The 370,983-nt window shown below is 70.6% G+C and carries 329 protein-coding genes, 1 tRNA gene and 4 pseudogenes (1 of these 334 only partly in view); 123 read left to right on the forward strand and 211 right to left on the reverse strand.

Going from position 1 to position 370,983, the window contains the following annotated elements:
- The 3 genes in view from INP57_RS08750 to INP57_RS08760 are tightly spaced (at most 41 nt apart) and all read right to left on the reverse strand, a layout consistent with a single transcriptional unit that may run on beyond the window.
- Positions 1 to 271: the 5' portion of a VOC family protein gene (locus INP57_RS08750; RefSeq protein WP_200069597.1), read on the reverse strand. Its footprint begins 122 nt before the window's first position; the window shows 271 of its 393 coding nt (coding positions 1-271); the start codon lies at positions 269 to 271; its stop codon lies off the left edge, out of view.
- Between the two features lie 41 nt (positions 272 to 312).
- Positions 313 to 1,038 carry a FadR/GntR family transcriptional regulator gene (locus INP57_RS08755; RefSeq protein WP_200069598.1) on the reverse strand — a complete coding sequence of 242 codons (726 nt, stop codon included), beginning with the start codon at positions 1,036 to 1,038 and terminating at the stop codon, positions 313 to 315.
- A gap of 29 nt (positions 1,039 to 1,067) precedes the next feature.
- Positions 1,068 to 2,366, reverse strand: coding sequence for an enolase C-terminal domain-like protein (locus INP57_RS08760; RefSeq protein ID WP_200069599.1), 1,299 nt, complete (start codon positions 2,364 to 2,366; stop codon positions 1,068 to 1,070).
- 327 nt (positions 2,367 to 2,693) lie between these two features.
- On the opposite strand from INP57_RS08760, the gene INP57_RS08765 reads away from it, so the two are divergent.
- Together INP57_RS08765 and INP57_RS08770 are read left to right on the forward strand one after the other, a co-directional pair.
- Positions 2,694 to 4,001 carry an MFS transporter gene (locus tag INP57_RS08765; protein WP_200069600.1) on the forward strand — a complete coding sequence of 436 codons (1,308 nt, stop codon included), beginning with the start codon at positions 2,694 to 2,696 and terminating at the stop codon, positions 3,999 to 4,001.
- A gap of 11 nt (positions 4,002 to 4,012) precedes the next feature.
- Complete coding sequence (locus INP57_RS08770; protein WP_200069601.1) at positions 4,013 to 4,906, forward strand: fumarylacetoacetate hydrolase family protein; 894 nt, start codon at positions 4,013 to 4,015, stop codon at positions 4,904 to 4,906.
- A gap of 5 nt (positions 4,907 to 4,911) precedes the next feature.
- Here INP57_RS08770 and INP57_RS08775 read toward each other — a convergent pair whose 3' ends face one another.
- A complete protein-coding gene (locus tag INP57_RS08775; protein ID WP_200069602.1) occupies positions 4,912 to 6,426 on the reverse strand; it encodes an IS1634 family transposase in 1,515 nt (504 codons plus the stop codon).
- Positions 6,427 to 6,570: 144 nt separating this feature from the next.
- On the opposite strand from INP57_RS08775, the gene INP57_RS08780 reads away from it, so the two are divergent.
- The gene (locus tag INP57_RS08780) at positions 6,571 to 9,162 is read left to right on the forward strand and encodes a bifunctional FO biosynthesis protein CofGH (protein ID WP_200069603.1); all 2,592 of its coding nucleotides are present in this window, start codon (positions 6,571 to 6,573) and stop codon (positions 9,160 to 9,162) included.
- A 92-nt stretch (positions 9,163 to 9,254) separates the two neighbouring features.
- On the opposite strand, the gene scpC is transcribed toward INP57_RS08780, so the two are convergent.
- Entirely contained in the window at positions 9,255 to 10,769 is a 1,515-nt protein-coding gene (scpC, locus tag INP57_RS08785) for a succinyl-CoA:acetate CoA-transferase ScpC (RefSeq protein WP_200069604.1), read from the reverse strand.
- 580 nt (positions 10,770 to 11,349) lie between these two features.
- Here scpC and INP57_RS08790 point away from each other — a divergent pair.
- A pseudogene (locus INP57_RS08790) lies at positions 11,350 to 12,162 on the forward strand (glycine/sarcosine N-methyltransferase); the annotation flags it as partial.
- 189 nt (positions 12,163 to 12,351) lie between these two features.
- On the opposite strand, the gene INP57_RS08795 reads toward INP57_RS08790, so the two are convergent.
- Complete coding sequence (locus INP57_RS08795; protein WP_200069606.1) at positions 12,352 to 13,164, reverse strand: IclR family transcriptional regulator domain-containing protein; 813 nt, start codon at positions 13,162 to 13,164, stop codon at positions 12,352 to 12,354.
- A 311-nt stretch (positions 13,165 to 13,475) separates the two neighbouring features.
- Between INP57_RS08795 and INP57_RS08800 the strand changes: the two genes are divergently transcribed.
- The gene (locus INP57_RS08800; RefSeq protein WP_200069607.1) at positions 13,476 to 15,296 is read left to right on the forward strand and encodes a pectate lyase-like domain-containing protein; all 1,821 of its coding nucleotides are present in this window, start codon (positions 13,476 to 13,478) and stop codon (positions 15,294 to 15,296) included.
- A gap of 60 nt (positions 15,297 to 15,356) precedes the next feature.
- Here the strand turns inward: INP57_RS08800 and INP57_RS08805 are convergent, their stop codons facing one another.
- Positions 15,357 to 16,193: an SAM-dependent methyltransferase gene (locus INP57_RS08805; protein ID WP_200069608.1), complete on the reverse strand. Its 837-nt coding sequence runs from the start codon at positions 16,191 to 16,193 to the stop codon at positions 15,357 to 15,359.
- 161 nt (positions 16,194 to 16,354) lie between these two features.
- On the reverse strand, positions 16,355 to 16,792 hold the full coding sequence (locus INP57_RS29420; RefSeq protein ID WP_200069609.1) for a MarR family winged helix-turn-helix transcriptional regulator: 438 nt from the start codon (positions 16,790 to 16,792) through the stop codon (positions 16,355 to 16,357).
- A gap of 157 nt (positions 16,793 to 16,949) precedes the next feature.
- Here INP57_RS29420 and INP57_RS08815 point away from each other — a divergent pair, with 157 nt between their 5' ends.
- Positions 16,950 to 17,111, forward strand: coding sequence for a hypothetical protein (locus tag INP57_RS08815; protein WP_200069948.1), 162 nt, complete (start codon positions 16,950 to 16,952; stop codon positions 17,109 to 17,111).
- A gap of 74 nt (positions 17,112 to 17,185) precedes the next feature.
- Here INP57_RS08815 and smpB read toward each other — a convergent pair whose 3' ends face one another.
- Positions 17,186 to 17,698, reverse strand: coding sequence for an SsrA-binding protein SmpB (smpB, locus tag INP57_RS08820; RefSeq protein ID WP_200069610.1), 513 nt, complete (start codon positions 17,696 to 17,698; stop codon positions 17,186 to 17,188).
- 169 nt (positions 17,699 to 17,867) lie between these two features.
- On the opposite strand from smpB, the gene INP57_RS08825 reads away from it, so the two are divergent.
- From INP57_RS08825 to ykgO, 3 genes are all read left to right on the forward strand, one after another.
- Positions 17,868 to 19,052, forward strand: a complete 1,185-nt coding sequence (locus INP57_RS08825) for a low temperature requirement protein A (protein ID WP_233627187.1) — start codon at positions 17,868 to 17,870, stop codon at positions 19,050 to 19,052.
- 106 nt (positions 19,053 to 19,158) lie between these two features.
- Positions 19,159 to 20,016 (forward strand): hypothetical protein, encoded by an 858-nt coding sequence (locus tag INP57_RS08830; protein ID WP_200069611.1) that lies wholly within the window; start codon positions 19,159 to 19,161, stop codon positions 20,014 to 20,016.
- A 54-nt stretch (positions 20,017 to 20,070) separates the two neighbouring features.
- Positions 20,071 to 20,193 carry a type B 50S ribosomal protein L36 gene (gene ykgO, locus INP57_RS08835; protein ID WP_200069612.1) on the forward strand — a complete coding sequence of 41 codons (123 nt, stop codon included), beginning with the start codon at positions 20,071 to 20,073 and terminating at the stop codon, positions 20,191 to 20,193.
- Positions 20,194 to 20,392: 199 nt separating this feature from the next.
- Here the strand turns inward: ykgO and INP57_RS08840 are convergent, their stop codons facing one another.
- Both INP57_RS08840 and INP57_RS08845 read right to left on the reverse strand, forming a co-directional pair.
- A complete protein-coding gene (locus INP57_RS08840; protein WP_200069613.1) occupies positions 20,393 to 22,018 on the reverse strand; it encodes an amidohydrolase in 1,626 nt (541 codons plus the stop codon).
- A 442-nt stretch (positions 22,019 to 22,460) separates the two neighbouring features.
- Positions 22,461 to 23,045 (reverse strand): FxsA family protein, encoded by a 585-nt coding sequence (locus INP57_RS08845; RefSeq protein ID WP_307849971.1) that lies wholly within the window; start codon positions 23,043 to 23,045, stop codon positions 22,461 to 22,463.
- Between the two features lie 281 nt (positions 23,046 to 23,326).
- On the opposite strand from INP57_RS08845, the gene INP57_RS08850 reads away from it, so the two are divergent.
- Positions 23,327 to 24,448, forward strand: coding sequence for an SGNH/GDSL hydrolase family protein (locus INP57_RS08850; protein WP_200069615.1), 1,122 nt, complete (start codon positions 23,327 to 23,329; stop codon positions 24,446 to 24,448).
- A 19-nt stretch (positions 24,449 to 24,467) separates the two neighbouring features.
- Here the strand turns inward: INP57_RS08850 and INP57_RS08855 are convergent, their stop codons facing one another.
- Positions 24,468 to 25,118, reverse strand: coding sequence for a TetR/AcrR family transcriptional regulator (locus INP57_RS08855; protein WP_200069616.1), 651 nt, complete (start codon positions 25,116 to 25,118; stop codon positions 24,468 to 24,470).
- Positions 25,119 to 25,484: 366 nt separating this feature from the next.
- Here INP57_RS08855 and INP57_RS08860 point away from each other — a divergent pair, with 366 nt between their 5' ends.
- The 4 genes from INP57_RS08860 to INP57_RS08875 all read left to right on the forward strand — a co-directional run bounded on the left by INP57_RS08860 (position 25,485) and on the right by INP57_RS08875 (position 31,041).
- On the forward strand, positions 25,485 to 26,708 hold the full coding sequence (locus INP57_RS08860; RefSeq protein ID WP_200069617.1) for an oxygenase MpaB family protein: 1,224 nt from the start codon (positions 25,485 to 25,487) through the stop codon (positions 26,706 to 26,708).
- A gap of 169 nt (positions 26,709 to 26,877) precedes the next feature.
- Positions 26,878 to 28,098, forward strand: a complete 1,221-nt coding sequence (locus INP57_RS08865; RefSeq protein ID WP_200069618.1) for an oxygenase MpaB family protein — start codon at positions 26,878 to 26,880, stop codon at positions 28,096 to 28,098.
- Between the two features lie 153 nt (positions 28,099 to 28,251).
- Positions 28,252 to 30,555 (forward strand): molybdopterin cofactor-binding domain-containing protein, encoded by a 2,304-nt coding sequence (locus tag INP57_RS08870; protein WP_200069619.1) that lies wholly within the window; start codon positions 28,252 to 28,254, stop codon positions 30,553 to 30,555.
- Positions 30,556 to 30,564: 9 nt separating this feature from the next.
- Positions 30,565 to 31,041, forward strand: coding sequence for a (2Fe-2S)-binding protein (locus INP57_RS08875; RefSeq protein WP_200069620.1), 477 nt, complete (start codon positions 30,565 to 30,567; stop codon positions 31,039 to 31,041).
- Positions 31,042 to 31,126: 85 nt separating this feature from the next.
- Here INP57_RS08875 and hrpB read toward each other — a convergent pair whose 3' ends face one another.
- Positions 31,127 to 33,559, reverse strand: a complete 2,433-nt coding sequence (hrpB, locus tag INP57_RS08880) for an ATP-dependent helicase HrpB (RefSeq protein WP_200069621.1) — start codon at positions 33,557 to 33,559, stop codon at positions 31,127 to 31,129.
- A gap of 39 nt (positions 33,560 to 33,598) precedes the next feature.
- Positions 33,599 to 34,519, reverse strand: a complete 921-nt coding sequence (locus tag INP57_RS08885) for an NsdA family TPR-like regulatory protein (protein WP_200069622.1) — start codon at positions 34,517 to 34,519, stop codon at positions 33,599 to 33,601.
- Positions 34,520 to 34,631: 112 nt separating this feature from the next.
- Between INP57_RS08885 and INP57_RS08890 the strand changes: the two genes are divergently transcribed.
- Positions 34,632 to 35,330 carry a dienelactone hydrolase family protein gene (locus INP57_RS08890; RefSeq protein ID WP_200069623.1) on the forward strand — a complete coding sequence of 233 codons (699 nt, stop codon included), beginning with the start codon at positions 34,632 to 34,634 and terminating at the stop codon, positions 35,328 to 35,330.
- A gap of 75 nt (positions 35,331 to 35,405) precedes the next feature.
- On the opposite strand, the gene INP57_RS08895 is transcribed toward INP57_RS08890, so the two are convergent.
- Both INP57_RS08895 and INP57_RS08900 read right to left on the reverse strand, forming a co-directional pair.
- A complete protein-coding gene (locus INP57_RS08895) occupies positions 35,406 to 35,723 on the reverse strand; it encodes a hypothetical protein (RefSeq protein WP_200069624.1) in 318 nt (105 codons plus the stop codon).
- Complete coding sequence (locus INP57_RS08900; RefSeq protein WP_200069625.1) at positions 35,720 to 36,154, reverse strand: hypothetical protein; 435 nt, start codon at positions 36,152 to 36,154, stop codon at positions 35,720 to 35,722. Before INP57_RS08900 ends, INP57_RS08895 begins: the two co-directional genes overlap by 4 nt.
- Before the next feature lie 160 nt (positions 36,155 to 36,314).
- Between INP57_RS08900 and INP57_RS08905 the strand changes: the two genes are divergently transcribed.
- Positions 36,315 to 36,953 carry a TetR/AcrR family transcriptional regulator C-terminal domain-containing protein gene (locus INP57_RS08905; RefSeq protein WP_200069626.1) on the forward strand — a complete coding sequence of 213 codons (639 nt, stop codon included), beginning with the start codon at positions 36,315 to 36,317 and terminating at the stop codon, positions 36,951 to 36,953.
- Between the two features lie 107 nt (positions 36,954 to 37,060).
- Complete coding sequence (locus INP57_RS08910) at positions 37,061 to 37,279, forward strand: hypothetical protein (protein ID WP_200069627.1); 219 nt, start codon at positions 37,061 to 37,063, stop codon at positions 37,277 to 37,279.
- A gap of 87 nt (positions 37,280 to 37,366) precedes the next feature.
- Here INP57_RS08910 and gnd read toward each other — a convergent pair whose 3' ends face one another.
- On the reverse strand, positions 37,367 to 38,803 hold the full coding sequence (gene gnd, locus INP57_RS08915) for an NADP-dependent phosphogluconate dehydrogenase (RefSeq protein ID WP_200069628.1): 1,437 nt from the start codon (positions 38,801 to 38,803) through the stop codon (positions 37,367 to 37,369).
- A 150-nt stretch (positions 38,804 to 38,953) separates the two neighbouring features.
- Positions 38,954 to 40,141 (reverse strand): dipeptidase, encoded by a 1,188-nt coding sequence (locus INP57_RS08920; RefSeq protein WP_200069629.1) that lies wholly within the window; start codon positions 40,139 to 40,141, stop codon positions 38,954 to 38,956.
- Positions 40,142 to 40,893: 752 nt separating this feature from the next.
- Between INP57_RS08920 and INP57_RS08925 the strand changes: the two genes are divergently transcribed.
- The 4 genes from INP57_RS08925 (at position 40,894) to INP57_RS08940 (ending at position 43,912) form a co-directional block, all read left to right on the forward strand.
- A complete protein-coding gene (locus INP57_RS08925; RefSeq protein ID WP_200069630.1) occupies positions 40,894 to 41,754 on the forward strand; it encodes an isocitrate lyase/PEP mutase family protein in 861 nt (286 codons plus the stop codon).
- A gap of 125 nt (positions 41,755 to 41,879) precedes the next feature.
- On the forward strand, positions 41,880 to 42,881 hold the full coding sequence (locus INP57_RS08930; protein ID WP_200069631.1) for a bile acid:sodium symporter family protein: 1,002 nt from the start codon (positions 41,880 to 41,882) through the stop codon (positions 42,879 to 42,881).
- A gap of 53 nt (positions 42,882 to 42,934) precedes the next feature.
- Positions 42,935 to 43,165 carry a hypothetical protein gene (locus INP57_RS08935; protein WP_200069632.1) on the forward strand — a complete coding sequence of 77 codons (231 nt, stop codon included), beginning with the start codon at positions 42,935 to 42,937 and terminating at the stop codon, positions 43,163 to 43,165.
- 240 nt (positions 43,166 to 43,405) lie between these two features.
- The gene (locus INP57_RS08940; protein ID WP_200069633.1) at positions 43,406 to 43,912 is read left to right on the forward strand and encodes a mycothiol transferase; all 507 of its coding nucleotides are present in this window, start codon (positions 43,406 to 43,408) and stop codon (positions 43,910 to 43,912) included.
- 132 nt (positions 43,913 to 44,044) lie between these two features.
- Here the strand turns inward: INP57_RS08940 and INP57_RS08945 are convergent, their stop codons facing one another.
- The 5 genes from INP57_RS08945 to INP57_RS08965 all read right to left on the reverse strand — a co-directional run bounded on the left by INP57_RS08945 (position 44,045) and on the right by INP57_RS08965 (position 48,499).
- On the reverse strand, positions 44,045 to 44,854 hold the full coding sequence (locus INP57_RS08945; protein WP_200069634.1) for an SAM-dependent methyltransferase: 810 nt from the start codon (positions 44,852 to 44,854) through the stop codon (positions 44,045 to 44,047).
- Positions 44,855 to 44,928: 74 nt separating this feature from the next.
- Positions 44,929 to 45,381, reverse strand: coding sequence for an acyl-CoA thioesterase (locus tag INP57_RS08950; protein WP_200069635.1), 453 nt, complete (start codon positions 45,379 to 45,381; stop codon positions 44,929 to 44,931).
- Between the two features lie 183 nt (positions 45,382 to 45,564).
- Entirely contained in the window at positions 45,565 to 46,134 is a 570-nt protein-coding gene (locus tag INP57_RS30285) for a TetR/AcrR family transcriptional regulator (protein WP_200069636.1), read from the reverse strand.
- A 169-nt stretch (positions 46,135 to 46,303) separates the two neighbouring features.
- Positions 46,304 to 47,020 carry a Clp protease N-terminal domain-containing protein gene (locus tag INP57_RS08960; protein ID WP_200069637.1) on the reverse strand — a complete coding sequence of 239 codons (717 nt, stop codon included), beginning with the start codon at positions 47,018 to 47,020 and terminating at the stop codon, positions 46,304 to 46,306.
- A gap of 138 nt (positions 47,021 to 47,158) precedes the next feature.
- Positions 47,159 to 48,499, reverse strand: coding sequence for a cytochrome P450 (locus INP57_RS08965; RefSeq protein ID WP_200069638.1), 1,341 nt, complete (start codon positions 48,497 to 48,499; stop codon positions 47,159 to 47,161).
- A 268-nt stretch (positions 48,500 to 48,767) separates the two neighbouring features.
- On the opposite strand from INP57_RS08965, the gene INP57_RS08970 reads away from it, so the two are divergent.
- The gene (locus tag INP57_RS08970; RefSeq protein ID WP_200069639.1) at positions 48,768 to 49,238 is read left to right on the forward strand and encodes an STAS domain-containing protein; all 471 of its coding nucleotides are present in this window, start codon (positions 48,768 to 48,770) and stop codon (positions 49,236 to 49,238) included.
- Between the two features lie 94 nt (positions 49,239 to 49,332).
- Here the strand turns inward: INP57_RS08970 and INP57_RS08975 are convergent, their stop codons facing one another.
- Positions 49,333 to 49,698 (reverse strand): cupin domain-containing protein, encoded by a 366-nt coding sequence (locus INP57_RS08975; RefSeq protein ID WP_200069640.1) that lies wholly within the window; start codon positions 49,696 to 49,698, stop codon positions 49,333 to 49,335.
- 361 nt (positions 49,699 to 50,059) lie between these two features.
- Positions 50,060 to 51,058 (reverse strand): aldo/keto reductase, encoded by a 999-nt coding sequence (locus INP57_RS08980; RefSeq protein ID WP_200069641.1) that lies wholly within the window; start codon positions 51,056 to 51,058, stop codon positions 50,060 to 50,062.
- Between the two features lie 260 nt (positions 51,059 to 51,318).
- Between INP57_RS08980 and INP57_RS08985 the strand changes: the two genes are divergently transcribed.
- Positions 51,319 to 51,948: a UbiX family flavin prenyltransferase gene (locus tag INP57_RS08985; protein WP_200069642.1), complete on the forward strand. Its 630-nt coding sequence runs from the start codon at positions 51,319 to 51,321 to the stop codon at positions 51,946 to 51,948.
- A gap of 16 nt (positions 51,949 to 51,964) precedes the next feature.
- On the opposite strand, the gene INP57_RS30290 is transcribed toward INP57_RS08985, so the two are convergent.
- On the reverse strand, positions 51,965 to 52,870 hold the full coding sequence (locus INP57_RS30290) for a bifunctional methylenetetrahydrofolate dehydrogenase/methenyltetrahydrofolate cyclohydrolase (RefSeq protein ID WP_200069643.1): 906 nt from the start codon (positions 52,868 to 52,870) through the stop codon (positions 51,965 to 51,967).
- 249 nt (positions 52,871 to 53,119) lie between these two features.
- On the opposite strand from INP57_RS30290, the gene INP57_RS08995 reads away from it, so the two are divergent.
- From INP57_RS08995 to INP57_RS09010, 4 genes are all read left to right on the forward strand, one after another.
- Positions 53,120 to 53,467, forward strand: coding sequence for a hypothetical protein (locus INP57_RS08995; protein ID WP_200069644.1), 348 nt, complete (start codon positions 53,120 to 53,122; stop codon positions 53,465 to 53,467).
- Between the two features lie 75 nt (positions 53,468 to 53,542).
- Complete coding sequence (locus INP57_RS09000) at positions 53,543 to 54,598, forward strand: LLM class flavin-dependent oxidoreductase (RefSeq protein WP_200069645.1); 1,056 nt, start codon at positions 53,543 to 53,545, stop codon at positions 54,596 to 54,598.
- A gap of 218 nt (positions 54,599 to 54,816) precedes the next feature.
- Positions 54,817 to 59,529, forward strand: a complete 4,713-nt coding sequence (locus INP57_RS09005) for a DUF6531 domain-containing protein (RefSeq protein WP_200069646.1) — start codon at positions 54,817 to 54,819, stop codon at positions 59,527 to 59,529.
- A 64-nt stretch (positions 59,530 to 59,593) separates the two neighbouring features.
- Entirely contained in the window at positions 59,594 to 60,613 is a 1,020-nt protein-coding gene (locus INP57_RS09010) for a hypothetical protein (protein ID WP_200069647.1), read from the forward strand.
- A 108-nt stretch (positions 60,614 to 60,721) separates the two neighbouring features.
- Here INP57_RS09010 and INP57_RS09015 read toward each other — a convergent pair whose 3' ends face one another.
- Positions 60,722 to 61,426: a dienelactone hydrolase family protein gene (locus INP57_RS09015; protein WP_200069648.1), complete on the reverse strand. Its 705-nt coding sequence runs from the start codon at positions 61,424 to 61,426 to the stop codon at positions 60,722 to 60,724.
- Between the two features lie 304 nt (positions 61,427 to 61,730).
- Between INP57_RS09015 and INP57_RS09020 the strand changes: the two genes are divergently transcribed.
- Together INP57_RS09020 and INP57_RS09025 are read left to right on the forward strand one after the other, a co-directional pair.
- Complete coding sequence (locus INP57_RS09020; protein ID WP_200069649.1) at positions 61,731 to 62,411, forward strand: TetR/AcrR family transcriptional regulator; 681 nt, start codon at positions 61,731 to 61,733, stop codon at positions 62,409 to 62,411.
- Between the two features lie 22 nt (positions 62,412 to 62,433).
- Positions 62,434 to 63,297 (forward strand): alpha/beta fold hydrolase, encoded by an 864-nt coding sequence (locus INP57_RS09025; RefSeq protein ID WP_200069650.1) that lies wholly within the window; start codon positions 62,434 to 62,436, stop codon positions 63,295 to 63,297.
- Between the two features lie 64 nt (positions 63,298 to 63,361).
- On the opposite strand, the gene INP57_RS09030 is transcribed toward INP57_RS09025, so the two are convergent.
- Positions 63,362 to 65,293, reverse strand: coding sequence for a YhgE/Pip domain-containing protein (locus tag INP57_RS09030; protein ID WP_200069651.1), 1,932 nt, complete (start codon positions 65,291 to 65,293; stop codon positions 63,362 to 63,364).
- 32 nt (positions 65,294 to 65,325) lie between these two features.
- Positions 65,326 to 68,028, reverse strand: a complete 2,703-nt coding sequence (locus INP57_RS09035) for an MMPL family transporter (RefSeq protein ID WP_200069652.1) — start codon at positions 68,026 to 68,028, stop codon at positions 65,326 to 65,328.
- Between the two features lie 200 nt (positions 68,029 to 68,228).
- Here INP57_RS09035 and INP57_RS09040 point away from each other — a divergent pair, with 200 nt between their 5' ends.
- A complete protein-coding gene (locus INP57_RS09040) occupies positions 68,229 to 68,915 on the forward strand; it encodes a TetR/AcrR family transcriptional regulator (RefSeq protein ID WP_200069653.1) in 687 nt (228 codons plus the stop codon).
- A gap of 242 nt (positions 68,916 to 69,157) precedes the next feature.
- Positions 69,158 to 69,589, forward strand: coding sequence for an OsmC family protein (locus INP57_RS09045; protein ID WP_200069654.1), 432 nt, complete (start codon positions 69,158 to 69,160; stop codon positions 69,587 to 69,589).
- A gap of 78 nt (positions 69,590 to 69,667) precedes the next feature.
- Here INP57_RS09045 and INP57_RS09050 read toward each other — a convergent pair whose 3' ends face one another.
- From INP57_RS09050 to INP57_RS09070, 5 genes are all read right to left on the reverse strand, one after another.
- The gene (locus tag INP57_RS09050) at positions 69,668 to 71,107 is read right to left on the reverse strand and encodes a condensation domain-containing protein (protein ID WP_233627261.1); all 1,440 of its coding nucleotides are present in this window, start codon (positions 71,105 to 71,107) and stop codon (positions 69,668 to 69,670) included.
- A gap of 20 nt (positions 71,108 to 71,127) precedes the next feature.
- The gene (locus tag INP57_RS09055) at positions 71,128 to 72,603 is read right to left on the reverse strand and encodes a condensation domain-containing protein (protein ID WP_200069656.1); all 1,476 of its coding nucleotides are present in this window, start codon (positions 72,601 to 72,603) and stop codon (positions 71,128 to 71,130) included.
- Positions 72,604 to 73,040: 437 nt separating this feature from the next.
- A complete protein-coding gene (locus INP57_RS09060; protein ID WP_307849973.1) occupies positions 73,041 to 73,505 on the reverse strand; it encodes an Lrp/AsnC family transcriptional regulator in 465 nt (154 codons plus the stop codon).
- Positions 73,502 to 74,650, reverse strand: a complete 1,149-nt coding sequence (locus INP57_RS09065) for a M24 family metallopeptidase (protein WP_200069657.1) — start codon at positions 74,648 to 74,650, stop codon at positions 73,502 to 73,504. Before INP57_RS09065 ends, INP57_RS09060 begins: the two co-directional genes overlap by 4 nt.
- Before the next feature lie 389 nt (positions 74,651 to 75,039).
- The gene (locus tag INP57_RS09070; protein WP_200069658.1) at positions 75,040 to 75,354 is read right to left on the reverse strand and encodes a hypothetical protein; all 315 of its coding nucleotides are present in this window, start codon (positions 75,352 to 75,354) and stop codon (positions 75,040 to 75,042) included.
- 322 nt (positions 75,355 to 75,676) lie between these two features.
- Between INP57_RS09070 and INP57_RS09075 the strand changes: the two genes are divergently transcribed.
- From INP57_RS09075 to INP57_RS09095, 5 genes are all read left to right on the forward strand, one after another.
- Complete coding sequence (locus INP57_RS09075) at positions 75,677 to 76,591, forward strand: helix-turn-helix domain-containing protein (protein ID WP_307849974.1); 915 nt, start codon at positions 75,677 to 75,679, stop codon at positions 76,589 to 76,591.
- Complete coding sequence (locus INP57_RS09080; RefSeq protein WP_200069659.1) at positions 76,584 to 76,760, forward strand: DUF397 domain-containing protein; 177 nt, start codon at positions 76,584 to 76,586, stop codon at positions 76,758 to 76,760. The genes INP57_RS09075 and INP57_RS09080 overlap by 8 nt, the downstream gene beginning before the upstream one ends.
- A gap of 92 nt (positions 76,761 to 76,852) precedes the next feature.
- A complete protein-coding gene (locus INP57_RS09085) occupies positions 76,853 to 77,029 on the forward strand; it encodes a DUF397 domain-containing protein (RefSeq protein WP_200069660.1) in 177 nt (58 codons plus the stop codon).
- Positions 77,030 to 77,094: 65 nt separating this feature from the next.
- Entirely contained in the window at positions 77,095 to 78,006 is a 912-nt protein-coding gene (locus INP57_RS09090) for a 5'-3' exonuclease (protein WP_200069905.1), read from the forward strand.
- Between the two features lie 196 nt (positions 78,007 to 78,202).
- On the forward strand, positions 78,203 to 78,850 hold the full coding sequence (locus INP57_RS09095; RefSeq protein WP_200069661.1) for a hypothetical protein: 648 nt from the start codon (positions 78,203 to 78,205) through the stop codon (positions 78,848 to 78,850).
- Positions 78,851 to 78,874: 24 nt separating this feature from the next.
- Here the strand turns inward: INP57_RS09095 and INP57_RS09100 are convergent, their stop codons facing one another.
- From INP57_RS09100 to INP57_RS09125, 6 genes are all read right to left on the reverse strand, one after another.
- The gene (locus INP57_RS09100) at positions 78,875 to 80,092 is read right to left on the reverse strand and encodes a GNAT family N-acetyltransferase (RefSeq protein ID WP_200069662.1); all 1,218 of its coding nucleotides are present in this window, start codon (positions 80,090 to 80,092) and stop codon (positions 78,875 to 78,877) included.
- A gap of 49 nt (positions 80,093 to 80,141) precedes the next feature.
- A complete protein-coding gene (locus INP57_RS09105) occupies positions 80,142 to 80,567 on the reverse strand; it encodes a DUF4333 domain-containing protein (protein ID WP_200069663.1) in 426 nt (141 codons plus the stop codon).
- Between the two features lie 96 nt (positions 80,568 to 80,663).
- Positions 80,664 to 83,585 (reverse strand): DEAD/DEAH box helicase, encoded by a 2,922-nt coding sequence (locus INP57_RS09110; protein WP_307849975.1) that lies wholly within the window; start codon positions 83,583 to 83,585, stop codon positions 80,664 to 80,666.
- A 160-nt stretch (positions 83,586 to 83,745) separates the two neighbouring features.
- Positions 83,746 to 84,657 (reverse strand): diacylglycerol/lipid kinase family protein, encoded by a 912-nt coding sequence (locus INP57_RS09115; RefSeq protein ID WP_200069664.1) that lies wholly within the window; start codon positions 84,655 to 84,657, stop codon positions 83,746 to 83,748.
- A gap of 51 nt (positions 84,658 to 84,708) precedes the next feature.
- A complete protein-coding gene (locus tag INP57_RS09120) occupies positions 84,709 to 86,085 on the reverse strand; it encodes an XRE family transcriptional regulator (protein WP_200069665.1) in 1,377 nt (458 codons plus the stop codon).
- A 404-nt stretch (positions 86,086 to 86,489) separates the two neighbouring features.
- Positions 86,490 to 87,776, reverse strand: a complete 1,287-nt coding sequence (locus tag INP57_RS09125; protein ID WP_200069666.1) for a COG1470 family protein — start codon at positions 87,774 to 87,776, stop codon at positions 86,490 to 86,492.
- Positions 87,777 to 87,906: 130 nt separating this feature from the next.
- Between INP57_RS09125 and INP57_RS09130 the strand changes: the two genes are divergently transcribed.
- Positions 87,907 to 88,533, forward strand: coding sequence for a helix-turn-helix transcriptional regulator (locus INP57_RS09130; protein WP_200069667.1), 627 nt, complete (start codon positions 87,907 to 87,909; stop codon positions 88,531 to 88,533).
- 356 nt (positions 88,534 to 88,889) lie between these two features.
- Here the strand turns inward: INP57_RS09130 and INP57_RS09135 are convergent, their stop codons facing one another.
- The 3 genes from INP57_RS09135 to INP57_RS09145 are packed head-to-tail and all read right to left on the reverse strand — an operon-like array spanning position 88,890 to position 90,783.
- Positions 88,890 to 89,294, reverse strand: coding sequence for an arsenate reductase ArsC (locus tag INP57_RS09135; protein WP_307849976.1), 405 nt, complete (start codon positions 89,292 to 89,294; stop codon positions 88,890 to 88,892).
- A 17-nt stretch (positions 89,295 to 89,311) separates the two neighbouring features.
- Positions 89,312 to 90,415 carry an ACR3 family arsenite efflux transporter gene (gene arsB, locus INP57_RS09140; protein ID WP_200069669.1) on the reverse strand — a complete coding sequence of 368 codons (1,104 nt, stop codon included), beginning with the start codon at positions 90,413 to 90,415 and terminating at the stop codon, positions 89,312 to 89,314.
- A complete protein-coding gene (locus INP57_RS09145) occupies positions 90,412 to 90,783 on the reverse strand; it encodes an ArsR/SmtB family transcription factor (RefSeq protein WP_200069670.1) in 372 nt (123 codons plus the stop codon). Before INP57_RS09145 ends, arsB begins: the two co-directional genes overlap by 4 nt.
- A gap of 82 nt (positions 90,784 to 90,865) precedes the next feature.
- On the opposite strand from INP57_RS09145, the gene INP57_RS09150 reads away from it, so the two are divergent.
- From INP57_RS09150 to INP57_RS09165, 4 genes are all read left to right on the forward strand, one after another.
- Positions 90,866 to 91,312: an ArsI/CadI family heavy metal resistance metalloenzyme gene (locus INP57_RS09150; RefSeq protein WP_200069671.1), complete on the forward strand. Its 447-nt coding sequence runs from the start codon at positions 90,866 to 90,868 to the stop codon at positions 91,310 to 91,312.
- Positions 91,313 to 91,601: 289 nt separating this feature from the next.
- Positions 91,602 to 94,637, forward strand: a complete 3,036-nt coding sequence (locus INP57_RS09155; protein ID WP_307849977.1) for a hypothetical protein — start codon at positions 91,602 to 91,604, stop codon at positions 94,635 to 94,637.
- A 28-nt stretch (positions 94,638 to 94,665) separates the two neighbouring features.
- A complete protein-coding gene (locus INP57_RS09160) occupies positions 94,666 to 95,379 on the forward strand; it encodes a Pvc16 family protein (RefSeq protein WP_200069672.1) in 714 nt (237 codons plus the stop codon).
- Positions 95,376 to 97,397: an ATP-binding protein gene (locus tag INP57_RS09165; protein WP_200069673.1), complete on the forward strand. Its 2,022-nt coding sequence runs from the start codon at positions 95,376 to 95,378 to the stop codon at positions 97,395 to 97,397. Before INP57_RS09160 ends, INP57_RS09165 begins: the two co-directional genes overlap by 4 nt.
- Positions 97,398 to 97,506: 109 nt before the next feature.
- Here the strand turns inward: INP57_RS09165 and INP57_RS09170 are convergent, their stop codons facing one another.
- Complete coding sequence (locus INP57_RS09170; protein ID WP_200069674.1) at positions 97,507 to 99,276, reverse strand: eCIS core domain-containing protein; 1,770 nt, start codon at positions 99,274 to 99,276, stop codon at positions 97,507 to 97,509.
- 236 nt (positions 99,277 to 99,512) lie between these two features.
- Between INP57_RS09170 and INP57_RS09175 the strand changes: the two genes are divergently transcribed.
- The 13 genes from INP57_RS09175 (at position 99,513) to INP57_RS09235 (ending at position 112,346) form a co-directional block, all read left to right on the forward strand.
- Positions 99,513 to 101,042, forward strand: coding sequence for a phage tail sheath family protein (locus INP57_RS09175; protein WP_200069675.1), 1,530 nt, complete (start codon positions 99,513 to 99,515; stop codon positions 101,040 to 101,042).
- A gap of 29 nt (positions 101,043 to 101,071) precedes the next feature.
- A complete protein-coding gene (locus tag INP57_RS09180; protein ID WP_200069676.1) occupies positions 101,072 to 101,512 on the forward strand; it encodes a phage tail protein in 441 nt (146 codons plus the stop codon).
- On the forward strand, positions 101,509 to 102,003 hold the full coding sequence (locus INP57_RS09185) for a hypothetical protein (protein ID WP_200069677.1): 495 nt from the start codon (positions 101,509 to 101,511) through the stop codon (positions 102,001 to 102,003). The genes INP57_RS09180 and INP57_RS09185 overlap by 4 nt, the downstream gene beginning before the upstream one ends.
- On the forward strand, positions 102,000 to 102,158 hold the full coding sequence (locus INP57_RS09190; protein WP_200069678.1) for a DUF6760 family protein: 159 nt from the start codon (positions 102,000 to 102,002) through the stop codon (positions 102,156 to 102,158). Before INP57_RS09185 ends, INP57_RS09190 begins: the two co-directional genes overlap by 4 nt.
- 2,623 nt (positions 102,159 to 104,781) lie before the next feature.
- Positions 104,782 to 105,051: a hypothetical protein gene (locus INP57_RS09195; RefSeq protein ID WP_200069679.1), complete on the forward strand. Its 270-nt coding sequence runs from the start codon at positions 104,782 to 104,784 to the stop codon at positions 105,049 to 105,051.
- 15 nt (positions 105,052 to 105,066) lie between these two features.
- On the forward strand, positions 105,067 to 105,492 hold the full coding sequence (locus INP57_RS09200; protein ID WP_200069680.1) for a phage tail protein: 426 nt from the start codon (positions 105,067 to 105,069) through the stop codon (positions 105,490 to 105,492).
- Positions 105,493 to 105,506: 14 nt separating this feature from the next.
- The gene (locus INP57_RS09205; protein ID WP_200069681.1) at positions 105,507 to 106,223 is read left to right on the forward strand and encodes a CIS tube protein; all 717 of its coding nucleotides are present in this window, start codon (positions 105,507 to 105,509) and stop codon (positions 106,221 to 106,223) included.
- Positions 106,220 to 108,025: a VgrG-related protein gene (locus INP57_RS09210; RefSeq protein WP_200069682.1), complete on the forward strand. Its 1,806-nt coding sequence runs from the start codon at positions 106,220 to 106,222 to the stop codon at positions 108,023 to 108,025. Before INP57_RS09205 ends, INP57_RS09210 begins: the two co-directional genes overlap by 4 nt.
- Before the next feature lie 31 nt (positions 108,026 to 108,056).
- Positions 108,057 to 108,347, forward strand: coding sequence for a PAAR domain-containing protein (locus INP57_RS09215; RefSeq protein ID WP_200069683.1), 291 nt, complete (start codon positions 108,057 to 108,059; stop codon positions 108,345 to 108,347).
- On the forward strand, positions 108,344 to 108,757 hold the full coding sequence (locus tag INP57_RS09220) for a GPW/gp25 family protein (protein ID WP_200069684.1): 414 nt from the start codon (positions 108,344 to 108,346) through the stop codon (positions 108,755 to 108,757). Before INP57_RS09215 ends, INP57_RS09220 begins: the two co-directional genes overlap by 4 nt.
- Positions 108,757 to 110,721, forward strand: a complete 1,965-nt coding sequence (locus INP57_RS09225) for a putative baseplate assembly protein (protein ID WP_200069685.1) — start codon at positions 108,757 to 108,759, stop codon at positions 110,719 to 110,721. Before INP57_RS09220 ends, INP57_RS09225 begins: the two co-directional genes overlap by 1 nt.
- Positions 110,718 to 111,272 carry a phage tail protein gene (locus INP57_RS09230; RefSeq protein ID WP_200069686.1) on the forward strand — a complete coding sequence of 185 codons (555 nt, stop codon included), beginning with the start codon at positions 110,718 to 110,720 and terminating at the stop codon, positions 111,270 to 111,272. The genes INP57_RS09225 and INP57_RS09230 overlap by 4 nt, the downstream gene beginning before the upstream one ends.
- Positions 111,273 to 111,728: 456 nt before the next feature.
- A complete protein-coding gene (locus tag INP57_RS09235; RefSeq protein WP_200069687.1) occupies positions 111,729 to 112,346 on the forward strand; it encodes a discoidin domain-containing protein in 618 nt (205 codons plus the stop codon).
- 60 nt (positions 112,347 to 112,406) lie between these two features.
- Here INP57_RS09235 and INP57_RS09240 read toward each other — a convergent pair whose 3' ends face one another.
- From INP57_RS09240 to INP57_RS09265, 6 genes are all read right to left on the reverse strand, one after another.
- On the reverse strand, positions 112,407 to 114,089 hold the full coding sequence (locus INP57_RS09240) for an FAD-dependent oxidoreductase (protein ID WP_200069688.1): 1,683 nt from the start codon (positions 114,087 to 114,089) through the stop codon (positions 112,407 to 112,409).
- Between the two features lie 263 nt (positions 114,090 to 114,352).
- Positions 114,353 to 115,324, reverse strand: coding sequence for a twin-arginine translocase subunit TatC (gene tatC, locus INP57_RS09245; protein WP_307849978.1), 972 nt, complete (start codon positions 115,322 to 115,324; stop codon positions 114,353 to 114,355).
- Positions 115,325 to 115,342: 18 nt separating this feature from the next.
- Entirely contained in the window at positions 115,343 to 115,612 is a 270-nt protein-coding gene (gene tatA / locus INP57_RS09250) for a Sec-independent protein translocase subunit TatA (RefSeq protein WP_200069689.1), read from the reverse strand.
- Positions 115,613 to 115,683: 71 nt separating this feature from the next.
- Entirely contained in the window at positions 115,684 to 115,890 is a 207-nt protein-coding gene (locus tag INP57_RS09255) for a bacteriophage holin (RefSeq protein ID WP_200069690.1), read from the reverse strand.
- 18 nt (positions 115,891 to 115,908) lie between these two features.
- On the reverse strand, positions 115,909 to 116,883 hold the full coding sequence (locus INP57_RS09260; protein ID WP_200069691.1) for a helix-turn-helix transcriptional regulator: 975 nt from the start codon (positions 116,881 to 116,883) through the stop codon (positions 115,909 to 115,911).
- Positions 116,880 to 117,872 carry a helix-turn-helix transcriptional regulator gene (locus INP57_RS09265; protein ID WP_200069692.1) on the reverse strand — a complete coding sequence of 331 codons (993 nt, stop codon included), beginning with the start codon at positions 117,870 to 117,872 and terminating at the stop codon, positions 116,880 to 116,882. The genes INP57_RS09260 and INP57_RS09265 overlap by 4 nt, the downstream gene beginning before the upstream one ends.
- Before the next feature lie 229 nt (positions 117,873 to 118,101).
- On the opposite strand from INP57_RS09265, the gene INP57_RS09270 reads away from it, so the two are divergent.
- On the forward strand, positions 118,102 to 118,806 hold the full coding sequence (locus tag INP57_RS09270; protein ID WP_200069693.1) for an SDR family oxidoreductase: 705 nt from the start codon (positions 118,102 to 118,104) through the stop codon (positions 118,804 to 118,806).
- 213 nt (positions 118,807 to 119,019) lie between these two features.
- On the opposite strand, the gene pafA is transcribed toward INP57_RS09270, so the two are convergent.
- A complete protein-coding gene (gene pafA / locus INP57_RS09275) occupies positions 119,020 to 120,378 on the reverse strand; it encodes a Pup--protein ligase (RefSeq protein ID WP_200069694.1) in 1,359 nt (452 codons plus the stop codon).
- A 67-nt stretch (positions 120,379 to 120,445) separates the two neighbouring features.
- Here pafA and INP57_RS09280 point away from each other — a divergent pair, with 67 nt between their 5' ends.
- Entirely contained in the window at positions 120,446 to 121,924 is a 1,479-nt protein-coding gene (locus INP57_RS09280) for a bifunctional phosphatase PAP2/diacylglycerol kinase family protein (RefSeq protein WP_200069695.1), read from the forward strand.
- Between the two features lie 3 nt (positions 121,925 to 121,927).
- Here the strand turns inward: INP57_RS09280 and INP57_RS09285 are convergent, their stop codons facing one another.
- The 5 genes from INP57_RS09285 to dop form a co-directional block, all read right to left on the reverse strand.
- Entirely contained in the window at positions 121,928 to 122,320 is a 393-nt protein-coding gene (locus INP57_RS09285; protein WP_200069696.1) for a VOC family protein, read from the reverse strand.
- Positions 122,321 to 122,396: 76 nt separating this feature from the next.
- On the reverse strand, positions 122,397 to 123,161 hold the full coding sequence (gene prcA, locus INP57_RS09290) for a proteasome subunit alpha (RefSeq protein ID WP_200069697.1): 765 nt from the start codon (positions 123,159 to 123,161) through the stop codon (positions 122,397 to 122,399).
- A gap of 71 nt (positions 123,162 to 123,232) precedes the next feature.
- A complete protein-coding gene (prcB, locus tag INP57_RS09295; RefSeq protein WP_200069698.1) occupies positions 123,233 to 124,084 on the reverse strand; it encodes a proteasome subunit beta in 852 nt (283 codons plus the stop codon).
- Between the two features lie 171 nt (positions 124,085 to 124,255).
- A complete protein-coding gene (locus tag INP57_RS09300) occupies positions 124,256 to 124,447 on the reverse strand; it encodes a ubiquitin-like protein Pup (protein WP_200069699.1) in 192 nt (63 codons plus the stop codon).
- Between the two features lie 250 nt (positions 124,448 to 124,697).
- Positions 124,698 to 126,194, reverse strand: a complete 1,497-nt coding sequence (dop, locus tag INP57_RS09305) for a depupylase/deamidase Dop (RefSeq protein ID WP_200069700.1) — start codon at positions 126,192 to 126,194, stop codon at positions 124,698 to 124,700.
- A gap of 145 nt (positions 126,195 to 126,339) precedes the next feature.
- Between dop and INP57_RS09310 the strand changes: the two genes are divergently transcribed.
- On the forward strand, positions 126,340 to 126,861 hold the full coding sequence (locus INP57_RS09310) for an NUDIX hydrolase (RefSeq protein ID WP_307849980.1): 522 nt from the start codon (positions 126,340 to 126,342) through the stop codon (positions 126,859 to 126,861).
- Positions 126,862 to 127,005: 144 nt separating this feature from the next.
- On the opposite strand, the gene INP57_RS09315 is transcribed toward INP57_RS09310, so the two are convergent.
- Positions 127,006 to 127,944 carry an aldo/keto reductase gene (locus INP57_RS09315; protein WP_200069701.1) on the reverse strand — a complete coding sequence of 313 codons (939 nt, stop codon included), beginning with the start codon at positions 127,942 to 127,944 and terminating at the stop codon, positions 127,006 to 127,008.
- A gap of 196 nt (positions 127,945 to 128,140) precedes the next feature.
- A complete protein-coding gene (arc, locus tag INP57_RS09320; RefSeq protein WP_200069702.1) occupies positions 128,141 to 129,940 on the reverse strand; it encodes a proteasome ATPase in 1,800 nt (599 codons plus the stop codon).
- Positions 129,941 to 130,504: 564 nt separating this feature from the next.
- Here arc and INP57_RS09325 point away from each other — a divergent pair.
- Complete coding sequence (locus tag INP57_RS09325; RefSeq protein ID WP_200069703.1) at positions 130,505 to 131,197, forward strand: Rv0361 family membrane protein; 693 nt, start codon at positions 130,505 to 130,507, stop codon at positions 131,195 to 131,197.
- Positions 131,198 to 131,221: 24 nt separating this feature from the next.
- Here INP57_RS09325 and INP57_RS09330 read toward each other — a convergent pair whose 3' ends face one another.
- The gene (locus INP57_RS09330) at positions 131,222 to 132,052 is read right to left on the reverse strand and encodes a tRNA (adenine-N1)-methyltransferase (protein ID WP_200069704.1); all 831 of its coding nucleotides are present in this window, start codon (positions 132,050 to 132,052) and stop codon (positions 131,222 to 131,224) included.
- Positions 132,053 to 132,171: 119 nt separating this feature from the next.
- Complete coding sequence (locus INP57_RS09335; RefSeq protein WP_200069705.1) at positions 132,172 to 133,314, reverse strand: site-2 protease family protein; 1,143 nt, start codon at positions 133,312 to 133,314, stop codon at positions 132,172 to 132,174.
- Positions 133,315 to 133,590: 276 nt separating this feature from the next.
- On the opposite strand from INP57_RS09335, the pseudogene INP57_RS09340 reads away from it, so the two are divergent.
- Positions 133,591 to 134,427, forward strand: a pseudogene (locus tag INP57_RS09340) (RecB family exonuclease); the annotation flags it as partial.
- A 191-nt stretch (positions 134,428 to 134,618) separates the two neighbouring features.
- On the opposite strand, the gene INP57_RS09345 reads toward INP57_RS09340, so the two are convergent.
- From INP57_RS09345 to INP57_RS09355, 3 genes are all read right to left on the reverse strand, one after another.
- Positions 134,619 to 135,467, reverse strand: coding sequence for a VOC family protein (locus INP57_RS09345; RefSeq protein ID WP_200069707.1), 849 nt, complete (start codon positions 135,465 to 135,467; stop codon positions 134,619 to 134,621).
- Positions 135,468 to 135,604: 137 nt separating this feature from the next.
- A complete protein-coding gene (locus INP57_RS09350) occupies positions 135,605 to 135,868 on the reverse strand; it encodes a phosphoribosyl-ATP diphosphatase (RefSeq protein WP_200069708.1) in 264 nt (87 codons plus the stop codon).
- Positions 135,869 to 135,947: 79 nt separating this feature from the next.
- Positions 135,948 to 136,622, reverse strand: coding sequence for an HAD family hydrolase (locus INP57_RS09355; RefSeq protein WP_200069709.1), 675 nt, complete (start codon positions 136,620 to 136,622; stop codon positions 135,948 to 135,950).
- A gap of 310 nt (positions 136,623 to 136,932) precedes the next feature.
- Between INP57_RS09355 and INP57_RS09360 the strand changes: the two genes are divergently transcribed.
- On the forward strand, positions 136,933 to 137,772 hold the full coding sequence (locus INP57_RS09360) for a PAC2 family protein (protein WP_200069910.1): 840 nt from the start codon (positions 136,933 to 136,935) through the stop codon (positions 137,770 to 137,772).
- A 47-nt stretch (positions 137,773 to 137,819) separates the two neighbouring features.
- Here INP57_RS09360 and INP57_RS09365 read toward each other — a convergent pair whose 3' ends face one another.
- From INP57_RS09365 to mshC, 6 genes are all read right to left on the reverse strand, one after another.
- A complete protein-coding gene (locus tag INP57_RS09365; RefSeq protein WP_200069710.1) occupies positions 137,820 to 139,049 on the reverse strand; it encodes a styrene monooxygenase/indole monooxygenase family protein in 1,230 nt (409 codons plus the stop codon).
- A 23-nt stretch (positions 139,050 to 139,072) separates the two neighbouring features.
- Positions 139,073 to 139,669 (reverse strand): GTP-binding protein, encoded by a 597-nt coding sequence (locus INP57_RS09370; RefSeq protein ID WP_200069711.1) that lies wholly within the window; start codon positions 139,667 to 139,669, stop codon positions 139,073 to 139,075.
- Positions 139,644 to 139,970: a DUF742 domain-containing protein gene (locus INP57_RS29445; RefSeq protein WP_295140706.1), complete on the reverse strand. Its 327-nt coding sequence runs from the start codon at positions 139,968 to 139,970 to the stop codon at positions 139,644 to 139,646. The genes INP57_RS09370 and INP57_RS29445 overlap by 26 nt, the downstream gene beginning before the upstream one ends.
- Before the next feature lie 229 nt (positions 139,971 to 140,199).
- The gene (locus INP57_RS09380) at positions 140,200 to 140,637 is read right to left on the reverse strand and encodes a roadblock/LC7 domain-containing protein (RefSeq protein WP_200069713.1); all 438 of its coding nucleotides are present in this window, start codon (positions 140,635 to 140,637) and stop codon (positions 140,200 to 140,202) included.
- A complete protein-coding gene (locus tag INP57_RS09385) occupies positions 140,634 to 142,022 on the reverse strand; it encodes an ATP-binding protein (RefSeq protein WP_200069714.1) in 1,389 nt (462 codons plus the stop codon). The genes INP57_RS09380 and INP57_RS09385 overlap by 4 nt, the downstream gene beginning before the upstream one ends.
- Positions 142,023 to 142,573: 551 nt before the next feature.
- The gene (gene mshC / locus INP57_RS09390) at positions 142,574 to 143,812 is read right to left on the reverse strand and encodes a cysteine--1-D-myo-inosityl 2-amino-2-deoxy-alpha-D-glucopyranoside ligase (protein ID WP_200069715.1); all 1,239 of its coding nucleotides are present in this window, start codon (positions 143,810 to 143,812) and stop codon (positions 142,574 to 142,576) included.
- Positions 143,813 to 144,248: 436 nt separating this feature from the next.
- Here mshC and INP57_RS09395 point away from each other — a divergent pair, with 436 nt between their 5' ends.
- The 4 genes from INP57_RS09395 to INP57_RS09410 all read left to right on the forward strand — a co-directional run bounded on the left by INP57_RS09395 (position 144,249) and on the right by INP57_RS09410 (position 149,353).
- Entirely contained in the window at positions 144,249 to 145,421 is a 1,173-nt protein-coding gene (locus INP57_RS09395; RefSeq protein ID WP_200069716.1) for a quaternary amine ABC transporter ATP-binding protein, read from the forward strand.
- A complete protein-coding gene (locus INP57_RS09400; RefSeq protein ID WP_200069717.1) occupies positions 145,414 to 146,283 on the forward strand; it encodes an ABC transporter permease in 870 nt (289 codons plus the stop codon). Before INP57_RS09395 ends, INP57_RS09400 begins: the two co-directional genes overlap by 8 nt.
- Positions 146,284 to 146,300: 17 nt before the next feature.
- Entirely contained in the window at positions 146,301 to 147,203 is a 903-nt protein-coding gene (locus INP57_RS09405) for a glycine betaine ABC transporter substrate-binding protein (protein ID WP_200069718.1), read from the forward strand.
- A gap of 266 nt (positions 147,204 to 147,469) precedes the next feature.
- Positions 147,470 to 149,353 carry a DUF2637 domain-containing protein gene (locus tag INP57_RS09410; protein WP_307849982.1) on the forward strand — a complete coding sequence of 628 codons (1,884 nt, stop codon included), beginning with the start codon at positions 147,470 to 147,472 and terminating at the stop codon, positions 149,351 to 149,353.
- A gap of 259 nt (positions 149,354 to 149,612) precedes the next feature.
- Here INP57_RS09410 and INP57_RS09415 read toward each other — a convergent pair whose 3' ends face one another.
- Positions 149,613 to 151,571 (reverse strand): vWA domain-containing protein, encoded by a 1,959-nt coding sequence (locus tag INP57_RS09415; protein ID WP_200069719.1) that lies wholly within the window; start codon positions 151,569 to 151,571, stop codon positions 149,613 to 149,615.
- The gene (locus INP57_RS09420) at positions 151,571 to 152,974 is read right to left on the reverse strand and encodes an ATP-binding protein (RefSeq protein ID WP_200069720.1); all 1,404 of its coding nucleotides are present in this window, start codon (positions 152,972 to 152,974) and stop codon (positions 151,571 to 151,573) included. Before INP57_RS09420 ends, INP57_RS09415 begins: the two co-directional genes overlap by 1 nt.
- 203 nt (positions 152,975 to 153,177) lie before the next feature.
- Between INP57_RS09420 and INP57_RS09425 the strand changes: the two genes are divergently transcribed.
- On the forward strand, positions 153,178 to 154,407 hold the full coding sequence (locus INP57_RS09425) for a serine hydrolase domain-containing protein (RefSeq protein ID WP_200069721.1): 1,230 nt from the start codon (positions 153,178 to 153,180) through the stop codon (positions 154,405 to 154,407).
- A gap of 7 nt (positions 154,408 to 154,414) precedes the next feature.
- Here INP57_RS09425 and INP57_RS09430 read toward each other — a convergent pair whose 3' ends face one another.
- The 3 genes from INP57_RS09430 to INP57_RS09440 all read right to left on the reverse strand — a co-directional run bounded on the left by INP57_RS09430 (position 154,415) and on the right by INP57_RS09440 (position 156,766).
- A complete protein-coding gene (locus tag INP57_RS09430) occupies positions 154,415 to 155,260 on the reverse strand; it encodes an SDR family oxidoreductase (protein WP_307849983.1) in 846 nt (281 codons plus the stop codon).
- 138 nt (positions 155,261 to 155,398) lie between these two features.
- Positions 155,399 to 156,193 (reverse strand): SCO1664 family protein, encoded by a 795-nt coding sequence (locus INP57_RS09435; RefSeq protein WP_200069722.1) that lies wholly within the window; start codon positions 156,191 to 156,193, stop codon positions 155,399 to 155,401.
- Positions 156,194 to 156,199: 6 nt separating this feature from the next.
- On the reverse strand, positions 156,200 to 156,766 hold the full coding sequence (locus INP57_RS09440) for a DUF3090 domain-containing protein (protein ID WP_200069723.1): 567 nt from the start codon (positions 156,764 to 156,766) through the stop codon (positions 156,200 to 156,202).
- Between the two features lie 256 nt (positions 156,767 to 157,022).
- Between INP57_RS09440 and INP57_RS09445 the strand changes: the two genes are divergently transcribed.
- Together INP57_RS09445 and INP57_RS09450 are read left to right on the forward strand one after the other, a co-directional pair.
- Positions 157,023 to 157,955 (forward strand): S66 peptidase family protein, encoded by a 933-nt coding sequence (locus tag INP57_RS09445; RefSeq protein WP_233627191.1) that lies wholly within the window; start codon positions 157,023 to 157,025, stop codon positions 157,953 to 157,955.
- A gap of 44 nt (positions 157,956 to 157,999) precedes the next feature.
- Complete coding sequence (locus INP57_RS09450; protein WP_200069725.1) at positions 158,000 to 158,623, forward strand: nucleoside/nucleotide kinase family protein; 624 nt, start codon at positions 158,000 to 158,002, stop codon at positions 158,621 to 158,623.
- A 1-nt stretch (position 158,624) separates the two neighbouring features.
- Here the strand turns inward: INP57_RS09450 and INP57_RS09455 are convergent, their stop codons facing one another.
- The 7 genes from INP57_RS09455 to INP57_RS09485 all read right to left on the reverse strand — a co-directional run bounded on the left by INP57_RS09455 (position 158,625) and on the right by INP57_RS09485 (position 166,186).
- Positions 158,625 to 158,951: a putative quinol monooxygenase gene (locus INP57_RS09455; protein ID WP_200069726.1), complete on the reverse strand. Its 327-nt coding sequence runs from the start codon at positions 158,949 to 158,951 to the stop codon at positions 158,625 to 158,627.
- A 91-nt stretch (positions 158,952 to 159,042) separates the two neighbouring features.
- Positions 159,043 to 160,638 carry a dipeptide ABC transporter ATP-binding protein gene (locus INP57_RS09460; RefSeq protein ID WP_200069727.1) on the reverse strand — a complete coding sequence of 532 codons (1,596 nt, stop codon included), beginning with the start codon at positions 160,636 to 160,638 and terminating at the stop codon, positions 159,043 to 159,045.
- Complete coding sequence (locus INP57_RS09465; RefSeq protein ID WP_200069913.1) at positions 160,635 to 161,507, reverse strand: ABC transporter permease; 873 nt, start codon at positions 161,505 to 161,507, stop codon at positions 160,635 to 160,637. Before INP57_RS09465 ends, INP57_RS09460 begins: the two co-directional genes overlap by 4 nt.
- A gap of 74 nt (positions 161,508 to 161,581) precedes the next feature.
- Positions 161,582 to 162,640 carry an ABC transporter permease gene (locus INP57_RS09470; RefSeq protein WP_200069728.1) on the reverse strand — a complete coding sequence of 353 codons (1,059 nt, stop codon included), beginning with the start codon at positions 162,638 to 162,640 and terminating at the stop codon, positions 161,582 to 161,584.
- 4 nt (positions 162,641 to 162,644) lie between these two features.
- Positions 162,645 to 164,435 carry an ABC transporter substrate-binding protein gene (locus INP57_RS09475; protein WP_200069729.1) on the reverse strand — a complete coding sequence of 597 codons (1,791 nt, stop codon included), beginning with the start codon at positions 164,433 to 164,435 and terminating at the stop codon, positions 162,645 to 162,647.
- Positions 164,436 to 164,580: 145 nt separating this feature from the next.
- A complete protein-coding gene (locus INP57_RS09480; RefSeq protein ID WP_200069730.1) occupies positions 164,581 to 165,294 on the reverse strand; it encodes an Imm1 family immunity protein in 714 nt (237 codons plus the stop codon).
- Positions 165,295 to 165,562: 268 nt separating this feature from the next.
- Entirely contained in the window at positions 165,563 to 166,186 is a 624-nt protein-coding gene (locus INP57_RS09485) for a TetR/AcrR family transcriptional regulator (protein ID WP_200069731.1), read from the reverse strand.
- A gap of 214 nt (positions 166,187 to 166,400) precedes the next feature.
- Here INP57_RS09485 and INP57_RS09490 point away from each other — a divergent pair, with 214 nt between their 5' ends.
- Positions 166,401 to 167,150, forward strand: coding sequence for a sugar isomerase domain-containing protein (locus tag INP57_RS09490; RefSeq protein ID WP_200069732.1), 750 nt, complete (start codon positions 166,401 to 166,403; stop codon positions 167,148 to 167,150).
- Between the two features lie 69 nt (positions 167,151 to 167,219).
- Here the strand turns inward: INP57_RS09490 and INP57_RS09495 are convergent, their stop codons facing one another.
- The 4 genes from INP57_RS09495 to INP57_RS09510 form a co-directional block, all read right to left on the reverse strand.
- A complete protein-coding gene (locus INP57_RS09495) occupies positions 167,220 to 168,014 on the reverse strand; it encodes an enoyl-CoA hydratase/isomerase family protein (protein WP_233627192.1) in 795 nt (264 codons plus the stop codon).
- Between the two features lie 108 nt (positions 168,015 to 168,122).
- A complete protein-coding gene (locus tag INP57_RS09500) occupies positions 168,123 to 168,332 on the reverse strand; it encodes a helix-turn-helix domain-containing protein (RefSeq protein ID WP_200069734.1) in 210 nt (69 codons plus the stop codon).
- A 329-nt stretch (positions 168,333 to 168,661) separates the two neighbouring features.
- Positions 168,662 to 170,290 (reverse strand): ABC-F family ATP-binding cassette domain-containing protein, encoded by a 1,629-nt coding sequence (locus tag INP57_RS09505; RefSeq protein WP_200069735.1) that lies wholly within the window; start codon positions 170,288 to 170,290, stop codon positions 168,662 to 168,664.
- A gap of 269 nt (positions 170,291 to 170,559) precedes the next feature.
- The gene (locus INP57_RS09510; protein ID WP_200069914.1) at positions 170,560 to 171,237 is read right to left on the reverse strand and encodes an acVLRF1 family peptidyl-tRNA hydrolase; all 678 of its coding nucleotides are present in this window, start codon (positions 171,235 to 171,237) and stop codon (positions 170,560 to 170,562) included.
- 150 nt (positions 171,238 to 171,387) lie between these two features.
- Here INP57_RS09510 and INP57_RS09515 point away from each other — a divergent pair, with 150 nt between their 5' ends.
- Complete coding sequence (locus INP57_RS09515) at positions 171,388 to 172,728, forward strand: MFS transporter (protein ID WP_200069736.1); 1,341 nt, start codon at positions 171,388 to 171,390, stop codon at positions 172,726 to 172,728.
- Between the two features lie 115 nt (positions 172,729 to 172,843).
- Here INP57_RS09515 and INP57_RS09520 read toward each other — a convergent pair whose 3' ends face one another.
- On the reverse strand, positions 172,844 to 174,415 hold the full coding sequence (locus INP57_RS09520) for a deoxyguanosinetriphosphate triphosphohydrolase family protein (RefSeq protein ID WP_200069737.1): 1,572 nt from the start codon (positions 174,413 to 174,415) through the stop codon (positions 172,844 to 172,846).
- A gap of 122 nt (positions 174,416 to 174,537) precedes the next feature.
- Between INP57_RS09520 and INP57_RS09525 the strand changes: the two genes are divergently transcribed.
- Positions 174,538 to 175,749: a lycopene cyclase family protein gene (locus INP57_RS09525; RefSeq protein ID WP_200069738.1), complete on the forward strand. Its 1,212-nt coding sequence runs from the start codon at positions 174,538 to 174,540 to the stop codon at positions 175,747 to 175,749.
- 259 nt (positions 175,750 to 176,008) lie between these two features.
- Positions 176,009 to 178,201, forward strand: coding sequence for a GGDEF domain-containing protein (locus INP57_RS09530; RefSeq protein WP_200069739.1), 2,193 nt, complete (start codon positions 176,009 to 176,011; stop codon positions 178,199 to 178,201).
- A 79-nt stretch (positions 178,202 to 178,280) separates the two neighbouring features.
- On the opposite strand, the gene INP57_RS09535 is transcribed toward INP57_RS09530, so the two are convergent.
- The 7 genes from INP57_RS09535 to INP57_RS09565 are packed head-to-tail and all read right to left on the reverse strand — an operon-like array spanning position 178,281 to position 184,819.
- Entirely contained in the window at positions 178,281 to 178,727 is a 447-nt protein-coding gene (locus tag INP57_RS09535) for a metal-sulfur cluster assembly factor (protein ID WP_200069740.1), read from the reverse strand.
- Entirely contained in the window at positions 178,724 to 179,185 is a 462-nt protein-coding gene (gene sufU, locus INP57_RS09540; protein ID WP_200069741.1) for a Fe-S cluster assembly sulfur transfer protein SufU, read from the reverse strand. The genes INP57_RS09535 and sufU overlap by 4 nt, the downstream gene beginning before the upstream one ends.
- 15 nt (positions 179,186 to 179,200) lie before the next feature.
- On the reverse strand, positions 179,201 to 180,496 hold the full coding sequence (locus tag INP57_RS09545) for a cysteine desulfurase (RefSeq protein ID WP_200069742.1): 1,296 nt from the start codon (positions 180,494 to 180,496) through the stop codon (positions 179,201 to 179,203).
- The gene (gene sufC / locus INP57_RS09550) at positions 180,493 to 181,260 is read right to left on the reverse strand and encodes a Fe-S cluster assembly ATPase SufC (protein ID WP_200069743.1); all 768 of its coding nucleotides are present in this window, start codon (positions 181,258 to 181,260) and stop codon (positions 180,493 to 180,495) included. Before sufC ends, INP57_RS09545 begins: the two co-directional genes overlap by 4 nt.
- Before the next feature lie 48 nt (positions 181,261 to 181,308).
- Complete coding sequence (gene sufD / locus INP57_RS09555; RefSeq protein WP_200069744.1) at positions 181,309 to 182,499, reverse strand: Fe-S cluster assembly protein SufD; 1,191 nt, start codon at positions 182,497 to 182,499, stop codon at positions 181,309 to 181,311.
- Positions 182,499 to 183,959, reverse strand: a complete 1,461-nt coding sequence (sufB, locus tag INP57_RS09560; protein ID WP_200069745.1) for a Fe-S cluster assembly protein SufB — start codon at positions 183,957 to 183,959, stop codon at positions 182,499 to 182,501. Before sufB ends, sufD begins: the two co-directional genes overlap by 1 nt.
- Complete coding sequence (locus INP57_RS09565; RefSeq protein ID WP_200069746.1) at positions 183,956 to 184,819, reverse strand: helix-turn-helix transcriptional regulator; 864 nt, start codon at positions 184,817 to 184,819, stop codon at positions 183,956 to 183,958. The genes sufB and INP57_RS09565 overlap by 4 nt, the downstream gene beginning before the upstream one ends.
- A 261-nt stretch (positions 184,820 to 185,080) precedes the next feature.
- Between INP57_RS09565 and mptB the strand changes: the two genes are divergently transcribed.
- The 5 genes from mptB to INP57_RS09590 all read left to right on the forward strand — a co-directional run bounded on the left by mptB (position 185,081) and on the right by INP57_RS09590 (position 190,857).
- Entirely contained in the window at positions 185,081 to 186,934 is a 1,854-nt protein-coding gene (gene mptB / locus INP57_RS09570; protein ID WP_307849984.1) for a polyprenol phosphomannose-dependent alpha 1,6 mannosyltransferase MptB, read from the forward strand.
- 167 nt (positions 186,935 to 187,101) lie between these two features.
- Positions 187,102 to 188,013: an ABC transporter ATP-binding protein gene (locus INP57_RS09575; protein WP_200069915.1), complete on the forward strand. Its 912-nt coding sequence runs from the start codon at positions 187,102 to 187,104 to the stop codon at positions 188,011 to 188,013.
- Positions 188,010 to 188,846, forward strand: coding sequence for an ABC transporter permease (locus INP57_RS09580; RefSeq protein WP_307849985.1), 837 nt, complete (start codon positions 188,010 to 188,012; stop codon positions 188,844 to 188,846). The genes INP57_RS09575 and INP57_RS09580 overlap by 4 nt, the downstream gene beginning before the upstream one ends.
- 35 nt (positions 188,847 to 188,881) lie before the next feature.
- A complete protein-coding gene (locus INP57_RS09585; RefSeq protein WP_200069747.1) occupies positions 188,882 to 189,769 on the forward strand; it encodes an SCO6745 family protein in 888 nt (295 codons plus the stop codon).
- A gap of 134 nt (positions 189,770 to 189,903) precedes the next feature.
- Complete coding sequence (locus INP57_RS09590; protein WP_200069917.1) at positions 189,904 to 190,857, forward strand: COX15/CtaA family protein; 954 nt, start codon at positions 189,904 to 189,906, stop codon at positions 190,855 to 190,857.
- 77 nt (positions 190,858 to 190,934) lie between these two features.
- Here the strand turns inward: INP57_RS09590 and INP57_RS09595 are convergent, their stop codons facing one another.
- From INP57_RS09595 to INP57_RS09605, 3 genes are all read right to left on the reverse strand, one after another.
- Positions 190,935 to 191,429, reverse strand: coding sequence for a GbsR/MarR family transcriptional regulator (locus tag INP57_RS09595; RefSeq protein ID WP_200069748.1), 495 nt, complete (start codon positions 191,427 to 191,429; stop codon positions 190,935 to 190,937).
- 114 nt (positions 191,430 to 191,543) lie between these two features.
- Entirely contained in the window at positions 191,544 to 192,425 is an 882-nt protein-coding gene (locus tag INP57_RS09600; RefSeq protein WP_307849986.1) for an ATP-grasp domain-containing protein, read from the reverse strand.
- Positions 192,425 to 192,739 (reverse strand): hypothetical protein, encoded by a 315-nt coding sequence (locus INP57_RS09605; RefSeq protein WP_200069749.1) that lies wholly within the window; start codon positions 192,737 to 192,739, stop codon positions 192,425 to 192,427. Before INP57_RS09605 ends, INP57_RS09600 begins: the two co-directional genes overlap by 1 nt.
- 142 nt (positions 192,740 to 192,881) lie before the next feature.
- Here INP57_RS09605 and INP57_RS09610 point away from each other — a divergent pair, with 142 nt between their 5' ends.
- A complete protein-coding gene (locus INP57_RS09610; RefSeq protein WP_200069750.1) occupies positions 192,882 to 193,850 on the forward strand; it encodes a quinone oxidoreductase family protein in 969 nt (322 codons plus the stop codon).
- Between the two features lie 22 nt (positions 193,851 to 193,872).
- On the opposite strand, the gene INP57_RS09615 is transcribed toward INP57_RS09610, so the two are convergent.
- Positions 193,873 to 194,874, reverse strand: coding sequence for a DUF2157 domain-containing protein (locus INP57_RS09615; RefSeq protein WP_233627193.1), 1,002 nt, complete (start codon positions 194,872 to 194,874; stop codon positions 193,873 to 193,875).
- Between the two features lie 74 nt (positions 194,875 to 194,948).
- Positions 194,949 to 195,881 carry a heme o synthase gene (locus INP57_RS09620; RefSeq protein WP_200069751.1) on the reverse strand — a complete coding sequence of 311 codons (933 nt, stop codon included), beginning with the start codon at positions 195,879 to 195,881 and terminating at the stop codon, positions 194,949 to 194,951.
- A gap of 820 nt (positions 195,882 to 196,701) precedes the next feature.
- Here INP57_RS09620 and tkt point away from each other — a divergent pair.
- From tkt to INP57_RS09655, 7 genes are all read left to right on the forward strand, one after another.
- Complete coding sequence (gene tkt / locus INP57_RS09625) at positions 196,702 to 198,774, forward strand: transketolase (protein ID WP_233627194.1); 2,073 nt, start codon at positions 196,702 to 196,704, stop codon at positions 198,772 to 198,774.
- Positions 198,775 to 198,788: 14 nt separating this feature from the next.
- The gene (gene tal / locus INP57_RS09630) at positions 198,789 to 199,892 is read left to right on the forward strand and encodes a transaldolase (protein ID WP_200069753.1); all 1,104 of its coding nucleotides are present in this window, start codon (positions 198,789 to 198,791) and stop codon (positions 199,890 to 199,892) included.
- Positions 199,893 to 200,025: 133 nt separating this feature from the next.
- Positions 200,026 to 201,660, forward strand: a complete 1,635-nt coding sequence (locus INP57_RS09635) for a phosphoglucose isomerase-related protein (protein ID WP_200069754.1) — start codon at positions 200,026 to 200,028, stop codon at positions 201,658 to 201,660.
- Entirely contained in the window at positions 201,657 to 203,192 is a 1,536-nt protein-coding gene (gene zwf, locus INP57_RS09640; protein ID WP_200069755.1) for a glucose-6-phosphate dehydrogenase, read from the forward strand. The genes INP57_RS09635 and zwf overlap by 4 nt, the downstream gene beginning before the upstream one ends.
- Entirely contained in the window at positions 203,189 to 204,181 is a 993-nt protein-coding gene (opcA, locus tag INP57_RS09645) for a glucose-6-phosphate dehydrogenase assembly protein OpcA (protein WP_200069756.1), read from the forward strand. Before zwf ends, opcA begins: the two co-directional genes overlap by 4 nt.
- On the forward strand, positions 204,178 to 204,942 hold the full coding sequence (gene pgl, locus INP57_RS09650) for a 6-phosphogluconolactonase (protein WP_200069757.1): 765 nt from the start codon (positions 204,178 to 204,180) through the stop codon (positions 204,940 to 204,942). The genes opcA and pgl overlap by 4 nt, the downstream gene beginning before the upstream one ends.
- 127 nt (positions 204,943 to 205,069) lie before the next feature.
- Complete coding sequence (locus INP57_RS09655) at positions 205,070 to 205,759, forward strand: pyridoxamine 5'-phosphate oxidase family protein (protein ID WP_200069758.1); 690 nt, start codon at positions 205,070 to 205,072, stop codon at positions 205,757 to 205,759.
- A gap of 106 nt (positions 205,760 to 205,865) precedes the next feature.
- Here the strand turns inward: INP57_RS09655 and rraA are convergent, their stop codons facing one another.
- From rraA to gap, 8 genes are all read right to left on the reverse strand, one after another.
- Positions 205,866 to 206,339 (reverse strand): ribonuclease E activity regulator RraA, encoded by a 474-nt coding sequence (gene rraA / locus INP57_RS09660; protein ID WP_200069759.1) that lies wholly within the window; start codon positions 206,337 to 206,339, stop codon positions 205,866 to 205,868.
- A gap of 159 nt (positions 206,340 to 206,498) precedes the next feature.
- Positions 206,499 to 207,251 (reverse strand): hydrogenase nickel incorporation protein HypB, encoded by a 753-nt coding sequence (gene hypB / locus INP57_RS09665; RefSeq protein WP_200069920.1) that lies wholly within the window; start codon positions 207,249 to 207,251, stop codon positions 206,499 to 206,501.
- Positions 207,252 to 207,390: 139 nt separating this feature from the next.
- Positions 207,391 to 207,759, reverse strand: a complete 369-nt coding sequence (locus INP57_RS09670) for a hypothetical protein (protein WP_200069760.1) — start codon at positions 207,757 to 207,759, stop codon at positions 207,391 to 207,393.
- A gap of 154 nt (positions 207,760 to 207,913) precedes the next feature.
- Positions 207,914 to 208,255, reverse strand: a complete 342-nt coding sequence (locus INP57_RS09675; RefSeq protein WP_200069761.1) for an RNA polymerase-binding protein RbpA — start codon at positions 208,253 to 208,255, stop codon at positions 207,914 to 207,916.
- An 81-nt stretch (positions 208,256 to 208,336) separates the two neighbouring features.
- A complete protein-coding gene (gene secG / locus INP57_RS09680; RefSeq protein WP_200069762.1) occupies positions 208,337 to 208,573 on the reverse strand; it encodes a preprotein translocase subunit SecG in 237 nt (78 codons plus the stop codon).
- A gap of 143 nt (positions 208,574 to 208,716) precedes the next feature.
- Positions 208,717 to 209,502 carry a triose-phosphate isomerase gene (gene tpiA / locus INP57_RS09685; protein WP_200069763.1) on the reverse strand — a complete coding sequence of 262 codons (786 nt, stop codon included), beginning with the start codon at positions 209,500 to 209,502 and terminating at the stop codon, positions 208,717 to 208,719.
- Positions 209,502 to 210,704 carry a phosphoglycerate kinase gene (locus tag INP57_RS09690; RefSeq protein WP_200069764.1) on the reverse strand — a complete coding sequence of 401 codons (1,203 nt, stop codon included), beginning with the start codon at positions 210,702 to 210,704 and terminating at the stop codon, positions 209,502 to 209,504. The genes tpiA and INP57_RS09690 overlap by 1 nt, the downstream gene beginning before the upstream one ends.
- Positions 210,705 to 210,885: 181 nt before the next feature.
- Positions 210,886 to 211,896: a type I glyceraldehyde-3-phosphate dehydrogenase gene (gene gap / locus INP57_RS09695; RefSeq protein WP_200069765.1), complete on the reverse strand. Its 1,011-nt coding sequence runs from the start codon at positions 211,894 to 211,896 to the stop codon at positions 210,886 to 210,888.
- A gap of 291 nt (positions 211,897 to 212,187) precedes the next feature.
- Here gap and INP57_RS09700 point away from each other — a divergent pair, with 291 nt between their 5' ends.
- On the forward strand, positions 212,188 to 213,123 hold the full coding sequence (locus INP57_RS09700; RefSeq protein ID WP_200069766.1) for a glycoside hydrolase family 16 protein: 936 nt from the start codon (positions 212,188 to 212,190) through the stop codon (positions 213,121 to 213,123).
- Between the two features lie 251 nt (positions 213,124 to 213,374).
- Here the strand turns inward: INP57_RS09700 and whiA are convergent, their stop codons facing one another.
- From whiA to uvrC, 4 genes are all read right to left on the reverse strand, one after another.
- Positions 213,375 to 214,361, reverse strand: a complete 987-nt coding sequence (gene whiA, locus INP57_RS09705) for a DNA-binding protein WhiA (RefSeq protein WP_200069767.1) — start codon at positions 214,359 to 214,361, stop codon at positions 213,375 to 213,377.
- The gene (locus INP57_RS09710; RefSeq protein ID WP_200069921.1) at positions 214,352 to 215,314 is read right to left on the reverse strand and encodes a gluconeogenesis factor YvcK family protein; all 963 of its coding nucleotides are present in this window, start codon (positions 215,312 to 215,314) and stop codon (positions 214,352 to 214,354) included. The genes whiA and INP57_RS09710 overlap by 10 nt, the downstream gene beginning before the upstream one ends.
- A gap of 197 nt (positions 215,315 to 215,511) precedes the next feature.
- Positions 215,512 to 216,390, reverse strand: coding sequence for an RNase adapter RapZ (gene rapZ, locus INP57_RS09715; RefSeq protein ID WP_200069768.1), 879 nt, complete (start codon positions 216,388 to 216,390; stop codon positions 215,512 to 215,514).
- On the reverse strand, positions 216,387 to 218,480 hold the full coding sequence (gene uvrC, locus INP57_RS09720) for an excinuclease ABC subunit UvrC (RefSeq protein ID WP_200069769.1): 2,094 nt from the start codon (positions 218,478 to 218,480) through the stop codon (positions 216,387 to 216,389). Before uvrC ends, rapZ begins: the two co-directional genes overlap by 4 nt.
- Before the next feature lie 133 nt (positions 218,481 to 218,613).
- On the opposite strand from uvrC, the gene INP57_RS09725 reads away from it, so the two are divergent.
- Entirely contained in the window at positions 218,614 to 219,051 is a 438-nt protein-coding gene (locus INP57_RS09725) for a DUF7144 family membrane protein (protein ID WP_233627195.1), read from the forward strand.
- A 48-nt stretch (positions 219,052 to 219,099) separates the two neighbouring features.
- On the opposite strand, the gene INP57_RS09730 is transcribed toward INP57_RS09725, so the two are convergent.
- Both INP57_RS09730 and INP57_RS09735 read right to left on the reverse strand, forming a co-directional pair.
- The gene (locus tag INP57_RS09730; protein WP_200069923.1) at positions 219,100 to 220,179 is read right to left on the reverse strand and encodes a glycoside hydrolase family 172 protein; all 1,080 of its coding nucleotides are present in this window, start codon (positions 220,177 to 220,179) and stop codon (positions 219,100 to 219,102) included.
- Positions 220,180 to 220,404: 225 nt separating this feature from the next.
- Positions 220,405 to 221,427 carry a beta/alpha barrel domain-containing protein gene (locus INP57_RS09735; RefSeq protein WP_200069770.1) on the reverse strand — a complete coding sequence of 341 codons (1,023 nt, stop codon included), beginning with the start codon at positions 221,425 to 221,427 and terminating at the stop codon, positions 220,405 to 220,407.
- A 268-nt stretch (positions 221,428 to 221,695) separates the two neighbouring features.
- On the opposite strand from INP57_RS09735, the gene INP57_RS09740 reads away from it, so the two are divergent.
- Positions 221,696 to 221,959, forward strand: coding sequence for a GlsB/YeaQ/YmgE family stress response membrane protein (locus INP57_RS09740; RefSeq protein WP_200069771.1), 264 nt, complete (start codon positions 221,696 to 221,698; stop codon positions 221,957 to 221,959).
- A 99-nt stretch (positions 221,960 to 222,058) separates the two neighbouring features.
- On the opposite strand, the gene INP57_RS30295 is transcribed toward INP57_RS09740, so the two are convergent.
- From INP57_RS30295 to INP57_RS09785, 9 genes are all read right to left on the reverse strand, one after another.
- Positions 222,059 to 222,574, reverse strand: coding sequence for a PH domain-containing protein (locus INP57_RS30295; protein ID WP_374220934.1), 516 nt, complete (start codon positions 222,572 to 222,574; stop codon positions 222,059 to 222,061).
- 115 nt (positions 222,575 to 222,689) lie between these two features.
- Positions 222,690 to 223,190: a 6,7-dimethyl-8-ribityllumazine synthase gene (gene ribH / locus INP57_RS09750; protein WP_200069773.1), complete on the reverse strand. Its 501-nt coding sequence runs from the start codon at positions 223,188 to 223,190 to the stop codon at positions 222,690 to 222,692.
- Positions 223,187 to 224,464 carry a bifunctional 3,4-dihydroxy-2-butanone-4-phosphate synthase/GTP cyclohydrolase II gene (locus INP57_RS09755; protein ID WP_200069774.1) on the reverse strand — a complete coding sequence of 426 codons (1,278 nt, stop codon included), beginning with the start codon at positions 224,462 to 224,464 and terminating at the stop codon, positions 223,187 to 223,189. The genes ribH and INP57_RS09755 overlap by 4 nt, the downstream gene beginning before the upstream one ends.
- Before the next feature lie 171 nt (positions 224,465 to 224,635).
- Positions 224,636 to 225,250 (reverse strand): riboflavin synthase, encoded by a 615-nt coding sequence (locus INP57_RS09760; protein ID WP_200069775.1) that lies wholly within the window; start codon positions 225,248 to 225,250, stop codon positions 224,636 to 224,638.
- A gap of 13 nt (positions 225,251 to 225,263) precedes the next feature.
- On the reverse strand, positions 225,264 to 226,259 hold the full coding sequence (gene ribD, locus INP57_RS09765) for a bifunctional diaminohydroxyphosphoribosylaminopyrimidine deaminase/5-amino-6-(5-phosphoribosylamino)uracil reductase RibD (RefSeq protein WP_200069924.1): 996 nt from the start codon (positions 226,257 to 226,259) through the stop codon (positions 225,264 to 225,266).
- A gap of 23 nt (positions 226,260 to 226,282) precedes the next feature.
- Positions 226,283 to 226,948 (reverse strand): ribulose-phosphate 3-epimerase, encoded by a 666-nt coding sequence (rpe, locus tag INP57_RS09770; RefSeq protein ID WP_200069925.1) that lies wholly within the window; start codon positions 226,946 to 226,948, stop codon positions 226,283 to 226,285.
- Between the two features lie 74 nt (positions 226,949 to 227,022).
- Positions 227,023 to 228,372, reverse strand: coding sequence for an amino acid permease (locus INP57_RS09775; protein WP_200069926.1), 1,350 nt, complete (start codon positions 228,370 to 228,372; stop codon positions 227,023 to 227,025).
- 170 nt (positions 228,373 to 228,542) lie between these two features.
- On the reverse strand, positions 228,543 to 228,956 hold the full coding sequence (locus INP57_RS09780; protein ID WP_200069776.1) for an OsmC family protein: 414 nt from the start codon (positions 228,954 to 228,956) through the stop codon (positions 228,543 to 228,545).
- A 222-nt stretch (positions 228,957 to 229,178) separates the two neighbouring features.
- Positions 229,179 to 229,769: a sigma-70 family RNA polymerase sigma factor gene (locus INP57_RS09785; RefSeq protein ID WP_200069777.1), complete on the reverse strand. Its 591-nt coding sequence runs from the start codon at positions 229,767 to 229,769 to the stop codon at positions 229,179 to 229,181.
- A 64-nt stretch (positions 229,770 to 229,833) separates the two neighbouring features.
- Here INP57_RS09785 and INP57_RS09790 point away from each other — a divergent pair, with 64 nt between their 5' ends.
- Positions 229,834 to 230,544, forward strand: coding sequence for a zf-HC2 domain-containing protein (locus tag INP57_RS09790; protein ID WP_200069778.1), 711 nt, complete (start codon positions 229,834 to 229,836; stop codon positions 230,542 to 230,544).
- A gap of 92 nt (positions 230,545 to 230,636) precedes the next feature.
- Here INP57_RS09790 and INP57_RS09795 read toward each other — a convergent pair whose 3' ends face one another.
- The 4 genes from INP57_RS09795 to def are packed head-to-tail and all read right to left on the reverse strand — an operon-like array spanning position 230,637 to position 234,006.
- Positions 230,637 to 231,104, reverse strand: a complete 468-nt coding sequence (locus tag INP57_RS09795; protein WP_307849988.1) for a nucleoside deaminase — start codon at positions 231,102 to 231,104, stop codon at positions 230,637 to 230,639.
- 9 nt (positions 231,105 to 231,113) lie between these two features.
- Positions 231,114 to 232,538, reverse strand: a complete 1,425-nt coding sequence (locus INP57_RS09800; protein ID WP_200069779.1) for an RsmB/NOP family class I SAM-dependent RNA methyltransferase — start codon at positions 232,536 to 232,538, stop codon at positions 231,114 to 231,116.
- Positions 232,535 to 233,461: a methionyl-tRNA formyltransferase gene (fmt, locus tag INP57_RS09805; RefSeq protein ID WP_200069780.1), complete on the reverse strand. Its 927-nt coding sequence runs from the start codon at positions 233,459 to 233,461 to the stop codon at positions 232,535 to 232,537. The genes INP57_RS09800 and fmt overlap by 4 nt, the downstream gene beginning before the upstream one ends.
- Positions 233,461 to 234,006, reverse strand: coding sequence for a peptide deformylase (def, locus tag INP57_RS09810; protein ID WP_200069781.1), 546 nt, complete (start codon positions 234,004 to 234,006; stop codon positions 233,461 to 233,463). Before def ends, fmt begins: the two co-directional genes overlap by 1 nt.
- A gap of 270 nt (positions 234,007 to 234,276) precedes the next feature.
- Between def and INP57_RS09815 the strand changes: the two genes are divergently transcribed.
- Together INP57_RS09815 and INP57_RS09820 are read left to right on the forward strand one after the other, a co-directional pair.
- Positions 234,277 to 235,311 (forward strand): helix-turn-helix transcriptional regulator, encoded by a 1,035-nt coding sequence (locus INP57_RS09815; RefSeq protein WP_200069782.1) that lies wholly within the window; start codon positions 234,277 to 234,279, stop codon positions 235,309 to 235,311.
- A 275-nt stretch (positions 235,312 to 235,586) separates the two neighbouring features.
- Positions 235,587 to 236,474 (forward strand): alpha/beta fold hydrolase, encoded by an 888-nt coding sequence (locus tag INP57_RS09820; protein WP_200069783.1) that lies wholly within the window; start codon positions 235,587 to 235,589, stop codon positions 236,472 to 236,474.
- Positions 236,475 to 236,537: 63 nt separating this feature from the next.
- On the opposite strand, the gene ggt is transcribed toward INP57_RS09820, so the two are convergent.
- Positions 236,538 to 238,331, reverse strand: a complete 1,794-nt coding sequence (ggt, locus tag INP57_RS09825) for a gamma-glutamyltransferase (protein WP_200069784.1) — start codon at positions 238,329 to 238,331, stop codon at positions 236,538 to 236,540.
- Between the two features lie 323 nt (positions 238,332 to 238,654).
- Positions 238,655 to 240,268, reverse strand: a complete 1,614-nt coding sequence (locus tag INP57_RS09830) for a putative glycoside hydrolase (protein ID WP_307849989.1) — start codon at positions 240,266 to 240,268, stop codon at positions 238,655 to 238,657.
- Between the two features lie 158 nt (positions 240,269 to 240,426).
- Here INP57_RS09830 and INP57_RS09835 point away from each other — a divergent pair, with 158 nt between their 5' ends.
- Positions 240,427 to 241,458, forward strand: a complete 1,032-nt coding sequence (locus INP57_RS09835; protein WP_200069785.1) for a polysaccharide deacetylase family protein — start codon at positions 240,427 to 240,429, stop codon at positions 241,456 to 241,458.
- Positions 241,459 to 241,741: 283 nt separating this feature from the next.
- On the opposite strand, the gene INP57_RS09840 is transcribed toward INP57_RS09835, so the two are convergent.
- A complete protein-coding gene (locus INP57_RS09840) occupies positions 241,742 to 243,754 on the reverse strand; it encodes a primosomal protein N' (RefSeq protein WP_200069786.1) in 2,013 nt (670 codons plus the stop codon).
- 103 nt (positions 243,755 to 243,857) lie between these two features.
- Here INP57_RS09840 and INP57_RS09845 point away from each other — a divergent pair, with 103 nt between their 5' ends.
- Entirely contained in the window at positions 243,858 to 244,319 is a 462-nt protein-coding gene (locus INP57_RS09845) for a tRNA (cytidine(34)-2'-O)-methyltransferase (protein ID WP_200069787.1), read from the forward strand.
- Between the two features lie 235 nt (positions 244,320 to 244,554).
- Here the strand turns inward: INP57_RS09845 and hisG are convergent, their stop codons facing one another.
- From hisG to INP57_RS09900, 11 genes and pseudogenes are all read right to left on the reverse strand, one after another.
- Positions 244,555 to 245,418 (reverse strand): ATP phosphoribosyltransferase, encoded by an 864-nt coding sequence (gene hisG, locus INP57_RS09850; protein ID WP_200069788.1) that lies wholly within the window; start codon positions 245,416 to 245,418, stop codon positions 244,555 to 244,557.
- Between the two features lie 438 nt (positions 245,419 to 245,856).
- Complete coding sequence (gene coaBC / locus INP57_RS09855) at positions 245,857 to 247,110, reverse strand: bifunctional phosphopantothenoylcysteine decarboxylase/phosphopantothenate--cysteine ligase CoaBC (RefSeq protein WP_295146089.1); 1,254 nt, start codon at positions 247,108 to 247,110, stop codon at positions 245,857 to 245,859.
- Positions 247,111 to 247,127: 17 nt separating this feature from the next.
- Complete coding sequence (gene rpoZ, locus INP57_RS09860; RefSeq protein WP_200069789.1) at positions 247,128 to 247,421, reverse strand: DNA-directed RNA polymerase subunit omega; 294 nt, start codon at positions 247,419 to 247,421, stop codon at positions 247,128 to 247,130.
- Positions 247,422 to 247,709: 288 nt separating this feature from the next.
- Positions 247,710 to 248,306, reverse strand: a pseudogene (gmk, locus tag INP57_RS09865) (guanylate kinase); the annotation flags it as partial.
- Positions 248,303 to 248,620, reverse strand: coding sequence for an integration host factor, actinobacterial type (gene mihF, locus INP57_RS09870; protein ID WP_184484996.1), 318 nt, complete (start codon positions 248,618 to 248,620; stop codon positions 248,303 to 248,305). The gene mihF and the pseudogene gmk, both read right to left, overlap by 4 nt.
- Positions 248,621 to 249,115: 495 nt before the next feature.
- Positions 249,116 to 249,316: a hypothetical protein gene (locus tag INP57_RS09875; protein WP_200069791.1), complete on the reverse strand. Its 201-nt coding sequence runs from the start codon at positions 249,314 to 249,316 to the stop codon at positions 249,116 to 249,118.
- Positions 249,317 to 249,444: 128 nt separating this feature from the next.
- On the reverse strand, positions 249,445 to 250,242 hold the full coding sequence (locus INP57_RS09880) for a hypothetical protein (RefSeq protein WP_200069792.1): 798 nt from the start codon (positions 250,240 to 250,242) through the stop codon (positions 249,445 to 249,447).
- 119 nt (positions 250,243 to 250,361) lie between these two features.
- Positions 250,362 to 251,414: a serine/threonine-protein kinase gene (locus tag INP57_RS09885; protein WP_200069793.1), complete on the reverse strand. Its 1,053-nt coding sequence runs from the start codon at positions 251,412 to 251,414 to the stop codon at positions 250,362 to 250,364.
- A gap of 49 nt (positions 251,415 to 251,463) precedes the next feature.
- Entirely contained in the window at positions 251,464 to 252,897 is a 1,434-nt protein-coding gene (locus INP57_RS09890; RefSeq protein ID WP_374220931.1) for an amino acid permease, read from the reverse strand.
- Between the two features lie 478 nt (positions 252,898 to 253,375).
- On the reverse strand, positions 253,376 to 253,633 hold the full coding sequence (locus tag INP57_RS09895) for a DUF397 domain-containing protein (RefSeq protein WP_200069794.1): 258 nt from the start codon (positions 253,631 to 253,633) through the stop codon (positions 253,376 to 253,378).
- Positions 253,620 to 254,510 carry a helix-turn-helix domain-containing protein gene (locus tag INP57_RS09900; RefSeq protein WP_200069795.1) on the reverse strand — a complete coding sequence of 297 codons (891 nt, stop codon included), beginning with the start codon at positions 254,508 to 254,510 and terminating at the stop codon, positions 253,620 to 253,622. The genes INP57_RS09895 and INP57_RS09900 overlap by 14 nt, the downstream gene beginning before the upstream one ends.
- Positions 254,511 to 254,659: 149 nt before the next feature.
- Between INP57_RS09900 and INP57_RS09905 the strand changes: the two genes are divergently transcribed.
- Positions 254,660 to 254,866 carry a hypothetical protein gene (locus INP57_RS09905; RefSeq protein ID WP_200069796.1) on the forward strand — a complete coding sequence of 69 codons (207 nt, stop codon included), beginning with the start codon at positions 254,660 to 254,662 and terminating at the stop codon, positions 254,864 to 254,866.
- Positions 254,867 to 254,945: 79 nt separating this feature from the next.
- Here INP57_RS09905 and pyrF read toward each other — a convergent pair whose 3' ends face one another.
- From pyrF to pyrR, 7 genes are read right to left on the reverse strand one after another with little or no spacing between them, the layout of a single operon-like run.
- The gene (gene pyrF / locus INP57_RS09910; RefSeq protein ID WP_200069797.1) at positions 254,946 to 255,791 is read right to left on the reverse strand and encodes an orotidine-5'-phosphate decarboxylase; all 846 of its coding nucleotides are present in this window, start codon (positions 255,789 to 255,791) and stop codon (positions 254,946 to 254,948) included.
- A complete protein-coding gene (gene carB, locus INP57_RS09915) occupies positions 255,788 to 259,111 on the reverse strand; it encodes a carbamoyl-phosphate synthase large subunit (RefSeq protein WP_200069798.1) in 3,324 nt (1,107 codons plus the stop codon). The genes pyrF and carB overlap by 4 nt, the downstream gene beginning before the upstream one ends.
- Positions 259,111 to 260,232 (reverse strand): glutamine-hydrolyzing carbamoyl-phosphate synthase small subunit, encoded by a 1,122-nt coding sequence (gene carA, locus INP57_RS09920; RefSeq protein ID WP_200069799.1) that lies wholly within the window; start codon positions 260,230 to 260,232, stop codon positions 259,111 to 259,113. Before carA ends, carB begins: the two co-directional genes overlap by 1 nt.
- Complete coding sequence (locus tag INP57_RS09925) at positions 260,229 to 260,759, reverse strand: PH-like domain-containing protein (RefSeq protein WP_200069800.1); 531 nt, start codon at positions 260,757 to 260,759, stop codon at positions 260,229 to 260,231. Before INP57_RS09925 ends, carA begins: the two co-directional genes overlap by 4 nt.
- Complete coding sequence (locus INP57_RS09930; protein ID WP_200069801.1) at positions 260,759 to 262,057, reverse strand: dihydroorotase; 1,299 nt, start codon at positions 262,055 to 262,057, stop codon at positions 260,759 to 260,761. The genes INP57_RS09925 and INP57_RS09930 overlap by 1 nt, the downstream gene beginning before the upstream one ends.
- Positions 262,054 to 262,986, reverse strand: a complete 933-nt coding sequence (locus INP57_RS09935; protein ID WP_200069802.1) for an aspartate carbamoyltransferase catalytic subunit — start codon at positions 262,984 to 262,986, stop codon at positions 262,054 to 262,056. The genes INP57_RS09930 and INP57_RS09935 overlap by 4 nt, the downstream gene beginning before the upstream one ends.
- Positions 262,986 to 263,579, reverse strand: coding sequence for a bifunctional pyr operon transcriptional regulator/uracil phosphoribosyltransferase PyrR (pyrR, locus tag INP57_RS09940; RefSeq protein WP_200069803.1), 594 nt, complete (start codon positions 263,577 to 263,579; stop codon positions 262,986 to 262,988). The genes INP57_RS09935 and pyrR overlap by 1 nt, the downstream gene beginning before the upstream one ends.
- 318 nt (positions 263,580 to 263,897) lie before the next feature.
- Here pyrR and bldD point away from each other — a divergent pair, with 318 nt between their 5' ends.
- Positions 263,898 to 264,386, forward strand: a complete 489-nt coding sequence (gene bldD / locus INP57_RS09945) for a transcriptional regulator BldD (protein ID WP_009943043.1) — start codon at positions 263,898 to 263,900, stop codon at positions 264,384 to 264,386.
- 195 nt (positions 264,387 to 264,581) lie between these two features.
- On the opposite strand, the gene nusB is transcribed toward bldD, so the two are convergent.
- The 11 genes from nusB to INP57_RS10000 form a co-directional block, all read right to left on the reverse strand.
- Positions 264,582 to 265,061 (reverse strand): transcription antitermination factor NusB, encoded by a 480-nt coding sequence (nusB, locus tag INP57_RS09950; RefSeq protein WP_200069804.1) that lies wholly within the window; start codon positions 265,059 to 265,061, stop codon positions 264,582 to 264,584.
- A 36-nt stretch (positions 265,062 to 265,097) separates the two neighbouring features.
- Entirely contained in the window at positions 265,098 to 265,661 is a 564-nt protein-coding gene (gene efp / locus INP57_RS09955) for an elongation factor P (RefSeq protein WP_200069805.1), read from the reverse strand.
- Positions 265,662 to 265,748: 87 nt separating this feature from the next.
- Entirely contained in the window at positions 265,749 to 266,858 is a 1,110-nt protein-coding gene (locus tag INP57_RS09960) for an aminopeptidase P family protein (RefSeq protein ID WP_200069806.1), read from the reverse strand.
- Positions 266,859 to 267,611: 753 nt separating this feature from the next.
- Complete coding sequence (locus INP57_RS09965) at positions 267,612 to 268,595, reverse strand: glycoside hydrolase family protein (protein WP_307849991.1); 984 nt, start codon at positions 268,593 to 268,595, stop codon at positions 267,612 to 267,614.
- A gap of 269 nt (positions 268,596 to 268,864) precedes the next feature.
- The gene (gene aroQ / locus INP57_RS09970; protein ID WP_200069807.1) at positions 268,865 to 269,305 is read right to left on the reverse strand and encodes a type II 3-dehydroquinate dehydratase; all 441 of its coding nucleotides are present in this window, start codon (positions 269,303 to 269,305) and stop codon (positions 268,865 to 268,867) included.
- Positions 269,302 to 270,414: a 3-dehydroquinate synthase gene (aroB, locus tag INP57_RS09975; RefSeq protein ID WP_200069808.1), complete on the reverse strand. Its 1,113-nt coding sequence runs from the start codon at positions 270,412 to 270,414 to the stop codon at positions 269,302 to 269,304. Before aroB ends, aroQ begins: the two co-directional genes overlap by 4 nt.
- A 67-nt stretch (positions 270,415 to 270,481) precedes the next feature.
- The gene (locus INP57_RS09980; protein WP_200069809.1) at positions 270,482 to 271,045 is read right to left on the reverse strand and encodes a shikimate kinase; all 564 of its coding nucleotides are present in this window, start codon (positions 271,043 to 271,045) and stop codon (positions 270,482 to 270,484) included.
- Complete coding sequence (aroC, locus tag INP57_RS09985) at positions 271,045 to 272,250, reverse strand: chorismate synthase (RefSeq protein WP_200069810.1); 1,206 nt, start codon at positions 272,248 to 272,250, stop codon at positions 271,045 to 271,047. The genes INP57_RS09980 and aroC overlap by 1 nt, the downstream gene beginning before the upstream one ends.
- Positions 272,251 to 272,303: 53 nt before the next feature.
- Positions 272,304 to 272,954, reverse strand: a complete 651-nt coding sequence (locus INP57_RS09990) for a prepilin peptidase (protein ID WP_233627197.1) — start codon at positions 272,952 to 272,954, stop codon at positions 272,304 to 272,306.
- Between the two features lie 182 nt (positions 272,955 to 273,136).
- Positions 273,137 to 273,598: a PTS sugar transporter subunit IIA gene (locus INP57_RS09995; RefSeq protein WP_200069811.1), complete on the reverse strand. Its 462-nt coding sequence runs from the start codon at positions 273,596 to 273,598 to the stop codon at positions 273,137 to 273,139.
- The gene (locus INP57_RS10000; protein ID WP_200069812.1) at positions 273,595 to 273,831 is read right to left on the reverse strand and encodes a PTS sugar transporter subunit IIB; all 237 of its coding nucleotides are present in this window, start codon (positions 273,829 to 273,831) and stop codon (positions 273,595 to 273,597) included. Before INP57_RS10000 ends, INP57_RS09995 begins: the two co-directional genes overlap by 4 nt.
- Positions 273,832 to 274,100: 269 nt before the next feature.
- Here INP57_RS10000 and INP57_RS10005 point away from each other — a divergent pair, with 269 nt between their 5' ends.
- The 3 genes from INP57_RS10005 to INP57_RS10015 are packed head-to-tail and all read left to right on the forward strand — an operon-like array spanning position 274,101 to position 276,610.
- Positions 274,101 to 274,988, forward strand: a complete 888-nt coding sequence (locus INP57_RS10005) for a GntR family transcriptional regulator (protein ID WP_200069813.1) — start codon at positions 274,101 to 274,103, stop codon at positions 274,986 to 274,988.
- Positions 274,985 to 276,286 carry a PTS transporter subunit EIIC gene (locus INP57_RS10010; RefSeq protein WP_200069814.1) on the forward strand — a complete coding sequence of 434 codons (1,302 nt, stop codon included), beginning with the start codon at positions 274,985 to 274,987 and terminating at the stop codon, positions 276,284 to 276,286. Before INP57_RS10005 ends, INP57_RS10010 begins: the two co-directional genes overlap by 4 nt.
- A gap of 54 nt (positions 276,287 to 276,340) precedes the next feature.
- Positions 276,341 to 276,610, forward strand: a complete 270-nt coding sequence (locus INP57_RS10015; RefSeq protein WP_200069815.1) for an HPr family phosphocarrier protein — start codon at positions 276,341 to 276,343, stop codon at positions 276,608 to 276,610.
- Positions 276,611 to 276,685: 75 nt separating this feature from the next.
- Here INP57_RS10015 and INP57_RS10020 read toward each other — a convergent pair whose 3' ends face one another.
- From INP57_RS10020 to aspS, 14 genes are all read right to left on the reverse strand, one after another.
- On the reverse strand, positions 276,686 to 277,534 hold the full coding sequence (locus INP57_RS10020; protein ID WP_200069816.1) for a shikimate dehydrogenase: 849 nt from the start codon (positions 277,532 to 277,534) through the stop codon (positions 276,686 to 276,688).
- Positions 277,521 to 278,735 (reverse strand): endolytic transglycosylase MltG, encoded by a 1,215-nt coding sequence (gene mltG, locus INP57_RS10025; RefSeq protein WP_200069817.1) that lies wholly within the window; start codon positions 278,733 to 278,735, stop codon positions 277,521 to 277,523. Before mltG ends, INP57_RS10020 begins: the two co-directional genes overlap by 14 nt.
- Positions 278,736 to 278,746: 11 nt before the next feature.
- On the reverse strand, positions 278,747 to 279,205 hold the full coding sequence (ruvX, locus tag INP57_RS10030; protein WP_200069818.1) for a Holliday junction resolvase RuvX: 459 nt from the start codon (positions 279,203 to 279,205) through the stop codon (positions 278,747 to 278,749).
- Positions 279,202 to 281,877 carry an alanine--tRNA ligase gene (alaS, locus tag INP57_RS10035; RefSeq protein WP_200069819.1) on the reverse strand — a complete coding sequence of 892 codons (2,676 nt, stop codon included), beginning with the start codon at positions 281,875 to 281,877 and terminating at the stop codon, positions 279,202 to 279,204. Before alaS ends, ruvX begins: the two co-directional genes overlap by 4 nt.
- Positions 281,878 to 281,993: 116 nt before the next feature.
- Positions 281,994 to 282,332, reverse strand: coding sequence for a hypothetical protein (locus INP57_RS29455; RefSeq protein ID WP_307849992.1), 339 nt, complete (start codon positions 282,330 to 282,332; stop codon positions 281,994 to 281,996).
- Positions 282,329 to 282,730, reverse strand: a complete 402-nt coding sequence (locus INP57_RS10045) for a DUF948 domain-containing protein (RefSeq protein ID WP_200069820.1) — start codon at positions 282,728 to 282,730, stop codon at positions 282,329 to 282,331. Before INP57_RS10045 ends, INP57_RS29455 begins: the two co-directional genes overlap by 4 nt.
- A gap of 131 nt (positions 282,731 to 282,861) precedes the next feature.
- Positions 282,862 to 283,827, reverse strand: a complete 966-nt coding sequence (locus tag INP57_RS10050; protein ID WP_200069821.1) for a 2-hydroxyacid dehydrogenase — start codon at positions 283,825 to 283,827, stop codon at positions 282,862 to 282,864.
- Positions 283,828 to 283,911: 84 nt separating this feature from the next.
- Entirely contained in the window at positions 283,912 to 285,270 is a 1,359-nt protein-coding gene (locus INP57_RS10055) for a replication-associated recombination protein A (RefSeq protein WP_200069822.1), read from the reverse strand.
- 75 nt (positions 285,271 to 285,345) lie between these two features.
- Entirely contained in the window at positions 285,346 to 286,860 is a 1,515-nt protein-coding gene (locus INP57_RS10060) for a SulP family inorganic anion transporter (RefSeq protein ID WP_200069823.1), read from the reverse strand.
- Positions 286,861 to 287,089: 229 nt separating this feature from the next.
- Complete coding sequence (locus INP57_RS10065) at positions 287,090 to 287,704, reverse strand: carbonic anhydrase (RefSeq protein ID WP_200069824.1); 615 nt, start codon at positions 287,702 to 287,704, stop codon at positions 287,090 to 287,092.
- Positions 287,705 to 287,772: 68 nt separating this feature from the next.
- Positions 287,773 to 288,135: a hypothetical protein gene (locus INP57_RS10070; protein ID WP_200069825.1), complete on the reverse strand. Its 363-nt coding sequence runs from the start codon at positions 288,133 to 288,135 to the stop codon at positions 287,773 to 287,775.
- A 365-nt stretch (positions 288,136 to 288,500) separates the two neighbouring features.
- Positions 288,501 to 289,271, reverse strand: a complete 771-nt coding sequence (locus tag INP57_RS10075; RefSeq protein WP_307849993.1) for a GNAT family N-acetyltransferase — start codon at positions 289,269 to 289,271, stop codon at positions 288,501 to 288,503.
- Between the two features lie 26 nt (positions 289,272 to 289,297).
- On the reverse strand, positions 289,298 to 290,515 hold the full coding sequence (locus tag INP57_RS10080; protein WP_200069826.1) for a phosphotransferase family protein: 1,218 nt from the start codon (positions 290,513 to 290,515) through the stop codon (positions 289,298 to 289,300).
- Between the two features lie 482 nt (positions 290,516 to 290,997).
- Positions 290,998 to 292,812: an aspartate--tRNA ligase gene (gene aspS / locus INP57_RS10085; RefSeq protein WP_200069827.1), complete on the reverse strand. Its 1,815-nt coding sequence runs from the start codon at positions 292,810 to 292,812 to the stop codon at positions 290,998 to 291,000.
- Positions 292,813 to 293,333: 521 nt separating this feature from the next.
- Between aspS and INP57_RS10090 the strand changes: the two genes are divergently transcribed.
- Positions 293,334 to 294,353 carry a hypothetical protein gene (locus INP57_RS10090; protein ID WP_200069828.1) on the forward strand — a complete coding sequence of 340 codons (1,020 nt, stop codon included), beginning with the start codon at positions 293,334 to 293,336 and terminating at the stop codon, positions 294,351 to 294,353.
- Between the two features lie 282 nt (positions 294,354 to 294,635).
- On the opposite strand, the gene INP57_RS10095 is transcribed toward INP57_RS10090, so the two are convergent.
- Positions 294,636 to 295,703, reverse strand: coding sequence for an Rv2578c family radical SAM protein (locus INP57_RS10095; RefSeq protein ID WP_200069829.1), 1,068 nt, complete (start codon positions 295,701 to 295,703; stop codon positions 294,636 to 294,638).
- A 578-nt stretch (positions 295,704 to 296,281) separates the two neighbouring features.
- On the opposite strand from INP57_RS10095, the gene INP57_RS10100 reads away from it, so the two are divergent.
- Positions 296,282 to 297,574, forward strand: a complete 1,293-nt coding sequence (locus INP57_RS10100) for a YibE/F family protein (protein WP_307849994.1) — start codon at positions 296,282 to 296,284, stop codon at positions 297,572 to 297,574.
- A 102-nt stretch (positions 297,575 to 297,676) separates the two neighbouring features.
- Here the strand turns inward: INP57_RS10100 and INP57_RS10105 are convergent, their stop codons facing one another.
- The 3 genes from INP57_RS10105 to INP57_RS10115 are packed head-to-tail and all read right to left on the reverse strand — an operon-like array spanning position 297,677 to position 300,301.
- Positions 297,677 to 298,321 carry a hypothetical protein gene (locus INP57_RS10105; RefSeq protein WP_200069831.1) on the reverse strand — a complete coding sequence of 215 codons (645 nt, stop codon included), beginning with the start codon at positions 298,319 to 298,321 and terminating at the stop codon, positions 297,677 to 297,679.
- Complete coding sequence (gene hisS, locus INP57_RS10110) at positions 298,318 to 299,586, reverse strand: histidine--tRNA ligase (protein ID WP_200069832.1); 1,269 nt, start codon at positions 299,584 to 299,586, stop codon at positions 298,318 to 298,320. Before hisS ends, INP57_RS10105 begins: the two co-directional genes overlap by 4 nt.
- Before the next feature lie 28 nt (positions 299,587 to 299,614).
- The gene (locus tag INP57_RS10115; RefSeq protein ID WP_200069833.1) at positions 299,615 to 300,301 is read right to left on the reverse strand and encodes an MBL fold metallo-hydrolase; all 687 of its coding nucleotides are present in this window, start codon (positions 300,299 to 300,301) and stop codon (positions 299,615 to 299,617) included.
- 258 nt (positions 300,302 to 300,559) lie between these two features.
- Between INP57_RS10115 and INP57_RS10120 the strand changes: the two genes are divergently transcribed.
- Positions 300,560 to 301,333, forward strand: a complete 774-nt coding sequence (locus tag INP57_RS10120) for a peptidylprolyl isomerase (protein ID WP_200069834.1) — start codon at positions 300,560 to 300,562, stop codon at positions 301,331 to 301,333.
- Between the two features lie 79 nt (positions 301,334 to 301,412).
- Here INP57_RS10120 and INP57_RS10125 read toward each other — a convergent pair whose 3' ends face one another.
- The 12 genes and pseudogenes from INP57_RS10125 to pdxS form a co-directional block, all read right to left on the reverse strand.
- Entirely contained in the window at positions 301,413 to 303,722 is a 2,310-nt protein-coding gene (locus tag INP57_RS10125; RefSeq protein WP_200069835.1) for a RelA/SpoT family protein, read from the reverse strand.
- 188 nt (positions 303,723 to 303,910) lie between these two features.
- Positions 303,911 to 304,453 carry an adenine phosphoribosyltransferase gene (locus INP57_RS10130; RefSeq protein WP_200069836.1) on the reverse strand — a complete coding sequence of 181 codons (543 nt, stop codon included), beginning with the start codon at positions 304,451 to 304,453 and terminating at the stop codon, positions 303,911 to 303,913.
- Positions 304,450 to 305,685 (reverse strand): protein translocase subunit SecF, encoded by a 1,236-nt coding sequence (gene secF, locus INP57_RS10135; protein WP_200069837.1) that lies wholly within the window; start codon positions 305,683 to 305,685, stop codon positions 304,450 to 304,452. Before secF ends, INP57_RS10130 begins: the two co-directional genes overlap by 4 nt.
- Positions 305,682 to 307,268, reverse strand: coding sequence for a protein translocase subunit SecD (secD, locus tag INP57_RS10140; protein ID WP_200069838.1), 1,587 nt, complete (start codon positions 307,266 to 307,268; stop codon positions 305,682 to 305,684). The genes secF and secD overlap by 4 nt, the downstream gene beginning before the upstream one ends.
- Before the next feature lie 380 nt (positions 307,269 to 307,648).
- Positions 307,649 to 308,131, reverse strand: a complete 483-nt coding sequence (gene yajC, locus INP57_RS10145) for a preprotein translocase subunit YajC (RefSeq protein WP_200069839.1) — start codon at positions 308,129 to 308,131, stop codon at positions 307,649 to 307,651.
- 351 nt (positions 308,132 to 308,482) lie between these two features.
- Positions 308,483 to 309,559, reverse strand: coding sequence for a Holliday junction branch migration DNA helicase RuvB (ruvB, locus tag INP57_RS10150; RefSeq protein ID WP_200069840.1), 1,077 nt, complete (start codon positions 309,557 to 309,559; stop codon positions 308,483 to 308,485).
- Positions 309,560 to 309,605: 46 nt separating this feature from the next.
- Positions 309,606 to 310,205: a Holliday junction branch migration protein RuvA gene (gene ruvA / locus INP57_RS10155; RefSeq protein WP_200069841.1), complete on the reverse strand. Its 600-nt coding sequence runs from the start codon at positions 310,203 to 310,205 to the stop codon at positions 309,606 to 309,608.
- Positions 310,206 to 310,612: 407 nt separating this feature from the next.
- Positions 310,613 to 311,170 (reverse strand): annotated as a pseudogene (gene ruvC / locus INP57_RS10160) (crossover junction endodeoxyribonuclease RuvC); the annotation flags it as partial.
- A gap of 194 nt (positions 311,171 to 311,364) precedes the next feature.
- A complete protein-coding gene (locus INP57_RS10165; RefSeq protein WP_200069933.1) occupies positions 311,365 to 311,871 on the reverse strand; it encodes a DUF4262 domain-containing protein in 507 nt (168 codons plus the stop codon).
- Positions 311,872 to 312,026: 155 nt separating this feature from the next.
- Positions 312,027 to 312,776, reverse strand: coding sequence for a YebC/PmpR family DNA-binding transcriptional regulator (locus INP57_RS10170; protein WP_200069842.1), 750 nt, complete (start codon positions 312,774 to 312,776; stop codon positions 312,027 to 312,029).
- Positions 312,777 to 312,820: 44 nt separating this feature from the next.
- Entirely contained in the window at positions 312,821 to 313,480 is a 660-nt protein-coding gene (gene pdxT, locus INP57_RS10175) for a pyridoxal 5'-phosphate synthase glutaminase subunit PdxT (RefSeq protein WP_200069843.1), read from the reverse strand.
- Between the two features lie 41 nt (positions 313,481 to 313,521).
- On the reverse strand, positions 313,522 to 314,427 hold the full coding sequence (gene pdxS / locus INP57_RS10180; RefSeq protein WP_200069844.1) for a pyridoxal 5'-phosphate synthase lyase subunit PdxS: 906 nt from the start codon (positions 314,425 to 314,427) through the stop codon (positions 313,522 to 313,524).
- Between the two features lie 236 nt (positions 314,428 to 314,663).
- Between pdxS and INP57_RS10185 the strand changes: the two genes are divergently transcribed.
- Positions 314,664 to 316,736 (forward strand): elongation factor G-like protein EF-G2, encoded by a 2,073-nt coding sequence (locus tag INP57_RS10185; protein WP_200069845.1) that lies wholly within the window; start codon positions 314,664 to 314,666, stop codon positions 316,734 to 316,736.
- Between the two features lie 37 nt (positions 316,737 to 316,773).
- Here the strand turns inward: INP57_RS10185 and INP57_RS10190 are convergent, their stop codons facing one another.
- Together INP57_RS10190 and pgsA are read right to left on the reverse strand one after the other, a co-directional pair.
- On the reverse strand, positions 316,774 to 317,208 hold the full coding sequence (locus tag INP57_RS10190; RefSeq protein ID WP_200069846.1) for a hypothetical protein: 435 nt from the start codon (positions 317,206 to 317,208) through the stop codon (positions 316,774 to 316,776).
- 158 nt (positions 317,209 to 317,366) lie between these two features.
- Entirely contained in the window at positions 317,367 to 317,960 is a 594-nt protein-coding gene (pgsA, locus tag INP57_RS10195) for a phosphatidylinositol phosphate synthase (RefSeq protein WP_200069934.1), read from the reverse strand.
- Positions 317,961 to 318,160: 200 nt separating this feature from the next.
- Between pgsA and INP57_RS10200 the strand changes: the two genes are divergently transcribed.
- Together INP57_RS10200 and INP57_RS10205 are read left to right on the forward strand one after the other, a co-directional pair.
- Complete coding sequence (locus INP57_RS10200; protein WP_200069847.1) at positions 318,161 to 318,703, forward strand: YceI family protein; 543 nt, start codon at positions 318,161 to 318,163, stop codon at positions 318,701 to 318,703.
- Between the two features lie 128 nt (positions 318,704 to 318,831).
- Positions 318,832 to 319,557: an SDR family NAD(P)-dependent oxidoreductase gene (locus tag INP57_RS10205; RefSeq protein ID WP_200069848.1), complete on the forward strand. Its 726-nt coding sequence runs from the start codon at positions 318,832 to 318,834 to the stop codon at positions 319,555 to 319,557.
- A 55-nt stretch (positions 319,558 to 319,612) separates the two neighbouring features.
- Here the strand turns inward: INP57_RS10205 and INP57_RS10210 are convergent, their stop codons facing one another.
- The 4 genes from INP57_RS10210 to INP57_RS10225 all read right to left on the reverse strand — a co-directional run bounded on the left by INP57_RS10210 (position 319,613) and on the right by INP57_RS10225 (position 325,406).
- On the reverse strand, positions 319,613 to 320,257 hold the full coding sequence (locus INP57_RS10210) for an HIT family protein (RefSeq protein WP_200069935.1): 645 nt from the start codon (positions 320,255 to 320,257) through the stop codon (positions 319,613 to 319,615).
- 11 nt (positions 320,258 to 320,268) lie between these two features.
- Positions 320,269 to 322,293: a threonine--tRNA ligase gene (thrS, locus tag INP57_RS10215; RefSeq protein WP_200069936.1), complete on the reverse strand. Its 2,025-nt coding sequence runs from the start codon at positions 322,291 to 322,293 to the stop codon at positions 320,269 to 320,271.
- 171 nt (positions 322,294 to 322,464) lie between these two features.
- Positions 322,465 to 324,576, reverse strand: a complete 2,112-nt coding sequence (locus INP57_RS10220; RefSeq protein WP_200069849.1) for a putative bifunctional diguanylate cyclase/phosphodiesterase — start codon at positions 324,574 to 324,576, stop codon at positions 322,465 to 322,467.
- Complete coding sequence (locus tag INP57_RS10225) at positions 324,573 to 325,406, reverse strand: SAM-dependent methyltransferase (protein ID WP_200069850.1); 834 nt, start codon at positions 325,404 to 325,406, stop codon at positions 324,573 to 324,575. Before INP57_RS10225 ends, INP57_RS10220 begins: the two co-directional genes overlap by 4 nt.
- A gap of 379 nt (positions 325,407 to 325,785) precedes the next feature.
- Between INP57_RS10225 and INP57_RS10230 the strand changes: the two genes are divergently transcribed.
- Positions 325,786 to 327,138 (forward strand): FAD-dependent oxidoreductase, encoded by a 1,353-nt coding sequence (locus INP57_RS10230; protein WP_200069851.1) that lies wholly within the window; start codon positions 325,786 to 325,788, stop codon positions 327,136 to 327,138.
- A gap of 57 nt (positions 327,139 to 327,195) precedes the next feature.
- Here the strand turns inward: INP57_RS10230 and INP57_RS10235 are convergent, their stop codons facing one another.
- A complete protein-coding gene (locus INP57_RS10235) occupies positions 327,196 to 329,847 on the reverse strand; it encodes an AAA family ATPase (RefSeq protein WP_200069852.1) in 2,652 nt (883 codons plus the stop codon).
- Positions 329,848 to 329,989: 142 nt separating this feature from the next.
- Positions 329,990 to 330,820, reverse strand: coding sequence for a putative RNA methyltransferase (locus INP57_RS10240; RefSeq protein ID WP_200069853.1), 831 nt, complete (start codon positions 330,818 to 330,820; stop codon positions 329,990 to 329,992).
- Positions 330,821 to 331,073: 253 nt separating this feature from the next.
- Between INP57_RS10240 and INP57_RS10245 the strand changes: the two genes are divergently transcribed.
- Positions 331,074 to 332,492 (forward strand): lipase maturation factor family protein, encoded by a 1,419-nt coding sequence (locus INP57_RS10245; protein ID WP_200069854.1) that lies wholly within the window; start codon positions 331,074 to 331,076, stop codon positions 332,490 to 332,492.
- A 1-nt stretch (position 332,493) separates the two neighbouring features.
- Here the strand turns inward: INP57_RS10245 and INP57_RS10250 are convergent, their stop codons facing one another.
- Complete coding sequence (locus tag INP57_RS10250; RefSeq protein WP_200069855.1) at positions 332,494 to 333,723, reverse strand: SAM-dependent methyltransferase; 1,230 nt, start codon at positions 333,721 to 333,723, stop codon at positions 332,494 to 332,496.
- A 24-nt stretch (positions 333,724 to 333,747) separates the two neighbouring features.
- Positions 333,748 to 335,133, reverse strand: a complete 1,386-nt coding sequence (locus tag INP57_RS10255) for an FAD-binding oxidoreductase (RefSeq protein WP_200069856.1) — start codon at positions 335,131 to 335,133, stop codon at positions 333,748 to 333,750.
- Between the two features lie 267 nt (positions 335,134 to 335,400).
- Here INP57_RS10255 and INP57_RS10260 point away from each other — a divergent pair, with 267 nt between their 5' ends.
- Positions 335,401 to 336,012: a GNAT family N-acetyltransferase gene (locus INP57_RS10260; protein ID WP_233627200.1), complete on the forward strand. Its 612-nt coding sequence runs from the start codon at positions 335,401 to 335,403 to the stop codon at positions 336,010 to 336,012.
- 101 nt (positions 336,013 to 336,113) lie between these two features.
- Here INP57_RS10260 and INP57_RS10265 read toward each other — a convergent pair whose 3' ends face one another.
- The 3 genes from INP57_RS10265 to INP57_RS10275 form a co-directional block, all read right to left on the reverse strand.
- Complete coding sequence (locus tag INP57_RS10265; RefSeq protein ID WP_200069857.1) at positions 336,114 to 337,592, reverse strand: peroxidase family protein; 1,479 nt, start codon at positions 337,590 to 337,592, stop codon at positions 336,114 to 336,116.
- Between the two features lie 323 nt (positions 337,593 to 337,915).
- Complete coding sequence (locus INP57_RS10270; RefSeq protein WP_233627201.1) at positions 337,916 to 338,923, reverse strand: adenylate/guanylate cyclase domain-containing protein; 1,008 nt, start codon at positions 338,921 to 338,923, stop codon at positions 337,916 to 337,918.
- Positions 338,904 to 339,356, reverse strand: coding sequence for a universal stress protein (locus tag INP57_RS10275; protein WP_200069858.1), 453 nt, complete (start codon positions 339,354 to 339,356; stop codon positions 338,904 to 338,906). The genes INP57_RS10270 and INP57_RS10275 overlap by 20 nt, the downstream gene beginning before the upstream one ends.
- 315 nt (positions 339,357 to 339,671) lie before the next feature.
- Between INP57_RS10275 and INP57_RS10280 the strand changes: the two genes are divergently transcribed.
- Positions 339,672 to 341,126 carry an amino acid permease gene (locus INP57_RS10280; RefSeq protein ID WP_200069859.1) on the forward strand — a complete coding sequence of 485 codons (1,455 nt, stop codon included), beginning with the start codon at positions 339,672 to 339,674 and terminating at the stop codon, positions 341,124 to 341,126.
- 489 nt (positions 341,127 to 341,615) lie between these two features.
- Positions 341,616 to 342,542, forward strand: a complete 927-nt coding sequence (gene coaA / locus INP57_RS10285) for a type I pantothenate kinase (RefSeq protein WP_200069860.1) — start codon at positions 341,616 to 341,618, stop codon at positions 342,540 to 342,542.
- A gap of 314 nt (positions 342,543 to 342,856) precedes the next feature.
- On the opposite strand, the gene INP57_RS10290 is transcribed toward coaA, so the two are convergent.
- Positions 342,857 to 344,491, reverse strand: coding sequence for a PucR family transcriptional regulator (locus INP57_RS10290; RefSeq protein WP_200069861.1), 1,635 nt, complete (start codon positions 344,489 to 344,491; stop codon positions 342,857 to 342,859).
- 146 nt (positions 344,492 to 344,637) lie between these two features.
- On the opposite strand from INP57_RS10290, the gene pruA reads away from it, so the two are divergent.
- Entirely contained in the window at positions 344,638 to 346,266 is a 1,629-nt protein-coding gene (pruA, locus tag INP57_RS10295) for an L-glutamate gamma-semialdehyde dehydrogenase (RefSeq protein WP_200069862.1), read from the forward strand.
- Between the two features lie 31 nt (positions 346,267 to 346,297).
- Positions 346,298 to 347,227 carry a proline dehydrogenase family protein gene (locus tag INP57_RS10300; RefSeq protein ID WP_200069863.1) on the forward strand — a complete coding sequence of 310 codons (930 nt, stop codon included), beginning with the start codon at positions 346,298 to 346,300 and terminating at the stop codon, positions 347,225 to 347,227.
- Between the two features lie 15 nt (positions 347,228 to 347,242).
- On the opposite strand, the gene INP57_RS10305 is transcribed toward INP57_RS10300, so the two are convergent.
- Together INP57_RS10305 and INP57_RS10310 are read right to left on the reverse strand one after the other, a co-directional pair.
- Positions 347,243 to 348,391, reverse strand: coding sequence for a serine hydrolase domain-containing protein (locus INP57_RS10305; RefSeq protein ID WP_200069864.1), 1,149 nt, complete (start codon positions 348,389 to 348,391; stop codon positions 347,243 to 347,245).
- A gap of 181 nt (positions 348,392 to 348,572) precedes the next feature.
- On the reverse strand, positions 348,573 to 349,880 hold the full coding sequence (locus INP57_RS10310) for a hemolysin family protein (protein WP_233627202.1): 1,308 nt from the start codon (positions 349,878 to 349,880) through the stop codon (positions 348,573 to 348,575).
- A 1,230-nt stretch (positions 349,881 to 351,110) separates the two neighbouring features.
- Between INP57_RS10310 and INP57_RS10315 the strand changes: the two genes are divergently transcribed.
- Positions 351,111 to 351,473 (forward strand): hypothetical protein, encoded by a 363-nt coding sequence (locus INP57_RS10315; protein ID WP_200069865.1) that lies wholly within the window; start codon positions 351,111 to 351,113, stop codon positions 351,471 to 351,473.
- A gap of 443 nt (positions 351,474 to 351,916) precedes the next feature.
- Here INP57_RS10315 and INP57_RS10320 read toward each other — a convergent pair whose 3' ends face one another.
- A complete protein-coding gene (locus INP57_RS10320) occupies positions 351,917 to 352,600 on the reverse strand; it encodes a glycosyltransferase (RefSeq protein WP_200069866.1) in 684 nt (227 codons plus the stop codon).
- Positions 352,601 to 352,915: 315 nt separating this feature from the next.
- Here INP57_RS10320 and INP57_RS10325 point away from each other — a divergent pair, with 315 nt between their 5' ends.
- The 3 genes from INP57_RS10325 to INP57_RS10335 are packed head-to-tail and all read left to right on the forward strand — an operon-like array spanning position 352,916 to position 356,215.
- On the forward strand, positions 352,916 to 354,037 hold the full coding sequence (locus INP57_RS10325) for a glycosyltransferase (RefSeq protein ID WP_233627203.1): 1,122 nt from the start codon (positions 352,916 to 352,918) through the stop codon (positions 354,035 to 354,037).
- Between the two features lie 28 nt (positions 354,038 to 354,065).
- Entirely contained in the window at positions 354,066 to 354,980 is a 915-nt protein-coding gene (locus INP57_RS10330) for an alpha/beta fold hydrolase (protein ID WP_200069868.1), read from the forward strand.
- Positions 354,977 to 356,215, forward strand: coding sequence for a cytochrome P450 (locus tag INP57_RS10335; RefSeq protein WP_200069869.1), 1,239 nt, complete (start codon positions 354,977 to 354,979; stop codon positions 356,213 to 356,215). The genes INP57_RS10330 and INP57_RS10335 overlap by 4 nt, the downstream gene beginning before the upstream one ends.
- Positions 356,216 to 356,535: 320 nt before the next feature.
- Here INP57_RS10335 and INP57_RS10340 read toward each other — a convergent pair.
- Positions 356,536 to 356,617: transfer RNA gene (locus tag INP57_RS10340), tRNA-Leu, on the reverse strand.
- Positions 356,618 to 356,932: 315 nt separating this feature from the next.
- Here INP57_RS10340 and INP57_RS10345 point away from each other — a divergent pair.
- Both INP57_RS10345 and INP57_RS10350 read left to right on the forward strand, forming a co-directional pair.
- The gene (locus tag INP57_RS10345) at positions 356,933 to 357,304 is read left to right on the forward strand and encodes a terminase gpP N-terminus-related DNA-binding protein (protein WP_233627325.1); all 372 of its coding nucleotides are present in this window, start codon (positions 356,933 to 356,935) and stop codon (positions 357,302 to 357,304) included.
- Positions 357,301 to 358,101, forward strand: coding sequence for a DUF2637 domain-containing protein (locus tag INP57_RS10350; RefSeq protein WP_200069870.1), 801 nt, complete (start codon positions 357,301 to 357,303; stop codon positions 358,099 to 358,101). The genes INP57_RS10345 and INP57_RS10350 overlap by 4 nt, the downstream gene beginning before the upstream one ends.
- Before the next feature lie 60 nt (positions 358,102 to 358,161).
- Here the strand turns inward: INP57_RS10350 and trxB are convergent, their stop codons facing one another.
- The 3 genes from trxB to INP57_RS10365 all read right to left on the reverse strand — a co-directional run bounded on the left by trxB (position 358,162) and on the right by INP57_RS10365 (position 360,306).
- Positions 358,162 to 359,166 (reverse strand): thioredoxin-disulfide reductase, encoded by a 1,005-nt coding sequence (gene trxB, locus INP57_RS10355; RefSeq protein ID WP_200069871.1) that lies wholly within the window; start codon positions 359,164 to 359,166, stop codon positions 358,162 to 358,164.
- Entirely contained in the window at positions 359,163 to 359,837 is a 675-nt protein-coding gene (locus tag INP57_RS29465; RefSeq protein ID WP_233627204.1) for an arsenate reductase ArsC, read from the reverse strand. The genes trxB and INP57_RS29465 overlap by 4 nt, the downstream gene beginning before the upstream one ends.
- A gap of 100 nt (positions 359,838 to 359,937) precedes the next feature.
- Positions 359,938 to 360,306, reverse strand: a complete 369-nt coding sequence (locus INP57_RS10365) for an ArsR/SmtB family transcription factor (RefSeq protein ID WP_233627205.1) — start codon at positions 360,304 to 360,306, stop codon at positions 359,938 to 359,940.
- 201 nt (positions 360,307 to 360,507) lie between these two features.
- Here INP57_RS10365 and arsD point away from each other — a divergent pair, with 201 nt between their 5' ends.
- From arsD to INP57_RS10390, 5 genes are all read left to right on the forward strand, one after another.
- On the forward strand, positions 360,508 to 360,885 hold the full coding sequence (gene arsD / locus INP57_RS10370; RefSeq protein ID WP_200069872.1) for an arsenite efflux transporter metallochaperone ArsD: 378 nt from the start codon (positions 360,508 to 360,510) through the stop codon (positions 360,883 to 360,885).
- A 2-nt stretch (positions 360,886 to 360,887) separates the two neighbouring features.
- Positions 360,888 to 362,687: an arsenical pump-driving ATPase gene (gene arsA / locus INP57_RS10375; protein ID WP_307849998.1), complete on the forward strand. Its 1,800-nt coding sequence runs from the start codon at positions 360,888 to 360,890 to the stop codon at positions 362,685 to 362,687.
- A 69-nt stretch (positions 362,688 to 362,756) separates the two neighbouring features.
- On the forward strand, positions 362,757 to 364,223 hold the full coding sequence (locus INP57_RS10380; protein WP_200069873.1) for an arsenic transporter: 1,467 nt from the start codon (positions 362,757 to 362,759) through the stop codon (positions 364,221 to 364,223).
- Between the two features lie 54 nt (positions 364,224 to 364,277).
- Positions 364,278 to 364,529 (forward strand): DUF2180 family protein, encoded by a 252-nt coding sequence (locus INP57_RS10385; RefSeq protein ID WP_200069874.1) that lies wholly within the window; start codon positions 364,278 to 364,280, stop codon positions 364,527 to 364,529.
- A 46-nt stretch (positions 364,530 to 364,575) separates the two neighbouring features.
- Positions 364,576 to 365,634 carry an ArsO family NAD(P)H-dependent flavin-containing monooxygenase gene (locus INP57_RS10390; RefSeq protein WP_200069875.1) on the forward strand — a complete coding sequence of 353 codons (1,059 nt, stop codon included), beginning with the start codon at positions 364,576 to 364,578 and terminating at the stop codon, positions 365,632 to 365,634.
- 8 nt (positions 365,635 to 365,642) lie between these two features.
- Here INP57_RS10390 and INP57_RS10395 read toward each other — a convergent pair whose 3' ends face one another.
- Genes INP57_RS10395 through INP57_RS10405 form a run of 3 tightly spaced genes read right to left on the reverse strand, consistent with a single transcriptional unit; the run spans position 365,643 to position 369,251 of the window.
- A complete protein-coding gene (locus INP57_RS10395; protein ID WP_200069876.1) occupies positions 365,643 to 366,692 on the reverse strand; it encodes a flavin-containing monooxygenase in 1,050 nt (349 codons plus the stop codon).
- The gene (locus INP57_RS10400; protein WP_200069877.1) at positions 366,689 to 367,903 is read right to left on the reverse strand and encodes an MFS transporter; all 1,215 of its coding nucleotides are present in this window, start codon (positions 367,901 to 367,903) and stop codon (positions 366,689 to 366,691) included. The genes INP57_RS10395 and INP57_RS10400 overlap by 4 nt, the downstream gene beginning before the upstream one ends.
- A gap of 13 nt (positions 367,904 to 367,916) precedes the next feature.
- Complete coding sequence (locus INP57_RS10405) at positions 367,917 to 369,251, reverse strand: NAD(P)-binding domain-containing protein (RefSeq protein WP_200069878.1); 1,335 nt, start codon at positions 369,249 to 369,251, stop codon at positions 367,917 to 367,919.
- 61 nt (positions 369,252 to 369,312) lie between these two features.
- On the opposite strand from INP57_RS10405, the gene INP57_RS10410 reads away from it, so the two are divergent.
- The gene (locus INP57_RS10410) at positions 369,313 to 370,191 is read left to right on the forward strand and encodes a helix-turn-helix domain-containing GNAT family N-acetyltransferase (RefSeq protein ID WP_374220933.1); all 879 of its coding nucleotides are present in this window, start codon (positions 369,313 to 369,315) and stop codon (positions 370,189 to 370,191) included.
- Positions 370,192 to 370,346: 155 nt separating this feature from the next.
- Positions 370,347 to 370,799 carry a helix-turn-helix domain containing protein gene (locus tag INP57_RS10415; protein WP_307849999.1) on the forward strand — a complete coding sequence of 151 codons (453 nt, stop codon included), beginning with the start codon at positions 370,347 to 370,349 and terminating at the stop codon, positions 370,797 to 370,799.
- The last annotated feature ends 184 nt before the right edge of the window (positions 370,800 to 370,983 follow it).

Below are 370,983 nucleotides of genomic sequence, written 5' to 3' on the forward strand. Positions count from 1 at the left end.
GCTCGTACTCGGCGTCGACGTCGTCGACGGCGAACGAGGTCCACGGGATGCCGTCGGCGACGAGCGCCTCCTTGAACGGCCCGGCCGCGGGGTGGCCGCTGGGTTCGAGCACCAGCTCGGTGCCGTCCGGGTCCTGCGGGGACACCACGGTCAGCCACCGCGGCCCGCCCACCGGGATGTCGTGCTTCTGCTGGAAACCAAGCACCTCGGTGTAGAACCGCCGGCCCTTCTCCTGGTCGTCGACGAGCACGCTCGCGAGGTTGATCCGCATGTCGATCCCTCTTCTCGTCCGTTGCCGGGGCACCGCAGACCTCAACGCACATCCTCGTCGTCCGCCACTCCGTGCAACCGGCCCAGCACCCAGCTTTCGACATCGGCGACGTGGCGGGTCGCGGCGACGAACGCCGCCATGCTGTCCCGATCCTGCAGTGCGCGGTAGATGTCGTTGTGCTGCTGGTGAGTCCGGGTGAGCACGTCGTCTTTGACCAGCGCTCGCCAGATCCGCGCGCGGGCGGTGCGCTGCGCGACGGTTCCGGCCAGCGATTGCAGAGTCCGGTTGCCCGCGGCGGCGACGATGCCCGAGTGGAACGCCAAGTCCTCGGCGACCAGCTCCTGCGGGTCGCGCAGCGTGCGCATCCGTTCGATCCGATCGCCCAGTTCCGCCAGCTGCGCCTCGTCGATGCGGGTGGCGGCCAGCGAGGTGGCGCCCGGCTCCACCACCCGGCGGCACTCGAACAGCTCCCGCAGGCCGGTGTCGTGCGAAAGCTGCAGGAACCGGCCGATCGCGTCGACCACCCGGTCCGGGCGCAGATCGGTGACGAAGGTGCCCGCGCCGTGCCGGACCTCCAGCACCCCTGCCATCGTCAGCGCGCGCACCGCCTCGCGCAGCGACAGCCGGGAAAGCTCCAGGTCGCTCGCCAGCGCAGTCTCCGGCGGTAGCTTCTGGCCTGGTGCGAACTCGCCGGACTCGATGCGGCGCTTGATCCGGTCGATCGCCTCGTCGACGACGCTGCTGCCGACGGTTTCCGGGCTGGACATGCCGGCCATCTTCGCGCCCCGCCCGGGAGTCAGGCCCACTCGGGGCCGTCGGGATAGCTGAACCGCCGCAGCGAGTCCCGGTGGATCTGCGAGCTGTATCCGGGACGTTCCGGCGGCAGGTAGTGGTCGTCGCGCAGCCGCACCGGATCCACGAAGTGCTCGTGCAGGTGGTCGACGTACTCCACCACCCGGTCTTCCAGATTCCCGCTCACCGCAACGTAATCGAAGATCGACAGGTGCTGCACCAGCTCGCACAAGCCCACTCCCCCGGCGTGCGGGCAGATCGGCACGCCGCGCGCGGCCGCGAGCAGGATGACCGCGACGGCCTCGTTCACCCCAGCCAGGCGGCAAGCGTCGATCTGGCAGATGCCGAGCGCTTCGGCCTGCAAGAACTGCTTGAACATCACCGCGTTGTGCCCGTGCTCGCCGGTGGCGACGTGCGTGGGGGCGATGGCGCGCTGGATCGCGGCGTGCCCGAGCACGTCGTCCGGGCTGGTCGGTTCCTCGAACCAATGGATGTCGAACTCGGCGAGCCCGCGGTGCCAGTCGATCGCCTCCTGCACCCCGAGGGTCTGGTTCGCGTCGATCATCAACCGCCGGTCCGGGCCGAGCACTTCCCGCGCGATGCGGCAGCGCCGCTGGTCGTCGGCCAGGTTCGCGCCGACCTTGAGCTTCACCGAATCCCACCCGGCGGCGACGGCCTGTTGGCACAGCCTGCGCAGCTTCTCGTCGTCGTAGCCGAGCCAGCCCGCGCTGGTGGTGTAAGCCGGGTAGCCGTCGCGGCGGATCTCGGATTCCCTTGCGGCGCGGCCGGATTCGGCGCGCTGCAGCATCTCCAGCGCGGCCTGCGGGCTGAGTTCGTCGCGCAGGTAGCGCCAGTCCACCAGGTCCACGATCTGCTGCGGCGACATGTCGGCCAGCAGCTTCCACACCGGTTTGCCCGCCAGCTTCGCGGCCAGGTCCCACCCGGCGTTGACGACCGCCGCGGTGGCCAGGTGCAGCACGCCCTTGTCCGGGCCGAGCCAGCGCAGCTGGCTGTCCGCGGCCAGGTGCCTGGCGAATCCGCCCAGGTCGTCGGTGATGTCGGAAAGCGCCATGCCGCGGACGCGCTCGGCCACCTGCCGCGCGGCGGTGACGACCAGGTCGGTGCCGCGGCCGATGGTGAAGGTGAACCCGTGCGCCTCCGGCACGTGCGGGTCGTCGGTGTGCAGCACGACGTAGGCGGCCGAGTAGTCCGGCGCCGGGTTCATCGCGTCGGACCCGTCGAGCTCCCGCGAGGTGGGGAACCGCAGATCGACGGTCTCGACATCGACGATGCGCGCGGTCATCGGCTCGCTCCCTGCATCCGGTTGCCGGTACGCGAGCCAACTCATCAGATCTCTTGACCGGAATCAAGACCGCGAACCCTTGAAAACGCGATCCGGATCACCATACTGTCTGCGCGCTCCATCAACGCTTGAACCCTTCACGCCCAGCGCAGCACTAGCCGTGGAACCGGAGTGAACGGCTTGTTCGTCCCAATAGATTGGACGAACGGTCCGTTCGCTCGCAGGAGCCCGGGAGCGGCGGCGCGCGAGGTGCCACTGCCCAGCCACTCACCCGGACCGAAGTCATCTGAGCATTCGCACTCGTCTGCAACGACGCAGGAGGTCGTAGTGCGCACGTCGTCCGCCGAGGCCGTTCGCCGCAAGGTCTCCCGGCGCCTGCTGCCCACGCTGTTCGTGATGTTCGTACTGTCCTTTTTGGACCGCACGAACGTTTCGCTGGTCAAGGAGCACCTGGAGGTCGATCTGGGCATCGGCGCCGCCGCCTACGGGTTCGGCGCCGGGGTGTTCTTCATCGGCTACGCGGTGCTCGGCGTGCCGTCGAACCTGGTGCTGCACCGCTTCGGCGCGCGCCGCTGGCTGGCGCTGATCATGCTGGTGTGGGGTGTGCTGTCGTGCGCGATGGCGCTGGTGACCGGGCCGGTGAGCTTCTACGTGCTGCGGCTGCTGCTCGGCGCGGCCGAGGCCGGGTTCTTCCCCGGCGTGATCCTCTACATCACCTACTGGTTCCCGGCGCGGGAACGCGGCCGGGCGACGGGACTTTTCCAGTCGGCGGTCGCGATCGCCAGCATCATCGGCAATCCGCTCGGTGGTTACCTGCTGGGCCTGCACGGCGCGGGCGGGATCGCCGGGTGGCAGTGGATGTTCCTGCTGGAGGGCGTGCCGACCGCGTTGCTGGCGCTGGCGGTGCCGTGGCTGCTGACCGACCGGCCCGCCGACGCGAAATGGCTCAGCGAAGCCGAACGCGAGCAGCTCACCGCACGCATCGCGGCCGACGAACCACCGGAATCGGCCGCGCCGCCGAAGCGGGCCGGTGAGGTCGTGCGGGACACGCGCGTGCTGCGGCTGATGTTCATCTACTTCGCGATCCAGATCGGGCTCTACGGCGTGACGTTCTGGCTGCCCGCGCTGGTGCGCCGCATCGGCGGGCTCGGCGATCTGGGCACCGGGTTCGTCTCCGCGCTGCCGTGGCTGTTCGCGCTGGCGGGTGTGCTGGTCCTGCCGTGGTGGTCGGACCGGACCGGGAATCGGCGCGGGCCGCTGGGACTCGCGTTGGCGATGACCGTGGTCGGGCTGGTCGGCGCGGTGCTGTTGCCGCCGGTGGCCGCGGTGGGCGCGCTGTGCGTGGCCGCTTTCGGTTTTCTGGGCTCGCAGCCGGTGTTCTGGACGGTTCCGCCGACGATCCTCACTGGAGCGCAAGGCGCGGGCACGATCGCGCTGATCTCCGGGCTGGGCAACGTGGGCGGATTCGTCGGGCCGTACGTCATGGGGGTCACCGAGAGCACCACCGGTTCCGGAACGGCCGGGTTGTACGTGATCGCGGCCGTCGTCGCGGCCGGAATCGTCACCACGTTCTCGTTGCGGTGGCTGACCGAACGCACCACCGGACCGTCCACATCAGACCTCGAAGTCGCCTGACAGGAGGACCGATGCACATCGTGCGCTACGCCGACCGCCACAACGAAATCCACATCGGACTGATGGAAGGCGAATCAGTGCGCCGGCTCCCCGGCGTGCGGCGAATCGCCGACCTGCTGCGGCTGTCCACCGCCGAACTCCGCGCGATGGAGCCGGCGGCCGAACCGGCGGGTGCGGTGCGGCTGCTGCCGCCGGTCGACGGGCACACCGAGATCTGGGCCGCCGGAGTCACCTACGAGCGCTCCAAGCAGGCGCGGATGGAGGAAAGCAGCGAGCAGTCCGTCTACGACCGGGTCTACCTCGCCGAACGACCGGAACTGTTCTTCAAGGCACAGCCCTGGCGAGTGGTCACCGACGGCGAGGCGATCGGAGTGCGCGCCGACTCACCGCTGAACGTGCCCGAACCGGAGCTGGCGGTGTTCGCCAACTCCGCCGGGGAGATCGTCGGCTACGGCGTGTGCAACGACGTCAGCTCGCGCTCCATCGAGGGCGAGAACCCGCTTTACCTGCCGCAGGCCAAGGTTTACGCGGGCAGCTGCGCGCTGGCACCCGGCATCCGGCCCGCGTGGGAGGTCGACCCGGCCGGCCTGGAGATCAGCCTGGAGGTGTTCCGCGCCGACGAATCCTGCTTCGAGGGAAAGGTGCACACCTCCGCGCTGCACCGCGGCTGCGAAGTGCTGGTCGAGCACCTGTTCCGCGGGCAGCCGTTCCCGCACGGCGCGGTGCTGGCCACCGGAACCGGCATCGTGCCCGAGATGGACTTCAACCTGCGCCGCGGAGACGTCGTGCGGATCGGCATCAGCGAGGTCGGCAGCCTCACCAACCAGGTCACCGACGTGCGGACCGAACTGGACTGGCTCGCGGGCACGCTCGACGCACCGCACGCACGGCAATCCGTGGTGTGACGGGCTCACCGCGGCGCGAACTCGGCCAGCCCGAACACCTCGAACAGCCGCCGCTGCGGCTCGGTCAGCTCGGTCAGCAACCGCCTGGTGCGCGGGCGCCCGCCGGTGGACGGGTAGCGCAGCACCACCTCGCGGATGCCGCCGAGCTGCTCGAACAGCTCCCGCACGGACAGGTCGAGACCGGCCCGCTCGGCCTCGTGGCGCATCACGTGCAGCACCGTCACGGCCAGCACCGAGATCATCCGCTGCACCTCGGCGGGTTCGGCGGGTCCTTCGGCGAGCCGGGCGAAGGTGGATTCCAGGTGGTAGCGGGCGCGGTAGGCGGTGACCAGCTCGGCAACCGGCCAGCCGTCCCGATCGGTGACCAGCAGCTGCTTGCCGAAGAACTCCTCGGCGACCCGCGCGCGGGCGGCTTCGTCGACGTGCCAGCGCAGCCGCATCGGATTCGCCTCCAGCGAGGTGACCAGCACCCGTTCCACCCAGCGCACGCGGGTGATCCGGGCGACCTCGGCCAGCGCCTGGTCGCGCGAGTGCCGGTAGGTTCCCGCGGCCAGCGCCTCGGCCAGGCCGTCGAGGCGCCGCGCCGCCTGGTTCAACGCCTGCGCGAAACCGCGCGCCTGCGCGGCGTGCAGGGTTTCGGAGTGGGTGAGCACCACCCGCCTGCTCACCCCGTCCACCACCGCGCGGGTGTCCAGCGCCGTCAAGCCCGGCAGCCGCCGCTCGTCCACGGCGGTGCGCGCCCCCGCGGTGTAGGCCAGCAGCTCGGGGTGGTCGGTCAGCAGCAGGCCCCCGACGAAACCCACGTCCGGGCTCGGCCCCGCGTGCGCGCCCGCGTCGAACACGGCGGTCACCTCGGCGCTGCCGCCGGCACGGTGGCGTTCGGCGAGCCGCCCGGCGACCGCGGCGTAGCGCTCGTCCCCGCCGCGCCGGTGGTCCTGGCTGCTCAGCGGGATCGCGCCGTCCCGGCTCACCAGCAGCGCCGAACCGGACAACCCGTCGGCCGAAGCATCGATCGTCGCCTGCGGCACGTCCACGACCAGTGCCGATCCGCCGCCGATCCGCTCGCGCACCGCGGCCGAGACCGCCTGCTCGATCCGCTGCCTGCGTTCCGGGTCGAGCCGCCGCAGCGCCCGCCGCGAACGCCCCTGCTCCCAAGCCTGCTCGGGCGCGCGGATCAGGTGGGTGAGCTCGCCCGAGTCCGTCCCCACCACGCGCTCCAGCACGGCCAGCGCCAGGTGCGTTCCCACCGAGACCGCTGAACGCTGCCTGCCGATCACTCCGTCGACGATCCCGGCGAGGTCCAGGGACCGGATCGTGCGCCACACCGCCGCCACATCACCGAACGGCAACTGCCGGGTGCGCTCCGGTTCCGCCGCCGAACCGCCGAGCGACCCCGCGACGTCCTCGGCGGTACCGAGGTAGCGCTGCCCGACGATGCGCGGGCGGCCGTTCACCCGCCCGGACTCCGCGTAGTAGTAGTAAGTCCGCCCGCCGCGCCGCTTGCCGATGATCGACCCCACGCTTTGGGTAATACACCCGCGCAGTGCTTCCCGCAACCACTCGCAGCTTCCTGACCAGGATCAACACGCTGCATGACCGGATGGTCACCGGACTCGCCGCGCACGCGCTGGCGGCCTGCGAGCGAGTCGGCCTAGCGTGCCGGTATGTCTTCCGATGACGCCCCCACCTCCTCGGCGATGCGCCGCGCGCTGGCCCGCGCCCGCGACGGCAAGACGCTGGACCGGGACGAAGTGGCCGTGCTGCTGCAAGCCCGCGACGCCGATCTGGACAAGCTCACCGAACACGCCGCCAGGACCCGCGACGCCGGGTTGCGCGCGGTAGGCCGGGAAGGCGTGATCACCTACAGCCGCAAGGTGTTCATCCCGCTGACCAGGCTGTGCCGGGACCGCTGCGGCTACTGCACGTTCGTTACCGTGCCCGGCAAGGTCGAATCGCCGTACCTGTCGCCGGACGAAGTCCTCGAGATCGCCCGCGAAGGCGCGGCGATGGGATGCAAGGAAGCCCTGTTCACCCTCGGCGACCGGCCGGAGGACCGCTGGAGCGCGGCGCGCGACTGGCTCGACGCGCACGGCTACGACGACACGCTCTCCTACGTGCGGGCCATGTCGATCCGGGTGCTGGAGGAGACCGGGCTGCTGCCGCACCTCAACCCCGGGGTGATGGGCTGGCAGGACCTGCAGCGGCTCAAGCCGGTCTCGCCGTCGATGGGCATGATGCTGGAGACCACCGCCAGCCGGTTGTACACCGAGAAGGGCGGGCCGCACTACGGCTCCCCGGACAAGGACCCGGAGGTGCGGCTGCGGGTGCTCGACGACGCCGGGCGCAGCGCGGTGCCGTTCACCACCGGCATCCTGATCGGCATCGGCGAGGACCACGGCGAACGCGCCGACGCGATCTTCGCGATCCGCAAGGCCGCCCGCGCCTACGGCGGCATCCAGGAAGTCATCGTGCAGAACTTCCGCGCCAAGCCGAACACCAAGATGCAAGCGACGCCGGACGCGGACCTGCAGGAACTCGCCGCGACGATCGCCGCGACCCGGCTGGTGCTCGGCCCGAAGATGCGCATCCAGGCCCCGCCGAACCTGATCGGCGACGAGTACGCGCGGATGATCCGCGCGGGCATCGACGACTGGGGCGGGGTTTCGCCGCTGACCCCGGACCACGTCAATCCGGAACGCGACTGGCCGCAGATCGACGAGCTGGACCGGCTGACCGCGGATTCCGGTTTCCGGCTGCGCGAACGGCTCGCGATCTACCCGGAGTACGTGCGCGCGGGCGAACCATGGCTGGACCCGCGAGTGCGCTCGCACGTCGACGCGCTCGCCGAACCGGAGACCGGGCTGGCGCGCGAAGGCGCCGTGCCGGAAGGGATTCCGTGGCAGGAACCGGACGGCGGCTGGGAGCAGCTGGCGGGCACCGGCCGCACCGACCTGCACGTCGAAGTGGACACCGTCGGGCGCACCGGGGATCGGCGCAGCGACTTCGACTCGGTCTACGGCGACTGGTCCGAACTGGCCGAGCGGGTGCCGACGACACCGTCGCGGATCGACTCCGACTTGCGGGAAGCGTTGCAGCGCGCGGAAAAGGACCCGGCCGGACTGTCCGATGAGGACGCTCTCGCGCTGCTGCACGCGGACGGCGCGGAGCTGGACGCGCTGACCTCGCTGGCCGACGGGCTGCGCAGGGACGCCGTCGGGGACGACGTGACCTTCGTGGTCACCCGCAACATCAACTTCACCAATGTCTGCTACACCGGCTGCCGGTTCTGCGCGTTCGCGCAGCGGCGCACCGATGCCGACGCCTACACGCTGTCGCTTTCGCAGGTCGGCGAGCGCGTCGACCAGGCGTGGGAAGCGGGCGCGACCGAGGTGTGCATGCAGGGCGGCATCCACCCGGACATGCCCGGCACCGCGTACTTCGACATCGCGGGCGAGGTCAAGCGCAGGCAGCCGGGCATGCACCTGCACTCCTACAGCCCGATGGAGGTCGTCAACGGCGCCTCCCGCACCGATCTGTCCATCCGGGACTGGCTCGATCGCGCCCGGGAGTCCGGTGTGGACTCGATCCCAGGAACCGCGGCGGAGATCCTGGACGACGACGTCCGGTGGGTGCTGACCAAGGGCAAACTGCCCGCGTCGAGCTGGATCGAGGTGATCAGCACCGCGCACGAGCTCGGCATCCCGACCACGTCGACGATGATGTACGGGCACGTGGACACCCCCGAGCACTGGGTGGGGCACATCAAGCTGATCGCCGACCTGCAGCGGAAATCCCTGGAGAACAACGGGAAACCCGGCTTCACCGAGTTCGTGCTGCTGCCGTTCATCCACCAGAACTCGCCGATCTACCTGGCCGGGCTGGCGCGCGCGGGCACCACGCCGCGGGAGAACCGGGCGGTGCACGCGATGGCGCGGATCCTGCTGCACGGCCTGATCGACAACATCCAGTGCTCGTGGGTGAAGCTCGGCGTCGACGGCTGCCGGGACGTGCTCGCAGGCGGTGTGAACGACCTCGGCGGCACGCTGATGGAGGAGACGATCAGCCGGATGGCCGGGGCCGACAACGGCTCCTACAAGACCATCAGCGACCTGGAGACCATGGTCGCCCCGACCGGCAGGCCGCTGCGGCAGCGCACCAGCCTCTACGGCACCCCGGACGCCGACCGCGTCGAAGCGGCCCGCGCCAGCGACGGCGTCACCCCGGCCGTACGCCGCTCACTGCCGGTGGTCGGCTGAGCGCTGCACCTCGGCGCGAACGGACCGTCCGACCGCTCTTGCGGATCGGCGGTCCGTTCGCTCCGGCCGGAACCCCGGCCCCACCCGGCGGTTCAGCCCTGCCGCATCGTGCCGGTTCGGACGAAGCGGTGGTGCCAGGACAGGGATTCGTCGAGCAGGTGCGGCGTGTGCAGGCCGAACGAGTCGCGCTGTGCCCGTGCGAAGTAGTCGTGCAGCGCCGGGCGGAAGTCCGGGTGCGCGCAGTTGTCGATGACCACCCGCGCCCGCTCGGCGGGCGCGAGCCCGCGCAAGTCCGCGATCCCCTGCTCGGTCGCGATCACGTCCACGTCGTGCTCGGTGTGGTCGACGTGCGAGACCATCGGCACGATCGTCGAGATCGCCCCGCCCTTCGCGCTGGACGGCGTCACGAAGATCGACAGGTAGGCGTTGCGGGCGAAGTCGCCGGACCCGCCGATGCCGTTCTGCACCGAGCTGCCCATCAGGTGCGTGGAATTGACGTTGCCGTAGATGTCGGCCTCCACGATCCCGTTCATCGCCAGGCAGCCCAGCCGCCGCACCACCTCCGGATGGTTGCTGATCTCCTGCGGCCGCAGCACGATCTTGTCCCGGTAGTCGGCGATGCCGTCGTGGAACCGGTCGTCGGCAGCGGGGCTCAGCGACAGCGCGGTCGCCGATGCGGCGCGCAGCACGCCCGCGTCCAGCAGGTCCAGCATCCCGTCCTGGATGACCTCGGTGTAGGCGGTCAGGTCGCGGAACGGGCCGGTGCGCAACCCGTCCAGCACGGCGTTGGCGACGTTGCCGACGCCGGACTGCAGCGGCAGCAGTTCGCGCGGCAGCCGACCGGAGCGGACCTCCTCGCCCAGGAAGTCCAGCACGTGCCCGGCGATGCCGCGGGAGGTCGCGTCCGGCGGGCGGAACGCGGTGCCGCGGTCCGGTTCCTCGGTGCGCACCACCGCGACGATCTTGTCCTCGGGGCATTCCAGGTGCGGCGCACCGATCCGGTCCGACGGCCGGGTCAGCGGAATCGGCTTGCGCTGCGGCGGCAGGGCGGTGCCGTAGTAGATGTCGTGCATCCCTTCCATGCCATCGCCGTGCCGCTCGTTGAGTTCGACGATGACCTGGTCGGCCTGCTCGATCCAGGTCTTGTTGTTGCCCACCGAGGACGACGGGACCAGGTGCCCGTCCTCGGTGATCGCGGTGGCTTCGACGATCGCCACGTCGAGCCGCCCGAAGAAGCCCTGCCACACCCGCGGTGCCACGTGCGAGAGGTGCATGTCGGTGTAGCGCAGCGCGGCCGAGTTGATCCGGTCCCGGGTGACCGGGTCGGATTGGTACGGCAGCCGCAGGTCGATCCCGTCGGCTTCGGCGAGCACGCCGTCCACTTCGGGCGCGGTGGAGGCGCCGGTCCACAGCCCGATGCGCATCGGTTCGCCCGTCCGGTTGGCCTCGGCGATGCGCTGCGCCAGCGCGGCCGGGACCCGCTTCGGGTGGCCGGATCCGGTGAAACCGCTCATGCCGACGTTCGCGCCGGATTTGACCAGGTTCGCCGCCTCGACGGCACTGGTGAGCTTGCGCGCGATCCTCGGGTTGCGGATGCGTCCGGTCATGAATTCTCTCCGTTCAGCAGCATTGCCGTCGGCACCCTCCGGTGCGCGAACGGAAGAGTAGGAGCGGCTGTGATCCCGTAAACAGTGACGCGGGGCACAACGCGGTCGAACGCGGGGCCCGCGCAGTTTTCGGAAAGCGGCGATCGCAGCCCGCTGAGCTGCGCGGAAAACTCGTCGGGGAACGCTCCGGAAAACCTGCTCCCGGATCGGCGCGACGCGCCGGTGACCGCGCGGCGCATTCGCCCTCCGACACCTGCGATCGGAGCGCGAACGGCTCCCCGATCCGCCGGACGACCGCAGTCCGAGCCGTCCGGATCTGGCGAAAACACTGGTCAGACGACCGCGGCTGCGCCGGTCCCTGGCGCGCCGACGGCGCGGGCCGCCCACGACGCCCTTGCCCCGGGAAACGGATCACCTAGTGTCGAAAACGGCTCCGAGAACGAGAACCGCCGGATTCCGCGATCGGGCACGACGGAGCCACGAATCCACCGCGATCGCGATCGGCGACAAGGTGAGGAAAAGGAGCATGACGGCAAACGCGAGCGCCGCGGCGCACCGGCCCGACGAGCAGGTCGATTCCATTTCGCTGGACGAGCAGGTATTCGGCGACAACCCGCTGCAAGTCCGCGAATCCGACCACTACGCGCAGGAATACGTCGGCGGCATCGTGGACAAGTGGGACGAGCTGATCGACTGGGACAAGCGCGCCGAGAGCGAAGGCCGCTTCTTCGTCGACCAGCTCAAGGCGCGCGGCGTGGAATCCGTGCTCGACGTGGCGACCGGCACCGGGTTCCACTCGGTGCGGCTGCTGGAAGCGGGCTTCGAGACGGTCAGCGCGGACGGCAGCCCGCAGATGCTGGCCCAGGCGTTCCGCAACGGCCGCAGGCACGGCGGGCACGTGCTGCGCGTGGTCAATGCCGACTGGCGGTGGCTCAACCGGGACGTGCACGGCGAGTACGACGCGATCATCTGCCTGGGCAACTCGTTCACGCACCTGTTCTCCGAGCACGACCGGCGCAAGGCGCTGGCGGAGTTCTACGCGATGCTCTCCCACGACGGCGTGCTGATCATCGACCAGCGCAACTACGACGCGGTGCTGGACGGCACGTCCGGGGCCAACCAGACCTACTACTACTGCGGCGATCAGGTCTCGGCGAAACCGGACCACGTCGACGAGGGGCTGGCCCGCTACAAGTACACGTTCCCGGACGACACCGAGTACTTCCTGAACATGTACCCGCTGCGGAAGAACTACGTGCGCGGGCTGCTGCGCGACGTCGGTTTCCAGCGCATCGACACCTACGGCGATTTCCAGCAGACCGCCGCGGACGAGACGCCGGACTACTACATCCACGTCGCGGAGAAGACCTACCGCACCGCTGAGGAACTGGCCGAACTGGACGCGGACGCGCCGCGCTCCACGAGCTGAACCGGCACACCCCGCCACCGCCGGCCGGTCCCGCGCGGACCGGCCGGCGGACTCGCGGTCGTTCAAGTACAACTTTTTGATCTTTTGCTCGTCAGCGGCGGAGCCGCTGAGCAGTGGCCGTGCAAGCAACCGGCACCGCCGCGCAAATCATTCTCAAGGACTCTTCACTCGCAGATCCGCCTCGATGCGGGCGGCGGTGGTCAGCAACGGGGGCACGACCTCGCGACGCACCACGTCCGCGGACGCGCCGTGCTCGTCGAGCGAGACGTTCACCGCCGCGATCGCCCGGCCCGCCGGATCGCGCAGCGGCACCGCCACGCCGCGCAGCCCTTCCTCCAGCTCGCCGTCCGAGATCACGAAACCTTCCTTGCGCACCTTGGCCAGGTCGGCGTGCATCCCGTGCCGGGAGGTGACCGTGCGCGGCGTGACCGGGCGCAGCGACATCGCGCTGAGCCGCGCCTCCAGCCGCTCCGGCGCCAGGTCCGCCAGCAGCACCTTGCCCATCGAGGTCGCGTGCACCGGGAACCGGCTGCCGACCGGAATCGCCACCGACAGCAGCTTGGGGCTCGGCACCTGCGCCACGTAGCGGACGTCGTCGCCGTCGAGCACGCCGACCGCGGTCATCGCCTTGAGCTCCGCGGTCAGCCGCCGCAGGTGCGGCTCGGCGATCTGCGGCAGCGAACGCGTCGACAGGTAGGCGTGGCCGAACTCCAGGATCCGCGGCGCCAGCGCGTAGTGCCTGCCGTCGTGCTGCACGTATCCCAGGTCGATCAGCGTGAGCAGCAGCCGCCGCGCGCCGGCGCGGTCGAGTCCGCTGGCCTGCGCCACCTCGGTCAGCGTCAACTCCGGCTGCCGCTCGGTGAAGGTCCGCAGCACGCGGAACGCGCGCTCGACCGAGCGCACGAAGTGCGGGCCGGGTTCGTCGTGCCGGCCGGGATTTTCGTGGGAGCCGGGTTCTTCGCTCATCGCACCTGTGTCGTGGGACGGGCGCGCCTGCGGGTGCGCACCTGGTTCCGGTCCAGCTTAACAACCGATTGCACAGGCAAGGAGATCCGCGCCGCCGATTCTGGGATGAGTGGGAAAAAATCGCCGGGAATCCGGTGACGCGCGCACATCCTGCGTTCACATTCCCAGATGCGCGTCCGCGGCCTTGACACCCCGAAATGATCTCTTAAATTCCTTCGGAGCGCTCTCCTTAATCCTTTCCGGAGGCCTCGCACCGCAAGGACACCGATCACCGGCGCTCGACGCGCCGCAGCAGCGGACAGGCGAAACGCATGAAGACATCATCACGCCCGGGACGGGCCGCGCTGGCGCTGGTAGCCGGCTCCGCCCTCGTCGCCGGGCTCGTCAGCACCACCACGGCGGGTGCCGAGCCGGCACCCGCTCCCCCGGCACCGGCTCAGGCGGTGCGCGACACCGACCCGCAGAATCCGGACCTCGGACCGAACACCTACGTCGTCAAGCCGGACACCCCGCAGGGCGAGATGCAGTCCAAATTGGACGAAATCGCCAAGCGGCAGCACACCAACCAGTTCGGCGACGAGCGCGACGCGATCCTGTTCCAGCCCGGCGAGTACGACGCCGACGTGAACCTCGGCTTCAACACCCAGGTCGCCGGGCTCGGCATGTCCCCGGACGACGTGCAGCTCAACGGGCACGTGCGGGTCGAGGCCGACTGGTTGCAGCAGGGCGACGACCCGAACTACAAGGGCAACGCGACGCAGAACTTCTGGCGCTCGGCGGAGAACCTCGCGGTGACGCCGCCGTCCGGTGAGATCGAGCGGTGGGCCGTTTCGCAGGCCGCGCCCTACCGCCGGATGCACCAGAAGGGCCAGATGCAGCTGTGGGACGGCGGCGACGGCTGGGCCAGCGGCGGATTCATCGCCGACTCCAAAATCGACGGACTCGTCGAATCCGGCTCGCAGCAGCAGTTCCTCACCCGCAACAGCGAGCTGGCCGGTGGCTGGACCGGGTCGGTGTGGAACATGATGTTCACCGGCACGGCGGGCGCCCCGGCGCAGCACTTCCCCGACCCGTCGAACACGAACATCCCGGAAACCCCGAAGATGCGGGAAAAGCCGTTCCTGAACATCGACGACACGGGCAACTACAACGTGTTCGTCCCCGGCATCCGGGAGAACTCGTCGGGACCGAGCTGGGCGAACGGCGCGCCGGAGGGTGAGAACCTCTCGCTGGCGGACTTCTTCGTGGCCAAGCCGACGGACAACGCGGCCACCATCAACGCCGCGCTGGCCGAGGGCAAGCACCTGCTGTTCACCCCGGGCGTCTACCACCTGGACGACACGATCAACGTGACGAACCCGAACACGGTGGTGCTCGGCATCGGCATGACCACGCTCGTCCCGGACACCGGCAAGACCGCGGTGTCGGTGGCCGATGTGGACGGTGTGAAGCTCGCCGGGCTGCTCATCGACGCCGGTGAGCAGAACTCGCCTTCGCTGATGGACGTCGGCCAGGAAGGGGCGAACGCGAACCACGCGCAGAACCCGACCTCGCTGTCGGACGTGTTCTTCCGCGTCGGCGGCCCGCGGGCGGGCAAGGCGAGCACTTCGCTGCAGATCAACAGCAACGACGTCCTGCTGGACCACAGCTGGGTCTGGCGCGCCGACCACGGCGACGGGGTCGGCTGGGACGTCAACACCGCCGACACCGGTGTGATCGTCAACGGCGACAACGTCACCGCGCACGGGCTGTTCGTGGAGCACTACCAGAAGAACAACGTGGTGTGGAACGGAAACGGCGGCCGCACCTACTTCTTCCAGAACGAGATGCCCTACGACCCGCCGGATCAGGCGGCATGGGGCGAGAACGGCGGCTGGGCGGCCTACAAGGTCGGTGATCAGGTCACCGACCACGAAGGCTGGGGGCTCGGCAGCTACTGCTACTTCAACGTGAACCCGTCGATCACCGCGGCCCGCTCGTTCGAAGTGCCCGACAACCCCGGCGTGAAGTTCCACGACATGGTGACCGTCTCGCTGGGCGGGGTGGGAACGATCAACCGCATCATCAACGACATCGGTGAACCGGCCAACGCCGACCACCAGATCAGCTACCAGACCGAATTCCCGGGCTGATAGCCGGAGAACCGAGTGCGGGTGGCGGAGACGATCCGCCACCCGCATCTTCGCGTACCGCTAGGGTTTCTGGGCCACTGCGGCGAAGCACACCGCGTTCTCCGGGGCGCTCTCGTCCGACGGGTCGACCCCGACGAGGTCCGATCGCCATTCCGAGGTGTAGGTGACACCGGGGTCCAGCAGCTCCCAGCCGGTGAAGAAGCGGCGGAACTCCAGCTCTTCGCGGGCCACGAAACCGGGATTCTGGGTGTTCTCGTAGGACTTGATGAACTCGAGCGTCTGGGTGCGGACCGGCTCCGGCACACCGTCCACAGTGGCGTGGCTGATGGCGAGCCTGCTGCCGGAGGGCAACGCGGCCTTGTACCGCTCCAAGGCCGCTTCCGGATGCCGGCTGCCCGGCATGAAGTGCAGCAGCGCCACCGCAAGCACCCCGATGGGCCGGGTGAAGTCGAGCTGTTCGCGGGTGCCCGCGGCGGCGAGCACCTCTTCGGGCTCCAGGAAGTCACCGCGCACGACCGTGGTGCCGGGCACGTCCCGCAGCAGCTGCTCGGTCTGCGCCACGGCGACCGGCTCGTTGTCCACGTAGACGACCCGGGCGTGCGGATCGCGGTGTTGCGCCAGCTCGTGGGTGGCGCCGGCCGTCGGCAATCCCGCACCGAGGTCGAGGAACTGGTCGATCCCCGCGTCGAGCATCGTGTGCACGGCGCGGCGCAGGAAGGTGCGGTTCCAGCGGGCCACGTCGGCGATGTGCGGCAGTATCTCCTTGGCCCTGGCCACGAACTCGCGGTCCGCGGCGAAGTTGTGCGCACCGCCGAGGTACGCGTCGTAGACGCGGGCCGCGCTCGGCGTCTGCACGTCGACGCCTATTGCGCGCCAGCTGTCCTGATCATCGACCATTCACCCAAAGTAATGATCTTCGCCCGCGGCGACAAGAACGCGGCGCATCGATCGGCCCACACCTCGGGCGAGAAACCGCGCAGGACGCTGCGTCAGGCGCGATCCCGCGGTGAGACGGCGTGAGGTTGCGCTACCCGGACACCTGCGCAACCGGGCCGAACTCAGACAACTCCGCTGTCGCCGAGGCGGCGCAGCAGGCGGGTCAGCTCCGCGACGTCGTCCGGGTCCCAGCCGCCGAGCGCCGAGCGCCAGCGGTCCCGCTGGTCGGCCACCTGCGCGTCGACCTTCCGGTGCCCTTCGCCGGTGAGCACGACCAGCCGCGCCCGCGCGTCGCTCGGGTCCGGCACCCGCTCGGCGAGCCCGAGCCGCACCACCGCGTCGACCTGCCTGCTCACCGTCGACTTGTCCAGTTGCAGCGCCGCGGCCAGCGACGACATCCGCAGCGCGCCTTCCTTGCTGAGCAGCATCAGCAGCGGGTACGAGGTCGGATCCAGCTTCGGGTGCACCTGCCTGGCCAGTTCCCGCGTGGTGTGCCGTGCGCGGCGGATCAGCGCGCGCATCTCGTCTTCCAGCGCTGGAAGCAGTTCCTCCGACGACACCCTGACACCTCTTCCGTGCAAGAAACCGGCCGTACGATCGTAATCGCACCCCGTCGGGGCCGGGCGCGCGCCGGGCGGATCCCCGTGCTCGCCGGCCGCGCTCGGCCATGCATCCTGGTACTCCACAAGGAGCAACGCCGACCAGAGGAGAACGTCCGTGACTTCTCAGCACGACCCGCTGACCGACCCGTCCTACGACCCGAACCCCGGCGTGCCGGACCACGCCAAGGCCGAAGGCGCCGAGGTCGACCCGTTGATCGACCTGTCCCGCGACCCCAACCCGGGCGTGCCCGACCACGCCAAGCCGGACGAGGACTGACCGATCCGGCGACCGGCCGCGCGGAGATCGTTCGCGGCGGATGCCGGCCACGGCGCCATCCGCCGCCGGACGCTTTAGGTGGTGTAGCGCAGCGGGTCCGCAGGCCCCCGGCCGGGATGGCCCTTGAGCTGCCAGCCGATGCCGCGGGCCATCTCCCGCGCGGCGTCGCGCTCGGCGAGCGCGCGCCGCTTGTCCCAGCGCTTCTTGCCGCGGGCGAGTGCCAGCTCCACCTTCACCCAGCCGTCCCGGAAGTACATCGACAGCGGGACCAGCGAGATCCCGCTCTCCCGGACCCGGCCGGTCAGGCCGCGGATCTCCCTGGCGTGCAACAGCATCTTCCGCGTGCGGCGCGGTGCGTGGTTGGTCCAGCTGCCGCGCCCGTACTCGGCGATGTGCAGGTTGCGCAGCCACACTTCGCCGTAGTCCACGGTGCCGAACGCCTCGGCCAGCGAGGCGCGTCCCGAGCGCAGGCTCTTCACCTCGGTTCCGGCCAGCACGAGCCCGGCCTCGTAGGTGTCCAGGATCGTGTAGTCGTGCCGCGCCCTGCGGTTCGTCGTGATCACGGATCCGTTGCCGTGCTGGACCATGCCGCGAGCGTACTCCGCCGCGCGGGCCGCCTTCCGGCGCCGCGGCACCGGACAAAGTGGACTCCGAGGCGGAATTCCCGGTGACGCGCGTCGCCACGGACTGGACATCCGCCCGCGGCGCACCGAAGATCCCGCCGGACGCGAGCAACAGGTGAGGAGTCGCGCAGCGATGACCGACGGCCGGCAAAGTCGCCCCTGGTGGCGCACCATGACCGCCCGCGACCCGTGGCAGGAGCACCGGGCGGCGACTCCGCTGGAGCTGCTGTTCGACCTCTGCTTCGTGGCCGCGGTCTCGCAGGCCGCCACGATGCTGCACCACGCGCTCACCGAAGGGCACATCGGCACCGGCGTGCTCGGCTACTTCATGGTGTTCTTCGCAATCTGGTGGGCGTGGGTGAACTTCACCTGGTTCGCCTCCGCCTACGACACCGACGACGGCCCGTACCGGGTGCTGACGCTGGTGCAGATGGCCGGTGTGCTGGTGCTGGCAGCCGGGATTCCGGCGGCGCTGGACGAGTACGACTTCACCGTGATCACCTTCGGGTACGTGCTGATGCGCGTCGCGATGGTGGCGCAATGGCTGCGGGCGGCGCGGGAACATCCCGAAGGCCGCCCGGCGGCGCTGCGGTACGCGGCCGGGGTGACCGCGGTGCAGATCGCCTGGCTGCTGCGGCTGCTGCTGCCGCACCCGTGGGACTACGCCGGGTTCGCCGTGCTGGCGATCGCCGAGGTCGCGGTGCCCGCGTGGGCCGAGTCCGGCAACCGCCAGACCAGCTGGCACCCGGAGCACATCGCGGAGCGGTACGGGCTGTTCACCATCATCGTGCTCGGCGAGGCCATCCTCGGTGTCCTCAACGCGGTGAGCTCGGCGCTGACCGCGCAGGGACTCTCGACCGATCTGATGCTGACCACCGCGGGCGGGCTGGTGCTCGTGTTCGCGCTGTGGTGGATCTACTTCGTCGGCCAGAACACCCGGCTGCCGAACCTCAAAACCGCGTTGACCTGGGGTTACGGGCACTACCTGCTGTACGCGGCGGTGGCCGCGCTGGGCGCCGGGCTGGAGGTCGCGGTGGACGCCACGCAGCACCACGCGCACATGTCCGAGCAGACCGCGGCACTGGCCGTCGCGGTTCCGGTGGCCGGGTACCTGCTGGTGATCGGGCTGCTGCACGGGCTCACCCGCGCCGGGACCGCCACGGCGTGGATCGTCGGGGGCAACATCGTCGTCGTGCTGCTGCTGGCCGCGGCGGCCGGTCCGCTCGGCCTGGGCGGGACCGTGCTGGCGATGGGAGTGGTGACGGCGGCTTCGCTGGCGGTGAACCTCGCGCGCGCTCATCGGCAGGCGGTGCGTTGATCACGTTCCGGTGACATTCGGGCGACGCGAGCTCGTGCGTGCATGAGCGGAGGTGCCGGACTGCTGCACTCCCGGTGATCGAATCCGACCTCGGGAAGGATCTCCGGTGCCGCATTCCGCTTCCACCGCGCTCGATCGGCCGAACGCGTTGCGCAGGGCCGCGCTGGCGCTGCTGGTGCCACTGCTGTTGCTGCTCGGTTGCCCGGCGGGTGCGGCCACCGCGCGCGATGCGCGGGCATGCGCGTCCACTCTGGACTGTTCGGCGGCCGAGCTGGACGCGCTGCCGATGGCCGAGCGGCTGGTGTTCGTGCGCGCGGTGCAGGATCGCGTCGCGGCCGAGTACATCCCCGGTTTCCGGCACTGGCGCAACATCGAAGGCATCGTCCGGTTCTTCGCCGAGAACTCCTTCGGCGCGCCCGGCAGCTGGGTCTCGCACGTCGATGCGGGGATTCTGGAGGGGATCGAGCGCGGCACCGCGATCGCGCTCGGCGTCTCGGCCGACGGCTTCGGCAATCCGGGCTCGCCGTTGTGGGCCGAGTACCTGCGCCGGTTGCACGACGGCGAGCTCACCGACCGGTGGGTGCACGATCCGGCCTGGGGAAACGCGGAGCAGGCATCGACCGAGCACGGCGTCCGGATCGCCGAAGCGCACGGCGCCCGGCCGAGCCGGGTGGACCGCGACATCTACGAGTTCTCCGAGCTGTACCGGTGGATGCTGCGCAATCCGCAGCAGGCGCTGCTCGCGCTGAACCAGGCGTCGCTGGATACCACCGGGCTGCCGGTTCCGCCCGCGGACTTCCTGCGCTGGTTCACCGACGTGACGATCTCGGAGCCGACCTACCGGGGCGCGCACGTGGCCCGCGACATCGCGCTGCCCGACCCGGTCTCGGCGCCGTTCAGCGCGGCGCAGCTGCTGCTCGCGTACGCACCGGAGCTGCTCGGCGCGGGCACCAGCACCAATTGAAAACCGTTTTCGTTAGGCTTGGGCGGCGATGACCGCACGAGCCGAGGAGGACGGATGAAGGTCCGCTCATCGATCAAGTCGCTGAAGAACAAGGAGGGCTCGCAGGTGGTGCGCCGCCACGGCAAGCTCTTCGTGATCAACAAGCGCAACCCGCGCTGGAAGGGCCGCCAGGGCTGAGCGAGCTGAGCGAACGGACCGTTCGTCCCAATAGATCGGGCCAACGGTCCGTTCGCTCCGAACACCCGGGCGCTCGCCGACACGGGCGGGGCCCGAAGCAGTGGGAGCCGGTTGAGTTAGCGGACCGTTCGACCGGCTGGAACGGGCGAACGGTCCGCTCACTTGCGGCGAAGCGGGGCGGAAAGCGGGCCACCGGCCACTATGGACAGAGAGCGTCCACTTCGTCGGGCTCGCGCACGTAGATGGTCCGGCCGCGCAGGACGGTGCGCTGGCAGCGCGGCAGCGGCGCGCCGGGGCTCAGGTCCGGCAGCGCGGGAACACCCGCCCGCGGGTCGGTCGACCAGCGCTGCACCCGCGAATCCGGTGCCGTCACGACCAGATCGCCGGTCTCCCACACCGCGTAAGTCGCCGGTGCGCCCGGCATCAGCGCCCCCGTCACCCCGTCGTCGAGACCGGCGGCACGCCAGCCGCCGCGGGTGTGCGCGGTGAACGCGGCGCGCGGTGAGATGCCGAAACCTTCCGTGCGGTGGTGCACCGCGGCACGCACCGAAGCCCACGGGTCGACCGGGGTCACCGGTGCGTCCGAGCCGAGCGCCAGCAGGATCCCGTTCGACGCCAACGCCGAGAACGGGTTCAACCGCGTGCCGCGCTGCACCCCGAGCCGCTGCGCGTACATGTCCGACGGACCGCCCCAAGCCGCGTCGAACGCGGGCTGCACCGATGCGGCCACCCCGAACGACCCGAGCTGCGCGGCCTGCTCCGGGCCGACCATCTCCAGGTGCTCCAGGCGGTGGCGCATGCTCGCCAGCGCGGGCACTCCCAGCACTTTCGCGGCGCGGCGGAAGCCCTCGCAAGCCTCGGCCACCCCGGCGTCACCGATGACGTGGAAACCGGCCTGCAACCCGTTCCTGGTGCACTCGACGAGGTGCTCGGCCACCGCCTCGGCGTCCAGGTAGAGCACGCCGGACGTGGTCGGATCGTCGTTGTAGGGCGCTCCGAGCGCGGCCGTGCGCGAGCCCATCGCGCCGTCGATGAACAGGTCGCCGCCGAGGCCCCGCACCCCGAGCTCGCGTGCGGTGTGCAGCGCGCCGAGCTCGCCCCAGTAGCCGACGACCTCCGGCAGATCACCCCGCGCGGACAGCGCCATCAGGTCGGCGAGGTCGTCCTCACCGGAGATGTCCGGTCCGGCGCACTCGTGCACGCTGGCCACGCCGTGCGCGGCCGCGTGCCGCAGGAAAGCCAGCTGCGCCTCGCGGCGCTGGGCCACGCCGAGCGATTCCCTGGCCGCGCTGCGCGCGTGGTGGTGGGCCACCCGGGTCAGCGGACCTTCGCCGCTCCAGCCCTCGGCGCCGCGGGCCAGCGGTGCGCGATCGATCAGGGCGGTGGAAACCAGCGCGGAGTGCACGTCGATCCGCGAGAGGTACACCGGCGCCCCGCCGCAGGCGCTGTCGATCTCGGAGCGGGTCGGCGGGCGGCGCTCCGGCCACCACGTCTCGTCCCAGCCGTGCCCCCACACCAGCGCGCCGGGGTGTTCCTCGACGTGATCGCGCAGCGCGTGCAGGAACTCCGTCAGCGAAGCGCACCCGGTCAGGTCGAGGCCGTTGAGCAGCAGGCCCGAGGAAGTGGCGTGCACGTGGGCGTCGACGAACGCGGGCGTGACGAACGCACCGCCGAGATCGACTACCTCCGCCTCGGGGTGCAGCGCACGGCCGACCCGGTCGGACCCGACCCAGGCGACGGTGCCGTCGATGACGGCCATCGCGGTGGCGTCGGCGTCGGCGGGTGAGTGGATCCGCCCCCCGAGCAGCAACGTGGTCTCGGACATGTCCCTGTGTGTTCCCTGTCCTGGGGATCTCCCCCGGCTTCGCTTCCTGGCGGCGCTGAGCTGATCGAGCCTACGGCCCGAACGGCCCCCACCGGATCCCGGCCCCCTCGCGGCCGGTCCCGCAACAGCGGGTGCGGCACCCCTCCTCGTCCTCGCCGGCGACCGGACCCGCAACCGGGCCGGACGCGCTCGGCCGCGCACGGCGAAGTCCCCGCCGCGCCTGACCGGAACGAAGCTCCCACACCCCGGACCGGCCGAGCAGCGGCCGACCTGCTCGCACCCGGCGGCACCTGGACAGGTGCACCGCATCGACGAGCCGCGCCGTGCGCCACCGTGGCCGGAACCGGGCAGCACCAGCCGAGGGTTGCTGCCGACTCCGGCCACGATCGTTCCGGGAAGCTTACCCGCAGTGCTCGCGCCGCTGAGAGCCGCGGCGGGCGGTTCAGCGCGCTGCGTCCCCGCGCGGACGCTCTGCCTGGTCGGACGTGCCCAGCGAGGGGTTGTTCTGCGGCGGGATGTCGTCCTCACTGACCGAGACGACCTCGCCGTCGATCACGTCACCGTCGTTGTTCGCCCGCGAACCGCCGGGCGAACCGGTCGCGAATCCGGCGCCCCATCCCGGTGCGGCCCACCCCGGAGCCGCGCCCGTGCGCACCTGCTCGCGCACCCGCTGCGCCCGGCGCTCCGCGCTGCGCTGCATCCAGCGGCGCAGCAGCGCGCGGGTGGGCGGCAGCAGGCACAGCAGCCCGAGCACGTCGCTGACGAAACCGGGCAGCACGATCAGCGCGCCGCCGGCGACGATCAGCACCCCGTCGGACAGTTCCCGCTCAGGCGGCCTGCGCAGCTTCGCGGCCTCGTTGAAGGCGCGCAGCGTGCGGGCGCCTTCGCGGCGCATCAGCCAGCTGCCGAGCACGCCGCCGGCCAGCAGCAGCCCGATCGTGGGCAGCACACCGACCGCGTTGCCGACCAGCACCAGCACGCTGATCTCGACGAGGCCGATGGCCAGCAGCAGCAGGAGTATGGGCACTGCAAACCTCCGCAAGCGGGGAAACCCCGGCAGACAGCTACTTCTCCCTGTGTTCAACGCACCGGTGTCCGATTTTTCTCCCGATCCGCGCGGCGAACTTGCCGGAGTGTTGCGATCGCCACCCCGGCGAGCCCGCCTCCCCCGCCCGCAGCGGGACCGCAACTTTCGCATGCGGACGAACGCGCAGGTCAGCGGGGCCTCCCTGCCGGTCGCGCCGGGCTCGGCGAGTTCGGCACCGCCACGGGCGATGGCTTCATCAACACCGCATAGACTGCTCGCCGATGCGGGCGCACAAGTCGAGATTCCTCGCACTGCTGGCGGTCTGCGGCGTCCTGGCGCTCGCGATCCTGGTCAGCGATCAGAACGTGCCGAGCCTGCCGCAGCAGCCGGAGCGGTTGCCCGCCGCGGTGGTCACGCTCGGCGACAGCACGCTGTCCGGCGAAGGCGGCGGCAACTACGAGGCGGGCACCAACGGCGCCAACGACGACTGGTGCCACCGATCGCCCGCCGCGGCGGTGCACCAGCTGCAGCTGCCGCCGGGGGTGAGCCGGTTCAACCTGGCCTGCTCGGGGGCGCAGGCGAAGCTGGTCGGCCTGCAGCCCAGCCCGGAGCACGCCGAGGGCTCGCAGGCCGCCCGGCTGGCCGAGCTCGCCTCCCGCTACCGGATCACCGACGTCGTGGTGCAGGTTGGCGCGAACGACGATCCGGGTTTCACCGACGCGGTCAACCGGTGCGTGCAGGCGTGGGCGCGGCGGGTGCCGGGCGGCTGCTCGGCACAGCTGAGCAAGACCTGGCCGCAGCGGGTGGAGCAGATGCGGCCCAAGGTCGTCTCGGCGCTGCGGGACGTGCGCTCGGTGATGGAGCAGGCGGGCTACACGCCGCAGAGCTATTCGCTGGTCGTGCAGTCCTACGCTTCGCCGGTCGGCCCGGAGATCGCCCCGCAGCTGCAGAACCTGTCCGGCTGCCCGTTCCAGACCGGTGATCTGAGGTGGATCAGGGACACCGGTGTGCCGCAGCTGTCCGAGGGGCTGCGGAAAGCCGCAGGCGCGGTCGACGCGCGGTTCCTCGACCTCTCGCGCGCCGGTGTCGGGCACGAGGCGTGCACCGGTCCGTCACCGCAACAGGGGCAGCCGCAACAGGTTCCGCCGGGGCAGGCGTCGCCCGCCGGGCAGGGCGAGGAGTGGTTCACCCGGCTCACGGTGGATTGGGAGAGCCTGCAGTACGACGACCGCGCCCCGCACGCGATGCAGGAGTCGTTCCACGCCAACGCCGCCGGACACGCCCAGCTGGGCGGTTGCCTCAGCCAGTTCCTGAACGACGACGCCCGGCGCGCGGCCTGCCTGCCGGACCGGCGCGGCGATCTGCAGGCCGTTCCGGAGGACGCGCGGGTTCCCGCGCCCTGAGCCGTGCGCGCGCCGCGGGTCAGGGCGCGGACGGTTCCAGCATCGGCACCAGGAACCGGCGGGCGACGGCGCGGACCTGCTCGTCGTCGTCGATGTCGACGAGCTCGCTGGGAATGACCAGGAACGACGCCGAGACGCGGACCATCATCTCGGCGACGAGGTCCACGTCGACCGCCGCGGCGACGTGGCCGGCGGCCTGTTCGTGCCGGAGCTGGCCTGCCAGGAATCGCCGCACGGTGGCCAAGGTCCGGCCGCCGTCGTTGATCATCGAGGGCACCAGCAGGTCCGGCTCGGCCTCCATCAGGCCGCCGATCAGCGGATTGCCGCGGATGGCGCGCAGCGCGCTGGCGAATCCGAGCTCGACCCGGTCGGCGGCGGTCGCGGCCTGCGCGATGTCGGTGCGGAACCGGTCGAAGTACCAGCGGAACTCGCGGCGCACCACGTGCTCGACCAGCGCGTCCTTGGTGGTGAACCGGCGGTAGACGGTGATCCTGGAGACCCCGGCGCGGCGCGCCACGTCCTCCATCGTGGATCGGCGGATGCCCATTCGGCAGAACTGCTCGTACGCGGCGTCGAGCAGGCGCGCAGTGGTCTCGTCGGTGTCCTCGACGGGGTCGTCGGCCTCGGCGAACGCGCGTTCCAGCAGCGAGTCCGAGTCCTGCGGCGTCATGCAGCCGGACGGTACAGGTTCCACGGTGTCCTTCCTCGGCGCCCGGGAAGGACCCGGTGCCCATGGCTGGTGCCGGAAAGCCCGCGGCCGTTCCGGTCGGGTTCTCGCTACTGGCGGCCTGGCCGCACGGCGCACGCGGTTCGCGTGGCCTGGAGCCGGTGCAGTGCGAATGCTCTTTCTGGCCCCGCTGCTGTTCGCCGCATCGCAGGTACGGGTGATCTGTCGATTTCCAGTGCGGACGGAATTCGAAACGGGATCGGTCTCGGGGGCTGGTGTTCGGGATCGTCTTGTGCTTCCCTATGATACGCCGATCTGGTTCGTGTATCACCGTATCAATCAGCTGTTCCCGGGCTCAAGGATCAGGACATGAATGAATTCAGCAGACGCAAGGTGTTGGCTTCCGGCGGAGCCCTGGGCGCGTTGGGCGCGCTGGGCATGGCATCGCCCGCGATGGCGTGGACGTGGTCGCCGAGCGGTTCGATCGCGGGCACCGGGGCGGGCGCCGACCCGAGCTGGGTCTGGGACCAGGAGGCCGACCCGCTGCTCGCGTCGCTGCTCGATCGGGACGACGTGCCCGAGGTCAACCGCCTGTTGTGGGACTGGACGCGCAACGACCAGGAGCTGCCGCGCGAGCTCCCGCAGGACCTGCGGGCGTTCATGGAACGGGCGCGCCAGCTGCCGCCATGGGCGGACCAGCGGAAGCTGGAGCTCGCGGCGGAGTTCAACAAGTCCAGGGGGATCTACCTCAACCTGCTCAACGGGGTCGGCGGCGGCATGTTGAGCACCGCCATCCCGAAGGAAGCCCGCGCGGTCTACTACTCCAAGGGCGGCGCGGACATGGAGGACCGCGTCGCCAAGACGAGCATCCTGGGATTCGCCGTCGGCGACCCGAACGCCTACCGGCCCGACGGGTCCGTCGTGGTGGAAGCGGTCAAGACCCGGCTGGTGCACGCGGCCGTGCGGCACCTGCTGCAGCAGTCCCCCGGCTGGAAGCAGACCAGCCGCGGCCAGCGGATCCCGATCAGCCAGGAGGACATGCTCGTCACCTGGCACACGCTGCCGACCTTCGCGATGCGCCGGATGCTCGACTGGGGCGTGCCGATCACCCGGGCCGAGTCCGACGCGTACCTGCACGTCTGGCAGGTGACCGCCTATCTGCTCGGCATCCGCGAGGAGTACATCCCCGCCACCTGGAATGCCGCCTACGCCCAATCCGACCAGGTCCTCGGCCGGAACATGGGTCCGACGCCGGAAGGCGTCGAGCTGACCGACGTCCTGCTGGGCCAGCTCGCCGAGCAGACCAGCCCGCCGCTCGGGGTCACCCGGCCGCTGTGCAACGCCCTGGCCAGGTACCTGGTGGGCGATCAGGTCGCCGATTGGGACGCGATCCCGCGGGAGCCGGTCTGGGAACCGCTGATCAACGAGGCGTGGCCGCTGCTGGTGAAGTTCCGGGAGAACCTCGTTCCGCTGCCCGCGGTGCCCGAAGTCGCCTGGACCATCGACGAAGCCGCGCGCCAGTACATCCTCTTCTACCTCACCAAGGGCAAGGAAACGAAGATCGATATCCCCACGATCAACCGTCCCAGGTGAGCGCGTAGGTCCGTTCGAGCGCGCCGCAGCGGGCCCTTCCGGCGATTCGCCGGACCTTTTCGCCCGCACGACGCCGTGCGCACTGGTCATTCCGCTGGTTCTCGCGCGATGAGGACCTTCGATTTCCGCAAATTTCGCAATCCGTGGAACTCAAGGAGGAGTTCAGGAAATGAGCGAACTCAGCAGGCGCAAATTATTGGCTTCCGGTGGTGCCTTGGGCGCGCTCGGCGCACTGGGCATGGCCAGCCCCGCGGCGGCGTGGACGTGGTCGCCGAGCGGTTCGGTCGTGGGCACCGGCACCGGTGCCGACCCGAGGTGGGTCTGGGACGAGGTGGCCGACCCGCTGGTCGGCTCGCTGCTCGACCGCGGTGCAGTGCCCCGGGTCAACGAGCTGCTGGCGCAGTGGACCAAGAACGGCCAGGAGCTGCCGAAGGGGCTTCCCGCCGAGCTGCGCGACTTCATCGAGAACGCCCGGCAGCGCCCGGAGTGGGTCGACGACCGCAAGCTCGACCTCGCGTACCAGTTCAACGAGAAGCGCGGGCTCTACCTCGGCGTCCTGTACGGGATGGCCAGCGGCATGATGAGCACGGTCATCCCGAAGGAGGCGCGGGCGGTCTACCACTCCTACGGCGGGGCCAACATGAAGGACCGCATCACCAAGACCGCCAAGCTCGGATACGACATCGGCACCCCGAACGCCTACGCCGACGACGGCGAGATGATCGTCACCTGCGTCAAGACCCGGCTCACCCACGCCGGCGTGCGCAACCTGCTGCCGAAGTCGCCGCACTGGAGCCAGGTCGCGCCCGAGGACATCCCGATCAGCCAAGCGGACATGATGGTCACCTGGCACAGCCTGGCCACGACGGTCAACCGGAAGATGGTCGAGTGGCAGGTGCCGATCCCGGTCGAGGAGTCCGAGGCGTACCTGCACTCGTGGCAGATGTGCGCGCACATGCTCGGCATCGACGACGAGTACATCCCGGCTTCCTGGGACGAGGCGAACTCGCAGGCCGATCAGGTGCTCACGCCGGTGCTGGCGCCGACGGCCGAAGGTGTCAACCTGGCCGACATCCTGATGGACTTCGGCAAGGAGATCGACGGCACCATCCTGAGCAGGCCGGTCATCGGCGCGCTGACCCGGTTCATGCTCGGCGATCAGGTCGCCGAGTGGCTGATGATCCCGCCGGAGCCGGTCTGGGACCCGTTGCTGAAAACGTTCTGGGGCCCGTTCATCGCCGTCCGCGAAGGCCTGCTCGACGTCTTCCCCGGCACCGACCAGGTCTACTGGGCGTTCGACGAGATCATCCGGCAGGCGGTGCTGCTGTTCCTGTCCAAAGGGGACTACCCGATCAGCATCTCGATCCCCACCGGAAACCGGCCTTCCTGAGTCCACAACGGACGACTCGCGCGATCGCAGGTCGCAGCGGGAGGAGAGCGGAACCGACAGCGGCGAGATCGATGCCGATGGACCGCAACCCGGCATCGATCGTCGTCGCGGTGCGACGCCTGCGAGCTGCCTCGCCGGCGAAGGGAGTCCCCGATGAGCAACGATCTTCCGCCCGAGCCGGAGCCCGGCGGGCACGTCGTCGGCAGGCGGCGGTTCCTCGGATACCTGCTGGCGGCGCCGACGCTGGTCGCGGCCGCCGAACTCGGCGGCGCCGGCACCGCCGACGCGCAGCTGCCGTCACCGGCGCTCGCGGAGATCTTCGACGCGAACGACCTGATGACCGTGGCGGCGGCGCCGACCTCGCACCTGATCACGGTCGAGGTCGGCGAGGACGGCACGGTCTCGTTCGCGCTGCCGCGGGCGGAAGTCGGCCAGGGCATCACCACTTCGACGAGCATGCTGATCGCCGAAGAGCTGCGCGTGCCGGTCGAGCGGGTTCGCGTCACGCTCGCCGATGCCCGCCCTGAGCTGGTGTTCAACCAGCTCACCGGCGGTTCCAACACGACAATCGCGACCTATCGGCCGATCCGGGTCGCCGCCGCGCTGGCCCGCGAGCGGCTGCTGGCGGTCGCGGCGGCCGAATTCGGTGCCGCAGCGCAAGATCTGACGTTGCGCGACGGAATGATCACGGCCGCCTCGGGCGCCGCCGCGGACATCGGCGCCTTCGCGGAAAAGGCCGCGAGCACCCGGGACCGGCAGGTCGCGGTCGAACTCGGCCCGCGCGAGCAGCACACCGTCATCGGCACCCCGCACAACCGCGTCGACGGGCTCGCGGCTGTGACCGGGCGCAAGAAGTTCGCCATGGACCTCGACGTCCCGGGGGCCATGCCCGCGATGGTCTGCCGGCCGCCCACGATCAACGGGTCGGTCGCGGCCGCGTCCAACCTGGCCGAAGTCCGCAACATGCCCGGAGTGACCGATGTCGCGGTCATCTCCACCGGAGTCGCGGTGCGGGCGGAGACCTTCGGGCAGTGCATCGACGCCGTGCGCGCGCTCGAAGTGGCCTGGAAACCCGGTACCGCGGAAGGGAAATCCGACGACAGCGTGCTGGCGGAGCTGCGAGCCGCCGAGGCACCGCTCGGCCCACCACCGCTGGCGTCCACAGTGGAGGCGGAATTCACGTTCCAGTTCCGCAGCAACAGCGCGCTGGAACCGAACTGCGCGGTCGCCGACGTGCGCCGGGACCGGGCCGAGATCTGGTCCTGCCTGAAATCCCCGATCGTGGCCCAGCAGACCATCGCCGCCGACCTCGGCCTGCCCGTCGGCGCGGTGCGGGTGCACGTCACCGAGGGCGGCGGCTCCTTCGGGCGCAAGCTGTTCTTCGACGCCGCGCGGGAGGCCGCCGAGACCTCCCGGGCGGTGGGCAAACCGGTCAAGCTGATGTGGCACCGCGCCGACGACTCCCGGCAGGGCCGCACCCACCCGATGGCGATCTCTCGGGTGCGCCTGGCCCACTCCGGGCGCAGCGTGCTCGGGTACGAGCAGCGGCACACCAGCGTTTCGACCGACTGGAGCCACGGGTTGGGCGAGATCATCACCGCGATGGTGGGCAAGCTTCCGGTCGGAGACATCGGCTTTTCCGAAACGATGTTCCAGCTCAGCGTCTCGATGCCCTACGAGTTCGGGGCGAGCAGCCAGTTGCTGTGCGAGACCGACAAGGGCTTCAACACCGGCAGCATGCGCAACGTCTACTCACCGGACGTCACCTGCGCCCGCGAGCTCGTCGTCGACCGGCTCGCGGCGAAACTGGGCGAAGATCCTTACCGGTTCCGGCACGACTTCGTCCAGGACGACCGTTCCCGCGCGGTGCTGGCCAAGGCCGCCGAACTCGGGGACTGGGGTCGGCCGATGCCCGCGGGCACCGCGCAGGGGATCGCCTTCCACGCCGAGTACCGCGGGGTCACCGCGGCGCTGGTGGAGATCGATTGCCGTCCCGGCACCGTCGACCGGCCGATCCGCGACGGCGTGGCCGGACCGCGCGTCACCCGGGTCGTCTTCGCCGTCGACGCGGGCCTGGTGATCAATCCGCGCGGGCTCGAGGCGCAGATGATGGGCGGCATCATGGACGGCATCGCGCTGGCGCTGACTTCCAGCCTGCACCTGCGCGATGGCCACTTCCTCGAAGCCAGCTGGGACAACTACTTCTACACCCGGCAGTGGAACGTGCCGTTCGACCTGCACGTCGAGATCATGCCGGACACCACCGGAGAACCGGGCGGGGCGGGCGAACTCGGCGTGGCAGCGGCGATGTCCGCGGTCGCCTGCGCCTACGGCCGCGCCACCGGCACGCAGCCCACCCGCTTCCCGATCAACCACGACACGCTTTCGTTCACCCCCAAACCCGCGGTGCCACCCGTTCCCGAGTCGCCGACGGACGGGCTGGAGCACGCACGCTGAGGAGCGTCCTTGCCTGAACACACTTTTCGCCTCAACGGCGAGCAGGTCACCGTCACCACCGCAGATGACGTGCGGTTGCTCTGGGTACTGCGCGATCTGCTCGGCGTGCACGGGCCGAAGTACGGCTGCGGCATCAACGTCTGCAAGGCGTGCACGAGCCACGTCAACGGCAAGGCCGTGAACCCCTGCGCGATCCCCGTCGGCGAGCTCTCGCCCACCGACGAGGTCACCACCATCGAAGGACTTCCGGCCACAGTGGACGCCGAGTTGCACCCGATGCAGGAAGCCTGGCTGGAGCAGGACGTCGTGCAGTGCGGCTACTGCCAGCCCGGCCAGATCATGGCCGCCGTGGCCCTGGTGCGCCGGGTCGCCGCGGAGGGCCGTGAGATCACCGACTCGGACATCGACGGCATCCGCAACATCTGCCGCTGCGGCACCTACTTCCGGATCCGGCAGGCGATCAGAGCGGGTGCCAGCGAGATGTGAACGCATGTCTTGGAACCGAGCTCGGGGTTTTCCAAGCGGCGCAAGCCGCTTCCGGCGGCTACGCAACCCGCACCGCCGCGGGTGCTCATCGGCGATTCTTGGTGCGGCCCGTCGGGGCGGCGGTCGTGGGGTCATCCGGCCACGGGTGCTTCGGGTAGCGGCCGCGCAACTCGGCGCGGACCTGCGGGTAGCCGTTGGCCCAGAACGATTCGAGGTCGGAGGTGACCGCGGCGGGCCGCCCGGCCGGGGAAAGCAGCTGCAGCACCAGCGCAACGCGCCCGTCGGCGAGTTCCGGCACCCGGCGCCAGCCGAAGACCTCCTGCAACTTCACCGGCAGCGCAGGTGCGTCGCCGGAGTAGTCGATGCGGACCTGCGAACCGGACGGCACTTCGACGGTGTCCGGAGCCAGTTCGTCGAACCGCGCGGCCTGCGACCACGGGACGAGCCTGCGCAGCCCGGCGGCCGCGGAGATGCGTTCGAGGTCCGCGCGCTTGCCCGCACGGGACAGTTCGGGCTCCAGCCAGTGGTCCACTTCGGACAGCAGTGCCGCATCGTCGACCGCGGGCCAAGGATCGCCGATCGCGATGTGCAGGAAAGCCAGCCGGTCGCGCAACCGCTCGGCGTCCTTGGTCCAGTGCAGCAGCCCGAGACCGGCCGTGCGCAACCCGTCGAGCAGGGCCGACCGCACCTGCGCGGGGTCGGGATCGCGCAGTGGACGGCTCTGCAGCGTGATCGCACCGAGCGTTTCCTCTTGCACCGCGCGAACATCGCCGTCGGCCCACTCGACGGTCCGCCGATCCTTCAGCAGCGGTGCGCCGACCCGCCGGGCCAGTTCTTCATCGGCCGGAGCCGCCAAGCGGACCGTGCCGTGCGCGTGGCCGGGCGTGCGATCGGCGACCGCGACCGCGAGCCATTCGCAGTGCCGCAGTGCCGCGGGCGCTTCGACGGCGGTTCCGGAGGCCATCAGGTACACCGGCGAGTCCGCGGACCTGCGGCGGGCGAGCCGTTCCGGATGCGCGAGCGCGACCACCTCGGCGAGGTCCTGCCCGCCCGGCTCCCCGTGCACCAGCCGGCTGAGCCTGCGGGCTTCCCGCCGCCACCGCTCGGATCCCGGACCACCGCGCCGCAATCGCGCCAGCGCACTGTCCACATCGGTCTCCGTGGTGACCGAGTCGTCATCGAGCAGCGCGACGACCTCACCGGCGGCGCCGGCACCGACCCGTTCGCTGCCGTCGAGCAGGGCGCGCGCCAGCCTCGGGTGCAGCCCGAGCCCGGCCATCCGGTTCCCCCGCGCGGTCACCGCGCCGGATTCGTCCAGCACCCCGAGTTCGCGCAGCACTTCGCGCCCGGCCGCGAGCGCTCCTGCGGGCGGCTCGTCCCACCAGCTCAGCGCGGCACCGTCGGGCGTTCCCCAGCACGCCAGTTCCAGCGCGAGCCTGCTCAGCTCCGCGGTGCGGATCTCCGGTTCGCCGAAGGCGGGCAGCGTGCTGTGCTCGTGCTCCGGCCAGCAGCGGTAAGCGACGCCGGGCCCTTGCCGTCCGGCCCGTCCGGCGCGCTGCTCGGCACCCGCGGCCGACACCCGCACGGTGACCAATCCGGACAGTCCGCGGCGCGGGTCGGCCCGGGATTGCCGGGACAGCCCGGAATCCACCACGGCGCGCACACCCGGCACGGTCAAGCTCGACTCCGCGACCGCGGTCGCCAGCACGACACGCCGCCGCTGCCCTTCCCGCAACGCGGCGTCCTGCGCATCGCGCGCGAGCCGCCCGTGCAGCGGCATGACGTCCACATCGGACAAATTTGCCAACGCAGTTCGCACCCGGCGGATCTCCCCGGCGCCGGGCAGAAAGGCCAGCACGTCGCCGTCCTGCTCGTCCAGCGCCTTGCGCACCGCGCGCGCAACGCACGTCTCGATCCGCTCACCGCGGTTCGGCGGAACGTGCCGGTGCTCGACCGGGTAGATCCGCCCCTGCGCACGCAGCATCGGGGCGCCGCCGAGCAGTTCGGCCACCTGGTTCGCCGCGAGGGTCGCCGAGGTCGCCAGCACCCGCAGGTCCGGCCGCAGTCCCTCCCGCGCGTCCAGCAGCAACGCCAGCAGCAGGTCCGCGTCCAGCTGCCGCTCGTGGCACTCGTCCAGCACCACAACGTCCACTGCGGACAGTTCCGGGTCCGCCTGCAACCGCCGCACCAGCAGTCCGGAGGTCACGACTTCGACCACGGTGTCCGCACCCGCTTTGCGCTCCCCGCGCACCGAATACCCGACGCGGCCGCCCACTTCCTCGTCCAGCAGCGCGGCCATCCGCCCGGCCGCGGCCCTGGCCGCCAGCCGCCGCGGCTCGGCCACCACCACGCGCAGCCCGCGCTCGGCCAGCGCCAACGGGACCAGCGTGGTCTTCCCGGTGCCGGGCGGAGCCACCAGCACGGCCGTGCCGTGCTCGTCCAGCGCACCGGTGAGGTCGCCGAGCACGTCCAGCACCGGCAGCCCGGTGGACGCGGCGGCGGTGTGGAAGTCGGTCATCGCACCACATCCTGCCACCGCGCGTCCCCGGCTCGGCGCTCAGCTCAGCCGCCGCCGGATGTGCTCCAGCGCATCGGACAACGTGGACGGACACCTGCGCCCGGCACCGCGGGCGAGCGCGTGCCGCAGCCGATGCTCGGTGCGGGCCGAGTACATCCGCTCCAGCATCGGCACGATCGCGACGGCGACCCGCTCGGCCTCGGCGATGTCGCCCGCCGCCAACGCCGCATCCAGCAACGCGGCCCGGTGGATGTACAGCGCCCACCGGTAGCCGTCGTCGCGGGCCGCCTCGACCGCCGCGCCCAGCAGCGGCAACGCCTCGGCGTGCCGGCCCAGCGAGACGCGCAGGCTGCCCGCGTGCCCGACGAGTTCGCGCTCGTCGAACCACCAGGACCACGCCGGATCCCGGCTGCTCAGGCCGTCCGAGAACATCGCCCCGGCACGCTCGAAAGCTCGCAGCGCACCGGGTTCGTTGCCCGCATGGCCCAGCACGCGCGCTTGCCGCAACCGGAACAACGCCCGCACCCGCCTCGGCACGCGCGGGTCCTCGGCGAAGTGGCGGGAGATCCGCAGCGCTTCGCCGTAATGACCGGAACCGGTGCAGACCAGTGCCTCGTTGGACAGCACGAACCACGTCATCGCGGTGTCCCCGGCCGCCCGCGCGAGCAGCAGCGCCTCGGCGTTGATCCGCCGCGCCTGCGTCAGCCGCAGACCGTCGAAGAGCATCCAACCGGCCAGTTCGCCCATTTCCGCGGTCACGGCTTGCAGATCCCGACGCACCGCGCGCACATACCGCCCGGTGCGCAGAACCTGTTGTGCGGCGCGGAAACTTTGCAACACCGACGGCGCGACCGCACCCGAGCCCAACTGCGCGTCCAACCGCGCGAACCGGCCGATCGCGGCGTGCAGCGCCTCGACGGAATCGGCATCCGCCGACGCTGCCGCACCAGGTTCCCGCACGGGTCCGATGATGACCGGCGCGCACCGGCGCGTCCACGCTCCGCAGGGCGTTCGTACCCGGGGTTCGCCCGCCCGGGTGCCGAGTCGCGCGGCCAAGTGATGGAATGCGGGCATGGCTGACAATCCGCTGCAGAACGTGACCTTTCCCAGCAACGGCAACACCGCGCACGGCTACCTGACGTTGCCGGAGTCCGGTAGCGGTCCCGGTGTCGTGGTGATCCAGGAGTGGTGGGGGCTGACCGACCACATCGCCGACGTGTGCAACCGGCTCGCCAACGAGGGCTTCGTCGCCCTCGCGCCGGACCTCTACGGCGGCAGCACCACGCACGACGCCGACGAGGCCGGCCGGCTGATGCAGGAGCTGCCGGTGGATCGCGCGGCCCGCGACCTCGGCGGCGCGGTGGACTACCTGCTCGGGCACGAGGCCGTCACCAGCAAGCAGGTCGGCGCCGTCGGCTTCTGCATGGGCGGTGGGTTCGTGCTGGTGCTCGCCGCGCAGCAGGGCGACAAGGTCGGCGCCGCGGTGCCGTTCTACGGCGTGCTCGGCGAGGAATACCCGGGCTTCGAGAACCTCACCGCTCCCCTGCTGGGCCACTTCGGCGAGCAGGACTCGATGGCGCCGCCGGAGTCCGTCGAGCAGCTGGCGGACCGGATCGAGCGCGAAGCGGGCGAACGCCCGGACTTCCGCATCTACCCGGCCGGGCACGCCTTCTTCAACGACTCGAACGCGCTCGGCACCTACGACGCGACGCAGGCGGCCAAGGCGTGGGGCTCCACGCTGGAATTCCTCCGGGCGAAGCTGGAGCGCTGAGCCCTCGGCGGCGTTCGCCCTCGGCGGCGTCGCTGTGGACGGATCGCTCACCAGCGGCGATCCGTCCACAGCGCGTCAGCTTTCGAAGATCTCGGCCAGGAAGTCGCTCGTCGCGGGCTCGTACGGCAGGAGTTGTCCAGCCTCGTCGACCCCGCAGCGGCCGAGGTGCGCCTGCCTGCTCGTCTCGGTGTCGGGCACCACGTCCAGCGCGACGGTGTCGCCGAGGACCGCATCCGGAGACTCGAGGCCGGCTTCCCCGCCGGTTCTGACGATCTTGGAATCCGCCGCTACGTCGGGGTCCTCGAGCGCACTGCGGGCCATCTCGTCGTGGAAGTAAGCCGCGCGAAGCCAGGCGTACTGACGCGCCGCGTCGAGCTGTCGTTGCGTGATCACAGGCAATTCCAGACGAAGAGGAGTTCCGCGTTGTCGACCGCTTCCCTGCACAGCGGCTGCAACTCGGCGAGCCAGTCCCGCACGGATTCTGGCGAGGCGCCCGCGAGCTCCGGCAGCCCAGCCCAGTCCTGCGCGAGCGGCGTGAGCTGGTCGGCGCCGACCGCGGGCAGCAGCGTGACGATCCGGCTGCTCACCGGCGTGACGACCGGCGCGGCGTAGAGATCGGGTTCCTGATCGGGGGTCTGGGCGGCGTGCCCGATGGCTTCGCCGAGGTCGGTTTCGGACAGCAGCACGTCGAGCGCCGCGAGCGCGACCGGATCCAGGCCACGGGCCCGCAGCGTCCTGAACCCGTATCGCTGCGGGTCCGGGAACCCGGCTTGCCGATATGCGGGAATCGCGTCCGGATCCGCCGCGAAAACGTCTGTGATCATCACAATCCAGCTGGTTCGTGCCTGGTCGCGCCGAACCGTACCGGGCGCGCTCACGACTTCACCCGCGCCCTGCCGGGCCAGGAGCGCCGGGCGGGAACCCCGTAGGCTGAGCCGATGAGCCCCTTCAGGTTGAGCCGATGAGCCCCCTTAGGTTGATCTGATGAGCGCAGACGCCACGCCGCGGCCCGAGCGGCCGCGCCTGGAACCGGCCGCGGTGGTCACCGAAGCCGTCCGGCTGCTCGACGAGCAGGGGTTCGACGCGGTGTCCATGCGCGCGGTCGCCGACCGGCTCGGGGTGCGGATGAACACCGTGCTCTGGCACATCAAGAGCAAGGCGCGGCTGCGCGAGCTGATGGCCGACGCGCTGATCGGCGAGGTCTCGCTGACCGACCTGCCGCAGGACTGGGAACCGCGGGTCCGCGAGCTGTTCCACCGCTACCGGCGCGCCCTGCTGGCCCACCGGGACGGTGCCGCCGTGGTCACCGGTACCTACGCGCCGGACCCGCACACGCTGCGGTTCGCCGACGAGCTCAGCGGCACGCTGCTGGGCGCCGGGCTCGGGCGGCGGGAGACCTCGTGGGCGGTGTGGACGCTGGTGTACTACACGCTCGGGCTGGTGCAGGAGGAGCAGGCGCTGCCGGGCGCGCGCCGGAGCGGGCTGCACGAGGCGGTCACCGAACGCGACCTGCCGGGCCTGCACCGGATCTTGGACGAGCTGGACGTGCTGGACTTCGACGAGCGGTTCGACTTCGGCCTCACACTGCTGCTGACCTCGCTGCGGCAGCGCGCGGAGGTTTGAGCCGCCCCGGCCGTCGGCAAGCCTGCGGACGGAGTCCCGGACCGACCGGCAGGCCACCCGGCCGTCGGCAGGCCCGCGGATGAAGTCCCGGATTGGTCGGAAACACGATGTCCGCACGGCATGAACAGCCCGAACCACAGGAGCGAGCCGACCCGCCGATCGGCCACGGCAACGAGGACGAGGGCTACGACGAAGGCTCGGGCGACCGGATCACCCCGGACACGCCCATCGGCGACGAAGACGACCGGTGGCGCCCGGAGCCCGGCGAGCAGCCGCACCCCCGCCACCTGCCCGCCGACATCCCCCCGGACGCCCCGGAGGAATGATCGGGGGTCGTGGTACTAACACGTCTTCGCCTCGCTGTTCGCCAGGAGCGGTGCGGCGGTTCGCGACACCGCCGCACCGCGGTCGTCTCAGGCGGTTTCTTCGGTGCGGTCGGCGTCCCAGCGGGTGTGGTAGGTGCCGTCGGCGTCGACGCGGCGGTAGGTGTGCGCGCCGAAGTAGTCGCGCTGCGCCTGCGTCAGCGCAGCGGGCAGCCGTGCGGCGCGCAGCGAGTCGTAGTACGCCAGCGCGGCGGAGAAACCGGGTGTCGGGATGCCGAGGTCGGCCGCGGTCCGCACCACGCGCCGCCAAGCGTCCTGGGCGTCGGCCAGCTCGCGGGAGAACTCCGCGTCCGCCAGCAGCGTCGGCAGCGCCGGGTCCGCGCTGTAGGCGTTGCGGATCCGGTCCAGGAACGCCGCGCGGATGATGCAGCCGCCGCGCCAGATCGTGGCCATCGCACCGAGGTCGATGTCCCAGCCGTACTCCCGGCTGCCCACCGAGATCATGTTCCAGCCCTGCGCGTAGGAGACGACCTTGGAGGCGTACAGCGCCTGCTCCACGTCCGCGGCCAGCCGCTCGGCGTCCTCAGTGGACAGCGCGGAGGCCGTTGGCCCGGCCAGTCCTTGCGCCGCCTCGCGCAGGTCCGCGTGCCCGGACAGGCTGCGCGCGAACACCGCCTCGGCGATCCCGGAGACCGGCACGCCCAGCTCCAGCGCGGTCTGCACGGTCCAGCGGCCGGTGCCCTTCTGCTCGGCCTGGTCCAGGATCACGTCGACGAACGGCTCGCCGGTGGCGCCGTCGGTGTGCGTGAGCACCTCGGCGGTGATCTCCACCAGGTAGGACGCCAGGCGGCCCTGGTTCCAGTCGCGGAACACCTCGGCGATCTGCGCCGGTTCCAGCCCGCCCGCGCGGCGCAGCAGGTCGTAGGACTCGCCGATCAGCTGCATGTCGGCGTACTCGATGCCGTTGTGCACCATCTTCACGAAGTGCCCGGCACCACCCGGCCCGACGTGCGTGCAACAGGGCGTGCCGTCCACGTGCGCGCTGATGCGCTCCAGCATCGGCCCGAGCGATTCGTACGCCTCCGCGGAGCCGCCGGGCATGATCGACGGACCGTGCAGCGCGCCTTCCTCGCCGCCGGAGATGCCGGTGCCGACGTAGTGCAGCCCGCGGGCGCGCAGCGCCTCGTCGCGGCGGCGGGTGTCCTCGAAGTGCGCGTTGCCGCCGTCGATGAGCACGTCGCCTTCTTCCAGCAGCGGCGCGAGCTCGTCGATCACGGCGTCGGTGGGGTCGCCCGCCTTGACCATGATGACCACCCGGCGCGGGCGTTCCAGCGCGGCGACGAGCTCCGCGGCGGACTCGGCGGGGGCGAACTCGCCCTCCTCGCCGAACCGGTCCATGAACTCGCGGGTGCGGCTGGGCGTGCGGTTGTGCACCGCCACGGTGTAGCCGTTGCGCGCGAAGTTGCGGGCCAGGTTACGGCCCATCACCGCCAGGCCGGTGACGCCCACTTGCGCCAGCTTCGACATGAAAACCTCTTTCGGCGTCCGGTTGACTCACCCTGCCCAACCAGGCCGTCCGCGGCGGTGTTCCCGAGTTGGGGCATCCAGGCGGGCGGGGTGCTCAAGTCCACAGGACCGCAAGTCCACAGTGCCGCGGCCGCGGCGGCAAACGCGGGATCAGCCGTCCAGCGACTCGATCGTGGCGACCGAAGGCGGCTGCGCACGCAGCTCGGCAGCGGTCCGCTCCGCCGCGTCGAGCACGCGGATCACGTTGCGGTGCGCCAACTTCGCCAGGTCGTCGTCCGACCACCCGCGGTCCAGGAGTTCGGCGAACAGCCGCGGGTAACCCGCCACGTCCGGCATGTCGTCCGGGGTGGTCTGCACCCCGTCGTAATCGCCGCCGATGCCGAGGTGGTCGATCCCCGCGACCTCCCGCATGTGGTCGAGGTGGTCGGCCACGGTGGCGGCGGTGACTTCCGGGCGCGGGTGCGCTGCCTCGTAGTCGGCGCGGAACCGCCGCTCGGCATCCGGGTCACCGGCGGGCCCGCGTGCTGCGAGTTCGGCCTCGTAGCGCTGGAACCACTCCCTGGTCGGCTGCGAGATGAACGACGGCACGAACGTCGCCATCGCGACCCCGCCGTTGGCGGGCAGCTCGGCCAGCACATCGTCCGGGATGTTGCGCGGGTGGTCGCAGACCGCGCGGGACGACGAGTGCGAGAACAGCACCGGCGCGCGGGTCGTGCGCAGCGCGTGGCGCATCGTGTCGGCCGAGACGTGCGAGAGGTCGACCAGCATCCCGAGCCGGTTCATCTCCCGCACCACCTCTTCGCCGAAGCGGGTCAGCCCGTGCGCGGCCGGTTCGTCGGTGGCCGAGTCCGCCCAGGGCACGTTGTCGTTGTGGGTCAGCGTCAGGTAGCGCACGCCCAGCGCGTGCAAGGACCGCAGCGTCGCCAGCGAAGAGGCGATGCAGTGGCCGCCTTCGGCACCCATGAGCGAGGCGATGCGGCCGCGGGCCATCGCGGCGCGCACTTCTTCCGCGGTGCCTGCCAGCTCCAGCTGCTCCGGATGGCGCGCGGCAAGGCGCAGCACGCAGTCGATCTGCTCCAGGGTGGCCGCGACCGCCCGGTCGCCTTGCAGGGCGGTTTGCACGTAGACGGACCAGAACTGGCCGCCGACGCCGCCCGCGCGCAGCCGCGCCAGGTCGGTGTGCAGGTGCTGCGACTGGTCTTGATCGATGTCCAGCCGAGCGAGGTCGTAGGCGTCGTGTTCGCGCAGCGCCCACGGCAGGTCGTTGTGCCCGTCGAGTACCGGGTGCCGATCGAGCAGCGCACGGGCGCGCGCTGCTGATCCTCGCTCGTCGGGCATCGCTACCTCACGCTTCCTTCGCCACGATCACGACGTCGTGCTGTCTACCCCGCGGGCCGCCGGGGTTCAACAGGTCGTGCGCAGTGCGGCCGCCGCAGCTCGCCGTCCCGTGCGGCTTTTCGGGCGACTCGAACCCCCTCTATGCATTGCGGCAACGGCATGTGATCACGCTCAGCGATCAGCCGGGCGGACCAAGATCACCGCAAAGTTGATCTTTTCCAGCGCAACGACTGTCGCCCACCACGGCGCACCGTCGCCGTACGAGTTCGGCGCGCAGCGGCCGAGCCGCTGGTCGGAATTGCGCCACCCGCCGAACGTGAAAGTTTTTCCTCGGAATCAAGAATGGATATTCGTTCCTGGCGAATTCAAAAAGTTGCACCGTCGGCCGGATTAATCACGCAGTGTGCTTCGCCATCGAGTACCGAGCTGCACCCGACTGTGGGTTTGTAGGCGTCCGGTTTGTGGCATAAAGTCGTGGTCGAGCCAGGACGGAAACTCGCCTGCCGGCACCCCGCCTTCCGAAACCCGCCTTCCGGGACCAGCCTTCCGACACCCCGCAAGGTGAACCTCGCACGGCACCGGCGCCGCGTTCGCCGGTTCCATTCGACCGCCGGGTTCCGGACCTCGTTCCGAGACCGCGGCCGCGAAGACCGGAAGGCGCGCACCGCGTTTCCGGCCGGGCTCGGCCAAATCCGCGCACCGGTCGCGAAATCTTGCCGCGCGCACCGGAAAACTCCCGAGGAGGAACACACGTGCATTACGGAACCGCACTCCGCGACGAGGTCGCCGGTTCGGAGATAACACCCCTGATCGGCGTTTACGACATGTTCTCGGCGTCCATCTCGGCCCAGCACTATTCCGGGATGTTCATTTCCGGGTTCGGCTTCGCCGCCTCGCACTACGGCCTGCCGGACATCGGTTTCATCGCCTGGCCGGACATCGTGGCGTTCGTGCAGCGGCTGCGGCTGGCGTTCCCCCGCCAGCACCTGCTGGTCGACATCGACGACGGCTACGTCGACCCGGAGGTCGCCTGCCACGTGGTCGAGCAGCTGGAGATGATCGGCGCCTCCGGCGTCATCCTGGAGGACCAGAAGCGGCCGCGGCGCTGCGGGCACGTGGACGGCAAGCAGGTGCTGCCGCTGGAGGACTACCTGGAGAAGCTGGAGCTGGTGCTGGCCACCCGCAAGGACCTGGTGGTCGTGGCGCGCACCGACGCCACCGAGGAGCCGGAGATCCTGCGCCGGGCCGCGGCGCTGGCCGAAACCGACGCGGACGTGCTGCTGGTGGACGGGGTGCGCAGCGTCGACTGGATCCGCAAGGTCCGCAAGGTGATCGGCGACAAGCCGCTGCTGTTCAACCAGATCGCCGGCGGCAAATCGCCGCGCATCTCGCTGCCGGAATTGCAGGAACTCGGCGTGAACGTCGCCATCTACAGCACGCCGTGCCTGTTCGCGGCGCAGACCGCGATCCAGGACGCGCTGCACGAACTGCGCGCCAACGACGGCAGGCTGCCGGAGATCTCCGAACGCAGCGTGGGCGTGGCGGACTCGCTGGCGCTGCTGGAGAGCAACATCAGCCGGCACCACGTCAAACCGGTGGAAATGCCGGTCTGATCCCGCGCCGGAGCGGAAAGCGAACCATCGAGCGGGTCCGCTGCCCGGTGGAAATCGAACCGTTCCGCCGCTCGTGCAAACATCCGCATTCGGCGGAAAACGACGTCGTGGAGTTGCCGGAAATGATGTCCCGAATGGCGGCCCGGCTGAAGCCGGACCCCTATGTGCTGGCGCTGCTGCTCACCGCCGCAGTGGCCGCGATCCTGCCCGCCCGCGGCGGATATGCGATCGGGCTGGACCACGCGGTGACGGTGGCGATCGGCCTGCTGTTCTTCCTGTACGGCGCACGGCTGCCCGGCGGGGCCGCCTGGGAGGGAATCCGGCACTGGCGGCTGCACGGCGTCATTCTGCTGAGCACGTTCGTGCTGTTCCCGCTGCTGGGCCTGGCCTGCGCGGTGCTGGTGCCCGCCGTGCTGCCGCAACCGCTCTACCTCGGGTTGCTGTTCCTGTGCGTGCTGCCCTCGACGGTGCAGTCGTCGATCACGTTCACCTCGATCGCGGGCGGCAACGTTGCCGCGGCGATCTGCGCGGCCAGCTTCTCGAACCTGCTGGGCGTGCTGGTGACCCCGTTGCTGGCCGGCTGGCTGGTCTCGCGCACCACCGGCGGGTTCCCGCTGGACGCGCTGCCGGAGATCGTGTTGCTGCTGCTGGTGCCGTTCCTGCTCGGGCAGGCGTTGCGCCGGTGGGTCGGCGAGTGGGTGCGGCGGCACGGCAAGGTGCTCGGCCGGATGGACCGGTGCGTGATCCTGGGCGTGGTCTACACGGCGTTCAGCGAAGGCACCGTCGGCGGCATCTGGCACCAGCTCACGCCGGTGCGGCTGCTACTGCTCCTGGTGGTCAGCGCGGTGCTGCTGGCGATCGTGCTCGCCGTGACCGGCCTGCTGGGCCGCTGGTTCGGGTTCAGCAGGCCGGACCTTATCGCGCTGGTGTTCTGCGGCTCGAAGAAGAGCCTGGCCAGCGGCCTGCCGATGGCCTCGGTGCTGTTCGCCGGACCCGGCGCGGGGCTGCTGGTGCTGCCGCTGATGCTCTACCACCAGCTGCAGCTGATCGCCTGCGCCTGGCTGGCCCGCAGATTCGCCGCAACGACGCCCGAAGCGGAGCCTGACGTGGCACCGGCAAGTCGTTGAAGAACCCTCGAATCCCTTGCCCCATCGGAAAAATCTCCTGGAAAGGAACTCCCGTGCGCCTCTTGCGCCAACTCGCCGCCTGCGCGGCACTCGCCGGAACCCTGCTGATCGCGCCGATCGGAGTGGCCCACGCCGGGCCGAGCAGCGACGGGCACAGCCACGCGGCGGGCCCGAGCGCGTTGAACCTCAGCAACAACGGCGACAGCCTGCTGGAGATCGACCGGACGCTGAACTTCAACTTCGGCGGCCCCGGCGCCACCGCAGGCAGCGACCACGATAATTGAGGGTCTCGGGGCGGTTTGCGTAGCGGTGCCGGTAGCGGAACCTCAGCGGCTCCGCCGCTGACAAGACGAGGACGAAACCGTGACCGTCGTCGTGACATGCCTCGGAAACGGGTCGCAGAGTGGTGCCGGGCAATGCGGTGCCGGTCCTGCGCACGGGCTCGTGGGCTGCCTGCCGCACCGGCTCGGTCGTACGGTTACCGGATGCGCATGGGCGCATCGAACCGACCGGAAAGGACCGACATGACCAGCGCTGACGTGCTCATCGACGGCTACGACCGGATCCGCGATGCGGTGCTGGAGGCCGTCGAGGGCCTCACCGAGCAGGATCTGGCGTTCCGCGTCGACGCGCAGGCGAACTCGATCGCCTGGCTGGTGTGGCACCTGACCCGAGTGCAGGACGATCACCTCGCGGGCGTGAGCGGGACCGATCAGGTGTGGCTGGCGCGCGGTTTCCGGGACCGCTTCGGATTGCCCTTCGACGAGGCCGACATCGGCTACGGGCACAGCTCCGACCAGGTCGCGGCCGTGCGCGCGCCCGCGAACCTGCTGACCGAGTACCACGACGCGGTGCACCGGCAGACCACCGACTCGGTGCGCAAGCTGACCGACGAGGACCTCGACGAGGTGATCGACCGCGGCTGGACCCCGCCGGTGACCCGCGGCGTCCGGCTGGTCAGCGTGCTGGCGGACGGTCTGCAGCACGCCGGGCAAGCGGCGTTCGTACGCGGCATCGTCGAACGCCGCTGACGCCGGTCGGCATCGCCGCGGCGGTGCCGACCGGCCACCGCCGCGGCAGCCGCCGGTCTCGTTTCACCGCGGCGTCGGCTCGTTCACGTCAGCCGCTTTCGCCACCTGTGCAACCCGAGCTCGACGGCACGCCTAGATCTCGGCGACTCCGGCCAGGTAGGCCACCTGTGCCGGCTCGGCTTCCTGATCACCGTCCGGGTGCCATTGCGACGGCGTCACCAAACCCGGCGGGACCAGGTCGAACCCTTCCAGCAGCGCGGAGATCTGCGCGGGCGAACGCCAGAAGCTCGGCGGGTTCGCGTTGCGGTAGAGCTCGGCGACCCGGCCGGCGACCTCCGGCGGCACCGACTCCGGGGTGACGTGCGACAGCGCGAGGAAGCTGCCGGGCACCAGCGGTTCGGTGTAGCGGCGGACGACCTCGCGGGCCACGTCGTCGTCTTCGACGAAGTTCAGCACCGAGACCATCAGCACCGCGATCGGGCGGTCGAAGTCCAGCAGCTGCGTCACCCCGTCCGCGGTCAGCACCCGGTCGATGTCGCGCAGGTCCGCCTCGGTCACCGTGGTCCGCTCGACGTTGCGCAGCAGATGCCTGCCGTGCGCGACCGCGACGGGTTCGTTGTCCACGTAGGCGACCCTGGCGCGCGGGTCGAGCCAGCGCGCGACCTCGTGCACGTTGCCGACGGTCGGCACTCCGGAGCCGAGGTCGAGGAACTGCTCGACGCCCTGTTGCACGCAGAACCGCACCGCTCTGGCCAGGAACGACCGGTTCGCGCGGATGGAGGTGACCGCGTCCGGCATCGCCGCGATCACCTGCCGGGCCGCATCCCGGTCCGATTCGAAATTCGTCGACCCGCCCAGGTAGTAGTCGTACATGCGGGCCGAGTTGGGCCGTCGCACGTCGATCTCGGACAGATCTTCGGGCTGCACCTCGAGCCACGTCATCGGCTCAACCTCCTCGCACCGCCGCACCACGAAGTTAGCGGGTGAACACGCTCGGCGACCACCACCGGGGCGGTTCAGTTCGCGGCGAAGCGCGCCAAGTCCTGCAGTGCGGCCACGATCGTCTCCGGCACGCTCGTGGGCTTGCGGGTCTCGCGGTCGACGTAGACGTGCACGAACCGGCCGACCGAGGCCGGTTCGGCGGCACCGTCGCCGAAGACCGCCAGCCGGTAGGTGACGCTGGAGCTGCCCAGTCGTTCCAGCCCGAGACCGACCTCGATCCCGGCGGGAAAGCTCAATTCGGACAGGTAGCGGCACCCGGTTTCCACGACCAGCCCGATCGCGGGCAGCTCGCGGATGTCCGAGCCGGTGGCGCGCATCAGCCAGCCGTTGACCGCGGTGTCGAACCACGAGTAGTGCACGACGTTGTTGATGTGCCCGTAGACGTCGTTGTCCTCCCACCGCGTCGTGATCGGCCACAGCACGGTGAAGTCCGCACGTTCCGGGAACGGCTCGGCAAAGCTCGACATGCCGATAGATCCTATGTCTCCGGTGCTCCGCACCCGCGCGCACGGCGCACTCCCGCGAGCTGGGTGCGCCCGGGTTGTCGTTGTCCTGTCAGCGGCGGCGCCGCTGAGCGGGTGACCATCTACGACAACGGACCACCGGCGGGGTGCCGCTACCCGGACACCTCCGCAAAACGAGGTCCGATCTCATCGGGGTGGTTCGGCGACGCGTTGGGCGGCTGTCACCGCGGCCCGCCGGATGGTGTCCGGGTCGCGCCCGCCGACCTTGCCCACCGCCAGCGCGGACAGCGCCATCGAGCGGGCGATGCCCAGCAGCACCACGAGCAGGTCGGCGGCGTGCCACGACGGGTCGATGTGCCCGGTCGCTTGGCCGCTGCGGATCTCGTCGATCTTCGGGCGCAGCCCGCTGAACCGGATGTCGTCGCGGGTGAGGTCCACCGGTTGGTCCAGGTCCAGCCACGCCTGCAGCCGGGCGCTCTGCGGGTCGTGCAAGTAGTGGTCGAACAACCGGCCCACGTAGCCGGGGACGTCGTCGCCGCGCAGCGCGGTGCGTTCGGAGGTTTCGGCGACCCATCGGCTGGCGACCTCCGCGAACAGCTCCTCCTTGCTGGGGAAGTAGGCGTAGAGCCGGTCCTTGCTGGCGCGGGCGCCGGCGGCGATGCGGTTGATCCGCGCGCCCGCGACGCCGTGGCGGGCGAATTCCTCCTTGGCCGCGGCGAGGATCCGCTCGCGGGTGGCTTGGCCTGCTGCGCGCACCGGATCAGCCTACCTTGCCGAACCGGCTGGTTCGGGGATGCTGACGCCGGACCAACTGGCTCGGTGAGCGGCTCGGCGCCGGTGGCGCGCCGAGCTGTCGCGGCGCTGGGCAGCGCGGGAGCTTCGGCCGTGGCCGGGCTCGGCGCCCGGGAGACCACGGACCTGGTGATCACTTCTGCTGCAGGGCCGCGGCGATCGACTCCTGCGCCTGCGCCTTGCCCACTCCGAGCCCGGACAGCACGCCGGAACCGTCCTCCAGATCCAGCAGTGCGAGCAGGATGTGCTCGGTGCCGACGAAGTCGTGCCCCATCCGCAGCGATTGCCGGAAGGTGAGCTCCAAGGCCTTCTTCGCGCCGGAGTCGAACGGGATCAGCGGCGGCACGTCCTCGACCGGGTCCGGCAGCACGGCAGCAGCGGCGCTGCGCACGTCCTCGGCGGTGACCTGCTGCGCGGTCAGGGCCGTGACCGCCACGCCCTCGGGCTCGCTCAGCAGCGCCAGCACCAGGTGCGCGGTCCGGATCTCGGGATTACCGGCCGCGCGGGCCTCTTCCTGCGAGGCGACGACGACGTTGCGCGCCCGCGGGGTGAAGCGGCTGAAGCCCTGCGCCGGGTCGAGGTCGGAGACGCCGCCGGGATCCTTCGGCAGGAAGCGCTTCTGCGCGGCCTGCTTGGTCACGCCCATGCTTCCGCCGATGTCCGTCCAGGAGGCGCCGGAGCTGCGGGCCTGATCGACGAAGTGCCCGATCAGGTGGTCGCTGATCTCGCCGAGGTGCTCGGCGGCCAGCACCGCGTCGGAGAGCTGGTCGAGGACGTCGGAGCGGTTCTTCTTGATCGCGTCGATCAGGTCGTCGAGCCGGATCGACTGCGTTGCGGATTCGTTCGGCATGCGTCAACCATAAGTTGACGACGTTGGTTCGTCAACGCTGAGTTGACGACCGCCCTGCGGTGCCGCGCGGAGCGCGAACCGTGCCCGCCGACCACATCGCACCCAACCGTCCACAATGCTCGGACGGCGAATTCGCGGTCACCGCGCCGAAACGGCGAAGCGCACCGCGAACGGATTCAACGCGGCAGGCAGCGCCTCCGGACGCAGCGCGGGCGCGCTCAACCGGAAATCGTGCCGCCGCAACAACTTCCCGAGCACGGTGCTCGCCGTGAACAGCACCAGCTCCCGTCCCGGGCAAGTGCCCGGCCCGCCGCTAAACGGGAACAGCGACCAGTCCTGCTCGGCGCGGCCGTCCAGCCACGCCTGCGGATCGAACCGGTCGGCCTGCGGCAGCACCTCGTCATCGCGGTGGAAGAACGAGCTGAGGATCAGGGTGGCGGTACCGGCGGGCAGCGTGCCCGCGTCCCACTCGGTTTCGGTCGTGCTGTCCCGCAACACCACCGCCGTCGTCGGCCACAGCCGCACCGACTCCAGCACGCTCGCGCGAGTCAGCGGCAGGTCCTGCGGCCGGGCGAGATCCCGATCCGTCAGCTCGGCGCGCACCCGACCGGCCTGGTCCGGGTGCGCGGCCAGCAACGCGAGCGCGCGGTAGGTGGCCATGCCCGCCGGGTCGGAGGCGAACAGCCACTGCGGGACCTGCTCGACCGGAGCGGTCGCGGCGCTGGACGGGGCGGCGGCGACCAGCTCCGCCAAGCTGCCCGGCTCGGCCGCGTCCAGGTACTCCTGCAACCGCCGCGTGAACCGTTCGCGCAAGTCGCCGCGTTTCGGCCGCAGGTAGGCCCAGTTCGCGTCGTAGCGCAGCTCGGTGAGCAGCGCGGTCAGCTCCCGATCGTCCCGCGCGGCGTCGCCGAGCACGATCCGCCGGATCGCGCGCCGCCACGCCTGGGCGAAATCGTTCCACACCAGCGAATTCCGCGATTCCGCGGTGCGCAACAGCTCGTCCGCCTCCTCGCCCGCCTTGCCGACGAGCCGGTCGGCCATCCGGTGCACCTGGTTGCCGGTGTCGAGCACGTCCTCGTTGAACCGCCGCCGGTCGGCGCGGTTCGCCCCGTGCGAGACCAGCACGCCGCGCGGCTGGAAGTGGTTCAGCGCACCGCGCTTTTCCACGTTGGCCAGCGCGAACGGCTCGGGTGATCCTTCCAGGACGCGATGCACGTGCGCCGGTGAGAGCACCAGCGCCACCGAGCGGAACGGCACTCGCAGCCGCAGCGGACCCGGCCCGTAGCGGCGCCGGAATTCCTGCAGCAGCCGCACGGAACGCCGGTCCGTGCCGAGCCTGCCCGCCAGTTCGACCATGCGCGGGCGGCGGGCGATCACGCCTTGGGCCAGCATCGGGGCGATGGCGATCGCCGCGGCCCGCAGGGTGTCCGGGGTCGAGGCGCGGGGCAGGGACTTCGCGCCGGTGCTCGTCGCGGTCATCACGCTCCAAAGCGAGGGGTCGCTGCGCCGCGGGTTACCCGTTGAGGCCGGTGTTATTCGCGCACCGCACAACCGCGCACGGCCTGCTCGGCAAATTCCCGACCACATCAGCAACTTCCGTCGCTGTCTTCGCAAGGTTGCACCGGCAGGTACCGTGGTCACCGGTTGAGTTCACAGCCGCGCACAGACGGAGAACGCCTAGGGCGCATCTCGGCGCTGTGGCTCACAGCGGCGCCGAGCGTCCTCCGCGATCGATCAGGAGGCGGCAATGCGTGTGGCTCAGAGCCCTCCCTTCCCGGAAGAGACGCACATCGGCGACGTGGACTTCACCGTCCCGGCCGCGCGAGGCATCAGCCCGGTGCCGACTCAGGAACACGCCGAACAGGCATCGGCGCAAGGTCTCAGCATCGACGTCACGCGGCCCGACCCCGGCACGATCGTGCTGTCGGCGCGCGGCGAGATCGACAGCCACACGGTGCAACGGCTGCACGAGCTGATGTGGCACCGGCTCGCCTCGTGCAGCGAAGTCGTGGTGCTGGACCTTTCGGCGATCACGTACTGCAACACCAGCGGACTGCGACTGCTGGAGCAGTGCCGGCTGCGGGCCGAGGAGCGCGACATCTCGTTGCGCGTCGTACCCGACCGCTACGGGCTGCTGGCGCGGCTGCTGGACATCACCGGCACCCGGGAGCGTTTCGCGCTCCGGGCGAACGCGGTGACCGCGGCGCACGCGGAGTGATCCGCAGGCGCGTCGGCGCCGCCCGGCCGCCGACGCGCCTTGCTGTCCACATCGCCACGGCGCGTACCGTCCTGCTCGGACCCGCGGCGGCCGCTCAGACGGCCCAGTCGATCCCGATGTCCCCGTCGCTGACCAGCAGGAACTCGCAGCCCTCCACCGGATCGGCTTGCTCCGGCCCGTAAACGTGCCCGGCGCGGACACCGCGAACCGCATTGGCGCCGACCCAGCCCTCATCGCCGAACCGCAGCGCGCCTTTGACCATGTAGTACGTCGTGTTGAACGGGTGGCTGTGCTCCGGGGCGGCGAACCCGGGCGGGAACCAGGCGTAGAAGACGTTGGGGGCCAGGATCTTGACCTGAGCGGCGTTCTCGCCGCCGGGCAGGTGCGGGTCCTCGTAGGGAACCCAGGGCTCCTCGTCGAGGACTTTCGCCCACACGGCGGGGGCGCTTTCGATACTCATCGGACGGTTCTCCAGTTCGGTACTTCGCGAAAAGCACGAGCGTGCCGCGGACAGTGTGCACGCGTTCTGACCGGGAGATCCACCCGCCCCCTCGGCAATTTTTCGGCATATTCCAGAACGGCTATACCGATCGGATAATGCCGTCGATCGCGACCGGAAAGGCGTGCGAACTGCGAGGATGATCGGCCTGTTCGGCCCAAAGCCGCGAGCGAAACGGCGGCACGACGTCCGGGCGTTCAGCGCAAGGGCGGCGACCGACCGCAGAACCGTTGCGAATCCAGTGCAAGGTCCGGCGCGAAAACGGAACCGAACGATTTCCGGCCGAAAAGCGGGGCGCCGCCGCGACGACGCCCCGCCGGGGTCAACGGCCGATGCTGCCCCGCAGTCCACTCGCGTACCGCTCCCCCGCGGTCGATCCGGGCGGGAAGATCCCGGAGAGCTCGGCGACCAGGTCCGCGGGCGGTTCCAGCCGGGCGGCCTCGATGTTCCCGTCCAGATTGGACACCCGCCGGGTGCCCGGGATCGGCACGATGTCCTCGCCCTGCGCCAGCAGCCATGCCAGCGCCAGCGCCGCGGGCGTGGTGCCCAGCTCGTCGGCGCGCTCCCGCAACCGGTCGACCCTGGTGAGGTTCTCGCGCAGCGCCTCTTCCTCGAACCGCGGATAGCGCTGCTGGCGCGCGGAGAGGTTCTCCACGTCATCAGCGCTGCGGATCGACCCGCCGAGCACGCCGCGTCCCAGCGGCGAATACGCCACCACGCCCACGCCGAGCTCCCGCGCGGCCGGCAGCAGCTCGGCCTCCACGTCGCGGGTGAACAGCGAGTACTCCTCCTGCGTCACCGCGATCGGATGCACGGCGTGCGCCCGCCGCAACGTCTCCGCGCTGACCTCGGAGAGCCCGATGTGGCGGGCCTTGCCCTGCGCGACGATGTCGGCCAACGCGCCGACGCTGTCCTCGATCGGTGTGCTCGGGTCGACCCGGTGCAGGTAGTACACGTCGACGTGGTCGGTGCCCAGGCGCTTGAGGCTGGCGTCGATCGCCTCCCGGATCCGATCCGGGTGGCCGAGCCCTTCGGCACCTCCGCCGCCGGTCTTGGTGGCCAGCACCACCCGCTCCCGCAGACCGCCGGACAGCGCCTGGCCGAGCAGCATCTCGTTGTGCCCGCGGCCGTAGACGTCGGCGGTGTCGATGTGCGTGATGCCCGCGTCCACGAGGTGCCGGATCAGCCGCTTCGACTCGGTGTCGTCGGCCTCGCCGTAGACCCCGGACAGCCCCATCGCGCCGTAGCCCAGCGCGCTGACCGCCGGACCGCGGGAGCCGAGGCGGTGCTGCGGGATCTCGTCCCGCCGAGCCAGAGACATCAGTTGGTCACCTTCCTGTTCGCCGTCGCCCGCACCGCCCGGCGCGGGTCGCTCTCCCAGCACAACACCGCGCGGGCCGTCCGGCTTCCAAGCCCTGGTCCGGCACTTCTCGGATGCCGGGAAATCCGCCTGGAGCCCCCGTGCGGCGAGCCACGCCCGCCGGTCCCGCGAACCGCGCGTTGCGTCCACCGCATCCGGCAGCCCCGACCGGCAGCCCGCAAACTCGCCGGTGCAGCGAGGACTTCGTGCGAGGAGGGCCGATGGCGCAACGACAGCGGATGATCATGGCGGTGACCGGAGCGGGCGGCACCCGGGTGGCGCGGCGCGTGCTGTCCGCGCTGGACCGCGACGAGCGGGTCGAACACGTGGACCTCATGGTCTCGCCGTCGGGCCGCAAGCTGGTGGCGCACGAGTTCGGCGGCACCGACGGCGACGATCCGGCGCGCCTGCTGCTCGGCGGCGACTCCGCCAAGGTCCGCGCCCTGGACCCGGACGACCTCGCGGGCGCACCGACCTCGGGCAGCTACCCGTCCACCAGCATGATCGTGCTCCCGGCCGCGCTGGGCGTGGTCGGCCGGATCGCGCAGGGCCAGGCGAACACGTTGATCGAGCGGGCCGCGGACGTGTGCCTGAAGGAACGGCGCTCGCTGGTGCTGTGCGTGCGGGAAACACCGTTCAACCTGATCCACCTGCGGAACATGACGCAGGTGACCGAGGCCGGTGCCGTCGTGTACCCGATGATCCCGACCTACTACAACGCGCCGCAGAGCGTCGAGCAGCTGCAGGAGGAGTTCACCGCGCGGCTGCTGGGATTCCTCGGCCTCGACCAGACCGACTACTACGCGTGGAGCGGCGACGACACTCCCGCCCACCAGGACCGCGCTCGCTAGCGCGGCGGCTTCGCCCTCAGCCGTTCCAGTTGCGGTAGAGGCGCACGGCGTTGCGCAGCGCCATCGTCACCGTCATCGGGCCGATCCTGGGAGCGAAGACTTCGGCGGCTTCGCCGATGTCGTCGGTGAAGTTCTTCATCGTGGAGAAGTTCACGCAGGTAGCGCCCGGCTTGATCTCGCCGGGCCCGACCAGCGGGAATTCCCGCGACGGCACGCCGGTCACGACCACGTCGGCCTGCGCCAGCGCCGCGGCGCGGTCGATGTCGGTGGCGCGGACCTCGGAGGTGCCCCGGTCCTTCGGCGGCAGGTACGACAGCGCGCCGTCGATGTCGAACGAGGTGACCTCGGCGCCGTCGTTGGCCATCATCGCCGCCAGCGGCTGGCCCACGATCTCGCTGCGGTTGAACACGCAGGCCCGCAGGCCGCTGAGCGGCTCGGGCGAGCCGGGCCGGGTCACCCCGGCCTCCTCCAGCAGCTTCAGCACGGCCAGCGGGGTGCACGGCAGCACCGCCCGCTTGGTGTGGCCGGTGTCGATGTAGCGGCGGTTCTCGTAGAGGCAGCGGCTCCAGAACGAGTGCAGCCCCTCGACGTCCTTGCGCGGGTCGACGAGTTCCCGCAGCCACCGGTCCTGCGCGAGCCCTTGGATCGGGTAGTAGATGAAGATCCCGTGCACCCGCGGGTCGCTGCCCGCCTCGTGCACGGCGCGCTCGATCTGCTCGGGAGGCAGCACGCGCTCCTCGAAGTGGATTCCGACCTGTTCGCAGCCGCGCCGGGTGTATTCGGCGTAGGTCTGGGTCGGACCCTCGCCTTCGACGCGGAAACCGGCCAGGCTCAGCGGTTCCGGGAGCGCGGCGACCTCGGCGCGGATCTGCGCGCGGTAGTTCTTGGCGAGGGCGCTGGGGTCAAGGACTCGAGCGGACACGGTTGTTCTCTAGCACAGCGGCCGCGCTCCTGCGATGCCGCCCCTGCCCGTTCAGCGGCCGTGCGCGGCGCTGTGACCTCGGATTCCGGAACGGGCGCCCGCGTCCAACCGGAACGCGTCGGTACCGGTGTGTCGGACATCAAGCGAGCCGCCCGAGTGCGCGATCAACACCCGATCCAGCGATGCGGGCGCCCGCCGAAGCGGTCGATGATCTTGCGGTAGCTGAAGTCGATCAACGAGAAGGCGCCGATGCGACTCCGACTCGGACCTCCACTGTGGACGATCGCGGCGGCGGCCGCCGCGCTCCCGCTGGGCACCGGCAACGCCGCCGCGGACCCGCTGCTCGAAGTGCGCGACGTCAAGGGCGTCGACCTCGGGCACGTCGAGGAGGGCATCGCCCGCGACGTGGCGCGCGACCTCGCCCGGGACCTGGCGCGGGACCTGGCCCGGGATCTCGCGCGGGACCTGGCCCGCGATCTCGGCCGGGACCTGGCCAAGGACACCGCCCGCGACCTGGCGCGCGATGCGGCCAAGGACCTCGGCCGGGACCACGAGCTCGTCCGGCGAACCGTCGGAAAGGTCGTCGACCACGTCTGAACGCTCGGCAGGCCGCAGCGCTCACGTGTTGGGACGGTCTGGCCGAACCGCACCTGCGGCTGGTGACCTTCCGGCATGTCCGCACAACTCCGGTTCGGCGTCTGGGCGCTGGTCTACGGCAACTGGGCCTCGTTCCACCACCCCGAAGACCCCGTCGACGCCTCGTGGGAACGCAACCGGCGGCAGATCCTGCAAGCCGAGGAACTCGGCTACGACAGCACGCTGCTCGCCCAGCACGTGATCAACCCGTTCGGCGAGCAGTACGACCAGCTCGACACCTGGACCGCCGCCGCGGCACTCGCCGCGCTCACCGAGCGCATCGAGATCATCGCCGCGATCAAGCCGTACCTCTACCACCCGGTGGTGCTGGCCAAGCAGGCCTTGCAGATCGAGGAGATCAGCCGCGGGCGGTTCGGCATCAACCTGGTCAACGCATGGTTCAAACCCGAGCTGGAACGCGCGGGCATCGGATTCGCCGAGCACGACGAGCGCTACGCCTACGGCACCGAATGGCTGCGGGTGGTGCGCGGGCTGCTGGCCGGTGAGCGGGTCAGCTTCCGCGGCGAGCACTTCCACATCGACGACTACCAGCTCAAACCGGCCAGCGGGCACCGCGACCGGCCTGCCGTCTACGTCGGCGGTGAGTCGGACCCGGCGCGGGCGCTGGCCGCGGATCTCGCCGACACCTGGTTCATCAACGGCCAGCCGCAGCAGGACGTGCGCGCGCTGATCGACGACGTCGCCTCCCGCCCGCGCGAGGGCGACCCGCTGCGGTACGCGCTGTCGGCGTTCGTCATCGCCCGCGAAACCGATGCCGAAGCGCAGGAAGTGCTGGCCTACCAATGGGAATTGGCCGAACAGGGCAAGCGGGCGTGGGACGGGCTGGTCGCCAACGCGGACCCGAAGGCGGTCATGTTCCACACCTTCGCCAAGCATCCGCACATCGGCACCAACGGCGGCACCGCGGCCGGTCTGGTCGGCAGCTACGACGCGGTGGCCGAGCGGATCCTGCAGTTCCGCCGGCTCGGCATCGGCACGCTCATGCTGCAGTTCCAGCCGTTCGAGTCCGAACAGCGCCGGTTCGCGCACGAAGTCATCCCGCGCTACCGGCGGCTGGAGGGAGCCGGTTGACCGGCGCGTCCGTCCACTTCGGACTTCGCGGTCCTGGCGTCGGTCCGGCGGCGAACGAACCGTTCGCCCGGTACTCGGCCCACCGCGGCCGGATGCATCCGCAGCGACGCGGCCGCGAAGCCGCATTCCAGCGTCCATCCGGATGAACGACCTTGTGACCGCGCTGCGCTGATCACTAGCGTGATGCCCCTCTCGCAGGTGGTGGATGGGGGTCACACATGACGAGCGCGGAACCCTTTCCGAATCGGCCGATCCGGGAACTTCTGGGCCGCGTTCCCGGATATTCGTTCGCCGGGGACGGCGTGCACACCGCGGTGGGCAACCACACCCGCACCGCGCTCGACCTGCCGATGCCGAGTCCGCTGCCGAGCTGGGCGAGGACCTACAACTCGCGCGGACCCGGCTCCGGCCGGCTCGGACGCGGTTGGACGTCCACAATGGACGCAAGGCTGGATTTCGAGTCGTCCGAAGGAATCGTGCTGCACCACTCGGACGGTCGCGCGCTGACCTTCCCGCACCGTCCGGACGGCACCCACGGGCGCGCGACCGACCTGCCCGCCGAGCTGCGCGAGCAGGCCGAGTCCTGGCAACTGCACTTCTTCAGCGGCGAGGTCTGGGAGTTCGACGCCGCCGGGCGGATGCGTTCTCGCGCCGCCCGCGGGCAACGAGTGGACTGCGAATATGATTCGGCCGGGCTGCTGATCTCCGCGGTGCACTCGGCCGGATTCCGGTTGGAGTTGTCCTACGGCGCGGGCGGCCTGCTGCGCCGGATCGTCGCCGACGACGGCCGCGCGGTGCATTACGAGTACGGGACCGCGGGCGTCGCGGACGCAGCATCGCCGGACATCCCGGTGTTGAGCTCGGCCACCACCCCCGGCACCGGCGCGACGAGGTACGACAGCACTCCGGCCGGGCTGCTCGCGCGGGTCACCGACGCCGACGGCGTGGTGCTGGTGCGCAACGACTTCGCGGACGTGGCCTCGGGAGACCCCGCCGACGGCCGAGTGGTGCAGCAGGTTCTCGCGGGCGAGGTCGAAGTCCGCTTCTCCTACGACGACGCGAACCGCACGACCGCGGTGCACGGCCCGACCGGGGCCCGGACCGAGTTCGGCCACGCCCCGGACGGCCGCCCCGTGCGTGTCACCGATGCGCTCGGAGGCACGACTTCGCTGCGCCGCGACGAGGACGGCCGACTCGTCGAGGGCAGCACCGCGGGCGGCACCGCGTTCGCACAGCACTACGACGAAGCGGGCGACCTGGTCACCGAAACGTTCGGGGACGCCACCACGAGCTGGACCCACGACGAGGCACACCGGATCACGAGCGTCACCGACCCGGCAGGCCTGCGCACCCTGTTCACCTACCACGGCGACGAGCGGATCCCTGCCACGATCAGCGACCCGTCCGGCGGCATCACGCACCAGGTCGTGCAGGACGGGAAAGTCCTCCGCACGCGGCGCCCCGCCGGCGGGATCTGGTGGTACGAGCACGACGACCGCGGCAACCTCGTCACCGCCACCGCACCGGACGGCGCGAACACCCGCTACGAGCACGATGCGGCAGGCAGGCGCGTCGCCGAGACGAACGCCCTCGGTGAGCGGATCGAGTACCGGTACGACGACGCCGGACGGCTGGTCGGCACCACCGGCCGGGACGGCATCGTGCGGCAGCGGCGGTATTCCGCGGCGGGCAGGCTGCTGAGCACGAGCGATCAGGAAGGCACGCGCAGCAGTCGCGAGTACGACGCGGCGGGCCGGTTGGCCACGACCACCGGCCCGCTCGGCACGAGCACCCGCTACGGCTACGACCGGGCGGGAAACCTCGCAACGGTCACCGGACCCGCCGGTGAGCAGGTCACGCTCGCGCACGACGAGCTGAACCGGATCACCGCCGTGACCGACGCGGTGGGCGCCACCACCCGCTACGAGTACGACGCCGAGGGCAACAACACCAGCGTCAGCTCACCGGCGGGCACGATGCGCAAGGAGTTCGACCAGCGCGGCAACGCGGTCGTGGAAACCGACCCCGGCGGAGCCGTCACCACCGTCGACTACGACGCGCTGGACCGTCCCGTCGCCGTGACGGACCCGGCCGGAGCGACCTGGCGCACGCAGTACGACGACACCGCCGGGGTCGTCACCGAGACCGGCCCGGACGGCGCGGTCGCGATGCGGCGCCACGGCCCGGACGGGCGGACTTCGGTGCGCATCGATCCGCTGGGCAGGCGCACCGAATACCACTACGACGACAACGGCCGGATCACCGCGATCACCGATCCGGAGGGCGGGCGGACCCGGTTCGAGCACGACGCCGCGGGACGGACGACGGCGGTGCGCACCCCGGCCGGCCTGGTCACCCGCTTCCGGTACGAACACGGGCGGCTCGCCGCCGTGGTGGACCCGCGCGGCTGGATCACCCGGTACCGCTACGACTCGCGGGGCAGGCGCACCGAAGTGATCAACCCGAGCGGGATGCGCACCCGGTTCGGTTACGACGCCGCCGGGCGCCTGGTGAGCCGCACCGACGCACGCGGCGGCACCACCCGCCACCACTACGACGAACTCGGCAACCTCACCGAGCTCGTCGACGCGAAAGGGGTCAGCACCCGGTTCACCCACGACGCCGCGGGCAGGCGGACATCGGTGACCGACCCGCTCGGGCGCACCACCCGCCGCGAGTACGACGCGGCGGGGAACCTGGCCACGCTGATCGAACCTTCGGGGCTGCGGCAGCACTTCGAGTACGACGCACGCGGCAACCTGCTGCGCCGCCACGGCGAAGACGGCGCCGAAGTGCGCTACACCTACGACGCGGCGGGCCGCCGCAAGAGCATGTCCGACAGCACCGGAACGACCGGCTACGACTACGACACGGCCGGACGGTTGCGCACCGTCACGTTCCCGGACGAAGGCCGCCTGGTCGCCGATTACGACGCAGCGGGCCAGCGCACCACCTTGCACTATCCGGATGGTGCGGCGGCGCACTACCGCTACGACGGCAACGGCAGACTCGTCGGCCTGCGCGACTCCGACGCCGGAGAAGCCGTCTACGCCGTGGACCCGGACGGGCGGCTGGTGACCGAGCAGCTGCCCGGCGGCTGGTCGCGGCGCTACCGCTACGAAGGCGGGCTGCTGGCGGAGTTCGCCGAGAACCGGGCGAACGTACCGGCGATCCGCACCGAACTTTCGCACGACGCCGACGGGCGGATCACCGGCCAGGTCGATCACGTCGGCGCGGACGCCACCGGTGCGGAAGAGGTGCTGCGGCACGCCTTCGGCTACGACCCGGGCGGCCAGCTGGTCTCGATCAGCTCGCGCACGGCGGACGGTTCCGCGGACACCCGCATCGCCTACGACATCGCGGGGAACAGGACCGCGGTGGTCCGCGAGGGTGCGCGGACCGGTTACCTCTACGACGCGGCGGATCAGCTCGTCGCCGTCGAGCAGGAAGGCAGGCGGATCGCCTACCGCTACGATCCGGCAGGCCGGTTGCTCGAACAGCACGACGGCGACCGCCGACAGGTCATCGACTACGACGGCCTCGGCCTCCCGCGGGTATCGACGCGCACCACCGCGTGGTCGTCGGAGCGAACCGAGCTGCGCTACAACGGCGACGGCCTGCTCACCGAGCTGGAGTCGCGCATCGGCGACGACGCGGCGCCGACCTCGGTCGACTACCGCTGGAGCGTGGGAGACCGGCTGCCGCAGATCCTTGATCAACGGGTCCGGACGGATGCCCGGCAGGACGACTCCTCACCGGTCGGCGGACGGCTGGCCGGCGCCCGATTCACCTATGGCCAAGGCCGGGCTTTCGCCACCACCGCGCAGAATTCGGTCGTGTTCGCCCGGGACGCCTTCGGCTCCACCGTCCGCACCGAGCAGACCCGGCCGTGGGCGCAGGCCGAGCGCTACGGGGCGTTCGGGGCGCTCGAGGCCGAACCGGACCGCGCGCCGCTGTCCGCCCCGGAGATTCCCAGGTTCGGCTACCGCGGCGAACTGTCGCTGGCCTCCGACGTCTACCTGCGCGCCCGCTTCCTCGACGGCGCGGTGGGCCGGTTCCACGCCCCGGACCCGGTCGCGCTGATCGGGGCGAGCAGCCAGGCCAACAACCGCTACCAGTACGCGGAAAACGATCCGTTGAACCGCACCGACCCGACCGGGGCGTGGGCGGTCGCCGACGCGCGCGGCGGGCTGCTGGCGCAACTTGCCGCCACGGGCATCGGAGGATGCGGCAACTGCTCGGGCGATCCGGGCAACGGTTTGGAACGGCACTGGAAGTGCTTCCAAGACCAGGCTTGTTTCCGCGTCCGCGGCTACCGGTTGACCGAGGACGCGCTCGACGCGGATCCGGACACGCTCAAGGACCTCTACTACAGCCGCAGGCCCGAGCGCGCAGCCCAGGCTTTGACGATCAACAAGCTCAACGCGGAACGGGCCGGCGGGTGGGATTCGTTCTGGGGCGGCGTGTTGGACTACACGCCGGTCAGCGAGCGGGTCGACTGGGAAGTCGGCCCGCGCGGGACGAACCGGTTCCGCGTCGACATCACCACCGAGGAACGCGACATCTTCGAGGTCAAACGCTGGGCGGGGCCGGCCACCGCGGTGGAGGTGACCGGGCAGCTGAACGGCTACGTGCTCAGCGCGGGCTACTGGGGCGTCGATTTCGAGCCCAGCGACGAGCTGACCGAGTGGGCCTCCGGCTTCGACGTGACCACCGGGTTCTTCTCGTACTTCGAGACGCCGTGGACCAATGACACCGTTTTCGTGTGGGGCCTGGGCAATCCGGACGGGCACATCTACTTCGCCGAGAACGACCGGGCGAGCGACGACGTGCAGTCGAAGGCCTACAGCGAAGGCGGGCCGCTGACCGAGCTGCCCGAACCCGTCATCCCGATCCCGATCCGTCCTGTTCCGGTGCCGGTCGTGCCGTGACGGCTACGGTGTCCGTTGCCCGTTCGGCCGGTTGCCCGTTCGGCCATCGCACTGAGGGGACGGCATGACGATCGACATCCGGCGCGGTACCGCGCAGCTGTTGCGGGGCGACCCAACGGTCACGCTGCTCGTGCGCACGTCCACCGGCCCGGAGGTCACGCGGGCGCTGCGGGCGGCGTGCGCGGATCTGCGCGAGCTGGGAACTTCGGGCGGCGACGAGCCGGAGGGCCCGAAGTACGTCTCCGAGCCGATGCGCTCCCCCATCGGCTCGCTGATCATGGTGGACTTCGGCGAGGACCTGCCGCTGAGCGAACGGGAACGGACGCCGGACCTGCTCGCGCACCGGCTGGACGAGCACGGCGTGACCGACGCCGAGATCGGTCCCGCCCCGGCCATCGGAGACCGCTACACGGCGCTGGACGCGTTTTCCCCGATCGCGCGCGGCTGGCTGCGTGGCCGTGCGGGCCCGGATTCCCCGCGAGTGGCCGACCGGCCCGGTGCCGAGGTCGTCGACCTGGCGTTGCGCTGGTTGCCGAGCGACCAGGACGAACATCAGCTGCTGGGCGTGTTCGGCTCCGCCGAGGTCGAACTGGCGAGGCAGGACCTGGCCGCTGCGGTCGAGGCGAAATTGCGGACCGACGGCGGGATGACGCTGCTGTCGACCGACTTCAGCACCGGTGGTTTCGCGGTCGGGATGGGCGATTTCTTCCGGCACGGCGCGACGATCGGGGCGGCGGGGCCCGCCGTCGACGTGCCCGAAGCGTTGCGGGCGCAGCGCGAGCTGATCCGCGCGGGCAGCGGTGCATTGGCGTGGGGCTGCGCGGGGATCGCCGAGCGGGATCGGCTGTTCCCGTACGCGCATCCGCACCAGGCGTCCGCGAAGGTCCGGCCGACCCGGCCGTTGTGGTACCAGCTGCTGTCCGAGGAACTGCTCGCTGCGCTCGGAGGCCCGCCGGAAGGCAGCAGGATGCTGCCGGACGGCCGGGTGGAGCTCACCATCGGCGAACCCGAGCAGTGGCTGCCCGGGCATCCGGATGGCGCGGCGATGCTGCGGCGGGCGCGCGAGCTGCTCAGCCCGGGGTGATCGGTTCTTCGGAGGTCGCGCTGGCGCACCCGGCATCATCTCTGCTCGCCGCGTACAGCACCGCGACCGGAGGCTGCTGCGGCGTGCGGCGGGCCGAGTTGATCCCGCTCAGCTCAGGTGCTCGGCGAAGAAGTTCCGCACCCGCTGCCAGGCGTCCTCGGACGACTCGTGGTGGTAACCGAAGCCCAGCACCCGGGTCAGCGGCCCGAACGGGCCGACCGGCAGCTGGTTGGCGAAGCTGTGCCCGGCTTCCGGGTACTCCTTGACGTCGTGCGGCACGCCCAGCTCGGTCAGCTGCGAATCCAGCTTGTCCGCGGCACCGCGCAGCGTCGGGTCCTTGCCGCCGAAGCTGGCCACCACAGGGCAAGACCCGGCCAGCACCTCGGCGTCCGAAGGCACCTGCCCGTAGTACGGCGCCGCGGCCTGGAACCCGCGCGGCGCGGCCAGCAGCGCGAAGCCACCACCCATGCAGAACCCGGCGACGCCGACCGCGCCGGTGCAGTCGGACCGGCTCGCGAGCAGCTCGCGAGCCGCTTCGATGTCCTCGAACGCCCGGCCGCTGCCCTTGCTGAGCTGGCCGAAGACCGAGCGCACGCAGCGCGCGAAACCGCCTCGGCTGTAGAGGTCCGGCGCGATCGCGAGGTATCCGGCGGAGGCGAACCGGTCGGTGATGTTCTTGGTGTCCTGGTTCAGCCCGAAAGCGTCGTGCACGACCACCACGCCGGGCCACGGCGCTGCACCGGAGATCGACGGATACGGCACGGACAGGTGGCCTTCGAGCCTGCCGTCCGCGGTGGGGATCTGCTCAGTCATGGCACCGAACCTCGATGGTCGTCCAGCTGTGGTGTGCGTGGCGGGGCCGCGGGACCTTCCCGGCCGCTTCCGGCGCACCGGTCCGGGTACGGCCACGCGCGAGCGTCGTGCCCGGCCCGCGCCGCTGGGCATCACCGCGTGCGCCCAGGCGATGCCTTGCGGCGCAACGGCTCCGCCGAGCAGACCCTACTAGGCGTAGGGCGAAGTTTCGGGCCTGCCGCACGCCGACCTCGTATCGACGCGCCCTTGCGCCGTAGTGACCGAAACATGCATATTGGTCATTACCGTTCGGGAGGAGGACCCGTTGCCCAGACCGCTGATCCCGCACCGCGCCTCGGTCATCCTCGACCGCGCCGAGGAGCTGTTCTGCGCGAACGGCTACGACCGCACGAGCATCGCGGAGATCTCGGCGCGATCCGGCATCGCCAAGGGCGCGGTGTACCGGGAATTCCCGAGCAAGGGCGCGGTGCTGGACGCACTGCTGGTGCGCAACTCGCAGCGGATGCTCGCCGAAGTGCGCGCCGGGGTCGAAGGCAGCAGCGGACCGGTGGGGCTGGCCGCGGCATACCGGTTCGGCATCCGCGCGCTGCTCCGGGACCCGCTAGCGCGCGCATTCCTGCAAGCCGACACGGACGTGCTCGGCAGCTACATCCGCGACCGCACGGACGACCGCTACGCAGCGCGCGTCGCGTGGGTCACGCGCTACCTCGACGAGTTGCAGCGCGCCGGGGCCGTTCGCGGCGACGTCGACCCGGAGGACGTCTCGATCGCCCTCAGCGCGCTCACCGTCGGCGTGTTCTCCATCGGCCCGCTGGTGGGCGGGCTCAGCGACGATCGGCTGGAACCCGTCCTGGACGTGATCACCGACATGGTCGAAAGCGGGTTGGATCGGACCGCGGCCGCGCGCGACGACGGGGCGACCCGCCGGGCGCAGCTGCACCTGCTCGATCGCGTGCAGGAGCAACTTGGGAGTCCGGCGGAATGATCCGCGGTGAACGGGGGACCTGATGCACCGGAGCACCTTCATCGACCTTCCCGAGGGCAGCCTGCGCGTGCTCAGCGCCGGGCAGAGCGGTAGTCCGGTCCTGCTGCTCAGCGGCGCCGGGCTGGACAACGCGCTGCTGAGCTGGCGGCACCTCATTCCCGCGCTCGCGACCCAGCACCGGGTCTTCGCCCTGGACTGGCCCAAGCAGGGCGCGAGCAGGCCGTGGCGCGGACCCGCCGACCACGACGTGATGCTGCGCTGCATCGGCGCCGTGCTCGACCACTTCGGACTCGACGACGCGAGTCTGGTCGGACTGTCCCAGGGCGGGGCGCTGACGCTGGCCTACGCCATCGAGCACCCGGAGCGGGTGCGGCGGCTGGTCGCGCTGGCACCGGGCGGTGTCCTGTCGTTCCCGCCCGGTCTGCACCAGCTGCTGTGGTTGACCGCCAAGCTGGCCCCGCTCACGTCCCGCCTGTCCGGCCTGCTGTTCCGGCACCGGGCGATGGTCGCCTGGTTCGCCAGGCGGGCGCTGTTCGCCGGGCCGGTCGCCGACTTCGACGACGTGGTCACCGAGATCCACCGGGAAGTGCTGGCCAACGGCGCCGGCGCCTCGGATTGGCAGAACGCCTCGATCGGCCTGCGCGCGATGAACGTGGACCTGCGCGACCGCCTGCCCGAGATCCGCTGCCCGGCGCTGTTCATCCAGGGCGACCGCGACGTCGGGGTGAAACCGGAGCACACCGCCGCAGCAGCCCGGCGGGTCCCGGGCGCGCGCCTGGAGGTGCTGCCCGGCAACGGGCACTGGTCGGCACGCCAGTCACCGGCCCGCGTCAACTCGCTGATCGCGGAGTTCCTGACGCCGTCCGCTGCGCAGCCGCCGCGCTGAGCCGCGCGAGGCGTCCACATCGGAAGGAAACGGGCCGGCCGGTGGTCCCGGCCGGCCCGCTCGGTCATGCCATGCCGCGGCGGAAGGTGTAGGCCGGGCGGAACTGGGTGGCGCGGACCGTCCGGCCGCGCTCGACGGCCAGGTAAGTCACCACCAGTCCGGCCAGCCCCCACACGACCAGCACCGCGATCGAGCCGCCGCCGACGGTGCCGCCGCCGGTGAGCGCCCGCAGCGCGTCCTGCGCCGGACCGACCGGCAGCGCCGCGGAGATCTGCCCGAGCACGCCGGGCACCGCCGAGATGAAGCCGTTCGCCAGCACGACCAGCCCCACCAGCAATCCGACGAACCGCCCGATGTTGCCGAACGCGGCCGCGAGTCCCTGGTTGACCGCGGTGAACGCGACCGCCGTCAGCGCCAGCAACCCGGCGCAACCGAACCACTGCCCCACCGAGAGATCCCCGGCGATGCCGACGACCACGCTCACCAGCAGCCCCTGCACCACCGCGAGCGCGGCGGGCGATCGGGCCTGGTCCAGAGCCAGCCGGAACGACGAGCGGGTCGATTCCAGCGTCCGCTCCGGCTTCGGGCGCAGCACCAGGAACGTGATCACCGCGCCTGCCCACAGCGCCAGCACCGCGTACAGCGCCAGGCCGGACGAGCCGAAGCCGATGGAGGTGCCTTCCGCGGTCGTGACCGGGTTCGCCACCGCCTTCGCCAGCTTGTCGCGGTCCCCGTCCGGGTACTTCGGCAGCTTCTCGACCGCCTCGCCCAGGCCGTCGGACAGCTGCCCGGTGCCGTCGCCGAGCTGCCGTGCGCCGTCGGCGAGGCCGCGGGTGCCGCCCGCGAGCTGGTCGGCGCCGTCGGCGAGCTGACCGGCACCGCCGCTGGTCTGCGACAGCCCGCCGGCGAGCTGCCCCATTCCGCCGTTGAGCTGCTCGGCGCCTCCGGCGAGCTGGCCGAGACCGCCGGTGAGCGCGGGCAGCCCGCCGGAAAGCTGCTCCAGCCCACCGGAAACACCGGTGCTGGCCTGCTGCAGCTGTCCGCCGCCCTCGGACAGCGCCTTCGCCGTCGCGGCCTGCACCGCCAGCTTGTTGCACATCGGCACCACACCGGGCGGGCACTCCTTGGACATCTCGCCCAGTTCCTTGGCCATGCCCTGCAGCCCGGTGTTGAGCTGCTGCACGCCCTGGGATTCCTTCGCGGAGACATCGGCCAGCGTGCCGACCTGGTCGGGCAGCTGCGCGGTCTGCTGCTGGATCTGCTGCAACCCGCCGGTCAACGCGTTCATGCCCTGCGCGAGCTGACCAGCGCCGTTGTCCAGCGCGCCGAGCCCGCCCGCGAGCTGCCGCGTGCCGTCCGCCAGCTGACCTGCACCACCGGAGAGCTGATCGGTGCCGCCCGCGAGCTGGTCGGCGCCGTCGGCCAGCTGCGTCGCGCCCTTCGAGGCTTCGCCGAGCTGGTCGTTGAGGGTGTTGAACCCGACGTAGATGTTGTCCAGGTAGGTGGTGGTCAACTGCTGGCCGAGCAGGTTCGCGGCGGTGTCGGTCACCGTCTTGCTGATCGCCTCGTCGGCCAGCCGGCTGCGGTCGCCGGTGTCGACGTCGACGGTGGCGCGCTTGGCCTGCGCCGGATCGCCGGAGAACGAGGTGGCGGCCTGGGAGAAGTTCTTCGGGATCGTCACGACCGCCGAGTAGGTGCCGTCCTCCAGTCCTTCCCGCGCGGTCTCCGGAGTGGCGAACTCCCAGGTGTAATTGCTCTTGATCTCACCGCCGACCAGCTTCGCGGACAGCTGCCTGCCCAGCGGGGTGAGCTGGCCGTTGATCTCGACCGGCTCGTCGGTGTTCACCACCGCGGCCTTGACGTCCTTGAGCCGGTCCTGCGGTTTGCCCAGCGACCAGGTCAGCAGGCCCGCGATGGCCAGCGGCACCAGCAGCAGGCCGAGCAGCGGCAGCCAGCGGACCCGGAACCGGGACCGCTCCTTCAGCGACGGACTCACAGTGAATTCCTCTGCTTTCTAGCGGTCGCGGCTTACCGGGTCGCGCCGGAGAGCACGTTGGGCATGGCTTCGGCGTCGTCTCGCAGTTCGGTCATCGAGCCGATCCCGGGCAGAATGTCGCGCACGTCCGCCAGGCCGGTCGTTCCTGCCAGCACCGTGGGACGGGAACCGGTCAGCAACTCCCGGATCTCCAGGCGCGCCGCGGGGTCGGAGACCCGGTCGGTGCGGTCCAGCACCAGCACGGCGGGATCCTCGGCGAGCGCGCTGCGCACCGACTCCGCACCGCCTTCGCCGACGTCGACGTAGGCGACCCGCGAGCGCACCGACGATGCACGGGCGGGCAGCACGTAGCCGAGGACCTTCAACCTGCCGCCGTCGGCCTTCAACCGGCCGGACAGCGTCAGCAGCAACGCGCTGATCGCGGACTCGTGCGTGCCGCGCACGACGTGGATTCCCTGGCGCGGCAACAGGAAACCGACGTCCTGGTAGATCGGGTCACCGCCGGACGGGTCGGCCATCCGCAGCCCTTCGCAGGCGATCGCCTCGTCGGAGCCGGGGCTGGGCCAGTCGGCCAGCTCGATCTCCTCGCGCAGGTTCTCGCCTTCCACGTCGAACGAGGGCAGCACCCGGTCCAGCTTGCGCGGCATCCACCACGCCCGGTCGCCCAGCAGCGCCAGCACCGCGGGCACCAGCGTCATGCGCACGATGAACGCGTCGACGAACACGCCGACGGCGAGCCCGAGCGCGATCGGCTTCAGGTTCGCATCGCCCTCCGGCACGAACGCGATGAACACCGCGAACATGATCACCGCGGCGGCGGTGACGACCTTCGCCGAGGAAACGAATCCTCTGTGGACGGACCCGCGCGCGTCGCGGGTGTGCACGAATTCCTCGCGCATTCGGGTGACCAGGAAGACCTCGTAGTCCATGGCCAGCCCGAACAGCACGCCCATCAGCACGATCGGCATGAAGCTGATCACCGGTCCGGCACGGGTGACGCCGAAGAATTCGGCCAGCCAGCCGTGCTGGAACACCAGCGCGACGATGCCCAGCGAGGACCCGATGCTGAGCAAGTATCCCAGCGTCGCCTTGATCGGCACCGCGATGGAGCGGAACACCATCGTCAGCAGGATCAGCGACAGCCCGACCACGACCACGGCAAACGGCAGCAGCGCCTCACCGAGCTTGGCCGAGACGTCGATGCCGACCGCGGTGAACCCGGTGACCGAGAGGTTCACCCCGTAGGTCTCCTGGAAGTGCGGCCGCAGCGAGCGGAGCTCGTCGACGAGCTGCTTGGTCTGCTCGGAATCCGGCGCGCCTTCCGGGACCACCTGCACGATGCCGGTGTCGGCGGTCGGGTTCGGGGTGGCCATCGGCACGTCGGCCACGCCGGGCAGCCGCTCGATCTCGCCCTTGAGGTCGTTCATCAGCCCGAGCGGGTCGTTGCTGGTGACGATGTTGCCGGTGACGATCAGCGGGCCGTTGAAGCCCTTCGGGAAGTGTTCGGCGATTCGCTCGTAGGTGACCCGGGCCGGGTCTTCCTTCGGCAGCGCCCCGGAGTCGGGCAGTGCCAGCCGCAGCCCGGCCGCTGGCAACGTGGCCATCCCGAGCGCCCCGATCACGAGCACCACGGTGACGATCGGGAAGCGGGTCACCGCGCGCACCCAGCCGCTGAAGAACCGCTCGCCGAACGGGCGCTTGGCGCGCTTTTTCGGTTCCCGCGCCTTGATCCGGTTGCGCGCGAAGCCCAGCAGCGCGGGCATCAGCGTCACCGACACCAGCACCGCGATGCCGACGCCGACCGCGGCCGCGATGCCCATCGTGGTCAGGAACGGGATGCCCGCCACGCCGAGCCCGACCAGCGCGATCATCACGGTGAGCCCGGCGAAGATGACCGCCGAACCCGCGGTGGCCGTGGAGCGCGCCGCGGCTTCCTGCGGCGATACGCCCTCGGCCAGTTCTTGCTGGTGTCTGGACACGATGAACAGCGCGTAGTCAATGCCCACGGCCAGGCCGAGCATCAGCGACAGCAGCGGGGTGGTCGCGTTGATCGTCCAAATCGCCGTGGCCAGGAAGATCAGCGCGGTGGAGATCCCCACCCCTAGCAGTGCGTTGATCAGCGGCATCCCTGCCGCCAGGAACGAGCCGAGGGTGATCACGAGCACCACGATCGCGATCACCAGGCCGAGCGCTTCGACGATGCTCAGGCCCGGGATCTCGGTGGAGAACAACGGACCGCCGTGCGAGGCCTGCGCACCTTCCGGCAGCCGGTCCTGCAGGTCGGCGGCGATCTGGGCGATGCGGTCCTTGGTGGGCTGCCCGATCGATTGGGTCTGGCCTTCGAGCTGGGCCATGATGATGCCGGCTTGGCCGTCGTCGCTGATCGAACCGCCCAGGTCCTCCTGGTACGGCGAGATCACCGAGGCGACGCCGTCCATGTTCTCGAGTTCGCGGACGGTCTTGTCGATCTCGGCGTGCACGGCCGGATCGCGCACGCCTTGCGGCGCGACCGTGAGGACCTGCGCCGAGGCGCCGCTGGTCTGCGGGAAAGTCACCGACAGCCGCTCGAGGGCGTTCTGCGCCTCGGTGCCCGGGATGCTGACGTTGTTGTCCAGGCCCTGGTTCATCAGGCCCGCACCGCCTCCCGCGATGGCCAGCACCAGCAGCCAGATCAGCAGGACGGTCTTGCGGGCGGCGAATGCTCGGCGACCGACTGAGTAGAGGAACGACGACACGCCAGACTCCCTGTCACCGGACGTACCGGACGGGTCTATGCCACTAACGGACGAAGGACACGGATACGGCGCTGTATCCGATACAGCAGCGTATCCGATACCATCGACCGTCCCCACCCGGGTGCAAGTCCAAGGTCGAAACTGCTGGTATAGATCCCGGTCCTGGGTCATCCTGGTCCGGCGTCGAGGAGGAAGTCCGCGTGAACACGAGCAAGGCCGCCGGGGCGCCGGAAGGCGGCGCACGGGAGACCGCGCGCCGGGCCAAGACGCGGGAACGGCTCATCGACGCCGCCTACCGGCAGTTCTGCGAGCACGGCATCAACGGCACCTCCATCGAGGCCATCTGCGACGACGCCGGGTTCACCCGCGGCGCGTTCTACTCCAACTTCGCCAGCAAGGAGGAGCTGTTCTTCGCACTGGCCGACCGGGAGAACCGGATGCGGCTGGAGACGCTGCGCGAACGGTTCGACGACGCGGTCGCCGCGCTCGGCGGAACCGGCGGCAAGCCCGATCCGGCGCGGATCGAAGGGGTGATCGCCGACATCCTGGCGGTGCAGCCGGAGAACCGGCAGTGGTCGCTGCTCAACAGCGAATTCCGGCTGCTGGCGATGCGCGATCCGCAGGTCGCGCCGCGCTTCCTGGAGAGTTCGCAGGCGTTCCAGCACGAGCTGGCGTCGATAGTCGACGCCGCGCTCGGCTCGGTGGGGCTGCGCTTCCTGATCGATCCGCTGCACCTGACCCGGCTGCTGCTGGACCAGTTCGAGTCCGCGATGCAGGAGGCGATCCTCTCCGGTGCGCAGGACGCCGAGAAGGCCGCGCGGGACACCATCATGCAGACGCTGCCGCCGTTGATTCACAGCCTCACCGAGGTGCGTCCGGCGGATTGACCCGGATCCGGTCCGCTCGGATTCCGGTGACCGTAGATCATTCGTAGCCGGGGCCGCCCGCGGCCGGTCCGGTGCGCGATGAGATTCCGCACGGCATGATCAAGGAAGCTTTGCCAGGCTCGGGGTGTTCCCGGCAGTGCGGCCGATCCCGGCCGTTCCGGGAAGACCCCGCCGTTCCGGGAAGACCCGGCCGCCCCGGGAGGACCCGGCACCCGACGCAGTCGACGACAAGGAGAACTGCCATGGCCGATCGCAACGCCACGACCACTTGGAACGGCGACCTGGGCTCTGGGTCGGGCCTGGTGACGCTGGATTCCTCGAACGCGGGCCAGTTCCCGGTCTCGTTCGCGACGCGCGCGGAGGACCCGGCCGGGCAGACCAGCCCGGAGGAGCTGATCGCGGCCGCGCACTCCTCCTGCTTCAGCATGCAGCTTTCCGGCGTGCTCGGGGAATCCGGGCTCACCCCGGAGCGGATCGACGCCAGCGCGGAGGTCACCCTCGGCAAGTCCGGCGGCGGGTTCGCCATCACCGGCATCGCGCTGACCGTGCGCGCCAACGTTCCCGGCGCCGACGAGGACACCTTCCAGCAGGCCGCGCAGAAGGCCAAGGAGATCTGCCCGGTCTCGGCCGCGCTGACCGGCACCACGATCACCTTGGACGCAGCGCTGGGCTGAGCCCGCGCCGCACGGAAAAAGTCCCTTGTGGATCGTCCACAAGGGACTTTTCGCGTTTTCCCCGGTGATCGGGGAAAGTCAGCCCGGTGACGCCGGTTCGGGCCGCGCGTGCTCGCGGCGCAGTTCGTGATCCCCGTGCTCGACGACCCGGTGCAGCACCGAACGCACCCGCTCCGAGTAGCGGCCGACGTTCTCGGCGGCCACCTGGGTGTCCGGATGGCTGACCAGCAGGCAGGTCCACTCCCGCGCCCGGTTGACCCAGAGCATCACGTCGGTCTCTTCGCGCGGGCCGCCGAGGACCTGCGCGTCCGCACGCTGCCAATCCTCGTGGCCGCGAATCCGCCGCCCATCCATGAACGACGTCATCGGCAGCACCGTCTGTTCGATGCCGTCCAGCGAGAGCCGCGAGCCGAGGTGCTGCATCAGCTTGATCATCGGCACGTCCGCGATGCCGCGCGCCCGGGCGAACGCCTGCTCGGCCTGGAGCAGCACTTCGCCGAAGGTGCGCGAACCGGTCAGCTCGAAGTGGATCGGGACCAGGTTGATGAACCACCCGTGCGCGGCCGCCCAGCGCGGCTCGTCGCGGGTGTGCACCGGAGTCAGCGTCCGGTACGTCTCCTCCCCGGCCAGCTCGGCCGAAGCGATGGCCAGCGCCACGAACAGGCCTGCCGCGAAACCACCGCCGTGCTCCCGGCAACGGCGCCCGAACACGTTGGCCTGCCGGGGGTCGAACAACTCGTACTCGGTCAGCCGGGAGGTCGCTGCCTCGCCGTCGGCCAGCCCGAGCGACAGCGGGAATCCCGCGGGCTTTTTCCCGCCGCTGAGCCAGAAATCGCTCCACAGCTCGACGGCGGCGGTCAGCGACCGCTCCGGGATCTCGGCGGCTCGTTCCCGCGCGGCGAATTCCGCGTGGTCGCCGACCTCCGGCAGTCCGGGGTCAACTCCGGTGATCTCCTGCTCGTAGAGCCGCCGCAGCTCGTCGAACACCAGGACCATCGAATATCCGTCGGTGTGCCCGTGATCCACTGCGAAGTACACAGTGGACGATTCTGCGCGCAGCACCGCGCCGAGCACGAACGGCGGCCAGTGCAGCGCTTTCGCCGCGTCGTCGAACCGGTTCAGCAGGTGCTCGCGGATTTCGGGGCCGGTGTGCTCGCCCAGTTCGACGGGCGCGAATTCCACGTCGTCACCAGCGATCGCGTACCGACGCAGCTCGCCGTCGGCATCCGGCTCGAACCACGTCAGCATCGTGCCGTGCCTGCGCACCCATTGCCGCCAGGCCGCCGCCATCGCGTCCGGGTCGATCCTGCCCGGCAGCTCGAAAGACGTGCCCAGCCAGGAAGAATGCGCCACCCCCGCGGCATCGTTGGCCACCTCCCGGCGCAAGTGGCTCTCCTGGATGGGCGAAGCCGGTGCGGGATGTTCCGCGCGCTGCTGCACGGCCACCTCGGTGCGAGTGGTCGGCCGCCATTCTACGAGCAGGCCGGGTTCCGGCTCCTGCTGCGAGAGTTCGTTCATCCGCACGGAGCTGACTCCTTTCAGCTGGTTCGGGACACGGCGTCCGGCGCGGACTCGCGTTCCGGTGCGGACTCCGTCCACATTGGAGGGATGGTGGTGGCGAGACCGGCGACGGCCACCGCGCGCAGCAGCCGCCGGATCTGGTGCACGTAGTCGTCGAGCACCGCCGCTGCCGCCGCGGTGCCGGGAAAGCGGCACGTCACGTCGATGCCGTTGTGGTTGCGGTTGACCCAGAGGTAAACCTCGTCCGCCGAAGTGGCGGGCGCGTGCAGCGCTTGCGCGTTCCAGTCGTCCCAGTTGCACGCGCCTGGACTGGCGCGCATGTCCATGTAGGACAGCACGAAGCGCGGCACGAGCTCGGTCCCGAGCAGTTCGGAGACCTTCGGCAGCGGAACCGCCGACAACGGCTTCGCCGTGCGCAACGCGTTGCCCGCGGTGGGCAGCATTTCGAGCACGTCGGCTCCGCCGGTGATGCTCTCGGGAGTGCGCAGCTGGATCGGTGCGACACCGACGAACCAGCCGACCGACTGCGCCCACCGCTGCGCGGAACGAGTGTGCAGCAGCAGCAACGTGCGGAACGTGGTCTGCTGCGACATCAGGTTCGCGACCGTGCCGAGGGTCGCCAGCACGCCGGAATACACGCTGCCGCCGTTGCGGCGGCACGAGGTCTCCAGCGCGTCGGCGCCCTCTTCGTCCAACAGCCGTCGGCAGAATCCGCGTTGCGGCCCCGAAAAACCGGACACCACGGGGTCCACCCGCAGGTCCGCGCCCGCCAGCGGCAGCGGGAAGCTCGGCAGCTCGCCTCCGCAGGAGGCGACGAAATCCGCCCACTCGCCCACGATCTCGTCGGAGCGCTCGAATCCATCGGTGAAAACCCGCTCTTCGGCGCAGAAATCGACGTAGCTGCCGACCTCGGCCAGCTCCGCGCCGCGCCCTTCGCGCTCGGCCGCGTAGAGCTCCTGAACCTCGTGCGCCGCCAGCAGGATCGAGTACCCGTCCACGTTCCCGTGATCGAACGCCATGCACAGCGTCACCGAGTCGGCGCGCGAGATCGTTGCGAACACGTAGGACGGCCAGCCGGTGGGGTCGGTGTGCGCGTTGAACATCGCGCGCAGCTCGGCGGTGATCTCCTCATCGGCATCGAAGTCGCCGATTTCCTTGCGGGACAACGAAAGCCGTCCCGGACCCCAGGTGCGACGCCGGAGCTCGCCAGCTTGATGGGTGAGTTCGCTGCGCAGCGACTCGTGCCGGTCCAGCCAGCGCAGCACGGCAGCACGAAGTGCGGTTTCGTCCAGCTCGCCCGGAAGATCGAACCCGACGGCCAGCCAACTCGGCTGGGCGGTCTCCGCGGCGGCGTGGTTGCGGAGGTGGTCCTCCTGCAGGTGCGACGGCGGGCGGTCGTCGTCCCGCGGCCGGGCCGCTGCGGCAGGCACGACGGTCCACCGCGTCATCGCGCCCGGTCGAACCTGGTAGTCCGCGATCTCCGTGAACTTCATGCCACCCACTCGCAATTCGACGGCACCGATTCCCACCGCGTCGGCTCAATGCGTCGCCAGGCCGATGCGCGGATGGGGACCGCGATAATGCCGCAAACCGAATCCATTGCAGCCCCCGGGACACTTATGCGCCTGTGCACTGGGAAAACGACGATTAAATCCACGAAGTGAAACTTTGCACTGGCGCTCGCGCATACCACGAACGAGTGACGAAAAGTGGTGTCAATACAATTGTTCAGCGATCAAGGGAATTTTTGCCCCAGCTTGCCAATTCGATCGCAAGAACAGCCGGAAACTCGCTCAAATCGGACGAATAACACCGCAATACGCGCAGGCACGAAAAGAGCGGACCGCTCGCCCGTTCTTGCCGGGCCAACGGTCCGCTCCCTTGGTTTCCGCCCCGCCTCCAGGGCTCAGTCCACTACGGCCAGTGGCGCTCAGATCTGCGGCGGGCGGTGTTCGTACGGTGTGGACAGCACGACGGTCGTGCGGGTGGAGACCTTCGCGCACTCCCGGATCTGGCGCAGCAGATCCTCCAGCCCCAGCGGGGATTCCACCCGCACCTGCAGGATGTAGGACTCGTCGCCCGCCACCGAGTAGCAGGACTCGATCTGCGGCAGGTGCTCCAGCCGCTGCGGGTAATCGTCCGGCGCCGCGGGATCTATCGGGGTCAGCGAGATGAACGCGGTCATCGGCAGCCCGATCTGCTCACCGTCCACTTTGGCCACATAGCCCTGCAGCGCGCCGCGCTGCTCCAGCCGCCGGACCCGCTGGTGCACGGCGGACACGCTCAGGCCCACCCGTTCGGCGAGATCGGTGAAGCTGCACCGGCCGTCGTGCACGAGTTCGCGCAGGATCGCCCGGTCGGTCGCTTCCAGCTCGCCAGTGTTGCGGTCGTTCACGCGGGTAGCACCACCAGCTCGTGCGGTTGTTCGTTGACGCTGTCCACCCCGTCCTCGGTGACGATCACGATGTCCTCGATCCGGGCGCCCCAGCGGCCTTCCTGGTAGATGCCGGGCTCGATGCTGAAAGCCATGCCCGGCTCCAGTTCGAGGCGGTTCCCGGCGACCACGTACGGCTCCTCGTGCACGTCGAGGCCGATGCCGTGCCCGGTGCGGTGGATGAACTCCCGCCCGAACCCGGCGGCTGCGATCGGTTCCCGCGCGGCCGCGTCGATCGACTCCGCGGTGGCGCCGGGACGCACCGCTTGCACCGCGGCCTGCTGGGCCGCCTGCAACACCGCGTAGGTGTCGCGCACGTCCGGCTGCGACGGTTCCCCCACCGCGTAGGTGCGGGTGCAGTCCGAGTTGTAGCCCGACGGGATCGGCCCGCCGATGTCGACGACCACCACGTCGCCGCGCTCGATCACGCGGTCCGACAGCGCGTGGTGCGGGCTCGCGCCGTTCGCGGCGGAACCGACGATGACGAAGTCGGCCTCGGTGTGGCCCTCCTCGACGATGGCGGCGGCGATGTCCGCACCCACCTGCGCCTCGGTGCGCCCCGCGGTGAGGAACTCGGCCATCCGCGCGTGCACGCGGTCGATCGCCGCGCCCGCGGTGCGCAGCGCCTCCACCTCGGACGGGTCCTTGCGCATCCGCAGCTCGCGCAGCACCGGACCGGCCAGCGCCTGCTCGCCGCCGACCGCGGCTTGCAGCGGCAAGGCGTGCAGCGCGGGCATCACATCGGCGACCCCGACCCGCGAGGGCTGGCGCTCGCGCCGCAGCAGGTCCGCGACCAGCGCGTGCGGGTCCTCGCCGTCGACCCAGGTCACCACCTCGACGCCGAGGTCGTCAGCGGGCACGTCGTGGTAGCCGGGCGCTTCCAGCTTCGGCAGCACCAGCACCGGCGCGGCTTCGGAACCGGCCGCGGGCAGCACCAGCGTGCTCAGCCGCTCGAACGATTCCCCGCGGACTCCCAGCAGGTATTGCAGATCCGAACCGGGCGTGATCAGCAGGGCGTCCAGGTTCGCGTCCGCGGCGGTGGCCGCGGCGCGGTCCAGCCTGGCGGAGAGCACCGCGGGATCCTGCTTGAGCGAGACAGTGGCCATGGCCGCCAAGCCTAACCACGCCGACCCCGGACGCCAGGGCGGTGGTTCGCCTCGTTCCGCCGGGAACCGGCCGGTGACGAGGAGTCGTTCCGGTGCCCGGGCGACCGGCACCGCTTCGCGGAACCTGCTGCGGGAAGCCCCGGGTGCTTGATCTTCGTCGGGTCGGCGGCGGAGGTTCCGCCACCCGGGCGCTCCCGCGAACAAGCCCGAACCCGGGTCCGAGGAAACCGGGGCGGGAGAGGGAGAGCACCCCCGCCCCGGCCCTCTGCACCCGGCCGGCGTCGCGGTCCGGGGCCGCGTTCGTCCGGCCGGGCAAGGCCCGGCCACCGGTCGGGGTGCGGTGGCGGGCCGGCTCGAGCTGCCGGGATTGATCAGGCTGCCGAGGTCGGTCAGCCGCAAGCCGCGGGTTCGGGCGGCCACACGAGTTCGTCGTCCGGCGGTGCGATCTCGTCGTCCGCGGTCAGGCAGGACGTGCACACGGACCGCTGCTCCCCCTCCAGCAGCGGTCCGCGCTGCGGCGAACCGGTCAGCACCCGGTCCACCTGGCCGCACAGCGGGTAGCCGCACTTCGCGACGAGGACCGGGCCCCACTCATCGCGCGAGACCAGATGCCACCGGGACCCCCGCACCGGTGCCATCCACGCCCATTCGATCCCCTCAGCGGACACGCCGCCCGCGCCCGCGGCGGCATCTTGGATGTCCATGCGTCCGACTCTATGAGCGTGCACGGGCCGGGAGTGACAATCATCTGACAACGCTCGGGCGTGGCGCGGGGCGGCGCCCGCGGTGCCCTTCGGGCACCTGCACCGCGTTGGGACGGCATCAGGATGGTGGTGCCCGAATCGCGAGCCGGGAATATTCATCATTGCTCCTCCGCGCTGAATTCAGTCATGTGACGTGAGTTTTCCGCCAGGGCGGTGCTCGAACGCCGGAACCATGCCGGTATGGTTTTACCGACGTTCGCCGGAACTGTTTGCTCGATCAGCATGACTGTCAGCGCCGCGGCAACACCAATGCTGCGTTCGCGTGATCATCGGCCCGCGCATCGGTGCCGCTATCGGCGCTGCCCGGAGAAACGGAATCAACATGAACAGAACCGCAGGTACGCCCCGGGCGAGGGCGCTGTCCGCCGCATTGCGGGAAACCCGCCGCGCGAGCGGAGTCGGGTTGCGCGCACTCTCCCGTCAACTGGAACTTTCGCACACCCAATTGTCACATTGGGAGAACGGCAGCCGGGTGCCGAGCATCGAGACCGTCGCCATGATCCTCGCCGCGCTGCGGGTGCCGTCCGGCGACCGGGAACGCATCCTCGACCTCGCCCGCAACACCACCGAACCGAACTGGCTCACCGTCGGGCTCGCCGGGATCCCGCAACAACTCGCCGGAGCCATCGAGAGCGAGCGGGCGGCATCGGCGATGTCCCAGTGGTCCCCGATGATGGTTCCCGGACTGCTGCAAACACCCGATTTCACGCGCGCCATGATGTGGGATGGCACGCTGCCTCCGGAGGAGGAGGACATCCGGCTGATGGTTCGGTCCGGTCGCAGCGAAGTCCTCACTCGTAGTGATCCACTGCGGTTCGAGGCCATCGTCAGCGAGGTCGTGCTGCGGCAGAACATTGCCACTCCGCGGGTCATGGCCGAGCAGTTCGGCCACCTGATCGAGATGAGCGAACGCCCGAACATCACAATCCGTCTGGTTCCACTTGAGACCGGCTACCACCCCGGGCTGTCCGGACCGTTCGTGCTCTACGATTTCCCGGCGGCGCCACCCGTGGTCCATTTTGAACATTTCAGTTCGGGAGCATTCGTACCTACCGAACACGACGTCAACGAGCACCGGCAGGCTCTCAAGGAAATCCGAAAACTTGCCTTTGATCAGTCGGAATCGCTAAGGTTCATCGAGCAGGCTCGCAATGATTGGGAGAGTCACGATGAGTGAACCGTACTGGCAGAAGTCCAGCTACACGCACCCCAACGGCGAATGCGTCGAACTGTCCGTCCCGCGCGGCCGAGTGCGCGACTCCAAAGACCCGAACGGACCAGTGCTACAGATCGACGTACCGACACTGCTCACCGCCGTCCGGCAGGGACGCTTCGACCGCCGGTGACCGCACACCGGGCCGGTGAGCAGCACACGACCCCGCCGCTCACCGGCCCCGGGCAGCCCCAACACCGCGAACGGCGAGCAGGAGAGCCGAACATGAGCCAAATGCGCTGGCAGAAATCCAGCCGGTCCCACCCGAACAGCAACTGCGTCGAACTGTCCATTCCGCGCGGCCGAGTGCGCGACTCCAAGGACCCAGAAGGCCCGACGCTGCCCGTCGATGTCCCGACGCTGCTCACCGCCATCCGGCAGGGGCGCTTCGACGCACCGTGAGCGCTGCGGGCTCCGGGGCGGCTGTCGGGGCGGCGTGACAGGGTGAGGTCGTGACGGGATCTCTCATGCTGATCGACGCCGCCGGGCTGTGGTTCCGGTCGTACTACGCGCTGCCGGAGTCGTTGACAGCGCCGGACGGGACGCCGGTGAACTCGGTGCGCGGGTTCTGCGACATGCTCGCCAAGCTCATCACCGAGCGGCGGCCGACGCGGCTCGTCGCCTGCCTGGACAACGACTGGCGGCCGCAGTTCCGCGTGGACGCGCTGCCGACCTACAAGACGCACCGGGTCGCCGAGGAAGATCCCGACGCCGAGGACGTTCCGGACACGCTCAGCCCGCAGATCCCGGTGATCCTCGACGTGCTCGACGCGCTCGGCATCGCCACCGCCGAAGCCGAGGGCTACGAGGCCGATGACGTGATCGGAGTGCTCGCCGAGCGGGAACGCACCGACCCCGTCGAAGTCGTCACCGGCGACCGCGACCTGTTCCAGCTGGTGCGGCCGGAGCCCGCGCCGGTGCGGGTGATCTACGTCGGCGGCGGGCTGGCGAAGGCGCAGAACTACGGCCCGGCCGAACTCGCCGAGCGCTACGCGCTCGATCCTTCCCGGGCCGGGGACGCCTACGCGGAAATGGCGGTGCTGCGCGGCGATCCGTCCGACGGCCTGCCCGGTGTCGCGGGCATCGGCGAGAAGACCGCCGCCAAGCTGATCACCGAATTCGGTTCGCTCGCCGCGCTGCTTTCCGCCGCCGAAGCCGGGGACAAGCGGCTGACCCCGCGAGTGCGCGGCAAACTCGCCGATTCCGCCGAATACCTGGCCGCGGCCCCGTCCGTGGTCCGCGTGGTCCGCGACGCCCCGGTCGTCCTCGACCGCCCCGACCCGCTCCCGAAATCCGCGGCCGACCCGGACCGCCTGACCGAACTCGACCGCGCCTGGAACCTCGGCGGGCCGCTGGAACGCCTCACCGCCGCTTTCTGATCCGCCGGGGCTGCACGAGCATTCGCCGGAGCGGTCCCGGCCGGAACGGATCAGCACGAGGGATTTCCCCGCTGCTCGGCGAGCGCTGCTCGCAACGTCCCGGCGAACACCCGGATTCCGGCGATTATCGCCTCGTCTTCGCGGCCACCCGAAAAAGGAGTGGTGAGCAGTCGGCGCGCACCGAAGAGGAGATCGCATGTCCACGCCCGGGTTCGATCCGGAAACCGTCGATGAAATCGGATGCCCGGTCTGGATCAGCGAACTCGCCCACGACGATCCGAACCACCTCGTGCACGTGGTCCGCGACCTCGAACCGGCGCGCGCGCTGGAACTGCTGGGGGCCGATCGGCAGTCGATCTCCTCTTGCGAACTGCCCGCCGAACGCCCCGACGAGCACACGTCGCTGCCCGGAGCCGCCATCGCGCCGCTGAACCCGACGGCGGTGCTGCTGGCCGGGCGAGTCGGCGACTGGACCTTCGTCTACGACGACCTCGGCCACACCCTCGGCTTCTTGAGGACCGCGGACCCGGACCTGGAAACCGCGCAAGTGCTCTCCGGCGAAGGCGCAGCAGCGGCGACCGGCTACGTCACGATCACCGGACAGGCCGGTTTCGTCTACGCCGTCGGCGGCGAGCTGCTCACCAACGCGAGCGCGGTGTTCGAGTTGAGCGATCTCCCCGAGGACGCCCCGGCCGAAATCCGCGCCGCCTTCGAATCGGCGGGATCCTGCGATCCCGAGCTCGACGACTACCTCGGCATCCGCGCGGTCTGCGCGCTGGCGGGGCTGCCCTGCGGACTGGAAGCCATCCGGGAGCTCCCGCTGCTGGTCGCACCGCTGGACTGAGGTGAACCGACCGCGTGGCGCGGATCAGAACTGGGTGCCGCACCAAGGCGGGCGCGCCGTGGCGAACAGCGCGTCCGCGGGGGCCAGGGCCGCGGGGTCGTGCACCTGGATGCGGTTCGCGGCGGCGAGGGTGGAAGGGGCTACCTCGCCCAGGTAGATCGAGCCGAGAGCGTCCGCGTCGAGCGTGATCTGTGCGGGTTCGTCGCAGGGCACGGCGTCGTCGGAGGTGATCCGGTAGTTTCCGGCGTTCTCCGGCAGCACCGCGTCCCGCACCTCGATGATCACCGGTTCGGCCGCGCCGTAAGTGCGCTCGGCCAGCGCGTGCGGCACATCCACCAGCCGCACCCACAGATCGTCGTCGACCCGGGTTACCTGGCAGGCGCGCGAATCCGCCAGCCACCACGACAGCGCCTCGTCCATCGGGCGGTCCGGGGCGATCACGTCGGTCACCAGGTCCAGGCCGAGCAGGAAGCGCCACAGCGAAGCCTCCGCGGCGGTGTCGGCCGCGTGCAGGTCGACGACCTTCGCGGTGATCGAACCGTTGCCGAAGACGTGGTCGGTCTTCTCCGTCTCGTAGAGCACGAAACCGTCGTCGCCGTCCGGGCCGGAATGCACCGCGACGAACATGCCGCCGCCGTTGTCGACGGTGTCGGCCAGCCGCGTCGTCCACCAGCCCTCGCTGCGCGCCATCATCCCGTGCCGCGCATTGCCGATCCGCGCGTACGTCTCCGGCAGCAGCTTCTCCGCCGTCGCACCGTCGAGCAGGCGCACGTTGCCGTCACCGGGCGCATCGGGGCGCAGGACCGCGTCTGCACGGCGCAGCGCCACGCGCTGGCTGCGGCTGGCCATGCCGTAGCCGAAGCGCGGGTAGATCGCGGTCTCCGAAGCGTGCAGCATCGCCAGCCGCTCCCCGCGCCGCTTGGTGTCCGCCAGCTGCGCGTCCATCAAGCCGCGCAGCAAGCCCCGGCGGGTCCGGTCCGCGCGCACGCCAACACCGGTGACCGCGGCCGACGGCAGCACCGCACCGCCCGGCACCACCAGCGTGGAAGGCAACGACATCGCGGTGCCGCTGAGTTCGCCGTCGACGAACCCGCCGAACACCCGCCCCGGCTCGTAGCGGGTGGAGGAACGCTGCCAGCGCTCCTCCGACGGGCGCTGGCCGTGCTGCAACGATGCGACGAACAGATCGAGCGCCGGGCGGAATTCGGAATCGGCCAGCGGCCGGACGTTGACCTCGCTCACCCCATGCATCTTGCCCGCGAGAAAGCGATCCGTCGAACGGATTTCCGGCTCAGCGCGGATAGCCGACCTCGTACACCCCGGAGGAATCGCGGACCGTCACCGGCACCGACTTGCGCTCGCCGCCGAGATCGACCTGGCACTCGAAGCTGCTGCCCGGATCGGCGACCTGCCCCGCCGGGCAGCGCACCGATTGCACGGCGCCGAGACGGTAAGACGTGCGCAACGTCTGCTGCACGCCCTGCTGCACGCTCGTCGCGTCCAGCTCGGGACGCACCAGCAGCCCGGGCGAAACGAACCCGACGAACGCGACGGCCGCGGCCACCACCAGCAGCACCAGCGCGCCGATCAACCACGGCAACTTGCCGGAACGGCGCCGCGGTCCCGCGGGACCGGGTTCACCGCGGTAGCCGGTCGGCGGACGTTGCGCAGCTGTGCCCCGTTGCGGGGCACCGGGCGGGCCGTAGGGGCCGGTCATGAATACCTCCGGACGAAATGCTCAGGCGGGCGAGAACGGTGCGACCCCCGCAACACCGCGCCCGCGAATCCAATCACAGCGCCCGGACGCCGATGATCACACCGCCCCGGCGGCCACCACACCGCGGCGGATCGCGGTGACCGCCTTCGCCGCGGCCGAACCGACCGGGTCGGACTTGCCCGCGACCTTGGCGACCTGGTCCAGCAGGTCGATCACCTGGCGGCACCAGCGCACGAAATCACCGGCGGAAAGCTCGTGCCCGGTCGACGCGGCGGCGGTGAGCACCCGCTCCAGCGACTCGCCGCGGGCCCAGCGGAACACCGGCCACGCGAAGCCCGGGTCCGGTTCGCGGGTGCGGTCGAGCTTGTGCCTGCGCTCGTCGTCCTCCAGCTCGGCCCACAACCGCCACGTCGCGGCCAGCGCGTCGGACACGTCGCCGGATGGCACCGCGGGCGCCATCGGGCCTTCCCGCCGCGACTCGTAGACCAGCGAGGACACCACCGCTGCCAGCTCCGGCGGCCCCAGCGAATCCCAGACGCCGACCCGCAGGCACTCCGCGGCCAGCAGATCCGACTCGCTGTAGAGGCGGGAGAGCCGGCGGCCGTGCTCGGTCACCGGCTTCTCCGGGTCGTCGACCGTCACGTAGTCGCGCTCGGACAGCAGCGCGATGATCCGGTCGAACGAGCGGGCCAGCGAATGCGTCGTGGTCGCGACCTTGCGGCGCAGGTTGTCGGTCTCGGAGCGGAGTCGCTCGTGCCGCTCGGCCCAGCGGGCGTGCTTCTCCCGGTCGTCGCAGCCGTGGCACGGGTGGGCCTTCAGCGCGCGGCGCAGGCTCGCCAGCTCCGCGTCGTCGCCCGAGTCGTCGCGCCGCTTGCCGCGCCCGCTGCGCGGGGCGATTCCGGTCTCGCGCAGCCCGGAAGCCAGGTCGCGGCGGGACTTCGGGGACCGGGTGTCGACGTGCTTGGGCAGCTTCATCCGGCCCAGCGCCTCCACCGGTGAGCTGAAGTCGGCCACCGACAACCGGCCCGACCAGCGGTCCTCGGTGAGCACCAGCGGGCGCGGCTCGCCCATCGGCTCCAGCCCGGGATCGATCACCACGGCCAGCCCGGCCCGGCGGCCGGACGGCACCTGGATCACGTCGCCCTTGCGCAGCTTCTCCAACGACTTCGCCGCCTCCGCGCGCCGCGACGCGCGGTTCTGCTTGGCCAGCGCCTTCTCCCGGTCGCTGATGCGGCGGCGCAGCGCGAAGTACTCGGCGAAGTCGCCGAGGTGGCACTCCATCGACTCGGCGTAGCCCTCCAGCGCTTCGGCGTTGCGCTCCACCCGGCGGGACATGCCGACCACCGAGCGGTCCGCCTGGAACTGCGCGAACGACTGCTCCAGCAGGTCCCGCGAGGCGTCCCGGCCGACGCGCTGCACCAGGTTCACCGCCATGTTGTAGCCGGGGCGGAACGACGAGCGCAGCGGGTACGTGCGGGTGGAAGCCAGACCCGCGACCTGCTTCGGGTCCACGCCCGGCTGCCAGATCACGACCGCGTGGCCCTCCACGTCGATGCCGCGGCGGCCCGCCCGGCCGGTGAGCTGGGTGTACTCGCCGGGGGTGAGGTCGACGTGCGACTCGCCGTTGAACTTGACCAGCCGCTCCAGCACCACCGTGCGGGCAGGCATGTTGATGCCCAGCGCGAGGGTCTCGGTGGCGAACACGGCCTTGACCAGGCCGCGCACGAACAGCTCCTCGACGGTCTCCTTGAACGCGGGCAGCAGGCCGGCGTGGTGGGCGGCGACACCGCGCTCCAGCGCGTCCCGCCACTCCCAGTAACCCAGCACCTCCAGGTCGGACTCCGGCAGCGAGGCGGTGTGCTCCTCGACCACCTCGCGGATCTCGTCCACCTCGTGCTCGGTGGTCAGCCGCAGGCCCGAGCGCACGCACTGGCTCACCGCGGCGTCGCAACCGGCGCGGCTGAAGATGAACACGATCGCGGGCAGCAGCCCGGCCGCGTCCAGGTTGGTCAGCACCTCCACCCGCGACGGGGTGAAGAACTTCGGCGGTTTCGGCCCCTTGCGCCGCCCCGGCGGGCCGCCGCGACCGCGGCCCGGCGGCATGTGCGTGCGGGCGAGTTCCTGGGTGTGCCGCAGCAGCCGCGGGTTCAGCTTCAGCTCGCGGTCCTCGGTCTCACCGCCGAACAGGTCGAACATCCGCGAGCCCACCAGCATGTGCTGCCACAGCGGCACCGGGCGGTGCTCGTCGACCACGACGCGGGTGTCGCCGCGGACCTCGACCAGCCACTCGCCGAACTCCTCGGCGTTGCTGACCGTCGCCGACAGGCTCGCCAGCTGCACCTGCTGCGGCAGGTGCAGGATCACTTCCTCCCACACCGCGCCGCGGAACCGGTCGGCGAGGTAGTGCACCTCGTCCATCACCACGTAGCCGAGCTGGTCGATGCCCTGGGAACTCGCGTAGAGCATGTTCCGCAGCACCTCGGTGGTCATCACCACCACCTGCGCGTCCCCGTTGATCGAGGTGTCGCCGGTCAGCAGCCCGACCGCGCCGGTGCCGTGGCGCTCGCAGAGGTCGGCGTACTTCTGGTTGGACAGCGCCTTGATCGGGGTGGTGTAGAAGCAGCGGCGGCCCTCGGCCAGCGCCAGGTGCACGGCGAACTCCCCGACCACCGTCTTGCCCGCGCCGGTCGGCGCGCACACCAGCGCGCCGTGCCCGGACTCCAGGGCCTGGCAGGCGGTGCGCTGGAACGGGTCCAGGTCGAAGGAGAGCTCGCCGGCGAACTCCGCGAACTTCGGGTGCGCGCTGCGGTGCCGGTGCGCCGAGTACGACTCGGCAGGCGACGCGGGGGTGTCCGGGTCGCGGGGCTGCGCGCCGACCGGCTGCGGGGAGTCCGCAGGGCTGCCCGGCTGCTGCGGTTGCGCCGGTTCCGGGTTCACCATCCTCGACTCCTCCCGGGTGCCGGAGGTGTCCGGGCTGGAGATGTTCGGCTGGTTCGGGTGCGAACGGCTTGCGGCCACACTTCCAGGTTTTCACATCGCCCCGGCGGTCGTCGCACACACGCCCGCAGAGCTGTTCGGCGAGCGGCGCCGGGCGGTCACCGTTGCCGCCCTGACCGGAGCACCGGCGAGGACGACGTCGGCGCTGCTCAACCGCGAGGCGCTCGCAACACGCTCATGCTCACGCTGCTTCTCCGGTGAGGCTGGCCTCGGCCGGGGCGAGCACGCGCAATGCGCCGGGTTCGCAGCGCACGCTGACCGGCAGCCGCACCTGGGGTTCGCCATCGGCGAACGCCACCCAGCCGTTGCTGCCCGACAGCCGCACCGAACGGGCCCGCAGCGTGCGCACCGCCGGGTGCTGCACGTGCCCGCCGCTGCGCATCGTCGGCATGATCTTCAGGAAGTCCTCGCGGCCGACCTCGCCGACCACGGTGATGTCGAAGGTGCCGTCGCTCGGGTCGGCCCGCGGGCAGATCGGCACACCGCCGCCGTAGGAGGTGGTGTTGCCGATGGCCACGCAGGTCGCGGCCAGGTCGAGCACCGTGTTGTCCGCCTCGACCCGCAGCGGCATCGCCCGCAGCCGGGTCAGCTCGCGCAGGATCGCGAAGTCGTAGCGGGCGCGCCCGATGGGCAGCTTCGACCGGTTCACCCGCGCGTTGACCTGCGCGTCGAACCCGGCGCAGAGCACCGTGGCGAACCGGTTCCCGCCGACCACCCGGCCCAGGTCCAGCACCCGCCGCTGCCCGTCCTGCAGCGCACCGGCCGCCACCCGCGTCGCCGCGAGCGGATCGGCGGGCAGGCCGAGCGCCCGCGCCAGGTCGTTGCCGGTGCCGACCGGGATCACCGCCAGCGCGGTGCGGGTTCCCACGCACGCCTGCACCGCCGCGTGCATCGCACCGTCACCGCCGACCACTGCCAGCACGTCCGCCTCACCGGCCACCGCGTCACCGGCCGAGGCGGCGAAGTCCTCGGCGGTCCGGGCGATCGCGACCCGCACGGCCGACACGGCGCGGAACCGCCGCACCACCTCGGCCGCGACCCCGGCGGCGCGGCCCCGGCCGGAAGCGGGGTTGATCAACACTACGGTGCGCATGGTGCAACATCGTGTCGCACGACCCTGTTCGGTGACCAGAGCCGTCCCCGCTCAGCTGAACCGGCCGGTCCGCAGCGCCGTCGTGGGCAACCCGGCTGGTACGGAAGGGCAACGGCGCAGCGTGCCGACCGGCTGATCCACCCGGAAGTACGGCTCGGCGGCGCGCAGGCGCTCACCCGCGAACAGCCCCGTCAGCTCGCGCAGCCGGTAGCGGCCGTCGGCCTCGGCGGCCAGCAGCCCGACCTCGGCCAGTTCGTCCAAGGCGCGTTCGGCGGTGTCCACGTCCACCTCGGCGAGCACGGCCGCCTGCCCGATCGCGATCTCGCCGTTGCCCGCCAAGGACAGCCGGCGGAACACGTGCAGGGCAGGCTCGGTGCAACGGCGGCACGACGCTTCGAAGGTCTCGCGCATCTGCAGATCACCCGCGGTGAGCGCGGCGAGCCTGCGGTGCGGGGCCGCCAGCCTGCGCGCCAACTGCTCCACCCGCGCGCCCGGGCGCGCGGCCAGCTGGTTCCCGGCGATGCGCAGCGCCAGCGGCAGGTGGTCGCACAGCTCGGCCAGCTCCGCGGTCGCCTCCGGCTCGGCGCTGATCCGCCGAGCGCCTGCGATCGACGACAGCAGCCGCTCGGACTCGGCGGGCCGCAGCTGCTCCAGCGCCGTGCGCGCGACCGATTCCAGTCCGGTGAGCTGGCGGGGACCGCTGATCAGCACCACGCAGTCCGGGTTGCTGGGTAGCAGCGGCCGGACCTGCCCCTCCTCGACGACGTCGTCGAACACCAGCAGCAGCTTGCGGTCGCGCAGCAGCGAGCGGTAGCGGCTCGCGCGGGCTTCGAACCTGGTGGGCAGCTCGTCGTCCGGGACGCCGAGGGCGCTCAGCAGCACGCCGAGCGCTTGCGCGGAGTTGCGCCCGCCCAGCCCCAGATGCACGCAGCCGTCCGGGAAACGTGGTGCGAGCCGGTGCGCGGCGTGCACCAGGAAGGCGGATTTGCCCACGCCCGGCGGGCCGGACACGGTGATCACCGTCGCGGCGCGGGCTCCCCTGGCACGTCCGGCCGCGGCGAGGACTTCGCGCAGCTCCCGCTCCCGGCCGGTCAGATCGGCGATCTCCGGCGGTGGTTCCGGCCGCCCACCGGACGGGCAGCGCTGCGGTCGCGGCGGCGCGGCAGCCGCCTTCGCCCGGCCGCGGCGCAGGAATTCCGCCGACGCGGCCGATCCTTCCGGCGCCAGCACGGAACCCAGCGCCTGCAAGGTGCGCACCTGCGGGCGGACGACCCGGTCGCGCTCCATGTCGCTGATCGCGCGGGAACTCACCCCGGAACGCGCGGCCAGGTCCTCCTGGGTCAGCCCCGCCGCCTCTCGCAGCGTCTTGAGCAGGTACGGGAATCGGGTGCTCGCGGCCGTTCCGTGCCCGGTACCCGCTATCGCCATCGACCCACCACCATTCCCGGCGGCGCGCCGACGCCGCCCCGCAGACCGGCGCCGGGTGGCGAACCGCGGCGCTGCGGGACCGGCGCCCGGAAAATTTCGAGCGAAACCCGCTGACCATTATCCGGCTCGCGCGGACCCGGGCACAATACTGCGCCAAGGCGCTTTCCCGGACGATCGTTTGCACGCGAACGCCGGTAGCGATGCACCCGAACGGCAGATTCGCGACACTCGAACAGCCGGTTCTCGCAGTACCGACCGGAAGGAACCGCGTCGATTTCTGCGTGCCGAACTTCGTGGCCGAATTCAGCCGCCCCGTGATTGTCTGGCGAAAGCGCCGCGCCGGTCGGGCGGGCGGCGCCACGGGGCGAGGGGGAGGAATGCCGCACCAGTTCCCGGTGCGCGGCTCATGGCTGCGCGTTCCGGAGCACGCCTGCGACGTTGAGCAGTTCCGAGCACTGGGTGGCCTGCTGCCCGGTAGCCGGTGTGCCGGGCCGCGCGCAGGTGACCGCGGCGGTGATCCGCTCCCCGGCGGGAACCTGGATCGGCGTGACCCAGTGGTAGTCCTGGTTCCGGAAGGTTTCCAGCGCTATTCGGGTGATCAGCCGATCGCCGAAGGAGATCGTGAGCACTCCTTCATCGCCCTGGTTGTTCGCCACCACCAGATCCGTGGCGAAGAACACCTTCCCTTCCGGAACCGTCCAGGTCCCGGCCGCGTTGTCGGCGCCATCGGTCACCACGGGCAGCGTGACGGATTCTTGACCGCCGCCGGGCGTGGTGTTCAGCGCATCCCCTTCACCCGGTTGCTTGGGCGGAGTCTCCGGCTGCGGCTTCGGCGGCTCCGGCTGCGGTTCCTCCGGCTGCCCGCCGGGCGGCACGAGTTCGCCCGCCGCGGCCATTTCCCGGGCTTGTTCCTCGGCCGCTTCCTTCGCCGATCGCTGCACCTGGGGGCGTACCAGTGTGAACCACAGCAGCAGCAGGGCCAGCAGCAGCGCCAGCAGGGCCAGCAGCCACTTCGGGAAGATCGGGATCTGGTGCAGCTCGCCGTCGAACTGCTCCGGCGGCGCGAGTTCGTGCTCGCTCACCTCACCGGCATCCGGTGCGGCGGTGACCGTGAACGGCTTGCTCGGCGGTTTCCCGAACCAGTGCAACTTGCGCGCCCGCGCGCGCAGCCGCACCTCCCGCTGCTCGCCCGGTTCCAGCGCCGGTTGCTGCTCGTCGAGCCGGAACTTCAGCTCCTCGGCCGGATCCGCGGGTTCCAGCCCTACCGCGAGCGGGGTGTTGCCCTGGTTGTGCAGCACCACCCAGAAGCGTCCGCTGCGCCAGCCCCGGCGGCGCTGCGGGGCCAGCCAACCGCGCAGCATCTGGAACGGTCCGATGTGGACGGTTCCTTCGGGGACCGTGACCAGCTCCGGGCGCTCCACCGGCAGCACCCGCACGGCCAGCGGCACTTCCCCGGCCGGAACCTCCGGGGACCGCGGCGGCCGCAGCCGCAGCGTCACCGTGCCGCGCGTTCCCGGATAAAGCGAGAGCCGTGCGGGTTCGACCACGGTCCACGACGCGCACTCGCCGACCACCTCGAACTCGTACGCCTCGACGATGTCGGTGTCGTTGCGCACCGCAAGGACGGCGGTCGCCTCCCCGCCGGGGGCCACGGCGATCGTCGTGCTCTCCAGCTCCGCTGATGTGCTCACCCGAGAGAAGTTAAGCCGCCACGCACTCCGGACGGCAGGTCCGCGAGGGCAGCACCGGGGCAACACCACTGCCCGCATCGACGTTCCCGCGCTGCACCCGAGCGCGGTGCCAGACCAGATTGGAGTGCGGATGACCACGAGAGTGCCGGTCGCGGTGCACGCCGCCGACGAGTTGTTGCAGGCGGGAACCATCGCGCTGCTGCGCCCCCGGCCGGAAGTGCGGCTGCTCGGCGAGGACGAGACCGACCAGGCCGCGGTGGCGCTGGCGGTGGTGGACCGGCTCGACGAGCAGGCCGTGCGGCTGCTGCGCCAGTTGCAGCGCGGCTCGCCCGCGCGCACCGGCCTGGTGATCGGCGAGTTCGGGCACAACGCGCTGCGGCTGACCATCGAGTGCGGAGTGGGCGCGGTGCTGCGCCGCGCCGAAGCCGACCAGGACCGGCTGGTGTCGCTGGTGCTCGCGCTGATCCGCGGCGAGGGCGTGCTGCCCGGGGACATGCTGGGCCGGTTGCTCGACCACGTGGGGCAGTTGCAGCGCAACGCGGGCGAATCGGGCGGGTTGAGCCTGTCCGCGCTGACCGCGCGGGAGGTCGAGGTGCTGCGGCTGGTCTCCGAAGGCTTCGACACCGGCGAGATCGCGGTGAAGATGTCCTACTCGGAGCGCACGGTCAAGAACGTGCTGCACGAGATCACCACCCGGTTGCAGCTGCGCAACCGCGCGCACGCCGTCGGATACGTGATGCGGCACGGGCTCATCTGAGGCCTCGGGGCTTCGCCACCGCTGAACGGACGGTTCGCCCGATCTGTTGGGACCGTCGGCCCGTCCGCTCCGGCGAGCACCCGGATCAAGCGGCGTCCGCGCCGCTGCCGAGCGAGCGGACCGCTGGACCGTTCGCCATGTCGCTAGCCGCGGCATCGGCCGAAGCGATTGACATCTTCGTGCGCGCCAACGCTCGCGTGTGGGAGCAGATCGCCACCGACGACCCGGCGCCGTGGAAACGACACATGGCGGCCGTCACCCATGAGTGGTCCGCACACCGACGGGGCGCGTCGCGCCGCTGATCCGCAGGTCGTCTGCACAGTTCTCGCGCCGGAGCTCCCGCCAGCTGTCGGTGGTTAGCTGTTGACCAGTTCCGCGAAGAGATCGCGGATGCGCTGGTCGATGTTGTCGCGGATGGTGCGGACCTCTTCGATGGATTTGCCTGCCGGGTCGGTGAGGCGCCAGTCGAGGTAGCGCTTGCCGGGGAAGACGGGGCAGGCGTCGCCACAGCCCATGGTGATTACGACGTCAGCCGCCTCGACGGCTCCGGTGGTGAGCCTTTTCGGCGCCTCGTGGGCGAGGTCGATGCCGAGCTCGAGCATGACCTCATGCACGGCGGGATTGATGCTCGCGGCCGGCGCCGATCCCGCCGACCTGACGGTCACCCTGCCCTGCGCATGGTGCTGCAACAGAGCGGCGGCCATCTGGGATCGGCCCGCGTTGTGCACGCAGACGAACAGAACTTCCGGCGGGTCGGTCACGGTATCTCCGTTGGGTTTCATCGGGCGGGCGACGCTTCCTGCACTGGCTCAGGGGTGCTGAACCAGCGGCGTGCGGCTAGCGAGACGTAGACCAGGGCGACGAGCACGGGGACCTCGATGAGAGGCCCGACGACCCCGGCGAGTGCCTGGCCGCTGGTGACGCCGAACGTGGCGATCGCTACGGCGATGGCGAGTTCGAAGTTGTTGCCCGCCGCGGTGAACGACAGCGTGGCGGAACGCTCGTAGCTCAGGCCGATCAGCTTGCCCAGTGCGAAAGATCCGGCCCACATCAGGGCGAAGTACGCCAGCAGCGGCAGGGCGATGCGGGCGACATCGAGGGGACGGCTGGTGATCTGGTCGCCTTGCAGGGCGAAGAGGATCACGATGGTGAACAGCAGTCCGTAGAGCGCGGCCGGGCCGATCTTCGGCAGGAAACGGGCTTCGTACCAGTCGCGGCCCTTGGCGCGTTCGCCGAACTTGCGCGTGAGGTATCCCGCCACGAGCGGGATGCCGAGGAAGATCAGAACGGACTTCGCGATCGCCCAGGCCGAGACGTCCAGGCCGACCGTGGCCAGGCCGAGCCAGCCGGGTAGCACGCTCAGGTAGAACCAGCCGAGTCCGGCGAAGGCGATGACCTGGAACACCGAGTTCAGCGCCACCAGTACGGCGGCGGCCTCCCGATCACCGCAGGCTAGGTCGTTCCAGATGATGACCATCGCGATGCACCGGGCGAGTCCGACGATGATCAATCCGGTGCGGTACTCCGGCAGGTCCGGCAGCAACGTCCAGGCCAGCGCGAACATCAGCGCCGGGCCGAGCACCCAGTTCAGCAGCAGGGACGAGACCATGAGCCGCTTGTCGCCGGTGACCGTATCCAGCCGGTCGTAGCGGACCTTGGCCAGCACGGGATACATCATCACCAGCAGCCCGACCGCGATCGGCAGCGAGATCCCGTCCAGCTGCACCGCATCCAATGCCGAGCCAAGCCCCGGTATCCACCGTCCGGCCAGCAGCCCGAGGAGCATCGCCGCGCCGATCCACACCGGCAGGAAACGGTCCAGAGTGGACAGCTTCGCCGCAACGGCCTGTTCGCTGCGCGGGCGCTGTGCTGTGCCGGTCATCGCGAAACCACCGGGACTTCTCCGGCGGGGGCGAGCGCGTCCGAGACCAGCCGCAGCGTCTCGGGCCGCACCCGGTAGTAGACCCAGGTACCTCGCCGTTCTCCGTCGATCACTCCGGATTCGCGCAAGATCTTCAGGTGGTGCGAGATCGTCGGACCGGACAGCTCGAACGCCCCGGTCAGATCGCACACGCACGCCTCACCACCCGCGTGCGAAGCGATCAGCGACAGCAACCGCAACCGCACCGGCTCACCGATCGCCTTGAACACCCGCGCGAGCGCACCCGCTTGCTCGGCATCCAGCGGTTCCCGCAGCACCGGCGAACAGCACAGCTCCGCCTCATCACCCGGCAACTCTTGCTTCGACATGCTTCTATCTTGACGTCCATCGAACCAAGGAGCAAGCTTGTCGCAGGGCTTGATTAGATGCACGTCTAAACAGGGAGAGGTCATGTCACGGATGCAGCTCGCCTTGCGGGTCGGCGATCTCGAAGGCTCCATCGCGTTCTACTCGAAGCTGTTCGGCACCGAACCGGCCAAGCTCCGGCCCGGCTACGCCAACTTCGCCCTCACCGAGCCGCCGCTGAAACTCGTCCTGCTCGAAGGCGAAGCCGGTCAGGACACCCTCATGGATCACCTCGGTGTCGAGGTCGACAGCACTGCGCAAGTCACCGCCGCTACCGAACGACTCAGCGCCCTCGGTCTGTTCACCGACGTCGAGGCCGACACCACCTGCTGCTACGCCCGTCAGGACAAAGTGTGGGTGCACGGCCCCGGCCAAGAGCCGTGGGAGGTCTACGTCGTCACAGGCGACTCCGCCACCTTCGGTTCCGACACGACGCACACCCAAACGCAGTGCTGCGCCGAGGAGAGCAACACGGCATCAGCCAACCCGTAACCCCCCACCGAATACTCTGGGGCGCTCGCCGCCCCACGAGGGCTGTCAGGGCTGCGCCCGGTCGACGGGATGAGGACACCGAGCAGGTCAGAGCAGCCACGAACGACATAGCCACACGTCAGCGAACCCCGCTAAGAAGAACAGGCCGTCCACTCCGCTCGGCGGGAGGGCGCGCGCCGGTTGCCCGAAAGTCCCGGGCGGGTTTCCCGGTGTGCTGCCTGCCGGCTACTGCTGCGCGCGGGCCCGCGCGGGTGAGCATTCGCAGGGCAGCTACACCCGGAGGTGGTCCGTGATCGGCAGTGCGCGCCCGGCTCGCAGCAACACCGCGCTGGCCGGCGTTCTCATCGTGCTGTGCGGGCTCATCTGGCTGCCCTCGGCTTCGGCGCCGCCCGCGCAGGCGCAGCAGCCGCCGCAGGATCCGCCGCCCAGCCGCATCGCGTTCTCCGGGACCCAGCACCGCAGCATCGGGGCCACCAACGGTCTTCCGGGCTCGGGCACGCAGCCGTTGCTCTCCGAGACTCCGCAGCACTTCGACCAGGATCCCGCCGCCCGCGACGGTGTCGTGGTGTTCACCAGCCTGCGCGACGAACGCACTCCGCAGGTGTACCTGCGCGAGCGGAACGGCGACGTCCGCAAGCTCACCGAGGGGCAGGACGCGGCTCATCCGCAGCTGTCGCCGGACCTGCAGTGGGTCGCGTTCGATTCCGCCGACGGCGGTCAGCGCGACGTTTGGCTGGTGCGCGCGGACGGCACCGGCGCGCACCGGCTCGCCGACACCGGCTCGAACGAGACGTTCCCGTCGTTCTCCCCGGATGGCGCGAAAATCGCCTACTCGTCCGACTCGGGCCAGCGGTGGCAGATCTACCAGCGCCCGACCGGTGGCGGCGCGCAGCAGCAGGTGACCAACCTGGCCAACGGTGGCGCAACGCAACCCGCGTGGAACCCGGTGGACGAGGACCGGATCGCCTACACCTTCGACGGGGACGGCAACCTCGGCGACGACGCCGATCAGCGGGTGTACGTGCTCGACGGTCCCGGCCAAGTCCCGCTGCTGGGCGACGAGTGCCAGTGCTGGCAAAGCCGCCGCCCGGCATGGCTGCCCAGCGGCGAACAAGTGATCTTCGTGAGCCACCAGAACCAGCAGGGAGCGGTCACCGATCTGGACCGGGTCTACCGCGTGCCGGCGACTCCGCCGGTGACCTCCCCGCCGGAGCTGCTGCTGGACGAGGACCGGCTGGCGGACTCGCCGACGTGGCTGAACGGCCGGCTGGTCGTCTCGCGCACCACGGGCGAAACCCGCTACACCGCGCGGTTGCAGGACATCCGCAGGGACGGCAGCGACCCGCGGGACCTGAACATGTCGGTGCTGACCGAGGACCCAGAGGCGGCCACCAACGACATCCGGCTGTTCGAGCCGCGCGAAGGCTACGACCCGTGGACGCAGCGGCAGAGCTACTCCCCCGACGGCACCCAGCTCGCGGTGAGCCGCTTCGAGACCATCGACGGGCAGCGGGTCCAGCGCATCTGGCTGATGAACGCGGACGGCACCAACCAGCGCAGGCTGCCGATCGAAGACCGCGAGACGGCGGACTGGGAAACCGACGCGGTCTGGTCCCCGGACGGCAACACGCTCGCGATCGCCCGCAGATGCCCCGGCGGCAGACCCGAAACGCCCCGCTCCCGCAGCCGCATCGTGCTCGTCGACGTCGACTCCGGGCAGGTCACCGGTCGGCTGGCGACCAGCAACGCCGATGACGACGACACCCAGCCCGCCTTCTCGCCGGACGGGACCCAGTTGGCGTTCAGCCGCGGCCGGTCCGCCGACGTCCCGGACGACCAGCGCCGCAACCGGATCTGGACGGCTCCGATAGGCGCGTTGGGCGATGTGGGCCGCCAGACCGACATCAGCGGGAAGGTCTGCAACTGCGACGTGGTCGACGACAGCCCGGCGTTCTCCCCGGACGGCAAGAGCATCGCGTTCAACCGCGAGCGGGACGGGCTGCTGCAGGTGCCGCTGACCGGCGACGGCTGCACGGTGCTGCTGCCGCGCAACCAGCAGAGCTGCCTGGCCAGCGACGAGCCGGTCGCCGGGGACAGCGGGCCGTTCCAGCCGCGGGACATCAGCTGGTCGCCGGACGGCAAGCAGATGGTGCTGTCGCAGCGGGCCACCAGCAATCCCGCCGAGCCCGAGTTCTCCTCGATCCTCGACGTCGCCACCAGGCGGCTGACGCCGATCACGGATCGGCTGCCGGGGCGGCAGAAGGAGTCGACTTGGCAGGCCACGGTGGACCTGACCATCGACGCGCCGGAAACCGCCGACGACGTGCCGGTGGACGGGACGCGGCAGATCACCGCGACGGTCACCAACCGCGGACCCGCGACCTCGCCCGGCACGGTGGTCGACGTGGACGTGCCGCCGGGATTGCGGCTGGACCGGCTGCGCGCCCCTTCCGGTGAGTGCGACGCCGCTCGGTGCGACTTGGGAGTGCTCGAAGCCGGGCAGTCGATGCAGGTGATCGCGGAGCTGACCGGGGTGACACCGGGGCCGCAACAGGTCGGCTGGAGCACCTCCGGCGCCCTGCGCGACACCAACAGCTCGGACAACACCGCGAACACCGCCGTGCTGGTGAATCCGCTGGCTCCACCGCCACCACCGCCGCCTCCTCCGCCGCCGCCACCGGTGGCCGGACCCGGTGTCGCAGTCCGCGCCGACCCGAATCCGTCCTATGTGGGCGGTCGTACCGACGTGACGTTCACGGTGCGCAACACCGGCGAGGGCGTGGCCACCGGCCTCCGGCTCGACCTCGCGCTGCCACCGGGTGTGCCGGTGAGCGCGGCGCCACCCGGCTGCACCGCAACCCGATGCCTGCTGCCGGACCTGCCGCCGGGCGGAGTGCTGACCGAAGTCGTCGTGCTGGCGCCGAACGCGGCGCTCGAAGCGCCGATCTCGGCGACCTTGCGCACCACCGGCAGCGACAACACCGACGCGGACAACTTCGCCACCACCCCGTACCGCGTGCTGCAGCCGCGGATCGTCGCGGTGCCGGAGGTGGGTGAGCCCGGATTCGTGACCTCGGTGCGCGGTTTCGACTTCCCACCGGGAACACCGGTGCGGCTGCGCTGGGACCCGGGCATCACCGCAGCGGCGGTGCCCGCCATTCCGGCCGCGGACGGGCGGTTCATCGCGCAGCTGCTGGTGCTGCCGAAGGACGAACTGGGCCCCCGCACGATCACTGCCTCCGGGCCGGGATTCGGGCCGGTCACGGCACGGTTCCTGGTGGTGAAGCCGTCCGTCGCACCGCCACTGATGCTCGGCCCCCGCTGACCGGGGCCACCACCGCGAAAGGACCTGCGTGATCCACGAAACCGACGAGGGAGTACGGCTGTTGCTGGCCGAGGAGGGCGTTCCGGGCGCGGGCGTGGAGCTCGCGTTCGACCCGCCCACCACGGACTGGGCGGCCAAGCGCAACTCCCCGACGGTCAGCGTGTTCCTCTACGACATCCGCGAGGACGCCGCGCTGCGCAGCACCGGCGCGGTCGAGCAGCGCGACGAGGACGGCGTGGTCGTCGGCTGGCTCGGCGCCCCGCACTGGTTCCAGCTCAGCTACCTGGTGACCGCGTGGACGAACCGCCCGCAGGACGAGCACCGGTTGCTCTCGGCGGTGCTGCGCGGGCTGATCAAGCACGAGTCGTTCGCCGAGCGGTGGCTCACCGGAACGCTGGCCGAACTGGGGCTGACGGTGCGGATGCAGGCGGGCGGGGACATGCCGGAGGGCCGGTCGGTGACCGACGTGTGGTCGGCGCTGGGCGGCGCGCTCAAGCCGTCGATCAACCTGCGGATCACCGCGCCGCTGGCGGGCGAACGGCTGCCCGCCGGGCCGCCGGTCACCGAGGGCATGCTGCTGCGGTCGGAGTCCGCGGTCACCGAGCAGGCGCAGGACACACCTCGGCACCTGCGCTACGAGGGGACGAACGTGGACGAGGGGGACGGGCTCGCCGCATCCAGGCAGCGTCCGGATCCGCGGCACCCGGAGGCGCGGCGGCGGCACCGGAGTCCGCGGCGATGAGCGGCGCCGATCTGCGCCACCTCTGGGCGCGGCTGCGCGGAGTGGAAAACCGCGTCCGGGTGGCAGTGGCGAAGCGGCGAGCCACCGATCCGGCGCCGGACGATCCCTATCGCGGGTTGTACCTGACCGACGAGCTCGTCGAGCGGATCCTGGACTCGCCATCCGCAGCTTGGTCCGGTGCTCTTCCGGCCGGTGATTCCTGGGCGGATGAAGGGGAAACGGCCCCGGAACCCGACGACCGGCTGCGGCTGCCACGGCTGGCCGCAGATTTCGAGCTGACCGAACTCGACGTGGAACTGCTGCTGGTGGCGCTGGCGCCGGAAGTGGACCCGCGGTTCGAGCGGTTCTACGGCTACCTCAACGACGACGTGACGCTGCGGCGCCCCACCACCGGTTTGGCGTTGGAGCTGTGCGGGATGCCGCTGGCCGGTGACGGGCGATTCCGGCTCGCCGAGGGAGCGCCGCTGAGTTCGTTGCTGGAAGTGGCCGAGCCGGAGCGGCCGTGGGCCACGCGGACCTTGCGGGTGCCCGACCGGGTGGTGGCGCACCTGCTCGGTTCCGATGCGCCGCCCCCTGCGCTGGCCGAGCTGGTGCGGGAGGCACCGGCGCCGCGGTCGGCCACGGCTCCGGCGAAGCGGCTCGCGGGCGGCCTGGACGCCGGTATCCGGCTGGTCCACCTGCGCAGCGCGGACGGCTCGGCGGCGCAGGTAGCGGTGGAATCCTTGGCAGCAGGCGGTTTCGGCGCTCTCGTGCTGCAACCGCAGGCGCTCACCGAAGCCCCGGACCCCGCGGCCGCGCTGGCGGCTGCGATCCGCGAAGCGCGGCTGCGGCGGGCCGGTCTCATCTTCGGTCCACTTGAGACGGTCGAGGCGGCGCTGCGCCCGCTGCTGCGGCGGATCGTGGCCGCGTCGCAGGCGATTCCGGTGTTCGTGCACGGCGCTTCGAGCTGGGATCCGGGCTGGGCGCGGGAATCGCCGGTCTCGATCGCGGTCGAAGCACCCGAGCTGCGCGCGCAGGAATGGCGCGACGCCCTGGAAGACGCCGGTGAAGCACCGCGGCCCGAGCACATCGAAGCCCTGACCCCGTACCGCCTCGGCCCCGACCAGGTGCGCCGCGCGGCTTCCGTCGCCGCCCGGCTCGCCCGGCTCGACGACCGGGCGATGGACACCGCCGACCTGCGAGCCGGCGTCCGCGCGCAGAACGGCGCCGGTCTGGAGCGGCTCGCCCGCCGCATCACCCCTTCGGTCGGCTGGGACGACCTGGTGCTGCCCGAGTCGGCGCAGCGCGCGCTGACGGAGCTGTCGCTGCGCGCCCGGCACCGCGACCGGGTGCTCGGCGAATGGCGGATGCGGCCCGGTGGTGGGCGCGGCCGCGGCGTGCTGGCCCTGTTCGCGGGCGAATCCGGCACCGGCAAGACGATGTCGGCCGAGGTCGTGGCCGCAGACCTCGGCATGGACCTCTACGTCATCGATCTGTCCACAGTGGTCGACAAATACGTCGGCGAGACGGAGAAGAACCTGGAACGGATCTTCACCGAGGCGGCCGGGGTCAACGGCGTGCTCCTGTTCGACGAGGCCGACGCGATCTTCGGCAAGCGCTCCCAGGTCAAGGACGCGCACGACCGCTACGCCAACGTCGAGTCCGCGTATCTGCTGCAACGCATGGAAAGCTTCGACGGGCTCGCGGTGCTGACCACGAACCTGCGCGCGAACCTGGACGAGGCGTTCACCCGGCGCCTGGACGTCATCGCCGACTTCCCGATGCCCGAGGCCGCGCAGCGCCGCGCCCTGTGGGACCGCTGCCTGGGCACCGCACTGCCCCGCGCCGAAGACCTGGACCTGGACTTCTGCGCGGAGCGCTTCGAACTCTCCGGCGGCTCCATCCGCGCCTGCGCGGTCACCGCCGCCTACCTCGCGGCCGAAGCCGAAAGCGAGGTGGGGATGCCTGAAGTGATCGCGGCGGTGCGGCAAGAGTATGCCAAACTGGGAAGGCTCATCCTGGAATCCGAGTTCAGGTAGCGAGACGACTTCAGAAATTCTCGCAGTCACGCTGTTGCCCTAATCAGAAAACGCAAACCGCCAGTATCCATTAACCTTAAGAAGGATTGCTGCGACACGCCACCGATCGTCAGGTGGACTCTTCTCGTTGCTTTTCCTTAACGGTCAGTCGCTTGTCATCTGTAGCACGCCCGATCGTCTTCGCGATGAGCAAGGCCAGCGATAGCCACTGCTCCCGAGGCAGCGCGCCGCCGAGGTCGCGCAACTCGAATACCGACAGATGCGGTTCTGTACGGTCCGCCCCCATGGCCCCCACCCCCTCGGGCTCTTTGCCACCATCACCATGCGCGGGATACCCGGGCGGCGGCGAGAGCAGATCCTTTTCACCCACCGTGCCGGTCAACACTGATCTAATCCACTCAGCTCGCGTCGGAACCTCCACCCCAGAAATTTCTTTTTTGTATTTGTTCAACACAGGACGTTCGATGTCCTCACCGGAATGCTTACTCATTAGCGGCAAGACACCGGAATCGCAGTTTTCAACCAGCCAGGCCTTGACGTCATCGGGCAACGTTTCCCGCATGCTCACAAAATCTGTACGCGGCATCATCGAAAAGTAGTACTTGGGATCATCTTTGTCACTCCCCTGCTTCGTGAGATCGTAAATTGTCTTCAGTATTACAGTTAAGAATCCTTTCGCGGACTTCTCCCAGCCGTCCCCCTGCGGGGACTCACCCCTGGCCCGCCCCTTCAGCTCTTCGACAATTCTCTCCGCGTTCGACTTCGCTTCGGGAAACCCGGGTTGAACCCCTGAGATTCGTTGTTCGTTGTCTCGATTTTCCTTCGTCTCCTTCGGCTCCCTGGTGCGAGTCCTCTTCGCGGGCGGCTCAGTGTCGCCCTGGTGATACTTATCGAGTTCACTCACCAGGTCGGGTATGTTCCGCATCGCCATACCGAAGGACGCTTGAGGTTTCGCCTGACCGACGCTTTCGGCTTTGATAGAATACTTTCCACTAGGTTCCGTGTGCGTGCCCCTTCGGGCAACATCCTCATGGAAGTTAGTGATATTACTTACTGCGGCTTCCACCTGATCCAACGTTGTCAGCGGGTCGGTAACGAATTCCACATTTCCGTTGTCCGCAGCAACATGCGCCCCGCTTCCGAGATCGATAAGGGGATTCTTCGTGTCCGTTTTTAGCCTCTTGCCCCCTTTCTGGTCACCTCTCGGTATGTTCTCGAAAAACTGCCATGCCCTATTGGGTGTAATTTCGAACTCGTAGCCCACTTTCCGCTGGATCTGCGGTTCGTCCGCGGAAGGCGGCGACGCGGACTCGGCCGGGGCGTCGTCTGTGCGGCCTGATCCCGAATCCGCCATCACCCGCCGCGCATTGTCCTCCGCCGCGCGCTCGTAGCGATCCGACGGGTCGGAGACCTTCAGCCCGTCACCGTTGTCGGTGCCCGCGACCGGCCCCGAGCGTTGTTGCAGCACATGGGTGAGCTCGTGCGCGAGCGTGTGCTTGTCCGAAGCGCCCGAGCCCAGCACGACGTGGTTGCCGGAGGTGTAGGCGCGAGCGCCGATCTCGGCCGCGGATCGTTGCGCGGTGCCGCCGGTGTGCAGCCGCACGTCCGAGAAATCCGCGCCCATCCGCGATTCCATCTCCTCGCGCACCGGTGCATCCAACGGTTGCCCCGAGGAGCTCAGCACACCGTGCACACTGGACCGCTGCACCTCGTCCTCGCCCTGCGCGCCTTCGACCATCCGCGCCACCGCGGCGTTGCCCAGGGTCCGTTGCAGGTGCAGCAGGTGCGCGGCGGTGCCGGATTCCGGTGCGGGTGCGGCGCGTCGTGGTCGCTCGTGGCGACTTGTCGAGTCCTTGCCCGGCTCCTGCCGTTCGCGCATGGTTCCCCTCCGGATCGCACGGCTCGGCACCACACGTACCCGCTCGCGCGGGCACGACGGAATGCACGGAAGGGCAGCACCGCGGGCAACACCACCTGCGCGTCCCGAAAGGCAACGATCCGCTGCCCGCGAAGGCACCCGTGCTGCCCTCAGCCAGGGCCGCGCGGACCTGTCGGCACCCCGCCACGGCTCGCGAAGCTGCCCGCTGGGAGATCGCCGCACACCGAGGAGCGCACATGCCGTCGTACCTGTCCCCAGGCGTGTACGTCGAAGAGGTCCAGAACGGCTCGCGGCCGATCGAGGGCGTCGGGACCGCGGTCGCCGCCTTCGTCGGGTTCGCGCCGCAAGGGCCGTTCCACGAACCCACGCTGGTGACGAACTGGAACCAGTACGTCGAGAACTTCGGCGGGTTCGACGACGGGTACCTCGCGCACGCGGTGTACGGCTACTTCGCCAACGGCGGCGGCTCGGCCTACGTCGTGCGCATCGGCGGACCCGCGCAGACCTCCGCGCAGTCCGCAGCGCCCGCCGAATCCCGCCCGGACCCGGTCGAACTCGGCGACCTGCGGATCTCCGCGCTGCCGGGCGCGGGCGGCGAGGTGACCGTGGAGGTCGCCGACGCGGACGGGGACAACCCGCCGGACGACCGGTTCAAGCTGCTGGTGCGCCAGGGCGGCAAGGTCAGCGAGACCTTCGACGTCTCCACCCGGCGCAACGTCAAGAGCTACGTGGTCAACCAGGTCCGCGAACGCTCCAAGCTCATCGAGATCACCGAGCCCGCAGCGGCGCTGAGCCGCCCGGACAACCAGTCGGTCACGCTGCCCGCCACCCCGGCGCCGAGCAACGCACCGGCCAAAGTGGACGCCGGCGAGTACGTCGGGGACCTCGCCGCGCGCACCGGGTTCGGCGGCCTGGAAACGGTCGACGAGATCACGATGGTCGCGGTGCCCGACCTGATGAGCGCCCACCAGCGCGGGCTGATCGACGCCGAGGGCGTGCGCACCGTGCAGCTGGCGGCCATCTCGCACTGCGAGCAGCTCGGCGACCGGGTCGCGATCTTGGACGCCCCGCCCGGGCTGAACGCCCAGCAGGTGCGGAACTGGCGGGCCGACCAGGCCGGTTACGACTCGCACTACGCTTCGCTCTACTACCCGTGGATCAAGGTCTTCGACCCGGGCACCGGACGCAACGCACTGGTGCCGCCGAGCGGGCACGTCGCCGGAGTCTGGGCGCGCAGCGACAACGAACGCGGCGTGCACAAGGCACCGGCCAACGAGGTGATCCGCGGCGCGGTGGATCTGGAGACGCGGCTGAGCAAGGGCGAGCAGGACCAGCTCAACCCGATCGGCGTGAACTGCGTGCGCGCGTTCGCCGGGCGCGGCATCCGGATCTGGGGTGCCCGCACCCTTTCCTCCGACCCTGCCTGGCGGTACTTGAACGTGCGGCGGCTGTTCAACTACCTGGAGGAGTCGATCCTGCTCGGCACCCAGTGGGTCGTGTTCGAGCCGAACGACGACCGGTTGTGGGCCAGCATCCGCCGCAACATCAGCGCCTTCCTGCACGAGGCGTGGCGCGACGGCGCGCTTTTCGGCCGCACTCCGGACGAAGCCTTCTACGTCAAGTGCGACCGGGACAACAACCCGCAGGAATCCATCGACCTCGGCCGGGTGGTGTGCGAGATCGGAGTGGCGCCGGTGAAACCCGCGGAGTTCGTCATCTTCCGGCTCTCGCAGTTCTCCGACAGCACCAGCCTGCTCAGCGAATGACACTCCAGCAACGTGAAAGGTGATCGATCATGGCCGAAGGTGATGCGCTGTCCGTCCACCGGTTCGGTGTCGAACTCGGCAGCGTGCAGGTCGAGACGGTCAAAGAGGTCAGCGGTCTGGTACTGGAGCAAGAGGTGGTGGACATCCCGCAAACGACCCCGACCGGCAAGCCGATGGTCAAGCGCCAGCCCGGCCCGCAGCAAGGCGGCGAGGTCACCATCACCCGCGGCCTGGACAAGAGTTCCGAGTTCTCCCAATGGCTGAACAAGACGCTGATCGACGGCGACGTGGAGAACGCGCGGGAGAACCTGACCATCGAGGTGATGGATTCCAAAGGGGAATCCGTGCGCCGCATCATGCTGTTCGACGCCTGGGTCAGCAAATGGGAGGGCCCGGAACTCACCGCCGGGGAATCCAACGCCGCCACCGAGAAGGCCACCATCGTCTTCGAACGGATCGAGCTCGAGTGAGACGGAAGATCACATCGCTGTCCGACCTCGACGAGGCCGCGGGGCGCAATCGCCCCGAGGCGGCGGAGAGCCGCGCACCGCAGTCCACCGGTGGGCAGGAGCCGTCCGGCGGCCAGCAGGCACCGCACGCCGAGTTCGACTTCGAACTGCCGCGCGGCTACCTGCACACCGACGGCACCGTGCACCGGCACGGCCGGATGCGGCTGGCCACCGCGCGGGATGAGCTGCGCCCGCAGATCGACCTGCGGGTCAAGGAGAACCCGGCATACCTGAGCGTGGTGCTGCTGAGCCAGGTCATCACCCGCCTCGGCGATCTCACCAGCGTGCACGCCGGGCTGGTGGAGAACATGTACGCCACCGACATCGCGTTCCTGCAGGACTTCTACCGCCGGATCAACAGCGAGGGCCACACCAGGGCCGGGGTCACCTGCCCGTCCTGCTCGGCCAGCTTCGAGATCGACCTGGCGGGTGGTCGCCTGGGGGAATCGTGACCTGCGCGGCCGACCGGCTCTACGAAGAGGTCGCCTACGTGGCCTACCACTTCCACTGGCCGCGCGAGGAGATCTTGGAGCTGGACCACCTCGAGCGCAGGCGCTGGGTGCGCGAGATCGCGAACATCAACCAGCGACTGAACGAGGGCGGGTGAGACGGTGCCGCGCTGGAATCCCTTCCGCCGCCGCAACAGGACCGCGTCACCGGACCGCGGCCCGGACGCCTCGCACGACGCTCCCGCCCCGCAGGCCGATCCGGCCTGGGACGGCGGCTGGCGCCGGAGCACGCCGATGACCGGGGTGGTGCAGCGAGCGGGCTGCGACGTCACGCAGGCGGCGCGGTTCACCGAGTCGGTGACCTCGTACCAGCGGCACGGGGTGCTGGGCGAGCTGGGCCATCGCGTGCGCGCGGACGCGCCTTCCGGGGTGATGACCGGGCTGGCGCAGGTGGTTCCGGGTACGCCGGTGCAGCGGAGTTCGGACGAGCAGCTGCCGGTTCGGCTCGCGGGCCCGGAACTCGGTGATGCTGAACCCGGTGATGCTGCATCCGGTGATGCTGGCTCCGGTACCTCCGGCTCCGGTTCCGCGGGCTCCGGCCGTGCTGTTTCGCGGAGTGCTGTTTCGCGCCGTAAGGGCCCTGCGCGCTCGCGTACTGCGGGGTCGCGTACTGGGGGTCCGCGTACTGGGGGTCCGCGTACTGCGGGTTCCGGAAGCGCGGCCGCTGGCACCGGGAACTCCGGGACTGGGAGCTCTGGGAACACCGACAGCGGAAACATCGGCAGTGGCGCTTCCGGTGACGCGGTTTCCCCGGTGGGCGCGAGCGGTTCAGGCTCGGGCGGTCCTGCATCCCGCGGCACGGACGGTCCCGCTTCGACCGCTGAGCCGGCTTCGGGCGCTTCGCACGTTTCCCCGCCCGTGCAGCGGAAACCGGTGCCGGTGCAGCAGGTCCGGCCACCGCTGACCGTCGCCCGGCTGGCGACGCCGCTCGCGCCGCGGCCGGTGCCCGCCGTGCCCGGCTCGGCGGTCGCGAAGCCCGAATCCTCGGTTTCCGCAACGAAATCGGAAACCTCGCGCGGCACGACGACTTCTTCGGCCCCGAGCTCTTCGGCGAAGCATCCGAACACCGACGCGTCGCCCGCGGGCGCAGCGCCGGAATCTCCGGACGCGCCTTCCCGCGAAGACGCGCCGCCGTTGCAGCGCTCAGTGCGCGCCGACGCGCCGCCGCTGTCCACGATCGGCGAACCGCTGCACGACCTGCCGCCGAACGCTCAGGTCGCGCATTCCCCGCAGCCGACGGAGAACCCGCTGCCGTTGGCCGGCCGGGAAGGTTCCGCGAGCACGCCGGAATCCCCCGGTTCTTCCGTGGAAGCATCATCAGCAGCGAAACCCGCACCACGGCCCGCACCGTCCAAGCCGAGCGGTGGCCCCGGCGACAACAGCGGCGGGAAGAACCCCGTGCAACGAGACACCGGGTCCGCATCGCAGAAAAAGGGTGCCGCGCCCGCCCCGAACAGCGATGGTGGCTCGACGCCTCCCGCGCACTCGGCCGGACCTGGAACCGGCGATCCCGCAGCGGATTCCGCCGCAAAATCGGGAAATTCCGGTGACCGTCCGTCGGTCCAACGGCGTGCTTCCCGCAGTGCCGACGACCGCGATGCCGACGGTACGGTGCAACGCAGCGTCGGCGATCCCGTTCGGCCCGTGGAACCCACCGTCGGGCTGGGCAGTCCGATCGCCGCGATCCCGCAGTCCGCTCGCCCGCTGGCGGAAGGCGACCCGGCCAGCACGACCGCTTCCGCCGATCCGCTGCCGCTTTCGGGAAACATCCAGCGTGCGCAGGATTCGCACGCCGATCGCCCCGTCCTCGGCGAGCAGAACACACCACAGTGGACGGATAGTGCACCGGAGTCCTCGCACTCGGACCGAACCGAAAACCGGACGGTTTCCCCGGAAACGCACTCGGTGCAACGATCCGAGGCCGCGACGCCCAACCCGCTGGAAACTCCCGATCCTGCGCACCTCCCGGTCGCCGGACCGGCAACGGCGCAGCATTCCAGCCCGGCGTCCCCGGCCGAGCAGCGGCCGACGCTGCAACGCATGACGACATCCACCCAGCCCGAGTCCGCGAATCCGAGCTCCGGGCCGACCGATCCTGACCAGCCCGGGAAAGCGGCGACGACCGGCTCGCGCGCCCCGAGCTCACCCGTCCAACGCAGCACGTCCGGCCACGCGGACTCCGGTGCCGAAACGCCTCCGCTGGTGTTGCCGAAACCGGGCGAGAGCCATCCGGGCGCCGCCGACACCTCCCTGGGAGGCGGACCGCAGCTCGTCCGACCGAAGTGGACGGATCGATCGCCGTTCGCGGCACCGGAATCCCGGTCGCTGCTGGCGAAACGACCGTTGCACGTCGAGGGCGCGCTGCAACGGGCAGCCGAGCCGACGAACTCAGCGACGCCGGTCGTCCAACCGCGTTGGCGACGTTCCTCCGGCACGCCGTCGGGTTCCCCCGGCACAGCACAGAGTTCCCCCGGCACACCGCAGACGAACCCGTCCAGCCGGACGAGCCCGCACCCCCCTGCGGCTGCGCCGAGCCTCCCGCACGTCCCGAGCACGCCCGCTGCGTCCCCGCTCGGCGGTGATCCGCCCAGCACCGGAGGGAACGAGCCACCGGGCCCGGGCAGCGTCGTGCAGCGCTCCGAAGCGCCCGGGCCTTTCCCCCTCCCCCAGCCCGGACCGGGCACCGCAGGCCCACCACCCGGTCCGGCGAAAACCCCGGCCGTGCAACGCAAAACGCAGCAGCCCGCGCAGAATCCCGGCCCCCGAGTCCAAAGTGTCCCGCAAGGCGTTCCGATCAACGTCGTGCAACGGGACGCGGCGGAGAAGACCGGGCGGCAGGACCAGCAGGGCGAGCAAGCGGGATCGAGCACGGCCGACCCCGACCTCGAAGAGATGGCCCGCAAGCTGCTGGACCCGCTGCGCCGGCTGCTGCGCGCCGAACTGCGCCAAAGCCGCGAACGCTTCGGCCGCCCCTACGACCGCCGCCGCTGATCAGGAAGGACCCCCGTGGCCGACGACATCTTCGCCAGCAGTGTGTTCTTCCAGCTCACCATCGCGGGTAACGAGCTGGGCCGCTTCCACAGCTGCAGCGGGCTCGGCGCCCAGCTGGAGGTCGAGGAGTTCGCCGAAGGCGGCAACAACTCGTTCGCCTGGCAACTGCCCACCCGACTGACCTGGACCAACATCACGCTGACCCGGCCGGTCACCGAGGACACGATGAAGATCTCGCGCTGGCTGACCCGCACCATCCGCCGCAACACGCCGAAGGACGGCGAGATCGTCGCGCTGCGCCCGGACCTGACCCCGATCGCCCGCTGGCAGATCCAGGGCATCGTCCCGGTCAGCTGGCAGGGCCCGTCGTTCGACCCGGCCAGCTCGGAAGCCGCGGTGGAAACCCTCGAAATCGCCCACCAGGGCTTGCAACCGTCCTGACAGGAGGCACACCGATGGTCACCGCACCGGGCCGCAACCTCACCCGGGCCCAGCTGCGCATCATGGAGCCGCCCGCCAAGACCGGGGCGAAGCCGGGCGCCACGATCAAACGCGTCCGCCTGCAGTTCAACCCGAACAAGCTGGCGCTGACCAAGAGCACCGAGTGGCGGCGCAAACCCGCCCGCTCCGCCTCCGAATCGGCGATGCCGGAGTTCGTCGGCAGCGGCCCGCGCTCGCTGTCGCTGGAGGTCTTCCTGGACGCCACCAGCAAGCACGACGACTCCGTGGAGAAGAAGGTCGAAGACCTCATGGTCGCGTGCGTGCCCAGCCCGAAAAGCCTGAAGAAGAAGAAACCCGCCAGCCCGTGGGTGCGGTTCGAGTGGGGCACCGCGCGCACCACCTCGTTCAACGGGGTGCTGACGAACTTCTCGGTGGACTACTCGCTGTTCGACGTCGACGGCAAGCCGCTGCGCGCGACCTGCTCGCTGGCCATCGAGGAAGCCACCGTCGACGAACCCGGCCAGAACCCCACATCCGGCGCCGAGAACGCGCGCCGCACGCACCGGGTGGTGGCCGGTGACACGCTGCCGCAACTGGCCTGGCAGGAGTACGGCGACGCGACGGTGTGGCGGATCATCGCCGAGGCCAACGGCATCGACGACCCGATGGTGCTGCGCCCGGGCAGCGAACTGCTCGTGCCCGAAGAGACCGAACTGGACGGTGCGCGATGAGCGGCAAGGAGAGCGGGCGTTCGATCGCCGCCTACCCGATCATCCGGGCGGGCGCGAAGCTGCCCGAGAAGTGGCAGGACAACCTGGTCTCCTGCGTCGTCGACGAGAACGTCGGGCTGCCGGACGAGGCGCTGGTGACCTTCCGCGACCCGGACCACGAGCTGCTCACCGACAACCCCAAGCTCGCCATCGGCGAGCAGTTGGCCGTCTCGGTCACCGCCACCAACGAAAGCGGCGAGCAGAAGCTGTTCACCGGCGAGATCACCTCGCTGGAACTGGACCACGACGGCACCGGCACGTTCACCATCGTGCGGGCGATGAGCAAGGCGCACCGGCTGATGCGCGGCCGCAAGGTGCAGGCGTTCCAGAACATGGCCGTCGAACAGATCGTGCGGAAGGTCGTCACCGGAGCGGGTCTGCGGGCCGGTCGGGTGAAGACGCCCAAGCGGGTCACCTACCAGCAGCTGTCCCAGGCCAACGTCTCGGACTGGGAATTCCTGCAACAGCTCGCCCAGGAACACGGAGCCACCGTGCAAGTCGACGAGAACGGCAAACTCGACTTCCTCCCGCTGGACCCGGCCTCCGGGGCACCGGCGCCGCGCACCCGGGCATCGGCCAGCCCGTTCGTGCTCGAGTACGGCGACAACCTGAAGGCGCTGCGGGCCGTGCTCACCTCCACCGACCAGGTCAACAGCGTCCAGGTCCGCGGCTGGGACGTGCAGACCAAGACCGCGGTGGTGGCCAACAGGCCCGTCACCAGCAGCAGCACCACAAAGCCGGGCATGACCGCCACGGAAGCCACCAAGAAGTTCGGCAAGGGCCGCAAGCTCGTCGTCACCGACACCCCGTACAGCACCCGGGCGGAAGCCCAAGCCGCCGCGGGCGCGCTGGCCGACTCGGTGAGCGCGGGCCTCGGCGAACTCGAAGCGGTCGTCAACGGCAACACCGAGCTGCGCGCGGGCACCCCGGTGACGCTGGGCAACGCGGGCGAGAAGTTCTCCGGCCGCTACACCGCGACCGCGGTGCACCACGTGCTCGAACCCGGCACCGGATACCGCACCACCGTGCTGGTCAGCACCTCGCCGGACCGGTCGCTGGCCGGGTTGACCACCGGCGCCGGCGCACCGGATCCCGGATCGCGGATGCCCGGACTGGCGACCGGCATCGTCACCGACATCAAGGAGGCGGGCCGGGCCCAGCGCGGCTGGGTGAAGTTGAAGTTCCCCTGGCTGGACGCCAAGTACGTCACCGACTGGGTCCGCACCGTGCAGCTCGGCGGTCAGGGCGGCGGCGGGGTGTTCAGCCCGGACGTCAACGACGAGGTGCTCGTGGGGTTCGAGCAGGGCTGCCTGGACAAGCCCTACGTGCTCGGCGGGCTCTACAACGGCAAGGACTCCCCGTCCGAGCACGACCTGCCGCTGGTGGACCGCCGGACCGGCAAGGTCAACAGGCGTTCGCTGGTGTCCCGCAAGGGCAACCGGCTGGAGCTGATCGACGGCATGCAGGGGCCGCCCGGGGTGCGCATCGCCAGCGGGAACAAGCGGCTCGAAGTACGGATGGACGAACGCGGCCGCAGCGTCGAGATCGCGGTGAAGCGTCCCGGCGGTCGCGGGGCGATGAGCACCGTGTCGGTCACCGATCGCGGCATCACGCTCGACGCCGGGATGGGCGACATCAACCTGTCCGGGCGATCGGTGTCCATCGACGCGAAGACCACGGTCTCCGTCAACGGCAAGACCGGCGCCAACATCTCCGGCGGCACCAACGCTTCGCTGCGCGCCGCCATGGTCCGGATCAACTGAGCTTTTCCCAGTCGACAAGGAGTTTCGCAACATGCCACCCGCAGCCCGGGCAGGAGATCCGACAAACCACGGCGGCGTCGTCGGGCCGCCGCCCGGCCCGGCCGCCACCGTGTTCATCGGCGGCAAACCGGCGGCGGTCATGGGCAGCACTTACACGTGCGCGAACCCATACCACCCGCCGAACACCGTGGTGGCCAAACCAACGCGCGGCGGTCAGGTGCTGATCGGCGGAGCGCCCGCCGCAAAGATGCTCGACAACACCGCCTGCGGAGCACAGATCATGGCCGGCGCGCCGAACGTGCTGATCGGGGGACCGTTGTGAGCGACCGCTTCATCGGCCGCGGCTGGGGATTCCCGCTGCGAGTCGGGCCAACCGGCGGGATCGGCATGGTCGAACGCGATCAGGAGATCGCCGAGGCCATCCGGCTGGTGCTGGGCACCGCGCCGGGCGAACGACCGATGCGCCCGGAGTTCGGCTGCGGCATCCACGACTACGTGTTCGCCCCCGGCGACGGCGCCACGGCCGGGCAGATCGCCTTCGAGGTGCGCAGCGCGCTGCGCCGCTGGGAGCCCCGGATCGAGGTGACCGACGTGGTGATCGCCTTCGACACCGAGCAGGAAGGCGTGCTCTACATCGACTTGCACTACCGGGTGCGCAGCACCAACGACGAGCGCAACCTCGTGTTCCCGTTCTACACGATCCCGCCCGGCGAATCGGCGGAGGTCGTGTGATGGCGCTGCCCAGCCCCAACCTGGACGACCGGCGGTTCCAGCAGCTCGTCGACGAGGCCAAACGGCACGTGCAGCAACGCGCGCCGGAGTGGACCGACCACAACGTCTCCGATCCCGGCGTGACCCTGATCGAAACGTTCGCGCACATGGTGGACCAGCTGGTCTACCGGCTGAACCGGGTGCCGGAGAAGAACCACCTGGCGTTCCTGGAACTGCTGGGAGTCCGGCTGTTCCCGCCCGCGGCCGCGCACGCGGAGGTGACGTTCTGGCTCTCGGCGGCGCAGGACGAGACGGTGCTGCTGCCGCGGGGCACCGAGGTCACCACCGCGCACGCCGAGGAAGAGCAGGAGATCGTGTTCGCCACCGTCGGCGAGCTGCCGATCCCCCCGTGCGAGCTGCAGACGCTGATGACGCTGACCGCGGGCGGCCGGCCCGCCGACCGCACCCCCGACCTCACCGCCGAGCAGGACGTCCAGTGCTTCCAGCCGGTTCCCGTCGCGGGTGACGCGATGCTGATCGGGCTCGACCGGCCGGTTCCCCGCTGCATCGTGCTGGTGCAGCTGGACAGCCAGGTCGAAGGCATCGGGGTCGATCCGCGCCAGCCTCCGCTGGTCTGGGAGGCGTGGGACGGCGCGGGCTGGGCCGGCTGCGAAGTCCTCGAGGACACCACCGGCGGGCTCAACCGCCCCGGCGACGTGCTGCTGCAGATCGGCCCGGCGCACACCACTTCGGCCGTGTCCGGGGTGCGCGCCGGATGGCTGCGCTGCCGGGTCGTGGAACCCGAGCCGGACCAGCCGTTCTACTCCGAGACCCCGACCGTGCGGGTGGCCGAGGTGTGCACCATCGGCGGCACCACCACCGCCGAGCACGCCGAGACCATCCGGGACGTGCCGCTCGGCGAGTCCGCGGGGGTGCCCGGCCAGCGGTTCGCGCTGGAGCAGGCACCGGTGCTGACCGACGGGGAGCCGATCGTCGTGCAGGTTTCCGCCGACGAGGGCTGGCAGGACTGGACGGTCGTCGAGCACTTCGGACACTCCGGACCCGCGGACCGGCACGTCACGCTCGACGCCACCAACGGCGAGTTCGCCTTCCCGCCCGCCGTCCGGTCACCGGACGGCTCGCTGCACCGATACGGCGCGGTGCCCGCGAAAGGCGCGCACATCCGGGTGCCGAAGCTGCGCACCGGCGGCGGCCGGGACGGCAACGTCGCACGTGGCGCGATCTCGGTGCTGCGCAGCTCGGTGCCCTACATCTCCGAGGTGCAGAACCGGGAAGCCGCCGCGGGCGGCGTGGACGGCGAAACCGTCTCGGAAGCCATGGTCCGCGCCCCGCACCAGCTGCGGATCCAGGAACGCGCGGTCACCGCGGAAGATCACGAGCAGATCGCCCGCCAGGCCGCTCCCGCGGCCGCCCGCATCCGCTGCCTGCCTGCCGGTTCCGATCACGAACCCGGCGCGGCCCGCGTGCTGGTGGTGCCGGACGCGGTGGCCGACAGCGGCGACCGGCTCCGGTTCGAGCAGCTGATCCCGACCGAGCAGATGCTGGCCAAGATCGCCGCGCGGCTCAACGAGCGGCGCCTGCTCGGCGCGCGGCTCGTGGTGGAACCGCCGTACTACCAGGGCATCACCGTGGTGGCGCGGCTGACCACGGCCGAACCGGAGGTGAACCGGGTCAACACCGCGGCGCTGGAGGCGCTGTACCGGTACCTGAACCCGCTGCGCGGCGGCGTCGACGGCACCGGCTGGCCGTTCGGCAGGCACGTGCAGGCAGGCGAGATCTTCGCCGTGCTGCAGCGGGTCGAGGGCGTCGCGCTGGTCGACGAGGTGCGGTTGTTCCCCGCCGACCCGATCAGCGGGCGGCGCGGCAGCCCGGTGGAACGCGTCGAACTCGCCCGGCACGCGCTGGTGTTCTCGCACCAGCACCAGGTCGTGGTGGACAGCGCGGAAGGCAGCGGGACGGCATGACCCGGGGCGAGCTGCCCGAGCTGCCCAGCCGCTACCCGCTGGGCGAGCTGCTGCCCGGGCTGTACGCGGGCGATGACCTCGCGCAGCGGTTCACCGCCGGGCTGGACACCGTCCTCGCACCGATCTTGTCCACTTTGGACAACTTGGCGCACTACTTCGACCCGCGCACGGCGCCGGAGGACTTCCTGGAGTGGCTGGGCGGCTGGGTCGCCGCGCAGCTGGACCCGTCCTGGCCGGACCCGCTGCGGCGGGCCTTGGTGCAGCGAGCCGTGGAGCTGCACCGGTGGAACGGCACGCCGCGGGGCGTGGTCGAACGGTTGTGGCTGTGCCTCGGCGTGCGGTCGCGAGTACTGGACGGTCCGGGCGCGGTCATCTCGACCAGGCCCGGCACCGCGCTGCCCGGCGCGCCGATCAGCGAAGCCGTCGTGCAGGTGTGGCCGGGCCGGGCGGCGGTGGACCGGGCGCGCGTCACCGAACTCGTCGACGCGGTCCAGCCGGTGCACCTGAACTGCACCGTCGAATTCCTGCCCGGCCCACCGGAAGGGGTGTAGCAATTGCGACCGTGTTCGACGTGCGGCGCCGGAGTCGCCGCCACCGACGACTTCTGCGGCAACTGCGGCAGCTACTTGGGTTGGGACACGACGCCGCGCGCGCAGCCGGACCCGGAACCGCCGACCGAACGGATCCCGCGCCCGCAAGCTCCAGACGCCGCACCGGCCGATCCCGCGCCGCGCGACCCGACGTCAGGCGACCCCGCCTCGGCAGGGCCGGTGCGGCCCGATTCCGCAACCTCCCGCCCGGCGGCAGCGCAAGACGCAACTGCGCAGAACGCCGCTGCGGCCGCTCCCGAGGTCCCCGGCGCGGTGCAACCGGCCAAACCCGTCGCACCACGCCCGGAGCGCAGCGCCGCCCCGCCGACCGAAACGCCCGACGGCCCGCCCTGCGACTCCTGCGGCACCCCCAACCCGCCGGGCCGGCACTACTGCCGCCGCTGCGCAGCGCCCCTCGTGGAAAGCGAGCGAGCCGAACAACCGCCGTGGTGGCGCCGCCTGCGCCGCCCGCGGAGCAGGGCCGGGCCGGGCAGGATGGCGCGGCGGCTGCTCGCGCTCGCCGCGTTGGCGGCACTGCTGATCTGCGCGATCCTGCTGTACCCGGCGGGCCAATGGCTGGTGCAGGACGTGCTGGACAAGACCATGCCGTCAGCGCACTACAACCCGCGGACCTGCACCGCCGACGCCGAGGTGCCCGGCCATCCCGCCTCGAACGTGGTGGACGGGGTGACGAACAACTACTGGGGCTCACCAGCCCCCGGCGCGACCCTCGACTGCTCCTTCGACGAGCCGTACCGGCTGCTGGAGATCCAGGTGACCCCCGGTCCGTCCATCCGAGGGGAGATATTCGGCTCCCAGGCCAGGCCCAGCAAGGTGGAGATCACCGCCACCGACGCCCAGCACCGGACGACGACTCTCGAGGAACCGGTGGACGCGAACCCGAAGGAACCGGCCAAGATCAAAACCCGGCTCAACGACGTCGTCAACGTCCGGATCCGGGTGCTGGAGGCCGCCAACCTGACCGAGGGCAAGCACGTCGCGGTGGGCGAGATCCAATTCGTCCGCCGCAACTGAAGCGCTGGCACGTGGCCGCTGACGGGCTGCGCGGCTACGGCGGCCTGTCACCGGCCCCTGTCACGGTGTCGGCACTCCGCCCAGCTCGTTCGAGACCAGATACGCCAGCGTCACACCTCGCCCCAACGCGAACCCGCTGTTGTAACCGGTCCCGGTCGTGGTCAACGCCGCGCAGGACCCCACCGCGTGGAGACCGTCGATCACCTCGCCACCGGCGGCGAGGACGTGGCCGTCCCCGTCGATGCGCACCCCGCTCGACCCGATCCCGGTCCCGACGAGCTTCAGCCGCAACCCGTGGAACGGCGGCTCCACGAGTTCCCCGAGCACCGGGCACGGCCGCTGGTCCGGGTCGCCGGCGAAACGGTTCACGTAGGTGACCGTTCCCCGGCCGAAGTCAGGATCCACGCCCCGCGCGGCGTTCGCGTTGAACCGCGCCACGGTGTCCGCGAACCGCTCCGGGTCGATGCCCAGCTGTTCGGCCAGCCCGCGCGGCGTGGGCGCCGAACTCACCCAGCCCTCGGGGTAGGTACCGCCCGGCGGAGTGGCCGCCAGGCCGTACTTGCGCCGGTGCTGGTCGTCCCACACCAGGAAGAACGGCAAATGGCGGTCTTGCGGGTCCAGGGTCTTCGAAACGATGTCGACCCAATAGGAGTCGTTGCAGAACCGGTTCCCGCCGCTGTCCACGATCATCGAATGCGGCATCGCGTACTCCGGGCCGTAGCCGTAGCCGGTGCCGACCTGGGAACGCCATCCCGGCAGCATCGGCACGCTCGTCGCCGGGATGCGGGCGATGTCCGCGCCGACCTGCCGCGCCAGCTTGATCCCGTCGCCGCGCAAGCTCTCCGGGGCCACGCTGCCGAAGTCCTCCGGATCCAGACCGACCATCTCCCGCACGAGCTTGGGATCCCAGTCGTAGGTGCTGGTCGCCAACACCACCGGACCACGTTCCTGCACCGGTCCGTCCGGCCCGTCCGCGCGCACGCCGACGACGGCTGAACCCTCCCGCAGCAACTCGGTCACCGGGGTCGACCTGCGGATTTCGACGTTGGGCTCGACGCGCAACCTGGCCAGGAAGCTCGCCACCACGCCGGTGCCGAACGTCAGCGGGTCACCGCCGTCGTGCGTCCGCGCCCGTTCCGTCCCGTCCGCCAGCCCGAACGCCGGCACGCCCGCGTGGGTGCCCCGCTCCTGCTCGGCCTCGTCGACGTAGGCCGCACGCCTGCCTTTGGCCAGCATGTCGTCATAGGTGGTACCGACCGGGAAGTACGGGCTCACGCGCATCAGTTCGCGCCACTCACCCAGTTCGGCGCCGTCGACCAGGTCGTTGGTCAGGTACCTGCCCTCGGGCAGCGCCCCGTCCGCTTCGTTGTGGTAATCGGCCAGCCCCGGAATCACCTTCCACCGGATCGCACCGACGTCCTCCCAGTACCGGATCGCCTGCGGCGCCGTGTTGATCCAACGCAGCATCGCCTTCTCGTCCAGCGCATCGGGATCGGCTTGCGCGATGGCGCGCACGTAGCGCTCGGTGAGCTGCTTCGAGTCCTCGATCCCGTCCCGGGCGGCGACCGGGTTCGCCCCGCACCAGACCTGCCCACCGGAGTACGCAGCAGCGCCGCCCACCAGGTCCGCCGACTCGAAGACCACCACCCGCCTGCCGTGCAGGGCCGCGCCGAGCGCGGTCGCCAACCCGGAAAGCCCCGCGCCGACCACGATGATCGGCTCCTGAGCAGCTCGCCCCACCATCCCCGAACCTCCCGCGCCGTTGCAGCAGTCCGGGCGAAACTATAATCATCATTATACTGGAGTCAACACGTGCCGCGGGCACGGAGCGGCGCCACCGCGGAGACCGGGAAATGCGGAACCGCCGGCAAAACCGGAAAGATCGATGCGCCGGAAAGATCGGGAAACTGGGAACGATCCGCGATGGCCGAAGCCGAAAAAATCGCGCCGCCGCCGAATCGGAATTCAGGCGGCGGCGCGACTGCAACGAGCCGGAAATGCAGATATCAGGTGGCGTCGTCCTGGCTGCGCGCCTTGGCACTCGCCGCGGTCGCGTCCTGCTCGGAATCCAGCGACGACGGCCGGTGGTCGATGTTCGACGCCTCGTCCAGCCCCACGCCCTGCAAGCCCTGCTCGTCGAGCTTCTTGGCCTTGGCGCGGTCCTGAGCGCGGCAGATCACCAGCGCGATGACGAACAACAACACCAGGCACGCCGCCAGCACCAGCATCGAGAACGGGTCCTGGCCCGGGGTGGCGATCGCCGCCAGCACGAACAACCCGAACACGATGCCGCGCCACCAGCTCTTGAGCTTGGCGTAGCTGACCACACCGGCGCGGTTGAGCATCACCAGCACCAGCGGCATCTCGAAGCTGATGCCGAACATCAGCACCATCAGCAGCACGAAGTTGATGTACTTGCCACCGGTCAGCGCGGTGAAGAACGAATCGCCGCCGAAGCTCGTCATGAAACCGAGCCCCTCGGGGACGACGTAGTAGGCCAGCACCGCACCGGCGACGAACAGCAGGGTCGCCAGGCTCACGAACGTGCGGGCGTACTTGCGCTCCTTGGAGTACAGGCCGGGCGTGATGAACGCCCACAGCTGGTACAGCCACAGCGGACTGGTCAGCACGGCACCGACCGCGATACCGACCTTCAGCCGCAGCATGAAGACCTCGAAAGCCTCCGTCTGCAGCAGCCGGCAGCCGCCACCCGGGCTGAACCGCACGGTCTCCGGCAGCTGGCAGTACGGGCCGATGAGCAGATCACCGAGCGTGGGCAGCCCGAACAACGAGTTCGAGAACCAGATGAACCCGAGGATCCCGCCGAGCACGAGCCCGAAAGCCGCCCAGCCGAGGCGGTAGCGCAGCTCGTAGAGGTGGTCGACGAGGGTCATGGTGCCGTCGGGGTTGTGCCTGCGCCCCCACCGACGGCGGTCACCGCGCCACGGGTTCAGACGGCGCAACGGGTTTGCACTCACTGCGCGTTCCGTCCCCGATCAGTTCTTGGAATCTTTGCGCTGCGCCTCTTCCGGGGAGGACGCGTTCACCGGCGCGCTGGCCTCACCGGCGGTGAGCTGCTGCGGCTCTTCCTTGGAACCGTCCTTCTTGGCCGCTTCCTCATCCTGCTTCATGCCGCGGGCCTCGGCCTTGAACACGCGCGCGGACTGACCGAGCGACCGGGCCATCTGCGGCAGTTTGGTGGCACCGAACAGCAACACCAACACACCCACGATGAGTACGAGTTCCCACCCACCTGGAATACCCATCAGTGCACACCTTCCTTGGGGCTTCCTGCCAGCGCAATGGTACGCGGGCAGGACAAGCGATCATAGGGCCGTCAAGCGGCTCCGTTCCGGCGTTCGGATACGGCCACCCGGAGTCCCGCGGCTCGTGCTTTCAGCATTCCGGTCCGATCCGCCAGGTCGGAGACGACGCGGCGTTGCACCGCACGCGCCCGGCGCAACGCGCCGAACAACCGGATCAGGAAAGCGAGCAGGAGTACGACTCCCAGCACCAGCAGCACGAGGCTCCAGATATATGGCACACGATCACCGTAGCGCGTTCAGTCCGCCGGTAGGTGACGTGCCCGCGCCAACGCTGCTTCGCAACGTTGCCGGATTTCCTCGGACAGCTCGCGCGGCTCGACCACCCGGCCCCTGCCGCCCAGCCCGAGCACCAGCCGCACCATCCAGGACCGGTCCGAGTAGCGCATCCGCACCCGGATGCGGCCCTGCGGCGACTCGCTGAGCTCGTCGACCGGGTAGTACTCGCTGATCCAGCGCGCCTCCGGATCGAGCTCGAGCACCGCGCTGGGCTGGTCCGGCATCGGCCGGAACAACCCCTCGGACAGGTCGGTCTGCTCCGCCTCCGCGGGTGGCCGCGCCGCTTCGGCGAGCTCTTCGACAGCGTCGATCCGATCCAGCCGGAACCGGCGCACCGCACCCGCCGAGCGGCACCACGCTTCCAGGTAGCTGCGCCCGTCGACCAGCACCAGCCGCATCGGGTCCACGGTCCGCTCGCTGATCTCGTCCCGCGAAGCCGTGTAGTACCGCATCCAGAGCGCACGGCCCTGCGTCGCCGCCCGTTGCACCGCCTCCTGCACGCCAGGGGCCATCGGGCCCTCCCGGCTCGCCAGCCCCACCACGACGCCCGGTGGCTGCGCCTGCCCGACGGCGTCCTCCACCTTCGACAGCGCGCGCTGGACGACTTCGGTGTCGGCGATGCCCGGCGTGTCCGCCAGCGCCCGCAGGGCCACCAGCAGCACGGTCGCCTCCGAAGAGGTCAGCTGCAGCGGCCGCCGCATACCGGCGTCGTAGGTGACCGTGATCGTCTCCCCCTCGAAGGAGAGGTCGATCAGGTCGCCCGGCCCGTAACCGGGCAGCCCGCACATCCACAGCAGCTCCAGGTCGCGCCGCAGCTGCTGCTCGCCCACTCCGAAGTCCGCGGCCGCGTCGGCCACCGGAATCCCCGGCCTGCTCAGCAGGTACGGCACCAGCGCCAGCAGCCGCGGCAGCCGTTCCGTGGCGCTCGCACTCATCCGTCCACCTCCGCACCGCTGAAGGCGGCCACGGTCCCCAGATGCGCTTCGTGCACCGACTTGCGCAGCACGTCCGGCTCCAGCACGACCACGTCCGGCCCGTACCCGGCGATCCAGGACGCCGCCGAGTCCGGGTAGAACAGCTCGATCTCCAGCACGTCTCCGTCGACCCCGTCGAGCCGCTGCTGCCCGACGACGCTCGCGCGCCGACGCAGCCCCTGCGCGCGGCCCTGCTCCACCCACAGCCGGGCGGAGGTGGCGGGCGGCGGATCCCGGTCAACGCCTGCGACGAGCTTGAGCAGGTCCACGTCTTCCGGCCGGGAGACGGCCCCGGCTCGCCCGGAAGCCTCCGGCCGGTCGGTGATCCGGGACAGCCGGAAGCACCGCGTCGCTTCCCGGTCCTGGTCGTGCCCGACCAGGTACCAGCGTCCGCGCCAGGAGACCACGCCCCACGGCTGCACCGTGCGCGTGCGCGGCTGCGGATCGTTCGGGCGCCGGTAGTCGAACGAGACCACCCGGCCGGACTGCACCGCCGCCAGCAATGCCGGAAAAGCAGGCTCGCTGGTACGTACCCGCGGCTCGATCGCCCCGGACGCCCGCTCGTCGACCTCGACCCCGGCGGCCCGCAGCTTCAGCAGCGCTCCGCGTGCGGCGCCGGTGAGCTCCGGCGAGTCCCACAGCCGCAGCGCGAGCGCCACCGCCGCCGCCTCGTCCGGTTCCAGTCCGATGTCGGCGAGTTCGTAGTCGCGCCGGGCGATGCGGTAGCCGTCGACCGAGTCGAACGCCGAGTTCCGCCCGATCTCCAGCGGCACCCCCAGGTCCCGCAGCTCGGACTTGTCCCGCTCGAAGGTCCGGTAGAACGCCTCGTCGGTGGGTGCATCGGCGTAGCCCGGGACGATCCTCCGGATGCCCTCCGCCGTGAGGTACTGGCGGGTGGACAACAGGCACAGCACCAGGTTCACCAAGCGTTCAGCACGCGCAGTGGCCACCTTGAAACCCTAGCTCCATCGCAGTTGATCAGACCTTTCGGGCACGACCGCGAAAAGCGCCGCCGCCTCGCACCGCCTCGGCCCCCAAGCAGGCACGAACAGCCATCGCCACCTTTCCACGGCCGCCCGCCTCCACAGTGGCTGAAACGGCGAATAATTTCACTCCTCTCTGAAACTCCGGCAATGACGAAGTCGCTCGTCGGCGCCGACCGACGAATAGGGTGCGCACATGACCGCACCAGTCCTGTTGATCACCGGGGCGTCCCGCGGCATCGGCGCCGCCACCGCGCGAGCCGCCGCGCGCGCCGGTTACCGGCTGGCGCTGCTCGCCCGCTCCGCCGAGTCGCTTACGGAACTCGCGCAGGAAATCGGCATGGGCAATGCGCTCGCGCTGCCGTGCGACGTCACGGAGTGGCCCGAAGTCCAAGCGGCCGTGCAGCGCGCGGAAGAGCACTTCGGCCACCTCGACGCCGTGTTCGCCAACGCAGGCAGCAGCGTGCCCACCTCCTTCCTCGGCTCCGAGGGAGCCGATCCCGAACAGTGGCGGGAGATGACGCTGATCAACGTCCACGGCACCGCCATCACCGCCCGTGCCGCGCTGCCCGCCCTCGTCCGCAGCCGCGGACACCTGCTGCTCACCGGTTCGGTCGCCGGCCGCGGCATCCGGCCGGGCAACCTCTACTCGGCGACCAAATGGGCTGTGACCGGGATGGCGCAGAACATCCGAGCCGAGTGCGTCGGCACCGGAGTCCGCGTCACGCTGCTGCAACCGGGCCTGGTGGAGACCGGGATGAACACCCCCGAGCAAGCCGACCGGCCCAAGCTGCAGGCCGCGGACGTCGCCCAAGCCGCGCTCTACGCCCTCGACCAGCCGGAGACCGTCGACGTCAACGAGATCCTCATCCGGCCGACCGGCCAGCATCCCCTGCGCTGAACCGAACCGCGGACCAGCCCGCGGCGAGCGGAGGGCCACGTACCGGCACACGCGACCGAGCGGTGAGCTCCGGGCTGACGACCATGGCGGACTCCTCTGCTCGAACTGGCTATCGCCACTCTATGCGAACTCGCGTTCGAACATCGGCATTTCCGGTCCGCTTCACCGGATCGTGTCCGCGACCGGTGCTCAGCCGCCACCGGGCCGGACAGGCTACAACGAGCCGATCAGCCGCTCCACCCGCTCGTCGATCGCCCGGAACGGGTCCTTGCACAGCACCGTGCGCTGTGCCTGGTCGTTGAGCTTGAGGTGCACCCAGTCCACCGTGAAGTCCCGCCCGGCGGCCTGCGCAGCGGCGATGAAATCCCCGCGCAGCTTCGCCCGGGTGCTCTGCGGCGGCGTGTCCTTGGCGGCCTCGATCTCGCCGTCGTCGGTCGCGCGATCCACCAGGTCCTTGTGCTGCAACATGTCGAACAGCCCGCGCCCGCGCCGGATGTCGTGGTATGCGAGGTCGAGCTGGGCGATCCGCGGGCTGGACAGCTCGAGCCCGTGCTTGGTGCGGTAGCGCTCCAGCAGCCGGTGCTTGATCGCCCAGTCCACTTCGCGGTCGATGCCCGAGTAGTCCTGCGTCTCCACCGCGTCCAGCGCCCGGCCCCACAGGTCGACCAGCCGGTCCGTCATCGGATCCGAGCCGCGCCGGGCCACGTGCTCGACCGCCTTCGCGTGGTACTCGCGCTGGATGTCCAGCGCGGACGCCTCCCGGCCGCCCGCCAGCCGGACCGTGCGGCGCCCGGTCATGTCGTGGCTGATCTCGCGGATCGCCCGGATCGGGTTGTCCAGGGCGAAGTCCCGGAACTGCACGCCGCTCTCGATCATCTCCAGCACCAGGTGCGCGGTGCCCACCTTCAGCAGCGTGGTCACCTCGGACATGTTCGAGTCGCCGACGATCACGTGCAGCCTGCGGTAGCGCTCGGCGTCGGCGTGCGGCTCGTCGCGGGTGTTGATGATCGGCCGCGAGCGGGTGGTGGCGCTGGAGACGCCCTCCCAGATGTGCTCGGCGCGCTGGGACAGGCAGTACACCGCACCGCGCGGGGTTTGCAGCACCTTGCCCGCACCGCAGATCAGCTGGCGGGTCACCAGGAACGGCAGCAGCACGTCCGCGATCCGGGAGAACTCGCCGGAGCGGCCCACCAGGTAGTTCTCGTGGCAGCCGTAGGAGTTGCCGGCCGAGTCGGTGTTGTTCTTGAACAGGAAGATGTCGCCGCCGATGCCCTCGTCGGCGAGCCGCCGCTCGGCGTCCACCAGCAAGTCCTCGAGGATCCGCTCACCGGCCTTGTCGTGCGTGACCAGCTGGGTCAGGTCGTCGCACTCGGCGGTGGCGAACTCGGGGTGCGAGCCGACGTCGAGGTAGAGGCGCGCCCCGTTGCGCAGGAAGACGTTCGAGGAACGTCCCCACGACACGACCCGCCGGAACAGGTACCTGGCCACCTCGTCCGGGGAGAGCCGACGCTGCCCGTGGAAGGTGCAGGTGACCCCGAACTCGGTTTCGATGCCGAAGATCCGCCGCTGCATGTCTCCACAGTAGGCGCAACGGCGGCCATCGGCGGTCCGCCGTTCGGGCGTGGGTAGCGTCCGGGGCGTGCACGAGTGGTTTCGCAAGATCGTCCAGCGGGCCGACGCCGCGGACCGGCAGCTGGTCGGGCGCAGCGCGGCGCTGCCCCGCAACATCGCCGACCCCGGCCTGAAAGCCCTGAGCACGGCCGCGAACCACAGCGTGCTGTGGCTGTCCGCCGCAGCTGCGCTGAGCCTGCGCAACGGCGCCGCGCGGCGCGGTGCGCTGCGCGGCGTGGTCGCCATCGCCGCCTCCAGCGCGACCACGAACCTGCTGGGCAAGCCGTTGTTCCCGCGGCGGCGCCCTGCGGCGCGCCTGGTTCCGCGGCACCGCAGGTTCAGCGACCCGCCACGTTCCTCGTCGTTCCCGTCCGGGCACGCCGCGTCGGCTGCGGCGTTCGCCACAGCGGTGGCCATGGAGTCGCCCGCGCTGGGGCTCGCCGTTGCTCCGATCGCCGCAGCGGTCGCCTACTCCAGAGTGCACACCGGCGTCCACTGGCCGACGGACGTGCTCTGCGGCAGCGCGATCGGGACCGCGACCGCTTGGGCGACGCGGCACTGGTGGCCGCTGCGCCCGGACACCACCGCAGCGGTGCGCCGTCCGGCCGAAGCGCCCCGCCTGCACCGCGGCGAAGGCGTCCTGATCCTGATCAACCCGGAATCCGGTGACGGCTTCTTCGACGCCGAGCACTGGGTCGGGACGCACTGGCCGGCCGCCAAAGTGGTCCGCCCGGAGCCGGACGCCGACCTCGCCGCCGGACTGGAGGCCACGCTGGAGCGGGAAGGCGGCTCCGTGCGCGCGCTCGGTGTGGCAGGCGGCGACGGCACCGTCTCCGCGGTCGCCGCCGTCGCCACCCGCCGGAACCTCCCGCTGGCGGTGCTCTCGGCAGGCACGCTGAACCACTTCGCGCGGGACACCGGGGTCGGCGATCCCGGCGCGATGGCCGCGGCCGTCGAACGCGGCAGCGCCGCCCGCCTCGACCTGGGCGGGATGGCCGTGGACGACAGTCCCACCAGGTGGTTCCTCAACACCGCCAGCCTCGGCGGCTACCCGGACATGGTGCGGTTCCGGGAGAAGTGGTCGCCGCGCTGGGGAAAGTGGCCCGCGGCCGCGGCGGCCCTGGTGCGCGTGCTGCACGAATCCACGCCGCTGGAAGTCGAGCTGAACGGGGTCCGGCGCCGCGTGTGGGTGCTGTTCGTCGGCAACGGCGCCTACGAGCCCCGCGGTTTCGCGCCGACCTGGCGCCCGCGGCTGGACAACGGGCGGCTGGACGTCCGCTACGTGCGCGCGGACGCGCACCTGTCGCGGCTGCGGTTCGTGCTCGCGGCGTTGACCGGAGCACTGCACCGCAGCCGGACCTACGTCGAGCGCGAGCACCGCTTCCTGGACGTCCGGGTGCTCGGCGCACCGGTGGCGGTGGCCACCGACGGAGAGATCGGGCAGCGCGGCAGCCACTTCGCGTTCACCGCGCACCCCGACGTGCTCACCGTCTACCGGCCGTTGTGAGCCTCACCCGCGCTGCTCGGCACCGCTGCCGTACTCCCGGGTGAGGACTTCGAGGATGTGCCCGTTCGGGTCGTCGAAGTAGAAGCCGCGCCCGCCGTCGCGGGTGTTGATGGTGTCCGGCTCGGTGTGGTGCGGATCGGCCCAGTACTTCAGGCCGCGCTCGGTGACCCGGCCGAAGATCTCGTCGAACTCGTCGTCGCGGACGAGGAACGCGTAGTGCTGCGAGGTGATCGCACCGTCGGCCGCGGCGACGTCCAAGGTGACCGAGTTCTCCGGCTGGACCATGAGGAACGGGCCGAAGCGCTGCGGCTCGGCGAGCCCGAGCACTTCGGTGAAGAACCGCGCGGTCGCGTCCTGGTCGCGCGCGGCGACGATGGTGTGGTTGAGCTCGACCATGGCCGGTTTCCCTCCTCGGCGGGCTTTCAGGGCACCGACCACGATGCGAGTTCGACCGCGGTGGAAGTCAATGCGGCTACTTGCCGCTGCCCGACCCCTTGTCCTCGGAACCGTTCTTGTCGTCGTCCGAGCCCTCGGAGTCCTTACCGGACTCCTTCGGCAGCAGCGCTTCCAGCGCCGCACCGGAGATGCGGCGGAACGTCCGGTGCGGCCGCTCCCGCTCCAGCAACGCCACTTCGAGCTGCTTGCTGCCCAGCTCCCGGGAGTTCTCCCCACCGGACCCCAGCGCCTTCACCGCCACCTCGACGGCCGGGCCGAGCTCGAGCCCGTCGGAGAAGGAATCCTTCAACGTCGAAGTGATCGCGTCGGCCTGCCCGCCCATCACGACGTACTGCGGCTCGTCGACGATCGACCCGTCGTAGGTGAGGCGGTAGAGCTGGTCGGACTCGGCGGTGGCGCCGACCTCGGCCACGCAGATCTCCACCTCGAACGGCTTGATCTGCTCGGTGAAGATCGCACCGAGGTGCTGGGCGTAGGTGTTGGCCAGCGCGCGGCCGGTCACGTCCCGGCGGTCGTAGGAGTAGCCGCGCACGTCGGCGATGCGCACGCCGGCGACCCGCAGGCTCTCGAACTCGCTGTACCGGCCCACCGCGGCGAACCCGATCCGGTCGTAGATCTCGGAGACCTTGTGCAGCGTCGTGGACGGGTTCTCCGCGACGAACAGCACACCCCCGGCGAATTTGAGCACCACCACGCTGCGCCCCCGCGCGATGCCCTTGCGGGCCAGCTCGGAGCGCTCCCGCATCAACTGTTCGGGAGAGGTGTAGAACGGCATCGTCACAGCAGGCACTCCTGGATCGAATCGTTCGGCGCGCCGGCGCCGCGGGGGTACGACAACGTGCGGAGGCGACCTCAGCCGCCGGGGTTCTCCTGACGGCCCTGGACGACCTGCTCGGCGACCGCCGCGGCCCGCTCGTCGGAGAGCCGGACCGCGCCCTCGGCACCGGTGATCGTCACGACCGTCGGATAGATCTGCCGGGAGAGGTCGGGGCCGCCGGTGGCGGTGTCGTCGTCGGCGGCGTCGTAGAGCGATTCGACCGCGTTGCGCACCGCCGAGTCCACGTCCGCATCCGGATCGTGGCGCTTCTTCAGCGCCGATTTCGCGAACAGCGAACCGGAGCCGATGGCGTGGTAGCCGACCTCCGGATAGCGGCCGCCGGTGATGTCGTAGGAGATGATCCGCCCGGCCCGATCCGGGTCCTCCGCGGCGGTGTCGAAGCCGACGAGGATCGGAACCACCGCCAGTCCGGCCATCGCGCCCTGCAGGTTCCCGCGCAGCATCGCGGCGAGCTTGCTCGCCTTGCCGTCCAGCGAGAGCGGAACGCCTTCCAGCTTCTCGTAATGTTCCAGTTCGACCGCGAACAGTCGGCCCATCTCCAGCCCGATGCCCGCGGTTCCCGCGATGCCCGCGGCCGAGTAGGCGTCGGTGACGTAGAGCTTGTCCACGTCGCGCTGCGCGATGACGTTGCCCATCGTGGCGCGCCGGTCACCGGCCAGCAGCACACCGCCGCGGAAGGTCAGCGCGACGATCGTCGTGCCGTGCGGAGCCTCGGTGGTTCCCTCCGGCGCGGCCGCCGCCCGGTTGCCCGGGAGCATCTCCGGTGCGGTGGCCTGGAGGAAGTCGGTGAACGACGAGGACCCGGACGTGAGGTAGGCGGCGGGCAGTGCCGAACCCGGGGAGTTCCGGGCCGAGCTGGATTCCATCGGCGACATCGTCTCCTCGAAGTGACGGGCCGTCCCGGCGGCACGAGGCCGCTGCGGGGACCGTGCGGGGAGGCCCGGGCCCGGGCCTCCCCGCACTCTAATCATGATCGGGTCCTCGAGCGAAGACCGCCGGACCGTGTCATACCGGCCCGGCGGTGCCGCCCCGGGCGGTTACTCGCCGCCCTTCTGCACGTACGCCCGCACGAAGTCCTCGGCGTTCTCCTCCAGGACGTCGTCGATCTCGTCCAGGATGGCGTCGACGTCTTCGCCGAGCTTCTCGCGACGTTCCTGACCGGCGGCTTCCGGACCCGATTCCTCGTCGTCGTCCCCGCCGTCGGGCCGCTGGACCTTTTCCTGGGACATCTCGCCTCCCGGTGATCGTCCTTGGATGTCCGTCCCTCCGGATGCCGGTACCGCCACCGGTGCCGGTGCCCGATTCGCCCCGGTTAACCCGATCAGCCTCGGACGTGGTCGCCGGACAAGGACATCCTGACTGAACAGTACCCAGCAGAACCCCTGTTCGCCCACATCCGAAGGGGCGGCGTCGGATCTTTTCCCGGAGCGCGGAACCGATCCGGAGTCGTCGGTCCCGGGCTTTCCGGTGCCGGACCGTTCAGCCGCGGGTGAGCGAGTCGACGAGCTCCTCGGCGCTGGAGGCGGCCTCCAGCAGCTCGCCCACGTGCGAGCGGGTGCCGCGCAGCGGCTCCAGCGTCGGGATGCGCACCAGCGAGTCCCGGCCCAGGTCGAAGATGACCGAGTCCCAGGACGCCGCCGCGACCGCCGCCGGGTAGCGCTCCAGGCAGCGGCCCCGGAAGTAGGCGCGGGTGTCCTCCGGCGGCTCGGTGACCGCCGCGCGGACCTCGTCCTCGGTGACGATCCGGCGCATCGAACCGCGCGCGACCAGCCGGTTGAACAGGCCCTTGCCCAGCCGCACGTCGGAGTACTGCAGGTCGATCATGTGCAGCTTCGGGGACGCCCAGCCGAGGTTGCCGCGTTCGCGGTAGTTCTCCAGCAGGCGCAGCTTGGCGGGCCAGTCCAGCCGATCGGCGCAGTCCATCGGGTCGCCGCCGAGCAGGTCCAGCACCTCTCCCCAGGTTTCGAGCACTTCGCGGCCGACCTGGTCGGGGTTGGCCTCCAGGTGCTGCGCGGCCCGCTCGTGGTAGGCGCGCTGCAGGTCCAGGCCGGTGAACCGGCGCCCGTCGGCGAGCTCGACCACTTGGCGCAACGACGGGTCGTGGCTGATCGCGTGCACCGCCTGCACCGGATCGGCCAGCTTCAGGTCGTCGAAGCGCACCCCGGACTCGATCATGTCCAGCACCAGCGCGGTGCTGCCGACCTTCAGGTAGGTGGAGGTCTCGGCGAGGTTGGCGTCGCCGATGATGACGTGCAGCCTGCGGTACTTGTCGGCGTCGGCGTGCGGCTCGTCGCGGGTGTTGATGATGCCGCGCTTGAGCGTGGTCTCCAGCCCGACCTCGACCTCGATGTAGTCGGAGCGCTGGGACAGCTGGTAGCCGGGCTTCTCCCCCGCCTGACCGAGCCCGACCCTGCCGGAGCCGCACATCACCTGGCGCGACGCGAAGAACGGCGTCAGCCCGGCGATGACCGCGGTGAACGGGGTGCTCCGGGCCATCAGGTAGTTCTCGTGGGTGCCGTAGCTGGCGCCCTTGCCGTCCACGTTGTTCTTGTACAGCTGCATCTGCGCGGTGCCGGGCACGCTGGCCGCCTTGATCGCGGCCTCCTCCATGACCCGCTCACCGGCCTTGTCCCAGACCACCACGTCCCGCGGGTTGGTGACCTCGGGGGCGGAGTACTCGGGGTGCGCGTGGTCGACGTAGAGCCGGGCGCCGTTGGTGAGGATGACGTTGGCCGCGCCGAGGTCGTCGCTGTCCGAACCGTTGTTCTGCGACGCCTGCGCACCGAGGTCGAAACCACGGGCGTCCCGCAGGGGCGACTCCACTTCGTAATCCCACCGCGCCCGGCGGGCGCGCGGGATGTCCGCCGCGGCCGCGTAGGCGAGCACGATGTGGGTGGAGGTCAGCACCGGGTTGGCCGTCGCGTCGCCCGGCACGACGATGCCGTACTCCACCTCTGTTCCCATGATCCGCCGCATACCTGGAAGCCTACGGGTTCAACGGCGCTGAGCAGAGTTTCCGGCGATGTGCGTTCGGCCCCGTTACCGCGGTGGGTGGCACGCCGGTGTCTCGTGGGATTCACGTGCAGCTCTGGCACGGATGCGGTTCTGCGAGGATGGCGGCGTGGGAGCGCAGGACGAGCAGGTGGCGATCTACGAGCGCAGCGGCCGGGTCGCGGGTGCGGCGCCGCGCTGGCTGATGCGCCGCGACGGGCTTTGGCACGCGGCCTCGTCGGTCCTGGTGCTCTCACCCGACCGGGAATCGGTGTACGTGCACCGGCGCACCGACGACAAGGACGTGCACCCCGGGATGCACGACTGCTGCGCCGGGGGCGTCGTGGCGGCCGGCGAAGAGCCGGACAGCACCGCCCAGCGGGAGCTCGCCGAGGAACTCGGCATCCGGGACGCGCCGGTGCGGTTCCTGTTCCGGTCGGTGTTCGACCAGGGCACGGTCCGGTATCACGCGTTCCTGTACGAAGCGCGGTGGAGCGGGCCGATCGTGCACCAGCCCGAAGAGGTCGCCGACGGCTGGTGGATGCGCATCGCGGAACTGCGCGCCCGGCTCGCCGACCCGGCGTGGCCGTTCGTGCCGGACGGGCGCCAGTTCGTCGAGGAATGGCTGAGCTGGCGGCAGGACCACGACTAGCAGCGCGTCACATGGGCACGCCGTCGCGACCGGGACCGAACGGCACGCTCGGCGTGCGGAAACCCGCTGCCGCTGGACGGCGACGAGGTCCGGCCTGCCCAGCTGGTCGCGGCCGCTCGCGCCGCGCGACCCGCTGAAGGCTCCCTAGTGCCACGGCAGCGCCGAACGCTCACCCCAGTAGGTCGGCGCGTCCCGCGCCACCGAAGCGAGTTCCTGCAGCTCGTCGTCGGTGAGCTCCACCGAGCACGCCGCCAGGTTCGACCGCAGCTGCTCCGGCCCCGCCGGGCCGACGAGCACGACGTCCGCCCACGGCTGCGCCAGCACGTGCGCCAGCGCGACCGCGTCCGGCCCCACGCCGCGCCGTTCGGCGATGCGCGCGACCTGCTCCGGCGGATTCACCGCGAGCCGCCCGTTGGCCAGCGACTCCTTCACCAGCACCTGCCAGCCGCCGTCGTGCGCCGCGCGCAGCGCCCGTCCCGCCGAAGGTTCCAGCGAGTTCCACGTCGACTGCACCGCGCCGAACAGCTGCTGCCCGCCCGCTTCGAGCTCCCACGCGCGTTCGATCGTCTCGGCCTGCGCCGCACCGCTGGTGGAGATGCCCAGTCGCACGCCGGAATCGCGCAGCTTCGCCAGCTCCTGCTGCAACGCGGCGTCCTCGAACAGCGGGCTGTCCGTGGTCAGCGAATGCACCTGGTAGAGGTCGACGCGGTCGGTGAGCAGCTCGCGGGTCTGCGCCCACTGCTCCCGCAGGCGCTCCACCGAGTGCTCCTTGACCTCGTGCACCTCGGTCTCGATGCGCCACTCCGCGACGTAGGCGTAGCCCCACTTGCTGGAGACGGTGACGTCCTCGTGGCCGCGTTCACCCAGCCAAGCCGCCAGGAACTCCTCGGCGCTGCCGTAGGAACGAGCCGCGTCCACCCAGCGCACCCCGGCCGCGTAAGCCGCGTCCAGGACGACCGCGGTGTGCTCGCGCATCGCTGCGGCGGTGCGGTGCTCGGGCAGCGCGTCGGTGCGGCCGACGTTGATGTAAGCGGGGCGGCCCAGCGCGGCCAAGCCCAGACCGATCCGGCGCGTGGAGATCATGCTGCGAACCTAACCGCCCGCCGCCGGGATCGACACCCGGACCCCGCACACACCCGTGGCGGGCACCGGAGTCCGGCACCCGCCACGGGAACCACTCGGTTCCGTCCTTGCCGGAACCCGCTGTCTTTCTTTTAGTCAGCGGCGAAGCCGCTGAGCAGTAACCACCAAAGCAGCCAGAACAAGTCCGAAACAGTTCCTACAGGTATTGGCCGGTGTTGGTGGCCGTGTCGATCGCCCTGCCGGAGTCCTGGTTCTTGCCGCTGACCAGGGTCCGGATGTAGACGATGCGCTCGCCCTTCTTGCCCGAGATCCGCGCCCAGTCGTCCGGGTTGGTGGTGTTGGGCAGGTCCTCGTTCTCGGCGAACTCGTCGACGATCGCGTCCTGCAGGTGCTGGACCCGCAGGCCCGGCTGCCCGGTGTCGAGCACCGACTTGATCGCGGACTTCTTCGCCCGGTCCACGATGTTCTGGATCATCGCCCCGGAGTTGAAGTCCTTGAAGTACAGGACCTCCTTGTCCCCGTTGGCGTAGGTGACCTCCAGGAACCGGTTCTCGTCGGTCTCGGCGTACATCCGCTCGACGGTGGTCTGGATCATCGCGTCCACGCAGGTGTCCTGATCGCCGCCGAACTCGCGCAGGTCCTCCTCGTGGATCGGGAGTTCCTTGGTCAGGTACTTGGAGAAGATGTCCTTGGCCGACTCGGCGTCCGGCCGCTCGATCTTGATCTTCACGTCGAGCCTGCCCGGCCGCAGGATCGCCGGGTCGATCATGTCCTCGCGGTTGGAGGCGCCGATGACGATGACGTTCTCCAAGCCCTCGACACCGTCGATCTCGGACAGCAGCTGCGGCACGATCGTGGTCTCCACGTCGGAGGAGACGCCGCTGCCGCGGGTGCGGAAGATCGAGTCCATCTCGTCGAAGAACACGATCACCGGGGTGCCCTCGGAAGCCTTCTCCCTGGCCCGCTGGAAGATCAGCCGGATGTGCCGCTCGGTCTCGCCCACGAACTTGTTCAGCAGCTCGGGGCCCTTGATGTTCAGGAAGTACGACTTCGCCTGGCCGTCGTCGTCCCCGCGGGCCGCGGCGACCTTCTTGGCCAGGGAATTCGCCACCGCCTTGGCGATCAGCGTCTTCCCGCAGCCGGGCGGGCCGTACAGCAGCACGCCCTTCGGCGGCTGCAGCTGGTATTTCACGTAGAGCTCGGAGTGCAGGAACGGCAGCTCCACGGCGTCCCGGATCTGCTCGATCTGGTTGCCGAGGCCGCCGATGTCGAGGTAGCCGACGTCCGGCACCTCCTCCAGCGTGAGGTCCTCGACCTCCGCCTTCGGCACGGTGTCGTAGGCGTAGCCCGCCTTGCTGTCGACCAGCACCGAGTCGCCGGAGCGCAGCCCCAGGTCGAACAGCGGTTCGGTCAGCCACACCACGCGTTCCTCGTCGGTGTGGCCCTGCACCAGCGCACGCGGCAGGCCGGAGCCGTCGCCGCCGCTGGAGGGCAGCACCTCGCGGAAGGTGCACACTTCACCGATCTGCTCGAAGGCACCTTCCTCCACCACGGTCAGCGCCTCGTTGAGCCGGACCGATTGGCCCAGTTTCAGTTGTTCGACGTCCACGTTCGGCGACACCGCCACGCGCATCTTGCGACCGGAGGTGAACACGTCGACCGTGCCGTCTTCGAAGCGGGTCATGAAGGTCCCGTAGCCGCTCGGTGGCTGCGCCAGCCGGTCGACCTCCTCGCGCAGGGCCGTGAGCTGGCCGCGCGCTTCCTTCAGGGTCTCGGTGAGTTTGGCGTTCCGTTCGGTGAGCTGGCTCACCCGCTCGGATGCCTCGGCCAGCCGCTTTTCCAGCAACCGGGCCTGTTGGGGGGATTCGTTGAGCTTTCGGCGCAGCAATGCCACTTCGTCTTCGAGCAGACGGACCTGGCTTCGCAGCTCGGTCTGGTCACCGGGCTGCTGCTCGCCGCCCTCCTCAGGCTGGCTGCCGGGACGGTCGTGCTGCATGTCGGCACCCTCCTCCCGTGCTCGTACCACCACGGTACCGGCGATCACCGACGACGGCGGCGTCGTGATTGCCCGCCGGATCCGCCAGCGTGCCACAAAAATCGGCGAATACCCATGACTTCGCAGCGGCCACCGAGCACGCCCGGGCGCGGCGGGCGCGGCGGCCGACCACGGTGTGCTCACGATCATGGTCCGTTCGGTGCGGGTGCCGCTGTGCGGTCCCGGCCGGACTCGGCGCCGAACCCACGAGTTTTCCGCTCCGCCACGGCATTTCGGACGGGATGGCGGCATCCGGGTGTCCGGGAGCCGACAACCGGGTGTCGTTGGAGTGCCGACGCGCACGGGCGTGTCGGCGAATCGTCACAGCTCCCACCATTTGGAACACAGCGCTGCTGCGACCGGCCCAAACCTCGGTCCACGAGATCCTCGTGTAGGACATCTCACGCCCAGCGGGTTGATCGGCTCCGCTCTTGGGCGCCTCCCCGCTCTGGTCTACTTGCCTAGCCGCACACCGGGCGCACCGCACCGGACGCCGTTGTGCCCGGACGACCCCTGGGGGTGGACATGACCTATCCGCCGCAGCAGCCCGACCCGGGCGGGTGGGGCCGGCGAGCCGCTGAGGACGCGGACGAAGATGCGCCGGAATCGCAGCAGCAGCCCGCCTTCTACGGCAACCAGCACGCCGGGTTGCCGAAGGGGCCGATCACCGGAAACCCCGCGCAGCCGGGACAGCAGCCGTTCCCGCCGCCGCAACACGCGCAGTTCGGCGGTCCGCAACCGTCGTTCCCGCCCGCACCGGACTGGGAGAACTTCGGCGCGCAGGACCGCGAACCGTTCCCGGACATCGAGGCGGAGCCGCGCGGGCGCCGCCGGCTGCCGTGGGTGCTCGGCGGCGCCGGGGTGCTGGTCGTGGCGGCGGCGGTGGTCGGCGGGCTGCTCCTGTTCGGCGGCGACGATCCCGGCGAACCCCGGCCGGTCGCCCAGGACATGGTCGACAAGGTCAACGCGGGCGACTTCGGCGCGCTCGGCTCCTCGTTGTGCGAGTCCAACCGGGCCGAACTCGACCAGCAGCTCGGGCAGCTCTCGCAGGGCCGGTTCGAGCTGCGGCTCGGCCCCGTCACCGCGCAGGGGCGGCAGGCCCGCGCCGAACTGACCGGGACCTACGAGCTGGACGGGGCGCGGATACCGGTGGCCCAGGCGCTGCTGCTGGAGGTCGAGGACGGCCGGTGGAAGGTGTGCAGGCTCGGGGCTCGATGAGCCGGGTCGTGATCGTGCGCGGCGTCAGCCCTTGCTCGGCCTGCGTTGCGGGCGCGGTGGCGTGACACCGTCCGCCAACCGCCGGGTGACCAGCAGGAACGCGGTGTGCGCGACCATCCGGTGTTCGGGCCGCACGGCCATGCCCACGACGTGCCAGGGACGCAGCATCGTCTCCCAGGCTTGCGGCTCGGTCCAGCACTGCTGCTCGCGCAGCGCCTCGGTGACCCGGGAGAGCTGTGTCGTGGTGGCCACGTACGCCACCAGGACACCGCCGGGGACGAGCTTGTCGAACACGGTGTCCAGCACGTCCCACGGGGAGAGCATGTCCAGCACGACGCGGTCCACCTGGCCGCCGTCGTAGTCGGTGAGGTCGGCGACCCGCAACGTCCAGTTCTCCGGGACCTCGCCGAAGAACTTGCGCACGTTGCGCTCGGCGTGCTCGGCGTGGTCCGCGCGGACCTCGTAGGACGTCACGCTGCCCTCGTCGCCCACGGCACGCAGCAGCGAGCACGTGAGCGCGCCCGAACCCGCGCCCGCTTCGAGCACCCGCGCGCCGGGCCGGATGTCGCCCCACATGAGGATCTGCGCGGCGTCCTTCGGGTAGATCACCTGAGCACCGCGCGGCATGGACAGCACGTAGTCCGCCAGCAGCGGCCGCACCGCCAGGAACGAAGTGCCACCCGCGGAGGTCACCACCGAGCCTTCCGGACTGCCGATGAGGTCGTCGTGCGCCAGCACGCCGCGGTGGGTGTGGTACTCGCCGCCCTTCTCCAGGACGACGGTGTAGCGGCGGCCCTTCGGGTCGGTCAACTGGACCCGGTCGCCGGGTTCGAACTCACCGCTGACGGTGCTCACGTGCGTCGGACCTCCATGTGCGCAAGAAGGGAAAAGCCGCCGGCCGGTGAGATCCACGGCGGCGGGTACGGCGGACCATCGTCGCAGAGGGGTGCGCCGGGCTCTTGCGCGCGCCCCGCTCACTGCCTGCGTCTGCGGGCGTTGAGCGCGTTGCGCACGTCCTCGCGGCGCAGCACCCCGCAGGGCCGCCCCTCGGAATCGATCACCAGGAACTGCCAGGCGCGCACGGTGCGCACCCGCTCCAGCACGGCTTCGCCGGATTCGCTGTAGAGCAGGATGGTGTCCGGTTCGACGGGTTCGGCGGCGCGCTCGGCTGGATCCTGCGGCGAACGGGTGGCCAGCCGCTCGGCAGCGGTCTGGTCCAGCAGGCCGACCGCGATGCCGTCGGCGCGCACCAGCACGACGCCGCGCCCGGCCGCGGCGACCAGCGCGTCGCCGACCGGGCTCTCCGCGGGCAGCTGCAGCACCGGCCGCATCAGCTTGGGCAGGGACAACCTCGTCGGGCGGCTCTTGCGGTGTTCCGAGGAGTGCTCCGCGCTCGCCCCAGCCACCACGAACCAAGCCATCAACACGGACACGGCCAGCCGCAGCCATTGGTCGCCGGTGTTGCTCAGCAGGCCCACGAGCGCGTAGACGAGCAGCGCCGCGGCCACCAGACCGGCGCCCACGACACCCGCGTTGGTGCCCGTGTGCCGGTTGCCCGTCATCGCCCACAGCAGCGCGCGCAGCATCCTCCCGCCATCCAGCGGCAGCCCCGGCAGCACGTTGAACAGCGCCACGACCAGGTTCGCCACGCAGGTCTGCGCGATCAGCAGCCACACCGCCCCGTGCGGCGTCACCGCGAACCAACCGATCCCGGTTGCCGCGGCCAACAGCAGGGAGACCGCGGGACCGGCCGCGGCCACCAGACCTTCGTGCCCCGGCTTCGACGGTGCGCGGGTGATCTCGGAGATGCCGCCCAGCAGGAACAGCCGCACCCGGCTCACCGGTAGCCCGAGCCGCAGCGCCACCACGCAATGGCCCAACTCGTGCAGCAGCACCGAAGCTCCCAGCAGCACGGTGAACACGGCGGCGATCAGCGCGCTGGTCAACGTTGTCGCCTGCGGGAGGATGTGCCCGACCAGCGGGGTGTAGAGCAGCACGATCAGCACGGCGCCGAGCCACCACGACGGCGACAGCAGCACCGGCACACCGGCTACCCGGCACAGCAGCAGACCGCCGTCGCCGGATGCGGAGCGGCTGCGGGCGTTGGTGGCGGGCATGGCCGAAAGGGTAGAACGGCCGCGGTGAACCGCCGGTGATCCGGCGTGCTTGGGATCTTGTCGGGGCGCTGATCTATCGTGCGGACCATGTCGGAACCGGCCCGGACCAGCACAGCTACGCAGGACAGCACGCAGCGGGACGGTGCTCGCCCGGATGATCCGTGCGCGGGCGGTCCTCCCTCGGGCGGCCCTTCGTCGAGCGATGCTGCCGCGGATCACCGCTCGCCGGACGTCGAGAACTCCGGCACGCCGGGGGCGGCCCAGCGGACGTCCTCCGGAAGGCGGCGCCCCGCGCTCTCGCCCTCGCGAGCGGGCGATTTCAAGCAGTGCCCCCTGCTCTACCGCTTCCGCGTGGTCGACAAGCTGCCGGAGCAGCCGACGCGGGCCCAGGTCCGCGGCACGGTCGTGCACTCCACCCTGGAGCGGATGTTCGCGCTGCCGACGGCCGAACGCGACGCCGAGCACGCCCGCGACCTGCTCGAACCGGCATGGGAGGAGTTGCTGGCCGAGCAGCCCGAGCTCGGTGCGCTGTTCACCGACGACCCGGAGCTGACGAAGTGGCTCGGCTCGGCGCGCAAGCTGGTGGACTCCTACTTCGAGCTGGAGGACCCGCGCAGGCTGGAGCCGGAGGCGTGCGAGCTGCGAGTGGAGACCGAGCTGGACTCCGGGCTGCTGCTGCGCGGCTTCATCGACCGCGTCGACGTGGCTCCGACCGGCGAGATCCGGCTGGTCGACTACAAGACCGGTGCGGCCCCGCGGGAGATCGGCGAGGCCAAGGCCATGTTCCAGATGAAGTTCTACGCGCTGGTGCTGTGGCGCACTCGCGGCGAGATCCCGCGCCAACTGCTGCTGATGTACCTGGCGGACAAGCAGTCGCTGGCCTACACCCCCGACGAGGCTGAGCTGCGCAGGTTCGAGCGCACGCTGGAGGCGATCTGGCAGGCGATCCTGCGGGCCGGGCGCACCGGGGACTTCCGGCCGAGCCCCAGCAAGCTGTGCGACTACTGCGACCACAAGGCGCTGTGCCCGTCGTTCGGCGGCACCCCGCCGCCGTACCCGGGCTGGCCGGAACCGGATCCTGGGCAGGAGACCGCGCTGGACCGCGCCGACTGATCTCTCCGCGGTCGGCGAACGCGGCCGAGTGCGGCGAGCTCCCAGCAAGCGGCCCGGCAGCGGGGCGGTTCCGCTACCGGGCCGAACGTGCCCGCTCGTCTTTTCAACTGTCCTGGGATTGTTCGGCTCCGGACGCCGGTCCGGTTCCGCCGGCCGAGCAAAACGAGCTCAACGGACGAGCACTTGCGAGCTCAGTCGTCGTACGGGTCGAAGTTGGCGGCGCTGTCGAACCAGTCGGTGGCCTGCGTGCCGTCCACCACCGCGAACCGCGCGCCCGTCGGGTCCCGCAGCACCGCGACCCGCCCGATGCTGGAACCGTACGGGTCGACGCGGATGCGCCCGCCGAGGCCGACCGCCCGGTGCACCAGCTCGTCGACGCCCTCTTCCGCGTCCGCGCCCAGGTACACCAGCCAGTGCGGCCGGGTGCTGGGCGTGAGGTAGTCGCGGATCATGCTGACCCGCGCCAGCACCGACTCGTCGGCCAGGTACCACACGGAGTAGTTGGAGCGGTTCTCCGCGCCGAACTGCTCGGCGGTGTAGCCGAACATCGACTGGAAGAACGTGTCCGCGGCCTGCGCCTTGATGGTGACCAGTTCGGCCCACATCAGCGTGCCCGGCAGCCCGACGTCGAACTGCCAGGACTCCGCCGGGGTCAGCAGCCCGAACTCGGCATCGGCGGGGCCGAGCAGCACCGCCTTCGAGCCGATGCCCGGCACGTGCGTGATCGGCACGGCGAGCTCGGCGCCGTGCCGTTCGGCTTCTTCGGTACTGGCGTGCACGTCCTGCACGGCGAGGAACAGCCGCCACACCGAATGGTCCGCGGCGGACCGCCGGATGCTGGCCACCGGGAAGCCTTCCCGGGAGGCGATGATGTGCTCGCCTCGCTGCCCCTCGTCGTGCACCGTGTAATCCCAGCCGAACAGCCCGGCGTAGAACTCGCACGCCTGGTCCACATCGGTGGTCGCCAGCTCGATCCAGCACGGCATTCCTGCGAGCAGCTCCCACCGCGGAGCCGCCGATCCCGGCTGCACGACGGACATTTCGCTCACCCCCGACTCTCTTCCCCCGGCTCCATGATCGTCTGAGCCCATTATGGCGCAGTGATCGCCGCGGGCGGGCCGACACGACGCGATCGGATCAACGCGATGCGCGGAAACGGCCTACCGGGCTGAGGAACTCACAGGTACCGGTAGACGTCCTGCGGGGTCAGGCCGCGGGCGAGCATCACGACCTGCAGCCGGTACAGCAGCTGGGAGATCTCCTCGGCGAGGGCCGCATCGGACTCGTGCTCGGCCGCGAGCCACACCTCACCGGCTTCCTCGATGACCTTCTTGCCCTGCGCGTGCACCCCGGCGTCCAGCGCGGCCACGGTCGCCGAGCCGTCCGGGCGGTTGCTTGCGCGGTCCTGGAGCTCGCTGAACAGCTCGTCGAAGGTCTTCACGAGCGCTGATCCTCGCATTCGGCGGGCGGGCGGACCACAGCCACCTCACCACCGGGCAGCCCGCAGCACCCGGCAGCCCTCACGCGCCGGGCAGCAGCGCACCCAGCGTGCGCACGTCGAGCCCTTCGAGGCTTTCGCGCACCACGCGCCGCTCCCCCGGTTCCAGCGGCACCTCGCACGGCACCGCCAGCACCGTGCACCCGGCGGCGACGGCCGCGGCCACACCGGTCGGCGAGTCCTCCACCGCGACGCACCGGGCGGGGTCCACGCCGAGCAGCCGGGCCGCCCGCAGGTAGGGCTCCGGGTCCGGCTTGTTGCGCCCGCCCACCTCGTCGCCGCAGACGGTGACCTCGAAGGAGTCCCTGCCGAGGGTGTCCAGCCCGATCTCGGCCAGCGAGCGGATCGTGGAGGTCACCAGCGCGGTCGGCACGCCGAGCGCGCGCACGCCCGCCAGCGCCTCCTGCGCACCCGGCCGCCACGGCAGACCGCCGCGGAACAGTTCGGCGCTGCGGGCTTCGACCCAGTCGGCGGCCGCGGCCACCTCGGCCTCGGTGGTGCTCAGGCCGAGGGCTTCCAGCAGGATCCGCATGCTGGTGCTCATGTTGGAGCCGACCATGGTCTCCCGGGTGGCCAGGCTGAGCTCGCCGCCGCGGTAGGTCGCGTAGTCGCCCAGCGCGATGCTCCACAGCTTTTCGGAGTCGACCAGGGTGCCGTCCATGTCGAACAGGACGGCGGCGGGGGCGGTATCAGTCATCGCGGCCGGTTCCCGGCGTGCTCGCAGTTGCCACGCGTCCCAGTAGAGCAAAACCCCGCGGGACCTTGACAAGGAAGGTGGCCGATCCCTCCGGCGGCGGCGCGTGTCCGGTTGCGGGATGTCGGGCGCTGCGGTTCGCGATAGGTCGTAGGCTGACACGGTGAACGATCGCGAACCACGCTCCGCAGACCCGGTGGACCGGACCGAAGGGAGCCCCACAGCGGCCAGCGAGACCGGGACCGGCACGAACGGCGCCGGCGAGACCGAGGCCGATCGGAACGGCACCGGACCGGCCAAACCGGACGGCCCGGTGGCGATCTTGGGCTTTGAAGGATGGAACGACGCAGGCGACGCCGCCAGCTCCGCGATCGAGCACCTGGAACTGACCTGGGACGCCGACCCGCTCACCGAGATCGACCCGGATCCGTACTACGACTTCCAGGTCTCCCGGCCGACGGTGAAGCTGATCGACGGCGTCACCCGCCAGGTGACCTGGCCGACCACGCGGCTGTCGGTGTGCAGGCCGCCGGGTGCCGACCACGACGTGCTGCTGGTGCACGGCATCGAGCCGAACATGCGCTGGAACGCGTTCTGCTCCGAACTGCTCGGGCACCTCAACGAAGTAGGCGTGCGCACGGTGGTGTCGCTGGGCGCGCTGCTGGCCGACGCGCCGCACACCCGGCCGGTGCCGGTGACCGGCACCGCCTACGACGCGGATGCGGCCGCGCACTACGGGCTGGAGCGGTCCCGCTACGAAGGCCCGACCGGCATCGTCGGCATCTTCCAGGACTCCTGCGTGCAGGCGGGCATCCCGTCGATCGCGTTCTGGGCGGCGGTGCCGCACTACGTCTCGCAGCCGCCGTCGCCGAAGGCCACGCTGGCGCTGCTGCACCGCGTGGAGGAGACGCTGGACCTGGAGGTGCCGCTGGGCAACCTGCCGGACCAGGCGGAGGAGTGGGAGACCACGGTCAGCGAGATGGCCGAGGAGGACGAGGACGTCCGCAACTACGTCCGCGCGCTGGAAGAACGCGGAGACGCCGAGGTGAAGCTGACCGAGACCAGCGGTGACGCCATCGCCGCCGAGTTCGAGCGCTACCTGCGCCGCCGCGGCCCCGGCGGCAAGGGACCGCTCGGCCCGGGACCGGGCTGACTTCAGGCGAGAACGCCCTCCGCGCGGAGGGCGTTCTCGCGTTCAGCTCACGCCACGGAGGCCAGGTACCGGTCGGCCAGCTCCGGGTCGAACAGCCACTCGGCGAAGGTCGAGGGATCGTCGAAGCCGTTCACGAACCGCCCGGCCACTTCGTCGCTGTGCTGCGCCGCGCCCAGGATCCGCATCATGTGCTCCGGCAGCGGTTCCAGCATCGCGTTCGTCCACCTCGTCACGTGCGCCGCGTAATCCCAGTACCGCTCGAAGGTGGTCCGCATCCAGTCCGCGTCGAACGGTTCCGCGCCGCGTTCGACGATGCTGTGCTGGAACGACGCCGCGCACTTGGCGGCGTTGTTGGAGCCCTGCCCGGTGATCGGGTCGTTCGCCACGACCACGTCGGCCATGCCGAGCACCGCCCCGCCGGAAGGCAGCCGGCCGACCGGTTTCCGCACCACCGGCGTGTAGCCGCCGGTCAGCGTGCCGCGGGCGTCGGTGAGTTCGGCGCCCGCGAAGCGCTCGTACTCCCAGGGGAAGTACTCGCGCATCAGCCCCAGCATCCGCTGCCAGTGCTCGGCCGGCTCCGGGCGGTCCCGGAAGGAGTCCAGCGCGCCGCCGGGGACGGCCTCGAAGAACGGGATCTCGCAGGGCCCGCTGAAGGTGTAGCCGGGGATCACGAACAGCTCTCCCACCCCCGGGCACGGGTTGAACCGCACCGCGTCGCGGTCCGGGTGCTCCGGGCGCCGCCCCGCGCCGTGCACGTAGGAGACCGTGAGCATCCGCTGCGGCGAGGTGAACCTGCAGCGTTGCGGATCCCGGTCGAACAGCTCGACCAGTTCGCCCTTGCCCGCGGCGACCAGCACCAGTTCGTAGTGCTCGGTGAGCCGGTCCAGGTCGGCGGTGGTCACGCCGTGGTAGATCACCTTGCCGCCGCGGTTTTCCAGCAGCTCCAGCCAGCCCGCCATCTTCACCCGCTGGTCCACGGACTGCGCGTAGCCCGCCAGCAGCCCGACCCATTCCAGCGCGCGGGAACCGTCCGGGCCGCCGACCGAGACCCCGACTCCGGTGACCTTCGGCGTCTGCTCCTCCCAGAGGTTCAGCCCGAGGTCGCGTTCGTGCTGCAAGGCGTTGTGGAACATGCACTGGGTGGAGGTCACGCGGCCGTTGCGGATCTCTTCCGGGGTGCGCGCGGACATCACGGTCACGTCGTAGCCCTGGTCGTTGAGCCCGAGCGCCAGTTGCAGCCCGGCCTGCCCGGCACCGACGATCAGTATCTTGCGCATCGCCTACTCGTCCTCCTGCTCGATCATGCCGCGCCGGAGACCACGTTCAGCCGCATGGTGTGCGACACCAGCGCGCGCAATGCGTCCACAGTGGACACGCTGTCGCGGGCGTCGCAGGTGACCAGCGGGGTCTCCGGGCTCAGCGCCAACGCGTCGCGCACCTCGTCGAGCTCGTAGGGCAGCTGCCCGTCGAAGAGGTTCAGCGCGACGATGAACGGCACGTCCGAGTCGTGCTCGAAGTAGTTGATCGCGGCGAAGGACTCCTGCACCCGCCGGGTGTCCACCAGGATCACCGCGCCCAGCGCGCCGCGGGCCAGGTCGTCCCACAGGAACCAGAAGCGGGCCTGCCCGGGCGTGCCGAACAGGTACAGCATCAGGTCGGAATGCAGTTCGATGCGGCCGAAGTCCATCGCCACCGTGGTAGTGGTCTTCGCGCCCTCCGGATCCGGCTCGTCGATCCCCGCAGCTGCCTCGGTCATCCACGCCTCGGTGTTCAGCGGAGGGATCTCCGAGACCGAGGAGACGAACGTCGTCTTGCCGACGCCGAACCCGCCCGCGATGACGATCTTCGCCGAGAGCATCAGCTCGGCGGGGTCATGCGGAGAGCTTGTTGAGGCCATCCAGAACCCTCTCCAGGATGTCGTGGTCGTAGCGGTATGCGTGCCCGGTGGGGTGGATGAACACCGCGCCGTCCGCGGCCAGGTCGCTGACCAGCACCCGGATCACGCCGAGCGGGATGCTCAGGATCGCGGAGAGCTCGGCCAGCGAGATCGGCCTGCGCGCGGACTCGTAGACCGACCGCGACTCGGGCAGCAGCCCGGTGGCGAACTCGGCGTCGTAGTTCGGCACCGAGATCATCGTCTCCACCAGCAGCTGGTGGCGGGTGCGGGTCCGGCCGCCGGTGAGCGCGTACGGGCGCACCCGGCTGCTGCGGGACTCGGGTCTTCCGGGATCCGGGGGTCTTCCGGGATCCGGGGGCCTGCCGGGATCCGGGGATTTGCCGGAATCCGGGTGCGTGCGTCCCGGTTCCCGGAGGTGGTGCGGCTCGGAGTCCTGGGCTCCGCGATCCTGCGAGTTCTGGTGTTGCTCCCCCGCCGCGCCGGAATCGCTCCGCGCGGTTGCACTCATCTCGTTACCTCCCGCATCCGCGTCACGCCGGCCGCCGCGCGCTGACCACGCGGCGCAGGTCGGCGCGCACCTCCGGGGTCAGCGCGTGCCCGGTGTTCTCGACGAACTGGGTCATCTCGTAGGCCACCACCCGCATCTGCGCGTCGTGCGCGGTCAGCACCGCCAGCCCGGCGCCCGAGCCGATGCCCATGAACAGGAAATAGCCCTGGCTGAGCCGGATGATGATCTGCTCGCAAGTCCCCTTGTCGAACAGCGCAGCGCTGTTGTGCGCAAGGCTGAGCACGCCGCTGGAAATGGCGGCCAGCTGCTCGGCCTCGTCGCCGGAGATCGACGAGGACCCGGCCAGCGGCAAGCCGTCCGCGGAGAGGATCAGCGCGTGGGTGGCTCCGGCCACGCGGTCGACGAAGTCGTCGACGAGCCAGCCGAAATCGCGTCCTGTGGTGTCGTTTCCCGCCGTCACTGCTGATTTCCTCCGGGCGTGCGGCCGGAGCCCGGCCGGTCTTGGGCGTCCGGCTGTTCGTGGGTGTGCTGATCCCGGTCGTGCCGTTGCGCGCCGGACTGTTCGTGGCCGGGCCGCTGTTGCTGGCTGTGCCGCTGTTGCCGGCCGGGCTGCTGTTCCTTGCTGTGCTGCTGTTGATTGCTGTGCTGCTGTTGATTGCCGGGCCGCTGCTTGGCCGCCTGTTCGCCGTCGGCGAAGTCGCCGAGGTCGGCCAGCAGCTGCTCGTGACCGGCGCGCTGTTCCTGCGGGTCGTGCTCGGTGGGCTGCTGCGCGGGCCGGGCCGATTCCTTCAGGCTCTGCGGAACGCGGCGCGGCAGGCCGTTCGGCGTGGTCGGCGCGGCCGAAGCGTCGTCATCGGCGGGCCGCTGCGGATGAACGGCCTCGGCGATCACCGTGCCGGTGGCGCCGGGTATCGAACGCCCGGTCCCGTTCCCACCGGGTCTCGTCGCGCGTGCGGGCGCGGGCGCCGGTTTGGCCTCCTTGCGCGGCCGGTTCGGGCCGGCGCGATTCGCGCCCGGGGTCTCCTGCACCAGCGCAGCGGGCAGCAGCGCCGAAGCGATCGTGCCATGCGGCGCGCGCCGGGAAAGCCACACCCGGACGCCGTGCCGCGCGGAGATCCGCCGCACCACCGCCAGCCCCATGTGCTGCACCGCGTTGCGGTCCAGCACCGGCGCGCTGGCCAGCCGCTCGTTGAGCGCGGACAGCCGCGCGGCGGGCAGCCCGATGCCCGCGTCCTCCACCCGCACCAGCACGCTGCCCTGTTCGGTCAGGTGCGCGCTGACGGTGACCTGCGAGGTCGGAGGTGAGTGCGAGGTGGCGTTGTCCAGCAGTTCGGCCAGCAGCCTGCTGACGTCGTCGGCGGCGAAGCCGACGACACCGAGCGAGGCGACCGTGCCCAGCTCGACGCGGGCGTAGTGCTCCACCGCGGAAACGCCCGCGCGGATCACGTCGACCAGCGAGGCCGGTTCGGAGCTGCCGCCGCCGGCGTCGCGCCCGGCCAGCACGCGCAGGTTCTCGCCGTTGCGCCGCAGCCGGGTCGCGAGGTGGTCCAGCCGGTAGAGCCGCGCCAGCGCGTCCGGGTCGTCCTCCTCGGCCTCCATCTTCTCCAGCTGCTCCAGCAGCGAGTCGACGAGGTTGAGGTCGCGCAGCGCCACGCTGGAGCACACCCCGGCGAGGATCTCCTGCGGGCCGGTCTCGCGGGTCGCGGGCTGGCCGACGAACTGGGCCACCGTCGCGCGGGACCGTTCCAGCAGGTGCCGGGTGGAGCCTTCGATGCGTTGCCGGGCGGTGCCGTCGAGCAGCGATTTCCGGGAGCGTTCCAGCACGTCGCGGACCCGCGTCACCATTGCACCTCACGACCCGCGATGCGATCGCCAATTCGTGGTTCGTGCCGAGTCATGGACCGGGATCCAACCAGAGCGAATTCGGAAAGTCACGCGGCTACCGGCGGTTCAGTCGGTTTTCGGCGAGCGAGGAAAAGCGCAACGTACGCGCAGGGTCACCAAATCGGACGTTCGTGTCTCCGCCAAAGATCGAGAATATTCAGATTATTCCGCCATCCGAATGACGCCCGCCGCATCGCGAACACTCTCGACCTGCAATGATGCCCGTTCAGCAGGAATCAACTCGTCCAATTGCGCGTAACCGGATCGCCGCGACTACTCCACTGGCGGCATGGCATCAATCACGCCAAGTGCTCGGCCCGACGTGCGCCGCGATGCCGAAACGCGCCGGGGGATTTTCGGCCAGGTCGCACCGGTCCGACTTCCGCCGATTGCGGAGGCAACCTTCGGCGCACGAACCGCGCGGAAAAGGAAAAGGTGCCGCGGCGATCGACCGAACGATTGCCGCGACACCTTCCGCGAAAACAATTTCGCCCGCAATCGGGCGCGCGAAACTACAACCGGACCCCGAGCAACGCGTCCACCGCATCCCGCACCGCACCCGGCGCCGACTCGTCCGAACCACCGCCGGACAGCGCCGCGTCCACCCAGGCGTCCACCGCCAGCAGCGCCCGCTCGGTGTCCAGGTCGTCGGAGAGCCGGTCCCGCAGACCCGCGATCGCCTCGTCCGCGGACGGCCCGGCCGGCAGCGCAACCGCCGAGCCCCACCGCGCGAGCCGGGCGGAGCCCGCGGTCAACGCGTCCGCCGTCCACGAGCGGTCCGCGCGGTAGTGCCCGTCCAGCAGCGCCAGCCGCACCGCCATCGGGTCCACCCGGTCACCGCGCAGCCGGGACACGAACACCAGATTGCCCTTGGACTTGGACATCTTCTCGCCGTCCAGGCCGACCATTCCGGCGTGGCAGTAGTGCCGGGCGAACGGGTGCTGCCCGGTCAGCGCCTCGGCGTGCGCTGCGCTGTATTCGTGGTGCGGGAACGCCAGGTCGGAACCGCCGCCCTGGACGTCGAAGCCCATCCGCAGCCGGTTCAGCGCGATCACCGAGCACTCCAGGTGCCAGCCCGGCCTGCCCGGCCCGAGCTCGGAGTCCCAAGACGGTTCACCCGGGCGCGCGGCCCGCCACAGCAGTGCGTCCAGCGGGTGCTCCTTGCCCGGCCGTTCCGGATCGCCGCCGCGCTCGGCGAAGAAGCGGTCCATGTCCGCGGCGCTGTAGTTCGACTCGTAGCCGAAGCGGCCGGTGGCGTCGTGGCGGTAGTAGATGTCCGGGTACTCGGCGTCGTCGGCCCGGTATGCCGCGCCGGAGGACAGCAGTTTGCCGACCGCCTCGATGATCTCCGGCATGGCCTCCACGGCGCCGATGAAGTCCTGCGGCGGCAGCACCCGCAGCGCCTCCATGTCCTCGCGGAACAGCGCGGTCTCGCGCATCCCGAGGACCATCCAGTCGTCGTTGTCCCGCTCCGCGCGCTCCAGCAGCGGGTCGTCGATGTCGGTGACGTTCTGCACGTAGTGCACGTCGTGGCCGTTGTCCAGCCAGATCCGGTGCACCAGGTCGAACGCCAGGTAGGTGGCGGCGTGCCCGAGGTGCGTTGCGTCGTAAGGGGTGATGCCGCAGACGTACATCCGCGCCAGCGGGCCGGGCGCGACGGGCCGGACCTCGCCGGTGGCGGTGTCGTGCAGCCGGAGCGGACGGGGGGTGCCCTGCACCTGGGGCACGGATACCGACGACCAGGGTTGCATGTACCCGACCTTAAACGTCGCCGGTCGGCGGACGCGCCCCCGTTACACATGGTGAGAACCACTCCGGCGCGCCCGGGCGGGTGCCTCTCGCTCCGCAGCAGCACCGCCGGACCCGATTCGGACCGCTTCGCAGGCACCCGCGGGGTCGGTCCCGGCCCGCCGTTGCGCACCTTCCGCGATCGCCGCGGCGCGAGCTTCGCCGCGCTTGCCGGTCTTCGCCGCACAGCTCGCGGTCCGCGCAGGTCGCAGCCCGCTGGATCGGTTCTCGGCCACGGTCGAGGGGACTTTCGATCCGGGTTCTTTCCCGGGTTCCAGGTCGTATCCTCATTCGCACGGGGAATGTCGTTCCTCATCGCGCGACCCGGTGCCGTGCGACCCATTCCGGCTCGCCGGAGGCGGGACGGTTCGCGGGAGGCGGGATTTGACATCGGTACGGGTGGACGAGCTCTGCAAGGTCTTCGGTCCGCATCCCGCCGAAGCGCTGCGGCGGCTGCGTGACGGCGCGGACACCGCGCGGCTGCGCGCCGAGGGCGCCACCGCAGCGGTGCTGGACGCCTCGTTCACCGTGGCCACCGGCGAGATCTTCGTGGTGATGGGGCTGTCGGGCTCCGGCAAGTCCACGCTGATCCGGATGCTCAACGGCCTGCTGCGACCGACCGAAGGCCACGTGTACGCCGACGAGGAAGACGTCACCGCGCTGTCCGGCAACGCACTGCGCGACCTGCGGCGGCGCACGATGAGCATGGTGTTCCAGCACTTCGCGCTGCTGCCGCACCGCACCGTGCTGGACAACGTCGAATACGGCCCGCGCATCCAGGGCGATCCCGCCGGGCAGGCGCGGCGCGCGGCCGGGGAGGCGTTGGAGATGGTCGGACTCACCGGTTGGGAGCAGCGGTTCCCGCAGCAGCTCTCCGGCGGGATGCGGCAGCGCGTCGGCCTGGCTCGCGCGCTGGCCGCGGGCACCGACGTGCTGCTGATGGACGAGGCGTTCAGCGCGCTGGACCCGCTGATCAAACGGGACATGCAGGACCAGCTCGCGCAATTGCAGCAACGCCTCGCCAAAACGATCGTGTTCATCACGCACGACTTGAACGAGGCGATGCGGCTGGGCGACCGGATCGCGGTGATGCGGGCCGGTCGCATCGTGCAGCTCGGAACCGCATCGGAGATCCTGCGCGGTCCCGCCGACGACTACGTGGCCCGGTTCGTCCGGGACGTCGACCGCAGCCGGGTGCTCACCGCCGCGCAGGTGGCCGATCCGGAGTTGGCCGTGTCCGCCGACCGCACGCCGCAGCACGCGCTGGCGGCGCTGCAAGGCGCCGAGCGGCTGCTGATCACCGACGGCGAGCGCAAGCTGCTGGGCAGCGTGGACGCGGCCGCCGCCGGACGGGCCGCGCGGGACGGGCTCGCGGAGATCCGCGACGTCGTGTCCCCGACGGCCGAGCCGATCACCGGGGACCGGCCGCTGCGCGAAGTCCTCGGACGCGCGACCGCGGAAGCCGTGCTGCCGGTCGTGGACGGCGAAGGGCGGCTGCTCGGCGCGCTGACTCCGGCGGTGCTGCTGCGGGCGCTGGGTGATCAGCGATCTCAGGAGGCCCCGGATGCCTGAAGTGCCCCGCATCCCGCTCGGCGACTGGTTCCAAGCCGTCGTGAACTGGTTGAACGACACGATCGGGCCGGTCTTCGACTTCATCGACCTGGTGGTGCGTTCCGCGGTGGACGGCTTGACCGCGGCGCTGCTGTGGCCACCGCAGTGGCTGCTGGTGCTGGTGCTCACGGCGCTGGCCTGGTGGCTGCGCGGCTGGCGGTTCGCGCTGTTCACCATCATCGGATTCGGGCTGGTGGCCGGGATGCGCGAGTTCCAGCCCGCGATGCAAACGCTGGCACTGGTCCTGGTGGCCGCCGTGATCGCGATCGTGGTGGCGATCCCGGTGGGCATCCTCGCCGCGCGCGAGCGGGTGGTGAGCCACGTGGTGCGGCCGGTGCTGGACCTGATGCAGACGATGCCCGCGTTCGTGTACCTGATCCCGGTCATCTTCTTCTTCAACATCGGCGCGGTGCCGGGCGTGGTGGCCACGGTGATCTTCGCGCTGCCGCCCGGAGTGCGGCTGACCGAGCTGGGCATCCGGCAGGTCGACGCCGAGGTGGTCGAAGCCGGGGAGGCGTTCGGGGCGCCGCCGCGGCGGATCCTCACCGGCATCCAGTTGCCGCTGGCCATGCCGTCGATCATGGCGGGCATCAACCAGGTGATCATGCTGTCGCTGTCGATGGTGGTCATCGCGGGCATGGTCGGCGCGGAAGGACTGGGCACCGAGGTCTACACCGCGGTGACCCGGGTGCAGTTGGGGGCGGGTTTCGAAGCCGGGGTCGCGGTGGTGGTGCTGGCGGTCTACCTGGACCGGATCACCGCCGTGCTGGCCGACCGCTCCCCCGTCTCGCGCGCGGCCGAGGAGACCGCGCCGGTCGCCTAGGAAGGGCGGGAAGTGCCATGCCGAAGAAGCGTTGGACCCGTCGGCTGGTGGCATGTTTGGCGATGCTCGCCGCGTTGGTGCTGGTCGCTGCCGGGTGCGGGGGCCGGGAAGCGGGCACCGGGCAGCAGGCGAAGCGGATCAACATCGGCTACATCGCCTGGGACGAGGCGATCGCGGTCAGCAACCTCTACAAGGTGCTGCTGCAGCGGCAGGGCTACCAGGTGCAGCTGACCGAGCTGGAGGCCGGACCTACTTACGCGGGCCTGGCGCGCGGCAACATCGACCTGTTCATGGACGCCTGGCTGCCGCAGACGCACGCCGACTACTGGAACCAGTACCGCGGTCAGCTCGAGGACCTCGGGGTCTGGTACGACCAGGCGACGCTGAACATCGCGGTGCCGAAGTACCTGACCGACGTGAACTCGTTGCAGGACCTGCGCGGCCGGGGCGCCGAGTTCCACGGCACGATCACCGGCATCGATCCGGGCGCAGGGCTGAGCCGGGTGACGCGGGACCAGATGATCCCGCAGTACGGCCTCGCAGGCGAGTACACGCTGCAGACCTCGTCGACGACCGCGATGTTGGCCTCCTTGGAGCGCGCGATCAACGAGCGCCAGCCGATCGTCGTCACGCTGTGGCACCCGCACTGGGCGTACGCGAAGTACCCGATCAAGGACTTGGCGGACCCGCGCGGCGCGATGGGCGCTGCGGAGCAGATCCACGCCGCCGGGCGGGAGGGCTTCAGCGCCGACTTCCCGGACGTGACCGGGATGGTGCACAAGTTCCGGTTGAACGACCAGCAGCTCGCCTCGCTGGAGAACGAGATCAACAGTGCGCCGAAGGGCCAGGAGGAAGCCGCCGCGCAACGCTGGGCGGACGCCAATCCGCAGGTCATCGCGACGTTCGCGCCGACGCGCTGACCGCGGTTCGCGCAGGTTCGTGGAGCCCGGGACGCGGGCGCCGGAGCGAACGGGGTCGCCTCCGCCGAAGCCGTCCGTGCGGTGCTCGCCGACGTCCCGCGGTCACCGGTGCACGGGCAGCGGAGGCGCGGCGCGGCGGCAGGCGCCGCCACTACCAGCGACCGCCCGAGAGCCGAGATCGACGGGCGGTCACCTGACCAGGTGATCGCCAAGTTACTATCCGGCACTGCCGAGCGTGCCCGCCCGCACGAACCTGGAGGACCCCCGTGCACGACGCCGGAAGCAGCGCGCGCCCGATCGCCACTTCGGCCAACGACGCCTTCCCGGCGGGCCATGCGCCGTCCGCCCCCGGCGACGCGGCGGTGGACCGGGGCAGCCGGTCGCTGTCGATCGCGGCGCTGTTCTTCGTCGCGATGGCCGCCGTGATGGGCTGGGGCGCGAGCTTCGTCGGCCTGCACGAGTACGGGATGCAGTCGATGGCCGGGTTCACCAACGTCACGGCCTGGCTGGTGCCCGCGACGTTCGACGGCGCCGCGTTCGCCTGCACCCTGATGACCTACCGCTCATCCATCAACGGTCGTTCCGCGGTGCGCGGACGGATTCTGATGTGGGCGTTCACCGGGGTCAGCTCGTGGATCAACTGGATCCACCAGCCGAGCCAGGAGGCGCAGATCGTCGCGGCCGGGCTGCCGATCGCGGCGGTCGCGGTGTTCGACGTGGTGCTGCTGGAACTGCGCGCCGACTACGAGGCCAAGCACGGGATGCGCGGTTTCCGGCTGCGGCCGGGGCTGCTGGTGCTGCGCTGGATGGTGGACCGCAAGAGCACCAGCGAGGCGTTCCGCAACCAGGTCATCGACATCCCGGTCGAGGAGATCGCCGGGCTCGGCACGTTGTCCCCGCCCGAGGCGCGCCGCGCCGCTGCGCTGCAGGCCGCGGAGCCGTCCGGGGCGCGCGCGGTGGGACCGCAGTCCGGTGCCGAACCGGCGGTGCCCGCGCGCGGCGATCAGTTCGCGGGCGAATCCGGGGCGGCTGCGGGACTTTCGCCGGGTCGGCAGGAAGATCGCGGGGCGGTCGGGACTGCCGGGAACACGTTCGGCGACTCCGTCGAACCGTCCGGCTCGCAACGCACAACTCAGCCGGAGGCCGTCGGCGCGCGGACCCATGAGTCCAGTGTGGACAGCGGCCGCGATGCCGTTCCGGCTGCCGCCAGCGCCGCTTCGGTGCGCACGTCCGCGGTTTCGGCCAACTACCCGGCTCCCGGCCAGGACGAGACGGCCACCGCGAACAGCAACGCGGCCGAGTCCCCCTCGGCCGACGATTCTCCGACCGTGCGCGGCGGACGAGGCGCGTCCGCGCATTCCGAGGGCGGATCGGACGCGGGCACGAACGGTGCTCCGGCCGCGGAATCCGAGCCGGACGCGGCAACCGCGCGCGCGGCCACGATCTCCGTTGCGGTCGGCGCCGAGGAGTCCGGCTCCAAGGCTCCAGACTCCGGCGAGACAGGCTCCGGCGAGGCAGGCTCCAGCGCGACCGGTCCCGACGTGGCGGAATCCGGGACGACTGCCTCCAAGGCAGCAAGCTCCGAGGCGGCGGACCCGAACGCCAACGGCAGCGACCCCAACTCCGGCAAGGCCGCCAAGAACGCCGCGAGCAAGGCGAACCGCACCGGACCGGAACCGTCCACTGCGGACGCCGAAGCCGCCACCGTGACCATGGAGCTGCCCACGACGACCGGCGAAACGCCGACGACGGCCTCGAAGTCGGCGGACCGGCCGGGGAAGGGCTCCGCGGCGGCCAAATCCCGGGCAGGCACCGGCAAGACCACCGAGGGCGCGGCATCCACCGGCCCAGCGTCCACGAACGCGGCGACCAAGGACGGGACCGCCGCCGACCCCTCCGACGCGGAGAAGACGCTGCAACTGCCCCCGGTGCCGGACGGCCCGATGAGCGACCGGGACAAGCGCTCCGCGGCCCGCAGCGACTACCGCACGTCCCTGGCCGCCGACCAGCCCGTCAAGCCGGCCGAGCTCGGCAAGCGCTACGGCCTGTCGGAAAGCTGGGGCCGCCGCCAGATCAACGCGGTCCGCAAGTCCATCGCGCAGGAACAGGCCCAGGATCCCGCGGACCTGGTGGGCGCGAACAAGCAGTAGGCATCCGCCGCTCCCCGTCGCGGCGTCGGGGACCAGCGGATTCCGGCGTCACTCCGGCAGATCGTCGCCCACCTGCGTGGCAGCCTTGAACGCCGGACATGGCGCCCCGCGTGACGGCCGTTCGACTCGAATTCACCGGAGCGGCCCAGGCGGTTTCGCTTGCACAGCCGGAACGGCCCGGCCATGCAGCCTTCGATCGCTCCGACCTAGCCGCCGCCCACCGCTTCGGCCGAGCGCTCGCCCAGGCGATGCGCCCACCTCACCGCCGCTTGGTGCGCAGGTAGTCGCCGACCACGGCCGCACCGAGGCCGTCCGCGGTCGGTGCCACGACCCGGCCGCCGCCGCGGCGGGCGACGATGTTCACGAACCGCTCCAGGCGCGGGTCCTCGCCGAGCATGAACACGCTCAGCGTCGCGCCCAGCCGGTGCAGCGAGTCCACTTCGGACAACGTGACGCCGAGGGTGCGCGGCGTGGGCGGGTACTGGAACACCGCTTCGCCGTCGGTTTCCAGGTGAGCGGTGGGTTCGCCGTCGGTGACCACCAGGACCACCGGCTGCGCGTCGGAGTTCCGCCGCACGTGCCTGCCCGCCAGCAGCAGCGCGTGGTGCAGGTTCGTCCCCTGCTCCCAAGTGCCTTCCAGCGCCGCCAGCTCCCGATCGTCCACAGTGGACGCATAACGGCCGAAGGTGACCAGTTGCAGGGCATCCGAGCGGTAGCGGGTGGCCACCAGGTGGTTCAGCGCCAACGCGGTGCGCTTCATCGGCACCCACCGGCCGTCCTGCACCATCGACCACGAGGTGTCCACGCACAACGCCACGGCCGCGCGGGAACGCTGCTCGGTCTCGGCGACCTCCAGGTCATCCACCTGGAGCAATGGCGACCGCGGGCCCTCGGCGGCGCGGCGCAGCACCGAATTGCGCACCGTCCGGCCGGCGTCCCACGGTTCCGTGTCGCCGTAGGACCACGGCCGGGTCGTGCCGGTGAGTTCCCCTGCCGCGCCCGCCCGGTCGGTGTCGCGTTCGCCCTGGCGGCTGCGCAGCTGCGAGATCACCGACTGCAACGCGGTTTCCCCGAGCCTGCGCATCGCGCGCGGGCTCAGCTGCAGGTTGCCGTCCGGAGCACGCTGCAGCAGGCCCTGCTGCCGCAGCTGCCGCTCGATCTCGGAGAGCCGCTGCGCGTCCACCACGGCCTGCTCGCCGAGCTGGCGTTCCAGCGCCTCCAGGTCGATGTCCTGCAGGCTCGCGCCCGGGTAGGACTGGCCGAGCTGCTGGGCGAGCTGCTCCAGCTCACCCAGCTCGGCCATCGCCTCGGTGGCCTCAGCCAGCCCCATCGGCTGATCACCGCGGAACCGCCCCCGGCCGGACCAGTCCTCGCCGGGACGCAGCGACTGCAACTGCTGATCCATCCGGTTCAGCGCCTCGCCGATGCGCGGATCGCCGAACGCCTGTTGCGACAGCTGCGACAGTTCGGCGCGCTGCTGCTCGCTCATCGAGTTCAGCATCCGCTGCGCCGCCGCGGAACGGGCGGCGAGCGCGTCGATCAGCTCGTCGACGTTGCGCGGATTCTCCGGGAAGAACTCGCCGTGCTCGGCCATGAACTCGTCGAACCGCCGCGGCACGTCGGCATCGCCGCGGGCGTGCGCGGCCAGCAGCTCGGAGAGGTCGTCGAGCATCTTGCGCACCCGCTCGACGTCCTCCGGGGTGGTGTCCTGCAGCGCTTCCTTCATGCCCTTGAAGCGCTGCTCGAGGAATTCCGAACCCAGCATCCGCTGGATCTCCTCGAAGGTTTCCCGCGCGTCCTGGGATCGCCAGTCGTAGTTCGACAGCTCCTGCACCGAACCGGCCGCGTCCGGCGGCAGCGCGTCCAGCTGCAACTCGCGGAACCGGGCGTCGTCGCCTTCCTCGGCCGCCAGCGACTCCCGCTCCTGCGCCACCGCGCGGTCCAGCAGCCTGCGCACCTCCTGCAAGGTGCCGTCCAGGTTGTGCCTGCGCTGCAGCTCCGAGCGGCGCTGCCACAGCCTGCGGGTCAGTTCGTCCAGACCGGACGTTTCGCGCGTGCCGGTGCGCAGCATCTCTTCCAGCGCCGACCGCGGCGACGCGCCCTCCATCACGTCGCGCCCGATCTGGTCCAGCGCCTCGCGCAGGTCCACCGGCGGCTCCAGCGGATCGGAGCCGCCGTGCCATGCTCCGTAGCGGTAGCGGCGCGGCCTCGGAGTCATCAGCCGTACACCGACCGATCTTCGTCGAAGTCCTTGGCCAGCTTCTTGTTCAGGTACAGCGATTCCAGCGCCAGCTCGACCGCGCTGGCGATGCGCCCGGACGAGTCGTCCGCGCGCACGCCGAGCCGTTCGGCGACCTGCTGCAGCACCGGCAGCTCCGGCAGCGCGGTGAGCACGTCGCCGCCGCTGATGCGCTCGCCGGTGGCGACCTGGTGCCCACCGGTCACCGCTTCGACCAGCGAACGCAGGTCCAGCCCGGCGAACAGGCCGCGCGCGGTGTCGGCGACCGAACGGCGCAGCAGGTAGCCGAGGACCTCGTCCTCCCGGCCTTCCTCACCGGCCTCGAACTCGAGCTTGCCGCGCAGCACCGCGGGCACCGCGTCCAGGTCCACCGGCCGCGCCACCGCCGGGTCCTCCCCGGTCAGCGCGGCGCGGTGCACCGCGGCCGCGGACACCGTCTCGGCCGCGGCGATCGCGAACCGGGCCGAGACCCCGGAACGCTGATCCACCGCGGAGGACTCCCGCAGGTGCCCCACGAACCGGGCCAGCACCTCCAGCAGGTGGTCGCCGACCTCGGCCTCCAGCAGCGCCTCCTGCCGGATCAGCGAGGTCTCTCCTTCGAGCTCCAGCGGGTAGTGCGTGCGGATCTCCGCGCCGAAGCGGTCCTTGAGCGGCGTGATGATCCGGCCGCGGTTGGTGTAGTCCTCGGGGTTCGCGGTCGCGACCAGCAGCACGTCCAGCGGCAGCCGCAGGCTGTAGCCGCGGATCTGGATGTCGCGCTCCTCCATCACGTTCAGCAGCGCCACCTGGATCCGCTCGGCCAGGTCGGGCAGCTCGTTGATGGTCACGATGCCGCGGTGCGCGCGCGGCACGAGTCCGAAGTGGATGGTCTCCGGATCGCCCAGCGAGCGGCCCTCGGCGACCTTCACCGGATCCACGTCGCCGACCAGGTCGCCGACCGCGGTGTCCGGAGTGGCCAGCTTCTCCACGTAGCGCTCGCTGCGGTGCCGCCACTCGACGGGCAGCTCGTCGCCCTGTTCGGCGGCGCGGCGGATCGAAGCCGGGGTGATCGGTTCCAGCGGGTGTTCGTCCAGTTCGGACCCGGGCAGCACCGGGGTCCACTCGTCGAGCAGTTCGGTCAGCCCGCGCAGCAGCCGCGTCTTGCCCTGGCCGCGTTCGCCGAGCAGCACCACGTCGTGCCCGGCGATCAGAGCGCGCTCCAGCTGCGGCAGCACGGTGCGGTCGAAGCCGACGATGCCCGGCCACAGCCGGTCGCCGGAACGCAGCGCGCTGAGCAGGTTCCGGCGCACCTCGGCCTTCACGCTGCACGGCAGGTACCCGCCCGCACGCAGCTCTCCAGCCGTACGGGGCAGTCCGGTGGGTGGAGTCTGGAGATTCGTCACCCGTCCGACGCTACTCCCCAGAGCCTGTTGTTCAGGGGTTTGCGTAGGTGGTCGCTGAGCGGAACCTCACCGCCTCGCTGCGGGATCTCCTACTCAAGCAGCTCCGGCCGGCCGAGGCCGCCCGCGACGATCACCACTCGGCATGGCGACCGGCCCGCGCCTGCGCGTAGAAACGAACCAGCCAGGTCGCGAAGGAGGACGCCGTGAGTCAGTCGCAGTTCGAGATCGACCCCGCCGGAGCAGGCTTCGACCCGCAACGACTGCAGCGGCTCGACCGGCACTTCGCCCGCTACGTCGACGACGGCAGGCTCGCGGGCTGGCAGGTCCTGATCGCGCGCGGCGGCAAGATCGCGCACTCGAGCACCTGCGGCCTGCGGAACCTGGAGTCCGAGGACCCGGTGCGCGACGACACGCTGTTCCGGATCTACTCGATGACGAAGCCGATCACGTCGGTGGCGGCGATGATGCTCTACGAGGAAGGGGCGTTCGAGCTCACCGACCCGGTCAGCGACTTCATCCCGTCGTTCGCCGACCTGCGGGTCTACACCGGCGGCCCCGCGCGGGAAGCGCAGACCCGGCCGGCCATCGAGCCGATGCGGATCTGGCACCTGCTCACGCACACCTCCGGGCTGACCTACGGGTTCCACCGGCTGCACCCGACCGACGAGATCTACCGGCAACAGGGCTTCGAGCTGGGCACCCCCGCCGACCTGGACCTCGAGGGCGTCTGCGACGTGTACGCGGGAATGCCGCTGCTGTTCGACCCGGGCAGCTCGTGGAACTACTCGGTGTCCACCGACGTGCTCGGCCGGGTGGTGGAGGTGGCCTCCGGCATGGGCCTGGACGAGTTCTTCCGCACCCGCATCTTCGAGCCGCTGGGCATGACCGACACCGGTTTCGCGGTGCCGCCGGAGTCGCTGGACCGGCTCGCTTCGCTCTACGTCGCCGACTCGAACGGCAAGGCGGTGCGGCCGAAGCGCCCGTCGGTGCCGGAGACCCCGCCGAAGGCGCTGTCCGGCGGTGGTGGCCTGGTGTCCTCGGCGCACGACTACCACCGGTTCACCGGGATGCTGCTCGGCCGCGGGCAGCTGGACGGGGTGCGGCTGCTCGGCGACCGCACCGTGCGGTTCATGGCGCGCAACCACCTGCCCGGCGGGGCGCACCTCGACCAGCTGGCGCACGGCTCGTTCTCCGAGGTCAGCAACGCGGGCAAGGGCTTCGGCCTGGGCTTCGCGGTGGTCGAGGACCCGGTCCCCTCGCGCGTGGTCGCCAGCCCCGGCGAGCTGTCCTGGGGCGGGCTGGCCAGCACCGCGTTCTGGGTGGATCCGGCCGAGGAGCTCACCGTCGTGTTCCTGACCCAGCTGGTGCCCTCCAGCACGCACCCGATCCGCTCGCAGCTGCACCAGATGGTCTACCAGGCGCTGGTGGACTGAAACCGGTTCACCGGTCGGTGCGCGGGATCTCCCCGCGCGTGCGCCAGCGCGCGAAACCGCCCTCGGTGTTGATCACCTGGCCGGTGATCCAGCGGGCTTCGTCGGTGCTCAGCCACCCGATCAGCCGCGCGGGATCGTCCGGTTCGCCGTAGCGGCCGAACGGGAACATCGGTGCGACCACGTGCCAGTCCCGCTCGCCCAGGTACCCGGTCTGCACCGGGCCGGGATTGACCGTGTTCACCGTGATGCCGGAGTCGGCGAGCTGGTCGGACAGGGTGAGGGTGATCTCCGCGAGCGCACCTTTCGCCGCGGCGTAGGCGACCTCGCCCGGCATCGGGCCGAGCTGCTGACCGGAGGTCAGGAACACGACCCGCCCGCCGGGACGGCCGTCGTGGTGGGCAGCGAAGGCTTGCGCGAGCAGGATCGACGAGCGGGTGTTGACCGCCCAGTGCCCGTCCAGCACCTCGGCGTCCAACTCCCCCAGGGCGCCGTCCGAACCGCTGCGGGCGTGGTTGCAGACCAGCACGTCGAGGTGCCCGAACTCGGCGACCGCGCGCTGCACCAGCCGCTCCGGCTCGCCGGGTTCGACGAGATCGCCCGGCGCGTCCGCGACCCGGGCGTCGCCGACCAGGTGCCGGGAGACCCCGGCGCGGACCTCGTCGGCGTCGTCGGCGCCCCACGGCTGCTCGACGTCGTGCGGCCGGTGGTGGTGCAGGAAAACGCTCCCGCCCCAGGCCGCGAGCCTGCGCGCGATCGCGAATCCGATCCCCTGCCTGCGGCTCGCGCCGGTCACCAGCGCTGTGCGGCCGCGCAGCGGATGCGGGTCCCGGCTCAGGTCGAGATCTTGTTCCACGTGCGCATGGTGACGTTCCGAGCACGCAGCGCGCACCTGATTTTCGCGGGCTGCTCCGGGTTCAACCGTTGCTGTGGAGCGGCTCCACGCGCAGCGGCCTCAGCCGTTTCCTGGGAGAACGAGCGGGAAAACCAACGCTCAGAACGGCGGCCAGGGAATCGCGGGCCACTCACCGGAAGGCGCCGGGAAAACGCCCTCGCCGAGCAGGGCCTGCACCCGCTCGTTGATCGCCTGGACTTCCTTGGGCGTGATGTGCTCGGCCAGGTCGGCGGCCAGCTCGCCCTCCATCAGCGCCCGGAAGCGGCCCAGCGCCTCGGTCGCCTCCGCGGGCAGCGGTTTGCCGATCCAGCCCCAAAGCACCGTGCGCAGCTTGTTCTCCGCGTTCAGGCTCACGCCGTGATCGATGCCGAAAACGTCGCCGTCGGGCGCGTGCAGGATGTGCCCGCCCTTGCGGTCCGCGTTGTTGATCACGACGTCGAGCACCGCGAGCCGGCGCAGCGCGGCGTGGTCGGCGTGCGCCAGCACCACCGGATCACCGTGGTTGTCCTGCGCCTGCAGCACCGCTCGCCAGCCTTCCGGGACGTCCGCCGGTTCGGCCAGGTCGACCAGGTCCGAGTCCTCCTCGGTGTCCACCCACAGCTGCACCATCCCCGGCCCGAACGGGCCCTCGCGCAGCAGTGTCGGCGGGACCAGGTGCCAGCCCAGCGCTTCGGACACCAGGTAGGAGGCGACTTCCCGACCGGCGAGCGTGCCGTCCGGGAAGTCCCATAACGGACGTTCCCCGCGCACCGGCTTGTAGACGCACTCGGCCGCCGCGCCGTCGTGCTCGACCGAGCACAGCAGCGTGGCGTTCGAGGCTTCCACGAGCCGCCCCTCGACCTCGATGCGGCCCTGCGCCAGGACCTCGCGGGCGGCCGGATCGGCGGGATGCACGAGCCGCTAGTCCTCTTCCGACCGGCGGTAGCCGTTCTGCCGCGGGCAGATGTGGCCTTCCGGGTCCAGCGGCTCGTTGCACAGCGGGCACGGCTTGCGGCCCGCGTTGATCACCCGCTCGGCGCGGTCGGCGAACGCGCGGGCGCGCGCCGGGCTGAGGAACACGCGGACCGCGTCCGGGCCCTCCTCGGTGTCGTCGAGCACCACGGACTCGTCGATCTCCTCCTCGGTGACCGCGAGCAGCTCCACCACGACGGCTTCGGTCTCGGCGTCCCAGCCGAGCCCCATCGTGCCGACCCGGAACTCCTCCTCCACCGGCACCGCCAGCGGGTCCGAGTCGACGAGGTCGTCCGGGGCGTCGGCGGGCAGCTCCGCGTCGAACCGGCGCTGCACCTCCTCCAGCAGCGCACCGATGCGTTCGGCGAGCACGGTGACCTGCTGCTTCTCCAGCTGCACGCTGACCGTGCGGACGTCCTCGGACGCCTGCAGGTAGAAGGTGCGCTCGCCTGGTTCCCCGACGGTCCCTGCGACGAACCGGTCGGGCTGGCGGAAGACGTGGATGACACGAGCCATGGCACCTTCGACACTAAGCCACCCGCGGTCGGGCGCGCGCAGCCGTCCCCCGTATCCGGCCGGACGCCTCCTCAGCAGGGTTCACCTGCCGCGAAGCCGGGCTCGCAACGGCGCTGCGGGCGGCCGCGGAACGGCAGAGCCGCGAGTTCGCCGAACGCGAACACGCCGCCGCCGGGCGGCTCGCCCGGGCGTTGCGGACCGCTACGCTCACCTCGCCCCCGGAGTCCGGAACTTCTCCCCCTCATGGAGCGCCGCATTGAGCACCCGCGAACGACGCCGTCCCCCGCGGCTGCGCGCCGGGGACACCGTCGCCGTGGTCGCCCCCGCCGGACCGGTGCCCGCCGACCTGCTCGACGCCGGGATCGATCTGCTGCGCAGCTGGGATCTGCGGGTGGTGCCCGGCAAGCACGTCCGCGAACGGCATCCGCGGCTGAACTACCTCGCGGGAACCGACGCCGACCGGGCCGCCGACCTGCAACAGGCGTGGTGCGATCCGGACGTCGCGGGCGTCGTGTGCGCCCGCGGCGGCTACGGCAGCATGCGGTTGCTGGACCACCTGGACTGGACCGCGATGAGCAACGCGGGGCACAAGGTGTTCGCCGGCTCGAGCGACGTGACCGCGCTGCACGGCGCGTTCGGCAACAAGCTCGACTTGGCCACGGTGTTCGGCCCGATGATCGGCACCGCGGCGTTCGTGGAGGACGGCGCGGCGCGCGAGCACTTCCGGCGCACCCTGTTCGCCCCCGAGTCGGTCACGATCATCACTCGCCGCGGTGCGGAGGCGCTGGTGCCGGGGCGGGCGCGCGGCATCACCTACGGCGGCAACCTGGCACTGGCCGCGGCCGCGCTCGGCGCACCGGACACCGCCCCGCCGCCGGAGCGCGGGATCGCGCTGCTCGAAGACGTCGGCGAGGACCCGTACCGGTTGGACCGCGCGCTGACCCAGCTGCTGCGCGCGGGCTGGTTCGACCGCGCCAGCGGTGTCGCGCTCGGCTCGTGGAGCGGCTGCGGGCCGCAGGAAGACGTGCGGGACGTGCTCCGGAACCTCCTCGGCGACCTGGGCATCCCGGTGCTCGGCGAGCTCGGCTTCGGCCACTGCGCGGCGCAGCGGACCATGCCGCTGGGAGTGGCCGCGGAACTGGACACGTCCGCGCAGCGGCTCAGCGTCCTGCAACCGGCGCTGCGCTGACACCCATGGCCGGGTCGGCCGGCCGTTGCGGATAGAACGGGGACATGCGGGTCCGAGCGATCACACCGGAAAAGCTGGCCGATGAACTCGCCGAGACCATCGCCGAGGTGCGCGCGCCGCGGCCCCGGGTGGCCGTCGACGGCGCCGTCGGCACCGCGGAGTTCGCCGACGGTCTGGTCGAACCGCTGCGGGTGCGCGGCCGGGAGGTCGTGCGGGTGAGCACCTGGCGCTACGTGCGCGCGGCGTCGCTGCGGCTGGAGCACGGGCGCGACGATCCGGATTCGTTCTACGAGAGCTGGTTCGACTTGGGCGGGCTGCGCCGCGAAGCGCTCGATCCGCTCGCCAGCGGCGGCTCCGGACTGGTGCTGCCCGCGCTGTGGGACGTGACGACCGACCGTTCCCCCAGGCTCGACCGGGTCCGGCTACCGGAGCACGGCGTGCTGCTCGTGGACGGGCCGCTGCTGCTCGGCGCCGGATTGCCGTTCGAGCTGACCGTGCACCTGTGGCTGCCGGGGCGGTCGCTGCAACGCCAACTCGCCGAGTCCGAGCACTGGACGCTGCCCGCGTTCGACCGCTACAGCGCCGAAGTCGCGCCCGAACGGCTCGCCGACCACGTCGTCCGCGTGGACCGTCCGGGCCATCCCGCGGTGGTCGACGGGTTCGGCTGAATCACGCGTGATGCGTCGCCGCGACCGTGTACAGCTTCGGATCGGAGGTCGCCAGCGCCGTGGCCGAGGACATGTGCTCCTGCGCGGCCGGGTCGGCGAGCATCGCGCGGAAGGCGGCTTCGTCGCGCCATTGCGCGTAGTTGACCACGGTGTGCCCGTCCCGGCTGGCGTGGATGTTCGCCGAGACGAACCCGTCGCGGTGCCGCATCACCGCTTCGGTCGCCTCGTTCAGCAGCGACACGAGTTCCTGCTGCTTGTCCGGTTGGACGTGGAAGACGTTGATCAGCGTGGTGATCGCGGCGTCCGGGTCGATCGTGCTGGTGGCCATGACGGCTCCTCACCGGTGCGAAGTTCCTACTCGGCCAGGGTGCCCCAGCTGCCGGTCCCGTTCGCGTCGATCGCCGCGGCCACCGGTTCGCTCACTCCGCGGCCGGTTCGCCGCGGCCCGCCAGCGAAGGCACCGCGGCCAGCAGCGTCCTGGTGTAGTCGTGCTGCGGTTCGAGCAGCACCTGTTCGACCGGCCCGAGTTCGACGATCTCGCCGCGGTACATCACCGCCACCCGGTCGGCGATGTTCCAGGCCAGCCCCAGATCGTGCGTGATGACCAAAGTGGACAGACCGCGGGTTTCGCGCAGCCGCAGCAGCAGCGCGAGGATCTCGCCGCGGACGGTGGCGTCCAGCGAGGCCACCGGTTCGTCGGCCACCAGCACCTTCGGGTCCAGCACCAGCGCACCGGCGATCACCACCCGCTGCCGCTGGCCGCCGGAGAGCTCGTGCGGGAAGCGCGACAGGAAGTCCTCGGCGGGCCGCAGCTCGGCCGCCTCCAACGCGGCCACGACCTTCGCCGACTCGTCGGCGGCGGCACCGTGGATCCGCAGCCCCTCGGCCACCAGCTCGTAGACGGTGTTGCGCGGGTTGAGCGCACCGGTCGGGTCTTGCAGCACCAGCTGCACCAGCCGCCGGTACTCCCGCAGCCCGGCCGACGAACTCGGCAGCGGTGCGCCGTCGAAGCGCACCTCGCCCGCGGTCGGCGGCTGCAACCCGAGCAGCGTCCTGGCCAGCGTGGTCTTGCCGGAACCGGACTGGCCGACCAGCGCCACGATCTCCTGCTCCCCCACCTGCAGATCCACTTCGCGAACCGCGCGCACCGGCGGGCCCGAACGCGCCGGGAACGTCACCGACACCCCCGCGGCCGACAGCAGCGCACGACCCGGCTCGCCCGGCTGCACCAGCCGGAACCCGGGATCGCCCACGGTCGGGAACGCCTCCGCCAACGCGCGGCTGTGCGGGTGTTCCGGAGCGGCCATGAGCCGGTGGGACGGGCCGTGCTCGACGACCTCGCCCCGGTACATCACCGCGATCCGGGCGCAGCTCGACGACAGCACCGACAGGTCGTGGCTGATCACCAGCAGCGCGATGCCGCGCTCGGCGACCAGCCTGCCCAGCAGCTCCAGCACCTGCGCCTGCACCACCACGTCCAGCGCGGTCGTCGGCTCGTCGGCGATGATCAACCGCGGATCGCAGGCCAGCGCCATCGCGATCATCACGCGCTGCTTCTGACCGCCGGAGAGCTCGTGCGGGTAGGCGTCGGCGCGCTCGGCGGGCAGCTCCACCGCCTCCAGCAGCTCGACCACCCGCGCCCGCGGATCGCCGGAGACGGTCTCGTGCAACCGCATCGGCTCGGCGATCTGCGCGCCGATCGTCTGCACCGGGTTCAGCGCGTGCATCGCGCCCTGGAACACCACCGACGCCGTGGACCACCGCACGGCGCGCATCCGCCCGAACGACATGCCGCGCACGTCCTGCCCATCGAGCAGCCGCGCACCGCCCACCTCAGCCGAGCGCGGCAGCAGCCGCAACACCGACATGGCCAGCGTCGTCTTGCCGCACCCGGACTCCCCAGCCAGGCCGAGCGTGTCGCCCGGTTCCAGGCTCAGGTCCACGTCCCGCACGGCCGGGGATGCCGCGCCGCGGTAGGTGATCGACACTCCGCGCAGCTCCAGGATCGGGCTCATCGCTGCCCCCGCAACCTCGGGTTGAACACCGTCTCCATCGCCCTTCCGCACAGCGTGAAACTCAGCACCACCAGCACGATCCCGATCCCGGGCGGCAGCAGGTACCACCACGCGCCGCCGGTGACCGCACCGGTGTCCATCGCGGACTTGAGCATCGAGCCCCAGGAGGCGCGGCTCGGATCGCCGAGCCCGAGGAACGCCAGCGTGGACTCCATGATGATCGCGCTGGCCACCGACAACGTGGTGTTCGCGAACACCAGCGGCAGCACGGCGGGCAGCACGTGCTTGCGGATCACGTGCGCGTGCCCGCCGCCGAGCACCTGCGCCCGCTCGATGTAGGGCCGGGCTTCGACGGTCAGCGTCTGCGCGCGCACCAGCCGCGCCGTGGTCGGCCACGAGGTCACCCCGATCGCCAGCACGATCGTGCCGAGCCCGCGTTCGAGCACTGTGGACAGCGCGATGGCCAGCACCAGCGCGGGCAGCACCAGGAAGAAGTCGGTGATCCGCATCAGCACCGTCTCGGTCCACCCGCTGAAGTGCGCGGACAGCACGCCGACGATCGTGCCGATCACCACCGACAGCACCGCCGCGGCCAGGCCCACCACCAGCGACACCCGCGCGCCCCACCACGTCAGCAGCAGGACCGAGCGGCCGGATTCATCGGTGCCGAGCCAGAAATCCGCGTTCGGCGCCTGCAGCGAATCACCGGTCGCCCTGGTCACGTCCAATCCGGACTGCTGGGTCAGCACCGGGGCCAGCAACGCCAGCGCGGTGATCGCCACCAGCAGGACCAGCCCGGCCACCCCGCCGCGGTCCTGCCGGAACACCCGCCACGACTCGGCCGCGGACGCGCGCCGCCGCGCCCGCAACAGCTGCCCTGCCGTGGGTTGCCGGCCCGTGGGTTGCTGCCCCGTCGGTTGCTGCCCCGTGGGTTGCGGCGCCGTCACGAGGCACGCACCCGCGGGTCCAGGACCCGGTAGAGCAGGTCCGCCACCACGTTCATCACGATCACACTCCCCGCCAGCACGATGAATGTGCCTTGCAGCAACGGCAGATCCGGCACCTTCAGCGCCTCGTAGGTCAGCAGGCCGAGCCCGGGCCACGAGAACACCGTCTCCACGGTGATCGCCCCGCCCACGACCAGGCCCAGGTGCAGGAAGATCAGCGTCACCGTCGGCAGCATCGCGTTCGGCACCGCGTGCCTGCGCCGCACCAGGTCTTCGCGCAGGCCCTTCGCGCGCGCGGTGGTCAGGTAATCCGCGCCCATTTCCTCCAGCAGCGAGGACCGCATCACCATCAGGTATTGCGCGTAGACCACCGCGACCATCGTCGACGCGGGCAGCACCAGGTGCCGCGCCACGTCCAGCACCTGCGCGGGCAGCTCCGGCGGCGTGTCCGGCGAGTTGATCCCGCCGACCGGGAACAGCCCGGGGATCGGCCCGACCCCGACGCCGAAGACCATCAGCACGATCAGCCCGAACCAGAACGTCGGCACCGACCAAAACGTCAACGCCACCGAGGTCGAGATCTTGTCGAACTTCCCGCCCTGGCGCCACGCCGCCCGCGTGCCCATCCACAGCCCGAGCACCACCGCCAGCACCGTCGCGGTGCCGACCAGCAGCACCGTCGGCCAGAACCGCTCCGCGATGAGGTCGGCCACCGGGCGGCTGTAGGTGTAGGAGGTGCCCAGGTCACCGCGCAGCAGCGCGCCGAGGAAGTCCAGGAACTGCTTCCACAGCGGCTGATCCAGCCCGAAGCGGTGCCGCAACTGCTGGATCTGCTCGCCGGAGACCGCCGCGCCGCGGGTCATCGTGCGCACCGGATCACCGGGCATCACCCGGAACAGGAAGAACCCGAGCACCGCCACCAGGAACAGGCTCAGCAGCCCGCCACCGAGCTTGCCCGCGGCGTAGCGCAGCCAGCCGCCGGAGCCGGTCGCGGCGTCCTCGGTCGCCGGTTCCTCGGCCGGGCGTGGTTGGTGCTGCGTCACCGGATCGGCCATCGCGTCACTCCCGTTCGTCCATGGTGGCCCGCCGGTGGCGCGCCACCAGCAGGATCACCACTCCGCCGACGACCACGATCCCGAGCAGCACCAGCCCGATCCGCCCGTAGTCCGGGGGATCCGAGGCGTGCTCGGCCTTCGGCGTCGGCTGGGCGCCGTAGTAGCCCCAGTAGCCCTGCTGCCCGGTGATCACGCCCCCGTTCGCGGGCTGGGTGGTGAACCCGCTGAAGCGGTCGGAGCGGTACGCCTCCAGCGAGTTCTGGTAGTACAGCACCGATGCGCTCGCCTGGTCGTAGAACCGCCGCTGCGCCTGCTTGACCAGGTCGATGCGCTTGGCCGGGTCGAACTCGCCGAGCTGGCGGGCGTAGAGGTCGTCGTAGACCGGGTCGCACAGGAACGAGTCCGGCGTGCCACCGCCGTCCGGGCTGGGCCGGGAGCCGCAGGTCTGCAGCCGCAGCACGTAGTCCGGGTCCGGGTTCGCCGACCAGCCGGACATCGCCAGGTCGAAGTCACCCCCGGTGGTGCGGTCGTTGACCTGGTTGTCCGAGACCGGATCCAGCTGCACCGCGATGCCGATGTCGGCCAGCCACTGCTTGACGAACTCGCCCACCTGCGCATCCGCCGAGGTGCTCGCGTGCAGCATGAACTCGAAGTTCAGCGGCTCGCCCTGCGGCGTGCGGCGGATTCCGTCCGGCCCGCGCAGGTAGCCTGCGGCGTCCAGCTCCCGGTTCGCCGCGGCCGGGTCGAACCCGCGCGGCCGCGGCGGCTTCCAGTGGTAGTCGTCGAAGATCGGCGGCAGGTACCCGCCACCGACCTGGCCGTATCCGTTGAGCACCCTTTCGATCAGCTTCGGCTTGTCGATTGCCTTGTCGACAGCGCGGCGCACCCGCACGTCGGTCAGCGCCGGATGCCCGCTGCCGATCGGCTGCCCTTCGCTGTTGGTGGCACCCGGGTTGATCAGCATCTCGGAGAACCGGCGCCCCTGGCCCTTGACCTGCTGGATGTCGCGCTGCCCGGCCAGCGCTTCGAACTGCGTGGGAGTGAGCTGCTGCGCGACGTCGATCTCGCCCTTGCGCAGCGCCTGCACCGCGGCGTCGGTGTTCTTGAACTGCACGAACCGCAGCTCGCCGATCTTCGCCGGGCCGCGCCAGAAGTCCGGATTGGCCCGCAGCGCGGCGTAGCGCTCCGGCTCGTACTCGGTGAGCTGGAACGGACCCGACCCGACCACCGGCATCCGGTCGTTCGGGTAGGAGGTCAGGTCGGGGATCTTCGACCACACGTGCGCGGGCACGATCGGCGCGTCGATGGCCAGCATCGTCGTCTGCGGGGTCTTGGTGCGGATCACCAGCGTGCCGTCGTCCGGCGCGGACACCGACTGGAAGTTCTCCACGAAGTTGCCGTTCGCGGTGGCCGCCGTGGGGTCCCGCATCATCCGGTCGTAGGTGTAGGCGGCGTCGCGCGCGGTCACCGGCAGCCCGTCGGTCCAGCGCACCCCTGGGCGGATCTTGAAGGTCCAGGTCAGCTTGTCCGGGGAGGTCGACCACGACTCCGCCAGCTCCGGTTCCGGCGCGAAGTCCCGCGGGTCGTACGTGGTCAGCGTCGGGTAGATCAACCGGAACAGGTCGGTCGACGCCAGCGAGTAGCCCAGGAACGGGTTCAGCGAGTCGATCTGCTGCGCCGTTCCGACCCGCAACGTCGCCGCGCGGGCGGGCGCATCCGCCGGTTGCGCGCCTGCCGCCGCCGGAACGGCGAAACCGGCCAGCACGGCCAGCAGAACCACGATTCTTCGAGCCACGAGGACCTCCTCTTCTCCCGAAGTGAGAAAAAAGAACCATCCTCGACGGCTTCTCGTCAATAGTTCACAAGAGCTTGCGCCGAATGGCTAACCCAATGTGTACCGAACAGTTACCGAACCCGTCCGGCAATCCCGTGACCTGCGATCACGTCTCGCCCCACCGGACTTGCTGCCATTGCAGCGCCTCCGGCCGGGAACCGTCCGCGACGTACTCCAGAAGGCCCGCGCGCAGCTCCCGGAATGCCAGCACCGAATCGCGCGGGAACAGCAGCGCGCTGCCCACGTCGAAGCGCAGCTTCGGCGGCTCGGCGAACGGTTCCGGGTTGCGGGTGTGCCAGGACGTGAGCTCGCCGTCCTCGGATTCCTCGGTGTAGTTGACCACCCCGACCTCGGCTTCGCCGTCGGTCACGACCCGCACGCTCTGGTACGGCCCCGGGATGTCGTCGCTCTCGTAGGGGCGGTCCCAGACGTAGAGGTGGCTGGCGCGGCCCGCGGTGCCCGGCCGCAGCACCTTCTCCACCAGCCCGGCCTTGTCCTCGGAGGTGTGCGCGTAGTGCCGCTCGCCGTCGACCACCGCGGTCGCCACCGAGACGCCGAGCTCGGAATTCCGCGCGCCCACCGCCTCGGAACGCAGTGCGTCCAGGCATTCCCTCGCCTCGCGCAACGCCTTGATCGCCGCGCCCTGGTGCAGCACCAGGTCGCCCCAGTAAGCGTGACCGTGGACCTTGTTGAGGTCGCCGTAGACCGCGTTGGTGGACTCGATCAGCTTGTCCAGCACGTCCAGCGGAACGTCGGCGAGGCGGGCGAACACCACCGCCAGCGGATCGACCGGGCCGTCTTGCAGCGGCGGATTCGACATGCCTTCGTTGCACCCCACGCAGTCGATAGCTGTACTCGCCTGGAAACGCCGTCGGCCAATGATGCCAACCCGCCGGTTCACGACGTACGGCGCCTACCGCGCAACGGACACTACCTCGCGTGATCTTGCGGTCGCGCAGCGCGGCCCCCGAGCCGATGTGTGCGGCGGAAACGCAGCTGACGCGCGGCAGCAGGCAGGTTTTCGGTCAGCAGCGCAACGCGGCGCGGGGGCAGCACCGAGCGCGCATTTCACCCGAACCGCGCAGCGCTCAGCTCGCCTGCCCGCGCAACAACCCTTCCGCCGGCTCCGCGTCCGCGGCCATGTCCAGCAGCGACCGCCCGAGCGCGTCCGGGTCGTCGAAGCCGATCCGGCCCACCACGTCGTCCGGCAGGCTCAGCATCGTCATCGCCACGCCCAGCATCCCGGCGTCGAGCAAACCCGCGCCGCGCGCCGGGATCGGCTCGCCGACCGCTGCGTGCAGGTGCACCGCCGAATCCACCCCGGCCAGCGTGATCTCCCCCAGCGCCGAGCGGACCTGCGGATTGCGCACCCCTTCCAGGTGCAGCTCGAACAGCGCGAGGAATTGGGACCGGGCCGTGGTCACCATCCGCTGCAGCATCGCCAGGTACAGCGCGGTGACGTCGCCCTGCGCGACCCCGTCGGGCAACTGCTCGCGCAACCGGCGCATGGCCGCGGTCTGCTGGTCGGCGACCCGGCGGCCGATCGCGGCGAACAGGGCTTCCCGGGTGGCGTGGTAGTTCTTCGTGGTCCCCTCCGGGAACCCGGCCTCCCGGTCGATGGCCCGGTGCGTGAGCCCGCGCCCCCCTTCGCGCGCCAACACCTCGACTGCTGCGTCGGCGAGCACGGCGCGGCGATTGCTGCGCTGCGACATGCGACCCCTGCTGATCTGTCCCGTTGACCTTGTCGGACGCCGACCGGTTCGCGAATCGGCACGTCCGGCCCCTCGAAGCGATCATTGTAGACCCGCGTTGATCACACCCGCGCGATCAGCACGCCGAGCGGCGCGGAATCGACGTGCTTGCCGCGCACCGCCGAACAGGTATAGACCAGCGGTGTTCGCGCCATCGACCCGAGGAGCAGTGCCCATGTCCGAAGTTCTCGGCAGCCAGCCCGCGCCGCCGCACGCCGAAGCCACCCTCGAGCACCTGCGCGGAGTCGGTGCGCGCAACGCCACCGCGCTCGCCGAAGCCGCGGACGCGCTGCTGACCTGCCTGCGCGCGGACGGCCTGGTGTGCACCGCCGGGGCCGGGCACTCGCTGGCCGGAGTCATGGAGTCCTTCTACCGCGCAGGCGGACTGGCGGCCGTGCGCCCGCTCTACCGCCCCGACCTGCTCCCGCTGCACGGCGCCGTGGCTTCCACCGGCACCGAGCGCACCAGCGGCCTGGCCGCAACCATGCTCGCCGACGCGGAGTTCCGCGGCGGCCAGGACGCCTTGGTGGTCTTCTCCAACTCGGGCGTCAACCCGTACCCGGTGGAACTGGCCGTGACCGCGGCGGGCGCGGGATCCACCGTCATCGCGGTGACTTCCCCGGCCGCGAGCGCCGACGCCCCCAAGCGGGCGGGCACCACCCTGGCCGAGCAAGCGCACATCGTGCTGGACACCCGAACCCCCGGTGGAGACGCCAGCTACCCGCCCCGAGACCCGGTCACCGCGCCGCTGTCCTCGCTGGCGAACGCCTACCTGTGGAACCTGCTGCTGGTCCGGCTGCACGACTCCGCGCAGCGCGCCGGACTCGAGCTGCCGGTGTGGCGCAGCGCGAACACCGTCGGCGGCGACGACGCCAACGCCGCGAACCTGCGCCACTACGGCGCCCGCGTCCCCGGCCTCACCTGATGTGCCTCCCGACCCGGGCACGAAAGACCGGGCCCGACCCGAAGGTCGAGCCCGGTCCGGGCGATTCGCTCAGTTCGCTTCGAGCGCGCCTGCCAGCTCCGTGATCCGCCGGATCTGCGCCGCCCGCTCCGCGGCGAGCTGCTGCTCCGGGTCCACCGCCTCGTCGGCCTGCGCCAGCAAGGCCAGCGTCTCGCGCACCGCGCCTTCCGGCGGGGTGCTGACCGCCTCGGCGAGCTGATCGACCGCGGCGTCCAGCCCTTCGACGGGCACCACCGAGTTCGCCAAGCCCATCCGCAGGGCTTCCTCGGCACCAACCTCCCGGCCGGCCGCACAGATCTCGACCGCGCGGGCGTAACCGATCGCGCGCACCAGCGGCAACGTCCCACCCAGATCCGGCACCAGGCCCAACCCGGTCTCGGCCATCCGCAACCGCGCGTCCTCGGTGAGCACCCGCAGGTCGCAGGCCAGCGCGAGCTGGAACCCGGCGCCGATGGCGTGGCCTTGCACGGCCGCGATCGTCACCCGGTCGGGTTCCCGCAGCCAGCTGAAGCCCTGCTGGAACCCGGCGATCTCGGCGTCGGCCTCTTCGGTGGGGCGCTGCCCCAGTCCGATCAGGCCGGGCGCCCCGTCCACGTCCTCGGACCCGAACAACCTGCGGTCCAGCCCGGCGGAGAACGCGCGCCCCCGCGCGCGCACCACGACGACCCGCACTCCCGGGTCGAGGGACTGGCCGATCTCGCGCAGCGCCGCCCACGTCAACGGAGTCTGCGCATTGAGCTTGTCCGGGCGGTCGAGCGTGATGGTGGCGCGCCGCCCCTGAACCGTGAGCCCCACACCGCCACGGTCCAGGAGGTCGGCGTCCATCCTCGACTGCTGCAAACGGGCCTCCATCAGTTCTGCGTCGACCGGGCGGAACCGAACGGTACCCGCCGGCCGGAAAGGAACCGCAACGAACCGATCATGCCCGCTGCCTCACTTCTTCTTCGAACGCGTCGCACCCCCGCGGCCGCGCAGTTGCACGCCCGATTCGCTGAGCACCCGGTGCACGAACCCGTAGGACCGGCCGGTCGCCTCAGCCAGGGCGCGGATGCTGGCTCCCTTCTCGTACTTCTTCTTAAGGTCACTGGCAAGCTTGTCCCGTGCGCTTCCGGTGATTCGCGCACCCTTCTTCAGGTCAGCCACAGTGTCCCCGCCTTCCCTCCGAACAGGTCGGGCCGCTCGCGACCCCTGTCGTCGCAATGATCGAACAGGACGGCCGTAAACGCCAGGCGATCATGCAAAAAGATCGCCCAACGGTCGAGATCAGCCCACGGCGATCACCGGAATGCGCTCACCTGTTCGGACTAACTCAGCCGCGACATCCGGCGGTGAGCCGCCTAGCCGCCGGAGTTCTTCGCAGGTCAGGGCGTTTCGATGCGCCGAGCCGGGCATGATTGGTCGTAACGGGTGTTCGCGCCACCGGAGCAGCGGTCGTCACGCCGCGTACGGCCCAGGGTGGGAAAAACCACTCGTCAGGCGAGTTGCACTAGCTCCATGTAGTCCTCGGACCAGTGGTCCTCAGTCCCGTCGGGCAACAGGATCACCCGTTCCGGCTCGAGCGCTTCGACCGCGCCGGGATCGTGCGTCACCAGGACCACCGCTCCGGTGAAACTGCGCAACGCGTCGAGCACCTGCTCGCGACTGGCCGGGTCCAGGTTGTTCGTCGGCTCGTCGAGCAGCAGCACGTTCGCCGCGCTGGAGACGAGCCCGGCCAGCGCCAGCCGGGTCTTCTCCCCGCCGGAGAGCGTGCCCGCGGGCTGCTGGAGCTGTTCACCGCGGAACAGGAACGCGCCGAGCAGCGTGCGCAGCTGCTGCTCCGGGGTGTCCGGGGCCGCGCTGCGGATGTTCTCCCACACGGTCGCGTCGTGGTCGAGGGTTTCGTGCTCCTGCGCGTAGTAGCCGACGCGCAGCCCGTGGCCGGGCACCATCTCGCCGGCGTCGGACTCCTCCATGTGGCCGAGCAGCCGCAGCAACGTGGTCTTGCCCGCGCCGTTGAGCCCGAGCACCACGACCCGGGAGCCGCGGTCGACGGCGAGATCGACGCCGGTGAAGATCTCCAGCGAGCCGTAGGACTTGGACAGCCCGCGGGCGGTCAGCGGCGTCTTGCCGCAGGAGGCCGGTTCCGGGAAGCGGATCTTGGCGACCTTGTCGTCGGCCTGTTCCTCTTCCAGGTCGTTGACCATCTTCTCGGCGCGGCGGGCCATGTTCTGCGCGGCGACGGCCTTGGTGGCCTTGGCCCGCATCTTGTCGGCCTGCGCCATGAGCGTGGACGCCTTCTTCTCGGCGTTGGCGCGTTCCCGGCGGCGGCGCTTCTCGTCGGCGGCGCGCGCTTCCTGATAGCGCTTCCAGTCCATGTTGTAGACGTCGGCCTCGCCGCGGACCGCGTCCAGGAACCACACCTTGTTCACCACGTCGCCGAGCAGCTCGACGTCGTGGCTGATCACGACGAGGCCGCCGTCGTGGTTGCGGAGGAACTCGCGCAGCCAGTTGATCGAATCCGCGTCGAGGTGGTTGGTCGGCTCGTCCAGCAGCAGCGTCGTCGCCGAACCGCCACCGGGGCCCGCCTCCGCGGCGGCGAACAGGATCCGGGCCAGCTCGACCCGGCGGCGCTGGCCACCGGAGAGCGTGCTCAGCGGTTGGGTCAGCACCCGGTCCGGCAGCCCCAGGTTCGAGCAGATCCGGCCCGCTTCGCTCTCGGCGCCGTACCCGCCGCGCGCGGCGAAGCGCTCCTCGAGCTTGCCGTAGCGGTCGATGGCCTTGTCCCGCTGCCGGTCGTCGGCGAGTTCGGCCATCGCGGTCTGCGCCTTCTCCATGTCGCGCAGGATCCGGTCCAGGCCGCGCGCGGAGAGCACCCGGTCCTTGGCCGCGACCGAGAGGTCGCCTTCCCGCGGGTCCTGCGGCAGGTAACCCGTTTCGCCGCTGCGCACCAGCTCACCGGCGTAGGGATCACCCTCGCCCGCGAGCACGCGCAGCGTCGTGGTCTTGCCCGCACCGTTGCGACCGACCAGGCCGATGCGGTCGCCGGGCTGGACGCGCAGGTTCGCACCGGACAGCAGGATGCGCGAACCAGCGCGCAGTTCCAGGGAAGTGGCAGAGATCAACGAAAACTCCGGAGGCTAGTGGTCGAGCGAGATCGCGAAAACGCCCATCGCCGGTACGACCGGGCCGATGGGCTGTAAGGGGCGCCGCTAGTCGGCGGACACCATCAGGCAGTACTCCCGCGGGTGGGATCGCCGTCGCACGGCGTGCCGCGGGATCGCGTGCTTGCTCACCACGTCGACCAGTGTAACGGCCGGACTACCGGGTCAGGCGTGCACTCCGGCACTGAGCGTCACCGGGCGGGCCCGGCAGGCCAGGGCCACGGGGTAGATCAGGGAGCCGGATCGTGGATCTCGACCTCCACCGAGATCGCGCGGACCGCCGCATCGTCGAGCACCGAACGGCGCGGCTCGGCGACGTCGAGCACGCCGGGTTCGGCCGCGGCGAGCAGCTCGCGCAGCCGCGGATCCGCGCGCAGCGCGTCCAACGCCTTGCCGTCCCCGCCGAGGATCACGGCGTCGAGCCGCTCGCGTTCCGGCAGCAGCACCCGTGCGGCGTCGTCGGCGGCGGACTCCAGGGAACGGCGCGCCTGGCCCTCGCGGCGGCGCGCGAATCGTTGCTGCGACTGCCCGCCCGCCTTGTTCCGGCCGTGCACCAGGTGCCGATCGGTCGAGGAAACCTCGATCACGCCGCCACGGGCGATGCCCACGCTGTGCGCGCCCAGGCGCACCAGCACCAGCCCGACCCGGCGCGTCCGCGACACGTGCTCGACCAGCGCTGACACCGCCAGGCCGGATTGCTCGCCGTGCGGTCCGGCCAGCTCGCCGAACGGGACGGTCACCGCGGCCGTGGCGCCGTCGGCGGCGGCCACTTCGACGCGGCGCGGGCCGAGAACGGTGCGCAGCGCGCCACCGTGCCCGTCGGCGAACCGCTCGAACCAGCCCGCCAGGCGGTCGGGAGCGATCCGCACCGCGCGGCCGCCTCCGGACAATTGCCTGCCTCGCATCAGCCCATCCCAGCACGACCGGCCGCACCGGATCCGCCGCCGGTGCCTGGATTTTTCGATTCGCCCCTTGTCGGCGTGGCGGCCGGTGATTAGCGTGCTGCGAACCTTACAGCGTTAGTTATTTGGACCACACATCCGAAGGGTGCGTTCGCGATGGCTGTTCCCCCGAGCAACGCTGGTTCCCCCAGCGGCACCGGCCCGGGCAACGCCCGCAGGGTGGCGTTCGCCAGCCTCATCGGCACGACGATCGAATGGTTCGACTTCTTCATCTACGGCACCGCCGCCGCGCTGGTGTTCAACGAGCTGTTCTTCCCCGAGTTCGCCCCGATGGTCGGCACCATCGCATCGTTCGCGACCTTCGCCATCGGATTCGTCGCCCGGCCGCTGGGCGGAGTGCTGTTCGCGCACTTCGGCGATCGGCGCGGGCGCAAACCCGTGCTGGTCACCTCGCTGCTGCTGATGGGCGTGGCCACGGTGCTGATCGGAGCGCTGCCCGGCTACGACTCGATCGGCGTGTGGGCGCCGCTGCTGCTGACCGCGCTGCGGTTCGCGCAGGGCCTCGGCGTCGGCGGCGAATGGGGCGGTGCGGCGCTGATGGCGGTGGAGCACGCACCGCAGAACCGGCGCGGCTTCTACGGCAGCTGGCCGCAGATCGGGGTGCCCGCGGGCCTGCTGCTGGGCAACCTCACCTTCTCGGTTCTTTCCGCGAACCTGACCGACGCGCAGTTCGTGGCGTGGGGCTGGCGCATCCCGTTCCTGTGCAGCGCGCTGCTGATCGGGCTCGGCCTGCTCATCCGGCTCAAGATCAGTGAGAGCCCGGTGTTCCAGGAGGCCGCCCGCGAGCAGGCGCAGCACACCCGCACACCCGTGCTCGACGTGCTGCGCGAGCACCCGCGGACCGTCGCGCTCGCCGCGGGTTCGTTCCTGGCCACGAACGCGACCTTCTACGTCGGCACCACCTGGGTCGTCAGCTACGCCACCACGTCGCTCGACTACGAGCGCACGTCGATCCTGAACGCGAACGCGCTGCTGAGCTTCCTGGACATTCCGCTGATGCTGGCCTTCGGGCTGCTGTCCGACCGGATCGGGCGGCGCGGCATGTCGCTGGCCGGGATGGCCGGGCTCGCGGTGTTCGCGGTGCCGTACTTCCTGCTGGTGGACAGCCGGTCGATCGTGCTGTTCCTGCTCGGCGGGATCGTGGTGCAGGCGTGCCGGACCGCGGTGTACGGGCCGCAGTCGGCGTTCTACTCGGAGCTGTTCAGCACCCGGTTCCGCTACAGCGGTGCGTCGTTGAGCTATCAGCTCGCGGCCATCCTCGGCGGCGGCCTGGCGCCGATGATCTGCACGGCGCTGTACGGCTGGACCGGCTCGTCGATGGCGATCGCCGGTTACGTCGTGGTGCTGTGCGCGATCTCGTTCGGCTCCAGCTACCTGCTGGCCGAGACCTACCGGAAGGGTCTGTCGGAGTCCGGGACCACTCGAACCGCGGTGTGAGCGAATCGGACCTTTTCCGAAGGGTTTGCGTGCCGGAACCTCAGCGGCTCCGCTGGTGACAGGAGTGCTACCCCGTGGGCGCCGCGGCTGTTCATGCGGCCACGGCGCCCGCCGCTCACAGCACGAACGTGTCGGACCACAGTTGAGTGGTCCGTCCGGACAACGCCTCCAAGAGCGCGGCGGCCTGGTCGTCGGTGAGCGAAGCGACGAAGTCGATCACCGCCCGGCCCCGCGCCCAGCGCTCCAGGTCTTGCGCGCCGATCGGCTCGCCGCCGAGCGCGGCCGGGTCCTCGGCGCGGACCGCCTGGAACTCCGCGCTCGCCCGCTCGAACAGGTCGCGCAGCCGGTGCGGCAGCCTGGCCTCCTCGCTGCGGTCGATCAGCCACGAGTCCAGCGCCTCCACCAGCTTGCTCACCAGCCGGTCCTGGCCGCGCTGGTGCAGCGCCAGGTCGGGGCGCTGCAGCACGAACCGGCGGTGCACGAACTTCAGCACCTGCACCTCGTGCCACTGCTCGGTGGCCAGCGCGACGTGCCCGGAGCGCACCGTCGGGGTCTCCTCCAGCCGCACGCCGTCGACCAGCCGCCGGGTCCACTCGCCGGAGAACGCCGCCACCGCCTGCTCGGCCTGCTGGGAACGGTCGAACGGCACTTGCAGCAGCTTCGTCACCAGGTCCGAGACGACCTTCTTCACCGCGTGCACGAAGGCGTCGTCGGAGGCGATCCACGAGTCCTTGGCGTGCAACCGGCGGCGCAGCAGCTCCAACGACCGGCCCGGCCGGTGCTCGGCGGCGGCCAGCTCGCCGTCGGTGCGCCCGGCCAGCTCCACGGCGTGCCCGAGCCACTCGGTGAGCTCGTGCGAAACCGTGGTGTGCTGCAGGATCCCGACGCGGTGGAAGTCCTCCAGGTCGTGGATGGCGTAGGCGATGTCGTCGGCGGTGTCCATCACCGAGGCTTCCACCGTCTGCTGCCAGCTCTCCAGCCTGCCGCGGAACGCCGCGCGGGACTCCCGCATGTCGTCGAGCTCGGTGATGTAGCAGGAGAACTTCGCCGAACCGGTACCGGGCGCGTCGTCCGGTTCCGAGGCACCGCGCGGCGGCACGCGCAGCTCGCGCGGGTGCGGTGACGGGCGGTGCAACCGCGTCCACGGGTACTTCAGCAGCGCGGCGCGGACCGCTGCGGTCAGGTCCAGCCCGTCCCCGGAGCGCTCCGGGTCGCCGCGCACGTCGATCGCGCTGACGATCCGGAACGACTGCGCGTTGCCCTCGAACCCGTCGCGCAGCCCGAACCGCTGCCGTGCCAGCCGGTCCAGCACCCGCTCACCGAGGTGCCCGAACGGCGGGTGCCCGAGATCGTGGCCGAGCCCGGCGGCCTCGACCACGTCCAGGTCGCAGCCGCCGAGCTTGTCCAGCACCGCGCCCGCCGTCGAGTCGGCCAGCAGCCGCTCGCCGATCGCCCGCGCCACCTGCGCCACCTTCAGGCTGTGGGTGAGCCGGTTGTGCAGCAGCAGACCGGACCCGCTGGGGCTGATCACCTGGGTGACCCCGCCCAGCCGCGAGAAGAACGCCGAGCTCGACACCCGGTCGCGGTCCGCGCGGAACGGGCTGGCCGCCAGGTCCGGCGAAGGCCGGACCGGACCGGTGCGGTCGCTGCGACGGGTGGTGCGTTCGACTGGGCTGTCGGTGTCCATGCCCCGCACGCTAGCTGTCCGGTCGCAGGCGGAGCTGCCGCGGACCGGCTCCAGCGGCGTCCGCGAACAGCTCGGCGAGCCGTCGGCGGCCGGACGGCGGGAACCGCGCCCGTCGTGATCTGATGCTCGACGTGGTGGACGTGCTCATCGTGGGGGCCGGCCCGGCGGGCCGGGCGGTCGCCGCGGCGTGCAGCGACACCGGCCTCGACGTGAGCGTGGTGGCACCGGCGCCGCGCAACGTCTGGCCGCACACCTACGGCTCCTGGCTGGACGAACTTCCCACCTCGGTGCCGCGTTCCGCGCTGGCCGCGGTCACCCCGGTGATGCGCGCGATCGGCACGACCGAGCACGAGCTCGACCGGGCATACGCCGTGCTGGACAACACGGCGCTGTGGAAGCACCTGTGGCGTTCCGACGTCGAGGAGGTCACCGGCCGGGTGGTGGCCGCCGAGCACGGTCCGACCGGTTCGACGGTGCGGCTCAAGGACGGCAGGCGGCTGGCCGCGGCGACCGTCGTCGATGCCAGCGGTGCCGCGCGGGTGCTGTCCGGCGGGCGTCCGGCGCGGACTCCCGCGCAGCAGACCGCGGTGGGGGTGGTGCTCGACGCGGCAGCGGCGGAACCGCTGTGCCCACCGGGGGCCGGAGTGTTCATGGACTGGCGCGCCGCGCCCGACACCAAGGGCGGCTGGCCGACCTTCCTGTACTGCGTCCGCCTCGGCGGCGACCAAGTGCTGCTGGAAGAGACCTCGCTGGCCCGGCGGCCCGCGCTGCCGCTGACCCTGCTGCGCAAGCGCCTGCACGGGCGGCTGGAGGCGGCGGGCATCACCGCGCCCGGCAACGCACCCGAGGAGCGGGTCCGCTTCCCCGTCGACGACCCGCTGCCCCGGCCCGGCCGCGTGGTGTCGTTCGGCGCGTCCGGCGGGCTGGTGCACCCGGCGAGCGGGTTCAGCGTCGCCAGCGCGCTGCGGCACGCCCCGTGGGTCGCCGCTGCGCTCAGCGCCGGACTGCCCGCCGGATCCGCCGCCGCTGCCAAAGCGGCCTGGTCGGTCCTGTGGCCCCCGCGCGCCGCGGCCACGCACGCATTGCGCAGGCGCGCGCTGCGCTCGCTGCTGCAGTTCCCGCCCGAGCTGGTACCGGAGTTCTTCGAAGTCTTCTTCTCCCTGGACGAGCAGCAGCAAGCGGCGTTCCTGGCCGCCGACCACGACCCGGCGGGCACGGTCGCGACGATGAGCGCGCTGTTCCGGCGGGCACCCTGGCCGATCCGGCGGCGGCTGATCGCGGGCGGCTTCGGCCCGGGCTGGGGCGACGCTCAGCACGGCTTCGGCGGAAGCTGACCCGCGCTGCGCCGATCTGCGGTACACGTTTACACCGCCCGCAGCAGGGCGACTACCTGCGGGAACCGCTCGGCAACGCGGTCCGGTGCAACCGGCGAACGGTCCTGCGCTGCTGTGTTGGTGCCCACAGCGGCGGCGCGGGATGGGTGCTGGTGGCGTGCGAGTCGCGCTAGGTTGTGCTGCGGCAACCCTGTCGCCCTCGGACGAGGAGCAGCTGAGATGTCGGTGAACAGGTCGTGAATCCGCTCGATGGAGCACCATGAGTGCAGGCAACATCGACGGCGTGCTCGCGCTGGCGAACGGAGTGCGCTTCGCGTTCCAGCCCATGATCAACGTCAAGACCGGTGGGATCGTGGCGGTGGAAGCGCTCGCCCGGCCCACCGCCGGAAGCGTGCATGATCTGTTCCGGGAGGCCGCGCGCGAGCGCAAGCTCACCGAGCTGGACGTGGCGCTGGCCTGCTCGGCACTGGGCGCGGCGGCCGAGCACGAGACGCTGCTGCCGCTGCACCTGAACCTGTTCGGCGGCACGGTCACGCACGACCTGTCCCGGCTGGACGAGCTCCGCGAGCGGCTGCGGGAAGTGGGCCGCCGGGAACACGAGATCACCTTGGAGATCGGCCCGCCGTTCGCCCGGCTCGACCCCGAACAGCTGCTGCACGGGGTGCGGTCGCTGCGCGCGGAAGGCTTCCAGATCGCGATGGACGGGGTCGGCCAGGGCGACGTCCCGCTGACCCTGATCGCCGACATGGACCCGGGCACGGTGAAGCTGGACCGGGGCGTGCTCGACGACCTGCCGGACTCGCAGCCGCGGCAGGCGGTGCTGGAGTCGGTTCGGCACCTGTGCGAGGCGACCGGTTCCGACCTGATCGCCGAAGGCGTCGAGAACGACCGGCAGCTCAGCGTGCTGCGGCGCAACGGAGTGCGGCTGGTGCAGGGCAACCTGCTCGCCCCGCCCGCACGGCGGCCCCCGACGACGATCACGGTGCCCGGGGTGGCCGCCGAGGTCACCGACCCGACCGGGCAGCCGCGCAACACCCTGGCCGCCGGCCCGCGAGTCACCGAGTTCCTGTCGCCTGCCACGCTGCTTTCGGTGGACGCCACCGCCGACACGGTCCGCGGGGTGCTGGCCGACCACTCGGAGATCAGCGGCGTGGTGCTGGTCGACGAGCACAACCGGCCGCAGTTCACCATCGACCGCAACCGCTTCCTGCTCGCGGTCACCGGCCCTTACGGGCACGCGCTGCACGCCAAGCGGCCCGCGTCCCGGCTGGCCGACGAACCCCGCGTGGTCACCACCGCGACCACCGCGATGGAAGCGTTGAGCCTGGTCACCCGCTCCGATCAGTACCGCATGTACGACGACGCGATCGTCGTCGACGAGTCGGGGCGCTGCCTCGGCGCGGTGCGCGCCGGGCACCTCATCCGCGGTATGGCGGACCTGAAGGTGGAGGAGGCCGCCGCGCTCAACCCGCTGACCCGGCTGCCCGGCAGCGACGCCATCGCCCGCGACGTGACCCGGCGGATCGCCGCCGGTGAGGTGTTCGGGGTGAGCTGGCTGGACATCGACGGGTTCAAGACGGTCAACGACACCGTCGGGTTCTCCGCTGGCGATGACCTGATCCGCGCGATCGGGCGCGGGCTCACCGACGCGTCCACCTCGATGCCTTCGGTTCGGGTGGGTCATGTCGGTGGCGACGACTTCCTGCTGGTCGCCGATCTCGACGACCTCGTGCCGCTCGCCGAGCTGCTGCTGGATCCCGAGCGGGACGCCGGTGGCGTGCCGGTGAGCCTCTCGCTGGCCACGCTGGTGTGCACGCAGAGCACGGTGACCAGCTACGACGAGGTGTCCCGGCTGCTGGCCCCGCTCAAGCGGGAGGCCAAGGCGCTGAGCGGCTCGAGCTGGGTGATGTCCCGGCCCGGGTCGCAGCACGTGGACGTGCTGCGCGGCAAGGGCGCTGCGCAGGGCCCGGGCGGGCGAAGCCCGGCGCAGCGCCCGGACGCCGAGCGCGAAGCCGTCCAGCAAACCGCCCGCAACGCGCAGGACGCCGTTGCGAACGCGGCCGGGAACGATGCGGGTCGAGCCGCTGCGCCGGACGGCACGCGCGGTGCTCCCGGCGCTGCGAACCACGCGGATCGTCCGCAGCCGTCCAGCGCACCGCCCGCCGCGAAGCCGGGGCCGCAGTCCTCCATGCCGGACGGGCCCGCTCGTCCACCGTCCGCGCCGGGCGGGAATCCGCACGTACCGCAGCCGCAACCGGGCGGGAATCCGCGGGCGCCGCAGCACGTGCCGTCGAACGCCGTGCCCGCTGCTCAGCCGCCGAACGTGCGCCCAGCGCCGCAGCCACCGGCCGACAGCGCCGGACCGCACTCCGCACCGCCGGGCTTTCCGACGCAGGATCCGGAGGCGATGCCACCGCAGCCGACCGACTCACCTCGCGTGCAGGGCCCCTGAATGAGGCACCGCCCGCACACGACGAACGGCCCCGGCAGCGAGGTGCTGCCGGGGCCGTCGCGTACGGAGTATCGGCCGCTCAGACCGTGAAGCCGAGGGCGCGGAGCTGCTCGCGCCCCTCTTCGGTGATCTTTTCCGGTCCCCACGGCGGCATCCACACCCAGTTGATGCGGAAGTCGTTGACCACACCGCCACCGGGACCGCCGGTGAGCGCGGAACGGGCCTGCTCCTCGATCACGTCGGTCAGCGGGCAGGCCGCGGAAGTCAGGGTCATGTCCAGCGTGGCGCTGTTGTCCTGCTCGACGGTCACGCCGTAGAGCAGGCCGAGGTCGACGATGTTGATGCCCAGCTCGGGGTCCACCACATCGCGCAGCGCCTCTTCGACGTCTTCCACCGCGGCGAGTTCCGCGGCAGGCGCCGGGGTCTCCGGCATGCCTTCCGCGCCGCGCTGCACGTCGGCGCCATCGGACGCACCGTGTACGGCCTCGCCCGTTTCCTTGTCCTGCACCTGGGTTTGGTCGGTCATGACGCTCCCACCTCGTCGACGACGCGCGACACGGCGTCCTTGAAAGCCATCCACCCGAGCAACGCGCACTTCACGCGCGCCGGGTACTTGGCCACCCCGGCGAACGCGATGCCGTCCTCCAGGACGTCCTCGTCGGGCTCAACCTGCCCGCGGCCCTGCATGAGCTCGCTGAACGCGGTCTCCTTGCCCATCGCCTCCTTGACCGGCTTGCCGACCACCAGGTCGGTGAGCACCGACGTGGAAGCCTGGCTGATCGAACAGCCCTGCCCGTCGTAGGAGACGTCCTCGATGATCGCGTCGGGGCCGCTGCCGGTCAACCGCACCCGCAGCGTCACCTCGTCCCCGCAGACCGGGTTGACCTGGAAGGACTCCGCGTCGAACGGGTCCCGCAGGCCAGTGCGGTGCGGGTTGCGGTAGTGGTCCAGGATGATCTCCTGGTACATCTGCTCGAGCTGCATCACACGTCCTTCAGTTCACGCGACACCGAAGAAACGCTGAGCCTCCCGCACAGCTTCCCCGAGCGCGGCGACCTCGTCCAGATCGTTGTACAGGTAGAAGCTCGCCCGCACCGTGGCCGGAATCCGGAACGACCGGTGCAGCGGCCACGCGCAGTGGTGGCCGACGCGAACCTCGACGCCCTGGCCGTCCATCACCTGGCCCGCGTCGTGCGGGTGCACCCCGTCGAGCACGAACGACACCGTGGCGCCGCGGTCCTCGGTGCTGTTGGGGCCGATGATGCGCACCCCGTCGATCCCGGACAGTTCCTCCAGCGCCGCCGCGGCGAGCTTCTTCTCGTGCGCGGCGATGCGCTCCATGCCCACCACCGACAGGTAGTCCACGGCCGCGCCGAGCCCGATGGCCTGCGAAGTCATCGGCACGCCCGCCTCGAACCGCTGCGGCGGCTCGGAGAACGTGGAGTGGTCGATGTAGACCATCTCGATCATCGACCCGCCGGTGAGGAACGGCGGCATCGAGCGCAGCAGCTCGTTGCGGCCGTAGAGCACCCCGATGCCGGACGGGCCGAGCATCTTGTGCCCGGAGAAGACCGCGAAGTCCACGTCCAGCGCGGCGAAGTCCACCGGCGAGTGCGGCACCGACTGGCAGGCGTCCAGCACCACCAGCGCGTCCACCTGGTGCGCCCGCGCGACGATCCGCTCCAGCGGGTTCACCGTGCCGAGCACGTTGGACTGGTGCGAGACCGCGACGACCTTGGCCCGCTCGGTGATCACATCGTCCACATCGGACAGATCCAGCCTGCCGTCCGCGGTGACGCCGAACCAGCGCAACGTCGCCCCGGTGCGCTGGCACAGCTGCTGCCACGGCACCAGGTTGGCGTGGTGCTCCATCTCGGTCACCACGACCTCGTCGCCGGGGCCGATGCGGAACCGCTCCGCCTCGGGCCCCGAGGTGCCCGCGTTGCTCATCGCGTAGGCGACCAGGTTGATCCCCTCGGTGGCGTTCTTGGTGAACACCACCTCGTCGATCCCGGCGCCGACCAGCCGCGCGATCTTGGCGCGGGCCTCCTCGTAGGCGTCCGTGGCCTCCTCAGCGAGCTGGTGCGCACCGCGGTGCACGGCCGCGTTGGAGGTCTCCAGGAAGGACCGCTCCGCGTCCAGCACCTGGCGCGGACGCTGCGAGGTCGCACCCGAATCCAGGTAGACCAGGCTGCGGTCGTCGCGGATGGTGCGACCGAGGATCGGGAAGTCCGACCGGATCGCCGCGACGTCCAGCGGGGCCGCACCGGCGTGGGTGAGAGGCTGAGCGGTCATGACTGCGAAGCCGCCTCCTTCGTGAACCGCACGTAGCCGTTGCGCTCCAGTTCCTCGGCCAGCTCCGGGCCGCCGGACTCGACGACCTTGCCGCCCGCGAACACGTGCACGTAGTGCGGCTGGACGTGGTTGAGGATGCGGGAGTAGTGCGTGATCAGCAGCACTCCCTTGTCACCCTTCTCGACGTAGCTGTTGACGCCCTCGGACACCACGCGCAGCGCGTCGACGTCCAGGCCGGAGTCGGTCTCGTCGAGGATCGCGAACTTCGGGTCCAGCAGGTCCAGCTGCAGGATCTCGTGCCGCTTCTTCTCGCCGCCGGAGAAGCCCTCGTTGACGCTGCGCTCGGCGAACGACGGGTCGATGTCCAGGCTGCTCATCGCCTGCTTGACCTCTTTGACCCAGTGCCGGATCTGCGGGGCCTCACCGCGGACCGAGCCGGCCGCGCTGCGCAGGAAGTTCGACATCGAAACGCCCGGCACCTCGACCGGGTACTGCATGGCGAGGAACAGGCCCGCGCGGGCGCGCTCGTCCACGCTCATCTCCAGCACGTCCTCGCCGTCGAGCAGCACCTGACCGGAGTCGATCCGGTACTTGGGGTGCCCGGCGATGGCGTAGGCCAGTGTCGACTTGCCGGAGCCGTTCGGGCCCATGATGGCGTGGATCTCGCCGGAGCGGACCGTGAGGTTCACGCCGTTGAGGATCGGCTTGGCGCCCTCGTCGGTGACGACGGAGCCGTGCAGGTCCTTGATCTCCAGGGTGGCCATTGTGCGTTGTTCTCCTGGTGTGTGAGGAAAGTCGAGTAGGGGTGGCGCTCAGGCGCCGACGACGGCCAGCTCGGCCTCGATCGCGGCCTCCAGCCGCTCGCGGACCTCCGGCACGGTGATCTTCTGCAGGATCTCGCCGAAGAAGCCGCGCACCACGAGCCTGCGGGCCTGGTCCTCCGGGATGCCGCGGGACTGCAGGTAGAACAACTGCTCGTCGTCGAACCGGCCGATGGCGCTGGCGTGCCCGGCGCCTTCGATCTCCCCGGTCTCGATCTCCAGGTTCGGCACCGAGTCGGCGCGGGCGCCCTCGGTCAGCACCAGGTTCCGGTTCAGCTCGAAGGTCTCGGTGGCTTCGGCCGCCGCGCGGATCAGCACGTCACCGATCCACACCGTGTGCGCGGAATCGCCCTGCAGCGCGCCCTTGTAGAGCACGTTGCTGCGGCAGTTCGCCTCGGCGTGGTCGACCAGCATCCGGTGCTCCAGGTGCTGGCCCTCGTCGGCGAAGTACAGCCCCAGCAGCTCGGCGTCGCCGCCCTTGTCGCCGTAGGTCACGGTGGTGTTGACCCGCACCAGGTCGCCGCCGAGGGTCACCGCCAGGTGCCGGAACACCGCGTCCCGGCCCAGGTAGGCGTGCTCGGAGCTGACCTGGGTGGCGTCGTCGGCCCAGTCGTGCACGGACACGATCGACAGCCGCGCGGAGTCGTCCACGACGAACTCGATGTTCTCGCCCAGCACACCGGAGCCGCGGTAGTCGACCACCACGACGGCGTCGGCGAACCGCTCGGCGCGGATCTGGATGTGCCCGTAGGCCGTCCGCCCGACGCCGGGGCCGTGCACGACGATGCTGACCGGGCCTTCCGGGCGCACCTCCTTGGGCACGGTGACGACCGTGGCCTGCTCGAACGAGCTCCACGCCTGCGCGGCGATCCGGTCGGCGGGCACGCCGCCGTTGCCGATGCGCTCGTCGTCGCGGCCAACGGTCTCCACGGTGACCTCGGAGCCGGCCTCGACCTCGACACCGATCTCGCCGGTGGCCTCGGCGGTGCCGTCGTGCAGGCCCTTGAGCCGCTTGACCGGCGTGAACCGCCAGTCCTCCTCGCGGCCGCCGGGAACCTCGAAGGCATCGACGTCGTAGGAGGTGAACCGCTGCCCGCGGGAGGACTGCGGGATCACAGTCCCCCCGTGGGAGTGCTCGCTCAGGCCGTGCTGGGCGTCGTCGGTACTGGTGGTGCTCGTCATCAGCCGACGGCCCCTTCCATCTGCAGCTCGATCAGGCGGTTCAGTTCCAGCGCGTATTCCATCGGCAGCTCGCGCGCGATCGGCTCGACGAAGCCGCGCACGATCATCGCCATCGCCTCGTCCTCGGTCAGCCCGCGCTGCATCAGGTAGAACAGCTGGTCGTCGCTGACCTTGGAGACGGTGGCCTCGTGGCCCATGGACACGTCGTCGACGCGCACGTCGACGTAGGGGTACGTGTCGGAGCGGCTGATGGTGTCCACCAGCAACGCGTCGCACTTGACGTTGGACGAGGAGTGGTTGGCGCGCTTGGCGACCTTCACCAGACCCCGGTAGGAAGTGCGGCCGCCGCCCCTGGCGATCGACTTGGACACGATCGACGAGGACGTGTGCGGAGCCATGTGCTCCATCTTCGCGCCCGCGTCCTGGTGCTGGCTCTCACCGGCGAAGGCCACCGAGAGCACCTCGCCCTTGGCGTGCTCGCCCATCAGGAACACCGACGGGTACTTCATGGTCACCTTGGAGCCGAGGTTGCCGTCGACCCACTCCATGGTCGCGCCCTCTTCGGCCTTGGCCCGCTTGGTGACCAGGTTGTAGACGTTGTTCGACCAGTTCTGGATCGTGGTGTAGCGGCAGCGCGCGTTCTTCTTGACCACGATCTCCACGACCGCCGAGTGCAGCGAGTCGCTGGAGTAGATCGGCGCGGTGCAGCCCTCGACGTAGTGCACGTAGGCACCCTCGTCGACCACGATCAGCGTCCGCTCGAACTGGCCCATGTTCTCGGTGTTGATCCGGAAGTAGGCCTGCAGCGGGATGTCCACGTGCACGCCCTTCGGCACGTAGATGAACGAGCCGCCGGACCACACCGCGGTGTTCAGCGCGGAGAACTTGTTGTCCCCGGCCGGGATGACCGAGCCGAAGTACTCCTTGAAGATCTCCGGGTGCTCGCGCAGGGCGGTGTCGGTGTCCAGGAACTGGACGCCCTTCTCCTCCAGGTCCTCGCGGATCTTGTGGTAGACCACCTCGGACTCGTACTGCGCGGCGACACCGGCGACCAGCCGCTGCTTCTCCGCTTCCGGGATGCCCAGCTTGTCGTAGGTGTTCTTGATGTCCTCGGGCAGGTCCTCCCAGGTCTGGGCCTGCTCCTCGGTGGAACGCACGAAGTACTTGATCTGCTCGAAGTCGATGCCGGACAGATCGGCGCCCCAGTTCGGCATCGGCTTGCGCTCGAACAGCCGCAGCGCCTTGAGCCGCGCTTCGAGCATCCACTCGGGCTCGTCCTTCTTGGCCGAGATCTCCCGGACGACGTCCTCGTTGAGCCCGCGGCGGGCGGACTCACCGGCGGCGTCGGAGTCGGCCCAGCCGTATTCGTAGTTGCCCAGGGTGGCGAGGGTCTCTTCTTGGCTGAGCTGGCCAGTGTTCGACACCGTGGTGGGTGTGCGCTGCTCGGCAGCGGCAGTCATACGGACTCCCCTCCGTCAGGAATCGGGGCGGTCTGCTCCCCCGCCGGTCGCCGACCGGCCGCGGGTGCTTGGTCGGTTGTGGCCGGTCCGGGGGCGACCTCGTCGGTCTCCGCACCGGTCCCGGTCGTTCGCGCGTTCCGCGTGAGCGGTACGTGCGTCGTGCATGCCGCATCGCCGTTGGCGATGGTGGCCAACCGCTGCACGTGGGTGCCGAGGACTTCGGCGAACGCCGCCGTCTCGGCCTCGCACAACTGCGGGAAGTCCGCAGCGACGTGCGCCACCGGGCAGTGGTGCTGGCAGAGCTGCTCACCGGAGGCGACGCTGCGCGTCGAGGCAGCGTAGCCCTCGCGAGTCAGTGCACCGGCAAGGACCTCGGCCCGCTCGGCCGGAGTCCGGGCGGCGGCCAGCGCCTCCCGGTGGTGTTCGACGAGTGCGGCGATCCGCTGTTCGGCGAACGACCGCACCGCCTGCTCACCGTCCGATTCGGCGATGAACCGCAACGCCGCCACGGCCAGGTCGTCGTAGGCGTGCCCGAACCTGGCCCTGCCGACCTCGGTCAGCAGGTACAGCTTGGCGGGCCTGCCCCGGCCGCGGCGTTGCCGTGCCGAGGACTCCCTGGTGTAAGCCTCGCCCTCGGCGACCAGTGCGTCGAGGTGCCTGCGCACCGCGACGGCGCTGATCCCGAGCGCTTCGGCCACCGCAGCCGCGGTGATCGGCCCCCGCTCCAGCAGGAGGCGGGCGACCGAGTGCCGGGTGCCGCCGTCTCCGGACTGCGCGGCCGCACCCGGGGCGGTGGCGCCCTGAGCGGACTGCCCGGAGTTCGGCGCCACAGCCTGGGAAGGCGTTCCGGCGTTTTTCACAACACTGATGTTACCTATTTCGTCCAGCCACGCCAGAGCCAGCCCCGGCAGGTGATTCGGCTCACTCCTGTTCGCGGCTGCGCTGCGTGTTCGCCACCGCAGCGAGCATCCCGCGTTCGGCTTCCCAGCCGTTGCGCTTCGGCACCGGTCCGGCACCCGGCGGAATCGGTTGAGCCGCACGCACGACGCCGCGGGGCGCACGGCCCGGTGAAAACCGAGCCTCGACAGCCGCGACCAGCGCAACCTCTAAGCTCAGGCGTCGTGGCGGCAGGCGATACCAACGGTGCCGGGGCCGCGGACCCGGCCACCGGCACCGACCAGCAGACGGCCCGGCGCCCGGAAGGCGCGCGCACCGGCGACCCGGAGAACCCGCGGGCCGACCGGCGGGCGCAGGCGCACGGCGACGGCTCGGCGCAGGGTGAGTCGGTGGACGAGCAGTTCGGCGACCCGGAACGGCACGGCGCCACCGAAGCCTCGCGGCGACAGCAGGGCTCCGGCCGCGGGGAAGACGCCGGCTCCGAGAAGGACTCCGGCCGCGAGGAAGATCCTGGCCGCGACCAGCGAGCGGGCACCGGGCACGGCGGCACCGAAGGCAGCGACGGCGATCCGGAGCCGCTTGCCGCGCCGGAACGCAGGCAGCTCGACCTGGTGCGCCGCTTCGGCACCGCAGGCTCGCTGGTGCTGGCCTTCGGCGCCGTCGGGGCGGGCGCCGCGCCGGTGAACAACCCGCTCATCGGAGTGCGCCTGCTCGGCCTGCCCGCTCGGATCCCGACGGTGGCGATGGCCTGCGCGTGGCTCGGGATGCTCATGATCGTCACCGCGTGGCTGTGGCTGGGCAAGCTGTCCTGGCCCGGCCGGGCGCGCATGATCACCCGCACCCAGCTGGACCGCACGGTCGTGATGTGGGGCCTGCCGCTGGCGATCGCGCCGCCGCTGTTCAGCACCGACATGTACACCTACCTCGGGCAGAACGCGGTGGCCGCCAGCGGCGTGAACCCTTACACGCTCGGGCCTTCCGCGGCGCTGGGCGTGGAGCACCCGCTGGTCGCCAACGTGCCGAACATCTGGCGCGACACGCCTTCGCCGTACGGCCCGCTGTTCCTCATGGTCGGCCAGCACCTCGCCCGGGTGATCGGGACCGACGTGGTGTTCGGCGTGCTGCTGTGGCGCGCGGTCATGATCGCCGGGCTGATGCTGGCGATCTGGGCGATCCCGCGGCTGGCGGTGCGCTGCGGGGTGCATCCGGTGGCCGCGCTGTGGCTCTCGGCGGCCAACCCGATCACGCTGTTCCACGTGATCAGCGGTGCGCACAACGAGGCGCTGCTGGTCGGGATCATGTTCGCCGCGATCGAACTGGGGCTGCGCTGGCGCCGCCCGCTGGGCGTGGCCGCGACCGCGGTGCTGCTGACCATCGGCGGCGCGATCAAACCGCCCGGATTCATCGCGCTCGGGTTCTTCGGCGTCTACGTCGCCCGCAGGCGCGGCGGGCGGTTCCGCGACCTGGTGATCGTCGCCGCCGGCCTGCTGGCGGTGTTCCTGGCCACCATGGCGGTGATCACGGTCGCCAGCGGCTGGGGCCTGGGCTGGATCGACACCTTCGACGTGCCGAACCGGATCAAGACGTGGCTGGCACCGATGACCGCGTTCGGCATGACCGGCGGTGGGCTCGGGATGCTGCTGGGGCTGGGCAACCACACCGACTCGATGCTGGTCATCACGAAGCTGATCGGCTACGCGGTGACCGGGGTCGTGTGCCTGCGGCTGCTGTGGCTGTCGTTCAAGGGCCGCGTCGAGCCGCTGACCGCGCTGGGCATCACGCTGGGCACGCTGGCGGTGTTCGGGCCGGTGCTGCACCCCTGGTACCTGCTGTGGATGGTGATCCCGCTGGCGTTGTCCACGAACAACACCCGGTTCCGGATCACCGCGGCGGCGATCTGCGCGGTGGTGGCGCTGCTGGTGGCGCCGACCGGTACGGCTTATGTGCTGCGTGCGTACCAGATCCCGCTCGCCGTGATCGCCTCGTTGATCGCGTTCGCCGTGCTGCTGTGGTTCATGCGCGGGAAGGTGCCGCGGCTGCTACCGACCCGGAGGGGTGCGCGCCCGGTCACGTCATAGGCTTGGAGGTCGTGAACGAAGCCGCGAGCACCCCAACCGGCCGCCCAGTGCCGAACGGCGCGGTCCAGGACGACGCGGTCCGAGACGGGGCGGTCCGAGACGGGGCGGCCCAGGACGGTCCGGGGGATCAGGAGGCGGCCGAGGGCGCGCCGCAGCACTCCCCGGCGCTGGAGGTGCGGGGGCTGACCAAGAGCTTCGGCGACACCGTGGCCGTGGCCGGGCTGGACCTGTGCATGGCGCGCGGCAGCGTGCTCGCACTGCTCGGCCCGAACGGTGCGGGCAAGACCACCACGGTCGAGATCTGCGAAGGCTTCCAGCGCCCGGACGGCGGGACCGTGCGGGTGCTGGGCATGGACCCCGCCGCCCAGGGCGAGCGGTTGCGGCCGCGGATCGGCGTGATGCCGCAGGGCGGCGGCGCCTACCCGGGCGTGCGCGCCGCGGAGATGCTCCGGCTGATCGCCTCCTGCGCCGCCGACCCGATCGATCCGGACTGGTTGCTGGACACGCTCGGGCTCGCCGCGGCGGGGCGAACCCCGTACAAGCGGCTCTCCGGCGGTCAGCAGCAGCGGTTGTCACTGGCCTGCGCCCTGGTCGGGCGCCCGGAGCTGGTGTTCCTGGACGAACCGACCGCCGGGCTGGACCCGCAGGCCCGCAGGCTCGTGTGGGACCTGGTGGCGGCGTTGCGCCGCGACGGCGTGGGGGTGCTGCTGACCACGCACCTGATGGACGAGGCCGAAGCGCTGGCCGACCGCGTCGTGATCGTCGATCACGGCCGCGCCGTCGCCGACGGCACCGCGGCGGAGCTGACCGCCGATCCGCAGGGCAGGCAGGAGCTGTGGTTCCGCTCCGAAACGGCGCTGGACCTGGACCTGCTGCTGGCGGCGCTGCCGGAGGACTACGAGGCCACCGAGGTCCGCTCCGGGCAATACGTGGTGCGCGGCTGCATCGACCCGCAGGTGGTCTCCACCGTGACCTCCTGGTGCGCCCGGCACGGAGTGCTGGCCAACGAGCTGCGGGTCAGCAAGCGGAGCCTGGAGGACGTGTTCCTCGACCTGACCGGACGGGAGTTGCGCTCGTGAGCCGAAACTCGCCTGCGGAGACGGCGTCGAACACTGCCGCGGACGCGCCGCGGCCCGGTGAGCGCTTCCCGGCGGGCACCTTCACCCCGGCGCCGGGCAGGGGCCGGGCGCTGCGGATGCTGGCCGCGCACACCCGCGTCGAGGCGCTGCTGATCGTGCGCCACGGCGAGCAGGCGCTGCTGACCCTGATCATCCCGATGGCGCTGCTGATCGGACTGAGCACGCTGCACATCGGCACCGTGCCGGAACCGCGGGTGGACTCCGTCGCACCGCGGGTGCTGGCGCTGGCGGTGATGTCGACCGCGTTCACCGGGCAGGCGATCGCGTTGGGCTTCGACCGCCGCTACGGGGTGCTCAAGCGGCTTTCGGCGACCGCGTTGCCGCGCTGGACGCTGATCTCCGGCCGGGTGCTGGCGACGCTGCTGGTGGTGGCGTTGCAGGCGGTGCTGCTCGGGATCACGGCGGTGTGCCTCGGCTGGACGCCGCACCTGCTGGGCCTGATCGGCGGGATTCCGCTGCTGGTGCTGGGCACGATCGCGTTCGGCGCCGCGGGCGTGCTGGTCGGTGGCGCGTTCCGGGCCGAGATCGTGCTGGCGCTGGCCAACGCGATCTGGTTCGTGCTGCTGCTGGCGGGCGGGCTGGCGCTGCCTGCGGGCGACCTGCCGGGACCGGTCGGGGCGATCGCGGGTCTGCTGCCGTCCGGCGCGCTGGCCGCGGCACTGGAACGGACCGTCGAGCACGCCGCGCTGCCGGGTTGGCAGCCGGTTGTGGTGTTGCTGCTTTGGGGCGCGGCCGCCGGGGCGCTGGCGGTCCGCACGACGCGTCTGACCTGATCCGCCGCTCTGTTACCGCGAAGTAGGGTGGCGGCATGACTGAGCCGCGAAACGCCTCCGCGAACGCCGAGTCGGCCCGGCGGTGCCACCGCGCACTGGAGCCGCTGCACGCCAACATCTACTTCTCCCCCGACGCCGACGCGGCGTTCACCGAGCTGGGCCTGCAATCCCGCACGGCGCGCTACTTCGCGGGCCGCGCGGCCCCGATGGGCGCGGTCGGCGCAGGCGTGGTCGCCGCGACGTTCTACAACTTCAACCCCGAGCTGGTCGCCGAGTCGATCCCGCAGGCGTGGTCGGTCGTGCAGCCCTCGGACGTGGTCGCCGCCCGCTTCGGCGCCGCGGACAGCACGCTGCGGCGACTGCTGGGCGAAGACCAGATCCGCTCGGAAGAAGTCGCCGAGGCCGCCGAACTCGCCCGCCGCGCCACCGAGGCGTGCAAGCCGGAAGCCCGCCCGCTCTACGCCGCGCACGCCGACCTGGACTGGCCGGAGCAGCCGCACGTCGCGCTCTGGCACGCGGTCAGCCTGCTGCGCGAGTACCGCGGCGACGGGCACCTGATCGCGCTGCAGTCGGCAGGGCTGTCCGGGCTGCACGCGCTGATCCTGCAGATCACCAGCGGCGAAGGGCTTTCCGAGCAGTTCGCCAAGGCCAGCCGCGGCTGGTCGGACGCGCAGTGGGGCGACGCGCAGGACGTGCTGCGCGCGCAGGGGCTGCTCGACGCGGGCAACGAGCTCACCGACGCGGGCAAGCAGCTGCGGGAGAAGGTCGAGCAGCACACCGACGAGCTGGCGGCGGCGCCGTGGGCGCACCTGGGCGCCGAGGGCACCGAACGGCTCGTCGCGCTCGGCAAGTCGTTGAGCAAGCAGGTCGCACGAGCGGGCGCCTTCCCCGGACACGCCTTCGCGGCAGGCCACCGCGACTGACTGCGGAAGGTTCGCGGCGGGTGCCGGTCGCTCCGCTGGACGCTGCGATCGGCTCCGCCGTTCTCAAGACGACGGCCGCCCGCGGCCGGGTACCTCTCGGCGGTGCGTTCCAGGGCAGCGCCTACGATCGGGCCGTGCCGACGTCGAAACTGGCCAGGGTCCTGAATCCAAGTCACCGCGTGGTGCGCGCACTGGCGCTGGCCGTGCTCGTCACCCAGGCGTTGATCTCGGTGACCGGGTCGGTGGTGCGGGTGACCGGCTCCGGCCTCGGCTGCCCCACGTGGCCGCAGTGCTTCCCCGGCAGCATGGTGCCGATCGAGCACCCGGAGGTCGCCGCGCTGCACCAGGTGATCGAGTTCGGCAACCGCACGCTGACCGGCTTGGTCGGGTTCGTGGCGCTGGCCTGCCTGCTGGCCGCCTGGCGGGTGCGGCCGCGCCGCCCGCGGCTGATCAAGCTCGCGCTGATCATGCCGGTGGGCGTGGTCGCGCAAGCGGTGATCGGCGGCATCACGGTGCTGGTGGACCTGAGCTGGTGGAGCGTGTCGATCCACTTCATGGCCTCGGCGGTGCTGATCTGGCTGGCCGCGTACCTGTTCAAGGCCGCCGGTGAGGGCGACGAGCCCGCGACTCCGGTGCTACCCGGCCGGATGCGCGGCCTGCTGGTGGCGCTGACCGTGATCACGGCCGCGATGCTGTTCGCCGGAACGATGGTGACCGCCGCGGGCCCGCACGCCGGGGACGCCGAGACTCCGCGGTTGGTGCTGCCGGTGGTGACGTTGGTGCAGGTGCACGGGCTGCTGGTGATGGCGTACGTGTGCGTGCTGGCCGTGTTCGGCGTTTGGCTGCGCAGCGCGCGGCCCACCAAGGGCGTGCTGCGCTGCTACATCGCGGCCTGCGTGCTGGTGCTGGCGCAGGGCGCGGTTGGTTCGGCGCAGTACTACTTGGGCGTGCCGGAGGCGATGGTCGTGCTGCACGTCCTCGGCGCGACGCTGGTCATCGCGATCACGGCGCTGCTGTGGAGCGAATCGCGGTACCGCGGGCGGGTCCCCGAGGCTCCGGCGCCCGAGGCCGAGCCCGTCCCGGCCTGAGCCCGCTCCGCGCGTCGGTGAACGACCGTTGCTCCGAATGGATTTGCGCGACGCAGGAGCATCGATTCGATCGGCGGTCAGTAGCGCAGTTTGCGGGGCTGTTCGCGTTCCCAGCGCTGCCACAGCTGCGGCATTTCCCCGGCGAGCCACTGGTAGAACTCGTGCACGGTGCGCAGCCGCCGCGCCCGCTCGCCCTGCCCGCTGAACATCCGCAGCCCGGCGGCGGTGAGCTCCTCCAGCCCGGTGACCCGCTGCATCCGGTGGCGCACCAGCTCCGGCCAGCGGTCCTCCTCCACGCGGTAGAGCGCCGCCTCGCGGCCCTGCCTGGTCGTCTTGGAGATCACGCCGAGCCGCAGCAGCAGCCGCACGTTGGTGCTGACCGAGCCGGTGCTGGCGTTGAGCCCGTGCGAGAGCTCCGCGGCCGTGCGCTCCGGTGGGTCGCAGATCAGCAGGAACGCCAGGATCCGCCCGGCGATCAGCGGCATCCCCTCGGTGGCCTCGAAGTGCGCGGCCATCTGCTCGATCCACTCGGACATCGCGGGGCGTTCGGTGCGCTGCGCATACTCGGTCACTTCAGCCCTCCGGCAGATCAACTTCAAGCGCCGCTGAAAACATAGACTCCGCGAACCGCGATGTCATCCCGACACGCCTCGATCATGCGGAAATGACCTGTTCGCCGCGGTCGCTCAGCCGTTAAGGGCGGCGCGCACCGCGGAGGCGCAGCGGAGCGGCGCGCCCGGATCGGCGTGGCCGAAGCCCAGCGACGGCTCGGTGACCTCCAGCTCCAGCACCAGCGGTGCCCCGTCGTCGCGCCGCACCAGATCGACCCGCGCGTACAGCAGGTCGCAGCGCCGCAGGCCGAGCAGCTCGGCCGCCGCGTCCATCACGTCCTCGGCCACGCTCCGCAGCGCGGCGTCCGGCTCGACCCGCATCCGTTCACCGGCGGAGAGCTCGCCGTCCGAGGACTCGCGCAGCATCGGCCCCTTGACGAAGGCGTGCGAGAACAAGCCGCCGAAGAACACCAGCGCGGTCTCGCCTTCGCGATCGACGACGCGCTGGTACGGCTGCACCAGCACGAGCCCGCCGCCACCGTGCAGCGACTCCAGGTGCTCGGCGGCCGAAGCCAGATCACCCGGCGCGAAGCGGGCGGCCCCGCGGGAACCGGCACCGACCGAGGGCTTGAGCACGAACTCCGCGTCCGGCCAATCCGCCAGGTCCGCGGCGGTGATCCGCTCCCCCGGTTTGAGCAGCCGGGTCGGCACCACCGGCAGCCCGCGCTCGGTGAGATCGGCGAGGTAGCTCTTGTCGGTGTTCCAGCGCGCCACCCGGGCCGGATTCGCCACCGCCGGCAGCGAATCGCACCAGCTCAGGAACTCTTCGCGGCGCTGCGTGTAGTCCCACGGGCTGCGCAGCACCACGAGGTCGGCGCGGGAGAACCCGGCCGCCGGGTCGTCCCACGCGGCCCATTCCGCGCGCACGCCCAACTCGTCCAGCGCTGCGGTCAGCGGGGCGTCGTCGGCGGCCGAAGCGGGCGGGTCCGCGCAGGTCGCCAGCAGTACGAACGGCATCAGCGGGCGCGCGGGCCGGCCATCTTGCGGCGGTGCGCCGGGCCGATCTGCAGCGCGGCGGTGGTCTCGCCGTCCCAGTCGCTGCCGGTCAGCTCGTCGACCGCGGCCACGACGGCTTCACCGGTCGCGACGTCGGCGACCAGCACGTCCCCGAGCGCGCCGTCCTCACCGACGAGGACCAGGCGAGCGCCTGCGTTGCCGAGGTGCTCCACCACGGCCCGGGCGGAACCGCCGTGCTTCCCGGCGAAGTCCTTCGCCGCGGCGACGGCCTTCGGCGGCGCGGTGATCTGCTCGGCGTCGTTGTCGGCTGCCATGCCGGAGATCCTAGACAACGCCGCCGCCGCGGAGGGCGCACCGTTACGCACACCACGATCCTCGGACGGCGGGCGGAGCGGGCCCGCGCGCCGTACGGCGGGCATGATCGGCTGCGGAACACCGTCACAGAAGGAGGCACACATGCGCGCGATCCGGGTACAGGCCACCGGCGGACCCGAGGTGCTGGAACTCGCGGAAGCCGACCGGCCGGCTCCCGGCCCGGGTGAGCTGCTGGTCGAGGTCGCCGCCTCCGGCGTCAACTTCATCGACACCTACCAGCGCAGCGGGGTCTACTCGATGCCGCTGCCGTTCACGCCGGGCTCCGAGGGCGCGGGCACGGTCGCCGAAGCCGGGCCGGACGTCGCCGGGTTCACCGCCGGGGACCGGGTCGCCTGGGCGATGACTCCGGGCAGCTACGCCGAGTACGCGGTGGTGCCCGCGGCCAAGGCGGTGCGGATCCCGGAGGGGCTGGAAGACCGCACGGCCGCTGCGGCGGCGCTGCAAGGCATGACCGCGCACTACCTGATCGCCTCCACGCATCCGGTGCGGGAAGGCGAAACCGCGCTGGTGCACGCCGCGGCGGGCGGCATGGGCCTGCTGCTCACCCAGCTGATCAAGGCCCGCGGCGGCCGCGTGATCGGCACGGTCTCCACCGACGAGAAGGAACGGCTGGCCCGGGGCGCGGGCGCGGACGAGATCATCCGCTACACCGAGGCCGACGTCGCCGAAGGGGTGCGGGAACTGACCGGCGGCCGGGGCGTGGACGTGGTCTACGACGGCGTCGGCAAGGACACCTTCGACGCGAGCCTGGCGAGCCTGCGCCCGCGCGGCACGCTTGCGCTGTTCGGCGCCGCCAGCGGCCCGGTTCCGCCGGTGGACCCGCAGCGGCTCAACAGCGCGGGCTCGGTGTTCCTGACCAGGCCGTCGCTGGCGAGCTACCTGCTGGACCGCGACGAGCTGGACTGGCGGGCCGGTGAGGTGTTCGGCGCGATCGCCGACGGGCGGCTGGACATCCGGATCGGCGGCAGCTACCAGCTGGCGGATGCCCGCAAGGCGCACGAAGACCTCGAAGGCCGCCGCACCACCGGGAAGCTGTTGCTGCTGCCCTGATCGATGCGGCTCCGGCCCGGGCTCAGTCCGGGCCGGAGCCGACCCGGTTGCGCAACCGCAGCCCGAAGCCGCCGACGGCGAGCAGCACCGCACCCACCAGCAGCACGATCAGCGGCCCGCCGAGCGCGCCGTCGGTCCAGTGGTAGACCGCCTCCGGCACGGCCAGGGTCATGCCCACGACGCCGAACACCAGCAGCACCGCCGAACGCAGCCGCAGGTACGCGGCGAAGCACGCCACCGCCAGCACGAACGTCGTGCCGTAGCTGATCGCCTGGTCGTCGCCGATCGTCCACTGCGCACCGGACAGCGCGGTGGCCGCGGCGATGCCGAGCCCGGTTTCCCGCCGGACCCGCCCGGCCCGGTCGCGGGACGGCAGGTCGAGCACTCCGCCGACGCTCAACGCGGCCCACACCAGGCCGAGCAGGATGAGCAGCACCATCTGGGGCAGCTGGCCGCCGGTCCAGCCGTCGGTGATCGACAGCGCGAGGCCGTACGCGAACGCCCCGGTGGCCAGCAGCAGCGGCAACGACGGCAGCGCGGCGGTGGCCGACGCGGCCACCGCCGTACCGGCCAGCGTCGCCACCAGCGAGACGTCCACCCCCGCCGCGTCCTCGATGCCGCTGCCCACGGTCATCGCCGCGGTCCCGGAGGCCAGCGCGAACAACACCGACACGATGCGGCTGCGCCGCGACGGCGCTTCCACCGCGAGTCCGTGCACACCGCGCGGCCCGTTCGCGATGAACAACCCGACGGCCACCAGCAAGATCGTGGCCGCGGCGAGCAGTCCCGCCCGCACGGCGCGGGAGAGTTCCTCCCACGACATGCCCAGCAGCAGCCCGGCACCACCGAGCACCAACGCCCCGCCCGCGTAGCCGAGCACTTCCCAAAGGCCGCCGGCCCGCTGCGGACCGGTTTCGGCGGCCAGTTCGGCCTGCACCGCCTCGGACTGCTGCGCGGTGAGCGTGCCGCGCTCCACGAGACGTTCCAGTGCCCGCCGCTGCTGCGCGGGCAGTTCGCCGGTCATCGCCATTCCTCCGCAGATCGAGATCCGGCGATACCGTCTCATGCGCGGCGCTCGCGCGGCCGCACTCGCGCGGATCAGATCGAAGGCCACCCGAGCACGGGCAGCCCGAGCGCGGAATCCACCGCCAACGCCACGCAGACGATCATCAGGTACGTGTTGGACATGTGGAACAGCCGCATCGGCTTGGTTCGCTCACCCCGCTTGGTCGCGGTGTGCAGCCGGTGCGCCAGCCACAGGAACCAGGCCCCGGACAGCACCGCGAACGCGGCGTAGAGCCACCCCGCCGCCGGAGCCAGCAGCAGCGTCCAGAGCACCATCAACCAGCTGTAGGCCAGGATCTGCCGCGACACGTAGGTCGGCTCGGCGACCACCGGCAGCATCGGGATTCCGGCGCGCTCGTAGTCGGCCTTGTACTTCATCGCCAGCGCCCAGGTGTGCGGCGGCGTCCAGAAGAAGACGATCCCGAACATCACCAGCGCAGGCCAGTCCACCCGCCCGGTCACACCGGCCCAGCCGATCACCACCGGCATGCAGCCCGCGGCGCCGCCCCAGACGATGTTCTGCGCCGTGCGGCGTTTGAGCACCAGCGTGTAGATCAGGACGTAGAACAGGATGGTGGCCACCGCCAGCACCGCGGCCAGCAGGTTCGCGGTGGCCCACAGGAAGCCGAACGATCCGAGCCCGAGCGCGACGCCGAACACCAGCGCGTGCCGGTTCGACACGGTGTGCCGCACCAGCGGGCGCGCCCGGGTGCGCTGCATGACCTGGTCGATGTCCGCGTCGGCGACGCAGTTGAGCGCGTTGGCGCTGCCCGCGGCCAGCGTCCCGCCGACGAGCGTGCACAGCACCAGCCACGGCGACGGGATGCCGCGCTGCGCAAGCAGCATCGCCGGGATGGTGGTGACCAGCAGCAGCTCGATCACTCGCGGTTTGAGCAGGCCGAGGTAGGCCCGAAGCAACTCCCCCGGGTGCCTGGCGTGCCGGTTCGGCGCGGCGGTGGTGGTCACGAGGCAGCACCACCTCGCGGCAGCGCCGCGCTGCCTCCCAACAGCGTCCCCGGCGGTCCCGCACCGGATCTCCGGAAGCGACCGGCCGGGCCTGCGGCGCGACCGCGCGCGGAGGGACTGCCCGAGGCGGGACGCACCGAAGGCATGGGGCTCCTAGTCAGTCGGGGTGGCCGCGGGAACGACGGCGGCCGACCGGCTGAATAGTAGGCGCGCTACACCCCACCGCCGCCGCAGGGTCCCTGGCCCACCGCACTCGCCGACTCGACGACCCGGAGTGCCGGTATCGTGGCGTTGGGTCTTCGGCCGAGGCGGTGCACCGGGACGCCCGGCTGCTGCGGCACCCGGTGTCCGGAACGACCGGGCCTCGGAATGCCGCACCCGGCGCGCGCCGTTGCACGCGACGGGTCCGCCGGAGCACCGACCGAAACAAGACATGCCGCGCGCCGCACCCGGGAATTCCGTTGGGATCCGCAGTGCGCCGCCTGCGACAGGGCCGGTAACGGCGAGATCACCGGGCGTGATCACCGCACCGCCGCGAGGCTCTGACGTGCGGGAACCGGTCAGCGGCGGGCGGTCGGCACCGGCTCGGTCGGGGCTTGCCCGTCCGCGGGCCGAACCGGTGATCCTCTCACCCGAGTGAGGGGGCCGCATCAATTCAGACGGGCCGCCGGGTGCCCACCGGGGCACGACTAGGCTGCCCGCTGGACAAGGGATAACTGCGGTCCGAACGGGTCCGGAAGCGACGCGCCGGATCCGTGCACGGACCGCTTCGAGGGAAACTGGAGCTGCGTCCGTGTCCGTCACCGACGATCTTGCCCGCTTGACCACCAAGCGACTGCCCGCAGACTGGACCGAGCTGGACCAGCGCGCCGTGGACACGATCCGGGTGCTGGCCGCCGATGCGGTCGAGAAATGCGGCAGTGGGCACCCGGGTACCGCAATGAGCCTGGCCCCCACCGCGTACGCGCTGTTCCAGCGGGTAATGCGGCACGACCCCGCCGACCCCGACTGGGTCGGCCGCGACCGGTTCGTGCTCTCGGCCGGGCATTCGAGCCTCACGCTGTACTTGCAGTTGTTCCTGTCCGGCTACGGCCTGGAGCTGGACGACATCAAGTCGCTGCGCACGTGGGATTCCAAGACTCCCGGCCACCCGGAGTACTGGCACACCCCCGGCGTCGAGACCACGACCGGTCCGCTGGGCCAGGGCCTGGCCAACGGGGTGGGCATGGCGATCGCGGCCCGCCGCGAGCGGGGCCTGCTGGACCCCGAGGCCGCCCCCGGCGAAAGCCCGTTCGACCACCAGATCTACGTGATCGCCTCCGACGGCGACATCGAGGAAGGCGTGACCTCCGAGGCCTCCTCGCTCGCCGGCACCCAGCAGCTCGGCAACCTCACGGTGATCTACGACGCCAACGAGATCTCCATCGAGGACGACACCAAGATCGCCCTGTCCGAGGACACCGCCAAGCGCTACGAAGCCTACGGCTGGCACGTGATCACCGTCGACGGCGGCGAAGACGTCTCCAGCATCCTCGACGCGCTCGACGCCGCGAAGGGCAAACCGGACCAGCCGACGCTGATCGTGCTGCGCACCGTCATCGGCTACCCCGCCCCGAACAAGATGAACTCCGGCAAGGCGCACGGCGCCGCGCTGGGCGGCGACGAGGTCGCCGGGATCAAGAAGGAGCTGGGCTTCGACCCGGAGAAGTCCTTCGAGATCTCCGACGAGGTGCTCTCGCACGCCCGCCAGGTCGTCGATCGCGCCAAGACCTCCCACGCCGAGTGGCAGAAGAGCTACGACAACTGGGCCGCGGCGAACCCGGACCGGGAGGCGCTGCTCAACCGCATGCGCACCCGCGAGCTGCCCGCGGGCTGGCAGGAGAAGCTGCCCAGCTGGGAGGCCGACGGCAAGGGCATCGCCACCCGCAAGGCATCCGGCGAGATCCTCGGCGCGCTGGCCGACGTGCTGCCGGAGCTGTGGGGCGGCTCGGCGGACCTCGCCGAGAGCAACAACACCACGATGAAGGGCGTCGACTCGTTCGGCCCCGCGCACATCTCCACCGAGATGTGGCCGGCCCAGCCCTACGGCCGCACGCTGCACTTCGGCGTCCGCGAGCACGCGATGGGCTCGATCCTCAACGGCATCGCGCTGCACGGCGGCACCCGCCCGTACGGCGGCACGTTCCTGATCTTCAGCGACTACATGCGCCCGGCCGTGCGGCTGGCGGCGCTGATGCGCGCCCCGGTCGTCTACGTGTGGACGCACGACTCGATCGGCCTCGGCGAGGACGGCCCGACGCACCAGCCGATCGAGCAGCTCTCCGCGCTGCGCGCGATCCCCGGCCTGTCGGTGGTCCGCCCGGCGGACGCGAACGAGACCGCGCACGCCTGGAAGGCCGTGCTGGAGGACACCAGCGGCCCGGCCGGGCTGGCGCTGACCCGGCAGGGCGTGCCGACCCTGGAGGGCACCGACGCCGATGGCGTGGCCAAGGGCGGATACGTGCTGGCCGAGGCGGCCAACGGCGCGCCGGAGCTGGTGCTCATCGCCACCGGTTCGGAGGTGCAGCTCGCGGTCGAGGCCAGGAAGATCCTCGAGGACGAGGGCGTTGCCACTCGTGTGGTGTCCATGCCGTGCGTGGAGTGGTTCGACCGGCAGGACCGGTCCTACCGCGAGCAGGTGCTGCCGCCGTCGGTGCGCGCCCGGGTCGCGGTCGAGGCGGGCATCGCCCAGTCCTGGTACCGGTTCGTCAAGGACGCGGGTGAGATCGTCTCGATCGAGCACTTCGGTGCTTCGGCGGACTACAAGACCCTGTTCGAGAAGTTCGGGTTCACCACCGGCGCGGTCACCGACGCCGCCCGGCGGAGCCTGGACAACGCGCGCTCCCAAGCGTGAGTGGAGGTAGTGCAGTGACCGAGAACCAGAACCTCACCGCGCTCAGCGATGCGGGCGTGGCGATCTGGCTGGACGACCTGTCCCGCCAGCGGATCACGTCCGGCAACCTGACCGAGTTGATCAACGATTACGCGGTCGTGGGCGTGACCAGCAACCCGACGATCTTCGCGAAGGCGCTGTCGAACGCCGCCGACTACAACGACCAGGTCCGCGACCTGGCCGCCCGCGGCGCCGGGGTGGACGACACGGTCCGCGAGCTGACCACCAAGGACGTGCGCGACGCCGCCGACGTGTTCCGCAACGTCTACGAGGCGGGTGCGGACGGCCGGGTCTCGCTGGAGGTCGACCCGCGGCTGGCGCACGACACCGAGCGCACCGTCGCCGAGGCGCTCGAGCTGTGGAAGGCCGTGGACCGGCCGAACCTGATGGTGAAGATCCCCGCCACCGTGGAGGGCCTGCCCGCGATCACCCGCGCGCTGGCCGAAGGGGTCAGCGTGAACGTGACGCTGATCTTCTCGGTGGAGCGCTACCGGGACGTCATGGACGCCTACCTGGCCGGTCTGGAGCAGGCCAAGGCCAACGGCCACGACCTGGCCAAGATCGCCTCGGTGGCGTCGTTCTTCGTCTCCCGGGTGGACGCCGAGATCGACAAGCGGCTCGACGGCGTCGAGGGCGGCGCGGACCTGCAGGGCAAGGCCGCGATCGCGAACGCGCGGCTGGCCTACGCCGCCTACGAGGAGGTCTTCGCCTCCGACCGGTTCAAGGCGCTGGCCGCCGCCGGCGCGAAGCCGCAGCGCCCGCTGTGGGCCTCGACCGGCGTGAAGGACCCGTCCTACTCCGACACCCGCTACGTCGACCAGCTGGTGGCGCCGAACACGGTCAACACCATGCCGGAGGCCACCCTGTTCGCCACCGCCGATCACGCGCAGGTCGCCGGTGACCAGGTCAGCGGCACCAAGGACGCCTCGCAGCGGGTGTTCGACGAGCTGACCGATGCGGGCATCGACCTCGACGACGTGTTCGCGGTGCTGGAGCGCGAGGGCGTGGAGAAGTTCGAGAAGTCCTGGGAGGAACTGCTCGACACGGTGCGCGAGCAGCTCGACCAGGCCGGGAAGTAACCGGCTCGGCCGGGGTGCGCGGGTCCGCCGGGCTCGCGCACCCCGGCCGCCGGGACCGCCGCGCTCCGGCGATGTCCCGACAACCACCGCTGCCGTCGCCGAACGTCCGATCATCGAGAGCACAAGGAAGCAGATGGCAACCGAAACTTCAGTCGAGATCGCAGACGAGGGCCTGGCGGGCGAATCCCGGCCGCTGGCCGCGGACCTCACCGCCGACGCGGTTGCGAGCAAGCTGGCGGCGGGCGACGCCACGCTGTGGGGCGCGGAAGCCGAGGACGAGGCGTCCATCCGGCTGTCCTGGACGACGCTGCACGAGAGCTCCCGCCCGCTGGTCGCCGAGATCGAGGCGCTGCACGCCGAGCTGCGGTCCGAGGGCCTGGACCGGATCGTGCTGGCGGGCATGGGCGGCTCCTCGCTGGCGCCGGAGGTGATCACCGCCGCGGCCGGGGTGCCGCTGACGGTGCTGGACACGACCGATCCGGGGCAGGTCGGCGACGCGCTGTCCGGCGACCTGGACAGCACCGTGCTGGTGGTCTCGTCGAAGTCGGGCAGCACGGTCGAGACCGACAGCCACCGCCGCATCTTCGAGGCGGCGTTCACCGCGAACGGAATCGATCCCGCAACCCGCATCGTGGTGGTCACCGACCCGGGGTCACCGATGGAGTCCGCCGCGCACGAAGCGGGCTACCGGCGGGTGTTCACCGCTGATCCGCACGTGGGCGGGCGCTACTCCGCGCTGACCGCGTTCGGGCTGGTCCCTGCCGGGCTGGCGGGCGCGGACATCGCGACGCTGCTGGACGACGCGGCCGCCGCGTTCCGGTCGGTCAGCATCGATGACGCGGACAACCCGGCGACCCGGCTCGCCGCGGCCTGGGGCGCGGCGCACGGACGCGGCGCGGAGAAGGTGGTGCTGGCCGACGGCGGCTCCGGCATCCCCGGTTTCGGCGACTGGGCCGAGCAGCTGATCGCCGAGTCGACCGGCAAGGAAGGCACCGGCCTGCTGCCGGTGGTCGTGGAGAACGCCGACGCACCCGGTTTCGCCGACGCCGGGCCGGACGCCACGACCGTCGCGATCGGCGGCCAGGTCGCCGGCGCGCAGCTGGTGACCCGCGGCCCGCTGGGCGCGCAGTTCCTGCTGTGGGAGTTCGCCACCGCGCTGGTGGGGCGGCTGCTGGGCATCAACCCGTTCGACCAGCCCGACGTGGAAGCCGCGAAGCAGGCCTCCCGCGCGCTGCTGGACGGCCCGGCGGGCGGCCCGGTGACGACTCCGTCGCTGGTCGACGGCTCGATCGAGGTGTACGCCAGCGGTGAGTGGTTCAGCGCCGGAGTCGGCACCGTCTCCGAGGCGCTGCGCGCGTTCGTGAAGTCCGCGCCGAGCAGCGGCTACCTCGCGGTGCAGGCGTACCTGGACCGGCTGGACGACGCTTCGGCGGCGGTGCTGCGGCCCGAGCTGGCCCGCCGCACCGGTTCGCAGACGACTTTCGGGTGGGGTCCGCGCTTCCTGCACTCCACCGGGCAGTACCACAAGGGCGGCCACCAGAACGGCGCGTTCCTGCAGATCACCGGCGAATCCGAGGAAGACCTGGACGTCCCGGACCGGCCGTACTCGCTGGCGGTGCTGCAGCGCGCGCAGGCACTGGGCGACGGTCAGGTCCTGGCCCAGCACAGCCGCCCGGTGCTGCGGCTGCACCTGACCGACCGGGCCGCGGGCCTGGTCGAGCTGGTCAAGGCCGTGCAGGACCTGCAAGACGAGAGGGGTGGGGCGTGAGCTCCCAAGATCTCCCGCGCAACCCGCTACGGGATCCGCGCGACAAGCGGCTGCCGCGGATCGCCGGGCCGTCCGGCCTGACGATCTTCGGCGTGACCGGGGACCTGTCCCGCAAGAAGCTGATGCCCGCGATCTACGACCTGGCCAACCGCGGGCTGCTGCCGCCGGGCTTCGCGCTGACCGGGTTCGCCCGGCGGGACTGGGAAGACCAGGACTTCATGCAGGTCGTCTACGAGGCGGTCAAGGAGCACGCGCGCACGCCGTTCCACGAGAGCGTGTGGAACCGGCTGGCCGAGGGCATCCGCTTCGTGCCGGGCTCGTTCGACGACCCGGCCGCGTTCGACCGGCTCGCCGAGACCGTCAAGCAGCTCGACAAGGAGCGCGGCACCGGCGGCAACCACGCCTTCTACCTGTCGGTGCCGCCCTCGGCGTTCCCGACGGTGTTGACCCAGCTGTCCCGTTCCGGGCTGACCGACCAGACCCCGGACCAGTGGCGCCGGATCGTGATCGAGAAGCCGTTCGGGCACGACCTGGAAAGCGCCCAGGAGCTCAACGGCATCGTCAACGACGTCTTCCCCGAGGAGTCGGTGTTCCGCATCGACCACTACCTCGGCAAGGAAACGGTGCAGAACATCATGGCGCTGCGCTTCGCGAACCAGATGTTCGAGCCGCTGTGGAACGCGCACTACGTGGACCACGTGCAGATCACGATGGCCGAGGACATCGGGCTCGGCGGGCGCGCCGGCTACTACGACGGCATCGGCGCGGCCCGCGACGTGATCCAGAACCACCTGCTGCAGCTGATGGCGCTGACTGCGATGGAGGAGCCGGTCAGCTTCTCGCCGCAGGACCTGCGCGCGGAGAAGCTGAAGGTGCTCTCGGCGACCAAGCCGGTCGGCCCGTTCGCCGAGACCACCGCGCGCGGCCAGTACACCGGCGGCTGGCAGGGCGGTTCGCTGGTGCCGGGCCTGCACGAGGAGGGCGGGTTCAGCTCGGACTCGACCACCGAGACGTTCGCGGCGATCACCCTCGAGGTGGAGAGCCGCCGCTGGGCTGGCGTGCCGTTCTACCTGCGCACCGGCAAGCGGCTGGGCCGCAGGGTCACCGAGATCGCGGTGGTGTTCAAGCGCGCCCCGCACCTGCCCTTCGACGACACCATGACCGAGGAGCTCGGGCAGAACGCGCTGGTGATCCGGGTGCAGCCGGACGAGGGCGTGACGATGCGCTTCGGTTCCAAGGTGCCGGGCACCTCGATGGAGGTGCGCGACGTGACGATGGACTTCGGCTACGGCCACGCGTTCACCGAGTCGTCCCCGGAGGCCTACGAGCGGCTGATCCTGGACGTGCTGCTCGGCGAGCCGTCGCTGTTCCCGGTCAACGCCGAGGTCGAGCAGTCCTGGAAGATCCTCGACCCGGTGCTGGACTACTGGGCGGCGCACGGGACGCCGGAGGACTACAAGGCGGGCACCTGGGGACCGCCGTCGGCGGACGAGATGCTCAACCGAACCGGACGTGCCTGGAGGCGACCGTGATCATCGACCTGCCTTCGACCACGACTTCGCAGGTCAACAAGAAGATGGTCGAGCTGCGCGAGACCGGTGGCGCGGTCGCGCTCGGCCGGGTGCTGACGCTGGTGATCGTCACCGGCGACGGCGCGGAGACCGAACCTGCGATCCAAGCCGCCAACGAGGCCAGCCGGGAGCACCCGGCGCGGGTGATCGTCGTCGCGCGCGGCGCCAAGGAGGCCGCTCCGCGGCTGGACGCCCAGATCCGCATCGGCGGCGACGCCGGTGCCTCCGAGGTCGTGGTGCTGCGGCTGTACGGGGAGCTGGCCGACGAGGGCGCCGGTTCGGTGGTGCCGCTGCTGCTGCCGGACGCACCGGTGGTGGCGTGGTGGCCGCACGACGCGCCGGAGAGTCCCGGCGCGGATCCGATCGGGCAGCTGTCGCACCGCCGGATCACCGACGCCGCGGCCGAGGACGACCCGATCGCGACGCTGCAGACGCGGCTGCGTTCCTACACCGAGGGCGACACCGACCTGGCGTGGACGCGGCTGACCTCGTGGCGGGCGATGCTGACCGCGGCGCTGGACCTGCCGCCCTACGAGGCGATCACTTCCGCGGTCGTCAGCGGCGCGCCGGATTCGCCATCGACCGATCTGCTCGCGGCTTGGCTGGGCGCCTACCTGAACGTGCCGGTGCAGCGCGAGGAGCACCCGCGCGGGCCGGGCATCGTCTCGGCCGAGCTGCGCCGCCCGTCGGGCTCGATCAAGATCCTCCGCCCGGACGGCAAGGTCGGTACGCTGACCCAGCCAGGACAGCCGGATCGCCGGATCGCGCTGCAGCGCCGCGAGGTGCGGGACTGCCTCGCCGAGGAGCTGCGCAGGCTGGACGCGGACGAGATCTACGAGGCGACCTTGGGCGGCCTGGCGGGTATCCGCCGCGGCGCGGAGCCCGGACCGGACGAGCACCCGGAGCAGCAGCACGAGCAGCCCGCGGAAGCGGTGGAAGGCAGCGCATGACCCAGCACCAGGTCGTCGTGCACGACGACGGCGATGTCCTCGCGGCCGCGGCGGCCGCCCGGCTGATCACCCGGATCGTCGATGTGCAGTCGGTGCACGGGGTCGCCTCGGTGGTGCTCACCGGCGGCCGCACGGGTATCGGGGTGCTGGAGCAGGTGCGGGTCTCGCCCGCGCGGGAGGCCGTGGACTGGGCGGCCGTCGACTTCTACTGGGGCGACGAGCGGTTCCTGCCCGACGGCGATCCGGACCGCAACGAGACCCAGGCCCGCGAGGCGCTGCTGGACCACGTCGGCGTCACGCCGGAGCGGGTGCACCCGATGGCTCCGTCGGACGGCAGGTTCGGCGCGGACGCGGACGCGGCAGCCGCGCACTACGCGGAACTGCTCGCCACCGTCGCGGAGGCGTCCGCGGACTTCCCGGCGCCGCGGTTCGACGTGCTGCTGCTCGGTGTCGGCGAGGAGGGCCACACGGCTTCGCTGTTCCCGGACACGCCTTACGTGCGCGAGTCAGAGCGGCCGGTGGTGGGCGTGCACGACTGCCCGAAACCCCCACCGACGCGGATCTCGCTGACGCTGCCCGCGATCCGCTCCGCGAACGAGGTGTGGCTGATGACCACGGGCGGGGCGAAGGCCGAGCCGGTGGCCGCCGCGCTCGGCGGCACCGATCCGGCGGCCATCCCGGCGGCCGGTGCGCAGGGCCGGGAGCGGACGCTGTGGCTGCTCGACCCGGACGCGGCCGCGCAGGTCCCGCGCGCGCACTGACAGCGCCGTGCAGCAGTGCCGCCCGCTCCCGGAGCGGGCGGCACTTTTTCGCCCGGGAAAAGTGGACTTCTGTTCTGCTCCGGAATTGGCTGTTCGGAATGGCCACTGGCGCGCGCAGGATGTCGGCATGACCGAACGAACCACCGCCGCACCTGCCGCCTCAGCACCGCTGTCCCCGACTCCCCGCAGCAGCCTGGGCCGCAAGAAGGAACGCGCGGGCACCGACCGCGCAGAGCTGCACGCGATCCTCGACGCGGCGCTGGTCTGCCACCTCGGCCTGGTCCTCGACGGCCATCCGGTCGTGCTGCCCACCGGGATCGGCCGCGACGCGGAAACCCTCTACCTGCACGGCTCCAGCGGCGCGCGCAGCCTGCTGGCCGCCGAAGCCGAGCCCGAGGCGTGCGTGACCGTCACGCTGCTGGACGAGATCATTTATGCCCGCTCGCTGCAGCACCACTCGATGAACTACCGCAGCGCGGTCATCCACGGCCGGTTGCGGGCGGTGACCGATCCGGACGAGAAGCTGCACGGCCTGCGGGTGCTGACCGAGCACCTCGCGCCGGGCTCGTGGGAGCACGCGCGGGAGCCTTCCGCCAAGGAGCTCGCCGGGGTTTCGGTGGTGGCCATGCCGCTGGACGAAGCGTCGGTGAAGTCCCGCTCCGGCCCGCCCGGCGACGACCCGGCCGACGTCGAAGCCGCGGCGGCGTGGGCGGGCAGGCTGCCGCTGCGGCAGCAGTGGGGCGAGCCGATCCCGGCCCCAGACCTCCCGGACGGCACCACCACACCCGCGCACGTCGCGCGCAGAGCGGCGCGCTGAAAACTCGCGCAACCGGGCGGCGAACCACCGGCGCCGCACAGCAGACCACCACGGGCTGTACCTGGTGCACTTGGCGGCGGATCGGATCAGAGCCGAACCGGACGGATCACGGCTCGGTCAGGACCACGACGCCGTCCTGATCGCTGACCAGGTACTCCCCCGGCACGAATCGGACGCCGCCGAGTTCCACCACCTCGTCCACCGTTCCGTCACCGTTCTTCGAGCTCTTGCGCGGGTTCGAGCCGAGCGCCTTCACCCCGAACTCCATCTCGGCCAACACCGCCGCGTCCCGCACCGCGCCGTTGATCACGACACCGCTCCAGCCGTTGGAGCGGCCCAGCTCCGCGATCAGGTCCCCGATCAGCGCGGTGTGCACCGAGCTCGCGCCGTCGATGACGAGCACCTGCCCCTCCCCCGGCTCGGAGAGCACCTTCTTCAGCAGCGCGTTGTCCTGGAAGCAGGTCACCGTGCGGATCCGGCCCGCGAACTCGGTGCGTCCGCCGTACTGCCGGAACTGCACGTCGCAACTGCGGACCTGCGGGCCTTCCCGGTCGGCGAGGTCAGCGGTGGACACGTCCATCCAAGGTCTCCTCATCTGGCTGGCGGCGCCGTGCCCGCCACGCACGGTCTGATTTCGGGCGAGAGTAGCGGGTGATCCGCGCGCCGATCCCGCGGCCGCGAGCAACGCCACAGCGGCTCGCCCCGAGCGGAAACCGGGGATTCCCGAGCAGACCTGCGATCAGTGCCGCGCCGGCTGCTCCGGCACGTCGGCGGAGTGGTTCGCGCGCAGCCAGCCGCACCAGTCGTCGAGGCCGTCACCGCACTTGGCCGACAGCGGCAGCACCCGGATGCCCGGGTGGACGTGCCGCGCGTGCGCCACGAACCGCTGCACGTCGAACTCCAGGTGCGGCAGCAGGTCCGTCTTGTTCAGCAGCACCAGGTCGGTGCCGCGGAAGACGTGCGGGTACTTCAGCGGCTTGTCCTCGCCCTCGGTGGTCGACACGATCAGCACCCGCCGGTGCTCGCCGAGGTCGAACAACGCCGGGGCGGCGAGGTTGCCGATGTTCTCGATGAACACCATCGAACGCCCGGCCGGCTGCAGCGAGCGCAGCCCCTCCTCGACCATGTCCGCGTCCAGGTGTCCGCCGCAACCGGTGTTGATCTGCACCACCCGGCAGCCCGCGGTGCGCAGCCGGTCGGCGTCGAGGTGGGTCTCCTGATCGCCTTCGATCACCGAGATGGACATCGCGGGTGCCAGTTCGCCGAGCGTGCGCTCCAGCAGCGTGGTCTTGCCGGAACCGGGCGAACTCATCAGGTGCAGCGCGAGGATCCTGCGGTGTGCCAACGCCTTGCGGGTCCGTTCGGCGCCGGAGCTGCGCTGCCGCGGCACCGGGTCGTCCGAATAGGACGGTGCGGTACCGCCGGATTCCGGGAATTCCGGCCCGGAGAGCCGGACCCCGCCGCGGTCGCCTCTTGCGCACCCACCGCACATGGTCACTGCACCTCCACGCGTGGCGTCCAGGCCGAGTCCGGTGGATCCGTCCCCAACGCGGTAAAGATCATCTCATCGTGGCAGAGAGCCGGACGGTTCTCCACACCGGAAGAGCCGCCGAGCGCCCCGGAAACGCACTTCACGCGGACAGAGCAACGCATACGGCGCCGTCATCCTCGCGCAGTGACAACGAAATCAGCCGCAGCCTCGGGCGCTTGCGCCCGACACCGCCCGCCCGCACGTCGTAGGGCTCGAAGCAGCCGGGGCACCACAGCAATCCGCCGTCCAACCGGCCACCGCCGACCGGCAGCCCGCACTGCGGGCACTCGTCGCGGAACGCCCGCACCGCACCGTCCACTTTGCACACCGCCACGTACGGTCCCGCGCGGCGCGCGGAATCGGAGTCATCGGCGATGCGGGTCGTGACGACCTCGCCCTCGGCCGGTCGCACCGCGCCGACGATCCGCAGCCACCCGGTGGGCGGGCGGACCTCGGCGGAGAACCCCATGCTGGCCTGCTTCCCGTCAGCGACGATTCGCGTTGCGGCGCGCCACCAAAGCTAAGACGGCCGGAATCCCCGGCACAACTCGATGTTCCGCGGCGCGGGCAAACGAAAGCGGGCGGGGAGGGAAACTCCCCGCCCGCCCGCGGCGAACACGTGCTCAGCGCCCGCGGCGCTCCTGCAACCTGGACAGCGCCTCGTCGAGGATGGCCATGCCGTCGGAGTCGCTGCGGCGTTCCTTCACGTACGCCAAGTGGCTCTTGTACGGCTCGTTGCGCCGGGCCTCCGGCGGGTTCTCCTCGTCCTGACCCGCGGGCAGGCCGCACCGCGGGCAATCCCACTCGTCGGGCACCTCCGCGTCCATCGAGAAGAACGGGCGCGTGTGGTGGCCGTTGGCGCACCAGTAGTCGACCCGCCTGCGCGGCGCCGACTCACCCCGCTCGGTCTCACCCATCGGGCCCGCGCCGACGCGCGTGCCGCGGATCGCGTTACCGCCAGTCATGCCCTCTCACCCACCAAGCCGCACCGAACGACCGGCCATCGCGGCCGGCCGCTGCTGGTCCCACCAGCTCGCCGGTTCCGCTCAGCTGCCGACCGAGATCATCAGGCCGGTGCCGACGATGGAGATGACCCACAGCGCGATGACGAACAACGTCATCCGATCCAGGTTCTTCTCCGCCACGCTGGAACCGGACAGGCTGGACTGCATACCGCCGCCGAAGAGCGAGGAGAGCCCGCCGCCCTTTGCCTTGTGCAGCAGCACCAGCAGCACCAGCAGCACACTCGTCACGATCAACATGATCTGCAGGAAAAGACTCATCACGCCCTCGTTCACACAGCGGTTCGCCACTGAGAGTACCGGGTGGGCTCCGGGCGGTGGACCGCCGTCCGCCTTAGCCGGTCTCGAAGTTCCATATCGCGCGGCGGGTGCGGCCGGCGGGGATCCCGCCGGCCGGCCCCCGGTCAGGGCAGCGGGCCGCCCGCGGCCATGGCGCTGAGCTTGGCGAACTCGTCGCCGTTGAGGCTCGCACCGCCGACCAGCGCGCCGTCCACGTCGCTCTGGCCGACCAGTTCACCGATGTTGCTGGACTTCACCGAGCCGCCGTAGAGCACCCGCACCTCGTCGGCGATCTCGTTGCCGTACTTGTCCGCCAACGCCTTGCGGACCGCGCCGCAGACCTCCTGCGCGTCGTCGGCGGTGGCGACCTTGCCGGTGCCGATCGCCCACACCGGCTCGTAGGCCACCACGACCTGCCGGACCTGCTCGGCCTTGAGCCCCTTCAGCGCGTTGATCAACTGCGTGGTGCAGTGCTCGACGTGCCCGCCGGACTCGCGGACCTCCAGGGCCTCGCCGATGCACAGGATCGGCGTCATGTCGTTCTTGAGCACCGCGCGCACCTTGCGGTTGACGACCTCGTCGGTCTCGGCGTGCTGCTCGCGGCGCTCGGAGTGCCCGACCACGACGTAGCTGCAGCCCAGCTTCGCCAGCATCGGGCCGGACACCTCGCCGGTGTAGGCGCCGGACTCGTGCTCGGAGACGTCCTGCGCGCCGTGCTTGAGCAGCAGCTTGTCCCCGTCGATCAGGGTCTGCACGCTGCGGATGTCGGTGAACGGCGGGATCACCGCCACCTCGACCTTGGAGAAGTACTTCTCGGGCAGCGCGAAAGCGACCTTCTGCACCAGGGCGATGGCCTCCAGGTGGTTCAGGTTCATCTTCCAGTTGCCCGCGATCAGGGGTGTCCTGGCCATCAGTCGCCGCCCTCCAGCACTGCCACGCCCGGCAGTTCCTTGCCTTCCAGGAATTCCAGCGAGGCGCCGCCCCCGGTGGAGATGTGCGAGAACCCGTCCTCGGGCAGCCCGAGGGTGCGCACCGCGGCCGCGGAGTCACCGCCGCCGACCACGCTGAACGAGTCGGAGTCCACGATCGCCTGCGCGAGACCGCGGGTGCCCGCGGCGAACGCGTCGAACTCGAACACGCCCGCCGGGCCGTTCCAGAACACCGTCCCGGCCGAGCGCAGCGCGCCGGCGAACAGCTCGACGCTGCGCGGGCCGATGTCCAGGCCCATCCAGCCGTCCGGGATCGCCCCGGAGTCCACGACCTGCACCTGCGCGTCGGCGGCGAACCGGTCGGCGGCCACCACGTCGACCGGCAGCACGAGCTTGTCGCCGTGGCGCTCCAGCAGCTCGCGGGTCGCCGCGAGCTGGTCCTCCTGCAGCAGCGAGGAGCCGACCTGGTAGCCCTTCGCGGCCAGGAAGGTGTAGGCCATGCCGCCGCCGATGAGCAGCTTGTCCACCTTCGGCAGCAGCGCCTCGATCACCCCGAACTTGTCGGAGACCTTCGAGCCGCCGAGCACCACCACGTACGGCCGCCGCGGGTCGCCGGTCAGCGTGCGCAGCACGTCGACCTCGGACAGCACGAGCCCACCCGCGTAGCCAGGCAGCAGCTTCGCCACGTCGTAGACCGACGCCTGCTTGCGGTGCACCACGCCGAAACCGTCCGAGACGAACGCTCCGTCCGGACCGATCAGGTCGACCAGCTCCTGGGCGAACGCACCGCGCTCGGCATCGTCCTTGCTGGTCTCGCGCGGGTCGAAGCGCACGTTCTCCAGCAGCCCGACCGAGCCGTCGGCGAGCCCGTCGACCACCGAGCGGGCCGAGTCGCCCACCACGTCGCCCGCCGGGGCGACGTGCGCGCCGAGCAGCTCGCCGAGGCGGCGGGCTACCGGGGCCAGCGAGAACTGCGGATCCGGCTCGCCCTTGGGGCGGCCGAGGTGGGCGGTGACGACGACGCGCGCACCCGCCCCGATCAGCTTTTCGATCGTCGGCAACGACGCGCGCACCCGGCCGTCGTCGGTGATCTTGTCGCCGTCCAGCGGGACGTTGAGGTCCGCGCGCAGCAGCACGCGCCTGCCCCGGACACCCTCGGACAGCAGATCGTCGAGGTTCTTCACCGTCTGCTCCTCATGTGGGAAGTCCCGCACGGGCCGACCGGCCCGTGCGGGACCTTCATCATCTTCCGGCCGGTGCACGGCGCTGGCCCCAGCGCGTCCCGGCCCCAGCGCGTCCCGGCGCGGTGCATCCCGGCAGCGGCGCACCCGGCTCGCGGGAGCGGTGCGCCGCGGAGCGAGCAGGTCAGGCCAGCTTGGAACCGACCAGCTTCGCCAGGTCGGCGATGCGGTTGGAGTAGCCCCACTCGTTGTCGTACCAGCCGACGATCTTGACCTGGTCGCCGATGACCTTGGTCAGCGGCGCGTCGAACACGGTCGAGGCCGGGTCGGTGACGATGTCGCTGGAGACGATCGGATCCTCGCTGTAGCGCAGCACGCCCTTGAGCTTGCCCTCGCCCGCGGCGGCGCGGAACGCCGCGTTGACGTCCTCGGCGGTGACGTCGGCGCGCACGTTGGCGGTGAGGTCGGTGACCGAGCCGGTCGGCACCGGAACGCGCATCGCGTAGCCGTCCAGCTTGCCGTTGAGCTCCGGCAGCACCAGGCCGATCGCCTTGGCCGCACCGGTGCTGGTCGGCACCACGTTGACCGCGGCCGCGCGGGCGCGCCGCAGGTCCTTGTGCGGGCCGTCCTGCAGGTTCTGGTCCGCGGTGTAGGCGTGCACGGTGGTCATCAGGCCGCGCTCGATGCCGAACGCGTCGTCGAGCACCTTGACCATCGGCGCCAGGCAGTTCGTGGTGCAGGAGGCGTTCGAGATGATCGTCTGCGTGCCGTCGTACTTGTCGTCGTTGACGCCCAGGACCACGGTCAGGTCCTCGTTCTTGGCGGGCGCCGAGATGATGACCTTCTTCGCCCCGCCCTCGTCGACGTGCTTGCGGGCGTCGGAGGCGTTGGTGAAAAAGCCGGTGGACTCGACCACGACGTCCACGCCCAGGTCGCCCCAGGGCAGCTTGCCCGGGTCCTTCTCGGCCAGGATCTTGATCGGCTTGCCGCCCACCTCGATGCCTTCGCCGGTGACCTTCACGTCCTGCTCCAGGCGCCCGAGGACGCTGTCGTACTTGAGCAGGTGGGCCATGGTCGCGACGTCGCCCAAGTCGTTGGCGGCCACGACCTCGATGTCGTGGTCACTGGCCATCGCCGCGCGCCAGAAGTTCCGCCCGATGCGACCGAAGCCGTTGATGCCTACGCGAACGGTCACGCCTATCTCCTCGTAACTGACCCTGCCGCTGGGCGGCGGGTGAGCGGTTGATGGACTCGCTCGCAACCCTATATGCCCCGGCCAGCGACGCAGGCGGGCGGGCGCGGCGTCGGCGGGGTGAACACGCGGGCGGTACGCGGGTTGTGCCTTTCGGCGGGGCCGACGTGCGACATCCGTCGGTCGACCGCCCCAGCGAGCCCTCCCAGAATGATCAGGCTGATCGATGATCGGCGATTCCGCGCACCGGTTCCGCCTCCCCGGCGCGGCCGGGCCCGACTCGGAGGAACGCACATGCGCGCACCCGCACGACCGCGCGGCCGCAACCTGGCCGCCGCGGCACTCGCCGCCGGACTGGGCCTGACCGCCCTGGCCACCGCACCCGCCGGTGCGGACGTCCCGCCGCCCGGTGACGGCTGGACGACGACCTTCAGCGACGACTTCACCGGCGCCGCGGGCTCCTCGCCGGGTCCGGACTGGAAGATCGACACCGGGCACGGCTACCCGGGCGGGCCGGAGAACTGGGGCACCGGGGAGATCCAGAACTACACCGCCGATCCCGCCAACCTCAGCCAGGACGGCGACGGCAACCTGGTGATCACGCCGCTGAAGGACGACGCGGGCAACTGGACCTCGTCGCGGATCGAGACCGAGCGCGCCGACTTCAAAGCCGCCGAGGGCGGGGTGGTGCGCATCGAGAGCCGGGTGCAGATGCCGGACGTGCCCGCGGACAAGGCGCTGGGCTACTGGCCCGCGTTCTGGGCGCTCGGCTCGCCGTACAAGACCGACCTCTACAGCTGGCCCGGCGTCGGCGAGTTCGACCTGATGGAGAACGTCAACGCCGAGAACCGCGTGTACGGCGTGCTGCACTGCGATGTTTCCCCGGGCGGCGCCTGCAACGAGACCGACGGGCGGGTCGGCAGCCGGGAATGCCCGGACTCGACCTGCCAATCGGGCTTCCACACGTATTCCTTCGAGTGGGACCGCAGCACCGACGACGAGGAACTCCGCTGGTACGTCGACGGGCAGCAGTACCACTCGGTCAAGCAATCGGAGGTCGGCGACGCCGCCTGGCAGCGGATGACCTCGCACGACGGCTACTTCGTGCTGCTCAACGTCGCCATCGGCGGGCAGTTCCCGGACAAGAACTCCGGCATCACCACGCCCACCGACGCCACCGAGCCCGGCCACCCGATGAAGGTCGACTACGTGGCCGTCTACAACAAATGACCCACCCGTTTCCGAGTGAACGGACCGCTCGCCCGATCTATTGGGACCAACGGTCCGTTCGCTCAGAACGTTCAGCCCGGATCGGATGATGCCCGGGCATGTCGCCGAAGTGCTCGGACGAGCCCCCCGCGACGCGAGTTCGCCGGAAGTGAACGGACCGTTCGCCCAATCTATTGGGACCAACGGTCCGTTCGCTCAGAGCAGTTCGGCCGGAACAGTTCGGCCGGAACCGTTCGCTCGGGAAAATCGAGTCAGACTTCGGCTTCGAGCATTTCCTGCGTGACGGCGGACTCGGTGTCCGGCAGGCCGAGTTCGCGGGCGCGCTTGTCGGCCATCGCCAGCAGCCTGCGGATCCGCCCGGCCACCGCGTCCTTGGTCATCGGCGGGTCCGCGAGCTGGCCCAGCTCCTCCAGCGATGCCTGCCGGTGCGCCAGCCGCAGCCTGCCCGCCACCAGCAGGTGATCCGGGGCGGTCGGCCCGAGCACGTCCAGCGCCCGCTGCACCCGCGCGGCCGCGGCCACCGCGGCGCGCGCCGAGCGGCGCAGGTTCGCGTCGTCGAAGTTCGCCAGCCGGTTCGCGGTGGCCCGCACCTCGCGGCGCATCCGCCGCTCCTCCCAGGACAGCACGCTGGAGTGCGCGCCGAGCTTGGTCAGCAGCGCGCCGATCGCGTCGCCGTCGCGGACCACCACCCGGTCCGCGCCGCGCACCTCGCGGGACTTGGCCTGCACCCCGAGCCGCCGCGCCGCGCCGACCAGCGCCAGCGCCGCCTCCGGGCCGGGGCAGGTGACCTCCATCGAGGACGACCGGCCCGGCTCGGTCAGCGAACCGTGCGCCAGGAAGGCACCGCGCCACGCCGATTCCGAATCGCACGCACCGCCGGAGACCACGTGCGCGGGAAGTCCCCGCACCGGCCTGCCCCGCGGGTCCAGCAATCCGGTCTGGCGCGCGAGGCTCTCGCCGTCCTTGACCACCCGCACCACGTAGCGGGTGCCCTTGCGCAGCCCGCCGGAGGTGATCATGTGCACGTCGGAGTGGTGCCCGAACAGCTCGTGGATCTCCTTGCGCAACCTGCGCGCCGTGGACCCGCTGTCCAGTTCGGCCTCCACCACCACGCGGCCGGCGACGATGTGCAATCCGCCGGCGAAGCGCAGCAGCGAGGAGACCTCGGATCTGCGGCAGCACGTCTTGCTCACCGGCAACCGGCTCAACTCGTCCTTGACCGCCGCGGTCATCGCCACCGGTCAGTCCTCCTCTCCAACGCGGCCGCCAGGCTCGCCGCGAGCGCTTCCGGGTCGTGCCTGCCCGGCTCGCCGGGCGAGGCGACCTTGTCGAGCAGAGTTTGCGCACCCAGCCCCGCCGCCGCAGCGCGAAGCCGATCAGGTGTGGGCACCGAACCGGCGTCGGCCAGCACTGCGTCCACGGTGATCCGGGGCGCGTGTTGCGAGAGTACGTCCAGGTGCTGTTCGGGTGAGAACCCCGCGGTCTCGCCAGGTTGGGGGACGAGGTTGAGCAGCACGACGCGACGCGCCGAGGTGTGCACCAACGCGTCGTGCAATTCCGGCACCAGCACGTGCGGCAGCACGCTGGTGAACCACGAACCCGGACCGAGCAGCACCACATCGGCGTCGTGCACCGCCTGCACCGCGGCCGGGCAGGCCGTCGGGGTGCGCCAGTCGCCGTTGGTGGCGGCCAGCCGGACCTTGCGGACCCGGCCGGGAGTGCTGGCGATCGCCACCTGGCCGCGGATGGTGCGCACCGCCGCCGGATCCGCGTCGAGGCCGACGACCTCGGCCTCCATGTCCAGCGGCTCGGTCGACATCGGCAGCACCCGGCCGCGCGCACCGATCAGCCGGGAGGCGTGCTCGAGCACCTGCACCGGGTCGCCGAGCACGTCCAGCAGCCCCGCCAGCAGCAGGTTGCCCACCGCGTGCCCGGCCAGCGCGCCGTTGCCGCCGAAGCGGTGCTGGAACACCTCCGACCACAGCCGCCCGCCCTCGTCCGGCGCGGCCAGCGCCGCGAGGGCTTTGCGCAGGTCACCGGGTGGCAACATGCCGAGTTCGCGGCGCAGCCTGCCGGAGGAGCCGCCGTCGTCGGCGACGGTGACCACGGCGGTCACGTCGGCGGTGAGGCGGCTCAGCGCGCCGAGCGTGGCCTGCAGGCCGTGGCCGCCGCCGAGCGCGACCGCGCGCAGCGGCCGGTCGGCGGCCGGGTCGTGCGGGGCCGGGTCGTGCGGTGCCGGGTCGTGCGGGGCCGGGTCGCGCGGGGCCGAGCCGTCCGGCGCCGAGCCGTCCGGCGCTGGGGTCTCGGGTGTTGGGCCCTCCGGCGCTGCGTTCTCCGACGCCTGCCCGTCCGGTGTTCGCTCGTCCGAGGTGCGGGGTGGCCGTCCCGTCACTCGCGCCCCAGATCCCGATGCACCGTTTTGACCATCATCCCCTCGTCGTCGGCGAGTCTGCGGGCCATCTCCTCCACCAGGGAGACGCTGCGGTGCTTGCCACCGGTGCAACCCAGCGCCAGCGTCAGGTACCGCTTGCCCTCGCGGTGGTAGCCGGCGCCGACCAGCCGCAGCAGGTCCTGGTAGCTGCGCAGGAACTCCTCGGCGCCCTCCTGGCCGAGCACGTAGTTGCGCACCTCCTCGTCGAGGCCGGTGAACTCGCGCAGTTCCGGGATCCAGAACGGGTTCGGCAGGAACCGGCAGTCCATCACCAGGTCGGCGTCCATCGGCAGGCCGTACTTGTAGCCGAAGGACAGCACGGTCACGCGGGTGCGGGTCTCGGCCTCGCTGCCGAACGCGTCCTCGATCTTGGTGCGCAGCTGGTGCACCGATATCCCGGTGGTGTCCACGACCAGGTCGGCCTCCGAACGCAACCGGGACAGCAGCGACCGCTCGGCGGCGATGCCGTCGGCCAGCCTGCCCTCGCCCTGCAGCGGATGTCCGCGGCGCACCTGCTCGAAGCGGCGGATCAGCACCTCGTCGGTGGCCTCCAGGAACAGCACCTTCGGCTTGTAGCCGCGCGCGTCCAGGTCCTTGATCACCGAGCCGAGGTCCTCGGTGAACGCGCGGCTGCGCACGTCCATCACCACCGCGACGCGGGTGATCGCGCCGCTGGAGCGCGCCCCCAGCTCCACCATCGTCGCGATCAGCTCCGGCGGCAGGTTGTCCACCACGAACCAGCCCAGGTCCTCCAGGCATTTCGCGGCCGTGCTGCGCCCGGCGCCGGAGAGGCCGCTGACCACGGCGACCTCGATGCCCGACTGCTCCTCACTCACTGACTCTCCCCTTCAGTGCCGGTGTCTCCCCCGCTTGCCCCTGCCCGGCCGGCCAGGGCCGCGTGCACGCTCTCCGCGGTGCGCCTGCCGAAGCCGGGCACCGCCATGATCTCCTGAACCCCCGCCTGCTTGAGCTTGCGCACCGAGCCGAAGTGCTTGAGCAGCGCGGTCTTGCGGGTCTGCCCCAGCCCGGGTACCGAATCCAGCTCCGAGGAGCTGAGCCGCTTCGAGCGCTTCTTGCGGTGGTAGCTGATCGCGAACCGGTGCGCCTCGTCGCGCACCCGCTGCAGCAGGTAAAGCGCTTCGCTGGTGCGCGGCAGGACGACCGGGTCCGGCTCGGCGGGCAGCCACACCTCTTCGAGCCGCTTGGCCAGGCCGATCACCGCCACGTCGGTGATGCCGAGTTCGGCCAGCGCGTCCGCTGCGGCGTTGGCCTGCGCCGCGCCGCCGTCGATGACCAGCAGGTTCGGCGGGTAGGCGAACTTGCGCGGGCGGCCGGTCTCCGGGTCGATGCCGGGTGCGGAGTCCGCGGCCTCGTCGGCCCCCGCCGCACCGTCCGGTCGCACGGCCTCGCCGTCCGGTTGCGCCGCTTCGGCGCCGGTCGAACCGCCGGTGGCGGATTCGCCGTCGTTCTCCGGCGCGGCATCGGGACCCGCCTCGGCCGAGGCTTCCTTCAGGTACCGGGCGAACCTCCGCCGGACCACCTCGTCGATCGAGCCGACGTCACCGCCCTCGGCGCCTTCGCGCACCGAGAACCGGCGGTACTCGGACTTGCGCGGCACCCCGTCCTCGAACACCACCAGCGAGGCCACCACGTCGCTGCCCTGCACGTGGCTGACGTCGACGCATTCGATCCGCAGCGGTGCGCTGTCCAGCGCCAGCGCCTCCTGCAGCTCCTGCAGCGCGGCCGAGCGGGCGGTGAGATCGCCTGCGCGGCGCAGCTTGTACTGGGCGAACGCCTCCTTGGCGTTGCGCTCGACGGTCTCCATCAGGGTGCGCTTGTCGCCGCGCTGCGGAACCCGCAGGTGCACCTTGCTGCCGCGCAGGCCGCCGAGCCACTGCGCCAGCGCCTCGGAGTCCTCGGGCAGCTCCGGCACCAGCACCTCGCGCGGCACCGGCGTACCGCCCGCGTCGGCCTGATCGGCCAGCGCTGCCTGCTCGCCGTAGAACTGGCTGAGGAACTGCCCGGTCAGCGCGGCGGTACTGGTGTCGTCCACCTTGTCGATCACCCAGCCACGCTGGCCGCGGACCCGGCCGCCGCGGATGTGGAAGACCTGCACCGCGGCGGCGAGCTCGTCCTCGGCGAAGGCGATCACGTCGGCGTCGGTGCCGTCGCCGAGCACCACGGCCTGCTTCTCCATCGCCCGGCGCAGCGCTTCGAGGTCGTCGCGCAGCCGGGCGGCGCGCTCGAACTCCAGCTGCTCGGAAGCCCGCTGCATCTCCTTGTCCAGCTTGCGCATCAAGGTGTCGGTGCGCCCGGACAGGAAATCGCAGAAATCGTCCACGATGGACCGGTGCTCCTCGGCGCTGACCCGGTCGACGCACGGCGCGGAGCATTTGCCGATGTAGCCCAGCAGGCAGGGCCGCCCGATCTGCCCGTGCCGCTTGAACACGGTGTTCGAGCAGGTCCGCGCCGGGAACACGCGCAGCAGCATGTCCAGCGTCTCCCGGATCGCCCAGGCGTGCGCGTAGGGGCCGAAGTAGCGCACGCCCTTGCGCCGCGGACCGCGGTAGACGTGCAGCCGCGGGTACTCCTCGTGCAGCGTCACGGCCAGCACCGGGTAGGTCTTGTCGTCGCGGTAGCGGACGTTGAACCGCGGGTCGTACTCCTTGATCCAGGAGTACTCCAGCTGCAGCGCCTCGACCTCGGTGCCGACCACGGTCCAGCGCACCCCGGTCGCGGTGGTGACCATCCGGCGGGTGCGCGGGTGCAGCCCGGACAGGTCCGCGAAGTAGTTCGACAACCTGCTGCGCAGGCTTTTCGCCTTGCCGACGTAGATGACCCGGCCCTCGGCATCGTGGAACCGGTACACGCCGGGCGCGTCCGGGATCGTGCCTGGGGCGGGTCGGTATGTCGACGGGTCGGCCACGGCTCCACCCTACGTGCGCGGCCGACACTCCCCGTCACGCCCATCGCGGCGCGCGAGGACCTTCGCCCCTTGGTCACCTCGGCCGGTCGAGGTCCACTCGGACCCAGGTGCGAACGCCGGAGGGGTGATCGGGATGGCTCAGCTCGGACATCGGGGTTTCCACGCAGTCGGCCGTCCGGCCGGCGGCCTGGCGGACGGTCTCGCGCTGTTCGCGAGCGTGCTGATGGTGATCATCGGCGTGTTCCACGTCATCGTGTCGACGGCCGTGCTGCTGCAGGGCCCGGTCTACGCCGTGACCGGCGATTACGTGTTCAGCTACAACGTCGGTGCATGGGGCTGGGCGCACTTGGGCCTGGGAGTGCTGGTCGCGGCGACCGGGCTGGCGTTGCTGGGCGGTGCGGCTTGGGCGCGGATCGCGGGCATCGTGATCGTGGCGCTGAGCGCGCTCGGCAACTTCCTGTTCATCCCGTACCAGCCGCTGTGGTCGCTGCTGATCATCGCGGTGGACGTGGCGGTGATCTGGGCGCTGGCGGTGCACGGCAGGGCCTCGCTCGACTCCGACACCGAGTGATCTCTCCCCGCACGTCGCACCCCCGGCTCACCAGGAGTGAGCCGGGAGTCAGAGCGGGCGCGGGAGCCGGTCGTGGACCGGCGGCAGGCCGAACGGCTTCGACGGCAGGGTCTGGTACCAGTAGGCGACCGAGGAGATGTCGTCGGAGCGCTTGTTGGCGTGCCCGTGCTCGATCGTGACGCTGATCGACTCGTCGAAGGTGACCGGATCCTCCACGTGGAACCGGTAGTAGGAGACCTGCCCGCTCCAGTTCGGCCCGCCCGGCAGCGTCAGGCCGTGGTAGGGCGCCTGGTACGGCTGGCTGGGACACCACGCGGTGTTGAAGTAGTCCTCGGTGCCGGTGCCGTGCAGCCGCGGCGGCCAGGGCTCCCCGTCGATGAAGATCATGTCATCGCCCTCGCCGTACCAGTTCCAGTCGGTGGTCGAGCGCAGGTTGTGCACGTTGAGCACGGAGCCGACGTAGTGCCCGCGGCCTTCGGCCTCCAGCAGCACGTAATTGCCCGCGCCGTCGAGGTTGGTGCCGCCGAACAGGAACTCGTCGTTGGTCTGCTCGCCCTGCTCGACGCCGTCGGCCGGGTTCTCCCGGCGCCACTGCGCGTGGAAGTAGCCGAGTTCGGGGTCGGCGCGGCGGTACTGCTCGTAGTCGATGTAGTAGTAGAAGATCACCGGCTTCCGGCTCATCTCGCTGACCAGCTCGAACCGGGCGCCCGCGGCGAAGGGCATCGCGAACCAGCAGTTGAAGCCCTTGCCGTCCTGCGGGCTCATCTGCAGCGGTGCGGACACGAAGTTCTCGGTGCGGCCGTGGCCGATGCCGAAGAAGTCCCCCAGCGGCACCAGCACGCTCGGGTGCGGCGAATCGTCCCAGGTGATCTTGAGCACGAGCCTGCGCAGGTAGTCGCCCTCCACCTCGGGCCGCAACCCGCCGTCCTCGACCGCGACGGTGCACCAGATGTGCGTGACCGCGCCGGGACCGTCCAGGTTGGCCAGTTCCCGGCTCTCCCCCGGCGCGAGCCGGATGCTGTCGGTGTTGCCGCCGGTGCGGTCCCAGCTCGACACCCGGCCCCGCTTGGACTGCCGCAGCCGCGGCAGGTCGCGCAGGCTGCTGCCGAACGTCCCGTATCCCGACATCATCGTCCCCCTCCGGATGTTGATCGTCACAGCAAGTCAACGGTCTCTGCCCGTGACGTGTCGAGGATCTTCATCCGATCGGAATTTCCCGTTGATCAACACATTCCGGGCGCGCGTCCGGGAGCGCGGAAAGCGGTTCGCGCAGGGGCGCCGGTCGTGCGGCAGGAGACCCGCAGCGTTGAGCGGATCGCGGCAAGCCGGTCCCGGCAGCGGCCGAACCGGTGATCAGCGACGCGGCGGCTCGTAGTGCTCGATGCGCCGCAGCACGGCGCGGATCCGCGCGGCGTGCACCGGCGACAGAGCGTAGCCGGGGTAGCTGGCGAACCAGCTCGCGCTGCCCATGCTCACCGCGTCCGCACCGGCCCAGAAGTACTCGCGGCAGTCGTCGAAGCTGCGGATGCCGCCGGTCGCGATGATCGGCAGCGTCACCCCGGCGTCGCGCAGCTCCTTGACCACCCGCAGCCCGACCGGCTTGATCGCCCGGCCGGACAGCCCGCCGAAACCGTTGCGCAGCAACGGTTCCCCCGTTTCCGGGTCCAGCCGCAGGCCCTTCAGGGTGTTGATCGCGGTCAGCGCCGAGACGCCGTGCCGGGCGGCCAGCCGGGCGTGACCGAGGTAGTCGTAGTCCGGGGACAGCTTCAGGATCACCGGGTGCGCGCTGCGCGGCACCGCTTCGGCCAGCACCGACTCGATGATGGCGTTGAAGTCGAAGTTCACGTTGTGGCAGGAGACGTTGAACTCGACCGCGGCGATTTCCCCCGCGGGCACCGCCGCGTTGATCTTGTCCACGAGCGTGACGAACTCCGCGGCGGAGAACCCGCCCACCGAGATGATCGTGTTCTGCTCGCGAGTGCGCGGGTAGTAGTCCCGCAGGTAGGCGTCGATGCCGACGTTGCACCAGCCGAACGCGTTGAGCCAGCCGCCGTCGACCTGCCGCAGCGCCTGCCCGTAGCGCTTGAGCAGCGCGGGCAGCTCGTGCAGCGGCCACACGTCCTGCGTCGTGAAGTGGCCCTCGCGGGGCTCGACGGTGACCGTGCGGGTGGTGACCGCGCCGAACCGCTCCAGCGGGACGAACCGCGAGATCGGGCTCATCCCGTAGGGCACCAGCTTCGCGTTGGACACGCCGTAGCCGAGCAGGCTGGAGGCGGTGACCATGCGGTTGCGCAGCGGGATGTCGCCGAGCCGCACCGCGGGTTCGCGGGGCTCGTCCCGGACCAGCCGCAGGTTTCGCTCCGGGGCAACGCTCACGATCTCCTCCTCCAGTTGCCGCACCGCCAGCCACCGCACCGGCTGCGCCGACGCGTCCGGTGCTCGACGCTCTCCCCATTGTCCCGCACCCGCTCGCGGCGTCCGCAGCCGCCGGGCGACCGGGCGAGGTTTCGCCACGAGATCGAAAGTACCGTTGGCGATCACCCGAACGGGGTATAGATCACGGTTGATCCATCACCGCTCGGGTAGTCCGATGTGTGCGAGACGAGCGTGCCGCGAGCGGCGCGTGAACCGGAAGGAGGACACCGTGGGAATCCTGAGCTGGATCATCTTCGGTCTGATCGCGGGCGCGATCGCCAAGTTCATTCTGCCGGGCAAGGACCCCGGCGGCATCATTCTCACGATCGTGATCGGCGTGGTCGGCGGCCTGCTCGGCGGCTGGCTGGGCACGAACTTCGGCGGCGGAGCCGGTGTCACCGGGTTCAACCTGATGAGCTTCGTGTGGGCGGTGATCGGTTCGCTGATCCTGCTCATCATCTACCGCCTGATCTTCCACAGGTCGCGTGCCTGAGAGATCGCGGAGAAGGTGCCCGGAAACGACTTCCGGGCACCTTTTTCATGACCGGACCCCGCCGCTCGACAGCCGTTCACGCACCGCGCACGGCGGCGTTCAGCCTTGCTCGTCCTGATCGGATCGCGCAGCCGCGGCGTCGTCCCCGCCGGACTGCGATTCCCGCTGGGATTCCTGCTGCTCACCACCGCGCACCGCGTCCACCTGCCTGCGCAGCTCACGCAGGTCGCGCATCGCCTGCACGGCGCTTGCCCCGTCACTGGACTGGATCGCCATCACCGGTGCGTACTCGTCGTCGGCCAGTTCCAGGCGGGCCCACGAGGCACCGTCCGGGAAGCTGATCGCCAGCACATCGTCCCACTCGAACAGGCGGGTGCCGACGATGTTGCGCACCTCGATGCCGTCCAGGCCCGCCCGCATCCGCGGCCGCAGCAGCAACAACGCACCGCAGGCCAGCAGCACGCCCAGCGCGGCCATCGACACCTGGTCGGAGACCCGGAAGTAAGCACCGGTCGGAGTGTTGCGCAGCAGGACCGCGGCCACGGTGAACACGACGACCAGCACGATCGCCACCGGGATGACCACCCGGCGCACCTTGCGCGGGCGCACCTCCACCTGCGCGGCACCCGTGCCGGTGGCGGTGCTTACTTCCTCGGCCCGCGGCGTTCCGGAGCCGCCCCGCGTTTCGCCTGCCTGCATGAGACCAGTCTGCCGTGTCCGCGCAGGAGGCTCACAGGAACCCTCGCCCGGAGCCGTCGTAGCCGCGCAGGTCGCGCAGCACCAGCGCGGTCTCCAGCGCCGCCGCGGTGGCCTCGAAACCCTTGTCCTCCACCGAATCGGCGAACCCGGCCCGGTCCAGCGCCTGCTGCTCGGTGTCGGTGGTGAGCACGCCGTTGCCGATCGCGGTGGACTCGTCCAGCGCCACCCGGGTCAGCCCCTGGGTCACCGAATCGCAGACGTACTCGAAGTGCGGCGTCCCGCCGCGGATCACCACGCCCAGCGCCACCACCGCGTCGTGCTGGTGCGCCAGCTGCTGGCACACCACCGGCAGCTCGACCGAGCCCGGCACCCGCACCACGGTCGGCTCCGCGACACCGGATTCCTGCGCGGCCTGCACGGCGCGCTCCAGCATCCGGCCGGTGATCTTGTCGTGCCAGCGGATCGCCGCGATCGCCACCCGCAGGCCGGCGGCCTCCGGGACCTCCACCCGCGGCCTGCCCTCGCCGCTCATGCCGTCACCCCCGGTTCACCGAGACCGTCCCCGCTGATCGAGGAATCTTCGCCGTCGTCCAGGTCCGTCAGCTCGTGGCCCATCCGGTCCCGCTTGGTGCGCAGGTAGCGCAGGTTCTCCGGGTTCGGCCGGATCGGCAGCGGCTCGCGGCCGACGACCTCGAGGCCGTAGCCCTCCAGCCCGATCCGCTTCTCCGGGTTGTTCGTCAGCAGCCGCATCGACTTGATGCCCAGGTCGCAGAGGATCTGCGCGCCCTGGCCGTAATCCCGGCTGTCCACCGGCATCCCCAGCTCGACGTTGGCGTCCACGGTGTCCGCTCCGTCGTCCTGCAGCTGGTACGCCTGCAACTTGTGGATCAGGCCGATGCCGCGGCCCTCGTGCCCGCGCATGTAGAGCACCACGCCGCGGCCCTCGTCGGCGACCTTCTCCAGCGCCGCGGCCAGCTGCGGGCCGCAGTCGCAGCGCAGCGAGCCGAGCACGTCGCCGGTCAGGCATTCCGAGTGCACCCGCACCAGCACGTCCGTGCCGTCGCCGATGTCGCCGTAGACCAGCGCCAGGTGCTCGATGCCGTCCAGGGTGCTGTCGTAGCCGAACGTGCGGAACGTGCCGTGCGCGGTGGGGATGCGCGCCTCGGCGACCCGCTCGACCTGCTTCTCGAACCGCCTGCGGTAGGCGACCAGGTCGGCGATGGTGATCAGCGCGAGTTCGTGCTCGTCGGCGAAGACCTCCAGCTCGTCGCGCCGGGCCATGTCGCCCTCGCTCTTCTGGCTGACGATCTCGCACAGCGCGCCCGCGGGCCGCAGCCCGGCCAGCCGGGCCAGATCCACCGACGCCTCGGTGTGCCCGGGCCGCCGCAGCACCCCGCCGTGCCGGGCGCGCAGCGGCACCACGTGTCCCGGCCGGGTCAGGTCCTGCGCGGTCGAGCCGCCCGCGGCGAGCACGCCCAGCGTCCGGGCCCGGTCGGCGGCGGAGATGCCGGTGGTGACGCCCTCGGCCGCGTCCACGGTGACCGTGTAGGCGGTGCCCTTGCGGTCCTGGTTGGTGTGGTACATCGGTGGCAGGTCGAGGCGATCGCAGTCCTCGCCGGTCATGCCGACGCACAGGTAGCCGGACGTGTAGCGCACCATGAACGCCACCAGCTCCGGCGTCGCCCGCTCCGCCGCGAAGATCAGGTCGCCTTCGTTCTCGCGATCCTCGTCATCGACCACGATCACCGGGCGGCCCGCCGCGATGTCGGCCAGGGCGCGCTCGATGTCGTCGAACCTGTTGCTCACCGTGTCCGTGCTCTTTCACTCTGGGGTCGTGGTGCGCCGTGCCGCACCAGCCCTCGGTTCCGGCACCGGGCGCTGCGTCCCGGCACCACCATTCTCCCCCGGCTCGCCGCGCTCCTCTCGAACCCGATCACCCGCACCGCAGCGGACCGTCCCTGCTCACGAAGTAGCTGGTCACAGCGCTGGGCCGCGCTCGCCGAGCGCGTCCAGCTGTGCGGCGGCCAATCGCTCGAGGTGCTTGGCCAGCACGTCCACCTCGATGTTGACCTCTTCACCCGGTTGGCGCACCCCTAGGGTGGTGAGTTCCCGCGTGGTGGGAATCAACGCGACGCTGAAGCCGTCCGGTTCGGCGTCCACCACGGTCAGCGAGATGCCGTCGACCGTGATCGAGCCCTTCTCGACCAGGTAGCGGGACAGCCCACCGGGCAGGTCGAACCGGGTCAGATCGCCTTCGTCGGAGCGCAGCACGGCCGTGCCGTCCACGTGGCCCTGCACGATGTGCCCGCCGAGCCGATCGCCGAGCGCCATCGCGCGCTCCAGGTTCACCCGGTCCCCGGCCTGGACCGCCTTCAGCGCGGAGCGGCGGACCGTCTCCTGCACCACGTCCACGGTGAAGCGGTCCCCCTGGACCGCGTCCACCACGGTCAGGCACACGCCGTTGACCGAGATCGAGTCGCCGTGCGCGGCATCGGAGGCCACCACCGGCCCTCGCACGGTCAACCGCACGACGTCCTCGGCGGGCTCGACGGCCAGCACGGTCCCGAGCTCTTCGACGATCCCCGTGAACACCGGCTCTGCCTCCTCAACGCCGCGTCGGGACGGCGCTGACGCGCACGTCCGGACCGCTCATCGTCGTCTCTTCGACGTCCCACCACCATGCTTGCGAGACGCTCGCCACTCCCGCCTCGCCCAGCGCGGCCGGTCCGGCGCCCAGCAGCGCGGGTGCGATGTAGGCCAGTACCCGGTCCACCCGCTCGGCGGCCACGAACGCGCCCGCCAGCGCCGGACCGCCTTCCAGCAGCACGTCCACGACTCCGCGGTCCGCGAGCGCGGCCAGCGCGGCCGCGGGATCACCGCCGGGCAGCCGGATCGTTTCGGCGGCGTCGTCGAGCACCCGCGCGTCCTCGGGAACCGGGCGGTCGCCGACGACCACCCGCAGCGGCTGCCGCTCCCGCAGGCCGCCGGACTCGTCGCGGGCGGTCAGCTGCGGGTCGTCGGCGAGCACGGTGCCGGTGCCCGCCACGATCGCGTCGACCTTGCCGCGCAGCTCGTGCACCTCGCCGCGGGAGACCGCGGAGCTGATCCACTTGCTGCTGCCGTCGGCCGCGGCCGAGCGCCCGTCCAGGCTCGCGGCGTACTTCCAGGTCACGTGCGGGCGCGCGGTGCGGGTGAAGTGCAGCCAAGCGCGCAGCGGGCCGCGTTCCACCTCGTCGCGCAGCAACCCGGCGGAGACGTCGACGCCCGCGTCGCGCAGCAGCGCCGCTCCGCCGCCGGCCTGCGGGTTCGGGTCCGGGACCGCGTGCACGACGCGCGCCACCCCGGCTTCCAGCAGCGCCGATGTGCACGGTGCGGTGCGCCCGGTGTGCGCGCAGGGCTCCAAGGTGACCACCGCGGTTCCGCCGCGGGCGCGCGCACCGGCTTCGCGCAGCGCGACGACCTCGGCGTGCGGGCCGCCGGGCGGCCGGGTGGCGCCGAGCCCCGCGGGCTGTCCCGACGGATCGAGGATCACGCAGCCGACCGGCGGATTCGGGCTGGTCGTGCCACGGACCCGCTCGCTGGCGGCGACGGCGGCCTCCATCGCCCCGAGTTCGGCCTCGGGTGTCACCGGCGCGCGTGCGCGAAGGCCGGGCCCACCTGGGTGCGCAGCGCTTCGAGCGCGCGGCTCGGGTCCTCGGCGCCGTAGACGGCGGATCCGGCCACGAAGCAGTCCACCCCGGCCTCCGCGGCCTGCTCGATGGTCTCGGCGTTGATCCCGCCGTCGATCTCCACCAGCAGGTTCAGGTGCCCGGTGTCGACCAGGTCGCGGGCCTGCCGGGTCTTGTCCAGCACCTCGGAGATGAACTTCTGCCCGCCGAAGCCGGGCTCCACCGACATCACCAGCAGCGTGTCGTAGTGCTTGAGCACGTCCAGGTACTGCTCCAGCGGCGTGTTCGGCTTGATCGACAGACCCGCCTTGGCACCCGCGGCGCGCAGGTTCTTCGCCAGCCCGATCGGATCCTCGGCCGCTTCCACGTGCACGGTGACGTTGTGCGCGCCCGCCTCGGCGTAGCCGATCGCCCAACGATCCGGATCCTCGATCATGAGGTGGCAGTCCATCGGGATGTCGGTGGCCTTCAGCAGCGACTGCACCACCGGCAGCCCGAGGGTCAGGTTCGGCACGAAGTGCGCGTCCATCACGTCGACGTGCACCCAGTCGGCGCCCTTGACGGCGTCGAGCTCGGCGGCCAGGTGAGCGAAGTCCGCGGACAGGATGGAAGGCGCGATCATCGGCTGGTTCGACACATGCGGGAGTGTAAATCCGGCCGCTCGCGCGCTACCCACCCGGCCACCGCCGGGCACCTTCATTCCGCACCCGAGTCGACCGGAGCCGCCGCGCGGTTCGCGCCCCGGCGCCGGACGAAGTAGTACGCCGCGCACAGCAGCAGCAGGAAGGGCACGCCCGCTTTCCAAGCGGTATTGAACTGCTCGGTGAACGGCGTGGTCAGCAGCACGGCCGCGATGAACAGCATCGCCAGCACCGTGGTCACCGGCGCACCGGGCAGCCGGACCGGCGACGGCGCGAGCCCTTCGGCGGCGCGGCGGCGCCGGAACGCGAGCTGGCTGGCGAAGATGATCAGCCAGGTGATCAGCGCGCCGAACAGTGCCAGGCCCATCATCAGCGGGAACGCCGTGTCCTCGGAGAACACCGAGATCACCACCGCCAGCGCCAGGCCGGCCGCCGACAGCAGCAAGGCTCGCTGCGGAGCACCGTGGCCACTCAGGCCGGTGAACCACTTCGGCGCATAGCCGTCGCGCGCCAGCGAGTAGGTCATCCGCGCGGTCACGTACAGATTCGTGTTCATCGCCGAGAGCGCGGCGGTGAGCACCACGAAGTTCATCACGCCCGCGGCGGCCGGGATGCCCGCGATCGCGAACAGCGCGACGAACGGGCTCTGCGTCACGTCCTCCTCGGCCGAGACCTGGTTCCACGGCAGCACCGAGACCACGACGAGCATCCCGAGCACGTAGAACAACCCGAGCCGCAGCACCATGTTGCGCGCCGCGCGCGGCACGTCCCGGCCCGGGTCGCGGGATTCGGACGCGGTGACGCCGATCGCTTCGGTGCCGAGGTAGGAGAACGTCACGGCGGTCAACGCCAGCCACACCGCACCGAGCCCGTTCGGCAGGAAACCGCCGTGGCCGGTCAACGCGCTCACGCCGGTCGCGGGCCGCCCGGGCAGGCCGAAGACGATGTAGGTCAGCCCGAGCAGGATGAACACCACGATCGTGACGACCTTGATCAGCGCGAACCAGTACTCGAACTCGCCGAAGTAGCGCACCGCTGCCGCGTTGATCGCCAGCATCACCACCGAGAAGACCACCACCGGCAGCCACAGCGGCAGCTGCGGGTACCAGAACCGCACGTAGAGCCCGGCGGCGACGACCTCGCTGCCGATGTTCGCGACCTGCGCGGCCCAGTAGATCCAGCGCTGCACGAACCCGGCGAGGCCGCCGAGGTAGCGCTGCGCGATCGGCCCGAAACCGCCCGCCTCCGGGTGCACCACGACCATCTCGGCCAGCGCGTAGGCCAGCGCGAGCGCGGCGAACGCGGCCACCGCGTAGGCGATGATCACCGCAGGGCCCGCGGTGTTGATCGCCAGCCCGGAACCGAGGAAAAGGCCGGTCCCGATCGAGCCGCCGAGCGCGATCATGCCGACCTGCCTGCCGCTGAGCTCGCGGCGCAGCCCGCCGCCCGCCGGTTCCGGCTCGCTCGCCTGCCCCACCCCGTGGCCTCCTCGGTACCTGCCGCATCGCCGATCCGCGATGCGACAGCACCTTACGCCGGGGAGATCGGATGCTGAGCCGGACTCGGATTTCCGGCTCAGCGCGGCAATGCGAGCTCGATCGGGGTGCCTTCCTCGACCGAGCGGCTCACCGTGCAGTACCGCTCGATGGCGCGGCGCACCGCGTCCATCAGCTTGTCCCGGTCGGCCTCGTCGACCGGGCCGAGGTCGAGGTCGAAGTTCACCCGCACGTTGGCGAACTTGTTCGGGTCCTCCGGGGTCTTGTCCCGGTCGGCGTGCACCGCCACGTCGGCGTCGTCGCCGAGCCTGCGCACCAGCAGGTTCTCGCTGGTCACCGCGGAGCAGCCCGCGATGGCGGCGAGCAGCAGCTCACCGGGGGTGAACGCGCCCGGCGCACCCTCTCGTCCGATGTGCACGGTGGCGCCGCGGTCGTTGCTCGCGGTGAAGGTGTGCTCGCCGGTGCGGTGCACTTCGACGGGAGTGGATGCCATCAGACCCTCCTGATTCGCAGGTTCCGTCGACGACAACTCACCACACATCCGGCTTGTTCCCACCACCGCATCCAAATCGAGCGAACGGACCGTTGGTCCGAATAGACCAGGCGAACAGGCCGTTCACTCCTGACAAACCCGCGGGCTTTCTGAGTGAACGGACTGTTGGTCCGAATAGATTGGACGAACGGTCCGTTCACTTATGGTGAACGCCGGGCGGGCTCAGCCGGTGCCGGTGTCCTGGCCCCGGGTGCGGGAGATCAGGTCTTCGCGGGCGCGGGCCACGCGCGAGCGCACCGTGCCGAGCTCGCAGCCGCTGATCTCGGCGGCCTCCGCGTAGGAGAGCCCGAGCACCTGGGTGAGCACCAGCGCCTCCCGCCGGTCCGGGTCGAGCTGGTCGAGCAGCACGTTCGTCTCGACGAGTTCCTCGAAGCCCCTGCCCCGGCCACCGGAGCCGTGGCCACCGGAGTTCGGGCCGCCGGAGCCCTCCGCGGCCTGCACCCAATCGGCGGCGACGGTGCGCGGCCGCGCCCGCTCGAACCGGATCTGGTCGACCACGGCGCGGCGCGCGATCGACAGCAGCCAGGTCCGCGCCGAAGAAGTCCCGCGGAACGTGCGCAACGAGCGCAACGCCCGCAAGTAGGTCTCCTGCGCCAGATCGTCGGCAGCACCGACGTCGGCCAGGTGCGCCACGAACCGCCACACGTCGCGCTGGGTGGCTCGCACGAACTCGGCCAGCGCCCGCCGGTCGCCCGAACCGGCGGCCAGTGCCAGTTCGGTGACGCGGGTGTCTTCGGCTTCCGAGTTCGTCACGGCCCACGACACTAGCCGAAGACCCGCCGGGAACTCCGCCCCCTGCGCGCCCGACAATCTGGTCGTGGACTGTGAACGTTGCCGGATTTCGATCTCGGCGCGGCTGGACGGGGAAGCCGAGGCGGCGCCCGCTGCCGACGTCGACGCCCATCTGGACCAGTGCGCGCGGTGCCGCGCGTACCAGGCCGATGCGGGCCTGCTCACCCGGAACCTGCGGGTGCGGCTGGTCACCGATACGCCGGACCTGGTGGGGCCGGTGCTGGCGCGCGCCGAACGCCCGGACCGGCGCCGGACGGCGCTACGGTCCGCGCTCGCGCTCGTCGCGGTGGCGCAGATCCTGCTCGGCACCTTCCAACTGCTGGGACTGAGCGGGGCGCACGGTCACGCGCACGGCGGGATGGCCGCGCACCTGTTCAACGAGAGCACCGCGTGGAACCTGGCGATCGGCGTCGGAATGCTGTGGGCGGCGTGGCGCGACCGCACGGCCGGTGGGGTGCTGCCGGTGTTGGGCGCGTTCGTGGCGGTGCTCGCCGGGTTCTCGGTGCACGACCTGATCGCCGGCACGGCGACGCTCGCGCGGGTCGGCTCGCACGCGCTGCTGCTGGCCGGACTCGGGCTGCTGGTCGCGGTGCACCGCAGGCACCGCGGGGACGGCGACCCGGCACCCGCGCAGACCGGTGGGGACGGCTGGAGCCGGATCGGCCCCGGAGAACCGCCGGAGGTCGCCGAAAACGGACCACACCTGCGGCCCACGGCGCACCACCGGGCGGCGTGAGCGCCGGGGAGCGTTCGAACTGGGCCGCTTGATCGCTCAGGCGGTCATCGCAACCGGTTCCGCTCGAGCGGCGTCACTTCACCGAACGACTCCTAACCCGACTCGTCCTCGCCGATGTCCTCGTGCCAGAGGCGGGGCCGGTCGGCGATGAAACCGGCCATCATCCGCACGCACTCGGGATCGTCGAGCAGCACGATCCGCACGCCGTGCTCGGCGAGCCAGTCGTGCCCGCCGTGGAAGTTGCGCGCCTCGCCGATGACGACCGTGCCGATGCCGAACTGGCGAACCAGCCCGCTGCAGAACCAGCACGGCGACAGCGTGGTGACCATCGTCGTGCCCGCGTAACCGCGCTGCCTTCCCGCGGCCCGGAACGCGGAGGTCTCGGCGTGCACCGAGGGATCACCGTCCTGCACCCGGCGATTGCGCCCGCGCCCGAGGACTTCGCCGTCAGCGCCGAACAGCGCGGCACCGATCGGGACGCCGCCTTCCGCCTCCCCCGCACGAGCTTCCTCGACGGCGACGGCCAGCCATTCCTGGTGATGTTCGGAAGGGGTCAGCACCACGACGCCTCAAGCGACCCGCAGCAGTGCGCAGAACATCGCGTCGGTGCCGTGCCGGTGCGGCCACAGCTGCACGCCGGGGCCGTCGCCGAGCTGCGGGACGCCGGGGAACGCTTCGCGGGCGTCGAGCTGTTCGGCGCCGGTGCGGCGCACGACGTCGGAGACGACGCCTTCGGTCTCCGACAGGTGCGGGGAGCACACGACGTAGGCGACGATCCCGCCGGGCCGGGCCAGCTGCACCGCCGAGAGCAGCAGGCTGCGCTGCAGCTTCGCCAGTTCCGGCAGGTCCGAGGGCTGCCGCCGCCAGCGCGCCTCGGGACGGCGGCGCAGCGCGCCGAGCCCGGTGCACGGCGCGTCGACGAGCACCCGGTCGTAGCCGGGTTCCAGCCCCGGCTCGCGGCCGTCGGCCACGTGCACCCGCACCGACAGGTCCCGGGTGACGCGCCGCACCAGATCCGCCCGATGCTCGGACTGCTCGACGGCGTCCAGCTCACCGCCGTCCAGCGTGACCAGCGCCCCCAACAGCGCCGCTTTCCCGCCGGGGCCTGCGCACAGGTCCAGCCACCGCGAGTCCGGCCCGGTGAGCTCGGGCTTGCTCAGCGCCAGCGCGGCGAGCTGGCTGCCCTCGTCCTGCACTGCGGCGAAGCCCTCCCGGACCGGCTCCAGGTCGCCGGGATCGCCGGAGCCCGCTTCCAGGTGCACCCCGTACGGCGAGTACGGCGCCGGGTCGCCGCCGGTGATGGCGGCGAGCTCGTCGGCGCTGATCTCCCCGGGCCGCGCGGTCAGGTGCACCGCGGGCCGCGCGTCGTCCGCGGCGAGCGCGGCGGCGAGCTCGTCGCCGGTGTCGCCGAGCACGTCGGCGAACGCCTGCGCCACCCACCGCGGGTGCGCGTACCGCAGCGCCAGGTGCCCGACCGGGTCCTTCGCGCGGTCCGGCGCGAGCTCGTCGATCCACTGCTGCTCGTCGCGTTCGCCTGCGCGGCGCAGCACCGCGTTGGCGAACCCGGCGAGCTTCGATCCGGCTTCCCCGCGCACCATGTCCACTGTGGAGGCAACTGCCGCGTGATCCGGAATCCTGGTGCGCAGCAACTGGTACACCCCGAGCCGCAACGCGTCCAAAGTGGTCGGATCCACTTCGGACACCGGACGGCCGCTGCACTCCCCGATGACCGCGTCCAGCAGGCCGCGCGCCCGGCAGGCGCCGTAGGCGAGCTCGGTGGCCAGCCCCGCGTCCCGGCCTTGGATCTTGCGCTGCCGCAGCAGCGCGGGCAACGTCAGGTTCGCGTAGGCGTCCCGCTCGCGCACCGCGCGCAACGTCTCCAGCGCGGCCATCCGGGCCGGGTCCTGCGCGGGCGGCCGGGCCGGGCCGTTGCGCCGCTGCGGCGGACGGCTGCCCCGCGGCCGGGACGGGCGGCGGGGGCGGTGGTCGTTCACTTGAGCACTTCTCCTTGCTCGATGCGGGTGCCGCGCGCCCAGTCGGTGGCGGCCATCCGCTTCTTGCCCTGCGCCTGCACCTCGCCGAGCGCGACCGCCGCGGTGCCGGTTCCCACCAGCACCCGGCGCTTCTCGACGCGCAGCTCCCCCGGCGCGAGCCCGGTCTCCTCGGTCACCGACACGGCCCCGAGCTTGAGCCGCTCGTCGCCGAAGAACGCCCACGCGCCCGGATCCGGGGTCACCGAGCGGATCACCCGATCCACCACGTGCGCCGGCCGGGTGAAGTCGACCTTGGCGTCGTCCACGGTGACCTTCGGCGCGTAGCTGATGCCCTCGGCGGGTTGTTCCTCGGCGCGCAGCGAACCGTCCTCGATGCCGTCGAGCGTGGCCAGCAGCAACTTGGCGCCCGACTCGGCGAGCCGGTCCAGCAGCACGCCCGAGGTGTCGCCCGCGCGGACGTCCTCGGTGACCACGCCGTAGACCGGTCCGGCGTCCAGCTCGGGCACCAGCCGGAACGCGGACGCGCCGGTGATCCGGTCGCCGTGCCGGATCGCGGCCTGCACCGGAGCCGCCCCGCGCCACGCGGGCAGCAGCGAGAAGTGCAGGTTGATCCACCCGTGCCGGGGGATCTCCAGCGCGGCCCGCTTCAGCAGCGCCCCGTAGGCCACCACCGGGCAGCAGTCCGGCGCCAGCTCCCGCAGCCGCTCCAGGAACTCCGGGTCGGACGCGCGCTCGGGCGTGAGCACTTCGAGTCCGTGCTCGTCGGCCACCGCGCCCACCGGAGAGCGCAGCACCTTGCGCCCGCGGCCGGAACGCGCGTCCGGCCGGGTGATCACGGCGGCGACCTCGTGCCGCCCTGATTCCAGCAGCGCTCGCAGCGAAGGAACCGCCGCCTCGGGCGTGCCCGCGAACACCACCCGCATCAGGACGCCCCGAACAGCGGGTGTGGGTTCTGCTTGATCGCCGGAGCCTGCCCGTCGAACCAGTCGGCCTGGCGGATCTCGCGCAGCGCGGCCTTGCGGGTGGCCTCGTCGAGCCGGTCCACGAACAGCACCCCGTCGAGGTGGTCGGTCTCGTGCTGGACGCAGCGCGCCAGCAGGTCGGTGCCCTCGATCTCCACCGGATCGCCGTGCAGGTTCCAGCCGCGGGCGACGATGTTGCGGTAGCGGCGGCAGTCCCACCGCATGCCCGGGATGGACAGGCAGCCCTCCGGGCCGTCCTGGATCTCGTCGCCGAGCACGTCGAAGCTCGGATTGACCAGGTGGCCCTCGAACCCGTCGCAGCGGTAGGTGAACACCCGCAGGCCCACGCCCAGCTGCGGCGCGGCCAGCCCCGCCCCGCCTTGCTCGTGCATCGTGTCCCAGAGGTCCCGCACGAGGGTGCGCAGCTCCTTGTCGAAATCCACGACCTCCTCGGCGCGGGTCCGCAGCACGGGATCCCCGAAGAGTCGGACGGGCTGGACGGTCAAGCGGTTCCCCCATGGTCGCGGGCGGTTCGGCCGGCGTGCGCCGCCGATCGCGGTTGCCGGATCTCACGAGTCTAGTCTTCGCCGTCGCCGCCGCCCGCAGCCGCCACGACCGCTCCGAAGCGCGGCGGAACCGCTCGCGGTGCGGGACTCGACCGGCACCGCCGCGGGGATTCAGCCGCCCGGCATCGACTGCCGCCCGGCGAGGAACCCGTTCCGGCGCAGCCCCGGCGTAGCCTGCGCGGTGGCTCGAAGAAAGTGAAGGGACCTGCGATGAGCCCGTTTCCGCCCGAGCACGCCGCGGGCCGCACCGCACCCGCCGCCGCGAGCGTCCTCGAACGAGCCGAGCAACACGTCGGGCTGCTTCGCGACCTGGTCCGATGTGACGCGGTGGTGCTGACCGCTGCCGACCCGTTCGCGCTGAGTCCGCAGCACACCTCGCTCGCCGCCGCGGGCTACTCGGACGCCGCGCTCGACCGGCTGCTGGACGACTTCGTCCCGGACGCGCGGAATCCGGGCTTCCGCCTGCTCCGCAACGGGGTTCGCGCGGCGCTGCGCTGGTCGGATCTCGCCCGCAATTGGCAGATCAGGTTCGTCACGACCGCCCTTGCTGAAGAATGCCTGCTTCCCGCCGGATTCCACGAAGGTCTCACCGCCTGCTTGTGGCTACCGGACGGTTCCCATGCCGGCGCCGTGCACATGAACTGGGCCGCGTCCCGCGCGGCCACGGACGACCGGCGGCGAACCGTCGAGCGATTCCTGCCACTGCTCGCCGAGGCCAGCAACGTCTTGCAGCCACACCGCGTTCTCGCGGACGAGCTGCACGGCGACGCGCACGTCGCGTTGATCGGCGCAGGTGTCGAGCAACGCATCCCCGGCCGCGACGTCGGCCCGGTTCTGCGTTCGCAAGGCCGGCTGTGGCCGCTGCTGCTGAGTTCGGTCCCGCACCGGAACGGCAGCTACATCTGGATCGACGAGGCCGAGACGTTCCACCGGATCGATCTGACCCGGTGCGCGGGATCGACGATGCTCGTGGCCGAGCGCGAAATGCCCGCGCCCTACGACCTCACCGCACGAGAGTTGCAGGTCGTCACGCTGCTGGCCGGTGGCGCCAGCAACCCAGGGATCGCCGATGCGCTCGTCGTGAGCCGCCGCACCGTCTCGACCCACGTCGAGCACATCCTGGCCAAGCTCGGGGTGGCCTCCCGCGCGGAGGTCGCCGCGCTGGCCACTCGCGAAGGCCTGCGGCTGGTTCCGGCCGGGCGCGGCTCGGACCTGCGGCCGGGTGGTCTCGGCAGGATGCGCTGAGTCGGCGATGGCAGCTGGCGGGACACCGATCGGAAGGGCACGGCTGCGGACAATCTTGCCGCATTGAACCGGTCGGATACGTCAGTTGACCGATGTCGCCGCGGTCGGCGGCGTACCTAGACTCTCCGTCCAGGTCCGGAAATCCGGCCGGTGCCTGCGAAGTCTCGCGCTGGAATGGCGTCGGCGAGGTGCGGCGCGCGCACCCGGCGGTTGCGGGATCGCACCCACCGCTGCCCGTTTCCGGAGGTTTCCGCATCCGCAACGAGGAGCGATCCATGAGCAAGATCGAGCAGACCGTCGAGATCCCGCACCTCGGCGGGTCGACCGTCGGGTACACCTTCGGCGGGCCCTACGACCCAGCGCTGCCGACGCTGGTCCTGATCAACTCGTACACCACTTCGGCCGAGTTGTACCGGCCGCAGTTCGCCGACCCGGCACTCGGCTCCGCCGCCAACCTGCTCGCGCTGGAGCCCTACGGGCACGGCCGCACGAGGGCCTCGTACCAGCACTTCACCTACTGGGACAGCGCGGTCGCGAACCTGCAGGCCCTCGACGCCCTCGGCATCCGCGAGGCCTTCGTGCTGGGAACCTCGCAGGGCGGCTGGATCGCCGTCCGGATGGCGCTGCTCGCCCCGGACGTGGTGCGGGGGCTGATTCCGCTCGGCACGTCGATGGACCGGGAGAGCCCGCGCAGCCGCGACCTGGGGTGCTGGGACGGGGTCGGGTTCAACACTCCGCTCATCGACGAGCTCGCCGAGCCGGTCGGCGCCGACTGGGTCGTGCCGGACGAGGTCGTGGACGGCGTGTTCAACACGGCCATGGGCGGTCTCACCGGCGAGGAACGCCGGTTCTGGCGCGCCGCCTACCGCGCGAACTACGCCGGTGACGCCGGGCGCCACCGCCTGCGGATCAGCACTGTGAACCTGCGGGACCGCGACGGGCTGCACGGCAGGCTCGACGAGGTCCGCTGCCCGGTCCTGTGGCTGCACGGCACCGCGGACCAGGTGTACTCGGTGCCGAACGCTCAGGAGGAGATCCGGATGTTCACCCGCTCGCCGGAGGCGCGGCTAGAGACCGTCCAAGGTGGACAGCACTTCCTGAGCGCCTCGAACCCCGCCGAGGTCGACGCCGCGGCGATCGAGTTCGTGCGCCGCTGGGCCTGAGCTCGTCGTCCGAGAGTTCCTGGCCGTCTGAGCCGCTTTCGGTGCCGGATCGGTCCGCTGCCGTCACGGCGCGGGCACGACCACCTCGGCGGAGCCGCCACCGCGCCGCTGCGGCTCGGCGGCGGCCACCCAGCGCCCGTCCGGCAGCCGCTCCACGCCGGTCGCCGCGCCGATCTCAGCGGAGGTTTCGAACTCGTGCCCGATGCCGCGCAGCTTGTCCGCCTCCGGCTGGGCGAGGAACCCGGGTTCGGCGTCGGTACTCGCTGAATTGCGCTGCGAGGCGCGGGGTTCCGCGATCGCGTCCACAAGGGACATTCCGCGGTCCAGCCTGCCGGTCAGCACCTGCAGCACGGTGGTGATGATCGTGGCTCCGCCGGGGCTGCCGGTGGCCAGCAGCGGCTCGCCGTCCCGGAGCACGATGGTCGGGCTGATCGAGCTGCGCGGCCGCTTGCCGGGGCCGGGCAGGTTCGGGTCCGGCTCGCCCGGCGCGGCCGGGGTGAACGAGAAGTCGGTCAGCTCGTTGTTGAGCAGGAAACCGCGGCCAGGAACGGTGATCGCGCTGCCGCCGGTCTGCTCGATGGTCAGCGTGTAGGAGACGACGTCGCCGCTGGCGTCGGCGACGGTCAGGTGCGAGGTGTTCGGCCCTTCGTGGTGCTCGCCGCCGGGCGCGGTCGCCGGTGCGCAGCCACCCGGGTCGCGCGGCTTGCCGGCCGCGGCAGGGGCGGGCAGCACGGCGTCCGGAGTGATCAAGCAGGATCGGGAGTCGGCGAACCGCTGCCCGGTCAGCTCGCTCGTGGGCACGTCGGAGAACGCCGGGTCCCCGACCCAGCGGTCGCGGTCGGCGAACCCGAGTTTGCTCGCCTCCAGGTAGCGGTGCAGGTATTGCGCCTCGTCCAGCTCCGGCAGGTCGCTGCGCTCGAGGATGTTGAGCGCTTCGCCGACGGTCGTGCCGCCGGAGGCCGACGGCGCCATGCCGTAGACGTCCAGGCCGCGGTAGTCGACGTGCGTCGGCTCCCGGTCGACCGCGCGGTAGTCCCGCAGGTCGCGGGCGGTCATCCCGCCGGGCCGCACGTGCCGGCCCGCGGCCGGGTCGACCGGCGGGTGCTGGACGGTCGCGGCGACGTCCGCGCCGATCTCGCCGCGGTAGAACGGGTCGAGGCCCTGTTCGCCGAGCGTCCGGTAGGTATCGGCCAGGTCCGGGTTGCGCAGCACGGTGCCGGGCCGCGGCGGCTGCCCGCCGGGCAGGAACAGGTCCCGGGTGGCGGGGAACGCGCTGAACCGCTGCTGGTTCTGCGCGGTCTGCTGCCGGAAGGTCTCGTCGACGACGAATCCGTTGCGAGCGAGCCGTTCGGCCGGGCGCAGCACCTCGCCGAGGTCCTTGCGGCCCCAGTTGTCCAGCGCCTGCTGCCAGGTGGCCGGAGTGCCGGGCACGCCGACGCCGAGGCCGCTGGTGATGGCCTCGTCCTTGGGGATCGGCTTGCCGTTCTCCAGGAACAGGCCTTCGCCCGCGGCGGCCGGCGCGGTCTCGCGTCCGTCGATTGTGGACACCTTGCCGGTCTGGGCGTCGTAGTGCGTGAAGTAGCCGCCTCCGCCGATGCCCGCGGAATACGGCTCGGTGACGCCGAGCGCGGCCGCCACCGCGACCGCGGCGTCGGCGGCCGATCCTCCGCGGCGCAACACTTCGATCCCGGCACGCGTCGCATCGGAGTCCACACTGGACACCGCGCCGCCGCGGCCGACGGCCTCGGCCTTCTTGGACGGGCCAGGCGCGGGAGCCGGTACCGCTTGCGCCATTGGTGCGAGCAGCGCGCACGACGCCAGCGCGGCCAACGTGCTGCGGACGATCCTTCGCTGCATGGCGCACCTCCGGCCTCGGTGATGCTCGCCACTGTGCCCACTGCCGATGCGCCGGACAACACGAACGGGCGAACCGTTTGCGGACTGAGATCGGCTTCGCCTGAAACCGCCCGGCGGAGTAGCCACCACGAGGGCAATTGCCGGTGATCGTTCAGCCCAATGGACAAAATCGAAGATTCTCGGCAATCTCGGCGCTGCTGTGCGCGCACTGGACGAAGCGCGCTTTCGGGAAGCGAACACCCCTGTTCCTGCGGACTCCGCACGCACCGCCCGCGACCGACGTGCGGGCCGCGCCGGACCACTCGCCCGGCGCGGCCGCCCGCTCAGCCCTGCGGGACCAGCGCGTCCCCGTGGTACCGGCAGTTCGGCGCCCACAGCAGGTAGGACGGCATTCCGCCGTCCCGCGCCGCGTCGATCTGCGCGCCGACCTCGGCGGGCCCGTACTCCGCCCCGAGGCTGAAGTCCTGCAACCACGGGATGATCTGCACGTCGGTACCGGCCACCGCCTCGGAGAACTTCGCCAGCGAACGCCGCACGATGTCGTAGGGCGCGGAGTTCGGTTCGGCCACCCCGAACTCGCCCGGCCCCCAGTGCGACGGGTAGACCATCGGCGCGATGTAGTCCACGAACTTCGCCATCTGCGGGATGTCCTGGGCGATCTGCGTGGGCCGGTCCACCGAGATGCCGAACACCGAGGCACCCAGCAGCGCGCCCCGCGAGCGCACCGCGGTCTGGCTCTGGCGCAGGAACTCCGCGATCCCGGCTTCCGGCGTGGTGTTCAGCCCGGCGAAGCGCATCTTCTCGATACCGCCGTCGGGCCTGCGCACGTAGTCGTAGAGCACGTCGTCGAAGCCCAGCTCCGCGGCCTCCGCGGCGACGTCGATGTTGTACTGGCGCACCGCGGGATCGGCGAAGTTGGTGAACGCGTAGCCGCCGTACCCGCCGGTCCACGGCTGCCCGTCGGAGGTCTGCACGACCCGCTCCGGGTGCCCTTCGCGCCAGGACGCCTCGCCCAGCACCGGGTCCTTGAACGCGACCAGGCGCCCGACGACGCGCACGCCCATGCCGTGCAGCTGGTCGATCGCCTCGCGGGCGCTGTAGTAGTTCTTCACCGCGCCGATCCGGTTCGCCTCGGGCAGCTTCGAGTCGTACGGGATTTCGCCGCTCTCGTCCTTGATGTCGAGTTCGACGGTGTCGATGCGGCCTTGCCGCGCCATCTCCAGCACGGGTTCGCGCAGCTTGCCGCTGGTCCAGGCGAGCCCGGTCATGTGCACCGCGCGCATCCCGGGATGCTTGATGTGCACCGTCATCGTCTTCGCGGCGCGGTTGCCCGCGTCGTCGGTGGCCACGACCTGCACTTCGCGGTCCGGCCGGTCGACCACGGCGGAGAACGAGCCGTCCGGGCGCGGCACGACCGGTTTGCCCGCAACGGTGACCTGCGCCGCGCCCGCGGCCTTGCCGCGCACGGTCACCGGTTCGCCGAGCCGCTCCGGGCGCAGCGAGTCCTCCACCGCCAGCTGCGGCGGCTCACTGTCCACTGTGAACTCCCGCGTGGTGCTGGTGGAGCCGAGCCAGGACACCGAGCGCGGCGTGATGACCTCCAGCCGGTGCACCCCGTCCGGCGGAGATTGGGCGTGCACGGCGAGTTTTCCGGGCTGCTGCTGGACACCCACATGGCGGCCGTCGAGCAGCACTTGGGCCACACCGGGGTTTTCGGTGCGGATCTGAATGGATCCATCGGCAGCGGCGGCGGGAGTCACCGGGTGCTCCGGCAGGCCGTCCACTTCTACGTCCTCTGTGGACAGAAAGCGGAGCAGCAGGTACGCCGCCACGAGCAGCACGACGACGGCGGCTCCCACCAGCGCCCACTGCGGAATCTGGTTGGTACGGCTGACTTTTCCGGCCCCGGCGGGGCCTTCGGAGACAGGTTCGGTCACAGCTTTCGCCTCCCCGACTTCGGCGAATCCGGACAACCCAACGTCACGTTACGTTGTCGGCTGTATGGCGCGCGCCACCCTTCCAGGTAGCGTTCGAAAGATCAATTAATCACTTGGAGTATCCACATCGGGCAGTTTCTCCACTAATGTGCGAGCCGATGTTGAGTGTGATCGAACGCACCTGCATCGCCGCGGCGGTCTCGTTGCTCGCCGTGTCCGGTGCCGCGTGCAGTGCTCCCGCAAGATCAGCCGACCAAGCCGCCGCCAAGCCACCGCCCGCCGCGCCACCGGCGCCGCCTCCGCCGCCCGCTCCGGAATCGGTTCATGCCAACGAACTCGGCGAAGTACCGGTGCTGATGTACCACCGGATCACGCCCGATCCGAGCAGCGTCTACGACCGCACACCGCAGGAGTTCCGCGCGGAACTGGAACGACTCAGCGACGAGGGCTACACCCCGATCACCGCGAGCGAGTACGCCACCGGGCGGATCGACGTGCCCGCCGGACGGCACCCGGTGCTGCTCACCTTCGACGACGGATCCACCGGGCAGTTCACATTGGACAGTGCTGGGCAGCCGGCGCCGGACACCGCCGTGCGGATCATGCTCGACACCGCCGCCGAGCATCCGGAGTTCCGGCCCACCGCGACGTTCTTCGTCTTCGACCCGCCGTTCGAGGACCCCGGCGGCAAGCGCACGCTGCCCTGGCTGCACGAGCACGGTTTCGAGGTCGGCAACCACACCCTCGAACACCCCAACCTGGGCAAGGTCGACTCGGCCGAGGCGCAGCACCAGATCGCCGGGATGCAGCGGATGATCGGCGAAGCGCTGCCGGACGTGCCGGTGCGGTCGCTGGCGCTGCCGCTGGGAATGCATCCTGACGACGAGCCGCTGGCCACCGACGGCACCGCGGACGGAGTCAGCTACCACCACGACGCGGTGTTCCTGGTCGGGTCCAACCCGGCGCCGTCGCCGTTCGACGCCGACTTCGACCGCACCAGCATCCCGCGGATCCGCTCGCAGGCGGCCACCGGCGACGAGGCCGAGTACGGCTCGACGCAGTGGCTGGACAAGCTCGCCGCCCAGCCCGAACGCCGCTACACCTCCGACGGCGATCCGAACCGGATCTCCGCCCCGGCCGCGGCCGACACCGCCCCGGCACCGAACCTGCCGAACCTCTACCGCTACTGATCGCCCCGGCACTTCCCGGAGTTGAACGGACAGCGCCTGAGCCGAAGACAGGCGGCGATCCGCGCACGCCCTGCGCTAGGCCGACACACCCGCACATCGCCCGGGCCGGGCCGGTTTCACCGAGCGAACGGACCGTTGGACCGAATAGACCGGGCCAACGGTCCGTTCATCTCGCTCGATGTAGGACGGGTTGAGCGATGTGCGGGCGTGTCGGCCGGAAGTGGGCGCACGCCAGGAAGGCGAACCGGCGGCCGGTCGGAGCCGGCGGGCGCACGTCGCGCGCTCAGAGCAGTTCGAGCGGGTCGACGCGGACCCGGACGCTGTCGGCGGCGCGCTTGGTCTCGCGCACCGACTGCGCCTGGTACACGGCACTCGCCAGCGCGCGCCCCTCGGTGCGAGCCACCCGCACCAGGGCGCGTTCGCGTTCGGAGCCGCCGTCCTCGTCCACCTCGCCCAGCGGCACCGGACCGAGGATTTCCCCGCTTTCGGGCAGTTCCAAGTGATCGAGCAGGTCGGCGACCGCGTCCGGAGTGCCGTCCACCGCGGCCACCCGCATCGCGGGCGGGAAGCCGAGTTCGGCGCGCCCGGCCAGCTCCAGCGCCGCGTGCCAGGAAGGGTCCCAGCGCACCAGCGCCTGCACCGGTTGCAGCGAGGAGTCCGCCATGACGACCACCCGGCCGCCGTCCTCGCCGGGGCGCACCAGCGCGGCCGCGGCGAACCACAGCCGCAACGTCTCCTCAGCCGCGCGAAGTTCCGGGCGGGACAACAGGGTTCGCCCGTCCAGCAGCAGCGCGGCGCCGTAGCCGCCTTCGGCGACCGGCTCGGCGCCCGGCGTGCTCACCACCAGCGCGGGCTTCGCCGGAACCTTCTCCAGCATCTCGGAGCCGTCCGAGGTGCGGACGGTGACGTTGCTGAACGCCCGACCGAGTTCTTCGGCGGTGCGCCCGGAGCCGACCGCGATCGCCCGCAACTTCCGGGATCCGCACGAACCGCACCGGAAAGCCGCTTCCGCCGCCCCGCACCACCTGCACGCCGCGGGCCGGGGTGCGCCTTCCACGGTGCCGCCCGGCAGCCCCAGCGGACCCGCGCAGCGCCGGCACCGCGCCCGCTCCCGGCAATCCCCGCAGGCCAGCGCGGGCACGTAGCCGCGACGCGGCACCTGCACCAACACCGGAGCGCCCTGCTTCAACGCTCCCCGCGCGGCCTCGAACGCCACCGACGGCAACCGGGCCGCGTGCGCCGCCGGGTCGCGGGCGAGCTGCCGGTCGTCCTCCCCGATCGCGGTCACCCGCGGCGCGGACCGGCGAACCTGATCGCGGTGCGCGACGACCTCCTGCGCCCAACCGGACTCGACCAGCAGCGCTGCCTCCGCGGTGCGCGCGAAACCCCCGACGAGCACACCGGCTCCGGCCGCGTGCGCGCGATGCGTGAGCACGTCGCGCGCGTGCGGATACGGCGAGAGCTGGTAGCTGTGCATCGCATCGCCGTCGTCCCAAACCACGGCGAGCCCGAGGTCGTGCACCGGCGCGAACATCGCAGCCCGGGTGCCGACGACGACCCGAACCGCGCCGCGCAGCACCGCCAGCCACCGCTTGTAGCGCTTCTCCCGGCCGAGATCGCCGGTGAGCGCGACGACCCCGGACTCGCCCAGCAACTTCGCGCAGGCGGCGTGCAGCCGCTCGACGTCGCGGAAGTCCGGGACCACGATCAGCGCGCCGCGCCCGGCGGAGGCGGCGGTCGCGGCGGCCTCGGCGAGCCGGTCGGTCCACTGCTCACCGGGCAGCGCCTGCCACACCGCGCGGGCCGGTCTGCCCGCATGCACGGCGTCCAGCAACGACGGACCCCACTGGTACCGGGACCAGGGTTCGCTCGGCGGCCGTGGCGGCGTCGCCGCGGGTTCGAGCACCTGCTTCTCGGCGCGCGCGTGCCGCGGCGGCACCGCCAGCCGCACCACGTCGGCGAGCATCCCGCCGTAGCGGGCGGCCACCGCCCGGCACAGCTCCAGCAGCCCGGGCGGTAGCACGACCTCCGAGGAGGTCACCCGCTCCAGCCAGCGCAGCGAGCCGGTGAACTCGGAGGTTTCCTTGCGCTCCAGCAGGAATCCGTCGACGAGCTTGTTGCGGAACGACACCCGCACCCGGCAGCCGGGCACGGCCTCGCCGTCCAGCCGCTCCGGGACGAGGTAATCGAAGGTGCGGTCCAGGTGCACCGGCAGCGCGACCTCCACCAGCACGCTGGCCACCGGAGACGTCGCGGCAGCCGTGCGCGCGGCGTCGCTCGTCGTCCGCGGGGCCATGCCCTTTTCTCTACCAGAGCGCACCGACGCCCGGACGGTCCGCCCGGGCCTGCGGGATCATTACGATGCCTCCTGCAACGAGTCCGCGGCGGGAAGGACCCCGGTGTTCCAAGTCGTCTTCCACCACCCCGAGATCCCCGGCAACACGGGCAACGCGGTCCGGATGGTCGCCGGTTCCGGGTGCGCGCTGCACCTGGTCCGGCCGCTGGGGTTCAGCGTGGCGGACGCGAAGCTGCGCCGGGCCGGGCTGGACTACCGCGACCGCGCTGCGCTGCACGTGCACGACGACTGGGAGGCGCTGCTGCGCGATCTCGCGCCAAAACGGATCGTGGCGTTCACGTCCTCCGCGGAGACCTCGTTCGAGCAGGTCTCCTACTTCCCCGGCGACGTGCTGCTGTTCGGCCGCGAGTCGACCGGTCTGCCGCCGGAGGTGCTGGACTCGGAGCGGATCACCGCCAGGGTGCGGATCCCGATGCTGCCCGGCATCCGCTCGATGAACCTGGCCAACTCGGCCGCCGTCGCCGTCTACGAGGCATGGCGCCAGCAGAACTTCGCAATGCCCTGACCCCGCTTTTCACCACGAGTGAACGGACCGTTCGACCAATCTAGCCGGACCAACGGTCCGCTCACTCCGAGAAGTCGGCCCGGATCTAGCGATCCGCGGGTGTGTCGGCCAGTGCTGGACCACGCGGGACCACCAGGAGTGAACGGACCGTTCGACCAATCTAGTCGAACCAACGGTCCGCTCACTCCGGGAAGTCGGCCCGGATCGGGCGGCGGGTGCGCGTGTCGGCGGTCGGTCAGAGGCGGCAGGCCTCGAGCGGAGTCACCAGGATCGCCCGCGCCCCGGCCGCCCAAAGCTGATCCATGATCGACTGCGCGCGCCTGCGCGGCACCATCACCCGCACCGCCACCCAGCCGTGCTCGTCCAGCGGCGAAACCGTCGGCGACTCCATGCCCGGAGTGATCTTGCGGGCGGCTTCCAGCGTCTCGGTGGGGCAGTTGTAGTCCATCATCACGTACTGCCGCGCGATGAGGACGCCGCGCAGCCGCTGGATCAGCACCTCGACGGCCTGCTCGCTGTCGGCCGACAACGGGTCGCGGGTGCCGCGCACCAGCACCGCCTCGGAACGCAGGATCGGCTCGCCCACGGTTTCCAGCCCTGCCTCGCGCAGCGACGCGCCGGTCTCCACCACGTCCGCGATGGCGTCGGCCAGGCCGAGGTCGACCGCGGTCTCCACCGCACCGTCGAGCTCGATCACCTGCACGTCGATGCCGAGATCGGCCGCGGCCGCGGTCACCAGCGCGCCGAACGAGGTCGCCACCCGCTTGCCGTCGAGGTCCTTCAGATCGTCGAGCCGGCCCGCGGGTGCGGCGAAGTAGAACCGCGACACCCCGAAGTCCAGCGGCAGCAGTTCCTGGGTCGTGGTGTCGGTCCCGGCGGCGCGCAGCAGGTCCTGGCCGGTGATGCCGACGTCGAGCACTCCCGTTCCGACGGTGCGCGCGATGTCGGTGGGACGCAGGAAGACGAACTGCACGTCGTTGGCCGCGTCGGTGGCGAACAGCGCCTTGTTGTCGCGGTGCACGCGGTAACCGGCGTCGGAGAGCAGTTGGACGGCGGGACCGTTCAGCGATCCCTTGTTGGGCACGGCGACCCGGAGCATGGATGATCCTTCGTCGATTCGGTGGGCTGGTGGGTTCCCGGCTCAGCCGGGATGGCGGAGCGTTCCACCCGCCTGGTGCGGCGAGCGGAACCCGCTATGGCGCTGACCACCGCACATCGCGACGAAGCCTCCTCTTCCTGGTTGTTTGCGACCACCCGGAATGGTGGCACACCGCCCCGCGCACCGACTTCGCCACGTGCCCGGCGACACGCACCGGCGTGTCCGGGAGCATGTCGTTGCGGCAGGCTTCGATGGTTCGCCGTGACAAGGCGGACCCGACGCCGAGCACCGATCCCCACGTCCTACTACGACTGGTCGGAGATCTCGGAATCGTGGAAGGCGCACATCTTCCCGGTGGTTCCCGCGCGCTGAAGGCCACGCGGGGCGCTGCTAACGCGCCCCGTCAGCAGCGATCACCTTCGAAAGTGAGCCCGCGGCTCAGGCTTCCGCGCCGGAAGCGAGCCTGCGGCTGACCGCGTCCCACAAGGTCGCCGAAAGCAGCGACTTGGCCCCGTGCGGAATCGGCGTCTCGGTGCCGTCGGTGGACAACAACCAGCCCGCGTTGTCCTCCACCTCGAACGCCTTGCCGTCCCCGACCGCGTTCACCACCAGCAGATCGCAGCCCTTGCGGTCCAGCTTGCGCCTGCCGTGATCGAGCACCGTGGTGTCCGGATCCCCGGTCTCGGCCGCGAATCCGACCACCAGGCCGACCGTGGAACCACCGGTGCGACGCGCCGCGACCAGCTCGGCGAGGATGTCCGGGTTGCGGGTCAGCTTCACCGGCGCCGGATCCGCATCCGCCTTCTTGATCTTGTGCTGCGCGAGGTCGATCGGCCGGAAGTCGGCGACCGCGGCCGCCATCACCACCGCGTCCGCGCCCTCGGATTCCGCCAGCACCGAATCCCGCAGCTCCTCGGCGGTGCCGACCTGCACCACCCGCACGCCGGCGGGCTCGACGAGATCCGCGGTGTGCGCCGAGATCAACGTGACCTGCGCGCCCCGGTGCGCGGCGACGCGGGCCAGCGCGTAACCCTGCCGCCCGGACGACCGGTTGCCGAGGTAGCGCACCGGGTCCAGCGGCTCCCGCGTGCCCCCGGCGGTGACCACGACGCGCCGCCCTTCCAGGTCCCGCGGCAACGCGGTGGCCGAGGTCAGCAGCAACCGCGCCAGATCGACGATCTCGACCGGGTCGGGCAACCGCCCCTTGCCGGTGTCGGCGCCGGTGAGCCTGCCGCTGGCCGGTTCCGCGACCACCACGCCGCGGCTGCGCAGCAGCTCGACGTTGTGCTGCGTCGCCGGGTGCTCCCACATCTCGGTGTGCATCGCAGGGACCATCAGCACCGGGCAGCGCGCGGTCAGCAACGTCGAGGTCAGCAGGTCGTCGGCCATCCCGTGCGCGGCGCGGGCGAGCAGATCCGCGGTGGCGGGCGCGACCACGACCAGGTCGGCCTCCTGCCCCAGCCGCACGTGCGGCACCTGGTCGACATCGGTGAACACGCCGGTGCGCACCGGATGCCCGGACAGCGCCTCGAACGTCGCGGCACCCACGAAGTTCAACGCCGCCTCGGTGGGCGCCACCCGCACGTCGTGCCCGGACTCGGTGAGGCCGCGCAGCACCTCGCACGCCTTGTAGGCCGCGATGCCGCCGCTGACCCCGAGCACGACCCGCGGGCGCTGCGCTTGCTGTGCCACAGCTACCTACCGGAGGTTCACTCGCCTTCGGTGTGCTCGAGGACGCCGGCGTGGATCTCGCGCAGCGCGATCGACAGCGGCTTCTCCCGCGGGCCCGGCTCCACCAGCGGACCCACGTACTCCAGCAGGCCCTCGCCGAGCTGGGCGTAGTAGTCGTTGATCTGCCGGGCGCGCTTGGCCGAGTAGATCGCCAGCGCGTACTTCGAGCTGACCTGCTCGAGCAGGTCGTCGATCGGCGGGTTGGTGATGCCCTCCGCCGAGGACGGCTGGGACTGGGTGTTGAGGGCGGCGAGCGAATTCGGCGTGGTCACGTGGTGGCTCCTGCTGCTGTGTGGGTTTCGTGCCCCGGTCCGTTGATCAGGGCCGCTGGTCCGGGGCGGTCGGGTCCGGCGAGCCGGGTGGTCGCGGTCGGTGCTGCGACCCCGGCGCCCCGGCGCAGCGGCCTAGGCGAACCGTTCGGTGTCCTCGGCGCCCGGCGAAGCTCCCGCTTGCCGACCACCGCCGTCCGGCCCTTCGACTGCTGGGTCGCCGACTGCTGTGTCACCGACTGCTGGGCCTCCGGCGCCCCTACCGGGATCCGGATCGGCCCCACCGGCTCCGCGACCGGTCACCAATCGTACCAATTCGCTGGTCGCGGCCCGGACGTCGGCGTTGACCACGGTCGCGTCGAACTCCGGCTCGGCGGCCAGCTCCTGCCGCGCGGTCTCCAGCCGGGCGCGCACCACCTCGGGATCTTCGGTGCCGCGCCCGGTCAACCGCTGCACCAGCGCCTCCCAGGACGGCGGGAGCAGCATGACCAGCTGGGCTTCCGGCATGGAACGCCGCACCTGGCGGGCGCCTTGCAGCTCGATCTCCAGCACCGCGTCGCGGCCGGTGGCCAACGCCCGTTCGACGGGATTGCGCGGCGTGCCGTAGCGGTTGCCCGCGTAGCGGGCGTGCTCCAGCATCTCGCCGTCGGCGACCATCCGCTCGAACTCGGTGGGCCGGACGAAGTGGTAGTGCACCCCGTCGACCTCGCCCTCGCGCGGGCGCCGGGTGGTCACCGAGACGCTGAAGTACACCTCGGGCGCCTGCCTGCGCAGCTCGTCGAGCACGCTGGACTTGCCGACGCCGGAAGGACCCGAAACGACGGTGAGCCGGGCCGGTCCGGACGGGCGGACCGGACCCGGCTCGACACCGGATGCGGCGTCGCTCACTCGGCGGCGAACTCGGTGAGCAGCGCCTTGCGCTGCCGCTCACCCAGCCCGCGGAGCCGGCGGCTGTTCGCGATCTCCAGCCGCTCCATGATCTGCTGCGCGCGGACCTTGCCCACGCCGGGAAGGGCCTCAAGCAGCGCGGAGACCTTCATCTTGCCCAGGACCTCGTCGTTGTCGGCGGTGTCCAGTACCTCGGCCAGGCTGGTTCCACCGCGCTTGAGGCGCTCCTTGAGCTCTGCTCGGGCGCGACGGGCGGCAGCCGCCTTTTCCAATGCTGCTGCCCGCTGCTCCTCGGTCAGCTGGGGAAGGGCCACCATGTCCTCCGTGATGTGGGGTTTCTCTTGATCGGTGCGGCGACGGTACCGACCCTCGCGCACCGGGTTCCACGCGGGTCCGGCTTGCGAGACGGGGATTCCGGGGAAGATTCCGCCGCCTGACCCATCGGGCGGCCCGTACGAGGGGTGCACGGGCACTAGGGCCGGTGCAACTACTACCAACAATGGCGCTGAAGTGCACTAACCTCGCAGAAAACTCTTCCGATCTGTCCGATTTCCGGGCGGTTGAGCGACACCGGCGTCGTCGCCGCAGGTCACACGGATGCCACAACGCCCGTCCAGCGGAAGCCGATCAGCGCGACGCGCGAGCGCGGCGCACCCGTCATCGCGCCCGGCGGCCGACCCCGCCGGGCACGATGAAATGATCATGGTCGAGCGCGCCGCGGACCCCACGTGACCAGGAGGAATCACCCATGTGCCGAGCGACCGGACTCGCCGGGCCCGCAGCTGATCCCTCCCGCGCGCCCGCGCGGCTCACTGCTCGGCGTCGAAGAACCCGTGATCGCCCTTGAGGCTGTAGACCTCGTCCTCGTCCGGCTCCGCGGACGGTCGCCCGGGCTCCACCCGGCCGACCTCCACCGGGTCGCCGCGGCCGGGCGCGTCCGCCTCGACCGCGGCCGGTCCCTCATCGCCGGTGCTCGGCCCGTTCCGCGTTGCCCCCAGTTCGGCGTTCATGCGCGCTCCTCACCAGTACTGCGCCACTTGACGTAGGCGGTCGTTCACTCCCAGTACCGGAAACGTTAGCGCACCGATCGGCCCGTGAAACCCCTTCATTGCGGGGGATCCTCGGACCTGGCCGCGAATCAGCCCTCGCCGCCCTGAGCGTTTTCGCCCTGCCCATCGCTGTTGGTGTCGCTGTTGCCGTTCGGGTTCACCGGAGGCCCGGTTTTCGCGCGCGTATTGGCCGGTGCTGGCAGCTCCCCCGGCGGCGCGGGCGGAGGGGTCTGCACGATCGTGACCTGCGACGGAGAAGCCGGCGGTGGGAGCGGGGCAGGCGGGAGCGGGGCAGGCGGAGGCACGGGAGTAGGCACCGTGACCGTGACCGGACGCGGCGGCCCCGGATAGTCCAGCGTGGCCACGTCCGCGGCGACCCGATCGGCGGCGCCGAGGATGTTGCGCGCGTAGTCCGCGTCCAGGTCACCGCGGGCCTGCGCCGCCGCGATGTCGCGGTTCAGCGTGGCCAGCGCGGCTTCGGAGGCAGCCCGGTCGTGCCGCAGCGCGGCCGTGCGCACCGCGGTCACGTCGTCGGCCAGCCGGGCCCGCACCTCCGGCGCGATGATCGGCCGGGAGCCGCCGCACGAGGTGAGCAGCGCGATGGCCAGCATCGCCGCAGCGCCCGGCGCCGCATCCCGCAGCTTGCCCTGGCTTCCCGGCTTGCCCCCGTTGCTCGGCTTGGCCTCGCTGCTCGGCTTGCCCCCGTTGCTCGGCTTGGCCGTCCTGCCCGGCTCGACCGCGCTGCCCGGCTTGGCCCCGCTGTGCAGCTTGCCCGCGGTCCGGAACTTTCCCGCACTCCGGAACTTGCCCGGGTCTCGCGGCAGGCCCGGCCGCCCGCCCGGCCGGAGGAGCCGCCGGAGCGCTGCGCGCGACGATTCGCCATCCACTGCGACTGCTCCTCACCCGCTGTTCGCGGTTGTCACGGGGGCCGAACGGCGCGGGAACGGTAACTCACGATCACGCGAAGGCCCGGACACCTCTCGTCGGCGTTGCGCCGCGCTGCCGCCTACTCGCCGACCAGTTCGCTCAGTTCGTGCAGGTCAGCGTCCAACCGCTGCACTCCCGCAGGCCCCGAGGGCGGCGACAGCGCGGGAACCTCGGGTGGCGGCTCGGAGGGCAGCAGCAGGAACGCACCGACCAACACCGCCACCGCGACCATCGCGCCCACCGCGGCGCGGACGATGCGGCGGCGGCCCGGTCGTCCGGGCTCCGCCGCCACTTCGGTGTTCTCCTGCGCCTCGGCCTCCGCAGCCGGTGGCGCAGGCACGGCCTCCCCGGACAGCAGCCGCACGCACTGGGCGGCGGAGGGCCGCGCGTCCGGGTCGTCGGCCGTCATCGCCCGCAGCGTCCCGGCCAGCGGTTCCGGCAGATGGTCGGGAATGCGCGGCGGCCGGGTCAGCCGCGCGACCGCGGCTTCGGCCTTGGTGCCTTCGTACTCCGGCTCCCCGCTGACGCATTCCAGCAGCACGAGCGCGAGCGCGTAGATGTCGGCCGAATAGCCCACTTCCTCGTCGCGCACCTGCTCCGGCGCCATGTAGTGCGCGGAGCCCATGACGATCCCGGTGTCGGTCATCCGCCCGACCGCGTCGGCGAGCCGGGAGATGCCGAAGTCCGCCAGGAACACCTGCTCGTCAGCGGTGATCAGCACGTTCGCCGGTTTCACGTCCCGGTGCACGATCCCGTTGCGGTGCACGTAATCCAGCACCCACGCGAGCCTGCGGCCCAGCTCGGCGATCTGGTCCGGCGCCAGCGCACCGGACTGCAGCAGTTCCGTCAGCGGACGCCCGTCGACGAGCTGCATGACCAGGTACGGCTCTTCGTCCTCGGACCCCGCGTCGTGCACGGTGACCAGGCCGGGATGGTCGAGCCGGGCCAGCAGCCGCGCTTCGTCGGCGAACCGCTGCCGGGCCGACTCGTCGGCGTTGGGCCGGAACACCTTCACCGCGACCGGGCGTTCCAGCTCGGTGTCCAGCGCCCGGTAGACCTCGGACATGCCGCCGCGGCCGAGCCGTCGGCCCAGCCGGTACCGCCCGGCCAGCAGCGGTGGTGCGTCAGTCATCGGTCCTCCGGTGTCCGCGAAGCACCGCGACCTTAACCCAATCGGTGGATCACTCGTTGTCCATGGCGGACGTGTCGATGCGCCCGCGCACGCAGAACCACCCGACGACGAATGCGACCAGCAGCACCGGCAGCGCGAGCACGGTGATCCGGCCGATGTCGTCGAAGGCCATCAGCACGACGATCGCCGCGAAGAACGCCAGCGTCGCGATCTGCACGTACGGCGAGAGCGGCAGCCGGTAGTGCGGCCGCCGCACCTCGCCCCGATCGGCCTTGCGCACGAACAACAGGTGGCTGAGCACGATCATCGCCCAGGTGCCGAGGATGCCGATGGAGGCGAAGTTCAGCACGATCTCGAAGGCTTCCTCCGGCACCACGGCGTTGAGCCCGACGCCGACCACGCAGACCGCCGAGGTGAGCAGGATGCCGCCGTAGGGCACCTGGTTGCGGTTCATCCGCCCGGTGAACTTCGGCGCCGACCCGGCCAGCGACATCGACCGCAGCGTGCGGCCGGTGGAGTACAGCCCCGAGTTGAGGCTGGACATCGCCGCGGTGAGCACCACCAGGTTCATCACGTCGCTGGCACCGGGCACGCCGAGGCTGGACAGCACCGTGACGAACGGGCTCTCACCGTCCTTGTAGGACGTCCAGGGCAGCAGCATCGACAGCAGCAGCACCGAGCCGACGTAGAAGATCCCGATCCGCCACATGATCGAGTTGATCGCCTTCGGCATGATCTTCTCGGGGTTCTCGGTCTCCCCCGCCGCGACGCCGACCAGCTCGACGGAGGCGTAGGCGAACACCACGCCCTGCATGATCAGCACCACCGGCAGCACACCGGCGGGGAAGAACCCGCCGGTATCGGTGATCAGCGACGGTCCGGCCTCGTGCCCGGAGATCGGGTGGCCGGTGACGACCAGGTAGATGCCGACCAGCATGAACACGATCAGCGCGCCGACCTTGATGATGGCGAACCAGAACTCCATCTCGCCGAACAGCTTCACCGAGACCATGTTCAGCGCGAGCACGATCGCCAGCGCGATCAGCGCGAGCACCCACTGCGGCACCGGGGTGAACAGCGCCCAGTAGTGCGCGTAGAGCGCGATGGCGGTGATGTCGGCGATGCCGGTGGTCGACCAGTTCAGGAAGTGCATCCACCCGGCGGTGTAGGCGCCCTTCTCGCCCATGAACTCCCGCGAATAGGACACGAAGGCGCCCGACGACGGCCGGTACAGGATCAGTTCGCCGAGCGAGCGCACCACGAAGAACGCGAACACCCCGCACACCGCGTAGGCCAGCGCCAACGCGGGCCCGGCCTGCGCGAGCCGCCCACCTGCGCCGAGGAACAGCCCGGTTCCCATCGCGCCGCCGATCGCGATCATGTTGATGTGCCGGGCCTTCAGCGATTTGCGGTATCCGGCGTCGCCGGCGTCGGCCGGTCGTTCACCACCGGGCTCGTTCGCCTGGAGAGTCGATTCGCTCACTATGTCCGGAATTCCCGTCTGTTCTGCCCGCGCGTCGCTGCGCGGTTGTAGCCCGGCACCCTGGGACTCACCGGTCGATTCCGGGCATAGCAGGCTGTTCGCCGATATGCGCGGAGTCGCCGCTGCGCCAGGGCGCTTGCACGTACGAAGGTCGCCGACGCCACCGCGTCCGGCGCACGGAACGGAATGGTGCTGCGCACACGCTCCGCTGTCAAGATCCACTGTGGATCGCCCGAAATGCGCAGCGGATCAGCTGCGCAAAGTAGTAAAACTCGCAGATCAGGTGTGGTCCAATGCCCGGATCGCCACCGAGCCCGCAGGTCACCGCACGATCAGCACCCTCGGTGCGGGATTTCCCTATCGCCGAGCGGGAATCCGGAGGCGCCGCGGAACCAGGCACTGCGCCCGATTCCGGACGCCCCCGGAAATCTCCCGGAAACGAGAATTCATCCGGCGAAGCAGTGCCGCCGCCGGAACGTTACGAGCGCTCGAACCGGCCGCCCCGGATGCCGCCCAGGAACGACGACCACGCCGAGGGGCTGACGAGCAGGTAGCCGCCGTCGGGGTCCTTGGAGTCGCGGGCGGCGACGGAGTGGTCGATGGGGGCGATCTCGACGCAGGTGCGGTCGGCCTTGCTATAGCTGCTCTTTTGCCACCCGGGATGAGCCACCTCGACGCAGGTGCGGGTGCCACTGCTGTAACTGCTCTTTCGCCATTGCGAGTCATTCGGCTGCAAGGTTTCCTCCTACCACATGCTGCTGATACCACCGGTCGGCGGTGTGTTTGACGGCCTCGGCCGACTCATCCGGCCCTAGCGCAATCTTGCGCAATTGGCGCAAAACTTCCGCCGCATCAGCAACGATATTGGCCTCTTCGACATATGACGAGGATCCGATGTTCTCGCACAGCACGAGGTCGGCGTGCTCAGCGAACTCCAGACGGGAGAACGGCCCGTCCAGACCAGCGTGCGCACCGACACCGAGTTCCAGGACTTGCAGGTTGACGTTCGGCCGAGCCGCGACCGCAGCGACTCGCCTGAGCTGGTGATACATCACCTCGGCATCGCCGACCGGGCGTTCCAGCACCGTCCTCTCGATCAAGAACTCGAATTGCCGCGAACTCAGCAGCAGCGTCTGCCGTTCAACCCGCTGCTCCACCAGCGCGTCCAGATCGGCACCCGGCTGAAGAGCGGACATCGCCTCCGCCAAAGCTGCCGCATAATCCGGAGTTTGCAGCAAGCCCGGCACGAACATCGTCTCGTAGCTGCTCAACGAGATGGCCTCGCGCTCGAAGGTTTTGATCGTGTCCCAGGCGCTCGCAAGCGACTCCACATCGCCCGGACGGACGCTCCACCAGTTGCGGTCGCCGCCGTGCCGCACCAGATCCAGGACTTCCGCCCGCTCGCCGGTGGGCACGCGGTAAAGTCCCAACATCGCGGCCACGTCATCGGCGTTGAGCCCGCGGTGACCGGACTCCATCCGGCTGATCTTGCTCATCGAGAGCCCGAGCGCCTGCGAAACTTCCTGGGCGCTGAGCCCGCTGCGCTCCCGCAGCTGCCGGATTCTGCTGGCGACGCGGCGAGTCCGGACCGGAATCGCGTTGCTCTCACCCATGCTGCCCCCTTTCCTCGATCTCCGGGGACAGCTTCACGAGTTCCCAGCTTGGCAAGCTAGGGAGATCACTCGAAAGGAGCGTTGCGTGCCGCCGCGGGAACTCCGGAAAGTGCGGCACACCAACGAAAACCGGCTTTCGGGAGGCACAAGTGGCAACCTGGCAGACCCCCGCCGACGATCCGGCCGCGGCGATCACGATCGAACTCCACCCGCGCAGAATCACCCTCACCCAGGGCGAAACCGAACTGGTCGTCACCCAGAACCAGCTCTCGGACATCGCCGACAAGCTCTACTTCCTGGACCTGACCTTCCAGAACGACGCCGAAACCATCGTCGACGTCCTCTGCTCCCCCTGACCCCACCCGAACACGAGCGAACGGACCGTTCGTCCCAATAGATTGGGCGAACGGTCCGTTCACTCCTGGAGAACGCGCTTCAGGAGTCGAGCAGGTGGGTCAGTTCGTCGCGGACTCGGCGGGACGCCGTGCGGAGGTCGTTGACGGCGGGGCCGTGGCGCAGGACGTCGCGGGACGTGGCGGGCAGGACCGACGGCAGGGCTGAGCCGAAGGTGGAGCGCAAACTTTGGACGGTCGCGCCCTGCGCGCCCAGTCCCGGGGCGAGGATCGGGCCGTTGAGGCGGGAGAAGTCCAGCTCGCCGGGGCGGATCGTGGCACCGGCGACGACTCCGACGTAGCCGTACGGCTCGGACCCCGCGTTGTTCTCCGCCGCGGCATCCACAATGGACTGACCGACCGACCGGCCGTCTTCGCCGGTGGAGCGCTGCAAACCGGCACCCTCCGGATTGGACGTCCGGCTCAGCACGAACACGCCGCGCCCGGTCTGCTCCGCGATGCCGAAAGCCGGTGCCAGCGAACCGAAACCGAGGTACGGCGAGACGGTCATCGCGTCCGCGGCCAGCGGCGAGTGCTCGTCGAGATAAGCGTTCGCATAGGCCGTCATCGTGGTCCCGATGTCGCCGCGCTTGACGTCCAGCAGCACCAGCGCACCGGCATCGCGGGAGTGCGCGACGACCTTCTCCAGCACGGCCATGCCCGCCGAGCCGTAGATCTCGAAGAACGCCGCCTGCGGTTTCAGCACCGCGACCTCACCGGCCAGCGCTTCCACCGCGGTCATCGCGAACCGCTCCAACGCGCCCGGACTCTCGTCCAGACCCCACGAATTCAGCAACGCCGGGTGCGGGTCGATGCCCACGCACAGCGCACCGCGCGCGGCGATGGAATCCGTCAGCCGCTGCCCGAAACCTGCCCGGACGGTCGTCATCGAGCTTCACCACCTTGGCGCAGAGCCGCCTGCAACGCCTGCAGCGGCCGCACGCCGATGCTGCCCCGAATGCTCGCTTCGATGCCCTGCACCGCGGCCGCCGCGCCCTGCACCGTAGTGATGCACGGGATGTCGCGCGACACCGCGGCGGTCCGGATTTCGTAGCCGTCGACTCGCGGACCGGGGTTGCCGTACGGGGTGTTCACCACCATGTCCACCTCGCCGGAGCGGATCAGGTCGATCACGTCCCGGTCGCCGTCCACAGTGGCCTCGTTGTGCTTGCGCACGTTCTGGACCTCGATCCCGTTGCGCCGCAGCACTTCTGCGGTTCCGCTGGTGGCCAGGATCTGGAATCCGAGGTCGGCCAGCCGCTTGACGGGGAACACCATCGAGCGCTTGTCCTTGTTGGCCACCGACACGAACGCGGTGCCGGACATCGGCAGCGACCCGTAGGCACCGGTCTGGGACTTCGCGAACGCCTGCCCGAAGGAGACGTCGATGCCCATGACCTCACCGGTCGACTTCATCTCCGGGCCCAGCAAGGAATCCACGCCGTGGCCTTCGGGAGTGCGGAACCGGTGGAACGGCAGCACAGCTTCCTTGACCGCCACCGGAGCGTCGATCGGCAAGTCCCCGCCGTCGCCGACCGGCGGCAGAACCCCTTCGGTGCGCAGTCCGGCGATGGTGGCGCCGAGCATGATCCGCGATGCGGCCTTGGCCAGCGGCGCCGCGGTCGCCTTGGACACGAACGGCACCGTCCGCGAAGCGCGCGGGTTGGCCTCCAGCACGTAGAGCACGTCGTCCTTGAGCGCGTACTGCACGTTCAGCAGGCCGCGCACCCCGATGCCGTGCGCGAGGGCCTTCGTGGACTCCCGCACCTTCTCGATGTCCTGACGTCCCAACGTGATCGGCGGCAGCGCGCACGCCGAGTCGCCGGAGTGGATACCGGCCTCCTCGATGTGCTCCATCACGCCGCCCAGGTAGACCTCGTCGCCGTCGCACAGCGCGTCCACATCGATCTCGATGGCGTCGTCGAGGAAGTTGTCCACCAGCACCGGGTGTTCCGGAGTGACCTCGGTGGCCCGGGCGATGTAGTTCTCCAGCGAGGTCTCGTCGTAGACGATCTCCATCCCGCGGCCGCCGAGCACGTAGGACGGACGAACCAGCACCGGGTAGCCGATCTCGTCGGCGATCCGCCGCGCGGCGTCGAACGAGGTGGCCATGCCGTACTTCGGCGCGGGCAGCCCGGCCTTGCCCAGCACGTCGCCGAACGCGCCGCGCTCCTCGGCCAGGTGGATCGCCTCCGGCGGCGTGCCCACGATCGGCACGCCCGCATCGGAAAGCCGCTGTGCCAGGCCCAGCGGAGTCTGCCCGCCCAGCTGCACGATCACGCCCGCGACCTCGCCGGAAGCCTGCTCGGAGTAGACGACCTCCAGCACGTCCTCGAACGTCAGCGGCTCGAAGTAGAGCCGGTCCGCGGTGTCGTAGTCGGTGGAGACCGTCTCCGGGTTGCAGTTGACCATCACGGTCTCGAACCCGGCCTCGCGCAACGCCATCGCCGCGTGCACGCAGGAGTAGTCGAACTCGATGCCCTGCCCGATCCGGTTCGGACCGGAACCGAGGATGATCACCTTCGGCTTCGCGCGCTGCTGCTCGACCTCGGACTCGGCGCCGGGGTCCAGCTCGTAGGCCGAGTAGTGGTACGGCGTGCGGGCGGCGAACTCGGCCGCGCAGGTGTCGACGGTCTTGTAGACCGGGCGCACCCCGAGGCGGTGCCGCAGCGCGCGCACCCCGTCCTCACCGACCAATTCCGGCCGCAGCGCGGCGATCTGCCGGTCCGAGAGCCCGGAACGCTTGGCTTCCCGGAGCAGATCGCTGTCCACCACCGGCGAATCCACCAGCGCGGTGCGCAATTCCACCAGCGCGGCGATCTGGTCGATGAACCACGGGTCGATCGCGGAAGCGTCGTGCACCTGCTGCACGCTCGCACCCAGCCGCAGCGCGCGCTCCACCGTGTACAACCGGCCGTCGTGCCCGGTGCGCAGCTCGTCCAGAGTGGACTCGAGCGTGACGCCGTCCGGGTCCGGCTTGGTCCAGAACCCGACCCGCGCGGTCTCCATCGACCGCAGCGCCTTGCCCAGCGCCTCCGGGAAGCTGCGGCCCAGCGACATCGCCTCGCCGACGCTCTTCATCGTCGTGGTCAGCGCCGGGTCCGCACCCGGGAACTTCTCGAACGCGAACCGCGGCACCTTGACCACCACGTAGTCCAAAGTGGGCTCGAAGCTCGCCGGGGTTTCACCGGTGATGTCGTTGCGGATCTCGTCGAGCGAGTAGCCGATCGCCAGCTTCGCCGCGATCTTCGCGATCGGGAAACCGGTGGCCTTCGAGGCCAGCGCCGAGGACCGCGACACCCGCGGGTTCATCTCGATGACCACCATCCGCCCGGTGCGCGGGTGGATCGCGAACTGGATGTTGCAGCCGCCGGTGTCCACACCGACCTCGCGCAGCACGTCGATGCCGACGTTGCGCATGTGCTGGTATTCCCGGTCGGTCAGCGTCATCGCCGGGGCGACCGTCACCGAATCCCCGGTGTGCACGCCCATCGGATCGACGTTCTCGATGGAGCACACGACCACCACGTTGTCCGCGTGGTCGCGCATCAGCTCGAGCTCGTACTCCTTCCAGCCGAGCACGCTCTCCTCGATCAGGACCTCGTGCACGGGCGACTCCGTCAGCCCGAACGATGCCATCCGCTCCAGGTCCTCGTGGGTGTGCGCCATGCCCGAACCGAGCCCGCCCATGGTGAAGCTCGGCCGGATCACCACCGGCAGGCTGTGCTCGGCGACGAAGTCGCGGATCTCGTCCATCGACTTGCACACCTTGGATTCCGGCACCTCACCGCCGACCGAGCGCACGATGTCCTTGAACCGCTGCCGGTCCTCACCGCGCTCGATCGCCTCGATGTCCGCGCCGATCAGCTCCACGCCGTACTTCTTCAACACCCCGCGCGCATCCAGCGCCATCGCGGTGTTCAACGCGGTCTGCCCGCCGAGGGTCGCCAGCAGCGCGTCCGGCCGCTCGGCCTCGATCACCTTCTCCACGAACTCCGGGGTGATCGGCTCCACGTAGGTCGCGTCCGCGAACTCCGGGTCGGTCATGATCGTCGCCGGGTTGGAGTTGACCAGGCTGACCCGCAGCCCCTCCTCGCGCAGCACCCGGCAAGCCTGCGTCCCGGAGTAGTCGAACTCGCACGCCTGCCCGATCACGATCGGCCCCGACCCGATCACCATCACGTGCCGGATATCAGTGCGCTTGGACATCAGCGGGCCTCGCTCATCATGCTCGTGAACTGGTCGAACAGGGGCGCGGCGTCGTGCGGGCCTGCCGCGGCCTCCGGGTGGTACTGGACGCTGAACGCGGGGCCGTCGAGCAGCCGCAGGCCCTCGACGGTGCCGTCGTTCGGGCAGTAGTGGCTGATCTTGGCGGTGCCGAAGTCGGTGCCGAACCGCTCGTCCGCCTCGCCCTCGACGGCGAAACCGTGGTTCTGCGCGGTGATCGCGACCTTGCCGGTGTCCACATCGATCACCGGGATGTTGATCCCGCGGTGGCCGTAGCGCATCTTGAAGGTCCCGCGGCCCAACGCGCGGCCCAGCAGCTGGTTGCCGAAGCAGATGCCGAACAGCGGGATCTTGCGGCCCAGCACCTCGCGGGTGAGTTCCACGCCGTGCTCGGCGGTGGCCGGGTCGCCGGGGCCGTTGGACAGGAACACGCCGTCCGGTTCGACCGCCAGCAGATCGTCCACAGTGGAGGACAGCGGCAGCACGTGCACCTCGATGCCGCGCTGGGACATCATCCGCGGCGTGTTCGACTTGATGCCCAGGTCCAGCGCCGCGACGGTGAACCGCTTCTCGCCCTGCGCGGGCACCACGTAGGACTTGCCCGTGGTCACGTCACCGGCCAGGTCCGCACCGGACATCGGCGCGGACGAGGCGACCTGCTCGACCAGCTCCTCGTCCGGGCGCAGGCCCGCACCGGAGAAGATCCCGGCCCGCATCGCCCCGCGCTCGCGCAGGTGCCGGGTCACCGTGCGGGTGTCCAGGCCCGCGATGCCGACGATGCCCTGCCGCGTCAGCTCGTCGTCCAGCGAACGGCGGGAGCGCCAGTTCGACGGGGTCCGGGCGGGATCCCGCACGGCGTAACCGGCGACCCAGATCCGCTGCGACTCGTCGTCCTCGTCGTTCCAGCCGGTGTTGCCGATCTGCGGCGCGGTCTGCACCACGATCTGGCGGTGGTAGGAGGGGTCGGTCAGCGTCTCCTGATACCCGGTCATGCCGGTGGAGAACACCGCCTCGCCCAGCGTGCGGCCTTCGCTGCCGTAGGCGGTACCGCGGAAGATCCGCCCGTCCTCGAGCACCAGGGCCGCCGGAGTGTGCGCGCTCATGTGAGTCCTTCCGGGTTGTCGTCACGTCCTGCGGCAGGCGCCAGTGCCCGCACCGCCTTCGCCCACTCGTCCTGAGTGGACTCGTCGTCCGCGCGGAAACCGGTGTCGATCGCCTGGTCCCCCAGCCGCCAGGTGAACACCAGCATTCCCTTGCCCGGCACGACCTTGTTCGCCAGCTTGTGATCCACCCGGGCGTCCACGACCGACTCCGCGGGGATCCACATCGGACTCGCGCCGTCGCGCTCCAGGAGCACGCCGGAGCCGCGCAAGCTCGCGACGGCGTTCGCGCGGTGACCGATGTCGCCGACGGCGATCCGGTCCTGCCAATCCTCGGCTCTCGTGCTGCCCACGTAGAAACCGCTGATGGACTCCCGGATCTCCGATTCGTCCGCCAGATCGGCGGGAACCGCGGGGAACTCCGGCAGGTCCGCCTGCCGCCGCGCCCGGTTCACCCATCCCCGGCGCATCCCGTAGAAGACCAGCGCCACCAGCAACAGCAGCACCAGCACCCACAACGTCCGCGCCATCAGCGCCTCACCTTGCCCTCGAGCGCGGTCACCTTGCCGCGCAACACCGTCGCCAGCACCCGGCCCGGCAACTCCATGCCTTCGAACGGAGTGTTCGCCGCGGCGCTGGCCAGCTCCGCACCGCGCACCGTCCAGCGGTCCTGCTCGGCCACCAGCGCCAGGTTCGCCTGCTCGCCCACCTCGATCGGTCTGCCCTGCTCGGCCAGCCCGGCGATCTCGGCGGGCCGCTCGCTGAGCACCCGCGCCACACCGCGCCAATCCAGCGCGCCCGGCTCGACCATCGTGCGCACCAGCACGCCCAGCGCCGTCTGCAGCCCGAGCATCCCCGGCCGCGCGGCCGACCACTCGCAATCCTTGTCCTGCGCGGCGTGCGGGGCGTGGTCGGTGGCCACGCAGTCGACCGTTCCCTCGGCCAGCGCCTCGCGCAGCGCGCGCACGTCGTCGTCGGTGCGCAGCGGCGGGTTCACCTTGTTGACCGGATCGTAGGTGGCCAGCAGGTCGTCGGTGAGCAGCAGGTGGTGCGGAGTGACCTCCGCGGAAACCCGGCCGGCCGCGCCGCGGGACTTCCACCAGCGCAGGATCTCCGCGGTGCCCGCGGTCGAGACGTGGCAGACGTGCAACGCGCCGCCGGTGTGCCCGGCCAGCAGGCAGTCCCGGGCGACGATCGACTCCTCGGCCGTCGCGGGCCAACCGGACAGGCCCAGCCGCGCCGCGTTCGCGCCCTCGTGCGCCTGCGCGCCCACGGTGAGCCGCGGCTCCTCGGCGTGCTGGGCCACCACCGCGCCCAGCGCCTTCGTGTACTCCAGCGCGCGGCGCATCACCAGCGGGTCGTGCACGCACTTGCCGTCGTCGGAGAACACCCGCACCTCGGCGCCCGAACGCGCCATCGCGCCCAGCTCGGCCAGCTGCTCACCGGCCAGCCCCTGCGTCACCGCGCCCACCGGGTGCACGTCGACCAGGCCGATCTCGTCGCCGCGGCGCCGGACGTGCTCCACGATCACCGCGTTGTCCGCGACCGGGTCGGTGTTGGCCATCGCGAAAACCGCCGTGTAGCCGCCCAGGGCGGCCGCTGCGGAGCCGGTCTCGACGGTCTCGGCGTCCTCCCGGCCCGGTTCGCGCAGATGCGTGTGCAGGTCCACGAAGCCCGGCAGCAGCACGGCTCCACCGGCGCGCACCACCTCGTCGGCATCGGCGGTCAGGTCCGCGCCGATCTCGGCGATGCGCTCGCCGTCGACGAGCACGTCCACCGGCTCGCCCTCGCCGTAGGGGCGGGTTTCCTTGATCAGCACCCGGCTCATGCCGCGATCTCCTCTCCGGCCAGCAGGTGGTAGAGCACCGCCATGCGCACGTGCACCCCGTTGCGGACCTGCTCGGTGATGGCCGCCCGCGGTGAATCCGCGACCGCCGGGGCGATCTCCATGCCGCGCAGCATCGGGCCGGGGTGCAGCACCACGGCGTGCTCCGGCAGCTTCGCCAGCCGCTTCTCGTTCAGGCCGTAGGCGATCGAGTACTCCCGCGCCGACGGGAAGAACCCGCCGTGCATCCGCTCGGCCTGCACCCGCAGCAGCATCACCGCGTCCAGCCCGGGAAGTTCCGGGTCGAGCTCGTGGCGGACCTCGGCGCCCCAGCGCTCGATCCCGTGCGGCACCAGCGTCGGCGGCGCCACCAGCACCACCTGCGCGCCCAAGGTGCGCAGCAAGTGCACGTTCGAGCGCGCGACCCGGCTGTGCAGCAGGTCGCCGACCACGGCGATCCGGCGCCCCGCCAGCTCACCCAGCCGCTCCCGCAGCGTCGCGGCGTCCAGCAGGGCTTGGGTCGGGTGCTCGTGCATCCCGTCGCCGGCGTTGACGATCTGCGTGCCCGCTTCGTCGAGCCAGCCCGCGAGCCGGTGCGCCGCCCCGGAAGCCGGGTGCCGCACGATCACGCAGTCCGCGCCCGCGGCAGAGAGCGTCAGCGCGGTGTCGCGCAACGACTCGCCCTTGCCCACCGACGAGGCCGAGGCCGACACGTTGATCACGTCGGCGCTCATCCACTTGCCCGCGACCTCGAACGACACCCGCGTGCGCGTGGAGTTCTCGTAGAACATCGTCATCACGGTGCGCCCGCGCAGCGTCGGCAACTTGCGCACCTCGCGGCCCAGCAAGGTCTGCTTGAGCGTGTCCGCGGTGTCCAGGATCGTCGTCGCGGTCTGCGGGTCCAGGCCCTCGGTCGTCAGCAGGTGCCGCATCACCGCACCTCCTCGCTGCGCCGCAGCACCACCGAGTCGACGTCGTCGACCTCGGAGAGCCGGACCGCGACCTCCTCGCTGCGGGAGGTCGGCACGTTCTTGCCGACGTAGTCCGCGCGGATCGGCAACTCCCGATGCCCGCGGTCGACCAGCACCGCGAGCTGCACCGCGCGCGGCCGTCCCTGATCGCGCAGGGCGTCGAGCGCGGCCCGCACGGTGCGGCCGGAGAACAGCACGTCATCGACGAGCACGACCTGCGCGCCATCGATGCCCGCAGCGGGCAGGCTGCTCGGTTCCAGTGGCCGGTTCGGCCGTTTGCGCAGGTCATCGCGGTAGAGCGTGATGTCCAGCGTGCCGGTTTCCACGGTCGCCCCGCTGAATTCGGCGATCCGTGCGGACAACCGCCGCGCCAGCGGCGCGCCACGAGTGGGCACGCCCAGCAGAACCACGTCGGTGCTGCCCGCGGTGTCCAACGCGGTCTTCTCGATGATCTGATGAGCGATGCGGGCTACCGTGCGCGCTACGTCACCGGCCGAGAGCAGCTCCCGCTGCCCCGCCGGATCCGCCGCGCCCGCCTGCCGGCGTGACGCCACGGGCGTGCCTCCTTCCCCGCCTCACTGGACGGGTCCTTAAAGGATGGTTCGATCCACTCCGGACGCGGTGATCGAGTATCCGGCCCTTGGTGGGAACATCGGCGCGTCCACCGAGTGCACGCCGTGCTCGGCTTGTACGCTATCAGCGTCCCGGGGTCAATCGTCCGGGTGGTGTGGGCGTACTCGCCCTGCCGCCACACGAAGACCAACTTGACCTAGTGACACTTGCGAGCGAACATTACTCTCCGTATCAATCTGAGCTTTCCTCCCCGACAACCGCGCTAGGCTGACGGGGCGAATGAAACGGAGAAACGCCACATGGGCGACTACGCCAAGGCGCTGGGCGGCAAGCTCCGCGCTATCCGCCAGCAGCAGGGTCTCTCGCTGCACGGCGTCGAGCAGAAGTCAGGCGGGCGGTGGAAGGCCGTGGTCGTCGGGTCCTACGAACGTGGCGACCGGGCGGTGACCGTGCAGAAACTCGCCGAACTGGCCGATTTCTACGGTGTTCCGGTCGCGGAACTGCTCCCGGAGGGACGGGTGCCCTCCGGTGCCGAACCGGCCACCAAGGTCGTGATCAATCTGGAGCGGTTGCAGCAACTGCCCGCGGAGAAGGTCGGGCCGCTGGCCCGGTACGCGGCGACCATCCAGAGCCAGCGCGGCGACTACAACGGCAAGGTGCTGTCCATCCGGACCGAGGACCTGCGATCCCTCGCCATCATCTACGACATGACCCCGGGCGAGCTGACCGAGCAGCTCATCGACTGGGGCGTGCTGCCGCCCGAGGCGCGACCCGCCCGGGAGGAGTGAGACCCGCAACGGTGGCCGCGGCCCCGCCTGCTCCGGGGTCGCGGTCGCCCGCGGGCGAATCGTGCGCGGAGGACGTTTCCGCGCTCGGGGCAATGGTTTTCCGAAACGCATCGAGCGGGCCACTCGCGTGGGGGCGAGCGGCCCGCTCGGCGTTCGGGAACCCGTTACGACGGCTTCGTGCGCGTCCGGAGACCCTCAGTGCTGCGCGTCGGACTCGGCGCGTTCGGCTGCGGCCGCTTCGGCGGCCTCCAGGTTGCGGATCGAGGTGCGCAGCCGGTCGCTGATACCGGCGATCCGGCCGAGCACGCCGTTGACGAACCGCGGCGAGTCGTCCGTGGACAGGTCCTTCACCAGCTCCACGGACTCGTCGATGGCCACCGCCGGCGGCACGTCCTCGCTCCACAGCAGCTCGTAGAGCCCCAGCCGCAGCACCGCGCGGTCCACCGCGGGCATCCGGCCCAGCGTCCAGCCCTCGGCGTGCTCGACGAGCACCTCGTCGATGCGCCGCAGGTTCGCGGCGATGCCCTCGACCAGGGTCACCGTGTAGTCGGCGACCGGCGCGGCCTCGGGCGCGGCGAGCCGCTCGGACAGCAACGTCACCGCCTCGAGACCGCGCAGATCGGCCTCGTACAGCACGTCCACCGCCCGCTTGCGGGCCTTGCTCCGTGAGCCCAACTCACATCTCTCTTTCGGCTGTTCCCCGGGAACGGATCACTTGTTGACGCGGCCCAGGTAGCGGCCGTCGCGCGGGTCGACCTTGACCTTGTCGCCGGTGTTGAGGAACAGCGGGACGTGCACCTCGGCACCGGTCTCCAGCGTGGCGGGCTTGGTGCCACCGGTGGAGCGGTCGCCCTGCACGCCAGGGTCGGTGTGCTCGATGTTCAGCTCGACCGAAGCGGGCAGCTCCACGTACAGCGGCTCGTCGTTGTGCCGCGCCACGTTCACCTTGCTGTTCTCCAGCATGTAGTTCGCGGCCTCGCCGACGACCTTGCCCGAGACGGCGACCTGGTCGTAGGTGTCCGGGTCCATGAACACGTAGTCGGTGCCGTCGTAGTAGAGGTAGGTCATCTCGCGCCGGTCCACGTTGGCGGTGTCCACCTTCACCCCGGCGTTGAACGTCTTGTCCAGCGTCTTGCCGGAAAGCACGTTCTTCAGCGTGGTGCGCACGAAGGCGCCGCCCTTGCCCGGCTTGACGTGCTGGAAGTTCACCACCGACCAGAGCTGGCCGTCGAGGTTGAGCACGAGTCCGTTCTTGAGGTCGTTCGTGGTTGCCACGTGTCCGTTCTCTCCTGTGCTACGGGCTGCGGTTTGCTGCACCGGGCGCGGATCGGCGGCCCGGCTGCGGCCGCGCGCGCCCCGCGCTCAAACGGCGACGAGTTCCTTGGTCGTCAAGGTGAGGAGCTCCGTGGTGCTGTCCCGCACCACCAGGGTGTCCTCGATGCGGACCCCGCCACGCTCCGGCAAGTACACGCCGGGTTCGACGGTGACCGCCATCCCCGGTTGAATCGTACCGTCTCCCCGCTGGGACAACGCCGGTGCCTCATGGATCTCCAGGCCCACGCCGTGGCCGAGGCCGTGCACGAACCGCTCGCCGTAGCCCGCGTCCTCGATCACCTTGCGGGCCGCGCCGTCCACTTCGCGCACGCCTGCAGGCACCCGCACCGCGTCGCACCCGGCGGTCTGCGCGGCGCGGACGAGGTCGTAGACCTCGCGCTGCCAGTCGGCTGGCGCGCCGAGCACGACGGTGCGGGTCATGTCCGAGTGGTAGCCGTCGACCAGGGCGCCGAAGTCCAGCTTCACGAAATCCCCCGCGGCCAGCACCGCGCTGGTCGGCCGGTGGTGCGGGACCGCGGAGTTCGCCCCTGCGGCCACGATCGTCTCGAACGACGGACCTGCCGCGCCGTGCTCCAGCATCCGCGCTTCGAGCTCGCGGGCCACCTCCAGCTCGGTGCGGCCGGGACGCAGCCCGCCGTGCTCGATCAGGTCGGCCAGCGCGCGGTCGGCCGCGGCGCAGGCCATCCGCAGCGCCTCGACCTCGCTCGCGTCTTTGATCATCCGCAGGCGTTCCACCAGCCCCGGGGCCCGGACGAGCTCGACACCGGCGGCCGACTCGGCCAGGGCGTCGCGGCCGTCGACGGTGACGTGCCCGCTCTCGAAGCCGGTGCGGCGATAGCGGGCGGGATCGCTGCCGAGGCGCTCGGCCAGCGTCCGGTCGCTGGGCCGTTCGATCACCCGCTCCAGGTCCGGCACCTGCGCGCTCGCCTGGGTGTCGTAGCGGCCGTCGGTGCTGAAGACCGTGCCGCCCTCGGCATCCGGCTCGTCCGCGGTGCGCACCACGAGCGCGGCCTGCGAGCCGGTGAAGCCGGTGAGGTACCGGATGTTGCGCAGTTCGGTGACCAGCATCGCGTCCAGGTCCTCGGCGCGGAGGAGTTCGCGCAGGGCGTGCCGGCGGCGGGGGTAGGTGTCGGACATGCGGTCAGCCTAGTTGGCAGCGGGCGGGCTGCGAGGGCGTCGGCGGGATGGCGCCGATCGCACTGCATCGGCCGAGCGCGCGAGCGTACGTCGCGACAGACACGGCGGCGGAGTTCGCGGAAGATCCGGGAAATCGCTGCCGAAATCCGATTTCGCCGCCGGCTCGACGGCATTTCCGGCAACCGCGCGGATGCAGACCATCGGCAATCACGTCGAAAACACCCCGGAAGCACTCCCACACCTGGGAAACTCGGTAATTTCACAGAGCGAACGTCCTGCGCACAGCACGTATGCGTGGTCCGCACCAGATTCCCGTTCCAGCGCTCGACGCGCCTCCGAAAAGAGTAGCGAAAGGCGACGAACAGGCGGTTACGGCAGGTTGCCGACGCTTTCAGACTTGGGATCACCCGGGCTCGTTCGACAGCTCGTCGCCGGGACCGGGTCGCTGCACTCGCGCTGAAGGGGCGTGCTCGGCAGAAGACGCGCATGTTCGGCGGGTCGCTGAGCACCGGCCTCGAGTCACGCACTCACTCCCCGGACCGTTCCGGGAGTTGAGGTCCGCGGCTTCGCGCGTGCGGCTCGGCGGCTCTTCCCCGACAGGGTCGTCCGGCCGCCGCGCGGAACCGCGGGTTCAGCGCAGGACGCACATGGGGGCGGGAGCCCCATGCGCGCGCTGGTCGAGCTCGGCCACCGTCGAACCGTTGGCCCCGGCGGTGGCCGGGCCGGCCGGATCCGTTCCTGCGGCCGTCGGCTTCAGTCGTCCAATTCGTCCATTTCGGACACTCCGACTCCCGTTGAGCGAATTCCCGTGGGCGCCGGATTCGCCGTCGTGGCCCGCAGAAGTTCGATGGGAACCGTCCCGCGAAAGTCCACTTCGGACACCGGGGCGTGGCCGTCAGCGGCACGCACCAGTCCGGGTCCCTCCTGCCACGGCCCCGGCAGGACCACCGGTTCGTAGGGGTGGCGGGTGAAACCGCGGTCCCAGAAAGTGATCGTCGTGCCCTCGGCGGTCTGGTGGGCGATGGCGAACGCCTGCAGGGCATCCACCCACATCCAGTCCGCGCTGAACGCGTCCACAACCGAACGCCCGCGGATCCGCGGATCCGGCCCGACCGGCTCGAAACCGGATTGGGTCAGGGCCTGCACCCGGTCGGTGAACGCGGGATCGCGGGCGCGCTGCACGAACTGGCCCGCGCCGTTCCACCCCGCGCCCGCCGCAGTGGTGTCGGTGAACATCAGGTAGAACCAGCCGTCCAGGTACAGCGCGGAAGGCTGGCCCGCGCCGTAGTCGTTGCTCCGGCGCACCGCCGCGGAGGGCGTCACGATCGGCTCGCCGGCCGCCTCCCGGCGCCACGCCAGCCCGTCCGGGCCGGACGCCACGCCGATCGCGTTGCCGTGCGCGTGATCCCCTGCCGCGCCGGTGTAGTACAGGTAGTACCTGTCGCCGGTTTTGAGCACCGACGGATCGCACGTGTGCATCGCGTCGAAACCGCCCGGACGGCCGTTGAACACCGGGACCGCCGATGCGCCGCCCGCAGTCGCGAAATCGCCGCGGAGGTCGTCGGACTCGGCGTGCAGCACGTCGTCGCCGTCCGGGCCGATCCCCGGGAGTTGGCTGCACCACCAGGCACGGTAGCGCCCCGCCTCGGCCAGCACGGTCGGGCCGTAGTCGTACGGCGCGGCGGAGCCGCCGGAGGCCACCACCGACTCGCTCCGCCACCGCTCTGCGACGTGCAAGCGGGTCGTGGTGGGCGCCGGTTCGGCAGGGGGCCCGGGTGCGGGCCGCAACGAGGACGCGGGAGCTGTGGCGCAGGCGGTGCTCAGCGCGAGCACCGCGGCCAGGGGTAACCACCTGCCGGCGGATTCGGACCGACGGGAGCGTGGCGACATGCCCGGCGAAGACCTTCCCCTCGGTTCCCCGAAACGCTCGGGGACGGTCCTTGCGGACAGGACCCGCGATCAGTCTAGCGGGACGCGGGCAGCGGTTCGCCGTGTTCGCCCGGAGCTCACGCCTCGGCGGTGTTCTCCTCGGCGAGCCAACGCAGTGCCAGCAGGTATCCGCGCACGCCCAGCCCGACGATGACGCCGGTGGCGATGTCCGACAGGTAGCTGTGCGCGCGGAACGGCTCCCGCTTGTGCACGTTGGAAATGTGCACCTCCAGCAGCGAGGCCGTGAGCTGCGCAGCGGCGTCGCGCACCGAGATCGAGTAGTGCGTCCACGCGCCCGCGTTGAGCACCACCGGGGCGCCGAGGTCGGCGGCCTCGTGCAGCCAGCCGACCATCTCGCCTTCATGATCGGTCTGCCGGACCTCCGCCTCGATGCCGAGTTCGCGGCCGGTCCGCTCGCACATCGAAACCAGGTCCGCGTAGGTGGTGGCGCCGTAGACCGATGGCTCCCGCGAACCGAGCCGGCCCAGGTTGGGGCCGTTGAGCACCAGCACCTTCACAGGAACACCGCCGAACCCGCCTGCTTGCGCTCCTCACCGGTAAGCGCCGAATAGGCCGCCGCGACCAGCGACGGGTCCGGGCCCTCCAACCGGCCAGGACGGGCCAGGCCGTCGAGCACGACGAACCGCAGCACGCCGGAGCGGGTCTTCTTGTCCACCTGCATCGCTTCCAGCAGCTGGCTCAGCGCGTCCGGGTCGTAGGAGGTGGGCAGGTTCAGCAGCGCCAGGACCCGCTTGTGCCGGTCGGCGGTCTCGTCGTCGAGCCGACCGGCCAGCCGGGCGAGTTCGGCTGCGAAGACCAGGCCCACGCTGACCGCGGCGCCGTGCCGCCAGCGGTAGCGCTCCCGCCGTTCGATGGCGTGCGCCAAGGTGTGCCCGTAGTTGAGCACTTCGCGCTGGTGGGACTCGCGCAGGTCGGCGGAGACCACGTCCGCCTTCACCTGGATCGCCCGGCGGATCAGCTCTCCGAGGACCTCGCCGGCGGGGTCGACCGCCGCTTCGGGATCCTGCTCGATCAGCTCCAGGATCCGCGGGTCGGCGATGAAGCCGCACTTGACGATCTCGGCCATGCCCGCGACCAGTTCGTTGCTCGGCAGGCTCTCCAGCGTGGCCAGGTCGACCAGCACCGCCATCGGCTCGTGGAACAGGCCGACCAGGTTCTTGCCGGCCTCGGTGTTGATGCCGGTCTTGCCGCCGACCGCCGCGTCGACCATGCCCAGCAGCGTCGTCGGCACGTGCAGCACCCGGACGCCGCGCATCCAGGTCGCCGCGATGAACCCGGCCACGTCGGTGACCGCGCCGCCGCCGAAGGACACCACCACGCCGCCGCGGTCCATGCCGATCTTGCCCAGGACCTCCCAGCAGAACCCGGCCACCGCGAGGCTCTTGCCCTCCTCGGCATCCGGGACCTCCACGCGGTGCGCGTCGATGCCGTCGGCGGCCAGTTCCTCGCGCACAGATTCCACGGTGTTGGTGATGCTGGGCTGGTGCACCAGCGCCACCACCGACGTACCGTGCAGCAGTTCGACCAGGTCACCGAGCAGACCGCGGCCGAGCACCACGTCGTAGGGCCGCTCGGATTCGACCCTGATCCGCGCCGGTTCGGGCATCGTCTCCACTCATCCCCTGTTCATGATTCGGCCGGGGCGACGAACGCCCCGGAACGCCTAGGGGCGATTATTCACGTTCGATCCGGGCCCGCGGGGCTGGGCTCGCGGGATCCGACCCGCGGGCCGCGGCGAGCTGTTCGTCGACGAGTTCGGCCAGCCGCCACGGCTCGATGCCGTCGGTGGGCTGCTCGACGAGAGCCACCTCCCGGTACAGCGGCAGGCGGGCTTCCAGCAGCGCCTTGAACATCGCGCGCGGGTTCACCCCGACCAGCAGCGGCCGGGAACCCGCGGCCAGACCCGCGCGACGGGCGCCTTCGGCCAGCCCGACCGACAGGAAAACCACCGGATGCCCGGCGAGCAGCTCGCGGGTGCGGTCGGACAGCACCGCACCGCCGCCGAGGGACAGCACGCCGTCGTGCGCGCCGACCGCGGCGGCCACCGCCCGCTCCTCCAGCTCGCGGAAGGCGTCCTCGCCGTCCGCGGTGAAGATCTCGGGAATCGGCTTGCCCGCCAGCTCCACGATGTCGTCGTCGACGTCCCGGAACGGCACGCCGAAACGTTCGGCGAGCAGTTTGCCCACGGTCGTCTTGCCCGATCCGGGCGGGCCGACCACCACTGCGCGGGGCGGCATCAGCGCACCTGCCGCTTCTCGGCGCGCTCGGCCAGCGCCGCCAAGTACCCCTCGGCATTGCGGCGGGTCTCCGGCAGCGAGTCACCACCGAACTTCTCCAGCACCGCCTCGGCCAGCACCAGGGCGACCATCGTCTCGGCGACCACGGCCGCTCGCGGCACCGCGGTGATGTCGGAGCGCTGGTGCATCGCCTGCGCCGGCTCACCGGTGGCCACGTCGACGGTCGCCAGCGCGCGCGGCAGGCTGGAGATGGGCTTCTTCGCCGCCCGCACCACCAGCGGCTCGCCGTTGGTGATGCCGCCTTCGAGTCCGCCTGCGCGGTTGCTGCCGCGGCTGACCCAGCGAGCCCCCTCGGCCGGGTAGATCTCGTCGTGCGCCGCGCTGCCGCGCCGCGCCGCGTTCGCGAACGCCTCCCCGATCTCCACCCCCTTGATCGCCTGGATGCTCATCAACGCCGCGGACAGCCGGGCGTCCAGCTTGCGGTCCCAATGCACGTGCGAGCCGATGCCCGCGGGCAGGCCGTAGGCGATGACCTCCACGACGCCGCCGAGCGTGTCGCCGTCGGCCTTGGCCGCGTCGACCTCGGCCATCATCTTCTCGGTGGCCTCATCGCCGAAGGCGCGCACCGGGTTGTGGTCGATCGCGTCCAGGTCGTCCGGACCGGGCATGGCCTCGCCTGCCACGCTGACCGAGCCGAGGCTGACCACGTGGCTGACGATCTCGACCCCGAGCAGCTGGCGCAGGAACCGCCGCGCGACGGTGCCGACCGCTACCCGGGACGCGGTCTCCCGGGCGCTGGCCCGCTCCAGCACCGGGCGGGACTCGTCGAAGCCGTACTTCTGCATTCCCGCCAGATCGGCGTGGCCGGGCCGGGGCCGGGTGAGCGGCTCGTTGCGGGCCAGTGAGGACAGCACGTCCTCGTCCACCGGGTCCGCGGCCATCACCTGCTCCCACTTGGGCCACTCGGTGTTGGCGATGCGGATGGCCACCGGGCCGCCCTGGGTGCGACCGTGCCGGACGCCGCCGATGATCTCCAGCTCGTCCGCCTCGAAGTTCATCCGCGGGCTGCGGCCGAAGCCGAGCTTGCGCCGCTCCAGCTCGGCGGCGATGTCGGCGGTGGTCACCTCCACTCCGGCGACCATTCCCTCCAGCACCGCGACCAGGGCGGGGCCGTGCGATTCTCCGGCAGTCATCCAGCGCATCACACCGCAAATCCTGCCACGCCGCGGCTGCCCGGGGGTTTCGCGGGTGCAGCGGCTCAACCACCTCCGACCGGCGCGGATGGAACCGGCCCCACCGCCGTGACCAGCCACGCAGGCAGCAGCATGGCCGGGCCGTGCGGGGCCGCAGCGCCGCCGGATCTTCGGAGGTGCAGCAGCGTGAGCACGGCGCTGGCCAACATCGACAGCGGCACCGCGAGCAGCGCGACGGCGCCGACGGCGGCGCCGAGCGCCCCGGACAGCTTCACGTCTCCCGGCCCGAGGGACGCCGGTGCGATCAGCCGGACCAGCAGGTAGACGCCCGCGAACAAGCCCGCTCCCAGCAAAGCAGCGCCGATCGACACCGGGGAGCCGGATGCGCACGACGCGACCCCGATCGCCGCGAACAGCGCTGGATACGCAGGCAGCGTCAGGGCGTCCGGCAGCCGCGAGGCGAGCAGATCGCAGGCCACGAGCAACACACCGCCCCAGGCCAGCAGCAACGGCACCGGCGCCCACCACACCGGTAAGGCACCGGCCGCGGTGCGGGCGGCCACCAGCGCCCACAGCACCGCGACCGCCGTCTCGCAGCTCCACGGCGGCGGGCGCACTCCGCGGCGCAGCCGGCTCAGCACGGCCCCGCCGAGCCCTCCAACCGCGGCGCCCGAGGCACCGCCCAACACCATCGCGAGCACGGTCATCGTTTCCATGCACCCAGCGTGGCGTTCAAACACGTGCAGTCATCGGAGAACACGCCTCGGCGTGTCGGCTCGCCCCGCGGCACAACTCCGGCCGCATCCGGAAAAGCGCCCAGCCCAGCGCTGATACCAGGAAAAACGGGCTCCTCACCGCTGGACCGGGAGGAACCCGAGCTCCGCTGCAGCAGCGAAAATCAGGCGTGGCCGTCGATGGTGAACAACTGATCGCCGGCAGCGACCTGACCGTCCTCGCGGAGATCACCGAGAGCGTCCGGCGCCACGTCCAGCGCGACCACCGGGCACACCGACGAGAAGCCCTTCCCTTCGACCGCAGCCGGGTCCCACGAGACCATGCGCTGCCCCGCGGCCACCTGGTCGCCCTTGGCCACGTGCAGCTCGAATCCCTCGCCCTTGAGCTGCACCGTGTCGATGCCCAGGTGCACCAGGACCGCGGTGCCGCCCGCCGAAGCGACCACGAAGGCGTGCGGGTGCAGCGTGGCGACCGTCCCGGCGATCGGCGCGACCGCGTCCGCGGCTTCGGCCGTCGGCTTCACCGCGACGCCAGGACCGACCATGGCCTGCGAGAACACCGGGTCCGGCACGTCCGACAGCGCCGCGGCCAGCCCCGCGACCGGGCTTGCGACCTCGATGCTCACAACAGGTCCTCGATGTCCTCGGCGAGGCTGTCGGCCTCCGGGCCGACCACGACCTGCACGACCTCGCCCTGGCGCAGCACCCCGTGCGCGCCCGCGGCTTTCAACGCCGCCTCGTCGACCTGTGCCTCGTCGTGGACCTTGCAGCGCAGGCGCGTAATGCACGGATCGATCTCCACCACGTTTCCCCCGCCGCCCAGCGCGGCCAGGATCGCGGCGGCCTTGTCGTCGGCCACCCCGTGCTCCCTTCGTCCTCCAGAGGCCCACCCCTGGCGCTACTCACCCGGAGAGGATCTCGCACTCGGTCGATCTTGCGTCACCGAATGTCAATGCGGCAACGAAAACGAGGCCACCTTGACACCCGTCCGCGTGGCGCTCCATTCTTCCGCATCAACTGGTTTAGACCGGACAGTACCAACCACCGCGGTCCGCGCGGCGCTTCCGGCCGGACCAGCGGGCCGACCGCCCGGCGAGCCGGGGAACACCCGGACCAAGGAGATCCGTAGTGCCGCAGCGCACCGCCCAGCGCAGCACACCGCGCGCGCTGACCGACGGGCCGACGCCGAAGCACGCCCAACTGCGGGAGATCCTGCGCGAGCTCGCCACCGAGCACCTCGGTCCCGGCGCGGCGCTGCCCTCCGAGCGGGAGCTGACCGCGCGCTACGAAGTGTCCCGACTGACCGTGCGCGAAGCGATCGGCCAGCTGGTCAGCGAAGGCGTGCTGGTCCGGGTGCGCGGCAAGGGCACGTTCACCAGCCGCGTCGACTCCCGGCTGCACCTGGCGTCGTTCACCGACGACATGCGCAACCGCGGAATGCGGCCGGAGACGGTGCTGCTCGACCACGCCGAAGACCCGCCCCCGCCGGACACCGCGCGATCGCTGCGGCTGCTCCCGGACGAACCGGCCTACTGGCTGTTCCGGCTGCGCAAAGCCGATGGCGTGCCGCTCGCCGTGGAACGCGGCTGGTACCACCCGCAGGCCACGCCGGACCTGCTCGAGCAGGACCTGACGGGATCGCTGTACTCGCTGCTGGAACGGCACTACGGTGTGCGGCTCGAACAGGCGATGCAGACCGTGCTCGCCGAAGGGGCCGATGCGGACAACGCCCGCCTGCTGAACGTGCGCCCCGGCAGCCCGCTGCTGGTGTTCCGCCGGGTGAGCACCGCCCGCGGCAAGCCCGTCGAGGACATGACGTCCTGGTATCGAGGAGACGCGTACCAGGTGACGATGCCGGTGCGGCCGCAAGAGCCGGTGCTTTCCCAGGACCCGGTCCGCTCGCGAGATCGGGACCGCTGCCGAGAACGAGTGCTTTCCCAAGACCCGGCGCTGTGCCATGAATCAGCGCGACAGGCCGGAGCGCCCGGCCACCCATCGGAGGAGGTAGCCCCATGACCGTCGGCTCGGGAGGCGGCAGCTCGAGCAAGGGTTTCGCGCTGCTGCAACGGCTCGGCCGCAGCCTCATGCTGCCCATCGCGGTGCTGCCCGCCGCCGCGCTGCTGCAGCGGCTCGGGCAGGAGGACCTGCTGGGCAGCGTCCCGGGCGTGCAGGCCGTCGCCGGCGTGATCGGCGCGGCGGGCGGTGCGCTGTTCGACAACCTGCCGCTGCTGTTCGCGATCGGTGTGGCGATCGGCTTCGCGCGCAAAGCGGACGGTTCGACGGCGCTGTCGGCCGCCGTCGGCTACCTGGTGCTTTCCGGGGTGATGTGGGAGATCACCGGCCAGGAGGACGGCACCACCTTCAACAAGGGCCCGTACGGCGTGCTCGGCGGCATCATCGCCGGTCTCGTGGCGGCGTGGCTGTGGCAGCGCTACCACCGCATCAAGCTGCCGGAATACCTGGGCTTCTTCGGCGGGCGGCGGTTCGTGCCGATCGTGACCGCGGTGTCCATGCTGGTGATCGGCGCGGTGCTGGGCCTGGTGTTCCCGCTGTTCGACGCGGGGCTGACCGCGTTCAGCGACCTGGTCACCACGAACGCGGTCATCGGCGGCGGGATCTACGGCGTGGCCAACCGGTTGCTGCTGCCGTTCGGGCTGCACCACATCCTGAACAACGTCGTGTGGTTCCTGTTCGGCGACTACCACGGCGAGAAGGGCGACATCGCCAGGTTCTTCGAGGGCGACCCGACCGCGGGCACGTTCCAGACCGGCTTCTTCCCGATCTTCATGTTCGCGCTGCCCGCCGCGGCGCTGGCGATCTGGCGCAGCGCCCCTCCCGCGCAGCGCAAGACCGTCGGCGGGGTGATGCTCTCGGTGGGGCTGACGTCGTTCCTGACCGGTATCACCGAGCCGTTGGAGTTCTCGTTCATCTTCGTGGCGTGGCCGCTGCTGCTGGTCCACGCGGTGCTCACCGGCAGCTCGCACGCGCTGGTGAACTGGCTGGACATCCACTCCGGGTTCGGGTTCTCGGCCGGAGCGATCGACTACGTGCTGAACTTCGGCATCGCGCAGCGTGCGCTGTGGCTGATCCCGATCGGGCTGGGCTACGCGGTGATCTACTACTTCGTGTTCCGGTTCGTGATCACCAAGTGGAACCTGCGCACGCCCGGCCGCGAAGACAGCGCCGAAGGCGGCGGGCTGCTCGACGAGAGCCAGCAGTCCCAAGCCCCCGGCGGGTCCGGCACGGCCGGGCAGGGCACGGGCACCGGCACGAGCACGGACACCGGTACAGCGGGAAGCAGCGGCAAGCCTTGACGCACCGAACCCGCGCACGTCGTTTCCATCCCGCAACGCACGAAAGGGAATCCCATGCCTGAGCGACGGGTCACCGTGGCCAGCAAGGTCGGTCTGCACGCGCGTCCAGCCGCACTGGTCGCCAAGGCCGCCGCGGCCCAGACGGTGCAGATCAGCATCCGCAAGGCCGACACCGAGCCGGTGCAGGCAGGCAGCATCCTCGGGCTGATGACCTTGGGCGCCGACCACGGCGACGAAGTCGTGCTCGCCGCCGACGGGGACGGCGCGGACGCCGCGCTGGACCACCTGGCCGAGCTGGTCAGTTCCGACCTCGACGGCCAGTGATCCGGTAGGTGAGCGGGCCGCGCGACAGGCGATGACGGGCGCGCGGCCCGGCACCGGGATCCCGAAGCCTCCGGATCACAGCGGCAGCGGCACGTCCCCGGTCGCGCTCAGCAGCGCATCCCGCATCGCCACGCGCGGCGCCGGCAGGCCGGTGAACAGCTCCACCTGCCCGAACGCCTGATGCAGCAGCATGTCCAGCCCGGTGGCCAGCCGACCGCCCTCCTTGCCGACCGCCTGCGCCAGCGGCGTCGGCCACGGGTGGTAGATCACGTCCAGCACGCACGCCGCCCGCGCCAGCTCCGGCGCGAACGCATCCGCGGCACCGGCGGGCAGCGTCGAGACCAGCACGTCGACCGATGCCGCCACCGACGCGAGGTCCAGCTCGTCGAGCCGTTCGACGGCCACCGAAAGCCCGACCCGTTCGGCGGTGGCCAGCACCTCGCCCGCTCGCGCCGGTTCGCGCACGGCGAGCGTCACCTCGCCCAACCCCAGTTCGGCGAACGCCGCCATCGCGGCGGCCGCCGTGCCACCGGCGCCGAGCACCAGCGCGCTGCGCCCGCCGGTGAACCCGCCTGCCGCGCGCAGCGCGCCCGCCACACCGTCCACATCGGTGCAGTCCGCGTCCCACCCACCGGTCTCCGACCTGGTCAGCGTGTTCGCCACGCCGACGGCCGCGGCCCGCTCGGTGGCCCGCTCGGCCAGCCGCAACGCGGCGTGCTTGCCGGGCATCGTCACCGACAAGCCCGCCCACTCCGGGCCGAGCTCGCCCGCCAGCCCCGCCAGTCCCGCGGCGTCCCGCTCGATCCGCTCGTAGCTCCACGGCAGACCGAGCTCGCGGTACGCGGCCTCGTGCAGCACCGGCGAGAGCGAGTGGCCGATCGGGGAACCGACCACCGCCGCCCGGCGGGGGTCAGAACGCGCCACGTTGCTGGGCCTCCTGGATGTAGCGGTCGTGCTCGGCCTGGGTGGTCGCGAAGCAGGAGTGCCCGTCCGGGAAGCACTTCACGAAGTACACCCAGGTGCCCTCGTCGGGCTTCTCCGCCGCCTGCAAGGCCGCCTTGCTCACCGTGGAGATCGGCGTCGGCGGCAGGCCAAAGTTCTGGTAGCTGTTGTACGGACCCGGTTTCTGCCGGTCCTCCGACTTCGTCAGCAGCGTCGGCTTGTCCAGCGGGTAGTTGATCGTCGAGTCCATCTGCAACTTCATCTGCGGGTCGGTGGTCCGGTTGTAGATCACCCGCGCGACCTTGCCGAAGTCGTCCTGGATGCCCTCGCTCTGCACCAGCGAGCCGATGGTCAGCAGCTCGTACGGGGTGTGCCCGGTGCCATCGGCCGCCTGCGGCAGTCCGGCGGCCTGCAGCAGCGCAGCGGACTTGGTGACCACTTGGCGCAGCACTTCCTCCGGCGGCTCGCCCGGTTTGACGTCGTAGACGCCCGGCATGATCAAGCCTTCCAACCGGCGCTCCGGCGGCGCCTTCTGCGCATCGGCGATCGCCCACTCCGGAACGCCCAGCGCGGCCAGGTCCGCCGAGGCGGCCGCCTGGTGCATCTGCTCCGGCGTGGTGCACTGCTTGGCGGCGTCGGTGCAGGTGGCCTGGGCGAGCTTGGTGAGCAGGCCGGGCGTGCTCCCGCCGTCCGGGCTGAGCTGGTCCTCCAGCCGCTGCCCGCCGCGGACCTCGACGCGGCCGGTCTTTGCCTCCGGCGACAACATGCGCTGCACCGCCGCGGCCCCGGACATCCTCGACTTCATCAGGTAGAAACCGGGCTGGACGTTGTTGATCTGCCGGTTCTCCTCGGCGGCGTTGGTGAACGCCGAGGACGAGGCCACCACGTCCGCCTTCGACAGCGTCTGCGCGACGTTGCTGACGGTGTCACCGGAGGAGACCTCCACGACGACTTCACCGCTGCCCTGGCCCTCGTAGTCCTCGTACGAACCGATGCGCAGGATCTGCATGGCGCCGTAGACCACGCCCACGCCCACCAGCAGCAGCACGCACACACCGGCCATCGCGGTGACCGAACCGCGCCGCTTGCGCCTGCGCAGCCGTTCCCGCCGTTGGCGGGCTTCCTTGCGGCTGCGCGGCGGCTCTCCGGCGTCGTCGGTGAACAGGCCGAGATCGTCGCTCACGAAAGGTCCTCTCAGGTGGTCTGCGACCGGGCGTCAAGCCATGCCTGCAAGATCTCCACTGCGGCGGCCTGGTCGACCACGGCGCGCTGGCGCTTACCGCGAACCCCCCGTTGGGAGAGAATGCGGCTCGCCGTGACCGTGGTCAACCGTTCGTCGTGAAAGCGCACCGGCACCGGAGCGATCCGCTCGGTGAGCGCTTCTGCGTACTTCCGCGCGGCTTCGGCGGCGCTGCCGTGATCGCCGCGCAGCGTCTTCGGGAGGCCGACGACCACCTCCACCACTTCGTGCTCGGCGACCAGGCCGGCCAGCTGCGCGAGGTCGCTGCCCGCGTCCTCGTCGCGGCGCAGCGTCACCAGCGGAGTCGCCAGCATCGGCGCCGGGTCGCTGAGCGCGATGCCGACGCGCACCGCGCCGACGTCCACGCCCAGCCGCCGCCCGGCGCCCGGGTCGGGCCGCTGGTGCTCGCTCACCCCTGGATCACCCGGTCCAGCTCCCGGCGCAGCGCGCCGATCGCCGCGGTGATGCCCGCGGGGTCCGATCCGCCGCCCTGCGCCATGTCCGGCTTGCCGCCGCCGCGACCGCCGACCTCGCCGGCGAACGCGGGCACCAGCTTGCCCGCAGCTAGCCCGAGGTCCTGCGCAGCGTCGTTGACACCGACGACGAAGGACACCTTGCCCTGCTCGGAGTCGGGCGCGAACAGCGCGACGACCGCGGGCCTGCCGGTCAGGCGCCCCCGCACCTCGCCAGCCAGCGCGCGCAGCGAGCCGCCGTCCACGCCGTCGGCGACCTGCTCTGCCACCAGGCTCACGCCGCGCACGTCGGCGGCGCGCCCGGCCAGGTCACCGGCCGAGGACAGCACCTGCTGCACCCGCAGCTGCGCCAGCTCCTTCTCCGCGTCGCGCAGCCGGCTCACCACCCCGGCGATCCGGTCCGGCAGGTCCTCGGCGGGCACCTTGAACTGCTCGGCGAGCTGGCTGACCAGCAGGTGCTCCTTGCCGATGTGACGCATGGCGTCCATCCCGACCAGCGCTTCCACCCGGTGCACCCCGGAACCGACCGAGGAGTCCGCGACCAGCTTCACCACGCCGAGCTGACCGATGCGCCCGACGTGCGTACCGCCGCACAGCTCGCGCGAGTAGTCGCCCATGTCGACCACGCGGACCTGGTCGCCGTACTTCTCGCCGAACAGCGCGACCGCGCCGAGCTCCATCGCCCGGTCCATCGTCGTGGTGTAGGAGGAGACCTCGACGTCGTTCTGCAGGTAGTCGTTGACCTCTTCCTCGACGCCGCCGAGCACCGAGGCCGACACCGCGGCGGGCGCGGTGAAGTCGAACCGCATCCGGCCGGGCGAGTTCAGCGAACCGGCCTGCGCCGCCCGCTTGCCGTAGGCACCGCGCACCGCGGCGTGCACCAGGTGCGTGGCGGAGTGCGACCGGGCGATGGCGCGCCTGCGCTGCTGGTCCACCCCGGCCTCCAGCGTGGTGTCCAAGCCCAGCTCGCCGGCGACGACCTTCGCGCGGTGCACGAACAGCCCCGGCACGGCCCGCTGCACGTCGTGCACCCGCACTTCGACGCCCGGCCCGACCAGCGTGCCGGTGTCGGCGATCTGGCCACCGCCTTCGGCGTAGAACGGGGTGCGGTCGAGCACCAGCTCCACCTCGGTGCCCGCCGCCGCGGAACTCGCGGGCGCGCCGTCCACCAGCAGCCCGAGCACCCGGCTGTGCGCCTGGAGGTCGGTGTAGCCGATGAACTCGGTGGTGCCGTGCTCGTCGAGCAGCGTGCGGTAGGTCGACAGGTCGCCGTGGCCGGTCTTGCGGGCCTTCGCGTCCTCCTTGGCGCGGCGGCGCTGCTCGGCCATCAGCTCGCGGAAACCGTGCTCGTCCACCGAAAGTCCCTGCTCGGAGGCCATCTCCAAAGTCAGGTCGATCGGGAAGCCGTAGGTGTCGTGCAGCTGGAACGCCTTGTCCCCCGCCAGCTGCGTGCCGCCGGCCTTCTTGGTCTCGGTCACGGCCACGTCGAAGATCTTCGAGCCGGTGGTGAGGGTGGCGCGGAAGGCGTCCTCCTCGTTGCGGATCACCGAGTCGATCCGGTCGAACTCGGTGACCAGCTCCGGGTAGCCCGGCGCCATCGCGTCCCGCACGACCTGGGTGAACTCGCCTAGCACCGGCTCCTGCACACCGAGCAGGCGCACCGAGCGCACGATGCGGCGCAGCAACCGCCGCAGCACGTAGCCGCGGGCCTCGTTGCCGGGCGTGACGCCGTCGCCGACCAGCATCACGCCGGAGCGCGCGTGGTCGGCGATCACGCGGAAGCGCACGTCGTCGGCGTGGTCGGCGCCGTAGGTGCGGCCGGAGAGCTCCTCGGCCTTGGCGATCACGGGACGCACCAGGTCGGTCTCGTAGACGTTGTCCACGCCCTGCAGCAGGCAGGCCACCCGCTCGATGCCCATGCCGGTGTCGATGTTCTTGGTGGGCAGCTCACCGATCGGCGGGTTGCCGGCCTTCGGGGGCAGCTCGCCCCTGATGTCCTGCATGAACACCAGGTTCCAGATCTCGATGTAGCGGTCCTCGTCGACGTTCGGGCCGCCTTCGCGGCCGTATTCCGGGCCGCGGTCGTAGTAGATCTCCGAGCACGGCCCGCCCGGACCGGGCACGCCCATGTCCCAGTAGTTGTCCTCGGGACCGCGCGACTGGATGCGCTCCGCCGGGATGCCGGTGGTGTTGCGCCACATCGCAGCGGCCTCGTCGTCCTTCTCGAAAACGGTGACCCACAGGCGTTCCGGGTCGATGCCGTAGCCGCCGTCGGCGACCGCGGAGGTCAGCAGCTTCCAGGCGTGCTCCATGGCGCCTTCTTTGAAGTAGTCGCCGAAGGAGAAGTTGCCCGCCATCTGGAAGAACGTGTTGTGCCGCGTGGTCTTGCCGACCTCGTCGATGTCGCCGGTGCGCACGCACTTCTGGATGCTCGTCGCGCGCGGGTACGGCGCCGGGGCATCACCCAGGAAGTACGGCTTGAACTGCACCATCCCCGCGTTGACGAACAGCAGGGTGGGGTCGTCCAGGATCAGCGACGCGCTGGGCACCACGGTGTGGCCCGAGCTGCGGAAGTGTTCCAGGAAGCGGTTGTTGATCTCGTGGGTCTGCACGGTGGGTCCTTCGTGGAGGGTGCTGCGGAATCCGGACGGCGTGGGCGGAAGGCTCGCGGGCGAGCGGGGACCGACCGGTCGGCGAAGCGTCGCGGCCGGTCACCCGAGGTGCCGCGTCAGCGATCCGCCCGGCGAGCTCGCCGTGCCGGTGCGCGCCCACCGTCACGAACTCGGCTCTCACCGGGGCGAGCCGCTTCGACGGAGCGGGAATCGGCGAGCCGCTGCGGCGGCAACGAGGTGCCGTCCACGACGTTCTGCAGCTCCTGCTCCCGCTCGGTCATCCCGGCGCGCACGTCCGCGCCGAACGAGCCCACGGCACCCGCGAGCTCGCGCATGGCGCCGCCGAGCTGCTCGGCCACGCCGTTCGGGGTCGCCTTGCGCGTGGTCTCGTTGACCTTGCGCATCACCGCGACACCGGCCGCGATACCGGCCCCGAACCAGAACATCCGCCTCACTTGCGGCCTCCCTTGCGTCGGGAGTGCTTGCCCCACGGCTCTTCCTTGCGCTTGCGGCGAGCGCGCAATGCCTTGCTCACCCCGTACGAGAAGGCCGCGGTCTTCACCAACGGGCCACCGAGTGTAGCCGTGAACAGCGAGGACAACGCCGAAACGTTGCCGCTGACGGTCTTGGCGTTCGTGGTGATGCCGTCCACCCGTTCCAGCTGGGTGTTGACGTGCGTCAGCGTCGAGTTCGCGCCGGTGAAAAGCGGGTCGGAGTTCTCGTGCGCCTTGCGGATCGCGACGGTCGCCTCGTCCAGCGTACGGCCGAGCTTGACCAGCGGGACCGCCAGCAGCACGACCAGCAGCACGAACGCGCCTGCGACGATCAGCGCGGCGATCTGCGTGGGCGTCACGTGCCCTCCCGGTTTCTGGTTTCCCTGTGATTGTCCGGCCACCGCGAGAATTCCCGGTGGCTTGATCGCGCGTCAGGTTACCGTGCGGCCCGGGCGCCGATGCCGCCGGTGGTTCGGCGCGTCGGTGCCGGTCAAGCACCCACCGGGGTGATCGGTCCGGTCCCGGCGAGAACCGCCGCCACGTTGCGCGCGGCGAGTTCGGCCATCGCGCTGCGCGTCTCCACCGTCGCCGAGCCCAGGTGCGGGATGAGCACCGCGTTGTCCAGTTCGAGCAGCGCGGGTTCGACGGCCGGTTCGCGTTCGAAGACGTCCAGGCCCGCTGCCGCGATGCGGCCTTCGCGCAGCGCCTCGGCCAGGGCTTTTTCGTCCACGACCGGTCCGCGGCTGGTGTTGATGAGCACCGCGGAGGGCTTCATCTTCGCCAGCGCCGACTCGTCGATCAGGTGCCGGGTCTGCTCGGTGAGCGGGCAGTGCAGCGACAGCGCGTCGGCTTCGTGCAGCAGCTCGTCCTGCGAGAGGTAGCGGGCGTCGAGCTCGGATTCCACCTCCGGGGCCGCGCGCCGCCTACCCGCGTAGGCGATGTTCATGCCGAACGCGCGAGCGCGGCGAGCCATCGCCTGCCCGATCCCGCCAAGGCCGATGATCCCGAGGGTCTTGCCCTGCAAGCCCGTACCCAGCATGAATCCGAGGTGGAAGAACCAGGGTTGCCCGGACCGGATCAGCCGCTCCCCCTCACCGAGCCGCCGCGTCGCCATCAGCAGCAAGCCGAATCCGAGATCCGCGGTGGCATCGGTGAGCACGCCCGGCGTGTTCGTCACGGTGACGCCGCGCCCGGTCACCGCGGGCACGTCCACGTTGTCGTAGCCGACCGCCACGTTGGCCACCACCTGCAGCTGCGGGCCGGCCGCGGTCACGAGTTCGTCATCGACGCGATCGCCGAGCATCGTGACCACGCCGTGCGCGCCACGCACCACCTCGTGCAGCTCGGCGGGTTCCAATGCCTGATCCCGCTCGCACACGTGCACGTCTCCTGCGCTGCGCAGCAGTTCGACTGCGGAGTCCGGAATCCTCCGGGTGACCACGATCCGCGACTGCACCGGCACGACCTCCTCGGGCTGGCTGTTCTCCGTCGGCGCACATTCTGCTCGACGGCCCACCGCGCCGGATTCCTGCCCGCGGCGCTATTCGCCCTCGCCGCGGACGATGCCGCGCAGCTTCGGAACCCGTTCGCCGAGCACGCGCTCGCCGCCGCGTCCGCTGGGCTCGTAGTAGTCGACGCCCACCAGCTCGTCCGGCGGGTACTGCTGCTCCAGCACGCCTTCCGAGCGGTCGTGCGGGTAGCGGTAGCCCTGCGCGTTGCCGAGCTTCTTCGCGCCCGCGTAGTGCCCGTCGCGCAGGTGCGCGGGCACCGAACCGGACTTGCCCGCACGCACGTCGCCCATCGCCGCGTCGATGGCCATGATCACCGAATTCGACTTCGGCGCGGTCGCCAGGTGCACCGTGGCCTGCGCGAGCGCGAGCCTGCCCTCCGGCATCCCGATGAACTGCACCGCGTTCGCGGCCGCCACCGCCGCCTGCAGCGCCGTCGGGTCGGCCATGCCGACGTCCTCGCTGGCGTGCACCACCAGGCGGCGGGCGATGAACCGCGGGTCCTCCCCGGCTTCGACCATCCGGGCCAGGTAGTGCAGCGCGGCGTCCACGTCGGAGCCGCGGATGGATTTGATGAACGCGCTGACCACGTCGTAGTGCTGATCCCCGCCGCGGTCGTAGAGCACGGCCGCGCGGTTGACCGTGGCCTCGACCGTGGCCAGGTCGATCCGCTGCGCACCGTTGGACTCGGCGGACTCCGCCGCGGCCTCCAGCGCCGTCAACGCGCGCCGCGCATCGCCGCCGGCGAGCGCGACGAGGTGCTCCAGCGCCTCCTCGTCGAGCCCGAGCGCGTCGCCGAGGCCGCGTTCCTCGGACACCGCACGGCGCACCAGCTCGCGCACGTCGTCGTCACCGAGGTTGTGCAGTTGCAGCACCAGGGACCGCGAAAGCAGCGGGGCCACCACGGAGAAGTACGGGTTCTCGGTGGTCGCGGCCACCAGCAGCACCGTGCGGTCCTCCACCGCGCCCAGCAGTGCGTCCTGCTGGGTCTTGGAGAAGCGGTGCACCTCGTCGATGAACAGCACCGTGGCCTCGGCGGAACGGCCGAGCCGCCGCCGGGCCTCATCGATGACCCCGCGCACCTCCTTGACCCCGGACGACAACGCGGACAACGCCACGAACCGCCGTCCGGTCGCCTGCGAGACCAGGTTCGCCAGCGTCGTCTTGCCGGTGCCCGGCGGGCCGTAGAGCAGCACCGAAGCCGGTGCCGCCCCCTCCACCAGCCGGCGCAGCGGGGCGCCCGCGGCCAGCAGGTGGTCCTGGCCGAGCACCTCGTCCAGCGAACGGGGCCGCATCCGCACCGGCAGCGGCGCGTTCTCGGCCAGCCGTTCCCCGGCGCGGTCCTCGGTCTCGGCGCCGAACAACCCCTCGTCGAACAGGCCGTCACTCACGGCTTCGACGCTACCCGCCGGTCGGAACGAAACCGCGCCGGAGGTGCGCGAACGGCACCTCCGGCGCGGTGCGGGTCAGCCCGCGTGGGCCGGCATCGCCACTTCGGTCCGCGCGTTGTCGCGTTCGCGCTGCGCGGCCCAGTTCTCCACCGCCTGGTGGCACGCCTGGTCCAGGTGCCGGACGGTGCTCAGGTCCAAGTGCACGCTCTTGTCCGACGGCAGGCTCTCCAGCCGCTCCAGCAGCCGCGGGAGCCGCAGGAACGTGGCATTGCCGCCGAGTTCGACGTGCACGTGGTCCTCGCCCTGCTCCTCCTGCTTGACCGACAGCCGGGACACGTCGAAGGCGGTCTTGATCACCGCGGCGGCGAGCCCGATCAGCGTGCCGATCAGCAGGTCGGTGGCCACGATCATGACCGCGGTCAGCACCAGCACCGCAGCCTCCGGGCGGTTGGTCCTGGCCAGCTGCACGACCTTGCCCGGCTCGAGCAGCTTCCAGCCGGCGTGGATCAGCACCGCGGCGAGCACCGCGGTCGGGATGAACGCCAGCACGCCCGGCAGCGCCACCACGAACAGCAGCAGCCACACGCCGTGCAGGATCCGGGACAGCTTCGTCTTCGCCCCCGCGCGGACGTTCGCGCCGGAGCGCACGATCACCGCGGTCATCGGCAACGCGCCCAGCACCCCGCATACGGCGTTGCCCGCGCCCTGGGCGACGAGCTCCTTGTTGAACTGCGTCTTCGGGCGGTCGTGCATCCGGTCGACCGCGGCCGCGCTGAACAGGCTCTCCGCCGATGCGATCAGCCCGAACGTCAGCATCGACCCGAGCACCGCCGGGGTGAACGCGGAGCCCCACGACTCGCCGGTCGGGACGTTGATCGCCTCCAGCAGGGAGCCGACCTCGATCGTCTTCAGGGGCAGCCCCAGCACGTAGGTCGCGCCGCTGACCAGCACCACCGCGACCAGCGCGGCGGGGACGTTGCGCACCTTCTCCGGCAGCTTCGGCCAGCCGAACAGGATCACCAGCGCCACCGCGGTGACGGCGACCCCGGCCAGCCCCTGCGGAGTCGTGAACATCGCGCTCACCAGCCCCGGGAGCCCGGCGAACTTGGCCGAGGTCTCGGAGGGCTGCTCCAGCCCGCCCACCGGGTAGAGCTGGCCGAGCATGATCACCAGGCCGATGCCCGCCAGCATGCCCTGCACCACCGAAGGCGAGATCGCCCGGAACCAGGTTCCGATCCGGCCCAGCCCCATCAAGATCTGCAGCACGCCTGCACCGAGCACGATGATGCCGAGCATCCCGAGCCCGTGATCGGCCACCGCCGAGGCCACCAGCACGGTCAGCCCGGCCGCCGGGCCGCTGACCTGCATGGTGCTGCCCGGTAGCAGCCCCACCACGATGCCTCCGACGACACCGGTGATGATGCCGAGTTCGGCGGGCACGCCGGATGCGACGGCGACACCGACGCACAGCGGCAGCGCCACCAGGAACACGACCAGCGAAGCCCCCAGGTCGGCGCCGAAAGTTCCCTTCGGCCACTGCGGGACGCCGGTCTTGGCGCGACGGGAGGTCGCGTCGACTTGAGTGGTCACGTTGCACTCTCCGTATGAGTTTCGAGTGACGGGTAGCGCGTCCGCGCGCCGTTCGCGCGCGGACGTGCGGGAACGCGTGCGGGACTGCGGCCGCGAGAGCGCGTGATCGCCGCTGAACACGCGGGGCCGCGCCGTCGCCCGGCCGCGCCGCACAACGGCAACGCGGCATCCGGGTGGACGGCGTCAGGCAGTCCCGACGAATCGGCGGTGGAGCACCGCCGCGGAAATGTCACAACGGAAGGAAATCCGACTCTTCCGGCCGATCCGGCCCGGTTTCCCCGGAGTGCCAGACCAATCCGGTGTCGATCTCGTAGAACCAGCCGTGCACCCGCAACTCGCCCGCGGCGGCCCGTTCCCGGATGAACGGGTATTCGAACAACGTGCGCAGCTGCTCGCGCACGTGCTGCTTGCATTCCGAACGCACGCCGTCCTCGAGCGCGGGCGCTTCGGATACCGGCGGTTCACCGGTGCCCAGCCAGCCCCGCATCGCGGGAAGGCTTTCCAGCCCGCGCCCGGCGATCGCCTTCGCGGTCACCGCACCGCAGTGCGAGTGCCCGCAAACAACGATCTCGGGAACCTTCAGCTGCAGCACCGCGTATTCGATCGTGGCCATTTCGCTGGACGCCGAATCGGGCACGTATTCGGGCACCACGTTGCCCGCGGTCCGCAATTCGAACAGTTCCCCGGGCTGGGCGCCGGTGAGCTGCGCGGGGACCACCCGCGAATCGGAACAGGTGATGAACAGCGCGGCCGGCTGCTGACCGGTGGCCAGCCGTTTGCGGTGCGCTTCGGACACCGTGCGCGGATGGTTGCGCGCACGGTCCACCAGGTGCTCGAAAGTCATGTTGTCGCCTCACTGGACGCTTCAGGATCGTCGTCTGCCGTCGAACGCACGCGTGGTGCGCGAACGTCTCAGTGCCGATAAACCTGCAGCGTTGCGGGCGCATGTCGGCTGCGCGCGGCGGCCTCGTGCGGCTTGGTTCGCGCGCGCAGGGCGGCGGTGAACAGGTCGTGCCGCGCGCCGGGGCCCGCTTGCAGCCCGTCCGGCAGCGGCGCACCGCGATCCGGAGTGCGCCGTTCGCGCCGGGTGCCGTCCTCGGACGCCGCGCGCTGGCGCAGTTTCCCGGTGTCCCGGTTCTCCTTGATCTCGGATTTGACCTCGGCCGGGTTGCGCATCGTCAAATCACTGGCCAACGCGGGCTGCAACGGGGAGACCACGGCGACCAGGACCGAGAACAGCAGGAACAATCCTGCGCGCACGATCCTGACCTTCATGACTCCTCCGCGAAATTGCGATGCCGAACGACCGCAGCGGCCGGGTCGACGATGACCCGCCGGATGACTCGATCCGCCCCTCTCGGACACCTCGTCGAGCAGCCCCATGCTAACGGGGCCGGGTGACGGATCGCCGAACACAAGGTATCCGACCAACGCAGTCTACTCGCAAGCCACGAACCGGGTGATCATCGCCCTAAAAATGAAGAAACATTAATCCGCCGCCGAGCGGCGCGCCGGGACGCCATCCGGGCAACCGGGTGCGGCCACTCCGACAGCGGATCGCCGGACATGCGCGAACACGCATGGTTCGCGGAAATCCATTCGCGAACGACGTGAAAAGTTGCGAATGGGTGAGCCGCGGATTAACCGCGAGTGTCGGCGACACGATAGTGGTACTCGTGCGAGAACTCGAAACCGCAGCCCGCGTACAGCCGCCGTGCGGCGTCGTTGTCCTGCTCGACCTGGAGGAACATGCCGCTCGCCCGCACCTCGCCTGCCCAGCGGGCGCCCGCGCGCAGCACCGCACGAGCCACGCCCCGTCCGCGCGCCCACGGCGCGGTCGCCATGCAGTACACCGCGCACCACCGGCCTTCCCGCACGAACAGGCCGATCCCGGCCGCAACGCCGTCCAGCAGGGCGGTCGCGTACCTGGCGGGCCGATCGATCCGCGCCAAGCCGGGCTCCGACCGGCCGCGGACCGCGCTGGAGGCATCCAGCCAGCGCCTCATCGGCTCGTCGTCGAGACGGACCTCGACTCCGGCGGCCGGCACGTCGCCCGGACCGGGCAACTCGGCGGTCAGCACGTGCACCGGCGTCACCTGCCGGAAACCGCGCGCCGCCAGGCCGACGTCCAGTTCCTCGTGCCACCGCGACGGGCTGACCTGCACCGAAGCACGAGCCCCGCGCTCGGAGTAGAACCGCACGACCTGTTCGATCTCGGCCGCTACATCGCGCACCCGCGAAGGCGGCAGCGCGGAGTTCGAGCGCCACCGGTCCAAATCCGCGCAGTACCGCAGCAACCAGCCACCGCGGTGCTGCACCGTGCTCGCCGGCCACGTCATCGCGGCGGCGTGCTCGACCTCGGACACCCGCGCTGCGTCCGGCTCAACACCGCCGGAGATTTCGTCCTGCACGGCCGGGCAGCATACTCAGCGCCTGGTCACTTCTCCTCGGTCCGGAACGCCGGATACCGCAACAGCTGCAACGCACCCGCGCCGAAGCGCTCCACCAGCGCGTCGACCATCCGCGAGGCGTACTCGGCCAGCTCCGGTTCCCCGCACGCCTGCGCGTCGTCGCGCAACCGCCGCCACCGGTCCACCAGCGCCGTGCTGCGCCGCGGCGAGGGCATGTGCAGGTCGATCGGCCGGTCCGACTCGCCGGTGCGCGGCAGGAACCACCAGGTCGACACCCACACCCACAGCAGCTGCGCGTCGAACAGCCGGGGCAGCAGCACCTCGTCGTCGTCCAGCTCCGGCCACACCTCGGCGATCTCCGATCGCCAGGTCGCGAGCATCCCGTCGGCCAGGTTCTCCGGCAACGCGTAGGAGCACCACGAGGACGGGAAGGGGTACTGCAGGTAGGCCGCGTCCAGCGCCACGTCGCGCACGCAGCCCCACTCGAAGTCGAGGAACCGCACCCCGGTGCCGGTGACCAGGCTGTTGTCCGGGCAGATGTCGGACGGGCTGAACGAGCGGTAGCGGCCGGACTCGAGCAGCTCCGCGGCTGAAGCCAGCCGCGCCGAGACCTCGGGCGAGGTCGGCAGGTCCAGCGTCTGCTCGAGCAGGCCGGGCAGTTCGGTCAGCGACCGCGCGATGTCCTCGGCTACCGGGTCCGTCCAGGACTTGGCGCCGACGCGGCGCATCAGCGCCTCGAAATCGGCCTCCCGGCCCGCCAGCGTGGTGTGCAGCCGCCCGAGCGCCCTGGCCCAGGCCAGCAGCGCGCGCTCGGCCGCGCGGGGGTCTTCGCCGAAGAGCACGTCGGCGAGCGTGGAACCGCGCCCGAGGTCCTCCAGCACCAGCAGCCGCCGATCGGCGTCGTGCGCGATGAGCTCGGGACCGACCCGGATCTCCGGTGGCAGCGCGGTGGCGAGCTGGCAGCTGGCCGCTTCGTGCGCGAACGGGTCGGCGCGCGCCGACTCGGGGACCTCGCAGTAGTGCTTGAGCACCAGCGTGCGCGGGAGCTCGTAGGGCGTCTCCGCCACGCGCACCCGCAGCACGGCGGAGCGTTCGCTGCCACCGAGGTCCTCCGCATCGGCGAGCCGGACCGCGGCTCCCATCCGCTTGCTGAGCACGGCTTCCGCGGTACCGACGGTGTCGGTCACCGCAGTGCTGGCGGGCACACGGACCTCCGGAGGGCCGGAAGTGATCTCCACGCTCATCGTCTCCAGACACTACCCCCACAACCTGAACCCGAACGGGCAAGACCGGTCAAGTGCTGCACCACCGGTAATGGCGCGGGCACCTGCGGTACTCGCCCGGGTGAGCTTCGCCCACGCCGACGGATGATCGGCGGCGCGCACGCCGCCGCCACACGCGGAGTTGCGGCTCGCTCACTCGACCCGGACGGAGCCGGTGGGCGCCCACGTTGCACGGTCCGACCGGCCGCGTTCGCGGCACCCGGCTCACCCGTGCAACCACCCGGCAGGCACGCGAGCGATCAGCGCCCGCTGCTTCGCCGCGAGGGCCGCTGCCGAAGGAAACGCCGCTTGGTCGCTACCGGCGGCGCGCCCTCGGCCGCAGTGATCGAGCGCCCGGATGCATCACTCGCCGACGGGCGGGCCGCACGGCGTCCACCGCGGCCACCGGCCGGTCCGGCGGCCGCCACGGAGGGCCGATCCGCGCGAACAGCGCGGTCGGCGTCTCAGCCCTGCTTCTCGACCACGTTCCCGGTCGTCACCGAGATGCTGTCGGCGTCCTTCGCGGCCGGCTTCGCATCCACCCCGGCTTCCTTGCGCTGCGCAGCGGTGATCGGCGCGGGCGCCCCGGTCAGCGGGTCGAAACCGCCACCGCTCTTCGGGAACGCGATCACCTCGCGCAGCGAGTCCGCACCGGCCAGCAACATGCAGATCCGGTCCCAGCCGAAGGCGATGCCGCCGTGCGGCGGCGGGCCGTACTTGAACGCCTCCAGCAGGAAGCCGAACTTGTCCTGGGCCTGCTCCTCGGAGATGCCCAGCACCGCGAACACCCGTTCCTGGATGTCCGAGCGGTGGATGCGGATCGAGCCGCCGCCGATCTCGTTGCCGTTGCAGACGATGTCGTAAGCCCAGGCCAGCGCGTTGTCCGGGTCCTTGTCGAAGTCCTCGGCCCAATCCGCGTTCGGCGCGGTGAACGGGTGGTGCACCGCGGTCCAGCGCGAGGAACCGACCGCCACGTCGTCGGTATCGGCGACCGGCTCGAACATCGGCGCGTCGACGACCCACACGAACGACCAGGCCGAGTGGTCGATCAGGCCGCAGCGCTGCCCGATCTCCAGCCGCGCCGCGCCGAGCAGCGCCCGCGAGGACGCGCGCTCACCGGCGGCGAAGAAGACGCAGTCGCCCGGACCGGCGCCCACGGCCTTGGCCAGGCCATCGCGCTCGGCGTCCGAGAGGTTCTTGGCGACCGGGCCGGACAGCGTGCCGTCCGCGCCGACGAGCACGTACGCCAGACCCTTGGCGCCGCGCTGCTTGGCCCAGTCCTGCCACGCGTCGAGCTGCCGGCGCGGCTGGTCGGCACCGCCGGGCATCACGACCGCACCGACGTAGGGCGCCCGGAACACCCGGAACGGGGTGTCGGAGAAGTATTCGGTGAGCTCGGTCAGCTCCAGCCCGAACCGCAGGTCCGGTTTGTCGGTGCCGTAGCGGGACATCGCATCGGCGTAGGTCATCCGCGGAATGGGCCGCGGGACCTCGTGGCCGACCAGGCGCCACAGCCCGGCGATGATCTCCTCGCCGAGTTCGAGCACGTCGTCCTGCTCGACGAAGCTCATCTCGATGTCGAGCTGGGTGAACTCGGGCTGGCGATCGGCGCGGAAGTCCTCGTCCCGGTAGCAGCGGGCGAGCTGGAAGTAGCGCTCCACGCCACCGACCATCAGCAGTTGCTTGAACAGCTGCGGCGACTGCGGCAGCGCGTACCAGGTCCCCGGCTGCAGCCGCGCCGGAACCAGGAAGTCGCGGGCGCCCTCGGGCGTGGAGCGGGTCATCGTCGGCGTCTCGACCTCGACGAATTCCCGGTCGCCCAGCACGTTGCGGGCAACGCGGTTGATCTCGCTGCGCATCCGGATGGTCCGGGCCGGGCCGTTTCGCCGCAGATCCAGGTAGCGGTGCTTGAGCCGGATCTCCTCGCCGGTCTCCAGGTGCTCGTCCAGCGGGAACGGCAGCGGCGCGGACTCGGACAGCACTTCCAGTTCGGAGGCGTAGACCTCGATCTCACCGGTGCCGATCTCGGCGTTCTCGTTGCCGACGGGACGGCGCACGACCTCACCGGTCACCCGCACGCAGAACTCGGCGCGCAGCCGGTGTGCGCGCGCGGCCATCTCCCCCTCGCGGAAGACCACCTGGGCGACCCCGGAAGCGTCGCGCAAATCGATGAAGATCACTCCACCGTGATCGCGGCGGCGCGCCACCCACCCTGCCAAGGTGACGGACTGCCCGGAGTGACCGGCGCGAAGCGATCCGGCCTCGTGCGTGCGCATCACGGGTACTGAGCTCCTCTTCAAGTCGGCGAAGCGACAACTGCTCCCTCGCGGCTGCTCGACGGCAGGCGCCCGGCCTGCGAGGCGGCTGAGGATCCAGGTTATCCAACGTCCGGCGGGACACGTCGAGCAGGTTTCCGCCGGACTTCGGGCGCACCCGCGGGCGAATCCGTTGTGGATGATCATTGCGCTCGCTGCGGGACCAGGCACGCTCGGCGGCGGCAGAACCGCAGGGTTGTGACGCCGCGAGTTAACTCACAGAACCGCGCTTTCCGCGTGCAATTACGACGGCATCACGCGGGTTCCGGCCGCACTCGGAACCGATCGGCGGGAAGCTCCGGAAAACGCGACTTCCCGGTGATCATGGCAATGTCAACCGCGCGCTCGGCGGTAGTCCGCCGGAGGCCACCGGGGGAGAAATACTCCCACTTTGGTGGGAGCGCCGAACCGCAACTTGATCGTTGCGCCACCGGGTTTCACTCATTAGCGTAAGTCCCCGAGTTCGGCGGACACGAGGAGTAACCATGACCGGTCCGAAGACCGAGACCCGTTCGATGTCGCGCACGGCCGTCCGCAACGACCACGCCCCACCGGTCTCGCCCGAGCTCGCGGAACTGCTCCGCACCGGACCGTTCGAAGCCGCGCTGCGCGCGGCGATCCGGTCCAGCCGGCTGAGCCTGGAACGCATCCAGCACCGGCTGCAGACCCGCGGCACCCCGGTGAGCATCACCGCGCTGAGCTACTGGCAATCCGGCCGCCGCCGCCCCGAGCGCCCCGATTCGCTGCTCGCCCTGCAGCAGCTGGAGAACGTGCTCGGGATGCCGGACGGCGCGCTGTCCGCGCTGCTGGGTCCTCCGCGCCCGCGCGGGCGCACCCGGCAGGCCGCGAACGACGCGCCGCCGCTGAGCGAGCTGTGGTCGGAGAACGAATCCGCGGTCGAGCTGCTCACCCGGATCGACACCAGCCACGACAGCAAGCTCACGCGGCTGTCGCAGCACGACGTGGTGCACGTGGACGCCTACGGCGACCAGCGCACGGTGCGGGCGAGCAAGCTTCTGCGAGCCGAGGCCAACGGTGCGGACCGATGGGTGGTGATGTTCGACGGAGCCTCCACCAGCTCGGTCTCACCGACGATCCGGCCGCTGCGCTCCTGCCGCATCGGGCAGGTGCTCACCGACCACGCGCGAGACGTGATCGTCGCGGAGCTGCTGTTCGACCGCCCGCTGGAGCGGGGCGAGACGATGCTGCTGGAGTACGAGATCTCGGACATGCCGACCGGGGCGAACGAGCCGGAATGCACGTTCTCCCGGCTGTTCCGGCTGCCGGTGCGGCAGTACGTGGTGGAGCTGGAGTTCGACCCTGCCTGCCCGCCGCAGCACGTGGAGAGCTTCGTCGGCGACTCCGCGGCCCAGGACGTGGAGACCCCGAAGCCGCTGCCGCTGGACGGGCACGCCCGCACCCACGCGGTGAAGCTCGACTTCGGGATGGGCGTGTTCGGGGTGCGCTGGCAGCCGTCGCGCAGCGCGCTGTTCGACGAGCGCTGAAACCGCCCCGCACCGGAGCACTGGTTCATCCATCCGAGTAGTCAATCGAATACGAACAGTACCCGCACTTTGCTACCGGCAAGACGCCGCGACCAGGCTTCGGCGCAGCCCGCACCGCACTTTCTCCCTACTTTCGCAGGGAGTTCCGGATGCGGTCGGTGGCGGCCGGAGCGGAATGCGGGCGCGCGAACGATTCCGGCCGCCACCGGGCAGATCTTTGAATGCGGCGCTTCCCATTCGGCTGCAACGGATGGCGGAGTCGGCGAGGACGCCCTCGGCCATTCACAGCAGGGCTAGCTGATCCGCTTCCCGTTCCGCTGGTTCAGACCGCGGCCCGGTCGCGCGGAAAGTCCCCGCCCCGGGCCGCCGCTCCCCTGGTCCGTACCGCAGCTGCGCTTCTCGCACGCGGGCCGCGATGTCCTCCTGGTAGGACTTCGGCGCGTAGGCGCCGTTGCGGTACAGCCGCTCGTACAGCGGCAGGAGGTCCGGACGGCGCTCGCTCAACCAGGCGTGATACCACTCCCGCGCTCCCGGGCGCAGGTGCAGCACCAGCGGCGTGATGGAGGTGGCGCCCGCCTCGGCGAGAGCGGCGACGGTTTCGTCGAGCTGCTGCGGCCCGTCGCTCAAACCGGGCAGCACGGGCGCCATCATCACCGAGCAACCCAGGCCGGCGGCGCTGAGCCTGCGGACCACGTCCACCCGGCGCAGCGGGGACGGCGCACCCGGCTCGATGTCCCGCCACACCTGCTCGTCGATCGAGCCGATCGACACCGCGACCGAGACCGCGGCCGACCTCGCCGCCTGTTCCAGTAGGTCGATGTCGCGCAGGATCAGCGTCCCCTTGGTGAGGATCGAGAACGGGTTCGCCCGGTCCCGCAACGCCTCGATGATCCGCCGCACCAGCCCGTAGCGACCTTCCGCCCGCTGGTACGGGTCGGTGTTGGTGCCCATCGCGATCGGCTCGCCCGCCCACTTCGGGTGCGCGAGCTCGCGGCGCACCAGCTCCGGCGCGTTCACCTTCACCACGATCTTGCTGTCGAAGTCGTGCCCGGAGTCCAGGTCCAGGTAGGTGTGCGTGTTCCGGGCGAAGCAGTAGCGGCAGGCGTGCGAGCAGCCGCGGTAGGGGTTGATCGTCCAGCGGAACGGCACCTGCGAGGCGCCCGGCACGCGGTTGATGATCGACCTCGCGCGCACCTCGATCGCCAGCGCGTCCTCGGTGCCCGCGGCGACCGGTTCCGGACCGGGCTCGGCCAGTCCCGCCCGCCCGGTCCCGCGCGTCGGCGCGTCCTCGACGCCCAAGGGCAGCTGCGGCTCACCGCTGCCCGAGACCCGTTGCTTTTCCCAGCGCATGACTCCATGCGAACACAGTTTCGATGTACTGTCCAGCACATTCGCTCACCTGAGCGAACGGCAGCAGCACTGCGCAGCCGGAAGCGAGGCCGACGGGACGCCGGATCGGGCTCTTGCCCGCACGGACGCAGCCGTGCGGAGGCTGCTCGCCCACCTCCTACGATTGCCCGGTGAATGATCGGCCGCCGACAGGACCGCCCGGCGACGGCGAACACCGCCGACCGCGGCAACGCAGACCGCAACCGCCCGGGCGGCCACCGGCCGACCGCGGCGGGCAACCGCCGCGCGGTGGCGATGCCGAGCCGGAAGGGCGGCACTCCGGTGGGCGCGGTGACCAGGCTCCGGGGCGCTCCGCAGGGCCGCGACCACCTGGCAGGCCCGGGCAGGGCACGGGCGGACAGCGCGCGCCGGAAGCCGGGCGCCGCCCAGGTGCGGAACGGGCAGGAGCGAGCCGCCCCGCGCACGCGCGGTCGGACTCCCCCGCATCCGAGGCCGACAGCAGCGCCCAAACCCAAGCCCCGGCCCACGGCCACGGCCACGGCCACGACGCTCCGCCCGCTTCGCGCACGGTCAAACGGGTGCTCGCGATCGCGCTCGTGCCCTTCGCGCTCGCCGCGATCATCGGCGCCGTCGTGCTGTTCCCCTTCGGGCACCAGCAGCGCACCGGCTCCGACCTGGGCCTCGGCGAATACCCGGTGAACGCCGAGGTGGTCTCGGCAGGCGCGAGCGGATGCAGCGCGGGTGATCAAGGCGGCGGCTGCGTGCGGCTGCGGGTCAAGATGCAGGACGGCCCGATGCCCGGCCGCGTCATCGAGCAGACCATGCCGACCGACCCGGGCACACCGCGGTTCGCCGTCGGCGACGCGGTGGTGCTCTCCTACGCCGGTGCGAGTCCCGAGGACGAGTCGTCCTACCAGGTCGTCGACTTCCAGCGCGGCAGCCCGCTGCTGGTGCTCGCGGGCGTGTTCGCCGCGGCGGTGCTGGTGCTCGGACGTTGGCAGGGGCTCGCCGCGCTGGGCGCGCTGGCGTTGAGCTTCGTGGTGCTGGTCGGTTTCGTGCTCCCGGCGATCCTGGCCGGGCAGGACCCGCTGCTGGTCGCGGTGGTCGGCGCCGGGCTGATCATGTTCGTGGTGCTGTACCTGACGCACGGGTTCTCCGCGCGGACCTCCACCGCGGTGCTGGGGACGCTGGTGAGCCTGGCGCTGATCGGCGGGCTCAGCGCCCTGTTCTCCGCGACCACGAGGCTGACCGGGCTGGACGAGAACACCTCGAGCCTCATCGGCGCGCTCGGCGCCCCGATCGACGCGCGCGGACTGCTGCTGGCGGGCATCGTGATCGGCGCGCTCGGCGTGCTCGACGACGTGACCGTCACGCAGACCAGTGCCGTCTACGAGTTGCGGCGGGCGAATCCGGCGATGGGCTGGCGCAGCCTGTACACCGCAGGACTGCGCATCGGCCGCGATCACGTGGCCTCCGCGGTGAACACGCTCGTGCTCGCTTACGCGGGTGCGTCGCTGCCGCTGCTGCTGGCGTATTCGCTGTCCGGGCGCAGCTTCGCCGAGATCGTGAGTTCGCAGGCGGTGGCGCAGGAAGTGGTGCGCACACTGGTCGGCAGCATCGGCCTGATCGCGGCGGTGCCGATCACCACGTTGATCGCGGCGCTGGTCGCCGCGCACGAACCCGGCGCGCCCACGACGGCCCGTGCCGCCGACCGGGTCGGCGAGGCGGCCTCGACCGGCGCCACCCGCACAACGCGCCGCCCAGCCCGAGCGGACGAACCGCTGGACCACCGAGATTCCGTCCACTCAAGACACACGCGCGCTGCCGAGAATCCCGCACGTCGCCCAACAGAGCCAAGATCTCCGGAGTGAACGGCCTGCTCGCCCAATCTAGTGGGACCAGCGGTCCGTTCACTCCGTCCGGAACCGGTTCCTCGCGCGGGTGCGCGCGCGTGTCGGCGCGGGCGAAGACGGTCAGTCGAGGGTCGTGACGAAGCGGGCCACGGCGTCGGGATGCAACTTCTGCGCCATCCGGCCCTGCGGCGCCATCGACGCGAGCCGGTACAGCGGCCGGTTCGCGGCACCGTCTCCGCGCGCCTCCGACCGCAACTGCGCCACGAGCAGCTCCGAGAGCACCAGCGCATGCGCCTCCCCGATCGCCGCCAACGTGTCGGCGATGCGCCGCAGCGCGTACACGCCGAGCTCGCGCCCGCCGGTCCCCGCGTACATCGCCAACGCGACCGTGATCGCCTTGTCGTTCGGCGGTCCGCTCGCCAACAGGCTCACGGTCCGCATCCCGCGCATGTCGGTGACGACCACGTCCAGCCGTTTCGCCGCGTGCAGATCCACCACCCGGGTGCCGATGGCCCGCATCGACACCCGGCTGCCGCTCATCCAGGCGGTCTTGCGGGACTCGCTGAAGGCCAGCAGCAGCAACGGGACCGCGACGACCACCACGGCGATCCCGAACCCGGCCGGACCGGCGAGCAACCCGACGATGCCGCCGAACGCCGCGGCCACCACAAGCGCGGCGATGCAGACGTTGCGGGTGCGCTTGCGGATCGTCGCCCGGTCCAGCAGGTCCAGCTCCACGTGATCCGCGGCCGCGGCCTCGCTCATCGCGAGTTCCCGACGGCGGCGGCGACCTCGCTGTCCGCATCGTCCAGCGCGACCGCCCGCTGTTCACCCGTGCTGAGGTCCTTGAGCTGCGCGGACCCGGCTTCCAGATCCCGCTCGCCGAGCACCAGCGCGAACCGCGCCCCGGACCGGTCGGCCGCCTTCATCGCGCCCTTGAGCCCCTTGCCGCCGTAGGCCAGGTCGGCGCGGATACCGGCGGCCCGCAGACCGCCCGCCACCGCGACCAGCCTGCGCTTGGCCGCCTCCCCCAGCGGCACGCAGTACACGTCGCACCGGGCCTGATCGCCCACTGGCAGGCCCTCGACCTCGCAGGCCAGCACGGTGCGGTCCACCCCGAGCCCGAACCCGACACCGGACAGCGGCGCACCACCGAGCTCGGCCATCAGCCCGTCGTAGCGGCCACCGCCGCCGATGCCGGACTGCGCGCCGAGCCCGTCGTGCACGAACTCGAACGTGGTCTTGGTGTAGTAGTCCAGCCCGCGCACCAGCCGCGGGTTCTCCACGTACGGCACGCCGAGGTCGGCCAGGTGCTGCTTGACCTGCTCGTAGTGCTCCTTCGCCGACGCGGAGAGGTGGTCGGCCATCAGCGGCGCGTCCGCGAGCAGCTCCCGCACCTCGGGCCGCTTGTCGTCGAGCACCCGCAGCGGGTTGATCTCCGCGCGCTGCTGGGTGTCCTCGTCCAGCGCCACGCCGCGCAGGAACTCCTGCAGCTTGGCCCGGTACTCCGGGCGGCAGGTCTCGTCGCCGAGCGAGGTCAGCTCGACGCGGTGCCCGGTCAGGCCGAGCCGCCGGTAGCCCTCGTCGGCGATCGCGATGACCTCGGCGTCCAGCGCCGGGTCATCCACGCCGATCGCTTCCACGCCGACCTGCTGCAACTGCCGGTACCGCCCGGCCTGCGGCCGCTCGTAGCGGAAGAACGCGCCGCTGTAGTGCAGCTTGACCGGCAGCTGGCCGCGGTCCAGGCCGTGCTCGATGACCGAGCGGATCACGCCCGCGGTACCTTCGGGCCGCAACGTCACCGACCGGCCGCCGCGGTCGGCGAAGGTGTACATCTCCTTGCTGACCACGTCGGTGGATTCGCCGACGCCGCGCGCGAACAGCGCGGTGTCCTCGAACAGCGGCAGTTCGATGTAGCCGTAACCCGCGCGCCGCGCGGAGTCGGACAGCGCCTCGCGCACGGCCAGGAACCCGGCGGACTCGGGCGGGTAGTACTCGGGGATGCCCTTGGGGGCGTTGAAGGTGCTCATCAGCGGTTGTTCGCAGTCCTCGTCGAAGTCACAGGCCGTCGCGCGCCGGAGCGGACAGCTCCAGCAGGAACGGGTTGCTCGCGCGTTCGCGGCCGATGGTCGTGGTGGGTCCGTGGCCCGGCAGGACGACCGTGTCGTCCTGCAGCGGCAGCACCCGCTCGCGCAGGCTGCGCTGCATCGTCGCGTGGTCGCCGCCGGGCAGGTCGGTGCGCCCGATGGCCCCGGCGAACAGGGTGTCCCCGGCCAGCAGCAGCCGGCCGCCCTCTTCCGTGCCGAGGCCGAACAGCACCGACCCGCCGGTATGGCCTGGGCTGTGGGTGACTCCGAAGCTGAGCCCGGCCAGCTGCACGGTCTGCCCGTCCGCCAGCTCGCGGACGTCCTCCGGCGCGGTCAACGGCGGCAGCGCGGCGAACAGCTGCGCGCCCTCCGGGCCCAGCGACGCGGCGGGGTCGGTGAGCATGAACCGGTCCGCAGGGTGCAGCCAGGCGGGCACGTCGTGCGCCCGGCACACCTCGCCGGCGGAGAAGACGTGGTCGAAGTGCCCGTGCGTGAGCAGCACCCCGGCCGGGGTGAGCCGATGCTCGCGCAACTGCTCGTCCAATCCCGCGACCGCTTCCTGGCCGGGGTCGACGATCACGCACTCCGCGTCGTCGCCCGCGGCGAGCAGGTAGCAGTTCGCCTGCAGAGGTCCGGCCGGGAACCCGAGCACCAGCACGAAAACGAGCCCTTCTTCGATCGGTCAGGACGGTGGCCGAGGCCGCGGGCGGGACAGCGCCGGAACCCGCGGACACAGCAGCGGCCACGGCTGCCACCGCGCGCGGATCACCGGCGAGGCGGCGGTCGGCGGCGGAGGGCGCGGACGTGGCCCGTTCAGCCTAGATTATCCTGCCGCACGGTCTGCTCGATCCGGCGAACCGGGCGCCCCATAAACTCAGGCTCGTCCCGATCTCTTCGGACCCCTGGGAGGGAGCAGGTGCCCAGCAACGAGCAACGGCGCCAGACGGCCAAACGCAAGCTCGAGCGCCAGCTGGCGCGGCGAGCCGAGCAGGCCAAACGCCGCCGAGTGATCGCCATCGGTGCAACCGTGGTCGTGGTCGTCCTGGCGGTCGCAGGCGTCTTCTACTTCACCGGCGGCAGCGGTGAGCAGCCCGCCGCCTCGCCCGCGCCGCAGCAGGCACCTGCCGCGGACAAGGCGTGCGCTTACACCCCGAACGGCGAGCCACCGGCCAAACCGGTGCAGCCGCCGCAGCCGCCCGGGCCGGACGCGCCGAAGAAGCAGGCCGTGACGCTGCAGACCAGCCAGGGCGAGATCCCGGTGACGCTGGACTACGGGAAGGCCCCGTGCGCGGCGAACAACTTCGCGCACCTGGCGAAGTCGGACTACTTCGACAACACCGACTGCCACCGGCTGACCAACACCGCGGGCTTGAAGGTGCTGCAATGCGGCGACCCGAGCGGTACTGGCAGCGGCGGCCCCGGCTACTCCTTCCCGGACGAGGTCGGTCCGGACACCAAGTACCCGCGCGGCACGCTGGCGATGGCCAACTCCGGTCCGGACACCAACGGCAGCCAGTTCTTCGTCGTCTACGGCGATTCACAACTGCCACCGAAGTACACCGCGTTCGGCACGGTCGGCGAGCCCGGTCTGCAGACCGTGGACAAGGTCGCGGGCGCCGGTGACGCAAGCGGCACCGGCGACGGCAAGCCGAAGCTGCCCGTGCGCATCGAGGACGCCGCGGTCGCCTGACGCACCTGCAACGACGACGGGCCGCGCCGAAACAGCGCGGCCCGTCTTGCTGTGCGGCCCCTCGCGCTGCGCAGCCCGCTCAGGTCGCCGAAGTGACCCGATAGACGTCGTAGACGCCCTCGATGTTGCGCACCGCCTTGAGCACGTGCCCGAGGTGCTTCGGATCGCCCATCTCGAACGAGAAGCGGCTGACCGCCACCCGGTCCTTGGACGTGGTCACCGAGGCGGAAAGGATGTTCACCCGCTCGTCCGCGAGCACCTTCGTGACGTCGGAAAGCAGCCGGTGCCGATCCAGCGCCTCCACCTGGATCGCGACCAGGAACACCGACGAGGACGACGGCGCCCAGTACACCTCGACCAGCCGCTCCGGCGATTTGCGCAGGTCGTCGGCGTTGGTGCAGTCGGTGCGGTGCACGCTGACCCCGCCGCCGCGGGTGACGAAGCCGAGGATCTCGTCACCGGGCACCGGCGTGCAGCAGCGCGCCAGCTTCGACCACACATCGCCAGCGTCCTTCACGACCACACCGGAGTCGCCGGTGCTGCGGCGGCGCTGCTGCAGGGTGGACGGGGTGGAGCGTTCGGCGATCTCGTCCTCGGCCTGCTCCACGCCGCCGAGCGAGGCGACCAGCCGCTGCACCAGGTGGTGCGCGGAAAGCTGCCGCTCGCCCACCGCGGCGTAGAGCGCGGTGACGTCCACGTAGTGCAGCTCGCGCGCGACCGCGGCGATCGAGTCGGCGGTGACCAGCCGCTGCACCGGGAGGCCGAGACGGCGGATCTCCTTGGCGATCGCGTCCTTGCCGGACTCGATGGCCTCCTCGCGGCGCTCCTTCGCGAACCACTGCTTGATCTTGGTCTTGGCGCGCGGCGACGCGACGAACGACAGCCAGTCCCGGCTCGGGCCGGACCCCTCCGCCTTGGAGGTGAAGATCTCGACGACCTCGCCGTTCTCCAGCTTGCGCTCCAGCGCCACCAGCCTGCCGTTGACCCGCGAACCGATGCAGCGGTGCCCGACCTCGGTGTGCACGGTGTAGGCGAAGTCCACCGGGGTCGACCCGGACGGCAACGTGATCACGTCGCCCTTCGGCGTGAACACGAAGATCTCGCGGGTGGCGAGGTCGTAGCGCAGCGACTCCAGGAACTCGCCCGGGTCGGCGGCCTCCCGCTGCCAGTCCAGCAGCTGGCGCATCCAGGCCATCTCGTCGACCTCGACGGCGCCCTGCACGCCGGTGCCATTGCGGCCCTTGGTCTCCTTGTAGCGCCAGTGCGCGGCGATCCCGTACTCGGCGGTGCGGTGCATCTCGCGGGTGCGGATCTGCACTTCCAGCGGCTTGCCCTCCGGGCCGATCACCGTGGTGTGCAGCGACTGGTACACCCCGAAGCGGGGCTGGGCGATGTAGTCCTTGAAGCGGCCGGGCATCGGCTGCCACAGCGCGTGCACCACGCCCATCGCCGCGTAGCAGTCGCGCACCTCGTCCACCAGGATCCGCACGCCCACCAGGTCGTGGATGTCGTCGAAGTCGCGGCCCCGCACGATCATCTTCTGGTGGATCGAGTAGTAGTGCTTCGGCCGCCCCTCGACCTTCGCGGCCAGCCGCGCTGCGTCGAGCTGGCCGGAGAGCTCGTCGGTCACGGTGCGCAGGTAGGTGTCCCTGGACGGCGCGCGGTTGGCGACCAGGCGCACGATCTCGTCGTACTTCTTCGGCTGCAGAATGGCGAACGCCAGGTCCTCCAGCTCCCACTTGATCGTGGCCATGCCCAGCCGGTGCGCCAGCGGAGCCAGCACTTCCAGCGTCTCCCGCGCCTTGCGGGCCTGCTTCTCCGGCGGCAGGAAGCGCATCGTGCGCATGTTGTGCAGCCGGTCCGCCAGCTTGATCACCAGCACCCGGGGGTCCCGGGCCATCGCGATGATCATCTTGCGGATGGTCTCGGCCTCCGCGGCCGCGCCGAGCTTGACCTTGTCCAGCTTGGTCACGCCGTCGACCAGGTGCGCCACCTCGTCGCCGAAGTCCGCGCTGAGCCGCTCCACCGAGTAGTCGGTGTCCTCCACGGTGTCGTGCAGCAGCGCCGCGACCAGCGTGGTGGTGTCCATGCCCAGCTCACCGAGGATGGTCGCGACCGCCAGCGGATGCGTGATGTACGGGTCGCCGGACTTCCGGCGCTGCTCGCTGTGCTTGTCCTCGGCGATGTCGTAGGCGCGCTGCAGCAGCGCCAGGTCCGCCTGCGGGTGCAGTTCGCGGTGCACCGCGGCCAGCGGTTCCAGCACCTGCTTTACCTCCGCCGCGCGCTGCGCCGTGATCCGTCTGGCCAAGCGAGCGCGCACTCTGCGAGTGGCCGAGGCAGGGCGGGCCTGCTCGGCCGCAGGGGCAGGAGACTCGACGTCTTGGCTCACCGCGCGCTCCCGGGCATGGAGGGGACAACGTGCACCCGGATCTTGAGGCGGTCACGACCCGGACATCGAGAATAACGCCGTTCGGGCTACGGACCTTCCCAGGGCATCCCCCGAACCGCCGAACGGTCACTCTCGGCTGCGAACCGTCGCCCGGACTTCACCGGGACCGATCAGCCCAGTCCCGCCGGTCACACGGCCAGCAGCGCGTGCACCCCGGCACCGTCGAGCCGTGCGCGGCCGTTCAGCGCGGTCAGCTCCAGCACGACCGCCGTGCCCGCCACCTCCGCGCCGGCCCGGCGCAGCAGCTCGCAGGCCGCGTTGAGCGTACCGCCGGTGGCCAGCACGTCGTCCACGACCAGCACCCGCTGCCCGGGGCGCACGGCATCGGCCGGAAGTTCCAGTCCGGCCGAGCCGTACTCCAAGGTGTAGTCGACCCGGTCGGCGACCTCCGGCAGCTTGCCCGGCTTGCGCAGCCCCACCACACCGGTGCCGTGCGCCTGCGCGACCGCCGCGCCCACCAGGAAACCGCGCGCTTCCACGCCCGCGACCAGGTCGAACTCGAATCCGTCGGCGAGCGCGGTGACCACCGCGGACAGCGCGGGGCCGTCCGCGAGCAGCGGGCTGATGTCCCGGAACAGCACGCCCGGCTCCGGGAAGTCCGGCACCTCCCGGATCAGCCGCGCCGCGTCCTGCAGCGCCGGGTGAACCACCCGCACGGCATCCTCGGTCATGAACGCCGTCGCTTACCGCTGGGACGGCTGGACTTGCCGCCCGGGCGACGGCGGTTCTGCCCACCGCCACCGGACTTCTTGCCGCTGGGCGTCGGCGCCTTGGCAGCGGCCGTGCTGCTCGCACCGGCCATCTCGCGCTCCTGCAGCGCGGGCTCCTCCGGCTCGTCCGGTTCCTCCTCGCCCGCGGCCTTCGCCGCGGCCTTGCGCCTGCGCTGGAACACCTTCGCCTCGTGCGCGCGGTACTTGCGGTCGCGCATCTTGAAGTCCACCAGCAGCGGCGTGGCCAGGAAGATCGACGAGATCACGCCGGCCAGCATGCCGATCAGCTGCACCAGCGCCAGGTCCCGCAGCACGCCGACGCCGAGCAGCCCGGCGCCGACCACCAGCAGCCCGAGCACCGGCAGCAGCGCGATGATCGAGGTGTTGATGGAGCGCATCAGGGTCTGGTTCACCGCGAGGTTCGCCGCCTCCGGATAGGTCCGGCGGGTCAGCCCGAGCAGGCCGCGGGTGTTCTCCTTGACCTTGTCGAACACCACGACGGTGTCGTAGAGCGAGAAGCCGAGGATGGTCAGCAGACCGATCACCGTGCTCGGCGTGACCTCGAAGCCGATCAGCGAGTACAGCCCGGCGGTCGCCACCACGTCGTGCAGCAGCGCGATCAGCGCCGCCACCGCCATCCACTTCTCGAAGTAGAACGCCAGGAAGACCGTCACCAGCACCAGGAACACGCCGAGCGCGAGCAGCGCCTGCTGGGTGATCTCACCGCCCCAGGTGCCGCTGACCGCGCTGTCGCTGACCGCCTGCGGGCTCGGCTGCCCGTTGTCGCCGAACGGCTTGGTCTGTTCGAACAGCGTCTGCTTGACCGCCGAGACCTGGTCCGGCGAGAGCGACTCGCTGCGCACCTGGATGGACTGGCTGTCGCCCGCACCGACGATCTGCACCGTCTCCGGCGGGCGCCCGACCGCGTCCCGGAAGGCGTCCTGGACCTGGTCCTCGGAGATCGGGCCCTGCGCACCGGCCGCGGGCAGCTGGATCTTGGTGCCGCCCTCGAAGTCGATGCCGAGGTTGAAGCCCTTGAACCCCATGGCGCCGATGCACACCAGCGTCAGCAGGCCCAGCGCGATGTACCAGCGGGAACGCTTGCCGACGATGTCGAACGCGCCGGTGCCGGTGTAGAGCCGGTGCAGCACGCCCTCGGGACGGGCGACGTCGCTGTTTGTCGACACCGTCAAGCCTCCTTAGCCGTGGAAGCACCCCGGGAGCGGGCGTCGCGCCGCTGCTGCGCGGCCATGCGCTGCACCGCGCCCAGACCGGATACCGAGGGTTTGGACAGGAACTTGTTCTTCGAGGCCATCGCCACCAGCGGATGCGTCACCAGGAACACCACGACCAGGTCCAGCACGGTCGACATGCCGAGGGTGAACGCGAAGCCCTTCACCTGGCCGACCGCCAGCACGTAGAGCACAGCGGCGGACAGGAAGCTCACCGCGTCCGCGGAAAGGATCGTGCGCTTGGCCCTGGTCCACGCCCGCGGCACCGAGGAGCGGAACGTGCGTCCCTCTCTGACCTCGTCCTTTAGTCGTTCGAAGAAGACGATGAACGAGTCGGCCGTGATGCCGATCGCCACGATGAAACCGGCGACACCGGCGAGGTCGAGGGTGAACCCGATCCACCGCCCGAGCAGCACCAGCACCGCGTAGACGATGCCCGCCGACAGCACCAGGGAAAGGATCGTGAGGATCCCCAGCAGCCGGTAGTAGGCCAGGCAGTACACCGCGACCAGCGCCAGGCCGATGCCGCCCGCGATCAGGCCCGCTTCCAGCGAGGCCACGCCGAGCGTCGCCGAGACCGTCTCGGCCTCGGACTGGTCGAAGGCCAGCGGCAGCGAGCCGTACTTGAGCGTGTTGGCCAGGTCGGTCGCGCTCTGCTGGTTGAAGCCGCCGGTAATCTTGGCGTTGCCACCGAGTAGCGCCTGATTGATCCTCGGCGCTTGTACGACTTGGCCGTCGAGCACGAACGCGGCCTGCTGGCCGATGTTGGCGGAGGTGAAGTCCGCCCAGGTCTTGGCGCCATCGCTCTTGAATTGCACCTGGACCGACCATTCCGGCTCCTGGCCCTGCGGATCCGGGGGCTGCGCCGATGCGGTCTCGACTTCCTTGCCCGGCAGGAAGACCGGCTCCAGCACGTACTTCTGCTGCTTCGCCTGGTCGCAGGCCACCAGCGGGAGCGCGGGGTCGTCGTTGCCGCGCAGCGGGTCCTCGGCGTTGCAGTCCAGGCTTTGCAGCGCCTGCATCTGCACGGCCGGGTCGGTGCTCTGCCGGGTGCGCTTGGCCTCCTCGATGGCGGCCTGCTCACCGCCCGGCGGCGGCTGCTGCTGCGCGTGCGCGGCCTGCGGCGTGGTGCCCGCGGGCCCGCCGGGCGGCGGCGCGGGCGTGTTCGGGACCGCCTGCGCGACCTTGCGGAAGTTCAGCTCCGCGGTCTGGCCGAGCTGCTTGGCGTCCTCACCACCGGAACCCGGCACCGTGATCACCAGGTTCGAGCCGTCCTGGCTGACCTCGGAGCCGCTGATGCCCATGCCGTTGACCCGCGTCTCGATGATCTGGCGGGCCTGGTCCAGGGATTCCTTGGGCGGTGGCTGCCCGGTGGGCGTGCGCGCGGTCAGCGTCACGCGAGTGCCGCCCTGCAGGTCGATGCCCAGCTTCGGCGTCGGCTTCTGGTCCCCGGTCAGGAACACCAGCGAGTACAGCGCGCCGACAACCAGCAAGAAGATGAGCAGATAACGCCCTGGGCGGAGCTGCCCGGCCGGAGGTGCCACGGTGCGTCGGTCTCCTGTCCACGGTCTACGAACACGATCGATTCCGCCGCGCCGCGACGGGACCGATGATCACGGTACGCGCTTTCGAGACGTGCACGCGCACCGATGGAACTGCGTGAATTCCCCGTTCAGTCTGCCAGCCGGGCACCGCGGCGGAGTTCGGCGGGGGCGCGGCGGCACGACGTGCGAAGACGGTTCGCCCACGCCGGTGCGCCGAATTGCTCGTGACTGCCGTGGAATTGCAGTGGCCGGTTCGATCGGCACCGCGCGGGACCGGGTGGGACTTCGAGAAGCCCGCACCCATCCGCAGCGCGCCAGTACCCGCCCGAAGGCGGGTTGCGTGCGTCCCGGCACCGGTGCGCCCGGTGCCGGGCAGCGCCTCAGCTGGTCTTCTGCTTCTCGATCGGCTCGGCGACCTCGGTCCCGGACTCGGTCGTCTTGGCCTCGCCGGTCTCGGACTCGGTGGTCTCGGCCTTCGCAGTCTCGGTCTTGGACTCGGTGCTGTCGGCCTCGCCGGTCTTGGCGGCCTTGGACTCCTCGGAAGCCTCCGCGGTGTCGTCCTCGGCCGTGTCCGCGGCCGCCTGCTCGCCGTCGGAGTCCTGCTCGGTGTCGACCTTCTCCCGGATCGCGGCGGACAGCCAGGTGGTGACCACGCCGGGCGAGATCTCCAGGTCCACGCTGTTGTCCGCGGTCGAGACCACGGTGCCGAACAGGCCGGACGTGGTCATCACGCGGTCTCCGGCGGTCAGCGAGTTCTGCAGCTTCTGCTGCTCCTGGTTCGCCTTCTTCTGCCTGCGGATCTGCATGTAGAACATGACCGCGAACAGCACGATCAGCAGGGGCAGCAACAGTTGAGGATCCATCATGCTCCGTTCGGCGGGCGCCGCAGAAACCGCCCGGCCCTCGACCTGGGCGCCCGAATTGTTCGGATGTGCGGTTACCAGTGTGCCAGCCGCGTCGAGCAGGACGCCGCCGCCTGCGGATCGCCGGACTCGACCGACCGCGTGCACGCGGAGCCGCCGAGATGGCGAGCGTTGCGGCAAGCTCCACCGGGGTCGTCAGCGGGCGTGAGCATACCGGTGCCGGGGTGGCAACTTTCACAGCCCGTCGATCTCGGCCGGACGCCGATCAGCGCGCGCTCCCGGCGAACCGGGCAGCGCGATCTCGACGGTCAGCGGTGCCCAGCGACTCGGTTCGCCCAGGAGGTCACCAGGCTATTCCTCGGCGGCGTCGAACAGCGCCGCCTGCGTCTCACCGGGGGCGTTCTGCGGCGGCGTCAGCCCGACGTGCTGCCAGGCCGCGACCGTGGCCATCCGGCCGCGCGGGGTGCGGGCGAGCATTCCGGCACGAACCAGGTACGGCTCGCAGACTTCCTCGACCGTGCTCGGCTCCTCGCCCACCGCGACCGCCAGCGTGGTGACGCCGACCGGTCCGCCGTGGAACGAGCGGACCAAGGCCGAGAGCACGGCGCGGTCGAGCCGGTCCAGGCCGAGTTCGTCGACGTCGTAGACCTCCAGCGCGGCCCGTGCGACTTCGTGCGTCACCGCGCCGTCGGCGCGCACCTCGGCGTAGTCGCGCACCCGGCGCAGCAACCGGTTGGCGATCCTTGGAGTGCCGCGCGAGCGGCCGGCGATCTCGGTGGCACCGTCCGGGCGCAGGTCGATGCCGAGGATCTCGGCGGATCGGCGCACCACCAGATCCAGTTCCTCCGGCGAGTAGAACTCCATGTGCGCGGTGAAGCCGAAGCGGTCGCGCAGCGGGCCGGTCAGCGTGCCGGACCTGGTGGTGGCCCCGACCAGCGTGAACGGAGCGATCTCCAGCGGGATGCTGGTGGCGCCGGGTCCTTTGCCGACCACCACGTCCACCCGGTAGTCCTCCATCGCCAGGTACAGCATCTCCTCGGCGGGCCGGGCGATGCGGTGGATCTCGTCGATGAACAGCACGTCGCCCTCGGCGAGGTTGGACAGCATCGCCGCGAGGTCGCCGGGACGTTCCAGCGCCGGGCCGGAGGTCACCCGGATCGAGGCGTCCAGCTCGCTGGCCATGATCATCGCGAGGCTGGTCTTGCCCAGCCCCGGCGGACCGGAGAACAGCACGTGGTCGGGCTGCTCGCCGCGGTTGATCGCACCGCGCAGCACCAGTTGGAGCTGTTCGCGCACCCGCGGTTGGCCGACGAACTCGTCGAGCTTGCGCGGCCGCAAGGTCGTTTCGAGATCGCGTTCGGTGGGTTCTTGGTGCGGGGTCAGCGGCCCTTCGCCGGGCGCGCTGCCAGGGGTTTCGTCCTCGTGCATCAGTCCGCCCGCACCGTCGGCCGCGGCCGCGCGCCCGGCCCCGGCATCACTTCGGCCCCAGTTCGGCCAGCGCCTTGCGCAGCACCGCCGAGGTGTCGGCGGCGGCGCCGTCCGCGGCGAGCACCGACTCGACGCTCTGGTCCGCCTGCTTGGCCGAGAAGCCGAGCCCGACCAGCGCCTCGGTGACCTCGGAGCGCAATCGGCCCTGCCCGGCACCGCCCGCGTTCTCGGTCGATGCGGGGGCCACCGCGCCCACCTTGTCCCGCAGCTCCAGGACCAGGCGCTCGGCGCTCTTCTTGCCGATGCCCGGGACCTGGGTGAGCACTGTGAGGTTGCCGTCGGCGAGCGCGTCCGAGAGCTGCTCCGGCGACAGCACCGCCAACGCCGCCAGCGCCAGCCGCGGACCGACACCGGACGCGGTCTGCAGCAGCCCGAACAGGTCTCGAGCCTCGGCGTCGGCGAACCCGTACAGCGTCAGCGAGTCCTCCCGCACGATCAGCGAGGTCGACAGCCGCACCTCCTCGCCGCGGCGCAGCCCGGCCAGCGTGGCGGGGGTGGCGTGCACCGCGTAGCCGACGCCGCCGACTTCGACGACGGCGTGGTCCAGCCCGATCGAGAGCACCGGTCCCCGCAGCGAAGCGATCATCCTGTCGGTTCTCCTGTTCCGGCCGCGGAACCTTGCACGTCCCGGGGTTGCTGAAAGTCCTGCTGCTGGTGGAAGTCGTGCTGTTGTTCGGAATCGTGCTGTTGATGGGAGTCCTGCTGCCGCTGGGAGTCCCGGCGGGGCGCGGCGCTCTGGCGGGGTAAGGATTCCCGGCGCTGCTGCGACTCCTGGAGCGGCGACTCCTGGAGCGGCCGGGACTCCTGGTCCGGCGGCGCATCCTGCCCGGACCGGGTCTCGGCCTCCTGCCCCGACTGCGGCTCGTGTCGTGGCCGGGTCTCCTGGCGCGGCGCAATCGCCTGGCGCTGCTGGGTTTCCCGGCGCTGCTGGGTTTCCTCGCGCTGCTGGGTCTCCCGGCGCTGCTGCGGTTCCTGCCGCGGCTGGGCCTTCCCGCTCCGCTTCGCGTCCTGCAGCCGCCTGCGGTGACCGCGGGCCAGCTCGGCCGCCTTGGCCTCGGCCTGGGCCAGCTTCGCGCTCATCGGCGCCCGCCACAGGTGGCAGACGGCCAGTGCGAGCGCGTCCGCGGCATCAGCGGGCTTGGGCGGCTCGGCCAGTCCGAGGACTTTGGTGACCATGAGCGTGACCTGCCGCTTGTCGGCGCGCCCGGAACCGCTGATCGCGGCCTTCACCTCGCTCGGAGTGTGGAACACGACCGGCAGCCCGCGCCGGGCGGCGGCCAGCGCGATCACTCCGGAGGCCTGCGCGGTGCCCATCACGGTGCGCACGTTGTGCTGGCTGAAGACCCGCTCGATCGCCACCACCTCCGGTCGATGCGCGTCGATCCACTCCTCGACGCCCTCGGACACGGTCAGCAGTCGCACCGGAAGTTCGTCCTCCGCCGGGGTGCGCACCACGCCGACCGCGACGCAGGACGCCTTGCGGCTGCGCCCGCCGTCGACCACCCCGACCCCGCACCGGGTCAGCCCGGGGTCGACTCCCAGCACGCGCACGACGCCCTCCTCCGGCACGGCCCGTCAGCAGGCCCGAACCCGTCAGCGGGCCCAGCCCGCCAGCGGGCCCGACCCGCCGGCGAACTCGGCCATCGACACGATCATGAACACTCGTTCGAGACTCTAACGCGTCACGACCGGTTCGCCCGCGTCCGACACACCCGATGATCGCCCTACCGGATGGAACCGGTGACTCAGGGCCCGTCGGTGCCGGGTGTCCAGGATTCCGGCAGGCCGCTGTCGGTGAGCACGGGCTGGTACTGGGCGAAGCCCTGCGGCGCCTCGTCCTGCCACGGGAACGCGCCGTCCGGCGTCGCGGCGACCAGCTGCAACGCGGGGAAATCCGCGCCGCCGTACACGGTGAAAGCGCTGCCCAGGTACTCCGGGTAGTGCACCTTGGCGACCCGCTCGAAGGTCACCGGGCAGCCCTCCAGGAACCCGGCGTAGAGCTTCCCCGGCACGAACCGCTCGCGGGCGGCGACCCGCTGCACGTAGTTGTTCACCACCGCGTGCGCGACTTCGCGCGGCAGGCCGATCACGACGACCTCGGGCTTGCCGAAACGCCGCCACGCGCCGACGGAGAAGGCGTGCGACGCCCCTCTTTCGTCGGCCGCCACGTGCAGCACCGCGGCGCCGTGCTGCTCCGCGGTGTCCACCAACCACCTGCGCAGCTGATCATCAGTTTCGACCACGGCGGCCATTCTGCCGACTACCACCCGTCCGAGGGAGCCCCTGGGGGCGACCTTGACCGAACGCGCACGAGCCGCTGTGCCGCGTCACCGATCAGCGAAGTACGTCCTGAACCAGCGCCGAGGACCGCCGGAGAGCCGAGCGCCCTCCAGCGGCCGCAACCGGGTCAGCCGACCTCGGCCATCACCTCGTCCGACGCGTCGAAGTTCGCGTAGACGTTCTGCACGTCGTCGCAGTCCTCCAACGCATCGATCAGCTTGAAGACCTTCCGCGCGCCTTCGGCGTCCAGCGGCACGTTGACCGATGCCAGGAAGCTCAGCTCCGAGGAGTCGTACTCGATCTCGGCTGCCTGCACCGCCTTGCGCACCTCGACCAGGTCGGTCGGCTGGCAAAGCACCTCGTAGCTCTCGCCGAGGTCGTTGACCTCCTCGGCACCCGCCTCCAGCACCGCGCCCAGCACGTCGTCCTCGGTCAGGCCGTTCTTCGGCACGATCAGCACGCCGCGGCGGGAGAACAGGTACGACACCGAGCCTGCGTCGGCCATCGAACCGCCGTTGCGGTTCATCGCGGTGCGCACATCGCCCGCCGCGCGGTTCTTGTTGTCGGTGAGGCACTCGACCAGCACCGCCACCCCGTTCGGGCCGTAGCCCTCGTACATCAGGGTCTGCCAGTCGGCGCCACCCGCTTCTTCGCCCGCCCCGCGCTTGCGCGCGCGCTCGATGTTGTCGGTGGGCACCGAGTTCTTGCGGGCCTTCTGCATGGCGTCGTAGAGGGTCGGATTGCCCTCCGGGTCACCCCCGCCGGTCCGCGCGGCGACCTCCACGTTCTTGATCAGCTTCGCGAAAAGCTTGCCGCGCTTGGCGTCGACGGCGGCCTTCTTGTGCTTTGTGGTCGCCCACTTGGAGTGGCCGCTCATCGTTTCCTCCGTCTTTCCACGACCGCGCGGGCGGACGACGAGCCTCAGCCCGCGCGAACGGTCTGCACGAAATGCCGGTGCACGCGCTCGTCGCCGCGGACCAGCTCCGGGTGGAAGCTGGTGGCGAGCACGCGCCCCTGCTGAACCGCGACGATCCTACCGGCGGCACCGGCAACGCCCGAGCCGTGCGGGGTGATCTCGGCGAGCACGTCCACCGCTCGGCCGACCCGCTCCACCCATGGGGCGCGGATGAACACCGCGTGGACTGGCCCGTCCACGCCGGTGAAGGCCAGTTCCGCTTCGAACGAATCGACCTGCCGCCCGAAGGCGTTGCGCCGCACCGCGACGTCCAGCGCACCGAACGGCGTGACCGCCGGATCCTTCCCGGAGTCCGCGCCCGGGTCGAGGACTTCGCCCGCCAGCAGCACCATTCCCGCGCACGAGCCGTAGGCGGGAAGACCGGCCGCCAAGCGTTCCCGCAGCGGATCGAACAGTTCAAAGCTGTGCAACAACCTGCTCATGGTGGTGGATTCCCCGCCGGGCAACACCACGCCGTGCACGTCGTCGAGCTCTTCGGGCCTGCGGATCGGCTTGGCCACCGCGCCGCTGCGGTCCAGCGCCGCCAGGTGCTCGGCGACGCCGCCTTGCAAGGCGAGGACGCCGATCACCGGCGAGGCGCCGGACGTGCTCTCGCACCCGGGCATCGCGCTGTCTCCGTTCCTAGGTGATCACTCGACCGGGCCGCTCACCAGCCGCGCTGCGCGTAGTGCTCGCCTTCGGGCAACGAATCGACGTTCAGCCCGACCATCGCCTCGCCGAGCCCGCGCGAGACCTTGGCGACCACGTCCGGGTCGTCGTAGAAGGTGCAGGCCTTGACGATCGCCTCGGCCCGCTTGGCCGGGTCGCCGGACTTGAAGATCCCGGAGCCGACGAACACGCCTTCCGCGCCGAGCTGGCGCATCATCGCCGCATCGGCCGGGGTGGCGATCCCGCCGGCGGTGAACAGCACGACCGGCAGCTTGCCCGCCGCGGCCACCTCCTGGACCAGCGCGAACGGCGCACGCAGCTCCTTCGCGGCCTCGTGCAGCTCCGCGGCGTCGAGCTGCGTCAACCGGCGGATCTCGGCGCGGATGGAGCGCATGTGCCGGGTGGCCTCGACGACGTTGCCGGTGCCGGCCTCACCCTTGGAACGGATCATCGCCGCACCTTCGGACAGCCGCCGCAGCGCCTCGCCGAGGTTGGTCGCGCCGCACACGAACGGCACGGTGAACTGCTGCTTGTCGATGTGCAGCGCCTCGTCGGCCGGGGTCAGCACCTCGGACTCGTCGATGTAGTCCACGCCCAGCGACTGCAGCACCTGGGCTTCCACGAAGTGCCCGATGCGGGCCTTGGCCATCACCGGGATGGAGACGGACTCGACGATGCCTTGGATCATGTCCGGGTCGGACATCCGGGCGACACCGCCCTGGGCCCGGATGTCGGCGGGCACCCGCTCCAGGGCCATGACGGCCACGGCACCCGCGGCTTCGGCGATCTTCGCCTGCTCCGGGGTCACCACGTCCATGATCACCCCGCCTTTGAGCATCTCGGCCATGCCCCGCTTCACGCCTTCGGTGCCGGTGGCCTGCGCGGTGGCTGCGGTGTCGGTCAACGTGTTCCTTCCCTAGTGGTTGCGGGGTTCGGGCGAGCCGCGATGGCCGGAAGCCCGCACGGCCGTCCCCGGTCCGACGGTAGGCGGCAACTGGACCTTTCCCACGGTCCACTAATGGCCTTTCCCAGTAGTCCACTTCTCCCCGGCCGGGGCATCGCCGGTGGTGAGCGACCTTGCACGCGCCCTCACTCGGGTGTGTGATCGGAGACACATACCCGAGTCGTGAGGGGGCAGCGATGAGCAGCAAGCAGAGCGCCGCGGGAGTGCAGGCCGCACCGGCTCCCACCGATCCCGCTTCGATCCGCAACGTGGTGCTGGTCGGCCCGTCCGCATCCGGCAAGACCACGCTGGCCGAAGCGCTGCTGGCGCACACCGGCACGATCGGGCGCAACGGCTCGGTCCTGGAGGGCACCACGGTCTGCGACCACGACAGCGCGGCCATCGAGCAGCAGCGTTCGGTGGCCTTGTCGGTCGCGCCCGCGCAACACGGCGAATGCAAGATCAACTTCATCGATACGCCCGGTTACGCGGATTTCGTCGGCGAGTTGCGGGCCGGGTTGCGCGCCGCCGACGCGGCGTTGTTCGTGATCGCCGCCGCGGAGGGGGTCGATGCGGCGACCAGAGCGATCTGGCACGAGTGCGCGCAGGTCGAGATGCCGCGCGCCGTGGTGCTGTCCCGGCTGGACCAGCACCGCGCCGACGCCGAGGCCGCGCTGGAGTCCTGCCGGGAAGCGTTCGGGGCCGGTGTGCTGCCGCTGTACCTGCCGCTGCGCGGTGCGGACGGCTCGGCCACCGGCCTGACCGGCGTGCTCACCGGCACGACGTCCGGCACCGGCTCGCCCCGGGAAGTCGAGCGGGAGCGGGCCGAGCTGATCGAGGCGATCATCGCCGAGAGCGAGGACGAGTCGCTGATGGAGCGCTACCTCGAAGGCGAGCACATCGACGAGCCCACGCTGATCGCGGACTTGGAGGCCGCGGTCTCCCGCGGCGGCCTGCACCCGGTGCTGCCGGTGTGCACCGCGACGGGAGTCGGCCTGCCGGAGCTGCTGGACGGCATCGTGCGCGGGTTCCCCTCTCCGCTCGAACACCCTCCCCCGGAGTTCACCGACCCGCGCGGGGCCCATCCGCGGCGGCTCGGACCGGACCCGTCCGGACCGCTGGCCGCCGAGGTCGTGCACACCGCGGTGGACGCCTACGTGGGCCGCGTGTCGCTGGCGCGGGTCTTCTCCGGCACGTTGCTCGCGGAACGGCCGGTGCACGTTTCCGGGCACGGCATGGCCGAGCGCGGCCACCCGGACCACGACGAGGACGAGCGGGTTGCGCACGTGTATTCGCCGCTGGGCTCGGGATTGCGCGAAGTGCCGCGGTGCGTGGCGGGTGATCTGTGCGCGTTGACGAAGGTCGGCTCGGCCGAAACGGGCGACACGCTGTCGGATCCGGCCGACCCGTTGCTGATGTCGCCGTGGCCGATGCCGGAACCACTGCTGCCCGTCGCGGTCACCGCACGCACCCGCAACGACGAGGATGCCTTGGCGCGCAACCTGAATCGGCTCGTCGCCGCGGACCCGAGCCTGCGCTTGGAGCGCGACACCGAAACGCACCAACTGGTGCTGTGGTGCATGGGCGAGGCGCACGCGGACGTGATGCTGCAACGGCTGCGCGAAGGCGGCGCGGAGGTCGACACCGAACCGGTGCGGGTGGCGCTGCGGCAGACCTTCGGGCAGGCGGCGAAGGGCCACGGCAAGCACGTGAAGCAGTCCGGCGGGCACGGCCAGTACGCGGTGTGCGACATCGAGGTCGAGCCGTTGCCGCGCGGCTCCGGCATCGAGTTCCTGGACCGCGTCGTGGGCGGTGCGATCCCCAAGCAGTTCATCACCAGCGTGGAGAAGGGCGTTCGCGCGCAGGTCGAGCGCGGGTTGGAAGAGGGCCGCCCGCTGGTCGACCTGCGGATCACGCTCGTCGACGGCAAAGCGCACAGCGTGGATTCCTCCGACGCCGCGTTCCAGACCGCCGGTTCGCTGGCGCTGCGCGCCGCTGCCGAGCAGGCCGGACTGGTCACGCTGGAGCCGGTCGACGCGGTCGCGGTCTACATCCCGGACGACCACTTGGGCGCGATCCTCGGCGATCTGTCCAGCCGCCGCGGGAAGGTCGTCGGCACCGAGCCGGAGGACACCGGCTGGACCGTGGTGCACGCGCACGTCCCGTCCAGCGAGCTGACCCGCTACACCATCAACGTCCGCTCGCTGAGTTCCGGCAGCGCGTCGTTCACCCGCCACTTCGAACGCTACGACCCGATGCCGACGCCTTGATCGGCGCGCGAGCACGCCCGGCGAATCGTGCGAGGTGCTAGTCCGCCGGATCGTCGGTTTCGGCTGTTTCCGCTGCTTCGGCGGGAGACGGCTCCGAACGGTCCGCGGCCGGTTGGACGTTGAGCTGGATCCGCGGGTTGCCGGTGTAAGCGCGGGTCTGCTCCGGAGTCAGGTGGTCGGCGATCAAGCCCCACGGGACCTTGCCGCCAGCGGACGGGTAGCGCATCCAGACGGCGTACTCGTCGGCTTCGGTGAGCGGGAAGGTCACCGGCGGGGCGCTCGCGGCCGCGGTCTCCGACTCGGTTTTGGACCGGGTCTCGGCCTCGGCGATCTCCAGGTCCCAGAGCGCGGTCTTGCGCAGCACCTCGGCCGCCTCGGCGTCGATCCCGGACGCGAGCGGGAACCAGTCGAACGCTCCGTTCGCCCACGCCCAGATGTGCACGTCGAAACGCACGTCGTCCTGCACGGCCATTGAGCTGCCCACCTCCGGCTGATCGCCGCTGCTGAAACCGGTGCGAGCCTACGACAGCGAACCCAGGAACCTCCCCCAGGCCGACCGGCCGAACAGCAACGCGCGAACGGCACTTCACCTGGTCCGGCAGCGAAGAAACTGGAGCGCGAGGGCGAGGCTCAAGCGCGCGCGGCGGTGGCGAGGCGCTGCACGACCGTGACGATCGAGAGCACCGCCAGCACCCACACCGCGATGTCGAGCACGTACGGCACGCCAAGGCCGTGCAGTCCGGTGCCGATCAGGACGAACAGGAACCGCTCGGCCCGCTCGGCCAGCCCGCCGTTCGCGCGCAGCCCGTTCGCCTCCGCGCGGGCCTTCACGTACGAGATCACCTGCGCGCACACCAGGCACAGCAGCAGCCCCGCTCCGAGCGGCCGGTCGCCGTCGACCACCAGCGCCCACCACACCAGCGAGCCGAACAGCGCTCCGTCGGCGATCCGGTCGCAGCTGGCGTCGAGCACGCCGCCGAAGGTGCTGGCCTTGCCGCCCGCGCGGGCCATCGCGCCGTCGAGCACGTCGAACAGCAGGAACACCGCGACCACGACGGTTCCGAGGAACAACCGGCCGCGGGGGAAGAACCACAGCGCGGAAGCGACGCTGGCGGAAGTCCCCAGCACCGTCACGACGTTCGGCGAGAGCCCCAGCCGGACGAGCCCGGCGCCGACCGGATCAGTCCACCGGGAAACCGAGCTCCGCGCGAATATGTTGAGCATCGCCTGTACTGCCGCTGCCTCGTCCACCGTGTCCATCGCACCGCCTGGTGCACTCCGAGATTAGCCGCCTTGATCGCAGCGGCGCGCAACCAGGCGGCCGCAGCGGCACCCGAAGTGATCGGCCGCACACCGGGAATGCCCGGGCCGCCATCGGCGTTGGGCCAACCGGAACGTACTCCGGATCCCCCCGAGGAGGACTCATGAGCTCTGCCGCCCAGATCCCCGGCTACGCCGTCGGCACCTACGACATCGACAGCGTGCACTCCGACGTCGAGTTCGCGCTGCGCCACCTCGGCGTCGGCCGGTCCCGCGGCCGGTTCGACGGCTTCCGCGGCGAGATCGTCATCGCGGAGAACCCGCTGGACTCCACGGTGACCGCGGACATCGACCCCGCCACGATCAACACCGGCAACGCCGACCGCGACGCGCACGTGCGCGGCAGCGACTTCCTCGACGTCGAAACCCACCCGAAGGCCGGGTTCCGCTCCACCGGCATCCGCCAGGACGGCGACGAGTACATCATCGACGGTGAGTTCACCCTGCACGGCGTGACCAAGCCGGTCGCGCTGCAGGCCGAGCTGGGCGGGTTCACCGACGACGGCCAGGGCGGGACGCTGCTGGGCATCTCGGCGGCCACCACGATCAACCGCACCGACTTCGGCGTCGGCCCGGAAGGCGGCGCCATGCTGGGCGAGAAGGTCAAGATCACCCTGGAGATCGAGGCCAACCTCCGCTCCCAGTGAGCGGAAACCGCGGCGGCCGAGAACGCGGGGTGCGCTCTCGGCCGCCGCGAGCACCCGATGTCCGGTTCTGAACAGATTTGCCCGATTCTCAACAGATCGCCCGGTTCTGAACAGATTTGGAGTGCTTAGTGAGCAGGACAGTCCTCGTGACCGGTGGTGGTAGCGGACTGGGGCGCGCCATCGCGGCACGATTCGTCCAGGACTCCGACCGCGTCTACATCACCGGGCGCCGGACCGAGGTGCTGGAGCGCACCGCCCGCGAGCTCGGCGGCGATGCGCACGCGCTGCCGTGCGACGGGATCGACCCGGACGCCGTCGAAAGCGCGGTGGCGCGCATCGACGGCGAAGTGGACGTGCTGGTCAACAACGCGGGCGGGAACACCGACTTCCGCGAGCCGGCGGGCGGCGGGCTGAAGGGCAGCCTGCACCGCTGGCGGGCCAACATCGACGCGAACCTCATCACCGCTGCGCTGATGACCGAGGCCTGCGACGACAAGCTCGCGAGCGGTGGCGCCGTGGTGCACATCGGGTCGGTCGGAGCCGATCAGGGCAGCGGTGCGTACGGCAGCGCCAAGGCGGCGCTGGCGTCCTACAGCGTCGGCCTGTCCAAGCAGCTCGGGCCGCGCGACATCACGTCCAACGTGGTGGCTCCCGGGTACATCCCGGACACCGAGTTCTTCGGCAGCGGGGTCTCGCAGGAGCGCCACGACCACCTCATCTCGCTGACCGCGCTGGGACGGCACGGCTTTCCGGACGAGATCGCCGGGGCGGTGCACTTCCTCGCGTCCGCGGATGCGCGGTTCATCACCGGCCAGGTCATCAATCCGAACGGCGGCGCCCGCACCACGCGCTGATGCGCCGGAAAGCGAAAAGGCCGGGAACGCTCGTGCGCGTTCTCGGCCTTTCGCGTCAGTTCAGCAGTTCGCCGCTTCCGGAGTTCCAGGCGTCGGCCAGCAGCTTGCGGGTGTCGCCGAGCAGCTGCGGCAGAACCTTGGTGTGCCCGATGACCGGCATGAAGTTCGAGTCGCCGCCCCAGCGCGGCACCACGTGCTGGTGCAGGTGCGCAGCGATCCCCGCGCCGGCCACAGGACCCTGGTTGAGCCCGATGTTGAACCCGTGCGGCGCGGAAACCCCGCGGATCACCCGCATCGCCTGCTGGGTGAACGCCGCGACCGCGGCCGTCTCCTCGACGGTGAGATCCGTGTAGTCGGCGACGTGCCGGTACGGCAGCACCATCAGGTGCCCCGGGTTGTACGGGTACAGGTTCAGGATCGCGAAGACGAGCTCGTCACGGGCCACGATCAGCGTCTCGTCGTCCGGCAGGCCCGAATCGAGCAGCCCGCAGAACGGGCAACCCTCGCTGGTCTCGCCCGCCGGCTTGTTCTCGCCCTGGATGTAGGCCAGCCGGTGCGGCGTCCACAGCCGCTGCAGCGCGTCCGGGATACCGATGCCCTGCTGCTCGGAGAACTGGACACCGGTGTCGTCGAGCGAACCGGTGTCCTCGGGCGGACCACCTTCGCCGCGCGGGCCGCCCGCGGAAGTCTCGCCGCTCATCCCGGACTCGCTCACGCCAGCTCCGCCTGGAAGGTCTCCGCGGACGGTGAGGTGTTGTCCCGGCGATCCACCCAGCGGCTCAGCGCGGCCACCGCGTCGGCGACCGGCACCGCGTTGATCTGGGAGCCGTCGCGGAACCGGAACGACACCGCGTCCGCCTCCACGTCCTTGCCGCCCGCCAGCAGCAGGAACGGCACCTTCTGCGTGGTGTGGGTGCGGATCTTCTTCTGCATCCGGTCGTCGCCGTGGTCCACCTCGGCGCGGATTCCCTTGGCGCGCAACGCCTTCACCACACCGTCCAGGTGCTCGGCGTGCTCGTCGGCGATCGGGATGCCCATCGCCTGCACCGGCGAGAGCCACGCCGGGAACGCGCCCGCGTAGTGCTCGGTGAGCACGCCGAAGAACCGCTCGATCGAACCGAACAGCGCCCGGTGGATCTTGATCGGCCGCTGCTTGGAACCGTCCGGCGCGGTGAACTCCAGGTCGAACAGCTCGGGCAGGTGGTAGTCGACCTGGATGGTCGACATCTGCCAGCTGCGGCCCAGCGCGTCCTTGGCCTGCACGGAGATCTTCGGGCCGTAGAACGCCGCGCCGCCAGGGTCCGGCACCAGCTCCAGGCCGGAGGACTCGGCGGCTTCGCGCAGCGCCTCGGTGGCCACCCGCCAGCTCTCGTCGTCGCCGACGTACTTCTCCTCGTTGCGGGTGGACAGCTCCAGGTAGAAGTCCTCGAGGCCGTAGTCGCGCAGCAGGTCCAGCACGAACGTCAGCAGCGACTTCAGCTCGTCCTGCAACTGCTCGGGCATGCAGTAGATGTGCGCGTCGTCCTGGGTCATGCCGCGCACCCGGGTCAGCCCGTGCACCACGCCGGACTTCTCGTAGCGGTACACCGAGCCGAACTCGAACAGTCGCAGCGGCAGCTCCCGGTAGGACCGGCCGCGGGAGCGGTAGATCAGGTTGTGGAACGGGCAGTTCATCGGCTTCAGGTAGTAGTCCTGGCCGGGCTTGCGGACCTCGCCGTTCTCGTCGCGTTCCTCGTCGAGGTGCATCGCCGGGAACATGCCGTCCTTGTACCAGCTCAAGTGCCCGGAGGTCTCGAACAGCGTGCTCTTGGTGATGTGCGGGCTGTTCACGAACTCGTAGCCGGCGGCCTCGTGCCTGCGCCGCGAGTAGTCCTCCAGCTCGCGGCGGATGATGCCGCCCTTGGGGTGGAACACCGGCAGGCCGGAACCGACCTCCTCCGGGAAGGAGAACAGGTCCAGCTCGGCGCCGAGCTTGCGGTGGTCGCGGCGCTCCGCCTCGGCCAGCCACTCCAGGTGCTCGGCCATGGCCTCCTTGGATTCCCACGCGGTGCCGTAGACCCGCTGCAACTGCCGGTTGCTCTGGTCACCGCGCCAGTAGGCGGCGGCGACGCGGGTGAGCCGGAACGCCGGGATGAACCGGGTGTGCGGCACGTGCGGGCCGCGGCAGAGGTCGCCCCAGACCACCTCGCCGTGCCGGTCGACGTTGTCGTAGACGGTCAGCTCGCCCGCGCCGACCTCCATGACCTCGCTGGTGTCCACCTCGTCGGCGGCGGACTTGAGGTCCACCAGCTCCAGCTTGTACGGCTCGGCGGCGAGCTCCTGCCTGGCGGCCTCGATCGAGTCCAGGCGGCGGCGGGAGAACTTCTGCCCGGACTTGATGATCTGCTTCATGCGCTTTTCCAGCGCCTGCACGTCGTCCGGGGTGAACGGGCGGTCCACGTCGAAGTCGTAGTAGAAGCCGTCCTTGACCGGCGGGCCGATGCCGAGCTTGGCGTCCGGGAACTGCTGCTGCACGGCCTGGGCGAGCACGTGCGCGGCGGAGTGCCGGATGACGCTGCGGCCTGCTTCGGTGTCGGCGGGGACCGCTTCGACTTCGACGTCGGATTCCGGCACCCATGCCAGATCCCGCAGCTCGCCGTCGGCGTCGCGGACCACGATGATCGCCTGCGGCCCCTGGGAAGGCAGGCCCGCTTCGAGTACGGCCGAACCGGCCGTAGTGCCCGCCGGGACCTTCACCCTGGCGACCTGCTGGGCTTCGGACGGCTGAACGGACACGATGACTCCTCGTCGCGGGGTTCGTCGGTTGCTGACGGGTGCGGCTGCGCGCGGTGACTCCGTCCGCCCGATGCTATCGGCTGCCCGCCACCCGGTTCGCGCCCCTGCCCGGCGCGGACGGCGCCGGTTTCGTCAGCGCAGACCGCTGTCGATGATCGCGGCTTCGATCTCCATCGCGGAGGCCAGTCCGCCTGTGCAGGGGCCGACCACGCCGTGCACGCCGAGCCGGTGCAGCCGGTTCGCCTGTTGTTTCGTGTGCACGCTGTTGGCGATCACCGGCAGGCCGAGCAGCTCGGCGGTGCCGACCAGGCTGCGCACCAGGTGCTCGTCCAGCGGATCCGGTCCGTCCGGCGCGGCGAAGCTGTCCAGGAACCCGCCGGACAGCCGCACCGCGCGCAACGGCAGACTGCGCAGCCGGGCGGCTTCGCGGGTGTCCCTGCCGAAGTCGTAGACCGCCAGCCGCAGCCCCATCTCGTCGAAGATCTCCAGCGCGTCCACCGGGTCGCCGTGCTGGTCGAACAGCGCGGCCTCGGGCACCCCGATGACCAGCTTGTCGGCGGGCAGCCCGGTCTCGCGCAGGATGCGCCGCATGTCGCCGACCAGTTCCGGGTCGTGCAGCTGCCGCGCGGAAAGGCCCACGGCGGCCACCGGCGAGCGGTCGCCGAACCGCTCCCGCCAGTGCGCCGCGTGCGCGCAGACCCGCTCCAGCGCCCAGATGCCGAGCCGGGTGATCATCCCGGTCTCCTCGGCCAGCTCCAGGAAATCCGCCGCGTCCAGCTCACCCAGCTCCGGGTGGTCCCAGCGCACGTGGGCCTCCACGCCGACGAGGTTGCCGCTGCCGACGTACTCCACCGGCCGGTACTCGATGTAGAGCTCTTCGTCGTCGAGCGCGCTCGGCATCGACGCCGACAGGCGGAACCGCCGCCGCGCGGCCGCGTTGTGCTCGGGGTCGAACAGCGCCCACTGCGCCCGGCCGTCGTTCTTCGCCCGGTACAGCGTGATGTCGGCGTCGGAGAGCAGTTCGTCCGGCCCGGTGTCGGTCACCGCGGTCTCGACCACGCCGACGCTGGCCGATGCGGTGAGCTGGTGGCCGCGGATGGAGACCGGCTCGGTGATCGCCGCCAGCAGCTGCTCGACCAGCTCCACCAGCCGGGCCGCGCCCCGCGAATCCTTCAGCAGCACCACGAACTCGTCGCCGCCCATCCGCGCGGCCAGCCCATCCTCGGCCAGCACCATGACCTGCAGCCGCTGGGCGACCGCGCGCAGCAGCTCGTCGCCTATCGGGTGGCCGAGGCTGTCGTTGATCGCCTTGAAGCCGTCCAGGTCGAAGTAGCACAGCCCGACCCGGCGCCCCGGGTGCGTCGGATCCAGCGCCTGGTCCAGCGTGGTCTTGAGCTGCGTGCGGTTCGCCAGTCCGGTCAGCGGGTCCAGGGTGGCCTGCCTGCGGAACTGCTCCTCGAGCATGTGCCGCTGGGTGATGTCCTCGTAGAGCACCACCTGGTAGTCCGGCTCGCCGTCGGAATCGCGCACCAGCGATGCGGACAACCGGGTCCAGATGTGCGCGCCGTCCGGGCCGCTGCACCGCGTCTCGGCCTGGAACCGGTCCACATCGCCCGCGGCCAGCGCGGCCACGTTCTCGGCCAGCTCCGGTAGCCACTTGCGGTCGACCAGGTCGAACACGCGGCGCCCGACCACTGCCTCGCACACCGACTCGAAGATGCGCTCCAGCGGGGAGTTGACCTCTTCGACGGTGCCGTCCAGCGCGACGATCGCGATGCCCAGCGCCGAAGAGGTGAACACCGCGCGGAACCGCGCCTCGCTCGCGCGCAGCGCCTCCTCGGCCGAGTCCCGTGCCTGCAGCACCGCCCGCTTGATGACTTCCTGCTCGTCCAAGGTCTGCTCGCGCAGTTGCCCCGCGTAGCCCGCGGCCACCGAACCCAGCACGAGCGGCGACCGGACGGGCCCCGTCGGCTGCCCGTCGAGGGGTTCCGGCAGCTGATCGCCGAGCATCCACAGCGTGCGCTCCAGCGCGGCCGGGTTGGTGAAGTGCACCCGCACCAGCCGCTCGCCCAGCTCCCCGGCGGCCGCGGCCACCGCGTCGGTGTCCGGTGCGGACAGCAGCGCGTCGAGATGTCCGGCCAGGAAGGACTCGATGTCGCTGCGCGCCAGCGGCACGTAGCTGGTCCGGATGATCTCGCGGGTCCAGCGGCGGACGAACTCGGCCCGTTCCGGGGAAGGGTTCACCTCGGGTCACCCGCGTTTCCGCGGCCGCTTCGCTTGCGCGCGACGACGCCGTGCATGAGCGATTCCTCCGGGCGCTCTGGATCGTCCTCAGTGGATTCCGGCGGCCATTCGGGGACGGGCACCAGGCCGGGTTCGACCGGTTCGAACCCGCCCAGCAGTCCGGTGAGTTCGGCGCGTCCGCGCGCGACCATTCCGGGCAAGCCGTCGAAGCGGATGGCGGTGATCCGCGCGGCCGATTCCGGCGCGACATCGGCGGCCAGGTGCGACAGGCACAGCAGGCTGCCCGGCGCGATCCGGTCGTAGTAGTCGCGCAGCGCCTTGTGCGGTTCCAGCTCGTCCGGGACGAACTCCAGCACCGAGGCCAGGATCAGGCCGATGGGCTCGCTGAACCGCAGCAGCCGGGTGACCGGCTCCGCGTGCAGCACCGACTGCACGTCGAGCAGGTCGGCGTGCACCGCGTCGGCGCGATCGTCGCCTTCCAGGATCGTGCGCCCGTGCGCCACGGCGACCGGATCGTTGTCCACGTAGACCACGCGCGCCCGCGGTTCGGCTTGCAGCGCGACCTCGTGGACGTTGCCGAGCGTGGGGATGCCGGAGCCGAGGTCCAGGAACTGCCGCACGCCTCGGCGCAGGCAGTAGTGCACCGCGCGATGCAGGAAGATCCGGTTGTGCCGGGCCAGGTGCCGCGCCCGCGGCTCCGCGTGCAGCAGCTTGCGCACCAGCGCGCGGTCGACGGCGAAGTTGTGCGCACCGCCGAGGCAGTAGTCGTAGCACCGCGCCACGCTGGGTCGTTCGAGGTCAGCACCCAGCCCTTCCGGCCGCTGGTGCATCGTGGCCTCCTGCTGACGGTTTCGGTGCAGGCGAACTCGCGGAAGTAGGTAGCGCCTGCTGCTGCGCTCGTTCCAAGCAACCTACGAAAGACGGTACTGCACAAGATCGTCATCGGGTACGCCCGGCAGCGCCGCTCGTGATCGTACTGTGACCCTCCGCGTTCGGTAACCCGCCGCCGTGCGGCTTGTGGACCGAACCGTGCAGCGGCGCCTATGAGGCTTCTCACCGTCCGTATACCGGGATCGGCGGTTAGGGCAACCTAAGCTGGAAGTGTCGGGCAGCGCCCGGCCCCGGCAGCGCCGCCGGCCGGCCGGAAGCGCGCCCGGACGCCGGGCGATCCCGGCGTGCGATTTCGGAATCCGAGCAGGAGGAACTTGCATGACCCGCCCACTGCGAGTGGCGATCGTCGGGGCCGGACCAGCCGGTGTCTACGCCGCGGACATCCTGACGAAGTCCGAGACCCCAGTGGACATCGACCTGCTCGACCGGATGCCCGCGCCGTACGGGCTCATCCGGTACGGCGTGGCACCGGACCACCCGCGGATCAAGGGCATCGTCAACGCGCTGCGCCGGATCATGGAGAAGGACCAGATCCGGTTCCTCGGCGGCGTGAACTACGGCGAGGACGTCAAGCTCGACGAGCTGCGCAGGCACTACGACGCGGTGATCTTCTCGACCGGCGCGGACAAGGACCGGGACCTGAACATCCCCGGCATCGACCTGCCGCACAGCCACGGCGCCGCAGCGTTCGTCTACTGGTACGACGGCTACCCGGAGACCACGAGGGACTGGACGCTGGACGCCCGCGAGGTCGCCGTGATCGGCGCGGGCAACGTGGCGCTGGACGTGGCGCGGGTGCTGGCCAAGCAGGCCGACGATCTGCTGAGCACCGAGATCCCGGACAACGTCTACCAGGGACTGCGGGACTCCCAGGTCACCGACGTGCACCTCTACGCCCGCCGCGGTCCCGCGCAGGCCAAGTTCACCCCGCTGGAACTGCGCGAACTCGACCACCAGCCCGGCGTGGAACTGATCGTGCACCCGGAGGGCTTCGAGCTCGACGAGGGCAGCGAAGCCGCCATCCGGGACAACAACCAGACCAAGTCGATCGTGAAGACCTTCCAGGACTGGGCGCTGCGGGACCCGCGGTACGACACCCCGCGGCGGCTGCACTTCCACTTCCTGCGCGGACCCACCGAGGTGCTGGGCACCGACCGGGTCGAGGGGCTGCGCACCGAGGTCATGGAACTCGACGGCGCAGGCGGCGTGCGCGGCACCGGCGAGTTCGAGGACACGCCGGTGCAGGCGGTCTACCGGGCCGTCGGTTACCTGAGCACGCCGGTGGCCGACATCCCGTTCGACCACAACACCGGCACCGTGCCCAACGACGGCGGCCGAGTGCTGGACCTGGACGGCGAGCACATCACCGGCGTGTACACCACCGGCTGGATCAAGCGCGGGCCGGTCGGCCTGATCGGGCACACCAAGGGCGACGCCATGGAGACGATCAACAACCTGTTGGCCGACCTGGACACCATGCCCACCGCGGAGGACCCGAACCCGGACAGCGTGCTGCGGCTGCTCGACGACAACGGCGTCCGCTACACCACCTGGGACGGCTGGAAGCTGCTCGACGCGCACGAGCAAGCCCTCGGCGAAGCAGCCGGCCGCGAGCGGATCAAGGTCGTGCCGCGCGACGACATGATCCGCATCTCCCGCAGCGAGGACTGAGGCGCGGATTCGGACCGGCCCGTCGGCGTGCATCCGCCGGCGGGCCGGTTGCGCATTTCAGGACAGGTGCGGGAAAAACTGCTGCACCTGACAGTTGGAGCAAGCCGCCAGTGCACGGCTCCACTCCGAGGTCTCGGGCCAATCATCCGGCCTAGCACCCGGCACCCGACTCTTCCTTCGGGCGTGCTGGAAGCGGTTCGCGTTCTTGCTCAACTTCTTCTGATACTCCCGGACCTGCGCGATCCTCGGATATACACAATTCGCGTGACTAGCTTCGTTCAACAGATAATCGCCTCGTTCAGCGTGCATCTCCAGGAGCTCATCGATGAATTCGGCGACATTGGCGTGGCACCTCTCGGTGCACCCTGCATGCATCTTCTGGATCTTCCGCAACTGCTCGTCCAACAGATCGAAGTGCTTGAGCACCCCCCGCTTCTCGCGGTCCTCCCGCACGTTGCTGAGATCGGGCAAGTACCGCAGCCCGCGCGGCCCGACGACTTCGAACAGGTCTCCGATTATGGCCTCGAGCGTCTGCCGCGCCAAATTTCCAGCAGCGCTGCGCAACCAAATTCGGTTCTCGGCGTCCGCATTGCTCTGCAACAGAGCTTTCAGCCGGTCGGCATATTCTTGCGGCGATCGGGGCTTGATCAAAGACTGCGGGGTCGGCTCGATCTCACGGTCGAGTTCGGTGAACCACTGAGTGGTAAGCGGCCATCGAGCACCGTGATGTTTCCAGAGCGATCGCACCAACTGTTCGTCGTGGGTGAGCACCACGACCTGCCGGCCCGGTCCGTTCGGCGGACCGAGGAGGTCACCAATGCCCTCCCCGGCGAGCTTTTCGACGGTTGCCGCGTCGAGCATGTCGGTCGGATCGTCAATGATCACTGGCGCTCCGGACTGCTCCTGCTCCAGCGTCGCGAGGTGCACGGCCAGACCGAGCATGTCCAGCTGCGAGTCCGACAGGCGCCCGATCGCGGTCTGCTTGCCTTGGCCGACCAGCACGTTGAGTCTCGGCTTCTGAGCTCCGGGACTCACCTGCAGCCGGACCGAAGGTGTGTGGTCCGGGGCCAATCGGCGCAACCAGGAACTGATCGGCTCTGCGAGCGCCGTGAGCTTCGCCTCCAGCACCTCAGCACGGCGAGCTTTGAGGCGCTGGGCCGCGATCCTGAGATTCCGCGCGTCGACGTCCCGCTTGCGCCGCGCGTCAATGGCTTCCGCGATGGCGCGGGCGTTGTCCCGCCGCCACGTCGCCTTCGCAAGTTCGGCGTCCTTGCGGTCCCGGAGTAACTCCGAACGCAGGTGCTCGGCCGCGCGAGCATTCCTGTCAGCAACTTCGCGGAGGTCGACCAGCCGCCGCAGCGCCTCCACGACCGAACGCATCGAATCAGCAGAAGGTTCGCGTCCGGCTGTCTCGATTCTGTCCCACAACACCGTGCATTGCTGGTCCCAGGCCGTTTTGGAGGACCGCGCTTCGCCGTATGCGGCAGAGAAATTCCGGTCCTCCCCCGCGAACGACCGCACGGCTGCGTCGTCCCATTCCGGGAACCGCCATTCGAGGTACGGCCGGAACCCCTGAGCGAACCCTCGTGCTTCCTTCCGGAGAGCGCTGTCAGCCTCCTGGTACTCGCGCACGTCACGAACCGACTCCAGTAACCGGTGCACGGCGGCGATCCGGTCACTGGTCACGGTCGCGACGGTGCACGCCGGGCATGCCTCGCCCGCGATCGCGACCTCCGCGAAGGACTCGAGCAGACGCAGAGTGGCCTGATCGAGGGCTTCCGACAGACGCGGAACTTCACGGGACTCTTGGTCAGTGAGCCGTTGCACCAAATCTTCGAGCCCCGCTGCTGGGAGGACCTCAGGAGGCCGCGGGAGCGGCGCCTCCCAAGCCTCGGACAATCTCTCGCCGGGCCCGCGAGAATCCGGAGCGCACCGCGCGATGGCCTGCTGCGCGTTCCGCTCCACCAACTTCGCGATCTCCTCGACCGGAACCGCGCTCGTGCAGTCGTGCACTCCCTCGGCCCAGGTGACGGCGTCCTGCATGGCAGCTGACGGCAACGCTTCGACCGAACTGAGTTCCTTCCCCCGCTGGTCCAATGCTTTCTGAGCATCGCCCCAGACCTGGGCCAAGTCGCCCAGACCAGCTGCGTGGCCAAGGAGATCGGCTCGATCCGCCCCGGACAAGTTGATGACCTCTCGCAACCGGCGACGAGCAATCAGCTGCACCGGTGGTGCATCCGCTGCGGCCTGACCCCACGCTCCGTTCCAAACCGCTCGTCCCGGCTTTCCGTCCTGTATCCAGGATATTGATACATTCGGCTCGATGTCCGTCAATTTTCCGTCGACGTCAGAATAAGGGACATTGTTCTCGTCCTTGACCTCGCCCGCCGGACCGGCGGGTTGCGACGCGCGAGTTGTCACCCCTTTGGTAAGCAACTCGACGGCGTCGATGATGCTGGTCTTGCCGGTTCCGTTCTCCGCGTACAGGATCGTAAGACCCCGGGAAAGTTCCAGTTCCTGCTCCGCACCGAAAGACCGGATGCCCTGGACCCTAACCGACTCGACGTACCCGTTAAACGGGTACGTCGACGGCTCCGCGGGAGGGATCGCAATGTGCTCGACGACCTCCTTGACCCGCTTTTCGGAGGCTTCGCCGAGCGATTCTATTTCCCGCTCGATCCGTTGCGCAAGCATTTTCGCGGACTCCATACCCCACCCAGAAATCGATCTCGTCATCCCGGCGACCGAGACCATACTTGCCCCTCTGGCGCCTACTCGCATTTCCCCATCTAGCCGAGCAGTTGGCATATTCCAACACGGGGAGTGCCGAAAACGCCCGAAAATCGGTCGATCAGCGCCTACGCTGGACTGAAACGGTGACGGAGCCCGTGATGGGGAAGGAGTCCGGCAGCGCGGCGATACGAGCCGAAAGGGATTCCGTGGAATGCCAGGCGTTCGGGCCCATGCCGACCACGGCGGCCACTTCTTCGGCGGTGAGCCGCATGGCGAACTCGCACCGCCGGCTGCGCACCGGCTCGAAGTGGTCGGTGAGCTGCTCCCGGAGCCGCTGCTGCTTGCGCTCGTCCACGGTGAGCAGGTCCAGTTCGGACACCAACTCGGCCAGGTGCCCGGAGTTCGGCGTGACCACCACGAGGTGCCCGCCCGGGCGCAGCACGCGGTGCGTCTCGACGGCGTTGCGCGGGGCGAACACGTTCAGCGCGGTGGCGAATGCGGCGTCGCGCACGGGCAAGGTCCGCCAAGCGTCGGCGAGCACGGCCGCGGCGCGCGGGTGGGCCTTCGCGGCCCGCCGGGAAGCGTACTTCGACACGTCCAGCGCGACGCCGATCTCGCCGGGCAGCGCATCCAGCACTCGCCCGAGGTAGTGGCCGGTCCCGGCGCCGACGTCCAGCACCGGTCCGCCGGTGTGCGTCGCCGCGGTGACGTCGGCGAGTGCTTCTGCGATCGGTGCGTAGTGCCCGGAAGCGAGGAAACCGGCGCGTGCAGCCACCATCTCGGCGGTGTCGCCGGGTCCCGGTGCGCCCCGCCCGCCCAGCAGGCTCACGTAACCCTGTCTGGCCAGGTCGAACGAGTGGTTCGCCGGGCAGCGCAGCGTGCGCCCCGCTGGTTGCAGACCGCGCCCGCAATGCGGGCACGCCAACAGTCGTGCGACATCGTTGAACACCCTTTCCGCCTCCCCTGCGCAGCGATTCTAAGGAGCGGCCGGGGAGACCGGGGATTCCAGGCCCGGGGCGGAAGGTCGGGGAGCCGCTCGGTCGCCGGAGTTTCGGGCGAGCCAGATCGCACGGAGTCGTGCGGGCCCAGGTCGGCAACGACTCGGCTGGTGGGGTGGGCAAGCGCAGGGGCCAGGCGTGCCGGATCGGCCGCCTGGGCACACTGCGGGTGAGCGAGCGGGCAGGGACCGGAAGGAGACCGCCGTGGGCGCGTGGTTCTGGGCGCCGGAGTACTGGCAGGCGCGGGCCGTCGTCTCGCACCTGCTGGCGGCGGTGTACCTGCTGGGCTTCGCCTCCGCGGTGCACCAGTTCCGGCCGCTGGCCGGCGAGCACGGCCTGACCCCGGTGCCGCGCTTCCTATCGGCGGTGGGTTTCCGCCGCGCGCCGAGCCTGTTCCACCTGCACTACTCCGACCGCTTTTTCGGCGTCGTCGCGTGGACCGGGACGGTGCTCAGCGGCGCGGCGCTGGTGGGCTTGGTCGGCCTGCTACCGGTGTGGGCCTGGATGCTCGTGTGGGCCGTGCTGTGGGCGTTGTACCTGTCGATCGTCAACGTCGGGCAGATCTGGTACGGCTTCGGCTGGGAGTCGCTGCTGCTGGAGGCCGGGTTCCTGGCGATCTTCCTGGGCCCTGCGCACACGACTCCCCCGGCACCGATCATGTGGCTGCTGTGCTGGCTGCTGTTCCGCGTCGAGTTCGGCGCCGGGCTGATCAAGATGCGCGGCGATCCGTGCTGGCGGGACCTGACCGCGCTGCACTACCACCACGAGACGCAGCCGATGCCCGGGCCGCTCAGCCGCCGGTTCCACCACCTGTCCCCGCGGCTGCACAAGGTGGAAGTGGTCGCCAACCACGCCTCGCAGCTGATCGTGCCGTTCGCGCTGTTCGCGCCGCAGCCGGGCGCCGATGTCGCGGCCGTGCTCATCGTGATCACTCAGGGCTGGCTGATGCTGAGCGGGAACTTCGCCTGGCTCAACCTGGTCACGATCACGCTCGCGTTCGCCGCGATGGACGGCGGATTGCTGCGCTGGCCCGCACCGCCGACCACGGATTCGCCGCTGTGGCACCAGATCGTCGTGCTGGCGGTGACCGCGGGGATGCTCGCGCTGAGCTACCAGCCGGTGCGCAACATGATCGGCCCGCACCAGGTGATGAACCGCAGCTTCAACAAGCTGCACCTGGCCAACACCTACGGCGCGTTCGGCAGCGTCACCCGCACCCGCTACGAGGTGGTGCTGGAGGGAACTTCCGACCGCACCGGGGAATCCGGTTGGCAGGAGTACGAATTCCCCGGCAAACCGGGAGATCCGCGGCGCAGACCGCGCCAGTTCGCGCCGTACCACCTGCGGCTGGACTGGCTGATGTGGTTCGTGGCGATCTCGCCCGGCTACGGACGCAGCTGGCTTCCCGGGCTGCTGCGGGCGATGCTGCGCAACGACCGGCACGCGCTGAAGTTGTTGCGGCACAACCCGTTCCCGGACGAACCTCCGGCGCTGGTGCGCGCGCGGCTGTTCCGCTACCGCTTCGCGAACCGGCAGGAACGCCGCGAGGGTGCGTGGTGGGTGCGCACCCCCGTCAGCGAACTCGTCCCGGCGGTGTCTCTCGACGAACTCACACCGGCCTGAATCACCACGCGGGCCGCAGCGGCATCCGCGCATCGGTGTCGTCGAGGCGCACTCCGAGCATCTGGTGCAGCTGGATGTTGTTCTTCTCGAAGCCCAGCCGGGAAGCGGCCATGTACAGCCGCCAGATCCGCGCCCGCGCGGGCCCCACCTCGCGCACCGCTTCGTCCCAGTGCGCCTCCAGGTTCGCGCACCAGTCCCGGAGGGTCAGCGCGTAGTGCTCCCGGAGGTTCTCCTCGTGCCGGACCTCGAAGCCGTTGTCGTGCATGGCCGACATCAGCGTGCCCGGCCCCTCCAGCTCACCGTCCGGGAAAACGTAGCGGCCGATGAACTTGCCCGGCTTGGTCTTGCGGGTCCCGTCGGGCCGGGTGATGCAGTGGTTGAGCAGCCGTCCGCCCGGCTGCAGCTTGTCCCGCAGCGAGGAGAAGTAGGCGGGCAGTTCAGCGCGGCCGATGTGCTCGGTCAGCCCGATCGAGCTGACCGCGTCGAACCCCGTCTCCGGCACGTCCCGGTAGTCCAGGTAGCGGACTTCGGCCAGATCCGCGAGCCCGCTGTCCACAATGGCCTTCTGTGCCCATTGCGCCTGCTGCTGCGACAGCGTCACGCCCAGCGCCCGCACGCCGTAGTGCTTGGCGGCGTGCATCACCATGCCGCCCCAGCCGCAGCCGATGTCCAGCAGCCGCATTCCCTCGCGCAGCCCCAGTTTCCGCGCGACCAGGTCGTGCTTGGTGAACTGCGCCTGCTCCAAAGTGGAGGCCGCGTCCGGGTAGACCGCGCAGGTGTAGGCCATCGACGGGCCGAGCACCCACTCGTAGAAGCGGTTCGACACGTCGTAGTGGTAGGAGACCGACTTGCTGTCGCGGGCCTTCGAGTGCCGCAGCCCGCGCGGGCGGTACTCCTGCTCCGGTGGGCGCACCGGCCACCAGAAACGCCGCGCGGCGAGCCTGGCGCCGACTTCGAGCTTGGTGCGGGCCGAGACCGCCTGCAGCGCGATGGCCGGGAACCGGGAAAGCGCGGTGTACATGTCGCCGTGCACTTCCAACGCCCCGGTGATGTAGGCGCGGGCGAGCCCCAGCTCGTCCGGTGCGGCCGCCAAGTGCGAGAACGCCAGCGGGGAACGGACCTGCACGCCGACGTCGGCTCCGGCTCGTCCCGCTCGGCTGCCATCGTAGGCGCGGAACTCCACGTCGAGACCGTCGCCCAGAATGCGCGGGAACACCTCTGCCAGACCCATTTCCGGTTCTCCTCCCTGCCGACCCTACGGCTTGCCCACGCACTTCTCGTACAGACCGGGCAACCGGCCGTCCGGGTCGTAGCGCTGTTTCAGTTGTTCGTAGGCGGGACGGTTGTAGAGCCGCCAGAACTCGTCCTCGTCGTAGTAGGAGTCCGAGTACAGCGACTTGTGCCCGTCGATCCGGCTCACGAAGTCCTCGATCGCGCGGTTGTAGTCGCCCAGCCGCTCCCCCGGCCGCAACTGCACCGCCGACCAGAAGCCCACGTTGACGTAGAGCGTGTCCGGATCCATCGGGTACAGCGGCCAGCCCTGCCGGTCGCGCAGCTGCACCGGGCACAGCCACACCGGGGCGATGCCGATCTCGCGGTGGAAGAACTCCAGGAACTCCGCGAGCCGATCGACCGGGATCTCCACGTCCTGGATCACCGGCTCGCTGCCCGCGCCGCCGCGCGCACGCGCGAGCCGGTCGCTGAAACCCACTCGGCGGTCCCACGCCACGATGCGCCGGTATACGTCCGAACGCCGGTACTTGCGCGGCCACAGCCGCCGCACCGCGGGATGTTGCACACCGAAAGCACGGGAGCACCAGAACCAGTCGGTGTCCCAGCGCCACAGGTAGTCATGCGTGCGCAGATGGTCCGCCTGGTGCTCGCGCAGCGAGCGGTAGTAGACGGCTTGACCGGTGTAATCGCTCGTCACCGGTGCTTCCGGGACGTAGGTGCCGATCGATAGGTACTGCTCGTCGGCGGCGAAGACCGTGCCGTCGAGGAAATCGACGCGGTGACCCTCGAACTCGCCGTCGCGGCAGATCTCGACGATGGCGGCCGCGCATTCCTCGGCGGTCGAGAACCGGACGTGGCGGACCCGCACGTACGGTTCGGTCCGCTCGATCTCGACCTGCAGCCGCAGGGCGTAGCCGAGGGTTCCGTAGGAGTTCGGGAAACCGCGGAAAAGATCGGCGTGCTCGTTGTCCGGGCGGGCCACCACGACTTCACCGCTGCCGGTGAGGATCTCCATCTCCCGCACGGACTCGTGCGGCAGCCCGTTGCGGAAGGAAGTGGCCTCGATGCCGAGACCGGCCACCGCACCGCCGAGCGTGATCGTCTTGAGCTGCGGGATCACCAGCGGCATGTGCCCGGTCGGCAGGTGCGCGTCGACGACGGTTTCGTAGGTCGCCATGCCCTGCACCTGCGCGGTGCCGTCCGCCGGATCGACCGAGAGCACGCGGTTCATCCGGCCCACGTCGAGCCCGGGAGCGGTCGAGTCGCCGCGGAACCGGAAGAGGTTCGAGGTCGGCTTCGCCAGCCGCACCGGCTCCCCCGGAGGAATCCTGGCGTAGCTGCCGACCAGGGCGGCGACCTCCTCGGAATGGCTGGAAACGGCTCCCGAGGTACCCGGATCGACTCCCATGGCTCCCGACTTTATTGCGCGGACGGGGCAGCGGCATCCCACTTCCGGCGACTCGTCGCGCGGAGTTGTTCGGCCGCCCGGTCAAATCGGGCGGAACCGCCCGGTCGCGCCCGTCGGGGACCACTCGGGCACCAATGCGTGAACGCGAATGACTCCGCAGGTCAGCCACCCTGGATCACCCGTTGAGCGCAGCACCGGATAGCCTCTGTTGCACATGATTTCCAACAAGCCGAGCGATCTTGATCACATCGGCCGCGCGGAGGTGACATGCACGCATCGCAACAACCCACGGTCGACCGGCGGCGCACGGTCGGTGATGATCCGGCAGCGCCAGGTCTCCGGCGCGGAGCGGCCGGCTACGAGATCCGGCCCGCCCGCCGCTCGGACGCCGACGGGGCCCGGTCGGTCATGCTGGACACCTTCTACGAGGTCTTCGGGCACGGCTACAGCCCCAAGTGGCATCACGACGTGATCGACATGTCCGCCACGTACTTCGACCACCCGCGGCAGGCGCTGTTCGTGGCGGCCCGCGGCGACGAAGTGGTGGGCACCGCCGCGGTCCGCGCCGACGGCCCGAAAAGCCCGCCGCATCCGGGGTGGCTCGCGGAGCGCTACCCGTCCGGCAGCACCGCCCAGATCTTCCGGGTTTACGTCCGGCCGGAGCACCGGCGGCACGGGCTGGCGCGCGGACTGGTCGAAACGGCCTGCCGATTCGTCGCCGACACCCCCGGCTACGAGCGGATCTACTTGCACACCAACGCAGGCATCGACGGCGCGGAGCCGTTCTGGCGAGGCATCGCCGACGAGATCTTCGACGGGCGGAACGACCCGGCGCACAGCCCCGCGGTGCACTTCGAGATTCCGATCGGGCGGTTCTGAATGCCTGTCGCCGCTGCGTCTCCCGGCGACCACTCCGCCCCAGGACCGGCCAGCGGCCCGGCGAGCCGTGGGTGGGGTATGCCCACCCACGGCCACGGGAGTCAACGCTTCGGCACGACACCCGCGTAGGTCAGGAAGTCGGCGATGCCGAACTCGCTGCCCGCTCCGCCGATGTTGGGTTCCCAGCGCGGGAACACCGACAGGTACGACGCCGGGTCGGCTTGCAGGATGCCGATCAGCGTCTCGGCCACGATGCGTCCGCCCACGGGACCGAGCTGGCGGCCCCCGTGCAGCACCTCCGCCTCCTTGAGCAGGTAGTACCAGAGGTAGATCGGGCCCTCGCTGTCCAGTTCCTCGTCGGTCAGCGGGATCTCGCCGATCTTGCGTGCGATGTCCTGGCCCGACGGCAACTCCTGAGCTTCGCTGCGCAGCAGGTTGCGCACCACCAGCGAACCGAGCTGCGAGGGCAGGGCGCCCTCGCGGGCACCGGGCACCGCCCGCACCGGCAGGTCCAGCAGCCGGCGGTTGAGCTTGGCCTCCAGCCGCTTCGCCTTCGCCGCCTCGATCTCCGGGTCGATCTGGAAGAAGTACCGCCAGTCCACCGCGTGCTCCGGGCGCACCGGGCCGCCGCGCAGATCGCTGCGCGGTTGCTCGTCGGCCTCCGGGTCGAGCGGGAAGAGGTCGGCCGCGAACTCCGCGTTGACCTGGTAGCGCGAGCGAATGGTGGAGTGCCCGAAGCGGTATCCGGCCACCGCGAACTCCACCGGGATGAACGGCTGCTCGCCGGGGTCGTAGAAGCGCAGGCCGTTCTCGGTGATGTCCTCGATGAGGTCGGTCCCGACGATCTGCGGCAGGAATTGCCGGTGCAGAATCCACTGGTAGTGCCAGCGGGTCACCTGCTGGGCCTTGCGCAGGAGATCACCGTAGTAGTCCTCGAGCGCGAGCAGATCGTCCAGCTTGGCGCCTTCCAAGTCATCCGGCGGGTCCGCGGGCTGCGCCGGGAAACCGGCCCCGAGGACGTCGGTGATCTGACCGGACCGCAGGTCATCGACGACCCTGTTGTGGAACTTGATGACCGCGAGGTGGAATTGCGCGATCAGCAGGTTCTCGTCGTTGCGCGGATCGCCGATCAACGCGATGTCGTTGCCGGTGCGCGCGAAGTCGTGTCCGCCGGGATCGAGTGCCAGCTTGGTGCCCTTGGATTCCGGGTCGTACAGGTACTCATTGACGACCGGCCCGCCGCCGTAGACGTTGTCCAGGTCCAGCCGCGGTGGCCGGAAGTTGCGCAGTGCCTTCGGATCGACCTCCTGCCCGAGCATGCTGGTCGGGTCGAAGGTGACGTTGTGATCGACGAACTGGCCGAAGTAGGTGAACCCCGAGTCGAGCACGGTGCTGAGCTGTTCCTCGGTGGTTTCCCCGCCGTCGACCTTGCCACCGGGCAGGCCGAATTCCTCGGCTTTCGCCAGCCCGGTTGCTTCCCGCGGCGCAACCGTGGGGAACATCCGGCCGAACCGGCCACCGGCCGCTTCGCTGCCCGGCTGCACGTATTGCCCACGATTCTGCTGACCGTGCGATGCCATTGCTCGAACCCCCTGCTGTGAATGCGTGCTGGTGCCGAAAATCGGACCCCGGGCACTCGTGCGCATTCGGCGACACCGATCGCGCGGCACACCGGTAGGTGACCGGTCCGGACTGAGCCGAGCCTCGGCGCGATCGAAGAATCGATGCCGATCGTTCGCGGACGACTTCTCCCCAGATGTCCGCTGCTCCCCTGGATCCCTGAGCGGGATCGGCGAGACCGTCGATCCCGCCGCGGCTGAAGCTAGAGGCACCGCGTTCGCAGCAGCAAGCAGTTACCTACGGCTTCACTCGAACAGAGCAAAGTCGGGCTTTTTCGGTGCGGTCAGCGAGTTCTGCGCAGCGCCCACGCGCGCAGACCGCGGAAACCCTGCACTTTCGTAGGGCCGATGGACGTGAGGGAAAAGGCCGGGTTCTCCCGCAGCGCAGCCGCGAGCTCGCGATCCACCAGCACCGAGGCCGGACGTGCGACGGAGGTCAACCTGCTGGCGATGTTCACCGTGGATCCGTACACGTCACCGAACCGCGCCAGCACGGTGCCGCGTGCCAGTCCGATGCGCAGCGGTGGCAGCCTGCCTTCCCCGGTGATCTTCTCGTTCAGCGTCAGCGCGATCTCGGCCGCTTCCGCCGACGTGTCGGTGACGAACAGGACTTCGTCGCCGACCGTCTTCACGATCCGGCCGTGGTTCTCGGCGACCACACCGGTCGCCAGCTCCTCGAAGTCGTTGATCAGCCCCGCCAGCTCGACCTCGCTGAAGTCCCGGATCAGGCGGGTGTAGCCGACCAGGTCGGCAAAGCCGATCACCTGCACCCGCTCGTCCACCCCCGGGTCGCCCTCGCTGAGCTCGCGGGCGGCGGTCGCGGCCAGGTGCCGCCGCCAGACGTAGCCCTGCAGGTGGTCCATCACCGGCGTGATCGCCTCCGCGAATTGCGCGGTGATGTCCAGGTCTTCGGCGAAGCGGTCGCCGAGCACCGCTTTGAAGATTCCGACCTGCCATTCGGCCAGTCGCGACATGGTCTGCGCCAACGTCCTGGCGACCGCGGTCTCCACCTCGGAGGTGATCACCTCGGCGGAGACCAGCTGCACGAGCATCTGCAACGCCTGCACGTCGGCGTCGGTGAACACGACCGCCTCGTCGTCGACGTGCGCGAAGCCCATCGCCTGCCAGAGCCGTTCCGCCCGTGCGAGGTCCACACCAGCCGCCTCGGCCACGTCGGCCTTGCGGTACTTCGGGTGCCCGCCCAGCAGGGCCTCGCCGATCAGCGCCTCGCTGCCCATCGAGCGTTCCGCGTCCGGCCCGGAGGCCGCAGGGTCATCGCGAGGTTCGGACAACGAGCACATCGCAATCCGCCCGACGGCACACGTCCGCGGGCACCGAGCCGAGCAACCGGCCTTTGAGCGTGTTCAGCCCCCTGCTGCCGACGATCAGCAGATCCGCCGACGAGCTGTTGGCGGTCTCGATCAGCGAGTTCACCGGAGCGCCCACCACCGCGACGGTGTCCACGTCGGACGCACCCGCCTGCCGCGCCTCATCGGCGGCCTCCAGCAGCGTCTGCTCGGCAGGCGCGGAACCGACCACCTGGAACGCCTCGTCGCCGAGCTCGTCCTGAGCCTGCTCCACCTCGCGCTCGCTGCTCGGGTAGTAGGCGCACACGACGACCAACTTGGCAGCGGAGTCACGCGCGACCTCGGCGGCACGGCGCACCGCCCGCAACGAAGGCGGCGAGCCGTCGGTGCCGACGACGACGCTGCGGTAACTGGACATCTGGTGATCACCCTCCATCGCGTGACACGCACCTCGCGCGGACGTGAACACTAACGAGCGCGAAGCCGCCCCGTCACGCGAACATCGCACTCTCTCCCACCCGGACGCGGACTGGAGTCTCGGCCGGTCATCACGGCCGGTGCCGAGTTCCGCACGCAAGGCGAGATCGAACGGCGTCGCGGCCGCGACCTGTTCTTGATCATCGTAGGAGTGCACAACGAACACCGGCAAACCTCGTTGGCCCCGACAACCACCGGGCTTTCCCGGAGCGCGTATTTTTCGCCGGAATCGACGGACCCTCACCAGGAGGATGCCATGGCGGTACCAGGGCTCAGCCCGGGCAGCGGAGTACTGCGGCGCAAGCCGATCGACTCGATCGCCGAGGACAACGAGGAGTCCAGCACCGGGCTGCAACGAACCCTGGGGCTCTGGCAGCTCACCGCGATCGGGGTCGGCGGCATCATCGGCGCGGGGATCTTCTCGCTGGCCGGGGCGGTAGCGCACGGCAAGGCGGGACCGGCAGTGCTCGTCTCGTTCCTGATCGCGGGCATCGCAAGTGCCGCAGCGGCGTTCTCCTACGCGGAATTCGCCGGCATGATCCCGAAAGCGGGTTCGGCCTACACCTACGGTTACGCGGTGCTCGGCGAGGTGGTCGGCTGGCTGATCGGCTGGGACCTGCTGCTGGAGTACACCGCGATCGTGTCGGTGGTCGCGATCGGGATCTCCGGTTACTTCAACGAGCTGCTCGGCTTCCTGCACCTCGACCTGCCGATGTGGATGCTCGGCGCACCGGGCACCGAGGGAACCGACGCGCCGCCCGGCAGTTACAAGATCAACCTGTTCGCGGTGGTGCTGTGCCTGCTCATCGCGTTCGTGCTGAACCAGGGCATGCGCAATGCCGCCCGGTTCGAGAGCGCCCTGGTCTACCTGAAGGTCGCGATCGTGCTGCTGGTGCTGATCGTGGGCGCGTTCCACATCAAAGCGGGCAACTACACGCCGTTCTTCCCGTTCGGGATCAGCGGCGCGGTAACCGGGGCGGCGACCGTGTTCTTCGCGGTGTTCGGTTACGACGCGCTGAGCACCGCGGCCGAAGAGTCCAAGGAATCCCAGAAGCACATGCCGAAGGCCATCCTGTACTCGCTGATCATCTCGATGGTGCTGTACGTGCTGTGCTGCCTGGTGCTCACCGGGATGATCCCGTACCAGCAGATCAGCTCGGAGAGCGCGTTCGCGACCGCCTTCGCCGACGTCGGGCTGCCGGTGGTGGGCGCGATCATCGCGGTCGGCGCGATCCTGGGCATCCTCACCGTGCTGTTCACCTTCATGCTCGGCGCGACCCGAGTCGGGTTCGCGATGAGCCGGGACGGGTTGCTGCCGCGCTGGTTCTCCCGCACGCATCCGGTGCGCAAGGTGCCGTCCAGGTTCACCTGGCTGATCGGCATCGCCGCCGCCGCGATCGCCGGCCTGCTGCCGATCGAGGAGGCCGCGGAGCTGACCAACATCGGCATCCTGCTGGCGTTCGTCGTGGTGTGCGCGGCGGTGATCGTGCTGCGCTACCGGCGGCCCGACCTGCCGCGCGGCTTCCGCACGCCGGGGATGCCGATCGTGCCGGTGATCGGCATCGTGTTCTCGCTGTGGCTGGTGACGTTCCTGGAACCGCTGACCTGGTTGCGCTTCGGCGCCTGGTTCGTGCTCGGCTTGATCGTCTACGCCGCGTACGGATACCGGCACTCGCTGCTGCACCGCGGGCGTCAGCACGAGGAGTCCTGAGCCACCGTCGCTGCGCGGGGTGCCCTGCTTCGCCAGGTGGGGCCCTCGCAGCGAAATGGCCTGCGCGCACCGGCATAGCCCGGCCGCAATGCCGCCGAACGACGGATGGGCCGCCGCGGCCTTGCCGGCCGTGCAGTGTCGGCGGTGCGAAGTGCACGCGCTGGGCAATCCCGGGACGTACCCGACCGCGAGGCCGTGCTGTGTCCGGGGAACGACGCGTTCTTCCCCTGATGACGACGCGCTCGCTCTGGACGATCGGTCGCTCTCCCTGCAGAAGTGGGCTTTCTCCAGCGATGACGAGGTATCGGAACCGCCGTTCCGCGATGAGTCCACAATCACCCGATCCGCCCGTTCAACGGTGCCTTGCGTCACAGCGTCTTCCGGCGCCCCGGTTCTAGGGTGACCTCGTCGTCGATCAGGCGGCGCCGGTGCGGGATCGGCTGCGCGCGCCGCACCGGAGCCGATCCTCAACGTTGAGGGGTGTGCGCTGTGACGCGAGCCCGCGAACTGAGCCCGTACGTCGAATTGCACCGGCAGCAGTGGCGGGAACTGCGCAACTCGATGCCGCTGCCGCTCTCGCACGCGGAGCTCGAGGCGCTGCGCGGCCTCGGAGAACCGGTGGACCTCGAGGAGGTCGCCGACGTCTACCTGCCGCTGTCGCGGCTGATCAACCTGCAGGTGGCAGCCCGGCAGCGGCTGCACACCAGCACCACGACCTTCCTCGGCGAAGCCGCGCCGAAGGTGCCGTTCGTGATCGGCGTCGCGGGCAGCGTCGCGGTCGGCAAGTCCACCACCGCGCGGATCCTGCGCGCGCTGCTGGCCCGCTGGCCGGACCACCCGCAGGTCGACCTGGTGACCACCGACGGCTTCCTGCACCCGAAGGCGGAGCTGGTGCGGCGCGGCATCATGCACCGCAAGGGGTTCCCGGAAAGCTACGACCGGCGCGCTCTGCTGCGGTTCGTCACCGAGGTCAAATCCGGGGCCGAGGCGGTGTCCGCGCCGGTGTACTCGCACCGTGCCTACGACATCCTGCCCGATCAGGAACAGGTGGTGCGGCAGCCGGACATCCTCATCCTGGAGGGGCTGAACGTGCTGCAGCCGGGGCCGAGCCTGGCGGTCTCCGACCTGTTCGACTTCTCGATCTACGTGGACGCGCACACCGAGCACATCGAGCGCTGGTACACCGACCGGTTCCTGGCGCTGCGCGGCACCTCCTTCGCCGACCCCGATTCGCACTTCCACCACTTCGCCGGACTGTCCGATGAGGACGCCCGGGTCGAGGCGCGGCACCTGTGGCACACCATCAACCGGCCGAACCTGGTGGACAACATCCTGCCCACCCGGCCGCGTGCGACGTTGGTGCTGCGCAAGGACGCTGACCACGCCATCAACCGGGTGCGGCTGCGCAAACTCTGAGCATGCGGGCGGCCGCGATCGCCGCCCCGGCGGCTCGCGTCCGACCAGATCCGTCCACCGCACCGGCGGCGACCCGTTTCGCGGCTGATCGATGCCCGAGCGGTGCCGCGTGCACCGTCGATCGGCGACCTGGCGGTGATGGCGCGAACGGCAGCGGGGTGAACGGCCGAGCGAAGAACGGCGGGGAGATGAACGGCGGGGGCCGGGACGTTCGCCGAGCCGGGATGTGCTGCGCTGGAGATCCATGCATTCCAGAGTGCCCGCATCGAACAGCGGTTCGCATCACTTGATCGGGTGGTCTCGGCGCGGGCCGCTCATCGGTTCCGCTCGTTGCGCCGGTGCAGCAGCAGGTGCAGGTGCGCAGCGAGCCGCTCAGCAGGATCGGACAGATCGATCCCGCTGATCTCGCCGGCCCGCCGGATGCGGTAGCGCAAGGTGTTCGGGTGCACGTGCAGCGCGGCACTGGCCGAACGCACGTCGCCGAAGGACTCCAAGTAGCTCAGCAACGATCTGGCCAGCGCACCGGTGTGCTCCGCGTCGTGCGCGCACAGCGCGTCGATCCTGGGATCGCGGAAGCGCTCGTTGCCGCCGAGAACGGTGAGCAGCTCGCTGAGCACCACCCGCGCCCGCACGTCCGCGATCGTCGCTATCCGGTTGTCCACGTCGTGCGCCATCGCGTCCAGGACGCGGTCCGCTTCGGCCCGCGAGCGCGATACGTCCTCCAGCGTCGGCACCGCCGCCCCCACACCGGCCTGCACCCCGGCGCGCAGGTGCTGTCCCGCGGCCGCGACGATCTCCCTGGTCATCCCGAGCACGCCGGAAAGCGCGGTCCCGGGCAGGTCGGGCAGCAGCGCGTACACCCGCGAACCGAGGTTGGTGACCAGCGCGCTGCGCCGATAAGCGGCCGCGTGCACGGAGATGAGGCTGGTCATCTCGGTGCGCTCCAGTTCCAGCTCGGACCGGTCCGAAACCCCGGCGCGCCCGCGCAGGGTGAACACGACGACCACCGCCGGGCGGTCCGCATCGGCGCCGATGTTGCCCGCCACGGAGGCGGCGTCGACCTTGCCGTCCAGCAGCCCGGCCAGCAGGTTCTCCCGCAGCTTCGGCGCCGCGCTGGCCTCCGCCCGCTGCCGGATCAGGTGCACCGCGGCGACCCTGGCCGCGCCGAGCAGCGCGCGCTGCGAACGTTCCTCGAGCGGTTTCGCGCCTTCCTGCACCCAGATCGTGCCCAGCGGCTGCGAACCGGCATGGATGCCGATCGCCATCCGGCGCCGAATGCCCAGCTCCGGACGTTCGCCGACGTGCACGATCTCCTCGCCGGAACGCAACCGCTCGTAGACGCCCCACTCGCGCAGCATCGCCAGGTACGATTCCGGCCCGCGCCGCCCCAGCACCGACAGCCTGCGCAGTTCGTCGACGTCGTCGTCGGAGCGGGAGTAGGCCAGCACCCGGCTGGCGGTGTCCTCGATGCTGACGATCCCGTCGGTCATCGCCGCCACGGTCTGGGCCAGCGAGAACAGGTCGCCGAGGGTTTCGCCGGCGTCGGCCTCCACCGTCAGCCGCGCGTTGTCCACGACCGAGCGGGCCAGCGACTCCAGCTGCTCCCACCGCACCTCGGGCCGCACGCCGAGCACCGCGACACCGGCGTCGAGGGCGGTGTCGCGCAGCGCTCGCGAGTCCTGGTCGGTGTGCACCTTCACGGCCACCGCGGCCGCCCCGTCCCGTGCCGCGGAGCGCACCTGCCGCACCGCGGACCGCCCGCGCGCACCGATCACCAGCACGAGGTCGCCGGGATGGGTCTCGGCGTCCTCGTCCGGGTCGATGATCACGACATCGCACACGTGCTGGTCGAAGCCGCGCGGCGCGGCGAGCAGGTCGACCAGGGGCTCACCGACCGCCACGAGCAGTTGCCGCAGCGGAGCCCCGGGCAGCGGAATGGTCTTGTCCAACCGAACAACACGCTCCCCTCAATGATGGCTGATCGTACAGCCGCGCGGCGCTTCCACGCTCCTAGTCTTCGAATAACCCGGTTCTTCCTCCGAAAGGCCGGGGAACCCCGCCAACAACGCACTACGCGCGAGGAGGCGACATCGCCATGGACGCCATCACCACCGTCCCGGCACCGGCCAACGAGCCGGTGAAGTCCTACGCCCCCGGTTCGGCCGAGCGGGACTCGCTGCAGAAGCGGATCGCCGAGTTGGAGTCCGAGCGCGCCGAACTCACCAGCACCATCGCGGGCGAACAGCGCATGGCGGGTGGCACGCCGTTCGACGTGGTGCAGCCGCACAAGCACGCCCACGTCCTGGGCACTTCCGCAGAGGCCACCCGCGCGGACGTCGCCGACGCGGTCCGGGCCGCGAAGCGAGCCGCTCCGGAATGGGCCGCAACGCCGTTCGACGAGCGCGCCGCCGTGCTGCTGCGCGCCGCGGATCTGCTGTCCGGTCCGTGGCGGGACACCATCAACGGCGCCACCATCCTCGGGCAGTCCAAGTCGGTGCAGCAGGCCGAGATCGACGCGGCCTGCGAGTTCATCGACTTCCTGCGGTTCAACGTGCACTACGGCAACCGGATCCTGGCCGAGCAGCCGAACTCGGTGCCCGGCGAGTGGAACCGGATGGAATACCGGCCGCTGGACGGGTTCGTCACCGCGATCACGCCGTTCAACTTCACCGCGATCGCCGGGAACCTGCCGACCGCTCCGGCGTTGATGGGCAACACGGTGGTGTGGAAGCCGACGCCGTCGCAGCAGTTCGCCGCGCACTTCACCATGCGGATGCTGGAGGCGGCCGGGCTGCCCCCAGGCGTGATCAACCTGGTCACCGGGCGCGGCGAGGCGGTCAGCGAGGTGGCGCTGGCCGACGAGGACTTCGCCGGGCTGCACTTCACCGGCTCCACCGCGACGTTCAAGAAGCTGTGGCGGACCGTCGGCGACAACCTCGACGGCTACCGCAGCTACCCGCGCATCGTCGGCGAGACCGGCGGCAAGGACTTCATCGTCGTGCACCCTTCGGCCGAGCGGGAGCCGCTGGCCACGGCGTTCGCCCGCGGCGCGTTCGAGTACCAGGGCCAGAAGTGCTCGGCGGCGTCCCGCGCCTACGTGCCGCGGTCGATCTGGGAGTCCGGGCTGCGCGAGGAGCTAGCCGACCTGGCGCGGCAGATCAGCTTCGGCGACGTCACCGACTTCTCGCACTTCGGTGGGGCGGTGATCGACGCGCGCGCGTTCGCCAAGCACCGCGCCGCGCTGGACCGGGCGGCGAACACCGCCTCGCTCGAGGTGCTGGCAGGCGGCGGCTACGACGACTCGACCGGCTACTTCGTGGAGCCGACCGTGCTGGTCGGCACCGACCCGGCGGACGAGGCGTTCACCACCGAGTACTTCGGACCGATCATCGCGGTGCACGTCTACGACGACGCCCGCTACTCGGAGATCCTGGACGTGGTGGACGGCTCCAGCCCGTACGCGCTGACCGGCGCGGTCTTCGCCACCGACCGCTCGGCGATCGACGAGGCGCACCGCAAGCTGCGCCATGCCGCCGGGAACTTCTACGTCAACGACAAGCCCACCGGCTCGATCGTGTCCCGGCAGCCCTTCGGCGGCAGCCGCGCGTCCGGCACCAACGACAAGGCGGGTTCGCTGTTCAACATCCAGCGCTGGACCAGCCCGCGGGCGATCAAGGAGACGTTCGTGGCGCCGACCCGGCACACCTACCCGCACATGGGCTGACCCCGCTTCCCGCCGCACTAGAGGAGATCCGATGCTGCGCACGGCATTGCTGGCGGCGGCGCGGGAGCCCCGCGTCCGCCACCTGGTCGAGGCCAACCCGCTCACCCGCCCCGTCGTCGACCGCTACATCGCCGGAACGACCGCCCAGGACGCGGTCCGCACCACGCGCGCGCTGGCCGATCATGGCCTGCACGTCACCCTGGACCACCTCGGGGAGGACACCACCGACGCGGACAAGGCTGCCGCGACGGTGGCGGCGTACCGGACGGTGCTGGACTCGCTCGGCTCGGCCGGGCTCGCCGATCGAGCCGAAGTTTCGGTGAAGCTGTCCGCAGTGGGCCAGTTCCTGCCCGGTGACGGGGCGAAGATCGCGCTGGCGAACGCGCAGCGGATCTGCGAGGCGGCCGCGGCGGTGGGCACCACGGTCACCTTGGACATGGAGGACCACACCACCACGGATTCCACTTTGGACATCTTGCGGGATCTGCGGGTGGACTTCCCATGGGCGGGAGCGGTGCTGCAGGCGTACCTGCGCCGCACCGAGCAGGACTGCCGGGACCTGGCGTCGGCGGGCTCACGAGTGCGGCTGTGCAAGGGCGCCTACGCCGAGCCGGAGTCCGTGGCCTTCCCGGACAAGTCCGAAGTGGACCGTTCTTACGTGCGGTGCCTGAAGACGCTGATGAACGGCGAGGGCTACCCGATGGTCGCCACGCACGATCCGCGGATGGTGGCGATCGCCGACGACCTGGCGCAACGGGCCGGGCGGTCACCGGAAAGCTTCGAGTTCCAGATGCTGTACGGGATCCGCCCGGCCGAGCAGGAACGACTCGCCGCGGAGGGCAAGCGGCTGCGCGTCTACCTCGCCTACGGCGACGAGTGGTACGGGTACTTCATGCGCCGGTTGGCCGAACGCCCCGCGAACATCGCCTTCTTCGCCCGATCGCTGCTCGGGAGGGGCTGAGCGGTACCGGTGCGCTCACGCCGCAGGTACGGGCGGCTGCGGGTAGGGCTGGTGGCAGACGGCCTGGTTGATCGCGTCGGCGGCGTCGTAGATGATCGGGACCGCCCGTTCGCCCAGCATGAAGACGTTCAGCGACATCGACACCTGTTGCCTGCCGTCGGCCGTGGAGAACGCATAACTGCTGTAGCCGGGGATCGAGCCGGTGTGGCCCCACAACGTGACACCGCAGGTCAGCTCGATGTTCTCCAGACCGAGTCCGTAGTCGGGAAAGACCGGGTCGCCACCGGGCACGGCCCGCAGCATCTCGTCGACCAGCGGACGCGGCAGCAGCTCGCCGCGGAACAGCGCGCGGTAGAAGCGGTTCATGTCCGCTGCACCGGAGACCATCCCGTACGACGCCCACGCGAACGACGGATCGAGCTCGGTCAACGGGTACCTCGTCGGATCGCCGGTCTGCTCGGGCAGCACGTGGTGACCGGTCGCGTGCGGCCCGTTGATCAGCGGGTAGTGCACCGGCAGGTAGCTCTGCCGCATCCCGGCTGGACCGAGGACGCGATGTTGGAACACCGCGCTCAACGGCTCACCGGTGAGCTCCTCGACGATCATGCCGAGCACGATGTAGTTGGTGTTGCTGTAACTCCACTGCTGCCCGGGTTCGGCGACCGGCCCGTGCGCGACGGCCAGGTCCACGAGCTGGCGAGGTGCGAAGGGCCGGTGCACGTAATCATCGGGAAATCGGAACTCCGGCGCCTGCGCGTAATCGAAGAGCCCACTGGTGTGCTGCAGCAGGTTCCGCACGGTGATCCGCTCGTCCCCCGGAACCACGTCCGGCAGCACTTCGGCCAGCGGCTGGTCGAGACCGAGGCGGTTTTCGTGCACCAGTTGCAGCACGATCGTCGCCGTGACGCTCTTGGTGAGGCTGGCGACCCGCCACCGCCCCCGCTGCGGCACCGGCGCACCGGTCCGCAGGTCGGCGACACCGCTGCGCAACACGGTTTCCGAACCCGGCTCGGAGTGCCGGTACAGCACACCCGGCACACCTTGCTCGACCATGCGGTCCAGCGCGTCCTGCACCTGCGGCTCGGCGGGCGCCGCCGCCACCTGCCCCGGTGCGCACAGCAGCACCAGGGCCGTGGCGACGAGACTCCACGTTCGCTTCGCCATCCGCCCTCCTCGATCAAGGAGGAGGCTACTCGCGCGACCCCGCCGCAGACGATCTTGCTGTTCGCTGCACGTCCGCCTGCCATGCGTCCGGCCGCCCCACCGCCGGCCAGGACGACGCAGATCGTGCTCCGTTTCCGCGATTTGGCCGGTCGGCGCACCAGGCGCGGCGAGTGGGCCCGGCTCAGCCCGGTTCGGAATCAGCCCGTTCGGTCCCCTCCGCGCTGACGTCCACGCGCACCCGGGAAATCCGCAAGCCTTCCATGGCCAGAACGGTGAACTCGTGCCCCAATGCGCGCACGGATTCACCGGCGGCGGGAATGCGGCCGAACCGCCCGAGGACGAATCCAGCCAACGTGTCGTACGGCCCCTCCGGCAGCACGACACCGGTCTTGTCCTCAACGTCGTTGCGGTGCAGCATCCCGTCGAGCTCGAAGACACCGGCAGCGGACGTGGTCGCCGCGCGCCCACCGGGGTCGTACTCGTCCCAGATCTCCCCGACGATCTCCTCGACGAGATCTTCGACGCTGACGATGCCATCGGTGCCGCCGTACTCGTCGGCGACGACGGCCAAGTGGCTGCCGTCGCGGCCGCGCATCCGGGTCAGCGCGGCCAGCACCGGCTTGGTGCCCGGCATGACGGCGATCGGGCGTGCCAGCCCGCCGACCGTGCTCGCGCCGCGGCGGCCGCGGGTCGCGGTGTACAGATCGCGGATGTGCACGAACCCGACCACGTCGTCGGGCGATGCTTCCCGCATCACCGGGTAGCGCGAGTGCGGTTTTCCCGCGACCTCGTCGGCCGCCTCCCGCGGTGACATCGCGGCGTCCAGGAAGTGCACCTCGGTGCGGGGAACCATGACTTCGCTGAGCACCCGATCACCTGCCTCGAACGCGTCGATGATCAGCCGGCGCTCCTCCACGGTGAGCTGATCGCTGGCGCGGACCATGTCGCGCAGCTCCTGCTCGCTCACCGAGCCTTCCGCCTCCCGCGGGCTCAGCCCCATCAGCCGCACCACGGCGTTCGTCGACTTCGACAGCAACCAGATCACCGGACGGCAAGCTGTCGCCACCGCGTCGAGCACTCCGGCCGCCGTGAGCGACACCGCCTCGGGCTTCTGCAACGCGAGCCGCTTCGGCGCCAACTCGCCGAATACGAGCGAGAGGTACGAGACGAACACCGTCACCGCGATCAACGACACCGTGGCCGACAGCCCCGCGGGCAGTCCCCAACCGGACAGCGCGGGTTCCAGCCGCACGGCGATCGTCGCCCCGCCGTAGCTGGAGGCGAAGAACCCGGTGAAGGTGACGCCGATCTGCACGGCGGACAGGAACCGGTTCGGATCGGCTTTCAGCCGTGCCACGCCCCTACCGCGCCGTCCGGCTTCGGCGAGCCGGTGGACCTGGGCGTCCCGGAGCGAGACCAGCGCGATCTCCGCAGCGGCGAAGAAGCCGCCGAGCAGGACGAACCAACGCCAGGTTCGCCGCGACGCCATCCATCCCGCAATCGTGACCGCCGAATCCCCGGACCACCAGCGGGCGGCGCGTCCACCGCCGCAGCGAGGAGAATCATCGGGGCGATCAAACCAGCCAGCACCGAATGCGCCACCGAGAACCGGGAAGGCCGACCAGCAGATCACGGATGCATGCGCGCTATGCCGGCGCGCACGGTCGCAACCACATCGGGATTCTATGATCAGTCCCACTTGACCCGCCATTTCAAGCGCGTGCTCGGCGTTGCGCCCGGCGCGTACGCCCGCAGCAGCCCCGGCCTCGACAACGTGTCGCGTCGAGCCGAAATGAGGAAACCGCGGCAGCCTCGTAGGACGAACCCCCTACGAAAGGCCGCGCTCGGGCGGGCATTCGGTCCGACGCCCTTCCTGCCGGCAACGGCCAGTTCCGACTCCTGTAGAACAACCTCGGCAGGCACCGAAACACGCTCATGCGATTTCTGCAGAATACGGTTATTACACACTGTAACCCTGGTTGAGGCGGACAGGTGACCACCTCGGCCATTATGATGAAGCATTCTAGACGCTGTTGATGTCACCCGCCTGAGCGATGTGCTCGTTTCGGTTCCCGCCTGTAGATTTCACCATCGACCGGCACGGATACGGAGGTCAGTAGTGGATTAGCAACCGAGACGTCCCTGCTCGTCAGCCGTTGGACGGTAGTCGGCTTGCCGTGTACGGAAGCGGACTCAGCGACAGGGACTCCGTCGCCAGCGTTCGCTGCACCAGAGCAATAACAAGAATCCACATCTTGGACCACCCGCAAAGTCGGAGAAGAAGGCGGCACGACCGTCATTCGTATCGATATCTCCGACGGCGGCAACACGTTCTGCCTCGATGCCGGCAGCGACGAACCCGAGGTCGGCCCGGGCAGCCAGGTGAGGATCACCAAGACCGCTGGCTCGGACCAGCAGAAGTGGCACGTCCGGGAGGACTGACGCGGGGCGAAGCTGCTCAACTTCGCCCCGTACCTGAATTGGGGATCCGGGCTAGGCATGAGGACCACTTCGGAAACCACTCGCACGACGAAGCAGTGCTGGTCAGTAACATTCCGTCGACGAACCAGCTGTAGTACCGGAGCCACAACGACTACTCGGACATCATCCGGAATTAGCAGTCGAGCGGCCATGGGAACGGCGAAGCGGTTGCCAAACTCCACGCCCTCTGCATTGCCGCTCCCGCACAAAGAGTTGGGATGGTATTATCATGCTTGGCTTGGATGAAACTAAAAACAAGCTGCTCAAAGACGGCGACGCTCTCTTTGGACGCGCCATCCGCGACATCCTCGGAAGTCTTCCTTTTGTGACGAAAGGGCGCGCCCATCGTACTTTTGATATCTCTATTGTGAACCTCAGCGACTACACCCTGACGCCGTGTTTCGTCCAGTTTCAACACGGGAGGATGTCGATCTCCTCCGTTTCACCCGGCGGTTATATCGCAATTGATCCGGACGACCCCGGAGAGGACCATCGCAGTTGGCCGGGGCAAGGAGCGAAAGAGTACGAAATAATTCCGGGTGCCGGCGGTTGCATTGCCAGCGAGTCCAAAGGATTTGCGACCGGCGTAGAGGTGAGATGATATTTTTGTCACACCTCCCCGGCAACAAGTTCGGCGAAATTCTGCAAATACACTGGGACAACCCGTTCAAGGGGAGCAACGCGCTGGATGTGCGGCCCAACAAATCGGCTATCGATGCGGATTGGAGCGACATCCACGGAAATAACGCACAGGTCCTCTTGCACATCAAGAATTCCTGGCGCCCATGACCGGTGGCGGTGGGCGGTGCAGAGTGCGAGCCGGACCGGGTCGTGCAACTTCCGCGCTGCAGCCTGTCCCGCAGAGCCATGAACCGCTCCCGCAACCACCGATACCCGGTCTGCTTGAAGCACGTCGCATCGCCGCTGAGGCCACCCCCGCCGAAGCCGCTCACAACGCAGACTCGCCCGCGCACACGATCGACACCGTCCTCAGCAATGCCGTCACCGGCTTACAGCAGCTTTCGGCCGTCCTGCGGTGGAAGCTCATGAAAAACTGTGAACGGGTCGCCAGTCCAGATGCCGAGCTTGCTGCGGGAGCGGCACATAGTCGCATCCAGCTCGCGGAGCCTCGGGCGACGCTGATCCCGTTCTACCGCGAGTCGTACTCACTCCACGATATTGACTGCGCAATCGCAGCCTCGCGCTGAGCACACGCATCGACGACACACTGCGGATCCGTGGCTCGCGCGCGTCATCGAACTGCGGTCCCTGCACGTCGATGTCCCCGAAGAACCGGCTCAGCAGCGAGAAGTGCTCGTTGCCGGCGAAGGTCGGGCACAGCCGAACCACCAGCACCCCGGCTTTCCCGGCCGCGGCGCGGTCTCCCGCGCCGTGCCGAGGAAACCCCCAGCGTCGCGCGCATCCCGCTCGCTGCGCCCTGGCCGTTCTGCCGCGGGCCGGCGGGTACCCCGCCGCGATCGGGACGAAATCGGCGCCTGCGGCCTCGACGGGGCCCTGCCAGGCCTCGCCGGTCAGGTAGGAGACGCGGTGGCCGCGGCGAGTCAGCTCCTCGACCAGCGGCAGGGTCGGGTTCACGTGTCCGTGCGCGGGAATGATGGCGAAGGCCAAGTGGCGGGGCATGCTTCCTCGTCTGACGCGATAGATGAGATGCGGCCGCTTCGGATCCACAGCGTTTTTCCACGCTACGGATAAATCGCCATCAAACAAGTTTCCCGATAGTGACGCCGAATACACCCTGCCGACCCTGTTTCCGCGGATCAACGTGCAACCCCTGTGACCTGCGCTTCCGCTCGGGCGGCCGGTCCGGATTCCGAGAAGGACCACTTGGTAGCACCGCAGGCACCATCCGCGCGCGAACCTTGCCCGGATCTCATATGACCACTCGAACGGGTGATCATCGCGGGAGGTGGGTTGTCGCGCGGGGCACCGACATGAATGGATCCGAGTAGGAAATTTTCGTCGTGAAGGTTTGATATGAGGGTTCTCGTAACCACGCTTCCCGCATTCGGTCATTTCTATCCGATGGTCGCGTTCTCCTGGGCGCTGCGCAGCGCTGGTCATCAGGTGCTCGTCGCGGGCCCGCGGCTGATCGTGAATGAAGCCCGCAACGCGGGACTGGCGGGCACGGTCGTCAGCGATGTCTCCGTCCGCGACCTGTGGGCGGCCAGTGACGATCCGACCGGGGAAGACAACCACCGGCCGATCGCCGACCTCGGCTTGGATATCGCCGACCGCGCGGCCACCGACGTCCTCCAGCTCTGTCGTGACTGGCGCCCGGACGTGGTGATGTCCGATCCCATGGAGTTCGCCGGACCGCTCGCCGCCGGACTGGCCGGGATCCCCACCGTGTCGCACCGCTGGGGACTGCACTGCCCGGACGAACTGATCAGCTCCTTGTGGGAATCGGCCGGGCCGAAGCGGCGGGCGCTGCACGATCGCTTCGGGATCGACGCCGCCGCGCTCGAACCGCACGCCGTGCTGGACACGTGCCCGCCGGGGCTGCGCCGCACCGAGAACTCCTCGTGGATTTCGATGCGATACGTCCCCTACTGCGGCAACGCGGTGCTGCCGCGCTGGCTGACCGAACCCCGCGCGAAACCCCGGGTGTGCGTGTCCATGAGCAGCCTGCCGATGCGGCAGGGCCTGGAAGCGCTCAGTACCGCCGCGCGAGCGTTGTCCGACATGCCGGTGGAGGTCGTGCTGTCCGGCACCGGATCCCGGGATTCCTCGCTGGGGGCTCTCCCGCCGAACGTGCGGGCGCCGGGCTGGCTCCCGCACGACCAGCTGTTGTCCGCGTGCGATGCGGTCGTGCACCACGGCGGGGCGGGCAGCTCGATGGTCTCGTTGACCAAGGCGTTGCCGCAGATCGTTGTGCCGCAGCTCGGCGACCAGTTCGCCAACGCCGAACAGCTCGAACGACGCGGCATCGCCCACAGGATTGCGGTGTCCGACCTGTCCGAGGAGGCCGTCGCCGAGGGCGTCGAGCGCGTTCTCGAGGACCCGGCGTACCGGAACAACGCCGCCGAACTCCGCTCCGAGATCGAGGCGATGCGCTCGCCCACCCGCGCGGTCGCCGAGTTCGAGAGCGCCGCGTGCGCCGCGAGCACCGGCGCTACGCCGCCGGAACCCGTCCCGGCGCCCTGACATCGCTGACCACACGAGGAGTTGAGGCATGTCGCCTGCCGCCTCCGGCAGTCTCGGCAGGATCCGCGAACGCGTCATCAGCACATCCCGGGGCCCGCTCAGCGCGCTCGAAGCACACCCTCCCGGCGAGGCGCTCGGCCGGATCGTGATGGTGACCGGATACCTGCACGACAAGAACCTGTGGACCGTGCCGCTGGCGTTGCTGTCCCGCGCCGGGTACCGCTGCCTGGTGTACAACCACCTCGGGCAGCCCGGATCGGGACGGGTGTCCGAATCCGGTGCCTACGAGGTGCAAAAGCTCGCCGGTGATCTGTCGGACGTGCTCACCACCTGGACGGGCGGCGATCCGGTGCACCTGCTGGGCAGCTGTCTCGGCGGATTCGTCGCCCGCACGGCCGTGCTCGATGCGCCCCGCGCTGTCCGCAGCCTGACGCTGATCTCCTCCGGCCCCGGGCTCACCGCGTCCAAGTCCCCGGAGTTCCCGGACCACGTCCGGGAACTGCTCGCGAACGGCGGTCCGCGGGCGTTGTGGGAGGAGGTCTCTGGGTGGCTTCTCACGCACGGGCGGGAGGGCGGCCGCGCGTTCGACAGCTTCCGGCGCAACGTCCTCGACGCCGATCCCGAGCACCTGCTCGGATTCCCGGCGTCGCTGCGGAACCTGGATCCGCGGGAAGCGGACCTGTCCGCTGTGGACGTTCCCAAACTGGTCGTTCACGGAGGCGACGACGACACGTGGCCGCCGGACAGCATCGACCGCATGGCACGGCGGATCGGCGCGCGCAGCGCCGCGGTCGCGGGTGCCGGCCACGGTCCGCTGGTCGAACGGCCCGCCGCGACCACCGCGATGATCCGCGCGTTCCTGGAGAGCAGCCGCCCGGCCCTACCGGAACCCCCGGCCGACCCCTCACCCACCCCGTCCGGAAGGACAAGGACTGCGGGATGACATCGACGACCGACCTGCTCGGCGCGGATGAGCGCGCGCGCCTGTTCCAGCGCATCATCAAGCCGCGCGTCCTCGCCGACCCCTACCCCGACTACGCGGAGTTGTTCGGCGATACCCGCGTCCTGGAAAGCCCGCTGCCGCAGGTGTTGGACGGCATCCTCCTGTCGTCCTACGAGGACTGCCTGGACCTGGTGCGCAGCCGCTCGTTCGGGGCGCTGGACGCAGCGCACCTGGACATGCTCGGCCACGAGTGGCGCAGCAGCGGCGCGGAGCGGGTGGTTCGCCGCGCGGTGGGATTCCGCAATTCCCCGCAGCACCAGCACTTCCGCGCAGCAATGGCTCCCCATTTCACGCCCCGCCGCATCGCGGCGCTGCGCGATTCGATCAGCGCGACGGTGGACGAGGTCCTCGGCTCGCTCACGGGACGCGAAGCCGACCTCGTGGCGGACGTGGCACGCCCGCTCCCCGCCGCGGTCATGGGTTCGGTGTTCGGAATCGACCGCAGCACGACGCGGGAGCTGGTCCGGTTGGGCGAGGACACCGGCGCCATCCTGGACCCGATCCGGTCACCGGCCCAGAACCGGCGCATGGAAGCGTCGACCCTCGCCATGGTCGAGATCTTCGACGGGCTGATCGCCGAACGCCGGGCCGCCCCCGACGACACCCTGCTGTCGTCCATCGTCGAGGCCTTCTCCCGGGACGGCGAGGAACACGAGGACCTGGTGGGGAACCTGGTTTTCCTGTTCACCGCAGGCCACGAAACCCTCACCGGGTTCCTCGGGCTGGCGTTGCGCGCGCTGCTGGACGAGCCCGCGCAGGCCGATCTGCTGCGGAACGACCCGGATCTGGCGTCCTCGGCGGTCGAGGAGCTGCTGCGCTTCGACGCTCCGGTGCAGATGTTATTCCGGATGGCCGACGAACCCGCGGTCCTCGGCGATCGGAAGGTGCAGCCTGGAACCCTTGTCATCGGTCTCGTAGGAGCTGCCCACCGCGATCCGCAGCAGTTCACCGCACCCGCCCGCCTCGACCTGACCCGCGACGGCGTGCGTCCGTTGAGTTTCGGCGCCGGGCCGCACTACTGCCTCGGAGCGGCGCTCGCGCGCCTCGAGGCCGAGGTCCTTCTTCCGCGCCTGCTGCGGGCGTTCCCCGGGATGCGCCCGTGCGGAAGTCCGCGGTTCCGTTCACCCGGTGTCGTCCTCCGCGGTCTGGAAACCCTGCCCGTCCTCCTACGCTGAGCGGGCCTGGGAGTGAGCGGTACCTGCTGCCCGACCCGGCCGGCGGTAGGTGGCTACCCGTTCGGGGACAGCGGGAACGGCAGCAGCGGGGCGCCGTCCTGCGGTGGCGGCACCCTCCCTGTGTGGCCATCTCCGGCGCTCTTCGCACTTGTGGAGGTTGCGCTTCGCACCCGAGATAAGTCCGGCCCGGATCAGAACTCGGAATACAGCTGGGCCGCCCACGTCATCATCGGTGACCTCATTTCGCGGCAGTGCTCCCAAACAGCAATCAGCCCCTATCGGCGTAGAACACCGATAGGGGCTGTGAACTGCTAAAATCGTGGTGCGCGATGCTGGGATTGAACCAGCGACCTCTACCGTGTCAAGGTAGTGGCCCTTCGATTCTGACCAGCACACTCGCGCTCCGCCGCAGGTCAGCGGGCTTCGTTCCTCCTCGTTCCGACGGGTTGTGGCGCGTTGAACCGCGTTCCGGTCGCCATCAGATCGCCATATGATCTTGACGTTGGACCGGGCTGCATGCTGGCCGTCGTCCCCTCTCCGCCTTCTCGTCGATCCAGCCAACTCCGCAATAGCCGCGGAAGTCGCCGGTCGACGAAGGCCCCGTTCTCAACGTCGGACGTCGACCGACCGCGTCAGAGCATTCGTCGTGCAGGTCGTTGTTCTAGTAAGTACCCGAAAGCGGACCTAACGCTAGAGCGTACGAACCACCGCGACCTACTGGTCGAAGGTCCAGAAATCCAGGTCAGCCCCGTAGACGGGCTCGCTCGACAACTCGATGACGACCAGGTCCAGAAGCTCATCGAGGGCTACACCTCGGGCGCGACCGTCTACGAGCTGGGTGACCAGTTCGGCATCGAGCGCCGCACCGTGTCCGCGATCCTGCACCGCCACGGTGTCCCGATGCGCCGCCGCGGCCTGTCCACCGAGCAGATCGACGACGCCGTCCGGCTCTACAACCAAGGCTGGTCACTGGCCCGGATCGCCGCACACATGGACGTCGCCGCCCGCACCGTCCGCCAACGCCTGCACGAGCGCGACGTCCCGATCCGCGACACCCACGGGCAGACCTGGGCAGGTGCAGCGCGATGACCGCCACACCGTCCACACCGAGCCCCGCTCCCGACCGGTCACTGCACCTGCAGTGCGCCTGCACCCTCCTGGTGGCCGTCGGCGCCGCCTACGTCTCCTACCGGCACGGCCGCGACTTCGCCCTGCGATTCGGCGCCGACGAGACCACAGCCACCCTCTGGCCGCTCATCGTTGACGGCTTGTTGACGATGGCGACCATCGAACTGTGGAAAACCGGCCACCGCCATCGCGCCACCGGCCAGTGGAAGGCATGGTTGTCGTTCGCCCTCGGGATCGGGTTGTCGCTGTGCGCCAACATCGCCTCCGCACCCGAGCTGAACGCCTTCTCCATCGCCGTAGCCGCCTGCCCACCACTCGCGCTACTGCTGTCAGTCGAACTGCTCAACCAGGCGCTCAAGCGGCGCCGAGCGGAGACGTCAAACGGCACCGGTCACGAGTCAGATGAGAACGCATCACCAGAGCCGTACTCACCGGACACCGGTGAAACCCGCCCGTTGTCGAAGGGCTCCGAGACGAGTGCCGAGGTGCCAGCGCTGCGCACGATGGTGAACAACGTGCCTGGTCACTGCACCAACAGCGCTGACGCTGGCTCAGGAGTACCGCACGGTGAGGATGCTGATCCGCTGCGCGCAAAGGCATACCGGCTCGACGCCGAACACTGGAACCTCTACCAACGTCCGATCTCAGCCGACACCCTCCGCCGCAAGCTCAGCATCGGCTCGAAACGAGCACGCGCCCTCACCCACCACCTCCGCCAGCAACGCCAACCCGGAGCGATGCTGGCAGCGGTGGAATAGACGCCGTGGCCCTTACCCGCATGAACGACCTTCCGTCGGGTAAGGGCCACGCGTCTGAGGTCAGCGCGCGGCGGTTCCGACCTTGGCGGCGTATCCACCGCCTGTGTGTTCTGGAGCGATGTGTGCCGCACTGGTCGCTTCGTGTTCGGCGAGCCAGCGTTCGGCGTCTATGGCTGCCGCACAACCAGAGCCGGCCGCGGTGATGGCCTGGCGGTAGGTCTTGTCGACCAGGTCGCCTGCTGCGAAGACACCGGGGATTCCGGTTTGCGTGGTGGGCTGTTGCACGAGGACGTATTTCTCTTCGTCAACGTGGAGTTGGTCGCGGACCAGTTCGCTGCGGGGTTCGTGTCCGATCGCGACGAACATGCCGCTGACCGGAAGCTCGGATTCGGCACCGGTGACTGTGTCCTGCAGCTTCAACCCGGTGACCGCGGTGTCGCCGACGACCTCGGTGACGACGGCGTTGGTGCGCCACTTGATCTTCTCGTTCGCGCGGGCGCGTTCGAGCATGATCTTGGAGGCGCGGAATTCCTCGCGGCGGTGGATGATCGTGACCGAGCGGGCGAAGCGGGTGAGGAAGGTCGCTTCCTCCATCGCCGAATCGCCGCCGCCGACGACGGCGATGTCCTGGTCGAGGAAGAAGAACCCGTCGCAGGTGGCGCAGGACGACACACCGCGCCCGAGCAGGCGTTCCTCGCCGGGCACTCCGACGTAGCGGGCGGCGGCGCCCATCGCGAGGATGATGGCCTTGGCCCGGTACTCGACGCCATTGGCGAGGACCGTTTTCGTCTCACCGCTGAGGTCGATGTTCTCGACGTCCTCGGTTCTCAGTTCGGCACCGAAGCGCAGGGCTTGGTTGCGCATCTGCTCCATGAGTTCGGGACCCATGATGCCGTCGCGGAAGCCCGGATAGTTCTCGACCTCGGTGGTGGTCATCAGCGCGCCACCGAACTGGGTGCCCTCGAAGACAAGGGGGTCGAGTTCGGCCCGAGCGGCATACACGGCGGCGGTATATCCGGCGGGGCCGGAGCCGACGATGATCAGGTTGCGGATCTCGCTCGTCACCGCGCGGCCTCCGGTGCCAGTTCGGCGAGCAGGCTGGTGACGCGGCGGTCGATCTCGTCGCGGATGGCGCGGACTTCCTCGACCGACTTCCCGGCGGGGTCGTCAAGTTCCCAGTCGAGGTAGCGCTTGCCGGGGAAGACCGGGCAGGCATCCCCGCAGCCCATCGTAATCACGACGTCGGCGGCCTCGACCGCCTCGGTCGTCAAGGGCTTGGGGAACTCCTGGGACAGGTCGAGGTCGAGTTCGGCCATCGCGTGCACCACCGCTGGGTTGATCGTCTCGGCCGGGGCGGAGCCGGCCGAACGGACGGTGACCCGACCTTGGGCGCGGTGGTGCAGCAGCGCGGCGGCCATCTGGGATCGGCCTGCATTGTGCACGCAGACGAACAGCACTTCGGGGGTCGAGGACACGAGGGCTCCTTGGTTCTTGGCGATCGAGGTGAGGCGTTCGCGGGCGAAGCGCATCGCGAGGGTCGCGAGGTGGGTGTGCACCCGGGCGGTGGCGTTGAGTTGCGTGTAGGTCTCGTCCAGTACCGCGCGGATGGTCTCCGGGCCGAAGATCCCCTGAAACTGGGGTTGCAGGTCGGCGGTGGCGCGGTCGAGGAGTTCGGTGACGTGTGGGTCGGTCAGCCGGTATTCCTCGGCATCGTGGTGGTGGGGTGACGTGTTCATGGTCAGTCGCCTGGAGTTCGGTAGGGCGAGTCTTGGCTCGGGGCTTGCTTGGCTGGGGTCAGGTCTCCTATCGAGTGCTGTTGATGGGACGGCGCTCGGCTCAGGCACAGGGGCGGCGGATGGCCTGGGCATGGTGTGCCTGCGCGGTGAGGTTCGCGATGCCGACGGTGAGCAGGCTCAGCGCGTCCGGGCGCAGCCGGTAGTAGGTGTACCGCCCGCGCGGCTCGGCGGTGACGAAGCCAGCTTCGCGGAGAACACGCAGGTGGTGGCTGATGGTGGATTGCCGTGCTCCGGTGTCCTCCACCAGGTGGCAGGTGCACATCTGCTCACGGGCAAGCAGGCGCACGATCTCCGCGCGGAGCGGGTCCCCGAAGAGCTTCACCACAGCCTCGGCAAGGTCGGGTTGCGCCTCCACAGCCTGCCCGGGAGCCTCTTCTGCGCCAGCACCAGCAACGGGTGACATCAACATAGTTCGATGAAAGCACCGGACGAGGCGTCCCGTCAAGCAACGACCACGAGGGTTCACGATGGCTATGAGCAGCCCTTTTAGCCGATTCCCTTCATTGCACAGAAGCCAGAGAGGCCGTGGTCACATCAGCTAAGTTTGATTCATCAGCTTCGGTCGATGTAGCGTCGGCTGGGTAGTACTCCCAGCGGGAAGGGGTCCGTGATGGCGTCTGTCGAGATTTATGACCCGGCGATGTGCTGTTCGACCGGGGTGTGTGGGCCATCGGTCGACCCGGCGTTGACGCAGTTCGCCGCTGACGTGGAGTGGCTGGACTCCGCGGGCGTGGAGGTCCACCGGTTCGGGTTGTCCTCCGAGCCCGGCCAGTTCGTGGAGAACGGCGAGGTCGGCGCGCTGCTGAAGGACAAGGGCGAAGAAGCCCTTCCTGCCGTGTTCGTCGACGGTGCACTGCGCACCTCCGGGCGGTATCCGACCCGCGTGGAACTGGCCGAGTGGACGGGTGTGGCCACCGAGCGCCCTGGCCTGCCGGTGATCGAGCAGTCTGAGCCCGGTAGTGGTTGCTGCGGCGGCGGGGAGTGCTGAGCGTGGGCACGGTGCCCGCCGATCAGGTCCTCGGCGGTCTGCTCCGGGTGCGCACGCCGTTCGTGTTCTTCACCGGCAAGGGCGGCGTGGGTAAGACCTCGACGGCGTCGGCGACGGCGATCGGACTGGCCGATGCCGGGCGCAGCGTGCTGGTGGCCAGCACCGACCCCGCCTCCAACCTCGACGAGGTCCTGGAGACCACTGCGGGACGGGACCCGCGGCCGGTACCCGGGGTGACCGGGTTATTCGTGATGAACCTCGATCCGAACGTCGCGGCGGCCCAGTACCGGGAGAAGGTCCTCGGCCCGTACCGGGACAGCCTGCCCGCCTCAGCGGTGGAACAGATCGAAGAACAGCTCTCCGGCGCCTGCACGGTCGAGATCGCAGCATTCAACGAGTTCGTCGCGTTGCTGGCCGACCCGGAGATCCGCGAGCGGTTCGACCACGTGGTCTTCGACACTGCGCCCACCGGACACACGCTGCGCCTGCTGAGCCTGCCCAGCGCGTGGTCGGACTTCCTGGCCACCAGCCCCGGCGGCGCTTCGTGCATCGGCCCGCTGGCGGAGATGGGCGCGCAGCAGCAGCGCTATACCGAGGCGATGCACGCCCTGGCCGACGCTGATCAGACCACGCTGGTCCTGGTGACCCGACCCGAGCAGGGAGCACTGGCAGAAGCCGAACGGGCGTCTGCCGAACTGCGGGAACTGGGCGTCTGCAACCAGCGGTTGATCGTCAACGGCGTGTTCACTGCCACCCGCGACGACGATCCCCTGGCGCAGGCGTGGCAGCAGCGCGCTCAGGACGCGCTGACGCAGATGCCCGAGTCGTTGGCGGAGGTCACCGAGATCGAGTCCGTACCCTTGTTGCCGGAGCTGCCGCTGGGCGTGCGGGGCCTACGCGCCATGCTCTGCCCCATGCTGCCAGCGAGCGCGGTCTCAACAGCGGATGCCGTGTTGCCCGCCGGGGTGGCGACCCATGTGCGGGATCTGATCGAGGAGGTCGCCGCCAACGGCCGCGGTCTGGTGATGACGCTGGGCAAGGGCGGCGTCGGCAAGACCACGGTCGCCTCCGGGGTCGCCGTGGGGCTCGCTCGGCGGGGGCTTCCGGTCACGCTGACCACGACCGATCCGGCCGCGCATCTGGACACCTCGCTGGGCGACGGTCTTGGTGACCTGGAGGTCACGCGCATTGACCCGGTGGTCGAGACGGCGGCGTATACCGAGGCGGTGCTCGCCGAGGCCAGCGCGGACCTTGATGAGCAGGGCCGGGCTTTGCTGGTGGAGGACCTTCGGTCGCCGTGCACCGAGGAGATCGCTGTCTTCCACGCCTTCGCCCGCACCGTGGCCGCCGCCCAGGACCGGATCGTCGTGGTCGACACCGCCCCGACCGGGCACACGCTGTTGCTGCTGGATGCCTCGCGCAGCTACCAGCGCCAGTTGTCCCAGCAGTCCGGCCAGGCTCCACCGCCCGAGGCCGTGGAATTGCTCGACCGGCTGACCGACCCGGATTACACCCGCGTCGTGCTGGTGACCCTGCCGGAGGCCACCCCAGTGCATGAGGCCGCCGCGCTACAGGGGGATCTCGCTCGGGCAGGCATCAAGCCGTTCGCCTGGGTGGTCAACCAGAGCTTGGCTGCGGCCTCCCCCGTCGACCCGCTGCTGGTGGCCCGCGCCGCCTCCGAACGCCGCTATCTCGCCGAGGTCGCCACCGACCACGCCGAGCGCACCGCTGTGCTGCCGTGGCGCGCGGCGACACCGGTCGGTGCCGAACAACTGGCGCTTCTCGCGAACGGCGAGCACTAACCCGACTGGTGGCCGGTAGCCGGCCGCCACCGACTCCGACTCACGCTCGACAGGAGAGACAACGACGCCATGACTGTGGCAGCCATTCTGATCTTCCTCGCCACGCTCACCTTGGTGATCTGGCAACCCAAGGGCCTGGGCATCGGCTGGAGCGCGCTCGGCGGCGCGGTGGTGGCCCTGGCGACCACAGTGGTCCACCTCTCCGACGTGCCCACCGTGGTCGGCATCGTCTGGAACGCGACCCTGGCCTTTGTCGCCGTGATCATCATTTCGCTGATCCTCGACGAGTGCGGCTTCTTCGAGTGGGCCGCACTCCACGTCGCCCGGTGGGGACGCGGACACGGCCGAGCGCTGTTCGTGTTGATCGTTCTGCTCGGGGCCGCGATCGCCGCGGTGTTCGCCAACGACGGCGCCGCGCTGATCCTGACCCCGATCGTCATGCAGATCATGCTCGCGCTGCGGTTCTCCCCGAAGGCATCACTGGGCTTCGTCATGGCCACCGGGTTCATCGCCGACACCGGCAGCCTGCCGCTGGTCGTGTCCAACCTGGTCAACATCGTCTCCGCCGACTTCTTCCACATCGACTTCGCCCGATTCGCCGCGGTCATGGTCCCGGTCGGCCTCGTCTCCGTGACCGCCAGCCTGGGCGTACTACTGCTGTACTTCCGCCGCTCGATCCCGAAGATCTACGATGTCACCGCCCTGCGCCAGCCAGCGGAGGCAATCAGCGACCAGGTGACCTTCCGCGCCGGGTGGGGCGTGCTCGTCCTGCTGCTGATCGGCTACTTCGGCGCCGACCCCATCGGCGTGCCGCTGTCGGTCGTTGCCGGATCCGGCGCGCTGATCCTCATCGCGGTCGCCGCCCGCAAGCCCGCCTTCGCCTTCCCTCAGTCCGTGCGTCAGCCGCTACCCGCGACCGTGGGCGCAGGAAGCGCGGGGACCGGCGAGCAGCACCCGGTGGGCGATCCGCGTAACACCGCCGACGAGGGCGATCTCGCAGCAGCCCCGGCCACGTCCGACGGCGACCGTCCGACCGGGCCGCGACGCATTCCGGTCGGCAAGGTCATCCGGGAAGCGCCCTGGCAGATCGTGCTGTTTTCGATCGGCATGTACCTGGTCGTCTACGGCCTGCGCAACCAGGGGCTCACCGGCGAGTTGGCCAAGCTGTTCGGGTTCTTCGCCAACCACGGGGTGCTGGCCGCCGCGCTGGGCACTGGTGTCGTGGTGGCGGTGCTGTCGTCGATCATGAACAACATGCCCACGGTGCTCATCGCCGCGCTGGCCATCGGCGCCGTCGGGGCGACCGGGCTCACCCACGAGGCGATGGTCTACGCCAACGTCATCGGCTCCGATCTCGGACCCAAGATCACCCCGATTGGCAGCCTGGCCACCCTGCTGTGGCTGCACGTGCTCGACCGCAAGGGAATGCACATCGGCTGGGGCCGCTACTTCCGCACCGGCATCGTCCTCACCATCCCCGTCCTGCTCGTCACGCTCGCCGCACTGGCCGGGTGGCTCACCATCATCGGCACCTAACCGGAATTCCGGGTCGGCAAGGTCGTCCCCGGGCACGCACGGAAGGAGACCGTCATGCATTGCTTCGACTGCGTAGAGCACAACGTCGAACGGCCAGCCGTGGGGACCTGTATGGACTGCGGCGCGGGCGTGTGCGCCGAACACGCCCGCCCTGAACGACGACCGGTCACCTGCCGCATGAGTGCCGGCATGATCCCCGTGCAACAGCCAACACAAGTGGCTGCTCGTATCCTGCGCTGCTCGGCCTGCACCCAGGTCCGCACGACCGTCGCGGCCTGCGAAACACAGGGCGGCCGGAACTGCTAATGATCGCCAGGTCGTTCGAGGGCACTGTGAGCAGGCGGAGGTAGACATGGCTGAGGTCGTGGACGTGGTCGTGATCGGCGGCGGGCAAACCGGCTTGGCCGCCGGGTACTTCCTCCGCCGAGCCCGCCTGAAGTTCGCCATCCTGGACGCACAAGACCAGCCGGGAGGGGCGTGGCGACACGGCTGGGACTCGCTGCGGCTGTTCTCCCCGGCCGAGTACAGCCCGCTGCCCGGCTGGTGGATGCCCCGCCAAGACGGCGAAACCTTCCCCACCGCTGACCACGTCGTCAGTTACCTGCGCGACTACGAGCGGCGATACGAGCTGCCCGTGCACCGCCCCGTCCACGTGCATGGCGTCCACGACGCCGGGGCGTGGCTGGCCGTCGACACCGACCACGGGACGTGGCGCACCTCGATCGTCATCAGCGCAACCGGCACCTGGGACACACCATACCTGCCCGTCTACCCCGGCAGCGACGAATTCGCGGGAGAACAACTGCACACCGTCGCCTACCGCTCGCCGGGGCAGTTCCGCGATCAACGCGTGGTAGTCGTGGGAGGCGGCAATTCCGCAGCACAGATCCTGGCCGATGTCTCCACCGTCGCCGCCACGACCTGGGTCACCCAGCGTCCACCCCGGTTCATGCCCGATGACGTGGACGGCCGTGTCCTGTTCGACGTGGCCACCCGGCGCGAAGCCGCCCGCCGGGCCGGCACGGACAGCGACGGCGTCTCTGGACTCGGCGACATCGTGATGGTGCCCAGCGTGCGCGAAGCCCGTGACCGCGGCGTGCTACAGGCCCACCCCATGTTCGACCGCCTGACCCGCGTTGGCGTGGCCTGGAACGACGGAACCGAGCAACCCGTTGATGCGATCATCTGGTGCACCGGCTTCCGCCCCACACTGGATCACCTGGCCCCCTTGGGACTGGAGGTTCAGAACGGAGTACCGAAGACGGTGGGGACGCGGTCGGTCGACGAGTCGCGCCTGTACCTGCTGGGGTACGGGGATTGGACGGGGTCGGCCTCGGCCACCCTGATCGGCGCGGGTCGCACCGCAAAGGCGACCGTCGCCGAGATCACCGATCGCTTGCGCACCGCATGATGCGTCGATCAGGTGCGGGCACGAAGGAGGCGTGCGGCGACATAGCGGGCGTCCCGGCCGACTCCGCGCAGCGTGGCGGAAGCGAAGCTGCGCTGCCACTCCAGCCCGACATAGCCCAGTCCCGGCACGGTCGTGGACAGCCCGCGCTTCTGGTAGGGCAAGCCGCGGTGGTCGAGCGCCCCAGTTGAGTCCAAGTAGGACAGTTCAGGACGGTAGCCGGTGGCCAGGATGATGGTGTCGACGTGCTCGCGGGTGCCATCCGGCCAGGTGAACTGGCTGGGCTCGATGGCGGTGAACATCCGCCGCTGGTCTGGGTTGCCCGCGTTGATGGCGTGCCGGTAGCGGCCGTCATCGTTGACCGGCATGGGCGGCGGGGTGTGCACCAGGTGTCCGATCGGCAGGTGGTCGAATCCGCTGGCCACGGACCAGAAGTGCACGTCCCGACTCAGGATGAGCTGCGGTGCGAACTTGATCGGGTGCCGGGTGGCCAGCGTGACCCGGGCATGGGCAGCGAGTTCGGTTCCGATCTGCACCGCGGAGTTCGCCGCACCCACCACGACGATCCGCTGCCCGGTGAACCCGGTGGGTTCACGGTAGTCGGCGGCGTGCAGCACGGCACCGGTGAACGAATCCAGGCCGGGCAGGTTCGGCCGGTAGGGGCGCCCGAACGCTCCGCTCGCCGCGATTACGAGGGGTGCCGTTACTGTCTCACCATTGTGGACTTCGGCCACGAATCGGCCGCCGTCGCGGCGAATGCGCTCGACGCGGTGGTCGGTGCGGATGTCGGCGTCGAGGTTCTTGGCGTAGCGGCGCAGGTAGTCGATCACCTCGTCGCGATGCGGGTAGTGGTCCGGGTTGCCGGGTAAGGCCATCCCGGGCAGGGCGCTGTAGCGGGCCGGGGAGAACAGGGTGAGGCTGTCGTAGTACGTCGGCCACGACCCCACCGGTTCCGGTCCGGCTTCGAGCAGCACCGGCACTCGGCCGGCTCGGCGGAGGGCGTGGGCGGCAGCGAGGCCGGACTGCCCGCCGCCGATCACGAGAGCATCGACATCGGTCACGAGATGTTCCTTTCAGGATTCGTAGCAAGGGAGAGCAGGGCTGCGGCGGTGGTGACCGCGCCCAGGACGAGGAAGGTCGTGGCATAGCCGCCGAGCAGGCTGGCGAGCGCGGCGCCGGCGAACGGAGCCAGCGCCATCGTGATCGTCAACGGTGCGGACAGCAGGCCGGTGAGCTGCCCGTAGTACCGGGCTCCCCACCGGTCGGTCACGGCGGTGGCCTGTAGCAGCGTGAACACTCCACGTGCCATGCCCGCCAGGATCTCGGCGACGATCAACGCGGCCACCGAGGTGAGCACGCCGAGCAGCGCCGTGGTCAGCGCCATCGCCAGCAGGATCAGCGCGGTGCGTGCCCGCACGGTGGTGCGCCGAGTCAGCGTGCTGTAGCCGAGCCTTCCGAGGACCTGACCGGCACCGCCGAGCCCCAACGCGACCGAGGCGGTAGCGGTGCCGATGCCGCGTTCGGCCAGCAACGGCACCAGGTTGATCACGACGGCGAAGGTGGCGAACGCGGCCACGCTCAACGCGACGGTCAACACGACGAACACCGGGCTCCGGGCGACCTGCCGCGGGTCAGCCTCCTCGTATCGGGATTCGGCCACCGGGCGTTCCGGCCACGGCAGGGCGAGACCGAACCAGTGCCCGGGAATCGTGACCGCCGCGAGGACCCCGGCCAGCACGAGGTAGGTCGCCCGCCAATCCAGACCGGCGGCGAGTGCGGCGGTCAGCGGGGCGAACACGGTGCTGGCCAGCCCCGCGGCCAAGGTCAGGATCGTCAGCGCGCGGACGCGATCGGGTCCGTGCCACCGGGTCAGCGCGGCGAATGCCGGCGGATACAGCACCGCTCCCATCGCCACCCCGACCAGCAGCCACGCGGAGAGGAACCACGCCAGGTTCTGCGCGGTGGCCACCGCCACGAGGGCGGGTACGGCCAGCGTCGAGCCTGCGGTCATCACCCCGCGCGGCCCCCGGCGATCCAGCCATCGGCCGACCGGGATGCCGACCAGGGCAGCGATGAGCTGGCTAGCCGACAACGCCGCAGTGATCGCCGTGGTCGGCCAGCCCGTCGTCGCGGAGATGTCCCCGGCCAGGACGGGAAAGGCGTAGTAGAGCACGCCCCAACTGGTGATCTCGGTGACGCACAAGGTCACCAGCACCCGCCGCAACCCCGCCCGGCTCACCACATCCGACTGCGCGAGCGTTCCGGAGGACACCGGCGTGCCCAGCTCAGCTCGCGGACGGCGCCGACACGGTCAGCGCCTCCGGCTCAGCCGATGCGCCGCAGCACCCGCCATCCTGCTCCTCGGCCGCAGCGTCGAAGACTCCAGCACCGCCGCACACCCCGGTCTCCGGCAACACCAACTCGACCCGCTCGGCAGACTCACGGTCGCCGGCCAGCGCGGCGGCGATCGAGCGCACCTGCTCGTAGCCAGTCATCGCCAAGAACGTCGGCGCGCGGCCGTAGCTCTTCATCCCCGCCAGGAACACCCCGGGCTCCGGATGGGACAGCTCGGTGACCCCGTGCGGGTAGACCGTGCCGCAGGAGTGCACGTTCGGGTCGATCAACGGCGCCAACGCCACCGGCGCCTCCAACGTCGCATCCAGGCCCAGCCGGATCTCCGACAGCCACGACAGGTCGGGGCGGAACCCGGTCAGCACCACGACCTCGTCGACCGACTCGACCCGCGCTCCCGCATCGGATACCAGGCCAAGTCGGTGTGCGTCGCGTTCGACCGCTGCGGTGCGGAATCCAGTGACGATCGCGATCCGCCCGACCTCGACGGCGGCCTTGGCCCGCTGGCCGAGCGCACCCCGGGCGGGCAACTGATCGGCTTGGCCACCGCCGAAGGTGTCGCCCACCTCGCCGCGACGCAGCAACCACGTGATCCGCGTGTCCGGATGCTGAGCGGCCAGCTCATCGAAGGCGACCAGCGCCGTCAACGCCGAATGCCCACTTCCCGCCACCACCATGTGCCGCCCCGCATACCGCTGGCGGACCACCGCATCGGTCAGATCCGGCACCTGGTACACGATCTGCCCAGCCACAGCGTGCTCACCCACGGCGGGCAGCCCGTCGCCACCGAGCGGATTCGGATTGCTCCAGGTACCCGAGGCATCGATCACCGCCTGCGCGGTAACCCGTTCCTCAGTGCCCGCAGCGGTGCGCAGGTGCACGGTCAACGGCTCGGTGTCGCGCCCAGCGTCAACGACCCGGTCCCGGCCACGTCGAGCCACGCCCACGACCTCGGCGCCGAACCGCACCCGCGCGCCCAGTGCGTCGGCCAACGGGCGCAGGTAGTACTCGGCCCACTCCCTGCCCGTCGGGTAGCTGGCCTCATCAGGGACCTGCCAGCCCGTTGCGTCCAGTAGGCGGCGCGCGGCCGGGTCGATCAGCTCGGCCCAGCGGGAGAACAGGCGCACGTGATGCCACTGCACGACCGCGGCCCCTGCTTGATCGGCGCGCTCCAGCACCAGCGGTTCCACGCCCCGCTCGACCAGCTCGGCAGCCGCCGCCAACCCGACCGGACCAGCACCGACCACCACTACAGGCGTCTCGCTCATCACTCACTCCTTCTATCGATGGATCTCGATTGAGTTGAGCTGAATGTATCGAGCGTTCTCGATGGAAGCAACCATCGATTTCAATCGATACACTGGCGGCATGGCCATCGCACTCCGGCAAGCACAGGTCCTGCCCACCTCCGATGCGGCCACCTACGCCGACTGGTTCGCCTGCCTCGGCGAACCCGTGCGGGTGCGACTGCTGCACGCCGTGGCCACCAGCCCGAAGGGCATCACCGTGGGTGCGTTGACAAAGATCCTGGGCACCAGTCAGTCGACATGCTCATTCCACGTGCGCAAGCTCGCCGACGTCGGCTTCGTCCGCCTGAGCAAGGAAGGCACCGCCACGATCGTCACGATCAACGAAGCCTGCTGCACCGGCCTGCCCCACGCCGCCGACGCGGTCATGGGGCTACTCGGCCCGCAGCCCTGCTGCCCGGACAATCTCCCGACCGACGTCACCGTCCGAGCACTGAGCGCCGATGACTGGACCGCGGTGCGCCGCATCTACGCCGAGGGCATCGACACCGGCATCGCCACCTTCGAGACGACCGTGCCCAGCAAGGCGAGCCTCGACGCCAAGTGGCTGCCCGACCATCGCTGGGTCGCCGAACTCGACGGTGAGGTTGTCGGCTGGACCGCGGCCAGCCCGGTCTCACCCCGCGAGTGCTACGCCGGCGTCGCCGAGACCGCCGTCTACGTCGCCGACGGCTACCGCAGACGAGGAATTGGAAAAGCCCTGCTGTACAAGCAAGTCACCGAGGCCGACGCCGCCGGACTCTGGACCCTGCAGACCGCGGTCTTCACCGACAACCGCGCCAGCATCGCCCTCCACCACGCCGCCGGCTACCGCACCGTCGGCATCCGCGAACGCATCGCCCAACGCGACGGCGCCTGGCACGACACCGTGTTCCTCGAACGCCGCTCACCGATCAACTGACGCAAGACATGCACCAACGTGACGCTGGCGGATCAGCACCGGCATCGCAAACGCGGTTCGCATGGTGTAGCGATCGGCACACGAGTTCAGGAAGCCCCCATGCCGCGAATCATCGCAGGCCGCATGCTGTTCAGGGGCTTCCTGAACCCTTTCCTGTGGAGGTTGGGGGAGCTTACTCGAACACAAAAGACCAGGTCAGCGCGCTGGAAACCCTGCGGCAACAGCTGCCCGACCTCGAAGACCCCCTCCAACCGAAACCCAAGCGGCAACGGCCGAACCGCGCCAAGCAACTCGACGGCGAGCAAGTGCAGCACTTGATCGAGGGCTACCGGTCCGGCGCGACCATCTACGAGCTGGGTGATCAGTTCGGCATCGAGCGCCGCACCGTCAGCACGATCCTGCACCGCCACGGTGTCCCGATGCGCCGACGCGGCCTATCCGAAGAACAGATCGACGACGCCGTCCGCCTCTACAACCAGGGATGGTCGCTGGCCCGGATCGGCAACCGCATGGACGTCGCCGCCGGCACCGTGCGCCAACGGCTGCACGAGCACGGCGTCACGATGCGCAACACCCAAGGCCAGCCGCGGGCAGGTGACGCCCGATGAACAGCACGACAACCGGAACGACCCAACCCCGTGACCGTTCCCTACATCTGCAAGCATCTGGAACGGGAGTGTCGGTCGAACGGTGTTTCCGGCCTGACGCGCCGGGCGAAGGTCCGGTGGGAAGGGCGCCGTGACTGATGGCATCCGATGCTGTGAGCACATCGAAAAGTGAGAAGAATTCAGG

This window comes from Saccharopolyspora galaxeae, from assembly GCF_016526145.1.
Lineage (GTDB): Bacteria > Actinomycetota > Actinomycetes > Mycobacteriales > Pseudonocardiaceae > Saccharopolyspora_C > Saccharopolyspora_C galaxeae.

Bases quoted from the DNA above. Each gene is read 5' to 3' on its own strand.
- INP57_RS08825 (WP_233627187.1), top strand. From the start codon at position 17,868: ATGACCGACGGCCGGCAAAGTCGCCCCTGGTGGCGCACCATGACCGCC.
- dop (WP_200069700.1), bottom strand. From the start codon at position 126,194: ATGCGGCGGATCATGGGAACAGAGGTGGAGTACGGCATCGTCGTGCCG.
- INP57_RS09260 (WP_200069691.1), bottom strand. From the start codon at position 116,883: ATGAGTGCGAGCGCCACGGAACGGCTGCCGCGGCTGCTGGCGCTGGTG.
- scpC (WP_200069604.1), bottom strand. From the start codon at position 10,769: ATGACCGGACGCATCCGCAACCCGAGGATCGCGCGCAAGCTCACCAGT.
- arsD (WP_200069872.1), top strand. From the start codon at position 360,508: ATGGCGTCTGTCGAGATTTATGACCCGGCGATGTGCTGTTCGACCGGG.
- INP57_RS10255 (WP_200069856.1), bottom strand. From the start codon at position 335,133: ATGGGAGTCGATCCGGGTACCTCGGGAGCCGTTTCCAGCCATTCCGAG.
- INP57_RS09470 (WP_200069728.1), bottom strand. From the start codon at position 162,640: ATGGCCGATCCGGTGACGCAGCACCAACCACGCCCGGCCGAGGAACCG.
- INP57_RS09585 (WP_200069747.1), top strand. From the start codon at position 188,882: ATGACTGAGCCGCGAAACGCCTCCGCGAACGCCGAGTCGGCCCGGCGG.
- INP57_RS09050 (WP_233627261.1), bottom strand. From the start codon at position 71,107: ATGAACGAACTCTCGCAGCAGGAGCCGGAACCCGGCCTGCTCGTAGAA.
- INP57_RS08795 (WP_200069606.1), bottom strand. From the start codon at position 13,164: ATGAGCGAAGAACCCGGCTCCCACGAAAATCCCGGCCGGCACGACGAA.
- INP57_RS10095 (WP_200069829.1), bottom strand. From the start codon at position 295,703: ATGCGCTGGGAAAAGCAACGGGTCTCGGGCAGCGGTGAGCCGCAGCTG.
- INP57_RS10385 (WP_200069874.1), top strand. From the start codon at position 364,278: ATGCATTGCTTCGACTGCGTAGAGCACAACGTCGAACGGCCAGCCGTG.
- INP57_RS10070 (WP_200069825.1), bottom strand. From the start codon at position 288,135: ATGAAGGTCAGGATCGTGCGCGCAGGATTGTTCCTGCTGTTCTCGGTC.
- tatA (WP_200069689.1), bottom strand. From the start codon at position 115,612: ATGGGTATTCCAGGTGGGTGGGAACTCGTACTCATCGTGGGTGTGTTG.
- INP57_RS08950 (WP_200069635.1), bottom strand. From the start codon at position 45,381: ATGTCGAGCTTTGCCGAGCCGTTCCCGGAACGTGCGGACTTCACCGTG.
- pyrF (WP_200069797.1), bottom strand. From the start codon at position 255,791: ATGACGACCGTCCGGGCAGGTTTCGGGCAGCGGCTGACGGATTCCATC.
- INP57_RS09780 (WP_200069776.1), bottom strand. From the start codon at position 228,956: ATGGCATCCACTCCCGTCGAAGTGCACCGCACCGGCGAGCACACCTTC.
- INP57_RS09080 (WP_200069659.1), top strand. From the start codon at position 76,584: ATGAGTGAACCGTACTGGCAGAAGTCCAGCTACACGCACCCCAACGGC.
- INP57_RS10200 (WP_200069847.1), top strand. From the start codon at position 318,161: ATGAGCTCTGCCGCCCAGATCCCCGGCTACGCCGTCGGCACCTACGAC.
- INP57_RS10310 (WP_233627202.1), bottom strand. From the start codon at position 349,880: ATGGCGTCGCGGCGAACCTGGCGTTGGTTCGTCCTGCTCGGCGGCTTC.
- INP57_RS09990 (WP_233627197.1), bottom strand. From the start codon at position 272,954: ATGGAAACGATGACCGTGCTCGCGATGGTGTTGGGCGGTGCCTCGGGC.
- INP57_RS10165 (WP_200069933.1), bottom strand. From the start codon at position 311,871: ATGGCCGCCGTGGTCGAAACTGATGATCAGCTGCGCAGGTGGTTGGTG.
- INP57_RS09490 (WP_200069732.1), top strand. From the start codon at position 166,401: ATGTCCGAAGTTCTCGGCAGCCAGCCCGCGCCGCCGCACGCCGAAGCC.
- INP57_RS09520 (WP_200069737.1), bottom strand. From the start codon at position 174,415: ATGGACACCGACAGCCCAGTCGAACGCACCACCCGTCGCAGCGACCGC.
- INP57_RS09115 (WP_200069664.1), bottom strand. From the start codon at position 84,657: ATGCGCACCGTAGTGTTGATCAACCCCGCTTCCGGCCGGGGCCGCGCC.
- smpB (WP_200069610.1), bottom strand. From the start codon at position 17,698: ATGGTCCAGCACGGCAACGGATCCGTGATCACGACGAACCGCAGGGCG.
- ggt (WP_200069784.1), bottom strand. From the start codon at position 238,331: ATGCAGCGAAGGATCGTCCGCAGCACGTTGGCCGCGCTGGCGTCGTGC.
- INP57_RS09315 (WP_200069701.1), bottom strand. From the start codon at position 127,944: ATGATCTCCACGCGCCGGATCGGTCTGGGCTTGGCCGCGCTGGGCCGC.
- INP57_RS09980 (WP_200069809.1), bottom strand. From the start codon at position 271,045: ATGCCGCCCCGCGCAGTGGTGGTCGGCCCGCCCGGATCGGGCAAGACG.
- INP57_RS10015 (WP_200069815.1), top strand. From the start codon at position 276,341: ATGCCTGAGCGACGGGTCACCGTGGCCAGCAAGGTCGGTCTGCACGCG.
- INP57_RS09835 (WP_200069785.1), top strand. From the start codon at position 240,427: ATGTTGAGTGTGATCGAACGCACCTGCATCGCCGCGGCGGTCTCGTTG.
- ykgO (WP_200069612.1), top strand. From the start codon at position 20,071: ATGAAGGTCCGCTCATCGATCAAGTCGCTGAAGAACAAGGAGGGCTCG.
- INP57_RS09230 (WP_200069686.1), top strand. From the start codon at position 110,718: ATGACCCGGGGCGAGCTGCCCGAGCTGCCCAGCCGCTACCCGCTGGGC.
- INP57_RS08780 (WP_200069603.1), top strand. From the start codon at position 6,571: ATGTCTTCCGATGACGCCCCCACCTCCTCGGCGATGCGCCGCGCGCTG.
- INP57_RS10010 (WP_200069814.1), top strand. From the start codon at position 274,985: ATGACCGTCGGCTCGGGAGGCGGCAGCTCGAGCAAGGGTTTCGCGCTG.
- INP57_RS08890 (WP_200069623.1), top strand. From the start codon at position 34,632: ATGGCTGACAATCCGCTGCAGAACGTGACCTTTCCCAGCAACGGCAAC.
- INP57_RS08995 (WP_200069644.1), top strand. From the start codon at position 53,120: ATGCGACTCCGACTCGGACCTCCACTGTGGACGATCGCGGCGGCGGCC.
- hisS (WP_200069832.1), bottom strand. From the start codon at position 299,586: ATGAGCACCTTCAACGCCCCCAAGGGCATCCCCGAGTACTACCCGCCC.
- INP57_RS09615 (WP_233627193.1), bottom strand. From the start codon at position 194,874: ATGACCGGCGAACTGCCCGCGCAGCAGCGGCGGGCACTGGAACGTCTC.
- INP57_RS09000 (WP_200069645.1), top strand. From the start codon at position 53,543: ATGTCCGCACAACTCCGGTTCGGCGTCTGGGCGCTGGTCTACGGCAAC.
- INP57_RS10260 (WP_233627200.1), top strand. From the start codon at position 335,401: ATGCACGCATCGCAACAACCCACGGTCGACCGGCGGCGCACGGTCGGT.
- INP57_RS09515 (WP_200069736.1), top strand. From the start codon at position 171,388: ATGGCTGTTCCCCCGAGCAACGCTGGTTCCCCCAGCGGCACCGGCCCG.
- INP57_RS10130 (WP_200069836.1), bottom strand. From the start codon at position 304,453: ATGACCGAGGATGCCGTGCGGGTGGTTCACCCGGCGCTGCAGGACGCG.
- INP57_RS09900 (WP_200069795.1), bottom strand. From the start codon at position 254,510: ATGGGTGAGAGCAACGCGATTCCGGTCCGGACTCGCCGCGTCGCCAGC.
- INP57_RS09655 (WP_200069758.1), top strand. From the start codon at position 205,070: ATGACCGAACGAACCACCGCCGCACCTGCCGCCTCAGCACCGCTGTCC.
- INP57_RS08940 (WP_200069633.1), top strand. From the start codon at position 43,406: ATGACCAGCGCTGACGTGCTCATCGACGGCTACGACCGGATCCGCGAT.
- INP57_RS09610 (WP_200069750.1), top strand. From the start codon at position 192,882: ATGCGCGCGATCCGGGTACAGGCCACCGGCGGACCCGAGGTGCTGGAA.
- INP57_RS08850 (WP_200069615.1), top strand. From the start codon at position 23,327: ATGCGGGCGCACAAGTCGAGATTCCTCGCACTGCTGGCGGTCTGCGGC.
- INP57_RS09605 (WP_200069749.1), bottom strand. From the start codon at position 192,739: ATGGCAGCCGACAACGACGCCGAGCAGATCACCGCGCCGCCGAAGGCC.
- INP57_RS09875 (WP_200069791.1), bottom strand. From the start codon at position 249,316: ATGAACGCCGAACTGGGGGCAACGCGGAACGGGCCGAGCACCGGCGAT.
- bldD (WP_009943043.1), top strand. From the start codon at position 263,898: ATGGGCGACTACGCCAAGGCGCTGGGCGGCAAGCTCCGCGCTATCCGC.
- INP57_RS10390 (WP_200069875.1), top strand. From the start codon at position 364,576: ATGGCTGAGGTCGTGGACGTGGTCGTGATCGGCGGCGGGCAAACCGGC.
- pdxT (WP_200069843.1), bottom strand. From the start codon at position 313,480: ATGCCCGGGTGCGAGAGCACGTCCGGCGCCTCGCCGGTGATCGGCGTC.
- INP57_RS08840 (WP_200069613.1), bottom strand. From the start codon at position 22,018: ATGTCCGAGACCACGTTGCTGCTCGGGGGGCGGATCCACTCACCCGCC.
- INP57_RS09525 (WP_200069738.1), top strand. From the start codon at position 174,538: ATGCTCGACGTGGTGGACGTGCTCATCGTGGGGGCCGGCCCGGCGGGC.
- ribH (WP_200069773.1), bottom strand. From the start codon at position 223,190: ATGAGCGGCGAGGGCAGGCCGCGGGTGGAGGTCCCGGAGGCCGCCGGC.
- INP57_RS09210 (WP_200069682.1), top strand. From the start codon at position 106,220: ATGAGCGGCAAGGAGAGCGGGCGTTCGATCGCCGCCTACCCGATCATC.
- INP57_RS09165 (WP_200069673.1), top strand. From the start codon at position 95,376: ATGAGCGGCGCCGATCTGCGCCACCTCTGGGCGCGGCTGCGCGGAGTG.
- INP57_RS10170 (WP_200069842.1), bottom strand. From the start codon at position 312,776: ATGAGCGGCCACTCCAAGTGGGCGACCACAAAGCACAAGAAGGCCGCC.
- INP57_RS29465 (WP_233627204.1), bottom strand. From the start codon at position 359,837: ATGAACACGTCACCCCACCACCACGATGCCGAGGAATACCGGCTGACC.
- INP57_RS08860 (WP_200069617.1), top strand. From the start codon at position 25,485: ATGAATGAATTCAGCAGACGCAAGGTGTTGGCTTCCGGCGGAGCCCTG.
- INP57_RS09460 (WP_200069727.1), bottom strand. From the start codon at position 160,638: ATGAGCCCGATCCTGGAGCTGCGCGGAGTGTCGATCACCTACCGCGGC.
- sufU (WP_200069741.1), bottom strand. From the start codon at position 179,185: ATGCAGCTCGAGCAGATGTACCAGGAGATCATCCTGGACCACTACCGC.
- pafA (WP_200069694.1), bottom strand. From the start codon at position 120,378: ATGCAGCGGCGGATCTTCGGCATCGAAACCGAGTTCGGGGTCACCTGC.
- INP57_RS09205 (WP_200069681.1), top strand. From the start codon at position 105,507: ATGGTCACCGCACCGGGCCGCAACCTCACCCGGGCCCAGCTGCGCATC.
- INP57_RS09450 (WP_200069725.1), top strand. From the start codon at position 158,000: ATGCGGGTCCGAGCGATCACACCGGAAAAGCTGGCCGATGAACTCGCC.
- INP57_RS09535 (WP_200069740.1), bottom strand. From the start codon at position 178,727: ATGACCGACCAAACCCAGGTGCAGGACAAGGAAACGGGCGAGGCCGTA.
- INP57_RS10190 (WP_200069846.1), bottom strand. From the start codon at position 317,208: ATGGCCGTGCAGGACGACGTGCGTTTCGACGTGCACATCTGGGCGTGG.
- INP57_RS09815 (WP_200069782.1), top strand. From the start codon at position 234,277: ATGAGCCCGTTTCCGCCCGAGCACGCCGCGGGCCGCACCGCACCCGCC.
- INP57_RS09085 (WP_200069660.1), top strand. From the start codon at position 76,853: ATGAGCCAAATGCGCTGGCAGAAATCCAGCCGGTCCCACCCGAACAGC.
- INP57_RS10380 (WP_200069873.1), top strand. From the start codon at position 362,757: ATGACTGTGGCAGCCATTCTGATCTTCCTCGCCACGCTCACCTTGGTG.
- INP57_RS09370 (WP_200069711.1), bottom strand. From the start codon at position 139,669: ATGGCCTCAACAAGCTCTCCGCATGACCCCGCCGAGCTGATGCTCTCG.
- INP57_RS09150 (WP_200069671.1), top strand. From the start codon at position 90,866: ATGTCACGGATGCAGCTCGCCTTGCGGGTCGGCGATCTCGAAGGCTCC.
- INP57_RS09345 (WP_200069707.1), bottom strand. From the start codon at position 135,467: ATGTCCGTCGTGCAGCCGGGATCGGCGGCTCCGCGGTGGGAGCTGCTC.
- INP57_RS09775 (WP_200069926.1), bottom strand. From the start codon at position 228,372: ATGATCGCGCTCGGCGGCTCGATCGGGACCGGCCTTTTCCTCGGTTCC.
- INP57_RS09455 (WP_200069726.1), bottom strand. From the start codon at position 158,951: ATGGCCACCAGCACGATCGACCCGGACGCCGCGATCACCACGCTGATC.
- INP57_RS10235 (WP_200069852.1), bottom strand. From the start codon at position 329,847: ATGGAGTCCGCGAAAATGCTTGCGCAACGGATCGAGCGGGAAATAGAA.
- pgsA (WP_200069934.1), bottom strand. From the start codon at position 317,960: ATGCTCAACATATTCGCGCGGAGCTCGGTTTCCCGGTGGACTGATCCG.
- arc (WP_200069702.1), bottom strand. From the start codon at position 129,940: ATGCAGCACGACCGTCCCGGCAGCCAGCCTGAGGAGGGCGGCGAGCAG.
- INP57_RS10250 (WP_200069855.1), bottom strand. From the start codon at position 333,723: ATGGGTCTGGCAGAGGTGTTCCCGCGCATTCTGGGCGACGGTCTCGAC.
- INP57_RS09675 (WP_200069761.1), bottom strand. From the start codon at position 208,255: ATGACTGGCGGTAACGCGATCCGCGGCACGCGCGTCGGCGCGGGCCCG.
- INP57_RS09530 (WP_200069739.1), top strand. From the start codon at position 176,009: ATGAGTGCAGGCAACATCGACGGCGTGCTCGCGCTGGCGAACGGAGTG.
- INP57_RS09145 (WP_200069670.1), bottom strand. From the start codon at position 90,783: ATGTCGAAGCAAGAGTTGCCGGGTGATGAGGCGGAGCTGTGCTGTTCG.
- INP57_RS10080 (WP_200069826.1), bottom strand. From the start codon at position 290,515: ATGAGCGTGGAGATCACTTCCGGCCCTCCGGAGGTCCGTGTGCCCGCC.
- INP57_RS10105 (WP_200069831.1), bottom strand. From the start codon at position 298,321: ATGAGCGAGGCCGCGGCCGCGGATCACGTGGAGCTGGACCTGCTGGAC.
- INP57_RS09415 (WP_200069719.1), bottom strand. From the start codon at position 151,571: ATGACTCCGAGGCCGCGCCGCTACCGCTACGGAGCATGGCACGGCGGC.
- INP57_RS09225 (WP_200069685.1), top strand. From the start codon at position 108,757: ATGGCGCTGCCCAGCCCCAACCTGGACGACCGGCGGTTCCAGCAGCTC.
- INP57_RS09065 (WP_200069657.1), bottom strand. From the start codon at position 74,650: ATGGCCACTGTCTCGCTCAAGCAGGATCCCGCGGTGCTCTCCGCCAGG.
- sufD (WP_200069744.1), bottom strand. From the start codon at position 182,499: ATGACGAGCACCACCAGTACCGACGACGCCCAGCACGGCCTGAGCGAG.
- carA (WP_200069799.1), bottom strand. From the start codon at position 260,232: ATGAGCGCGCACACTCCGGCGGCCCTGGTGCTCGAGGACGGGCGGATC.
- INP57_RS10305 (WP_200069864.1), bottom strand. From the start codon at position 348,391: ATGGCGAAGCGAACGTGGAGTCTCGTCGCCACGGCCCTGGTGCTGCTG.
- ruvA (WP_200069841.1), bottom strand. From the start codon at position 310,205: ATGATCGCTTCGCTGCGGGGACCGGTGCTCTCGATCGGGCTGGACCAC.
- sufB (WP_200069745.1), bottom strand. From the start codon at position 183,959: ATGACTGCCGCTGCCGAGCAGCGCACACCCACCACGGTGTCGAACACT.
- INP57_RS08985 (WP_200069642.1), top strand. From the start codon at position 51,319: ATGGCGCAACGACAGCGGATGATCATGGCGGTGACCGGAGCGGGCGGC.
- INP57_RS09925 (WP_200069800.1), bottom strand. From the start codon at position 260,759: ATGGCGCGGACGTTGTGGGTGCTGGTGCTGCTGTTGCTGGTGGCGCTG.
- ribD (WP_200069924.1), bottom strand. From the start codon at position 226,259: ATGGAGGCCGCCGTCGCCGCCAGCGAGCGGGTCCGTGGCACGACCAGC.
- INP57_RS09025 (WP_200069650.1), top strand. From the start codon at position 62,434: ATGCACCGGAGCACCTTCATCGACCTTCCCGAGGGCAGCCTGCGCGTG.
- INP57_RS09055 (WP_200069656.1), bottom strand. From the start codon at position 72,603: ATGAAGTTCACGGAGATCGCGGACTACCAGGTTCGACCGGGCGCGATG.
- INP57_RS09180 (WP_200069676.1), top strand. From the start codon at position 101,072: ATGGCCGAAGGTGATGCGCTGTCCGTCCACCGGTTCGGTGTCGAACTC.
- INP57_RS09285 (WP_200069696.1), bottom strand. From the start codon at position 122,320: ATGGTCGAGCTCAACCACACCATCGTCGCCGCGCGCGACCAGGACGCG.
- INP57_RS08900 (WP_200069625.1), bottom strand. From the start codon at position 36,154: ATGATCACAGACGTTTTCGCGGCGGATCCGGACGCGATTCCCGCATAT.
- carB (WP_200069798.1), bottom strand. From the start codon at position 259,111: ATGTCCAAGCGCACTGATATCCGGCACGTGATGGTGATCGGGTCGGGG.
- INP57_RS09045 (WP_200069654.1), top strand. From the start codon at position 69,158: ATGGCCGATCGCAACGCCACGACCACTTGGAACGGCGACCTGGGCTCT.
- INP57_RS09960 (WP_200069806.1), bottom strand. From the start codon at position 266,858: ATGTCCGACACCTACCCCCGCCGCCGGCACGCCCTGCGCGAACTCCTC.
- INP57_RS09105 (WP_200069663.1), bottom strand. From the start codon at position 80,567: ATGACCGGCCCCTACGGCCCGCCCGGTGCCCCGCAACGGGGCACAGCT.
- INP57_RS09725 (WP_233627195.1), top strand. From the start codon at position 218,614: ATGGCTCAGCTCGGACATCGGGGTTTCCACGCAGTCGGCCGTCCGGCC.
- INP57_RS08920 (WP_200069629.1), bottom strand. From the start codon at position 40,141: ATGCCCGACGAGCGAGGATCAGCAGCGCGCGCCCGTGCGCTGCTCGAT.
- INP57_RS10335 (WP_200069869.1), top strand. From the start codon at position 354,977: ATGACATCGACGACCGACCTGCTCGGCGCGGATGAGCGCGCGCGCCTG.
- INP57_RS10325 (WP_233627203.1), top strand. From the start codon at position 352,916: ATGGTCGCGTTCTCCTGGGCGCTGCGCAGCGCTGGTCATCAGGTGCTC.
- INP57_RS09730 (WP_200069923.1), bottom strand. From the start codon at position 220,179: ATGTCGGGATACGGGACGTTCGGCAGCAGCCTGCGCGACCTGCCGCGG.
- INP57_RS09700 (WP_200069766.1), top strand. From the start codon at position 212,188: ATGCGCGCACCCGCACGACCGCGCGGCCGCAACCTGGCCGCCGCGGCA.
- INP57_RS09355 (WP_200069709.1), bottom strand. From the start codon at position 136,622: ATGACTGATACCGCCCCCGCCGCCGTCCTGTTCGACATGGACGGCACC.
- INP57_RS08975 (WP_200069640.1), bottom strand. From the start codon at position 49,698: ATGAGTATCGAAAGCGCCCCCGCCGTGTGGGCGAAAGTCCTCGACGAG.
- INP57_RS08960 (WP_200069637.1), bottom strand. From the start codon at position 47,020: ATGCCGAACGAATCCGCAACGCAGTCGATCCGGCTCGACGACCTGATC.
- INP57_RS08910 (WP_200069627.1), top strand. From the start codon at position 37,061: ATGTCCGCACGGCATGAACAGCCCGAACCACAGGAGCGAGCCGACCCG.
- INP57_RS08980 (WP_200069641.1), bottom strand. From the start codon at position 51,058: ATGTCTCTGGCTCGGCGGGACGAGATCCCGCAGCACCGCCTCGGCTCC.
- rpe (WP_200069925.1), bottom strand. From the start codon at position 226,948: ATGATCGCGCCTTCCATCCTGTCCGCGGACTTCGCTCACCTGGCCGCC.
- INP57_RS09935 (WP_200069802.1), bottom strand. From the start codon at position 262,986: ATGCGGCACCTGCTGACGACCGAGGGCCTGGACCCGCAGACCGCGACG.
- INP57_RS09130 (WP_200069667.1), top strand. From the start codon at position 87,907: ATGACCACGAGAGTGCCGGTCGCGGTGCACGCCGCCGACGAGTTGTTG.
- gnd (WP_200069628.1), bottom strand. From the start codon at position 38,803: ATGTCGAAGCTGGCGCAAGTGGGCGTCACCGGCCTGGCGGTGATGGGC.
- INP57_RS08760 (WP_200069599.1), bottom strand. From the start codon at position 2,366: ATGACCGCGCGCATCGTCGATGTCGAGACCGTCGATCTGCGGTTCCCC.
- INP57_RS09385 (WP_200069714.1), bottom strand. From the start codon at position 142,022: ATGGTGACGCGGGTCCGCGACGTGCTGGAACGCTCCCGGAAATCGCTG.
- INP57_RS09015 (WP_200069648.1), bottom strand. From the start codon at position 61,426: ATGACTGAGCAGATCCCCACCGCGGACGGCAGGCTCGAAGGCCACCTG.
- INP57_RS09270 (WP_200069693.1), top strand. From the start codon at position 118,102: ATGACCGCACCAGTCCTGTTGATCACCGGGGCGTCCCGCGGCATCGGC.
- INP57_RS10065 (WP_200069824.1), bottom strand. From the start codon at position 287,704: ATGACTTTCGAGCACCTGGTGGACCGTGCGCGCAACCATCCGCGCACG.
- INP57_RS08855 (WP_200069616.1), bottom strand. From the start codon at position 25,118: ATGACGCCGCAGGACTCGGACTCGCTGCTGGAACGCGCGTTCGCCGAG.
- INP57_RS09545 (WP_200069742.1), bottom strand. From the start codon at position 180,496: ATGACCGCTCAGCCTCTCACCCACGCCGGTGCGGCCCCGCTGGACGTC.
- INP57_RS09485 (WP_200069731.1), bottom strand. From the start codon at position 166,186: ATGTCGCAGCGCAGCAATCGCCGCGCCGTGCTCGCCGACGCAGCAGTC.
- INP57_RS09175 (WP_200069675.1), top strand. From the start codon at position 99,513: ATGCCGTCGTACCTGTCCCCAGGCGTGTACGTCGAAGAGGTCCAGAAC.
- INP57_RS08755 (WP_200069598.1), bottom strand. From the start codon at position 1,038: ATGTCCAGCCCGGAAACCGTCGGCAGCAGCGTCGTCGACGAGGCGATC.
- INP57_RS09670 (WP_200069760.1), bottom strand. From the start codon at position 207,759: ATGGGGTTCTCCGCCGAGGTCCGCCCGCCCACCGGGTGGCTGCGGATC.
- INP57_RS09480 (WP_200069730.1), bottom strand. From the start codon at position 165,294: ATGTCGAATCCGCCGCTGCAAGACGGCCCGGTCGATCCGCTGGCGGTG.
- arsB (WP_200069669.1), bottom strand. From the start codon at position 90,415: ATGACCGGCACAGCACAGCGCCCGCGCAGCGAACAGGCCGTTGCGGCG.
- INP57_RS10225 (WP_200069850.1), bottom strand. From the start codon at position 325,406: ATGCACCAGCGGCCGGAAGGGCTGGGTGCTGACCTCGAACGACCCAGC.
- INP57_RS10280 (WP_200069859.1), top strand. From the start codon at position 339,672: ATGGCGGTACCAGGGCTCAGCCCGGGCAGCGGAGTACTGCGGCGCAAG.
- INP57_RS08970 (WP_200069639.1), top strand. From the start codon at position 48,768: ATGCGTGTGGCTCAGAGCCCTCCCTTCCCGGAAGAGACGCACATCGGC.
- INP57_RS09600 (WP_307849986.1), bottom strand. From the start codon at position 192,425: ATGCCGTTCGTACTGCTGGCGACCTGCGCGGACCCGCCCGCTTCGGCC.
- INP57_RS10275 (WP_200069858.1), bottom strand. From the start codon at position 339,356: ATGTCCAGTTACCGCAGCGTCGTCGTCGGCACCGACGGCTCGCCGCCT.
- INP57_RS10330 (WP_200069868.1), top strand. From the start codon at position 354,066: ATGTCGCCTGCCGCCTCCGGCAGTCTCGGCAGGATCCGCGAACGCGTC.
- yajC (WP_200069839.1), bottom strand. From the start codon at position 308,131: ATGGATCCTCAACTGTTGCTGCCCCTGCTGATCGTGCTGTTCGCGGTC.
- INP57_RS08870 (WP_200069619.1), top strand. From the start codon at position 28,252: ATGAGCAACGATCTTCCGCCCGAGCCGGAGCCCGGCGGGCACGTCGTC.
- INP57_RS09240 (WP_200069688.1), bottom strand. From the start codon at position 114,089: ATGGTGGGGCGAGCTGCTCAGGAGCCGATCATCGTGGTCGGCGCGGGG.
- hrpB (WP_200069621.1), bottom strand. From the start codon at position 33,559: ATGACCGACTTCCACACCGCCGCCGCGTCCACCGGGCTGCCGGTGCTG.
- INP57_RS10350 (WP_200069870.1), top strand. From the start codon at position 357,301: ATGACCGCCACACCGTCCACACCGAGCCCCGCTCCCGACCGGTCACTG.
- INP57_RS09820 (WP_200069783.1), top strand. From the start codon at position 235,587: ATGAGCAAGATCGAGCAGACCGTCGAGATCCCGCACCTCGGCGGGTCG.
- sufC (WP_200069743.1), bottom strand. From the start codon at position 181,260: ATGGCCACCCTGGAGATCAAGGACCTGCACGGCTCCGTCGTCACCGAC.
- INP57_RS08770 (WP_200069601.1), top strand. From the start codon at position 4,013: ATGCACATCGTGCGCTACGCCGACCGCCACAACGAAATCCACATCGGA.
- pruA (WP_200069862.1), top strand. From the start codon at position 344,638: ATGGACGCCATCACCACCGTCCCGGCACCGGCCAACGAGCCGGTGAAG.
- INP57_RS09335 (WP_200069705.1), bottom strand. From the start codon at position 133,314: ATGCCCGCCACCAACGCCCGCAGCCGCTCCGCATCCGGCGACGGCGGT.
- INP57_RS09405 (WP_200069718.1), top strand. From the start codon at position 146,301: ATGCCGAAGAAGCGTTGGACCCGTCGGCTGGTGGCATGTTTGGCGATG.
- INP57_RS08800 (WP_200069607.1), top strand. From the start codon at position 13,476: ATGAAGACATCATCACGCCCGGGACGGGCCGCGCTGGCGCTGGTAGCC.
- INP57_RS09495 (WP_233627192.1), bottom strand. From the start codon at position 168,014: ATGGACGCCGACCTCCTGGACCGTGGCGGTGTGGGGCTCACGGTTCAG.
- hisG (WP_200069788.1), bottom strand. From the start codon at position 245,418: ATGCTCCGGGTCGCCGTGCCCAACAAGGGATCGCTGAACGGTCCCGCC.
- INP57_RS09010 (WP_200069647.1), top strand. From the start codon at position 59,594: ATGACGATCGACATCCGGCGCGGTACCGCGCAGCTGTTGCGGGGCGAC.
- ruvB (WP_200069840.1), bottom strand. From the start codon at position 309,559: ATGCACGAGGACGAAACCCCTGGCAGCGCGCCCGGCGAAGGGCCGCTG.
- INP57_RS10300 (WP_200069863.1), top strand. From the start codon at position 346,298: ATGCTGCGCACGGCATTGCTGGCGGCGGCGCGGGAGCCCCGCGTCCGC.
- INP57_RS09120 (WP_200069665.1), bottom strand. From the start codon at position 86,085: ATGGCGATAGCGGGTACCGGGCACGGAACGGCCGCGAGCACCCGATTC.
- INP57_RS10405 (WP_200069878.1), bottom strand. From the start codon at position 369,251: ATGAGCGAGACGCCTGTAGTGGTGGTCGGTGCTGGTCCGGTCGGGTTG.
- secG (WP_200069762.1), bottom strand. From the start codon at position 208,573: ATGAGTCTTTTCCTGCAGATCATGTTGATCGTGACGAGTGTGCTGCTG.
- INP57_RS09930 (WP_200069801.1), bottom strand. From the start codon at position 262,057: ATGAGCCGGGTGCTGATCAAGGAAACCCGCCCCTACGGCGAGGGCGAG.
- fmt (WP_200069780.1), bottom strand. From the start codon at position 233,461: ATGCGGGTGGTGTTCGCGGGCACGCCCGAGGCGGCGGTTCCTTCGCTG.
- INP57_RS08965 (WP_200069638.1), bottom strand. From the start codon at position 48,499: ATGACCGCGACGAGCACCGGCGCGAAGTCCCTGCCCCGCGCCTCGACC.
- INP57_RS09005 (WP_200069646.1), top strand. From the start codon at position 54,817: ATGACGAGCGCGGAACCCTTTCCGAATCGGCCGATCCGGGAACTTCTG.
- INP57_RS10265 (WP_200069857.1), bottom strand. From the start codon at position 337,592: ATGGCATCGCACGGTCAGCAGAATCGTGGGCAATACGTGCAGCCGGGC.
- INP57_RS09885 (WP_200069793.1), bottom strand. From the start codon at position 251,414: ATGACTGACGCACCACCGCTGCTGGCCGGGCGGTACCGGCTGGGCCGA.
- INP57_RS09635 (WP_200069754.1), top strand. From the start codon at position 200,026: ATGGCAACCGAAACTTCAGTCGAGATCGCAGACGAGGGCCTGGCGGGC.
- rraA (WP_200069759.1), bottom strand. From the start codon at position 206,339: ATGGACGTGTCCACCGCTGACCTCGCCGACCGGGAAGGCCCGCAGGTC.
- INP57_RS08905 (WP_200069626.1), top strand. From the start codon at position 36,315: ATGAGCGCAGACGCCACGCCGCGGCCCGAGCGGCCGCGCCTGGAACCG.
- INP57_RS10410 (WP_374220933.1), top strand. From the start codon at position 369,313: ATGGAAGCAACCATCGATTTCAATCGATACACTGGCGGCATGGCCATC.
- INP57_RS09095 (WP_200069661.1), top strand. From the start codon at position 78,203: ATGTCCACGCCCGGGTTCGATCCGGAAACCGTCGATGAAATCGGATGC.
- INP57_RS09215 (WP_200069683.1), top strand. From the start codon at position 108,057: ATGCCACCCGCAGCCCGGGCAGGAGATCCGACAAACCACGGCGGCGTC.
- INP57_RS09840 (WP_200069786.1), bottom strand. From the start codon at position 243,754: ATGGCCCCGCGGACGACGAGCGACGCCGCGCGCACGGCTGCCGCGACG.
- INP57_RS09090 (WP_200069905.1), top strand. From the start codon at position 77,095: ATGCTGATCGACGCCGCCGGGCTGTGGTTCCGGTCGTACTACGCGCTG.
- INP57_RS08930 (WP_200069631.1), top strand. From the start codon at position 41,880: ATGTCCCGAATGGCGGCCCGGCTGAAGCCGGACCCCTATGTGCTGGCG.
- INP57_RS10210 (WP_200069935.1), bottom strand. From the start codon at position 320,257: ATGAGCGGCGAGACTTCCGCGGGCGGCCCGCGCGGCGAAGGTGGTCCG.
- INP57_RS09440 (WP_200069723.1), bottom strand. From the start codon at position 156,766: ATGGCTCGTGTCATCCACGTCTTCCGCCAGCCCGACCGGTTCGTCGCA.
- mshC (WP_200069715.1), bottom strand. From the start codon at position 143,812: ATGCAACCCTGGTCGTCGGTATCCGTGCCCCAGGTGCAGGGCACCCCC.
- INP57_RS09070 (WP_200069658.1), bottom strand. From the start codon at position 75,354: ATGGACATCCAAGATGCCGCCGCGGGCGCGGGCGGCGTGTCCGCTGAG.
- INP57_RS08865 (WP_200069618.1), top strand. From the start codon at position 26,878: ATGAGCGAACTCAGCAGGCGCAAATTATTGGCTTCCGGTGGTGCCTTG.
- INP57_RS09365 (WP_200069710.1), bottom strand. From the start codon at position 139,049: ATGCGCAAGATACTGATCGTCGGTGCCGGGCAGGCCGGGCTGCAACTG.
- tpiA (WP_200069763.1), bottom strand. From the start codon at position 209,502: ATGGCCAGGACACCCCTGATCGCGGGCAACTGGAAGATGAACCTGAAC.
- pgl (WP_200069757.1), top strand. From the start codon at position 204,178: ATGACCCAGCACCAGGTCGTCGTGCACGACGACGGCGATGTCCTCGCG.
- INP57_RS08805 (WP_200069608.1), bottom strand. From the start codon at position 16,193: ATGGTCGATGATCAGGACAGCTGGCGCGCAATAGGCGTCGACGTGCAG.
- INP57_RS09170 (WP_200069674.1), bottom strand. From the start codon at position 99,276: ATGCGCGAACGGCAGGAGCCGGGCAAGGACTCGACAAGTCGCCACGAG.
- INP57_RS10230 (WP_200069851.1), top strand. From the start codon at position 325,786: ATGACCCGCCCACTGCGAGTGGCGATCGTCGGGGCCGGACCAGCCGGT.
- prcB (WP_200069698.1), bottom strand. From the start codon at position 124,084: ATGGAATCCAGCTCGGCCCGGAACTCCCCGGGTTCGGCACTGCCCGCC.
- INP57_RS09400 (WP_200069717.1), top strand. From the start codon at position 145,414: ATGCCTGAAGTGCCCCGCATCCCGCTCGGCGACTGGTTCCAAGCCGTC.
- INP57_RS09325 (WP_200069703.1), top strand. From the start codon at position 130,505: ATGACCTATCCGCCGCAGCAGCCCGACCCGGGCGGGTGGGGCCGGCGA.
- INP57_RS09300 (WP_200069699.1), bottom strand. From the start codon at position 124,447: ATGTCCCAGGAAAAGGTCCAGCGGCCCGACGGCGGGGACGACGACGAG.
- hypB (WP_200069920.1), bottom strand. From the start codon at position 207,251: ATGTGCGGTGGGTGCGCAAGAGGCGACCGCGGCGGGGTCCGGCTCTCC.
- INP57_RS10090 (WP_200069828.1), top strand. From the start codon at position 293,334: ATGACCGGTCCGAAGACCGAGACCCGTTCGATGTCGCGCACGGCCGTC.
- INP57_RS08945 (WP_200069634.1), bottom strand. From the start codon at position 44,854: ATGACGTGGCTCGAGGTGCAGCCCGAAGATCTGTCCGAGATCGACGTG.
- aroB (WP_200069808.1), bottom strand. From the start codon at position 270,414: ATGCCCGAACCGGCGCGGATCAGGGTCGAATCCGAGCGGCCCTACGAC.
- INP57_RS10365 (WP_233627205.1), bottom strand. From the start codon at position 360,306: ATGTTGATGTCACCCGTTGCTGGTGCTGGCGCAGAAGAGGCTCCCGGG.
- INP57_RS10185 (WP_200069845.1), top strand. From the start codon at position 314,664: ATGAGCAGCAAGCAGAGCGCCGCGGGAGTGCAGGCCGCACCGGCTCCC.